General features: G+C 71.6%; 360 protein-coding genes, 1 tRNA gene, 9 pseudogenes and 2 riboswitches (2 of these 372 cut by a window edge). Of the genes and pseudogenes, 181 read left to right on the forward strand and 189 right to left on the reverse strand.

Annotation, left to right across the window (positions count from 1 at the left end; genetic code table 11):
• A protein-coding gene (locus WMF36_RS04955) for an alkaline phosphatase family protein (protein WP_437578454.1) crosses the window boundary here: on the forward strand, window positions 1-482 show its end. The gene continues 898 nt to the left of window position 1, outside the view; 482 of the gene's 1380 nt are visible here — the last part of the coding sequence; its start codon lies off the left edge, out of view; it ends in the stop codon at window positions 480-482.
• Between the two features lie 8 nt (window positions 483-490).
• On the opposite strand, the gene WMF36_RS04960 is transcribed toward WMF36_RS04955, so the two are convergent.
• From WMF36_RS04960 to WMF36_RS04975, 4 genes are all read right to left on the reverse strand, one after another.
• Complete coding sequence (locus WMF36_RS04960) at window positions 491-2113, reverse strand: hypothetical protein (RefSeq protein ID WP_437578455.1); 1623 nt, start codon at window positions 2111-2113, stop codon at window positions 491-493.
• A 117-nt stretch (window positions 2114-2230) separates the two neighbouring features.
• Entirely contained in the window at window positions 2231-3112 is an 882-nt protein-coding gene (locus tag WMF36_RS04965; RefSeq protein WP_437578456.1) for a UbiA family prenyltransferase, read from the reverse strand.
• Between the two features lie 2 nt (window positions 3113-3114).
• Window positions 3115-4551, reverse strand: a complete 1437-nt coding sequence (gene eboE, locus WMF36_RS04970; RefSeq protein WP_437578457.1) for a metabolite traffic protein EboE — start codon at window positions 4549-4551, stop codon at window positions 3115-3117.
• A complete protein-coding gene (locus WMF36_RS04975; protein WP_437578458.1) occupies window positions 4548-5777 on the reverse strand; it encodes a 3-dehydroquinate synthase in 1230 nt (409 codons plus the stop codon). The genes eboE and WMF36_RS04975 overlap by 4 nt, the downstream gene beginning before the upstream one ends.
• 255 nt (window positions 5778-6032) lie before the next feature.
• Here WMF36_RS04975 and WMF36_RS04980 point away from each other — a divergent pair, with 255 nt between their 5' ends.
• From WMF36_RS04980 to WMF36_RS04995, 4 genes are all read left to right on the forward strand, one after another.
• Window positions 6033-6635: a polysaccharide biosynthesis/export family protein gene (locus tag WMF36_RS04980; protein ID WP_437494751.1), complete on the forward strand. Its 603-nt coding sequence runs from the start codon at window positions 6033-6035 to the stop codon at window positions 6633-6635.
• A 2-nt stretch (window positions 6636-6637) separates the two neighbouring features.
• Window positions 6638-8119, forward strand: coding sequence for an oligosaccharide flippase family protein (locus WMF36_RS04985; protein WP_437578459.1), 1482 nt, complete (start codon window positions 6638-6640; stop codon window positions 8117-8119).
• A gap of 175 nt (window positions 8120-8294) precedes the next feature.
• On the forward strand, window positions 8295-9629 hold the full coding sequence (locus WMF36_RS04990; protein ID WP_437578460.1) for a nucleotide sugar dehydrogenase: 1335 nt from the start codon (window positions 8295-8297) through the stop codon (window positions 9627-9629).
• A gap of 363 nt (window positions 9630-9992) precedes the next feature.
• Entirely contained in the window at window positions 9993-11687 is a 1695-nt protein-coding gene (locus WMF36_RS04995; RefSeq protein ID WP_437578461.1) for a SpoIIE family protein phosphatase, read from the forward strand.
• A 12-nt stretch (window positions 11688-11699) separates the two neighbouring features.
• Here the strand turns inward: WMF36_RS04995 and WMF36_RS05000 are convergent, their stop codons facing one another.
• From WMF36_RS05000 to WMF36_RS05020, 5 genes are all read right to left on the reverse strand, one after another.
• Entirely contained in the window at window positions 11700-13100 is a 1401-nt protein-coding gene (locus tag WMF36_RS05000; protein ID WP_437578462.1) for a hypothetical protein, read from the reverse strand.
• Window positions 13101-13188: 88 nt separating this feature from the next.
• On the reverse strand, window positions 13189-15051 hold the full coding sequence (locus tag WMF36_RS05005; protein ID WP_437578463.1) for a CpsD/CapB family tyrosine-protein kinase: 1863 nt from the start codon (window positions 15049-15051) through the stop codon (window positions 13189-13191).
• Window positions 15044-16486, reverse strand: coding sequence for a GumC family protein (locus WMF36_RS05010; protein WP_437578464.1), 1443 nt, complete (start codon window positions 16484-16486; stop codon window positions 15044-15046). The genes WMF36_RS05005 and WMF36_RS05010 overlap by 8 nt, the downstream gene beginning before the upstream one ends.
• A 409-nt stretch (window positions 16487-16895) precedes the next feature.
• Entirely contained in the window at window positions 16896-17195 is a 300-nt protein-coding gene (locus WMF36_RS05015; RefSeq protein WP_012233514.1) for an STAS domain-containing protein, read from the reverse strand.
• On the reverse strand, window positions 17192-17779 hold the full coding sequence (locus WMF36_RS05020; protein ID WP_437578465.1) for an ATP-binding protein: 588 nt from the start codon (window positions 17777-17779) through the stop codon (window positions 17192-17194). The genes WMF36_RS05015 and WMF36_RS05020 overlap by 4 nt, the downstream gene beginning before the upstream one ends.
• A 65-nt stretch (window positions 17780-17844) precedes the next feature.
• Between WMF36_RS05020 and WMF36_RS05025 the strand changes: the two genes are divergently transcribed.
• On the forward strand, window positions 17845-18576 hold the full coding sequence (locus WMF36_RS05025; RefSeq protein ID WP_437578466.1) for a sugar transferase: 732 nt from the start codon (window positions 17845-17847) through the stop codon (window positions 18574-18576).
• 88 nt (window positions 18577-18664) lie between these two features.
• Here WMF36_RS05025 and WMF36_RS05030 read toward each other — a convergent pair whose 3' ends face one another.
• The 5 genes from WMF36_RS05030 to WMF36_RS05050 all read right to left on the reverse strand — a co-directional run bounded on the left by WMF36_RS05030 (window position 18665) and on the right by WMF36_RS05050 (window position 25885).
• Complete coding sequence (locus WMF36_RS05030; protein WP_437578467.1) at window positions 18665-20041, reverse strand: O-antigen ligase family protein; 1377 nt, start codon at window positions 20039-20041, stop codon at window positions 18665-18667.
• A gap of 147 nt (window positions 20042-20188) precedes the next feature.
• Complete coding sequence (locus WMF36_RS05035; protein ID WP_437578468.1) at window positions 20189-21154, reverse strand: hypothetical protein; 966 nt, start codon at window positions 21152-21154, stop codon at window positions 20189-20191.
• A 152-nt stretch (window positions 21155-21306) separates the two neighbouring features.
• Window positions 21307-23793, reverse strand: coding sequence for a hypothetical protein (locus WMF36_RS05040; protein ID WP_437578469.1), 2487 nt, complete (start codon window positions 23791-23793; stop codon window positions 21307-21309).
• Entirely contained in the window at window positions 23790-24800 is a 1011-nt protein-coding gene (locus WMF36_RS05045; protein ID WP_437578470.1) for an NAD-dependent epimerase/dehydratase family protein, read from the reverse strand. The genes WMF36_RS05040 and WMF36_RS05045 overlap by 4 nt, the downstream gene beginning before the upstream one ends.
• Window positions 24797-25885, reverse strand: a complete 1089-nt coding sequence (locus WMF36_RS05050; RefSeq protein ID WP_437487021.1) for a Gfo/Idh/MocA family protein — start codon at window positions 25883-25885, stop codon at window positions 24797-24799. Before WMF36_RS05050 ends, WMF36_RS05045 begins: the two co-directional genes overlap by 4 nt.
• A gap of 304 nt (window positions 25886-26189) precedes the next feature.
• Between WMF36_RS05050 and WMF36_RS05055 the strand changes: the two genes are divergently transcribed.
• Both WMF36_RS05055 and WMF36_RS05060 read left to right on the forward strand, forming a co-directional pair.
• Window positions 26190-27431, forward strand: a complete 1242-nt coding sequence (locus WMF36_RS05055; RefSeq protein ID WP_437578471.1) for a glycosyltransferase — start codon at window positions 26190-26192, stop codon at window positions 27429-27431.
• A 211-nt stretch (window positions 27432-27642) separates the two neighbouring features.
• Window positions 27643-28020, forward strand: a complete 378-nt coding sequence (locus WMF36_RS05060) for an STAS/SEC14 domain-containing protein (RefSeq protein ID WP_437487023.1) — start codon at window positions 27643-27645, stop codon at window positions 28018-28020.
• 154 nt (window positions 28021-28174) lie between these two features.
• On the opposite strand, the gene WMF36_RS05065 is transcribed toward WMF36_RS05060, so the two are convergent.
• Both WMF36_RS05065 and WMF36_RS05070 read right to left on the reverse strand, forming a co-directional pair.
• Window positions 28175-29377 (reverse strand): P1 family peptidase, encoded by a 1203-nt coding sequence (locus WMF36_RS05065; RefSeq protein ID WP_437578472.1) that lies wholly within the window; start codon window positions 29375-29377, stop codon window positions 28175-28177.
• Entirely contained in the window at window positions 29374-31761 is a 2388-nt protein-coding gene (locus WMF36_RS05070) for a D-alanine--D-alanine ligase family protein (protein ID WP_437578473.1), read from the reverse strand. Before WMF36_RS05070 ends, WMF36_RS05065 begins: the two co-directional genes overlap by 4 nt.
• 178 nt (window positions 31762-31939) lie before the next feature.
• On the opposite strand from WMF36_RS05070, the gene WMF36_RS05075 reads away from it, so the two are divergent.
• Window positions 31940-34396 carry an ATP-dependent helicase gene (locus WMF36_RS05075; RefSeq protein ID WP_437578474.1) on the forward strand — a complete coding sequence of 819 codons (2457 nt, stop codon included), beginning with the start codon at window positions 31940-31942 and terminating at the stop codon, window positions 34394-34396.
• Between the two features lie 107 nt (window positions 34397-34503).
• On the opposite strand, the pseudogene WMF36_RS05080 reads toward WMF36_RS05075, so the two are convergent.
• Window positions 34504-34623 (reverse strand): annotated as a pseudogene (locus WMF36_RS05080) (hypothetical protein); the annotation flags it as partial.
• Between the two features lie 362 nt (window positions 34624-34985).
• Between WMF36_RS05080 and WMF36_RS05085 the strand changes: the two are divergent.
• Window positions 34986-35975, forward strand: coding sequence for a hypothetical protein (locus WMF36_RS05085; RefSeq protein ID WP_437578475.1), 990 nt, complete (start codon window positions 34986-34988; stop codon window positions 35973-35975).
• Between the two features lie 291 nt (window positions 35976-36266).
• Window positions 36267-37250, forward strand: coding sequence for a hypothetical protein (locus WMF36_RS05090; RefSeq protein ID WP_437578476.1), 984 nt, complete (start codon window positions 36267-36269; stop codon window positions 37248-37250).
• 52 nt (window positions 37251-37302) lie between these two features.
• On the opposite strand, the gene WMF36_RS05095 is transcribed toward WMF36_RS05090, so the two are convergent.
• The 4 genes from WMF36_RS05095 to WMF36_RS05110 form a co-directional block, all read right to left on the reverse strand.
• Window positions 37303-38370 (reverse strand): FG-GAP repeat domain-containing protein, encoded by a 1068-nt coding sequence (locus WMF36_RS05095; RefSeq protein WP_437578477.1) that lies wholly within the window; start codon window positions 38368-38370, stop codon window positions 37303-37305.
• Between the two features lie 283 nt (window positions 38371-38653).
• Window positions 38654-40018, reverse strand: a complete 1365-nt coding sequence (locus tag WMF36_RS05100; protein WP_437578478.1) for a DUF1552 domain-containing protein — start codon at window positions 40016-40018, stop codon at window positions 38654-38656.
• Complete coding sequence (locus tag WMF36_RS05105; protein ID WP_437578479.1) at window positions 40015-41766, reverse strand: DUF1592 domain-containing protein; 1752 nt, start codon at window positions 41764-41766, stop codon at window positions 40015-40017. Before WMF36_RS05105 ends, WMF36_RS05100 begins: the two co-directional genes overlap by 4 nt.
• 190 nt (window positions 41767-41956) lie before the next feature.
• Window positions 41957-43192, reverse strand: a complete 1236-nt coding sequence (locus WMF36_RS05110; RefSeq protein WP_437578480.1) for a pyridoxal phosphate-dependent aminotransferase — start codon at window positions 43190-43192, stop codon at window positions 41957-41959.
• A gap of 319 nt (window positions 43193-43511) precedes the next feature.
• Between WMF36_RS05110 and WMF36_RS05115 the strand changes: the two genes are divergently transcribed.
• Both WMF36_RS05115 and WMF36_RS05120 read left to right on the forward strand, forming a co-directional pair.
• Window positions 43512-43790 (forward strand): MoaD/ThiS family protein, encoded by a 279-nt coding sequence (locus WMF36_RS05115; RefSeq protein WP_437578481.1) that lies wholly within the window; start codon window positions 43512-43514, stop codon window positions 43788-43790.
• 71 nt (window positions 43791-43861) lie between these two features.
• The gene (locus WMF36_RS05120; protein WP_437578482.1) at window positions 43862-45028 is read left to right on the forward strand and encodes a WD40/YVTN/BNR-like repeat-containing protein; all 1167 of its coding nucleotides are present in this window, start codon (window positions 43862-43864) and stop codon (window positions 45026-45028) included.
• Between the two features lie 54 nt (window positions 45029-45082).
• Here the strand turns inward: WMF36_RS05120 and WMF36_RS05125 are convergent, their stop codons facing one another.
• On the reverse strand, window positions 45083-45679 hold the full coding sequence (locus tag WMF36_RS05125; RefSeq protein WP_437578483.1) for a 50S ribosomal protein L11 methyltransferase: 597 nt from the start codon (window positions 45677-45679) through the stop codon (window positions 45083-45085).
• 100 nt (window positions 45680-45779) lie between these two features.
• Entirely contained in the window at window positions 45780-46640 is an 861-nt protein-coding gene (locus tag WMF36_RS05130) for an MBL fold metallo-hydrolase (RefSeq protein WP_437578484.1), read from the reverse strand.
• Window positions 46641-46806: 166 nt separating this feature from the next.
• Here WMF36_RS05130 and WMF36_RS05135 point away from each other — a divergent pair, with 166 nt between their 5' ends.
• The gene (locus WMF36_RS05135; protein WP_437578485.1) at window positions 46807-48039 is read left to right on the forward strand and encodes an MFS transporter; all 1233 of its coding nucleotides are present in this window, start codon (window positions 46807-46809) and stop codon (window positions 48037-48039) included.
• A 198-nt stretch (window positions 48040-48237) separates the two neighbouring features.
• On the opposite strand, the gene WMF36_RS05140 is transcribed toward WMF36_RS05135, so the two are convergent.
• Window positions 48238-49173, reverse strand: coding sequence for an oxidoreductase (locus WMF36_RS05140; RefSeq protein ID WP_437578486.1), 936 nt, complete (start codon window positions 49171-49173; stop codon window positions 48238-48240).
• A 688-nt stretch (window positions 49174-49861) separates the two neighbouring features.
• Between WMF36_RS05140 and WMF36_RS05145 the strand changes: the two genes are divergently transcribed.
• The 4 genes from WMF36_RS05145 (at window position 49862) to WMF36_RS05160 (ending at window position 55417) form a co-directional block, all read left to right on the forward strand.
• Window positions 49862-51094 (forward strand): DNRLRE domain-containing protein, encoded by a 1233-nt coding sequence (locus tag WMF36_RS05145; RefSeq protein WP_437578487.1) that lies wholly within the window; start codon window positions 49862-49864, stop codon window positions 51092-51094.
• A 173-nt stretch (window positions 51095-51267) separates the two neighbouring features.
• Window positions 51268-52161 carry an N-acetylmuramoyl-L-alanine amidase family protein gene (locus tag WMF36_RS05150; protein WP_437578488.1) on the forward strand — a complete coding sequence of 298 codons (894 nt, stop codon included), beginning with the start codon at window positions 51268-51270 and terminating at the stop codon, window positions 52159-52161.
• A 162-nt stretch (window positions 52162-52323) separates the two neighbouring features.
• On the forward strand, window positions 52324-52959 hold the full coding sequence (locus tag WMF36_RS05155) for a peptidoglycan-binding protein (RefSeq protein WP_437578489.1): 636 nt from the start codon (window positions 52324-52326) through the stop codon (window positions 52957-52959).
• 13 nt (window positions 52960-52972) lie between these two features.
• Complete coding sequence (locus WMF36_RS05160; RefSeq protein ID WP_437578490.1) at window positions 52973-55417, forward strand: hypothetical protein; 2445 nt, start codon at window positions 52973-52975, stop codon at window positions 55415-55417.
• Here WMF36_RS05160 and WMF36_RS05165 read toward each other — a convergent pair whose 3' ends face one another.
• The 5 genes from WMF36_RS05165 to WMF36_RS05185 form a co-directional block, all read right to left on the reverse strand.
• Complete coding sequence (locus tag WMF36_RS05165) at window positions 55418-56206, reverse strand: TIGR02996 domain-containing protein (RefSeq protein WP_437578491.1); 789 nt, start codon at window positions 56204-56206, stop codon at window positions 55418-55420.
• A gap of 17 nt (window positions 56207-56223) precedes the next feature.
• A complete protein-coding gene (locus WMF36_RS05170; protein WP_437578492.1) occupies window positions 56224-56787 on the reverse strand; it encodes a hypothetical protein in 564 nt (187 codons plus the stop codon).
• A 188-nt stretch (window positions 56788-56975) separates the two neighbouring features.
• Window positions 56976-58454, reverse strand: coding sequence for a DUF2169 domain-containing protein (locus tag WMF36_RS05175; protein WP_437578493.1), 1479 nt, complete (start codon window positions 58452-58454; stop codon window positions 56976-56978).
• Between the two features lie 86 nt (window positions 58455-58540).
• Complete coding sequence (locus WMF36_RS05180) at window positions 58541-59797, reverse strand: TIGR02270 family protein (RefSeq protein ID WP_437578494.1); 1257 nt, start codon at window positions 59795-59797, stop codon at window positions 58541-58543.
• Window positions 59798-59926: 129 nt separating this feature from the next.
• Window positions 59927-62089 (reverse strand): type VI secretion system Vgr family protein, encoded by a 2163-nt coding sequence (locus WMF36_RS05185; RefSeq protein WP_437578495.1) that lies wholly within the window; start codon window positions 62087-62089, stop codon window positions 59927-59929.
• A 139-nt stretch (window positions 62090-62228) separates the two neighbouring features.
• On the opposite strand from WMF36_RS05185, the gene WMF36_RS05190 reads away from it, so the two are divergent.
• From WMF36_RS05190 to WMF36_RS05205, 4 genes are read left to right on the forward strand one after another with little or no spacing between them, the layout of a single operon-like run.
• Window positions 62229-63251 (forward strand): DUF2169 family type VI secretion system accessory protein, encoded by a 1023-nt coding sequence (locus WMF36_RS05190; RefSeq protein WP_437578496.1) that lies wholly within the window; start codon window positions 62229-62231, stop codon window positions 63249-63251.
• Window positions 63248-64351, forward strand: coding sequence for a 3-oxoacyl-ACP synthase (locus WMF36_RS05195; RefSeq protein WP_437578497.1), 1104 nt, complete (start codon window positions 63248-63250; stop codon window positions 64349-64351). The genes WMF36_RS05190 and WMF36_RS05195 overlap by 4 nt, the downstream gene beginning before the upstream one ends.
• Window positions 64348-65673 carry a PAAR-like domain-containing protein gene (locus WMF36_RS05200; RefSeq protein ID WP_437578498.1) on the forward strand — a complete coding sequence of 442 codons (1326 nt, stop codon included), beginning with the start codon at window positions 64348-64350 and terminating at the stop codon, window positions 65671-65673. The genes WMF36_RS05195 and WMF36_RS05200 overlap by 4 nt, the downstream gene beginning before the upstream one ends.
• A gap of 3 nt (window positions 65674-65676) precedes the next feature.
• Window positions 65677-66438 (forward strand): hypothetical protein, encoded by a 762-nt coding sequence (locus WMF36_RS05205; RefSeq protein ID WP_437578499.1) that lies wholly within the window; start codon window positions 65677-65679, stop codon window positions 66436-66438.
• Between the two features lie 95 nt (window positions 66439-66533).
• Here WMF36_RS05205 and lon read toward each other — a convergent pair whose 3' ends face one another.
• Window positions 66534-68945 (reverse strand): endopeptidase La, encoded by a 2412-nt coding sequence (gene lon / locus WMF36_RS05210; protein ID WP_437578500.1) that lies wholly within the window; start codon window positions 68943-68945, stop codon window positions 66534-66536.
• A 119-nt stretch (window positions 68946-69064) separates the two neighbouring features.
• Between lon and WMF36_RS05215 the strand changes: the two genes are divergently transcribed.
• A complete protein-coding gene (locus WMF36_RS05215; protein ID WP_437578501.1) occupies window positions 69065-70048 on the forward strand; it encodes a lysophospholipase in 984 nt (327 codons plus the stop codon).
• 15 nt (window positions 70049-70063) lie between these two features.
• On the forward strand, window positions 70064-70450 hold the full coding sequence (locus tag WMF36_RS05220) for an NFACT RNA binding domain-containing protein (protein ID WP_437487054.1): 387 nt from the start codon (window positions 70064-70066) through the stop codon (window positions 70448-70450).
• 104 nt (window positions 70451-70554) lie between these two features.
• Here WMF36_RS05220 and WMF36_RS05225 read toward each other — a convergent pair whose 3' ends face one another.
• Both WMF36_RS05225 and WMF36_RS05230 read right to left on the reverse strand, forming a co-directional pair.
• On the reverse strand, window positions 70555-71034 hold the full coding sequence (locus tag WMF36_RS05225; RefSeq protein ID WP_437578502.1) for a hypothetical protein: 480 nt from the start codon (window positions 71032-71034) through the stop codon (window positions 70555-70557).
• Between the two features lie 172 nt (window positions 71035-71206).
• Window positions 71207-71824: an RNA polymerase sigma factor gene (locus tag WMF36_RS05230; protein WP_437578503.1), complete on the reverse strand. Its 618-nt coding sequence runs from the start codon at window positions 71822-71824 to the stop codon at window positions 71207-71209.
• 696 nt (window positions 71825-72520) lie between these two features.
• Between WMF36_RS05230 and WMF36_RS05235 the strand changes: the two genes are divergently transcribed.
• Window positions 72521-73849: a DUF2403 domain-containing lipoprotein gene (locus WMF36_RS05235; RefSeq protein WP_437581855.1), complete on the forward strand. Its 1329-nt coding sequence runs from the start codon at window positions 72521-72523 to the stop codon at window positions 73847-73849.
• Between the two features lie 339 nt (window positions 73850-74188).
• On the opposite strand, the gene WMF36_RS05240 is transcribed toward WMF36_RS05235, so the two are convergent.
• On the reverse strand, window positions 74189-75094 hold the full coding sequence (locus WMF36_RS05240; RefSeq protein WP_437578504.1) for a DUF4440 domain-containing protein: 906 nt from the start codon (window positions 75092-75094) through the stop codon (window positions 74189-74191).
• Window positions 75095-75167: 73 nt separating this feature from the next.
• Window positions 75168-76250 carry an AraC family transcriptional regulator gene (locus tag WMF36_RS05245; protein WP_437578505.1) on the reverse strand — a complete coding sequence of 361 codons (1083 nt, stop codon included), beginning with the start codon at window positions 76248-76250 and terminating at the stop codon, window positions 75168-75170.
• A 308-nt stretch (window positions 76251-76558) separates the two neighbouring features.
• Here WMF36_RS05245 and WMF36_RS05250 point away from each other — a divergent pair, with 308 nt between their 5' ends.
• Window positions 76559-79546, forward strand: a complete 2988-nt coding sequence (locus tag WMF36_RS05250) for a LamG-like jellyroll fold domain-containing protein (RefSeq protein WP_437578506.1) — start codon at window positions 76559-76561, stop codon at window positions 79544-79546.
• Window positions 79547-79621: 75 nt separating this feature from the next.
• Here the strand turns inward: WMF36_RS05250 and WMF36_RS05255 are convergent, their stop codons facing one another.
• From WMF36_RS05255 to WMF36_RS05270, 4 genes are all read right to left on the reverse strand, one after another.
• The gene (locus WMF36_RS05255) at window positions 79622-80074 is read right to left on the reverse strand and encodes a hypothetical protein (RefSeq protein WP_437578507.1); all 453 of its coding nucleotides are present in this window, start codon (window positions 80072-80074) and stop codon (window positions 79622-79624) included.
• Window positions 80075-80314: 240 nt separating this feature from the next.
• Entirely contained in the window at window positions 80315-80800 is a 486-nt protein-coding gene (locus WMF36_RS05260; protein WP_437578508.1) for an SRPBCC family protein, read from the reverse strand.
• Window positions 80797-81147 carry an ArsR/SmtB family transcription factor gene (locus WMF36_RS05265; protein ID WP_437578509.1) on the reverse strand — a complete coding sequence of 117 codons (351 nt, stop codon included), beginning with the start codon at window positions 81145-81147 and terminating at the stop codon, window positions 80797-80799. The genes WMF36_RS05260 and WMF36_RS05265 overlap by 4 nt, the downstream gene beginning before the upstream one ends.
• A gap of 183 nt (window positions 81148-81330) precedes the next feature.
• Window positions 81331-83142 carry a sigma 54-interacting transcriptional regulator gene (locus tag WMF36_RS05270; RefSeq protein ID WP_437578510.1) on the reverse strand — a complete coding sequence of 604 codons (1812 nt, stop codon included), beginning with the start codon at window positions 83140-83142 and terminating at the stop codon, window positions 81331-81333.
• 280 nt (window positions 83143-83422) lie between these two features.
• On the opposite strand from WMF36_RS05270, the gene WMF36_RS05275 reads away from it, so the two are divergent.
• Window positions 83423-87352: a serine/threonine-protein kinase gene (locus WMF36_RS05275; RefSeq protein ID WP_437578511.1), complete on the forward strand. Its 3930-nt coding sequence runs from the start codon at window positions 83423-83425 to the stop codon at window positions 87350-87352.
• Here WMF36_RS05275 and WMF36_RS05280 read toward each other — a convergent pair.
• Window positions 87345-89045, reverse strand: coding sequence for a protein kinase domain-containing protein (locus WMF36_RS05280; RefSeq protein WP_437578512.1), 1701 nt, complete (start codon window positions 89043-89045; stop codon window positions 87345-87347). The genes WMF36_RS05275 and WMF36_RS05280 overlap by 8 nt on opposite strands.
• A gap of 175 nt (window positions 89046-89220) precedes the next feature.
• Here WMF36_RS05280 and WMF36_RS05285 point away from each other — a divergent pair, with 175 nt between their 5' ends.
• Window positions 89221-91014, forward strand: coding sequence for an AMP-dependent synthetase/ligase (locus WMF36_RS05285; protein ID WP_437578513.1), 1794 nt, complete (start codon window positions 89221-89223; stop codon window positions 91012-91014).
• Between the two features lie 129 nt (window positions 91015-91143).
• Here WMF36_RS05285 and WMF36_RS05290 read toward each other — a convergent pair whose 3' ends face one another.
• The 4 genes from WMF36_RS05290 to WMF36_RS05305 all read right to left on the reverse strand — a co-directional run bounded on the left by WMF36_RS05290 (window position 91144) and on the right by WMF36_RS05305 (window position 95090).
• Window positions 91144-91866 (reverse strand): glutathione peroxidase, encoded by a 723-nt coding sequence (locus tag WMF36_RS05290; protein ID WP_437578514.1) that lies wholly within the window; start codon window positions 91864-91866, stop codon window positions 91144-91146.
• Between the two features lie 345 nt (window positions 91867-92211).
• A complete protein-coding gene (locus tag WMF36_RS05295; RefSeq protein WP_437578515.1) occupies window positions 92212-93393 on the reverse strand; it encodes a methylated-DNA--[protein]-cysteine S-methyltransferase in 1182 nt (393 codons plus the stop codon).
• 41 nt (window positions 93394-93434) lie between these two features.
• Entirely contained in the window at window positions 93435-94280 is an 846-nt protein-coding gene (locus tag WMF36_RS05300) for a helix-turn-helix domain-containing protein (RefSeq protein WP_437578516.1), read from the reverse strand.
• A gap of 99 nt (window positions 94281-94379) precedes the next feature.
• The gene (locus tag WMF36_RS05305; protein WP_437578517.1) at window positions 94380-95090 is read right to left on the reverse strand and encodes a class I SAM-dependent methyltransferase; all 711 of its coding nucleotides are present in this window, start codon (window positions 95088-95090) and stop codon (window positions 94380-94382) included.
• A 253-nt stretch (window positions 95091-95343) separates the two neighbouring features.
• On the opposite strand from WMF36_RS05305, the gene WMF36_RS05310 reads away from it, so the two are divergent.
• Window positions 95344-96207 carry a hypothetical protein gene (locus tag WMF36_RS05310; RefSeq protein WP_437578518.1) on the forward strand — a complete coding sequence of 288 codons (864 nt, stop codon included), beginning with the start codon at window positions 95344-95346 and terminating at the stop codon, window positions 96205-96207.
• Window positions 96208-96300: 93 nt separating this feature from the next.
• On the opposite strand, the gene WMF36_RS05315 is transcribed toward WMF36_RS05310, so the two are convergent.
• From WMF36_RS05315 to WMF36_RS05325, 3 genes are read right to left on the reverse strand one after another with little or no spacing between them, the layout of a single operon-like run.
• Complete coding sequence (locus WMF36_RS05315) at window positions 96301-97137, reverse strand: nucleotide-binding enzyme (RefSeq protein WP_437578519.1); 837 nt, start codon at window positions 97135-97137, stop codon at window positions 96301-96303.
• Window positions 97134-97523 carry a sigma factor-like helix-turn-helix DNA-binding protein gene (locus WMF36_RS05320; protein ID WP_437578520.1) on the reverse strand — a complete coding sequence of 130 codons (390 nt, stop codon included), beginning with the start codon at window positions 97521-97523 and terminating at the stop codon, window positions 97134-97136. Before WMF36_RS05320 ends, WMF36_RS05315 begins: the two co-directional genes overlap by 4 nt.
• Window positions 97495-97992: an HD domain-containing protein gene (locus WMF36_RS05325; protein ID WP_437578521.1), complete on the reverse strand. Its 498-nt coding sequence runs from the start codon at window positions 97990-97992 to the stop codon at window positions 97495-97497. Before WMF36_RS05325 ends, WMF36_RS05320 begins: the two co-directional genes overlap by 29 nt.
• Window positions 97993-99009: 1017 nt before the next feature.
• On the opposite strand from WMF36_RS05325, the gene WMF36_RS05330 reads away from it, so the two are divergent.
• Genes WMF36_RS05330 through WMF36_RS05340 form a run of 3 tightly spaced genes read left to right on the forward strand, consistent with a single transcriptional unit; the run spans window position 99010 to window position 102744 of the window.
• Window positions 99010-100554, forward strand: a complete 1545-nt coding sequence (locus WMF36_RS05330) for a serine/threonine-protein kinase (RefSeq protein ID WP_437578522.1) — start codon at window positions 99010-99012, stop codon at window positions 100552-100554.
• Between the two features lie 31 nt (window positions 100555-100585).
• The gene (locus tag WMF36_RS05335; protein WP_437578523.1) at window positions 100586-101725 is read left to right on the forward strand and encodes a tetratricopeptide repeat protein; all 1140 of its coding nucleotides are present in this window, start codon (window positions 100586-100588) and stop codon (window positions 101723-101725) included.
• A gap of 53 nt (window positions 101726-101778) precedes the next feature.
• Window positions 101779-102744 (forward strand): LamG-like jellyroll fold domain-containing protein, encoded by a 966-nt coding sequence (locus WMF36_RS05340; protein ID WP_437578524.1) that lies wholly within the window; start codon window positions 101779-101781, stop codon window positions 102742-102744.
• A gap of 88 nt (window positions 102745-102832) precedes the next feature.
• Here WMF36_RS05340 and WMF36_RS05345 read toward each other — a convergent pair whose 3' ends face one another.
• Window positions 102833-103645: a haloacid dehalogenase type II gene (locus WMF36_RS05345; protein WP_437578525.1), complete on the reverse strand. Its 813-nt coding sequence runs from the start codon at window positions 103643-103645 to the stop codon at window positions 102833-102835.
• 247 nt (window positions 103646-103892) lie between these two features.
• On the opposite strand from WMF36_RS05345, the gene WMF36_RS05350 reads away from it, so the two are divergent.
• Window positions 103893-104807, forward strand: a complete 915-nt coding sequence (locus WMF36_RS05350; protein WP_437578526.1) for a LysR family transcriptional regulator — start codon at window positions 103893-103895, stop codon at window positions 104805-104807.
• Between the two features lie 13 nt (window positions 104808-104820).
• Here the strand turns inward: WMF36_RS05350 and WMF36_RS05355 are convergent, their stop codons facing one another.
• Window positions 104821-105354, reverse strand: a complete 534-nt coding sequence (locus tag WMF36_RS05355; RefSeq protein WP_437578527.1) for a hypothetical protein — start codon at window positions 105352-105354, stop codon at window positions 104821-104823.
• A gap of 63 nt (window positions 105355-105417) precedes the next feature.
• A complete protein-coding gene (typA, locus tag WMF36_RS05360) occupies window positions 105418-107256 on the reverse strand; it encodes a translational GTPase TypA (RefSeq protein ID WP_437578528.1) in 1839 nt (612 codons plus the stop codon).
• Window positions 107257-107419: 163 nt separating this feature from the next.
• A riboswitch (cobalamin riboswitch) is annotated at window positions 107420-107602 on the forward strand.
• A 245-nt stretch (window positions 107603-107847) separates the two neighbouring features.
• Here typA and WMF36_RS05365 point away from each other — a divergent pair.
• The 11 genes from WMF36_RS05365 (at window position 107848) to WMF36_RS05415 (ending at window position 128236) form a co-directional block, all read left to right on the forward strand.
• Entirely contained in the window at window positions 107848-109998 is a 2151-nt protein-coding gene (locus WMF36_RS05365; protein WP_437578529.1) for a TonB-dependent receptor, read from the forward strand.
• A 152-nt stretch (window positions 109999-110150) separates the two neighbouring features.
• Window positions 110151-113015 (forward strand): N-6 DNA methylase, encoded by a 2865-nt coding sequence (locus WMF36_RS05370; protein WP_437578530.1) that lies wholly within the window; start codon window positions 110151-110153, stop codon window positions 113013-113015.
• A gap of 5 nt (window positions 113016-113020) precedes the next feature.
• Entirely contained in the window at window positions 113021-113620 is a 600-nt protein-coding gene (locus tag WMF36_RS05375) for a hypothetical protein (RefSeq protein WP_437578531.1), read from the forward strand.
• Between the two features lie 140 nt (window positions 113621-113760).
• Window positions 113761-114456, forward strand: a complete 696-nt coding sequence (locus tag WMF36_RS05380) for a DNA-directed RNA polymerase (RefSeq protein WP_437578532.1) — start codon at window positions 113761-113763, stop codon at window positions 114454-114456.
• Between the two features lie 86 nt (window positions 114457-114542).
• The gene (locus tag WMF36_RS05385) at window positions 114543-117068 is read left to right on the forward strand and encodes an ATP-binding protein (RefSeq protein WP_437578533.1); all 2526 of its coding nucleotides are present in this window, start codon (window positions 114543-114545) and stop codon (window positions 117066-117068) included.
• Window positions 117069-117273: 205 nt separating this feature from the next.
• Window positions 117274-119025 carry a protein kinase domain-containing protein gene (locus tag WMF36_RS05390; protein WP_437578534.1) on the forward strand — a complete coding sequence of 584 codons (1752 nt, stop codon included), beginning with the start codon at window positions 117274-117276 and terminating at the stop codon, window positions 119023-119025.
• A 421-nt stretch (window positions 119026-119446) separates the two neighbouring features.
• On the forward strand, window positions 119447-121897 hold the full coding sequence (locus WMF36_RS05395; RefSeq protein ID WP_437578535.1) for a sodium-translocating pyrophosphatase: 2451 nt from the start codon (window positions 119447-119449) through the stop codon (window positions 121895-121897).
• A gap of 146 nt (window positions 121898-122043) precedes the next feature.
• Window positions 122044-122244, forward strand: coding sequence for a hypothetical protein (locus tag WMF36_RS05400; RefSeq protein WP_437487086.1), 201 nt, complete (start codon window positions 122044-122046; stop codon window positions 122242-122244).
• Window positions 122245-122454: 210 nt separating this feature from the next.
• A complete protein-coding gene (locus tag WMF36_RS05405) occupies window positions 122455-124842 on the forward strand; it encodes an alkaline phosphatase PhoX (protein WP_437578536.1) in 2388 nt (795 codons plus the stop codon).
• Window positions 124843-124847: 5 nt separating this feature from the next.
• Window positions 124848-126500 (forward strand): hypothetical protein, encoded by a 1653-nt coding sequence (locus WMF36_RS05410; RefSeq protein WP_437578537.1) that lies wholly within the window; start codon window positions 124848-124850, stop codon window positions 126498-126500.
• Window positions 126501-126841: 341 nt separating this feature from the next.
• On the forward strand, window positions 126842-128236 hold the full coding sequence (locus WMF36_RS05415; RefSeq protein ID WP_437578538.1) for an MATE family efflux transporter: 1395 nt from the start codon (window positions 126842-126844) through the stop codon (window positions 128234-128236).
• A gap of 9 nt (window positions 128237-128245) precedes the next feature.
• Here the strand turns inward: WMF36_RS05415 and panD are convergent, their stop codons facing one another.
• From panD to WMF36_RS05460, 9 genes are all read right to left on the reverse strand, one after another.
• Window positions 128246-128635 carry an aspartate 1-decarboxylase gene (gene panD, locus WMF36_RS05420; protein ID WP_437578539.1) on the reverse strand — a complete coding sequence of 130 codons (390 nt, stop codon included), beginning with the start codon at window positions 128633-128635 and terminating at the stop codon, window positions 128246-128248.
• A 116-nt stretch (window positions 128636-128751) separates the two neighbouring features.
• Complete coding sequence (locus WMF36_RS05425) at window positions 128752-129891, reverse strand: hypothetical protein (protein ID WP_437578540.1); 1140 nt, start codon at window positions 129889-129891, stop codon at window positions 128752-128754.
• 436 nt (window positions 129892-130327) lie between these two features.
• Window positions 130328-131368 (reverse strand): metallophosphoesterase, encoded by a 1041-nt coding sequence (locus WMF36_RS05430; RefSeq protein WP_437578541.1) that lies wholly within the window; start codon window positions 131366-131368, stop codon window positions 130328-130330.
• Window positions 131369-131448: 80 nt separating this feature from the next.
• Window positions 131449-131994, reverse strand: coding sequence for a DUF1232 domain-containing protein (locus tag WMF36_RS05435; RefSeq protein ID WP_437578542.1), 546 nt, complete (start codon window positions 131992-131994; stop codon window positions 131449-131451).
• Window positions 131995-132251: 257 nt separating this feature from the next.
• Window positions 132252-133352: a hypothetical protein gene (locus WMF36_RS05440; RefSeq protein WP_437578543.1), complete on the reverse strand. Its 1101-nt coding sequence runs from the start codon at window positions 133350-133352 to the stop codon at window positions 132252-132254.
• 68 nt (window positions 133353-133420) lie between these two features.
• Entirely contained in the window at window positions 133421-134497 is a 1077-nt protein-coding gene (locus WMF36_RS05445; RefSeq protein ID WP_437578544.1) for a dipeptidase, read from the reverse strand.
• Entirely contained in the window at window positions 134494-135867 is a 1374-nt protein-coding gene (locus WMF36_RS05450) for a protein kinase domain-containing protein (RefSeq protein ID WP_437578545.1), read from the reverse strand. The genes WMF36_RS05445 and WMF36_RS05450 overlap by 4 nt, the downstream gene beginning before the upstream one ends.
• Window positions 135868-135965: 98 nt before the next feature.
• Window positions 135966-138707 (reverse strand): transglycosylase SLT domain-containing protein, encoded by a 2742-nt coding sequence (locus tag WMF36_RS05455; protein WP_437578546.1) that lies wholly within the window; start codon window positions 138705-138707, stop codon window positions 135966-135968.
• 406 nt (window positions 138708-139113) lie between these two features.
• Window positions 139114-139509: a c-type cytochrome gene (locus WMF36_RS05460; protein WP_437578547.1), complete on the reverse strand. Its 396-nt coding sequence runs from the start codon at window positions 139507-139509 to the stop codon at window positions 139114-139116.
• 147 nt (window positions 139510-139656) lie between these two features.
• Here WMF36_RS05460 and WMF36_RS05465 point away from each other — a divergent pair, with 147 nt between their 5' ends.
• Window positions 139657-139782 (forward strand): hypothetical protein, encoded by a 126-nt coding sequence (locus WMF36_RS05465; RefSeq protein WP_437487102.1) that lies wholly within the window; start codon window positions 139657-139659, stop codon window positions 139780-139782.
• Window positions 139783-139831: 49 nt separating this feature from the next.
• Here the strand turns inward: WMF36_RS05465 and WMF36_RS05470 are convergent, their stop codons facing one another.
• Window positions 139832-140296 carry an SRPBCC family protein gene (locus WMF36_RS05470; RefSeq protein ID WP_437578548.1) on the reverse strand — a complete coding sequence of 155 codons (465 nt, stop codon included), beginning with the start codon at window positions 140294-140296 and terminating at the stop codon, window positions 139832-139834.
• A 176-nt stretch (window positions 140297-140472) separates the two neighbouring features.
• Window positions 140473-141753, reverse strand: a complete 1281-nt coding sequence (locus tag WMF36_RS05475) for a SprT-like domain-containing protein (protein ID WP_437578549.1) — start codon at window positions 141751-141753, stop codon at window positions 140473-140475.
• A 170-nt stretch (window positions 141754-141923) separates the two neighbouring features.
• Here WMF36_RS05475 and WMF36_RS05480 point away from each other — a divergent pair, with 170 nt between their 5' ends.
• The 4 genes from WMF36_RS05480 to WMF36_RS05495 all read left to right on the forward strand — a co-directional run bounded on the left by WMF36_RS05480 (window position 141924) and on the right by WMF36_RS05495 (window position 147690).
• Window positions 141924-143966 (forward strand): sulfatase-like hydrolase/transferase, encoded by a 2043-nt coding sequence (locus tag WMF36_RS05480; RefSeq protein WP_437578550.1) that lies wholly within the window; start codon window positions 141924-141926, stop codon window positions 143964-143966.
• Between the two features lie 5 nt (window positions 143967-143971).
• On the forward strand, window positions 143972-145945 hold the full coding sequence (locus WMF36_RS05485) for a sulfatase-like hydrolase/transferase (RefSeq protein ID WP_437578551.1): 1974 nt from the start codon (window positions 143972-143974) through the stop codon (window positions 145943-145945).
• 43 nt (window positions 145946-145988) lie between these two features.
• Window positions 145989-146825, forward strand: a complete 837-nt coding sequence (locus WMF36_RS05490; RefSeq protein WP_437578552.1) for a hypothetical protein — start codon at window positions 145989-145991, stop codon at window positions 146823-146825.
• Window positions 146826-146931: 106 nt separating this feature from the next.
• Entirely contained in the window at window positions 146932-147690 is a 759-nt protein-coding gene (locus WMF36_RS05495) for a hypothetical protein (RefSeq protein ID WP_437578553.1), read from the forward strand.
• A 133-nt stretch (window positions 147691-147823) separates the two neighbouring features.
• Here WMF36_RS05495 and WMF36_RS05500 read toward each other — a convergent pair whose 3' ends face one another.
• Complete coding sequence (locus tag WMF36_RS05500; protein ID WP_437578554.1) at window positions 147824-148336, reverse strand: DUF1993 domain-containing protein; 513 nt, start codon at window positions 148334-148336, stop codon at window positions 147824-147826.
• Window positions 148337-148529: 193 nt separating this feature from the next.
• Here WMF36_RS05500 and WMF36_RS05505 point away from each other — a divergent pair, with 193 nt between their 5' ends.
• Window positions 148530-149123: a Uma2 family endonuclease gene (locus WMF36_RS05505; protein ID WP_437578555.1), complete on the forward strand. Its 594-nt coding sequence runs from the start codon at window positions 148530-148532 to the stop codon at window positions 149121-149123.
• Window positions 149124-149189: 66 nt separating this feature from the next.
• Here WMF36_RS05505 and WMF36_RS05510 read toward each other — a convergent pair whose 3' ends face one another.
• Entirely contained in the window at window positions 149190-152279 is a 3090-nt protein-coding gene (locus WMF36_RS05510) for a PEP/pyruvate-binding domain-containing protein (protein WP_437578556.1), read from the reverse strand.
• Window positions 152280-152524: 245 nt separating this feature from the next.
• Between WMF36_RS05510 and WMF36_RS05515 the strand changes: the two genes are divergently transcribed.
• The 5 genes from WMF36_RS05515 (at window position 152525) to WMF36_RS05535 (ending at window position 157895) form a co-directional block, all read left to right on the forward strand.
• Window positions 152525-153502 carry a YegS/Rv2252/BmrU family lipid kinase gene (locus tag WMF36_RS05515; protein WP_437578557.1) on the forward strand — a complete coding sequence of 326 codons (978 nt, stop codon included), beginning with the start codon at window positions 152525-152527 and terminating at the stop codon, window positions 153500-153502.
• An 82-nt stretch (window positions 153503-153584) separates the two neighbouring features.
• Window positions 153585-154976 carry a TIR domain-containing protein gene (locus tag WMF36_RS05520; protein ID WP_437578558.1) on the forward strand — a complete coding sequence of 464 codons (1392 nt, stop codon included), beginning with the start codon at window positions 153585-153587 and terminating at the stop codon, window positions 154974-154976.
• Between the two features lie 51 nt (window positions 154977-155027).
• Window positions 155028-156161: a formimidoylglutamate deiminase gene (locus WMF36_RS05525; RefSeq protein WP_437578559.1), complete on the forward strand. Its 1134-nt coding sequence runs from the start codon at window positions 155028-155030 to the stop codon at window positions 156159-156161.
• A 106-nt stretch (window positions 156162-156267) separates the two neighbouring features.
• Window positions 156268-157308: an AAA family ATPase gene (locus WMF36_RS05530; RefSeq protein WP_437578560.1), complete on the forward strand. Its 1041-nt coding sequence runs from the start codon at window positions 156268-156270 to the stop codon at window positions 157306-157308.
• Window positions 157305-157895 (forward strand): hypothetical protein, encoded by a 591-nt coding sequence (locus tag WMF36_RS05535; protein WP_437578561.1) that lies wholly within the window; start codon window positions 157305-157307, stop codon window positions 157893-157895. The genes WMF36_RS05530 and WMF36_RS05535 overlap by 4 nt, the downstream gene beginning before the upstream one ends.
• 84 nt (window positions 157896-157979) lie before the next feature.
• On the opposite strand, the gene WMF36_RS05540 is transcribed toward WMF36_RS05535, so the two are convergent.
• The 3 genes from WMF36_RS05540 to WMF36_RS05550 all read right to left on the reverse strand — a co-directional run bounded on the left by WMF36_RS05540 (window position 157980) and on the right by WMF36_RS05550 (window position 162215).
• Entirely contained in the window at window positions 157980-158807 is an 828-nt protein-coding gene (locus WMF36_RS05540) for a hypothetical protein (RefSeq protein ID WP_437578562.1), read from the reverse strand.
• Window positions 158804-160291 carry a DUF5924 family protein gene (locus WMF36_RS05545; RefSeq protein WP_437578563.1) on the reverse strand — a complete coding sequence of 496 codons (1488 nt, stop codon included), beginning with the start codon at window positions 160289-160291 and terminating at the stop codon, window positions 158804-158806. The genes WMF36_RS05540 and WMF36_RS05545 overlap by 4 nt, the downstream gene beginning before the upstream one ends.
• Window positions 160292-160553: 262 nt before the next feature.
• Window positions 160554-162215 carry a DNRLRE domain-containing protein gene (locus WMF36_RS05550; RefSeq protein ID WP_437578564.1) on the reverse strand — a complete coding sequence of 554 codons (1662 nt, stop codon included), beginning with the start codon at window positions 162213-162215 and terminating at the stop codon, window positions 160554-160556.
• 309 nt (window positions 162216-162524) lie between these two features.
• On the opposite strand from WMF36_RS05550, the gene WMF36_RS05555 reads away from it, so the two are divergent.
• The gene (locus WMF36_RS05555; protein ID WP_437578565.1) at window positions 162525-162734 is read left to right on the forward strand and encodes a hypothetical protein; all 210 of its coding nucleotides are present in this window, start codon (window positions 162525-162527) and stop codon (window positions 162732-162734) included.
• A 45-nt stretch (window positions 162735-162779) separates the two neighbouring features.
• On the forward strand, window positions 162780-162905 hold the full coding sequence (locus WMF36_RS05560) for a hypothetical protein (protein ID WP_437578566.1): 126 nt from the start codon (window positions 162780-162782) through the stop codon (window positions 162903-162905).
• A 58-nt stretch (window positions 162906-162963) separates the two neighbouring features.
• Here the strand turns inward: WMF36_RS05560 and WMF36_RS05565 are convergent, their stop codons facing one another.
• The 3 genes from WMF36_RS05565 to WMF36_RS05575 all read right to left on the reverse strand — a co-directional run bounded on the left by WMF36_RS05565 (window position 162964) and on the right by WMF36_RS05575 (window position 165849).
• Window positions 162964-163599 carry an HAD hydrolase-like protein gene (locus WMF36_RS05565; RefSeq protein WP_437578567.1) on the reverse strand — a complete coding sequence of 212 codons (636 nt, stop codon included), beginning with the start codon at window positions 163597-163599 and terminating at the stop codon, window positions 162964-162966.
• Window positions 163600-163882: 283 nt separating this feature from the next.
• Window positions 163883-164314, reverse strand: coding sequence for a hypothetical protein (locus WMF36_RS05570; protein ID WP_437578568.1), 432 nt, complete (start codon window positions 164312-164314; stop codon window positions 163883-163885).
• A 314-nt stretch (window positions 164315-164628) separates the two neighbouring features.
• Entirely contained in the window at window positions 164629-165849 is a 1221-nt protein-coding gene (locus WMF36_RS05575; protein WP_437578569.1) for an Acg family FMN-binding oxidoreductase, read from the reverse strand.
• A gap of 124 nt (window positions 165850-165973) precedes the next feature.
• Here WMF36_RS05575 and WMF36_RS05580 point away from each other — a divergent pair, with 124 nt between their 5' ends.
• The gene (locus WMF36_RS05580; protein WP_437578570.1) at window positions 165974-166897 is read left to right on the forward strand and encodes a LysR family transcriptional regulator; all 924 of its coding nucleotides are present in this window, start codon (window positions 165974-165976) and stop codon (window positions 166895-166897) included.
• A 171-nt stretch (window positions 166898-167068) separates the two neighbouring features.
• On the opposite strand, the gene WMF36_RS05585 is transcribed toward WMF36_RS05580, so the two are convergent.
• The 3 genes from WMF36_RS05585 to WMF36_RS05595 form a co-directional block, all read right to left on the reverse strand.
• Window positions 167069-169291: a DUF3160 domain-containing protein gene (locus WMF36_RS05585; RefSeq protein WP_437578571.1), complete on the reverse strand. Its 2223-nt coding sequence runs from the start codon at window positions 169289-169291 to the stop codon at window positions 167069-167071.
• Between the two features lie 385 nt (window positions 169292-169676).
• Window positions 169677-170591, reverse strand: coding sequence for a hypothetical protein (locus WMF36_RS05590; protein WP_437578572.1), 915 nt, complete (start codon window positions 170589-170591; stop codon window positions 169677-169679).
• Window positions 170564-171424 (reverse strand): ferritin-like domain-containing protein, encoded by an 861-nt coding sequence (locus tag WMF36_RS05595; RefSeq protein WP_437578573.1) that lies wholly within the window; start codon window positions 171422-171424, stop codon window positions 170564-170566. Before WMF36_RS05595 ends, WMF36_RS05590 begins: the two co-directional genes overlap by 28 nt.
• Window positions 171425-171964: 540 nt before the next feature.
• On the opposite strand from WMF36_RS05595, the gene WMF36_RS05600 reads away from it, so the two are divergent.
• Window positions 171965-172294 (forward strand): DUF2325 domain-containing protein, encoded by a 330-nt coding sequence (locus WMF36_RS05600; protein WP_437578574.1) that lies wholly within the window; start codon window positions 171965-171967, stop codon window positions 172292-172294.
• A gap of 40 nt (window positions 172295-172334) precedes the next feature.
• Here the strand turns inward: WMF36_RS05600 and WMF36_RS05605 are convergent, their stop codons facing one another.
• Together WMF36_RS05605 and WMF36_RS05610 are read right to left on the reverse strand one after the other, a co-directional pair.
• On the reverse strand, window positions 172335-172553 hold the full coding sequence (locus WMF36_RS05605) for a hypothetical protein (protein WP_437318540.1): 219 nt from the start codon (window positions 172551-172553) through the stop codon (window positions 172335-172337).
• A gap of 196 nt (window positions 172554-172749) precedes the next feature.
• The gene (locus WMF36_RS05610; RefSeq protein WP_437578575.1) at window positions 172750-173337 is read right to left on the reverse strand and encodes a PH domain-containing protein; all 588 of its coding nucleotides are present in this window, start codon (window positions 173335-173337) and stop codon (window positions 172750-172752) included.
• Between the two features lie 171 nt (window positions 173338-173508).
• Here WMF36_RS05610 and WMF36_RS05615 point away from each other — a divergent pair, with 171 nt between their 5' ends.
• Window positions 173509-174081 (forward strand): hypothetical protein, encoded by a 573-nt coding sequence (locus tag WMF36_RS05615; RefSeq protein ID WP_437578576.1) that lies wholly within the window; start codon window positions 173509-173511, stop codon window positions 174079-174081.
• Window positions 174082-174121: 40 nt separating this feature from the next.
• Here WMF36_RS05615 and WMF36_RS05620 read toward each other — a convergent pair whose 3' ends face one another.
• The gene (locus WMF36_RS05620) at window positions 174122-175627 is read right to left on the reverse strand and encodes a phytoene desaturase family protein (RefSeq protein ID WP_437578577.1); all 1506 of its coding nucleotides are present in this window, start codon (window positions 175625-175627) and stop codon (window positions 174122-174124) included.
• Between the two features lie 714 nt (window positions 175628-176341).
• On the opposite strand from WMF36_RS05620, the gene WMF36_RS05625 reads away from it, so the two are divergent.
• Entirely contained in the window at window positions 176342-177388 is a 1047-nt protein-coding gene (locus WMF36_RS05625; protein ID WP_437578578.1) for a DUF1566 domain-containing protein, read from the forward strand.
• On the opposite strand, the pseudogene WMF36_RS05630 reads toward WMF36_RS05625, so the two are convergent.
• Window positions 177323-177625: pseudogene (locus WMF36_RS05630) on the reverse strand (transposase); the annotation flags it as partial. The gene WMF36_RS05625 and the pseudogene WMF36_RS05630 overlap by 66 nt on opposite strands.
• 32 nt (window positions 177626-177657) lie before the next feature.
• Window positions 177658-178101 carry a helix-turn-helix domain-containing protein gene (locus tag WMF36_RS05635; RefSeq protein WP_437574014.1) on the reverse strand — a complete coding sequence of 148 codons (444 nt, stop codon included), beginning with the start codon at window positions 178099-178101 and terminating at the stop codon, window positions 177658-177660.
• Between the two features lie 524 nt (window positions 178102-178625).
• On the opposite strand from WMF36_RS05635, the pseudogene WMF36_RS05640 reads away from it, so the two are divergent.
• The 5 genes and pseudogenes from WMF36_RS05640 to WMF36_RS05660 all read left to right on the forward strand — a co-directional run.
• Window positions 178626-179300 (forward strand): annotated as a pseudogene (locus tag WMF36_RS05640) (serine/threonine-protein kinase); the annotation flags it as partial.
• 841 nt (window positions 179301-180141) lie between these two features.
• The gene (locus WMF36_RS05645) at window positions 180142-181110 is read left to right on the forward strand and encodes a hypothetical protein (protein ID WP_437582066.1); all 969 of its coding nucleotides are present in this window, start codon (window positions 180142-180144) and stop codon (window positions 181108-181110) included.
• Between the two features lie 25 nt (window positions 181111-181135).
• Window positions 181136-181348, forward strand: coding sequence for a DUF2169 domain-containing protein (locus WMF36_RS05650; RefSeq protein ID WP_437578579.1), 213 nt, complete (start codon window positions 181136-181138; stop codon window positions 181346-181348).
• A 305-nt stretch (window positions 181349-181653) separates the two neighbouring features.
• Window positions 181654-182169 carry a hypothetical protein gene (locus WMF36_RS05655; RefSeq protein ID WP_437578580.1) on the forward strand — a complete coding sequence of 172 codons (516 nt, stop codon included), beginning with the start codon at window positions 181654-181656 and terminating at the stop codon, window positions 182167-182169.
• A gap of 461 nt (window positions 182170-182630) precedes the next feature.
• Window positions 182631-184928: a LamG-like jellyroll fold domain-containing protein gene (locus WMF36_RS05660; protein WP_437578581.1), complete on the forward strand. Its 2298-nt coding sequence runs from the start codon at window positions 182631-182633 to the stop codon at window positions 184926-184928.
• 42 nt (window positions 184929-184970) lie between these two features.
• Here WMF36_RS05660 and WMF36_RS05665 read toward each other — a convergent pair whose 3' ends face one another.
• From WMF36_RS05665 to WMF36_RS05690, 6 genes and pseudogenes are all read right to left on the reverse strand, one after another.
• Window positions 184971-186803 carry a sigma 54-interacting transcriptional regulator gene (locus tag WMF36_RS05665; RefSeq protein ID WP_437578582.1) on the reverse strand — a complete coding sequence of 611 codons (1833 nt, stop codon included), beginning with the start codon at window positions 186801-186803 and terminating at the stop codon, window positions 184971-184973.
• A gap of 213 nt (window positions 186804-187016) precedes the next feature.
• Window positions 187017-187331 (reverse strand): GIY-YIG nuclease family protein, encoded by a 315-nt coding sequence (locus tag WMF36_RS05670; protein WP_437578583.1) that lies wholly within the window; start codon window positions 187329-187331, stop codon window positions 187017-187019.
• Entirely contained in the window at window positions 187328-189658 is a 2331-nt protein-coding gene (locus tag WMF36_RS05675; RefSeq protein ID WP_437578584.1) for a tetratricopeptide repeat protein, read from the reverse strand. The genes WMF36_RS05670 and WMF36_RS05675 overlap by 4 nt, the downstream gene beginning before the upstream one ends.
• An 11-nt stretch (window positions 189659-189669) precedes the next feature.
• The gene (locus tag WMF36_RS05680) at window positions 189670-190518 is read right to left on the reverse strand and encodes an SDR family oxidoreductase (protein ID WP_437487136.1); all 849 of its coding nucleotides are present in this window, start codon (window positions 190516-190518) and stop codon (window positions 189670-189672) included.
• 141 nt (window positions 190519-190659) lie between these two features.
• On the reverse strand, window positions 190660-190887 hold the full coding sequence (locus WMF36_RS05685) for a DUF4351 domain-containing protein (RefSeq protein WP_437578585.1): 228 nt from the start codon (window positions 190885-190887) through the stop codon (window positions 190660-190662).
• A 58-nt stretch (window positions 190888-190945) separates the two neighbouring features.
• Window positions 190946-191128: pseudogene (locus WMF36_RS05690) on the reverse strand (Rpn family recombination-promoting nuclease/putative transposase); the annotation flags it as partial.
• Window positions 191129-191274: 146 nt separating this feature from the next.
• Between WMF36_RS05690 and WMF36_RS05695 the strand changes: the two are divergent.
• The gene (locus WMF36_RS05695) at window positions 191275-194169 is read left to right on the forward strand and encodes a protein kinase domain-containing protein (protein ID WP_437578586.1); all 2895 of its coding nucleotides are present in this window, start codon (window positions 191275-191277) and stop codon (window positions 194167-194169) included.
• Between the two features lie 84 nt (window positions 194170-194253).
• On the opposite strand, the gene WMF36_RS05700 is transcribed toward WMF36_RS05695, so the two are convergent.
• Window positions 194254-195063 (reverse strand): SDR family NAD(P)-dependent oxidoreductase, encoded by an 810-nt coding sequence (locus WMF36_RS05700; RefSeq protein ID WP_437578587.1) that lies wholly within the window; start codon window positions 195061-195063, stop codon window positions 194254-194256.
• Between the two features lie 532 nt (window positions 195064-195595).
• Here WMF36_RS05700 and WMF36_RS05705 point away from each other — a divergent pair.
• The 6 genes from WMF36_RS05705 (at window position 195596) to WMF36_RS05730 (ending at window position 203651) form a co-directional block, all read left to right on the forward strand.
• Window positions 195596-197869 (forward strand): heparinase II/III domain-containing protein, encoded by a 2274-nt coding sequence (locus tag WMF36_RS05705; RefSeq protein ID WP_437578588.1) that lies wholly within the window; start codon window positions 195596-195598, stop codon window positions 197867-197869.
• A 7-nt stretch (window positions 197870-197876) separates the two neighbouring features.
• Window positions 197877-199070, forward strand: a complete 1194-nt coding sequence (locus tag WMF36_RS05710) for a glycoside hydrolase family 88 protein (RefSeq protein WP_437578589.1) — start codon at window positions 197877-197879, stop codon at window positions 199068-199070.
• A 243-nt stretch (window positions 199071-199313) separates the two neighbouring features.
• Window positions 199314-200066, forward strand: coding sequence for an ABC transporter ATP-binding protein (locus WMF36_RS05715; protein ID WP_437578590.1), 753 nt, complete (start codon window positions 199314-199316; stop codon window positions 200064-200066).
• Window positions 200063-201184 (forward strand): efflux RND transporter periplasmic adaptor subunit, encoded by a 1122-nt coding sequence (locus tag WMF36_RS05720; RefSeq protein WP_437578591.1) that lies wholly within the window; start codon window positions 200063-200065, stop codon window positions 201182-201184. The genes WMF36_RS05715 and WMF36_RS05720 overlap by 4 nt, the downstream gene beginning before the upstream one ends.
• The gene (locus WMF36_RS05725) at window positions 201181-202407 is read left to right on the forward strand and encodes an ABC transporter permease (protein ID WP_437578592.1); all 1227 of its coding nucleotides are present in this window, start codon (window positions 201181-201183) and stop codon (window positions 202405-202407) included. The genes WMF36_RS05720 and WMF36_RS05725 overlap by 4 nt, the downstream gene beginning before the upstream one ends.
• Window positions 202404-203651, forward strand: coding sequence for an ABC transporter permease (locus WMF36_RS05730; protein ID WP_437578593.1), 1248 nt, complete (start codon window positions 202404-202406; stop codon window positions 203649-203651). Before WMF36_RS05725 ends, WMF36_RS05730 begins: the two co-directional genes overlap by 4 nt.
• Before the next feature lie 47 nt (window positions 203652-203698).
• Here WMF36_RS05730 and WMF36_RS05735 read toward each other — a convergent pair whose 3' ends face one another.
• Window positions 203699-204985, reverse strand: coding sequence for an MFS transporter (locus WMF36_RS05735; protein WP_437581856.1), 1287 nt, complete (start codon window positions 204983-204985; stop codon window positions 203699-203701).
• A gap of 300 nt (window positions 204986-205285) precedes the next feature.
• Entirely contained in the window at window positions 205286-205756 is a 471-nt protein-coding gene (locus tag WMF36_RS05740) for an N-acetyltransferase family protein (protein WP_437578594.1), read from the reverse strand.
• Window positions 205757-205916: 160 nt separating this feature from the next.
• Between WMF36_RS05740 and WMF36_RS05745 the strand changes: the two genes are divergently transcribed.
• Both WMF36_RS05745 and WMF36_RS05750 read left to right on the forward strand, forming a co-directional pair.
• Window positions 205917-206600: a YqiA/YcfP family alpha/beta fold hydrolase gene (locus WMF36_RS05745; RefSeq protein WP_437578595.1), complete on the forward strand. Its 684-nt coding sequence runs from the start codon at window positions 205917-205919 to the stop codon at window positions 206598-206600.
• 213 nt (window positions 206601-206813) lie between these two features.
• Entirely contained in the window at window positions 206814-207608 is a 795-nt protein-coding gene (locus WMF36_RS05750; protein ID WP_437578596.1) for an alpha/beta fold hydrolase, read from the forward strand.
• A gap of 193 nt (window positions 207609-207801) precedes the next feature.
• Here WMF36_RS05750 and WMF36_RS05755 read toward each other — a convergent pair whose 3' ends face one another.
• From WMF36_RS05755 to WMF36_RS05770, 4 genes are all read right to left on the reverse strand, one after another.
• A complete protein-coding gene (locus WMF36_RS05755; RefSeq protein WP_437487150.1) occupies window positions 207802-208092 on the reverse strand; it encodes a hypothetical protein in 291 nt (96 codons plus the stop codon).
• Between the two features lie 130 nt (window positions 208093-208222).
• Window positions 208223-209128, reverse strand: a complete 906-nt coding sequence (locus WMF36_RS05760; protein WP_437578597.1) for a hypothetical protein — start codon at window positions 209126-209128, stop codon at window positions 208223-208225.
• Between the two features lie 2 nt (window positions 209129-209130).
• A complete protein-coding gene (locus WMF36_RS05765; RefSeq protein ID WP_437578598.1) occupies window positions 209131-210564 on the reverse strand; it encodes a vWA domain-containing protein in 1434 nt (477 codons plus the stop codon).
• 155 nt (window positions 210565-210719) lie between these two features.
• Window positions 210720-211355, reverse strand: a complete 636-nt coding sequence (locus tag WMF36_RS05770) for a hypothetical protein (protein ID WP_437578599.1) — start codon at window positions 211353-211355, stop codon at window positions 210720-210722.
• 133 nt (window positions 211356-211488) lie between these two features.
• Here WMF36_RS05770 and WMF36_RS05775 point away from each other — a divergent pair, with 133 nt between their 5' ends.
• From WMF36_RS05775 to WMF36_RS05785, 3 genes are read left to right on the forward strand one after another with little or no spacing between them, the layout of a single operon-like run.
• Complete coding sequence (locus tag WMF36_RS05775; RefSeq protein WP_437578600.1) at window positions 211489-212922, forward strand: serine/threonine-protein kinase; 1434 nt, start codon at window positions 211489-211491, stop codon at window positions 212920-212922.
• 52 nt (window positions 212923-212974) lie between these two features.
• Entirely contained in the window at window positions 212975-213973 is a 999-nt protein-coding gene (locus WMF36_RS05780; protein ID WP_437578601.1) for a PEGA domain-containing protein, read from the forward strand.
• A complete protein-coding gene (locus WMF36_RS05785) occupies window positions 213970-215784 on the forward strand; it encodes a hypothetical protein (protein ID WP_437578602.1) in 1815 nt (604 codons plus the stop codon). Before WMF36_RS05780 ends, WMF36_RS05785 begins: the two co-directional genes overlap by 4 nt.
• On the opposite strand, the gene WMF36_RS05790 is transcribed toward WMF36_RS05785, so the two are convergent.
• From WMF36_RS05790 to WMF36_RS05800, 3 genes are all read right to left on the reverse strand, one after another.
• Entirely contained in the window at window positions 215708-218167 is a 2460-nt protein-coding gene (locus tag WMF36_RS05790) for a Kelch repeat-containing protein (RefSeq protein WP_437578603.1), read from the reverse strand. The two genes, WMF36_RS05785 and WMF36_RS05790, sit on opposite strands and share 77 nt — an antisense overlap.
• Before the next feature lie 92 nt (window positions 218168-218259).
• A complete protein-coding gene (locus WMF36_RS05795; RefSeq protein ID WP_437578604.1) occupies window positions 218260-219924 on the reverse strand; it encodes a hypothetical protein in 1665 nt (554 codons plus the stop codon).
• Window positions 219925-219954: 30 nt separating this feature from the next.
• Window positions 219955-224115 carry a PAAR-like domain-containing protein gene (locus tag WMF36_RS05800; protein WP_437578605.1) on the reverse strand — a complete coding sequence of 1387 codons (4161 nt, stop codon included), beginning with the start codon at window positions 224113-224115 and terminating at the stop codon, window positions 219955-219957.
• A gap of 381 nt (window positions 224116-224496) precedes the next feature.
• Here WMF36_RS05800 and WMF36_RS05805 point away from each other — a divergent pair, with 381 nt between their 5' ends.
• A complete protein-coding gene (locus WMF36_RS05805; protein WP_437578606.1) occupies window positions 224497-226779 on the forward strand; it encodes a 5'-nucleotidase C-terminal domain-containing protein in 2283 nt (760 codons plus the stop codon).
• Entirely contained in the window at window positions 226776-227516 is a 741-nt protein-coding gene (locus WMF36_RS05810; RefSeq protein ID WP_437578607.1) for a tetratricopeptide repeat protein, read from the forward strand. Before WMF36_RS05805 ends, WMF36_RS05810 begins: the two co-directional genes overlap by 4 nt.
• A 91-nt stretch (window positions 227517-227607) precedes the next feature.
• On the opposite strand, the gene WMF36_RS05815 is transcribed toward WMF36_RS05810, so the two are convergent.
• Window positions 227608-228993 carry a DUF1552 domain-containing protein gene (locus WMF36_RS05815; protein WP_437578608.1) on the reverse strand — a complete coding sequence of 462 codons (1386 nt, stop codon included), beginning with the start codon at window positions 228991-228993 and terminating at the stop codon, window positions 227608-227610.
• Window positions 228993-230699 carry a DUF1592 domain-containing protein gene (locus WMF36_RS05820; protein ID WP_437578609.1) on the reverse strand — a complete coding sequence of 569 codons (1707 nt, stop codon included), beginning with the start codon at window positions 230697-230699 and terminating at the stop codon, window positions 228993-228995. Before WMF36_RS05820 ends, WMF36_RS05815 begins: the two co-directional genes overlap by 1 nt.
• Window positions 230700-231009: 310 nt before the next feature.
• Here WMF36_RS05820 and WMF36_RS05825 point away from each other — a divergent pair, with 310 nt between their 5' ends.
• From WMF36_RS05825 to WMF36_RS05835, 3 genes are all read left to right on the forward strand, one after another.
• Window positions 231010-231921, forward strand: coding sequence for a hypothetical protein (locus WMF36_RS05825; RefSeq protein ID WP_437578610.1), 912 nt, complete (start codon window positions 231010-231012; stop codon window positions 231919-231921).
• Window position 231922: 1 nt separating this feature from the next.
• The gene (locus WMF36_RS05830) at window positions 231923-233923 is read left to right on the forward strand and encodes an SBBP repeat-containing protein (RefSeq protein WP_437578611.1); all 2001 of its coding nucleotides are present in this window, start codon (window positions 231923-231925) and stop codon (window positions 233921-233923) included.
• 281 nt (window positions 233924-234204) lie between these two features.
• Complete coding sequence (locus WMF36_RS05835; protein WP_437578612.1) at window positions 234205-235500, forward strand: glycosyltransferase family 4 protein; 1296 nt, start codon at window positions 234205-234207, stop codon at window positions 235498-235500.
• A gap of 36 nt (window positions 235501-235536) precedes the next feature.
• Here WMF36_RS05835 and WMF36_RS05840 read toward each other — a convergent pair whose 3' ends face one another.
• Window positions 235537-237045, reverse strand: coding sequence for a serine/threonine-protein kinase (locus tag WMF36_RS05840; protein WP_437578613.1), 1509 nt, complete (start codon window positions 237043-237045; stop codon window positions 235537-235539).
• Between the two features lie 262 nt (window positions 237046-237307).
• On the opposite strand from WMF36_RS05840, the gene WMF36_RS05845 reads away from it, so the two are divergent.
• The 9 genes from WMF36_RS05845 (at window position 237308) to WMF36_RS05885 (ending at window position 248760) form a co-directional block, all read left to right on the forward strand.
• Window positions 237308-237910, forward strand: a complete 603-nt coding sequence (locus WMF36_RS05845) for a DNA-3-methyladenine glycosylase I (protein ID WP_437578614.1) — start codon at window positions 237308-237310, stop codon at window positions 237908-237910.
• Window positions 237907-238188, forward strand: a complete 282-nt coding sequence (locus WMF36_RS05850) for an isochorismatase family protein (RefSeq protein WP_437578615.1) — start codon at window positions 237907-237909, stop codon at window positions 238186-238188. Before WMF36_RS05845 ends, WMF36_RS05850 begins: the two co-directional genes overlap by 4 nt.
• A gap of 7 nt (window positions 238189-238195) precedes the next feature.
• The gene (locus WMF36_RS05855) at window positions 238196-239197 is read left to right on the forward strand and encodes a glycosyltransferase family protein (RefSeq protein ID WP_437578616.1); all 1002 of its coding nucleotides are present in this window, start codon (window positions 238196-238198) and stop codon (window positions 239195-239197) included.
• A gap of 263 nt (window positions 239198-239460) precedes the next feature.
• Entirely contained in the window at window positions 239461-241050 is a 1590-nt protein-coding gene (locus WMF36_RS05860; RefSeq protein WP_437578617.1) for a glycosyltransferase, read from the forward strand.
• Between the two features lie 105 nt (window positions 241051-241155).
• Window positions 241156-243780: an MMPL family transporter gene (locus WMF36_RS05865; protein ID WP_437578618.1), complete on the forward strand. Its 2625-nt coding sequence runs from the start codon at window positions 241156-241158 to the stop codon at window positions 243778-243780.
• Window positions 243777-244985 carry a glycosyltransferase family 4 protein gene (locus tag WMF36_RS05870; RefSeq protein ID WP_437578619.1) on the forward strand — a complete coding sequence of 403 codons (1209 nt, stop codon included), beginning with the start codon at window positions 243777-243779 and terminating at the stop codon, window positions 244983-244985. The genes WMF36_RS05865 and WMF36_RS05870 overlap by 4 nt, the downstream gene beginning before the upstream one ends.
• Before the next feature lie 25 nt (window positions 244986-245010).
• A complete protein-coding gene (locus WMF36_RS05875; RefSeq protein WP_437578620.1) occupies window positions 245011-246357 on the forward strand; it encodes a glycosyltransferase in 1347 nt (448 codons plus the stop codon).
• Between the two features lie 107 nt (window positions 246358-246464).
• Window positions 246465-247913, forward strand: coding sequence for a GuaB1 family IMP dehydrogenase-related protein (locus tag WMF36_RS05880; protein ID WP_437578621.1), 1449 nt, complete (start codon window positions 246465-246467; stop codon window positions 247911-247913).
• A 310-nt stretch (window positions 247914-248223) separates the two neighbouring features.
• Window positions 248224-248760 carry a lysophospholipid acyltransferase family protein gene (locus tag WMF36_RS05885; protein ID WP_437578622.1) on the forward strand — a complete coding sequence of 179 codons (537 nt, stop codon included), beginning with the start codon at window positions 248224-248226 and terminating at the stop codon, window positions 248758-248760.
• A gap of 49 nt (window positions 248761-248809) precedes the next feature.
• On the opposite strand, the gene WMF36_RS05890 is transcribed toward WMF36_RS05885, so the two are convergent.
• A complete protein-coding gene (locus WMF36_RS05890) occupies window positions 248810-249277 on the reverse strand; it encodes a hypothetical protein (RefSeq protein ID WP_437578623.1) in 468 nt (155 codons plus the stop codon).
• Window positions 249278-249672: 395 nt separating this feature from the next.
• Here WMF36_RS05890 and WMF36_RS05895 point away from each other — a divergent pair, with 395 nt between their 5' ends.
• Window positions 249673-250107: a hypothetical protein gene (locus tag WMF36_RS05895; protein ID WP_437578624.1), complete on the forward strand. Its 435-nt coding sequence runs from the start codon at window positions 249673-249675 to the stop codon at window positions 250105-250107.
• A gap of 373 nt (window positions 250108-250480) precedes the next feature.
• Here the strand turns inward: WMF36_RS05895 and WMF36_RS05900 are convergent, their stop codons facing one another.
• The 5 genes from WMF36_RS05900 to WMF36_RS05920 form a co-directional block, all read right to left on the reverse strand.
• The gene (locus tag WMF36_RS05900; protein ID WP_437578625.1) at window positions 250481-251077 is read right to left on the reverse strand and encodes a hypothetical protein; all 597 of its coding nucleotides are present in this window, start codon (window positions 251075-251077) and stop codon (window positions 250481-250483) included.
• A 109-nt stretch (window positions 251078-251186) separates the two neighbouring features.
• Entirely contained in the window at window positions 251187-252071 is an 885-nt protein-coding gene (locus tag WMF36_RS05905; protein WP_437578626.1) for a hypothetical protein, read from the reverse strand.
• 284 nt (window positions 252072-252355) lie between these two features.
• Complete coding sequence (locus WMF36_RS05910; protein ID WP_437578627.1) at window positions 252356-253453, reverse strand: hypothetical protein; 1098 nt, start codon at window positions 253451-253453, stop codon at window positions 252356-252358.
• 246 nt (window positions 253454-253699) lie between these two features.
• Complete coding sequence (locus WMF36_RS05915; RefSeq protein WP_437578628.1) at window positions 253700-254524, reverse strand: hypothetical protein; 825 nt, start codon at window positions 254522-254524, stop codon at window positions 253700-253702.
• A gap of 19 nt (window positions 254525-254543) precedes the next feature.
• Complete coding sequence (locus tag WMF36_RS05920) at window positions 254544-255296, reverse strand: hypothetical protein (protein WP_437578629.1); 753 nt, start codon at window positions 255294-255296, stop codon at window positions 254544-254546.
• Between the two features lie 519 nt (window positions 255297-255815).
• On the opposite strand from WMF36_RS05920, the gene WMF36_RS05925 reads away from it, so the two are divergent.
• Both WMF36_RS05925 and WMF36_RS05930 read left to right on the forward strand, forming a co-directional pair.
• Window positions 255816-257954, forward strand: coding sequence for a DUF4215 domain-containing protein (locus tag WMF36_RS05925; protein WP_437578630.1), 2139 nt, complete (start codon window positions 255816-255818; stop codon window positions 257952-257954).
• Window positions 257955-258150: 196 nt separating this feature from the next.
• Window positions 258151-258915, forward strand: coding sequence for a ribonuclease HI (locus WMF36_RS05930; protein ID WP_437578631.1), 765 nt, complete (start codon window positions 258151-258153; stop codon window positions 258913-258915).
• A gap of 90 nt (window positions 258916-259005) precedes the next feature.
• On the opposite strand, the gene WMF36_RS05935 is transcribed toward WMF36_RS05930, so the two are convergent.
• On the reverse strand, window positions 259006-261234 hold the full coding sequence (locus WMF36_RS05935) for an NADP-dependent isocitrate dehydrogenase (RefSeq protein WP_437578632.1): 2229 nt from the start codon (window positions 261232-261234) through the stop codon (window positions 259006-259008).
• A gap of 400 nt (window positions 261235-261634) precedes the next feature.
• On the opposite strand from WMF36_RS05935, the gene WMF36_RS05940 reads away from it, so the two are divergent.
• Entirely contained in the window at window positions 261635-262651 is a 1017-nt protein-coding gene (locus WMF36_RS05940) for a peptidylprolyl isomerase (RefSeq protein WP_437578633.1), read from the forward strand.
• Between the two features lie 29 nt (window positions 262652-262680).
• Window positions 262681-263055: a YkgJ family cysteine cluster protein gene (locus WMF36_RS05945; protein WP_437578634.1), complete on the forward strand. Its 375-nt coding sequence runs from the start codon at window positions 262681-262683 to the stop codon at window positions 263053-263055.
• A gap of 18 nt (window positions 263056-263073) precedes the next feature.
• Here the strand turns inward: WMF36_RS05945 and WMF36_RS05950 are convergent, their stop codons facing one another.
• Together WMF36_RS05950 and gpmI are read right to left on the reverse strand one after the other, a co-directional pair.
• Window positions 263074-264537: a serine/threonine protein kinase gene (locus WMF36_RS05950; protein WP_437578635.1), complete on the reverse strand. Its 1464-nt coding sequence runs from the start codon at window positions 264535-264537 to the stop codon at window positions 263074-263076.
• Entirely contained in the window at window positions 264538-266169 is a 1632-nt protein-coding gene (gpmI, locus tag WMF36_RS05955) for a 2,3-bisphosphoglycerate-independent phosphoglycerate mutase (RefSeq protein WP_437578636.1), read from the reverse strand.
• Window positions 266170-266436: 267 nt separating this feature from the next.
• Here gpmI and WMF36_RS05960 point away from each other — a divergent pair, with 267 nt between their 5' ends.
• From WMF36_RS05960 to WMF36_RS05990, 7 genes are all read left to right on the forward strand, one after another.
• Window positions 266437-266859: a VOC family protein gene (locus WMF36_RS05960; protein WP_437578637.1), complete on the forward strand. Its 423-nt coding sequence runs from the start codon at window positions 266437-266439 to the stop codon at window positions 266857-266859.
• Window positions 266860-266894: 35 nt separating this feature from the next.
• Window positions 266895-267461, forward strand: a complete 567-nt coding sequence (locus tag WMF36_RS05965; protein ID WP_437578638.1) for a Uma2 family endonuclease — start codon at window positions 266895-266897, stop codon at window positions 267459-267461.
• 169 nt (window positions 267462-267630) lie between these two features.
• Window positions 267631-268503: a Uma2 family endonuclease gene (locus WMF36_RS05970; RefSeq protein WP_437578639.1), complete on the forward strand. Its 873-nt coding sequence runs from the start codon at window positions 267631-267633 to the stop codon at window positions 268501-268503.
• Window positions 268504-268631: 128 nt separating this feature from the next.
• Window positions 268632-268910 (forward strand): hypothetical protein, encoded by a 279-nt coding sequence (locus WMF36_RS05975; protein WP_437578640.1) that lies wholly within the window; start codon window positions 268632-268634, stop codon window positions 268908-268910.
• Window positions 268911-269164: 254 nt separating this feature from the next.
• On the forward strand, window positions 269165-269482 hold the full coding sequence (locus WMF36_RS05980) for a hypothetical protein (RefSeq protein ID WP_437578641.1): 318 nt from the start codon (window positions 269165-269167) through the stop codon (window positions 269480-269482).
• A gap of 198 nt (window positions 269483-269680) precedes the next feature.
• Complete coding sequence (locus tag WMF36_RS05985) at window positions 269681-270229, forward strand: hypothetical protein (RefSeq protein WP_437578642.1); 549 nt, start codon at window positions 269681-269683, stop codon at window positions 270227-270229.
• Window positions 270226-271221 (forward strand): HTTM domain-containing protein, encoded by a 996-nt coding sequence (locus WMF36_RS05990; RefSeq protein ID WP_437578643.1) that lies wholly within the window; start codon window positions 270226-270228, stop codon window positions 271219-271221. The genes WMF36_RS05985 and WMF36_RS05990 overlap by 4 nt, the downstream gene beginning before the upstream one ends.
• On the opposite strand, the gene WMF36_RS05995 is transcribed toward WMF36_RS05990, so the two are convergent.
• Window positions 271185-271898 carry a class I SAM-dependent methyltransferase gene (locus tag WMF36_RS05995; RefSeq protein WP_437578644.1) on the reverse strand — a complete coding sequence of 238 codons (714 nt, stop codon included), beginning with the start codon at window positions 271896-271898 and terminating at the stop codon, window positions 271185-271187. The two genes, WMF36_RS05990 and WMF36_RS05995, sit on opposite strands and share 37 nt — an antisense overlap.
• Before the next feature lie 261 nt (window positions 271899-272159).
• Here WMF36_RS05995 and WMF36_RS06000 point away from each other — a divergent pair, with 261 nt between their 5' ends.
• Window positions 272160-273728 (forward strand): acyltransferase family protein, encoded by a 1569-nt coding sequence (locus WMF36_RS06000; protein WP_437578645.1) that lies wholly within the window; start codon window positions 272160-272162, stop codon window positions 273726-273728.
• Window positions 273729-274630: 902 nt separating this feature from the next.
• Here the strand turns inward: WMF36_RS06000 and WMF36_RS06005 are convergent.
• Together WMF36_RS06005 and WMF36_RS06010 are read right to left on the reverse strand one after the other, a co-directional pair.
• Window positions 274631-276781: pseudogene (locus WMF36_RS06005) on the reverse strand (S8 family serine peptidase); the annotation flags it as partial.
• Window positions 276782-277049: 268 nt separating this feature from the next.
• On the reverse strand, window positions 277050-277526 hold the full coding sequence (locus tag WMF36_RS06010; RefSeq protein WP_437578646.1) for a GNAT family N-acetyltransferase: 477 nt from the start codon (window positions 277524-277526) through the stop codon (window positions 277050-277052).
• A gap of 530 nt (window positions 277527-278056) precedes the next feature.
• On the opposite strand from WMF36_RS06010, the gene WMF36_RS06015 reads away from it, so the two are divergent.
• Window positions 278057-279013: a hypothetical protein gene (locus WMF36_RS06015; protein ID WP_437578647.1), complete on the forward strand. Its 957-nt coding sequence runs from the start codon at window positions 278057-278059 to the stop codon at window positions 279011-279013.
• 172 nt (window positions 279014-279185) lie between these two features.
• Here the strand turns inward: WMF36_RS06015 and mdh are convergent, their stop codons facing one another.
• Window positions 279186-280127, reverse strand: a complete 942-nt coding sequence (gene mdh / locus WMF36_RS06020; protein ID WP_437578648.1) for a malate dehydrogenase — start codon at window positions 280125-280127, stop codon at window positions 279186-279188.
• 130 nt (window positions 280128-280257) lie between these two features.
• Between mdh and WMF36_RS06025 the strand changes: the two genes are divergently transcribed.
• Together WMF36_RS06025 and purS are read left to right on the forward strand one after the other, a co-directional pair.
• Window positions 280258-281220: a phosphoribosylaminoimidazolesuccinocarboxamide synthase gene (locus WMF36_RS06025; protein WP_437578649.1), complete on the forward strand. Its 963-nt coding sequence runs from the start codon at window positions 280258-280260 to the stop codon at window positions 281218-281220.
• A 56-nt stretch (window positions 281221-281276) separates the two neighbouring features.
• Window positions 281277-281525 (forward strand): phosphoribosylformylglycinamidine synthase subunit PurS, encoded by a 249-nt coding sequence (gene purS / locus WMF36_RS06030; protein WP_437487201.1) that lies wholly within the window; start codon window positions 281277-281279, stop codon window positions 281523-281525.
• A gap of 32 nt (window positions 281526-281557) precedes the next feature.
• On the opposite strand, the gene WMF36_RS06035 is transcribed toward purS, so the two are convergent.
• Window positions 281558-282466, reverse strand: coding sequence for a hypothetical protein (locus WMF36_RS06035; RefSeq protein ID WP_437578650.1), 909 nt, complete (start codon window positions 282464-282466; stop codon window positions 281558-281560).
• Window positions 282467-282631: 165 nt separating this feature from the next.
• Window positions 282632-283546 carry a hypothetical protein gene (locus WMF36_RS06040; RefSeq protein ID WP_437578651.1) on the reverse strand — a complete coding sequence of 305 codons (915 nt, stop codon included), beginning with the start codon at window positions 283544-283546 and terminating at the stop codon, window positions 282632-282634.
• Between the two features lie 371 nt (window positions 283547-283917).
• Between WMF36_RS06040 and WMF36_RS06045 the strand changes: the two genes are divergently transcribed.
• On the forward strand, window positions 283918-284940 hold the full coding sequence (locus WMF36_RS06045) for a hypothetical protein (RefSeq protein WP_437578652.1): 1023 nt from the start codon (window positions 283918-283920) through the stop codon (window positions 284938-284940).
• A 139-nt stretch (window positions 284941-285079) separates the two neighbouring features.
• Complete coding sequence (locus WMF36_RS06050; protein WP_437578653.1) at window positions 285080-287686, forward strand: HEAT repeat domain-containing protein; 2607 nt, start codon at window positions 285080-285082, stop codon at window positions 287684-287686.
• A gap of 58 nt (window positions 287687-287744) precedes the next feature.
• On the opposite strand, the gene WMF36_RS06055 is transcribed toward WMF36_RS06050, so the two are convergent.
• On the reverse strand, window positions 287745-288377 hold the full coding sequence (locus WMF36_RS06055; protein WP_437581857.1) for a hypothetical protein: 633 nt from the start codon (window positions 288375-288377) through the stop codon (window positions 287745-287747).
• The gene (locus WMF36_RS06060; protein WP_437578654.1) at window positions 288377-289453 is read right to left on the reverse strand and encodes an AAA family ATPase; all 1077 of its coding nucleotides are present in this window, start codon (window positions 289451-289453) and stop codon (window positions 288377-288379) included. The genes WMF36_RS06055 and WMF36_RS06060 overlap by 1 nt, the downstream gene beginning before the upstream one ends.
• A gap of 79 nt (window positions 289454-289532) precedes the next feature.
• Between WMF36_RS06060 and WMF36_RS06065 the strand changes: the two genes are divergently transcribed.
• Window positions 289533-289988, forward strand: coding sequence for a hypothetical protein (locus WMF36_RS06065; protein WP_437578655.1), 456 nt, complete (start codon window positions 289533-289535; stop codon window positions 289986-289988).
• A gap of 49 nt (window positions 289989-290037) precedes the next feature.
• On the opposite strand, the gene boxB is transcribed toward WMF36_RS06065, so the two are convergent.
• Both boxB and boxC read right to left on the reverse strand, forming a co-directional pair.
• The gene (gene boxB, locus WMF36_RS06070; protein ID WP_437578656.1) at window positions 290038-291477 is read right to left on the reverse strand and encodes a benzoyl-CoA 2,3-epoxidase subunit BoxB; all 1440 of its coding nucleotides are present in this window, start codon (window positions 291475-291477) and stop codon (window positions 290038-290040) included.
• Window positions 291474-293222, reverse strand: a complete 1749-nt coding sequence (boxC, locus tag WMF36_RS06075) for a 2,3-epoxybenzoyl-CoA dihydrolase (RefSeq protein ID WP_437578657.1) — start codon at window positions 293220-293222, stop codon at window positions 291474-291476. Before boxC ends, boxB begins: the two co-directional genes overlap by 4 nt.
• An 89-nt stretch (window positions 293223-293311) precedes the next feature.
• Between boxC and WMF36_RS06080 the strand changes: the two genes are divergently transcribed.
• Both WMF36_RS06080 and WMF36_RS06085 read left to right on the forward strand, forming a co-directional pair.
• Window positions 293312-294205: a shikimate kinase gene (locus WMF36_RS06080; RefSeq protein WP_437578658.1), complete on the forward strand. Its 894-nt coding sequence runs from the start codon at window positions 293312-293314 to the stop codon at window positions 294203-294205.
• A 29-nt stretch (window positions 294206-294234) separates the two neighbouring features.
• A complete protein-coding gene (locus WMF36_RS06085; protein ID WP_437581858.1) occupies window positions 294235-295830 on the forward strand; it encodes a glycogen synthase in 1596 nt (531 codons plus the stop codon).
• Window positions 295831-295920: 90 nt separating this feature from the next.
• Here the strand turns inward: WMF36_RS06085 and WMF36_RS06090 are convergent, their stop codons facing one another.
• Window positions 295921-297132 (reverse strand): DUF3829 domain-containing protein, encoded by a 1212-nt coding sequence (locus WMF36_RS06090; protein WP_437578659.1) that lies wholly within the window; start codon window positions 297130-297132, stop codon window positions 295921-295923.
• Between the two features lie 195 nt (window positions 297133-297327).
• Here WMF36_RS06090 and WMF36_RS06095 point away from each other — a divergent pair, with 195 nt between their 5' ends.
• The 3 genes from WMF36_RS06095 to recN all read left to right on the forward strand — a co-directional run bounded on the left by WMF36_RS06095 (window position 297328) and on the right by recN (window position 302590).
• Window positions 297328-298140 carry a hypothetical protein gene (locus tag WMF36_RS06095; protein ID WP_437578660.1) on the forward strand — a complete coding sequence of 271 codons (813 nt, stop codon included), beginning with the start codon at window positions 297328-297330 and terminating at the stop codon, window positions 298138-298140.
• 246 nt (window positions 298141-298386) lie between these two features.
• Window positions 298387-300858, forward strand: a complete 2472-nt coding sequence (locus tag WMF36_RS06100; RefSeq protein WP_437578661.1) for a hypothetical protein — start codon at window positions 298387-298389, stop codon at window positions 300856-300858.
• A 34-nt stretch (window positions 300859-300892) separates the two neighbouring features.
• Window positions 300893-302590 (forward strand): DNA repair protein RecN, encoded by a 1698-nt coding sequence (gene recN, locus WMF36_RS06105; protein WP_437578662.1) that lies wholly within the window; start codon window positions 300893-300895, stop codon window positions 302588-302590.
• 234 nt (window positions 302591-302824) lie between these two features.
• On the opposite strand, the gene WMF36_RS06110 is transcribed toward recN, so the two are convergent.
• The 3 genes from WMF36_RS06110 to WMF36_RS06120 form a co-directional block, all read right to left on the reverse strand.
• On the reverse strand, window positions 302825-304357 hold the full coding sequence (locus WMF36_RS06110) for an FAD-dependent thymidylate synthase (RefSeq protein ID WP_437578663.1): 1533 nt from the start codon (window positions 304355-304357) through the stop codon (window positions 302825-302827).
• 146 nt (window positions 304358-304503) lie between these two features.
• Window positions 304504-305322: a type I methionyl aminopeptidase gene (gene map / locus WMF36_RS06115; protein ID WP_437578664.1), complete on the reverse strand. Its 819-nt coding sequence runs from the start codon at window positions 305320-305322 to the stop codon at window positions 304504-304506.
• Entirely contained in the window at window positions 305319-305912 is a 594-nt protein-coding gene (locus tag WMF36_RS06120) for a cobalamin ABC transporter substrate-binding protein (protein ID WP_437578665.1), read from the reverse strand. Before WMF36_RS06120 ends, map begins: the two co-directional genes overlap by 4 nt.
• A 379-nt stretch (window positions 305913-306291) precedes the next feature.
• Between WMF36_RS06120 and WMF36_RS06125 the strand changes: the two genes are divergently transcribed.
• The gene (locus WMF36_RS06125) at window positions 306292-307131 is read left to right on the forward strand and encodes a hypothetical protein (protein WP_437578666.1); all 840 of its coding nucleotides are present in this window, start codon (window positions 306292-306294) and stop codon (window positions 307129-307131) included.
• 188 nt (window positions 307132-307319) lie between these two features.
• Here WMF36_RS06125 and WMF36_RS06130 read toward each other — a convergent pair whose 3' ends face one another.
• From WMF36_RS06130 to WMF36_RS06180, 11 genes are all read right to left on the reverse strand, one after another.
• Entirely contained in the window at window positions 307320-307586 is a 267-nt protein-coding gene (locus tag WMF36_RS06130) for a NifU family protein (RefSeq protein ID WP_437487220.1), read from the reverse strand.
• A gap of 162 nt (window positions 307587-307748) precedes the next feature.
• Entirely contained in the window at window positions 307749-308630 is an 882-nt protein-coding gene (locus WMF36_RS06135) for a hypothetical protein (RefSeq protein ID WP_437578667.1), read from the reverse strand.
• A gap of 53 nt (window positions 308631-308683) precedes the next feature.
• Window positions 308684-310030 carry a hypothetical protein gene (locus tag WMF36_RS06140; RefSeq protein WP_437578668.1) on the reverse strand — a complete coding sequence of 449 codons (1347 nt, stop codon included), beginning with the start codon at window positions 310028-310030 and terminating at the stop codon, window positions 308684-308686.
• Window positions 310027-310833 carry a hypothetical protein gene (locus WMF36_RS06145; RefSeq protein ID WP_437578669.1) on the reverse strand — a complete coding sequence of 269 codons (807 nt, stop codon included), beginning with the start codon at window positions 310831-310833 and terminating at the stop codon, window positions 310027-310029. Before WMF36_RS06145 ends, WMF36_RS06140 begins: the two co-directional genes overlap by 4 nt.
• 98 nt (window positions 310834-310931) lie before the next feature.
• The gene (locus tag WMF36_RS06150; RefSeq protein WP_437578670.1) at window positions 310932-311414 is read right to left on the reverse strand and encodes a serine/threonine protein kinase; all 483 of its coding nucleotides are present in this window, start codon (window positions 311412-311414) and stop codon (window positions 310932-310934) included.
• A gap of 14 nt (window positions 311415-311428) precedes the next feature.
• Complete coding sequence (locus tag WMF36_RS06155; RefSeq protein ID WP_437578671.1) at window positions 311429-312388, reverse strand: DUF4349 domain-containing protein; 960 nt, start codon at window positions 312386-312388, stop codon at window positions 311429-311431.
• Between the two features lie 590 nt (window positions 312389-312978).
• Window positions 312979-313797: a hypothetical protein gene (locus WMF36_RS06160; protein WP_437578672.1), complete on the reverse strand. Its 819-nt coding sequence runs from the start codon at window positions 313795-313797 to the stop codon at window positions 312979-312981.
• 197 nt (window positions 313798-313994) lie between these two features.
• Window positions 313995-314552: a CDP-alcohol phosphatidyltransferase family protein gene (locus tag WMF36_RS06165; protein WP_437578673.1), complete on the reverse strand. Its 558-nt coding sequence runs from the start codon at window positions 314550-314552 to the stop codon at window positions 313995-313997.
• 119 nt (window positions 314553-314671) lie between these two features.
• Window positions 314672-315106 carry a universal stress protein gene (locus WMF36_RS06170; protein WP_437578674.1) on the reverse strand — a complete coding sequence of 145 codons (435 nt, stop codon included), beginning with the start codon at window positions 315104-315106 and terminating at the stop codon, window positions 314672-314674.
• Window positions 315107-315334: 228 nt separating this feature from the next.
• Window positions 315335-315670: a hypothetical protein gene (locus WMF36_RS06175; protein ID WP_437487232.1), complete on the reverse strand. Its 336-nt coding sequence runs from the start codon at window positions 315668-315670 to the stop codon at window positions 315335-315337.
• Between the two features lie 8 nt (window positions 315671-315678).
• Entirely contained in the window at window positions 315679-316035 is a 357-nt protein-coding gene (locus WMF36_RS06180) for a DUF4398 domain-containing protein (protein ID WP_437578675.1), read from the reverse strand.
• Window positions 316036-316346: 311 nt separating this feature from the next.
• Here WMF36_RS06180 and WMF36_RS06185 point away from each other — a divergent pair, with 311 nt between their 5' ends.
• From WMF36_RS06185 to WMF36_RS06200, 4 genes are all read left to right on the forward strand, one after another.
• Window positions 316347-318137 carry a protein kinase domain-containing protein gene (locus WMF36_RS06185; protein WP_437578676.1) on the forward strand — a complete coding sequence of 597 codons (1791 nt, stop codon included), beginning with the start codon at window positions 316347-316349 and terminating at the stop codon, window positions 318135-318137.
• A 112-nt stretch (window positions 318138-318249) separates the two neighbouring features.
• Window positions 318250-319242, forward strand: coding sequence for a DUF362 domain-containing protein (locus WMF36_RS06190; RefSeq protein WP_437578677.1), 993 nt, complete (start codon window positions 318250-318252; stop codon window positions 319240-319242).
• Between the two features lie 5 nt (window positions 319243-319247).
• Complete coding sequence (locus WMF36_RS06195; RefSeq protein ID WP_437578678.1) at window positions 319248-321131, forward strand: 4Fe-4S binding protein; 1884 nt, start codon at window positions 319248-319250, stop codon at window positions 321129-321131.
• Between the two features lie 52 nt (window positions 321132-321183).
• Window positions 321184-322338, forward strand: coding sequence for a hypothetical protein (locus WMF36_RS06200; RefSeq protein WP_437578679.1), 1155 nt, complete (start codon window positions 321184-321186; stop codon window positions 322336-322338).
• Between the two features lie 75 nt (window positions 322339-322413).
• Here WMF36_RS06200 and WMF36_RS06205 read toward each other — a convergent pair whose 3' ends face one another.
• Window positions 322414-324174: an ABC transporter permease gene (locus WMF36_RS06205; protein ID WP_437578680.1), complete on the reverse strand. Its 1761-nt coding sequence runs from the start codon at window positions 324172-324174 to the stop codon at window positions 322414-322416.
• Between the two features lie 189 nt (window positions 324175-324363).
• Between WMF36_RS06205 and WMF36_RS06210 the strand changes: the two genes are divergently transcribed.
• The 4 genes from WMF36_RS06210 (at window position 324364) to WMF36_RS06225 (ending at window position 330067) form a co-directional block, all read left to right on the forward strand.
• Window positions 324364-326265 (forward strand): protein kinase domain-containing protein, encoded by a 1902-nt coding sequence (locus WMF36_RS06210; protein WP_437578681.1) that lies wholly within the window; start codon window positions 324364-324366, stop codon window positions 326263-326265.
• Window positions 326266-326317: 52 nt separating this feature from the next.
• Complete coding sequence (locus WMF36_RS06215; protein ID WP_437578682.1) at window positions 326318-327703, forward strand: CCA tRNA nucleotidyltransferase; 1386 nt, start codon at window positions 326318-326320, stop codon at window positions 327701-327703.
• 619 nt (window positions 327704-328322) lie between these two features.
• Window positions 328323-329696: a hypothetical protein gene (locus WMF36_RS06220; RefSeq protein ID WP_437578683.1), complete on the forward strand. Its 1374-nt coding sequence runs from the start codon at window positions 328323-328325 to the stop codon at window positions 329694-329696.
• Between the two features lie 200 nt (window positions 329697-329896).
• On the forward strand, window positions 329897-330067 hold the full coding sequence (locus WMF36_RS06225; protein WP_437578684.1) for a hypothetical protein: 171 nt from the start codon (window positions 329897-329899) through the stop codon (window positions 330065-330067).
• Between the two features lie 45 nt (window positions 330068-330112).
• On the opposite strand, the gene WMF36_RS06230 is transcribed toward WMF36_RS06225, so the two are convergent.
• From WMF36_RS06230 to WMF36_RS06245, 4 genes are all read right to left on the reverse strand, one after another.
• The gene (locus WMF36_RS06230; RefSeq protein ID WP_437578685.1) at window positions 330113-331417 is read right to left on the reverse strand and encodes a guanine deaminase; all 1305 of its coding nucleotides are present in this window, start codon (window positions 331415-331417) and stop codon (window positions 330113-330115) included.
• Window positions 331414-332028 (reverse strand): SH3 domain-containing protein, encoded by a 615-nt coding sequence (locus WMF36_RS06235; RefSeq protein WP_437578686.1) that lies wholly within the window; start codon window positions 332026-332028, stop codon window positions 331414-331416. Before WMF36_RS06235 ends, WMF36_RS06230 begins: the two co-directional genes overlap by 4 nt.
• Window positions 332029-332163: 135 nt before the next feature.
• Window positions 332164-333255, reverse strand: a complete 1092-nt coding sequence (locus tag WMF36_RS06240) for a formylglycine-generating enzyme family protein (RefSeq protein ID WP_437578687.1) — start codon at window positions 333253-333255, stop codon at window positions 332164-332166.
• 17 nt (window positions 333256-333272) lie between these two features.
• Window positions 333273-335651, reverse strand: a complete 2379-nt coding sequence (locus WMF36_RS06245; RefSeq protein ID WP_437578688.1) for a sulfatase — start codon at window positions 335649-335651, stop codon at window positions 333273-333275.
• A 263-nt stretch (window positions 335652-335914) separates the two neighbouring features.
• Here WMF36_RS06245 and WMF36_RS06250 point away from each other — a divergent pair, with 263 nt between their 5' ends.
• A complete protein-coding gene (locus tag WMF36_RS06250; RefSeq protein WP_437578689.1) occupies window positions 335915-336502 on the forward strand; it encodes a Uma2 family endonuclease in 588 nt (195 codons plus the stop codon).
• 76 nt (window positions 336503-336578) lie between these two features.
• Here WMF36_RS06250 and WMF36_RS06255 read toward each other — a convergent pair whose 3' ends face one another.
• Window positions 336579-337052 carry a response regulator gene (locus WMF36_RS06255; RefSeq protein ID WP_437578690.1) on the reverse strand — a complete coding sequence of 158 codons (474 nt, stop codon included), beginning with the start codon at window positions 337050-337052 and terminating at the stop codon, window positions 336579-336581.
• Window positions 337053-337395: 343 nt separating this feature from the next.
• Between WMF36_RS06255 and WMF36_RS06260 the strand changes: the two genes are divergently transcribed.
• The 6 genes from WMF36_RS06260 to trpA all read left to right on the forward strand — a co-directional run bounded on the left by WMF36_RS06260 (window position 337396) and on the right by trpA (window position 345410).
• Entirely contained in the window at window positions 337396-339357 is a 1962-nt protein-coding gene (locus tag WMF36_RS06260; protein ID WP_437578691.1) for a redoxin domain-containing protein, read from the forward strand.
• Window positions 339354-340220 (forward strand): hypothetical protein, encoded by an 867-nt coding sequence (locus WMF36_RS06265; protein ID WP_437578692.1) that lies wholly within the window; start codon window positions 339354-339356, stop codon window positions 340218-340220. Before WMF36_RS06260 ends, WMF36_RS06265 begins: the two co-directional genes overlap by 4 nt.
• Before the next feature lie 603 nt (window positions 340221-340823).
• Window positions 340824-341867 carry an anthranilate phosphoribosyltransferase gene (trpD, locus tag WMF36_RS06270; protein WP_437581859.1) on the forward strand — a complete coding sequence of 348 codons (1044 nt, stop codon included), beginning with the start codon at window positions 340824-340826 and terminating at the stop codon, window positions 341865-341867.
• Window positions 341860-343344: a bifunctional indole-3-glycerol-phosphate synthase TrpC/phosphoribosylanthranilate isomerase TrpF gene (gene trpCF / locus WMF36_RS06275; protein ID WP_437578693.1), complete on the forward strand. Its 1485-nt coding sequence runs from the start codon at window positions 341860-341862 to the stop codon at window positions 343342-343344. The genes trpD and trpCF overlap by 8 nt, the downstream gene beginning before the upstream one ends.
• Before the next feature lie 51 nt (window positions 343345-343395).
• The gene (trpB, locus tag WMF36_RS06280; RefSeq protein WP_437578694.1) at window positions 343396-344589 is read left to right on the forward strand and encodes a tryptophan synthase subunit beta; all 1194 of its coding nucleotides are present in this window, start codon (window positions 343396-343398) and stop codon (window positions 344587-344589) included.
• Window positions 344586-345410 carry a tryptophan synthase subunit alpha gene (gene trpA, locus WMF36_RS06285; RefSeq protein WP_437578695.1) on the forward strand — a complete coding sequence of 275 codons (825 nt, stop codon included), beginning with the start codon at window positions 344586-344588 and terminating at the stop codon, window positions 345408-345410. The genes trpB and trpA overlap by 4 nt, the downstream gene beginning before the upstream one ends.
• A gap of 124 nt (window positions 345411-345534) precedes the next feature.
• On the opposite strand, the gene WMF36_RS06290 is transcribed toward trpA, so the two are convergent.
• Together WMF36_RS06290 and WMF36_RS06295 are read right to left on the reverse strand one after the other, a co-directional pair.
• The gene (locus tag WMF36_RS06290; protein ID WP_437578696.1) at window positions 345535-346620 is read right to left on the reverse strand and encodes a hypothetical protein; all 1086 of its coding nucleotides are present in this window, start codon (window positions 346618-346620) and stop codon (window positions 345535-345537) included.
• Window positions 346621-346710: 90 nt separating this feature from the next.
• Window positions 346711-350193: a POTRA domain-containing protein gene (locus WMF36_RS06295; RefSeq protein ID WP_437578697.1), complete on the reverse strand. Its 3483-nt coding sequence runs from the start codon at window positions 350191-350193 to the stop codon at window positions 346711-346713.
• Window positions 350194-350528: 335 nt separating this feature from the next.
• Between WMF36_RS06295 and WMF36_RS06300 the strand changes: the two genes are divergently transcribed.
• Complete coding sequence (locus WMF36_RS06300; RefSeq protein ID WP_437578698.1) at window positions 350529-351341, forward strand: phosphate/phosphite/phosphonate ABC transporter substrate-binding protein; 813 nt, start codon at window positions 350529-350531, stop codon at window positions 351339-351341.
• Window positions 351342-351368: 27 nt separating this feature from the next.
• On the opposite strand, the gene WMF36_RS06305 is transcribed toward WMF36_RS06300, so the two are convergent.
• The 4 genes from WMF36_RS06305 to WMF36_RS06320 all read right to left on the reverse strand — a co-directional run bounded on the left by WMF36_RS06305 (window position 351369) and on the right by WMF36_RS06320 (window position 360810).
• Window positions 351369-355856 (reverse strand): translocation/assembly module TamB domain-containing protein, encoded by a 4488-nt coding sequence (locus WMF36_RS06305; RefSeq protein WP_437578699.1) that lies wholly within the window; start codon window positions 355854-355856, stop codon window positions 351369-351371.
• A 34-nt stretch (window positions 355857-355890) separates the two neighbouring features.
• Complete coding sequence (locus tag WMF36_RS06310; protein ID WP_437578700.1) at window positions 355891-357006, reverse strand: endonuclease/exonuclease/phosphatase family protein; 1116 nt, start codon at window positions 357004-357006, stop codon at window positions 355891-355893.
• A 92-nt stretch (window positions 357007-357098) separates the two neighbouring features.
• A complete protein-coding gene (gene ettA, locus WMF36_RS06315) occupies window positions 357099-358772 on the reverse strand; it encodes an energy-dependent translational throttle protein EttA (RefSeq protein ID WP_437578701.1) in 1674 nt (557 codons plus the stop codon).
• A 352-nt stretch (window positions 358773-359124) separates the two neighbouring features.
• On the reverse strand, window positions 359125-360810 hold the full coding sequence (locus WMF36_RS06320; protein WP_437578702.1) for a lipopolysaccharide biosynthesis protein: 1686 nt from the start codon (window positions 360808-360810) through the stop codon (window positions 359125-359127).
• 128 nt (window positions 360811-360938) lie between these two features.
• On the opposite strand from WMF36_RS06320, the gene WMF36_RS06325 reads away from it, so the two are divergent.
• A tRNA-Asn gene (locus WMF36_RS06325) sits at window positions 360939-361014 on the forward strand.
• A gap of 24 nt (window positions 361015-361038) precedes the next feature.
• Here the strand turns inward: WMF36_RS06325 and WMF36_RS06330 are convergent.
• On the reverse strand, window positions 361039-361221 hold the full coding sequence (locus WMF36_RS06330) for a hypothetical protein (protein WP_437578703.1): 183 nt from the start codon (window positions 361219-361221) through the stop codon (window positions 361039-361041).
• A 730-nt stretch (window positions 361222-361951) separates the two neighbouring features.
• Between WMF36_RS06330 and WMF36_RS06335 the strand changes: the two genes are divergently transcribed.
• The 3 genes from WMF36_RS06335 to WMF36_RS06345 all read left to right on the forward strand — a co-directional run bounded on the left by WMF36_RS06335 (window position 361952) and on the right by WMF36_RS06345 (window position 368628).
• Complete coding sequence (locus WMF36_RS06335) at window positions 361952-362326, forward strand: HNH endonuclease family protein (protein WP_437578704.1); 375 nt, start codon at window positions 361952-361954, stop codon at window positions 362324-362326.
• 777 nt (window positions 362327-363103) lie between these two features.
• On the forward strand, window positions 363104-368089 hold the full coding sequence (locus WMF36_RS06340; protein ID WP_437581860.1) for a DEAD/DEAH box helicase: 4986 nt from the start codon (window positions 363104-363106) through the stop codon (window positions 368087-368089).
• A 29-nt stretch (window positions 368090-368118) separates the two neighbouring features.
• The gene (locus WMF36_RS06345) at window positions 368119-368628 is read left to right on the forward strand and encodes a hypothetical protein (RefSeq protein WP_437578705.1); all 510 of its coding nucleotides are present in this window, start codon (window positions 368119-368121) and stop codon (window positions 368626-368628) included.
• 120 nt (window positions 368629-368748) lie between these two features.
• On the opposite strand, the gene WMF36_RS06350 is transcribed toward WMF36_RS06345, so the two are convergent.
• Both WMF36_RS06350 and WMF36_RS06355 read right to left on the reverse strand, forming a co-directional pair.
• Window positions 368749-369087 (reverse strand): ADP-ribosylglycohydrolase family protein, encoded by a 339-nt coding sequence (locus WMF36_RS06350; protein ID WP_437581861.1) that lies wholly within the window; start codon window positions 369085-369087, stop codon window positions 368749-368751.
• A gap of 18 nt (window positions 369088-369105) precedes the next feature.
• A pseudogene (locus WMF36_RS06355) lies at window positions 369106-369400 on the reverse strand (recombinase family protein); the annotation flags it as partial.
• Window positions 369401-369453: 53 nt separating this feature from the next.
• Here WMF36_RS06355 and WMF36_RS06360 point away from each other — a divergent pair.
• From WMF36_RS06360 to WMF36_RS06380, 5 genes are all read left to right on the forward strand, one after another.
• Complete coding sequence (locus WMF36_RS06360) at window positions 369454-369651, forward strand: hypothetical protein (RefSeq protein WP_437578706.1); 198 nt, start codon at window positions 369454-369456, stop codon at window positions 369649-369651.
• A gap of 3 nt (window positions 369652-369654) precedes the next feature.
• A complete protein-coding gene (locus WMF36_RS06365; RefSeq protein WP_437578707.1) occupies window positions 369655-369909 on the forward strand; it encodes a UPF0175 family protein in 255 nt (84 codons plus the stop codon).
• On the forward strand, window positions 369906-370400 hold the full coding sequence (locus WMF36_RS06370) for a DUF3368 domain-containing protein (RefSeq protein WP_437578708.1): 495 nt from the start codon (window positions 369906-369908) through the stop codon (window positions 370398-370400). The genes WMF36_RS06365 and WMF36_RS06370 overlap by 4 nt, the downstream gene beginning before the upstream one ends.
• Window positions 370401-370952: 552 nt before the next feature.
• Entirely contained in the window at window positions 370953-371840 is an 888-nt protein-coding gene (locus WMF36_RS06375) for a hypothetical protein (RefSeq protein WP_437578709.1), read from the forward strand.
• 179 nt (window positions 371841-372019) lie between these two features.
• On the forward strand, window positions 372020-372178 hold the full coding sequence (locus WMF36_RS06380) for a hypothetical protein (RefSeq protein WP_437487306.1): 159 nt from the start codon (window positions 372020-372022) through the stop codon (window positions 372176-372178).
• 114 nt (window positions 372179-372292) lie between these two features.
• Here WMF36_RS06380 and WMF36_RS06385 read toward each other — a convergent pair whose 3' ends face one another.
• From WMF36_RS06385 to WMF36_RS06405, 5 genes are all read right to left on the reverse strand, one after another.
• Window positions 372293-372601 (reverse strand): DUF6968 family protein, encoded by a 309-nt coding sequence (locus tag WMF36_RS06385; RefSeq protein ID WP_437578710.1) that lies wholly within the window; start codon window positions 372599-372601, stop codon window positions 372293-372295.
• A gap of 540 nt (window positions 372602-373141) precedes the next feature.
• Window positions 373142-374284: an IS3 family transposase gene (locus tag WMF36_RS06390; RefSeq protein ID WP_437578711.1), complete on the reverse strand. Its 1143-nt coding sequence runs from the start codon at window positions 374282-374284 to the stop codon at window positions 373142-373144.
• On the reverse strand, window positions 374284-374643 hold the full coding sequence (locus WMF36_RS06395) for a transposase (RefSeq protein ID WP_437573832.1): 360 nt from the start codon (window positions 374641-374643) through the stop codon (window positions 374284-374286). Before WMF36_RS06395 ends, WMF36_RS06390 begins: the two co-directional genes overlap by 1 nt.
• An 853-nt stretch (window positions 374644-375496) precedes the next feature.
• The gene (locus WMF36_RS06400; RefSeq protein WP_437578712.1) at window positions 375497-375661 is read right to left on the reverse strand and encodes a hypothetical protein; all 165 of its coding nucleotides are present in this window, start codon (window positions 375659-375661) and stop codon (window positions 375497-375499) included.
• Window positions 375662-375714: 53 nt separating this feature from the next.
• Window positions 375715-376920, reverse strand: a complete 1206-nt coding sequence (locus tag WMF36_RS06405; RefSeq protein WP_437578713.1) for an FAD-dependent monooxygenase — start codon at window positions 376918-376920, stop codon at window positions 375715-375717.
• An 84-nt stretch (window positions 376921-377004) separates the two neighbouring features.
• Between WMF36_RS06405 and WMF36_RS06410 the strand changes: the two genes are divergently transcribed.
• The gene (locus tag WMF36_RS06410) at window positions 377005-377961 is read left to right on the forward strand and encodes a LysR family transcriptional regulator (protein ID WP_437578714.1); all 957 of its coding nucleotides are present in this window, start codon (window positions 377005-377007) and stop codon (window positions 377959-377961) included.
• 140 nt (window positions 377962-378101) lie between these two features.
• Here the strand turns inward: WMF36_RS06410 and WMF36_RS06415 are convergent, their stop codons facing one another.
• The gene (locus WMF36_RS06415) at window positions 378102-378878 is read right to left on the reverse strand and encodes an SDR family NAD(P)-dependent oxidoreductase (RefSeq protein WP_437578715.1); all 777 of its coding nucleotides are present in this window, start codon (window positions 378876-378878) and stop codon (window positions 378102-378104) included.
• A 223-nt stretch (window positions 378879-379101) separates the two neighbouring features.
• Between WMF36_RS06415 and WMF36_RS06420 the strand changes: the two genes are divergently transcribed.
• Window positions 379102-379668, forward strand: coding sequence for a Uma2 family endonuclease (locus WMF36_RS06420; RefSeq protein ID WP_437578716.1), 567 nt, complete (start codon window positions 379102-379104; stop codon window positions 379666-379668).
• A 31-nt stretch (window positions 379669-379699) separates the two neighbouring features.
• Here WMF36_RS06420 and WMF36_RS06425 read toward each other — a convergent pair whose 3' ends face one another.
• On the reverse strand, window positions 379700-380194 hold the full coding sequence (locus WMF36_RS06425) for a DUF421 domain-containing protein (protein WP_437578717.1): 495 nt from the start codon (window positions 380192-380194) through the stop codon (window positions 379700-379702).
• A 31-nt stretch (window positions 380195-380225) separates the two neighbouring features.
• On the reverse strand, window positions 380226-380705 hold the full coding sequence (locus WMF36_RS06430) for a nucleoside deaminase (RefSeq protein ID WP_437578718.1): 480 nt from the start codon (window positions 380703-380705) through the stop codon (window positions 380226-380228).
• Between the two features lie 346 nt (window positions 380706-381051).
• Here WMF36_RS06430 and hflX point away from each other — a divergent pair, with 346 nt between their 5' ends.
• Window positions 381052-382251, forward strand: coding sequence for a GTPase HflX (hflX, locus tag WMF36_RS06435; protein WP_437578719.1), 1200 nt, complete (start codon window positions 381052-381054; stop codon window positions 382249-382251).
• Window positions 382252-382263: 12 nt separating this feature from the next.
• On the forward strand, window positions 382264-382389 hold the full coding sequence (locus WMF36_RS06440; RefSeq protein WP_437578720.1) for a hypothetical protein: 126 nt from the start codon (window positions 382264-382266) through the stop codon (window positions 382387-382389).
• 13 nt (window positions 382390-382402) lie between these two features.
• Here the strand turns inward: WMF36_RS06440 and WMF36_RS06445 are convergent, their stop codons facing one another.
• From WMF36_RS06445 to modA, 3 genes are read right to left on the reverse strand one after another with little or no spacing between them, the layout of a single operon-like run.
• Entirely contained in the window at window positions 382403-383161 is a 759-nt protein-coding gene (locus tag WMF36_RS06445) for an ATP-binding cassette domain-containing protein (protein ID WP_437578721.1), read from the reverse strand.
• A complete protein-coding gene (locus WMF36_RS06450; protein ID WP_437578722.1) occupies window positions 383158-383967 on the reverse strand; it encodes an ABC transporter permease in 810 nt (269 codons plus the stop codon). Before WMF36_RS06450 ends, WMF36_RS06445 begins: the two co-directional genes overlap by 4 nt.
• Window positions 383964-384800, reverse strand: coding sequence for a molybdate ABC transporter substrate-binding protein (gene modA / locus WMF36_RS06455; RefSeq protein ID WP_437578723.1), 837 nt, complete (start codon window positions 384798-384800; stop codon window positions 383964-383966). Before modA ends, WMF36_RS06450 begins: the two co-directional genes overlap by 4 nt.
• A 459-nt stretch (window positions 384801-385259) precedes the next feature.
• Between modA and WMF36_RS06460 the strand changes: the two genes are divergently transcribed.
• Complete coding sequence (locus tag WMF36_RS06460; protein WP_437578724.1) at window positions 385260-386747, forward strand: ATP-binding protein; 1488 nt, start codon at window positions 385260-385262, stop codon at window positions 386745-386747.
• Here the strand turns inward: WMF36_RS06460 and WMF36_RS06465 are convergent.
• The gene (locus WMF36_RS06465) at window positions 386645-388024 is read right to left on the reverse strand and encodes a hypothetical protein (RefSeq protein ID WP_437578725.1); all 1380 of its coding nucleotides are present in this window, start codon (window positions 388022-388024) and stop codon (window positions 386645-386647) included. The genes WMF36_RS06460 and WMF36_RS06465 overlap by 103 nt on opposite strands.
• Window positions 388025-388092: 68 nt before the next feature.
• On the opposite strand from WMF36_RS06465, the gene WMF36_RS06470 reads away from it, so the two are divergent.
• Genes WMF36_RS06470 through WMF36_RS06480 form a run of 3 tightly spaced genes read left to right on the forward strand, consistent with a single transcriptional unit; the run spans window position 388093 to window position 390412 of the window.
• Entirely contained in the window at window positions 388093-389688 is a 1596-nt protein-coding gene (locus WMF36_RS06470) for a PLP-dependent aminotransferase family protein (RefSeq protein ID WP_437578726.1), read from the forward strand.
• Window positions 389689-389712: 24 nt separating this feature from the next.
• Window positions 389713-389940: a hypothetical protein gene (locus tag WMF36_RS06475; RefSeq protein WP_437578727.1), complete on the forward strand. Its 228-nt coding sequence runs from the start codon at window positions 389713-389715 to the stop codon at window positions 389938-389940.
• Window positions 389915-390412 (forward strand): hypothetical protein, encoded by a 498-nt coding sequence (locus WMF36_RS06480; protein WP_437578728.1) that lies wholly within the window; start codon window positions 389915-389917, stop codon window positions 390410-390412. Before WMF36_RS06475 ends, WMF36_RS06480 begins: the two co-directional genes overlap by 26 nt.
• A gap of 179 nt (window positions 390413-390591) precedes the next feature.
• Here the strand turns inward: WMF36_RS06480 and WMF36_RS06485 are convergent, their stop codons facing one another.
• Window positions 390592-391338 carry an SDR family oxidoreductase gene (locus WMF36_RS06485; protein WP_437487347.1) on the reverse strand — a complete coding sequence of 249 codons (747 nt, stop codon included), beginning with the start codon at window positions 391336-391338 and terminating at the stop codon, window positions 390592-390594.
• A gap of 370 nt (window positions 391339-391708) precedes the next feature.
• On the opposite strand from WMF36_RS06485, the gene WMF36_RS06490 reads away from it, so the two are divergent.
• A complete protein-coding gene (locus WMF36_RS06490; RefSeq protein WP_437487350.1) occupies window positions 391709-392218 on the forward strand; it encodes a DUF3943 domain-containing protein in 510 nt (169 codons plus the stop codon).
• Window positions 392219-392250: 32 nt separating this feature from the next.
• A pseudogene (locus WMF36_RS06495) lies at window positions 392251-393204 on the forward strand (IS630 family transposase); the annotation flags it as partial.
• A gap of 32 nt (window positions 393205-393236) precedes the next feature.
• Here WMF36_RS06495 and WMF36_RS06500 read toward each other — a convergent pair.
• The 11 genes and pseudogenes from WMF36_RS06500 to WMF36_RS06550 form a co-directional block, all read right to left on the reverse strand.
• Window positions 393237-393692 carry a hypothetical protein gene (locus tag WMF36_RS06500; RefSeq protein WP_437578729.1) on the reverse strand — a complete coding sequence of 152 codons (456 nt, stop codon included), beginning with the start codon at window positions 393690-393692 and terminating at the stop codon, window positions 393237-393239.
• 860 nt (window positions 393693-394552) lie between these two features.
• Window positions 394553-394768 (reverse strand): annotated as a pseudogene (locus tag WMF36_RS06505) (helix-turn-helix domain-containing protein); the annotation flags it as partial.
• Between the two features lie 37 nt (window positions 394769-394805).
• Window positions 394806-396038, reverse strand: a complete 1233-nt coding sequence (locus WMF36_RS06510; protein WP_437578730.1) for an RNA polymerase sigma factor — start codon at window positions 396036-396038, stop codon at window positions 394806-394808.
• Window positions 396039-396042: 4 nt separating this feature from the next.
• On the reverse strand, window positions 396043-396537 hold the full coding sequence (locus tag WMF36_RS06515) for a DoxX family protein (protein ID WP_437578731.1): 495 nt from the start codon (window positions 396535-396537) through the stop codon (window positions 396043-396045).
• On the reverse strand, window positions 396537-396884 hold the full coding sequence (locus tag WMF36_RS06520) for a YciI family protein (RefSeq protein ID WP_437578732.1): 348 nt from the start codon (window positions 396882-396884) through the stop codon (window positions 396537-396539). Before WMF36_RS06520 ends, WMF36_RS06515 begins: the two co-directional genes overlap by 1 nt.
• A gap of 439 nt (window positions 396885-397323) precedes the next feature.
• Window positions 397324-397688: pseudogene (locus tag WMF36_RS06525) on the reverse strand (hypothetical protein).
• 96 nt (window positions 397689-397784) lie between these two features.
• On the reverse strand, window positions 397785-398180 hold the full coding sequence (locus WMF36_RS06530) for a GFA family protein (protein ID WP_437578733.1): 396 nt from the start codon (window positions 398178-398180) through the stop codon (window positions 397785-397787).
• Between the two features lie 275 nt (window positions 398181-398455).
• Window positions 398456-398863, reverse strand: coding sequence for a DUF6223 family protein (locus WMF36_RS06535; protein WP_437578734.1), 408 nt, complete (start codon window positions 398861-398863; stop codon window positions 398456-398458).
• 236 nt (window positions 398864-399099) lie between these two features.
• Window positions 399100-400017 carry an AraC family transcriptional regulator gene (locus tag WMF36_RS06540; protein ID WP_437578735.1) on the reverse strand — a complete coding sequence of 306 codons (918 nt, stop codon included), beginning with the start codon at window positions 400015-400017 and terminating at the stop codon, window positions 399100-399102.
• 230 nt (window positions 400018-400247) lie between these two features.
• A complete protein-coding gene (locus WMF36_RS06545) occupies window positions 400248-402053 on the reverse strand; it encodes a carbohydrate binding domain-containing protein (protein ID WP_437578736.1) in 1806 nt (601 codons plus the stop codon).
• A 173-nt stretch (window positions 402054-402226) separates the two neighbouring features.
• Complete coding sequence (locus WMF36_RS06550; RefSeq protein WP_437578737.1) at window positions 402227-403492, reverse strand: hypothetical protein; 1266 nt, start codon at window positions 403490-403492, stop codon at window positions 402227-402229.
• A 367-nt stretch (window positions 403493-403859) separates the two neighbouring features.
• Between WMF36_RS06550 and WMF36_RS06555 the strand changes: the two genes are divergently transcribed.
• From WMF36_RS06555 to WMF36_RS06585, 7 genes are all read left to right on the forward strand, one after another.
• Window positions 403860-403985, forward strand: coding sequence for a hypothetical protein (locus WMF36_RS06555; RefSeq protein ID WP_437578738.1), 126 nt, complete (start codon window positions 403860-403862; stop codon window positions 403983-403985).
• Window positions 403986-404968: 983 nt separating this feature from the next.
• Window positions 404969-406741: a WD40/YVTN/BNR-like repeat-containing protein gene (locus WMF36_RS06560; protein ID WP_437578739.1), complete on the forward strand. Its 1773-nt coding sequence runs from the start codon at window positions 404969-404971 to the stop codon at window positions 406739-406741.
• Between the two features lie 10 nt (window positions 406742-406751).
• A complete protein-coding gene (locus WMF36_RS06565) occupies window positions 406752-407294 on the forward strand; it encodes a YkgJ family cysteine cluster protein (RefSeq protein WP_437578740.1) in 543 nt (180 codons plus the stop codon).
• 181 nt (window positions 407295-407475) lie between these two features.
• Complete coding sequence (locus WMF36_RS06570) at window positions 407476-408669, forward strand: PAS domain S-box protein (RefSeq protein ID WP_437578741.1); 1194 nt, start codon at window positions 407476-407478, stop codon at window positions 408667-408669.
• 15 nt (window positions 408670-408684) lie between these two features.
• Window positions 408685-410184, forward strand: a complete 1500-nt coding sequence (locus WMF36_RS06575; RefSeq protein WP_437578742.1) for an isochorismatase family protein — start codon at window positions 408685-408687, stop codon at window positions 410182-410184.
• Window positions 410181-410894 (forward strand): glutathione S-transferase family protein, encoded by a 714-nt coding sequence (locus WMF36_RS06580; protein ID WP_437578743.1) that lies wholly within the window; start codon window positions 410181-410183, stop codon window positions 410892-410894. The genes WMF36_RS06575 and WMF36_RS06580 overlap by 4 nt, the downstream gene beginning before the upstream one ends.
• Before the next feature lie 125 nt (window positions 410895-411019).
• Window positions 411020-412621: a pectate lyase gene (locus tag WMF36_RS06585; protein ID WP_437578744.1), complete on the forward strand. Its 1602-nt coding sequence runs from the start codon at window positions 411020-411022 to the stop codon at window positions 412619-412621.
• A gap of 96 nt (window positions 412622-412717) precedes the next feature.
• Here the strand turns inward: WMF36_RS06585 and WMF36_RS06590 are convergent, their stop codons facing one another.
• The gene (locus WMF36_RS06590) at window positions 412718-413200 is read right to left on the reverse strand and encodes an SRPBCC domain-containing protein (protein ID WP_437578745.1); all 483 of its coding nucleotides are present in this window, start codon (window positions 413198-413200) and stop codon (window positions 412718-412720) included.
• A 157-nt stretch (window positions 413201-413357) separates the two neighbouring features.
• Between WMF36_RS06590 and WMF36_RS06595 the strand changes: the two genes are divergently transcribed.
• Entirely contained in the window at window positions 413358-413681 is a 324-nt protein-coding gene (locus WMF36_RS06595; RefSeq protein WP_437578746.1) for an ArsR/SmtB family transcription factor, read from the forward strand.
• A gap of 59 nt (window positions 413682-413740) precedes the next feature.
• On the opposite strand, the gene WMF36_RS06600 is transcribed toward WMF36_RS06595, so the two are convergent.
• Window positions 413741-414745 carry an N-acetyltransferase family protein gene (locus tag WMF36_RS06600; protein ID WP_437578747.1) on the reverse strand — a complete coding sequence of 335 codons (1005 nt, stop codon included), beginning with the start codon at window positions 414743-414745 and terminating at the stop codon, window positions 413741-413743.
• Between the two features lie 66 nt (window positions 414746-414811).
• Complete coding sequence (locus WMF36_RS06605) at window positions 414812-416722, reverse strand: hypothetical protein (protein WP_437578748.1); 1911 nt, start codon at window positions 416720-416722, stop codon at window positions 414812-414814.
• A 308-nt stretch (window positions 416723-417030) separates the two neighbouring features.
• On the opposite strand from WMF36_RS06605, the gene WMF36_RS06610 reads away from it, so the two are divergent.
• The 6 genes from WMF36_RS06610 (at window position 417031) to WMF36_RS06635 (ending at window position 420892) form a co-directional block, all read left to right on the forward strand.
• A complete protein-coding gene (locus WMF36_RS06610; RefSeq protein WP_437578749.1) occupies window positions 417031-417369 on the forward strand; it encodes a polyhydroxyalkanoic acid system family protein in 339 nt (112 codons plus the stop codon).
• A 12-nt stretch (window positions 417370-417381) separates the two neighbouring features.
• Window positions 417382-418746 (forward strand): DNA topoisomerase IB, encoded by a 1365-nt coding sequence (locus WMF36_RS06615; protein ID WP_437578750.1) that lies wholly within the window; start codon window positions 417382-417384, stop codon window positions 418744-418746.
• 252 nt (window positions 418747-418998) lie between these two features.
• Window positions 418999-419505, forward strand: coding sequence for a hypothetical protein (locus tag WMF36_RS06620; protein ID WP_437578751.1), 507 nt, complete (start codon window positions 418999-419001; stop codon window positions 419503-419505).
• 337 nt (window positions 419506-419842) lie between these two features.
• Window positions 419843-420322: a DUF2383 domain-containing protein gene (locus WMF36_RS06625; RefSeq protein WP_437578752.1), complete on the forward strand. Its 480-nt coding sequence runs from the start codon at window positions 419843-419845 to the stop codon at window positions 420320-420322.
• 58 nt (window positions 420323-420380) lie between these two features.
• A complete protein-coding gene (locus tag WMF36_RS06630) occupies window positions 420381-420602 on the forward strand; it encodes an addiction module protein (protein WP_437578753.1) in 222 nt (73 codons plus the stop codon).
• Window positions 420599-420892 carry a type II toxin-antitoxin system RelE/ParE family toxin gene (locus WMF36_RS06635; RefSeq protein ID WP_437578754.1) on the forward strand — a complete coding sequence of 98 codons (294 nt, stop codon included), beginning with the start codon at window positions 420599-420601 and terminating at the stop codon, window positions 420890-420892. Before WMF36_RS06630 ends, WMF36_RS06635 begins: the two co-directional genes overlap by 4 nt.
• 11 nt (window positions 420893-420903) lie before the next feature.
• On the opposite strand, the gene WMF36_RS06640 is transcribed toward WMF36_RS06635, so the two are convergent.
• The 5 genes from WMF36_RS06640 to WMF36_RS06660 all read right to left on the reverse strand — a co-directional run bounded on the left by WMF36_RS06640 (window position 420904) and on the right by WMF36_RS06660 (window position 425129).
• Entirely contained in the window at window positions 420904-422070 is a 1167-nt protein-coding gene (locus WMF36_RS06640) for an acyl-CoA dehydrogenase (RefSeq protein ID WP_437487408.1), read from the reverse strand.
• Between the two features lie 187 nt (window positions 422071-422257).
• A complete protein-coding gene (locus WMF36_RS06645) occupies window positions 422258-423367 on the reverse strand; it encodes a class I SAM-dependent methyltransferase (protein WP_437578755.1) in 1110 nt (369 codons plus the stop codon).
• 33 nt (window positions 423368-423400) lie between these two features.
• Window positions 423401-423604: a hypothetical protein gene (locus WMF36_RS06650; RefSeq protein ID WP_437578756.1), complete on the reverse strand. Its 204-nt coding sequence runs from the start codon at window positions 423602-423604 to the stop codon at window positions 423401-423403.
• A gap of 27 nt (window positions 423605-423631) precedes the next feature.
• Window positions 423632-424810, reverse strand: coding sequence for an iron-containing alcohol dehydrogenase (locus WMF36_RS06655; protein ID WP_437487416.1), 1179 nt, complete (start codon window positions 424808-424810; stop codon window positions 423632-423634).
• 1 nt (window position 424811) lies between these two features.
• On the reverse strand, window positions 424812-425129 hold the full coding sequence (locus tag WMF36_RS06660) for a putative quinol monooxygenase (RefSeq protein WP_437578757.1): 318 nt from the start codon (window positions 425127-425129) through the stop codon (window positions 424812-424814).
• Between the two features lie 245 nt (window positions 425130-425374).
• On the opposite strand from WMF36_RS06660, the gene WMF36_RS06665 reads away from it, so the two are divergent.
• The 6 genes from WMF36_RS06665 (at window position 425375) to WMF36_RS06690 (ending at window position 432937) form a co-directional block, all read left to right on the forward strand.
• Entirely contained in the window at window positions 425375-426571 is a 1197-nt protein-coding gene (locus WMF36_RS06665) for a hypothetical protein (protein WP_437578758.1), read from the forward strand.
• Window positions 426568-427239, forward strand: coding sequence for a hypothetical protein (locus WMF36_RS06670; protein WP_437578759.1), 672 nt, complete (start codon window positions 426568-426570; stop codon window positions 427237-427239). Before WMF36_RS06665 ends, WMF36_RS06670 begins: the two co-directional genes overlap by 4 nt.
• A 161-nt stretch (window positions 427240-427400) precedes the next feature.
• Window positions 427401-429386, forward strand: coding sequence for an ATP-binding protein (locus WMF36_RS06675; RefSeq protein WP_437578760.1), 1986 nt, complete (start codon window positions 427401-427403; stop codon window positions 429384-429386).
• A gap of 255 nt (window positions 429387-429641) precedes the next feature.
• A complete protein-coding gene (locus tag WMF36_RS06680) occupies window positions 429642-430025 on the forward strand; it encodes a response regulator (protein ID WP_437487430.1) in 384 nt (127 codons plus the stop codon).
• Window positions 430026-430451: 426 nt separating this feature from the next.
• Window positions 430452-431732, forward strand: coding sequence for an ABC transporter substrate-binding protein (locus tag WMF36_RS06685; RefSeq protein ID WP_437578761.1), 1281 nt, complete (start codon window positions 430452-430454; stop codon window positions 431730-431732).
• A 74-nt stretch (window positions 431733-431806) separates the two neighbouring features.
• The gene (locus WMF36_RS06690) at window positions 431807-432937 is read left to right on the forward strand and encodes a substrate-binding domain-containing protein (RefSeq protein ID WP_437578762.1); all 1131 of its coding nucleotides are present in this window, start codon (window positions 431807-431809) and stop codon (window positions 432935-432937) included.
• Here WMF36_RS06690 and WMF36_RS06695 read toward each other — a convergent pair.
• The 8 genes from WMF36_RS06695 to WMF36_RS06730 form a co-directional block, all read right to left on the reverse strand.
• The gene (locus WMF36_RS06695) at window positions 432931-435120 is read right to left on the reverse strand and encodes a TonB-dependent receptor plug domain-containing protein (protein WP_437578763.1); all 2190 of its coding nucleotides are present in this window, start codon (window positions 435118-435120) and stop codon (window positions 432931-432933) included. The two genes, WMF36_RS06690 and WMF36_RS06695, sit on opposite strands and share 7 nt — an antisense overlap.
• A gap of 51 nt (window positions 435121-435171) precedes the next feature.
• Window positions 435172-438015: a response regulator gene (locus WMF36_RS06700; protein WP_437578764.1), complete on the reverse strand. Its 2844-nt coding sequence runs from the start codon at window positions 438013-438015 to the stop codon at window positions 435172-435174.
• A 3-nt stretch (window positions 438016-438018) separates the two neighbouring features.
• Entirely contained in the window at window positions 438019-438477 is a 459-nt protein-coding gene (locus tag WMF36_RS06705) for a response regulator (protein WP_437578765.1), read from the reverse strand.
• A 168-nt stretch (window positions 438478-438645) separates the two neighbouring features.
• Window positions 438646-439677 (reverse strand): hypothetical protein, encoded by a 1032-nt coding sequence (locus WMF36_RS06710; RefSeq protein WP_437578766.1) that lies wholly within the window; start codon window positions 439675-439677, stop codon window positions 438646-438648.
• The gene (locus WMF36_RS06715; RefSeq protein ID WP_437578767.1) at window positions 439674-440426 is read right to left on the reverse strand and encodes a hypothetical protein; all 753 of its coding nucleotides are present in this window, start codon (window positions 440424-440426) and stop codon (window positions 439674-439676) included. The genes WMF36_RS06710 and WMF36_RS06715 overlap by 4 nt, the downstream gene beginning before the upstream one ends.
• Before the next feature lie 721 nt (window positions 440427-441147).
• Window positions 441148-442827, reverse strand: coding sequence for a glycerol-3-phosphate dehydrogenase/oxidase (locus tag WMF36_RS06720; protein WP_437578768.1), 1680 nt, complete (start codon window positions 442825-442827; stop codon window positions 441148-441150).
• Between the two features lie 73 nt (window positions 442828-442900).
• A complete protein-coding gene (locus tag WMF36_RS06725; protein ID WP_437578769.1) occupies window positions 442901-444934 on the reverse strand; it encodes an ABC transporter ATP-binding protein in 2034 nt (677 codons plus the stop codon).
• A gap of 260 nt (window positions 444935-445194) precedes the next feature.
• A complete protein-coding gene (locus WMF36_RS06730) occupies window positions 445195-445794 on the reverse strand; it encodes an NAD(P)H-dependent oxidoreductase (RefSeq protein ID WP_437578770.1) in 600 nt (199 codons plus the stop codon).
• 158 nt (window positions 445795-445952) lie between these two features.
• On the opposite strand from WMF36_RS06730, the gene WMF36_RS06735 reads away from it, so the two are divergent.
• From WMF36_RS06735 to WMF36_RS06750, 4 genes are all read left to right on the forward strand, one after another.
• Complete coding sequence (locus tag WMF36_RS06735; RefSeq protein WP_437578771.1) at window positions 445953-446456, forward strand: response regulator; 504 nt, start codon at window positions 445953-445955, stop codon at window positions 446454-446456.
• 149 nt (window positions 446457-446605) lie between these two features.
• Window positions 446606-447976, forward strand: coding sequence for a multicopper oxidase family protein (locus WMF36_RS06740; protein ID WP_437578772.1), 1371 nt, complete (start codon window positions 446606-446608; stop codon window positions 447974-447976).
• A 75-nt stretch (window positions 447977-448051) separates the two neighbouring features.
• A complete protein-coding gene (locus WMF36_RS06745; RefSeq protein ID WP_437578773.1) occupies window positions 448052-448531 on the forward strand; it encodes a GNAT family N-acetyltransferase in 480 nt (159 codons plus the stop codon).
• Between the two features lie 233 nt (window positions 448532-448764).
• The gene (locus WMF36_RS06750; protein WP_437578774.1) at window positions 448765-449781 is read left to right on the forward strand and encodes a formylglycine-generating enzyme family protein; all 1017 of its coding nucleotides are present in this window, start codon (window positions 448765-448767) and stop codon (window positions 449779-449781) included.
• A gap of 90 nt (window positions 449782-449871) precedes the next feature.
• Here WMF36_RS06750 and WMF36_RS06755 read toward each other — a convergent pair whose 3' ends face one another.
• Window positions 449872-450813: a serine/threonine-protein kinase gene (locus WMF36_RS06755; protein WP_437578775.1), complete on the reverse strand. Its 942-nt coding sequence runs from the start codon at window positions 450811-450813 to the stop codon at window positions 449872-449874.
• Between the two features lie 6 nt (window positions 450814-450819).
• Here WMF36_RS06755 and WMF36_RS06760 point away from each other — a divergent pair, with 6 nt between their 5' ends.
• Both WMF36_RS06760 and WMF36_RS06765 read left to right on the forward strand, forming a co-directional pair.
• On the forward strand, window positions 450820-451125 hold the full coding sequence (locus WMF36_RS06760; protein WP_437578776.1) for a hypothetical protein: 306 nt from the start codon (window positions 450820-450822) through the stop codon (window positions 451123-451125).
• An 8-nt stretch (window positions 451126-451133) separates the two neighbouring features.
• Window positions 451134-452156 (forward strand): lipoyl protein ligase domain-containing protein, encoded by a 1023-nt coding sequence (locus tag WMF36_RS06765; protein ID WP_437578777.1) that lies wholly within the window; start codon window positions 451134-451136, stop codon window positions 452154-452156.
• A gap of 78 nt (window positions 452157-452234) precedes the next feature.
• Here WMF36_RS06765 and WMF36_RS06770 read toward each other — a convergent pair whose 3' ends face one another.
• The 4 genes from WMF36_RS06770 to tssC all read right to left on the reverse strand — a co-directional run bounded on the left by WMF36_RS06770 (window position 452235) and on the right by tssC (window position 458338).
• On the reverse strand, window positions 452235-453689 hold the full coding sequence (locus WMF36_RS06770; protein ID WP_437578778.1) for an aminotransferase class V-fold PLP-dependent enzyme: 1455 nt from the start codon (window positions 453687-453689) through the stop codon (window positions 452235-452237).
• A gap of 36 nt (window positions 453690-453725) precedes the next feature.
• Window positions 453726-453840, reverse strand: a riboswitch (SAM riboswitch).
• A 119-nt stretch (window positions 453841-453959) separates the two neighbouring features.
• Entirely contained in the window at window positions 453960-454589 is a 630-nt protein-coding gene (locus WMF36_RS06775; protein WP_437578779.1) for a glutathione S-transferase family protein, read from the reverse strand.
• 33 nt (window positions 454590-454622) lie between these two features.
• Window positions 454623-456737 carry a M13 family metallopeptidase gene (locus WMF36_RS06780; RefSeq protein ID WP_437578780.1) on the reverse strand — a complete coding sequence of 705 codons (2115 nt, stop codon included), beginning with the start codon at window positions 456735-456737 and terminating at the stop codon, window positions 454623-454625.
• A gap of 128 nt (window positions 456738-456865) precedes the next feature.
• The gene (tssC, locus tag WMF36_RS06785; RefSeq protein WP_437578781.1) at window positions 456866-458338 is read right to left on the reverse strand and encodes a type VI secretion system contractile sheath large subunit; all 1473 of its coding nucleotides are present in this window, start codon (window positions 458336-458338) and stop codon (window positions 456866-456868) included.
• A gap of 630 nt (window positions 458339-458968) precedes the next feature.
• Here tssC and WMF36_RS06790 point away from each other — a divergent pair.
• The 3 genes in view from WMF36_RS06790 to WMF36_RS06800 are tightly spaced (at most 53 nt apart) and all read left to right on the forward strand, a layout consistent with a single transcriptional unit that may run on beyond the window.
• Complete coding sequence (locus WMF36_RS06790; protein ID WP_437578782.1) at window positions 458969-459229, forward strand: hypothetical protein; 261 nt, start codon at window positions 458969-458971, stop codon at window positions 459227-459229.
• Window positions 459230-459282: 53 nt separating this feature from the next.
• On the forward strand, window positions 459283-459879 hold the full coding sequence (locus tag WMF36_RS06795) for a hypothetical protein (RefSeq protein WP_437578783.1): 597 nt from the start codon (window positions 459283-459285) through the stop codon (window positions 459877-459879).
• Between the two features lie 2 nt (window positions 459880-459881).
• On the forward strand, window positions 459882-461373 hold the 5' portion of the coding sequence (locus WMF36_RS06800; RefSeq protein ID WP_437578784.1) for a heavy metal translocating P-type ATPase. 668 nt of this gene lie beyond the right edge of the window; the window shows 1492 of its 2160 coding nt (coding positions 1-1492); its start codon is at window positions 459882-459884; its stop codon lies off the right edge, out of view.

The following is a 461373-nucleotide window of genomic DNA, read 5'->3' on the forward strand; positions in this document are numbered from 1 at the left end:
AGGTGAGAGAGCTGATCGAGCGACTTCAGGGAGTGGACACCGTGTTGGGTCAGGAAGAGAAGCGTGCTGCCGGGTTGGATCACGAACGCTCGGGCGAGCTCGTGGCGATCGCCAAGGAGGACAGCTGGTTTACTTACTACTACTGGCTTGATGACGAGAAAGCGCCGGAATTTGCGCGTACTGTCGACATCCACCGGAAGCCCGGTTATGATCCTGTAGAGCTGTTCCGGGATCCGGCGTTGTCGATGATTCCTTTGCGAGTAGCCTGGACGCTGCTGAAGAAGAAGCTCGGTTACAGGTACTTGATGAATGTGATCCCGCTCAACGCCTCTCTGGTGAGAGGATCCCACGGGCGATTGACAGATCGGGCCGAGGCGATGCCGCTGTTCATTTCGACGGAGCCCGGGGATTTGCCGTCTGTTGTGCCCGCGGGTCTGGTCAAGGAGCTCGTCCTACGACACCTCTTTCTAGAGCATCTGTGATGCGGGACTTACGGCGCCAGTTTGGCAACGACGATGTCGTGCTCTCCCAAAGATTCGTGAACGCCGGTTCCGAAATCTATCACCCCTGAGTTGCTTCCTGCGATGACGAGGGCGTCGGTGGACGGGTCAGCGACGACCGCTCGTCCGTGCTGGGCGTTCTGATTTGTGAGCACCCTGCTCCAGTGGTGCTTTCCAGCGTCGTCGAATTTTGCGACGAATAAATCGGGTGCGTCTCGGGTCTCGATCTCACCATCGCCGAAATCGATTGATTGAAACGCATAGCCAGTCATGACGATGTTGTCAGACGTGTCGCTGGTGACGCTGGTCGCGCTGTCATGTCCACCGCCACCGAAGGAATGATTCCAAAGGCAGAATCCTCGCGGGCTGAACTGAACGAGGAGAACGGCACTGGAGTCGTCGCGCGGATCCAGCGCTCCACAGCCCCAGTCGAGCACTTCGCTGAAACGTCCTGCGATTGTGAAATTGTTTCTTGAATCGGTGGTGATTCCGAACATATCGCACTCCCGACAGTAGAGCCCCGCGATCGGGGTTCCGGTGCTGTCGAGCTTGGCGAAGAAGCCGTTATCTTGAAAAATTCTCTCTCTGAGCGAGAATGAACCCAGGTTGACAGATCCGTTGAACGTCCCTGTGATGATGATGTTGTCGGACGAATCGACTACTATTTTCGTCCCTATTTGATCGGCGTCGTCTTCCCCGGAGGCATCCCCGATCGACGTGCTCCACTGATGCGAGCCATTCGCCATGCTGTAGCGCGCGATGAATATGTCTTCACGCTTGCTCGTGAACGTTGGACCGCCGAAGCTCGTCGTCCCTTGGAATGTTCCGACGACCAAGACGTCCCCGTCCGAGCGAACAGTGATCCCGTTGGCCAGTTGTGCTTGGTCGTCGCCGAACTGCACCGCCCACATGCGCTCTCCGGCCTGGTCGAACGCGGCCACCAAAGCATCAGTGTCACCCTGCGTGGACAAAATCTGGCCATCAATAGTGATGGAGTTGCTGAAGCTGCCGGATACTACGATGTTTCCCGGGGAGTCGACGGCGATATCGGTGATGAGTCCTGGCAAGCTTCGGGCCCAGATGACTGTACCGGCGCTGTCGAGCTTCGCGATGAAGTAGCCTTTTCCACCCCCGGAGGTCAGGGATTCTGCGCCGATGTTAAGCGTGTCGGTGAATGTGCCCAGCAGGAAGATGTTGCCCTTCCCGTCTATCGCGAGCTTGACTGGAATCTCATCGCTCGTTGAACCGTAACTCTTGCTCCACAGGGCGTCACTGCACGGAACACCGTCACAATCCTCGTCTCCATGCTGGCTGCAGACCTCTGTGGCCTGTGGAAGGACCTCGCCGATACAGTCGCCGTAGCCGCTACCGTCTTCCCGGCAGGTCTTCGTTCCAGCCTGGCACAGCCCGTGTTCTTCCGTCCCCTGGGGACCATTGTAGCAGGTGGCCGTCGTCCTGGGCTCGCACGCCTGGTCGCTGGGCGGATCCCCGTTCCCTGAGGGGTCAGCATCATGGAACTCGTCCAGCCCGAGAACGACCGCGCAGCCTGCGCTCATCAAGAGGTGAAGTAACGCAATACAAATCAGGCGGTGCGATCCTGGTGTCGTTCTCACGAATTCTCCTGTTCTGTATCAGGTTTAAGTCACAGGCGCCCGCATGGCCCCTTGGCGGTGAGGTGCGGCCGGTATCGTTGTGTCGCCGATGGATCTGAGCGTATCCCGGCGCCCGCCTCACGTCCCCCGCACCACCCGCTGCATCGCCAGCGTCAGCGGAAATCCCATCAGCGCCAGCGCCGCGGCGCCGCCGGCGCCCGGCGCTCCGCTCTTCGCGATGAGCACCGCGTCGAGCAGCGATATCCCCGCGATGAGCGTCACCACGGCGCGCGGGATCCGGTCCTTCCGCGTCCCCCGCAGCAGCCTCACGGCGTGGATCACGCAGCCCGCGAGCGCGCCGTACGCGATCGTCCCCACCAGCCCCGTGAGCGGCGCCCCGATCGTGGAGAGGAACGGCACCGCCATGAAGCCGAGCGCCCACAGGCTGCGCACGGCCAGCAGATTCTCCTGCTTCGCGATCGCCGTCAGCCCGATCAGATAGAAGAGCAGCGCCACCCCTCCTCCGATCACCGCGCTCCCGAGCTGCCCCCCCGCCGCGAGCGCCGCCGTCGCATAGACCAGCACGCGGCACAGCCCCATGAGCGCCGGGCTCAGCGGATTCCCCTTGTGCCAGGCGTCGTACAGCACGATCGCCCCCGCGAGGAGCGCGCTCGCCACGATCGGCGCCGCGCCCCGGCCCTCCAGGTACGCGTGGCCCCCCACGAGCAGCACCCCCGCGCCGAGCAGGCCGTACCCCACCGCGAACACCTCGCGGGCGCTCACCAGCCCGGACGGGATCGGCCGCTCGGGGCGCTCACGCGCGTCGATCTCCCGGTCGAACGCGTCGTTCAGGAACATGCCGCCCACGTACATCAGCGACACAGCGAGCCCCACCAGCGCCACCTCGGGCGCCCGCAGGCCGGACCCCGCCAGCGCCATGCCGCACAGCACGTTCGTCCAGACCGTGGGCAGGTTCGAGACGCGGCCTAGCCGCAGATACACCCGCGCGCGTGAGCTCATGGTCAGACCTCCTCTCCGCCACCCGCGCCGAGGACGCCGCCGCGAGCGTCGCCTCCGCTGACCGCGCCGGCACCGGCGCCGCCGCTCCCTTCCACCACCATCCGTTCCTCCACCCAGCGGAGCTCCCTCGCCACCGCCTCGACCAGGCCGCCGCGCCGCTGATCCTCCGGCAGGACATCCCAGGTGTAGGTCTCCACCTCGAGGTGCTGCGTCGCGGGCAACTCTCGCAGGTGAGATAAAAGCGTCGCAAGCTCCGGCTGCGTCGTCGCGAGCGCGCCCTCGATCCCCCGGAAGATCGGCATGTGGAAGTGGATACGCCACTCCTCCGGCCGCGCCTCCGTCGACGCCGCCCCCGCGCCCTCGAGCGCCGACAGCGCGTCGGGCAGATCCAGGTAGCGAACGAGCTCGCCTGCGCCCGCGCGCCGCTCGACGACCTGGTGCAGGTAGACGATGTCCGCCGCATACGCGCGCAGCCTCGCCATCGTCGCCGGATCGCGCTCCGCCACGCGCGCGCGCAGCCCGGCGCTGATCTGCACCTTGTGCACGCCGATGCCCGCCGCGCGGAGCGCCGCGAGCGACGCCGGCGCGTCCTCGAACTCCACCGCCATGTGGCACGCATCGAAGCAGAGGCCGAGGTGCGTGTGCAGCGCCTCCTCCGCGTCCGGCAGGCTCATCCCGGCCAGCGCCGAGAGCTCCCGCGCGCGCTCCCGCGCGAACACGTGATCGGTGAAGAAGGCGATGGCCTCGGGCGTCGTCTCGAGGAAGCAGCACGGCTCCGGCTCGAGCGCCAGCGCGACGCGCTTGCCCGTGCGGCGGCGGAGCTCGACGAGGTGCGCCGCGTGCTTGACCAGCCGCCGCGCCATCGCCTCCGCGTCCTCCCGCCCGCGCACCCGCGGCCTGAACGCGCCGGGCACGGTGCTGACGCTCCCCATCAGGCCCTCCTCGGCCGGCAGCAGCGCGGCGAGGAGCGTCGCGAGGAGATCGCTGTACGCGAGGCGCTCGTCGTCCAGCCAGTCCGGCAGGTACACGCGCTCCTTCACCGGCGCGCCGTGGAACCGGCCGTAGGGGAAGCCGTTCAGCGTGAACACGTACAGGCCGTTTCGTTCGAGAAAATCGCGGAACGCCTCGAGCTCCGCCGGCGCCGCGAGCTCCGCCGCCGCCCTCGCCGAGAGCCGTAGCCCCACCCCGCAGCGGCGTCGCTCGCCGGGCCCGGTGCGCTCCACCCCGCCGCCTCCGCCCGCCCCGCCCGGTCCGCCTCCGCCCGCCCCGCCCGGTCCGCCGCCGCCGCGCGGCTGCGCGCCCTCCCGCCCTCCGGCCGCGCGCGACCAGATCTCGAGCAGGTGCGTCTCCAGGCTCTGCTTCACCTCCGCCCACGTCTCGCCCGGGTGGATGTTCGTGCAGTACGTCAGGTGCGGCGCTCCCGCGCACGCGAGCCTCATGATCGCGCCGCCCCGGCCGCCCCGGCCACGCCGGCCGCCACCAGCGCGCCCCGCCGCCCGGCGCGCTCGCGGAGCCGCGCGATCGCCGCGACGATGTGCCGCTCCTCCATCGCGTGCACCTCGCGCGCGCGCCCCACGTCCTCGAGCAACGTCACCGTGAGCTCTCCGCCGAGGTGCTCGCGGAACTCGTCCAGCCCGTCGAGCACGCAGAGCCGCTCGCCCCGCTCGTCGCCCGGCCGCGTGAGCGCGAGCGCGTCGTCCCACAGCGCGAAGCCGAGCGCCTCGAGCGTCGAGAGCACCGCGGCCGACGTCGACTCGCTGCAAAGGCCGGCCAGCTCGGCGTAGAGGGTGTCGAGCGCGATCCCGATCGCGACCGCCTCGCCGTGCCGGAGCCGGTGCTTCGTGAGCGACTCGAGCTTGTGCGCGGCCCAGTGCCCGAAATCGAGCGGCCGCGCGCTCCCGAGCTCGAACGGATCGCCCGCGCTCGCGATGTGCTGGAGGTGGATCTCCGCCGAGCGACGCACCAGCTCCGCGAGCGGCCCGACCGAGCCCGACGCGAGCGCGGGCGCATGCTCGGACAGCCACGAGAACAGCCTCGCGTCCCGGATCAGCGCGACCTTCACCGCCTCCGCCATCCCGGCCACCTTGTCGCGCAAGGGCAGCGTCTCCAGAAAGCGCGGGTCGATGATCACCGCGAACGGCGGGGCGAACGTGCCGAGCAGGTTCTTCTTCCCGAACGCGTTGACGCCGTTCTTCACGCCGACGCCGGAGTCGGCCTGCGCGAGCACCGTGGTCGGGATGCGCACGACCCGCACGCCGCGGTGCACCGTCGCGGCCGCGTAGCCGGCCATGTCGAGCACCGCGCCCCCGCCGACGATCATCACGAACGACTGCCGATCCATCCCCAGCGCGTCGAGCCTCGCCTGCAGCGCCTCCGTCGCCGCGGCGTCGTTCTTCACCGCCTCGCCGCCGGGCACCACGATCGGCTCGGCCGCGAGCGCGAGCCGATCCGCGTGCGCGTCCACGTACCGCGCGATGTCCTCCGCGAGCGACGGCCACGCCGCGGCGACGCCGCCGTCGATCACCGGCAGCACCCGGTGACGCCGGCGCGGCTCCTTCGACGCGACGGCGGACGCAAGGTCGCCGTTGCGCGGCGAAAAGACGCCGTTCGTGAGATAGACGGGGTACTCGAAGGGGACGGTGATCCGTTGGAGATGAAGCAGCATCAAAGCCGAGCTTTGAGAGCAGTCATCGGGCCGTCAAGTTGGTTCCTCGCCGAGGATCCCGCGTCCTGCCGCAGCATGAAAACTTCCCCTTGGCGGCGGACGGCCTTCCTGCAATGCTGGCGCCGCTCGTGAGCTGCGCGGCCGCGCGGCCGTGATCGCCTCGTAAGCGCAACCCCGTACTGCCTGACATCCTCCTCAATGCAGACGCCCATGGAAGGCACAGCCCGTCCCACGAAACGGTCCTTCATGAGAGGAGTGCTTTTGACAGCAGCGGCAGGCCTCGCCCTCGCCGCGCTCTCCGCCGGGTGTGCGCCCACGTACGTCTACAACCCGGCGAACTACGCGAAGGAGTACGACCCGCGCAAGCACGAGTACGTGATCGGGGTGGGGGACCAGCTCCGGGTCAACGTGTGGCGCATGGCCGACCTGTCGAGCGAAGCGCTGGTCAGGGCCGACGGCTTCATCACGATGCCGCTCATCGGCGACCTCTACGTGGCCGGCAGGACCCCGACCCAGGTGCGCGAGGAGATGAAGAAGCGGCTCACCGAGTTCGTGAAGGACGAGACGGCCGTGATCACCGTCGCCGTGACCGGCATCAACAGCTACCGGTTCGTGGTCAGCGGCAACGTCGCGCGCACCGGCATCTTCAACTCGAACTACTTCGTCTCCGTCTCCGAGGCGCTCGCGATGGCCGGCGGTCCAAACCAGTTCGCCTCGACCGATCAGATCCTGCTCATCCGCATGGATAGCCCGGGCAAGTTCCGGCACATCCCCATCAACTACGACGATATCGCCTCGCGCAAGCGGCCCGAGCAGGACCTCGTGCTCAAGTCCGGCGATACCATCTTCGTGCCCTGATCGTGGCCGGCTCCTCCGCGCTCGCCCGCAAGGCCGTCCTCGGCGCGGTCTGGACGATCGCGACAGGGCTCGGCTCGCGCGTGATCGGCCTGATTGGCACCCTCGTGCTCACCCGGTTCATCGCGCCGGACGTGTACGGCGAGGTCTCGGCCGCCTCCGTCGTCATCATGACGGCGCATTTCGTGTCGAGCCTCGGGATCGGCCAGTACATCGCCTCGAGGCCCGAGCTCGACCGCCAGACCGTCTTCAACGCCACCATCTATTTCCATGTGGCGGGCCTGCTCGCCATCAGCGTCGTGTACCTCCTCCGGGAGCCGATCGCCGTGCACCTCGTCGGCGCGCCCGGGATGCTCGAGTTCATGCCCTGGCTCATCGTCGCGATGATCATCGATCGGCTCTGGTACATCCCCGATCGCCTGCTCATCCGCGAGATGCGCTTCCGCAGCGTCAGCCTCCGCAACGCGGCCGGCGAGCTCACCTACACCGCGGCGTCGGTCGTCCTCGCCATGCGCGGCTGGGGGGGGAACGCCATCGTGGTCGCGACGGTCCTGCGCGCCGTCGTGCGCGTGATCACGACGGTCCCGGCGGTGAAGCTCGCCGAGTGGCTGACGCCGAGCCCGCTGTCGCGCGAGAAGGCGCGCGACCTGTTCGCCTTCGGCATCCCGCTCAACTTCGGGTCGCTGGCGAACTTCGGGGCCTCGAAATGGGACAACCTCGTCATGATCCGCCTCTTCGGCGAGCACGTCGGCGGCCTCTACAACCTCGCGTGGAACCTCGCCGACATCCCGGCCTCGCAGGTCGGCGAGCGCATCGGCGACGTGCTCGTCCCGTCGTTCTCGAAGATCGAGCCGGAGCAGCGCAAGGTCGCCCTCGTCCGCGCGCTCACCCTGCTCTCGCTCCTCATCTTCCCGCTCGCCATCGGCCTCGGCGCGGTCGCCCCGACGATCCTCAACGACACGTTCTTCAACGAGGCCTGGGAGCCGGCCGGCCCGCTCCTCGCCGTGCTGTCGGCGCTCGGCGTCACCCGTCCGATCGGCTGGGTCATGTCCTCGTACCTGCAGGTCTACGGCCGGACGCGGGCGATCATGGTTTTGGAGTGGCTCAAGGTGATCGCCATCATCGGCGGCATCGCGCTGCTCGGCTCGATCGGCGGCGTCCTCTGGGCGTGCGGCGGGGTCGGCGTTGCGTTCGGGGTCCACGCCCTGGGGAGCCTCTGGGTGGTGAAGCGCGCCGACGGCGTGCCGTACATGCGGCTCGTGCGCCCGCTGATCCGCCCGCTCGTCGCGTGCCTGCCCATGGTCGCCGCCGTGCTCGCCGTCCGCTACGGCATGCGCTCGCTCGGCGAGCTGCCCCGCGGCTTCCGCCTCGGCGCCGAGGTGGTCGCGGGCGGGCTGGTCTTCGCCGGCTCCGCGCTGATCCTCGCGCGGCAGGCGTCGCGCGACTTCCTCCAGCTCGCCCGCGAAGCGGTGCGCCGCCGTCGATGAGGTGGAGTCCATGTCGCCGGCCGACCCTCACGAGGAGGCCCTTTCCCGGCGCTCGTGGGAACCTTTTCGACACTCGAGCGAATTTTGGGGGCCTGTGGTAGCGTCGGGCCCCTCTCTTCGAACATGGGTCGGGATCCGCGTGGCGGCTCCCCTCCACCACTGGAGATAAACGGATATGGCAGAGACGCATCCCGCTGCGGTCGAGAGCCTCCTGGCCAAGATCACCTCGCACGAAGCCCAGGTGGGCATCATCGGCATGGGCTATGTCGGCCTGCCGCTGGCGCTCACGTTCATCGAGAAAGGCTTCCGCGTGCTGGGGTTCGACGTCGACCCGGCGAAGGTCACCGCGCTCGGCGAGGGGAAGAGCTACATCAAGCACCTCGACCCTTCGCGCGTCGCGGCGGCCTCCAAGACGGGTCGACTCGAGGTGACGGCGGATTTCGGGCGGCTCGGCGAGCCCGACGCCATCCTCATCTGCGTTCCCACCCCGCTGACCGCCCAGCGGGAGCCCGACATGAGCTACGTCGTCGGCTCGGCCCAGAAGATCAAGGAGCGGCTGCGGAAGGGGCAGCTCATCGTCCTCGAATCCACCACGTACCCCGGCACGACCGATGAGCTCGTCCTGGGCATCCTCGAGCAATCAGGCCTGCGCATGGGTGAGGATTTCTATCTCGCCTTCTCGCCCGAGCGCGAGGACCCGGGCAACCGCGATCACAGCACAGCGACCATCCCGAAGGTCGTCGGCGGCGTCGATCGCGCGTCGCTGGTCCTCTCGCAGGCGCTCTATTCCCAGGCGATCGCCCGCGTCGTGGCCGTCTCGTCGGCGCGCGCGGCCGAGGCGGCGAAGCTGACCGAGAACATCTTCCGGGCGATCAACATCGCCCTCGTGAACGAGCTCAAGGTCGTCTACGACGCCATGGGCATCGACGTCTGGGAGGTGCTCGACGCCGCCGCGACAAAGCCGTTCGGCTTCATGCGGTTCAACCCGGGCCCGGGCTGGGGCGGCCACTGCATCCCGCTCGACCCGTTCTACCTCGCCTGGAAGGCGCGCGAGTTCGGCGTGTCCACGAAGTTCATCGAGCTCGCGGGCGAGGTGAACGTCGAGATGCCGCACTACGTCGTCGACAAGCTCCAGCTCGGGCTCAACGACCGCGGCAAGGCGATGAAGGGCACGAAGGTCCTGCTCCTCGGCGTCGCCTACAAGAAGGACATCGACGATCCGCGCGAGAGCCCCGCGTTCGAGATCATCGAGCTCCTGCGGCGGCTCGGCGCCGTGCTCAGCTACCACGACCCGCACGTGCCCAAGCTGCCCCGCATGCGCACCTGGCCGCACCTGCCGGAGCTCGCGTCGCTCCCGCTCAACGAGGACACCCTCAAGAGCCACGACGCGGTCCTCCTCGTCACCGATCACTCCGTGGTCGATTACGACCTGGTGCTCAAGCACGCCGCCCTGATCGTCGACACCCGCGGCGTCTACCGCGCGGCGCAGCCCAAGGTCATCAAGGCCTAGCGGAGGGCGCCCCGAGCGGCACGCCTGCGCTCCGCCTTGCCTTGCCCGTACGAGCGCGCTCGATCCGCGTCGCCTGCCCGCGCGCGCCGCACCAGAGCGCGGCGGGCTTGGTGACCGGGCACCCATCGGCGGCGCCATCGCCTCGTCCGCGGTCCCGCACCGCAATGTGTCGCTCAACGCCCGCGCTGTGGGCGGCGCGGTGCGGGGACGCTCGCGGCGCGGGGAGGCTCACGGCCTCACCGATGCGGATCTCGCCGCGCTCGCGAAATCGCGAGCATCCCCTTGATGTCAGGGCGCCGGTTCGGTACCCATCGAGGACGGTCCATGTCCACGCCGCCGCCCATGGTCGGGCCAGGTCGAACGATGTCGCCTGCAGATGACAGCCTGGGCCCTGCGCCATCGAGCTCGGATTGGAAGGGCCACCTGGAGATCCGGCTCGGCGATCTCCCGGGGACCCGGCGGCCGCTGACGGAGTCTCACATCGTCATCGGCAGGGCGCCGGGCGTGCAGCTCACGCTCGACCACTACACCGTCTCCCGGCGCCACGCGGAGCTCTTCTGCGATCCGTTCGGCCGGTGGTGGATCCGCGATCTCGGCAGCACCAACGGCACGCTCGTCAACGACGAGCGGGTCAACGAGAAGGTGCTGAAGCCAGGGGATCGCATCGGGATCGGCGACTACGTCCTCGAGTTCCAGCTCACGGCGCGCGCCCCCCGCGTGCCGATCGAGCCGGGCGGGCTCCATTTCGAGGAGGACAAACCGACCGCGATCCGCAAGCTTGGCGAGCTCGACCCGCCGCGGATCGCGGCGAAGCACCTGTTCACCCTGATGGACCTGTCGCGGCGGCTCCTCAGCATCGAGGACGCCACGGATCGGTTCGACGCGCTCTGCCAGCTGATGGTCCGGGAGGACTTCCACGGCAGCATGGCGCTCGCGCTGCGGCTCCGGCAGAACGGCGCGCTGACGATCCTGTCCGGGCCGCACCGCCCGTTCCAGTCGCTCCGGCGCGAGGACTCCGTCGCCCCGCCGTACATCTCGCGCCGCGTGCTCGCGGCCGTGCAGGACACGCGCGAGCCGGTGCTCGCCGGCAACCTGGTGAGCGACAGCGCCACGGTCGAGCTCACGATGTCGCGCGACGTCATGGCGCTCTGGGTCGTCGCCTGTCCGCTGCGCGTCGAGGAGCAGCTGATGAACCTGCTCTACGTGACCCTGCCGCCCGACTTCGGCAGCGTCGAGTGGCTCGGGCTCATCGCGCTCGCGTCGGAGGTCTATCAGCAGGCCGAGTCGGCGTGGGAGGCGCGGCGCCACGCGCAGGCGCACGCGGCGATCGAGCGCGAGCTCGAGATGGCGCACCAGATCCAGCGGACGTTCGTCCCGAAGCGGCTGGAGTTCAAGGCGCTGGACGTGGCGCTCGGCTTCGAGCCGTGCCGGTGGGTCGGCGGCGACTACGTGGACATCGTCCCGATGCCGGACGGCCGCCTGATGCTCGCGGTGGCGGACGTCTGCGGCAAGGGGCTCCAGGCCGCGCTCATCGGGTCGAGCGTGCACACGATGGTGCGGGCGACGGTCGACGCGGGCCGCGGCATCACGGGCATGATGGATCGGCTGAACGCCTATCTCTGCGAGTACCTGCCCGAGCAGTCGTTCGTGACGATGGTGGCCGTCGCGCTCGACCCGGCGACGGGGCGCATGGAATGCGTCAACGCAGGGCACCCGCCGGCGCTCGTGGCGACCGCGGAGGGCGGCCTGCGCCACCTCCAGGCGGCGGTCAATCCGGCGCTCGGGATCGGCCTTGTGCCCATGGAGGCGCACCAGAGCGTGCTCGCGCCGGGCGAGGTGCTCGCGATGTACACCGACGGGCTCACCGAGCTGCGCAACTCGTCCAAGCAGATGCTCGGCCTGCACGCGCTCGGCACCGGCTTCGCCAAGCTGTGCGCCACGAACGCCGGCCGCCCGGTCGCGTCGATCGCCGACAAGCTCACGCACATGCTCGAGGAGTTCCGCGGCGATCAGCTGCCCGAGGACGACAGGGCCTTCCTCCTCGCGCGGCGCACCTGAGCGCCCTCGCGCTCAGGGCGCGGCGTCGCCGGCGGACGACGGCTCCGCGCCCTCGGTCGGCTCGATCGGCGTCGGCTCCCGGCGCGGCGCGCCCACGGGGCCCGCCGAGCCGAAGGGCTGGGTCATCGAGATGCGCGAGCCCGGCTCCATCCGCCGCGGGAACGCGCCCGACACGGACAGGAGGAGCGCGTTCCGGACGATGCGCGTGTCGGGGAGCTCCGCCGTCCTCGCCGCGGTGCGCTGGTTCGTGTGCTGGTACCGGAGCGCGAGCGCGAAGTCGGGGATCACGATGGGAGGGCTCCAGAGCAGCGCGACGTCGGTGAGCACGGCGATCGTGGTCGGCCCCGTCTCGAGCTCCCCGGCCGCGTTCGCCTCGAGAGGTTGCGCGATCTGACCGCCGGCCGAGCCCTCCACCGACAGGTGCCAGGCAGGGCGGAGGGGCGCGGCGGCGCGGAGCGTCAGCTGATGCGAGAGCTGGATCTGCTGCAGGAAGACGTTGGGCGTCGCCGAGTAGGCGTACGCGAGCTCGGCCTCGCCTCGGTCGTGCGTGTAGCGCAGCGCCGCGAGCCCCGCCGGCCGCACGAGCGAGTCGGCGCCGCCGGTCAGGTCCGTCGCGACGACCCCGCCGAGGTCGAGCTGGCTCGAGAAGCGGCGGCCGAGGTCGTGCTGCCAGCTCGCCACGAGCGTGGTCAGGAGCTGGTCGCGCGCCGTGGTCGTGTCCTCGGTCGCGGGATCGGTGTCGGTCACCGGGACGTTGTCGAAATGGGTGTAGCCGACCGAGAGCGCGAGGGCCGCGGTGTCGTGGCGGAAGATGCGCTGCGCGCTCAGCGTGTTCGCCGCGCTGTACGTGCGCTGCGGGCGATCCTGGAGCGGGTTGTAGACGAGGAACGTCGCCGCCTGCCCGAGCGCCCAGACCGGCGAGGCCTGGAACGAGAACCCCTCGTTGAACGACGCCTGCACGAAGTTCGTCGTCCCGCCCGCGGTGCCCTGGATCGTCGTGGTCCCCGGCGTCTGCTCCAGCTGGAAGGTGTTGAGCTGGCCCTGCGACCCGGCCGCGCCGAGCGTCAGCGACGTCCTCGGCGACGTGACGAAGCGGCCGGACCACATGGCCATGTTCGAGTACGAGCTCGCCTCCGAGTGCAGGAAGAAGAAGCTCGTCGAGAACGTGTAGGACAGCGTCTGCGCGGTCCGCGGCGTCGTGTAGGTGAAGATCAGGCCGGGGCTCGCGGTCCCGAAGCCGTCGGCGTCGGGGCCGGGCCCGGCCGGAGGCTCCGCCGCCGAGCTCACGTTGTCGGTGATGCCGATCGACCCGGTGAAGACGCCCTGGAGATAGGCGTCCTGCGCTCGGGCGTCGTCGTGGGTGAGGATCGCGCAGCCGAAGGCCGCGACCGCAATACCTCGTCCGGAGCGCATGAGGGTCGCAAGGTAACAATGGAGCCGGCGCGCGGCTACGCCTCCCCGACCTTTCGGGCAGGGAAGTCGCCGGCCGCGCGCCGAGCGCTCAGGCGTCGAGCAGGACGACACCGAGGATGGGCGCCGGTCGGAGCTGGTCGATGGCCTGGCGGATCGCCTTGCGGGTCGACTTCTTGACCAGCGACGTCAGGAGCACGCCGTCGACCGAGTCGCCGATCACGTTCATGTCCATGCTGCCGAGCACGGGCGGCGTGTCGATGACGATGTACGAGTAGCCCGCGCGCTTGAGGCTCTCGATCGCGGTCGAGAACGCCACCGAGTCGAGGATCGGCGGCCGCTCGGTGCGCGGATCGACGGCCAGGATGTGGACGGGCGTCTGGACGGAGAGCCTCGGGTCGGGCGACCTGCCGCCCATCGGCGCCGCGTTCCGGTCCGACAGATCGATGCCGTCGTCGCCGGGCGCCACGGCGGGCGCCGGCGCCGCCTGGTCGACGACGACCCAGGGGGCGAACCGGTCGGAGGCGTGCCGCTGGAGCTGCTCCGTGAAACAGCTCGGGGGCTCGAACCGCAGCGCCTTCGCGATGCCGGGCTTGCGGATGTTCGCCTCGATGAGGAGGATCTTCCCGCGGACGGTCTCGCGGAGGGCGAGCGCGAGGTTGATGGCGCACGACGTCTTGCCCTCGCCCGGCCCGGCGCTCGTCACGGCGATCGTGGTCCCGGGGCCCGACGGCAGCTTGCGCCGGAGCGTCCGGTAGGCGTCGGCCTGGGGCGAGTACGGCGCGTGGATCATCACGATGTTCGCATCCACGGCGTCCGGCAGCGGCAGCGGGCGGACGGTGACCTCGCCCGGGCCGCCCAGGGACTCCGCCGGGAGCAGCGCGGCGCTCTCCGGCGCGCCGGGCAGCGAGCGCATGTGCTCGATGTGCAGCGACGGCGGCTCCTCGAACGTCGGGTCCAGCGACTGCAGCTTCGCGTCCACGGCCTGTTGCGCCGGGGTCGACACCACGCGGTTGAACATGAGCGACGGCGGCGAGGAGAACGCGGCGGTGCCCGAGCGCTCGAGCGGCCTCTCGGGCGGCGGCTGCTGCTGTTGCTGCCGCGGCGGCGGCACCTCGCGCACCGTCACCTCGCGCGCCGTCACCTCGCGCGGCACCACGCGATCGAAGACGAGCGACGGCGGCGAGCGGAAGGTCGCGCTGAACGAGCGCTCCAGCGGCGGAGCGCCCGCAGGAGGCCCGGCCGCGTTGCGGACGCCCGCGTCGCGCGCCGGCGGCGCGATGACCCGATCGATCGGCCCCGGCAGCGCCGGCGAGCTCGCCGCTCCCGGGCCGCTGGAAACGAGCCCGGGGCTGCTCAGCGTGGCGCTCAGGTCCACGACGCGCGTCACCACCGGGCCCGCGAAGTGCCGCTCGGGGCCGGGCGGCAGCGCCGGCGCGCCGTGCATCGCCGGATGGCCCTGGGGCACGCCGCGCGGCTCGCCGTGCTCCCCGGAGAGCCCCGCCAGGAACATCGCCGCGGCCTGCGGCGGCCCCTTGATCGGCGGCTGCATGCCGGGATGGCCCCCCGGCATCGGCGCGGCGCCGAGGCGCAGCCCCATCCCGTGCGGGGGCTGGTGCCCCATGTGCGGCAGGTCCTGGCGGATGGTCGGCGAGTCGAACGCGGCGCTCGGGTCCTCGTGGCTGGAGCTCGGGCGCTCCGCCGCGACCACGTCCTCGGCGTCGTTCGCGAGGCGCAGGACGCGGGCGATCATCTCCTCGCGCACGTCGGGATCCGGCGCGATCGAGCGCCAGTTGCCGACCACGTTGCGGAGTCGGCGCGCCTCGATGACGAGCGCGCGGACCCGCGCGGTCTGCTCCGCGCGACTCAGGAAATCGCAGACCTGATCGAGCGCCCGCTCCAGGGAGGCGACCGGCGGCGGCTTTCCCGGCTCAGCTCCGCCTGCTTCAGCCACGGCGCCCTCGGGACCCGCGCGCGGCGGCAGGCACGACGACGAGCACCGGAGCGAGCGCCATTCGATCGATATCTTCCATGTCGTAAACCCGATCGTCGAGCACGATGCCACGCGCCGCTGCGGCGGCGATCCCGGCTGCAACGGACACGAAGAGCCCCGCGACGGCGAGGATCAGCCGCGACGGGCTCGAGGGAGCGCTCGGCCTGTATGCCGGGTCGAGCACCTCGATCTGCGCCGAGTAGCCGCCCTGCTCCGAGCTCGCGGCCATCTCCGCGCGGAACGACTTGCCCTCGAGGTCGGCGAGCCGCTGCTGCGCCCGCACCTTCTCGCGGCTGAGCCGCGACCAGTCGGTCTCGGTGTTGATGATCGCCTTCGCCGTCTCGCTCGCGTCGGCCGCGGTCCCCATCTTCGCGCCCCTGCGCGCCGCGATCTCCCGCTCGATCTTGGCGAGCTGGGCCCTGATCTTCGCCTTCTCGGCCTCGTCGGTCGCGGGGACCTCCATCACGGGCTCCGGCGCGGGAGGCACGAGGAGCGCCGCCTCGGCGCGCCGCAGCGCCGCCTCGGCGCTGCTCACGCGGGCGGCCGCGGCCCGGACATCGGGGTGCTGCTCGGTGAAGCGGGACTGCTTGTCGCCCAGATCCCGCCGCGCGGTCGCGAGCTCTTGCTCCGCCTGCTCCTTCTGCCGGACGAGCGCGGGGGAGGGCAACCCCGTGGCGCTCTGCGCCACCTGCTCCGGCTTGCCGGTGAGCCGGCTGCGCAGGCGGGGCACCTGCCGCTCGAGGGCCTCCAGCGTCGGGTCGGTGGTGGTGGAGCGGCGCTCCCGCTCGCGGATGGCGGCGCCGCCTTGCGCGCCGCCGGCCGTGTTCTGCTCGGCGGCGAACTCGGGGTGCTCGGCCAGGAACGCCGCGAGCTCGGTCTCGGCCTTCTCGACGTCCTGCTCGGCGCGCTTCAGCTCGGCGTCGAGGAACTCGTTCGTCAGCTTCGCCTGCGATCTGCGCATGCGCGTCGTCTCCTCGACGAGGATGTCGGCGAGCCGCTGCGTCACCTCCTGCGCCTGCTCGCGGGTCTCGCCTTCGGCCGAGATCGCGAAGGTGTCGGTCGAGCGGGCCTTGAAGGTGATCTTGAGGCGGAGCCGGTCGACCGCGTCGACCATGCCCCGCTTCTCGAGGACCTCGGGGAAGAGGCTGAACTCGGTCACGACCTTCTCGAGGTTGGAGCGCGCGAGCAGCGTCTCCTTCAGCCGCGCGGAGAGGGTGCGGAGCGGGTCGGGCCCGTCCGGCCCGAGGTACGTCGCCTTCACGCCCTCCCGGTAGAAGATCACCGTCTCGGAGCGGTACGCGGGCTTCCTCGACTGCACGACGAGCACCGTGAACCCGATCCCCGCGAGCGCCACGAGCACCGCCACGTACCAGTGCGCGAGGGTCCGGTTGATCATCGCGCTGATGCTGGGCGGCTGCGGGCCCCCAGGTCGCGCCGTTGCATCGACGGGAAGCGCCCCGAGCGCCTCCTGGGGCGGGTTAGGCCCGGAGGTCTGCTGGTTCATCTTCTTTGTCCATATTCCGCGCTCCTTGAAGGTTGCGTTGCCCTTGCTCCGCCCGACCCGGAGAACGCGCACCCCAGTCCGGCAGACGGCTGCCTATGGTAGACGTGCGACGCCCGAGCGCCAGCTTGTTGCACGCGGCCTGTGCTCACCGCGTGCTAGCTCACGCCCATCACGCCCCCGGCGCACGCAGGAAGCGGCGTGGCCACGGCCCTGGTCGCAGCGGCGCGCCGAGCGCTCCCGTCGCGGCGCGCCGCCGCGGACGCTATCGCCGGGCCGGCGGCGCGAGCGCCGCCCCCGAGCGTCACGTGGGGAACACCCGATCGAGGCGCAGCAGGCGGAAGATGGCGCGCGGCTGATCCCGGAGCCCCACGATGCGCACCTGGCCGCCGTTGGCTCGTACCCGCTTGAACAGCGAGACGATGACGCCGACGCCGGAGCTGTCGATCAGCCGGAGCGACGAGAGCTCGAGCGTGATGTTCTGCCGGTTCTCGGCCACCAGCTCGTCCACCAACGTCCTGAACTCCGGTGCGGTCACCGCGTCGAGGGTCCCCTCGAACTGCACAACCGTCTCACTGCCGTTATCGGTCCGCGTATAGCTCATTGGATTTTGATTCCCCCTGCGGCGCGGGCTGCGCCCAAGCGGGAGACGCTCCGCATTCGAAAACTGCTCGTCCGATGCCCCGTCGCTCCGGCGAAATCGGCATCGGAATGCTCTTGTTCGCTGCTGCCTTCACTGTCGTCGCCGGCGATGCATGAGCTGCCCTCCCGCCGCTTCACGAGGCGGAGGACATTCGGGCTGCCAGGACAGTAGTCGACCTCATCCATGAATGACTTGATGATGAACAGCCCCATCCCGGACTCGGGAAGGTCGTCGATGGGAGGGTTGTCGATGGCCGCGGGATCGAAGCTGCAACCCGTGTCCATCAAGCGGATGATGATGCCGTCCGCGTCGGACTCGATCTCGATGTCGACGTCGCCCGGCGGCCCGTCGCGGTATCCGTGAATGGCGATGTTGTTGAACGCCTCGCCGAACGCCGAGACCGTCTGGTCCTCGAACTCCTCCTGGGTCATGCCGGGCGATCCGCCTTCGACCCTCCCAGGCGTGGCCATCTTGCATGCGGCCGCCACCACGCGGAGGGCGAGGTGGCGATAGGTCAACGAACCTGGTACGCGGAGTCGGATCACGCCCAAACCTCCATCCGAGCTTGTACCCTACCACGTTCTCGACTATGGGAGCCACAAGGTAAACAGTGACACCTGGCGTTCGTGTAGCGAAACGTGCGATCGACCTCGCGGGCTCGCTCGTGGGTCTCACGCTGACCCTCCCGCTCTACCCCTTCATCGGCGCGGCCATCTATCTCGAGTCGCCCGGGCCGATCTTCTATTTGCAGCGCCGCGCCGGGATGCTCATCGGCACGGAAGTGCGGGACGGCGTCAGCTACCCGCGATTCGTCGAATTCCATATGCGCAAGTTCCGTTCCATGCGCGTGGATGCCGAGAAGATGACCGGGCCCGTGCTCGCCCAGCAGGACGACCCCCGCATCACGCGCGTCGGCCGCTTCCTGCGCAAGACGCGCCTCGACGAGATCCCGCAGTTCTGGAGCGTGCTCATGGGCGACATGAGCATCGTGGGGCCGCGCCCCGAGCGGCCGGAGCTGCTTGTCAACCTGGCGCTCGCCATTCCCTTCTTCGAGGAGCGGATGCGCGACATCAAGCCGGGCATCACGGGGCTCGCGCAGGTGTCGCTGGGCTACACCGGCCGCGCCCCGGCGGAGAGCGAGGTCGCCGCCTTCGAGGCGACGCTGACGAACCCGTTCGGCCTCGAGGAGGCGGAAGGGGCCGAGGCCGACGACATGCGGATGAAGCTGCTCTTCGACCTCGCGTACGCCGCCTCGCTCGAGAAGCTCTCGACGTTCCTGCAGATGGAGCTCTCGATCATCCTGAAGACGCCGCTCGTGATGGTCCTCGGCCTCGGGCGCTGAGCAGGTCGCCGCGCGCCCCGGCGCCCGCGCCGCGGCCGCCCCGGCTCCGCGCGTCCGCGAGCCCCGGAGGGGGTTCGGGCGCACGGAGCTAGCCCCTCCTGCTGAGCCCGAAGATCACGAGCATCACGACGACGTCGGCCAGGATGAGCCGGTACACGTCGCGCTTCTCGAGCCGGATCGAGAAGTTCGGATCGACGCTCCTGATGGCGCAATACAGCGCCCCGGCGAGGCCGAAGTAGATCCAGAGCACGTAGTGGTAGGTGAACGAGAGGAAGAAGATCCCGACCATCATCCCGCAGAACCCGGCCATGATCGCCATGGACCAGGCGCGGATCATCGCGAACTGGGCGCCGTGCTCGTACCGCTTGAGCGCGACCAGCGAGATCTTCAGCGTGAGATAGATCATCGCCGTCCACGCGAACATCCCGAGCGGGCCGAGCTCCGAGAGCGCGAGCAGGTACGCGTTGTGCGCCGTGAGCCAGTGGTGCTCCGTGAACTGGCGGTAGCCGGCGCCGATCAGCGGGAACATCCGGTAGATCAGGAGGCCCTCGGAGAGGATCTCCGTGCGCTCGTTCGCCGACTCGTCCGCCTCGCCGCCGCCGCGGCCGCCGAGGAGCATGAGCGGCGCCGCGAAGACCGCGCCGAAGACCGCGCCGCGGATGCCGTACTTCTTGACGAAGTAGACGCCCAGCACCGTCGCGAAGACGAGCTGGCCGCCCCGCGACTGCGTGAGGATGATCGCGGTCGCGATCACGAGCAGCGAGGCGAGGACCAGGAGCGCTCGCATGAACGAGCGCTTCTGCTCGAACAGGGCGAAGCTGAACGGCAGCACGATGCCCGACGTGAGCGCGAGCTCGTTCGGATCCTGGAGCACGCCGCGCCAGCGCACGCGGCCGTTGATCGTCGACGTCTTGAAGAGGCCGACGCGCTCGCACAGGTACTCGGCCTCGGGATCGGCGCCCGGCCCCTCACGGCAGTCCACGCGCATCTCGCAGGGCCGGCCGTCGGGGATGCCGGCCTCTCCGCGCGAGCCGCCGATGGTCTGCGTCATCGCGAGGCACTGAAACGACGAGAACCCCTGGTGCACCGCGACGCCCGCGACGAATAGGCCCATCACGAGCACCGTGGTCGCGAGCTTCTGGAAGCCCCTGAAGCCGTCCGGGCTGTGCCCGATCAGGAAGAAGAGTACGAACGTCACGCTGATCGCGACGAAGTTCGCGGAGAAATCGCCGGGGTTCCGCAGGCCGAGCGTGATCACGCACCAGATGTAGACGACGATCGCCCACCGGAGCTGCGGGGTCGCCTTCAGCCGGACCTTGCCCAGGGCGAGGTCGAGGCCCATGCCCATGAAGGAGAGGGCGAACCAGAGGTACAGGAACGGCAGGCTCTCGAAGCGCTCGTCCCATTCCTGGGGCCTGCCGTAGATGAAGATGATGAGAAGGATGACCCCGGGGAGCGCGAGCATGACGAGGGTCCTCAGCGAAGACGCGGTTCGGGTGAAGAAGGACGTTCCGGAGAATCGCGGTCCGCGTCAAGCAACTTGCGCTCGCTCCTCCCGGCGACATCGGCCGCCGTGCTCACCGCGCTCACCGCGCTCACCGCGTTCTCGACGTTACGTGCTGAGGCCCATGCGGCGCACGGCCTGGTTCAGGAACGGCACGAGCTCGTCCGCGGTCCTCTCGTTGCCCTCGCGCGAGGGGTGGTTGTCGGTGTTCCCCTCCGAGCCGAACAGGGAGAAGTTGGACTCGCCCTTGTTCGTGAGCACATCGTAGTAGTCGAAGACAACGACGTTCTTCTCCGCATAGCCGCTGAGCCAGCCGTCGGGCGACTTGACCCAGTTGTTGAACGAGCGGGCGAGGTCGGCCTGGCGCTGCGCGACCTCGGCCTCGGACGGCTTGCCGAGGATCTGCTTCGCGGTCCACTTCCAGGCGGGCTCCTTCGAGCGCTTGAGGACGTTGGCGGGGGCGGTGACGTAGACGAACAGCGTGTCCTTCCGCTTCGCGAGGTCGGGCAGGAGCGACGCCAGCGTGGCCTTCGCGTTCCAGACGGTGAGCTCCGGGCCGGCCGGGTTGCCGGGGGCGGCGCCCTCGCCGACGAAGCGGTTGTTGGGATAACAGGACTTGAAGACGACGATCCGGTTCACCACGCCGTCCGGGTGCATCTCGTCGTTCAGCGCGACCCGGAGCACCTTGTCCATCTTGTCGCGGAACTTGGGCGCCCAGTCGAAGAGGTCGGTGTTCTCGCCGATCTCGCTGCCGTAGGAGGCCTCGTGGACGCGGTAGCCGTGCTCCGTGAGCTTCTTCTTGAGGCCCCCTCCGTTCGGGTGCGCCTCGTAGACGCACGACGCCTTCTCCTTCTCGGCGCCCGGGTCCGTGAGCAGCTGGCCACCGCAGGAGTGATGGATGAACAGGAGATCGAGCGGGGTGTCGGGCCGGGCGCTCGAGAAGCCCGACAGATCGAGCGAGGTGGCCTTCGCGATCGGGCCGGTCGCGGCGGGGGCCTTGCCCTCGATAGGGATGAACAGGGCGCCCAGCGCGACGAGGAATGCGCCGGCTGATACGAGGTGCTTCTTGCTCATGACATCTCCGTGGAGGACGCGGGCAGGGAACCTAAATTATCGCAGCGCGCCGCGCCGAGGACAAGCCGACCGGGAGCCACTCCTCGCCCGCGCGCCTCGCTCCCCCCCGCGCACGGGGACCCAGGTCCACCGCGGGCGGCAGGGCGAGCGGCTCAGAAGGTGAGGACGCCGCCCTCGTCGGCCTTGGCGGCCGAGCCGGGGCGGATCGTGATCTCGTCCCCGCCGCCCGCGGGCTTCCTGATCACGTCGTACGAGGCGCCGGGGGCGAGCCCCGTGACGAGGTGCTTCGTCACGCCGGGCAGCGAGGTGAACTGCACCTGGGACACGGCGCCCAGATCGACAGGGAACAGGACCAGGGTGCCCTTCACCGCCGCGCCCACGAACGGCGTGCCCTGCTTCGTGCGCACGAGCGTCGCCGGCGCCGCCGCGGCGTTGCCGGCCGCGCCCTCCAGCACGTGGAGGAAGCGGGCGTCCCTCGGCATCGGGGCCGGCGGCTCGGTCCGCAGGGTCGCGAGCATCGGCTCGAACTCGGCCGGCTTTGTGTCCCAGGTGCCGGTCGGCTTGTACGGCTCGGCCACGACGACGGCGCTCTCCGGCAGCAGCGCGGTCACGAAGAGCTTCTGCCCCTTGGGCGTCGTGACCGTCGCGAGCTTCCCCGCGACGAGCGCGGCGCTCGGCGTCTGCAGGAAGAACCGCTTGAAGCGCCCCTCCTTGCCCGTCGCGGCGCGGTCGTAGATGACGAGGTGGTCCGGCTTGAGCCACACGAGCGAGCGGCTGACGTGCGTGACGTCGTTGATGTTCTCGTAGTCGGAGTTGTAGAGCGGGGTCGCGTCGCCGAGGACGTAGACGTGGTCCTGCGCGAAGCTCTTCGCGAGCACCCGGGGATCGTTCGTGTGCACGAGCGGCCACTGGGACCCGCTCCGCCAGAGCCCGCCGCGGTTCGGGTCGTCGTGGCGGCGGTTCCGGTCGTTCTCGACGGCGAGCGTGTTGTGCTGCTCGGAGCTCCCGAAGAAGGCGCCGTACCCGATGCGCTCCTTCGTGAGCCACTCGCCGCCGCGGTAGAAGCCGAAGCTGAGGCCGTCGCCGTGCTGGTGATCGATGTGCTCCCAGCCGAGCTGGAACTGGAGCCACGCCGCCTCGGGGCCCCAGCTCGTCCTCGCGAAGATCTGGCCGAGGCCGGGGCCGTAGTGCGTGAGCGGGATGGAGGGGCGCGGATCGGTCGGGGTGACCGCCGGGTCGAGCAGCAGGAAGTACAGGATCGAGTGGCGCTTGTGGACCTGGCCGAGCTGCGAGCGGGCGCGCCGCGCGAGGCCGGCGGCGCCGCCCGGGCTCGCGTGGACGGCCATCCAGCGGAGCGCGTTGAGGCGCTCGGCGTTGCCGCTGTTCTGGGCGTGGAGGCCGAGCGCCGCGAACGGATCGATGTGATCCGTGTACTCGTAGCGCTGGCCGTCGCCCGTCCACGCGGCCTCGTGGGTCGGCCCGATCCGGCCCGCCGGCGCGGCGGGGCTCAGGCTGTGGACGTGGGCCGGGATGAACTCGTGCCAGAAGGGGTTGCCGTCGAGGTGCACCTGCGGGCCCCACTTCGCCGGATCGGCCTCGCCGGCCGTCTGGATGGCGAGGAGCGTCTGGCTCACGTAGGCGAGCGTCGCGGGGCCGTACTGGAAGCCCTCCGGCGGCGCGCCGCCGCGCGCGTCGTTCCGGAGGATGTGGTCGGTCATGTAGAGCCACGCCCCGGTGACGTTGGCGAAGTAGTCCCTGAGCCGCGGGTAGGTGCCGTTGTGCTTCGGATCCGGCGGATCGTCGGCCTCGTCGAACGCGAGCGACAGGAGCGTGAGGTTGCGCATGTGCGACGTGAAGTAGTTGTTCACGGCGTACCTGCGCTTCCGCGGCTCCTTCAGCATCGCCGGGTCGTTCAGCTTGCCCACCGGCTCGGGGTGGTCGTGGCTCGTCGTCGACGACTTCAGCTGATCCTCGGCCCAGCGCAGGAACACGGGCCGTATCGCCGCCTTGTCCTGGGCCGAGAGGTACCCGTAGATCCAGTCGACCGTGAGGCCGAACGACTCGCCGGCCCAGCGGGCGCGGTCGCCGGTCGAGAATCTGTGGTTGAAAGGGTCCTTCGGATCTCCCTTGTTCACGCGGTCGACGATGTAAAGCAGGATCTTCCGCGCGCGAGCGGCGTAGTCGTTGCGGGCCGCCTCGTCGCTCGAGACGAGCGACATGAAGGCGAACAGCTCGGCGTGCGCCTCGCAGTAGACGCGGCTGAAGGCGCAGTCGCCCTCGGAGGGGATGCTCCCCTTGTCCATCGCGGCCACGGCCTCGGCCGTGACGGTGGCGAGCTCCTTGAACACGGGGTTCGCCGGCGTGGCGCGCGCCCGGAGCCCCGGCAGGTCGGCCGCGCGCACCCAGAGCCGCGGGTGCCCCTTGGCCGGCGCCGCGGCCGGCGCGGGCGGCCCCTCGAAGCGCGGCGCCGCGACGCCCGGCGCCGCGACCCCGAGCGCCGCGGCGCCGGCCTGCGTCTGCGGGTCGGCGCCGCTGTGGACCGCCGGGGGCCCCGGGGTCTGCCGCCGGTCGCACCCGGCGAGCAGGCCCGCGAGGCCGAGCGCCACGGCGAGCGACGCGAACGGCGCCCGACGCGTCATGTCGCGCGGTCCCGCAGGTAGGCGAACGCCCGCTGGAGGCCCTCCTCCGTGGAGACGAGCGGCTTCCAGCCGAGCGCCTTCAGCTTTGTGTTGTCGAACCGGTTCCCCTTCCAGGACGTCGCGGTCTTGTACGGCGTGAAGACGGCCGGCAGCTGCCCCTTCGAGTAGGCGTGATAGCGCTCGACGAGCTTCGATATCCCGGTGAGGGCGACATAGGGCACCGAGAGCGAGCGGATCGGCTTCACCTCGCGCTTGTAGCGGGCGAGGTAGACGTCGGCCGTGGGCAGGTCGTCGTCGTGGACGTTGTAGACCTGCCCCTTCGCGACCTCGCTCCGGCCGGCGATGGCGATCGCCTCGGCGCAGTTGTCGACGTACGAGAGCGGGAGGAGGTTGCGCCCGCCGAGGTGCAGGAACACGCCGAACAGGCTCATCCCCACGCGGCCGGAGAAGGCATTGCCGCCCGGGCCGTAGATGACGCCGGGGCGGAGCACCGTGAGCGGGAAGCCGTAGCGCGCCTGGTATTCCCAGAAGAGCTTCTCCTGCCGGAGCTTCGCCTGCGAGTAGAGGTCGCGCTGCGCGGGCCGCGACTCGAGCGGGGTGTTCTCGTCGACGATGTACCCGCGCGGGAGGTCGGCCACGCCGTAGACGCCGAAGGAGCTGATGAGGATGACGCGCGGCGATCGGCCGGTGTGGACCAGCGCCTCGAGCAGGTTCTTCGAGGCGACCACGGTGTTCAGGAACATGTCCGCGGGCGCGCCGCCCATGGCCGCGGCCACGTGGTAGACGACGTCCACGCCCTCGACCGCGCGCTCGGCGGCCTCCTTCGTGGCGAGGGAGCCCACCGCGACCTCGAGGGGGGCGCCGTGCCGCTTCTCGATCTCCTCGAGCCGCGCGCGGTTGCTCGCGGGGCGGACGAGGCAGCGGATGTCGGTCTCGCCGTGGGCGAGCAGCCGGTCGACGAGGGCCGACCCAAGGAAGCCGTTCGAGCCGGTGACAAGGACTTTCATGTGCGCGCCTTCTCCTGCGGGACCTGCCGGAAGATCTCATCCATCATCCACGCGACCCGGATCATGTCCCGGTACGAGATGGGCAGCTCCGCGCCCCGCGTGATGCTGTCGTAGAAGAGCCCGATCAGGCGGTTCATCCCCGAGAAGAAGTGGAAGTCGCTGCGGGCGAACCTCACCACGTTCCTGCCCCCTTCGCGCAGGTACGAGAGGGCCTGATCGAAGGCCGGGACGACGCGCCCGATGGCGCTCGGGAGCTTCGGCGACGCGTCGAGCGTGACCGTGCGGCTCGTGTAGTCGACGTGGAGCGTGTTCTTCGTGCCGTAGACGCGGAGGAAGTGCCCGGGCGGCCGCGCGTGCGACGAGAAGGTCCCGTAGGCGCTGACGCGCGCGCCCTGCACCGTGACGCGGAGCTCGTCGAGCATGTCGTCGCGCGCGTCGCCATACCGCTTCTCCCGGAGCGCGTAGGCCGTCGCGGTGACCTTCGGCTGCTCGTCGTCCACGAACTCGACGATCTTGTTCAGCAGGTGATCGATGTTGTTGTGAAACAGCTTGCCCGGCAGGCGATGGACCCAGTGCGTGCCGTCGCCGAGGAGCGCCGTGCCGAAGGGGCCGGAGAGGTTGTAGCCGAAGCAGCTCTCCACGTGGACGGGGTCGCCCAGCACGCCGTCGCCGATGAGCCTCCGCATCTCGATGGCCGGCGGATCAAACTGGTACTCCCAGCCGAGGGTCATCTTCTTCCCGGCCGCGGTGCAGAGCTCGATGAGGCGCCGCACGTCCGAGAGGTTGAGCGCAATCGGCTTCTCCACGTAGACGTGGGCGCCCGCCTCGATGGCCCGCCGCGCGAGGAACAGGTGCGACTGCGGAGGCGTGGTGATGTGGACGACATCGGGCTTCTCGACGTCGAGCATCCGGTCGAACGAGTCGTAGTGGCTCGGGATGCCGTAGCGCACCGCGATCTGCTCGGCCATCAGGAGCTCTAGGTCGCATACGGCGACGACCCGGGCCCGCTCCGGCATCTTCTGGATCTCTTCTATGTGGCCGTCGGCGATCTTGCCGCAGCCGACGATCGCGATTTTGAGGGTCATGGGGCGGCGGAGCGTACCGCAACGGGGCAGGCGAGAGCTAGGCTCTCGGGCGCCTCGCCTGGCCGCGCGGCGCTCGAGCCCCGGGCGGGCGGCGCCCGGCGCCTCGCTCCAGGGGCCGGGGCGGGCCGCGGCGGCGCGGCGGACGGAGGAGCGCGCGCGTCGCGCACGTCGAGCGCGGCGCGTCCATGTCGGGCGCCGTGCGTGCGGCGCGCGGCGCGCGGCGCTCCTGCGTGGACGAGCCTGGTGACGGTCGCGACGGCCTCGGGTAGGCTGCGCGGCGCATCAGAAAGAAGGGTGGTGATTCGTGCGCGTGCTTCATGTTCTTCATACGTCGTTGCCTGTCATTGCGGGGTACACGATCCGCAGCGACTACATCGTCAAGCATCAGGCCGAGCACGGGATGCGTCCGGCGGTGGTGACCTCGGGGCAGCAGGGGTCCGGGGACGCGCTGAAGGAGGAGATCGGCGGCATCTCGTACTGGCGGACGCGCGAGCCTTCCGGCAAGAAGCTGCCGCTCCTCCGCGAGCTCTCGCTCGTGCGGGCGCTGGAGGCGCGCGTCGAGGACGCGATTCGGGAGTTTCAGCCCGACGTCGTGCACGCGCACTCGCCGATGCTTGTCGGGCTGCCGGCGCTCGCGGCGGCGCGCCGCTTCGGGCTGCCGCTCGTCTACGAGGTGCGCGACCTCTGGGAGAACGCCTCCGTCGACCGGGGCAAGTTCGCCGAGGACTCGGTGCCCTACAAGATCGCGGCCGGCCTCGAGACGGTGGTGTACAGGTACGCTGACGCGACGGTGACGATCTGCGAGAGCCTGAAGAACGCGGTCGCGCCGCGGGTGCGCAGCACGGACGCGCTCCACGTGGTGGGCAACGGCGTCGACGCGAACAAGTTCGCGCCGCGGGAGGCCCCGCCCGGCGCATGGGAGCGCTTCGGGCTCGCCGGGAAGAGGCTCATCGGGTATGTCGGCACCTTCCAGCCGTACGAGGGGCTCCAGACGCTCATCGCGTCGATCGGCGACATCGCCCGGGAGATCCCGGACGCGCACGTCGTGATCACGGGGGCCGGCGGCCAGGAGATGGAGCTCAAGGCGTTTGCCCGCGAGCGAGGCGTGGAGTCGAAGGTGACGTTCACGGGGCGGGTGCCGCACGACGAGGTGTTCAACATCTACGCGATGGCGAGCCTGCTCGTTTATCCGCGCATCCGGACCCGGACGACCGCGCTCACGACGCCGCTGAAGCCCCTCGAGGCGATGGCCATGGCCCGGCCCGTGATGGTCAGCGACGTGCCGGCGATGGGAGAGCTCGTGCGCTATGGCGAGACCGGGTTCGTCTTCAAGGCGGGCGACAGCGCCGACCTCACGAGGCGGTGCGTCGAGGCCCTCAAGGACCCGGAGCGCCTCGATCGCGTCGGCAAGAACGCGCGGGAGTGGATCCTGAAGGAGCGGCAATGGCCCACGCTGCTCTCGCAGTACCAGGCCATCTACGAGCAGGCGATCGCCGCGCGGCGCGGACAGGGCAAGTCGCCCGTCGGCGAGGCGCGCGCGGCGTGAACGGCCGCGCGCGACAGGGAGCAGGCGCCCGGCAGGCACGGCTCCGGGCGCGCTCCCTGCGCGCGTGAGCCTCCGGAGAGCGCGCCGCGCGCCCGAGGGCCCCGAGGCTCTCCGGCGCGCGGGGCGATCCCGAGGCTCGCCCCGCGCGATCCGGGGTATGATTCCGCGGCCCCATCCCGCCCCTTCGGGAACTGGCAGGAGGTCCCTCAACGTGTTCGAGATCAAAGTCGACCGGATCCACGCCATCGTGGATTTCCTCCTCGAGGGGCGTGTCCGCCTCGAAGAGATGCAGAACTTCGTCAGCGAGCTGAGGAAGGCGTGCGAGGGCCTCCAGGGGCGGGAGATCAAGATCAAGGCCGATGTCCGGGGCTTCCGGCCGATGTCCCCCGATGTGGCGGAGAAGATCCGCGCCGTCCAGGAGTTCGGCCTGGAGCTCGGGGTGATGCGCGTGGCCGAGATCATCGAGAGCGACATCGTCGCGCTCCAGCTCAACCGCGTGGCGCGCGAGAGCGGCACGGACAAGGTCCTCCGCCGCTTCTGGGACGAGGACGCGGCCCACGAGTGGCTCCTCCACGGCGATCCCGAATAGAGCGGCGGGCACCCGCTTCGGATACGGGCCCACCTCGACGTTTTCGGTGCTCAGCGCACCGGAGTGCGCCTGCGCGCCGAAAACGCCGATCTGGGCCCGTCTCCTGTGCGGGTGACCGCCGCTCTGCGGAGGAGGGGCGGGGGGAGCGCGGCGGCTAGAGGAGCGGGGGGGGATCGGAGGGGTGCGGCGGGCGGTACCGCGCGAGGATCTCGGCCACGGCGTCGAGCGGCAGGGCGGGGGCGTGGTGGCCGCTGTGGCCGGTCGTGTCGACGCCGGCGCACATGGCGTTGAGGATCGCCTCTTCCACCACGTCGACGGTGGCCTCGTAGAGACCGTCGATCTCGGTGTCGAGGACGAGCTCGGCCATGTGCCGTCCGGGCGCGAGGGGGTGCACGCTGAGCGAGCGGCTCGACCGGGGGGCGCTCCACCGCTCGGTGGCGACGCGAGGCACCCGGTTCGCGGTGCTCCACGCGAGGACGATCTCGCCCGAGTTGTTGGCCGCGTACCCGCCGGTCCGGCCGATCGCGAGCGCGGCGCGCCGCGCCAGGCGCGCGAGCTGGCGGTGGATGAGCGGGGCGTCGGTGGCGACGAGCACGATGATGGAGCCGGCCGGGCCCCGCCGCGGGATGTGCGTGAAGCGGTCGCTGATCAGCCGGCCCACCGGGACCCCGTCGACGCGGAGCAGCTCGCGATCGCCGAAGTTCGAGAGCACCAGCGCGCCGACCGTGGACTCGACCCCGCCGACCGGGACCGAGCGGCTCGAGGTGCCGATCCCGCCCGCGAAGTGGAAGGTCTGCATGCCCGTGCCAGCGCCGATGCTCCCCTCGGCCACAGGGCCACCCCGGACGTTGTCGAGCGCCTCCTCGACGTCGGCCTGCGTCACGTGGCGGCCCACCGTGTCGTTGAGGAAGCTGTCGTCGCACTCGGCGACGACCGGGATCACGACGTCGTCCTCCTTGCCGATCCTCGGATGACGGTGCGAGAGCCACGCGACGCTCGCGTCGAGGACGCGGCCGACGCAGAGCGTGCTGCAGAGCAGGATCGGCGTCTCGCAGAGGCCCCACTCGTTGATCTGCGAGAGGCCGGTCACCTCGCCGGCGCCGTTCAGCACGTAGCTGGCGGTGAACACCCGATCCAGGAAGATGTCGCCGTCGGCGGGTATCACCGCGGTCACGCCCGTGCGCACCGGGCCGATGCCCGGGACGAGCTCGCCCTCGCCCTCGATCTTTGTCACGTGGTGGACCCGGACCCCGGTGACGTCCGTGATCGCGTTCTCGGGACCGGTCGGAAAACGGCCGATCGCGACGCCGAGATCGCGCAGCCGAGGGCGCCTGATCGAGGTCGAGGGCGCGCTCACGGGCCGGCGACCTCGCGGTCCGCGACGGCGGCCGTGGACGCCGTGGAGGAGAGGGGGGCGGGCTCCGCCGCGAGCGGCGCGGGCCCGGCGAGCGCCGGCTGGGGCGCGGCCTGCAGGCCCGGCTCGGCCGCCGGCGAGGCGCCCGCGGAGACCGCGGCGGCCGCGGTGGCAGGGGCCGCGGCGGCCGCGGCGGCAGGGGCCGCGGCGGCCGCGGTGGCAGGGGCCGCGGCGGCGAGGGCCGCGGCGGCGGCAGGGGCCGCGGCGGCGAGGGCGGACTGCGGCGCCGCAGCGCGGGCCTCGCGGTGGCGCTTGAGGCAGCCGGCCATGATCTCGCCGATCAGCGTGCGGTAATCCATCCCCGCCACCTTCGCGATCACGCAGAGATCGCTGAAGTCGGGGGTCAGGCCGGGCAGCGGGTTGATCTCGATGACGTACACCCTGCCGTCCTTTGTCATGCGCAGATCGACCCGCGCCACGTCGCGGCAGCCGAGGGCCGCGAACGTGTCGCGCACGACCTTCTCGATGCGGCGGAGCTCGGACGGCGTGAGCTGCGCGGGGCAATCGAAGCGCACCCGCGACGTGTCCGCCTGCTTCTCCTCGTAGCCATAGACCGGATAGGAGGGCGGGTCGACGAAGACGACCTCCATCGGCGGCAGCACCTTCGTCCGCCGCTCCCCGAGCAGGCCCACGGTGAACTCGCGCCCCGTGACGTACTCCTCGATGAGGGCCGGCTGGTGGTAGCGATCGACGAGCTGCCTCGCCGCGGCGCGCGCGGCGGCCTCGTCCTTGACCACGGACGAGGAGGTGATCCCCTTCGAGGTCCCCTCGGCGTTGGGCTTCACGATCACCGGATAGCGGAACGGCTTCAGCTTCTCGCGCCCGGTCGTGACCACCTGCCACTCGGCCGTCTCGATGCCGGCGGCCCGCAGGATCTGCTTCGTCAGCCCCTTGTCGAGCGCCAGCGAGAGCGTCGTCGCGTCCGAGCCGCTGTAGGGGATGCCGAGCAGCTCGCAGAGCGCCGGCACCTGCGCCTCCCGGCCGCGGCCGCGGAGCCCCTCGGCGATGTTGAAGACCACGTCGACCCCGGAAGCGGCGAGCGCGCGCGGCAGATCCGGGGTCGCCTCGAGCGGGACCACGGTGTGGCCGTAGCTCTCGATGGCGCTCGTGATCGCCTGGATGGTGCGCGGCGAGTCGAACTCGGCCTCGGAGTCGGACGCGGCGCCGGCGCCCGCCTTGCCAGCGCCCCCGTCGGCCGCGGCCGGCTCGCCCCGCTTCATGTTGTAGGTGAAGCCGACGCGGAGCGCGGTCCGCTTCGCCCGGCGCGGCGGGTTGCTCTCCAGGAGCGGCAAGAGCCCCCGCCGCTTGCAGGCGCTCCTCACGATGGCCCGGATCACGCCGTCGAAGTCGACGCCGCGCTGGGCCGCGGCCACGAAGACGCTGGCGCCCGGCTGGAGCGTGGGCAGCCCGTCGACCTCGAGGAAGTGCACGTCGTGGCCCTGGCCGCGGATCGACGACGGCGTGACCCGGAACTCGCAGCGCGCGTGGTCCTTGAGGTCGAGCGCGCGCACGATGCGCGCGGTGAGCGACCGGATGCGCTCGATGACCGGCGCGGGCAGCTGCGCGGGCCGGCGCGTCACGTGCTCGGGCCTCGCGTGCTTCAGGTTGAAGTCGTACACGTTGTAGTTGCCCGGCACCTGGGGGTCGATCACGAACTCGATGGGCGTGAGGACCCCCTCGGGGACGCCCGCGCCGTTCGGTCGCGCGCCGCTCGCCTCCTTGAGGCCGTCGACGAAGGAGCACGCGATGTCGACGCCGGCGATGTAATGCTCGACGAGCAGCCCCGCCTCGAAGCGCGCGAGCTGCCGCTCGACCACCTCGGCGAGGTGGTACGCGTCCTCGCAGACGCTCCACTCCCGGGAGATCCCCTTCGAGGAGCCCTCGAAGTTGGGCTTCACGATGACCGGGAAGCTCATGTCGTCGAGCGCGCCGCTCTCCAGGGTGGTCCGGTTGACGAGGCGGGCGCGCGGGGTCGTGACGCCGTAGCTCGCGAGGACGCGCTTCGTGAGCGACTTGTCGAGCGCGACGTTCAGCGTGTAGGCGTCGGAGCCGGTGTACGGGATGCCGAGCTCGTCGAAGAGCGACGGATAGAACGCCTCGCGCGTCTTGCCCTTGTGGCCCTCGGCCGTGTTGAAGATGAGGTCCGGCTGGACCGCCTCGAGCCGCGCGAGGACCCGGGAGGCCGGCCCGCTGACCTCGATCCGCTCCACCTCGTGCCCGGCCCGCTCGAGCGCGCCGGCGATGGCGGCGATCGTCTCCGGGCTATCGAACTCTGCTTCCTCGGCGGACCCCGTGATCTTCAGGTTGTGCGTGACCGCGATACGCATGGTCTCTCCTGTGCCGCTCGTCCGGGCCGCGCCTCCTGTGCTCTGTCGGAGGCGCATGCGCGTGCGAGATTACGGTGAGCGCGCCTGATTTGCGGCGGAAAAAACGGGGATGCCTGGCGGTGTACGATGGGACTGGCCAGGCTCCCGCTCGCGCGATGGTCGTGCTAGCGACCCCCGTGTGGATCGTTTTGCCGCACACGACGCCGACCGCCCCCCGCCGCCCGAGCCTGGCCTCCCTTACGAGGAGCTGAACGAGCCGCAGGCGCGCGCGGCCCGCCACGCGGCGGGGCCGCTGCTCATCTTCGCGGGCGCGGGGAGCGGAAAGACGCGCGTCATCGTGTACCGGATCGCGAACCTCATCGTGACGCACCGTGTCCCGCCCTACCGGATCCTCGCGGTGACGTTCACGAACAAGGCGGCGTCCGAGATGAAGCGTCGGCTGGAGGGGCTCATCGGGGCCGACATCGTGAAGGACCTCTGGGTGGGCACGTTCCACTCCGTGTGCGCGCGCCTCCTGCGCCGGCACCACGAGGCGGCCGGGCTCGACAAGAACTTCATCATCTATGACGACGACGACCAGCGCGCCGTCATGAACCGCGTCCTCAAGGAGCTCAACCTCGACGATCGGCGCTATCCGCCCCGCCAGGTGCTCTCGCGCATCCACGCCGAGAAGCAGGAGGGGCGGGGGCCCGGCGAGTTCGAGCGCAAGGGCTACTTCGACGACGCCATCGTGCGGTGCTTCGAGGCCTACGAGCGGCACCTCAAGGCGGCGAGCGCGGTGGACTTCGACGACCTCCTGCTCTCCGTGCTCCGCCTCGCGGAGGACCCGGCGAGCCTGGCCGGCGAGGATCTCCGGGGGCGCTTCCGCCACGTGCTCGTCGACGAGTTCCAGGACGTGAACCAGGTGCAGTACCGGCTCGTCCGGGCGTTCTGCAGGAGTCACGACAACCTCTGCGTGGTCGGCGACGACGACCAGAGCATCTACCGCTGGCGCGGCGCGGACGTCCAGATCGTCCGCGGCTTCCGGCGCGATTTCCCGCACGCGGAGGTGGTGAAGCTCGAGCAGAACTACCGCTCTGTGGGGCACGTCGTGCGCGGCGCGCTCGGCGTGATCCGCCACGCCTCGGACCGCGAGCCGAAGGAGCTCTGGACGTCGAACGAGGACGGCGCGTTGATCGACGTGGTGGCGGCCGACAGCGAGCACGACGAGGCGGCGTGGGTCGTCGAGTGCGTCCGCGAGCTCATCGCGCAGGGCGTCTCGCCGAACGAGATCGCGGTGTTCTACCGGATCCACGCGCAGTCGCGCGTGCTCGAGGAGGTGCTGCGCGAGGCGCGCATCCCGTACCAGATCATCGGCGGCACGCGCTTCTTCGAGCGGGCGGAGGTGAAGAACCTGCTCTCGTACCTGCGCGTCGTGGCGAACCCCCGCAGCGACGTGGATCTCAACCGCATCATCAACGTGCCGGCGCGCAAGATCGGCCAGAGCACGGTGGACAAGCTCATCCAGGCGGCGGACGTGCTCGGTGTGTCGCTCTACGAGGCGATCACGCCGCTCGTGGAGGGGGCGGTGCCGCCGTCGGAGATGCCGGGGGGCCAGCTGCCGCCGCTGCCGACGGCGGCGAAGCGGAGCCTGCTCGGCTTCCGCGATCTGATGCAGGGGCTCATGACGGAGGCGAGGAGCGCGTCGCCGAGCGCGCTCGCGGAGGAGGTGCTCGCGCGGTCGGGCTACGCGAGGATGCTCGAGCAGGACGACAGCGTCGAGGCCGAGGCGCGGCTCCAGAACTTGCGCGAGCTCGTGCAGTCGCTCGTGGACTACGAGCAGGAGACGCTCGCCGCCGGCGACGAGGCGACGCTCTCGGGCTACCTGGAGCGGGTGAGCCTCGTGTCGGACGTCGACGCGCTCGTGGACATGCCGAAGGTCGCGATGATGACGATCCACGCCGCGAAGGGGCTGGAGTTTCATGCCGTGTTCCTGACCGGCATGGAGGAGGACCTGTTCCCGTTCCGGAGCCAGGATCCGAACCGCAAGGGTGACATCGAGGAGGAGCGCCGCCTCGCGTACGTCGCGATCACGCGGGCGCGGGCGCGGCTCTGGATCACGCATGCGGCGCGGCGGGCGATCTTCGGCCAGACGCGTTACGGCTTGCCGAGCCGCTTCCTGGCCGACCTCCCGCCGGCCGCGGTGCGCCCGATGGCGACGCCGACGGCGATGATGGCGCAGCGCCGGGGCGACGTCGGGGGCGGCGGGTACGCCGGGTCCAGGTCCGGCGGCGCGGGAGAGGCCCGTGGCTTCTGGGAGGGCCGGGATCGGAGGCCTGCGGCGCAGCCCGAGGAGCGGCTAGCGTGGTCGCGGTTCGCGGCGGAAGGCGAGCCCGTGAGGGCGCCGGCGCCGCGCGGCGTCGAGCGACCCGAGCGGGCGCCGGGCGAGCGCTATGTCGAGCGGGAGGCGGTCGACGCGGGCGGCGAGGGCGGCGAGGGGCTGGTGCTGCGGCGCGGGACGCGGGTGTTCCACGAGCGGTTCGGGCCGGGCGTGGTGGAGAGCGTGGACCCGGGGGCGGATCCGATCGCGACGGTGAAGTTCTCGGGGTGGGGGAAGAAGCGGATCAAGGTGGCGTTCTTGCGCGCCGGGTCGTGAGGGAGCAGGACGGCGGGGGCCAGGCCTGGGGTGGCGCCGTGGGCGAAAGCGCTCCGTGCGCGGAGCGCGAGATCTGTACGATTCTTGAGAAGAATCCAGCGTGTCTTCGTCAGCACGGCCTGCTGTCCTGCCTTCCTGAGAGCATGGACCTCGTCGCGACGTACGGCATCGACGGTCTTGCCGAGCAGCTGCGCGACATCGAGGCGGTCGAGGACATGTCGAGACATTATCCGTACGCACAGCGCATATTCTGCGGAGCAGCCAGAATTCAACGCAAAGGCGCAAAGGCGCAAAGGCGCAAAACGACGGAGAGGAAATGAACGAGAATGAGATGGCTAAGATCGTCGTCGACGCGGCGATCGAGGTGCATCGCAGCCTTGGAGGCAGGGTATCCATCGCGTGGTCGACGGATTGCAGGACTGACTTCCCCCCTCGCCCTTGCCTTTTTGCGCCTTTGCGCCTTTGCGCCTTGGCGTTAAATTCCGGCTTCCCGTTGCGAATGGTCTACGGAGGAGCCGCTTTTATGACCCACCTTGCTACAGCGTGGCAACAGCGGGAAAACTTACTCAAGAGCTAGCCGACGAGTCGCATGCACAGGAACATCCGTCGTGCCGTCGCGCCGGCGCTGGCCGGCGCGCTGCTGTCGATCTCGGCGGTCGCCGCGGCCGAGCCTCCGTCCAGCGCCCGCGACCGGCTCGTCGCGCAGGCGCACGCCGCGGTCGCCGAGGCGCGGCTCGCCGAGGCGCGCGATCTGTGGATGGCGGTGTGGAAGCTCGAGCGCTCCCAGGTGGCGGCCTGCAACATCGGCGCGCTGTCGTTCCGGATCGGCGACATGCCGGCCGCCGTGCGCTGGCTGTCGCTCTGCAAGGAGATCATGCGCGCGCCGCGGACCCCCGTGGAACGGGAGCTCTACGAATCGCGGATGGTCGATCTCGCCCGCGCGCGCCAGCTCGCCGGCGAGCTCCGCATCGTCGCGCCCGCGGGCGCGACGGTCACGATCGACGGCGCGCCGGCCGAGATCGATGGCGACAGGCCCATCCCCGTCGAGCCCGGGCGCTGGGTCGTGCGCGCGGCGCTGGACGGCAAGACGGCCTCGGCCGAGGTCGACGTCCCGCGCGGCGAGACGCGGGAAGTGAGGCTGACCTTCCCCCCGCCGCCCCCGCCACCGCTGCCGCCCCCGCCGCCCGAGGGGCCTCGCGCCGCGCGACCGAGCCCCGCGCCCCCTCCGCCCGCGCGACCGGGGCCGGATGCCACCCTCGTCACGGGCGGCCTCGGGCTGTCCGTCACCTTCGCGGTGGTCGGCGGCGTGCTGCTCGCCGGCGCCGAGAAGCGCGAGGAAGCCGTCCTCGCCTACGCCCGCGCCGCAGGGCCGAACGGTTGCTTCCGGGCGAGCTGGCCGATGTGCCAGCAGGCCGTCGCGGCCCGCGGCGAGATGCGCACCTTCAGGCAACTCGGGGTGGCCGGCCTCATCACGGGAGGCGCGGCCCTGGCGGTCACGCTCGGATACTCGTTCTACCCGCGCGGCCAGGCCGACGTCCGGGTGTCGGCGGATGGCTTTACGGTCACAGGCGTCTTCTGACCACGGATTCGACATCGACCCTGGCCTGACCGGCGCGTGACCCGACACCGGCGCCTGCGTGCCGCGCACTGGCGAAAACTTGCGTGACGGCCGCGGGCAGAGCGCGGCATAGTGAGCCCGTTCGAGGAGCAGGCCAACGACACCCCGGCGGATTGGGGCCGCCAGGGTGTCGGCTGCCCAGCCCTGTGCCGGAGGACTGGACGTACGATGAGCTCTGTCAAGCATTGCGTCTTGGCGATTTTGTTTCTCACTAGTTTTGCACTTTTTTTCGCCTGTGGTGCCGAGCCGTACGTGGGGGGCGACTGCGCGACCACGGACGACTGTCTGTCCGACGGCCAGACCGTGCCGGGCACGGTCTGCATCAACGGGCGCTGCGAGTGCGCCGAGCCGGGCAAGGTGGTCTGCTGCCCGCGCGGCGAGAAGGAGCCGGACTGCTTCTTGATGTGCCGGCCCTGCGACGAGTGCGCGGAGGGGACCGCGGAGTGCTCGGGCGTGGTGGACCCGTCGGCGCAGTGCAAGAACGACGCGGAGTGCCCCGGCCCGCCGGATCCGCGGTGCGGCGCGGTACGCTGCGTCGAGGGGAAATGCGAGCTCGAGATCAAGCCGGGTCGCCTCGGCTCGCAGGTCCGCGGCGACTGCCAGCAGGACGAGTGCACGGAGGAGGGGAGCGTGGTCAGCGTGCCGGCGTACGACGTGTACAACGACGGCAACCAGTGCACGAACGATCTCTGCGACTATGACCGGCCGCTCAACGCGCTGCTCGACGGGGTGATCTGCCCGATCTCGGGGTCGGGGCGGTGTCATGAGGGGCGGTGCGTCGAGTGCCTCCACGACGATCCTACCCTGCACTGCGCCGCAGGGCTGGCGTGTGACGGGGTGTTCTGCGTGCCGCCCCACTGCGTCAACATGGTGTTTGATGTCGGGCGCGGAGAGACCGCTCAGGACTGCGGTGGGGCTTGCGCTCCGTGCAGAGATGGGGATCTATGCAACGCCGGGGCAGATTGCCAGTCGGGCGTGTGCGCGATGGCGCATTGCAAGGCGCCGACGTGCGCCGACGGCGTGAAGAACGGCGGCGAAGCCGGCGTGGACTGCAGCGGCGCGTGCCCTCGCCTCTGTCCTGAGGGCGGCGGCTGCGAGTCCGGCGAGGATTGCGCGAGCGGCGTCTGCTGGGCCGGCGCCTGCGAGGAGCCCACCTGCAAGGACGGCGTGGAGAACGGCGACGAGCTCGGCGTCGACTGCGGCGGCAAGGGATGCGCCGCGGCGTGCCCGGGGTGAGGAGCGACGCCGAGCTCGCCGACGGCGAGCCGCGAGCCACCGGCGGCGCCGGTCAGTCGCCGCCGCGAGGGCCCGGGATCACCGGCCCCGGCGAGAGGAGGCGGCTCCCCTCCATCAGCCATACGGCCATCTCGTTCGTCCCGGCCCTCTGCCAGATCACATCCGCCATCCCATCCAGGTTGACGTCGCCGCCGGCGCGCGCGCTCCAGCCGTCGCCGATCGGCCCCGGAATCACGGGCCCCGCCGCGAGCAGCTGGCTCCCTGCGATCAGCCATACGGCCATCAGCCCGCTCTCTTCGTTGCTCCAGAGCACGTCCACCATGCCGTCGGCGTTGAAATCGCCCACGCCGGTGACGACCCAGCCGTCGCCGATCGGCCCCGGAATCACGGGCCCCGCCGCGAGCGGCTGGCCTCCGTGCATCAGCCAGACCAGCAGCAGGTTCTGCTCGATATCGATCCAGACCACATCCGCCATTCGATCGAAATTGACGTCGATCGGAAAGCCGAAGCTGAAGCTGAAGCCGCCGATCGGACCCTGGATCGGGGGCCCCGCCGCGAGCAGCTGGGTGCCGTTCATCGGCCAGACCGCCATCTGGTTCTGATCGGAATTGATCCAGAGCACGTCCGCCATCTGATCGAAGTTGAAATCGCCGGGCAAGGCGGTCCAGCCATCGCCGATCGGCCCTGGAATGAACGGTCCGGGCGCGCGCAGGCGGCTGCCGTCCATCAGCCAGACCGCCATCAGGTCCCGTTCGTCATGGGACCAGAGCAGGTCCGCCATGTTGTCGGCGTCGAAATCGTTCGCCCAGACGACCCAGCCGTCGCCGCCGGGCCCCGGGATGAACGGTCCGGGCGCCAGCAGATCGCTTCCGTTCATCAACCACACGGCGATCCGGTTTCGTTCGGCGTCGTACCAGACCACATCCGCCATCCTGTCGGCGTTGAAGTCCGCCGTCTGGGTGATCTTCCACCCGTCGCCGTGGCGCCGCTGCGTCGCGGCGCCGGGGGATGGGGCCGAAGGCGCGATGGGACGGCCCTCGCTGGCCGGGTCGACGCCGCGCGCGCAGGCGGCCGTCGCGGGGATCGCGGCGGCCATACCCAGCGCTCTCACGACATGCATGGACGTTCTCAGGCTCGCCTCCCTGGCCCTCATGCCGTGCAGCGCGGCGAAGGCCGTCGTCGGGGATCCGTGGCCTCCGCCCGTGGGCGCGCGGTTCACGGCGCCGGGGAAGTTAGCAAGCGCCGGTCCATCCGGAGCCGCGTCGACCCCGAAGAGGGGTGTCGCGCGCACAGGGGTTGGCTCTCGGAAGAGGAGAGTTGCCGGGGCGTCAATGGCATCGGGGTGGCCCCGGCTGCTTGCTGGCGTGGCAGAGGAAGAGGGCCGCAGCCGTTCGGGCGCCTGCTCAGGTGAGCGGCAGGGCGCCCCCGGCGTTCAAGACGTCCTCGCCGAAGCTCGTGACGTCGTCGAAGCCCATGTAATTGAAGCAGCTCACGAGCATGTCGGCGAAGGAGCGATCGCCCCGGAAGTCGACAAGCCGCCCGCGCCGGAAGTGGTCGTGAGCTTTGCCCGCGAAGACGACCAGGCTGTCCTCGATGCTGTGGGTGTCGCCCTGCCCGAGCTCGTTCCAGTGCACGACGAGCGTATGATCCCAGAGCGTGCCGTCGCCGTCGCTCGTGTTCTTCAAGATCTCGTAGAGCTTTGTGTTCTGCTCCCAGAGGTGCTTGTGGATCTTGCGCACGTCGGCGAACGCTGCGGCGTCGCTGTTGTGCGAGATGTCGTGGTGACCCTCGCTGAGGCCCAGGCTCGAGTAGACGCGGTTGCTCGTGTTGCCGCTCCAGTTGAAATTCACCACGCGCGTCAGATCGCAGGCGAACGCCAGGGCGCTGATCTTGAAGAACAGCTCGCCCATGATCACGTGGTTGTCGTCGGCGTAGGGGTCGAGCTTCATGCCGAGCGAGGTCTGCACGCACGCGGCCGCGTCGTTGCCGGTCTGGAGCGCGCGCTCGACGTCGCGCATCGCGTCGAGGTGCTGCTGGATCTTGGCGCGGTCCTCGGCGCCGAGCCTGGTGAGGAGGGAGTTGCCCTCCTCGCGCACAAGATCGATGGCCGACTGCTTCTTCGCCAGGCGCCTCAGCACCTCTTGCTGCGCGGCCCCCTCGCCGGACGAGAAGGCGAAGATGCGGGCGTAGGCCTCGTACGGGTCGGTCTCCGGTGGGATCGGGCTCTGGTTGCCCACGGGACCCGCGTGGGCGTGCGTGTTCCAGATGTCGTTCCGCTTGTTCCCGACGCGGAACACGAGGTGCCGGTGCGCGACGCTCTCGTCGGCCTCCAGCACGCGACCGCCGATCGCGTAGTCGGCGCTCGGCCCCTCCACGTAGCCGATGGTGGACTCGGTGCCGCCGATCGGGAACGACCCGGTGCCGGACTTCCACGGCGCGAGCGAGCTGCCGCCCTGCTGGTGGTTGTCGGCCCGCTCGGCCTCCGGCAAGTCGTAGAAATGCTTGTGCAGTTTGTTGAGGAAGACGAGATCCTCGCGGTAAGGCTCGAGCGGGGCGAGGAACTCGCCGAGCTGAAAGCTCGTCTCACCGCCGGCGCTGAAGCGCTTCGCCGTCTCGTCGCCGTTCGCCTGGAACACGAACATGATGCGGCGCGGGGAGGGCGTCGTCTGGGCGCGCGCGCGGCTCGGGCGCATGGCGTCGAGGAACGGAAGCGCGAGCGCAACTCCGGATGCGCCACGCAGGAAAGTACGGCGGCTCAGCGGTTTCATGGTCTCTCCGGGGTGATCACGGGGCGGTAGCGGAAGGCGTCGGTCTGCGTGAGCGCGACCACGAGCTCGGACAGGCTGTAGCCGCTCTCCTTGAACGCGACCGAGAGCGCAGCCATCGAGCAGCGATCGGCGTCGGTCTCGTCGCGACCGTGGGAGAAGCGGAAGTTCTGCAGCACGTAGCAGGCGCGCGCCTGCTCGCTCTGCGCGAGGCGCTGGCCCAGCTCGGCGGCGTTCGCCACGGGGCCGTCGGCGTCGCGCGTGTGCGAGATGTCGCTCGAGGTCGCGACCGGCCGACCCTCCTCGTCCGTGGTGCGGGCGCGGCCCACGGCGTCGAACGACTCGAACACCACGCCGAGGGGATCCATCATCGCGTGGCACCCCGCGCAGCTCGGCTCGCTGCGGTGGAGCTCGAGGCGCTCGCGCTGCGAGAGCCCTTCTCCCAGGCCCTCGAGATCGAGCTTCACGTCGTTGGGGGGAGCGGGCACGATCGCGCACAGGAGATCGGTGCGCACCTTGAGGCCGCGCCGGACGATCGAGGTGCGGGTCGCCTTGTCGTGCGTGAGCATCATGCCCTGGGTCAGCACGCCCGAGCGGCCGGGCATGTCGACCCGGACGAAGCCGTCGCCGCTCACGCCGTCCACGCCGTAGTGCTGCGCGAGCGCGCCGTTCACGAAGCTGTATTCAGCGGTGAAGAGCTCGTCGAACGAGCCGCTCGGGCTCGAGAACAAGCTCTTCACGAACGTGCGCGTCTCCTCTTGCAGCAGGTCGGGCAGGCGGGGCACGAGGTCCGGATACACCGCCGGATCGCGCGTCATGCCGCTCAGCAGGTCGATGTCGAGCCACTGGTCGAAGTACTCGAGCAAGCGGTCGGCCCGGGGATCGGCGAGCATGCGCCGCACCTGGGCCTCGACCTGCGCCGGCGTGCCGAGCTCGTCCGCCGCCGCCGCGCGCGTGAGCTCCGCGTCCGGCTGCGACTGCCAGATCAGGTACGAGAGCCGCGAGGCCATCTCGTACGGCGTGGGCTCGGTGACGTCACCCGTGCTCGCCTGGCCGAGCTCGACGCGATAGAGCACGTTCGGCGACTGCAGCATGCTGAAGACGACCCACTCGATGCCGTCCTTGAAGGTGTGCCCGTCCGAGCCTGCGGTGAAGCGCTCCTCGTAGCTCTGGACCTCGGCCTCGGTGAGCGGCCTTCGGTACGCCCTGGCGCCGAAGGTGCGGATGAAGTCGCTGGCGCACTCGAGCTCACCGAGCGCCGCCGGATCGCAGGAGACAAGGCCCGGAGCCTGCGCCGCGACGGCGGAGATCTGCTCCGCGGCGTCGAGGTACTTCTGCGCGACGAGCGAGCCGACGGTCAAGAAGCTCGCGTTGTTGCGGAAGCCGAGCGACTCGGGCTCGCTCGGGAACGTGGCGACCACCGTGTCGATGGTGGAGGCCACGCCCGAGACGCCGGAGAAGAGATCTTTCAGCGTATTGGAATACTCGTAGTTGCTGAGGCGGCGGAGCGGCGTCGCGCCGGGCTGCGGCGTCTGGCAGAAGGGCGAGGCCAGCACGTCCTCCGGGGTCTGGGCGCTTCCAGGCGTGTCCCCGCCGCTCTCGGAGCCCGAGCCGGCCGGCGTGGATTGGCCAGGTCCGCCGATCTGGCCGTTGCAAGCCGCGAGGAGCGCGAGCAAGAGCGGCGCAGCGTACCTGCGTTTTGAGCCCGGGAGCTCGAAAGGCCAGCGATGCGTGTGATGATCGGGGTTCACCGTGTCCTCCACGCCGCGCCCGACGAAAGGCACGAGCTGGTGCGAGCGCCGACTCCATGGATCGGCGCTGACATGGGTTCCCGGCGCTGAGACTCAACAGCGCCGAGGTTAGAACCTACCAGAACCTGTCCGGTCAGCCACACATCACGAGTCGATCGCGAACACTTTTGTCCTCCAACGACCCACTCGCTTACCCAATTTCTCTGCTCTCGCCGAGTTTTTGAATCTCGACGGTAGCGGCGCGCGGCGCCTCGCGCCACGCCGCCACGCTGGCCGCCGCTGCGCGGCGCGGGTTCATCACGGCGTCGAGCTGCTCGATGAAACAGCTGTTCTCCGCCGGGAGGCCGACGGTCACGCGGAAGTATTCATCGTATCGCTCTTCGCCGAACGGCTCGAAGACCTTCACCTTCACGCCGCGGGCGAGCAGCGCGTCGTGGACCTTCGCCCCGGACCACGCCCCGCGCGCGCGGCACAGGATGAAATTGGCCTTCGACGGGAAGGCTTCCAGGGGGCGATGACCGCCGATGGCCGCCATGAGCCTGGCTCGCTCCCTCCCGGTTTGTTGCCGGACGAACTCGAGGTGTCCTCTGTCCTGCAACGACGCCATCGCGAGCTCGGCGGCCAGCTGCCCGACACGGTGAGGCGTCAGCCTGGCCTCCATCTGCGCCACCAGCTGCTGGTCCGCCACGGCGTACCCGACGCGCGCCGACGCGAGCCCGTGGGCAAAGGAGAAGCTGCGCAGCACCATCAGGTTGCGATGGCGGAGCACCAGGTCCGTCATGCGGGTGCCCGGGCTGTCCTCGAGGTAGTGGACATACGCCTCGTCGATGAAGAAGCAGGAGTCAGGGAACCGGGCGAGCAGCGGCTCGAGCTCTCGCCTCGTGATGAGGACGTTCCCCGTGGGGTTGTTGGGGTTGCAGAGATAGACAAGGCCGTCCTGCCGTGAGAGCTGCGATTCGAGCATTTTCACGTCGAGCGCGAAGCCGTTCTCCGGACCCAGCGGGAGCAGCACGCATCGCAGCCCCACCCGGACGCCGGCGGCAGGCACCTTGGAATAGGTGAGCCGCGTGGTGATGATGGGGTACGCGACACGCCTCAACAGGAAGCGCAGGGTCCGCATCGCCGAACGCTTGATCTTGTTCTCGATGAGGAACGGGATGCAGGCCTTGAGCAGCGGGCCGCTCCCGTTGGCGACCAGCACGTTCTCCGGCCGCACGCCTGCGTCTTCGGCGAGCGCGCGCCGGAGGTCTCCGTTGTCCGCGGCTGGATAGCGCCGCAGCGCCACGTTGCCGTCATGACGCCGCATGACGTCCGCGCACCGCTCGGAGCAGTAGGTGCCGTGGTTCAGCGCCATGTCGATCGGCGGCGCGCCGGACCGGCAATCCGGGTCGAGGGGTGCGTCGCTGGCTGTCGCTCGGGGCTGCATGGAGTGCTCCTTGCGTGAGTTGTGATCAGGGTCAGGCGAGCCCCCGCGTCCCCGGGCTCGGGGTCCTGCATGCGGCGACGTCATCCTGATGTTCGAACATTCGTCCCCAAGATCCAGGAGGCCACCGCCGCGGGCCAGCTGCAATGGAGATCTCGAGGCGCGCGGCCGCCGGTCCGGAGGGGACCAGCAGGCGGAGGGCCCGGGCCGCCGGGCGCCATGTCACCAGGTGTCGGAGTAGAGCTTGACGGTGGGGAGGCTGCTGCTGCGCGGCCGCCCCTCTGGGCTCGACGGAGGGCGCCCGATGTGCGATCGTCGGCCGATGGCGCGCGTCGAGTTCAGCACTCATCTGCCCACGTTGTTTCCTCAGCTCGCCGGAGGCCCGCTCTCCGTCGAAGCGTCGACCGTGGCCGAGGTCATCCAGCGCCTCGAAGCGCTCGCGCCCGGAGTGGCGTTCTATATCTGCGACGAGCGAGGCCGGCTGCGCAAGCACGTCAATGTGTTCGTGGCGGGGGAGATGATCGTCGATCGACGCGCCCTCTCCGATGCCGTCTCCTCGGACACGAGCGTCTTCATCGCTCAAGCCCTCAGCGGCGGCTGAGCCACGCGCCGCGGCACGTCCCCGAACGCCGGCCCCGGCTTGAACCACCCCAAACAGGAGCTCTCGACAACATGGTCCAGCGACTTCTCATCGGTACACGCAAAGGCACCTTCATCGCGGAGCGCGGGGCGACCGGCTATCGCCTGCGCCTCGCGGGTCATGCGGGCGTGTGCGCCAACTATGTGGCGGCCAATCCGCACGACGGCAGCTTGTGGGCGGCGCTCGGCTTCGGGCACTGGGGCGCCAAGCTGTCGACGTCCCGGGACGGAGGGCAGACGTGGAAGGACGCCCCTTCGCAGATCAAGTATCCCGAAGGCGCACGGTACCTGTCGCCGCCGGACCCGGGGCAGGAGGGCGAGGGAGAGAGCCGCTTCACGATGCGCCCGGCCACGTTGCTCAAGCTATGGGTCATCGGCTTCGGCGCGCCGGGCCGCATCTACGTCGGCACCATCCCGGGAGGGCTCTTCGTCAGCGATGACGGGGGAGAGCGCTTCGAGCTCAACCGTCCGCTCTGGGACCACGAGAGCCGCGGTGGAAACCTGTTTGACGGGGACGGCAGCGGCAAGACGCACTGGTTCGGCACGCCGGCGTCCGAGGGCGGCGAGTTCGCCGCCGGCATCCACTCGATCGACGTGGACCCGCGCGACCCCGACCGCGTGCGGGTCGGGATCTCGACGGCAGGCGTGCTCGAGAGCCGCGACGGCGGCAAGACCTGGCACGGCAGAAACAAGGGCCTGACCAACGACTATCTGCCCGAGCAGCAAGCCGAGTGGGGGCACGACGCTCACTTCATCCAGTGTTGCCCCGGTCAACCCGACCACGTCTGGCAGCAGAACCACTGCGGCGTTTTCTACAGCAGCGATGGCACCGCGACGTGGAAGAAGGTGAGCCAGCCCGAGCAGGGCGTCCATTTCGGTTTTCCCATCGTCCCGCACGACGAGGATGGGCGCACCGCCTGGGTGGTGCCCGGCGTCTCGGATCAACAGCGCATGACCATCGGCGGCGGCCTCTTCGTGGCCCGCACGCGCGACGGCGGACAGTCGTGGCAGGCGCTCCGGGAGGGGCTGCCTCAGGAGAACGCCTACGATGTCGTGTACCGGCACGCCCTCGCCCTCAGCGGCGATGAGCTTGCCTTCGGCAGCACCACCGGCAATCTCTATGTGAGCAGCAACGGCGGAGAACGCTGGCAGGCCATCGCCCAGAACCTGCCGCCCATCTACAGCGTGCGCTTCGGGTGACACGAAGGCGGGGCTCGGGACACGCTTTGTTCCGCGCCTCGCTTCGGATCGGGCTCAGGGCGAGGGTCGGGGGGGCAGGCGCCACACGAGCGTACGCCACGCGTCCCGCTCGAAGATCTCCGGCCGACGTCCGGCGAGGAGCGGCGCATACCGCGCGACGATCTCCGGAGCGTCGGTGGACACGAGCCCCGAGAGGATCAGCGTCCCGAGCGGGGCCAGGCGAGCCACGATCAGGGGGGCGAGCTCCGCGAGCACATCGCGAAGGATGTTGGCCACGACGATGTCGAACGTGCCGTCCGGCCACGTCGTCGCGAAGCTCACGCGGCCTTCCACCGCGCTCCGCCGTCCATTTTCCTCGGCGACAGCGAGCGCGGCGGCATCGATGTCGACCCCGATCGCCTCGCCGCCGAGCTTCGCGGCGGCGATCGAGAGGATGCCTGTTCCGCACCCGACGTCGAAGAGGCGGAAGCCGCCTCGCGGCGCGAACGACGCGAGCGCTTGCAGGCACATCCGCGTGCTCTCGTGCCGGCCGTCGCCGAATGCGTGGCTCGGGCCGAGGACGATGGTGCGCTCGTCGATCTCCGCGTCCCACGGGCCGAGGATCACACGAAACCGAGGCGGTACTTCGATGACGGTCGAACGGGCGCTCATGCTCGTGGGAGCCTGCCACCGCGCGGCCGCAGCGTCATCCGAGCCGCAGGGGCTGGCCCGCGGGCGGGGGGAGGCTCGGCGGCGCCCGGCGCGGGCGCCGCTAGATCCAGACCTCTCCGAGCAGCGGCAGCACGCCCATCCTCACGTCGCGCGCCGCCCGGCCGAGTCGCTCCGCCAGGCGCTCTCCCTGCATCGCGGGGAGCGCGACGGCGGGGCGATCGAGGGGCAGAAAGAAGTTGTCCCAGTGCGAGAAGAGCACCGCGCGCGGCGACAGGGCGCGCGCGACGCGCTCGGGGAGGTCGCGCGAGGCGGTCCAGCCGGCGACGCAGAGCAGGAGCAGGTCGGGCTCCCTGCAATCGAGGCCCGCCTCGACGAGCTCCGCGCTGCCCAGGTGGACGATGCGCCGGCCCGCGACCCGGATCTCCACCGCAAAGACGGCGCCGCACCGGTAGCGGTCGGCCCGGAGCGGGACCTGGTCGCAGTCGGAGATGTCGCCAGGGAAGGGGACCCGGCCGAGCAGCAGGCGGGAATGGGCGCTCGGGAGGAAGCGCAGCTGGAACGGGCCGACCTCGGCGACGACAGGCTGGCCGCCCGGCGCGCGCTCGACGTCGCGCACGCGCGCCGCAGGGACGCCGGAAGCGCGGCAGAGCGCCACCGCGGAGCGCGAGCCGAGGACGGTCGCCCCCGTGCGGAGCGCGATCTCCGGGATGTCGAGCGCGTGGTCGAAATGGGTGTGGCCGGCGATGACGGCGTCGGCGCGCGGCGCGTGGCGCGCGACGGCGGCCACGTCGGGGACGAGCCGGCCGAGCACGCAACGGCGGAGCGAGGCGCGCGTGAGGTAGGGATCGATGAGCACCACCGTGCCGGCGTGCTCGACCGCGAACCCGGCCGCGCCGAGCCACCGCACCCGGACCGTCCCAGCCGGCGCGAGCGACCGCGGAGAGAAGGTGTCGGCGATCATCGGCGCTGGCTCGCCCGATCGGCAGACGTGGTGAGTCGGTGCGGCGTGATCATCGAGGTCGGCGCGGCGTGCTGATCGAGACCGGATCGCAATTGAAACGAGATCGACCCCCAGTGTCCGTGTTTCGAGCGACCGAAGCTCGTCCCCTCGGTTACGATTGTCGGTCGTGACAGACCGAACGCGCGCCGGCAAGATCGCCGCCCTCGGCGCGCTGTACTTCGCTCAGGGCATCCCGTTCGGCTTCCAGGCGACGGCGCTGCCCGTCTTCCTGCGGGCGAGCGGCGTCTCCCTCTCCGGCGTGGGCTTCGCGGGGGCGCTCGCGCTCCCGTGGGTGGCGAAGGCGCTCTGGGCGCCGCTCGTCGACCGCTTCGGGTGGGAGCGGCTCGGCAGGCGCCGCTCGTGGATCCTGCCGCTCGGCGTGCTGCTCGCGCTCACGTGCGCGGCGGCGGCGTTCGTCCCGCCGTCGCGCCACCTCGGCGCCCTGCTCGCGCTGGTCTTCCTGATGAACCTGCTCGCGGCCACCCAGGACATCGCGGTCGACGGGCTCGCGATCGACCTGCTCGGTCGTGGCGAGCTCGGGCTGGCGAACGCCGCGCAGGTGGTCGGGTACAAGGTCGGCATGCTCGTCGCCGGCGGGCTGCTCGTCTGGGCGAGCGCCTGGATCGGCTGGCGCGGCCAGTTCGGCGCGATGGCGGCGCTCATCCTCCTGTCGGTGCTCGCCTCGCTCGCGCTGCGCGAGCCGCCGGCGAGCGAGGTCGAGGCGCGCGCGCGCCGCTCGCTGCGCGAGGTGCTCGCGACGGTGCTCGTCGCGCTGCGGGCGCCGGGCGCGCTCTGGGTCGTCGCGTTCCTCGGGACCTACAAGCTCGGCGAGGCGATGGTCGACATGATGTTCAAGCCCTTCCTTGTCGACGCCGGCTTCCCGCCGCACCGGATCGGCCTCTGGGTGGGCACGTACGGCCTTGTCGCGTCGATCGCCGGCTCGCTCGCGGGGGGCCTCCTGTCGCAGCGCATACCGCTGCTCGCCGCCGTCGGCGTGACCTCGGCGCTCCGGTCCGCCGCGATGGCGGGCGAGTGGTACCTCGCCGCGGCAGGCCCACCCGCCGCCGGGGCCGTCATCGCGGTCACCGTGGCCGAGCACCTCTTCGGCGGCGCCCTCACGACCGCGGTGTTTGCCTTCATGATGTCGCGCGTCCGGCGAACGGTCGGGGCGACGCACTACACGCTGCTGGCGAGCGTCGAGGTGCTCGGGAAGTCGCCTGCGGTGTGGCTGTCGGGCACGCTCGCCCAGCGGCTCGGCTATGCAGGCCTGTTCGCCCTGGGGACCGCGATCTCGGTCATCTTTCTCGGGCTGCTGCTTCCCTTGCGTGAGTTGCGTGAGCGGCGAGCGGGCGAGGGGTGAGGAGCTGAGGAATTTCCTCAAATTTTTTGGAAAATTCACAGGGAGGCGGGGAGGCGGGGAGTAAAATCTCAGAAAAACTCCCCGCCTCCCCGCCTCCCTGTTCAATTTCCCGCTGTATACGGGCACAAAATGAGGGGATTCCCCAGGTGAGGAGACCTGGCCGGTCGATCCGCCGGTCGACAGGGCACCTCGTCTCCGTCAGAGGGGATACCTCACCCCGGTGAGCCGCTCGGACTCCTCCCAGAGCCGGCGCTGCGCGCCCTCGTCATACGACCGCGCGCTCGACGCGTGCCGCGCCGGAAACCCCGTCATCCCGAAGGGTCCTGTCGGCCCGTAGTACTCTCCTCCCTTCGCCTCCGGATCGACGGCCGCTCGAAGCGATGCGAGGGCGCCCATCGAGGCGCTCTGCCCGAGACGGAGCCACGAGGCGAGCTGGCTCACCCCGCGAAACCACCCAGGCGCGCTCCGCGCGATCTCGGTATGCGACCCGCCCGGGTGAGCCCCCAGCGCGATCGTCTTCGCGCCGGCCGCCGCGAGCCGGCGCTGGAGCTCGTAGGTGAACAGCAGGTTCGCGAGCTTGGACTGCCCGTACACGGAGAACCCCCGGAACGCCCGCTCGCTCTGCAGATCGTCGAAGGAGATGTCGGCCTGCCGATGCGCGACGCTGCTCACCGTCACGACGTGCGATCCTGGCACCTCACGCAGCCGATCGAGCACGAGCCCGGTGAGGGCGAAGTGGCCGAGGTGGTTCACGCCGAGCTGCAGCTCGAAGCCGTCGGCGGTGACCTCGCGCTTGAACGACAGCACGCCCGCGTTGTTGATGAGCAGGTCGATGCGGTCGTACGTGGCCCGGAGCTCGTCGGCGGCCTCGCGAACCGAGGCGAGCGAGCCCAGATCGAGGCGGACGGCGCGGACGGTCGCGCCCGGGACGCGCGCCTCGATCTGCTCCACCGCGGCGCCGGCCCTGCCCATGTCGCGGCACGCGAGCACGACCGTGGCCCCGCGCTCCGCCAGCGCTCGGGCCGTCTCGAGGCCGATGCCGGTGTTTCCGCCCGTGATGACCGCGATCCGGCCCGCCTGGCTGGGAATGTCGGCCTCGGTCCACCGCGCGCGAGAATCTCGTCCCTGGTTCATCGCCCTCTCCTGCCGATCGCCGACCCGGCGCGCGGACCCTCGCTCCCGAGGGCTGCGACCGGTCGTCGCGCCGTCGCCCGCTTCCGTGGCGGGGAGAAATTGAACCACAGAGGTACAGAGGGCACCGGGGGAAGAGGAGAGAGTAGAATTTTTTTATCCCTCCTCTTCCCTCGGCGCCCACGGCGCCCTCTATGGTGCCTTTTGTCATGAGACCCGAGGGGCGAGCTTTGTCGCCGATGTGGTCGATGATGCGAAAGACGATGATCCGCGCGCCCATTTCATGATATAACGAGACAGCCCTACGGCTGGCAGCTCCAAGAATCTTTCGTGACCGGGGTCGCCCGACTCCTTCCATCGATCGCCTGGCCGGCGACGACCCTCACCGCCTCAGGGGGCGAGATCCTCCTGGGGCCGGGGAGCTCGAGGTCGGCCACGATCCGGGAGACGAGCGCCTCGTAACGGCCGTCCCGGCGTGTCGTGCAGGCTGCAAGCGCTGGTTGACGGATAGAGCCTTCCGCGAGCCGCCTTCGGGCAAAGCAACCTCTTCTCAAGCATCGTTTACGCATCGTTTACGCATCGCTTACGCATCGCTTACGCATCGAAAAGGTATTTTTGAATCCACAGCGTGCGGCAGGTCGCCGCACTGCATGGCGCCAGCTATGCCGGCGCCCCAACGAGGAGCTCTCCCATGAGAACCACCTATCCGTCGATCTCTGCGTTCGCGCTCGCCTTGATGATCTCCGGCTGCATGGCGGCTACCGAGCCGCAGGACGACAACGACGAGGCCATCGGCGAGGGCGCGGCGGCGCTCGTCTCCTGCTCGGTGCTGCCCTCCGGCGACATCGTCACGAACGGCAGCTTCGAAGCGCCGAACGTGTCGAACGGCTCGTCGTCGCTGTACAGCTCGATCTCCGGCTGGCAGGCTGCCTATGGTCAGATCCAGATCCATGACCACTCGAACGGCATGAGCCCCGCGCACGGCAACCAGCACGCCGAGCTGGACGCCAGTAACTCGAGCGGCATCTACCAGGATCTCACGACCATCCCGGGAGCGATATACCAGCTCCGGTTCGCCTTCGCCGCGCGCCCCGGCACCAGCGCGAGCCAGAACGTGCTCGGCGTCGTCTGGGGCGGCCAGGCGGTGGCCACGCTGACGACCGGCAGCTCCACATGGGTCAATTATACCTATACCCTCGTGGCCTCCGGCACGACGACGCGCCTCCAGTTCAACGATCTGGGCATCTCGAACGGCCAGGGGACGCTCCTCGATCATGTCAGGGTGGTCGCCGCCGATACGGATCAGGACGGGGTCTTCGACTCGTGCGACAACTGCCCGGCGCTGGCCAACCCCTCCCAGGCCGACGCCGACGCAGACGGCATCGGCAACGCCTGCGAGCCCCCGTCCTCCCAGTGCGTCGTCGTGCAGCGCGGCACCTACGGGACCGTGCAGGATGCCCATATCCAGCCCGGGGTCTCGTGGCCTTACGGCGATTATCCGTACATCGTCACGAACACGCTGCCGGAGGGCGAGCAGCCGGGCGTGCTGGCCTTCGATCTGTCGTTCATCCCCGCAGGCTCCGACGTCGACTCCGCGGTCCTCTCGCTCTCGCACACGTGGAAGGCGAGCGCCGGCGTCATCGAGGTGCACCGCGTGAACGGCCCCTGGCAGGAGTCGACCCTCCACGCCGGCAACTTCTCCGGGTACAACGCGGCCGTCGAGACCACGATCGCCACCGTCGCCGCGGACGCCGTCGCGACCGCCAACGTGGCGGCCCTCGTCCAGACCTGGGTCGATGGATCCCAGCCGAACTACGGCATCGCGCTCCAGGATGTGAGCGGCCGGACCGACATCCGGTCGAGCGAGCAAGTGAACGTCGCCAACCGGCCGAAGCTCGAGGTCTGCTACACGTCGGGCCAGTAGCGGGGGTTCCAGCCGAGGTGCGGAGGGCCGCGCCGGGGCACGATCGTGCAGGCGTCCGGGGCGATCTCGGGATGTCGATCGGCCTCGCGCACGGCGGTCCCGGCCACCTCCTCCAGGCGGGTTTGCCGAGAACCTGACCCCGCGCCCCGCTTTTGATAGCAAGCGGAGCCGCGGTGATCTCGCGCAGGAAGCTCGTCCTCGGTCTCGCCGGCGCCGCCGGCGCCGCCGCCCTTTCACGGGCGCTCGCCCCCGGCGCTCCGCGCGACACCGCGGCGCGGCGCGCCCTCAAGCTGCCGATCGCGCCGAGCGGGTGGCCCTTCCCGGGAGCCCGCATCGTCGCCCCTTCCGCCGTGTTCCCGCCGGAGTTCGGGGTCCGCCGCATCTACCTCGACGCGGGCCACGGCGCCCCGGGCAACACCGGCAACGTCTCCTGCTTCTGCGTCGAGGAGCAGGACTTCACGCTCTCCGCGGCGCACGCGCTCGCCGAGCGGCTCAACGCCACGGGGCGCTTCGAGGCGCGCGTGGGCAGGACCTTCGACCGGCCGTTGCCCTACCCGGAGCGCGTCGAGGACGCCGCCCGGTGGGGCGCCGAGGCCTTCGTCAGCCTGCACTCGGACGTGCGCGGCAAGATCGACACGTGGTCGCCCGTGCAAGGCCGTACGTGCCCGCTCAGCCTCGCCGCGCCGGGGTTCGCCGTGCTCTGGTCCGACGAGGGGGACCCGGCCCTCGGCGCCCGCCGGCTCGCCCTCGCCCGCGCCTTCGCCCGGCGCATGGAGGAAGCGGGTCTGATGCCCTACAGCGGCGCCGGATACAGCGGCCTGTACTCCCCGGACATCGCCCAGTCAGGCGTCTTCGTCGACCGGCGGCCCCAGGAACAGCGGATCTTCGTCCTGCGCCGCCCCTCGATGCCCTCCATCCTCGTCGAGACCCACCACGCGCTCGACGCCCGCGAGGCCACGCGCTGGAGCGAGCCCGCCACGCTCGACGCCTTCGCCGCCGCCGCCGCCGCCGCGCTGGCCGACGCGCTCGGCGGCGAAGGCACGCCGGCCTCCAAGCCGCCCACCTGAGGCGCGCGCCCCCGTCCCGGCGGCCCAGCGGGCCGGGCGCTTGACTTCCCGGGGGACATTGGGTCTTTTGATCGGAATGGGCCGTCAATGGCGCGCGGGCGTGAGGGGCGGCGCTGAGCCCGGGCGCCGTCCGGCGACGCGCCCTGCGGCGTGGGGACGGGCATGAAGGCGCATCGCGTCCGCGCGGGCGACTGCTTCACAAGCATCGCGTACGAGAACGGGTTCTTCTGGCAGACGCTCTGGGATCACCCGGAGAACCAGGTGCTCCGCGAGGTCCGGAGCGACCCGTTCACGCTGGTCCCCGGCGTCGACAAGGTGGTCGTCCCGGATCCGCGGCTCAAGGAGGAGAGCTGCCAGACCACGAAGCTGCACACCTTCCGGCGGCGCGGGGTCCCGGCCAAGCTGAGGATACGGCTCCTCGACCACGAGGGCAGGCCCCGCGCGAACGAGGGGTACTTCCTCGAGGTCGACGGCGAGCTCCGCCCGAACGACAAGAAGGCCGACGGCGACGGGCGCATCGAGGAGTTCATCCCCAACAACGCCAGGCAGGCGCGGCTCTTCCTGTCCGGCGGCGAGGAGATCGTCACGATCGCGCTCGGCTACCTCCAGCCCTCGGACGAGATCCGCGGCATCCAGTCTCGCCTCGCCAACCTGGGCTTCTATCACGGTGAGGTCGACGGGCAGCGGAGCCCCGCCTTCGCCGACGCGCTGGCCCGCTTCCGGGCCGCGCACGATCTCGATGCGTCGTTGCCGGACGACGACACCTTCCAGGAGATCAAGCGCAGGCACGAGGAGTGAGGAGGGGCGCGCCGTGCACATCTACTGGACCGAGATCACGATCACCGAAGCGAACATCTCCGTCACCGGCAACGCCGCCAGGGACAAGGTCAGCGCCGATCTGGCGAGGCCGCGCGACCACAAGGGCCTGCTGATCGTCGGAGGGGACGGCGAGACGAAGCCCGCGAGCATCGTCTATCACGGCAAGATCGTGAGCAGCGAGCTCTTGCTGATCGTCCTCCGGTCGATCGCCGTGGGGCTCGGGAAGACCTGGGGAATCGTCTTCAAGGAGAGCCGCACCGTCAAGCGCGTCACCGAGATCTACGACCGCTACAAGGCGGAGGCCCACGCCGAGCGGGAGGGGCAGAACGCGCTGCGCAGGCCGATCCCGGCCTACGTGATCATCGGCGACGGCACGGCCGCGACGGTCAACCACACGACGCTGCGGCAGAGCGCGTGGGGCAAGGCGCGGGTCGCCCCGGCGGAGATCCTGCACGTCGGGTTCGAGGACCCCTGGAGCCATTACAACCAGCACAAGATGGGGCAGTTCCCCCAGCTGCTCGGCCTGCCCGGCGTCGCGCAGCGGCCTGTGCTCGGCAAGCCCGGCGAGGGCGGGAAAGAAGACGTCACCGGGCCGCGCGATTCCACGAGGTTCGCCGCGGACACGCGCGCCGAGCGGGCGCGGATCGCGGAGCACGTGCGCGCGAACAAGCGGGTCTGGGTCGCGACCGCCTACGGCCCGCAGGTGCGCCCGCTGGAGCTGCTCCGCCTCGCCATGTGCGTCCTCGCCGTCGTGCCGCGCGGGGTGACGGCCCTCCACGACAGCACCCGAGGCGCCATCCTCCGGGAGGGCATCGACGAGGACGAGCTCGACTTCATGCTCGACTGGCCGTACCCGGGTGATTTCCCGCGCTACCGGCTGCTCCTCGCCGACACGACGGCGAGCCTCCACTGGCTCTACGCCGACAAGATCGATATCTGCACCGGCGCCGGCAAGCCGCGCGCCGTGGACGAGACGATGGTGGCGCCGGAGCTCTACGAGGCGGTGCGCACCCGGCTCTGGGAGCCGGTCGAGCGCTGGGACCCGGCGAAGAAGCGGCGGGCGATCCTCTCCGGGACCGAGGGGCTCTATCGAGAGACCGACTGGAGCGTCGGTCAGCGCTACTGCGTGATGGGCGGGGGTGGGGTCGGCGTCAACATGGTGGAGCGCGCCGAGGAGACGGGCAAATGGATCGACTGGCTCGCGACCAAGACGCTCCACGAGTCGTTTCCCATCGGCCGCAACGACATCCTGCTCAAGCACCCGAAGGACAGCGTGAGCGAGCGGCGCGGCCAGCCGATGCAGATGGATGATTTCGCCTATGGGCGCGACGATCAGCTCGCGGTCATCCTGCCCGCGAGGCCCAAGTGGCGCTTCGGCCAGGGGTGCGATCTCGACCGGGTCGCGGAGGCCGCGCCGCGGCTCCGGATCACCTTCAAGCAGAGCCCCGACGCGAAGTACGACAAGGTGCCGAACGCGCCCGACATGAGCAAGAAGGCCATCCCCGCGCTGATCCGGGATCACGACGAGCAGGTGTCCAATCTCGAGGCCGGCGCCTTCACGTTCTCCGAGAAGTATGAGCCCCCGCCGGCGATCGAGGACCCAAGGAGCTACGATCGGGTGATCCGCTGCGCAGGACAGGACATCCGCGAGGTGGGGCAAGCCGAGAAGATCGCGGCCATGCTGGAGCTCGTCCCCATCGCGTCCCCCGCCGACGGCCGGATGGTCGGGCTCCAGACCAAGGACGAGTCCGTGCGCGTGCTCGGCGCCGCCTCCACCGGCAACGCGGCGCTGGTGAGCGCCGAGGACGCCGCGGTCAAGAAGATGCGCGAGTACCACGCGACGCTCCCCGTGCAGGGGCGGATCCTCTTCGTGGGGTTCGTCTTCTCCGCCCTCAACGTGGCGGAGGCCAATCGCTACTTCGATCCCGACAACGGCAAGGCCCCGAACACGAACGTGAACACCATGTCCCAGAAGGAGCTCGAGGCCCTCCTCGGGGACACCGATCTCGCGCGGAGGATCATCGAGGTCCGGATGAAGGCGCAGAGCGGATACGTGACGATCGACGAGCTCAAGGTGGCGCTCGCGCGCCGCGCGCGCGGCCAGGCGGAGGGGCTGCCCGAGGGGTGGGAGGGCAAATTCGACGGCTGGAAGCAGTTCGACAAGACGCTCAACAAACTGCCCCACAACATCGCGAACCAGGTGGGCGGCGACGAGGTCCTGGCCGGAAAGATCGCGGAAGCGCGAGAGGCGGTGAGGAAGACCGACCGCGCGCTCTTCGACGATGTCTGGACGAACCGCGAGGAGCTCAAGAAGAAGATCAAGGGCGAGCTCAAGAAGATCGTCGAGTTCGCGCGGACGGGCTGGAAGCCGTCCTGGGACGCGCCGATCGCGAAGCTCACCACCCAGTACCGAGCGGCGGACGATCTCGTGTACTGATCAGCCGGGCATGCGCAGCCGGTCCGGGACCACCTCGATCAGCGTGCGCGCCTCGGTGCGGAGCCAGCGCAGCGCGCCGAACTTCGCCTCCAGCGCGCGGCCCTCGGGCGGGAGCCAGCGGTCGACGATGAGGCCCTGATCGTGGCCCTGGCGCTCCGAGGGGTCGAAGGGGTTGTTGACGAAGCCCACGTAGCCGAGCGCGGGGAGGCGCCTCGACGCCGCGAGCGCCTCCGCGCCGCGGCGCGTGACGCGGTTGTTGCCGATCCAGAGCCAGCGCAGCTCGGTGAGGTGCAGCGACGCCGCGAGGCGCTCCACGTCGTCGTCGGTGAGGCCCACCCGGTCGAGCCGGAGCGAGCGGACGCGGGCCAGGTGCGGCGACGCGAAGAGCTCCTCGGCCGCGTCGCCGAGCGCGGCGATCGTCAAATGGCGGATCGGCGCGAGCGCGAGGAGCGCGCCGGCGTGCTGCAGGAAGGCGCGGGCGTCGAGGGTGACGAGCTCGACGAAGCCGCGGTCGAGGACGGGATCGCGCGCAGGCGGCGGCAAGGCGGCGATCCACGCGGCGCGGTGGGCCTCCTCGAGGTCGCGGGCCTCGCACGAGAGGCGGAAGCGGCGATCCGGCTCGGCGGCCTCGTCGGTCGCGAGCAGCGCGATCTGCGCGCGGATGAAGCTGCCCCGCGCCTCGACGGCCGGGTCGTCCTGGTCGTCGCACCAGGCGGCGTACGCGAGCCGCGGCGCGTCGGCGTCCGGCGCGGCGAGGACATCGCGGAGGAGATCGGCTTCGGTGGCCACCGCGCGAGTCTACGCGGTCACCCCACGCGCTCCCAGGCCTCCTGGTCGAGCGCCGGGAAGGTGACGAGGCACGCGCCCGCCTCGATGCCGTCGAGCCGGGCGCGGCCCTCGGCGTCGAGCGATCCTTCCCGGACCGAGCCGTCGGGTAGCTCCACCCGGTAGCGCTCGCGCGGGATGGGCTGGTCGTCCTCGCCGATGAGGCGGATCTCGATCCAGGTGAGCTCGGTCCTCGGCGCGCGCGGGGTGGCGTCTCCGGGCGCCTGGTCCTCGACGCTGGCCTCGTCGCCGCCGTAGGACGGCAGCCCGGGGAGGGGCGCCTCGCGGAGCCGCACCCGGCCGCTCAGCAGCAGCCGGCTCAGCGTGTCGAGCACGTCGGCGTCGGCCAGGCGGTGGACGGCGCCGGCCGGCGCGGCGTCGTCGAGCAGCCGCCGGAGCGCCGGGCGGTTCTGCGGCTCGGCGAAGAGCTGGCGCAGCGAGGCGGCCGCCCTCGCGCGATCGTCGAGCCGGTCAGCGCCGCCCTCGCGGCCGTCGGAGAGCTCGATCGCGAAGCGCCGCGAACCCAGCGATAGCAGCCGCTTCAAACCACCATGCTCCTTCCCGGGCTCGCGCGAGCGTATCAGCCTGCCCTCGCGCAAGGAAAGCCCGGCGGTGCCGTCATCTGAACATGAAGGCGGGAAGGCGGGAAGAAAACCCTAATGATCTTCCTAACTTCCCGACTTCATGGGAACCCCCTCTGGGCAAATGACAGCGCCAGCCGGGCGCGCGATCGTCAGGGCAGGGCGCCCGCTTCGGCCATGGCGGAGAGGAACGCGTCGCCGAGGCCCGTCGGCTCGGCGGCGAGCTCCGGGGACAGCATCGGCGGGGCTGCAGCGGTGGGCCTCGAGGGAGCAGCGGGCGCGGGCGCCGGGAGCGGCGCGGGCGCCACCGGAGAGCGCTCGGGCGGGGCCTCGAACGGCGTCGCTGGCCTGCGCGCGGGCGGGCTCAGCGCCTCCACCGTCCCTTTGAGCGGATGGTCCTCGATCACGGGCGCCCGCGGCAGCGCCGGGCTGGCCGGCAGCGTGGCCGGAGGGCGCTCGGGCGGGGACTCGAACGGCGTCGCTGGCCTGCGCGCGGGCGGGCTCAGCGCCTCCACCGTCCCTTTGAGCGGATGGTCCTCGATCACGGGCGCCCGCGGCAGCGCCGGGCTGGCCGGCAGCGTGGCCGGAGGGCGCCTGGGCAGGGACTCGAACGGCGTCGCTGGCCTGCGCGCGCGCGCGCTCAGCGGCTCCACCGTCCCTTCGAGCGGATGGTCCTCGACCTGCCCCACCACCGGCGCTGCCCCGGCGGGCAGCCGCAGCGTCGCGCGCAATGACGCCGCCGAAAGCGGCGACGCCGGTCGCCCCGCCTCCTGCACAAAGGGGTCGACCCACCGCAGCGCCTCGCCCGGCAGCTCCACGCCGGCCACGACCCGGAGCGCCGCGAGATCCTCGTCACCCACGGCCGCGTGCCCTCGCCACACGACCGAGCAGCACCGCCGATCCGCGTCGATCTGCAGGGTATCGGCCCGCAGCGACAGCGGCGCTCCCTCGCGCGGCGCCCGCTCCTCGCGCCGGTACAGCCGCGCGACGCCCCGCGCGCCCGCGAGCTGCGTCCGCAGCCGCGGGCGCTGCGCGAACATGCCGCCCAGCACCACCCACTCGTCCCCTCGCAGCCTCTCCATCCGCTGCTCGGCCGGCGCCGCCTGGAAGTACCCCCAGTCGAGCCCCTCGGGCACCTCCAGCGCCACGCCCTCGAGCCGGCCGGGATCCGCCGTCCCGAGCAGCGCCTCGCGCCGTGGCCAGCGGCGCGACAGCGGCCCCATCCCGTCCACCCGCACGCGCCTCGGCCCCTCGCTCCCCGGCGCGGGCCCGTCGAGCGTCACGCAACGGTCGAGCCGCAGCGCCCCCTCCTGCACCACGGCCAGCCGGACCAGGATCTCGCCCGCGACCGTCGGAGGCACCCCGGCGTGTCCGGTCAGCAGGACGTCCACCTCGCGCAGGTACGGCGCCAGATCCCCCGCCGCGCGCAGCCCCACGCCCGAGGGATCCGGCACCTCGCCGGGCACGATCGGGTCCGGCTCGCCGAGCGTCACCGTGCCCTCGGCGACGAGCCCGAACGTCGCCTTGACGACCGCGGTCACGAACCGCTGCCCCCGCAGCCGCCAGACAAGCGTCGCCACCGAGGCGCGGCCGAGCGACGTTATCGCGACAGGCCATCGAGCGGAGTGCACGGTCCATGGGAGTACCACGCCGCGTTCTCCCGGCGCGAGGACGATGCGCAGCCTGGACGAGCGGTCGTGAGACAGGCCGCCGCGCGCTATCCGCGTTGCCCGAGCGCCTCTTGCTGCGCGAAGCCCGGCCCCCGCACCTCGAACACCGCCCGCCCCCGCTCCCGCAAGCTCAGCTCCACCGCCGCGGCCCCGCGCGCGATCTGGTTGCCCTCCCGCAGCGCCTGCTCCAGCCCCTCTCGCGTCATCGCCCGGCCGAGCAGGTACCGTGTCCCCGGCCTGTACTCCGCCGCGCGACGGCGCCACCAGGCCGCCACGCCGGCGACGTCGGGAAAGGCCAGGTCCTCGTCCGGATCCATCGCCACGACCCCGTCTTTCGGATCGTCCGTCGGCCCGGCGCGGAGGCCGCTCGGCGCCTTCCTCGCGAGCTGCTCCGCCGCCAGATCGAGCCCGGTGATCAGCGCGATGGCGTGACCCGCCAGGCGCGAGAGGGCCGGATCTCCTGCGACCTCCAGGAGCCACGGCACGCCCGCCGGGTCACCCAGCGCCCACGCCGCCGCCACCGGCGCCCGCGGATCCCGCGCGGACCTCGCCAGCGCGCGCAGCCAGGTGGACGCGGCGGCCGGGTCCATCCGCCGCATCGCCATGCTCGCGGACTCGGCCGCGAACGGCCCGCCTCCGTTCGCGAGCTCCCAGAGCACCGGCGCGGACGCGCTCTCGCCGAGCAGCGCCGCCGCCCACGCCGCCCAGAAGCGGCACGCCTCGTCGTCTGCGCGGAGCGACGCGCGCACGTCGGGGAGCAGGTCGACCCGCCCGAGCTGCCCCGCGGCCCGCAGCGCCCGCGCGCGCAGCCGCTCGTCGCGCGCGAGCAGCGCGTAGCCGAGCGGCGCGCCGGGGTCCTCGCCGTGCGCCGCGCACGCCGCGATCCCGAGCCATTGCAGCGCCGGCGGGCACCGGCCGGAGACGAGCCCGGGCAGGAGGCGCCGCACGCGATCGAGCGACGTCCACCCGAGCGCCGACGCGATGCCCCGCGACACGTCCGGCGCTCCGCCGCCCACGTCCAGGACCCGCGCGAGCCCCCGCAGGTCCCAGCGATGCACCGCCACGACCGCCGCGCCGAACACCTCGCCCCCCTCGGCCTGCTCGAGCAGCGCGCGGCACGCCTCCCAGCCCGCGTCTCCCGCCAGCCTGAGCCCGTCGAGGTGCGCCTCCAGCCGGTCGTCGAGCCCGGCCAGGTCATCGAGGTCGTAGGCCGCGCTCCGGGCGGCGCGATCCCGGAGGAGCCACAGGAACGCCGCCTGGTCCGCGTGCTCCTCGCACAGCGAGGCTTCCAGGGTCGAGCTCATCCGCCGACGCCCGCGCGGTCCGTCGATCTGCACCGGGCCGCCCCGGATCCGGCGCCCGCCGCCGCTCCGCTCCCTCGCCTCGCCATGCGCTCTCCTCTGCTCGACCCGCGGCCTCGATCGGACACGCCGTCAGTTCATCCCGATCTTGCCGCCCTTGACGCTCACGTTGCCCGAGGCCTGCACGCTCACGTCGCCGTCGGACTTCACCGCGAGCTTCTGCCCCTGCACCTGGATCGGGCCGTCGGCCTTCACGACGAGCTGCTTTCCCTGCACCACGATATCGCCGCTCTGCTTGATCACGATCTGCGCGTCGCCGACCTGGATGGTGAGCTCTTTGCCCACGATGACGGCCTTGTTCTCGCCGATCTCGTCCCGCGCGCTCTTGCTGACCGTGACGGTCATGTCCTTGCCGACCGTGATGGCGTAGGCCTCGTCCACGCTCACCGACTTGCTCTTGCCGACCGTCTCGTCGCTCGCCTCGCCGACCGATTCGCTCTTGCTCTTGCCGACCGAGATCGACGCCGACTTGCCGATCGAGACGCTCTGGCCGCCGCCCACGTCGATCGACTGGTCCTTGCCGATCGACTCGGCGTGGCTGCCCGACACCGAGACGCTCCGGTCGCCGCCGACGTCGAGGCGCTCGTCCTGTCCGATGCTCTCGGTGTGCGTCTTCGTGACGTCGATGGTCTTGTGGCCGCCGACGATCTCGCGCTGATCGTTGTCCACGCGCTTCGTCCTGTCGCGGACGACGTGGAGCGCCTCGTCGCGGCCGATGTCCTGGGTCTTGTCGTTGCGAACGACGATGTTCCAGTCCTTCTCGCCGTGGAGGAAGATCTCCTCGGAGCCCTTCCGGTCCTCGAAGCGGAGCTCGTTGAAGCCGTCGCCGCCGGGCGAGCTGTTCGATTTGAGGGTGCTCTTCGTCTTCTCGGCGGGCAGCGCGTACGGCGGCACGTTGGCGCCATGGTAGACGCTGCCGACGACGAGCGGGCGATCCGGGTCGCCCTCGATGAAATCGACCACGACCTCGTGGCCGATGCGCGGCAGGACGACCGCGCCCCACGCGCCGCCGGCCCACGTCTGGCTCACCCGGATCCAGCACGAGCTGCGCTCGTCCCGCTTGCCCTGCCGGTCCCAGTGGAACTGCACCTTGATGCGCCCGTGCTCGTCCGTGTAGATCTCCTCGCCCGCGGGGCCGGTGACGATCGCGGTCTGGATGCCCTTGATCGCGGGCTTCTGGGTGACGAGCGGCGGGCGGAACGGGACGTCGGCGGGGATGGCCTGGAACCGGGTCTCATAGGGCGGACTGTCCTCGCTCGCCACGGCTTCCATGGCGGGCTCGTGGCCGCTGTGCTCGACGCGGACGAGGAGGTAAGCCTGGTTCACGTCGTCGCGCGGGTGCTCGGCGAGCGTGAACGTGCGGCCGGCGAGCAGGCGGGGGCAAGCGGCCTCGCCCTCGGCGATACGGCGCCTCGCCGCGAGCTCCTCCAGGCGGACGCGCGCGCGCTCCCGGCCCGCGCCCGGCGCGTCGTAATCGCCGGGGTGATCGTAGATCTCGAGATCGTCGTCGCGCTCGCCCTGCTCGGAGCTCTCCAGCAAGAGCGCCGGCTTCTTGAAGTTGTAGTCGCGCAGCGTGACCTTGCCGGGCTGGACCTGCTCGGCGTAGCGGAAGCGGGAGATGTGCTCGCCGCTGACGAGCGCGCCGAGCGGGGGGCGGAACACGAGCGTCGCCTCGCCGTCGATCGGGGGGTGGGCCGAGGGGGAGTCGCAGAGCACGAGCGCGTGTGCGCTCGCGTCGTGATCGAACCAGTAGGCGATGCCCTCTTCCTCCATCAGCCGGCAGGCAAACGCCCAGTCGGTCTCGCGGTACTGCACGCAATACTCGCGGGGCGCGTAGCTCTTCTGGAGCGAGAAGCGGCGTTCGCCCGGGGCGACGCCGGCGGCGTCGAAGACCTTCTTCAGGATGTCGGGGACCGAGAGCTCCTGGAAGATGCGGCTGTCGCGCCGGTGGAGCAGGCGAAAGACGTCGGGCACCAGCACGGCCCTGTAGGTGGTGAGCTTCTTCCCCTCTTCCCCCAGCTCGAAATGGGCGACGATCCCGTGGACGTGGCGGACGTCCTCGCTGACGCTGAAGGTGAGCGACGCGCGCTTGCCGACCGCGCCGTCGAGGGCGAGATCGCCCGCGCGGCTCACGAGCGTGATATCGAACCGGAAGAGCTCGGAGACCGCCTCCTGCCCCTCGAAGCGGACGACCCGGAGATCTTCGCCGACCCCTTCGATCTGGAATGTGTGCACGGGTCCCGCTCCTCCCGAGAGGCGAGCGCACGGGAGCGCGCGCACGCGAGCGGCCCGATGATACATGGTTCGTGCGGGGCGGTGTCGAGCGGCTTGTCGTGGGCCGGCGAGTCTGAAATCATCCTCGCTCACTGGCTGGATGCCCGCCCTCGACAACCTCACCCCGCTCGCGGCCGCCGATTTCCCCTCGCTCACCCGGGATGGCGCGGAATGTCTCGTCGTCGTCGTCGCCGGCAGCTTCGTCCTGCCCGCGCCGGGGCGGCCCGCCGCGGGGCCGCTGCGCCTCTGCGACGAGCAGCCCGCGCCGCGCGCGGCCGACGCGTACTGGGGCGAGCCCGGGGCGTCGAGCCTTCGCTATGAATCGGAGGCCGCGTACACGCGCCCGATGACGGACGTGCTGCTCCATGGCCATGCATGGACCGCCGGCGGGAGGCGGGCGGCCACGGCTCCGGTCGCGGTCCGGGTGGGCCGGCTCGAGAAGCGGGCGCTCGTCTTCGGCGCGCGCGTCTGGCAGCGAGGCAGGGCGGGGCTCTCCCCCTCGAGCCCGGAGCCCTTCAGGTCGATGCCGCTCCGCTACGAGCAGAGCTTCGGCGGGGCGGCGGCGGGCGCGCACGACGCGCGCAACCCGGTGGGCATGGGCCTTCATGCGAGCGAGCGCGACGCGCAGGGCCGCCCGTTGCCGTTCATCGAGGACCCCGACGCGCTCATCGAGGGCTGGTCGGACCGGCCTCCGCCGTGCGGCTTCGGCCCGGTGGCCCGGAGCTGGCAGCCGCGCCTCGGGCTCGCGGGCACGTACGACGCGGCGTGGGTCGAGCGGCGCGCCCCGCTCTGGCCTGCCGATTTCGATGAGCGCTTCTTCCAGGCGGCGCCGCGCGGCCTCTCTGCCTCGCCGCGGCTCCGCGGCGGCGAGCCCGTCCTCCTCGACGGCGTCTCGCCGGACGGCCCGGTCGCGTTCTCGCTGCCCGTGTGCCGGGTGGTCGCGAAATGCGCCTTCGCGCGGCGCATGGAGCGGCGGCTGATGACGCTCGACGCTGTCTACCTGGAGCCGGACGAGCGGCGCGTCTCGCTCGTCTACCGCGCGACGTTCGCGGCCCACCGCGAGCTCGCCGGGCACGAGGGCACCACCGTCCGCCTGCTGGAGTCGTGGGAGAACGCGCCGTGAGCGGCGAGCGCGTCGTGGGCCTCGGGCTGTGCACGCCGGTCGGGACGACCGAGGCGATGACGCTCGCGTCGATGCGGGCGGGGCTCGCCCGCTTCGCCGAGACCGCGGAGCGGGGCGCCCACGGCGAGCCGGTGCGCGCGTCGCGGCTCTCGACGCTCGATCCGTCGTCCACCCGCACGGAGCGGATGATCGCGCTCGGCCGCGCTGCGCTGGACGGGGTGCGGGAGCGGCTCAAGGCCTCCCCGACGGGGCGGGTGCCGCTCTACCTCGGGTTGCCGGAGCCGGGGCTGGGCGCGCCGGTGGCGCGCGAGTCGCTCCTGGCCGCGCTCCAGGCCGTGCCGCCGGGGCAGGCGGGGGGCGCGCTCGTGCTGACCGGGGCGTTCGACGGCGGGCGCGCGGCGTTCTTCGAGGCGCTCTCCGCGGCGCTCGGGGACCTGCGCGCGGGCCGGGTCGGTTCCATGGCGGTGGTGGGCGCCGTCGACTCGCTCTGCGACGCGGATTCGCTCTCGGCGCTCTCGGCGGCGCGGCTGCACCTCTCCGCGCAGAACCGCGACGGGCGCATCCCGGGGGAGGCGGCGGGCTTTGTCGTCGTGGCGCGACCCGGGGCCGCGGCGGCGATGGGCCTCGAGGCGCTGGGCGTCGTGCTGGGCGTCGCGCTGGGGGCCGAGCCCGCGCCGTTCGCGTCGCGGGTGCCGAGCGCGGCCGACGGGCTCACGGGCGTGCTCCGCGCGCTCCGGGGGGACGAGGCGGCGGGGGCGCGGCGCGTGGACGAGGTGATGAGCTGCCAGCCGGGCGAGTCGTTCTGGGCGACGGAGTTCTCGCGCGCGTACCTGCGCAACGCCGCGCTGATGCCGGAGCCGCTCGCGCTGCGCGCGGCGGGCGAGTGGCTGGGCGACGCGGGCGCGGGCGCCGCGCCGGTGATGCTGGCCGCGGCGCTCCACCGGCGGCGGAGGCGGGCGCAGGCGTCGGGGGCGTCGGGGCGGGCGCCGCGCACGCTCGTGTACGGCAGCGCGGACGGCGGGCGGGGCCGCGGGGGGCGCGTGGGGGCCTGCGTTGTGGAAGCGGTCTTCGGGGGCGCCGACGGAGGAGAGGGGCGATGAGCAACGTCTTTGCGAATGGCCGGCTGGTCCTGCATCAGGGCGACGGCCTCACGCACATCGCGGCGCCGCCGGACGTCTGCAAGGTGCCCACGCCGGCCGGCCCGGTGCCCACGCCGTTCGTGAACACGGCGCAGGACGCGATGCTCGCCAAGGGCAGCAAGCAGACGAGCATCGCGGGCAACCCCGTGGCCCTGGAGAGCTCGGAGCTCAGCACGAGCACGGGCGACGAGCCGGGGACGGCCGGGGGCGTCATCTCGTCGAAGATCAAGGGCAAGCTGACCTGGAGCGGGTCGAGCATGGACGTGAAGGTGGAGGGCAAGGGCGTCGTGCGCTTCCTCGACCCGACCCTGCACAACGGCAACACCTTCAACACGGCGTTCATCTCGAACGGAAGCACGGGGCTGGCCTATGGCGACGACGCGCCGTGCGCTGTGTGCGGGGAGTCGCTCGACAACCACCGGGTTCACGAGACGAGCGCTGTCGTGGAGACCCTGCTCGCCCTCTTCATGGAGCTCCGGGACAGGTTCCGCGCGCAAGAGGCGCTCCTGCGCAGGTATCTCGGTCTCCTGGAGGAACGGCGGGAGAAGCGGGCCGTGTTCGAGCGCAAGATCGACGAGGAAGGCGCGAACTTGCAGAAGCTGGAGAGGGCCGCGGCATCTGCGAAGGAGGCTCTCGATGAAGCGCTCGTGGAGAACAGGGCCCAGCTCGGCAAGGAGTACAACGTCGCCAAGAAGAACGTCATGACGAAGCAGGCCGAGATCAAGGCCCTCCGGCGAGAGGCCGATATCGCGACCGAGGCCCTCTCGGCAGACCTCCGCAAGATCAACGAAGAACTTGGGGCGATGCGCCCTGTCCTCGGTGCGAGCGAGCAAACCGGCACGTACACCAAGCCCTATATGATCGGGGCTTGCATCTGCAAGTGCGACGAGGACCCCAAGATGCTCGCGGCCGCCTCCGGCCAGGTCACGCCCGGCTTCAGCGACGCCGTGGAGGCCACCGGGACGTTCGAGCTCGTCGACGGCTTCACGCAGAGCGAGCGGCAGAAGAGCGCCCTCGAGAACATGGACCGCAATGTCTGGGACTGCGCCGCTCCCAAGCTCCTCCAGGCGGGAGGCGCGGGGGGACACAAGGTCAAGACCATGTCGGAGAAGTGGTATTCGCCCCTGGGCAAGCTCGTCAAGGTCACGTACACGAAGACGAAAGACGGAGAGAGCAAGAGGGGCGTGCAGGAGTTCCAGCACGAAGAGTCGGTGCCCTCGTGCGAGACCTGCCAGGCGCTCGTCCCGGAGATGCTCTGCAATAACCACGCGGAGTGTCCCTGAGCGATGGAAGAGCTCCTCTCGCTCCTCGACCGCTACGCGCCGGGGTACCGCGGCCGGGTCCAGGGCGTCTACGACTGGCGGCTCGACGAGCTCGAGGACCGCTTCGGCCGCCCTTGCCCGGGCTTCTACCGATCCTTTGCGCTGGCGATGGGCGCCGAGGGCGGGCCGATGCTCGAGGGCCTTCACGAGTACCATCCTTCCAGGATCGCGGAGCTCTATGAGCTGGCCCCGTGGATGCCGCCGCGCCGCTTCCTCTACGTCTTCGGCGACGCTTCTCCGGATGGGCAGCACTATTTCCTCGATCTCGACGCCCCGTCCGGCGCCGAGGACTGCCAGGTGGTCCGCTTTCCCTTCGGCGAGCAGACGTGGAAGACGCGCCTCACCCGGCGGTTCGTGAGCCTCCGGGAGATGCTCTTCGTGCTGGCCATGAGGAATGTCCACCTCCCGACCTTCCCTCACCGCGCCGAGCATCTCTCCACGGACGGGCCGGCGGGCGCGCCTCGGAGCGCCGAGGACGCGGCCGTGGTCTTCGAGCGGCTGGGGTTCACGCGGCTCCCGTATGCGCGGCGCTGCCTCCTGTTCGAGCGGGAAGACGCGGCCCTCCTGCTCTACCGGCGCCCCGACGACCCGGGCTTCTCCATCCGTGTGGGGATGCGCGACGCCGGGAAGCTGCGGAGCTTCCAGGCCATCATCGAGGAGTCCGCCGGGCTGGCCGAGTGGCGGGGAGCCGCTGCAGCCAGCGCGGGTAGCGCCGACCGCCGCTGAGCCCGTCTCAGAACGCGCGCCTCAAGGAGAGGGCTTTCCATCGGCCGGAGCCCGGCGCGCCATCGCCTCGCCCGCGCGCCGCCCGCGTCCGGGCCTCAGGACGCCCGCGCGTGCGGCATCTCGTCGGACGGCTCCAGGCGGATCGTGCGGAGCCGCAGGCAGAGCGCGATCGCCTCGTCGAGCGTGCTCACCATGTAGAACTCCAGCGAGCTCCGCACCTCGGCGGGCAGATCGTCGAGATCCGCCTCGTTGTCCGCCGGGATCAGGATCTCGAAGATCCCCGCCCGGTGGGCTCCCAGCACCTTCTCCTTGATTCCCCCGATCGGCAGCACCGTCCCGCGCAGCGTGATCTCCCCGGTCATCGCGATGTCGCTCCGCACCGGCCTGCCCGACAGGGCGCTCACGAGCGCCACCGCGATCGTCACGCCTGCGCTCGGACCGTCCTTGGGCACCGCCCCCGCCGGAACGTGGATGTGAACGTCGCGCCGCAGCAGCCGATCGAGCGGCACGCCGAGCTCCGCCGCGTGCGCGCGCGCGTAGCTCAGCGCCGCGCGGCCGCTCTCCTTCATGACCTCGCCGAGCTGCCCCGTCAGGACGAAATCGCCCTTGCCAGGCATCACGCTCGCCTCGACGTGCATGATGTCACCACCCATCTGCGTGTAATACATGCCGGTCGCGACACCCGGCTGATCGTGCTGCAATCTCCGCTCAAGGCGCATCTTCGCGCGACCGAGCAATTCCTTCACGTCAGCTTCGGCGCCGACCACAGCCCGCTCGCTCTCGCCGTCCGCGATCCGGCGCGCGGCCTTTCTCGCCAGGGCGCCGAGCGTCCGTTCGAGCTGCCGTACGCCCGCCTCGCGCGTGTATCCGCTGATGATCTCGCCGAGCGCGGCGCCCGTCACGCGCAGCTGATCCTCGCGCAGCCCGCACTCCCTTCGCTGGCGGGGGAGCAGGTACTTCCGGGCGATCTCGTGCTTCTCCTGCTCCGTGTATCCGGCGAACAGCGCGGTCTCCATCCGGTCGAACAGCGGGGCCGGGATCGTCTCGCGGAAGTTCGCCGTGCAGATGAACAGCACCTCGGACAGGTCGAACGGCAGGCCGAGGTAGTGATCGACGAAGCCGTCGTTCTGCGCCGGATCGAGCACCTCGAGCAGCGCGGCGCCAGGATCGCCCTGGAAAGAGGCGCCGAGCTTGTCGACCTCGTCGAGGACGATCACCGGGTTCTTCGAGCCCACGCGCTTGATCCCCTGGAGGATGCGGCCCGGCATCGCGCCCACGTAGGTGCGGCGGTGGCCCCGGATGTCCGCCTCGTCGCGCGCCCCGCCCAGCGAGACGCGGACGTACTTGCGCCCGAGCGCACGCGCGATCGACTCCGCGATGGACGTCTTGCCGGTCCCGGGCGGACCGAGGAAGAGCAGGATCGGGCCGCGGGACACCGCGCGGCTCCGCTCGCCCTCGCCCCGCGCCTGCTCGACGCGCAGCTTGCGGACGGCCAGGAACTCGAGCACCCGGTCCTTCACATCGCCCAGGCCGTGGTGATCCTCGTCGAGGATCGCCCGCGCCCGATCGAGATCGACGTGGTCGTCAGTCCGCTGGTTCCAGGGCAGATCGGCCACCCACTCGAGCCAGGTCATCAGCACCTGCGCCTCGGGCGATGTCTCCCGTCCCATGCGCCGCAGCCGCGCCAGATCGCGCCGGGCCTCTTGCAGGATCTCCGCCGGGAGATTCGCCCGCTGCAGCTTGTGCTCCAGACGTGCCGCGGCGTTCTCGTCGTCCTCCTCGCCGAGCTCCTTCTGGATCGCGCGCAGCTGCTCGCGCAGGTAGAGCTCCCGCTGCCGCTCGCCGAGCTCCTCCTCGACGGTCGTCCGGATCTTCTCCTGGGTCTCCACGATCCCGATCTGCCGGTAGAGGTGCAGCGCGAGGCTGCGCATCCGCTCTTCCGTCGAGAGGATCTCGAGCAGCGCCTGCTTCTCGGGGGTGGGGAGGTCCAGATAGAAGGCGATGTGGTTCACGAGCTCGGCCGGGCCGTACATGCTGCCAGCGAACTGCTTGAGCACGTCCTCCGGCGCGCCGCGGTGACGGCCGTACTCGACGGCGCGCTCGCGCACCTCGCGGGAGAGCGCCTCCAGGGCGCTTTCCTCCTCTGGACGGAGGGGGAGATCGGCGAGCTCGATGACCGGGGCGCGGATCACGCCCTCGGCCTCGGTGTAGCGGGGCGCGGCCGCTCGCCGCTCGCAGTAGAGCACGAGCTGGAGGCCCGAGCCGAAGCGCTGCACCTGGGTGATGCGGGCGATCACGCCGATCGAGAAGAGGCCGCCCGCGGTGGGCTCCTCGGCGGCGTCGCGCTGGGCGACCGCGAAGATGCGCTTGTCTTCTCCCTCCATCCGGAGGGCGGCCTCCACCGCGCGGAGCGTCTTCAGCCGTCCGACCGTGATGGGCGTCGCTATCCCAGGGAAGAGCACGGTGTCGCGCAACGAGAGCACGGGCAACGATCGGCGCTCGGACATGGTCCGGAGCGTCGTGCGAACCTCATGCCACGGAGGACCGTACCGAAAACTCCTTTCGGCGCGGAAGCATCGAGAATCGTGGTCAGTCGCGCGCGGAGCGGTGGTAGGGTCCGCTCCCGATGCCCGCGGACACCTTCACGTTTCAGGCGGACGACGGTCGAGAGCTCTTCGTGTACCGCTGGCTCCCGGACGAGGGCGCGCGCGGCATCTTCCACATCGCCCACGGCATGTGCGAGCACGCGGGCCGCTACGCGCGCCTCGCGCAGGCGCTCTGCGCCGCCGGGTGGGCCGTCTACGCGAACGACCACCGCGGCCACGGCAGGACGGCGCGCGGGAGCGGCGAGCTCGGCTTCTTCGCGAGCGAGGGCGGCTTCCAGCGGGTCGTCCGCGATCTCGCGCAGCTCATCGCCCGGGAGCAGGAGGAGCATCCGGGCCGGCCGGTCGTGCTCTTCGGCCACAGCATGGGCTCCTCGCTCGTGCAGGAGTACCTGATCGAGCACGGGGGCGCGATCCAGGGCGCGGTGCTCTCGGGCGCGTCGGGCAAGCCGAGCGCGCTCGTGGACGCGGGCCGGCTCCTCGCGCGGGCGGAGCGGCGGCGCCTGGGCGAGCGCGGCAAGAGCCGGCTCCTCCAGTCGATGAGCTTCGACGGCTTCAACAAGCTGTTCGCGCCGACGCGCACGTCCTTCGACTGGCTCTCTCGCGATCGCGCCGAGGTCGACGGGTACATGGCCGATCCCCACTGCGGCTTCCCCGCGACGACGTCGCTGTGGGTCGACGTGCTCGACGCGATGGTGGAGATCGCGCGGCCCGAGCGGCAGGCGCGGATCCCGAAGGAGCTGCCCCTCTATGTCTTCTCCGGCTCCCGCGATCCGGTCGGCGGTCCGCTCAGGGGCGTCAGCCAGATGATCGAGGCGTACCGCGCCGCCGGCCTCCGCCGGGTGACGCCGCGGTTCTACTCCGGCGGGCGCCACGAGATGCTGAACGAGATCAACCGCGAGGAGGTCGTGCGGGACCTGCTCGCGTGGCTCGCCGCCGAGGTGAAGACCGAGGCGGCCGCCCCCGCGCGGCCCGCGCGGCCGGGCGCCGGCGCCGCGACCGGCTGAGGGCGGAGGGCCGGGATGGGCAGCAAGGGGCGGCCGTACCGCACGCTCACGATCGATGGCTTCGAGGTGCTCATCGGCCGCGGCGACGACGACAACGACGCGCTCACCTTCGAGGTCGCCGAGCCGCACGACCTCTGGCTGCACGTGGCCGGCGGCACGCCGGGCAGCCACGTGATCGTGCGCAATCCGGAGCGCGTGGAGGTCCCGCGCGAGGTGGTCGAGCGCGCCGCCGCGGCCGCCGCGTGGTACTCGAAGGCGCGGGGCGCCGCCAAGGTCGAAGTCCACGTCTGCCGCGTCGCCGACGTGAGCAAGCCGCGCGGCGCCCCTGCCGGGCTCGTGCAGCTCGCGCGGTGGAAGAGCGTGCGCGTGCGGCCGGAGATCCCGGGGCGCGAGCCGGGGTGAGCTGAGCGACGGCGGCTCGACCTGCGCGAGGCGCAGGGCCCGGGCGGCGCCGCGTCGGGCGAGCCGGACGGCGCCGCGACGCGACGCCTGCCCCGGATCGTCGATCAGAGCCCGTTCGCGACCACGCACGTGCCGGCCTGGCAGGAAGCCTGGAGACCGAGACACGGCCAGACCAGGCAAGCCACCTCGCCTTCAAGGCACTTGGGCTCGCTCTGGCTCTCGCTCTCGCCCGAGGGGACGGCGTTGCAGTTGCAGCCTCCACAGTAATTTGCGACGAGGCTGCAATCGGCGTCGGTCTGGCAAGCAGGTGGCGGAGCGGCCACGCACACGGGGCTCCCGCCCTGCGCTTCACAGAGAAACCCATCCTTGCAGCGGACGCCAGCGCAGGCGTCGCGGCCCCTCGGGATTCCCACGATCGCGTCCGCCTGCGCGGAGAGATCCCCCTCCTCGGCGTGATCGAGGTCGCCCGCGGGCGGGGCGCCGCACGCGGGAAGGAGCCCCGCGAGCGCCGCGGTCGCCGCGGTCGCCGCGACCAGCGAGATGAGGTCCACCTTCATCGAGCGCTGCACCGTCTTGTGAAACATGATGTCTTCTCCCTTGGCTGTGGTGAGGTGGCGCGCCGCTGCTCCCGGCCCGCGGGCCCCGGGCGCCTCCCCGTTGTCGATGGAGGCTTATGCGCGGCGGGCGACACGGCTGACATTGAATCTCGTCTTCTTCGATGCTCGCGCTCCCGGCGCCGCGCCGGCGTACGGCGGATCAGGTAAGCCGCCTCGTCGCCGTGCCGCCTTTCCCGCGGTGAGGCGACGTTCTGCCGCTCCGGTGCGGGTTCGGCTGGTGCCGGCCGTCCCCGGCGGCGAGCTCCGCGAGCCGTCGCTTGAGGCGGCTGCTCCAGGCCTGCACGGCGGAGGTGCTCATGCCTTTCCGCGCGCACACCGAGGCGATCGGCTCCTCCTCGATGAGGAGCGCCTCGAAGAGCTCCAGCCCGAGGGGGCTGAGCTCGGCGCGGAGCAGGCCGAGGGGGCGCTCCAGCTGGTCGCGGGCGAGCACCCTCGCCTCCGGATCGTCGTCGGACCGCGCGCCCTCCTCCGGCGCCTCGTCGAGCGGCAGCGCCGCGGCGTCCGGGGACCGCCGCCGGCGGCGGAAGGCCGCGGCTACCCGCTGGTCGGCGATGAGGCCGACCCAGTTGGCGAGGCTCAGGCCGCGGGCTGGATCCCAGGCGCGGAGCGCCCGGCTGCCGTCGCGGAACAGCTCGACGAACACGTCCTGTACGAGGTCGTCCATGCGGTCGGCCGCGCCGCCTCCGAAGCGGGCGCAGCGCCGGTAGAGCGCCCGTCCGACCCGCGCGCGAATCACCGGCGTGAGCGCGGCGATCATGGATCGGAGTGGCTGGACCTCTCCGACGAGCGCGGAGGTGAGAAGGGATGTCGTCAGATTGGAGTTGAGCAAGCAGATCTCCTCGGGCTGCCAGCAGGGAGCGCTCTCCCATCTCTCGTCTTCACCTGGCGTCCGCGTGGGCACGCGCGAAGGCGGAAGAGGAGAGGCGAGAGGCGGAAGCGGCGGACGTGACCCGCTCGGCGCCTCGCTCCATCCTCGGTGGCTCGAGGATCCAGCGAGACGCTCGGGCCTCGTCGTCCTAGCAGCCCGTGTGCCTGCGCCGGCGCCGCCGGGCGCAGCGCGCTCTCCCGGGCGTGGCGCGCCCTCCTGGCGGGCTCGTGCAACTCTTGCACGACCGGGCTAGGTAACTCTTACGTGATGCCGGTAACTCCTGCACCCGGCGGGCGCCCTCTCGCCGCGCGCGGCGGCGAGCCTCTCGGCGGCGTTCCCGGCGCCATCCTCTCCAGAGGAGATCGCGAGCGCGAGGCGACGATGCGGACGATGCGAGAGCGTCTCTCTCGATGTCCAGCGAGGTGAGTTGAACGGATGCCTACCACCTCGCCGCCCAAGCTGCTTGCGCTCGACCTGCTCAAGCCGGGGCCGATCGGGGCCGATGTGGGCCTTGCGATGACCTACCGGCGCTGACCCCGCCGTTTTTCATCACGGAACCAGCGCGCTCCGGAAACACTCATGGACATGAAGCGCTCCTCGTTTTTCGCGCAGGCTGCTCTCGTCGTCCTCGCGTGCGCCTGCGGTGACGGCGGCGACCTCGGAGGAGAGGGCGGCGGCGGAGGCAAGGCGAGCGGAGGCCCGTCCAGCAGCGCGACGGGCGCCGGCGGAGGCCCGTCCAGCAGCGCGACGGGCGCCGGCGGAGGCCCGTCCAGCAGCGCGACGGGCGCCGGCGGAGGTCTCGGCCCCCACGTCCCCGAGCCGAGCACGCCGACGCGCGGCGGGACGATGACGTTCACGAACATCGGCGCGCCCGGCGGGTGGCCTCGCCGCATCGACCGCGATCCCGGGGATCCGGCGTGCGACTACAAGGACGGCGACGACACCTGGGGCGGGCACTGCTGCATGACGGAGCATCACACGACGAGCGACAAGCTCGCTCCGTTCGACGAGGAGATGACCCTCATCATGAAGGCCATCCGCGTGAAGCAGCTCGCCGTCTACCAGCCCGGCGGCGACCCGGCCGCCTGGCAGATGGTCTCGTCGTGGGACGCGAGGCGCGGCGTGGGCTCGAACCTGCTCGTCACGGAAGGGCAGAACACGTCCGCTGACTTCACGGGCGACCTCACGAAGAAGGACTGCGTCACGTATTTCATGCAGGACAAGCCTTTCCAGTGCGGTGACGGCAAGGACTACTACTGCCCCGACGATCCGGGCATCATGCACCTTGGCTGGGCGGGCTCGAAGCTCGTCGTCTTCCTCGCTTCGATGACGTTCGACGACGCGGAGGTCGAGAAATGCGACGGCGGCGGGCAGGGCCACCCCGGCCCGTGGGTCGCGTTCGTCGCGTCCGAGCTGATCCGCGACGGCGGCCGCAAGTGGAACGGGCTCTGCAACTGCTACTCGAAGACGGGCACGGTCGGCGACGGCTGCGGCGAGATCAACGTCTTCGAGGTCGTGATGGACAACAACGAGTACAGCAACCGCGAGTTCATGAGCACCGGAGTCCGCTCGTACCAGGAAGGGCATATCGGCGGCAGCGTCTGCGGGGCCGGCTGTGATCGCGACGAGCTCGCCGAGGACGTGGAGGTCGTGGACGCGTGCGCGCAGGAGGCCTACGAGAAGGGGCCCGTCATCGAGGCCGGCGGGAGCTCGGACGGCTGTCCGACGTGGCGTCGGCCCATCGGCGATCGCTACTTCATGATCCTGCTCGACGAGGCGCAGCGCGCGATCCAGGTCGCGGTCATCCACCCCGAGAGGATCCCCCCGGCCGCCGCCGAGATGCTCCCGGATCTGCCGGGCGGGCTCTCGCGCGGCGCGATCGACGCCATGCTGTCGATGCGCCTGCCGGAGTGAGCCCATGAAACGACGGCATCCTCGCGGGTGACAAGCAGGGGAGCACCCTCCTCATCGAAACCACCGAGTTCGCGAACAACGGCTTCGGGGACGGCCAGTCGCACAACCTGTACATCAACCGCGTCGACGAGCGGCGGCAACAACGTCGATGCGGGCGAGGACGGTGGCTGCGGTTGTCGCGCGGCCGGGTCCGAGCGCGGTGCGGGGGCAGGCTGGCTCGCGTCGGCTGCGCTCACGTCGATCGCCGCTCTCCGCTCGGCGCGCCGGCGTCACCGCTGATCCCTTTCCAGAAATCACGCCGCTGGAGGTGGTCTTCGCCTCGACCGCGAAGCGTCGAGGCTATTTTCTGACCGTTGAATGTGCAAAGTGCAGCTTCCACTCATTTCCAACCTTTTTGAAAATTGCGCTCTCCAGCCAGTCGCGCGTAAGGTGGCTTGCATCATTCGTTACAAATTCACCGTGATTGAAATAGACTGCGGTTCCTGAGTTGTTGTCGACGTTGATTTTGAAATTTTCGAATGAGTAATCGGCTTTGACTATCGGCGACTTCTTGATGATATCGATCAGGCCGTCATGATCCATGATTTTTCCGTTCTCGAAGAGGATAAAATCATGGGTTGTCAGTGCTTTCATTCGTGCAAAGTCCTTTCGGCTGATGCAGTCAAAATATGCTTCGATTACTGCTTTCAGCTTTTCGGGACTGTCAGGTCTATTCTGCTGACAAGCGGATAGCGCTCCGGCAAAAGCCAAAAGAATGAATGCTTTTTTCATGGAGAGTGTCGACCCTTTGTTGCTGCTGACAGCTGATCCCAAGTGACCGTTCGCGGGCAGGATCAACGGCCGGTCACCCCTTCCGCGGGGATCGCGAAGCTCGTCATTCCCCAGACCGCAGAAGTTCTTCGGCAGTCCGCCCGAAGTCGCCGCGGACGAACGCTCCGGACAGCGACACCGGTGCACCGCCGTCGACCGGCATCCGAGGTTGCTCTTTCCGCGTCCGTTCGCGCCGGTAAGCACGTTGACCTGTCCGAGGGAAAAGGAAAAACAAAACGATTCGAGGATGTCAAGGCGAATCGCCGCGCTCACCTGAGGTGACAGAAAGGTCCTTCCGCGATGGGCAACGTGGACTTCTTGAACTCCGACATCCGTCCGAGCACGCACTGTCTTCTCGAACGACTCGCGTTGTGATTCCCACTCACCGCTGAGTTGCTTCGGGAGTCGGTCGAGACTGCTCTTCGACGGTTGCATGTGGCCGAGCTTCGCGCACAGCGCCTCGCTCTCCTGAGGCGTCGTAGCTCTCTCCGGTGCTCCCGCCGCGCGTTCAGCGCGGCGGGGGGCCGGCGGCGGGGGCAGCGTCGCGCCGGTAGTCGCCGACGGTCTGGCCCGTCCAGCGGCGGAAGGCGCGGACGAAGCTCGGCGTGTCGGCGTACCCGAGCAGGAAGGCCATCTCGCCGACGCCGAGCGTGCCCTCGGCGGCGTAGGCGCGGGCGGCCTCGGCCCGCACCTCGTCGACAAGGCGCCGGAACGAGTCGCCGCGCGCGGTCAGCTCGCGCTGCAGCGTGCGCGGGCTCGACGACAAGAGCGACGCGACGCGCGGCAAGAGCGCCTCGGAGTGGGTCAGGTTCTCGCGGACGCTGCGGCGCACCCGGGCGAGAAAGTCGTCGGGGCGCTGGGCGCGCTCGTCGAGCATGCGCGTGGCGTGCTGGTCGAGCACCTCGAGCAGGGCGCCGTCGGCGGCCACCTGGGGCAGGGCCATGACGGCCTCGCTGACGACGACCGCGTTCTCGCCGCTGCCGAAGCAGAGCTCGGCGCCGAACCAGCGCTCGAGCTCGCCGACGTCGGGCGGGCGGGGGTGGGCGAGGCGCACGAGGCGGGGCACGACGTGCTGGCCGGTAAAATCGCGCGACTGGCGCAGGATTGCGGTCAGGATGAACTCGTTGCCGTGCCGGCCCTGCGCCAGGGGCTCGCCCTCGATCCACTGGCGCACGGTGACCTCGCCCCCCCGGCGCTCGATCCGGGCGCTCAAGAGCCCGTTGTTGACGAGCGGCAGATACTTGACGAAGCGGGCCGCCGCCTCGCCCGCGGTGGAGGCCGACGAGGCGCTCAGCTCGAAGACGCCGAGGTAGCCGCGCGGCAGCGACGTCGCGATGCGAAAGCCGAGAAAGGGCTCGCGCGCGGCCTCGGCGCAGGCGTCGATGAGGTCGCGGTAGGCGGCGAGCGGCATCTCGCTCGCGCGGTCTTCGAGCGCCGAGGGCCCAAGGCCGAAGCTCGCGGCGAGCGCGACCGCGTCGGCGCCCGCCCGCTGCGCCCACCAGAGCGCCGGGCGCACGACGAACGAGCGATAGAGGGGCGAATCGGCGTACGGGGCGGGTCGAGCGGTGGGCCCGGGCGCACCTCGTTTCACGCCCCCATCGTCGCGCCCACCGGGCCTTGGCGTCAAATGACAACGCGCTGGCGGCTCATGCCACTGGAAGGCCGAAGGGCCCCGGGCGCACGATAGGCCTGCCCGTGGTCGCGACTGCCAGGTCGGGCCCGAGCTTCGGGCCCCGCACGGGCCGCGAAGGGGCCGTCGGGCGCGCCCTGGCCGCCGAGCGCGAAGGGCGTGGGCATGGCGTGAGGCCGGTGCCTGGGCGCGTCGGGCGCGACCGCCGGGCGGCGCCGACGTCGGGGCGGGTCTTTGTGGTCTCGGGTTCGTATCGAAGGGAGCCTATGATGTATCGTCGAACAATCATTCTACTCCGGGTGCTCGCGCTCGCGCTCTTCGCGGCCGCGGTCGCACCCAGGACGGCCGCGGCGCAGAACGCGTCGGCGCCCAAGCCGTTCGGGCACTGGAGCTTCGACGCTTGCGACGGGGGCCAGGTCGTCGATCAGGGCGCGACGCCCCACCACGCCCAGCTCCACGGCACCGCCTTCTGCGGCGACGGGCGCTACGACAACGGGGCCGTCTTCGACGGCGCCCCTGACAGCCGGGTCGAGGTCTCGAACGCCTCGGCCTTCGCCGCGCCCAGGTTCACGGTCGCCGCCTGGGTGAAGCCCTCGGGGCCGGGCGCGATCGTGAACCGCTGGTACGTGCCCGACGTGTGGGGCCTGTGGTTTCTCGGCAACAAGTTCATGTTCGCCGTGACGTTTCCGGGCGGGCAGTGGGGCACCACGGTCTCGGTCACCGCGCCGGCCATGGCGGGCCCATGGGTGCACGTCACGGGGTCGTACGACGGCAGCCGGGTCGCGCTCTACCTCGACGGCGTGCTCGCCGCGTCGAAGCCCGCCAGCGGCACGCCGCAGGCGTCGAGCCGGCCCATCGTCATCGGCAACCACCCGTCGTGGGACTCCTTCGAGGGCTCGGTCGACGAGGTGCTCTTCTATGACCGCGCCCTCAGCGCCAGCGAGGTCTCCGCCGTCGCCAACTCGCCCCCGCCCCCGCCCTGGGCGCTGCCCGCGGTCTACGAGGCCGAGGCGCCGTCGAACGTCCTTCAGGGGGTCTACCTCGACAACTTCAGCTGCGCGTCGTACTGCTCGGGCGGCGCCGTCGTCCGGGGCATCGACGAGGGCGCGTCGCTGCACTTCGAGAATATCATGGCCCCGGCCACCGGGCGCTACCTGCTCGAGGTCGACTGGCTCGGCGACGAGCGCCTGGCGCTGGTGAGCGTCAACGACCGGCCGCCGACATTCGTCCCCTTCACCGACGGCGACTTCTACATGCCGACCACGCTGGTGCTGCGCGTCGACCTCGACGCCGGCCCGAACGACATCGTCTTCACGAACTTCCCGAACTCGGGCCGAGCCGCGCCCGACATCGACCGCGTTCGCCTGACCGAGGGCGCGATCGATCACGTGACCCTCGACGACGTGCCCCCGACGGGCGACCCGGTGCTCGGGGCCGCCGCCACCCACGAGCACGTCGCCTCCGAGCTCGCCTTCAGCGGCAAGTGGTTCTGGGGCTCGGTCGAGGGCGACGAGGCCCAGGCCATGCGGAGCTGCGACGGCTCGGGCGACACGCATGCCGGCGCCGCCGGCCTCTGCGACGTCGGCGTGGGGGATATGATCCTGGGCGTCGACACCTGCTGCCACGGCGGCGGGATCGGCGACTGCCAATTCAAGCGAACCGACGGCCACACAGGCGACCCCGAGCACGACTACCTCGAGTGGCCCAAGTGGGACACCAACGCCCACCCCCGCTACTGGCACGGCTACCTGCGCCGCGCCCTCGAGGGCGGCCTCAAGCTCATCGTGGCCCAGGCGGTCGAGAACTACCCGCTCTGCTCGCTCGTGCGAAGCGGCGTGGGCACCAACCCCGATCGGCAGGGCGGGTTCGAGTGCGACATGGCCGACTCGCTCCAGAGCATCGTCAGGCAGATCCACTTCTTGAACGCGCTCGCCGACAACCACGCTGACTTTCTCGAGATCGCCACCTCGGCGGCCGATGCCCGCCGCATCATCAGCGAGGGCAAGATGGCGATGGTGATCGGCATCGAGGCCGACTACGCGTGGGCCCCGTACGATAGCCCAGTCGACCGCCTCGAATATTACCACTCCCTCGGGGCCCGCACGGCCTTTCTCGCGCACTCGCTCAACACGCGCGTCGCCGGCACGGCCATCTACGTGCCGCAATTCGCCGCGCAGCAGTCGTTTCTCAACTGCTTTTTGCACAACGTGCAGTGCCAGACCGACCCGAACACCCCCTTCGCTACCGATCCCGAGCACCCCGGCGCCGTCAACCAGAAAAACCAGCTCGGCTGCTGGCCCGAGTACGCGACGAGCTACGAAGAGCTCTGCTCGCTCAAGATCGCCGAGCGCTTTCTCGACGCCGGCAGCTGGGACGGCTTCAAGGTCTATCCGGGCGGCGGCGTCGTGCCCGGGGTCGACGCGACCCTCCACGGCGCGCCCGTCACGGTGAACAAGAACGTGCTCGGGCTGACCTACGAGGGCGCGCTGGTCGTCGAGCGCATGATGGATAAGGGCATGTTGCTCGAGATCGGGCACATCTCCGAGGGGGCGATCGACGACGTGTACGCGCTCTCGTCGGCGCGCTACGGCTACCCGCTCGTCGCGAGCCACGTCTACGCCCGGCGCATCAGCGCCGACGGCAGCGCCGGCTGGGAGGGCAAGCTGGGCGACGACGCCCTGCAGATGATCGCCGAGACCGAGGGCTTCGCAGGCCACTTCACGGGCGGCGACGTCGCGCTCGACTACCCGAACTCGGGCGTCGACAACACATGCGCCCGCTCGACGCGGTCGCTGGCCCAGAGCGTGGCGTACGCGGCCGACCTGGCGGGACGGCGCGTCGCGTGGGCTGGCGACTTCCAGGGCCTCGGGCAGGGGGTCGCCCCGCGGCTCGGCTACACCACCGATCGCAGCGACTGGTGCAACGCCAACAGCGTCGAGCAGTGCATGCAGCGGCCGGGCCAATTCGGCGAGTGCATGGAGTGCTTGCAGCAGCCCCTGTCGACCGTCGAGTCGTGCCTTCCGTCGATCGACACGAACTTGACCCACTATGCCACGCAAGACGAGAAAGACTGGGCGTACTTTCACACCCGCGGCTACGCCCACCACGGGCTCATCGCCCAGCTGCACGGTGATCTCGAGGCCGTCGGCCTGCGGCCGGAGTACCTGAGCGCGCTGCGCGACCAGTCGGCCGAGACGTTCATCAGGACGTGGGAGAAGTCAGAGCACATCGCCTCGCTGCCGAGACCGCTGCGCTGACCGCACCCGCGCCGGAGCGCGCGCCGTCGCCGTCCGAGCGTCGAGCGCGGCGCACGCGGGGGCTCGGCCCCGCCCTCAGGGGATCTGCACCTCGGTGGAGCCGACCTTCTCCGGATCGTTCGGCTCGTTGAGGTTGTCCCAGCGGCGATACAGCTCGACGTTGACGGTCCCCTGGCTCAGGCCCTCGATCGCCATGCCGACGTCATAGCGGCAGTCGCACCCGGCCACGGCGCCCGGATCCATGTCCGCCGGCTGCACGAGCACGTCCACCCTGTCGCCGGCCCTCCGGACGAACCCTTCCACTTCCTGGTCGCAGCGAAAGTGGGCAGCGCGGTACTCGAGGCGAACGGCGCCGCGCTCCGGCGTCGCCACGAGCGCCTCCTTCACCGTCTCGTCGTACGCGCTCGCCGTGCACTCGCTCTGGGTGAGGCCCTCGATGGCCTCCGCGTCTTCCCAGCCCCCGGGCAGGTCGGCTCCGCCGCAGCCAACCAGCAGGATCGCTGCCGCCGTCCACATCGTGTTCTGCATCTCGTTCCTCCGCCCAGCGCCTGCTGCAATGCACGTACCCATCGCGTTTCTGCACGCGCGCAGGCCGCGGCGGCTGACGTGGAGTGACATCCGCGTCGCGGGTGTGCCGCGGCCGCGTACTGGCGTCGTTCAGCGTCGATCCTCGTCGTCGGCTGCGCCAGAACCATCTCGGGCTCGCGACGGGCGGCCCTTCGCGAGCGAGGAGCCGCCGGAGCCGGGGAGCGTCCCGCGAGGGGGCCCTTACTTCGTGTAGCGCTTGTCGAGCTTCCTGAGCTGGCTGGTGAAGCCGGCTTTCTGCATCTCCGTGACGTGCGGATCGTGCATCGCGTGGAGCGTCACGGCCATGTGCGCGCCGTGCGCCAGCGGGGTGAAGAGGACGTCGATATAGCTCTCGTAGGCCTCGACGCCCGGGAGAAAGTCGATGACGCTCGTGATGGTGAGGGTCTTCTGCGGCGAGAAGGCGCTGAAGCGGGCGCGCACCTCGTGGGACGTCGGCTGCCCGCCGCGCTTCATGGCCTCGATCATCTCCGGAGAGTCGGCGATCATCGAGTAATGGAGGAGCCCGTTCTCCTTCGGTTCGAGCGCGTGGACCTCGACCCGAAATCCTTCCGGGCCCCACCAGGATTCGAAGCCGTCCTTGGTCGCCCAGAGCTCCCAGAGCTCGGAGACCGAGGCCGGGTAGGTGCGTTCGACGAGGATGGTGGCCTTTTCGACTGTCGCGTTCATTCACTTCGTCCTTTCTTGGGGCTGTTGTTGCGCGCCGTTCGTCTCGCTTCGAGCGCCTCACCGAATCGATCCAGGCGCTTCTCCCAGAGCGACCGATAGCGCCCCACCCAGTCGTCGAGCTGTCGGAAAGGCTCCGGGCGCAGCGAATAGAGCCGCTTTGTGCCTTCCGCCCGCACCTCCACGAATCCGGCCTCCCCGAGGATGCGCAGATGGCGCGAGACGCCGGACTGCTGAATCGAGACGAGCTCGACGAGCTCACCGACCGCGCGCTCGCCGTCGAGCAGCGCCTCCACGAGGAGACGCCGCGTCGGGTCGGCCAGCACTTCGAACAGTTCCGAGCTGGGCATGCGTGAATATGCATGTTGGTGTATATATTCGCAAGTAAATATTTCATCGCGCGGCGAGGGGCCTCGTCACCTCGGCGAGGGCCCTCGGCGCTCGATCACGGCTCCACCAGCGGAACGCCGGAAGGGGGGGCCTGCAGCCCCGAGACGCGCCATCTCCGCCCGGAGCCGCGCCGGGCGGCGGCGTCACCGCCTGCGCTTCGCCAGCCCGTAGCGGTTCATCTTCAGCACGAAGGTCCGGAGCGGCATGTGGAGCGCCTCCGCCGCCCTCGTCTGCACCCCGCCCGCCGCGGCGAGCGCCTCGGCGATGCGCGTGCGCTCTAGCTCCCGCACCTCCTCGGCGAGCGGCCGGAAGGTCCGGCCGGGACCCCTCGCGGAAGGCGCCGCGGCGGAGGCCGGCGTCACGGAAGGCGGCATGCTCTCGGGGCGCGGCTGGGCCGGCGCGAGCGGGGCGGGCAGGTGCCCCCGCTCGATGATGCGCGCGCTCACCGTCGCCGCGATGTACTCGATGACGTTCTTCAGCTCGCGCACGTTGCCCGGCCACGGGTAGGTCGTGAAGAGCTCCGTCGCCTCGGTCGACAGGACCATCTCCTCGCGCCCCGCCCGCGCGCACGCGTCGGCCAGGAACGCCCGCGAGAGCGCGAGGATCTCCCGGGGACGCTCCCGGAGCGGGGGCAAGATCACCGTGGCCGCGCCGAGCCGATAATAGAGATCCTGCCGGAAGCGGCCCGCCTTGACCTCTGCCTGAAGGTCCTTGTGCGTCGCGGCGACGAGGCGGATGTCGACGTCGCGCTCGCGCACGTCCCCGAGCCGGAGGATCTTCCTGGTCTCGATCGCGCGCAGGATCTTCGCCTGGGCGCTCGCCGAGAGATCGCCGATCTCGTCGAGGAACACCGTCCCGCCGCTCCCGTGCTCCAGGAGGCCCGGCTTCGGGCCCACCGCGCCGGAGAACGCGCCGCGCTCGTAGCCGAAGAGCTCGCTCTCGACCAGGCTCTCGGGCATCGCGGCGCAGTTGAGCGTGACGAGCGGCCGCGTCGCCCGCGGGGACCACTCGTGCAGCGCGCGCGCCGCGCTCTCCTTGCCAGCGCCCGTCTCGCCGGTGACGAGCACCGGGAGGTCCGTCGCCGCGAGGCGCCGGATCAGGTCGAACACGCGCACCATGGCCGCGTCGGCGAGCACCGTGCGCTGCCCGCCGAGCTCCAGCGTGGTCACCGCCTCCACGGCGGTCGCCGCCTGCCCGGGCAGGGCCACCTCCGCCGCGGCGCGGGCCGACGCGACGAGGGTGTCCGCGTCGCACCCGTCCGCGGGGGCCGTCGCCACGCCGGCCTTCGGCGCCGCCGCGCCGGCGGCGTGCGCCGCGTGCGCCGCGTCGAGCAGCCGCTGCACGACATGGCCCGCCGCCGCGGCGTCCGCCTCGGGCAGGAGCACGAGGAGCCGATCGTCGGCCTCGAAGCCGGCGAAATCGGTCACCGCGAGCTCCCGCTCCAGCGCGCCGGCGACGACCTCGCGGGCGGAGGCCGCCCCGAGCTGGATGGCGATCACCGTCGCCGGCCGGTCGTGGCGCAGCGCCCTGTCGATCTCCCCCTCGATCCTGCGCCGCAGCTCCGCGATCTCGAGGATCTGCCGGCTCTTCGCGGGGCGGGCGCACCGCATCACCACGACCGTGTCGCCGATCGACACGACGTCGCCCGAGCCGAGCGGCCTCGCGCCGTCGACGGGGACGCCGTTCAGCTGGGTGCCGTTCCGGCTGCCGAGATCCACGAGCTGCGCGCGCCCGTCGAGCAGCACGATCTTCGCGTGCTCGCGCGACGCCGAGGTGTTGCGGAGGCGCACGTCGGCCCGGGGCCCGCGGCCCAGGAGCACCACGCCGTTCCGCGGGAGGCGAAGCACCGCGGAGGAGCTCCCCTGCACGACGAGCAGGTACGAGCCGCCCTCGTCGGCCCCGCGTGGCGCGTCATCTGTTCGGGTCGGACCCCAGGACGCTGTTGCCTCGCTCATCCTCTCGCGGCCGACTCTCTCATTCGGCACCAGCGCGCGCAAGGCTCCAGGCCGGCGCGGAATGGTTCGTCATCGCGCGTCGCCGTCCGTTGTCGTGCGTCGTTGCGCGCCATCGTGCGTATCGGGCGCAACGGAGCGCAACGGACCGCAACGGAGCACAGCGGGGCGCGAGGAGCTCGGCGCCGAACGCATTGCAAAGGCAAGGTCCTTGCACAGGCAGGAACCGCGACACGCCGCATGGTAGGCTCGCCGCCCGCAGGCAGGAATGCCGGGCGATTGAATGCAGGGGACGTTCTCCAGCACAGCGCGATTCACGATCCGCCGCCGCCTCGGCGAGGGCGCGTTCGGCGTGGTCTACGAGGCGCACGACCGCGAGCGAGGCGCGCGCGTTGCATTGAAGTCGCTCCACCGCCTCGACCCCGTCGCGCTCTACCGGTTCAAGCGTGAGTTCCGGGCGCTGTCCGAGGTCGTTCACCCGAACCTTGTCGCGCTCCACGAGCTGTTTTCCGAGGGGGATCGGTGGTTTTTCACGATGGACCTCATCGAGGGCACCGATTTCCTCTCCTCGGTGCGCGGCCCCTCCGTGCGCAGCGCCTCGGAGCTCAGCGCCTCGGAGCTCACCGCCTCGGTGCGCGCCCCCGCCCGCGACGATCCGGACGAGACGGCGCCGCTCGTCTCGTCGACGTGGCCCGAGCTGGCCACCGCCGGCGCCGCCGAGCGCGACCCGGCCGCCGCCGGCGACGCCGAGCGCGACCCGGCCGCCGCTCCGCCGCCGCGCTGGGGGCCGCTGCGGAGCGCGCTCTTGCAGCTCGCCCAGGGCCTCGCCGCGCTCCACGCGGCCGGCAAGCTCCACCGCGACCTGAAGCCGTCGAACGTGCTCGTGACGCGCGAGGGCCGGGCCGTCATCCTCGATTTCGGCCTCGTCACGGAGCTCTCGACGGGCTCGATCGACCAGAGCGGCAGCCACATCGCGGGGACGCCGGCGTACATGGCGCCGGAGCAGGCGAGGAGCGGATCCCTGTCGCCCGCCTGCGACTGGTACGCGGTGGGCGTCATGCTCTACGAGGCGCTCACCGGCAGGAGGCCGTTCGAGGGCGGGGCGATCGAGGTCATCGTGCAGAAGCAGCGAGACCGGCCGCCGCCTCCGAGCGCCCTCGCGAAGGGGATCCCGGAGGACCTCGACGCGCTCTGCGCCGAGCTCCTGCGGTCCCAGCCCGACGAGCGGCCCCCGGCGCACGAGGTGCTCCGGCGGCTGCTGCCGCCGAGCGGCGAGGCCGAGGGCCGCGCCCGCGGCGAGGCCGGCGCGCCCGAGCGCCCCGGGGCCCGCAGCAGCGCGCCGGCCCCGAGCGCGCCGTTCGTCGGGCGACAGGGGCACATCGACGCGCTGCGGGGCGCCTTCGCGCGGGCGAGGGGCGGCAGGGCGACCACCGTGCACCTCCACGGCACCTCGGGCGCGGGCAAGACCGCCCTCGTCCGGCGCTTCCTCGACGAGCTCTCGCGCACGGAGGAGGCGGTGGTCCTCGAAGGGCGGTGCTACGAGCGGGAGTCCGTCCCTTACAAGGCCGTCGACAGCCTCATCGACGCGCTCAGCCGCCACCTCGCGCGCCTCCCCCGGCTCGCGGCCGCCGAGCTCATGCCGCGCGATGTGCACGCGGTCGTGCGCCTCTTCCCGGTGCTCGGGCGGGTCGACGTGATCGCCCGGGCGCCGCGGCGCGAGGTCGAGCCCCCGGACGCCCGGGAGCTCCGCCGGCGCGGGTTCGCCGCCCTCCGCGAGATCCTCGCGCGGATCGCGGACCGGCGGCCGCTCGTCCTGTTCATCGACGACCTGCAGTGGGGCGACGACGCCGACAGCGCCGCGCTCCTCACCGACCTCCTCCGCGAGCCGGACGCGCCCGCGCTCCTGCTGCTCCTCTGCTACCGGAGCGAGGACGCCGCGCGGAGCGAGCTCGTGGCGCGGCTGCTCCCGCCCGCGCCGATCGACGCGGCCGGCGGGGACGCGGGCGACGTGCGCGCGCTCGCCGTCGGCGCGCTCACGCCCGAGGAGGGGCGCGCCCTCGCGCTGGCGTTCCTCGGCGGCGACAGGGCCGCCGCGCAGGCCGACGCGATCGCGGCGGAGGCCGAGGGGAACCCGTTCTTCGTGCTCGAGCTCTCGCGCGAGCTGCAGGGGCGCGCCGCGCCGGACTCGTCGCGCGGCGGCGACGGAGGCGTCCGGCTGGGGTCGGTCCTCGCGAACCGCCTCCTGCGCCTGCCCGCGGAGGCGAGGCGCCTGCTCGAGGTGGTCGCCGTGTCGGGCAAGCCGCTCGGCCGCCGCGCCGCCCGGGAGGCCGCCGGGCTCACCCCCGCGCAGGAGCAGGCCGCGCTCGCGGCGCTCCGGGCCGGCAACGCGATCCGCACGTGGGGTCAGCGCGAGGAGCAGGAGCTCGAGACGTTCCACGACCGCATCCGCGAGGCGGTGCTCGCGCAGGTCGGCGCGGCGGAGCTCGCGGCGGTCCACCTCGGGCTCGCCGCCGTCCTGGAGGCGTCGGGGCAATCCGAGGCGGACGTGCTCGCGATGCACTTCCGGCGCGCCGGGCGCATCGACAAGGCGGCCCACTACGCGGTCCAGGCGGGCGATCGCGCGGCCGAGGCGCTCGCGTTCGATCGCGCCGCGGAGCACTACGCCGCCGCGCTCGAGGCGGCGCCGGGGGGCGCGGCCGAGGCGGCGCCGGGGGGCGCGGCCGAGGCGCGCGCGCTGCGGGTCAAGCTCGCCCTCGCCCTGCGCAACGCCGGCCGCGGGGCGGAGGCGGCCCGGGCGTACGCCGCCGCGGCCGAGGGCGCGGCGCCGCGGGAGAGCCTCGATCTGCGGCGGTGCGCCGCCGAGCAGCTGCTCGTGAGCGGGCACATCGAGGAGGGCAAGCGCGCGCTCCGGGGCGTGCTCGCCACCGTGGGGATGCGGCTCGTCGAGCGCCGGTGGGCGGTCTTGCTCTCGCTCCTGTTCTGGCGGCTCCTCCTGCGCCTGCGCGGGTTCCGCTTCCGGGAGCGCGACGCGCGCGAGCTGCCGGCCGAGGTCCTGACGCGCCTCGACATCTGCTGGTCGGCCGCCGTCGGGCTCGCGATGGCCGACGTCCTCCAGGGCGCCGCCTTCCAGGCGAGGCACCTCTTCCTGGCGCTCCGCGCGGGCGAGCCCTACCGCCTCGCCCGCGGCCTCTCGACCGAGATCGGGCACCTCGGCACCGATCACGCCGCGGGGCGCCGCCTCGCGCACCGGCGCTACCGCACGGCGGCGTCGCTCGCGGAGAAGGTCGGCGATCCGTACCTCGTCGGCGTCAACAAATGCATGCTCGGCGTCGTCGAGTGCCTCTCCGGGCGCTGGGCCGAGGGCCTCGCGCTCTGCCGCGAGGCCGAGGAGCTCCTGCGCGCGCGGTGCGCGGGCGTCGCCTGGGAGCTCGGCACCACCAGCCGGTTCATGATGGTGGCCCACTACCATCGCGGCGAGCTCGACGCGCTGGCCCGCCTGGCGGCGCCGCGCATCGCCGACGCGGACGCGCGCGGCGACCTCTACGCGGCCAGCTTCTTCCGGGTGGGGCTCACGTACATCGTGCCGCTCGCCGCGGACCGGCCGGACGCCGCGCGCGACGAGGTGCTCGGCGCCATGGCGCGGTGGCCGCGCCGCTCGTTCGACCACCTCGACTGCCTGGAGACCATGGCGCTCGGGCGCATCGATCTCTACGTGGGGGCGCCGCTCGCGGCGCGGCAGCGGATCCGGGAGCGCTGGCGCAAGATCGCCGGGTCGTTCCTGCCGAGGTTCCAGTACTACCGCGTATTGATTCATCATTTGCGCGCCTCCGCCGCGCTCGAGGCCGCCGCGCGCGAGGCCTCTGGCGACGCCCGGCTCGCGCGGACCCTCCTCGGCGAGGCGGAGCGGGACGCGCGGCGGCTGTCGCGCGAGGGCGCGCCGTGGGTCGCGCCGATGGCGATGTCCCTGCGCGCCGCGATCGCGGCGCAGCGGGGCCAGGCCGCCTCGGCGCTCTCGCTCCTGGAGGCGGCCGCGGCCGCGTTCGACGAGAGCGAGATGGCCCTGTTCGCCGCCTGCGCCCGCCGCCGCCGCGGTCAGCTCCTCGGCGGCGAGGAGGGCCGCGCCCTGATCCAGGCCGCGGACGCGTGGATGGCGGGCCAGGGGATACGGGACCCCGCCCGCATCGCGGCGATCTTCGCGCCGGGGTTCAGGTGAGGTCGATCTCGACGGTGCGCACCGCGGCCATCGCCGGGGAGGCCCGGAGCGTCGAGAGCAGCGGGCTGCGTCCTGCGCCCTCGGCGCGGTAGGCGACGATCAGCAGGATCGCGGCCGGGTCCGGCGGGGCCATGATCTCCGCGAGCAGCGCCGCGCTGTCGGCGTCGCCCCAGTGGGCGTCGTCGACGAAGACGATCACGGGGCGGCGGTCGGAGAGCCGCCCGAGCAGGTCGCGGAGCGCGGCCGACGCGCGCGCCCGGAGGCGCGGCTCGCCCTCGTCGTCGGCGGCGCTCCGCGGCGAGGCGCGCACGGCCGGGACGCGCGCGAGCACGGGAAAGACCCGGGCGAGCGCGGCGGCGCCGCGGGGCATGAGCGCGGCGGCCTCCGGCGGCGGGGTCCGCACGAGGTGGCGGCTGAGCGCGTCGATCGCGCCGTCGAGCGCCTTGAACGGCACCTGCTCGCGCTCGTGGCACCTGCTTTCCAGGACGAGCGCGTCCTCCGCGCTGCCGTCGAGGAAGGCGCGCACGAGCGCGCTCTCCTCCGCTTCCGCCCCGGCGGCGCCCTGGACGAGGACCACGCCGGGCCGCCCCTCCTCCCGCACCCGCGCGAGCGCGCCGGCGATCGCGTCGAGCTCCGGCGCGCGCCGCGCGCGCATCGGAGCGGCCGCGCGCGCCGCGGCCGCGACACCCGCGCCGCGGCCGCCCGGAGCCGCCGCCGCGGCCGGGGGCGCCGGCGCGGGCTCGCCCGTCGCGCCGAGGCGGCGGATCACCTCGGGGCCGGAGGGGCGCCGCTCGGGCGCCGCGCACAGCAGATCGGCGGCGAGGCGTTCGAGGTCGTCCGGCGTCCACGGGGCGACGTCGCGGAGCCGGGGGGGCGAGGATCGCTGCTTCTCGGCGAGGACCTCGAGGGGCGTCCCCGTGTAGGGCGGCCGGCCTGCCAGCGCTTCGAAGAGCATCACGCCGAGGGCGTACCAGTCGGCGCTCGGCGCGACGGCGCGCGCGCCCACCTGCTCCGGCGCCATGTAGCGCGGCGTCCCGACGAGCTGCTCGGCGTCGGTCGCGTTCTGCCCGCTGTGCGAGAGGCGCGAGGCGATGCCGAAGTCGAGGACGACGGCGCGCCCCTCGGGCGTGACGAGCACGTTCGAGGGCTTGAGGTCGCGGTGGACGAGCCGCGCCTCGTGCACGGCCTCGAGCGCCCGCGCGACCTGGACGAGCGACGACCGCACCCGCTCGAGATCGGCGCGCGCTCCCGGGCGGGCGGCGCGGACATCGATGGATGCGGGAGAGCGCGCGATCTCTTCTTCCCGTTCCAGCTCTTCCTGCGTGGCGTCGAGATCGATCCCCTCGTCCGGCGGCGCGGTGCTCGCCAGGCTGGGCGGCGGGGCGGCGCCGCCCGCGGCGTCCTGCCCGCGCACGTACGTGAGCCAGTCGACCCCGTGGACGAGCTCCATGGTGAAGAACCACGCGTCTCCGCTGCCGACGAGGTCGTGGAGCCGGACGAGGTTGTCGTGCGCGATGTCGGCCAGCGCCCGGAATTCCCTCTTGAAGCGGTACAGCGCCGGTGCGCTCACGCGCGCCAGCGTCTTCAGGGCGACGCGCTCGCCGCGCTCGCGGTCGAGCGCCTCGTACACGATCCCGAAGCCACCTGCCCCGAGCCGCCGGACGATCTGAAAGCGCTCGGGGACATGCGGCATGGAGGGCTACGCGAGGTGAGGTCCCGTATCGGCACCGTATCAGGTCGTGGCGCACGGCGGCCACCGTGAAGCGTGGCCTCCCCGGGCTCTTCGAGGCTGATTGACAATGCCCCGGCGGGTCCCGCATCCTGGGCTCCGATCACCCCCGAGAGGCCCTGGGCCGCAGGAAGATGCCATGAGCACCGTTCTCCATCGTCTGGATCAGTGGGCCAATGAATCTCCTGACGCGCCGGCCCAGCGCTACAAATCCCAGGGCGAATGGAAGGCGCTGACCGCGCGTGACTTCCGTGACCGGGTTCACCATCTGGCGCTGTTCCTCGAGTCGAAGGGCTTCGACGCGAGCCAGATCGGCGCGATTCTCTCGTACAACTGCCCGCAGTGGGTGCACGCCGACCTGGCGGCGCTGCTCGTCGGGGGCAAGTCGGCGGGGCTCTATCCGAACTCCACGGCGAAAGACATCCAGTACATCCTGACGCACACCGAGGCGACGCTGCTCTCGGTGCAAAACAAGGAGTATTTTCAGAAGATCTCCGGCGAGAAGGGCGAGGCCGCTGTCCCTGACAGCGTGCGATGGATCCTCGTCTTCGACGGCGACACGTCGATCTCTCCGAAGGCGATCTCGTACGACCAGGCGCTGGCCGAGGGCCGCGCGCTCGCGCAGCAGCCGGGCGCGAAGACCTACGCCGACTACCTGGCGAAGATCGATCCCAGGGCCGGCGCGTTCCTGATCTACACGTCGGGCACGACGGGCAACCCCAAGGGGGCGATGCTCTCGCACGACAACCTGGCCTACACGTCCGACGTCGCGGCGAAGTACTGGGGCCTGCCGTTCGCGCGTGGCTCGATGTTCTCGTTCCTCCCGCTCTGCCATATCGCCGAGAAGCTGCAGAACGTGGGGGTCGGTATCACCCAGCGTTCGACCGTCAATTTCTGCTCGAAGTTCGAGAACGTCTCGGTCGAGCTCCCCGAGGTGCAGCCCACGCTCTTGCTGTGCGTGCCGCGGCTCTGGGAGAAGATGATGGAAGGCGTGATGGCGAAGGTGCGCGGCGGCAAGGGCGCCAAGAAGAAGCTCGCGGAGTGGGCGCTCGCCGTCGGCGCCCGCGTGGCCGAGGCGAAGTACGCGAAGCGGGCGCCGAGCCCGCTCGATGCCCTGCAGCTCAAGCTCGCCGACAAGCTTGTGCTGAGCAAGGTGCGCGCCGCGCTCGGCCTGGGCAAGGCCGAGATCCTGGCCTCGGGCGCGGCGGCGCTCGCGCCGCACATCTCGACGTGGTTCCGCGCGCTGGGCCTCGAGATCCTCGAGGATTTCGGCCAGACCGAGTCGACGGGCGTCATCTGCATGACCGAGCCGGGCGTCGAGAGCGCGGGCACGGTGGGCAAGCCCGTGCCTGGCATGGAGTTCAAGCTGGCCGAGGACGGCGAGATCCTGACGCGCGGCCGGCACGTGTTCGTTGGTTATCACAAGGACGAAGCGGCGACCGCGGCGGCGCTCGAGGACGGCTGGCTGCACACGGGCGATCTCGGCGAGTGGAACGAGCGCGGGCAGCTCAAGATCCGGGGTCGCAAGAAGGAGATCCTCAAGACCTCCGGCGGCAAGATGATCGCGCCGCTGCCGATCGAGGAGAAGCTCAAGGCGGCGGAGATCATCAGTCAGGTGTGCATGGTGGGCGACGGCCGCAAGTACCTCTCGGCGCTGATCACCCTGACCGAGGTGAAGCTCGCCGAGCTCAAGGGCGGCGGCGCCCTGAGCGGCGACACCGCGATCACGAGCCCCGAGGTGGTCCGCCAGGTGAAGGTGCACATCGACGCGCTGAACGCCGAGCTCGCCAGCTTCGAGCAGATCAAGAAGTTCACGGTCCTCATCCGCGAGTTCTCGGTGCAGGACGGCGAGATGACGCCGACGCTCAAGATGAAGCGCAACGTGATCGAGCAGCGCTTCCGAAGCGTGATCGACCAAATGTACTCTGACTGAAGCGGGTGAGCCCCGCGGGCGCCGTTCAGATCGGAAGTGGGGGGAGGGGAGGGGCCGCCAAGATGGGGAGAGAAGAAGGGGGCTTGGCGGCCTCTTTGTGCGAGCGGGCCTTAGTGGCGCTGTCGTGAATCAGCCCTTCGCGAAATAGGCTTCGAGATCGTCGGCTCCGCCGATGTACTTCCCGTCGACGAAGACCTGCGGCGTCGACGACTTGCCGCTCACCGCACGCAGGCGGCGCGGCGAGGCGGCCACCTCCTCGTAGGGCACATTCCGCTCCTCCAGGAGCCGCTTCGCCTTGGTGCAGTAGCTACACCCCGGCTTCGTGAACAGCAGCACGTCGTGCGGCGCCTTCGACGACGGATCCAGGTGCTTCAGCATCGTGTCGGCGTCCGACACGTCGAAGGGATCGCCCTCCACCTCGGGCTCGATGAACATCTTCTTGATCACGCCGTCGTCGACAAGCATCGAGTAGCGCCACGAGCGCTTGCCGAACCCGAGGTTCGCCTTGTCGACGAGCATGCCCATCTTCTCGGTGAACTCCCCGTTCCCGTCGGGCAGGAACTGGACCTTGTCCGCGTGCTGGTTCTTGCACCACTCATCCATCACGAACGCATCGTTCACGGACACGCACGCGACCGTGTCCACCCCGCGCCGCTTGAACTCGTCCGCGAGCTCGTTGTAGCGCGGCACATGGCTGCTCGAGCAGGTCGGCGTGAAGGCGCCCGGCAGCGCGAACACCACCACCTTCTTGCCCGCGAACACGTCCTTGGTAGTCACGTCCTTCCACTGACCGTCGATCCGCGTGCGAAACGTGACATCCGGAACGCGCTGCCCTTCGAGATTCTTCAACATGACTGTCCTGCTCCTCCAGTGAGCTTCTCGTCGCCATCGGAACGGCAACCGCTTGTTCAACGTCGTGCGGCGCTCCACGTGGCGCTCTGCGGCCGGCGAGAACTTAACCCCGACCTTCGACTCCGGCCAGCCGTCGCGCGTCATCTCGGGTGCCCGCGCGCCGGCGCGCGCCATGCTGCACAGCCCGCTGTCGCGTTTCTGCAGCCGCCCGGCGCCGGAGCGCGCCCGACAGACGACCGCGACGCAGGGCCGCTCTCCCGGGACAGGGCGAGCTGCCCGGCCGCGCCGCGCCGGCTCGGGACGCCGCCCGCGAGCCCCCGCAGCGGCGCGCGAGCAGGACGCCGGTCAATCGCCCCGCGCCAGATCCACCGCGCGCCAGAGGTACCAGCTCGCCGCCGTGCGGTAAGGCCTCCAGCGCTCGCCGCGCCGCTCGAGGTCCTTGCGCGCCGGCAGGTCGGGCAGCTTGAACGCGATCGCGAAACCTTTGCGGATGCCGTAGTCGTCCACAGGCAGCACGTCGGGGCGGCCCAGGCGGAACATGAGGAGCATCTCCACCGTCCAGCGGCCGATGCCGCGCACCTGGGTGAGGCGCTCGATGATCGCCTCGTCCTCCATGCCGTGGACCTCGGCGAGCGTCGGGAGCTCGCCGTCCTGCGCCCTCCGCGCGAGGTCGCGCAGCGAGAGGAGCTTCGCGCGCGAGAGGCCGGCGGCGCGGAGCTTCTCGTCCGAGGCGCGCAGGATCTGCTCGGGCGTGGGGCCCTCGTGCGCGCGGGCGAAGAGCGCCCGCACGCGCGCGAAGATGGTCGCCGCGGCCTTGCCGGTGAGCTGCTGGTAGACGATCGACTCCGCGAGCGCGACGAAGAGGCTCGATGTCCTGTCGAGCCGCATCCCGAAGGGCCCGACCGCATCGATGATGCGCGCGAGGGCCGCGTCGGACGCGCGCAGGCGCTCGACGGCGGCGGCCGGGTCGAAGCCGAGGGCGCCGCCGCCGTCGGCCTGGAGCGCGCCGGCCGCCCGGGCGCTCTCGATCGAGAGGAGGCGGAGCTTCGTCGTGACGCCGCCGTTCGCCGAGAAGCCGCCGACCTTGCCGCCGGCGGCGAGCACGCGGTGGCACGGCACGAGGATCGCGAACGGGTTGCGCCCGAGCGCTTGCCCCACGGCGCGCGCCGCGCCGAGCGACCCGAGCCGCGCCGCGATGTCGCCGTAGGTCAGCGTGGCGCCCGGCGGGATGGTGCGCGCGACCTCGTAGACGCGGCGGTGGAACGGCGGCACGCGCTCCATGTCGAGCGCGACGCCGGACAGATCGCTCGCCTCGCCGCGGAGGAGCGCGACGATCGCGTCGACCGCGCGCTGCACGTCGGGCGGGGGCGGCGCCTCGCGCGCGTCAGGGACGCGCTCCAGCAGGCGCGCGCGCGTGCCCTGCTCGCGCCCCTCCGGGAGCTGCAAGAGGGCAACGCCGCGCGTGCCCCACGCGATGCCGCACCGGCCGATCGCCGTATCGAAGAGGAGGAAACCGTGTGCCGTCATGGGGGGTCGGCGCGGCGGAGCGCCCGCGTCCGGCGGCCATCCTAGGAGCGCGCGGCGAGCCGGTCTTGGAAGATCTTGCGATCCCCTCGCGCCGCCCGGCGGAAGCCGCGGGGCGAGACGCCGGCGGCGCGATGGAAGGTGCGGACGAAGTTGGAGAGGTCGCCGAACCCGACGTCGAGCGCGATGTCGGTGATGGACCGGGCGCCGTCGGCCAGGAGGCGCGCCGCGCGGCGCAGGCGGGCGCGGACCAGGTACTGGTGCGGGGTCACGCCGAGCACCCTCGCGAACAGCCGCAGGAAGTGGAACGGGCTGAGCCCGACCTCCCGCGCGGCGCCCTCGAGATCGATCGGCTCGTGCGCGTGCTCGTCCATCCAGACCGCCGCCTCCACCGCGCGCCGGCGGTCGCGCGAGAGGGCCTCCTGCGGCCGCTGCACCCGGCCGGAGGCGACCTCGACGAAGCGGGCGGCGAAGAGCATCCCCGCCTCGTCGAGGCCGATGTCGCTCTTGCCCTCGGCGGCCGCCTGCGCGAGCTCGCCGAGCACCATCAGCTCGGGCAGCGGCGGCACGCCGCCGGTCCGAAAGGTCCCGGCCGGGGCGCCGAGCGCCTCGACAAGCGCCGGCGCGAGGTGGATGGACAGGCACTCGTCGCCGCCGCGGACGTGGTCGTGCGTGCACATGTACTCGTCGCCGGGGTGGCCGATCAGGAGCGAGCCGGCCACGAGCTCGAACGACCCCCCTCGCACCCGGTAACCGAAGCTGCCCTTGCGCACGTAGGAGACCGAGAAGCCGCGGTGCAGCTCGGCGAACGGCGCGTCGGCAGGTCCGGCGCTGCACCGGTAGTCGAGCACCGAGAGGGCCTCGCGCTCAAGCACCGTCGTGACCCTCATGCGTCACCGACTGTACCCGCGGCGGAGCGGCCGAGCAACGCGCCGCCGCGGCCGCCTGGCGCGCCCGCGGCGGAGGCGTCGAGGGGGCGTGTGCGCCGCTCAGGCCTCCGGGTCGTCGCGGCGCTTGTGGCCCCTGACCATCGCGATCGGCAGGATCGCGGTGCCGAACCGGTCGATCTCGGCCACCTCGGAGAACCCCGCGCCCGTGAGCACCGCGGGGAGCCGGTCCGCGAGGTTGTCGTCGAAGCGGTGCACGAGGGGGTCGTCGCGGCGATGCGCGAGCCGCTCGAACCAGCGGAGCGCGCCCACGACCGCGCGGCCGGGCGCGCTGCGCGGCGACCCGAAGTCGGCGAGGAGCAGCGCGCCGCCGGGGCGGAGCACGCGGAGGATCTCCTCGGCCGTCCGCCGCTTGTCGTCCGCGGCGAGGTGGTGGAACATGAGGCTCGACGCCACGCGATCGAAGGTGCCGTCCGGATACGGCAGCTCCCACGCCATCGCCCGCTCGAAGCGCACCCCCGCGCCGGCGCGCGCGGCCTTCTCGCGGGCGAGGGCGAGGACCTCGCCGTCGCCGTCGATCGCGTGGACCTCCACCCCGGGATGGCGCCGCTGCGCGAGCACCGCGAGCGTGCCGGTGCCGCAGCCCACGTCGAGCACCTTCTGGCCGGGGGCGAGCTGCAGGTGCGCGACGAGCTGGCTCCGGAAGGCGTCCTCGCGGAGGAGCAGCCGGACCAACGGGTCGTAGAAGCGCGTCAGGACGGCGGGGCCAAAGGCGTGGATGTAACGGGCGTGCGTGTGCGTGTGCGTGTGCATGGGCGTCTCCTGCTGGGGTGTCGCGCCGGGGAGGACGCACCGGCCGCGAGCTTATTACACCTGCCTCGCCCTGATATGCGCCGGCCGGCGGGCCGCGCGGGCATCGGCATGTCCTGCCGGCGACGACCGGCGGCGTCCCGGAGCTCCGGGAGCAGCGCTGCGGTCCCTGGCTCCACGTCCGCTGAGTTCGACGAGACAGCGGCGTTCCGGCGACCGCCTACCGGGCCGGCCTTGGATCGAGTACTCGTTCTCCGTGACGCGCTATCACCTCGGCATCCCCGCGCTCATCTCCTGTCTCGTCCTCGCCGGATGCAATGCGATCTCGGGTATCGACAGCCTGACCTTCGACGGCGTGGGCGCGAGCGGAGGAGGCGGCGCCTCGCCTGGCCATGGCGGCGGCGGCGGAGCGGGCGGCGACGGCGGTGAGGCCGGCGGCGGCGATGCGTCGGGCGGTGGCGGCGATGCATCGGGCGGCGGCGGCGATGCATCGGGCGGCGGCGGCGATGCATCGGGCGGCGGCGGCGGCGGCGAATGCGACGGGAGCCCGTGCCCGGTGCCGCGAGGCGTCGAGCTCGTGGACCCGACGTTCACCGAGCTGCGCGGCAGTTCCACTGCGGGTACCCCCATCATGGACGTGTGCCCGGATGGGCAGGTCGCCCTCGGTTATCGAGGGGTCCTGGCGTCGCTGAGGGAGTCGTTCATCCTCGGCAAGATTCAGGCGCAGTGTGGCCACCTGGAGCTCACCGGAGCCGGTCCGTATACGATCACCACGACGCCCGGCGACGTGACTCCGGTCCGGGGCGAATTGGGCGACGAGCCGTGGGAGCTCATGTGCCCGGAGCACGAGGTGGTCGTGGGCTTCGGCGGCCGGGCTGGCAGCTTCGTGGACTTCTTCTCCATCGGTTGTGCGCCGCTCCTCGTGACGGGGGCGCCCGGCGATCTCCGCGTCGAGTTCGGGCCCCTCTCGTATCCGGGCGGCGCGGGCGGCGAAGGCGGCGAGCCGTTCCCGGACACCGTCTGCGGCGGCTCCCAGGTCCCGAACGCCGTTCAGACCGTGATCGCGACCGCCGTCAGCGCCTTCGGCCTGGGTTGCGCGACGGTCTCGCTCACGTACTGACCCGCCCCATCTCGCCCCCGGGGAGCGCTCGTCTGCGGGCGCGTGCTGACCCGCCTCTCTCGCCCGCGCAGCGCTCGTCTGCGGGCGGGGGCTTCAGGCTGCGCCCTCGAAGCCTGGCAGCGGATCGTAGTCCTGGTCGGGGTCGTCCTCCTCGCCGGGCTCGGCGCAGGCCGGCTCGTCGCCGTCTTCTCCGCCGTCGTCGAGCAGCCCGTCGAACGGCCCGGGGAGCGGGGCCTCCTCGTCCGCCTCGAGCAACGCGTCCATCCCTTCCACCTCGCCGGTCTCGAGGTAGCGCTCCCAGGCCGCCGGGTGATCCCGGGCGCAGAGCGCCGAGAGCGCGGCGATGCCGAGCCGCACGATCGGCTTCCCGTCGGTGCTGCTGCGGGGCCGCGCCCGGAGCTCGCGCGGGGCGTACACGGTGAGCTCGAGGGGCGCCACGTCCGCCACGTGGTAGTGGACGTATTCGCGGATCTCGCCGCCCTTCTGGATTGTCACGCGCTCCCGGTCGAAGGTCCAGCCGAGCGCGCGGACGTGCCGCTCCAGAGCCTCCTCGTCGGCCGGGAACACGTGCAGATCGACGTCGCTGCCGCGGCGGATGTGGCCGGTGGAGACCGAGCCGATGAGCCGCGGCGAGAACGGCGCGAGCGCGCGCATCGCCTCCAGCGCCACGACGCGCAGCGCGAACAGCCGGCGCGTCCGCTGGCTCCCTTCGGCGCGCTCGGCGAAGAGCAGCAGCGCCTCGCGGATCTCCCCGTTGGAGGGCAGGTCCGCGGGCCGGTAGCGCGCCCGCCGTCCCTCCACCTGGCCGAGGATCCGCTTCGCGGCCATCCGCTTGGCGGTGAAGTACTGGTCCACGCCCTCCTCGTACATGAGGCGCGCGGCCTCGGCGGCGATGCGGGTCCGCAGCCCGCCGAATCGCTCGGCGCTCATCGGGTCACCCGCGCTGCCCGCGCCGGCGCCGCGACGACCGCCGGCGCGAGGGCCTGCCGCAGCCGGAGCATCGCGCCGCCGACCATCCGGCCGCCCCGCGGCGCCCCGAACAGGCGCTTCTGCACCACCTGCTGCGCCACCCCGAGGCGGCGCGCGATCTCGCCCTGCGACAGCCCGTCGAAGAAATAGGCCTCGACGACCTCGCGCTGCTTCGCCGTCAGCGCGGTCTCGACCGCGTCCCGCACCGCGGCGCAGAGCCGCTCTCGCCCCGGTGTCTCGGCCTCGTCACCCCAGAGCCGGCGATCATCGCCCCAGCGGTCGACGTCGTCGCAGAGGACCTCCCGGCGGGCCTTGCGCTCAGGCGAGCGGCTCCTTTCGCAGATCATGGGCGGGGGCGGGCTCGCCGCCGATAGAGAGCAGGGGGAAGTCCGCGCCGTCGAGCAGGACCTCCACGGCGGCCTCGGGGCTCAGCACGGTCGCCCCCGGCGAGCGGCCGCCGAGATCCCACCGGCGGAGCCGCGCGAGGTCCGCGAGGGCCTTCGTGCGCCGGAGGCGCCGCCTCGTCGCGCCGGGCGCGCGCAGCAGGTGCAGGTGGTGCCGCACGAGCCAGACCACCCGTGGGCAGACGAGCTCCGCGAGCACGTCGGCCCCCTCCTCGGCGTGGTCGGCGGACGCGAACGCCTTGCCGACGTCGTGGAGCAGGGCCGCGGCCCAGAGCGAGCGATCCGCGGTCTCGCGGCGGGCCAGATCGAAGACCTGCAAGGAATGGAAGAGCGCGTCGCCCTCGGGGTGCCAGCGCGGATCCTGCGGCACGTGGTCGAGGGCGAGGAGGAGATCGAGGAAGTCCTGGTGCATCGAGGGGAGGGCGGTTGGGCCGCCCGCGGGGTGCGGGCGAGCGGTGCCCCTTCACCCTGGGGCGCGGTCACACCCACCGGAAGGCCGCGCGCGCCGGGGGAGCGGAAGGATAGCGCGGTCGCGGGGGCGAGGGGACGCGTCGGGCTGATCCCATGACCAGCTCGCCCTGTTCTGTCCGCTCCAGGCCGCGATCCCCTCGGCGCGACCGATGGCGCCCTCCCGGGCTGTTAGCGCCGCGTCGCCCAGGTTCGTTCCTGATTCCGTGATGGGAAGAATTTGAATCACAGAGGCACAGAGGGCACAGAGGAGAGAGAAGATAGAAGAATTGATCTATCTGTCCTCTGTATCCTCTGTGCCTCCGTGGTTCCTTCTCTCGTGAAACCAGGGAAGTCCTTGGGCCTCTCCCCCGGAGCCGGGGAGCGGGCGATGGTCAACAATGACGGGAGCTTCTCTCCCATGGGGGGGCGACCGTGCAGGTTCCCGTCGACATGTGCAACTCGCAGAAAGGACGCCTGCAGTTCCACCCGAGCGGCGCGGTTCACGTCGTGGCGCCCGCGCGAGACAGGTCGCCGGGGGCAGTGCTTCACCCTCGCTCGACGGAGCATGGCTCGGCCTGTGATCTGAACGAGCTCGTCAGGGCGGGCGCGCCGCCAAGGGGTCCGGGAGGCCGCTCCGGCACGGTCTGGTTAAACGCTCTCTCCTCACATTCTCGCACCACTGCGCCGCTGCGGCGGCTGTGGCGTCGCGGCGCGTCAGTACCCCTGGCTGCTTCCTGAATGTCCTGCGCGTCGCCTCGCCTTCCCAGGGTACGGACCGGGCAGGCACGCCTGCGGGCGCAGCGCGCGTCGTCCTGGCCCCGTTGCCCCGCTCTGGCGCGGTGTCGCCCGTTTGCATACCGCCCCCTTCTGACGGTCCTGTGGAGGACTGCTCCCCGCGCCGGATCGACCACACGAAGCTTCGCGTCCTGCCCGGGATCCGGTATCCTCACGGTTCCCCCCTCGGGAGGTGCGCTGGCGTATGAAGTTCGAGAAAGACGTCATTCTGGCCGGCAAATTTCGCCTGGAGAGAGAGCTGTCGCACGGCGGGATGGGCTCGATCTGGGTGGCGCAGCACGTCCAGCTCGACACGCCCGTCGCCGTCAAGTTCATGCGCGACGTGTATTCGGAGCTGCCGGTGCTTCGCGCGCGCTTCGAGCGGGAGGCGCGCGCCGCCGCGCAGCTCAAGAGTCCTCATATCGTGCAGGTCCACGACTTCGGCTTCGAGGATGAGGTGCCCTACCTCGTCATGGAGCTCCTGCAAGGCGAGGATCTCAACAAGCGCCTCCAGCGGTGCGGCCGCCTCTCGCTCCCGGAGACGCTGCACATCATCGCCCAGGCCGGGAAGGCGCTCCGCAGCGTCCATGAAGCGGGGTTCGTGCACCGCGACCTCAAGCCCGCCAACTTCTTCCTGGCACGCATCGACGGCGAGGATGGCGAGATCGTGAAGCTGCTCGACTTCGGGATCGCGAAGGACATCTCGGCGGCGCTCGCGTCCGACATCTCGGCCACGGGCGAGGTGATGGGCTCGCCCAACTACATGAGCCCGGAGCAGTTCTATGGCGAGCGGGACGTGGACGCGCGCAGCGATCTCTGGTCGCTCGGGGTCATCCTGTTCAAGATGCTCACGGGGCAGCTGCCGTTCCCGGGCGACGCGATCGGCCGCGTGGTCACGAAGGTCATCCTCGGCGCCGTCCCGTCGGCGAGGAAGATCGCCCCCGATCTGCCCAGCGGCATCGACGCGTTCTTCATGCGGGCGCTGGCGCGCGATCGGGACAAGCGGTTCCAGAACGTGCGCGAGATGGTCAACGAGCTCGCGCGCGTCGCGGGCGCGCCGCCGTTCTTTTCGCTCGCGGGGGACACCTCGCTGGGCGCCGGGTGGTCAGGGCGCGGCTCCGGCGGGGCGCCGGGGCTCGCCGACCCCGGCACCCCGCCGGTCGGGCAGCTGACGACGATGCCCATCCAGCGGCGCTCGGACCCGAACGATTTCCGCGCCTCGACGCAGGGCACCTTGACCGACGCGATCAACCTGTCGGCGCCGCACACGGCGCGCGCCGCCATCGCGCGGGCCGCGGGGCGCGTCGCCATCGGGGCGACGATCGCCGTCGTGGGCGTCGGCCTGGGCGTCGCCGCGCTCAACGGATCATCGACCGACGGCGACCGGACCGCGACCCGAGCGTCCGCGGCCGACTCAGCGCCCGCGCTCGCCGCGCCGTCGAGCGGCGCGCCGGCCGGGCTCGCCACGGTCCCCGCCAGCCCGAGCGCCCCCGAGGCGCGCACCGCGGCGGCTCCTGCGGTGGTGCCGGCCCCGTTGCCGCTCGACCCGGGCGCGGGCGCGCCGAACGCCGCCTCCCCGGCGCCGGCGCAGGCATCGCCCGTCCCCTCCGGGGCGGCGGCGCAGAGCGCCGCGCCCGCGCGCCCCACGTCCCCGGCCGCCGCTCGGGCCGCGCCGAAACCGGCGTCGCGCAAGACACCACCGGCTCCTCGCAAGAAGTCCGGCGGGCGCGGGCCGGACTGGGGACTCTAGCCGGGTGGCTCCGCGCCCCCAGAGAGCAGGAATGCGCTTCCGAGCCGCGGTGATGGGCACGCTCCTCCTGGTCACGCTCGCCGGCGCGGAGGCGTCGGCGCAGGCGCCGTCCCCGTCGTCGAGGACGCGACAGGCGGCGGTCACGTACGCCAACCAGGGGTGGACGGCCTACCGAGCCCGCCGGTACCGGGAAGCGCTCCAGGCCTTCCGGCGAGCTGAGGCCACGGTGCATGCGCCGACCTTCCTGATCATGGTCGCGCGCTCCTGCCACAAGCTCGGCCGCCTGACCGAGGCGCGCTCGGTCTACCAGCTCATCGTCGACGAACAGCTCTCGGCCGACGCCTCGCAGGCGTTCCGGCAGGCCCAGGCCGAGGCGAGGACGGAGCTCGAGGCCGTGGCGTCGCGCATCCCCACCGTGGAGATCACCGTGACGGGCGCGGGCTCGGGGGGCGCGCAGGTGGCGCTCGACGGGTTGGACGTGCCGCCGTCGACGCCCGTCGCGCGCGATCCGGGCAGCCACACGCTGGCCGTGGGGGCGCCTGGACGACGCGGGCTGACGAGGCAGATCGTCCTCGAAGAGGGGATGAGGACCCGGGTCGAGGTCGATCTGGCGGCCGGAAAGGTGCGGATCGGGAGCGACGGGACCGAGCACGGCGCGGGCGGCGAGCCGCAGCCGGTCGGCCCTGGGCAGGTCGCGGCCGGCGGCGGCGCCCAGGAGGGCGGCGAGGCGCAGCCAGTCGGCCCTGGGCAGGTCGCGGCCGGCGGCAGCGCCCAGGAGGGCGGCGACGCGGCGGATGGGCGCCCGAGCTCGCGCAGCACCGCGGTCGTGATCACGGGGCTCGCCGCGACCGCCGTGGGGGCGGGGCTCGGCGCCGCGTTCGTGCTCATGTCGAACGAGAAGGCGAGCTCGCAGCAGCTCCTCCTGGGGCCGGCCTGCACGGACCCTGCGCGCTGCCCTGGGCTCGATCTGCGCGGGTACAACGACCTGGGACACGCCAAGGCAGACCTCGCGAACGCGGCGGTCTGGAGCTTCCTGGCCGCGGGCGCGGCGGGGCTCGGCACGGTGGCGTACGTCCTCCTGACAGGGCAGCCCGACGCGCGGGACGCGACGGCAACCAGCCTGTCGGTGATCCCCATGCCGGGCGGGCTCGTCCTCAGCAAGCGCTGGTGAGGTTTCCGAAGAGAGGGATCTTCCCGATGGTGCGCATCGTATCTTGGAGATGGATGGGCTGGGCGCTCTCGCCGATCGTCCCGCTGGTCGCGCTCACCGGAGGTAGCTGCGTCTTTTTCAGCTACGAGGATGTCGTCCCCGGCGCGGGCGGAGCGAGCGGCAGCGCCGGTGGCAGCGTGGAGCCTTGCGGGCAGGGGGGAGGCGGCTGCGGCGTGGCGCCCCCGGAGGGCTGCGCCGGGCCGGGGAGCCATATCTCGACGTGCCTCATCGACGATGGCTTGATCGCGCGGTACTTCCTCGACGCGTACGCCTCGGATGGCAGGCTCGTCGACTCGGGACCGGAGCCGGGGCTCTCGCTCGACGTGGTGCGGGACGGAGAAATGCTCACGCTGGACGGCGAGGCGGGGCGCGTGGGCATCCGCTGGTCGACCCTCGGCGGCAACGCGCGCGTGGAGGCCGCGTTTTCGTCCACCTCCACGCCCCCGAGCAAGCTCCTCGTCGCGAAGGCGGAGCTCACGCTCGAGGCCGTGGTGAGCGTGACGGCCGCGGCGGTCGAGGGCGTGCCGTCTCGCATTCTGTACGTCGGGACCGGTACCGGAGAGCTCGGGAAGTACTCGCTGAGCGCGGGCGACCCCGACGCGATGGGAAACCGAGAGCTGCAGTTCCACGTCTTCGTCGGCTCCCAGGCGCAGTTCGTGGGGCAGTGGTTCATTCCCGCCGAGGAGATAGAGCGGCCATGCGTCCTGCACGTCGTGCTGAACGCCGCCGAGGGCGTCGTCGATCTCTACGTGAACGGCGACGCGCGAACGAACGTGATGCAGGAGCGGCCGCCCGCCGACTACGTCTTCACGTGGGCGGAGCCGATGTGGTATCTCGTGCTCGGTAACAGGCGGAGCGGCGGGCGCGCTTTTCGCGGCTCGATCCAGTATGCCGCGGTGTACGGCACGCCGTTGACTCCCGAGCAGGTGAAGGCCAACGCCGCGACGCTGGCGAAGAGCGACGACGGCCCCGGGATGTGACGAGGACGCCGCCCGCCGCGCGCCAGGACCGCCAGGGGGGCTTGCCGCGAGCGGGCCTGACACTCGTCCGCCCTCGCCCTCATGCCGTTCACGCCCCCGCCGTCACGAATTCTACCAGATCGGTCAGGGTCGCTCCCATCGCGTCGGCGCTCACGCCCAGCTCCTCGGCCGGCAGGCCCATGCGGTTGACCCAGAACGTGGGATAGCCAAACCACCGGGCGCCCGCGGCGTCCCAGCCGGCGAACGGGACGAAGAGGATCTCCTCGCGAGCGAGGCCGAACGCGTCGAGCGCCATCCGGTACGCGCGAGGATCCGGCTTGTACGTCCGCGCCCGGTCGGTGCTGAGCACGTGATCGAACAGGCCTCCCAGGCCGGAGCGCTCGATCGCGGCGTCGAGCATCCCCGGCGTGAAGTTGGACAGGAACGAGAGCCGGACGCCCGCGCGCCGCAGCGACTCGAGCGCCGGCGGCACGTCCGGCCACGCGTCGAGATCGAGATACGCCCCGAGGAGCCGCGCCCGCTTGTCCTCGCCGAGATCGAGCCGCAGCGCCCGCTCGGCGAACACCAGCGCGTCCGCCGTCACCTGCCAGAAATCGGCGTACTCGCGGGCCGCGACCCGGAGCCACGTGTACTCGAATTGCCGGGTGCGCCAGGCCTCGCTCAGCAGGGCTCCCTTGCCCGGACAGAGCTCCTCGGCGAGCGCGGCGATCGGCCGCGGATCGAGGATCGGAAAGGCGTCGAAGGCGATGGCCCTGATCTTCGGGCCTGCCGCCGGCCGCGGCGGCGCCGGCCCGCGCTCGGCGACGCACGAGGCGGTCATGGCCGGCGGGGCCGAGCCCAGGATGCCTGTCGCGGCGGTCCCGGCCACGCGGTTGAGGAATTCACGACGACTCGAATGCATGCTGTCCTCGATCGGATCATCCGATGTGAAGCGCGCGAAATTACGCGGAATCACGCGGAGTCACGCGGAGAGAAGGCGACAACGCGCCAGGGCACGCGGAGACGCGCCGGAGACGAGCGCGCGAATGCGTGGAGGAGAGCATGCGCGCTCCGCCGTTGCCCGGCGATCCGCCATCGCCGTATACTCGCCATGCATCTTTGCATGGCGCGGCGCGCTCCCGGGCCGCCGCGCCCCGCGCGCGGGAGCCATGCTCGACTGGGACGATCTGCGCTACTTCCTCGCCGTCGCGCGGCACGGCAACCTCTCGGCCGCCGCGCGCGCGCTCAAGGTCACCCAGCCGACCGTGGGGCGGCGCATCGACGCGTTCGAGCGGCGCCTCGGGGCGAAGCTCTTTCAGCGCTCGCCGTCGGGGTTCGCGCTCTCGGCCGCGGGCGAGAGCGTGCTCGGCCACGCCGAGCGCATGGAGCAGGGGGCGCTCGCCGCCGAGCGCGCCGCCTCCGGCCGCGACGCCGGCCTGAGAGGCCACCTCCGCATCACCGCGTCCGAGTGGCTCGCCGTCCGCGTCCTCGGGCCGCTGCTCGTCCCCTTCCTCGCGCGCCACCCCGCCATCTCCGTCGACCTCATCGCGGATGCGCGCTGGCTCAGCCTCCCGCGGCGGGAGGCGGATATCGCCCTTCGCCCCGCCGCGTTCGAGCACCAAGAGGTCTTCCAGCGCGAGGTCGCGCGGATCGGTTTCGGCCTCTACGCGTCGGAGGCCTACCTCGCCGAGCGCGGCCTGCCGGACTGGGACCGGCAGTGCGAGGGCCACGCCCTCGTCACGATGAACGACGAGCCGCCGGCCATCGCCGATCTGTCATGGCTGCGCGCCGTCGCCGCGAAGGCCCGCGTCGCCGCCCGCACCAACGGCCGCGAGACCCAGGCGACCATGGGGGCCGCCGGCGTCGGGCTCGTCTGCCTGCCGCGCACCCTGGGCGACGCGACGGCGGGGTTGCGCCTGCTCTCGCCGCCGTCGCCCCCGCCCGAGCGCGCGCTGTGGCTCGGGGTGCACCGCGACACGCGCGGGGTGCCGCGCGTCAAGGCGGTCGTCGCGTTCGTCATCGACGCCCTCGGGCCGCTGCGCGGCGCCCTGCGGCCCGGCGCGCGGCCGCGCGAGACCCGGTGACGCGCGCTCCCGGCTACCGGCCCTGGCCGAGCTGACACTCCCTGTGCGCCTCGAAGGCAGGCGCGCAGTCCATGTACACGAAATCGGTGTCGCACGCCGACTCGCGGGAGCCCAGGCACTCGAAGAGCGGATCGAGCCACGCCGAGATCTCCTCGCAGGTCGTGAACGACCCGATGTGGACGATCCCGCCCATGCAGTCGAAGTACGGCGCGGTCAGGTCGTTGCAGGGGCGCGGCTCCGAGAGCAGAGCGACGCAGGCCTCGCGACAGCCGGGCTCCCGGCACGCCGTGTCATCGAAGAGCTCGCAGAAGAAATCGCACGAGGCCCTCACGGACTCGGCCGAGCCCGTCCCGCTGGAGCTCGCCGTCTGCGGGCCCGCGCTCGCGCTCGCGCTCGACGTCGCGTTCGCGCTCGACGTCGCGCTCGCGCCCCCGGAGCCGTCGTCGCCCCCCGGGGAGCCGTCGACCACCACGCTCCCGCCGCAGGCGCTCGCCCCCGCGAGCGCGACGAGCGAAGCCAACCGCGCTGAAAGCAGCGTCGTTCTCATCCCCGGGAGTCTACACCCGGGCGGGCAGGGGAGGGGCGCTCGCCGCCGGGCGCCCCCGGCCGATCACTCCACCGCCTGCGACTGCTCGATCGCGTCCTCGCGGCGCTCCCGGCGGTTGCACGCGAGCACCTTCTTGCGGACGCGCACCGCGTCGGGCGTGACCTCGACGAGCTCGTCGCCGTCGATCCACTCCATCGCCGTCTCGATCGTGAGCAGCCGCGGGCTGGCCAGGAGGACGTTCTCGTCCTTGCCGTGGTTGCGCACGTTGGAGAGCTTCTTCTCCTTGATCACGTTGACGTCGGTGTCGTTCGGCCGGTTGTGCTCGCCGATGATCATCCCCTCGTAGACCTCGACGCCGGGGACGATGAAGAACATCCCGCGCGGCTGGAGGTGGTGCAGCGCGTACGGGGTCGCCACGCCGATGCGATCGGCGACGATGGCGCCTGTCGGGCGGCGCATCATCGGGCCGCCCCAGGGCGACCAGCCGTCGAACATCGTGTTGAGCAGGCCCGTCCCGCGCGTCGCCGTCAGGAACTCGCCACGGAAGCCGATGAGCCCGCGCGACGGCACCCGGAACTCGAGGCGCGCGCGCCCGAAGCCGGGGTTCGTCATCTTCACCATCCGGCCGCGCCGGCCGCTGAGGCGCTCGGTCACGATGCCGACGTAGGTGTCCGGCGCGTCCACGACCACGAGCTCGACCGGCTCCATCACCTCGCCGTTGATCTCGCGCGTCACGACCTCGGGGTTCGAGAGCTGCATCTCGTACCCCTCGCGCCGCATCGTCTCCACCAGGATCGCGAGCTGGAGCTCGCCGCGGCCGAGCACCACGAACGTGTCGGGCACCTCGGTCGGCTCCACCCGGATGGCGAGGTTCTTCATCGCCTCGCGCTCGAGCCGCTCCTTCAGGTGACGGCTCGTCAGGTACTTCGACTGCTTGCTCTTGCCGGCGAACGTCGACGTGTTCACGCCGATCTTCATCTTGATCGTCGGCTCCTCGACCACGATCCGCGGCAGCGCCTCGGGGCTCGCCGGATCCGCGATCGTGTCGCCGATCGTGACCGCATCGAGCCCCGCGATGGCGATCACCTCGCCCGCGACGGCGCTCTCGACCGAGACCCGCTTCAGCCCCTCGTAGGCGTAGAGCATCTTCACGTAGCCGCGCGACTGCCCGTCCTCGCCGAGGAGCGCGACGTCGGCGCCGGACCGGGCGGTGCCCCGGACCACGCGGCCGACCGCGAGCCGGCCCACGTAGTCGTCGTGGGTCGTGTTGCAGACGATGACCTGGAGCGGCCCGTCAGGGTCGCCGGAGGGGCCGGGGACCCGCTCGAGGATGGTCTCGAAGAGCGGCACGAGGTCCGTGCCCTCGTGCTCGAGCTCGCGCTTGGCCTGGCCGAACTTCGCGACCGCGTAGAGCGTCGAGAAGTCCATCTGCCCGTCGCTCGCCTCGAGATCGCAGAAGAGGTCGAACACCTCGGAGAGCACCTCGTGGGCGCGCGCGTCGCTCCGGTCGATCTTGTTGATGACGACGATGATCGGGAAGCCGCGCTGGAGGCACTTCGAGAGCACGAACCGCGTCTGCGGCAGCGGGCCCTCGGCGGCGTCGACGAGGAGCAGCGCCCCGTCGGCCATCATCAGCGTGCGCTCGACCTCGCCGCCGAAGTCGGAGTGGCCGGGGGTGTCGACGATGTTGATCTTGACGCCGCGGTACCGGATGCTCGTGTTCTTCGCGAGGATCGTGATGCCGCGCTCCCGCTCGAGGTCGTTCGAGTCCATGACCCGCTCGGCCACGACCTCGTTTTCCCGGAAGGCGCCCGACTGGCGGAGCATGTGGTCGACGAGGGTCGTCTTCCCGTGGTCGACGTGGGCGACGATGGCGATGTTGCGGAGGTCATTACGCGGCATATATACAGCGGCGGCCGTTTAGCACGCGTTCCACGGAGGAGCGAGCCCATCCTCGCTAGAGCTCGAACGTTCGGACCGCGCGCGGCGCGAGACCTGCGAGCGGAGCGGGCGAGGTGAGCGGGAGCGATTGACAGCCGGAGGGGCGCTACCGTAGGGTGCGCCCGCGCTGGTGCCTGGGCGCCTGTCCAGGCTGAATAGGGAACCCGGTGAAATTCCGGGGCTGCCCCGCAGCGGTAAGCGAGAACGACCTCCCACGACAAGCACTGGCCCGCGAGGGCTGGGAAGCGGTGGACAGTAGGAAGCCGGCCCGGCCGGAGCGCTCGCGAGCCCGAAGACCTGCCAGCGCCCGGCGACGGGGAGACATCCGATGCCGGTTCGACCTGGGAGCCTCGAGGGAGGCGGTTAGGTCCGAGCCGGTGCATCTCTGCGCACGTCCCGGATCCCGAACCGCCCCCCGCGATGCCTTTCGGTCGCCCGTGGGGGCGAGAGGTCGGTCCAGCGCATCGCGCCGGATTCGCCTTTTCTTCCTCGCGGAGCTCGACACGAGCGGCCCGGCGCCGCTCCGCGCGATTGCAGCGAAGGAGGACACGAATGCTCCGCGAGACGGTCACGAACGGCCACGAACACCGCCATCCGCTCCGTTGGATCGCCGCACTGGCCCTCTTGCTGGCAACCGCGCGGCCGGCGCGCGCCGAGGTCGAGCCGCCGGAGGCACCCGCGGACGGGGGCGCGCTCGAGGTCACGGTGCAGGCGGAGAAGCCGGGCAGCGAGGCCGCCTCGCGCGTCTCGGTCGGGTACCGCGAGCTCGAGCTCAGGCCGAGGCTCCGGCCGGGCGACATCCTCGAGGCGGTCCCCGGGCTCTTCGCCGTGCAGCACGCCGGCGGCGGCAAGGCGAACCAGTATTTCCTGCGCGGCTTCGACGCGGACCACGGGACCGACGTCGCCTTCTTCGTCGACGGGGTGCCCGTCAACCTGGTCAGCCACGGCCACGGGCACGGCTTCACCGACCTCTACTTCATGATCCCGGAGCTCGTGACAGGGCTCGACGGCTACAAGGGGCCTTATTACGCGAGCATCGGCGATTTCGGCACGGCGGGCGCCGTCAACCTCCGCTTCGCCGAGAAGCTCGACGAGAGCACCGCGCAGCTCAGCGTGGGGCAGTACGGCATCCTGCGCGGCCTCGTGATCGCCTCGCCGGATCTCGGCGACGATTGGCGCGCGGTGGCCGCGGCGGAGGTCTACCGGAACGACGGGCCGTTCCTCAATCCGGAGCGGCTCGAGCGCTTCAACGTGTTCCTGAGGGCGACGCACGACCTCGGCGGCGCCGGGAAGGTCCAGATGACCTGGATGTCCTACGGGTCGACCTGGTCCGGCTCCGGCCAGATCCCGGCGCGCGCCGTGTGCGGCGAGGGCGAGCAGGGCGGCCTGAACCCCCCGCCCTCCGCCTTCGGACAGCCGTGCATCGATCATTTCGGCGCGGTCGATCCGACCGAGGGCGGGTCGACCGCGCGGCACATGGGGTCCGTCTCCCTCTCGACCGCGTGGCGGGACGCCGACCTGAGCGCGATGGCTTACCTCCTCAGCTATCGCTTCACGCTGTACTCGAACTTCACGTTCTTCAGCGAGGACCCCGTCCACGGCGATCAGATCGAGCAGAACGACGACCGCACCGTCGCAGGCGCCGATCTCCGGTTCCGCAAGCAGTTCGAGCTCGGGGGGGCGAGGTTCACGACCTCGCTCGGCGCGCAGCTCCGCGCGGACGGGATCGACAAGTCGCTCCACCACGACCAGGCGCGCGAGCGGCTCGAGGAGAGGGACCGGACCCACATCGACGAGGGCCAGATCGGCGTCTACGTCGAGCAGGACGCCCGGCTCCGGCGCTGGCTCCGCCTCGTGCTCGGCGCGCGCGGGCAGTGGATCGACGTCAACGTGGACGACCTGCGCGAGGACCTCCAGGCGACCGGGAACAGGTCGAGCGGCGCCCAGGGGCAGATGCAGCTCCTCCCGAAGCTCACGGCGATCGTCTCGCCGATCGACGGGGTCGATCTCTTCGCCCACTACGGGCGCGGCTTCCACTCGAACGACGCCCGGGGCGTGGTGCTGGCCCAGGGGGCGGCGACGCTGATCACCCCCGCGACGGGCTACGAGGTCGGCGCGCGGGTCGCGCCCGTGCGCGGGCTCTCGCTGAGCGCGGCCGGGTTCCTGCTCGATCTCGACTCCGAGCTGGTCTGGAGCGGCGACGCCGGCGTGACCGAGGCGTCGGGGCAGACGCGGCGCTACGGGGTCGAGATCGGCGCGCGTTACCGGCTCGGGAGCTGGCTCTTCGCCGACGTGGACGCGACCTTCACCCGCGCGCGCTTCCGCGTGAACGCCGGCAACGCGAGCGCGGTCGCCCTCGCGCCGACCCGGACGCTGACCGCGGGGGTCGGCGTCCGCCCGACGTTCGGCGCGTTCACGCCGTTCGCCGCCCTGCGGATCAAGGCGATCGGCGCGCGGCCCGCGACCGAGGACGAGTCGCTCACCGCCGAGGGGTTCACGGTCGTCGACGCGAACGCGGGGCTCCGGTGGAGGAACGTCGAGGTGGCCGTGGACATCCAGAACCTCCTCGACACGACGTGGCGCGAGGTCCAGTTCGCGAGCGACTCGCGGCTGCCGTACGAGCCGGCCGCGGTCACGGGGATCCACTACTCGCCGGGGTGGCCCTTCACGGCGATCGGGCGGGCGACGCTGTACTGGGAGTGAGGGGGTGCTGCGCTCAAGCCCGCGTGGCCGAGCGCGCGACCCTGGCGTGCGCGGGGGCGAGGGAATGACGTTCGCGGCGGCAGCGGCGGCAGCGGCGGCGGAAGGAGGCAGGCTCGCGACCCGCGGTGCGCGCGTGTATCGTTCGCGCAGCCATGCCGACGCCCCGCGACGTCTTGCTGCTGCTCCCCCGGGCTGATCTCACGGCCCTGGCCGACCGCTTCGGGGTCGACCTGCCCGACCGGCGGAAGAAGGCGGCGATCATCGACGCGATGCTCTCGGCGCCGGAGCTGCAGGTCGAGGAGCTGCTGCGCGCTTTGCGCATCGATGAGCTGAAGGAGCTGTGCCGTGCGCTCGGCCTCGACGCTCGCGGGCGTGACAAGACCGTCCTCGTCGCGCGTCTGCTGGAGGACCGCTCCCCTGAGAGCGCGGCGCGCGGCGCCGCGGGAGCACAGGGAGCCGTAGCGGCCCGGCTCGGCCCAAGGAGCGCAGCGCAAGACGGTCGGCTGACGAAGGAACAGATCGTGGGCTGCCTGCTCGAGGCAGACAAACTCCTTCGGCACGCGCTCGGTCCGAGCGGGCAGCACCGGATGACGATCGCCGTCCTGCTCCTCCTGAAGCGCCTCAACGACGCGGAACCCTCCACGTTCAACGTCGCCGTGCCGGTCCACGCGCGATGGGCGACGGTGGAGGGGAGCTTTCCGGAGGTCGACCTGGCGCTCAACCGGGCCTGTGCGGCGCTCGAGGAGAGCAATCCGGCTCTCGACGGCGTGCTTTCCTGGGTTGACTTCACGGACGAGCGACGCTTCGGGGATCGCAGGGAGCGCCTCCGCCTCCTCTACAGGCTCGTCCAGCTCCTCTCGGGGATGTCGCTTCGAGACGGGGATCTGGCCACGCCCGACACGCTGGGGCGCGCCTTCCAGATGTTTCTCGAGGAGATGGACCTCCGGGACGCGAAGCGCGCCGGTGAGCCCCACCCCACGATCGCGATCGCGGAGCTGATGGCGGAGCTGCTCGCCCCCTCCGAGGGGATGCGTATCTACGATCCGGCGTGCGGCTACGGCGCCTTGCTGGTCGCGTGCGCGACTTACGTCGAGCGCCGCGGCGGAGACGGGCGAAGCCTCTCGCTCCGTGGTCAGGAGAAGAGCATCGAAGCCTGGACGCTCGCCAGGATCAACATGCTCCTGGCCGGTCTGCCGGACGCACAGATCGACAGGGGTGACACGCTTCGCGATCCGCGCAGCACCGTGGACGGGCATCTCGTGCAGCACGACCGCGTCCTCTGCGTTCCGCCGGTCGGCCTCTCGTGGGGGGGGCATGACGTGGTGGAGCGCGACCGTCACGCGCGCTTCCGGTATGGCGTGCCTCCTAGAAACCGCAGTGAATTCGCTTTCTTGCAGCACATGCTCGCCAGCCTCCACCCTTCGGGGGTGATGGCGATGCTGGCGCCCGGCGGCGTGCTGTTTCGCGGAGGAACCGAGGGGGAAATCCGCAAGGGAATGCTGCAGGACGACCTCTTTGACGCGGTGGTCGGGCTCCCTGCCAACCTGCTGCCAGCGAGGAGGGGCCCCGCTGCGCTCCTCGTACTGAGCCGCGACAAGCCGGCGTCGAGAAAGCGAAAGGTGCTCTTCATTGACGCCTCGGGAGGGGTCCAGGAGGGGCGTACGAGGAACCGGCTCGGGCCCGATGACGTGGTGAAGATGGCGACGACCTTCCGGTCGGCCAGCGACGTCCCTGGTGTTGCACGCCTCGTCGACGTCGACGAGATCGCGGCGAACGGGTTCAGCCTGGCAGTGCGCCGGTATGTCGACGACGGCGCGCCACCGAGCGATGAAGCCCCGGTACAGATGTGGCGGCGCGTCGAGCTCAGGAACTACCGGAGCATCGCGGAGGCCAGCGTCGAGCTGGCCCCTTTCACGGTGCTCGTCGGCCCGAACGGCAGCGGCAAGTCCAACTTCGCAGACGCTATCGTGTTCGCGCGCGACGTCGCGACGGACGCCGCGACCGCGGTCGAGCGGCGCGGCGGACTCGCCGGTATCAGGCGCTGGCAGCCGGCGGAGGAGAATGACCGAACCGAAGTGCACGTCGACGTCCGCGCCGCGACGTCGCGCGCGGCCCTGGAGACAGACTACCTGCGTCACCGGTTCACGATCCGCGCGAAGGGCGATGGATTGTGGGCGTTTCGCAGTGAGACCATCGAGCGATTCGTCCGAGGCGCCCCGGTGCTCTGGGTCGAGCGGACGCCCGAGGGACTGGAGGTGGAGACCGCGTCGGGGACGCGCCTGGTCTCGAGCGAGAGCGCCTACATGCCCAGCGAGACCGCGAGCGCCATGGTGTTCGCGCGCCAGCTCGTCGAGTTCGCCACGGCCACAGCGCTCAGGAACGTCACGCGGATCCGGCTGGACGCCGAGGCCATGCGAAAGCCGCAGGTCGCGACCGAGAACACCCGCCTGGACGAGTCGGGGAACAACATCGCCGTGGCGCTCCGGAGCCTCGATGCCGAAGGGCAGGCGCGCGTCCTCGCCGCCATGCAGCAGATCGTCCCGGGGCTCTTGCGCATCGCCGTGGAGGCGTTCGATCGCTTCCTGCTCCTCAAGTTCGAGCAGCGTCAGCCCGGAGGACACGTGGCGCGGTTCTCGGCGAGCGAGATGTCGGACGGCGCGCTTCGCGCGCTCGGGATCCTCGTCGCCGCCCAGCAGATGACCGGAGACGAGCTCGTGATCATCGAGGAGCCCGAGGTCGCGATCCACGTCGGAGCCGCCCAGCTGCTCTTCGATGTGCTCAAGGACGCGTCGACGAGGGGCTCTCTGCTGATCACCACGCACAGCGCCGATCTGCTCGACGCCGCGCGCGAGGAGGAGATCCTCGTGTGCTCGTACCGTGACGGGGTGACGCAGATAGGTCCGCTCTCCTCGGCGCAGCGCGACGTCGTTCGACAAGGGCTGTTCTCCGTCGCCGAGCTGATGCGCTCCGAGCCGCTGCGGATCGAGGGGGAAGAACCCGCGAGCGTCCAGCTCTGAGCCCGATGAGGCGGCTCGTCTGCATCGTCGAGGGCAAGGGCGAGGTCGCTGCCATCCCGAACCTCTGTACGAGGATCCTCCGCCAGTACCTCGGAGACATTGCGTGGATCGTCGATCAGGATCCGATCCGGCAACCTCGTGGCAAGCTGGTGGACGGGACGCGCAAGAGCCCGCTGCGCCTCTGTCACGCCGAGGGGGTGCGCCGCGCCGTGCTGCTCGCGCGGCAAACCCGGAAGGCCGACGCCGTGCTCGTCCTGTGCGACGCGGACGCCGATTGCCCTGCGACCTGGGGCCCGGACGCGGCGCGCGTGGTCAAGGAGCTCATGTCCGGCGACGCCGTGATGGCTGTTTGTGAGTACGAGACGTGGTTGCTTCTCAACTTTGCGGAGGATGCCCTGCGGCGGGCTGGAGCCCCCATGCCGGAGAGCATACGCGGCGCCAAGGAGGTGCTGAGACGGCTCGTCCCGGGCTACCTGCCGACAACGCACCAGCTGAGCGAGACACGGAGGATCGACATCGCCCTCGTCCGCAGGCGATCCGACAGCCTCGACAAGCTCGTCCGGGCGCTGGCAACGATCTCGGGCATGCCCCTTCCGGATCGCTGAGCTGGCTGCGTCGTCGTCCGGGAGGAAGGCCTCGAGCCGCCGCCGCCGCACGCGCTCGCGCTGTAAGCTCCGCCCGGCCGCCCCGTTGCGAAGAGGTGCGCCCCCGGTCTTCACGCCGGAGCGCCGTCACGAGGGTTCCCATGCTGGTCCGCGTCCGCTCTTTTCACGCTCCGCGCAAGCGCCACCCCGCGCGCAGGCGCATGCCGCCCGCCGCGCTTTTCCTCGCGCTCGCCGCCATCTTCCTCGCCGGCTGCGGCCCCCGCCTCGTCCCGTTCACGCACGAGCTCCGCGTGCAGCACGACCTGTCCGACAGGGACGTGAAGAGCCTCCAGTTCTACGTCTCGCACGAGATCGCGCTGCGCCGCGAGCTCACGGCCGAGAGCTCGCGGATCACGAGCAACCACACGCTCCTGCTCGTCTCCGGCAAGGTCATCGAGGAGGTCGTCGTCGAGGATCGCACGCCCGGCGTCGTGGTCGCCGCGCGCGGCGGCGTCCTCTCGGTGAGCTTCGAGCCCGGCGCGTCGCTCACGTTCTCCGCCAGCGCCGAGCCCTCCGCGCCCGCGCCGCCGTTCCCCGCCTTCGCGTCCCCGCCCGACCCGTTCCCCGGCAACGCGGGGCCGCTCCTCGACGTCCCGAGCGCGGCGGGCGAGGACAGCAGCCCCGGCGGCAACTACTGGCTCGCCGCCGGGCCCGGCGGTGAGGTCCGGTACCAGGGCAAGGTGTTCTCGGCGATCGAGGACAGCCTGCGGGCGCACCTCCTGATCGACGCCGACGCGCTCGAGGAGGTCGTCGAGCGCCGCAAGGTCCTCCCCGGCGTGCGCCTCTCCGGCCGCTGACGCGCGGCCCGGCGCGCCGGCGCGCCGTTGCGAGGGCGCGCGCCGTTGCGAGGGCGCGCGCCCTGCGCTTCCATGCCGCCCGTCCCGTGAGCCCCCCGCCGCCCTCCCAGCTCCGCGCCCCGCGCGCGCCGCGCGCCCGCGCGGAGCTCGTCGCGACCGGCTGGGAGCTGTTCTCGGCCCTGCTGTTCCTCTCCGCCGTCGTCCCCGCGGCCCTCACCACGCCGTGGCCGGCGATCCTCCTGCTCGCCTCGATGGCCCTCTCGGCCGCGCTCTCGGGCGTGCTCGTCCGCCGCGGCGATCGCGGCTTCGCCATCGCCGCGGCGATCCGCACCCTCTCGTGGCCGCTCGCGGTCTCGCCGCTCGCCTTCCTGGGCGCCCCCCCCGCGCCCTCCTCCTGGCCGGGTCCGCTCGGGATCGGCCACGCGACGCCCCCCTCGTGGCTCGGCCTCCTGGTCACGGCCGTCGCCTTCGGCGTCATGGCCGGCGGCATGCGCCGCGCCATCTACCGCAGCCTGCTCCGCGCCGACGCGGCCGACGGCGGCGCCTCCGAGGCCGACTCGGCGCGCGCCCTCGCCGCGGCGCTCCGGCCGAGGCTCGCCGAGTCGGCGACGGCCGCCGGCATCGTCGGCGGGCACGTCATGCTGCTCTTCTGCGTCGCGTTCCTCCGCACCCAGAGCCAGGTCGTGTTCCAGGCGTGGTTCGAGGTCGTCCCCCTCCTCGCGCTCTCCGGCACCCTCGGCTTCACCCTCGCCGTCCGCCCCGCCACGCGCGCGATCGTCGCCGCCCTCCGGGCCGGCCCTTCCGGCGACCGCGCCCTGCTCGGCCGCGGCCTCACCCGCGCCGAGCGGCTCCCCGACGTCCTCGCCTCCCTGAACTTCGCGCTGTGGCTCGGGTGCACCGCGATCGGCATCGCCTACGTGCGCCCCGGCGCCACCTTCAGCCCGGGCGCCACCTTCAGCGTCGCCGACGCGCTCATGCAGCTCGGCTTCGGCGCGCTCTTCGCCTTCGGCGTCTCGTTCTACCAGCGCGCGTGGCACAAGGACTCGGTCGCGCGGGCGGTCGACCTCCTGCGCGCGTGGACGGGCGCGCCCGAGCGCGGCGGCGCGGCCCCGATGCCCCTCCGGCGGCGCATGCTCCGCGACTTCGGGCTGCCGCTCCTGTTCACGGGGCTCCTCTCGCTCTTCTCCTCCATCGGCCTCTACCGCGCGCTGGCGACCGGCTCGTCCTTCGACGAGGACTTCAACGCCATCACCGCGCTCTTCGCCTCGTTCTCCCTCCTCGTGCTCGCCGCCCTCGGCGTCGTCGCGCGGGCGGCGCGCGAGCTGTCGCGGCCGATGGCGCAGCTCGCCCGCGCCGCCGACGAGGTCGCGCGCGGCGAGCTCGACGCCGCCGTGCCGCGGCTGTCCGGGCCGAAGGAGGTCGTGGGCCTCGGCGAGAGCGTCGAGCGCATGCGGCAGGCGCTGTCTCGGACGATCGCCGAGCTCGAGGGCGAGCGCGCCGGCCTCGAGGAGAACGTCGCCGCGCGCACCGCGGAGCTCACGCGCGCCCTGTCCGAGCTGAAGCGGGCGCAGGCCGCGCTCATCCACGGCGAGCGGCTCGCCTCCATCGGCGAGCTCGTCGCCGGCGTCGCGCACGAGATCTACAACCCCCTGAACGCCATCGCCGGCGCCGCCCAGCCGATCGAGGAGCTCGCCGCGGAGCTCCGCGCCGTCCTCGACGCCTACCGCGCCGCCGAGCGCGAGCTCCCGGACGACCGCCGCGGCGCGCTCGAAGCGCTCCGCGCGCAGCTCCAGACCGAGGCGGCGCTCGACGATCTCGTCGGCATCTCCACGCTCGTCCACCGCGCGGTCGAGCGCAGCGTCCGCATCGTCACGAACCTGAAGAGCTTCTCGCGCGCCTCCGGCGAGCCGCTGCCCGTCGATCTGCACGCCGGGCTCGAGGAGACGCTGCTCCTGCTCGGCCCGCGGCTCCGACAGGCGCGCATCGAGGTGATCAAGCGCTACGGCGAGCTGCCGCCCGTCACCTGCCAGAGCGGAGAGATCAACCAGGTGTTCATGAACCTCCTCGTCAACGCCATCCAGGCGCTGGAGGAGGCGAGCGCCGCGCCGCCTGCGCGGGCCTCCGCGCCGCCTGCGCGGGCCTCCGCGCCGCCGGCCGGGGCGGAGGGGGCGGGCGAAGGCGAAGCGGCGCCGGGCCCGCCCGGCGCGCCCGCGATCTGCATCGAGACCTGGATCGACGAGGACGAGGACATGGCGGCCGTCGCGATCTCCGACAGCGGCCCGGGCGTACCGCCCGATCTCGCGCAGCGCATCTTCGATCCGTTCTTCACCACGAAGCCGCGAGGGCAGGGGACGGGCCTCGGGCTCTCGATCTCGACGGACATCGTCCGGCGGCACGGCGGCACGCTCGCCCTCGTCCCCGCGGATGGCCGCGCTGGAGATCTGCGCCACGGCGAGCCCGCCGGGGCGCGCTTCGTCTGTCGCCTGCCCCTCGATCCTCGCCCGGGGAGCGCCCGTCTGCAAGGCGATGCGCCCCCGCCTGCACGGCCGTCTGCAGCCGGCTGCCCGCCTGCGGAGGCTTGCCCGCCTTCACCGTTATCCGTGGACGCTTGAATGCGCGCAATCGGCGCCGGTCTCCCACCCCACCTCCACGCGGAGCGCGCTCCAGATTCCTCTCCAACCCGACCGCGGGCCCATAGACCGGCTGTTTCAAACCGGATACCTTCAGCGAGCGATCCGACTCACCGCACAGCGCAATAAGCCCCTTGAGAGACGCGAACCGCCCTTCTGGGGAGCGCTGAGGAGAAACGAAGGCACCATGGAGCGCGCGATTCAGCGACCGGCAGGTCCCAAGGCTTCGAGCACCGATCCGTTGATCGGTAAGGTCGTGGCCGGCAGGTACCGGCTCGAGGCACGGCTCGGCGAAGGCGGCATGGGCGTCGTTTACCGCGCCCGTCATGTGCTGATCGACCGGGTCGTCGCCCTGAAGCTCATCCGGCCCGATCTCCGCGGAGAGACCCACCTCCGCGCGTGGATGCTGCGCGAGGCGCGCGCCGCAAACCGCGTTGACCACGCCCACATCATCGATATCCACGACATCGGCGAGACCGAGGAGGGCGAGCTCTACCTCGTCATGGAGTACCTCGTCGGCACGCCGCTCTCGGCGGAGCTCGCGCGCGGCCCGATGCCGATCGCGCGATCGGTGGACATCCTCGAGCAGATGTGCGCCGCGCTCGCTCGCGCCCACGACCTCGGCGTCGTGCACCGCGATCTGAAGAGCGACAATATCCTGCTCACCCACCGCGGCGGCCGGAAGGACTTCGTCAAGATTCTCGACTTCGGCCTCGCCGCCATCGCGCGCGACCCGCGCCTCGCCCCGAAGGGCGCGGTCTTCGGGACGCCCGAGTACATGTCGCCCGAGCAGGCCCGCGGCGAGGAGGCGACGGCGCAGTCGGACCTCTACGCGCTCGGCGTGCTCTTCTTCGAGATGCTCACCGGGCAGCTCCCCTTCCGCGCGAACGACCGCGACACCCTCCTCGAGATGCAGCGGACCCACGCGCCGCCGCGCCCGCGCTCGATCCGCCCCGACGCGCACTCGCAGGGCGAGGCGATCGTCCTGCGCCTGCTCGAGAAGGACATCCGCAAGCGCTACCGCGACGCCCATCACCTTCAGGAGGAGCTGAAGGCGCTCCAGCGCGGGCTGCCGGCCCACGCGTGGGAGGTCGAGGGCGGCGACGGCGTGCCGCTGCCGCCGCCGCCGCCGCCGCCGCAGAGCGCCGGCGTCATCGAGTGGGCGAGCCGCGCGGCCCTGTTCTCGCGCATGGTCTCCCGCGCCTATCCGTCCGGGCAGGTGCCGCAGGAGGTCCAGAACGGCCTCGCGCAGGCCTGGGACCTCGCCGCGCGCGCCAACAAGCTCGAGGGCGAGGTCGCGAGCCTCACCCGCAAGCTCGAGGCGCTCGAGCGCCGCGGCCGCGCTCTGCGCGCCGAGATCGGCCGCAAGGTCGAGGAGCTCGCGCACGAGGAGTCGCGCGTGATGCGCGAGGCGATGGCCGACGGCGAGGACGTCGAGAAGGTCCGCGTGGAGCTCGCCGCCGCCGAGAAGCTCGCGCTCTCCGGGCGCCAGCTCGCGGACGTGGCGATCCGCCAGGGCAACCACGATCCGCTCGTCTACGAGCGCGCGGGCGCGGCCGGCGCGACGGCGCAGGCGAAGCGCGAGCAGCTCGGGCGCTACGAGCACAAGAAGAACACGCGCGAGGCGAACGCGCGCGACCTGCGCCGCCAGATCGACGAGCTCCGCGCCCAGCTCGCCCGCTACGCCGAGGCCCTCGAGGAGGATCTCGCGCAGGGGCGCGAGCGCGTCGCCGCGCGCACGCGCGAGGGGCTCGCCTACGAGAAGTCGTTCAGCGAGGCCTCGAACCTGCTCCTGAGCCACCTCCGCAACAAGCCGGAATGCCGGGATCTCGTGGCGGAGCTCCTCACCTCGCACGCCAGCCCCAACGCGGACTCGGGCTCGGATCAGCGGCTCTCCGGCTCGGACCGGCGCCCGAACACCGCGACCGAGCGCAACTGAACGCGCGCTGAACGCGGCCTGAACACGACAATCCGCGGAGGAGCGCGGCCCCGCGCGCTCCGTTTCACTTTCCTACGCGATCTCCCTACGCGATCGCCCGACGCAGCGGCGGTGACAAGGGCTCTTGTCGTGCGCAGGCATCGCACCCTCTCGACGGCGTCTGCGACGCATGGTAGCTAGCGCGCGCCTCGGCGGTCCTGGTCACGGTGGAGGCTTGCCCGGCAGCACTGGGCACCCCGACACCACCGGTCGCTGAGGGACGAGGCTGTGCTGAAGCGTCGGCGTTAGAGCAAGAACCCCTCCGGCAGCGCGCCGGTTCCCTTCCCCTTTACGCAGGCGGCCAACCCCTCGGAACCACGAAGCTGCGGGCGGCGATGGCGCCGCCCCCGGCCTCGGATTTTGCGATGGAGGCACACCGTCAATGAACGTCATCCGGTCTCAAAAGGCCTGGCTTGCACCGCTGCTGGCCGGGCTCGCCGCGCTCGCCCTGCTGCTCAGCGGCGGGCTGGCCAGCGCCAGTGAATCCGACCTGATCCTCCCCGACCTGAGCTCCCAGTCGTTCGGCGGCATCGATGGCCGCACGCTCCTCCTGGGCGGCATCGGCGTCTGCGTGCTCGGGTTCGTGTTCGGGCTCGTCACGTTCTCGCAGCTGAACAAGCTCCCGGTCCACCGCGCGATGCGGGAGATCTCGGAGCTCATCTACGAGACCTGCAAGACGTACCTCATCACGCAGTTCAAGTTCATCCTGCTCCTCGAGGTCCTGATCGGCGGGGTCATGGTCCTCTACTTCGGCGTGCTGCGCCACATGGAGGCCACGAAGGTCGTGGTCATCCTGCTGAGCAGCCTCGTCGGCATCGCCGGCAGCTGCGGCGTCGCGTGGTTCGGCATGCGCATCAACACGTTCGCGAACTCGCGCGCCGCGTTCGCGAGCCTCAAGGGCAAGCCGTTCCCGACGTACGCCATCCCGCTCAAGGCGGGCATGAGCATCGGCGCGGTCCTCATCAGCACCGAGCTCATGCTCATGCTGATGATCCTGCTCTTCATCCCGGCCGACTACGCCGGCCCGTGCTTCATCGGCTTCGCGATCGGCGAGTCGCTCGGCGCCTCCGCGCTCCGCATCGCGGGCGGCATCTTCACGAAGATCGCCGACATCGGCTCCGATCTCATGAAGATCGTCTTCAACATCAAGGAGGACGACGCGCGCAACCCGGGCGTCATCGCCGACTGCACCGGCGACAACGCCGGCGACTCGGTCGGCCCGAGCGCCGACGGCTTCGAGACGTACGGCGTCACCGGCGTCGCGCTCATCTCGTTCATCCTCCTCGCCGTCCCCGACACGGGCGTCCAGGTCCAGCTCCTCGTCTGGATCTTCGTCATGCGCATCGTGATGGTCCTCGCGAGCATCGGCTCGTACCTGCTCAACGAGGCGATCGCCAAGGCGTCCTACGGCGACGCCGACAAGATGAACTTCGAGGCCCCGCTGACGCGCCTCGTCTGGCTGACCTCGATCGTGTCGGTCGTGCTCACGTACGCCGTCTCGGCGTTCATGATCCCGAACCTCGGCGGCGACCCGACGCTCTGGTGGAAGCTCTCGTCGATCATCACCTGCGGCACCCTGGCGGGCGCCATCATCCCGGAGATGATCAAGATCTTCACCTCGACCGAGTCGCGCCACGTCCGCGAGGTCGTGACGGCGTCGCGCGAGGGCGGCGCCTCGCTGAACGTGCTGGCGGGCCTGACCGCCGGCAACTTCAGCGCGTACTGGATGGGCATCGTCCTCGTCGTGCTGATGGGCATCTCGTACTTCTTCTCCATGATGGGCCTCGGGGCGCTCATGATCGCCGAGAGCGTCTTCGCCTTCGGCCTCGTGGCGTTCGGCTTCCTCGGCATGGGCCCGGTGACGATCGCGGTCGACTCCTACGGCCCGGTGACCGACAACGCGCAGTCGGTGTACGAGCTCTCGCTCATCGAGAACGTCCCGAACATCGAGGCCGAGCTGAAGAAGGACTTCGGCTTCACCCCGAACTTCGAGAAGGCCAAGCACTTCCTCGAGGAGAACGACGGCGCGGGCAACACGTTCAAGGCGACGGCGAAGCCGGTGCTCATCGGGACCGCGGTCGTCGGCGCGACGACGCTGATCTTCTCGATCATCGTCGTGCTCACGAGCAAGCTGACGATCAACGTGGACAAGCTCTCGCTGCTCCACCCGCCGTTCCTGCTCGGCCTCGTGACGGGCGGCGCGGTCATCTACTGGTTCACCGGCGCGTCGACCCAGGCGGTCTCGACCGGCGCTTACCGCGCGGTCGAGTTCATCAAGGCGAACATCCGCCTCGACGGCGTGGAGAAGGCCTCGATCGCCGACAGCAAGAAGGTGGTCGAGATCTGCACGCAGTACGCGCAGCGGGGGATGTTCAACATCTTCCTCGGCGTCTTCTTCTCGACGCTCGCCTTCGCCTGCCTCGAGCCGTTCTTCTTCATCGGCTACCTCATCAGCATCGCGCTCTTCGGGCTCTACCAGGCGATCTTCATGGCGAACGCCGGCGGCGCCTGGGACAACGCGAAGAAGCTCGTCGAGGTGGAGCTGAAGGAGAAGGGCACGCCGCTCCACGCGGCGACGGTCGTCGGCGACACCGTGGGCGACCCCTTCAAGGACACCTCGTCCGTCGCGATGAACCCCGTCATCAAGTTCACGACCCTGTTCGGCCTCCTCGCGGTCGAGCTGGCGATCGAGATCGACCGCACGACGAGCCTCGTGCTCGCGGCCATCTTCTTCTTGCTCTCGACGGTGTTCGTGTACCGCTCCTTCTACGGGATGCGCATCCACTCGGGCGACGAGAAGACCGCCGCCGTCGGCGCCAAAGCCACGGCCTGAGCCGGGCGACCCCCTCCTTCCGCGCTCCCCTCCCTCCTCCCGCGCTCCCTCCCTCGCGCGCTGACCTCCCCCGCCGCCGCTCGTCCACGGGCGCGCCGCCGGGGGAGGGCCTTGCACCCAGCGCGCCTGCACTCTAGTGACCGCTCATGCGAGCGCTCTGCCCCTCCTGCGGCTTCCATCATGAGGTAGTCCGGGTCCTCGAGGACGGACACGGTGAGGAGCGCAAGGACGTCTACCAGGTCGCGCCGCTCGTCAGCTGCGAGCGCACCTGGATCTCGGACAAGGAGCTGCTCGAGGCGCGCGCGCGCTTCGGTCAAGACGTCGTCGTGCCCGACGACGACGACTAGCGCCGCGCCGGCGAGCTCCGCGGCGCCTGCGCTGGTGATCTCGCTCGCTCTCCCGCCCTGATCTCGCGCTTCGAGCGCCGAGCGGTGGCTCGCGCGCCGTCGAGCCGCGCGATCCGCGTGGCGTCTGACAAGAATTTGTCGCGCTCGTCGCATCCGGGCGCCACCGTCGGCGGGCATCGTCTCCGGCCAATCCCCAGCGGAGAAGATGCGATGATGACGAGGCGGACCCTGAGGACGGCGTTGCTTCTGGTGCTCGCGAGCGGCCTTGCCGCGATCGGGAGCGGTTGTGGCGAGGATGGCGCGCAGGGCCAGCCCGGCAAGGGTGGGACACCGGGCCTGAACGGGGAGGACGGCGTCAACGGCGCCCCCGGCGCGGACGGCGCCCCCGGCGAGGACGGCGCTCCCGGCGAGGACGGGACGCCGGGCCAGGACGGCGAGGAGGGCGCCGACGGCGCGCCGGGGCAGGACGGGCAGCCCGGGCCGAAGGGCGATCCCGGCGAGGACGCGCCGCCGCGGACCCACGCCGCGAGCCTCGCGGACTACGTGAAGGAGCGCGTGGAGATGTTCGCCGCCGGCGCCTTGCCCGCGGGCGAGCAGTTCCCGCTCCACGCGGCGGCGACCGACACCCTCCGGACGCTCGCCGGGGTGCGCTCGGACGTCGTTGTGACCTGGCTCGATCCGCTGACCTTCAGCACCGCGCCGGACGCGCCCTGGTTCGGCGCCAACAACGACTACACCGCCTTCTTCGGCCAGGGGTGGTCCGCCACCGCGGGCACCGCGCCGCAATGGAATGGCTCCGGCACCGCGGGCTGGCTGTGGGTCAACCACGAGTACGTCTCTGGAAAGAGCCCGACGGCCACCTCCGCGCCGACCGGGCAGCACCTCACGCTGGCGCGGCACCTGAAGAAGCTCGGCGTCCTCGCGAACGACGTCGAGGCGAGCGTCTGGTCGCAGGAGGACGTCGACACGTACATTCGCTGGGAGAAGAGGGAGGTCGGAGGCTCCTGGCTCCGGACCGTGCAGGATCCGGCGACCGGCGCGTGGTCGGTCGACCGGAGCGCGAAGGCCGTTCGCTACGACGCGACGAGCAAGACGCTGAGCCGGATCGCGGGGCACGCGCTCTCGAGCCCGGGCAAGGACGACACGACGGGCGAGCCGCTCCACGAAGGGATCGTGGCCGGCATCATGGGCGACTGCGCCGGCGGGCAGACGCCCTGGGGCACGGTGATCACCGCCGAGGAGAACGTGCAGGACTACTACGGCGATCTCGAGGCGAGCTGGTCGAGCGATCAGAGGTTCCTCACCGGTCGGGGCTTCGACCCGGGCGCGCGGGTGAGCCCGATCTTCGAGGCGAGCACCAGCGCGGAGTTCGGGCGCATCTCGGATCCGAACGGCCGGCAACCCCGCGACCACTACGGCTATCTCACCGAGATCGACCCCGGGGAGCCCGCTGGCGAGTACGACGGCAAGACGGAGGCAGGCACGGGCCACAAGAAATTCGGCTTCATGGGCCGCGCCCGCTGGGAGGCAGCGACGTTCGCCGTCGACGGCGACTGGAAGCTCGTGCCGGGGCAGCCGATCGTGATCTACGGGACCGACGATCGCCGCGGCGGCCGCATCTACAAGTACGTGACGGCCGGCAACTACACGGCCGGGATGGCGCGGGCGGAGATCCGCGGGCTGCTCGACGAGGGCAAGCTCTACGCGGCGCACCTCGCGGGGCTCGACAACAGGACCGGCAACACCCTGCTCGCGACCGGCGCGGCCCCGACCGAGGCGGCCCCCGGCACGGGGCAGTGGATCGAGCTCTCGGTGGACAGCGCCGCCATCGCGCCGAACGCGGCCGCGCTCGGCGAGGCGACGAGGACCGTCGGCGCCGCGCTGCGCGACGTCAGCTGGAACGGGATCGGCGGCTTCGAGACGGACCACGACGTCTCGCGCGCGCTGTTCACGGCGAGCAACAAGGTCGGGATCATGGAGCTGAACCGGCCCGAGGACATCGAGTGGAACCCGCGCGACCCGAGCGGCACGCCGCGGGTCTACGTGGCGTTCACCAACCACACGGGGCAGACGGCGCTCGATCAGGAGGGCAAGCTCCACGATCCGGCGACGCACGCGACAACGTCCCCGAAGCGCGCGGACGCCGTGGGCTCGCTCCTCGCCCTGGAGGAGGCCGATCCCGCGAATCCGGGCGCGTCGATCGCGTTCCGGTACTTCGAGGTGTGGCACGGCTCGAAGGCGCAGGGCGACTTCGACGCCTCCTGCCCGGACAACCTGCTCCTCGACCGCGAGGGCGGCGTGTGGTTCGGCACCGACGGCAACTTCGGCGTCGCCGCCCACGCGGACGCGTTCTACTACCTCGATCTCGACCCCACCCACCGCGAGGGCCAGCCCGGCGTGGCCCAGCCGAGCTTCGGCAAGGCGTTCCGCGTGGTGGCCATGCCGAGCGACGCGGAGGCGACCGGCCCGTCCTTCACGCCCGACATGGGCTCGATCTTCATGGCCGTGCAGCACCCCGGCGAGAACGCCTACAGCACCTGGCCGAAGGGCGACGGCACCCTCTCGAGCGTGATCGCGCTCACCTTCCTGCCCGAGTGATCTCCATGCGTAGTCGCCGCGAACGCCTGCTGTCCGCGTCTCTGACGTTCGCGGCGATGTCCGCCGTCCTCGTCGCGGCCGCGCGCTGCGGCGGGGGCGACTACGATCCGCTCGCCACCGCGGTCGCGCGCGCGGGGCACGCGGGCAACCCCGAGGCGTCGATCCCGCCGATGTGTTACGCGGTGACGGCCGGCGGAGCGAACGGCTGCTGGACGTGCCACACGATCGGGATCGGCCCGAACACGCTCGCGGATCACGACCTCCAGCGCGCGTACAGCTTCTCGGACGCGGCGCGGAGGAACCCCTGGACCCACCTGCTCGAGGACCTCTCGGCCGTCGCCGCCCGGACGAGCGACGCGGAGATCCTCGCGTACATCCGGGAGGACAACTACGCGCCGCTGCGCAAGGCGCTCGCAGCGCGCCCGGATTACCCGGGCTATGTGCCCGATCTCGACCTCGCGGCCGGCTTCGATGAAGAGGGCTTCGCGCGTGACGGGAGCGGCTTCCGGGCGGTGCGGTACAAGCCGTTCCCGGGGAGCTTCTGGCCCACGAACGGCAGCGCCGGCGACGTGTTCCTCCGGCTGCCGGCCGCGTTCCGCGAGGACGCCTCCGGCGCGCCCTCGCGCGAGGTCTACAAGCTGAACCTCGCGCTGATCGAGGCGGCGATCGCGTCTCCGTCGCCCTTGCCCAAAGAGGGCGCCGCGCCGCCCGCCGAGGCGCCTGCAGGGCGGGAGGTCGAGCCGGTGAGCGAGCTCCTCGCCGGCTTCGATCTCGACGGCGACGGCGCGCTCGAGCCCGCGGTGACGCGCGTCCTTCGCCTGCCCGCGGGGTACGCCGGCGGGGCGGCCGGAGTCCCGGTTCGCGCGTGGATCTACCCGCGCGGGGCGGAGCTCCTTCACTCGGTGAGGTACCTCGACCCGGACCGCCCGACGCTGCTCTCTGCGCGGATGAAGGAGCTGCGTTACGCGCGGAAGGTCGACGAGCCGGACGACTGGGCGATCGCGCGCGCGTACGAGCGTGAGGCCGAGGAGAAGGAGGAGGGGCAGCCGCCGTTCCACCCTGGCGCGCCCGAGGTCGGCCTGCGGAACGCGTTCGGCTGGCAGCTCCAGGCGTTCATCGAGGACGAGCAGGGCCGGCTGCGGCTGCAGACCGCGGAGGAGCACCGCGCGTGCATGGGCTGCCACGGCGCCGTGGGCGTCACGGTGGATCACACCTTCTCGCTTTCGCGCAAGGTGCCCGGCGCCGCCGGCTGGCGGCACCAGGACCTGCGCGGCATGCCCGACGTGCCGCAGGCCGGCCACGCGGAGCCGGAGGTCCTGACCTACCTGCGCCGCGCTCGCGGGGCCGACGACTACCGAGGGAACGAGGAGATGCTCGCGCGCTTCTTCCCTGGCGGCGCGCTCGACGAGGCGGAGGTGCGGCGCGGCGCGCGAGGAGGCGATCGCGATCTCGCGTACCTCGTGGCGCCGTCGCGCGAGCGGGCGCTCCTGCTCGACAAGGCCTATCGCGCCCTGGTCCGGGCGCAGCGCTTCGAGGCGGGGAGGGACGTCGCGCTCGGGGCCGCGACGGAGATCCTGCGCGTGGTGGAGGTCGAGTCGACGGGGCTCGAGGAAGCGAAGCGCGTGTACCTCGACGGGCGGGCTCACCTCGCCTGGTGAGGTCTGGCGGAGCGAAGAGACGAGCGCCGCCAGGGCGCCAAGAGAGAAAAAACGCAAAGGCGCAAAGGCGCAAAGGCGCAAGAGAGAGAAAATCTCTCGGCCTCCGAGCCTCGTCTTTTTCTTCTGCGACTGACTCTTTTCTTCTTCCTTTTTGCGCCTTTGCGCCTTTGCGCCTTTGCGTTTTCTTCCCCTCTCGATCTACCCCGTCGAGCTCACAGGAACCCCGGAAGATCATTGATCTTCCCCCCTTGCGCCTCATCTCCGGCGCCACCCTGACGAGCGCGCTGCCCCCGGTGCGCTAGGGTGGCGCCCTTTCTCCGTTCTCCGATTCCGGTGCCCCTGTGAACCTCGCTTCTCCCCCTCTCGCCGCCGACGGCGCGCGGTCCGAGCTGCGCGTCCTCGCGCGCCTCGCGCTGCCGATCGCGGTGGCGCAGGCGGGGCTCGTCGCGATGGCGCTCGTCGACGTGGCGATCGTGGGGCGCGTCTCGGTCAACGAGCTCGCCTCCTGCGCGATGGGGAGGACGATCGTCCACACGTGCAACGCGCTCGGGATCGGCATCTCGGCCGCGCTCGATCCGCTCGCGTCGCAGGCGATCGGCGCCGGCCGCCCGGGCCAGGCGTGGGCGGCGCTGCGCGCGACCCTGCGCGCGAGCCTGCTCGTCAGCGTCGTCGCGCTCGGCGCCGCCCTCGCGGCGACCTCCGCGCTCGCGCCCATGGGCGTCGACCCGGCGCTCGTCCCCGGCGTCCGCCGGTACATCCTCGGCCACGCGCTGTGGGTCTTCCTCTGGCCGGTCTTCCTCGCCGGAAAGAGCTTCCTCCAGGCCCACGGCGCGACGCGGCCCGCGCTCGTCGCCGTGATCGCGGCGAACGTCGTCAACCTCGTCGCCTGCAACCTGATGGTCCGCGGCGACGACGCGCTGCGCTGGGTGGGCCTGCCGCCGCTCGGCCTGCCGCAGCTCGGCGCGCTCGGCGCAGGGCTCGCCGCGAGCCTCGCCAGCGTGGTGCTCTCGTCGATCGTGCTCCTCTCGGCGCAGCGCCGGCGCGCGGCGTCGCCCGGGAAGAAGGAGGACGACAGCGCGGTGCCGGTCGCGGTGATCTACCGGCTCGGCGTCCCGATCGGGCTGCAGCTCCTCGCCGAGGTCGGCGTGTTCGGGATGACGGCGCTGCTCGCCGGGCGGCTCGGCGCGACCGTGATCTCGGCGCACCAGATCGCGATCGGGCTCGCCGCCTTCGCGTTCATGGGCGCCATCGGCGTCGGCGGCGCCACCGCCGTCCGCGTGGGGCACGCGATCGGCGCGGGCCGGTCGCCGCTGCGCCCCGGCCTGCTCGGCGTCCTGCTCGGCGCCGGCATCATGTGCGTGAGCGCCTCGACGTACGCCGCGTTCCCCCGCGCCCTGATCGGCGCGTTCACCCCGGACGCCGAGGTCCTCGCCATCGGCGTCCCGCTGCTCCGCATCGCCGCGCTCTTCCAGCTGTTCGACGGCGTCCAGGCGGTCGCCGCCGGCGCCCTGCGGGGGGCGGGCGACGTGCGGTTCCCCTTCTGGGCCAGCCTCGGAGCCCACTGGGGCCTCGGCCTGCCGCTGTCGATCGGGCTCGCCTTCGGGCTCGACCTCGGCGTCCGCGGCCTCTGGTTCGGGCTCACCGCCGGGCTCGTCGCCGCCGCGGGGGTCCTCTCGGCGCGCTTCGTCCGGCTCGCCCGCGCGCCGGTGGCGCGGGCGCTGCCGCACGCCGGGTGACGCGCGCGATCAGCTCGGCGCGAGCGGCCCCGGCGCCTCGGGTGGCTGAGCGGCCAGCGGCCGGTTCTGCCCGTCGACGCGGAGCACCCGCGGCTCGTGCCGCCGCGCCTCGGCCTCGTCCATGTCCGCGAACGTCGCGATGATCACGAGGTCGCCGGGCTGATTGAGGTGCGCCGCGGCGCCGTTGATGCAAACGACGCCGGACCCGCGCGCCCCCGCGAGCGCGTAGGTCGTCAGCCGGGAGCCGCGCGTCACGTTCCAGATGTCGACCGCCTCGTAGGGCAGGATGTCGGCGCCCTCCAGGAGGTCGGCGTCGATCGTGACGCTGCCCTCGTAGTGCAGATCCGCGTGGGTCACGGTCGCGCGGTGGATCTTGCTCTTGAACATCCGTCGGTTCATGCGTGCTGACCTCTGCTCCTCCCTGCTCGGGCCGGCGCCGCGCGCCGTCGGCCCGCGAGCGAGGGGCGCGCCGCCCGCCGGGGGAGGACGGCTTTTCTCCTTAATCCAGGTGGCGATCAGTCAAGGAACAATCGCTGCCGGAGGAGCCGGCCGCCCGCGAGCTGGACGGCGCCCTCGGCGGGCAGCGCCTCGGCGTCGATGGACGGCGAGCCGGGCTGGCCGATCACGAAGACGACCTCACATGGGCCGGCCGCGACGTCCCTGAAGAGCGCCTCGCGCGTGCCCGACACGCGCGCGCCGCCGCCGCCGTCGAGCGCGATCTCCACGGGCCACGGGCGCGCGTTCCCGCCCTGCACAAGGAACGCCCTCACGGCGACCGGCGCCTGAACGCGCGCGCCGGGCGACAGCGCGATCGTGAGCCGGGCGCCCCTGCCGACGTGGGGCGGGGCGCCCGGCTCACGAGCGCGCTGCTGCGGGCCGCCGCCGAGGGTCGTCGCGATCGTGTAGTCGGGGAGCGGGGCGGCGCCCGGCGCGAACGGCGCAGGCCGCAGCGCGAGCAGCGACACGAGCGCCGCCGACACGACCCACCCGGCCACGCCCACGGCCGTCCGCACCCGCGCGCGCGCCCGCGGAGCGCTCCGCCGCTCGACGACCAGCTCGGGGCCCAGCGGGCCCTGGCGCGGCACCAGGGCGCCGGCGTCCACCCCGCCCGGCGCGCGCGGGGCCGGCTGCCCCGGGGCCTCGCTCGGGCGCGCGTCGCGGGGTGGCTCCGAGGTCCCGGGCGGCACCGATTCGCCGCCGATCGCGCGACAGACGGGAGCATCCGTGGTCGACGGCGAGCTCGTCCCGCTGAGCGAGTCGGCGTCGGCGCCCAGCAGCGGCGCGTCGGCGACGTCGCCCGCCTCCTCCGCCTCGCAGTCCCACTCATGGGGGCTCCGGAAGCGGACCCCGGACTTCCGGTCGAGCAGCGGCCGCGCCAGCGACGGCGGCGCGGGCGCTTCGCCGGGCGCATCCCGGAGCTGGGCGACCAGCTGGTCGGCGAGCCGGGCGCGGGTCTCGTCGTCGAGGGGCAGCCGCGCCTCGCGCTCCTCCCGGCCTGCGCGCGAGGAGGACGCCGCGGCGTCGCCGGCGTCCCGCGGACCGCTCCGCGCGTCCTCCGGGCGCGCCTCCTCGGCGAGCTTCCGCCGGCACGGCTCGCCGGGCGGACCCTGCTGCGCGATGCGCGTCAAGGCGCGCAGCAACTCGTCGTCGTCCATCAGCCGCTCCCCGCTGCACGGCGCTCGGGCTGCCCGCACCGGCGCAGCAGCGCGGGTGCGACACGAGGAACCAGAAGGGAGAGGCGCTGCTCGCCGGGCGCCAGGGGGACCTCCCCGTTGCTCCGATTCGCCTCGTGGATCAGCGCGAGCGAAAGCTCAGGCATCTGATTCCCTTCCCCTGGGGCTCGAAGAGCCCCAGTTTGCCATCGACGTTATCCGGTCCGCGCGGCGCGCGTCAATGGAGCAGACGGGCGCCACGGTGGTGTTCGCGTTGTTCTCGCTGTTTGCGCTGTTCGCGTCGATTGATTCTCATGCGTCCCTCGCGTTTCACGCGCCTCTCGCGCCTCTCGCGCCTCCCTCGTTTCCCGCTGCGCTCGCTGCAGTTGCAGTGCGAGATCGTTTTACAAACGGCTCTGATATTTTCTCACGAGGGCGCTTATTTTTTCTCGCGGCTCGCGCTGGTCGCATCGCCCGTCAAGGCCCGCACGGTGTCGCCGGCGATTTCCAGCGCCGCCGGCTTTCCGCCGTAGTGCGTGGCCATGCCGACGTCGATCCGCCAGACCTTGTCGCCGCAGGCCGAGGTGATGCCGTTCCTCTGGACCGTGTGGCCCACGACCATGCGCTTGGCGGACATCGCCGCGAGGACCTTGTCGAGCGCCGCGCAGGGGCTCGACCCCGGCGTCGGCGGCGGATCGCTCGAGTAGAGGCGCGCCCACACCGGGCTGTCCTCGGCCGCGATCACGGCCGGCGTGGACGGGCTCTTGCCCTCCATCCACGCGCGCACCTCGCGGTTGATCCGCGCGACGCCGTAGCGCGTGTGCGACGGGAGCACACCGCCGTGCGCGAAGACGGTGTCGCCGACCGTGATGATCACGTCGCGCGCCGCGAGCTTCTTGGCGTAGAGACCGCCGGGGACGAACGCGGCGGCGCGGGCGCGCGCGGGGGGCGGCACCGGCGTGAGGCGCGGGGACGAGGCGTCGAGCCCGGGCACGTCCTCGAAGTCCTTGAAGCCGCCCTCGGTGACGTAGCGGAAGTCCAGCTGGACGTTCATGACCTCGTGGTTGCCGTTGAGCGCGTACACGGCGCCGCCGGCCGCGCGCGCCTCGGCGGCGAGGCGATCGAAGAGGTCGACGATCTCCTGCTCGCCGTCGCCGCGGTCGAGCTCGTCGCCGGTCTGGACGAGCACGAGCTTGCCGCCGATCCAGCGATCCGAGCCGTCGATCGCGCCCGCGAGCCGCAGGGCCGCGCGCGTGGCCGCGAGGTCGCCGTGGACGTCGCCGATGGCCACCACGCGGTCGGCGGCGGGGTAGGCGTAGGAGCGATCCGTGTCGGGCGGCGGCGCGGGCGCGGCGGCGGCGGGAGCGGCCGAGGTGGCGGCGGGCGCGGGCCTCGGTGCCGTCGAGGCCGGGCGATCGGCGTCGCAGCCCGCGGCGAGCAGCGCGGCGAGCAGCGCGGAGAAGCGGGGAGCGGCTGACATCGGACGCGTTCCTCCGGGGGGGATGGGCCTTATGTACTACGCGGCGGGTGGGCGCGCAGGCGGCGCGCCGCCGCGCGCGGTCAGGCCGGGAGCTTGGCGGAGAGGAAGGATTTCAGCTTGATCAGGTTCTTCGCGTCGCGGCTGAACGTCGGTGCGGTGTAGCTCGACGCCCAGCCGGTGATCTCGTGCATGAACGAGGCGCGGACCTGCTCGTCGCCGAGGATGTCGTCGACCGTGCGGCCACGCGCGGCGCCCTTCTCCAGCGAGCGCACGTAGCCCTTGAGCCGCGCGTAGTCGCCGCTGAGCAGCTCCGCGATGAGCTCCGCGTCGCGCGCGAGCCGCGCGAGGGCCGGCACCTTGTCGCGCAGCTCCGGGCTCTCCGCCGCGGCGAAGGACGCGGCGACGCGCAGCACGAAGGCGTCGTCGAGGAAGCCGAGATCCTCGATGCCGTCCGGGATGAGATCGAGCGACTTGAAGAGGTAGTTGAGGCCGGCCGCGAGCGAGCGGCGCGCGGCCTCCGGGCTGTCCGGCGAGGCGAGCAGGCCGGCCAGGTCGGTGGCGTCCGAGGCGAGGCTGCGCAGCCACTCGGGGAACGTGTCGAGACAGCGGTCGTCGAGATCGGTCATGGGATCCTCCCGGCGGGGAGCGGGAGGGTAATCCGACCGGCGCGGCGCCGTCCATGTCCATGCAGGCCGGAGCCGGGGGCAGGGATGCCCGGGGGCAGGGATGCCGGGCGAGGTGCCGGAAGGCATCGGGCGAGGTGCCGGAAGGCACCGGGCGAGGTGCCGGAAGGCACCGGGCGAGGTGCCGGAAGGCACCGGGCGAGGTACCGGGCGGTACCAGGCGAGGCATCGGAGGACACCACGCCTGCCACCGCGCGCCGCTACCCGCCCGTCGCCCCGACCCGCCCCGTGACGCTCGCGCTCGCGCGCACGCTCACCTGGATGCGCACCGACGCGCTCGTCGAGGCCTCGGTGGCCCCGGCGACGCACGCGAGCGCGCGCGTGCCCGCGTCGCCCACGATCCGCGGCAGCGCGGCGCCGACCTGGACCACCGTCTGGGCGTTGCCGAGGAGCCGGCGCCCGAGGGCCACCTCGGCGTGCAGCAGCGCCGGCAGGTGGGCCTGCAGCGTCGCCGCGAGCCGCGCGGCCATCTCGGCGCCGTGCGACGCGCGCACCTGGACGAGCGCCGGCGTGCAGGCGGCGTGGACGTCGGCGTGCGCGCGGCAGCTCGCCTCGCACTCCGCGTCGGCGCTCGGGGGACGCACCATCCCGGCGCACTGCGGCGCCTGCCAGGTGCCCTCGCAGCGCGCGTGGCACGTGGCGTCGCAGCCGCCGTCGCACTCGCCGTTGCACTGGCCCACGCAGCGCCCCTGCGCGTCGTAGGCGGAGCACTGCCCCCGGCACTGCCCGGTGCAGCGCCCGTCGCACTGCCCCGTGCAGCGGCCCTGGCAATAGCCGGAGAGCCGCGCGGGCTCGCACTGCGCCACGATCTGCCCCGGGTCCAGCTGGACGTCGCACGCGCCGCTGCAGCGCGCCCCGGCCTGGGCGTTCGCCTGGCAGGCCGGCGGCGTCACCGCGACCTGCACCCCGGCGCCCTGGCGCAGGATGGCGTCGATCGCCGCCGAGACCGGGCCGCAGGCGCCGCTCGCCTGGCCCCCCGCCTCGTCGCGCGGCGCCATCTGCGCGGGCGGGATCCCGAGATCCGCGCCGATCCGGCGGCAGGCGTCGGCCACCTGCGCCTCGATCGCCGCCGACACGGCGGCCATGTCCTTGGCCGCCTGCACGAACGTCCGCACCTTGGCGTTGGCCCGCGCGTCGGCGGAGAACTGGGCGCCGAGGACGTCGCCCGGCCCGCGCAGCTCGGGGCAGACGGCCTCGCCCACGCCCTCCAGGTGACCGAGCTCCGCGCAGCTCAGGCCGGCGGCGGACGCGACGACCGCGAGGGCAAGCAGCCCCCGGACTGACGACTGGGCAACGGCCATCGGCGTGCCTTACCACAGCTGCCGAAGGTCGGGGACGAGGCAGGCGTCGCGCTCGTCCCGCGCGCCGCCTACCCGTGCGGCGGACCCCCGCTCCAGCCCGCCGGCCGCCAGCCGAGGACGCGCAGCGCGTTCTGCGAGAAGATCTTCACCGCGTCCTCGCGCGACATCCCGCGCTGCCGGAGCCGCGCGGCCAGCGCCGGCAGCGCCGACGCGTCGCCGAGCCCCCTCGGCGTGAGGATGCCGCCGTCGAAATCCGACCCGATCGCGACGTGATCGACGCCGGCCACGCGGACCATGTGGTCGAGCTGCGCGAGCACGTCGTCGAGGTCCGCCTCGTTCGCGCCGCTCACGAAGGTCGCGTGGAAGTTGAGCCCCGCGACCCCGCCGCTCCGCCCGATGAGCCGCAGCTGCTCGTCGGTCAGGTTGCGCGGCTGGTTCGCCACCGCGCGCGCGTTCGAGTGGGTCGCGACGATCGGCGCGCCGTGCGCGGCCGCGATCGGGACGAGATCCGCGAACGCGGCGTCCGAGATGTGCGAGACGTCGATGAGCGCGCCCTGCGCGTAGACGCGCTCGCAGAACCGCTTGCCGAGCTCCGTCAGCCCGAACGCCACGCGCTCGCCGGTCGCCGACGACGAGAGCCGCGTGTTCTTCGCGTGGTTCGGGCTGATGAGCCGCACGCCGCGCGCGATGAAGCGGTCGATCTGCGCGATGTCCTCGGCGAACGCGCCGGCCCCCTCGATCGAGAGGAAGGTGCTGATCTTCCCCGGCTCGGCCCGCGCCGAGCCGAGCGGGAGGAGCACCGGGCTCGCGGCGATGATCGCCTCGATCGTCGCGAGGACCGCGCTGGCATCCTCGATCCGCGGGCCCTCGGGCCGCACCCGGTCGGGCAAATAGATCGGCAGCACGATGCCGAGGTAGCTGCCGGCGACGAGCGCCTCGCTGCGGGCGTGGCCCTCGTCGAGGCGGCGATCGCGCCCCTTGAAGTGGACCTGCCAGGGCACGTCGACGTGCAGATCGACGACCTGCACGGGCGGCTCGCGCGCGCCGCCTCCGGGCGAGTCGCCGCGCGTGGGCCGCGGCGCGCCGAGGGCGAAGGCGGCGCACGTGACCGCGAGCAGGGCGCGGATGCGGCCTCCGGCGCTCATCCGCTCACCAGCACGCCCAGCGCGAAGCCCACGCCGAGGCACACGAGGCCGATGACCCCCACGAGCCACCAGGCCGCGCCCTCCGGGGCCGCGCTCTCGGCGGCGAGGGGGACCTCCACGACCCGCACATCGTAGTGGCCGCCCGTGAGCGTCGGCGTGCCCGTCGGCCGCTGCGCGCTGATGTGGGTCGGCCCGGGGGCCACCGGGAAGCTCGCCGTGGGCGCCACCGACGGGTTCTTCTGGGGCGGCGGCGTGGTCAGGTGCCGAGGCGGTATCGTCTCTGGCCTCGGCCCGACCGGAGGTAGGCTCGGCACCGGCTGCGGCGCGTACAGCTGCGACGTCGGCTGCGCCTGCGGCGCGTGCGGCTGCGGCGCGTGCAGCGGCGACTGCGGCTGCGGCGTGTGCAGCTGCGGGGGCGGCGGCAGCGACGGCAGGCGGTGCGGCGGCGGGAGCGACGCCTGCGGATCGGCCCAGGACCCGGGCGTCGCGACGCCCGTGCGGTGCGCGATGGCGCTCAGCGTCTGCGCCATCTCCTCGGCTGTCTGGAAGCGCCCGGTCAGGTCCTTGGAGAGGGCGCGCTGGAAGAAGAGGCCCCAGGCGAAGAGGTGCGGCGCGACCTGCTCGATCGGGCGCACCTCCTTGGCGAGCACGGCGGTGAGCCGCGCGAACTCGTTCTCGGCGGGGAAGGGCTGCGTCGCCGTGAGCATCTCGTAGAAGATCACGCCGACGCTCCAGAGGTCGGTGCGCGCGTCGACGCCCTGCGCGTTCCTGATCTGCTCGGGGCTCATGTAGCCGGGGGTCCCGAGGAGGGTGCCGGCGCGCGTCTTGAGGCCCATGCCGCCGGCCGCGTCCATCACCTTCGCGATGCCGAAGTCGAGCACCTTCACGCGGAAGCTGCCGCGCGGGTCGCGCACGAGGAACAGGTTCTCCGGCTTCAGATCGCGGTGGATGACCTTGTGGCTGTGCGCCGCCATGAGCGCCTGGAGCACCTCGTGGATGATCGGCACGGCCTGCTGCGGCGGGATCGGGTTGCCCGTGTCGATGTACGCGGCGAGCGGGACGCCCTGCAGGAGCTCCATGACGAGGTAGGGCGTGCCGTCCTCGGAGCGGGCCGCCTCGTAGACCGAGGCGATGTTCTGGTGGACGAACCCCTTCGTCGCCTCCGCCTCGGCGAAGAAGCGGTGGAGGACCTGCTCGTCCTCCGTGAACTCGGGGTGCAGCACCTTGATCGCGCGCTTGCCCTCGCCGCGCAGCCCATCGGCCTCGTAGACGGCGCCCATGCCCCCCTCGCCGAGGAGACGCACGAGCCGGAAGCGCCCGTTCAGCACGGCGCCCACGAGCTGATGGGAAGGGCTCGAGGGGTCGACCACGCGCGGACTCTACCAAAGCTTCCGCGCTGCCCGCTCGCCGAAACCTCGGCGAGGAGCGGGTGAGCAGGCCGAAGGCGCGCGATCGACGCCGGCGCGCGTCAGGGCGCGGCGTTCGCCACGGCCGAGCGCGCCGCCGGGCTCGCGGGCAACGGCGTCCGCAGGGCCTCGCTCGGCTGATCGCCGGTGTAGAGGTGCTCGTAGACGGCGAAGCTCGCGAGCACGCGCTTCGTGTAGAGCCGCGTCTCCTCGTACGGGATGCGCTCGACCCACAGGTCGAAGCTCTGCGAGGGGCGCTCGGCGATCCACCGCTTCGGCGCGCCGCCACCCGCGTTGTAGGCGGGGATCGCGAGCAGGGGGTTGTCCGGGAACTGGCCGCGCAGCACCGACAGGTAACGGCAGCCGAGCGCGACGTTGACCTCGGGCCGCTTCAGCGCCTCGGCGCTCGACGGCAGCCCGAGCGGCTTGGCCATGCGCTTCGCGGTCGGCACGATGAGCTGCATCAGCCCGTACGCCTGTGCGTGCGAGGCCACCTTCGGGTCGAAGGCCGACTCCTCGCGCATGATGGCATAGGCGAGGGCCTCGGGGATCGCGCTTCGCTTCGTCTCCGCGGCGACGACGGCGGCGAACGGGCGCGGGTAGGCGAGCTCCCAGGCGCTGCGCCAGCGCCCGACCGGGTAGTGATCGACCCACTCGCCCGCGAGCTCGACGCGGCTGTCGCCCGCTGCAGGCGCCGCCATCGCCGTGCGCAGGATGCTGTACGACTGCGGCAGCGCGCCCGCGCGCGCGAGCAGGAACGCCGAGGCCCACATCACCTCGCGCGGCGCCGTGCGGCTCCCGACGCCGAGCGCGTCGAGCTCGAGGCGCGCGAGCTTCGCCTCACCCTGGCGCGCGAGCTCGATCGCGCGGGTGAACGCGGGGTGCGCGAACTGGGCGCTCCTGAGCTCGGTGTACGGCGCGCTCGCGTCGCGCTCGAGGGCCGCGGACAGGGCGCGCTGGGCGGCCGCGGGATCGACGTCGGCCAGCCGGGCGTGGGAGAGCGCCATGTAGAACGAGAGCGGGTAATCGCGGATCACCTGCTCGAGCAGCGCCTTTCCCTTGTCGGGCGAGCCCGTCTCGATGTGGGCGCGCGCGAGGTAGTAGGGGAACCTGCCGGCGGCGTGGTACGCGCGCTCGTGGGGGAACCGCGCGAGCCCGAGCTCGAGCGGCCTGACCGCGCCCGCCCAGCTGTCGCGCTCCATCTCGAAGAGCGCGAGCTCGAACAGGCCATCGGCGACCATGTCGCCCGACGGGTAGTCGTCGGGCATGGCGGTGAGCATCTGGACGAACTGCGCCTGGTCGCCGAGCGCGAGCAGCGCGCGCGCCCCGAGGTAACGCGCGTCGTCCGCGAGCCGGTGATCCGGGTACTCCTTCTCGAGCAGCGCGAAGCGCGCCGCCGACTCGGCGTGCCGATCGACGCGGAACGATGCGCGCGCGGCGTTGTAGAGCGTCTCGGGCCGCCTGGGGGCGGGGGCGCCTGCCCCTGCGGCCACGGCGGGAGCGCTCGCCCCTGCGGCCACGGCGGGGGCGCCTGCCCCTGCGGCCACGGCGGGGGCGCCTGCCTCTGCGGCCACGGCGGGGGCGCCCGCCCCTGCGGCCACGGCGGGGGCGCTCGCCCCAGCGGCCACGGCGGGGGCGCTCGCCCCAGCGGCCACGGCGGGGGCGAGCGCCCCAGCGGCCACGGCGGGGGCGCTCGCCCCTGCGGCTGCGGGCGCGGCCGGCCCGCAGCGCTCGATCGCCGTGCCGTAGATGTCGGCGGCCTCGGCCCGCCGCCGGAGGCGCCCGAGCGCCTCGCCGCGCGCGGCGAACGCGTCGCAGGCGAAGGCCGAGGGGGCCTGCGCCTCGGGCAGGGCGATCAGCGCGTCGGTGACGGCGAGCGCTTCCTTGTCCTGGCGCGAGGTGAGCAGGGCGCGCGCGCGGGCGAGCAGGTCGGCGGGGCCCGGGTCGAGGAACGGCTTGCGCCGCGCGAACGGCAGCGTCGACAGGGCCTGGTCCAGGATCTCCTTCGCCTCCCCCGCGCCCGCGCCGCCCGGCGCCTGGTCGAGGATGCGCCGGGCGAGCCGGATCGCCTCCTCGGCGCGGTCCTGTCCCGGATGGCGGAGCAGCGCGCGGGCGAAGCGGAGCGCCTCGGGCACCCACGTCGACGCCGGCCAGCTCCGGGCGAGGTACGCTTGCCAGCGCGCGGACGCGCCCCCGATGTCGCCCTTCTCGGCGAGCGCGCCGGCGACGACGCGATCGAGCTCGTCGGCGATCGCGACGTCCGAGGCGACGGCGCGCGCGCGCTCGAGCGCCGCGTCGGGCTGTCCCGCCCTGGCGAGGAGATCGGCCGCCGCGAACCGCGCGTAGTCGGCGAGCGGCCCGCCGGCTGCCGCCGCGGCGTCGTACTCCTTCGCGGCGCCCAGGGGGTCGCCCGCGAGCGCGCGCAGCCGCCCGAGCTGGTAGCGAAATGCCGCTGCGTCCTCCGGCGACAGGGGCGCGGAGAGCGCCTGGACCAGCGCGGCGACCGCGCTTCCGTACGCCTCCTGCCCGACGAGCTTCTGCACCGGCGCGAGCCGCGGGTCGTCCAGCACGAGGGTGAGGCGTTCGGGGTCGAACACCGGGGCCTCGCCCGGCGTGCCCGGGACGACGGGCCCCGGCGGCGCTGCGGGCGGCGGGGGCGCCTGCTGCGGGCAGAGCGGCGGGCAGGCCGTCGTCCCCCGCTGCGCGGGGGGCGCCCCGGCGCAGGAGGCGCCGAGCGCGGCGGTCAGCGCGAGCGCGGAGGCCAGCGCGAGCGCGGCCCCGGAGCGGGCATCCAGCCTGAACATGCCCGCACCATACCCCGGATCGCGCGGTCGCACAGCGATCGAGGGGAGCGGGCGCCGCGGGCCCACGGCGATCACGAGCCCGTCGGGAGGTGCGCTGACGATGATCTCGATCGGCCCGTCGAAGCCGTTGAATCGGCGGATCGAGAGCTCGACGGACGTCAGCCCAGCATCGCGGCAAAGCTGAAGCTGCGCTGCAAACGCATCGATTCACGCCTCGTCCCGAGGATTTTCGTCTCCCTCCCAAGGAAGGGTGTCCGAGCGCACCTCGGTCACGCTATCGCTGCTCGAGTTCGGGCCGCAAGCGGGTGGTGTGGCTGCGAGCGGCCGGGGCGCCGGCGCGCCCTCTTGTGAGCTGGCGCGCTAGCGTTTGGACGTGGTGTGAACCGTGCCGGGCAGGAACGCGGCTCTACTCCGCGTCGCAGGCGAGATAGACCCGGATGGACTCGATCGTAGGGTCGGGGAGCTTCACGCCGACCGGCATCCCCTCCGGTGTCCCGCCCAGCTTGATCGCCGTGAGGATCTTCTCCGCCCCGGCGCTGACGCTGGCGGGGTCGTCGACGTTGACATCAGGGGGGGCGCCGCCGCGGCTCGGGCCCGACACCGTCGTCCCATGACAGGCCACGCAGTTGTCCTGGAGCGCCTGGAGGCCCTCTGCCTGCTGCGCGGCGGAGTCGGGCGGACATTCGCCGAGCGTTCCCGTGGACGGCTTGTCCTCGGGGCCGGGGTCATCACCGCCGCAACCTGGGAGAGCGCCAATGGCGAAGGACGCAAGGCAGAAGAAGAGAATCGTACGAACGCGCATCAAAGCACCTCAGCAGCTTGTTAGGGGAAGGCGGGCGAGCCGGGGTCGAGCCTCCAGCCATGCAGGCCGGCCTGGCGCCGCGCGGGAATGGTGCCTGGCGCCGCGCACCGGGTCAACTAAGACGGGCGGGTTTGACGCGGGAAAGAGGTGATTCAAGTCGGTGCGCGGCGGGATCCGGCGCTCGCCGCGTCGCTCCGTGCGGCGACGCCCACCCGCCCCGGGGCCGGGGCGCTCGGCACCCTCCCCAAGCACGCCCGCGCGAAGCCGGCGTGACGCGGCGCAGAAGTCCGGCCCTCTCTGGCCGGACTTCCGGCGGGCGAAGCTAGCTCGCCGGCCGCCGCTCCAGGTGCGTCTTCATCGCCTTGAGATCCCCGTGCACGGCCTTCTTGAAGCTGCCGATGAACAGCCGCCCGAGCGTCTCCATGAACCACCCCATCCCGGCGATCTCGCCATCCATCCGGAGCAGCGTGCCGGCGCCCTGGGGCTCGAAGACGTAGCGAAAGCGGTATTCCCCGCGTCCCGTCGTCCCCTTCTGCCCGTCGACGAAGAGATCCAGGCTCTTTCCGGGCTCTGCCGCCGTGACCTCGAACAGCTCGGTGGACTCCTTGCCGAACATCTTGCGGGTCTCACGCCACATCGCGCCCTCGCCGACGATGTCGCCCGTGAGCTTCTCCACCCGCACGAAGTTGGGCATCCAGTCGCCGAAGGAGTCGATGTCGGTCGCGAGCCGGAAGACGTCCTCGGGCGACGCATCGAATCGCTCTTCAATGGTGAACCGGAGCGGCATCTCGTTCTTCTCCTACGTTACCCCGCACACCGGACCATCGTGCCGGAACCGCTCCATTCCCGTCAACGAGCCCGTCGAGCGCGCACCGCGGCCCCGACGCCGGCAGCGCGCCGTCGTCCGCCGTCCGTCCGGGCGCCCTCAGGCGGCCAGGACGACGACGACGGGGCCGCGGCGGCTCAGCCCTTCTTGCCCGGCGGCAGCAGCCTGCCCCGCTCGCCGGTCGCCGCCTGCATCGGGCGGTGCAGCACGATCTTCCGTCCCGCCTCGCGCCCGTGCGCGTGCGCCGCCGTCCGCTGGTTGCCCGCGTGACGCAGGTGCTGCACGTGCGGGTGGCGCGTCCGGTAGTAGCCGTCCAGGTCGGCGTCCCTCACCCAGATGAGCCCCTGCTCCGCGGACACCTTCCGCTCCGTGTTCAGCTTCTCGAGGAACCCGAGCATCACCCCGGCCTGGTAGGTCCGCCGGTCCTTGTTGCCCCTCACGCCCTGGGTCCGCTTGTGCTCTTTCCACAGCTGCTCGGCCGTGTGGTGCAGGAACGCGTGCACGTAGGCCGCCATCTCCAGGTTCGCCGGCGTCCCGCAGATCTCGAGGATGCTGCCCCGCTTGCCCTCGAGCGGCGCGTAGACAGGCACCCAGATCGCCTCGACGAAGAAGTGCTTCCCAAGGATGCCCCCGACGATGCGCTCGCTCTCGCCCACGCGCCCGCTCGGCGCGCCCAGGTGGCGGAAGCCGTAGAGCCGCGCGGCGCGCGCCTTCGCGACGTCGAGGTTGTACTTCAGCATCAGCCGCTGCGCGGCGCTCATCGCCGCCTGCGCCTCGTTCGCGTTCGGGCTGTCGGCGAGCGCGAGCAGCCGCGCGATGCGGTCGAGGATCCGGGCGTCCGCGTTCGCGCTCTCCACGCTCCCGTCGCCGCGCGGCGCCCCGCCGGGCTCCGCCGGCGAGGGCCCGACCGACGGCATCCCGGCCGCCATCGCGTCGATGCCGAGGCGCTCGCACACCTCGCGGAACGCCGGCCCGTGCGCCGCCTCGTCCGCGACGCCCAGCACCTCGTGCACGTACTGGTGCGCCATCTCGTGCTTGAGCACCTCGATCACGACCCCCCACGGCTGCGTCAGGACGAGCGGCCGCGAGATCTCGATCGCGCGCGCCTCCGAGATCCAGCGCCCGAGCCGGCTCGCGGCGTCGGAGAGCTCGATGGACGCCGAGCGCAGCTTCCGCCGGAAATGCGTGTAGTTGAGGCTCTGGTAGGCCGCCATCAGCTCGCGCACGAGCGCCGCCTCCAGCTCGGCGCTGAGCCGCGCCGCCGTCTCGCGCGGCGGCTCGGGCGCCGGCGCGCCGGGGGACGGCAGCGGCTCGGGCTGCGCGGCGGCTGCGGTGGAGGAGGATTCGTCCGGCGGCGCGCCGGCCCCTGGGGCCTGTTGAGCTCCGCGCAACCCGTTCAGGAAGAGCTGCTCCGCCATGTCGGACGCCACTCATGGCACGCCTCGGGCGGCTGTCGAAGGGTTTTCTCCGTCCAGGCGGCCCCCTCCCGCGGCCCATCCGGCCGGCCGGACCGGTCATCGCGCCGCCACCGACCCGCCTCAGAAACGTTCCCGATACGCCACGTCCTCGCTACACTCGCGCCCCTCCCGTGCTCCGTTTCAAGGCATTGAACGATCCCCGGGCGGCCGACGCCGACGCCGGCAGCCGCTCGTCCCGCGGTCTCGCCCGCGATCTCGGCCCGGACCGCGCCGCGGCGCGCGCCCGGCTGCGCGCGCTCGCCCGCGTCCGGCGCCGGTACGGTCGCCTGTTCCTCGCGCTCCCGTTGCTCCTCGTGGTGCTCGCGGACCTCCGCATCCGCGGAGATCGCCTGCTCGATCTGAGCGGCAAGCACGCGGCGAGCTACCTCGGCGCGATGGTCGAGAGCGCCGCGCTCTGGGGGCTCCTGCTCTTCGCGGCCTCGTCGCGGCGGGGCGCGTCGCGGTGGATCGCGGCGCTGCTCTTCGTGACGCTCGCGACGCTCTCGCTCGGCGGCCAGCTCTACTTCCACCGCCAGTACGCCACGTACCTCAACCTCGACGCCACGCTCTTCGGGACCTCGCTTTCGTCGAGCCTCTTCGGCCAGCTCCGGGCCGACGGGGAGAACTTCCTCCACTCGGTCCTCCCGCCGCTCGTGCTCGCCGTCGCGCTCGTCTGGCTCGGCCGGCGGATCGTGCGCCCCGGCCGCACGGCGGGGGCCCGCGCCGCCCGCCTCGCCGCGCCGGCGGCCGTGGTGGCCGCGTTCGTGCTGCCGTGCTCCTACCGCACGGTGCAGGCGTCCACGCCCGACGTCATCTACTTCCACGCGATCGGCGGCCTCCTCAAGGAGCTCGCCGGCGTCCAGACCACGGCGCAGGTGCGCCCGGGGCTCCGCACGCCGCCCGCGCTGCCGCGGCTGACCCCGGAGCCCGGCCCGCGGCGCAACGTGCTCTTCATCCTGACCGAGAGCGTGCGCGCCGACGCCACCTGCTCGGCGCCTGCCGGCGACGGCGCGGGGTCCGCCGCGTGCCCCGGCACGCCGCGCATCGACGCGGCGGCGCCCGGCCGGCTGCCGCTCCTGCAGATGCGCTCGAACGCCTCGACGACGGCGATCGGGCTCGCGGTGCTCTGGTCCGGTCTCCAGCCGATCGCGACGCGCGAGGAGCTCCACACGGCGCCGCTCGTCTTCGACTACGCGGACGCCGCCGGCTTCGACAGCGCCTACTGGACGAGCCACCACATGATGTTCGCCAACTCGCGCCTCTACGTGCAGGACCTGCCGGTCTCGCACCAGTGCGGCGCGACCGAGCTCGATCCGCTGGCCGACATCGATCTCGGGGCCGACGATCGGCTGCTGTCGGCGCACGCGCGGTCCGAGCTGCTCTCGCTGCGCGAGCCGTTCCTCGCGGTCGCCCACTTCGGGAACACCCACGTCCCCTACCTGGTCGACCCGGAGGACGCGCCGTTCCAGCCTGCCCTCGAGAGCAAGGCGCCGGACGACAACGAGGCGTACCGCAACTTCTACAGGAACGCGGTCTACCGGCAGGACGCGGCGATCGCCGAGCTCATCCGCTTCGTCCGGAGCTCTCCGGTCGGCGAGCGCACGGTGATCGTCTTCACCTCGGACCACGGCGAGGCGTTCCGCGAGCACGGCCAGCTTGGCCACACGGGCTCCATCCTCGAGGAGGAGATCCGGGTGCCCGGCTGGATCGACGCGCCGCCGGGCACCCTGACGGCCGCGGAGGAGGCCGGGCTGCGCGCGGCCCGGGACGAGCCCGTCTTCCACACGGACGTGGCGCCGACGCTGCTCGACCTGATGGGCCTGTGGGAGGAGCCTGCGCTCTCGGCGTATCGGGCGGCGATGGTCGGGCACAGCCTGCTCCGGCCGTCGCCGGGGCCGGCTGCGCTGGCGCTCACGAACTGCACCGGGATCTGGGGCTGCGCGTTCAAGAACTGGGGGATGATGCGCGGCAACATGAAGCTCGAATCCCGCGCCTGGGACACCGCCTGGCACTGCTACGACGTGCTCGCCGACCCCCGCGAGCAGCGCGACCTCGGGCCCGCCGCCTGCGGCGACCTGCCCCGGCTCGCCGACGCGATCTACGGCGGTCCTGCCGGCAGCGTCGACGTCCCGGTCCACCTCCGCGACCTCGCGGCGGGGCCTCGCCGCGACTGATCCGGATGGCGCCGGACCTCGATCGAGAGGGCGCCGCGCCCGGCGCGCCGCCTGCGTCCCCCGCCGGCCGCCCGCGCGCCGCGCGCCGGGCAACGCGCCGCCGGCGCCGCTGGATCGGCCTCGCCCTCCTCGCGTCGCCGGCGCTCTGGTTCCTCGTCGCCGACGTGCTGCGGCGGGGCCGCCACATGACCACGTTCGACCGGCTGCACGCGGCGGGATACGCCGCGACCGTGGTCGTGTCGCTGGGGTTCTGGGGCGTCCTGCTCTACGTCGCCTCGGGCCGCCGCGGCGCGATGCGCGGCGTGACGGGCGCCCTGTTCGTGGCGCTCTTCACGCTCGCGTGCGGCGTGCAGGGCGGCTTTCACGCCATCTACAACATCTACTGCTCGATCGACTCGCAGATCCACTCCCAGTCGATCCCCTGGTCGATCGTGGGCACGCTCCCGCTCGGGCACCCTCGCGTGCTCGCCCACCTCGCCGTCGCGCTCGGGCTCGCCCTTGGGGCGCTCCGGCTCGCCCGCCGGTTCGTGCGCCCGCGGCGGCTCCGGCGGCGCGTCGCCGCGGTGCTCGTGCCGCTCGCGCTGGCCGGCGTGACGAGGATCCCGGTGAGCTACCGGGTGATCCAGTCGTCGTCGGCCGACATGATCTACTTCCATGGCGTCACCGCCGTGGTCAAAGAGCACCTCGGCATCACCGACGACTCGTCGGATCTGCGGGTGCAGCGCCGCGACCCGGAGCGCGTGCCGCGGCTCGCCGCGCGGCCCGCGCGGCCGCGGAACGTCGTGCTCATTCTCCAGGAGAGCCAGCGGGCGGACGTGACGTGCGTCGAGCACGACCCGGACTGCGAGCTGGCGACGCCGTTCTCCAACGCCGCCGCGCCGGGCCGCATGCCGCTCTTGCAGATGCGGGCCCACGACTCGACGACGGCCATCTCCATCTCGAACCTCTGGTCCGGCGTCTCGCCGACGGAGAGCCACGCGGTGCTCAGCTCCGCCCCGCTGCTCTGGGATTACGCCCACGCGGCCGGGTGGGACACGGCGTACTGGACGAGCCAGAACCTCATGTTCGGAAACGCCCGGCTCTACGTGCAGGACATCCCGGTCTCGCACCGGGTGGTCGCGACCCAGCTCGATCCGGGCGCCGACCTCGATTACGGCGCCTCCGACCGGCAGCTCACGGATCGCGTGATCGAGGAGTGGGGCGAGCTCGTCGAGCCGTTCTTCGCGGTCGTGCATTACTCGAACATCCATTTCCCGTACGTGAGCGATCCGCTTCATTCGCCGTTCCAGCCCAGCGAGCTGAGCAAGACGCCGGACAAGAACGAGCATTTCAAGAACTTCTATCGCAACGTCGTTTACCTGTCGGACATGGCGGTCGGCCGGCTCATCGAGCACATCCGCGGAACGCCGAGCGGCGAGCGCACGGTCCTCGTGTACACGTCGGATCATGGCGAGTCGTTCCGGGAGCACTGGCAGCTTGGCCACACGAGCTCGCTGTGGGACGAGGAGATCCTCGTCCCCACGTGGATCGACGCCCCGGAGGGGACGCTCTCCCCGGAGGAGCGGGCGAGCGTCGCGGGCGCGAGGGACGAGTTCGTGTGGCACCTCGATCTGGCGCCGACGTTCCTCGATCTGATGGGCCTCTGGGACGAGCCGCGGCTCGCGCCGTTCCGCGGCCGGATGATGGGGCACCCGCTGACGCGGCCGGAGCGCACGGTGGCGCCGGTGCCGCTCACGAACTGCACGTGGGTGTGGGGGTGTTCCTTCCGCAACTGGGGGATGATGCAGGGGCCGCTGAAGATCGAGGCGCGCGAGTGGGACGGCGAGTTCCACTGCTTCAACGTGCTGGAGGATCCGCTGGAGCTGACCAACCTGGGAGAGCAGGCGTGCGCGCCGCTGCCCGACCTCGGGCGGGCGCTCTTTCACGAGATGCCGAACGTGACGCCGCCCGGGAGGCCGAAGGTCGACTGGGGCGGGTGAGTTGTCCGGGTCGACCTTGGATCGAGTAGCCTTCCGTCCCACCGTGATGCTCCGCTCCCTCGGTCTCTCCGCGCTGCTCTCCGCGCTCGCCCTGGCCGGATGCAACGCGATCTCGGGCGTCGACGGCCTCACCTTCGACGGCGGAGGCGGCGCGGCCGGTGGCGGCGATGCGTCCGGCGGCGGCGGCGGCGCGGCCGGTGGCGGCGATGCGTCCGGCGGCGGAGGCGGCGCGGCCGGTGGCGGCGATGCGTCCGGCGGCGGAGGCGGCGCGTCCGGCGGCGGTGGGGGCGCGGCGTGCGAGGGGGAGTCCTGCCCGGCGCCGACGGGGGTCGTCCTCGTGGAGCAGACCTTCACCGAGGTGCGCGGCGATGTGACGATGGGCAACGTGTTCATGGACGCGTGCCCGGAGGGACAGGTGATCGTCGGCGCTCAGGGGCAGATCGACGACGATGGTGATGCGTCCATCCATGGCCAGATCCAGGCGCAGTGTGGTTATTTGAACCTCGCCGGGACCGGCCCAACCACCCTCACCACGACACCCGGCGACCTCACCCCGAACCGGGGGGACTATGGCTCGGTCCCCTGGACGAGGATGTGCCCGGAGAACCAGGTGGTGGTGGGCTTCAGCGGCCGGGTGGGCGATTTCGTGGACCGCCTCGTCCTCGATTGCGCGCCGCTCCTCGTGGAGGGGGAGCCGTCCGCTCTCCGCGTCGAGGTGGGACCCGTCTCCTCGTCTGAGGGGGTCGGCGGCCTCGGCGGCGACGCCTTCCCGGACACCCGCTGCGGTGAGCGCGAGGTCGCGAACCTGATTCACGTCATGGAGGACGGAGCCATCAGCGCCTTCGGCCTCGGCTGCAAGACGTTCTCGCTCGCGTACTGACCCGCTCCCGGAAGGCGAAGCGGCGGCTCGCGCTGGGCTGCGTCGCCGCGGCGCGCACCGCGCGCCGGCTGTCGCGGCGAGCCCGGATCGGGTACCTTCCGCCTCCGTGACGCTCCGACCTCTCGGGCTCTCCGCGCTGCTCTCCGCGCTCGTCCTCGCCGGGTGCAACGCGGTTTCCGGCGTCGGCGACCTCACCTTCAACGGCGAGAGCGCGGGCGGGCAGGGCGGCGCCGGATCGGGCGGCGGCGGTGGGTCCGGCGGCGGTGGAGGGGGCGCGTGCGACGGGGAGCCCTGTCAGGTGCCGCAGGGGGTCGCCCTCGCGGAGCCCACCGACACCGAGGTGCGCGGCGATGCGACGGTGGGCGACGCGTACATGGACGCGTGCCCGGAGGGACAGGTCATCCTCGGCTTTCTAGGGAACCTCCGCGGTCCGCCCGATGCGATCGCCGTTGGCCGGATCCGGGCGCAGTGCGGCCACCTGAGCGTCACCGGAACCGGCCCGTACACCATCACCACGACGCCCGCCGGCCTCACCCCCTACCGGGGGTCGTTCGACGCCGAGCCCTGGACGACGATGTGCCCGGAGAACGCGGTGGTCGTGGGCTTCCGCGGCCGGAACGGCTCGTCGATGGACTACCTCGCCTTCGATTGCGCGCCGCTCCTCGTGGAGGAGGGGCCTGCCGCGCTCGAGCTCGTGATCGGGAACGTCACCTCCCTCGCGGGCGCCGGCGGCGACGGCGGCGGAGCGTTCCCGGACACCCGCTGCGGTGAGCGCGAGGTCGCAAACCTGGCTCACGTCCTCATCGATCGCGGAGCCATCAACGCCTTCGGCCTCGGCTGCAAGACGGTCTCGCTCGCGTACTGACCCGCTCCCCGGAGGCGAAGCGGCGGCTCGCGCCGGGCGCCTTCAGGCTCTCGTGGGCGCGCGAGTCGCTCCACCGCCGGTCCGAGGGGAGGGCGGAGGCCCCGTTACGGTGGGGCGGGGGAGGCCGCCGCGGTCACATGTCGCGGAGGTCGAGCGATCCGATGTAGTCGGCCTTGCCGACGTCGAGCCCGTTGTGCCGCAGGATCGAGTACGCGGTGGTGGCGTGGAAGTAGAAGTTGGGCAGCGCGAACTGGAACACGAAGTCCGCGGCCTTCATGCCCTTGCCCGGCAGGAAGAAGAGGGGGATGTTGCGGTCCTCTGCGCCCTGGAGCTGCTCCGGCTTCAGCGCCTTCACCTGCTCGAGCGCCTTGCCGATGCGCGCGCGCAGCTCGGCGATCGTCTCGTCGCCCGTCTCGGGCTTCGGCGGCTCCCCGCCGGTGAGGAGCGCGCTCAGCCTCGGGGGCCAGGCGATGACGTTCTGGATCTGACGCCTGAAGTTCCACTGATCGGGCGCGAGGCGCGCGGTGAGGAGCACCTCCGGATCGAACTTCTTCTGCTGCGCGTAGGCCTCTGCCTTGTCGAGCCAGACCAGCACCTGGCCGAGCATGCGAGTCATCTGGGGGAAAGAGCTGTCGTAAAGGCTCATGATCTTCTCCTCGTCGGCCGTAACAGCCGGCGCGGCTCGTCCACCCGCAGCCTCCGCGCGTCAACCCCGCGCGCCCGCCCCCGTTCACGGCGCGATGACCTGGAGCGGCGGTCGACATTGGGAATAAAATATTGAAATTATTGATAAAATTACATCGACGCGACCTCCTGCCCGGAGGCGCTATGCTCGATGCGTGTCCACCGCTGCGCAGAAGCCACACCCTGCCACCGTGCCGGATCTCCTGGCGATCCCCGAGGAGCAGCGCTTCCACGAGATCGTCGACGGCGAGCTCATGCAGAAGGCCGTGCCCTCGTTCGAGCACGGCGATGCGCAGTCCGCCATCGTCGCGCACGTGAAGATCCCCTTCCAGCGGCGCCCCGGCGGCCGCTGGCCCGGAGGATGGTGGTTCGCCACCGAGGTCGAGGTCGAGCTCGCGCCGGAGCAGGTGGTCCGGCCTGACGTCGTCGGCTGGCGTCGCGAGCGCGCGCCGGAGCGCCCCAGCGGGAGCCCCGTCCGGATCCGGCCCGACTGGGTCTGCGAGGTGCTCTCCCCGGACAACGCGCGAAACGACACGGTCAAGAAGATGCGTGTCTACCAGCGCTGTCAGCTGCCCCATCACTGGATCGTCGATCCCAGGGAGGAGACGATGACCGTGTACCGGTGGACCCCCGAGGGATACCTCGTGGTGCTCCGCGCGGAGCGGGGCGAGCGCATCAGGGCCGAGCCGTTCGATGCGATCGAGCTCCAGGTCGGCGTGCTCTTCGGGGACGAGCGCGAGGACGAGTGACGACCCAGGCGGAGCCCCGGGCGGCCGCGCGGCGCGCCGGGGCGCCGCGGAGCGCCCGGGAGGCGCTCAGTCGATCCGCTTGAACTCCCCCGCCGCGCTGGCGGTCCACATCTGCGGAAGCATCCCCGGGATATCGGAGGTGCGGATGTAGATCAGCCGGATGTCCTTCCCCTCCAGCTCGGCGAGGAGCGCCGGGTCCAGGCCAGGCTCGAGGCGGGGCTCGAAGACGAAATCCTCCGAGAAGTTGTGGTGCGCCGGGTGGTACGTCTGCGCGTGGTAGCCCTTCAGCACGATCGGGCTGCTCGTCAGCCCCTCGATGCGCGTCTCCACCCACTTGTGGAGCGGCGCGGTGTATCCCGCCGTCGGGCCCTTGGGGTAAGGCGGCCAGTAGAACGACGTCTCCACCACGAGGCCGGACTCCGACGACAGCGAGCGCTCCTGGAGCAGCGCGCCCTCGACGGGGGGACCTTCCGGAGGGCAGGCGTCGAGATGCACCGTCTCCGACGAGACGCTGAGCGGCGTGCCGTCCCAGTCGAGCGACGCCACGGGCGTGGCGTAGTCGGCGCGGAACATGAGCTGGAAATCGCGCAGCGCGACGAGCGGCCCCACCGACGGCGGCAGCAGCTCGGACACGGGCGAGGCGGCGAGCGCGTAGGTGACCGCCGAGGCCCCGGCGCCGTCCACGAACGCGTCCGTGACCGTCTGGTCGGCGTACGCGTGCGACGCGGCAGGCCACGCCGCGGGGCTCCCGGACAGCGTCGCCACCGATCCGCCGGAGAGATAGTCGAGGGTCGCGTCCTCGAAGAGGGTGCCGGCGAGCGCCTCCGGCGTGAGGAACGCGCTCTTCGCCGAGAGGCGCGCGCGCACCTTGAGCCGGTGGTTCGCGAACACGTTGCCGACCTCGCCCTGGAAGGTGCAGAGCTCCCGCGGCTCGGCGAGCAGGAACGGCGTGAGGCTCGGCGTCGTGTTCGGGAGCGAGACCTCGCGCACCTGCTTCACGACGAGCTCCCCGGGCTTCATCTTCTTGAACTCGTAATCGAGCAGGAACGTCGTCTTGCTCGGGTGCACCTCCCGGAACCTCTCCTCGACACGGCCGAGCAGCGCGGTGAGCGCGCGGTAGTCGTCCTCCCACTGCATCACGTGGCCGCCGAGCGGGACGAGCGTCGAGCCGGAGCGGAGCTGGACGTAGGTCTCGCCATCGAGGCCGCCCACGGTGACGACCTCCGGCAGCGTTCCCCCTTCCGGGTTGGTGACGGACGTCGCCCCGAGCTGGGTCACGATCTTGATCTCGTCCGAGGGCGGGACGCCCCGCGACAGCGTGGCCACGCCGTTCGCCATCTCGTTCTCGTCAGGATAGGAGTAATGGACGAGGACGCCCATTCCGACCTGGTCCTCGTTCACACCATAGAGGAGCCGGGCGAGGAAGGCGTTGTCATTGTAGAAGCTCGCATACACCTTGCGGATCGCGCGAAACACGCCCCGCTCCGCGTCCTCGCCGGCGTCGCAGAGGCTCGGCCCCGCGTCGTCGGCGTCCTGGTCGTCGGCCAGGCAGCCGCTGTAGCTATCGTAGAGGCCCGCGCCCGTGAAGACGGCGCTGTCCTCCACGTTGGTCGAGCTGCGGAACCGGATCTTCCTCGTGGGCGTGAAGTCCGCGATCGCCGCCTCGACCGCCTGCCGCTGCCCCGCGGAGAAGGCCGTCTCCTTGGTGATCCGCTCGCGGATCGCCGCGAGATCGGCCTTGAGCGCCCGCATGTCGGGCGGGTAGCTGTAGCCGCCGAGGCGCTCCGCGATCTCGGCGCGCAGCGTGCTGCCGCCGGGCATGACCTGGTCGAGGAAATCGTCCCAGAGATCGAACGACAGCGCGACCCCGACATCGGAGCTCTCCGGGATGGCGTCCCGCAGCAGGCCGTAGTTCGCGGCCTTGCCCCCGAAGTGGACGACCTCCGCGGGGCCGAGATCCTCGGTCGATCCCGCATAGGCGCCGAGCGGCTCCTTGGGCTGGATGCCGAGATCGCCGGGCCGCTTCAGCGAGAGGAGCTGATCTCTGTCGGCCGGCGCCATCCCTTCGGCCTCGAAGAGCGCGGCGCGGCACACGACCCCCCACTCCAGCGAGGCCCGCAGCGCGACCTCCTGGCCGTCGAGCGCCTTCGCCTGCTCCGCGGTGGCCGGGTCGCCGACGTACACGAACGGGATGCCGAAGGACGTCGCCAGCAGGGCGGTGTGCGCGTTCGGGGTCGAGGGCGACAGCGAGATGATGCCCGCCACATAAGGCACCTCCGCAGGGATGGAGTCGGTGAGGAGGATGTCCTCGGCCCGGAGATCGCCGCTCGCGTAGGCGGCGTCGATCATGTCCGGGGGGACATAGCGGAGTCGGCCCACCGCCCAGCCCGTCGAGTAGCACGCGTCGCCGTTCAGCCACCTTTCGACCGAGCTCACGGGGAACCCGCTCTCGGCGAAGAACGCGCTGTTCGCCGCGGCCGACTCGGCCTGCTCGTGGGTCGGGAAATAGAAGGAGACGGGCGGCGCTCCCTCGGGGGCGACGATGCTGTCCTTCACGAGCTCCAGGACGACGCGCGCCATCTCGGGATCGTAGGCGTCCTGCCGGACCAGCTGGACGCCGTACTCCGGCTCGGTGGCCGCAAACGGGGACATGAGCACCGCGCCGAGGATGGCCTGCTGCCCCTCCTCGTGGAGCGAGACGTTGTCGTACTCGTCCAGCGACATCTCGAAGAACGGGTCGAGCCGCGCGGTGGCGAACTCGCCGTGGAACGGGAACTCGTTGCTGTTCTGGTAGTAGACCTTGGTGGGGTCGTGCATCAGCACGGTGAACTTCACCCAGGCCGGCCCGTCGTACGTCGAGTACGCCGCGAAGGGGTCGAAGGGGAAGTCGAGCTGATTCTTCCAGTCCGCGGACGGGGTGATCTCGATCGGGTAGGTGTCGACGGGCCATTCGTAGCCGCCGCCTCCTCCTCCTTCTCCGCCGTCACCCCCACCTTCGCCGCCGGTACCCCCTGCTCCGCCGGTGGCGCCCCCGCCGCCCGCGGCGCCGCTGCCCGCGGGGTCCCCCGCCGAGCCGTCGCCGCACGCGGCGAGCGTCCCTGCGCCCAGCAGCGCGAGCGCGAGGCAAGCCAGTCGACCGATTCGTTGAAACCTCATGGGCACTACGGATCTACAATTGCCGTGCCATCGCCTCTCCAAAGGCGCTCGAGCGCCGCGCGGCGGGGCATTCGTGTCGCGAGAATGGCGCACGCAGGCACAACCCCCCGGGACGCGCCGAGCGAGCGAGCGGCAGGGCGCGACGATGGTCGAGCTCGGTCACGCCGGCTCCGGCGCGGCGATCCGCGGCCTACCTGTCGAATTTTCTTGGGGTTTCGACCGGTGCGGCGGACTAGAATACCGCGATGAAAGAGCGGAGAGCGGCGCTGATCTTCAACCCTGCTGCTGGCCATGCAGGCGATGCGGTCGCGTCGCTTCCTGCGCGGCTCGAGCGCGAGTTCGCGCTGAGCGTCTACGAGACGAGCGCGGACCGCAGCGCCGCCGCGTGCGCCGAGGCGGCGCGCCGCGAGGGCGCCTCCCTGGTCATCGCGGCGGGCGGCGACGGGACGATCTCGAGCGTGGCGTCCGCGCTCCTCGGGACCGACACGTGCCTGGGCATCCTGCCGCTCGGAACGGCGAACTCGATCGCGGCTACGCTGGGCATCCCGGACGACCTGGAGGGGGCCATCGAGGTCCTCGTTCGCGGCGAGCCGACGCGCATCGACGCCGCCCGCGCGAACGGGAGGACCATGATCCTGCTGTCAGCGGTCGGGCTCCACGCCGACACCGTCGGCGAGACCCCGCAGGAGGCCAAGCAGCGCTGGGGGGTGCTCGCGTACATCAGCACCGGGCTGAAGAAGCTGATGAGCCTGGAGCCGTTCGGGGTCGAGATCGAGACCGACGAGCAGCGGATCCACTGCCGGGCGGTGGCGGTGACGGTCGCGAACATGGCGCCTGCGCGCACGGTGCTGGCGCAGGGGCCGCCGGTGGTGTCCCCCGACGACGGGGTGCTCGACATCACCATCGTGTCGGCCACGACGCTGGTCGAGGCGGTCGCGACCGGCCTGCACCTCCTGAGGACCGCGATCGACGGCGAGGCGGCCGAGCGCGACAACATCGGGTTCCTCGCCGCCCGGAGGGTCCGCATCACCACCGATCCTCCCCAGAACGTGCTCATCGACGGCGAGGAGGTCGGGACAACGCCTCTCGTCGTCGAGTGCCTCCCGGGCGCGCTGACGGTCATGGCGGCCCGCCGCGAGGAGGTCGACGCCCCGCCCCCCGCGGCGGAGGCCGAGGTGAAGCTGGAAGGGCTGCCCGAGCTCGAGGTCGAGCTGAAGGCGTGAGGCCGGACGGAGCGGGCGGGCCGGGGCGGTGAGCGAGGCGATGGGCGAGGTGGTCGCCCGAGCGCTCTGGTAGCCTGGAGCGGTGGTCGAGTCGCCGCTTTGCGTCTTCATCTCCCATGCGCCCGCGGATGAGGCGCCCCGCGCTCGGCTCGAGGCGCACCTCGGCTTGATGAAGCGCCAAGGCCTGATCTCGATGTGGCACCGGGGGCTCATCGTCGCTGGACAGGCGAGCGCGGAGGAGACCGTCGCTCGGCTGCGAGCGGCCCACCTCGTCGTCCTGCTGATCAGCGCTCGATTCCTCGACTCGGACGACTGTTACGACAAGGAGATGAAGCTCGCGCTCGCGCGCCACAAGGGCGGTGACGCGCGAACGATTCCTGTCCTCATCGAGGCGTGCGACTGGGAGACCGCGCCGTTCTCCGAGCTGACGGTCCTCCCCGAGGGCGGCAAGCCGATCAAGAGCTGGCGCGTGCAGAGCGAGGCGTGGGCGAGCGTCGCGCGCGGCATCCGCGCCGCCGCCATCGGGCATCATGGCGCCCGCCCCGGGTCGTCTTCCAGAGGTGAGGGCACAGAGAAGTTCAAGGGCAGTACAACGCGGTCCGTCCCATGGCCCATCCCGCCCGCCGCCTCACCGCCCATCCCACCCGCCGGGCGCCCGCGTGCAGCCGTGCTGGCAGACAGCGCCCGAGAGCGAGATGGACTGGAGTGCTTCGCGGGGGCCCCGCCGGAGTCAGGTTGGCCGAGCGAGCCCGGTATCTCCGCAGGTCCAGAGATCCTGATAGGGCGCGATCGAGAAATTCTAGAGGTTCTGGAGAACCTGGGTGCCGGTGGAGCGATGATTTCGGGCCGAGGAGGCGTCGGGAAGACAGCGCTCGCGCTCCACCTGGCGCGAGAGCTCGCGCCTCACTATCCGGGCGGGCTCATTCGCGTCGATCTCCTGGGCGAGGACGGCGCGCCTCTGTTGTCCGATGCGGCCATGGCGCGTGTGATCTCCGAGGTGATCGCGGCGCACGGAGCCCACGGGGCGCGCCGTCACGTGCCTGAACACCCGGAGCTCGTGCATCGCGCGTACCGCGAGGTCCTTGAAGACACGCAGAGGATCCTGCTCCTCGACAACGCCCGCGACAGCGAGCAGGTCGAGCCGCTCATCCCGTCTTCAGGGTGCCTCCTCCTGGTGACCTCCCGGCAGCATTTCCAGCTGCCTGGCCTGTTCGCGCGGCGGCTGGATCCGCTCGCCCCGGACGACGCCATCGCCCTCGTCCGGATCCTCGCACCACGGCTCGACGAGGCGACCGCCGCAGCGCTGGCCGGGCTCTGCGGCTGTCTGCCGCTCGCCCTCCAGCTGGCTGCCGGCACCCTCGCCGAGCGGCGCGAGCTGGACCCTCACCGCTATATCGAGCGGCTCCGGAGCGCCCGGATGCGCCTCGAGGAGGTGGACGCCGCCCTTGCGTGCCGCATCGATGCGCCCTCGTGAGCGCGGCCCGCGCCTTTCTCCTGCCTCCCCGGCGTGGTACGGCGAGCGGCGATGAGGCTGACCGCGCGGGCCATCGAGCTCCCGGCGCTCGCGAGCGCCCATTCCCACGCGTTCCAGCGCGGGATGCGCGGAGAGGCGCAGCGGCCGGGGCCGTCGGGGGCGGACGACTTCTGGTCGTGGCGCAGCGCGATGTATGCGCTCGCCGGGTCGCTCACGCCGGAGTCCATTCATGCCATCTCGAAGGTGGCCTATCGCGAGCTCCGCGCCGCGGGCGTCCGCACCGTGGGCGAGTTCCACTATGTGCACCACCAGCCCGACGGCGCGCCTTACGAGGATCGCACGGTCCTCGCGGACGCGGTGATCGAGGCGGCGCGCGCGGCGGGCCTCCGGATCGCGCTCCTCCGGGTCGTCTATGCGCGCGCGGGCGCGGGCCGGGCGCCCGAGGGGGCGCAGCGACGGTTCTCGGACGGCTCGCTCGACGCGGCGCTCGCGGACGTCGAGGCGCTCCGGGCGCGCTACGCGGGCTGCGAGGACGTGCGCGTCGGGGTGGCGCCGCACAGCGTCCGCGCGGTGCCCCCGGCGTGGCTCGGGGAGATCGCGCGGTACGCCGCGGAGCGCGGGCTCATGGTGCACATGCACGTGGCCGAGCAGCCGGCCGAGATCGAGGCATGCGTCGCCGAGACGGGCCGGCGCCCGGTGGAGCTCCTGGCCGAGCGCGGGGTCCTGAGCGAGCGCTTCGTGGCGGTGCACGCGACGCACCTCGCGCCGCACGAGCCGGCGCTCCTCGGCGCGGCGCGGGCGTTCGCGTGCCTGTGCCCCACGACCGAGCGCGACCTCGGCGACGGGCTGCCCGACGTTGGGGCGCTGCGCGCGGCGGGCGTGCGGCTGTGCGTGGGGATCGACAGCCACGTGATCACCGATCCGTTCGAGGACCTGCGGGGCGTCGAGCTGGGCGAGCGGCTGCGGACGGGCAAGCGCGTGACGCTGCGGGCGGAGGACGGGGGGACGCCGGCCGAGGCGCTCTGGGAGATCGGCTCGCTGCGAGGCGCGGAGGCGTGCGGGTTCGCGGATCCGGGCGGCAGCATCTCGCTGCGCCGGGACGCGCCGGCGCTCGCGCTGGTGCGGGAGGAGCGGCTCCTGGACGCGGTGGTGTACAGCGGGAGCCCGGCGATCGTGGAGGGGTGAGGGGCGCTTTTCACGAGCACGAACGGAGGCCTCTTGCCTCGCGCCCGCTCGCCTCAGCCGGAGCCCGCTCGCAGGCGCGCGTGGAGTCCAGTAGACTCCGCGCGCGATGAAGCTCACCCGGCTCACCCTCCGCGGGTTCACCGTGTTCTCCGACGCCGCGTTCGACTTTGCTCCCGGGGTCAACGTGCTCATCGGCGAGAACGGGACGGGCAAATCCCACGTCCTCAAGCTCGTCTACGCGCTGACCGAGGCCGCGCGCCGGTTCGCCGCGGGCGAGGGGCTCGATGGCGGCGCGGAGCCGAGGCTGGACGACCTGGTTCGAGGCATGCTCATGGGGGTCTTCCAGCCCGATTCCCTGGATAGCTTCGCCAAGCACAGCCCGGGACAGGCGGACGTTTCGCTCGAGTGGGAAGAGGCCCGGGTAGAGGTCACACTAACGGGTGCAGCGTTGACGTCCAAAGCTACTGGCGACCTGTCCAGGATCGGCAGGCCGCTGTTCATCCCCCCTCGGGAGGTCCTCTCGATCTTTCCTGGCTTCGTCGAAGCGTGGCTCCATCGCGAGTCAGCGTTCGACCGGACCTATTTCGATCTCTGCGTAGCGCTCGGGCTGAAGCCGCTCCGGTCTCGCGGTCCGGCGGCGCTTCTCGACCCCATCGAGCAGGAGCTCGGTGGGAAGGTCTCCATGAGGGACGGGCGCTTTTATCTCAATTACCCGGGTGACGACATGGAGGTGGCGATGGTCGCCGAGGGCGACCGCAAGCTCGCCATGATCGCCTACCTGCTCATCAATGGATCGCTCTCCGAGAATGCTTATTTGCTCTGGGACGAGCCCGAGGCGAACCTCAACCCGAAGCGCGCTCGCCTCACCAGTGACACCGCTGTCGGGCTCGCTCACGCGGGCGCGCAGGTCTTCATCGCTACGCACGATTATGCGCTCACCTCGGAGCTGTCCTTGAAGGTCGACACGCGCACGCTGCGCCCAGGAGAGGCAGCGTTCTTCGGGCTCCGCCGTGACGAGGATGAGGTCCTCGTCGAGCGCGGCGAGCGGCTCGCCGAGCTCCAGCACAACGCGATCCTTGACGCCATCGCGTCGCTGCACGAGCGAGAGCAACAGGCCCTCTTCGCGCCGGGCGAGACGCCGCGGTGAAGGCCATCGACGTGGAGAGGATCCGCTTCGAGTTCGGCGAAAGTTGGACCCTGGCGGAGAAGTGGGACGACAGCCGCGCCTTCCTGAGCGGCATCGGCAAGCTCCAGGGGGAGTGGACCGACGAGAACACGGGAGATCTGGTCCGTGTGGGGTCGAAGGCCGTCGATATCGTCGGGGTACGCGGAGACCGCCTCTATCTCATCGAGGTGAAGGACTACCGGGGGTATCCAATCGAGACGAAGAAGCGGCAGCCCCACGAGCTCCCTCTCGCCATTGCGTGCAAGGTACGCGATACCGTCGCCGGTCTGGTCGGCGCCGGCAAGCTGGGCGCCGAGCCCTGGGTGGAGATCTGCGCCCGGCTCCTCGTCGAACAGAAGCCGCGCGTGCACGTGATCGCGTGGATCGCCGATCCGGACCTGCGCGCCGCCGAGCCCATCAACAAGAGGAAAATCTGGCAAAAAGAGCGGAGCGATCGGCTCAAGCAACGTCTCTCATGGCTGACACCGTACGTCACCGTGGCCAGCCCGTTCGACGGCCACGTAGGAGACGTGATGGCGAAGAACCTCCCCGGCGTTGGACAGCGCTGAGGGGCGCGCCACCGTGCTCGTCGGCGTCGCGCCGCGCGCCCGGCGATCGAGGATCCGCAGCGCCGGCTCAGCGCGTCCTGGCGCTCACCCCATCGCGCCCGCCACGAGCTGCGCCGCCCTCAGCACCACCGCCGCGACCACCCCCACGTCCCACGCGCGCGAGAGCCACCACTGCGTCTCGCCGCCGTTGATCCACGGCGCCACCCACGCCGGCGGCTCCACGAGATCTGCGACGGTGAGGACCCGCTCGCGCTGCTGCGCCTCGCGGTAGCCGCCCTCGCCGCCGCGGACGTGCTCCTCCGCCCGCACGTACGCGAACAGCCGCGCTCCCCGGCCCTCCGGGAGCAGCGCCCCGCACGCGCCGAGCGCCTCCGGCGTCGCCGGCAGCTCGATCCGCGCGCCGCCCTGCGTGAGCCGGAGCGCGCCGCCGCCCGCGCGCTCGACGCGCGCGCGGACCCAGCCCTCGGGGCGCTCGCCGCGGAGCAGCGCGCGGAGCGGCGTCAGCTCGGGGCTCGGACCCAGGCGGGGCGCGCGCCGCCCCGGGAAGAGGCGCGCCGCGAGGAACCAGAGGCAGATCGGGAACACCGACAGGACCAGGTGCAGATCGAGCGCGCTGGCCACGCCCGCCGTCCCGTCGAGCACCGGGAAAGAGAGCACGCCCGCGGCGGCGAAGGCGCCGACCGCGATCGTCGCGCCGAACCCGCCGACGACGCCGAAAGCGACGTTGCCGATCGCGATGACGCCGATGGCGACATTGCCGATCGCGATGAACCCGCGCGCGACGTTGCCGATCGCGATGAAGCCCGTGACGACGTTGCCGAACACGAGGAATCCGTTCGCCATGTTGCCGACGTCGACCCAGCGCGCCCGCTGCGCGGCGCCGGCCCCGTCGCCCCGGAGCGGCGCCTTCATTCGGTCACCTCGAACGAGGTGCGGCCGACGAGCTGGCCGTCCTGGGTCTCGACATCCACGGTCCAGTGCCCGGCCAGGCGGCGCGGCAGGCTCCCGCCCACGAGCTGCGACTTGAGCCGCACCGCGCCCTCCGGCCCGGGGACCCGCAGCGTCTCCTCCGGCGCGCGGAGGATCTCGCGCCCCTCGTGCCGCCAGACATGGAGCAGGCGGTCGCCGTCGCCGCCCGGCACCACCACGTCGGTCACGGCGCGGAGCTCCCGGATCACCGAAAAATGTAGCGATTTCACGGACATGGCGAGGCGTCCGTCCGGGAGCACAGCGGGGCCCACGGCCGCGGAGGACAGGTGCATCGGCACCGGAGGGATGATCGCCCGTGTGCCGTAGGCGAGCCCGACCCCGGCGGCCGCCGCGATGACGAGGAACACCGCGCCCATCCGGCTCCAGAGCGCGCCGAACGGCAGGTGCAGCGTGCAGAAGCCGAGCACGGACACGAGGGCGGCGGAGAGCAGCGTGTAGAGCGTCCGGGTGTCGGGGAGGAGCGCGGGGATGACGAGGTTCAGGCAGGCGAACAGCGTCACCCCGTAGAAGACCGAGGCGAGCGTCTTCCAGCGCATGAGCACGCGGTCGAAGACGAGATCGAGCGTCGAGAGCACGGCGCAGGCGCCGAGGAGGAGGACGAACCACCGGTTCGGCGCGTCGAGGCTGGCGCTCTTCCAGTAGAACGGGAGGAGGAAGAAGAGCATGCCCTGATAGAGGTTCTTCAGGACATAGGTCATCACGAGGAAGCGCAGCCGGGCGCCGCGCCACGCCGTCGCGAAGTCCTGGCGAGCGCCGGTGCCGAAGAGCCGGAAGAACAGGATCACGAGCAGCCAGGCGACGCTGACCGAGACCGCGAGGAAGCGGGCGTGCTGGAACCCCTTCTGCGCGAAGGTCACCACGAAGGCGCCGAGGCTGAGCGCATAGGCGGTGTGCAGCCACCAGAGCTTCTTGTGATGGCGCTTGAAGAAGGCGCGGGCGGCCGACTTGAAGTCCTGAGGCCGGCCCTCCTCCTGCGCCTCGGCGTCCAGCTCGGCGTAGGACGCTTTGGGCTCGGCCTTGACGGTCGGAGAGTCGTCCTCTTCGGCGGCCCGCGAAGGCCGCGCGGGCATCTTGAGCGTGCGGTCGTCGTGCTCCCCGCCTGCGGCGCCGGTCCGGGGCGGCATGCGCAGGGTGACATCGTCGATGGCGCTGCGCTCCCGGTCGCCGGGCGCAGCGGCGCCTCCGCGCGGCGCTCCGGGGGCGCGGGGCGAGGCAGCGCCCGGGGTGGGGCCGGGCTCACCGCTCGGCACGTACAGGATGGTCGGCGCCTCCCCGAAGGCGTCGGGCACGCGCGGCTTATGGACCTGGGTCGGGGCGCTGGAGGACGGCGGCGACGGCCGCGAGGGCGCGTTCGCGTGGGCCTCGGGGGCAGAGGCTTCAGGGGAGCGCGGCGCGGGCTGCTTCATGGTCGGGGCGCAGCGTACCCGACCGGCGGCCCGCCTTCGAGCGCCGGGCGAGGGGGCGCCGGCGCCGGGCGGCGCGCGGCGTCCCGCAGCGCCGGGGCGGCGAGCGCCCGGGCCGGGGCGCGGAGGGGCGCCGGGGCGCGGAGGGGCGCTGGGCCGCGGAGGGGCGCTGGGCCGCGGAGGGGCGCTTGGCTGGACCGGTGCACGGGGCCGGGTGAGGCCGGCCCTGCGTCGGCGGGCCGGGCAGGCCTACTCCACGCTTGCTTTACTGGACCTGGATCGTGAACTCGTCCGCGAGGCGGCCGTTCACGTCCTTGAAGTACGCGGTCGCGCGCTTCGGGTCCCCGTCGACATTGAAGCGGATGAACAGGGCGCCATAGTCGGCGGTGCCCGACATCAGCGTTCCGTTCTTCACCCACTTGTTGCTCGCGTAGTACGACGACCACCACGTATCGTCGTCGTGGCTCGCCGCCTCGTAGTCGCGGATCCCCACGCCGGCGAGGCCCGACACGAACACGAAGCTCCGGTTCGGAGCGAGCTCCACCAGGTTGAAGGCGCCCGTCTTGCCGTGGCCGGTCGCGGCGTTGCCGACGTCGGTGAGGGTCAGCGTGCGCGAGTAGGAGTGCTCGTGCCCGGTCGCGATGAACGCGCCGGCGCTCATGCACTCCTGGTAGGCGCTCCAGCCGACCTCGTTCGATTTTCCGCCGACCTGCATGTCGTGCTGGTTCTTGTGCCAGGCGCACACGGACCAGATCGAGCTGTCGTTCGCGAGCGAGTCGTGGATGAAATTCACCTGATCGGACGCGTTGGAGGCGCAGGTCGAGCGGAGCTCGCTCGTCCCGATGCAGGACTGCACGATGTACAGACCGCGGAAGTTGCACGTCGCCTTGACGCCGAGCTCGCCCGTGCAGTTCATGGCCGGCACGCGCGCGTGGCGGGCCTGGATGTAACTGGCGTATCCGCTGCTGCCGCCCCACGCCGCGGCGTCGTGGTTGCCGATGACGGCGAAGTAAGGATAGTTCGAGCCGAGGATGCTGTTGATCCGGTTCTCCCACGCCGTCGGGTTGTCGGCGTAGTCGAAGTCGCCGTTGTGGATGGTCGCCGCGGCGCCCTCGTCCTTGATGAGGTTGAGCACGTCGTCCGCGTTGCCGTTGTTCCCCTGGTCGCCGATGAAGGCGACGAGGAGCCCCGGGTCGGTCGAGCCGCCGCCGCCGCCGCCGCTGCCGCTCGACCCGCCGTAGGTGATCGTGAGCTTGGGCCGCTGCGCCGCGGTGGCGTGCTCCGAGGAGGCGAAGTCGATGCCGTTCGTGTTCGACGAGCTCGCGACGACGATGCCATGGTTGGACGTCCCATCGACCCATGCCTGGACGAGCGCCACGCCGGCCGCGTTCAGGGTGATCGTCCTCTGGCCGGTGCCGCCGGTGACGCTGCCCACGAGGCTGCCGCGATCGGTCGAGCCCATCGCGCCCGCGGTGGCCCACGCCGTCGAGGAGGTCGCGTTGTTCCAGGTGACCTGCGACTCGCTCCACGAGCGCTTCACCTCGTAGAGATTGTAGGTGTTCGACGAGCCGTCCGTGACCAGGAGGGTGATCGACGCCGACTGGACGGTGCTCCCCGCGGGGATGCCGGAGAGGCTCCATCTCAACAGGCAGGACTTGTCCACGCCCGAGCCGTCGTCCCCGTCGGCCTCGCACGTGGTCGCTCCGCCGTAGTTCGTGGTGGCGGCGGCCTGCCGGAGGGTCGCGTCGGTCGAGCCCGCATACGACGAGCTCGGGAGCGACCCCTGCTGGAAGGCGACGGTGGTCAGCGCGTGTTGCACCGCCGAGATCTCCTCGATCTCGCGCTCTGCTCCGCAGGCATTGACGACCGTGATCACCGGGAGGGCGGCGCAGAGGACGCCCTTCGACAGCCGTGACCCGCTCGCCATGATTCGTTCGTGTCGGGGTGATTCAGCTCGCGTGCGCGAATTCTGCATGAATACGTGCCTTTCTCCTTCTGAATTCGATCCTTGATGTGAGCGTTGCGCGAGCAAGTTAGGGGAAGAGCTGTTGATTGAGCCTCTACATTTTGGTGGTGATTCCGTGTCCTTTTCATGATGTGCCGCCGGCGCCCGAGGCGGCATGAGGGCGCCGTCGAGGCCGGCTGTCCAGCCACGGGGGACATCCTCGCTGGCCGGCACGTGGTGCTCGGCGCGGCGGCGTGTCAATAGAGACCTCCGGTACGCTGGACTGCGAAGTTGCCCGAATCGCCTCGTGTGCAGGCCGGCGCGCTGGAGCAGTCGCCCTCGCGGGGGTCGGTGGCGGCGGCGGCCAGGCAGCCGCAGGACGGCTCCGCCATGCACGCTGAGATCTCGCCGCCGCTGGCACGGCCCGAGATCGCCCGCTCCTACGGCCTCTCTCCCATGAGCTTCGAGACGTGGGCCCGCCAGCAGCGCGGAATGGCGTGACCGCCGCCCCGTCGTCGCAGGTGCCCGAGCGTCATGGAGGAAGGGATGGAGGACGCGTGCGCCGCCGACGACATGAGCGCTCGCCGGTTCCTCCACGATACCTACGTCTCGTACGAATGCCGGGAGGTCGAGGAGCGCACCTGCGCCGATATCGAGGCGCTGTTGCAGTAGCGGCGTCTCGCGCCCCGGCAGGCCACCAGCACAGGCGCAAGGTGGCTTGAATACAGCGCTACCAGCAGGCCAGAAGCTCCGCCACGCTGGCGACCACCCTGTCGGCGCCCGCCCCCCGCAGCTCCGCCTCCGAGCCGTGGCCCCACAGCACGCCCACGGTCCACGTCCCGTTGGCGCGGCCGCCGGCGACATCGAACCTGCGGTCGCCGATCATCCACGTGCGCCGCGGATCCAGATCTTCGCGCTCGAGGACATGGCGAATCAGCTCACCTTTCTCCGAGCGCTCCCCGGACAGCTCGGCCCCGTAGACCTCGCGGAAATGCCGCGCGAGCCCGAAATGCTCGACGATCTTCCGGGCGTACACCCCCGGCTTCGACGTCACCACCCAGAGCCGGTGTCCCGCCGCGCCCAGCCCCGCGAGCCCGGCCGGGACATCGGGATACACCTCGTTCTCGAACATGCCAGTCGTCGCGAAGCGCTCGCGAAAATGCCCGAGCGCCGCCTCGATCTGCGCCGCGTCGTCCGTCGCCAGGAGCTCGGCCAGCCCGGAGCGCAGCGGCGGCCCGATGAGGCGCCGCAGGTGCCCGGCGTCCGGCGCCGCCCTCCCCATCTTCTGCAAGGCGTGCTGAAAACAGAGGATGATGCCGGGCGCCGGCTCGGTCAGGGTGCCGTCGAGATCGAAGAGGAGGTCCATCGTCGGTGGTCCGTCGGGGCGGGGGCCCGCGCGGTCATGCCACATCCGGCGCCCGGCGCGCGAGGCTTCTCTCTGCGGTCGCCCGGAGGCCGTGCGAGATGGGACGATGCAACGATCCCGCTGCGGCCGTGGCCGCGGCTCGCCGAAGCTGGCGCGGATCGAGGGGCTGGCGGTCGACGCCTCGCCGTCCTCGCCGGCTGGACGGTCGCGACGTTCGCGCTGAGCGTCCGGCTCCTCCGGTGGCACCGCTGACGGCGCCCTTCGCCCCGTGACAGCTTCAACCTCATGAACGCCGCGGTTGCAGCCGACGACGCGGACGACGCCGGCCCGTGAGGTCCTGCCGGTCGCGGAGACCTGCCTCACGCCGGTCGACGACGACTGCGACGGTGAGGTGAACGAGGGCGGTCGTGACTGCGCTCCCGGGATCTCCGCGCAATGGGTCAAGCAGTTCTCCGGCCTCTCGATCACCGCTGTCGCCGTGGACGCCTTCGACAACACCATCATCGCCGGCTCGTTCACGAGCCCCGTGGACCTCGGCGCCGGCCCCCTCCTGCCCCGGACCGTCGGTACCGAGGCGTTCGTCGCGAAGTTCGATCCGAGCGGACATGTCCTCTTCGCGAGCACGTTCGATGGCGATGACCACGCGGCCCGCGATATCGCCACGGACGCGTCGGGGAACATCGCGCTGCTCGGGACGGCCCTCAAGCTCGTGCATCTCGAGGACCAGGGCGTATCGTTCACCGAGCCCTATCACCGCGTGGTGAAGCTCGATCCGTCAGGCGGGCTCCTCTGGAACCGCGATGATTTCGTTGCGTTCATCGAGAGCGATAACGCGGTGGCGATGAACGCCGCAGGGGACGTGTTCGTGGCGGGCGCGACCGACTTCTCTCTCAGTGGGTGGACCCATGGCTTCGTCCGCAAGTTCGACGGCGCGACAGGGGCCCTCACATGGCAGAAGGCGCTCGGCGACGACGACGACCGCGAGCGCCTCGACGACCTGACGGACGCACGCCACCGGGGGCGCGGCGCTCACGCGGCGCGAATCACCTCCTCCGCGGCGCGTCGCGGGCCGCACACGCCCTCTCGCTCCGGGAAGCCCAGCCGGAACGCGAAGGTGGGCTGCCGGTCGCCGAGGTCGAGCGCCTCGGTGAACGAGCGCTCCATCGCCGGCGCCCGTCCGAGCATACGCTCTCGGTCGATGACCTCCGGCACCTGGTTCAGCGGGTGCATCGCGATGCCGCGCGCGGTCGCCCAGAGATGCATGCGTTGCCACAGGCGCCCGGCGCGGAGCGTCGCGCCCAGGTCGTAGCGGCCGCGGACCGTGATGACGCCGATGGCGGGATCGCTGGCGAGATGGACCTCGCGGGTGACGCGGAGCCAGTCGGCGTGCATCTGTTCCGCAGACGGACGCGGCAGCAGCTTGACCGCCGCGGTGAGCAGCGGGCCGAGCCCCATCACGTCGAGGATCAGCCCGTCCCGGTGGCTCGGTACCGCCTCGGGCGCCAGCCTGAACCACGCGTCGCTGTCCCGCACCATCGCCGCATCGCGGACGATGGTCTCCGTGGCGCGCAGCGTATGCGCGGCGAAGCTCTCGCGCTGACGCGGGTGCTCCAGCCAGACGACCTCTACCTCCGAGCCCTCTTCGTTCAGGCGCGAGAGCTCCTGGAGCGCCGAGACAGGCACGCGCTGGGCCTGGTACGGGCCGCGGTTCGTGTGTCGCCGTGCGATGGACTCCGCGAGCGGAGACGCCGCTGCGCCTGGCTCGATCCGGACGCTCGCCACCCGGATCGCCCGCGGCGCCACGCCATCGGGAGCGCGGGATCGCTCCGGGTCGGAGCCCGGCAGATGGCCGGCTTCGAGCTCCACGCGGGGCGCCCAGCCCATCGAGCCTGCCGCGAGCGACAGGTTCTCTACCGCGCAACCGAGCCCGATGTGCATCTCGCGCAGGAACGGATCCATGGTGCCGAGCGATCGAGACCTGTCCGAGAACACGTCGATGCGATCCGGGTGGAGCTCGAACAGCCAGGGTTGCGTGTTGTGCGGGCTCGCGGCGAGCACCGCCGCGCGCACGAGCTCGGCGAGCTCCCCGCCGCGCTGCCCGCGGAACGCGGTCCAGGGCGCGAACGGCTCGCCCGTCCGATCGTCAAACACACCCCGGCCGGCCGCGTACCAGCCCGCTCCCGCGGCCACGGCGAGCGTCGCGACGCCTTCCAGCAGGCGCCGCCGTGAGACCTTGAGTTTCCTCTCCATGATGCGCTCCATCCTCCAGAGGACGTCGGACCGGGCGCCGTGAGCGACGGCCATGCGCAGAGATTGAGGCGGATCGATCGATTAGTACAGGTGATTGATCTAATATAGTGTATTAGCGTGTCTAATGCACGATGCGCTCCCCGACGACCTGAACCTCCTGCTCGCGCTTGACGTGCTGCTGCGCGAGCGGCACGTGACGCGCGCGGCGAAGCGGCTCGGCGTCACGCAGTCGGCTGCGAGCCAGCGGCTCGGACGGCTGCGCGAGTTCTTCGGCGATGCGCTGCTCGCTCCGGGGCGGCCGCTGCTCGCCCTCACGCCGCGCGCCGAGGCGCTCGCCGATCCGCTGGCTCAGGCGCTCGCGGGCTTGCGAGCAGCGGTCCAGGCCGGCGCGCCGTTCGACCCTGCGACGTCCGAGCGCCGCTTCGTGCTGCTCGGCAACGACCTGCTGGAGGCGGTCGCGCTGCCGCGGCTCTTGCCCGTGCTGGCGCGCGAGGCGCCGTACGTCACGGTGCAGGTCGACCGCGCCGAAGCGGACTTCGTGAGGCGGCTCGAGCGGGGAACAGCGGATCTGGCGTTCGTCCCGGAGTTCCTCGTGCCCCCGTCGTCACGACAGCTGCGCTTGCCGGAGGAGCGATTCGTGACGCTGATGCGCAGGGGCCATCCCGCGGCGTCACAGCGGCTGACCCTGGAGCGCTATCTGGAGCTCGGGCACGTGCTGATCGCTCCACACGGCATGCCGGGCAGCCTGGTCGATCGCGCGCTGGAGGCCCAGGGGCGGCGCCGGCGGATCGTCGCGCAGGTCCAGCACTTCGTGACGGTGCCTTTCCTGATCGCGGCCTCGGACCTCGTGGTGACGTGTCCAGCGACGGTCGCGGCATTCTCGATGCCCTTCGGCCTGCGCGCGGTCCGGCCCCCCGTCGAGCTCGGCCTGGACCGATCTTCGGCTGTCTGGCACGAGCGCGTGCACGACGATCCAGGCCATCGCTGGCTGCGCTCCTGGCTCGGCAAGGCGATCCGCGGGCGCAAGGACCCGGGCCAACCAGGTTGACCCGACCCGAGGGGGACGGCGGACGATCCGACCTGGCGGCCGCCGCCCACAGGCCCTGGTAAGTCCTCGAGATCGTTCACCGCGATTCGAGAACGCGGCCACGCTCCGGCCGCTGGAGCAGGGGAGTTATCGGCTGTGCAGGCCGAGCGGAGTCGAGCGGGGTCCCCGCGCTCACTCGCCCAGCAACGGAGCGAGCCAGGGCACGACCGGCACCTCGCTATTGGTTTGGGCCTTCCTCCTCCATTCCTCGTCGGTGAGGCGCACCAGGCCCTCTTCGAGGACTTCATGGTAGGAGGAGACGACGCCCGCGTACGCGCGGGGACCCTGGCAGGAGTCGACGGTCACCACCATCAGGCGCGGCAAGCCGGTGCCCACGTGAAGCACGCTGGCCGGGCGAGCGACCGGCAAGTCGCCGCCGATGTCGGTGTGCACGTCGGTGATGGTGGGATCCATCTCCACGGCCTGCAGCGGGTCGAAGTGGAGCTCGCTGTACCAGCCCGTGTGGCCGAGCACGGTCCCGTCGCAGTTCACGTCGGCCGTGACGGCCCGGTTGATGAACGCCAGGTGCTCCTCGCTGTGCCGCTCGCCGCTGCGCTGGGCGCGAGCCATCTCGGCCAACGTGAGATTGATGCGCGCGACGCGCGCAAAGTAGTCCTCGATCTGGCCGCCGAAGCCCGGATCGAGGTCGAGCGTGGCGGTGAGCTCTTGCGCGCGCTCGGCGAAGCGGACCACGGCCTCGAAGAACTCGGGGTAGGGATCGACGTAGGCGTCGGGATACTCGCACGACGCGTTCGACGTGTAGGACTGCTTCACGTAGAGCACGTTGTTGTGGCGGAGCTGTGCCCACGAGCTGAGCTGGGTATTGAGCAGCCGGCGGCCCCAGGCTTCGCTGCGGGCCACCGCGGGCAGGTCCGCCGCCGGGGTGCCTGCTCCGGGCGACAGCGTGCGGAGCGCGCCGAGCCAGCTGGTGTACAGGCTGCCCTCCCAGTACGGCTCGGGGTGCTCGTCGACCAGCACGCGCAGCGCGGAGAGCTCACCGGGATAGCCGGCTTCGACGTCGAGCTCGCCGCCGAGCAGGCCGAGCGCCTGGTCGTTGCCCAGCGCGGCGAAGGCCACGTCGAGCGGGTCGGGCACGACGCGCGTGGGCAGGCGGTCGTAGACAAGGTTCGAGAAGACGTGGCTGTCGACCGTGTAGCGCTGACCGAACAGCGCGAAGCTCAGGTTCAAGGGGAACGTGCTCGCGCCGCCGGCCTGTCGCCTCATCACGTGGCTGGCGATCCGCTGCTCGCCGAACTGACCGTCGACGAGCGCGCCGGCGAGGGTGGCGTCGGCGACGGCGGCGATCCCGCCGGGAGCGTTCAACGCGGTGAGCAGCTCATCCACCTCCGGCAGCGTCATGTAGTCGTGCTCGCCCACGAACGCGCTGATGGTCGCGTCGATCGACAGGTATTCCGCGAACGTGCTGGAGTCGAGGAGCCGGCGCAGCGCGATGACGCTCTCGACCTGCCTGCGCCGCAAGATCTGGCTGCCGTCGTCCTGCGTCTCGAGCAGACGAAAGTCGATGCGGCCGAGCCACATCATGCTGCGGAAGTAGCTCTCCAGCTCCCGATCGCCGTCGTAGTGCCCACGCGGCTTGAACTGGGAGAAGTCGATGTTCCGCTTGACGCCGAACAGCACGCGTTCCTGGATCCCCTCGGCCCGCGTGGCGGCGTCGACGAAGCTCTGTACCCCTGAAGGCTCGCGGGGGTCGACCTTGCCGTCGTTCAAGAGCGACACGGCCACGCCCAGGTAGAAGTTCAGATCGGACGCCACCTCCGGATCCAGCGTGTCGGCCGTCTCGATCAGCGAGCTGCGAATCGCGGTCAGCAGGTGCTCGAGTCGAGGTCGCAGCGCCTTCTTCTCCAGCTGCTGGAGGATCTTGTCGTGCGAGCGGTAGATGGCTTCCAGCACCATGTCGCTGCTGATGAACACCGGCAGATCCGCCATGTAAATCGAGGAATAGCCGAGGGCAAAGGAGGGGAATTGGTTGCCAGCGGGGATGGTGAAGCCCGTCTGGGACAGGTGCTCTTTATGATCGTCGGGAGCCGAGAAGAAGGCGCCCAGGACCTGGTCGAGGTTCGCCGCGGCGAGCGGGTCGTAACCGAGGTTCGGTTCGAACTCGACGGCATGGCTCGCTCGCAGCTCGTCCGCGGTCGCCAGCCGCGCCTCCTCGAGCCTCTGGACCAGGGGGTCAACACCGGCCGGCGCGGAGACCATGATCTCTGTGCCAGGGTCGATCTCGCTTGGCACATCGGCGATGGCCCCGGGATCGGGGCCGCCGGGTCCACTCGAACAGGCGCAGAGCAGCGCCAGTAGCGGCAGCGTCACTCTCGTCCCGCGCCCAAACCAGGTCATCGTCGTTCGCATCATGTCATGCCTCCCGCTCCCCCGGTCAAAGTGTGCCTTTAGAATGGGGAGAATCGAGACCCGCGAGCAGCAACAGGCATGCCAAGCGTGGCGAAGCCCCCTCCGGAACGAACGGCCCTCGCCGGATGGCGAGCGCGTAAGTAAAACAAGACCGAGACGACCGCTTCCGCCCTCGATGGCCCTGCCGCCGCCAGGAAGCCAAGGACGTAAGGAGTGCTCAGAAGTTCATCTGTTGTGGCGTCGTCGGCGTCTCGACGGTTCGTCTCGTTGTCGTCCGAGCACCGCTACAGAGGAAGTGGTCGACCTCTCGTGCAACGAGTCCGTATCTGGACAGGGAACGCGGCCTCCGCGCTGCGCGTCTGTCGCGCGCCGGTCACTCGAGGTCGGGCCGCGCGCTGTCCATGCCGATCGCCCACGCCATCGTGTACCGCGCGTTGATCTCGCACCGGGGGTTCCAGCGCAGGCTCCCGCGCTCGTCCTCCCAGCGGAAGGCGTCGATCCCGAAGGGCCCGAAATAGCCCGCGCCGGCGAGCGCCGCTCCCGTCTCGAGCGCGGCCTCGACGAGCCGCCGGCGCTCGCCGTCGTCGAGGTCGCCCTCGCCGGCGAGCGCCGCGCCGAGGTAGGCCCCGCTCGCGTCACAGCGCTGGACGCAGGGGGCGCCGAGGCGCACCGCGCCGCCGCGGGCGACGTGCCCGTGCAGCGAGAAGTCGCCGCGGCGCTCGACCCAGGGCTCGACCTGCAGGCCGCTGTCCGGGGAGGCGGGGTCGAGCGACGCGACGGCCCAGGGCCGCGCGTCGGGCGGCAGGGCGCCGCGGGCGACCCGGCGCCGGCCGCGCCCGGCGAAGCCGAACGGGCGCTTGAGCAGCCAGTGACCGGTCGGCGTGGGCCCGGCGATCGCGGCCTCGAGCTCGGCCAGGATGACAACGTGGCGCGCGCCGGGCAGCGTCTGGCCGAGGTCCGCGCAGAACTGCCGGTGGTTGACGCGACGCAGCACGTCGAGCGGCGGCGCCTCCGCGGGGGTGACGCCGGCGCGGGCGAGGAGGCGCCGGGCGCGGGGCGTGGGGCACCACGCGCGCCCGACCAGCGCGGCGCCGGGCGGCGCCGGCGGCACGAGCGGCGAGGGGAGGTCGGGGCTGAGCACGACGTCGCCGGGGCGCAGCAGGGCCGCGATCCGGCCGGCGAGCTCCGGGGCCCGGCCGGCGACCGCGGCGCGAGGGGTGTACCCGGCGGGGCGGGCCAGCTCCTCGTCGGCGTCGAAGTTCAGGACCCAGGCGCTCGCTCGGTCCATGAGGCCAGCGCGTCGAGGAACGGCTCGGAGAGGCCGGAGCGGCTGCGGTCGCGGCGGTTCATCGGATCGCCCCGCATGAGCAGCGGCGAGAGGGGCGGCGGGATGTGGCGGACCCACGTCTCGAAGTCGCTCGCCGCCTGCGGCGAGGCGCCGCCCGGCGCCTGCGTGAAGCGGCGGAACCAGCGGACCCCGAAGCGCACGTGCGGGATCTCCTCGGCGCGGACCCGCTCGGTGAGCGCGGCGCCCTCGGCGTCGCCGATGGCGCGGAAGCGCTCGGCGAAGCGCGCTGTGTGGTCGAGGTTGCCCCCCTCGAGGCCCATCCCCATCACCGCCACGAACTGCGCGGGCGACGCGGCGGCGGGCACCCGCGACCAGAACCAGTCGCGCACCGGGAAATCGCCGAAGCGGTGGCCGATCGCGGCGAGGTAGGCGGCGTAGAGCCGCATGTGGCGCGCCTCGTCGAGGGCGATCCGGACGAGGCCGCCGCGGAACGCGCGCGGCGTCTCCGGGAAGGCGAGCAGCGCCCAGGCCATGAGCTCCGCGGCCTGGAGCTCGTGGTGCAGGAACGCGTGGAAGAGCTGCGCGCGGCGCGCCGGGTTGCGCAGCGCCTCGGGCCCCGGGCTCTTCAACGCGCGCTCGGAGATGCGCAGCTCGGCGGGCCGGCCCGGCCGCGTGAGGCGGCGCGGGGGCGCGGGGGCGGGCTCCCAGACCGACGGCACGGGCGGCGGCTCGAGCTTGTGCGCCAGGTCGGTCGAGAGGACGTAATCCCAGGCCCAGCGCTCGACGGTGCCCGGCGGAGGCGGGTCGCTGGGCGGCGAGGAGAGAGACATCATGGCACGGCAGGGCAGGGGGGACGCTGCTCCCTACCACAGCTCCAGGTCGCCGGCGGGTCGCCGTCGCGCCGGCGCGACGCGAGCTCGTAGGATGGCGGTAACTGTGGAAGATGATTGATCTTTTATTCTTGCATTCCCGCCTTTCTCGTCGAGCCCGACCACCCCCCGCGCGCACCCCCCGCCGGCGGCGGGCAGCGGGGGCGGCATGTCGGTCTCCCTCGGTGCACGTGGGTTTGCCCTCCGCGCCGGGGGGTCGACTTTGCGGCGCTGCCCTGCATCCGCCGGCGATCGCGGTACCGCCCTGAGTTCCGTATCCCCGCCCGGGCTGAGCCGCGCCGGAGGGGGCTGCAGCGAAGGGGAATATTCCCGGGCGCTCGCGGCGACTGCCGGGCAGCGCCGGGCCCTCGCGCTTGCCATGTCACGATGACAGAGGCCTCCGCATCTCGACGACATTTTGCCGGGGAATAGACCAGGATCGCGAGATTTGCGCGGAAATGGCCTGTCGAGGAGCGTGGCTTACGCCTTGCTCGGAGGGATCGCATGAAGGCGGAGCGGCGTTCCCAGGCGGTCGACAGGAAGCGCGAGGAGCAGACGGTGCTTGTCATCGGGGGCAGCGGCGGCATGTCCAGCCGCTACCGCGATGTGGTCGAGAAGCACGGCTGGTCGCTGCGCCATTACGAGAACCGCGTGCCGCCGGGCGCGCGCCGCGGCGTGGGGAGGATCGCGCTCGTCGTGATCATGGTGACGATGGTCTCGCACGCGCTGCGCGATCAGATGCAGGGCCTCGCGGCGGACGGCGCTCCGGTCGTGTACCTGCGCAGCGCCTCGGTCTCCGCGCTGCGGGCCGCCCTCGAGCAGCGCGCCGCCTGACGAGGGGCGCCGCGCCGGAGCGAGCCGCGCCGGGGCGCCGTCAGCGCACGCCGACGAGGCGCTGCATGAGGCGCTGGAACTCGGGGACCGAGAGGTCGATGTGCTCGACGACGCGCCCGTAGAGCGTGGCCGTGGGTACGTTGCGGCCGCCGAACTCCCGCTCGAGCTCGGAGAGCTTCCAGAGGATGATGCGCTCGGCGCGCGTCAGGCCGTCGCGCACATCCGGAAGATCATCGAAGGGGGATCGCCTCGGGGACATGGTCGGGCTCCGCTCAGGCCTGAAAATTTCGGATTTCAACGCAAAGGCGCAAAGGCGCAAAGGCGCAAAAAGACGAAGAGAATTGACCGAGAATGGATGCTCTTGCCTTTTTGCGCCTTTGCGCCTTTGCGCCTTTGCGTTGAATTCTCCGATCCGCCGCTGCGCCACGGTCCGGGAGCAGGCGCGCGTGGCCGCGTCACTGCACGACCCCGAGCACCCGCTGCTGGCGCGCGAGCTCCGCCGCGTTCTTGATCGCCTCGAACAGCTCGCGCGACGCCGGCAGGCCCCGGATCACGAGCTCGGGGTCGCTCGCGTCCCGCGTGAACACGCGGATCTCGGCGATGTCGAGCAGCCGCTCCATGAACGTCTGACGAAGGTCGATGTCGTGCACGCGCCAGAGCTGGAGGGTCTCGACCCGCCGCGTGAGCAGGCCGGCCTCGTAGTCGATCGTGCGCTCGGTGATCTTGTAGCGGAGGCTCCTGCGCTTCCAGTGCAGGATGCCGAGCCACACGAGGCCCACCAGCACGAGCGAGAGCACGCTCGCCGCCACGTAGGACCAGAACCACGCCTTCCAGCTCGGCGTCCCCTCGAAGAGGACGCGCGCCCCGCCCGGCGAGGCGGCGAGCGCGCCGGGAGCGGGGACGAGCGCGCCGGGAGCGGCGGCGAGCGGCGCGGCGAGGGCCGCGGCGGCCACGGGCGCCCCCTCATCGAGCATGCTGCCGCAGAAGCGGCACTTGATCGCGGCGTCCTGGATCTGCTCCGCGCAGAAGGGGCACGGTTTCACGCCGGCGATTGTAGTACAGCGCGCGCCGGCGGGAAGCGCGCTCGCGACCACGCCCGTCGATCCTGCGGAGCATCCGGCCGGCGCGATTGCATCTGCGCGGGACCCTCGCCAGGATCCTCCCCGCCCGGCACCCGACGGGCCTGGCGACGGCCGCCCGATGGAGTGATCTCGATGAGCAACGTCAAGGGCAACGCGCTGGGGGGGTTCAAGAACTTCGTGGCCGCGCAGCACGGCGCCGCCGGCGTGGCGCGGTGGCTGGAGGGCCTCGGCCCGCAGGACGCCGCGCAGGTCGGCGGCATCGTCCTGCCGCACGGCTGGTACCCGGTGAGCCTGTGGAACAGCCTCGTCGACCGCTATGTGGTGCTGTTCGGAGACGGCCACCCGCAGTGCTTCCGGCCCGTGGCCAGCGCCATCGCCGCGGAGGATCTGAGCCGGTTCTTCACGGTGCTGCTCAAGGCCGCGTCCCCTGCCACCGTGCTGCGCCGGTCCGCCTCGCTGTGGGAGCGCTACTTCGACGAGGGCACGATGGAGGCGAACGAGGTCGCCGAGAAGCGCTTCACGGTCCGCCTCACCGCCTCGCGGCTCCCGGACCGCGGCCCCGGGCCGGTCACCTGCGCGGTGGGCATCCCGGTATGGCAGGAGCGAATCATGTCCCACGTGGGCGCCCGGGAGGGCCGCTGTCTGCACACCCGTTGCCGCTTCCGCGGCGCCAGGGCGTGCGAGTTCGAGGTGTCGTGGTCGTGACCGCGCCACGAGGGCACGTTCGATAGGACCGGCTGAGGCCTCAGCTGCCGTGCGGCGGCAGCTGGGCGCGAGGCGCCGGCGCGGCGAGGGCGGGCGCCGGCCGCTGGAACACGCGCCGGAGGGCGGCCGCGGCGGCGTGGTAGCCGCACATGCCGTGGACGCCGCCGCCGGGCGGCGTCGAGCTGGAGCAGAGATAGATCGCGGGGTTGGGCGTCGCGTAGGGGCTGAGGCTCGCGACGGGGCGCGCGAAGATCTGGATCCAGTCGTTGGCGCCGCCGGCGATGTCGCCGCCGACGTAGTTCTCGTTGTACCGCTGAAAGGCGGCGGGGGTGTGGACGGCGCGCGCGCGCACGAGATCGCGGAAGCCGGGGGCGAAGCGCTCCATCTGGGCCTCGATGCGCGCCGTCATGTCGACGGTGCAGCCGGGCGGCACGTGGCAGTAGACCCAGGCGGTGTGCTTGCCGGCGGGGGCGCGCGTGTCGTCGAACAGGCTCTGCTGCGCCACGAGGCAGAAGGGGCGCTCCGCGGGCGCGTCGCCGGCGAGCGCCCGCTCGGAGGCCGCCACCTCGTCGAGCGTGCCGCCCACGTGCACCGTCGCCGCGCGCGCGGCCGCGGGCGCCTTCCACGGGATGGGGCCGTCGAGGGCGTAGTCGACCTTGAACGCGCCGGGGCCGTGGCGGAAGCGCTCGAGGCGGCGCCGGAAGCCCGGCGGGAGCCTGTCGCCCGCGATGCGCGCCATGGCCGCCGGCGTCGTGTCGAAGAGGTAGGCGCGCGCCTCGGGGAGCTCGTCGAGCGACGAGACCGCGCGGCCGGTCTCGATCTCGCCGCCGCGCGCGCGCAGGATGGCCGCGAGCGCGTCCATGAGCGCCTGCGAGCCGGTGCGCACGATCGGCCAGCCCGCTGCGTGCGCCGCGAGCGCGAGCACGAGGCCGAAGGACGCCGAGAACAGCGTCTCGAGCGGCAGGAACGCGTGCGCCGCGCAGCCGCCGAAGAGCCCGCGCGCGGCGTCCCCGCGGAAGGTGTCGCGCGCGAGCCCCTGCGCCGAGCGGATGCCGGAGAGGCCGAACCGCGCGAGCAGGAGCGGGTGGCGCGGCGGGAGGCGCATCGGGCCGAGCAGCTCGGTGAACAGGGCGCCGTCGTGCGCGAGGAGCGGCGCGAACAGGTCGCGCCAGGACGCCGCGTCCTCCTCGCCCAGCGTCTCCGCCATGCGGCCGAGATCGGGGTAGAGCAGGGCGGCCCTGCCGTCGGGCAGCGGGTGGGCGAGCGCCGCCTCGGGGTGGATCCAGGCGACGCCGTGCTCCGCGAGCGGCAGCGTCTGGAAGAACGGCGAGATGAGCGCGGTGGCGTGGATGGCGGAGCAGACGTCGTGGCGGAAGCCGGGGCCGGTGAGCTCGGCCGTGCGCGCGCCGCCGCCGAGGGTGTCGCGCGCCTCGATGACGCGCACCGAGAGGCCTGCGCCGGCCAGCGCGACGGCAGCAGCGAGCCCGTTCGGGCCCGCGCCGATCACCACGACATCCATGGCGCGAGGCCCACGGGCAGCCGGCATGGGAGAAGGCGGTACCCGATCGCGGGTTGGACGGGAATGAAATAGCGCGGCTGGGCTCGGCGGCCGAGCGCGTGGACGGCCCCGATGATCGCCGCGACCGACAGCACGTACAGGGTGGACCGGAGGAGCGCTCCAGCGGAGCGATCTCGGCGGATCGCCTCGCGCCCGTGGTGGCCTTTGGCGGCGCGCCTGAGCGCCCATGCACAGGTCCTGGTTCGCTGGTAGGATGAAACGGACTGCGCAGGCGCCGTCAGGTCGTCAGAGCGTGCTCAGAAGGACATGGGAATGGTCTCAGAGAGAAGACCCGATCGTGCGGGTACGGGGAGAGCAATAGATATATCCATCAGTATGGGTGGAGCGGCCTTCTTGATGGGCATGTGCCTCGGGTGCAATGGGATGCTCGACATCGATCCGGGCGTGCCTCGAGAGGTCGGAGCGACGGGCGGAGGGGGGGCCACGAGTGCGGCAAGCTCGGCGGGCGGCATGGGCGGAGGGGGATCCACGAGTGCGGCAAGCTCGGCGGGCGGCATGGGCGGAGAGGGATCCACGAGTGCGGCAAGCTCGGCGGGCGGCATGGGCGGTACGGGCGGTACGGGCGGCGGTTACGAGGCGGGAACAGCAGGGGCCGGAGGCGCACAGGTCTGCGGTGACGCCACCTGGGCGCACTGGAGTCCCGGAGACCTCCTCCTCCCCGGTCGGTACAAGGACCGGCCGATGGGCACGGTGTTCGATCCGACGACGGCGTCGGATACGGTGTTCGATTCGGTGACGGAGCTTCAGTGGCAGCGCGGCGTGGCACCGGATCCGGAAACCGGGAAACCGGGGGAGTTCACCTGGGAGGAAGCGAAAAAGGCATGCGAGCGTCTCAGCCTGGAAGGACATGATGATTGGCGGATGCCGTCACGCATCGAGCTGGTCTCGATCGTGGATTACGCCACCGATCGTCCCGCCATCCCGGACGCAGAATTCCCAGGGACGGTCAATGTCGATGAGGATTACCTCTGGTCGTTGCCCATCGCAAAATCCTCGGATCCAGAACATCCAGAACTGCCAACGAGAGCGTGGTGCGTCCACGTTCTCGACGGCGCCAGCGTGGAGTGCACGGCGGGAGGAGAGAAGCTCGTCCGTTGCGTTCGAGGGGGAAAGCCCACGAGCGGAGAGCGCTGCGTGAACCAGCTCGACGGGGAGGAGAAGACCGTGACAGACAAACAAACGGGCCTGACGTGGCAGCGTAACGTGGACGGCATGAGCCGCTTCCGAAAGGAGGCGACGGATTACTGCAACGAACTCGGGCTCGCCGGGCTCACATGGCGGCTCCCGACGGTTCAAGAGCTGCGAACGATCGTGGACCATGCCAGACTCGATCTAGCACTCGATCCAGCGTCGTTCCCCGAGCCAGAACCGTGCCCCGCTCTAGAGCGGTTTTCGTTCGAGTGCGGTACACCCAGCATTCGGCGGGGCACGGGCTCGACCAACGCGCGCAGGAGCCTGCGACCGGACTGGGCGCCGCCGAGTAGGACGACGAGGTCGTCGGACGTAGCCTTTCAGCGCGAACCAGCCCTGCGCGTCCTGTCGGAAGACCTTGTCGACCCCACGGACCATCGCGTCGTAAACCGCCGGCACGGTGCGCGGAGCGGCGGCGCGAAGTGCCTCCTTGACCTTGGAGCCGCAGTTCTCCACCGGCGACAAGTCCGGCGAGTAGGCGGGCAGAATCCAGTAGCGGACGCCTCGGGCACGAAGCGCCTGGCGCACGCCACGTAGGCGATGCGCGCCAAGGCCGTCGACAATGACCACGTCTCCGCGCTTCAGCTCGGGCATGAGCACCTGGCGCACGTAAACCTCGAAGTGCTCACCGTTCATCGCCCCCTTGAAGGCCCACGGTGCAACGACACCTCGCAAGCCAAGCCCCATCACCAGCGTGATGTTCGGGTCCGGATTGGCGGGGACTTTGCCGTACGCACGCCTCCCGCGAGGCGCACGCCCATAACGGCGCGCCATGCCCAGGTTAGCGCCGAATTCGTCAACGAAGATCAGCCGACGCGCACCCGCCGCCCGCGCTCGGCGGCGGAACCTCCGACGCGCGACTTGGACATCGGGCCTGTCCTGTTCGCTTGCACATAGCGTCTTTTTTTTCGTGTCAAACCGAGCCGCATCAGCGCGCGGCACATCGTCGGGCGGCTCACGCGCGCACCCGTGCGGTGCTCCAGCAGCTCGATGAGCTCATCCAGGGTTCGGTCGTTTTTGTCGTCGACGAGCGCTCGTAGCTGCTGCGCTCCGGCCTCGTCGATCTTCGAGGCCCTTCCGCCACCGTGCGGCCGAGGCGCTACGCTCCCAGTCGACCGCTCGATACTGAGATACTCCTGCACAGTGCTGAGAACGACGGCGAAACGCGCGGCGATTTCTCGCATGCTTCCCTCGCCGTTGCGGTAGGCATCAACGATCCGCTGTCGCAGGTCGACACTGTACGGTCCCATGCGCGTAGCCCACGCAGCCTGCGTGCCATCACCCTACCGGACGTGCTCTGCTTGCACCGAACCCGAACGAAAACCGCTCTAGAACCGTGCCCCGATTGGTACTGGTCGTCCACCGACTACCCCTACGCGTTGGACCATGAGGAGCAGGCGTGGGGAGTGGGTTTCAAGGTCGGTCACGACGTCATCAAGAAGGAGAAGATCGACAAGGGCCGCGTTCGTTGTGTTGCTGACGATGGGCCTTGAACCTGCCCCGTGACTCGGCCCGCGCCGGCCCCATCCGCCGGACGCGGGTCCTCGGGCACGCGACCGGACGGAACGCCAGGGCCCGCTTCGTCTGATCTTGGCCGTTTTGTCAGGCTGGCCCCTTGCCGTCCAGGCGAGAATGCTGTCCCCTGGCAGGGACTCTCTTCTGGGTCTCGCGTCTGCCCTCCCCGACCCGCGCCTGCTCGATGGACACTCTCGTCAAGACCGGTGACGTCCTCCTCGGCAAGTACAGGGTCGAGCGCGTGCTCGGAAAAGGCGGCATGGGCCTCGTCGTCGCGGCCCGCCACCTCCAGCTCGGCGAGCTGTTCGCCATCAAGTTCCTCCTGCCTTCCACGCCCGAGCAGCCGGAGCTGTTCGAGCGTTTCGTGCGCGAGGCGCGCGCCGCGGCTCGTCTCCGGAGCGACCACGTGGCCCGGGTCCACGACGTCGGCCGCACGGAGGCGGGCGCGCCGTACATGGTCCTGGAGTACCTCCAGGGCAGCGACCTGCGGGACCTCGTCCGCAAGCAGGGTCCGCTGCCGGTCGACGACGCCGTGCTGTTCGTCCTGCAAGCCTGCGATGGGATCGCCGAGGCGCACGCGGCCGGGATCGTGCATCGCGACCTCAAGCCGGCCAATCTCTTCCTGATCCGCCGCCCGAACGGCAGCCCGAGCGTCAAGGTCCTTGATTTCGGCGTCTCCAAGCAAACGGGCATCGACGAGGTGGAACTGACCACCACGGGCGCCATGCTGGGGTCACCGATGTACATGGCGCCCGAGCAGGTCGCATGCTCGAAGTCGGTCGACGCGCGGGCCGACATCTGGGCGATGGGGGCTGTGCTGTATGAGCTCGTGACGGGCCGAAGGCCGTTCGACGCCGAGACCGTTCTCAAGCTGGTCGCGCTGGTGGTGCAGGCGGAGCCGGCGCTGCCCTCCGAGCTGCGGCCGGACCTGCCGCGGGCCGTCGAGGCGGTGATCCTGCGCTGTATGCGCAAGCGGCCCGAGGAGCGATTCCAGAGCATCGGCGAGCTCGCGGCGGCGCTGCGCGAGGCCCTGGCTCCGGCCGCGCAGGCGGCGTTTGACGGCGCGACGATCGCGCATCCTGTGCGGCCGAGCGTGGCCTCGGCGCCGGACCTGCGGCCGCCGAGCGTGCCTTCGCCGGCGCTGGAGCGAGCGTCCGCAGCGCCCCTGGGCCCTTCGCTGATATCGACCATCCAGGTGGAGGCGCCTGCCGCGCCCCTCGCGGCCACGCCGGAGGGGGCGAGTACGACCGTCGATCCGAGCACGACCGCCAGCGAGCCCACGCCGGCGCTCCACGAGTTCAGCGCGCGGAGAGCGACCGGCGGCGCGCCGGCCCCGCGCCGGAAGACGGCGGGCATGGCCGTCGGCGCAGCGGTGGGGCTCGCAATCCTGGGCGGCGGGGCATGGTTCGTCCTCGGTCGCTCCTCCGGGACTGCTGCTGCGCCTGCGTCGGCGGCGCCGGTTGCCGCGGCGCCCGTCGAAGCTGCGGCGCCTGCCGGTGCCGCGGCGCCTGCGCCGCCGCCGAGCAGCACGGCGGCGATCGTCGCGGGCGAGGCATCGCAGCAAGGCCCCGCTCCTTCGAGCACGCCCTCCGCGCCAGCTGCCCCCGCCGCTCCGAGCCCCCGCGCGGCCGTGGGCGCCGGGCCCGACGACCCAGCGTCCCACCCTCTGGTAACCTGGCGCCATGCCAGGTCTCCCGTTACGCCCCTGCACGCTCGCCTTGACGCTGCTGCTCGTCCCCGCAGCTGCGCGTGCGCAGGCAGCCGATTCAAAGGCCATGGCGGCGGCCCAATCCCTCTTCGAGCAGGCCGTCGAGGAGATGGACAGGAAACAGTACGCGAGCGCCTGCCCCAAGCTCGAGCAGACGACGCAGATGCTCCCCGAGGCGCTCGGGGCGAAGGAGACGCTGGCGAGGTGCTACGAGGCCCAGGGCCGGCTCGCGAGCGCGTGGGCGCAGTACGGGCTCGTGAACGCGCTGGCGAGCCGCGCCGGTCAGACCCAGCGCGCCGTCGCGGCGGGCAGGAAGGCGGCGGCCTTGAAGCCGAAGCTCGCGACCTTGACGGTGGAGCTGCCGGACGCCGTCCGTGGCCTGTCAGGGCTCTCGATTGCAAGCGACGGGCTCGCGCTCGGCGCCGCCGTGTGGGGGACGGCGCTGGCGGTCGACAAGGGCGAGCACGTGATCGAGGCCAAGGCGCCGGGGTATCGCCCCTGGTCGAGCAAGGTCGTGATCGGCGAGGATGGCGCGCACGCGCGCGTGGAGGTGCCCATGCTTGAGAAGGAGGAGGCTGCTCCGCCGCCTGCGCCCGCGGCCGTGATGCCCGCGCCCGCGCCCGCGGCCGTGATGCCTGCGCCCGCGCCTGCGGCCGTGATGCCTGCGCCGGCGCCCGCGGCGCGCCCCTGGCAGCGGCCTGTCGGCTTCGCGGCGACCGTCGCCGGGGCCGCGGGGCTCGGGGCGACCGGGGTGCTCGCGGCGCTCGCCGTCGGAAAGAAGAACGCGAGCAACCAGGACGGTCATTGCGACGCGCTGAACACGTGCGACGAGACCGGGCTCGACCTGCGCGCTCAGGCGAGGGGGTTCGGGAACGGGGCGACCGCAACGCTCGTGGTCGGCAGCGTGCTGGCGGCGGGCGGCGTGGTGCTGCTCGTCACCGCGCCTCCCCGGAAGGACAGGCCAGAAACGACGGGCGCCATCCGCTGGGGAATCGACGTCTCGCCGGCGCGGGTCGGGGTGCAAGGAGCGTGGTGAAGGCCGGATCGACGAGCTTGCCCAGGTGCACGGGCAAACGTCGGTCCTCGCCTCGCAGCAGGAGCCGCTCCACGCAGGCGTCCCCTGGGGCGACGCCCCCGGATCGAGCCTGCACACGCCCGGCGATCACGCGCCGACCAGGCCCCGGTTCGACATCCTGCTGAGCGGGCATGTCTCCGCGCCTGCCCGCCGGCCGACCTGCGGCCTCCTGATCGGTCGTAGGGGTCCATCGGGATAGAGGACGTCCGGGCGTCCAGTGCAGCCGGAGTGCCACGTCGCCTCTTCGCGGCGTCAAGCCCTCCCGGCGACGAAGTAGGCAAATTTTGCGTACTTGGGCCGCGAGCACGAAAGCAAGCTTTGCCGAGTCGGCAAGAGCTGCTCGGCCACAGGCGCCTTCACGCTCGCGGCCCGGTCGAGGACAAGCGCTTTCGGTCGGAAGCGCGCCTGTTGAACAACATGGCACGAGCCCTGCAAGGCGGCCGTCGACCCACCGAGTCTCGACATGAGCGTGAACGACTCGGGAACGACGTTGAGTGGAGAACCATGAAAAGCATTTCGATGTTCGCAAGGATCATGACGCTCGGCGGGCTCGGACTCGTCGTCGCCGCATGCGCCGTGGATCGCGCCGGGGAAGGCCCCGCCGACTCCAGCGCTGCCGAGGAGAGCTCCGCGATGGTCGCACCTCAAAAGGCCGGCGCAAAGGAGCAGCTCGATATCGCCCTGGAGGAGAGCGGTCTGACAGAAGCAGAGTTGATTGATTACGCGATTCAGGCCGAAGCAGAGCGTTCGTGCGACGACGCGCGCTTGATCGTCGAGGAGATCCACAGCGACGGAACGCAGCGCGTCCGAAAGGCGCTTCCTCTCGAAGAGGCGGCCATCGCGGCGAGCGCCGCGGCCGGCCCCTGTCCGGCGACATGCACCATCTGCGGTGGAGATTGCTTGTTCGGGGGAGTCGTGAACAAAGCGGGGAAAGTGGTCTGGGACGGAGCGTCGTGCTGGTGCCAGGGCACCATCTATCCCTGGGATTACTGGAACTCGTGCGCGCCGTCGTGCCCCTAGTCTGACCGCCCCCCGGCTCACACGTAGTCCGGGCGGTGAACGCTCACGGACCGTGCATCAGGCTCACCAGCGAGAACGCGGAGCTGCTGACGATTTCCGCGAGGCCGGCCTCTTCCGACTGTGCCAGGCCGGATAGTGAGCAGCACACCGCTCATCGTGCTGCGCAGCGCCGAGCGCAAGCCTTGTGTCATGCTGCGCGCCGGGCAACGAGCGGAGCGCGCCGGCGCCGAGCAACGCTTGCCGAGGTGAGCAAGACTTGCGTTCGCGCTGCGGCGCGGTGAGCAACGATTGCGTGATCGGCGCTGCGCCCGCGCGCTGCCCCGGCGCCGCGACCTGGCCCGCGAGTTGCCAAATGGGTGGCGAGGGATGGCGAGGGATGGCGAGGGGTGGCGAGGGGTGGCGGCTTGCAGCTCAACATTTCACAGCGAGACAGCGCAATGCAACTTCAACGTGGCTCTTCGATGACAAGGGATATCGGCGACGCGCCGCGCGCGGCCCAGCCGGACGCCGCGGGCGTCCTCTCGGCCCCCGCACAGCGGACGGGGCGATCGCGCCTGCGTCGGGCCACGGTGGCCCTCGCGGCGACGTTCGTGGCGGGCTGCGCGGACACGGCCGAACCGCTCCAGGCCGAGCCGGTCGCCGCTGAATCGGCGCGTCTCATGGCCTCTCCGCCGTCGCCGGTCGCGCTGTGGCACCTGGATGAGGATTGCTCGAGCACGACCGTGATCGACGATTCGGGCAACGGCGCCCACGGCGTGAGGCACAACGGGGCAGGGTGCGGCGCAGGCCGCGTCGATCGGGCCGCCGCCTTCGACGGCGCCGACGATCGCATCGAGATCCCGGACCGCCCAGCCTTCCACTTCACGACGCAGATGACCGCCGCGGCGTGGGTGAACCCGTCGAGCACCACGGGCCACCGGACCATCGTGAGCAAGTGGTACGCGATGGATTCGTACGCGCTGTTCCTGCAGGACGGTCAGTTCGGGTTCAGCATCGCTCTCCCCGGCAATGGCTGGGGGACCACGGTCACCGTCGCCGCCCCGGCGAGCCCGGGCGTGTGGTCGCACGTCGCGGGGGTCTACGACGGGACGCGCGTCTCGCTCTACGTGAACGGCGCCCTCGTCGCGTCGACCGCCGTCTCGGCAGAGCCCCGCGCGCTGCAGGACTCCACGCGGCCCATCGTCATCGGCAATCACCCCTCCTGGAACGCGTACGCAGGGACGATCGACGAGGTGCGCCTCTACGATGTCGCGCTGACCGCCCCGCAGGTCAAGGCGCTCACCAGGGACATCTACCATGTCGCGACCACCGGGCTCGACACGAACCCAGGCACGCTGGCCAGGCCCTTCAAGACGCTCGTGAAAGCGGGGCAGATGGCGCAAGCCGGCGACACGGTCTATGTCCGCGGCGGCACCTATACCACGGACAGCACGAGCCCGGTGAAGCTCGACCACCTCGGCACCGAGGAAGAGCACATCGTCTTCCAGCCCTATCCCGGCGAATCGGTCGTGCTCGACGGCAGCCTGGGAGGAGGCAGCAACGAGAACATCCTGCAGATCCGAGGAGCGTACTACGACATCCTCGGGTTCGAGATGCGCGACGCAAAAGGCGTCGCGATCAGCCTCTGGAAGTGGGATGGGTCGAGCAGCGGCCGGCATATCCGTATCGCAGGGAACACGATCCACGGCTCGTTCAAGGGCGCCGTCTATCCCGGGCACGAGTCGACCCATATGCGGTTCGAGAACAACGTCGTCTACGACAACGTGAAGATCAACGCAGACAAGCGCCTGTTCTGTCACGAGGGCGGGTGGCCGTCGGCGGTGAACCTGACGCGGGGCGACGACGTGGTCGTGGGCAACACCATCTACGAGAACTTCGGGGAGGGGATCGGCGCCTACGGGACGAACCACCACGTCGCCGACAACGTGCTCCACGACAACTACAGCGTCGATCTCTACCTGAACAACCTCGCCGACTCCACGATCGAGCGCAACTTCATCTACTCGCTGAGCAAGCCGGCGTTCCACCGGCCCTACTGCCCGGACGGCGTGAGCTGCCCCGATCGACCCGCTGGCGACACGGCTTGCTCGTGGGCCGGGGACCTGCGGATCCCTGCCGCGGCGGTGGGGATCGCGCTCGCGAACGAGGACCCGGGCGACGTCCTGCTGGACAACAACCGCGTCCGGAACAACATCGTCGTCGGTCCCGGCCCCTCATCCGTCCCCCGCCGCACAGTCCTCCAGCTGAGCGCGTGGGGCGGCACGGGGCCGAGCGATATGGGTCGAACCAGGATCGAGAACAACACGGTGGTTGGCTCGGGAGACGCGGAGCTGTTCGGCATCCGGGGCCCCGCGCCCTCCGCCGCGGGCGGGCGAGCCCAGGTCGTCAACAACATCTTCTACCAGCTGAGCAGCGACAGGCCGCTGACGAGGTTCAGTCACACCGTCAGGATCGACTTCGCCAGCAACAACTGGTTCGGCGGCAACGGAAGCTCCTCGCCGGGAGGCTCTGGGCAGAGCGCGAGCGACGTGGTCGGAGATCCGATGCTCGTCAACGAGAACGGCATCGATCCCGCCGACTTCCGGCTGCTGGGCGATTCACCCGACAGGAACCGGGGGACGCTGCTCGTCGATGTCCAGGGGGACTTCTTCGGCACCCCACGCCCTCAGGAGAGCGCCCACGACATCGGCGCCCACGAGGTCGTCGCCGGCTCCCTGGACGAGGAAGAAGCCCTGTCCGGCCGGCCGAGCGCTCGATGAGTGGACCGGATGCCGGCGAGGCGCGCTGGGTGACCGGCGCTCTCAGGACGGACGCTTCGCCGGCCGCACCGCGAGGCCGTACTGCTTCAGCTTGAACACGAACGTGCGCGTCGGCATCCCGATGAGCTCCGCCGCGCGCGTCTGCACCCCGCCCGTCGCCTCGAGCGCCTCCTGCATCCGCCGGCGCTCCAGCTCCTTCAGCTCCTCGGCGATCGGCCGGAATCGCGGCGGCGCCCCCGGCGGCGAGGAGGGCGTGCCCCCACCGGCCGCCGCGCCCCCGCCCGCCGCCGCGCCCCCACCGGCCGGCGCCGCGGCCCCTCGCCCCACGATGCGGTCCGGCAGATTCCATAGCTCGACGACCTCGCTCTCCGCCGTCGCCGCCGCGAACTCCATCGCATTCTTCAGCTCGCGCACGTTGCCAGGGAACGCATAAGCGGCGAGGGTCGACTGCGCGGCCTCCGAGAGCTCGACCGGCGCCTTGCCGCCCCGGGCGCGCGCCTCGGCCAGGAAGAGGCGCGCCAGGATCGGCACCTCGCGCGGCCGGTGCCGGAGCGGCGGCAGCTCGACCACCGCCGTGCTCAGCCGGAAGAGCAGGTCCTCCCGGAAGCGGCCCGCGCGGCTCTCGGCCTCGAGGTTGCGGTTCGTCGCCGCCACGATGCGGAAGTCGACCTCGCGCTCGCGCACGTCGCCGAGGCGCGTGATCCGCTTCGCCTCGAGCGCGCGCAGCAGCTTGGCCTGCGCGCCGAGCGGCAGCTCGCCGATCTCGTCGAGGAACACCGTGCCGCCGTGCGCGCGCTCGAGCAGGCCCGGCTTCGGCGCCCGCGCGTCCGAGAACGCGCCCCGCTCGTACCCGAACAGCTCGCTCTCGACGAGCGTCTCCGGGAGGGCCGCACAGTTGAGGGTGATCAGCGGCTTGCTCGCCCGCGCCGACCAGTGGTGCAGCGCCGCCGCGGCGTTCTCCTTGCCGGTCCCGGTCTCGCCCAGGACGAGCACCGAGAGCTCGCTCGCGGCGAGCCGGCGGACGAGCTCGAACACGCGGATCATCGCCGGATCCGCGAGCACGACCTCGAGCTCGCCGACGCGGTGCCGGACGGCGGTGTCCGCGGCGACGGCCACCGTACCCGGCCCCGCGATCGAGGCCGCGGCGGCGGCGCCGGAGACGAGCGTCTCGGCATCGCCGCCGTCGGCCGGGTACGCAGCGACCCCGCCCCGGGTCCCGGGCGCGAGCGGCGCGAGCACCTCCAGCAGCTCGAGCGTCGCCGCGCGCGCCGCCTCGGCCCCGAGCTCGGGCATCAGGACGACGAACTGCGCGCCGCCGTCCCAGGCGAGGACGTCGATGAGCCGCAGCGCCGCCGCGGCCGCGGCCCCCGCGACCGCCTTGTCCCGGACGCCGCCGGTCGACACGACGGCCACCGCGAGCGGCCTGCCGTAATCGCCCGCGCGCTCGATCTCTTCCTCGAGGCGCCGGCGCCAGCGGCCCGCATCGACGAGGGCGCGGTCCGGCGCCCGGGGCTCGCGCCGGAGGATCAGCACGGCGTCGCCGATCGTGACGATGTCGCCGGACGAGAGGAGGCGCGATCCCTCCAGGCGCTCGCCGTTGACGAGCGTTCCATTGTGGCTCTTCAGGTCGATGACCTGCACCTCGCCGCCCGTGACGAGGAACTTCGCGTGCCGCCGGGACGCCGCCGCGGCGGTGACGCAGATCGCCGCGTCGGAGGAGCGCCCGACGAACAGCACCCCCTCCCTCGGCAGCGGGCACCGCCGCGACGAGGATCCGTCGATCACCAGGAGATAGGCGTCGGCGTCCAGGTCACCGCCGGAGAGCTCGCTTTGTTGGAGGCTCTCGGTCTTCGCGCTCGAGGTCGACTTCCTCACCGTATCTCCTCATTCACGATGATACCTCGGCCCGGAGAACAGCGCTTCGACGCGGCTCGGCCACGAAGATGCGCGGAGCGAGAGAACGACGCCTACGTCATCGGCCGCGGCCTGCTCGGCATCGGCAGTGGCCGCCGGGTCCTGGGCGTCGTGGGAAAGGCTCGGGTAAAGACGAGCCCCCTCCCCGGGGGCCGGGCGGCTCGGCGACCCCTCTCACGACGTCGACGCGCTACCCCGCGCGGCGCGGCCCGCCGCGAGCGCCATCCCCGGCGCCCCTGTCCTCCCCGCCGCGAGCGCCTCCTTCCCCGCGCGCCCCATCCGCCGGATCGCCGCCTCCCGCCGCAGCGCCTCGCCCTTGCCGGCCGCCGTCTCCACGTGGACCACCGCGAGCGGCCCCCGGCCGCGCGTGTACCGCGCCCCGCGCCCCGCCGCGTGCTGCGCGAAGCGCGCCTCCACGTCGCGGGCGATGCCCGTGTAGAGCGACCCGTCGCCGCAGCGCAGGATGTACACGTGCCAGGCCTCGGTCACTCCTTCGGCCCCTCGTTGTAGCCGCGCGGCCGGTACTTCGGGTCGACGCCGCCGTGCTTCGCGCCGTTGTCGAGCGTGTCGATCGCGAGGTACGCGAGCCACGTCCCCGGGTGCTCCTCGGCGAGCTGCCGGAGCTCCGCCTCGTACGCCGTGAGCCGCTGCTCGTCGTGCAGGCACTGCAGCGCGAGCGCGATCAGGCTCAGCTCGTTCGGGCCGAGCTCCATGCCGCGCCGGTAGTGCGGGAAGGCCTCGTCGGGGCGGTGCATGCGGCAGAGCGTGTCGCCCGTGTACACGTGGGCCATCGGCCAGCTCGGGGCGAGCTCCGCCGCGATCTTGCTCTCGGCGAGCCGGGCCGGGAGGTCGCTGCGGGCGCCCTTCATGACCGAGTAGTTGAGGTGCGCCTTGGCGCTGTTCGGGACGGCCTCCTTCGTCGCCGCCCAGAAGTCGAGGTCGTTGCGGTAGTCCATCGCGTGCCGGTAGGCCTGCGCGCACTGGAAGCCGAAGAAGAGCACGAACAGCGCCGGCGTCACCCACGCCCGCCACGACCAGCGGGCGCGCGGCGCGAGGGTCGAGCCCGCGAAAGCCTCGTGGAGCCACGAGAACGCGACGGCGAGGACCAGCGACGAGCCGATGGCCGGGAAGTACCAGAAGCGCTCCGCGCGCACCGTCGGCAGGACGACCGGGATGTTCGAGTGCGGGAAGTAGCTGACCACGATCCAGGTCAGCCCGATCGCCACGAGGCACAGCCCCGCGTAGCCGCGGCGCAGCGGCACCCAGACGCTCCGGTCCGCGGTCGCGGGGCAGGGCAGGGGGCGCGTGCCCTCGACGAGCAGCCCGAGCCCGAGGAGCAGCGCGGGCAGGAACGGCAGCGGCCAGAGCACGAGCGGCAGCGCCCGGAGCAGCGGAACGCGCCCCGCCGGGCGGAGCACCTGCCAGTCGTACGCGGCGAGCGCCGCCGCCCCGGCCGCGAGCAGCGCCCCCGCCAGGAGCAGCGACCACCGCCGCGACGTCGCCTGGCCGCCGTCGACGAGGAAGGCGGCGCGCACCGAGCGCCGCTCGCGCCGCTCGATGTGCTCGCGGCGGAGGGCCGCGATCCAGAGCGCGAGCGAGCCGAGCGGGGGCAGCGCCATCATCGCGGCGCCGGCGACGCTGCCGAAGAAGACCAGCCGGTCGGGCGTCGGCTCCTGCGGGTACGAGTAGTCGCCGCTGAGCGTCCACGGGAACACGAGCTGGGTGAGGCCGCGCCAGTAGACGCGCAGGGCGCCGGCGATCCGGTGCGGGGTGTCCGCGGTGCTGAGCGGGTTGTTGAGCGGATCGCGCGGCAGGGGCGCCTGGTGGAACCAGACGAGCAGGTCGTGCAGCGCGCGCTTCACGAGCGGCGTGCCTTCCGCGAGCGGCGTCGTGAGCTCGGCCGGCAGGGGCGACGGGAACCAGCGCCGCCGGAGCTCGACGTACAGCACGAACGCCGCGCCCGCGGCGAGCAGCGCGAGCAGCGACCGGACGAGCCGCGCCGGCCGCGTGGGGTGCGTGAGGGGCGCCGCGATCAGCGCGGCGAACGGGATCAGCGGCACGCAGACGAGCGCGCTCTCCTTGGAGAAGAGGCCGAGGAGCACCGCCGCGAACACGCCGAACGGCATCGCCCACCCGGGCAGCGTCAGGGCGGCGAGGGCGGCGATCGCGCCCATGCCCCCGAGCACGTCGGCGATGCCCACGATGCCGCTGACCGCCTCGGTGAGGACCGCGCAGCCGACGAAGATGAGCCCGGTGAGATAGGCGAGCCCGCGCTTGCGCGTGAGCCAGAACGTGACGCACGTGAGCAGCGCGCCGTTCGCTGCGTGGAAGAGGACGTTGTAGAAGTGATGGAAGAACGGCTGCTTGGTGACAGCCCAGACGGTGCGCCAGAGGAGGTTCGGCAGCGGGCGGTAGGAGCCGACGCTCCGGTCGGGCGGCAGCCCCCAGAAATCGCGGTGGATCGCGTCGATGAAGCGGAGCCCGCCCTTCGCGTTCACGTACGGGTTGGCGAGGAGCGCCTCCTGCTCGTCGAAGATGTAGTTCGTCGACGGAGCGCGCGTGAAGAGGATGACGGCGATCACCGCGAGCGGCGCGAGCGCCGACAGGAAGGTCGGGTCGAGCGCGAGGAAGTAGTCGCGCACGCGCCGGGCGACCCGCCCGAGGAAGGTGGTCGGCTCGGCCGGCGGCTGCGCGGACGACGGCGGCGCGGACGACGGCGGCGGCCCGAACGGCGGCGCCATCGCGTCGGCGAGCGCGTCGGAGGTGGGCTCCGGCGCGGCCTGCTCGCCGGCGGCGTACGGGGACGGGTAGGTCACGCTGCGCCCCTTCAGCCCTTGCCGTCCGGCGGAGCGCCCGGCGCGCCCTCCGGCTCGGGGATGGACCAGATGTCGCCCCAGAGCGGCTGGCCGCCGTCGATGCCGTAGACCGCGCCGGTGATGAAGTCGTTCTGGTCGCTCGCGAGGAAGACGATGAGCCGCGAGACCTCCTCCGGGGCGGCGAGGCGCTTGAGCGGGGTGGCGCGCCGCGCGAGATCGAGGAGCTCGTCGCCGTACTGCGACGTGCCGCTCGACCGGATGTTGCTGCCGGGGGCGACGGCGTTGACGCGGATGCCGAGCGCCGCCCACTCGACGGCGAGCGAGCGCGTCAGGTTCTCGACGCCGGCGCGCGCGGCGCCGGTGTGGGCCATGCCCGGGAAGCCGCGGCTCACCGACGCGGTGACGTTCACGACGCGGCCGCGCTGGGCCGGGATCATCGCCCGCCTGGCGACCTCGCGGGTCATGAAGAAGGTGCCGTTCAGGTTGTTGCGGACGACCGCCTCCCAGCCCTTCGGGGTCATGTCGATGGCCGGGCTCGGGAACTGGCCTCCGGCGTTGTTCACGAGGACGTCGATGCGGCCGAAGCGCTCCAGGACCTGGCCGACGAAGGCGGCGATCTGCTCCGGCTCGCGGATATCGCACGGCGCGGCGAGCACGCCGTCGCCGGGGACGCCGTCGCCTTCGAGCGTCTTCGCCGCTGCCTCGAGCTTGTCGGGCTTGCGGCCGCAGATCGCGACCTTCGCGCCGAGGTGAGCGAGCTCGCGCGCGCACGCGAGGCCGATCCCGCTGCCCCCACCGGTGACGATCGCTACCTGGTTTCCGAAGAGTCCTGGGGCGAAGATCGAGCGCACCTGGGTCACGCCCCGCGTTTACAACGGGTCAGCGGGCGGCGCCACAAGCTGGGCGGTCCCGGGGTGTACCCGGCGTTCCAGGCAGAACGGCCGTCGTTCGGGGGCGCTGGCCCGCCCGGCCCCGGCGGCCGGGGCGGATTTCGCCATGGCTCAGCGATCGCCCAGCGCGTCTGCCAGGGTCGTCGCGGTCAGCACGCGGTCGAACCACCGATCCAGCTGCGGGATGTCGGCGCTGTTCACGCGTGCGGCAACGTCCTCCGGAAGCGCGCCGAACCGCGCGCCGAGCAGCCTGAGCAGCGTGTGCTGCAGCCCTTCGCGCCGCCCCTCTTGCAGCCCTTCGCGCCGCCCGTGCTCCACCAGCTTGTCGGCCACCGACACGATTTCCTCCTTCCCTTCGTCTCCCACCGCAGCCAGGAGCCGCTGCTGGCGCGAGCTTCAACGACTTCCAGTCGATCCGCGCCGCCAGGGTGGGCGGCAGCAGCTGCCGCAGCTCACCCGCCGCGTGCTCCACGTTCGAAAAGGCGGTCTTGAACAGCGCGTCGTGGACGTTGGGCTGCATCGCTCGGCCCTCATCCTGCATCACTGTCGCGCCGCCGGCACCGCCTTTTGAACCACACATTTTCGAACGAATTGGCTCACTTGCGCGCAATCACGACGTCCCTGTCCACCTCGGAGCTGCCCTCGCCTCTGCGCACGATCCCGACGCCCTGGCGGGGCAAACCCTGCGGTGGGCCGCACACGGCGCATGCTATCGTCGCTCTCCTCATGGAGTTTGCGCACCCTGAAGGTCACGTGATCGCCGATCGGTATCGCCTCATTCGCGTGCTCGGCCGCGGCGGCAACGCGATCACCTACGAGGCGGAGAATCTCTCGACCCGGGGGCGCGTCGCCGTCAAACAGCTCCTGATCTGGAAGCGCGCGGAGTGGAAGGCCCTCGATCTGTTCGAGCGCGAGGCCAGGGTCCTCGCGAACCTCACCCACCCCAGCATTCCTCGCTATGTCGATTACCTCAAGCTCGACAGCGAGCAGGGCCCTTGCTTCTATCTGGTGCAGGAGCTCGCGCCGGGGCGACCGCTCTCGGCATGGGTCAAGGACGGATGGCGCGCCGACGAGGCCGAAGCGTCGACCATCGCGCGGCACATCCTGCGGACGCTGCTCTATCTCCAGGGCTTCAGCCAGCCCATCGTCCACCGCGACATCAAGCCGCAGAACGTCCTCCGGCACGAGGACGGCTCCGTGTACCTCGTCGATTTCGGCGCGGTCGCCGAGGCGCGGGACACGGCCTCAGGAGGGAGCACGGTGGTGGGCACGTACGGCTACATGGCCCCGGAGCAGTTCCGCGGCCGCGCCGTACCCGGGAGCGATCTCTACGGGCTCGGCGCCACGCTGCTCCACGTGCTCGCCGGCCGCGATCCCGCGCATCTGCCCCAGAAGGGCATGCGGCTCGACGTCCGCGGCAGCGTCCAGGTCTCGCCCCCCTTCGCCGACTGGCTCGATCGCATGCTCGATCCCGACCTGGAGCGCCGGTTCGCCACGGCAGGGGAAGCGCTCCTCGCGCTCGATCGGCCGCCCGGGAACGCCCCCCGGCGGGGCCTCCTCGCGGCGGCCGCGGTCGCCCTCGGCCTCACGGCTGCCGGCGGCGCGGCCGCGGTCTTCATCGGCACCCGATCGGCTCCCGCCCCCACGCCGGCCGTCTCGCGCGCCGCGCCCGATACGCCCGCGATGGCCGCCGCGAACGAGCGGGCGCACCTCGCCCCTCTGCTCACGCTCTCGGGCCACTGGTCCGCGATCTTCGAGGTCGCCTATCACCCCGGGGGCAAGCGCCTCGCGAGCGGCAGCAACGATCTCGTGCTCAAGCTCTGGAACCTCGATGATGGCCAGACGCTGCGCTCCTTCGCCGGGCACACCAAGCGCATCGGAGGGATCGCGTTCACGCCGGACGGCAAGACGCTCGTGTCCGCGGCCGACTCCACGGTGCGGCTCTGGAACGCCGAGTCCGGCGCGCCGCTGAAGACGCTCGGCGCCGGGGCGGGGGTCATCACCGATCTCGCCATGTCCGCCGACGGCGGCCGGGTCGCCGTCTCGAGCATGGATGGGACCGTGCGGGTCTTCTCGCTCCGGACGGGCGAGAGCGAGAGGACGTTCCAGAACGGCGGGCGCGTCCTCTCCGTCGCCGCGACGGCCGACGGCGGCGTGGTCCTGAGCGGCGACGACCGCGGCGCCGTCAGGATCTGGTCGGTCGAGACGGGCGGGGAAATCGGCGCGCTCTCGGGCCACGCCGGCGCGGTGAACCGCATCGTGATCGCGCCCGACGGCCAGACCGTGATCAGCGCGAGCGACGATCGGACGATCCGCCTCTTCCACCTCGGCAGCCGGAAGCCGCTCAACACGCTCTCCGGGCACACCGACGAGGTCTGGTCGCTCGCGCTCTCGCCGAACGGCGACACCCTGGTGAGCGGCGGCAAGGACGACATGCTCCGGATCTGGGACGTTTACTCGGGCAAGCTCAAGAGAGAGCAGCGCGCCGGCTTGAACGGCGTGATCGCGCTCGCCTTCCACCCCGGCGGCGCGCAGTTCGCCGCGGGCGGCGGGAACAACCAGATCCGCATCTGGGCGGCGCCGGGCAAGGTGTGGAGGCCGCCGGTGCCGCCCGCCGACTACACGCCCGAGCCCGTCGCCGCAGAGCCGTCGCCCTCCGTGGAGGCGTCGCTGGTCCGCGACGCCAACGCGCTGCTCGACGAGGGCAGGTCGCAAAAGGTCTACCAGCAGGCGCGCGAGCTCCTCGAGCAGGCGCTCCGTACGAATCCCACCTACGCGCCGGCCCACGCGGCGCTCGGCCGCGCCGCGTACAAGAGCGGTTATCTCCGGGGCAACGAGTACGAGCCCGACAGCCTGGTGCGCGCCCACGAGCACACGGACAAGGCGCTGGCGCTCGATCCCAAATGCGTGGACGCCCAAGTGGTCAAGGGCTGGGCCTACATTTTCCAGAAGAACTACGGCGCGGCGCGCAGGAGGGTCGAGGCCGCGGAGGCGCTCCGTCCCGACGCCGACGACGTGCTCCTCCTCTCGGCCGGCCTCGCCGAGCGCGAGGGGAAGACCGAGGAGGCCCTCGCGCGCGCGAAGCGGATCATCGAAACCAGCAAGGACCCGCGGGTGCTGGCGCGCGCGTACGACACCCTCACCGACGTCTACAAGGCCATGCGTGAGTGGGACGCGGTGGAGGATACGTACCTCGCGATCGTTCGCCTCGATCCGAAGTCCTCCTGGGCCAAGGGCAACTACGCCGCCTTTCTCACGCGGAGAGAGGAGCACGATCGGGCGGTGGACATGGCGCGAGCCGCCCTCGCCACGGCCGATTACCCCATCGGGCGCACGATCCTGGCCAGCGCGCTGTGCGGCAAGGGCCGGCAGCTCCTCGCCCGGCAGGACCTCGAGGGCGCGCGGGCGCAGTTCCTCGCCGCGAGGGAGGCGCACCCGGGGAGCGCCGAGGCGCCGCACGGGATGGCGCTGTACCTCCGCGCGCGGGCGGAGCAGGAGCAGGAGACGCGCGCCGAGCTCCTCGCCGAGGCGAAGAAGCACCTCGAGGAGGCGCTGCGGCTCGATCCCAAGCATCCGGGCGCGCGGGAGGCGCTCGCGGCGCACGACCGCCCCGTGCGTTGAGCGGCGGGTATCGGCTCCCGGCGCTGAACGGCGTCCGGCTCCTTTGGCGCCGAGCGTCCGAACGGCGCGGCGCGCTCGATTCGATCAGAGCGCCCTGCGCATCACCTGGCGCATCACCACGTCCTGGAGCAGCTCGGGGATGGCGCGCTTCAGCCGCCAGACCCAGCGGCCATCGCGGTGAGGCACGGCGTAGAGGCGGCCGGCGTCGACCGCTTCGACCGCGCGCCGCGCCACGTAGTCGGCCTGGAGCCCCTCGCGCCCCATGAGCTTCTCGGCGGTCGCCTTCATGGGCCCATCGAGGCCGCGCCCGCTCGAGGCGATCTGCGTCCTGAAGAAGGTCGGGCACAGGACGGTGACCCCGACGCCGTGGGGGGCGAGCTCGAGCCTCAGCGTCTCCGACAGGGCGACGACACCGGCCTTGGTCACGCAGTAGGGAGCGATGCCCGGCACGGAGATGAAGCCGGCGGCGGACGCGACGTTCAGGAAGTGTCCGCTCCGCTGCTCCTTGAAGCGCGGCGCGAACGCGTGGCAGCCGTGGATGACGCCCCAGAGGTTGACGCCCATGACCCACGCCCAGTCCGCGAGCGGGATCTCGCCGACCTGCCCGCCGGCGCAGACGCCCGCGTTGTTCACGACGAGATCGACGCCGCCGAGCGCGCGATCGGCCTCGCCCACGAGCGCCGCGACGTCCTCGCTCCGGCTCACGTCGCAGCGCACCGCGTGCGCCTCGCCGCCGGCCCCGGCGACGAGGCGCGCCGTTTCCCGGGAGCCTTCCTCGTTGAGGTCGGCGAGGAGCAGCTTCGCCTGACGGCCCGCGAGCTCGATGGCCAGCGCGCGGCCGAGGCCCGAGGCGGCGCCGGTGATGACGGCGCGGGGGTGCTTGGGGAGGGGCATGACGAAGGCGCATATCATGAAGGCTGTCCCGCGTGGCGTCCGCCCCCCCACGCGCGAGCCCCGCACGCGTCGCGCTGCGATCATGAGCTCTCTCAGGGCTTCCCCTCACGCTTTGGACACAAGGCAAGGCGCCAAGCACACCAGAGGAAGACCGTGCGGTCGCTCCGCTCCGCGCATCGCGTCCTGCCACAGCAGGCGGACGCTCGCGCAGGATTGCACCACCTGAGCGCGTCGCGCCCCTCACGCCCAGGAGCCTGCGGGCGCGCTCGACGCCGCCCGCGCCGACGCGCCGCAACAGGCTCTGCTCTGCTCTGCTCGCTCGACGCGCGCCTCGAGATCATCCGGTGAGGGTCGCGTCTGCCCAGATGGCAACGGAGGCTGATCGGATTACATCGGATTCCGTCATGACGGGGGATGTGGTGACCGCCCCCACGCCCGCGAGATATCGAGCCGATCCAGGCCGGCGCGAGCTGATACGCTGCTGCAGCTCGCGCACGAGCGCCTTCCTGTCCAGCCCTCGCCCGATCCTGCCATGCAATCACGGTCCCACGGCGTGTCTCTCTCCATCCGAACCCTCCGTCGTACGCACGCGGCGCGCGCGGCCCTCGCGACGCTCGCGCTCGCGGCCGCCGCGTGCGGGCCCGACGTCCCCGGGCCGGGCCAGCAGCGGGACACCGGCGTCCACCCGCGGCTCCTCGCGCGGCCCGAGCACCGCGACCTGCTGCGCTCTCGCGTCGATCGCGAGCCCTACGCCTCGATCCTCGCCACCCTGAAGCGCCGCGCCGAGCGCCCGTACGCGGAGGACCCGGACCCGGCCTCCTGGGACCACAGGACGAACGGCGACAACGCCTCGACGGCGCAGGCGAACGCCCTCCTCGCCTGGGCCTTCGAGGACCAGGCGGCGGCCGCGAAAGCGCGCGATTTCCTGCGCCGGCTCGAGCCCGATTGGGACACGAACTCGGTCCTCGATATCAACATCCGGATGGCGAAGACCCTGATGGGGTACACGAACGCGTGGGACCTCCTGAGCGCCACGCCGTGGCTCCCAGACGAAGAGTCCGCCGAGGCGGAGCGCAAGATCACCGAGATCACCGGCCAGCTCTTCGCCAAGTACGTCGAGCACGATTTCTATCGGAATCTCCTGCTGCTCCCCGCGCAGAACAACCACCCGATCCGGACCGCCGACGCGATCGGCTATGTGGCGCTCGCGTTCCCCGGGCACCCGTCGGCCGCGACCTGGTGGAACTGGTCGATCTCGGAGCTCGCCTACCTCTGGGGCCCGGACGGCCAGTACGTGCAGCCCGACGGCGGCGCCTCCGAAGGCCCGTACTACGCCGGCTTCGCCTGGGGACCCACCGCGGCGTTCTTCATCGCCCTCGACAACGCGCTCGAGGGGCCCGTGGCCTTCGCGCGCGACTGCCGCACCCGCTCCGACGAGGACCCGTGGGCCGGACACGGCTGCGTCGACGGCGAGCAGGCCACGCTCGAGCTCCCGCTGCGCGGCGGGCTCTTCACGAAGTCCGTCGACTGGTCGCTCTCGCTGCGCCTGCCCTGGGGCAGCCGCCCCCCGGCCGACGACGGCGTCTTCACCGCGTTCAACGGGAGCCCGCTGCTCACCTCCTTCGGAGGCAGCGGGGCGTATCGCTGGGACTGGGAACAGAACCGCGACAGCCCCCAGGACATGGAGTTTGGCAGCGACCTCATCGCCCATCACCTTGTCTACATCGACGACGCGGCGGCCGCCGAGGAGCCGCCCTTCCTGACGCGCTTCATGCCCGACGCGGGCAATGCGGTGTTCCGCTCGGACTGGGGCGAGGAGGCGCGCTGGCTCCTGCTCCTCGCGGAGCACGGCTCGGCGCGCAAGGCGCTCCACGACCACGTGGACGGCACGTCCTTCTCGCTCGCCGCCTACGGAGAGTACCTGTTGATCGACCCCGGCTACTACAAGCCCGATTCGCTCGACAACGCGAAGACCAGCCAGTCGCCGTCGCACAACGTCATCCTCATCGACGGCCGATCCGCGCCCGACAAGGGGGTGTTCAACAACTTCGGCGACGCGGACGCCTGGATCCGGAACACCCACGACGGCGCCGCCGTCGAGTACGCGGAGGCGCACCAGGACTACCAGGACACGCACGTCGAGCGGTCCGTGGCCTTCATCGACGGCCGCTACTTCGTGGTGGGCGACCGCCTGGCGACGTCGCACCCGGCGGCGCGCGCGCACGCGTGGCGGCTGCACGGCTACGCGGGGCTCACCTCCGGGGGCAGCTTCGAGCTCCTCCCCGACGGCGCGCGCTGGGAGCGGGCGCGGGCGGGCGTCGAGGTGCGCGTGCAGTCGACCGCGCCGGGGCTGGCCGTCGTGGAGCCGCCGTACACGCCGCTCACCGTGCCCCACGTCCACGAGTTCGAGAAGGACCGCAAGGCCGCCGACCACGCCGTCATCGACGCCACGGTCGAGGCCGAGGCGCCGGGGTTCCTGGCGGTGCTCCTGCCCTACAAGGTCGGCGCGGACAGCGGCCCCGACGCGCCCCTCCGGGCGGCGCCGATCGAGCCGGGGCCCGGCATCGTCGCCTGGCAGATCGAGAGCGACGGCGGGACCGACGTCGCGATCCTCCGGGGCGCGGGTGCCTCGGAGAAGCTCACGCTCCCCGGTGGGCAGGTCCTCGAGACCGACGCGGAGCTCGTGGTGCTGCGGCTCGAGGGCGAGCGGCCGTTCGCGCTGATGGCCCGGGGCACGCGGGTGCTCCTCGACGGAGCCCCTCGTGTGACCGCGCCCGACGCCACGGGCGTCGCCGTGGAGGAGTGAGGTGCCGATGGCCGCCCTGTCGCGCATGTCCCGCAGGCTGCCGCGCCTCCGCGCGCTGCTCGTCGCCGCTGCCGCGAGCTCCGCCGCGGCGGCCGGCTGCTCGAGCGACCCGGGCGGCCCCGGAGAGGCGTGCACGCCGACCTCGCCGTCGGCAGAGGACGCGTTCGCGCGCGAGCGCGCCCCCGGCTCCGAGAGCATCGCGCTGGCGCGCGCCGTCGCCGACCGCTGGATCGCCGAGCACCCGGCGGAGTCGCTCCTGTGGGACTGGGGCGAGGGCACGGTCATGCTCTCGCTTGTCGAGCTCTACCGTGTCACGCAGCATGCCCCGTACCGGGACTACTACCGGCGCTACATCGACCGGCACATCGAGTACGGCTACGAGATCACGACCAGCGACCGCTGCCCGCCGGCCACCGCCGCGCTCGCGCTCCACGCGGAGTCGTGCGCTGCGCCCTACGAGAAGATCGTCACCGACGTGCTCCGCTACCTCTACGAGGAAGCGCGCCGGACCGAGCAGGGCGGCATCAGCCACCTCGGCGTGTCGCCGCTGTTCGAGCCCACGCTCTGGGTCGACTCGCTGTTCATGTTCGGCAACGTGCTCATCCGCGCCGGCGACGCGCGGGCGCTCGACGAATTCTCGAATCAATTCCATATCTTCGCATCGCTCCTCCAGGACGGGCCGGGGCTCTTCAGGCACGCGTACAACTGGGCGACGCCGCAGGACCCGGACGTGTACTGGGCGCGCGGCAACGCCTGGGTCACGGCGGCCGGCTACGAGTACCTCCGCGTGCGCGCGGCGCGCGGCGAGCGCGACGAGGCCGTGGCCGCGTCGCTCGATCGGCAGGTCGCGGCGGTCCTCGCCGCGCAGGACCCGGGGACCGGCCTGTGGTGGACGATCCTGGACCGCCCCGGTGAGATCTACCTGGAGACGAGCGCGACGGCCCTCTTCGCCGCCGGGCTCGCCCGCGGGCTCCGCCACGGCTTCCTCGACGCCGCGGTGCGCCCCGCGATCGACAGCGCCATGGCGGGCGTGCGCTCGCGCATTGAGGAGGACGCGTCAGGGCGCCCGGTCGTCACCGGCATCTCCGGCCCCACGACGGTCGGCAGGCTCGACGACTACGCGGAGGTCGAGCTCCGCGACGACATCTCGTACGGCGTCGGGGCCGTCGTGCTGGCGCTGGTCGAGACGTCGGGGCTGTAACGCCGCGTTCTGCCGGTCTTCCGGCCACGTCGCTCCCCCGCCGCGTCCGTGCGCTCCGGTTGCTTCGCTGCCGCTCTTCGCCTACGCCTCACCGCGCCAACTGGCCTTCACGGCACGATGGTGGGAGCAACAAGCGCGGCGCGCCCTGGGACCTCAGGCCCGCGCCGGGCGAACGCAGGGCGAACCCAGAGATCGGGCGCGCCGCGGCCGAGGACGTCGCGCCGACCGCCGCCGAGAACCCCCATGTCTCCACTCGTGAAGCTCGAGGCGATCACCAAGATCTACTGGATGGGCGAGGTGGAGGTGCAGGCGCTCCGCGGCGTCTCCCTGGAGCTCTCCCGGGGCGAGATGGTCGCCATCATGGGCGCCTCGGGGTCGGGCAAATCGACGACCCTGAACGTCATCGGCACGCTCGACCGCCCCACCGCCGGCCGGTACCGCCTCGACGACGAGCCCGTCGAGGAGCTCGACGAGGTCGAGCTCGCGCGGCTCCGCAACCGCAAGATCGGGTTCGTCTTCCAGTCGTTCAACCTCCTGCCGCGCGACAGCGCCCTCGCGAACGTCGAGCTGCCCATGGTCTACGCCGGCGTCCGCCCGGTCGAGCGCCGCGCGCGGGCCGAGCGCGCCCTCGCGCGCGTCGCGCTCGAGGATCGGGCGCACCACCTGCCAAACCAGCTGTCCGGTGGCCAGCAGCAGCGCGTCGCCATCGCCCGCGCCATCGTCAACGAGCCGCCGCTGCTCCTCGCGGACGAGCCGACGGGCGCGCTCGACTCCGCCACGAGCCGGCAGGTCATGGAGCTCTTCTGCGCCCTGCACGCGCAGGGCATGACCGTCATCGTCGTCACCCACGACCCCTCGATCGCCGACTACGCCACCCGCGTCGTCACCTTCCGGGACGGCGCCATCGTCGAGGACACCGGCCCGCGCGGCCGGCGCGTGGACGTCCCTGCGTCGCCTCCTGGACCGTCGTCGCCGCCTCCTGGAGGCGCCTCGTGAGCGCCCGGCGGCGGCGACGCATCTGGCCGTGGCTCGTCGGGGCCCTGGCGCTCGCCGGGACCGGCGCCGCTGTCGTCGCGATGACCCGCGGCGGCCCCCCGCCCATCGACCCCGCGCTCGTCGTGACCGCCAGGCGCGGCGACCTCGCCGTCGAGATCCTCGAGACAGGGCGCATCGAGGCCCGCGAGAAGGTCGAGGTCAAATCCAAGGTCGCGGGCCAGGTCGCCGAGGTGCTCGCCGACGAGGGCGCCCGGGTCGCCAAGGACCAGCTCCTGCTCGTGCTCGACCCGACCGACAACGAGCGCGAGGTCGCCCGCGCCGAGGCCGAGCTCGCCCAGGCCCGGGCCGCCGCGGCCTTCGCGAAGCGCGTCGTCGCGCGGCGGACCGCCGGCGTCGAGGGCAGCGTCATCGCCTCGGAGGAGCTCGACCTAGCCAAGCACGAGCTCGCCGAGAAGACCATCGCCATCCGGCTCGCCGAGGTCGCGCTGAGCGCCGCGAAGGACCGGCTCCGGTACACGAAGATCTACTCGCCCCTCGACGGCACGGTGATCCAGCGCAACATCGAGCCCGGCGAGGTCGTCACGCCGGGGGTGGAGTCGACCTTCGACGGCAAGGCGCTGCTCACCGTGGCCGACCTCTCGACGCTCGTGGTCAAGGTGGACCTCAACCAGATCGACGTGGCCAAGGTCGCGCTCGGCCAGCCCGCGACCCTGACGCTCGACGCCCTGCCCGGCAAGACGTACGCGGCCAGGGTCATCAAGATCGCGCCCGCCTCGGTGAAGCTCGAGGGGCGCGAGGTCGACGTCTTCCCTGTCGAGGCCGAGCTCTCCCACGTCGACGGCCTCATCAAGCCCGGCATGACCGCCGACGTGCGCATCCGGCTCGACAGCAGGCCGGGCGTGGTCTCCCTGCCGATCGAGGCCGTCTCCGACGAGGGCGGCAAGCCGCTCGTGACGCGCGTGGTCGACGGGCCCGACGGCGAGCAGACCACCGAGCAGGTCGAGGTCGCGCTCGGCGCGCGCAACGACCGCGAGGTCGAGATCGTGAACGGCGTTCCGGAGGGGGCTCGCGTGCTCATCAACCCGCCCTCGGCGGCCGAGAACGAGACCAGGATGTGAGGTGGGCCGTCTACCTCGCGATCGCCGCCAAGGCGCTCTCGGCGCACAAGCTGCGGTCGCTCCTCACCGTCCTCAGCATCACCCTCGGCGCCTTCGCCATCGTCCTCATGACCTCGCTCGCCGAGGGCGGCCTGCTCACGCTGAGCCGCGGCATCGAGCAGCTCGGCGGGGCGCGCCTCCTCCTCGTCGCCCCGAAGGAGCCGGTGCGCGCCGAGCGGAAGAAGACGATGTACGTCACCGGCTTCACCCGCAAGGACCGCGACCGGCTCGCGCGCGGCATCCCCCACGTCGCCGAGCACGCCATGTACGCCATGCTCGGCTCGCGCGACGTGACCTCCGACGAGGGCATCGAGGACCGCACCGATCTCGTCGCGGCCGACAGCGGCTTCCTCGACGCCTTCCGGATGCCGGTCGCCCGCGGCCGGGCGTTCTCCGACGAGGAGGACCGCCGCCGCGCCCGGGTCTGCGTCGCCGGCTCGAAGCTCGCCGCGCGGCTCTGGCGCGGCGACCCGATCGGCCGGTGGGTCACGGTCGGGTCCCTGCGCTGCCGCGTCATCGGCGTGCTGGCCGCGAGCGAGCGGGTGGGCGTCGGCTTCGGCTTCAGCTGGGACGACCTGATCGTCGCGCCGATCGACACCGCGGCGGACGTCGAGAAGGACGTGAGCACCTCGGCGCTCCTCGTCATCAAGACCGATGACGTCCGCAACAACGACCCGGTGAAGCGCATCGTCAACGCGCTCCTCGTCGAGCGCCACCACGGCGTCGACGACTTCACCCTCCTCGATTTCAGCACCATCATGGAGAAATTCGAGGCGATGTTCGCCACGATGAAGGCGATCGTCGGCCTCATCGCGGGCGTCGCGCTGCTCATCGGCGGCGTGGGCGTGATGAACATGATGCTCGTCAGCGTCTCCGAGCGCGTCCGCGAGATCGGCATCCGCAAGGCGCTCGGGGCGGCGCCGCGCGACATCAGCGCGCAGTTCCTGTGCGAGGCGGCGCTGCTCTCCGGCTGCGGCGGCCTGCTCGGGGTCGCCGGCGGCGCGATCGCGGCCGAGCTCGCCTCGTCGGTCATCCGCCGCTTCACGCCGGGCTGGGTCGGCGCGGTCTCGACGTCGGCGGTGATCGCGGCGCTGCTCGTCTCCTTCGGCGTGGGCGTGGTCTTCGGGTGGCTGCCGGCGCGGCGCGCGGGCCGGCTCGACCCGGTGGCGGCGATGCGGCGATGAGGCTCGGCGACCTCCTCCACTCGACGCGCGCCGTCGTGGCCGACCGCACCCGCGCCGCGCTCACGCTGCTCGGCATCATCATCGGCACCGGCTCGATCGTGCTGCTCGCCTCGCTCCTCGCGGGCGGCGAGGAGGCGCTCCTCCGGGCGAGCCAGCAGGCCGTGGAGGCCGACCTCATCCAGGTCCACCCCTCCGAGGTGAGCGTCAAGGATCGGCGGCGCACCCGGCGCGATCTCTCGCGGGACGACGCCCGCGCGCTCGCCGCGTCGCGCGCCCTCGGCGGCGCCTCTGCCCTGAGCGAGTCGGTGCTCGCGACCGAGGCCCGCGTCGGCCCCAGGAAGAAGCGCGTCACCCTCGTCAGCGCGGCGCCGGCGGCGCCCGCGCTCTACGACCTCGAGCTCGATGCGGGCCGGTTCCTCGTCGCGGCGGATCTCGCGGCGCGGCGGCGCGTGTGCGTCGTCGGCCACGAGGTCTGGGCCGAGCTCTTCGGCGGCCCTCCCGCGCGGGCGGCGCAGGCGGAGCCGCTCCACATGGCGGCCGACGGGCACCTGTGGACGGTCGTCGGCGTGCTCAAGGACCGGCCGATCCTCGGCTCCACGGACGACACGAACATCTGGAACCGCAAGGTCCTCGTCCCGGAGACGACCTTCGACGCGCTGTACTCGCCGGCGCACCACACCGATCGCATCTATGTGCGGCAAGAGCCGCTCGCGGCCGTCCAGTTGCCGCTCGCCGCGCTCCGCGGCGTCATCGACGCGACGCTCCTGCGCCGCCATCACGGGGTCAAGAACTTCAGGATCGAGGACAAGGACAGCCACGCTCAGGAGCTGCTCGTCCTCGACATCATCAAGATGCTGCTGCTCAGCACCGGTGTCGTCGCCCTGGTGGTCGGGGGCATCAACATCATGAACATCATGCTCGTGACCGTGACCGAGCGGACGCGGGAGATCGGCGTCCGCCGCGCGGTCGGCGCCTCGCCCCGCGCGATCCTGCTGCAGTTCCTGTGCGAGGCGGCGGCCGTCTCGCTGCTCGGGGGCGTGCTCGGCGTGCTCTCGGGCGTGGCCCTGTCGTGGCTCGCCGGCGCGCTGCTCGCGCAGATGGTCGGCCGCTGGGCCTTCCATGTGGAGGTCTGGTCGATCGTCCTCGGCCTCGGCCTCTCGGCCACGATCGGCGTGGTGTTCGGCTTCTACCCGGCCTGGCGCGCCGCGCGGCTCGATCCGATCGAGGCGCTCCGCGCCGAGTAGCGCCCGTCTTCGGCGCCGCCCGCGGCGGCGCGCCGCGGGGCGGCCCCTCACGTCGCGGCGGCGGCCTCCGGCGTCTCGGCCCTGGCGGGGCTCTCCTCGTGATCTCGCCTCGCGTGCGGGAAGCGGTCCATGCGGCTCAGCACGGGGAAGCCGAGGGCCCACAGCGCCGCGACCACGAGGGTGGCGCTGCCGCCGAGGAGGATGGCGGGGAGCAGGCCGAGCCAGCCGGCGGTGAGGCCGGACTCGAACTCTCCGAGCTCGTTGGAGGCGCCGATGAACACCGCGTTGACCGCGCTCACCCGCCCGCGGATCGCGTCCGGCGTCTCGAATTGCACGAGGATGTGGCGGATATAGACGCTCACCATGTCGCCTGCGCCGACGAGGAACAGGGCGATGAGCGCGACGGTGAAGCTCCGCGTCTGCCCGAGGCCGATCGTGGCGAGCCCGAACACCACGACGCCGCCGAACATCCAGCGGCCGACCTGTCGCGTGATCGGCCGGAAGGCGAGGACGCCCGCGGTGAGCGCGGCGCCCACGGCCGGCGCCGTGCGGAGCATGCCGAGGCCGGTCGGGCCGGCCTGGAGCACGTCGCGCGCGTACGCTGGCAGGAGCGCGACCGCGCCGCCGAACAGCACCGCGAACAGATCGAGCGATATCGCGCCGAGCACCACCGGCCTCGACCAGACGAAGCGCAGACCCTCCAGCACCGCGTTGAACGACGCCGGCTCGGACCGCCTGGCCTGCTGGGTCGCGCGCACGAGGCCCATGAGCACGAGGGAGGCGAGGAGCAGCGCCGCGACGATCGCGTACACGATCGTCGACCCGGCGAGGTAGAGGAGCCCGCCCAGCGTCGGCCCGATGATGACCGCGACGTGGAAGCTCGACGAGCTGAGCGCGACCGCCTTGCTGAAGCTCTCGGCCGGCACCAGGTTCATCAGGATCGCCTGCTGGGCCGGCATCATGAAGGCGCGCGCGCTGCCGAACAGCACGAGCACCGCGAACACGGGCCACACCGCCTTCAGGCCCGACACGGTGAACGCGAGCAGCAGCAGCGAGCAGAGCAGCTCCGCCCCGAGGCCGACCGTGATGATGCGGCGCCGGTCGAACCGGTCCGCCGCCTGCCCGGAGGGGAGGATCAGGGCGAAGAACGGCGCGAACTGGGCGAGGCCGATGAGGCCGAGATCGAAGACGTCGCCGGTCAGCGCGTAGACCTGCCAGCCGATCGCGACGCTCTGCATCTGCACGGCGATCGCGGAGAGCAGCCTCGCCGCGAGGTAGAGCGCGAAGCTCCGGTGGCGCAGCACGCCGAGCCCGGTCATGTGGTTTGAAGACATCTCGACGCCGGCGGCGACCCTCGATGGGCAGTGTGGACTCACGCTCACGCTCGATGAGCAACAGCGCATGTCGCGACCGAGCCCGGGAGCCGCGCCACCGACATCAGCACGCGCCGCTCCAGCAACGCCCGCGCCACGAGGCCCGTGGAGCTCGTGCGAGCGCGATCCGGCCGCGATCCATGCGAGGACCCGCGGCCGCTGCTGCCTTGGCAGCAGCCGGTGTTGCTCTGCTGCGTCTCCACGAGCAGCACCCCAGGCGAGCGGCGCTCACCCGCGGAGCCGGGCGGGGGGGCGAGCTCTTCATCCCTGGGCGAGCCGGGCGAGCGCCTCGCCGGTGAGGCGGTAGACGGTCCAGTCGTCCATGGGCCTGGCGCCGAGCTTGCGGTAGAAGCCGATGGCGGGCTCGTTCCAGTCGAGCACGGACCACTCGAACCGCCCGCAGCCGCGCTCCACCGCGAGCCTCGCCAGGTGCACGAGGAGGGCCTTGCCGTGGCCTCCTCCGCGGTGCTCGGGGAGCACGAAGAGGTCCTCGAGGTAGAGCCCCGGCTTGCCGACGAAGGTGGAGAAGCTCTGGAAGAAGAGGGCGAATCCGACCGCGACCCCCTCCGCCTCGGCCAGGACGACCTCCGCGGCGGGCCTCGGGCCGAAGAGGTGCGCTTCGAGCTCTTTTTCGTCGAAGACGACCTCGTGCGCGAGCCGCTCGTACTCGGCGAGCATCCGGATGAGGCGGGCGATGGTGGGGATATCGGCGGCGGTGGCGGGGCGGATCATGGCGTCTCTCCGGCGCGTCATACCGCATCGACCTGCCGGAGCGGAAGGCGCGCACGCGACCTGCCGCGACCCTGACGCGTCCGCCCGGCGGGGCGAGCGCCAGAGCGGCAGCGCGGCTTGCCGCTCGCCGCGCGCCCGTCCTAGGCTCTCCCGCACCTGCATGACCGCGACACCGCCCTCCGCCGCCGGCCTGCGCTGGCTCTACCTGCACGGCTTCGCCTCGGGCCCGGGCTCGACCAAGGGCGTCCAGATCGCCGCGCACTTCGAGCAGCGCGGGGTCGCCGTCGAGCGGCTCGACCTGCGGGTCCCCTCGTTCGAGCGCCTGCGCCTCGGCGCGATGATCGACGCCGTGAAGCAGGCGCTCGGCGGAGAGCGCGACCGGGCCGTGGTGATGGGCTCGAGCCTCGGGGGCCTCACCGCGTGCCGCGTCGCCGAGGAGGACGCGCGGGTGTGCGCGCTGGTGCTGCTCGCGCCGGCGTTCCGGATCATGGAGCGATGGCGGCAGCGGCTCGGCGAGGAGGGCTTTCAGGCGTGGAAGGAGCGGGGGTGGCTCGAGGTCGACGATTACGCCGAGAAGCGGCGAGCCCGGGTGGACTTCGGCTTTGCCCTCGACGTGGCCGAGGTGGATGACCGCTCGGGCGGCTGGCCCGACGTGCGGATACCGACGCTGATCGTCCACGGCCGGAACGACGAGGTGGTGGACATCGAGCTCTCGCGGACCTTCGCGGCAGGGAAGCGGCATGTCCAGCTCATCGAGGTGGACGACGGCCACGAGCTCGTGGCGTCGATTCCGCGCATCCTTCGCGAGACCGACGATTTCCTGCGCCACTTCCTCGGCAGCTGACGAGCGCGCCTCGCGCGCTTCGTTCCGGCCGGAGGCTGCCTGGACCGCGGCTCCTGAACACCTGCTCAGCCGGGCACGCCAGCTGGCCGTCCCCTCATCAGTCGAGTCGCATTCTATGCGGGAAGGGCACAGCTATCAAGAGTGAAGAGCTTCGCCTATCGCTCGTGTGCATCCGGCTGCGGATTGGCCGCGGCCGAGCGATCGGAGGAGCGAATGGAGACAGCGCAGGACCTCGGGCGGACCGCGTCCGTCTACGGCATCGACATGTACTACGAGCTTCGCGGCGAGGGGCCGCCGCTCGTGCTGCTTCACGGCTTCACCGGGGCGGGCGCCGACTGGGCTCACGCGCTCGATCTCGCGGAGCTGGGGCGCGATCACCGGGTCATCGTCCCCGACCTGCGGGGGCACGGCCGGTCGACCAACCCGGCCGGAACCATCACCCTTCGCCAGTGTGCCCTCGACGTCTTCGCCCTCCTCGACCACCTGGGGGTGAAGGCGTTCCGGGCCATGGGGCTCAGCTTCGGCGCCAAGTCGCTCCTGCACCTGGCCACGCAGCAGCCGGAGCGTGTCGAGTCGATGGTCCTCGTGTCCGCGACTCCGTACTTCCCTGAGCAGGCCAGGGCGATCATGCGGCAAGTCTCCGACGAGGGCCGATCCGAGGCGGAATGGGAGGAGATGAGGGGCCGCCACAGGCTCGGAGACGCGCAGATCCGGGCGCTGTGGCGCCAGCCGCGGCGCTTCGCGGACAGCTACGACGACATGAACTTCACGCGCCCCTACCTGTCGACCATCACCGCGCGGACGATGATCGTGAGCGGCGACCGCGATCCCCTTTATCCGGCCGAGATCGCCCTGGAAATGTATCGCGCCATCCCGCGCTCCTGCCTGTGGCTCGTGCCGAACAGCGGACACGCGCCCATCTTCGGCGAGTGGAAGGAGCCGTTCGCCCGCGCGGCGCTGGCGTTCCTGCGCGGCGAGCAAGGCGAGCAGGCGGTCTTCCACGACTAGAGCGACAACGGGTTGAAACCCTGAAAGAAAGCAGAAATTTCACAGGGAGGCGAGGAGGCGGGGAGCGAGAGACGGCGAGAGGGAGAGATTCTTTTTTTTCTTCCTCCCCGCCTCCTCGCCTCCCTGTGAAATTTCTCCCGGTTTCAACATGATGGGTGTTCTAGGTTATCTGCCCGCGCGGTGCAGCTCTAGTTCAGCGAAGCGGGTCGGCGAGGCCCACGCCGATGGCGCCGGCGGCCATGCCCATGCCTGCGCCCGCGGCGATCAGCGCGCCGTCGGGGTGACCCGAGGCCCAGAGGGCGAGGGCGACCAGGCCGGCGAGGGTGCCTCCCAGCGGGAAGTTGGCGCGCCGGTAGCGGGTGGGGCCCAGCGGGGCGTTCCAGAACCGTTTCCGTGGATTGGCGTGCAGGCCGCGGGTGACGACGACGCCGAGGGCCAGCCCGGCGATCAGCGCGCCCAGCGCGACGAGGCTCATGATGTGCATGGCCGGCCAGTATGGCACGGGAAGGCTGCGCGGTTTGCCGGCCGTAGCACCACGACGAGCCAGTCCATTCGAGAGTACCGAGCGGCGTTGCTGGCGGCGAGGGGGCACGCAGCCACACCTCGCGCGCGCATCAGACCTCCTCGACCATCGTCTTGCTCACCTGCTCGAGCGAATCGCCCATCGCCTCCACCCCGACGAGCGCCGCGTCGTCCAGGCTCGCCTCCGCCGCCTGCGCGGCGCTCACCGCCGTGTAAGCCCGCGTCAGCGCGGCGACGTGATCGGCGATCCGCGCGTCCACCTTGCCGATCACCGCCTCGGCCGGCGTCTCCGCCGCCGTCGCGCCGGCCGGCGGAGCCTCCCCCGGGCTCGCCTTTCGCTCCTTCGCGGCGCGGCCCACCGCGAGCGTGCGCTCGAGCCTCGCCCGCGCCTCGGCGAGGCGCAGCAGCGACGCCCAGGTCGCCCGGGCCTGGCGCGCCGCCCTGCCATCGAGCAGCTCCTCGTCCACGACCGTCCGGCGGAGCTCCGCGCCCTCGCGGAGCGACGCGCGCGCGGGGCCCGTGATCTCGCCGGCGGCGCCGTCTAGGGCGTGGGCCACCGGGTCGTCGGCGTCGATGAGGAAGGGGAGCGCGACGAGCACCGCGGACACCACGAGCGCGACCCCGCGGAGCGCGAGCGACCCCGCGCCGAAGGCGGCGGTGAGCGAGCCGGCCAGGGCGCCGCCGGAGAGCGCCGTTCCGATGTGCAGCAGGCGGGCGCTCCTGCCCCGCACCCGGACCGAGCGCTCCGCAAAGCACAGGCCGGCCAGCGCGGCGCCGGCCGCCGCCGGGGACGTCGCGCCGAGGACGCCGAACGCCAGCGCGCCGAGCGCGCCCCCGGCGACGGCGAGCGAGGCGAACGCCCCGCTCGCCGCGACGGCGAGGAGGACGGCGGCGGCCACGAGCAGCAGCGAGCCCGGGACCGGGCCGAGCCGGAGCGCGAGCGAGGCGAGCCCGAGCGAGAGCGCGGTGGCGGCGACGAAGGCGACCAGGCGTCGCATCGTCAGCGCCTCGACAGGTTGGAGATGTCCTTCTCGACCGCGCGCTTGGCCGCCGCCTTCCCCGCGGTGCTCGCGGGCGGGGCGGAGAGGAACTCCTTCTGCGTTGCCTTGTACTCCATCAGCTGCTTCCGGAGCGGGGCCGCCGCGGCGTGCGGCGCGGAGGCGACGGCCGCGTTGAGCTCGTTCATGCTCTCATCGATGAGGCGCTGGGCCCGCCCGACGTCGCCCTGCTGGTAGGCGTCGGCGGCCTCGAGCTGACGGCGCGAGGCGACGACGCTCATGGCGTCGGCGAGGACCGCGAGGTCCTTGCCCGCCTCGACGGCCTCGGCGGAGGTCGAGCCGGTCAGGGGGAGCCCGGCGATCCGGGCCTGTACGGCGTCGCCGCCGACCCGGCTCCAGCTCACCTGCCCCTCGACGGCCCGGGTCACGTCGCGGTCGAGCGAGGCCGCGAGCTCGAGGATCACGCGGCGCTCGTCGCCGGAGAAGAGCGAGCCGAGCGCGAGCTCGACCTCGGCGCCGGAGGCGAGGGGCCTCGCGTCGGCGCCGGAGGCGCGGACGAGGCGGACGCCGGCCGGGAGCTTCACGCGGGCCGACGCGCTCTCGATCGTCGTGGCGGCCGTCTCCTTGAGCTCGCGCTGGAGGAAGGTGGCGAGGGCCGAGGCGTCCTTGACGAAGGCGAAGTTGCCGCGGCCCGCCTGGGCGACCGCGCCCATGTACGCCTCGTCGAAATCGAGGCCGATCCCCATGGACGAGGTGGTGATCCCGCGCCCGGCGCTCTCCCGGGCGACCTGCTCGCTCTGGGCTCGCGTGCCGTCGAGGCCATCGCTCGCCAGGATCACGCGGCGCACGCGGCCCTTGCCGGCGTCGGCGAGGGCGAGCACGCCCTGGGCGAGCGCGGGCGCGATGTTGGTTCCGCCGCTCGACTCGAGCTCCAGGACCCGGGCGATCAGGTCGGCCCGGACGCGGCCGGCGCGGGCGAGCGGCTGGAGGAGCTCGCTGTCGCTCGAGTAGCGGACGAAGGCGATCTCGTCGTCGTCGCGCAGGTCGCGGAGGAGCCGGACGGCCGATCGCTTGGCCTGATCGAGCTTCTCGCCGGCCATGGATCCCGAGGTGTCGAGGACGATCACGATCGAGAGCGGCGCGCGCTCCCTGGCCTGCTCGACGGGGTCGGCCTCGACGATCAGCTCGGCGAACACGCGCTGTTCGCCGCCGCTGAGCACCTTGGTGTGGCTGAGGGCGAAGGTGCCGTGAGCGCCGGGCCCCGAGAAGGAGGCGCTGTTCGATCCGCTCGCGGCGACCGCGGTGAACGCGCTCGAGGGGCCCTGGTTTGAGGCGGCGGATCGGGCGAGGACGAGGCTACCGGCGGCGAGGACGACGGCGCTGGCGGCGAGTCCGTGGCGGACGCGGGCCGTGCGAAACCAGGTGCGAATGGACATGGGCTTTCTCCCGGGGCTCCGGACGGACGAAGTCCACGCGCCCGCGGACGGGTGGGCGCCGCTTGGTCAACGTCGAGTGGACCCGTCGACGTGTCAGGTCGCGGATGGATCTGGAAGTGTGACCGAGGTCCTCCGGCGACCCCGCGTCCCGCGCGCTAGCGCGAGGCGCAGCGGGCCGCCACGTGGCGGCCGTTCGGGTCCTGGCCGGGAAACAGGGGGCCCACGTCGGAGAGCTCGAAGTCGACCGACGTCGGCTCGATCGCCGTGATGGTGAACCTGCCGAAGCCCGCGCCGACGCCCCCGGTGACGGCCCCGGTGCCGCCGCAATCCGCGCTGGATGACGTCTCGAAGATCCTGAAATCGTCGCTCGCCGTATCCACCTCGCCGACGGCGAGCATCGACGCGGGCATGCTGAGCTCCAGAGCCCACCAGTCGCTGCAGGGCGAGAACGTGGGGCGCGCTTCGGGATCGCTGCAGGACAGGGGCAGGCTGGCGATGCGGAAGGTCACGGTCGCGTCGCCATAGACGACCGCGCTCACCTGCGGCGCGGGGCTGCCGGAGGTCGTCGGCGAAGGCGCGGTCGTCGGCGAAGGCGCGGTCGTCGGCGAAGGCGCGGCGGAGGAGGTGGTCGTCGAGCCCGGGCCGGCGGCGCCGTCAGCGCCGTCAGCGCCGCCCGCGCCGCTCCCGCCGCCGTCCATGATCACCGTGCCGCCGCACGCGGCTTGAACGAGCAGAACGAGCAGGGCGAGCGAGCCCACCGCCCTGGAGATGTGTCGAGGTGAGAGCGTCATCGTGGCATCGTATCGCGCTCCGCCGAGGCTCGTGGACACAGGTCGCTGCGCCACGAGCGCGTGTGCTACCATCGACCACAGCAGATTCGGGTGGCGGCTGCCCCCGTGCCAGAGCGCGCTGCGCGGAGCTCGCATGAACGCACCCGTCGTCGAAGGAGAGGTGATCGCCGGCAAGTACCGGGTCGATCGCGTCTTGGGCCGCGGCGGCATGGGGATGGTGGTCGCGGCGAGCCACCTGTTCTTGCCGCAGCGGGTCGCGATCAAGCTCCTCCTGAGCGACGAGGACGGGAGCCCGGCGCTCGCGCAGCGGTTTCTCCGCGAGGCGCGCGCGGTGGTTCGCCTCAAGGGCGAGCACGTCGTGCGGGTGCTCGATGTCGGCGAGCTCGACTCGGGTGTCCCGTACATCGTGATGGAGTATCTGGAGGGCGAAGATCTCTCCGAGGTGCTCCGCGACCGCGGGCCGCTCAGCACCCTGGACGCGGCCGACTACGTCCTGCAGGTCTGCGTGGCGATGGCCGAGGCGCACAACGCGGGCATCGTGCACCGCGATCTCAAGCCGGCGAACCTCTTCCTCACGACGACGCCCGGCGGGGCGAAGCTCATCAAGGTGCTCGACTTCGGGATCTCGAAGGAGCTGCCGGGCGGCAGCGAGAGCGGCGGCGCGTCGCTGACGCAGACGCGGGAGATTCTCGGCTCGCCCATCTACATGTCGCCCGAGCAGATGCGCTCGTCGCGCTCGGTCGACGCCCGCTCCGACATCTGGGCGCTCGGCGCGATCCTCTACCGGCTGCTCACGGGGCGGCCGCCGTTCGAGGCCCCGGCGCTCGCCGAGCTCGTCCTGCAGGTCGCGAGCGCCGACCCGGTCCGGCCCAGCGAGCTCCGGAGCGACATCCCCCCGGCGCTCGAGGCTGCGATCCTCCGCTGCCTCCAGAAGGATCCCGCGCAGCGGTGGCCCACCGTGGCCGATCTGGCGCACGCGCTCGCTCCCTTCGCGCCCGCGGGCGCCAAGGAGCGCGCGGAGTGCGCTGCGCGGATCCTCGGCGCGCCGCCGACGCCTCGGCCCAGCGCGCCCGCGGCGGGCCCCGAGCCGGACACCCTGGCGATCACCGAGCCGGGGCCGATGGAGACCTTCCTGCGCACGACGCGGGGGCTCGCGCGGACCTCCGCGAAGCCAGCGCGGCGCAGGACCGTGATGGTGGCGCTCGGAGCGGCCGCGATGGCCTCGCTCGCGCTGGCGGCCGCGGTCGCGCTGCGCCGCGGAGCGCCGGTGGACGAGGCGTCGCTGTCGAGCGCGGCGATCGCGCAGGACGACGGGGCGCCGCAGCGCGCGCAGCCAGGCGCGGCCGGCGACCCGGCGGGCCCGCTCATCGCGTCGGAGCCGCCGGCGACGGCGCGCGAGCCGGCGCCGGCCGCGCCGCCGCAGCCGTCGGCCGCTCCGGTCGATGCGGAGGAGCGCCCCGCGAAGGCGCCGCCGCGCCGGCGGCCGGCGGCGGTGCCGAGCTCGCCGCCGCCGGCCGCGCCGCCGCCCGTCGAGCCCACGAACCCCTTCGCGATCCCTCTCAAATGAGATAGGCATGACCGGTCTTCGACCGGCGGCACCCTCTCCAGACGAGGTATCGATGCGCTTACGCATGCCGGCGATGCGGCCCGCGGCCGCGATCGTCCTCCTGACGCTGACCACGGCCCGCGGAGCGGCAGCGCAGCAGGCCGCGCCGGCCGCGACCCCTGCTGCGCCCGCCGCGGCGCCGCTCGCCGAGGTGCTGACCGGCGCGGCCAAGGCCGATTACGAGCTGGGGAAGAGCCTCTTTGGCAATGGCGACTTCGCCAACGCGTTCACAAAGTTCGAGCACGCCTACGCGCTCTCGAAGGACGTGCGCCTCCTCTGGAACATGGCCGTCTGCAAGAACAGGATGCACCGGTACAGCCACGTGCTCACGCTCGTCGAGCGGCTGAGGCGGGAGGACCGCGGCCTCATGACCCCGCAGGACTGGGCGACGATCGACGCCCTCGAGCGGGGCGCCAGATCCCTTGTCGGGCACCTGGACATCGCGGTGAGCGAGGCGGGCGCGGAGGTGACGATCGACGACGCGCCGGCCGGGAAGACGCCGCTCTCGGGCAAGGTGATCGTCGACTCCGGGACGCGGCGCATCCGCGTCGACAAGCCGGGCTTCAAGGAGCATGTCCGGGTGGAGCGCGTGGCGCCCGGCGCCGAGGTGGTCGTGCAGATCCAGCTGGAGCCGCGGGTCCACGCCGGCAAGCTCTCCGTGATCGCGCCGCCGGACGCCCGCATCGCGCTCGACGGCAAGCTCCTGGGGCAGGGGCAGTGGGACGGCACCGTGCCGAGCGGCCGCCATGCGCTGCGGGTCACGGCGCCGGGGATGACGCCCTATGAGTCGGAGATCGTGATCCAGGACGACGAGCTGAGCCGGCTCAGCGTCGGCCTGACGCCGGTCGCGCGTGGTCCGCGGACGGGGGTGTGGCTCACGGGCGGCGCCATCTTCGTCGCGACGGGCGTCGCCGTCGTCGTCGGCGTCCTCCTGCTCCAGCCCCCGCCGGCCCCGCCGATCGAGGGCACCCTCGGCCCCACGCGCCCCACCGCGTTCGGAGGCCGGTGGTGAGGGCGCCCTGCTGGCCCACGGCGGCCACGGCGGCGCTCGCGGTGACCCAGGCGGCGTGCTCGGCGCCCGTCACGGGGGAGCTCATCGTCGCCATCCAGACCGACATGGCCGTTCCCAAGGACCTCGATCACTTCGATCTACAGGTCCTCTCCGGCGGCAAACTCGTCATCGCCAACCAGCGCTTCCCGCTCGGCCCGGAGGGTGTCAGTCTGCCCGCGACACAGGGGCTGACGGTCTCCGAGGATCCCGGCCGGGAGATCAGCCTCCGCGTGCGGGCGATCCTGCGCGGTCAGGTCCGCGTGGAGCACGCGGTGATCACGACCGTCCCCGAGGATCGCGTGGCGACGCTCTGGGCGCCGCTCCATTTCCTGTGCAGCATGGACGAGGCCGACGACACCAAGGGCGTGTGTCCGGGGGACAAAACGTGCTTTGCCGGGCAGTGCCGAGATCGCCTCGTGCGCGCGGAGCTCCTGCCCGATTACGTGGAGGAGGACGTCCTGCGCCGGGCCTGCTTCGACGTGGCGCGCTGCTTCGGCGACGCGGTTCCGGCCGACGTCGACCTGGCGGGGTGTACGATCGCGGCGGATGGCGACGTCAACGTCGCGATCGTGACCGAGGGAGACGGCGTCTGCGTCGGCTCCGGGTGCTTCGTGCCGCTCGACGCGGAGAGCGATGCCGGCGCTCGCCGCACGCCCGAGGGCCGGATCGCGCTCCCGGAGGCGCTCTGCTCGCCGGACTCGCCCGCGCCCCTCGTGGTCGCGTCTCCGGTCACCGCGAGCTGCCCTCGAAAGCAAACCGGCGATCCGTTCTGCGCCGGCGACGAGGAGCAGCCGGTCGTCCTGGCGGCGCGGCAGCGCAGCCCGGGGTCGCTCGCGGTGAGCGACGACGCCGTGTTCTGGACCGAGCAGGGCGCCCTGAGCGGTCCGGGCGACTTCAAAGGCGACGGCGCCGTGAAGCGGGTCGCGCTCGCGGGCGGCGCGCCGGAGACGCTTGCCTCGGGGCAGGCTGCGCCGCGCCAGATCGCGCTCGACCGCGCGACCGGCCAGGTCTTCTGGACGAACCGCGGGGTCGGCGCGGCCGGCAGCGCGCTGATGCGGTGGAGCGCCGGCGTCGGCGACGCCGCCGTCGTGCTGGACGAGCGGAGTTCGGGAACGACGGGCCTCCTGGAGGGGCTCGCGACCGACGGTGAGCACCTGTTCTTCACGCTGCTCCCCAGGAACGAGGTGTCCGGCGGCGTGGGCCAGGCGGCGCTGAGCGGGCAGATGACGGAGCCGGTCGTCGACGCCGGTTTTCCTTACCGCATCGCGGCGGCGGACAGCGTCGTTTGCTGGACCGACCAGGGCGTCGCCGACACGGGCGCGGTCTGGTGCTCGAACGACGGCCTCGCCGGTCCGGTGAGCGTGGGCGATCGGGAGAATACGCCGTACGGCATCGCGCTCGACCCGAGGGACCCGGCGGAGGTGTTCTGGGTCAACAACTTCAGCGGGGAGGTTGTGCGGGGGGCGGTCGACGGCGGGAGGCGCGAGGTGCTCGTCGAGGGGTGCGGCGGCCCGTACGGCATCGCGCTCGACAAGCATTTCGTCTACTGGACCAACCGCGGCGACGGCACCGTGAAGGGCCTGCCCCGCGGCGCTGCGCCCGGCGTCGGCTGCGGCGCCGAAGCGGTGCTCACGCTCGCCGAGGGGCAGCGCAAGCCGGCGGCGATCGCGGCCTTCGCCGGCGCGATCTATTGGGTCAACGAGGGCAACGAGCCCCCGTCGGGCAGGGCCGACGGCGCCGTCGTGCGGCGCGCGAAGCCGCCGCCGCCGTGAGCAGCAGAGCGGCCGCGCCCCCGCCTGGCGCAGCCGGGCCGGCGACCCTGCAGTCGCAGCTCGGGCCGCCCTCCTCCTGGGGGGGCGAGACCCCGCCGCCCGCGCCCCCCTCGCCGCCCTGCGACGACGACGATGTCGCTGGAGCGGCGACGTGGTCGCAGCGCCCACCGAGGCACGTGCCATCCCCCTCGCACGGCGCCCCATCGACCTTCTTCCGGGGCACGCACGCGCCGGTCTCCTCGTTGCAGGCGCCGTCGGTGTGGCACTCGTCCGTGGCCTCGCAGGTGATCGCCTCGACGACGCAGGCTCCTCCCCGGCAGGAGCTGATGGTGCAGAGACCCTGGCTCCCGCAGGCCGCGGCGTCGTCGGGCGTGCCGACGCACTCGCCCCCGCTGCAGGCGTCGCGCGTGCACTCGTTCCCGTCGTCGCAGGTCGCGGCGTCGTCGGCCTCGCCCGCGCAGGTGCCCGCGTCGCAGGCATCGTCGCTCGTGCAGTCGTTGCCGTCGTCGCAGGCGCGACCCGTCACGGGCGAGCACGTGCCGTCGGCGCTCGCGCCGGCCGCCTCGGCGCAGGCGTCGCAGGCGCCCTCGCACGCCGTGTCGCAGCAGACACCGTCCACGCAGAACCCGGTCTGGCACTCGCAGCCGGCCCCGCACGCCTCGCCGGCCTGGCCGAGGACGTACCGCTCGGACGTCGCGTGTGCCCTGCGTATCTCGGCAGAATCCCGGTATTCCCCGCCCGTGATCAGGACCGAGCCGTCATCGAGGAGCGTCGCCGTGTGGAACGAGCGAGCCGCGATGAGCGGCCGCGCGCCGGTCCATCCCGTCGTGACCGGGTCGTAGAGCCACGTGTCGGCGAAGCTGATCCCCGCCCTCTGCCCGCCTGCGACGAGCACGCAGCCGTTCGGGAGCAGCGTCGCCGAGTGCCGGAATCGATTGGAGTTCTCGAAGCTCCCGGCCTCGCTGAAGGCCCCCGGGCCCGGCGCTCCCGGCGTGTAGATCTCTGCCCCGGAGGAATGCCCGACCACGAGGACGTCCCCGTCCTGGAGCAGCGTCGCCGTGTGCTGGTAGCGCTCGCTGCGCATCATCGGCCCCGGTGCCCAGGTGTTGGTCGCCGGATCGTACAGCTCGGTGCTCCGGAGCCCGGACGGGTTGTCGTAGCCGCCGGTGACCAGGATCTCGCCCGTCGCGAGCCGCGTGGCCGCGTGCATGGTGCGGGCGATCTCGAGGTCAGGACCCCTCGTCATCGTATCGGTGCTCTCGAAGAAGCGGAAGACGTAGCGCAGCGGTGTGTAGTTGTTCAGATCCGACGTGCCCCCGACGATCAGGACATCTCCGGCGGTGATCGCGTGCTCTGCCGGGAGCACGGTCACCGTTTGCTGGTAGAGCGGCGCGACCACGCCCATGGCGGGCGGGGATTCCGGCCCCCACGTGTTGTCTTCCGGATCGTACAGCTCGTACGTGGAGCCCATGGGACCGACGTCCCCGCCCACGGCGAGGAAGCGCCCGTCGTGGAGCGCGGCGATCGCGTGGTCGGCGCGCGGCGTCCTCATCTCGTTGCCCGGCTCCGCGGGGGGCGACCACGTACCGTCGGCCGGATCGTAGATCTCCACCGTGCGGAGCTTGGCGGACTCCTGGTTGAGACCACCCGCCACGAGCAGGCGGGTCCCGAGCTCCGCCATCGCGTGACGGCGGCGGCCGAACCCCATGCTCCCCGCGGGCACCCACGCCGGATCGACGAGCACCTGCTCGCCCTCCGCGTCGACGAACAGCTCGATCCGCGCCCCGCGCGCCGCCAGCCGCGCGTCGACCTCGCGCCCGCCGGCCGCGTACGCCGCCGGCGCCGTCACGCGGAGCCGCACCACCCCCGCCGCGTCGGCGATCTCGATCGCCCCGTCCCGCGCCGCCAGTGCGCCGCCCTCGACCTCCCACGCGGCCACGGGCGCGTCGCGCCGCACCGCCTCCGCCTCGAGCAGCAGCCACTCCTCGACCCCGTCCGGCGTCGCCGTCCAGAACGACGACCCGCCCGCGCGCCGGTAGACCACCGCGCGCTCCGTGAGCATCGCCTCGCCTCCGGCCCCCACCTCGCGGACCCGGAGCGTCGCGCCCCCCGCGAGCTCGAAGACGATCGCCTCGCTCCCTTCAGCGGGCAGGCTCACCGCGACGCCGCCGTGGCGCGCGGCCGCGGCGCGCTCGAGCCCGCCGCCGTTCCGGAGGAACCCCGGACCCACGCTCAGGACGGCCGCGGCCTGGTCGGGAAAGGCGCGGCGCAGCACCTCGTCCGGCGGTGCTTCGGGCGCTGCGCACCCGGCGAGCGGCTGCAGCGAGGCGAAGAGCGCGAAGGCAGCGAGCGGGAGATGCAGGCCAGGGCGAGGACGGGTCATGGCGAATGGGAGAGGAGCGTATGCGAGCGCACTCCCGGCGGCCTAGCTCGTCGTCAGCCGAAGGGCGAATTGCGGTAGCGGCAGGTAAGCGCTCAGGGGCGCTCGGGTTGCTCGCCGCCGGCGCGCTCGATGCCGACGCGCAGCACAACCTCGCCGGCGTCCAGGTCGACGCCGAGCAGCGCGGCGTCGCCCGTGGCGAGCAGGAAGCGGAGCGCGCGCGGGGCGATCCGGAGCGGCGGCGACAGGCGCAGCGCGTCGCTCCCGTCCTCTACCCACGCGATCCGGCAGGCGTCGCCCGCGTCGAGCGCGAGCACGAGGTGCGACGCCGAGAAGGCGTGCAGCACGGCGCGCCCGGGCAGCGGGATCCGCCGGGGCGGCGCGCCCGCCTCGCCGCGGCGCACGATCGCGCGCCCGCCCGCCTCGAGGTGATCGCGCCCCACGGCGCGCGCCGAGGGCGGCGCGCCGAGCCCGAGGTGCGCGAGCGCCTCGAACGTCTCGCGCTCCTCGGGCGTGGGGCCGAGCGGCTCGCCCAGGGCCGGCGCTGCGGCCGGCGCGGACCAGGCCGCGGTGATCGCGCGCGCCGCAGCCGCCTGCTCGGGGGTCGCGGCGGGGTGCACGGCCACGACGTTCCCCCGCGCGTCGAGCTCCTGCACGCCGCCGCCCTTGCCCACGAGCAACCGGCTGCCCCGGACCGCAAGGACCGCGTCGCCAAGGAGCTTGCCGAGGACGGTGCGCGCGCCGCCTTCGAGGCGCACGATGTCCTGGAAATCCACCGCGACCACCGCGTCGCCGGCGGCCACCGGGCGGCGCAGGTGCAGCGTGCTCGAGGCGCCGACCGGCGCGGTGTGCTCCGGCGGAACGAACGGCGCCGGGAAGAGCCGCTCGCGGAGCAGATCGGCGTCCGCGTCGGACGCGAGCCGGCGCACCGCGTCGATGATCGCCTCACGGAGCCTCGCACCGAGCGGATCGAGCTGCGCGCGGGCGCCCGGGGAGAGCGGCCCGGCGTCCAGGAGATGGCGCCCGGCGCCCGCGAGCACCTGGTCGTTCGGCTGGGACTGGAGCGCGCGCTGGAGATCCTCGCCGAGGAAGCGGCCGAGCAGGAGCCGCGGGAGGAGCTCGTGATCGGGCCGGCGCGCGAACGGCCCCGACCCCGCGCCGTACCATTCCAGGAGCCCTCTGGCCTTGCGCATGTTCGCGCCGGCCTGACCGATCCACGCTGCGGCCTCCAGGATGTGCCAGGGGTCGAGGAGGCGATCGGCCGAGGCGCACCAGGGGCCCTGGAGGTTCGGCGGGATCGCCTTGCGCCATTCGCGCCGCGCGCGCTCGCCTTCCTCGCTGCTCCAGCGCGTCACGTCCTCGAGCGGCCCCGGCACGCCGTGCGCGGCGAGCTGCTCGAGCAGCGCGCGCGGAACGCTCAGCTCGGCCCAGCCGCACCACTGCTTCCAGTCGAGGCCCCGCCAGTAGATCGAACGGTTCTCCGGGTACAGGTCCACCCGGCCCACCGGCCCGCCCTCCGCCGCGAGCACGATCCCGAGTTGCGGCAGCCCGTGCGGCGCGCGGCCGCGCTCGTCGAAGCAAGGCTTGTCCTCGCAGATCTCGAGCGCCGGTCCGATGGCGTCGAGCGCTGCTCGGTCCAGCTCGGTGAGGACGCGATCGCCCCCGTCGACCACCTGGCCCCGGAACGCCGCCGCGAGCGCGCGCTGGAGGTCCTCGTTCCGGGGCGGGTGGCCGTAAGGATAGGGATTGATGAAACGCACGCGCTCGCCTCGCTCCTCGCTCCGGGCTGATCAGCGCCGGCGCCTGCCGCGGCCCCCTTGCGGGCTGGGGCGCGTCTCGACCCAGGTGCCTTGATGCACGTACGGCGTCGTTCCGCCCGTCCAGTTCGGCGCCATCATGCCGGGGCCCCATTGGTGGCCGCCTGGCCCCACGGACGTGGTGCCCGCATAGGTCGCGGCCGGGTTGGCCGAGCGCGCGCCGCTCGCGATCGCCCGGGTCTCGTTCGCGACGGCCTGGGCCACGCTCGGCCCGTTGCCGGCCGCGGGGGTCGTGCTGTTGCAAGCGGACAGCTCGACGCGCCGCTTTCGCCCTCGCTTCTGGCCGCGGAATCCCGCCGACGTGAGCTGCTGCCCGAGCTGGCGGCCGTCGATGTACCCATTGCCCCACTCCACCAGGTTGGGCGCGCCGTGCGTCGATACGATGACGTGATCCTCTCGCGCCAGGCTGCCCGGCGTGAGCTGATCGTATCGAAGCACGCGCGCGCCCGGGTGCTGTGTCTGAAGAAGGGCGACATGCTGCTGGATGGTCGCGTCGCCCGGCGCGCCCACGACGATCGTCGTGAGCCCGGAAGGATCGATGAAGATCGTGACGTTCGGAACGAACCCGATCTCCTGCAGCGACCCCAGCAGGCCGATCGGGTCGGGGGTCAGGAAGACGTGCGTCGTCGGGTCGTAAAAGCGGTGGCGGTTGTAGTGCAGACCGGTCACCGCGTCGGCGCGCTGCCCGGCGAAGCGGAGCGCGCCCGGGTCGCCCGTCGCGCGCGCGACGCGGCCGAAGGCGCCGAGATCGATCTCCGACGCGCGCCCGTCGCGGTGCAGGTAGAGCCAGGGCGTGGAGGCCGCGTCGGTCACGACCATCCGCCAGTCCTTGCCGTCGCGCGCCTCGAGGAGCGGCGTGAAGCCGTCGTCGTCGAAGACGCGCTGGATCGACGGCCCCCTCGTCGGGCGCTCCTCGACGAGGCTCTCGCCGTCCCAGCCGAACCAGGTGCTCTCGCCGTTGCCGTGCGCCTGCGCGACGCAGCGGCCGACAGGATCGTACAGGTAACGGACGGCGAGGCCATCGCCGCGGACCGCTGCGACGAGGCGGTCGCGCTCGTCGTACTTGTAGCGCCAGGTTTGCAGCGGCCCCTGGCCGACGCGGGCCGCGAGGCGGCCGCGGGCGTCCCACTGGATCTCGGCGCCGCCCGCGCGCAGGGGGCGGCCGTCCCCGCCGATCGACCACGCGGGGCCGCGCGACGGGATCGGCGTCCCCTGGGGCGCGTACGTGAACCGCTCGTCGGCGCCGAGGCCTTGGAGGCGGAGCGGCCTGCCCTCGACGTCGAGGTCGTACTGGCGCGCGCCGCGCTCGCTGTCCGTGACCGCCGCGACCGGGCCCACCCGGCTCCACGTCCACGCGCGCGCCCGGACCGGCTCTCCCCGCTCATCCAGGATGGCGACGCTCTCCGGCAGGCCCTGGACGTCGCGCGACCAGACGAGCGCGCGCGTCCCGTCGAGCCGCCTTCGCCGCGACTCGCCGCGCGCGTCCCGCGTGAAGGCGAGCCCGTCCGCCTCGGCGGCGGCGACCTCGATCGACGCCGGCGCGCCATCTTCCTCGCGCCGGCGCACCTCGACGGACCACCCCGTCGCATAACGACGGTCCAGCACGCGGCCCGCGTCGTCGAAGCGGCGGGAGACGGCGAACGCGAACCCGGCTGCCTCCTGGACCTCCCGGACGACCCGGCCGTCCTCGTCGCGCTCGAACGTGATCATCACCTCCGCGTTCCGCGCGCGCGTGAGGTGGCCGAGCGCGTCGTACTGGAGCTCTTCCACGAGCCCGCCCGAGGTCTCGAGCCGCGTGATGCGCCCGGCCCCGTCGCGCTCGTAGCGCACCCACGCATCGTCGGCATGGGTCGTCCGGGCGAGGTGGTTCGAGCCGTCGTACTCGTATGTCGTGGTGGCGCCGCCGAACGAGGTCTCGCTGGAGAGGTTGCCGCTGCCGTCGTACTCGCGCGCATGGCGCTCGCCCGCGGCGTTCTCGATCCAGCGGAGTCGAAGCAGAGCATCGTAGCCGAGCCGGAATCGCCTGCCGTCCGGGCGCACCACCTCCACGAGCGCGCCGGCGACATAGCGGTACCTGGTGATCCCGCTCGCGTCGGAGCGCGCGGTGACGCGGCGGCTGGCATCGATCTCCAGCTCCAGGACGTTGCCGTTCGGCTCCTCCAGGCGCACCAGCGTGAAGCGCGAGTCGTACGCGAATCGATAGACTCCGCCCTTCGGGGTGCGCGCCTCGACGGGGCACCCGAACAGATCGAAGACGTACTCGTAGACGTCGCCGGCCGGCGTCTCGACCCGCAGCGGGTTGCCGTGCGCGTCGTAGTCGTACGTGAGCTCGGCGCCGTCCGGCCCGGTGGACGCCCGCACGAGGCCGTGCGCGTCCCACTCGAGGGCGTGCTCGCGACCGCGCCAGTCGACGCTCCCGGTGGGGATGCCCCTCCGGTACGTGGTGCGGGTCTTCTTCCCGTCGGGCCGCGTGCGGACGATGGCCTGCGCCTCCTCGTCGACCGCATCTCGCCAGGTCGCGCCGTCGGGCTCGGTGACGCTCGCGAGGTGCCCCGCGGCGTTGTACGACCACCGGGTGGTCCGCCCGCCGCCGTCACGCATCGAGAGCAGCCTGCCGACCGTGTCGTACGTGTAAGTGCGCGCGTGGCCGCGCGGATCGACATAGGAGGTCACGAGGCCGAGCGCGTTGCCCGTATACGTGTGGGTCGCGCCCCCGCCGTCGATCACCACGGTCCTGCCCCGGGCGGGGTCGTACGACAGCCGGGCGTGGTGGATGCCCCGGGCGCCCGGGGGGCGGGGCGCGCCGAGCTCCGCGAGCACGTCGCGGCCGGCGAGCTCGCCCCACGTCTCGACGCACCGTTTGACGCCGTCGATCGCCTCGTACCTGAAGTGGAAGGCGAGCCCGTCGGGCAAGATCTCCCGGATCAGGTAGTGTTCATCGTCGTATTCGTACCGGATCTCGGCGCCACCCCCGTCGATGACCCGCACGAGATCGCCCGCGCCGTCGAGCTCGTAGGTCACGGCGCGGCGGGTGTGCGGGGTGCCCTGCTCGTCGGTCGCGGTCACCTCCCACCAGGCGAAGAGCCCCTGGCGCTCGAGCCGGGCACGCCGCCCGACGGCATCGACGATGCCCGTGAGCTCATCCCCTCGCCATTCCATCGTGGCCTTGTTGCCGAACGCGTCGCGGACCTCGACGAGCGCGAAGCGCTCCTCCGGGGCGGTGCGGCGCAGCACCCGCACGAGCCCGTCGTCCTCCTCCACGAGGAGATCCTCTCCGAGGGAGGCGACGCGGACCCCGAACGGCAGGAGCAGGACTTGATCCTGCGCGGGCCAGGAGAGCACCTGGGTGCGACCGCCCGGCGAAGTCAGCTCGAGCTCATCGCCGCGGCGCCTGGCGCTCCAGGCGAGATCGTGCGACCACCCCCACCCCATCCCGCAGCGGTGCCGCACCGCCGCTGTCGAGTAGCTTCGCTCCAGGGTCACGACCAGGGGCCCCGGCAGCTCGAGGTCCGCGACCGGGTTCGTGTACATGGCCCCCGTCATGACGTCGACCGGGTGCCCCGCGGACGCCTGGCCGTCCGCCGACGGCGGCGCGGGTCGGCTCGGCGGGCCCGCGCCCTGGCCGCTGCCCCCGCCGCCGCCGCCGCTGTTGCTCGGGCCCTGAGGGCCGCCGCCGCCCGGACCGCCGGCACCGCCGCCGGCACCGCCGCCGGCACCGCCGCCGCCCCCGGCGTTGCTCGCGCTCGCCCCGGCGCCGACGGTGATGCTCTTGTTCATCTGGCCCATGCTGCCCGTGATGCCGGCCATTCCGAGCTCGATGAGGACGTTGGGCGCGCCCAGCCAGGGAAAGCACGGCCCCCCCGTGTTGAGGCTGACGACCTCTTTGAGCGCGCCTGGCTCGTTGCCGTGACAGGCCTTCATGCAGCCGCCGACCGTGAGGATCTTCGCCCCTTCGATCTTGGTCCGCATGCACGGATCGATGATCCCCTCGGCCACGGTGCCCATCGTCGGGTACGGGATCGGCAGCGGGCTCGGCGCCGCGGGCGTCAGGCACACGCTGACGGCCATGCCGGTCATCTGATGACCCGACTTCTCCGTGATCGTGTCCATGTGAAGGGCGGTGACCTTGGCCATGGCGATCTCGAGCGTCGCACGAGGGGTGTACCGGTCACAACTCGGATGTCGGCGCGACGCGCGTGCGGGCCCGATGCGAGGCGGGCACGCCCGCGGTATGTCTCGATCCGGCGGTCAGGCGCTCCGGCAAGGCATCGTGTCGCGGGCAGAAGCCAGTTGGCGTCCATTCCCGAGGGCGCGGGCGCAGCGGCGCGTGGACAGCGCGCCGAACAAGTGCTCTCCCGCCGCCTCGCCTCTCCGGTGCTGCTGATATGCCGAGCAGCTCATCGAGCCCCTTGATCCGGGCGTGCAGGAGTGCGAAAACTCGATCGCCCTGATTCGACGCGGCTGTACGCACGCGAAGAGGCATCGGCCGAAGCGGCGCACGGAAAGGTGCTCACGATGGCAGGTCGAGCCGGACGGATAGCGGCGTTCTCCTCGGTGATCCTGGCCGTGACCGCGCTGGCCGCGTGCGGCGATGACCAGGGCGGCACAGGCTCACCGACCTCCAGCTCCTCCGGCTCAGCCGGCGAGGGGGGAGGCGGTGAGGCGGGAGGCGGCGGCCATGGAGGAGGCGGCGAGGGAGGCGGCGGCCATGGAGGAGGCGGCGAGGGGGGAGCGCCCGTGACGCCGAGCGGGGCCACGGCCGACTTCGCGCTGCTCGAGACCACCGATCTCCACACCAACCTCCTCGGCTTCGATTACTTCAAGCTGGTCGCGGAGTCATCGATTGGCCTCGAGCGCACCGCGACCCTCGTCAACCAGGCGCGAGCCGAGTTCCCGAACAACATCCTGGTCGATAACGGCGACACCATCCAGGGCACCGTGCTCGCCGACTATCAGGCGCTCGTCGAGCCGATCGGGTGCGGCGAGACGCTGGCCATCTACAAGGCGATGAACCACATGGGGTTCGACGTCGGCGGGATCGGCAATCACGAGTTCAACTACGGCCTCGCCTTCCTCTCGCAGGTGACCCACACCCCGTTCGACGTCGAGGGGCTCGATCTCGCTGCATCGGCGGGCTGCGAGGGCCCTCGGTTCCCGCTGGTGAACTCCAACGTCTTCAGCCTGAAGACGGACGAGACGCTCTTCCCGGAGGCCGTCCTCGTCGAGAAGACCATCACGGCGACGGCGCCGGGCGGCGGCGCCATCGAGAGCACGGTCAAGGTCGGCTTCATCGACTTCACGCCGCCGACGATCCTGAGCTGGGACAAGAAATGGCTCGACGGCAAGGTCTTCACGAAGGGGGTGAAGGAGGTCGCGGCCCCGCTGGTCGACGATCTCCGCTCCAGGGGGGCCGAGCTGGTCGTCGCCATCATCCACGGTGGCCTCGACGACTCGCCCTACACGCCCACCCTCGAGAACCAGGCGTGGCACCTCGCCCAGGTGCCCGGCATCGACGCGATGCTCATGGGCCACTCGCACCAGATCTTCCCCAACCCGAGCAGCACCGTGGCGCAGTTCAGCCTGCCGAAGGTCGACAAGGACGCGGGTACGGTCGACGGCGTCCCCGCGGTCATGGCGAACTTCTGGGGCCAGCACCTCGGCGTCATCAAGATGGGGCTCACCCACGACGGGAAGGGCTGGACGGTCGACGAGGCGAAGACGGTCGTGGAGGCCCGGCCGATCGCCACGAGCTGCAAGGGCGGGCTCCCCGAGGCGTGCGACGCGATGGCGCGCTGGCGCACGGGGGCGCCCTGCGCGTTCGCGACCCTGTGCGACGCGCAGCCGGACAAGACGAAGGTCTTCGTCGAGGCCGACCCTTCCATCGCGCCGCTCTTCGACGCCGAGCACCAGGCGACGATGGCCTACGTCAGGACGCCCATCGGCGCGACCGATTTCGAGATGTCATCGATGTTCGCCGACGTGGGGGATGTGAGCGCGATCCAGATCGTCAACCAGGCCCAGGCGGACTACGTCGCCCGCTATATCGAGGAGAACCTGCCGCAGTACGCGTCGCTCCCCGTGCTCTCGGTGAGCGCGCCGTTCAAGTCCGGCTTTCAGGGCGGCAACGATTACACCGACGTGCCGGCGGGGAGCATCGCGATCAACAACGCGGCCGATCTCTACCTGTACGCGAACACGATCCAGGCGGTGAAGGTCACCGGCGCGGACGTCCTCGACTGGCTGGAGAGGGCCGCGACGCGCTTCAATCAGATCGATCCGAGCGTGACGGAGCCGCAGCCGCTCATCAACGTCGCGATGCCCGGATACAACTTCGACATGTTCACGGACAGCCGGATATCGTACGAGATCGACGTGACGCAGCCGCTCCCGCCCACGGGGATGAAGGCCAGCGGCCGGATCAAGAACCTCCAGTGGAACGGGGAGCCCATGGATCCGGCCGCGGAGTTCATCGTGGCGACGAACAACTATCGCGCGAGCGGCGGCGGCGGCTTCCCTGGCCTCGATGGCTCGAAGACGATCTACGCCGCGCCGGACACGAACCGCGACGTGCTCATCGCGTACATCAAGAAGATCGAGAGCCTCACGCGGGGCGAGAACGGCTCCGCCCGCAGCTTTCGCTTCGCCGAGGTCGCGACGATGGGCCCCGTGACCTTCACCTCGGCGCAGAACGCGCTCCCGAAGGCGGAGGCCGCCGGGCTGAACAACATCTCGCTCGTCGCGCAGGATGACGGCAGCGGCAAGATGCTCTCGGTCTACTCCATCGACCTGAGCCGGTGAGCGTCCAGCCTCCCGTGCGGCTCGTCGCGCTGCTCGGCGGCGCCCTCGTGCTCGGCGGCGTCGCCGCTCTTTTCCTTGGAGGGCCGCGCGAGGGCGATCGTCCCGAGGCGGGTCGCCCCACGCTCGCCGCCGCGCCCTCGTCGCCGTCGCGACCCGGGGCTCCGCTCCCGGGCGGCATGGACGCGCGGACGCTCGGCTTTCGCCTGCTCACGCTCGCGGATCCCGGGGAGGTCCTCGCCGGGATGGATTCGCTCGCGCGGGCGGCCGAGCAGGGAGACGTCGAGGCGCAGATTTCGCTCGGAAGGATCTACTTGAAGGGGCTGCCGGCGGTCCCCAAGGACGCGGCGCGCGCCCGCGCCTGGCTGCTGCGAGCCGCCCCCTCGCACCACCCGAGCGCCGCGTATTTCCTCGGCGTGATGAGCCAGAACGGCGAAGGAGCGAGGGCGGACCCCGCGGAGGCTGCGCGCTGGTTCGAGGTCGCGGCGCGGGGCGGGTCGCCGGACGCGATGTTCCTGCTCGCCAATACGTACCGCGCAGGCGCGGGCGTGCCAAGGAATGACAGAAAAGCCGTGGAGCTCTACAAGAGCGCCGGCGAGCTGGAGCACCCCGCGGCGCTCCAGGCGCTGGCGATGGCGTATCTCTATGGTGAGCTGGGGATCGAGCCCGACGAGGCCGAGAGCCGCCGGTACATGATGGAGGCCGAGCACGCCATCCAACACCGGCAGGTTCCTCCGTAGGCGGCAGGTCCCCGACGAGGGGTCACCATGGAAGGGGCTGCCTTCACTCCACAGCCGGCCTGCGGGAGGCGCGCGCGTTCCCCTCTGCTCCTCAGCTAGTCAGCCCCGTCAGGGGCCCGGTGCAATACTTCGGGTCGCCGAACGACTCCATATCGACGCCCATCGCCTGGAGCAGCGAGACGAGCAGGTCGTTGTGCCCGACCTGCTTCGTCTGCGAGACGAAGCGGCCTGTCTTGAAATGGCCACCTGCGTTTCCGGCGAGCACATAAGGGATGTTCTGGCGCAGGTGATTGCCGTCGGCGTGCTCGTTCGTCCAGAAGATCACCGTGTTGTCGAAGACCGAGCCGTTTCCCTCCGGCATGCTCTTCAGCTTCGCGATCAGGTAAGCGACCTGCTCGGCGTAGAAGCGGCTGATCTTCATGAGGCGCTGGCGGTTTGCCGGGTCGGCGTAGCCGTTGTGCGCCATCGGGTGGTGGCCCTCGGTGATGTCGGGGCCGAGGAAGCTCAGCACCTTGGTCGTCGCGGAGTTCGTGAACTGGAGGCTCGCGACCCGCGTCAGATCGCACGCGAGGGCCATGGCCATGAGGTCCAGCTGGAGCCTCGTGAGCTCGGGCATGCTGGCGACCTTGTCCGGGTCGATGTCCGGCGTCAGCACCGGCTCCGCGCACGCCGCGGAGGTCGGCGCCACGCCGCGGTCGAGGCGCGACGCGATGTCCTCCACCGACGCGATGTGCCCCGCGAGCTTCTCCTGATCCGCGGCGCCGAGCCGCCGCTGCAGCCGCTTGTAGTCGGCGGCCACCTTGTCGAGCACCGCCCTGCGCTGCTCGCTCTTCGTCGTCGCCGCCTCGGGCGTGATGGACAGGTCGGAGAAGAGGCGGTCGAACGCGGTATAGGGGCTGTTCTCCGGCGGCAGCGGCTGCGCCGGACCGCGGTAGGCGATGCGCGCGCCCACGGCCGCCCCGTACACGAGCACGCCGAGCTCCAGCGACAGGAGCTTGGTCCTCGTGCCGATGTGGTTCGCGATCTCCTGGTCGACCGAGATCCCGTCGGCCCAGCCGCACGACAGCCCGGCGTCGCCGGGGAAGTCGCCCTCCTGCATCGCGCGCGCGGTCAGGCACTGCCCCGTGCCCTTCTGGTGCGCGTCGCCCGGCCCCACCAGCGCCGACAGCGCGCTCACGTTGCCGAGGACCAGCAGATCCTCGTTGTGGTCCTTGAGCGGCGCCAGGATGGGCGACAGCTCCTCGCCGTTCTGGAGCTGCGTCGACGACGGCCAGAAGTCCGGCGGAACGGTGCCGTTCGGCGTGTAGATGACGACGAAGCGCTTCGGGAACTCGGCCCCGAGCGCGGCCCGCCCGGTCTGCTCCGACGCCGGGGCGAGCCGCTTCGAGCAGCCCATCACCTCGAGGAACGGCAGCGCGAGCGCCGCGCCGCCGAGGCCCCGGAGCGCGGCGCGTCGGCTGAGTTGGAACGGCTTCATCACGGCTCTCCTTCTGCGGCGCCTGCTGTGGTGCCTCCTGCGTCGATCAAGCGCCGGTAGCGGAACGCGTCGGTCTGGGTGAGCGCCACGAGCAGCGCCCGGATGTTGTACCCGGACGCCTCGAACGCCTGCGTCGCCTGCGCGAGGCTGCAGCTGTCCTCGCTCTGCTCGGCGCGGCCGTAGCCGAAGCGGAACCACTGCTTCACCACGCACGCGCGCACCTGCTCGCTCTGCGCGAGCCGGTGCGCGAGCTCGACCGCCCCGTCGAACGGGCCGTCGATGTCGGTCTGCGTGAGCTCGCCGCTCGCGTCGACGGGGATGCCGTTCTCGGCGTCGCGCCAGCGGCCGAGCGCGTCGTAGTGCTCGAAGCCGAACCCGATCGGGTCGAGCAGCGTGTGGCAGCTCCTGCACCCCGGATCCGACACGTGCTGGGAGAACTGCTCGCGGGTCGTCTTCGTCGGGTCGACCATGGGCGGCTCCGGGACCACGTCCGGCGGCGGCGGCGGGATCTGGCAGAGCAGGCTCTGGCGCACGAACCGGCCGCGGTGGACCGGCGACGACCGGTTCGGCTTCGCGTACAGCGAGAGCAGCCCGGCCTGCGTCACGAAGCCGGCGCGCTGCGACGGATCGAGCTCGACCCGCTCGAACGCGTCGCCCTTCGGGCCGCCCTCGACGCCGTAAAACTCGGCGAGCTCCCGGTTCATCATCGAGTAAGGCGCCGTGAACAGCGCGCTCACGCTCGCGTCCTGCTCGAAGATCGCGTGGTCCAGGAACGCCTCGGTCTCGGCCTGGAAGAGCGGCAGGAGCTCGTCGCGGTACTCGGGGTAGAGCTCCGGGTCCTTCCCGCCCGCGGCGATCTCGTCGATCTTCGCGAGCCCGAGCCACTGGCGGTGGAAGCCCTTCACGGCCTCGCGCGCCCGCGGGTCCTCCAGCATGCGCCGCGCCTGCGCCTCGATCTCCGCCGCGGTGCCGAGCGCCCCCTGCTCGGCGGCCGCGAAGAGCGCCTCGTCGGGCATCGTGCCCCAGAGCAGGTACGAGAGCCGCGAGGCGACCTCGTAGGACGTGAGCGGCGCGACGTCGCCCTCCACCGGATCCGGCATGCCGAGCTCGACGCGGTAGAGGAAGTGCGGCGACTGGAGCATCGCCTGGAGGAGGAGCGCGAGGCCGGTCGACGCGTCGTCGGGCGTGTCTCCGAGGGCGATCCCGCGCCGGAAGAGCGCCACGAAGTCGGCGATCTCGTCCTCGGCGAGGGGCCGGCGGAACGCCCGCTTGCCGAACGACGCGACGAGCGCCGCGACCTCGCCGCGGCACGCCTCGCCGCCCGCGGCCTCTCGACACGCGGGCGCCTCGCCGAGCAGCTTGCCCGCCGCGCGCGCCGCGATGCCCTCGGCCGCGGCCATGTACTGCTCGGCGAGCAGCGGGCTCACCACGAGCGCCGCCGCCTGGTTGTTGAAGCCGAGCGACTCCTCTTCAGGCACGAAGCCCCTCGCAGGGCGGCTGTCGTCGCCGAGGAGATCGGAGATCGTGTTGTCGTACTCCACGCGTGTCATCCGGCGGAGCGGGGACTCGCCGGGCTCGATCGCGGTGCACAGCGGGGCCGTCGCCTCGCCGTCATCGTCGTTCCCGGGCAGATCGCCGAACTGCCCTGAGCAGGAGGCGAGGAGGAGCAGGCCGATGGGCCAGCGGAGACTTCGTGGTTCAGCCATGATGCCTCGTCAGCGAGCGCAAGCAGGGTCCGAGGGCGGGATCGCGCGCCGCCGTGCAGCGCGCGCGGCGCGCGCCCTCTCGCCATCCGCCAGGGAGCGTATTGCAATCCTCTGCTCCCGGATAGGAGCCGCGCGAGGAGAGGGCGAATCAAGTGGGAGCACGGGGCCGATGCGATCCTCCCCTGCGCGCTCGCCTTACCGCGGACGCCGCCTGCCGCGCACACCCCGCACGACCGCGGGGTGCCATCGACTCGGTCCCTCGAAAGCGGCGCTCGACCCGCGACGTGCGGAGCGACTATGCTCGCGCGCAATGCAAAGGCGAACGCTCGCCTGTCCTGTGTTCTCTGCGGTATCGCGGCGCCGCGCGCGCCGCTCCCGGGCGGCCGCGCTGCTCGGCGCGGCGCTCGCCGCGCTCGCTGCGTCCTCTTCCGCGCTCGCCGCCGAGGGCGCGGCGGCGCTCCGCCCCGAGGTCGCGGAGCGCGATGGCGGGGACGGCCCACCCGCCGTGGGAACCGAGCTCTTCAGCGTGGGGTTCGATCTCGAGATCGCCGGTCGTACGCTGTCGTATAGCGACCTGCTCTCCGGGAACCTCCGCACCTACGAGGTGCTTGGCGTGCCCATGCCGTCCCTCCGGGCCGAGCTGTACCCGCTCGCGCGCAGCGCCTTGCCGGTGCTCAGCGACCTCGGGATCGCGCTCTCGTACGCCCGCGCCATCGGCCTCGACTCGGAGGGCGCCGCGGGAGCGAGCGCATCGACCACCTGGAGCCGGCTCCACGCCGGCCTCAGGGGCCGTTACCGCCCGGCCGGGCGCACCGGGCCGGTCCTCTTCGCCGGCGGCGGGCTCTGCTGGACCGACTTTGATGTCGAGTTGACGGGCGACCCGTCGCGCGACGCCGCGTCGGTGTCTTACGTCGCGTTGCGCCTGGGCGTGGACGGGCGCTTTCCTGTCGGCCCTGTCGCGCTGGAGGCGGGCGGAGGCTACCAGGCGCCGCTCTCGATGGGGGCGCTCGCGTCGCACTTTCGCGAGCCGAGCGCCGGCGGCGTCGACCTCCGCGTCGCGGTCGCCGTCCCGTTCGCGCCGGGGCTCGAGGCGCGCGCCGGAGCGTCGTATACGCGCTTCTTCTATGACTTCAACTCCGAGCCTGGGGACCCGTACATCGCCGGTGGAGCGCTCGATCAGCTCTTCGGTGCGCACCTGGGGGTGGCTTACCATGGGTATTGAGGTGCGCGGATCTCGCGCGGCGCGCGGCGTGTCCGGCCTCCGCCGCGGCCTCTGGACGGCGGCCGCGCTCGCCGCGCCGGCCCTGCCGCTGCTCGCGGGGTGTCCCGGGACGATCGACGACAAGGAGCGGTTCGCCGGGCCCGACGGCCGCCCGCCGTCCGACTGCGCCGACGTGCCGTCGGTGTTCGCCGAGCGCTGCGGCGGCGCGAGCTGCCACGGGCCGGGCGAGCCCGCGGCCGCCCTCGACCTCGTCACGCTCGGCGTCGGCGCCCGCGTCGCCGGGCGCCCGGCCCAGAGCTGCGCGGGGGTGCTCGCCGACCCCGACCGGCCGGAGGAGAGCGTGCTCTACGTGAAGCTCACCGACGCGCCCTCGTGCGGCGCGCGCATGCCGCTCGGCGCCGCCCCGTACTCGTCCGAGGAGCTCGCGTGCGTGGCCGCGTGGATCGCGGAGCTCGCGCCGGCCACGTGCAGCGGCCCCGACTGCGGCTGTCCCGGGTGCGTGTGCGCGCCCGGCGCCGAGGAGGCGTGTTACACGGGCCCCGGGGCGACGCGCGACGTCGGGCGCTGCGCGGCCGGCACGCGCGCCTGCAACGCCGAGGGCACGTCGTGGGGCCCGTGCACGGGCGAGGTCCTGCCCGCGTTCGACGCGTGCGACACGCCCGACGACGAGGACTGCGACGGCGCCGCGCCCGCCTGCGAGGAGGTGTGGAGCCGCGGCTTCGGCGACGCGAACGGCCAGTACGCCCGTTCCGTCGCCGTCGACGCGGACGGGAACGTGATCGTGGCCGGCCAGCTGGAGGGGACCGTCGATTTCGGCGGCGGCCCGCTCACGGCCACGGGCGCCGACGCCTTCGTGGCGAAGTTCGACAGGTTCGGCACGCACCTCTGGAGCAAGCGCTTCGCGGGCGACGGCAACCAGCTCGCGATGGCGCTCGCGGTCGACCCGGCCGGCGACGTCCTCGTGGCGGGCCGCGCGTTCGGCAGCGTCAATTTCGGCGGCGGCGTGCTCGTGTCGCACGGCAGCGACGACGTGTTCGTCGCCAAGCTCGACGCTTCCGGCGAGCACGTCTGGAGCAGGCTCTTCGGCGGATCCGGCGCGGATCGCTGCGATCGCATCGCCGTCGACCCGGCGGGCAACGTCCTCGTGGCCGGCGGCTTCCACGGCGCCGTCGATTTCGGCGGCGGCGTGCTCACGAGCGCGGGCCTGCGCGACGCCTTCGTGCTGCGGCTCGCCCCGGAGGACGGCCGCACGCTCCTCGCCGTGCGCGCCGGCGACGAGGGCGACGACCACGCCCACGGGATCGCGGCCGACGCCGCCGGCAACCTGCTCGTCGCGGGGCATTTCTCCGGATCCATCGACCTCGGCGGCGCGCCGCTCGCGAGCGCGGGGCTCACCGACATCTTCCTCGCCAAGCTCTCCCCCTCGGGCGACCCCGTCTGGAGCGCCCGGTTCGGCGGCGCCGGGGCCGACGAGGCCCACGACCTCGCGGTGCACGAGGCGACGGGCGACGTGGTGCTCACGGGCACGTTCGCGTCGACCCTCGACTTCGGCGCCGGCCCCCTGACGAGCGCCGGCGGGCAGGACCTGTTCGTCGCCCGGCTCTCGGGCGCCGGCGCGCACGTCCTGAGCCGCCGCTTCGGCGACGCGGAGGACCAGCTGTTCACCGATTTCGAGACGGGCGCGCGCGCGAGCGCCGCGGTGGACGCCGCCGGCAACCTCGTGCTCGCGGGGCCGCTCTTCGGCGCGGCGGACTTCGGCGGCGGGCTGCTGACGAGCCGCGGCAAGACCGATGTCTACCTGGTCAAGCTCGGCCCCTCGGGCGATCACCTGTTCAGCGCGCTGTTCGGAGACGCCCAGACGCAGGTCGGCCTGGACGTCACGGCGGACTCAGGAGCGAGCGTGCTGCTCGCCGGCCGCTTCTACGGCGGCATCAACTTCGGCCAAGGGACGCTCTCGGGCGCGGGCCAGGGAGATGCGTTCCTGGCGAAGCTTTCTCTGTAGCTCCCCATTGTAAATTGGGCGCCGTGATGTACAGACGCGCTGTCTGCTGAGCTGTCTCACCGAGGCGGCCCCATCCGTGTGCCAATTTGCCTCACCTGGGGCAGGGTGGATGTTTGCTTGTGGCTGGTGCGGTCCCGCTGCTTCCATTCTGGCTTCGTTTCCAGCCTCTCCGCGGTGGCATGTTCTCTGCTCAACGTGGCTCGACCGCGCGGCGAGGCCGCGCACCCCCTTCACCGGAGGACTCCTGTCGCGCCAGTAGGCGAGCCCGGAGGAGCAGAGGTATGCGCATCCTGCTGATCACCAAGATCTTCCCGAACGCGATGAACCCGGGCCAGGCGCCGTTCAACCGGCGGCAGTTCGCCGCGCTGTCGCGCCATTGCGACATCGACGTCTTCGCGACCATTCCCTGGTTTCCGGGGGCCTCCCGGTTCTCCAAGTGGTCAATCGCGGACGAGGCGCCTCGCGAGGAGGTGATCGAGGGATTGCCTGTGCGTCACCCGCGGTTCCTGTATCTGCCCAAGGTCGCGCCGTACCTCAATGGCCCGCTCTATGCGGCCTCGATGCTCCTGGAGCTCGCGCGGAACCATCCGGCGCCGGACGTCATCGTCGGCTCGTTCGCGTATCCGGACGGCTTCGCCGCGGTGTGCCTTGCGGAGCTGCTCGGCGTCCCGGCGGTCGTCAAGGTGCACGGCTCGGACATCGACGTGCTCTCCCGGCAGCCGGCGGTGAGGCCAGCGCTGGAGTGGGGGCTCCGGCGCGCGACGCGCGTCGTCGCCGTGAGCAAGCAGCTCGCGGAGGGGGTCCACGCCCTCGGCGTGCCGCGCGACCGCATCGATGTCGTCATGAACGGCGTCGATCGCACCATGTTCCGGCCGCGGGACCGGGGCGAGGCCCGCGCCGCCCTGGGCCGCTCCGCGGAGCGCCGGACGCTGCTCTACGTCGGCCACCTGCTCCGCGACAAGGGGGCGCTCGACGCGATCGCCGCCTTCGAGCGGATCGCCGCCGCGCACCCGGACATCGACCTCGTGATGGTCGGGAGCGGCGCCGACGAGCAGGCTTGCCGCGCGGCGGCGGAGCGGCTCGGCAGCCGCGTCCTCTTGACGGGCCGCCTGCCGCACGACCAGGTGGCGCGCTGGGTCGCCGCCTGCGATGCGCTCGTCCTGCCGAGCCATCATGAGGGCACGCCCAACGTCGTGATCGAGTCGCTCGCGTCCGGACGCCGCGTCGTCGCGACGCGGGTCGGGGGCATCCCCGACGTGCTGAGCAGCCCCGAGCTCGGCGAGCTCGTCTCGCCCGGCGATCTGCCCGCGCTCTCCCAGGCCATGGCGCGCGCGGCGTACGCGCCGTACGAGCCCGAGCGGATCGTGGCGCTCGCCGGGTGCAAGGGGTGGGACGAGAGCGCCCGCGCCTTCTACAACTCGATCCTGGCGGCGCGGGGCGAGCGGCCGTTGCCGGCGCTCGACAAGCGCCCTGTGCTCCAGCTGGACGGACAGCCCCCTCCGTCCACGCGCCGGGCGCCGCCGCCCGCCTCGCGGCGGTTCCCCGAGGCCGCGCAGCTCGGCGTCAGCCAGGCCTGAAGGCGCGCGGCGGCCCCGCGCTCGCCCTGGTCCGCCTCACGTCACGGGTACGGCCTTCTCCGGCCGCAGGCGCAGGGTGGGGCCGGGATCCGGGGGCGGGGGCTCGCCGCGCGGCATCGCCGCGCGCGCTGCCCAGAAGCTCCTCGCGTCCTCCGGCGTCCAGGGCGGCGCCGGGGCGCATGCGTCGAGCGTGGTGAGCAGCTCGCGCGCGCTCTGGTAACGATCACTGGGCCGCTTGGCGAGGCACCGCATCACCACCTCTTCCAGCTCCGACGACAGCGGCCACGGCGCGCGGAGCGACGGCGGGATCGGCGGCATCGTCAGGTGGGAGTAGACGAGCTTGCCGAAGCTCCGGCCCTCGAACGGGGCCACCCCCGTCAGCAGGTAATAGAGCGTGACCCCGAGCGAGTAGATGTCGCTGCGAGCGTCGACCGTGCCGGCCGAGATCATCTCCGGTGACATGTAGGTCGGCGTTCCCTTGATCACGCCGACGTCCGTCATGCTCGCGTCCCCTTGCAGGGTCACCTGCTTCGCGATCCCGAAGTCGAGCACCTTGAGCACGTCCTGCTCGTCGCCGACGCGCGTGATGTAGAGGTTGTGAGGCTTGATGTCGCGGTGGATGACGCCCGCGTCGTGCGCCTCCGCCAGCGAGAGGCACGCCTGCCGCGCGAAGTGCACGACGCGCGAAGCGGGCATCGGGCCGTGATCGCGCACCAGGGTGGCCAGGTCGGCGCCGGCCAGGTGCTCCATCGCGATGTAGAAGATGCCGTCGCTGCTCGCCCCGAAATCGAAGATCCGGATCGTGTGCGGCGACGTGAGCCGGCTCGTCGCGCGCGCCTCGCGCTCGAAGCTGCGCACGTCGCCCTCGGATTTGCTCTCGCTGCGGAGCAGCTTCAGCGCCACGTCGCGGCGGAGCGACTCGTCCCAGGCGAGCCACACCTCGTTCTGCCCGCCCCGGCCGACCGGCGCCACGAGCCGGTAGCGGCCGAGCTTGCGGGCCTCGTAGACCTGCTGGCGCGCCGACCAGAGGCCGTGGCTCGCCGCCGACACGAGGATCGCGGTGGCGAACACGAAGATGTAGTTGCAGGCGAAGATCACGAGCGACCGCGGCGACGTCCACTGCGCCGCGAGCGCCGGGTCGAGGGACGCCCCGGCGCCCATGATGATCGGGAAGCTCAGCGCCACCGGGAGCGTCATCCGGAGCGAGCGCGTGAAGTGCGTGGGCAGGATCGTCGCGTCGACGAGCATCACGATCGAGAGCCCGTGCATGTAGTTCCAGGTGAGATCCCCGAACTCCAGGGCCATCACCGAGATCAGCCCCGCCGTGCTCCAGACCGCGAACACGTGCGCCGCGTCGAGGAGCTCGGCCGAGGTCTGCTGGCGCCGGGCGAGCAGGTAGAGCCAGAGCAGGATGATCTCGCCGAACAGCCGGTAGAGCAGCAGCCGGGCGATGGAGGCGCTCGGAAACACCGCCAGCACGACGAACACGTCGAGCGCCGCGAACGTGGGCCAGGCCACGAGCGCCGTGGGCAGTCCCCGCGCCATCGCGCGGCGCTCCTCCGTCGATGTGGCGCCGCGAGACCCCTGGGATCCCATCGGATGAGAGCTGCTCGAGGCGATCATGGTGCGGCGCGGCCCAGGGTGCTGGCCCCATTGGAGCTCTGCGCTGGCGGGGAGTCAAAGCGCACGTCGCGCGGTCGCGCGGGATGACGCGTGGTCACGCGGGATGGCGCGGGATGGCGCGCGGTCACCCGGGATCGTGGGTCCGTGGGATCGCGCCGAAGGAGGGCTGCTACAGTGCCGCGCGATGCCGGAGCGATGCCCTTGGGTGACCGCGGATCCAGAGTACGTCGCCTATCACGACGAGCAGTGGGGCGTGCCGCTGCACGACGACCAGGCCCTCTTCGAGATGCTGATCCTCGAGGGCGCGCAGGCGGGGCTCAGCTGGCTCACCGTGCTGCGCAAGCGGGCGGCATACCGCGAGGCGTTCGCGGGCTTCGACCCGGCCCGCGTGGCGCGCTTCACGCCGGCGCGCGTCGAGGAGCTCCTCGCGAACCCCGGCATCGTGCGCAACCGGCTCAAGGTCGCGTCGGCCATCACCAACGCGCAGCGCTTCCTGGAGGTGCAGCGCGAGCACGGCAGCTTCGACGCGTACCTCTGGGGTTTCGTCGGCGGGGCGCCCGTTGTAAACGCGTTCCGCGCCCTCCCGGAGGTCCCCGCGAAGACGGCGATCTCGGATGCGCTCAGCAAGGATCTCGTGCGCCGCGGTTTCAAGTTCGTCGGCTCGACCATCTGCTATGCGCTCATGCAGGCGACCGGGATGGTCAACGACCACCTCGTGAGCTGCTTTCGGTACGAGCAGGTGGAGGGGATCGCCGGCGCCCGGGGGGCCAGAGGGAAACGGAAATGAAGCAGACGAGCGCGCTCGTGATCATCGATGTGCAGAACGGCGTCCTCCACGGGGGCTGCAAGACGGAGCTCTGCGTGGACACGACCTGCCGGCGCGCGGTGACCCTCGGCTTCGGCGTGACGCTCGCCGCCGACGCGCACGGCACCTCGGACAGCCCGGCGCTCACGGCGGCGGCGATCGTCGCGCACCACAACCGGCTGCTGGACGGCTTCGGCGTCATGATGGACGGGCGCCCGCGCGAGATCCGCGCCGTGCCGAGCGCGCAGATCGAGCTCTGATCGGCCCGTGGCGAGGATCGGCTACTACGTCCACGGCCGCGGGCGCGGGCACGCGAGCCGCGCGCTCGCGATCGCGGGGGCCCTCCGCGACCGCGGCCACGAGCTCAGGATCTACGGCGGCGGCCAGGCGGCGGATCTGCTCGGCGCCCTGCCGGAGCACCGCCTCGTCCGGCCCATCTACCCCGGCCTCGGGGGCGTGCTCGAGCTCCCGCGCCGCCTCGCCAGGGAGATCGTCGAGCAGGCGGGCTTCCGGCCCGACGCCATCCTGAGCGACGGGGACGTGCCCTCGCTGCTCGCCGCCCGCGCGCTCGGGATCCCCGCCGTCGCGCTCGGCCACGACCTCCTCTTCTCGCGCTGCCGCCTGCCCGAGGAGCTGCCGCGCCTGCGGGTGCTCGCGTGCCGCCGGACGACGTGGGCCGTCACCCGGCGGACCTACGCGGTCGCCGTCCACTTCCTGCCCGCCGAGCCGGCCGCGCCGCGCACGATCGTCGCGCGCCCGGCGCCGCGGCGGCCGCCCGCGGGCTCGGGGCAGGGGATCGCGCCCGGCGCGGTCGTCTGCTACTTCCGCGATCGCAACGCGCGCGCGGCGATCGAGCTCGTCGCGGCGGGCGGGCGGCGCGTCGTCGCGTTCGGCGACCCGGACCTGCGCGTGCCCGGCGTGCAGGCGATGCCGTTCGACAGCCGCGATTTCCTCGCCCACCTCGCCGCCGCCTCCGCCGTCGTGGCCTCGGCCGGGAGCAACCTGCTCGCCGAGTGCGTCCTCGCCGGCAAGCCCGTGCTGGCCCTCCACGCCGAGCACGATCACGAGCAGGCGCTCAACGCGAGCCTGGCCGCGCGCGCCGGGGTCGCCGTCGCGCGCTCGTTCGCGTCGCTCTCGTCGCGCTGCGTGGCGCGCTTCTTCGAGCGCGTCCGCGCAGGCGACTTCGCGCGCGTCGACCTCGCGGGCACGCTCCCGGATGCGCCGTCGGCCGTGCTCGCCATGCTTGATGAGGCGCGCAGAATCGCCTAGGTGCATCGTCGCGTTCGCACTTGCGCGACGACGACAGGTGTGAAATCGGCACAAGGTTTGCTAAACGTCCCCGTCCACTCGGACTGACGAGGGCGAGGAATGGCTGCTGTGGCCAGCATGCTGTGGCCAGCGGCAGGCTGCGCTCGCGGGCGCGGAACGACACGGCTGCCAGAGGCACGACATGAACGTCATATCGACCGTTGCGCCGCGGGCACCGGTCGATAGGACGGCGGTCTGCGCCGCTTCTCGAAGGAGCAACGAAGATGACCATGGATGCAATACGGCCGCTCGGTGAGCACCGGATCGATCGCGCACAGCACGAGGCGATCGCGTCGGTGCGCCACACTCCATCGCCCGGATCGGCGCGGGGAGGGCATTCCCCCGTCAGGGCGCAGGCGGCGCTTCCTGAAAATCCCTTCGCTGCCCTCTCGGGAGCCAACGGGCGACCGCTCAAGGTCGCCATCCTCAGCGACTTCACGCGCATTCCTTACGCGAACGGGGCCGTCTTCCAGACACGGGCCCTGTATCGCGCGCTCAACACCTGTGGTCACCAGGCAACACTGATCGGACCGCGGGATCCGGACGCTTCGGCCGACGAGATGCCGCCCGGCACCATCGCCCTGCCCAGCCTGCCGCTGCGCACCTATCCGGGGGTGCACCTGCCGATGCCCCTGGAGTCCTTCGTGTTCGATCCGATGCGGTGGGATTTCGACATCTGCTTCGCCCAGACCACGACGCTCCTTGTCGAGTTCGGCATCTGGCTCCGCAAGATGCGCGGCATCCCGCTGCTCTGCGTGAACACGACGCACCTCGCGGCCGCGTACGACGTGCTCCTGCCGGAGCGCGTGTCCCGGATCGGCGCGGTCCACACGGTGCTCCACAAGACGCTGCGCGCCCCGATGGAGCGGCTCTTCGTGGACCTGTACAACCAGGGCGACGGGCTCGTCGTGCTGAGCGAGGGGCTGCGCGACTACTGGCGCGAACGCGGGGTGACGGTGCCCATCCACGTCATCCCGCGGATGGTCCCGGAGGACGTGTTCGATCGCCCGCTCGGCCCCGACCCGTACGCCCCGATGCTCGAGGAGCGCGGGCTGGACGCGCGCGGCCCGCGCTTCGTCTGCGCCGGGCGCCACACGCGCGAGAAGTCGCAGCACCGGCTGATCCGCATCTTCGCCGAGCACATCGCGCCGCACCACCCGCAGGCGACGCTCACGCTCGTCGGCGACGGGCCCGACAGCGCGGCGTACGCGGCGCTGGCGCGCGAGCTCGGCATCGCCCGGCGGGTGATCATGACGGGCGAGGTGCCGTACAGCCGCATCTCGGACTATTACCGGCACGCGACGGCGTTCCTTCACGCGTCGCTGAGCGAGACGTTCGGCAACGTGCTCAGCGAGGCGCTCTGGTGCGGCACCCCGACGATCGCGTTCGCCGACGGCATGGGCGTGAGCTCGCAGATCCAGAGCGGCTACAACGGCCTGCTGCTCGATCCGGGCCGCGGGACGCTCGCCGAGGCCAAGGCGAACGCCGCGTTCGGCAACGCCGCGCTCGCGCTCGCGCGCGACCCGCAGGCCGCCGCGCGGCTCGGGAGCGCGGCCGCGCAGCGCGCGCGCGAGCGCTCCTCGCCGCTCGTGGTCCAGCGGATGATCGCGAACGCCTTCGTCAACGCGCGTGAGCACGCTGCTGGGGCCGGCCTCCGGCCGCTCGTCGACGGGCCGAAGGCGCTCCAGTGGTTGGAGACTTTCCGTCACTTCCGCTCGTGGCTGGGCTTCACCGGCGGTCTGTTCGCCTTCGGTCACCTGCGCCCGGCCGCGGCGCCGCGGCCGAAGGGCATCCAGCCGTCGTTCTGCGCGTAAGGTCCGTCTAACCATTGACATTGACCACCATGCGCGCCTGGCGTGCATGGTAAGACCTGCCCGGCGCCGCCCTCCGCGCGGCGCCGGCTCGAGGTGTTCTTCGCAATGCTCCTCAGGATGATCGGGGCGCTCGTCGACTTCAGCGGGCGCCGACCCTGGCTCGTGATCGGCATGGCGATCGCCGCCATGACAGGGCTATGGGGGTACGCTTCGCAGCTCGAGCTGCGCACGGAGCTCCGGGAGCTCCTGCCGAGCGACAGCCCGGCGTTCATGGCCTACGAGCGCCAGGCCAGCCGCGTGGACGGCGGCGCGCAGCTCATCGTGATCGCCGAGTCGCCGGAGCGCGGCGCGAACGAGCGGTTCATCGACGCGCTCTCGGAGCAGCTGGAAGAGCCGCTCCGGCGGCGCGCGGCCTGCCTCGCGGCGTGCGCCGACGACACGTGCCGCGCGGCGTGCGGGCCCGCGTCGCTCATCCGCTACGTGGAGACCGGCACGAAGGAGGTGCGCCGCTTCTTCGACGAGAACAAGTGGCTCTACGCCGGCGTCCGGGAGCTCGAGCAGGCGGACGAGGCGATCGAGCTCGAGATCGCGCTGCGGAGCGGCCTCATCGACGACCTGGACGCGGGAGAGAGCGGCGGCGCGAGCGGGGGCCAGGCGGCGGGCGCGGCGGCCGAGAAGGGCACGGCGCTCGACGAGACGTGGGCGGAGCTCGAGCGGCGGCTGAAGAAGATCGACGAGTTCCCGAGCGGCTACTTCGCCACGCCCGACGGCCGCAAGGTCGGGATCCGCATCGTCTCGCGGAGCGCCGGGATGGGCGATCGCAGCGCGGCCCAGCTCCTCGACGACGTGACCGCGCTCGTCGGGCGCCTCGACCCGGCGAAGTTCCACCCGGCCATGCAGGTCGGGTACGCGGGCGACATCCCGAACGCGATCGCCGAGCAGCGGTCGCTCGTGAGCGAGGCGGTGTGGGCCACCGTGCTCGCGCTCGTGCTGATCCTCGGCGGCGTGATGATCTACTACCGCTCGCCCTGGTCGCTGCTCGTGATCTTCCTGCCCACGGCGTTCGGCGCCAGCGCCGGGTACGCGTTCGCGACGGCGACCTACGGCTACGTCAACACGGTCGGCGCGTTCCTCGGGGCGATCATCGTCGGCAACGGCGTCAACTACCCGATCGTGCTCCTGTCCAGGTACCGCGATTTCCGCGCGCGCGGCATGGCCGCGGACGAGGCGCGGCGCGAGGCGGTCGTCAACGCGTTCCGGGCCGAGCTCGTCGGGGCGTGCGTGGCGGCGATCGCGTACGGGTCGCTCACGATCACGCACTTCCGGGGGTTCAGCCAGTTCGGCATGATCGGCTTCGTCGGGATGCTCACGGTGTGGGCCTCCATCGTGCCGCTCGTGCCCGCGACGCTGGTCGCCATCGAGCGCATCCAGGCGAGGCTCCCGCGCTGGCTGCGCGATCCGCCGCCGCGCGTCTCGGACGAGGGCACCGCCGGGCCCGGGGCGCGGGCGCTCGCCCGCGTGACGAAGCGGTGGCCGGTCGTGCTCCTCGCCGTGGCGCCGGTCGTCCTGATCCTCGCCGCGTGGAAGCTCCCCGCGTACGTGAGCGACCCGTGGGAGTACAACTTCGCGCGCCTCGGCTCGAAGAGCTCGCGCGAGAAGGGCGCGGGGAGCTGGTCGCGCAAGGCGTCCGAGGTCTTCGGCGGCAAGATGAACGTCGCGGGCGCGATGATGCTGGCGGACAGCCCCGAGCAGGTGCCGGCCATCAAGGCGCAGATCCTGGCGAACGACGCGAAGGACCCGCAGGGCAAGCTCGTGGCCGACGTCGCGACCCTCGCCGACGCCCTCCCCGGCACGGTCGAGGAGCAGCGCCAGAAGATCGAGATCCTGGGGCGGATCCGCGACCGGCTGACCCCGCGCGTGCTGAAGGCGCTGACCCCGGAGGAGCGGGAGCGCGCCCTGCTCATGAAGCCGCCGGAGACCTTGCGCGTGATCACGCCCCAGGATCTGCCCGACCTCATCCGGCGCAGGTTCGAGGAGAACAACGGGGTCGTGGGCACGGTGTTCTACGTGAAGTACAAGAACGAGGTCTCGTTCTCGAACGGCAAGAACCTCCTCCGCATGGCGAACACGACCGGCAACGTGGTCCTCCCCGACGGGACGCAGGTCGTGACGGCGAGCAGGCCGACGGTCTTCGCCGAGATGATCCGGTCGATGGAGCGCGACGGCCCGCTGGCGACGGCGGTGTCGTTCCTGGCCGTCACGGTCGTTGTGGTGCTCGCGACAGGCAGCCTGATGGGCGCGTTCTCGGTCCTGTCGTCCCTCGTGCTCGGCGTGCTCGCGACGGCGGTGGCGATGGCCATGCTCGACGTGAAGATCAACTTCCTGAACTTCATCGCGCTCCCGATCACGTTCGGCATCGGCGCCGAGTACCCGTTCAACGTCTTCGACCGCGCGCGGCTGCTCGGCGGCGACGTGGCGCTCGCGGTGAAGCGCTCGGCCGGGCCGGTGGCGCTCTGCAGCTACACGACCGTGCTCGGCTACGGCTCGCTCGTCTTCGCCGACAACCAGGCGCTGAACTCGTTCGGCTGGGTCGCGGTGAGCGGCGAGATCGCGTGCGTGGCGAGCGCGCTCCTGTTCCTGCCGGCGCTGCTCCACGTGATGAACCGCTCCGGGTCGCTGACGCGCGCATGGAAGGGCGGCATGCTCTGGCGAGGGAGCCACCACTCGTGAAGATCCTCGACGTCGCTGAGTTCTTCTCGTCGCGCGGGGGCGGCGTGCGGTCGTACCTCGAGGAGCTCGTGCGCCAGGGCAGCCGGCGCGGCCACGAGGTGGTCGTCGTGGCGCCCGGGCCGCGCGACGAGGTGGTGCCGCTCGAGCAGGGCCGCATCGTGCGGGTGGCCGGCCCGCCGATGCCGTACGACCCGACCTACCACGCCCTGCTCCGGCTCGGCGCGGTCCGCGCCATCATCCGCCGCGAGGCCCCTGACGTGCTGCAGGCGAGCGCGCCGTACACGGCCGCGCTCGTCGCGGCGACCGAGCGCTCGGTCCCGCTCCGCACGTTCGTGTACCACTCCGACCAGATCAGCACGTACGCCGCGCCGCTGCTCGACCGGGTGCGCCCGCGCGCGGTCGCCCGCGCCCTGGAGGGCGCGCTGTTCGCCTGGCCGCGGGCCCTGTCGCGGCGGTTCGACGCGACGATCGCCCCGGGGACGTTCATCGCCGAGCAGCTCCGCGCGCACGGCTGCGAGCGCGTCCACCGCGTCACCTTCGGCGTGCGGCGCGAGTCGTTTGACCCCTCGCGCGCGGACCCCTCGCTGCGGCGGAGCCTGCTCGGCCGGTTCGCGGACGACCCGTCGGCGGCGCTGCTGCTCGTCGCGTGCCGGCTCGCGGTCGAGAAGCGGGTCGCGCTCGTGATCGACGCCGCGCTGGAGCTCGCGGCGCGGCGCCCGGTGGCGCTCGTGGTGCTGGGCGACGGGCCGGAGAGGGCGCGCCTCGAGCGGCGCGCGGCCGGCCTGCCGCAGGTGAGCTTCCTCGGCTTCGCGAAGGACCGCGCCACCTACGCGGCGCTGCTCGCCAGCGCCGACGTGTTCGTCCACGGGGGTGCCGCCGAGACGTTCGGCTTCGTGCTGGGCGAGGCGCTCTGCTCGGGCCTGCCGCTCGTCGTCCCCGCGGCCGGCGCCGCGACGGATTTCGTGAGCCCCGGCGCCGCCGAGGCGTATCCGCCGCGCGCCTCGGCCGCCGAGGTCGCGGCCGCGATCGAGCGCGTGCTGCAGCGCCCCCGGGGCGAGCGCGCCGCCGCGGCCCGGGCCGCGGGCGAGCGGCTGCCTGCGAGCGACGAGCACTTCGACGCGCTCTTCGCGCTCTACGCGGACCTGCTCGGCCGCGGCCGCGGCCGCGGGACGAGCGCCGGCGACGGGCCGCCGCGCGACGCCTGAGCGCCCGGGCGCCTGGTACGTTGCGATGGATCCCCCGACCGTGCGCCCGTTCCTGCTGATCTCGCCCTATTTCGCGCCGCAGACGAGCGTGGGCGCGTTCCGCTGGGTGAAGCTCGCGCGGCACCTGCCGCGCCACGGCTTCCGTCCCGTCGTCCTGTCCGCGACCTTCCCCGGAGATGCGCGCGACGACGGCCTCCTCGCGGCGTTGCCGCCCGAGGTGGAGGTCGCCGATGCGTACCTCGACCCGGCCGTCCTCGCCGCCGAGGCGGCGTTCGCCGCCCTGCGCGCGCGCGTGCCGCGCCGGGCGCGACCCGGGGGCCCGCTCGTGGGGCTCCGCCCGTTCCGGGCGCTCACCGATCGCTGCATCCTGCACGCGCCGCACGCCGCGCGCGTGGCCGTCTCGCTCGCCCGCCGCGCCGGCGCGCAGGCCGTCGTGGTGAGCGCCGGCCCGTTCTCGGCCTGCCCGGTGGGCCTCCACGTGAAGCGCGCGCTCGGCGTCCCGCTCGTGCTCGACCTGCGCGACCCGTGGTCGCTGCACGAGAGCGGCCATGGCCCCCCGTCCGGCCTGGCCGAGCGGGCGCGGCGCGCCCTCGTGCCGCGCATCGAGCGCCGCTGGCTCGCGGGCGCCGACCACGTGATCCTCAACACGAGGAGCGCTCTCGAGGCCTATCGCGCGCGGTTCCCCGAGCTCGCGACGAAGTCGTCCTTCGTGCGCAACCACTTCGATCTCGCGCTGTACGCGCCGGCCCCCGCGCCGGAGCCGCCGCGCAGCTTCGTCATCCTCCACCTCGGCACGCTGCGGGAGGAGACCTCGGCCGACGCGATCGGGGCCGCGCTGCGGCGGCTGATCGACCGCGAGCGGCTCGCGCCCGGCGACCTCGTGCTGCGGCAGATCGGCCGCACGTCCGCCTACGATCGCGACCGCTTCGAGCGGCTCGGGCTCACCCCGTACATCGAGATGCTGCCGCCGATCCCGCAGCGCGACGTGATGGCCGAGCTGCGGCGGGCGCACGTGCTGCTCACCGTGGTGGCCCCCCGCGTCGTGCTGCGGATCGCCGCGAAGACCTACGACTACGCCGCGTCGGGCATGCCGATCGTCAGCGCCGCGGCGAGCCCCGAGGTCGACGAGCTGCTCGCGCACCGGGACGACAACGCGCGCGTGGCGCCGGCCGACGTCGAGGGCCTCGCCGCGGCGCTCGCGCGCCACCTCGCGCGCTTCCGGGAGACGGGCGCCCTGCCGGTCCCGGCGCCGCCGCCGCGCGAGCTCTCGTCCGAGGCCGCCGCGGCCCGGATCGCCGCGATCCTGGACAGCGTCATCGCCGCCTCGACCGACGCCGCCCGTCGTGCCTGCCGGTCTCCATCGGATCGGTAAGCCCTCGGAGGACCTCCCGCGCAATCGGCGACGGGCCTGGGCCACCGGCACTAGACTGTCGGGTCGCGCCGCCGTCGCGGCGCGACCCCCCTTGATCGGAGCCATGCATGCGCTTCCTCCACCCCGAGCGTGACGAGAGCCTGGAGCTTGCCCTCGAAGACGTGTTCCTGACCCCCGGCTACTTCGCCGGCGGCTCCCGCCTCGAGACCGACCTGCGCCCGACGGACTTCCCCGGCGGCTCGCACCCCATCGTCTCGGCGAACATGAACGCCGTCACCGGCAAGCGGATGGCCGAGACGATGGCCCGCTTCGGCGGCCTCGGCGTGCTCCCGCAGGACATGGATCTCGACACGGTCGAGCGCATCGTCCGCCACATCAAGCGCGCCGATCCGCGGTACGACACGCCCCTCTCGGTCTCGCCGCGGGCGACGCTCCGCGACGTGCACGGCATCATCCGGAAGCGGTCGCACGACCTGGTGGTCGTGGTCGACGACGAGCGCCGCCCCATCGGCATCGTCACCCACGCCGACCTGCGCAACCGCGACCAGTACACGCCCGCGTCCGCGCTCATGTCGTCGCGCCTCATCACCATCCAGGCGGGCACGCCGAACCGGACCGCGTTCCTGCTGATGGAGGACGCGCGCGTGAAGGCGGTGCCCGTGCTCGACCAGGAGGGGCGGCTCCACGGCGTGCTGACCCGCGACGACGCCGTGCGCCTCGAGCTGCTCCGGCCGACGCTCGACGACCGCGGCGACCTCATGGTCGCCGCGGCGATCGGCATCTCCGCGCAGGCGGCCCAGGGCGCCGCGCGCCTGCTCGAGATCGGCGTCTCCGCGATCGTGCTCGACACGGCGCACGGCCACCAGCGGCGGATGATCGAGGCGGTCCGCGCGGTGCGGGGGGCGACGGGCGGCGCCGTCCCGCTCGTGGCCGGCAACGTCTGCACGGCGGAGGGCACGCGCGACCTCATCGACGCGGGCGCCGACATCGTGAAGGTGAACGTCGGCCCCGGCGCCATGTGCACGACGCGCATGCAGACCGGCGCCGGCCGGCCGACGTTCTCCTCGGTGCGCGTGTGCGCCCGCGAGGCCAGCCGCCACGGCAAGCGCGTCTGGGCCGACGGCGGCGTCCGTCACCCGCGCGACGTGGCGCTCTACCTCGCCGCCGGCGCCTCGCGCGTCATGGTCGGGACGACCCTCGCCGGCACCTACGAGAGCCCGGGCGACGTGATGGAGGACCGCGATGGGCTGCTCTACAAGGAGAACTACGGCATGGCGAGCGCCCGCGCGGTCAGCGAGCGCACCGCTGATCTCGACCCGTTCGAGCGCGCCAAGAAGGTCTTCTTCCGCGAGGGCATCTCGACGTCGCGCATCTACATCCACGACGGCCGCGAGAGCGTCGGCGCCATCCTGATCGAGATGATCACCGGCGTGCAATCGGCGTGCACCTACGCCGGCGCCGCGAACCTCGACGAGCTCCACGACAAGGCCGTCATCGGGGTGCAGACGCTGTCCGGCTACGGCGAGGGCAAGCCGCACGGCATCGAGCGGCGCTGAGCGCGCAGCGCGGCGCGCGCCGTCACGTCCGTCCGCGCGCGCCGCGCTGCGTCCGTGCGCGCCGCGCTGCGTCCGTGCGCGCCGCGCTGCGTCCGTGCGCGCGCGCTGTATTTCACGCGCGCACGGCCGCGGCGTGGATGACGGAAGCGTGACGTGACATCCGGTCGGGCAACGACGAATCTCCGGCTGCTTACCGTCGAGGTCCTCTATGCCGAGCGCCGCTGCCCCGAGTTTTTCAGCCTCCCGCCGCGCCATTCGCCGGTTTGTCGCCCACACCTGGCTGTCCGTATTCGGCTGGCGTGTGGAGGGCGTGGCGGATCTCCCGCCGAAGGCGGTGCTGATCGCCGCGCCCCACACGTCGAACTGGGATTTCCCGTTCACGCTCGCGGTGAGCTACGCGCTCGATCTCGAGTTCTCCTGGCTCGGCAAGCACACCCTCTTCGAGGCGCCCTACGGCTTCTTCTTCCGGTGGCTCGGCGGTGTCCCCGTCGACCGCCGCGACCGCAACAACCTCGTCGCGGCCGTGGCTGACGTGCTGAAGCAGAGCGAGGAGCTCACGCTGATCATCGCGCCCGAGGGCACGCGCTCGCGCACGAAGCGCTGGAAGACGGGCTTCTATTACGTGGCGCTCGGCGCCGGCGTCCCGATCCTCCTCGGATACCTCGATTTCTCCAAGAAGCGCGGCGGGATCCTCCACGTATTCCACCCGACGGGCGACATCGACGCCGATATGGCGACGATTCGCCGCTACTACGATGGCATTGAAGGCAAGCACCCGAGCCGGATGAGCGAGATCACGCTCGGCTCGAGGAATGTGCCGTCGAACGGGGTCGTGCAGCACCCGTGAGCGCGGGTCGGCGGCGCGCGATCCACCCGCGCGTCGCCGGGGGCGCTCGTCAGCGCGGGGACGGCACGCGCACCGACGAGGCGGGTCCCGCCGTGATCCTCGTCGTCAGCACGCCCGCGAGCGCCCATTCGAACGCCGAGCGGTCGGTGTAGATGTTGAAGCGACCGCCCGTGGCGAGGTTGGCGACCGTGACGCCCATGGCGACGAGCCCCGGCTTTACGAGGATATGGACCTCCTTCAGCTTGCCGGGGTTCCGCAGGTGCCACGCCGTGAGCTTGGCCCGGACGTCGCTGTCATAGCCGGTGCCGAGCTCGAAATCGTCGAACACGATCGGATGCAGGCCCGAGTCGATGAGGGCCTCCAGGTGCCGGACCGCCGGCTCGATGAGATCGAGCGTCGCGTACCCCTCGAAGCGCCGCGTCACGACGTCGGACGCGGGCGTGCGGACGTCCAGGATCCCCCTCGATGTCGCCCAGCGGTCGCCCCGCGCTCCGAGCCGTGTGTGTGCCAAATCCATCTCGATTTCGAGACTTTAGCCTATGGCCGGCGCTTCGCCACGCGATCCGTCCGCCCTGCTCGCCGACCCCGGGGGCACCTTGTCGCGCGTGCCGCGCTCGCCGGCGATGCGCCGCCTGCCTGGCGGCCGGACCCCGCCGCGGTCCTGTGGGCGCCGGGCTGTTGTCCTGCGGGCGCCGGGCTGTTGTCCTGCGGGCGCCGCGCTGTTAACGAAGCGCGCGGGGCGGCGGAGCGGCCGGCTCGCCCAGCGCGTCGGGCCGCCGTCTTGCATCGGCGAGCGCCGTCGGCGCCGTCGAAAGCGGCTATGATGCCGCGACAGTTTTGGCCGCCGGCCGGTGCCGGCGGCTCGCGAGGCGTCTTCGCCCGCAGCAGAGGGACGAAGGAGGAGCTACCGAGATGAGAGGACATGTTTCCAAGGTGCTGCGGCTCGCTGTCGTGGCGTTTGCGTGCGCGATGATGGCGGGTTGCGGCGGCCCGCTGCGCTACACGCCGCAGGGCATGGGGAAGGCGCCGGGCGCCGACGCCGTGATCGTGGCCGACGTCAACTTCGACGCGGCGATGACCCGCCTCGACATCACCGCGAAGAACCTCCCGCCGCCCGAGCGCCTCGACTCGAGCAGCTCCGCCTACGTCGTCTGGGCCCGCCCGGACAGCAAAACGCCCTGGCAGCGGGTCGGCGCGCTCAACTTCGACGCCGATGCCCGCACCGGCAAGCTCAAGGACGTGAGCGTGCCGCTCACCCGGTTCGAGCTCGTCATCAGCGTCGAGCAGAACGCCAGTGCCGGGTCGCCGTCCTCGGAGCTCGTCTTCAAACAGGACGTCGAATACTGACGAGGTTGCCCCGCCGCTGAACGGGCGGGGCTCGGCGGATGCCTGGCGAGGTACCGGCGGATGCCTGGCGAGGTACCGGTGGGTGCCTGGCGAGGTGCCGGCGGATGCCTGGCGAGGTACCGGCGGATGCCTGGCGAGGTACCGGCGGATGCCTGGCGAGGTACCGGCGGATGCCTGGCGAGGTACCGGTGGGTACCTGGCGAGGTACCGGTGGGTGCCCGGCGAGACATCGCCGGCTACCTCGCGCGGCGGAGCATGAACCTCGGTCCAGGGTCGACGGACGGCAGCGCCGGGATCGAAGGTAGGTTGCCTCACCGGTCGCTGCGGTGCCAGATCTGGACAGCGGCGCTGCCTGGGCGAGCGCGCGACGCCGTCAGATCGGCTCGGGCGCCGGCGGCTCGGGCCTCGGCGCCTCGGGCTTCTTCCCCTTGCGCGCCTGCTTGGTCATTGCCCTGAAGTCGTCCAGGACCGGCGCCAGGATGGCGCGGAAGCTCGCGTTCTGGCGGGCGATCGTGCGCGCCAGGTCGAGCGCGGCGAGGCCTGGACCGATGACCACCTCGCCGGTGGCGAGGGCGTCGTCGTCGAGGTGGCGCGCCAGGTCCTCGAGCGCGTCGGCGACCTTCTGCTCGGCCACGGCGCGCTTCATGCGCCGCTCGAGCAGCTCCACCTCGAACCGCTCTGGATCATCGCCGTCGTCCTGGTCCCCGAGCACATGGAACGATCTCGCAAGCGCGCTCTCCTTGCCGTCCGTGGGGCGCAGGAGCGCGAAGAGCTTGCCGAGCGGCGGCCCCAGCACGGCGAGGCTGCGACCGAGGCTGCGCGTGCGCCGCGACTCCTCGAGCCGCTCGAGGCCAGGCCAGAGCGCCTTGATGGCCTCGATATGCTGGAGCGTCTTCTCGACGCGTTCCTCGATCTGAACAGCCGAGAGCTGATCGACGTCCGTGGGGTCTTGCACAGGTTGCTTGGGCATGAACCGACCTCCTTGGTTGGGCGCGCGCCGGAAGCGGCGCGCGCGGGTCCGGGGAAGTTACGTGGAGGTCGCCGCCGGAGGCAATCCGCTCGACGCGGCGGATACTTGCTCAGCCGCCTGAATCCGCCTCGCAGCAGAGGATGTAGTCATTCTTGAGATGCGGCTCGGCGACCTGATCACCGCCGGTCGCCTCGCACGCGCCCTCCCGGTCCACCACGATGGTCGCGCTGACGCCGCCCACGGGGCCCTCGGTGGGCATCTCCAGACAGCTCCTCCCGTAGAAGGTCGACTGGAAGTTCTCCTGGGGTTCAAGGATCGTGTCGGTGCGGAGGAGATCGTTGCAGTCCGGATCCCGGTACCGGGACAGGCTCACCGTGCACTCGGGCGGCGTGACCGTTGTGCACGCGCAGCGATCGCAGCCGCGAATGTCGCTCGAGACGTGCGACCGTTCGGGGTAGGACGGCGGACACGCTGTGCGCTCGCTGTCCGGGTCCCCCGCTGTGAAGAACATCAGGCAGGACCGGAAGCCCTCGGGGGCCGGAGGCAAGCAACGTTCGATGGCCTGGACGCACTCCGATTCCAGCTCGAAGTCCCTCCGGCAGACGCGCCAGAGGGTGCCGACGAGCGCGTCCAGCCCCGCGGGAGACTCGAAGGGAGTGCAGTACTGGCTCTGTCCCGAGGGGGACATGAGCACGGCGGCCATGGGGCCCACGGGAACGGCATCGTGCCTCAGGCAGGTACCATCCCAGAAGCCCGCCGGCTCGAAGCCGTCGTGCGCGGAATGGTGCAGCTCCGAGTCGCACCGCTCGCCGGGGCGGTTCTTGGGATCGTCGGTGTAGATCCAGGTATAATCGATGTGCTCGGGCAGCGCGCACTGAGGGGGTGTACACCCGCAGCCGGGGCAGGCGCCGCCGGGCTTGGGATCGCTGTAGAAGTCCAGCGTGGCGTAGAACGTCGCGGGGTCGTCCTCCGAGCGGTGCGCAGGATGCCTCATGCCGACCGACCTGCACGATGGCGCCTCGGACGGCTTGCCTCTCCAGATCAGCTCGGGGCCGTACCATGGGTCGGACGCGTCCGGTACGCCAGGCAAGCCCTCCGCCCTGCACACCCCGGGGCAGGGCATCTCTCGGTCGATGGTCGGCCACCTGGGGATCGCCGGCTCCGGCTCGTCGCGCGTGCCGCACGCGGCGACAAGCGCCCCGCCGCCCAGCCCCACCCCCAGCGACGCACCCAGCAGGCGCCGCAGCCAACTCGTCCACCCGGCCCGGACCTGCGGCCTCATGTGTCCTCCGGCAGACAGCAGAGCGTCATGGTCACCGTCGCGGGTGGATCGTCGGTCAGCTCGCCGCCCCCCGGCGCGCAGCTCCCCGGCGCGTTGACCAGCCACTCCGCGCTCAGGCTCCCGAGCGTCATCGCCGCGGGCGGGACGACGCACGCGCCCTCGCCGTCGACCGTCTGCGTGGTGATCGGCTGCCCGCAGGCGGCGTCCTCGTAGGTCGAGACGCGAGCCTCGCACGTGCTCGGCGTCACCGGCGTGCAGGTGCAGCGATCACAGCTGCGTTTATCGATCACGTCCCGGTAGAAGACGAACCGATCGGAGTACCGCGGCGCCCCTCCGGGTAGGGCGGGGTCGCTGCACGACAGGCTGGGGCTCTGGTCGTTGGACGTCGACGTGTAGATGCAGTGCCGGAAGCCGGGCGGCGGACGCTGCTGGTACAGCATGCACAGCGGCTCCCGGTCGCACAGGTGCTCCTCGACGAACCCCGTGCACGCGACCGCGACGAGGTCGCCGAGCGCGCGCGGCTGGGGCTCCTCGGCGCGCGGCGGGTCGACGGGCACGGGCGCGCAGGGGCGCTCGGTCGCGGGCGGGATCGTGTAGGAGCCGAACCGCTCCGCCGGCAAGTTACCGGGCGACACGCAGGCGCCGTCCCACCCAGGCGGCGCATCGAACGGCGTCTCGACCCCGCCGGGGCCTTCCTGGCACACGGCGAGCGAGCGCGCGGTGACGCCCGCTGGCAGCTCGCACACGGGCGCGCTGCAGGTGCACGCGGGGCACTGCGGCGCATCGGGCAGGTCGGCCCGACCCGTCCAGGAATCGCTGAGATCGATGGGCGCGCCGGGCAGGACGCCGGCACACGCGAGCGGCCGGAGCTGCTCGGGCCCGATCCACACGAGCTCCGGCTCCTCCGCGAAGCCGTTCAGCGGGTCGGGAACGCACTTGCCTTCACAGGCGCCGTTGCTCGTGCCGTCCTCGTTGATCTCCTCGCACTCGAGCCGCTCGGCGCAGTCGTACGGCTTGACGAGCCAGCAGCCGCTCGCCGCCACCGCCGCGCCGCCCAGTCCGGCCACCGTCGCGAAAACGCTTCCCGCCTTCATCGATCCCTCTCCTGATCCTGGCGCTGGAACATCTCGCGATCCGAACGAGAACGCTCCAGCTTGGAGCGGAGCACCGGGGGCCCCTGCGGACCGGCGGGAGCGCCCGCACTGAGCGAAAACAAGGTCCCCACTTGGTAGGCCATCGCCGGCGCCCTCGCGCCGCTACCTATCAGGGTAGCCGAGCCCGCACAACGGGCTACGCCATGCGAATATGGAGAGATATTTTCATGCGATAGCGCAATGCGCTCAGGCGTTCCGCACCTTGGGGATCGTCAAGAAGACCGGATCGACGTCTTCCTCGAACGCGTCGTACTCGCGTGGATCGCTCTTGTGCTGGAGCTGCATGTGCACCGCGCGCGCCACCTCTTGCACGCGCGCGGGCGGCGCCTCGGTGGCGTCCCACGCCTCGCAGAGCGCGCGCAAGGTCTCAAGACGTTGGATCAGCGTAGCAAAATAGGCGCGCCCTTCGGCGTTCTTGCTACGCGCGGTCCGGAACAGAGCCAGCATGTTGTCGAGGTGACCCAGCGCCGGAAGCCGGAGATCCGCGGGTGAGATCTTCGCGACCATCCTGGGTGACCCGAGATACTGGCACCACCCGATGGCCACGCCGAAGCTAAACGGGTGCGGTCGCGCCGCCAGCTCCGCTTCGGTCGGTGGCGGGCGGGGGTCTGGGTCCTCGGGCTCGGGCGGCACCTCCGGCGGGGCTTCCAGCTCGTCCCAGCCTTCGGGCGGCTCGGGAAAGCCGAACGCGGCGAGCAGGCTCCGCGCGGCTTGCTGGATCGCGACCGGGACCTCGGGCGACGGCGTCCAGGTCTCGCACAGGGCGCGGAGCGTCCGCGCGTGTGCCGTGACCTCATGGATCGGCCTCCCGTCCCCGATCGTCACCCGCGATTCCTCACCGTTCAGCGCGATGAACCGATCCAGGAGCCCGAGGAGCTCCTCCCGGCTTGGCGCGGCACCGAGGCTTTGCGCCGCCCGCGGCGCGGCGAGCGCGGCCGCGTAGTTCACCATCTGCACCATGCACTGAGCCCAATCTCTGGACTGCGCCTGTGCTCCGGTAGACTCATCCATGGCCAGACCCTCCACCTTCTTAGTTCGCCCTGCAGAGCTTGACCCATGGGACGATGTGACTGCCGATCCTGGGTCGAAATGTGATCGCCGCGCCGACGATGTCACCGTCGTTCCCCACGTAACAGGTGTACGTGCACCATCCGCTGGTGATGAGGTTCCCGAGGCCCCATGTGTCCGGGCATGGCTCGCACTTGCCGTCTCCGCAGTCGTCGAGGATGCAGATCTTCGCGAAGTCGCAGGCAACGTTGGAGTTGCACAAGAACGGCGGGGCCATGCATGCGACATTGACCGGGTACCCGTACGAGAGCGTCGTCGGATTCAGCGAGGCGATCCACTGCTCCGCCATCTCCCAGGCGAGCGGCGCGTTCTCCTCGATGAGCCGCAGCAGCGTTTCTTCGTCGATGGTTTCAGGATCGACGATCTGGGATTCGGTCAGTCCGCTGAGGGCGTACGCCGCGTAACCGGCTTTCGCCTGGGTGAGCGCGAGCTCTACCGGGTCCGCCTTGCGCGCCGCCTCGATCGCCTCTTGCTCCTCGGGCGTGAATCCAGCGCTGCCCCCTGTACCGCCGCCCGCGGGCGAGGGCTGCGTGTCGTCGGCTGCGGGCTCGGTGCCGTCGGGCGTGGGCTGCGCGTCGTCGGGCGCGGGTTCGGTGCCGTCGGTTCCGCCCTCGCCTCCTTGCCTGAGGTGGATGGTGCAAGCCGGGATCATCAGCGCGCCGAAGGCAACCAAGAGGAGAAATGCCCCGGTGTTCGCCAGGATCTTCTTCGCCATGATGTGCCCCTCCGACGGAGAATTTCGGACCAGCGCGTACGGAGATATGGCGCGGGGAACCAGGCGTCAATCGCGAGGCGCGCCGCCGTCGAGGACGACCGGCCCCGCGGGTAGCGAACGTTGGAGCTCTCTCCAGGTTCAAGCCTCGCCTTGGGCGGGTATCAAGCTGGTCCTGAGTGCACGCTTGCCCCGCCATCCGACGGAAAGGCGGCGGCCGTCCGGACGCGCCGCCGTGCGCTCGGCATCCCTTCGTGCATGTCGGCACCGGACGGCGCGCGACCGCTTCGGGGGGCCGTGGTGGACGACGTTGCGGTGGACCCAGCGCATGCTCGTCGCCCTGGCCCCGCCCTGCGCGCCGCGCGTGGCGGTAGGGTCTCCCCCGATCCGTTTGACTGCTGGCGTCCTCTCGATTCCATATCAGTCTAGTGCTCTGAGGATCGACCCCGCGCGCGTGTCCGTCAGGCCTGGATCGATCCTCAAGTGACATCGCCGCTCCCGCGAACCGCGGAGGAGATCGAGGTGCCAGTGCCAGAGGACCTCTTCAGAAGCGCTCCGTTCACGAGGAGCCTGTCGCCGCTCGTCCTCGCTGCTGTCATGACCGCGGCCGGCTGCGATCGTCCCCGGGATCCGTCGGGTCCGGAGGCCGGCGGCGGCGGGAACGGCGAGGGCGGCGGGGACAGCGGAAACGGCGGGAACGGCGAGGGCGGCGGGGACAGCGGAAACGGCGGGAACGGCGAGGGCGGCGGGGGCGGGGCGCCGTGCAGCGTGGCCGCGGAATGTCCCGGGGCCGACAGCGGGTGTCAGCGACGCACCTGCGAGGGCGGCCGGTGCGGCCTCGACCCCGCGCCGCAGGGGAAGCCCGTGGCCGAGCAGGTCCCGGGCGACTGCAAGAAGCGCGTTTGCGACGGGCGAGGCGCCGTGATCGAGCTCGAGGACGAGCGGGACGCCTTCTCCGATGGAGACCCGTGCTCGGCCGACGTCTGCATCGGCGGCGCGCCGGAGAACCCGCCGGCGCCGGCCACCACGGTGTGCGGAGGCCCCGATCCGTCCGGAGGGCGCTATTGCGACGGAAACGGCGCTTGCGTCGAGTGCCTCGCCGCGGGCGATTGCCTGAGCAACCTCTGTGTCGGGAACATGTGCGTGGCTCCCGATTGCGGCGATGGCGTGATGAACGGGGCGGAGACCGACGTCGATTGCGGCGGCTCCGCCTGCATGCCGTGCGCGGACGTGGCGGCGTGCCTCGCCGACGCGGACTGCCGGAGCGGGATCTGCAGGGACGGGAGGTGCGGCGCGTCCTCGTGCATCGACGGCGCGACGAACGGGGCGGAGACGGACGTCGACTGCGGCGGGCCGGCGTGCCCGCCGTGCGCCACCGGCGAGGCGTGCGCGGCGGACGGCGATTGCCTGGGCAGCCGGTGCTCGGGGACGACGTGCCTGCCGTCGTGCACCGACGTCGCCCGGAACGGCGAGGAGACGGGCATCGATTGCGGCGGGCCGTCGTGCGTCGGGTGCGCCGCCGGCATGCGCTGCGCGGCCGGGCGCGATTGCCTGAGCCACGTCTGCAGCGCGGAGGGGACGTGCGCGGCGCCCGCGTGCGGCGACGGGGTCGTCAACGCGGCCAGCGAGGGCTGCGACGACGGCAACGCGAGCAACACCGACGCGTGCCTCGCGACGTGCGAGGGGGCCGCGTGCGGCGACGGGTTCGTGCGCACCGGCGTCGAGGCGTGCGACGACGGCAACGCGAGCAACACCGACGCGTGCCCGACCCGCTGCGCGCGGGCCGCGTGCGGCGACGGGTTCGTGCGCACCGGCGTCGAGGCGTGCGACGACGGCAACCGGAACGCCGGAGACGGGTGCAGCCCCGGGTGCCTCATCGAGGGCTGCGGCGACGGCGCGATCCGGGCCGGCGAGGAGTGCGACGACGGCGACGCCGACAGCGCCGACGGCTGCCCCATCACGTGCCGCGCCGCGCGGTGCGGCGATGGGTTCGTGCGGGCCGGCGTCGAGGGGTGCGACGACGCCAACAGGGCGAGCGGCGACGGCTGCAGCGCGACCTGCGTCGTGGAGGCGAGGTACACGTGCCGGGGCACGCCGAGCGTGTGCACCTATGCCAAGGAGCGCAACTGCGGCGACGCGGAGGACGACGACCTCGACGGCGAGACGGACTGCGCCGACCCGGACTGCGCGCTCGGCTGCGATGCGGCCGTGGGCGGCTGCTCGCCGGGGCAGGTGCTGTGGGTGCAGTCGTCCACGGACGTGCCCAGGCCCGTCAACGATCGCGCGGTCGCCGCCAGCGTCCTCTCGGTCGGCGCGACCGGCGCGATCCGGCGTGTGACGCTCGAGGTCGACATCACGCATTCGTTCGACGGAGACGTCGACATCTCGCTCACCTCTCCGGCGGGCACGACGGTCGATGTCTCGAGCGACAACGGGGGCTCCGGCGACCACTACCGCGGGACCCTGTTCGACATGGGCTGCGCGATCCCGGTCGCGGCCGGCATGGCGCCCTTCCGCGGGTGCTTCCGCCCGGAGGCGTCGTTCGCGGCGTTCCTGTCCGGCTCGGCGAACGGCACGTGGACGCTCCGGGTCGGGGACGACGCAGGGACCGACTCGGGCACGTTGAGCGCGTGGTCCCTCGCCCTCTGCATCGACCGGTGACCGTGCGGCGGCGCGCGCATCGACCGGTGACCGTGCGGCGGCGTGCGCATCGATCGGTGACCGCGCCGCGGCGTGCGCATCGATCGGTGACCGCGCCGCGGCGTGTGCCCGGTCGCGCCCGCCCGGTCAGGTCCGGCGCGCTCGGCGGGTCCGGTCTCCCGTACCGCCGGCTCCCGATCCATGCCAGGGTGCGCGCGTGCCCTGGGTTCGCGCATCGCTTCGAGGTCAATCCGTCTATGCCCGCGCTGACGCCGCGGGTGCCCTGGTCGCGGAGGAGGGGGGCGGTGTCGAGATCCGCTACAAGCCGCACGACGGCCGCAAGTACAAGGCGCGCCCGGAGAACCTGACCATCGCCGACCCGAAGGTGCTGCCTGACGACACCTGCGGCCCGGCCGAGCCGGTCGTGAAGGCGCGTGCCGGCGAGCAGCCCGAGGGGGCAGGGGGCGCGGGCGCTCCGGCGCCGGCCGGGGCAGCGCGCGGGCAGCGCAAGGCCTCGGCGCGGGAGGCGACCGCCGCGGCGCCTGTCCCGGAAGGGGCTGTCATCGCCTACGCCGACGGCGCGTGCTCGGGGAACCCGGGGCCCGCGGGCCTCGGTGTGGTGATCCTCGACGGCGGCCGGCGGATCGAGCGCAGCGAGTTCCTTGGCACCGCGACCAACAACATCGCGGAGCTGACGGCCATCCTCCGGTCGCTCGAGGAGGTGGACGAGCCGGAGCGGCCCATCGTCATCCACACCGACAGCCAGTACTCGATCGGCGTGCTCCAGAAGGGGTGGAAGGCGAAGGCGAACGCCGAGCTCATCGCCTCGCTGCGCGGCGTGCTCGCGCAGCGGCCGCGCGCGCGCCTCGTGTACGTGCCAGGGCATTCGGGCGTGCTGCTCAACGAGCGCGCCGACGCGCTCGCGCGCGAAGCCGTCCGCGAGCGCGCGTCCCGGAGGACCGTGTATCCCGGCTCCAGCTGATCCCGCAGGTTGAATCAAGCATTGAATCAATGCTTGAATCAAGCATAAGGGTAGGCTCGCGGAGAGCCCCCTCCCCGCGAGCCGGGCGGCTCAGGAGAAGCCGTCGATGGCCGCGTTCAGCGTGGCGCTGGGCCGCAGCACGGCGAACGTCTTCTGATCGTCGAAGTGGTAGTAGCCGCCGAGGTCGACGGGTTTACCCTGCGCGCCGATCAGCTCGCCGTCGATCTTGGACTCGTTGTCCGTCAGGGTCTTGGCGAGCTTGCCGAACTTGGCCGCCAGCTCCTTGTCCTCGGTCTGCTTGGCGAGGGACTGCGCCCAGTAGAGCGCGAGGTAGAAGTGGCTGCCGCGGTTGTCGATCTCGCCGACCTTGCGCGCCGGGCTCTTGTTGTTCTCGAGGAACAGGCCGATCGCCGTGTCCAGCGCCTTGGCGAGCCCCTTGGCCTTGGCGTTGTCGGTCTTGTTGGCGAGGTCCTCGATCGAGACCTGCAGCGCCAGGAACTCACCGAGCGAGTCCCAGCGAAGGTAGTTCTCTTTCTGCAGCTGCTGGACGTGCTTCGGCGCCGAGCCGCCGGCGCCGGTCTCGTAGAGGCCGCCACCGGCCAGCAGCGGCACGATGGAGAGCATCTTGGCGCTGGTGCCCAGCTCCAGGATCGGGAACAGGTCCGTCAGGTAGTCGCGCAGCACGTTGCCGGTGACGCTGATGGTGTCCTTGCCCTCCTTCATGCGGCCGAGCGTGAGCTTCATCGCCTCCACCGGGCTCTTGATCGGGAGCTCCAGGCCCTTGGTGTCGTGCTCGGGCAGGTAGGCCTTGACCTTGGCGATCAGGTTCCTGTCGTGGGCGCGGTTCTCGTCGAGCCAGAACACCGCCGGGGCGCCCGTGGCGCGCGCGCGGGTGACGGCCAGCTTGACCCAATCCTTGATCGCGATGTCCTTCGTCTGGCAAGCGCGGAAGACGTCGCCAGCTTCGACCTTCTGCTCCAGCAGGGCGTTGCCGGAGGCGTCGACGACACGCACCGTGCCGCTCTCGGCGATCTTGAAGGTCTTGTCGTGTGAGCCGTACTCCTCCGCGGCCTGCGCCATGAGCCCCACGTTCGGCGAGCTGCCCATCGTGCGCGGGTCGAACGCCCCGTGCTGCTTGTGGAACTCGATCGTGGCCTGGTAGATGCCGGCGTAGGAGCGATCGGGGATGGTGAACTTTGTGTCGTAGAGCTTGCCATCCGTGCCGTACATCTTGCCGCTGGAGCGGATGGCCGCCGGAATCGAGGCGTCGATGATCACGTCCGAGGGCACGTGCAGGTTGGTGATGCCGCGGTCGGAATCGACCATGGCCAGCGTCGGGCGTTGCTCGTAGACGGCCTTGATGTCCGCCTCGATCTTCGCCCTCTCGTCTGCCGGCAAGCTCTGGATCTTGTTGTACAGGTCGCCGATGCCGTTGTTCGGGTCGAAGCCGACCTTGGCCAGCGTGGCCGCGTGCTTGTCGAGCGCCTCGGCATAAAACACGCTGACGGCGTGCCCGAAGAGGATCGGGTCGCTGACCTTCATCATCGTGGCCTTGAGATGCAGGGAGAACAGCACACCCTGCTTCTTCGCGTCCGCCACCTGCTCGGCGTAGAACGCGCGCAGGGCCTTGGCGCTCATCACGCTGGCGTCGACGACCTCGCCCGCCTGCACCTTGACGCTCGGCTTGAGCACGGTCGTCTTGCCGCCGGCGACGAGCTCGATCTTCAGCTCCTGCGCCTTGTCCACCACGACCGACTTCTCGCTGCCGTAGAAGTCGCCGTCCGACATGTGCGCGACGTGGCTCTTCGAGTCACGGCTCCACGCGCCCATCGAGTGCGGGTGCTTCCTGGCGTAGTCCTTGACGGCGGGCGAGGCGCGGCGATCGCTGTTGCCCTCGCGCAGGACGGGGTTCACGGCGCTGCCGAGCACCTTGGCGTAACGTGCCTTGATCGCCTTCTCCTCCTCCGTCTTCGGCTCGGAGGGATAGTCCGGCACGGCGTAGCCCTGCTGCTGCAGCTCCTTGATGGCGGCCACGAGCTGCGGGATGGAGGCGCTGATGTTGGGCAGCTTGATGATGTTGGCGTTTGGCGTCTTGGCCAGCTCGCCGAGCTCTGCCAGGTGGTCGCCTAGCTTCTGGCTGTCCGTCAGGCGCTCCGGGAAGTTGGCGAGGATGCGGCCCGCCAGGGAGATGTCGCGCGTCTCGACTCGGACCCCGGCGGCCTTCGTGAACGCCTCGACGATCGGGAGGAGCGAATAGGTGGCCAAGGCCGGCGCCTCGTCGGTCTTCGTGTAGATGATGATAGAATTTTGCGTTTCCACTGTTTCCTCGAGGGTTGAGAGGGCCGGGACTGTCGGGGAGGTTTTGTCCGGCGCCAAGGGCCCGTCGCACCGGCAGAATGCCTGGCGTCGAAATTTGCGCAAGCCCCTGGCTCCGGGCCGGAATCTTCGGGTCCGACGGGTTCAACAGAACCATGTCAGAGCACTAGGTACTTCCGATAGGCCTCCACGGTCCCGTCCGGGGCCAGCTGCCGAGCGTGTTGAACGCCTCCTCGCCCGCGTACACCTCGTCCCTCGATGAACGGGACGACGGGGTTGTCCGGCACGACCAGGCGGCCAGCGGCGGCGCTGCGCAGGGGCGGCGAGCCGCGCCGCGTCATTCCAGGCCGCGCTGGCCAGGAAACGCGTGGAACCGGCTGGGGTCCAATGGTAGAGGCGCTCGATGCGCGCACCGCTTCGCCTCGCCCTCGCCGGGCTCATCGCCGCCGCCGCCCTCGCCTCGCCGCTCGCTCATGCGGTCGTGAGCGAGCGGATCGTCGCGGTCATCGGCGATCGCGCGATCCTGCTCTCGGACCTGCGGCAGCGGGCTCGCCCCTTCCTCCTGCAGATCCAGGCCCGGGTCCAGCCGGGCGCGCAGCAGGCGGCGGCCGAGTCGCAGGTCTTTCGCGAGCTCATCCAGAAGATGGTGGACGAGGAGCTCGAGAGCCAGGCCGCCGAGAAGGCCAATATCCGCGTGACCTCCGAGGAGATCGAGAACGCCTTCCGGAACATCGCCGCCGCGGAGGAGACGACGGTCGCGGAGCTGTTCCGGATGGCGCGGGCGAGCTCCGGGCTCACCGAGCAGGAGTACCGCGACGAGATCCGCCGGCAGATCCTCGAGGGGAAGATGCTGCAGCTCCGGGTGAAGGGCCGGGTGCGCCTCACCGAGCAGGACGTGCAGTCCGCCTACGATCGGCTCGTGCGCGAGGAGCGCCGGCGGCGCGAGTACCACCCGGCGTGGATCGTCCTGCGCGTCCTGCCCGGCTCGAGCGCCGAGGCGCTCGAGGAGCGCCGCGCGCTCGCGACGGCGCTCGCGGAGCGCGCGCGGCGGGGCGAGGACTTCGCGGCGCTCGCGCGGCAGTTCTCGGACGACAGCGCGACGCGCGAGGAGGGCGGCGACCTCGGGGTCCGCGCGCCGCAGGGGACGCAGGCCGCGGCGACCGGCCAGCGCGAGGTGATGGCCCCGGAGCTCGAGACCGCGCTGATGGCGATCGAGCCGGGCGGCGTGACCGGGCCGATGCGCGCGGGCGACGCGTTCGTGATCATGAAGCTCCTGAGCCGCCAGCCGTCGCGCTTCACGACGCTCGAGGCCGCCCGCCCGGAGATCCTCCAGCGGCTGCAGGCGGAGATCCTGCAGAAGGCCAAGGTGAAGTGGATCGAGGAGCTGAAGCGCGGGACGCACGTGGAGGTCCGGCTCTGACGCGCAAGAGGGCGGGCGGCCGCGGCGACGTGGTCGTCCCCGAGTGCACCGCGTGCGGCACCTGCTGTTTCTCGACCCTGCCCGAGTACATCCGGGTGTTCGGCTGCGACCACGACCGCATGGACGATCGCGCGCGGGGGCTCACGCACTTCATCGGCAACCGCTGCTACATGCGCGTCGAGGACGGCCACTGCGCCGCGCTCAGGCTCGACGCGGAGCTCGGGCGGTTCTTGTGCTCGATCTACGAGATGCGGCCCGACTGCTGCCGCGCGTTCGAGCGCGGCAGCGGCGCGTGCCTCGGCGACCTGCACGAGAAGCGGGAGCGGCCGCTGATCGCGCTCGAAGCGCTCCGCCGCCGGGTCGTCAGCGAGGGCGGCGCGGGGCAGGGCGGCGGCGCCGCGTAGGCGCGGTCGGCCTCGTCGTCAGGGCGAGGCGTCCCTGTCCTCCACCGGCGGCGCGCCCGCGTCGAGCTCGCGGCGGTCGATCCGCATGCTCACGTCGAGCGTGACCGTCTGCCGGGCGGAGACGGTGATCGTGCGCTTCTCCTCGGGCGCGTTCGGGTGCCGGAACGTGACGTAGTGCCGCCCCGCCGGGAGCGGGATCGGCCGCGCCATCGGCGTCACGTCGACGAGCTCGCCGTCGATGACGACCTCCGCCCACGGCCTGGCGAGCACCTTCAGGTAGCCGCGTTCCTCCGAGCTCGCGCCGGGCTGCCTGGCCTCGGCGCTGGGCGGACCGACCGCGGCGTGCTCGCGGAGGCCGAGCTCGATGAGCGCGCCGCCCGCGACGACCAGCGCGAAGATGCCGCAAAGCCGGACCACGTCGGGCGCGAGCGACGGCGCATGGCGCCGCTCGGCAGCCCGGCGGACGGACGGCGCGGGCGCGGGCGGCAGCTCGTCCCCGCCGAGCTTCGCCGCCGCGAGCGCCCTCGCGATGGGCGCGCGCGGCTGCGGGTGACCGCGCTCGGCGAGCTCCTCGGCCAGCGCGTCCGCGACGGCGCGGCCGTTCTCGTAGCGCTGCTCCGGCTCCTTCTCGAGGCACCGGAGCACCACCCGCTCCAGGCCGCGCGACACGTCGGGCACGAGCCCCCGCAGCGGCTGCGGCGGCGCGCTGCGGATGCGGTGCGCGACGGCCCGGCCCTCGGCCCACCGGTCGTCCTCGCGCTCGCGCGGCGCCTGCGACGCGCGCGCCGCGCCGGACGCGCCCGACGCCTGATTCGCGTCCGCCGGCTCGGCCTTCGGCTCGTCGAACGGGCGCACGCCGGCGAGCATCTCGAACAGCACCACGCCGAGCGTGAACACGTCGGCCTGCGGCCCGGTCTCCGCCCCGAGGATCTGCTCCGGCGCCATGTAGTCGGGCCGCGCGAACGTGTCGCTGCCCTCGAACGGCTCGGGCAGCGACGGCAGCCGGCCGTCGTAGGCCGCGGCGAACTCCAGGATCTTCACGCCGCCCGACGGCGTGATGATGACGCGCTCGGGGCGCAGCTCGCGGTGCACAACGCCCCGCTCGTGCGCGTGCCCGAGCCCGCGCGCGATCTCCAGCGCGATGGCCGCCGCGGCGCCCTCGTCGAGGCGGCCGGCGCGCGCGCACAGCGCGGCGAGCGTCGGCCCCGAGAGCGGCTCGAGCACGAGCCAGATCCGGTCCTCGTCGCGCTGGAAGTCGTGGATGTCGATGATGTTCGGGTGCCGGATGCGCGCGAGGATCTTCGCCTCGCGCTCGAGGCCGGCCGCGAACGCGCTCGCGGCCGACACCGTGGGCTTCAGCGTCTTGATGAGCGCCGCCCGGCCGAGCTCCACGTGCTCGGCCCGGTACGTCACCGTGAGCGCCCGCGCCGAGACGGCCTCGCGCAGGATGTACGGGCCGAGCTGCCTCTCCGCCGTGACCACTTACCGCTGTCGAACGCGGAGCGTGCGCCCGGTCATCGCCGCGGGCTGCGGGAGGCCGAGGATCTCGAGCATCGTCGGCGCCACGTCGCAGATCCGGCCGCCCGACCGGAGCACGACGCCGGGATCGCTCTTGTTCAGGTAATAGAACGGCACCGGGTTCAGCGTGTGGGCGGTGTGGGGGTTGCCGTGCTCGTCCTTCATCAGCTCGCAGTTGCCGTGGTCCGCGGTGATCATCAGCGCGCCGCCGGCCTCGCGCACGGCGTCCGCGATGTCCCCGAGCCCCTTGTCGACCGCCTCGACGGCGTGGATGGCGGCCTCGAGGATGCCCGTGTGCCCGACCATGTCCGGGTTCGCGAAGTTCACCAGGATGAAGTCGTACTTCCCGCTCTTGATCGCGGCCACGACCTCGCTCGCGACGCCCGCCGCGCTCATCTCGGGCTTCTGGTCGTAGGTGGCGACGTCGCGCGGCGAGGGCACGAGCTTCCTGTCCTCGCCCGGGAACGTCGCCTCGCGCCCGCCGTTGAAGAAGTACGTGACGTGCGCGTACTTCTCGGTCTCCGCACACCGCAGCTGCGTGAGCCCGGCGCGGGAGATCACCTCGGGGAACGACTCGGTCACCTCGTCCTTGCGGAACGCGACCGGCAGGTTCAGCGTCGCGTCGTACTCGGTCATGCAGCTGTAGCAGTGCTCCTGGAAGGCGTAGACCGCCTTGCCGCGGTCGGTGAGGAGCTCCTCGACCTCGGGCGGCAGGTTCCGCCGCGTGAGCATCGCCGAGAGCTCGCGCATGCGGTCGGGCCTGAAGTTGACGGAGAAGCCGACCTCCTCTCCCCACCACTCCCAGCGAGGCTCCTTCGAGGCGAAGTCGGCCATGAAGTCGCCCTTGATGCCGTTGTAGTCGCCGATGCGGACGGGCTCGACGAACTCGTCCGTCTTCCCGAGCGCGTACGACTGCTGGATCGCGTCGAACGCGGAGTCGGCCCGCGGCGCCTCGCCGCGCACGATCGCCGTGTAGGCCTTCATCACGCGGTCCCAGCGCTTGTCGCGGTCCATGGCGTAGTACCGGCCCGACACGGTGCCGATGACGCCGACGCCCGCGAGCGCCTCCTGGATCTTCTCGACGTAGCCCCACGCGCTCTTCGGCGGCGTGTCGCGCCCGTCGAGGAAGGCGTGCAGGACGACGGGCACCTCGTGGAACTTCGCGAGCTTGAACAGCGCGAAGAAGTGATCGAGCGACGAGTGCACGCCGCCGTCCGAGACGAGGCCGAACAGGTGCAGCCGGCACTTGCGGTCCTGCGCGATGCGGAACGTCCGGTCGAGGACCTCGTTCGAGCCGAGCTTGTCCTCCGCGATCGCGACGTCGATGCGCGAGATGTCCATCAGCGCGATCCTCCCCGCGCCGAAGTTCAGGTGGCCGACCTCGCTGTTGCCCATCTGCCCCACCGGCAGGCCGACGTCGGGGCCGCTCGTCCCGATCAGCGTCTTCTGCGCGTCGCGCTTGATCGCGTCGAGGTGCGGCATCTTCGCGAGGGCGATCGCGTTCTGGTCCTGCTCTTCGCGCTCGCCGAATCCGTCGAGGATGCAGAGGACGAGCGGGCGGGGGCGTTGACTGGGAGAAGGTGCGGCTTCGCTCATGGCGGCGGAATCTACAACGAAGCCGCGGCGATCGGGGGGGCTGCTCGGGGAATTTCGACCCGCCCCGGGCGCCTCCCGGCCGAGGCCCGGGCGCGCGCCGGCGGCGGGCGGGGCAGGGGGGCGGCTCGGCGGCGGCGGGGGGCGCAGGCGGCCCAGGCGGCCGGCGGCGGAGGCGGCGGGGCGGCACAGGGGGCGGCAGCGCAGCCGGGGCCTGTCCCGCGTCTGCCGGCTGCTCTACGATGGCGGGTGTCGCCAGGGAGGACCTCGATGACCCAGGCACCGCCGTTCCACCTCGCCTTCCCGGTCTCGGACCTCGAGGCGACCCGCCGCTTCTACGTCGATCTGCTGGGCTGCCGCGTCGGGCGCGAGGCCGCGCGGTGGATCGATTTCGACTTCTTCGGCCACCAGATCTCGGCCCACCTCGTCGATGATCCCGGCGCCGCCATCCCCACGAACCCGGTCGACGGCAAGGACGTGCCGGTGCGCCACTTCGGTGCCATTCTCGAGTGGCACGCCTGGCACGCGCTGGTCGAGCGGCTGCGCGGGCTCGGGGTGCAGTTCCTGATCGAGCCGCACATCCGCTTCGTCGACGAGCCGGGCGAGCAGGCGACGCTCTTCGTCGTCGATCCCAGCGGCCACGCGCTCGAGTTCAAATCGTTCAGGGACATGCGGCAGATCTTCGCGACGTGAGCCGCTCCGCGCGGCGTGCGTGCTAGGTTCCGACCATGTCCGACTCCGGTCGTCGCGCCACGTACCAGGACGTCCTCGACACCCCGCCGAACCAGGTGGCGGAGATCCTGAACGGCGTGCTCCACGCGACGCCGCGACCGTCGCTGTCGTGCCGCAACGTCACGTCGGTCCTGGCAGGCGAGCTCTACCTTCCCTTTCGCCGGGGCATCAAGGGGCCTGGCCGGTGGGCATTGCTGGTCGAGCCCGAGCTGCACCTCGGCACCGATCCGGACATCGTGAACCCCGACATCGCCGCGTGGCGCCGGGACCGGATGCCGCAGATCCCGATGCGGAACGCGGCCATCTTCCTCGCGCCCGACTGGGTGTGCGAGGTGATCTCGCCGTCCACCGAGGCGCTCGATCGCGTCGACAAGATGGAGATCTACGCGCGCGAGCTCGTGACGCACTACTGGCTCATCGACCCGCGGCTCCGGCGCCTCGAGGCCTATCGCATCGACGGTGGGCGGTTCGCGCGCGCGGGCGCGTGGGAGGGCGACGTCACCGTGCGCGTGGCGCCGTTCGACGCGGTGGAGATCGAGCTCGGCGTCCTCTGGCAGGAGTAGCGCCCGGACCAACGGCGCCGCAGCAGCGCCGGGCGCGTCGCGCTGGGGGCGCTCCCGCCGGATCGAGAAATCGAGATGGGCGTCGGCGCCTCCCCGGAACTGAAGCCGGATCGAGAAATCGAGATGGGCGCCGGCGCCTCCCCGGAACTGAAGGGGTATGAAATATCCCATGAGCGCGCCGCCCCGTTCCCCCGTGACCGCCGACCAGCTCCGCCCGGGTGATCCGTACGAGCTGTCGGAGGGACGCCTCGTCGAGTGCCTGCCGACCGGACGGCGCGGCGGTCGGAGCAACCTGGTAGGCGGCGAGGTGCTGGACACGGATCCGGCGGTCGAGGCGGCCGGAGTGGACGTGGGGGTCTCGCCAAGGCCGGAGATGCTGCGGGCGCCGGACATCGTGGTGGGGAACATCCCCGACGAGCCCGGGTGGGCGACCGAGGCGCCGCCGCTCGCGGTCGAGTACGCGGACACGGGGCAGGACGAGGCCGAGCTGCAGCGCAAGATCGAGGAGCTTCTGGCGGCGGGGACCCGCTGGGTCTGGGTGGTGCGGCTGCAAGGGACGCGGAGGGTCGAGGTCCACGAGGCGGCGCCCGGCGCGCCCGGCGCGCCCGGCCGGCCGGTGCCGGCCCAGGCACAGGCGGCGCATCCGCCGCCACTCGCGGCGCGAGGGGTTGCGCGCGCCCGGCCGCCGCAGCGGCAGCCGGCGCGCGTGGCGTATGCCGGCGAGACGCTCGAGGCGCCCGGGGTCCTCCGGAACGCGGTTGCGGTCGAGGCGCTCTATGACCGGAGCGCCGCACACGAGGCGACGCTGCGCAACCTGCTCCAGCGCAAGGGGTATGACGGCCTCGATGCGGTGCTGGACGAGGGACGGAAGCAGGGGCGAGCCGCGGGGCTGCGCGCAGGTCTGCGCGCCGCGGTGCGGGACGTGTGCGAGCTGCTCGGCCTCGCGCTCTCCCCGGAGCGCGAGACAGCGCTCGATGCGATGGACGAAGCCGCGCTCGGCGCCCTGCGCGAGCACCTGAAGCGCGACCGCCGCTGGCCTTGAGCCGAGGACCGAGCAGAGGCGACGGGCTCGCCTTCGGGGTCGCCCGACCAGCCGAAGGCGCGGCGCTCCATCGTCGATGGCCGGCGTGATGTGTGTCGGACCGGCGTTGGCATCCGAGAACGGCAACGTTGGCCTCGCGTCGGGCCGTCGAGGAGTACGGCACGCCGCGCGAGGCTTTCATCGCGCTCACGGGCGACGTGAAGTTCATCTGCGATGCGCGGCGCACGGCGCGCGCGGCGGCCTCGTCTCACTCCGAGCCGGTCTACCGCTACGTCTTCACGCACGTGCTCGATAACGCCACCGTGCAAGCGAGGGCCCTTTCCTCTGGCAGCGGCGCGCGCCGGGCGTCGGGCCGACGTTGGCCCCAGCAGCGGCAGCGGCGCGCGCCCGGCGTCGGGTCAACGTGAACCGATCCGCTTTGCTGGAATGCGCGGCTGCACCGACCCGAGCCTCCGCTCTCTCCCCTCTCCCGTCACACATCGCCTATCCCCTCCTCGGGACATCCGACCTGAATGGGCCCCTTGTCGGATTTGTCGCCCAGGCAGCAGCAGGAACGACCGTCCGCCGGTCACAGGCGGGGCGTGCGGCTTGCATCGACGTCGATGACATATGGGCATGTCCGGCGCTCATGGTGAGCAGCCATCACACGGGGGGATTTTACATGAATCGCATCAACATCGTCGGCATCGTGGCCGCGTCGCTCGCGTGCCTGGGGGGCGCGCAGCTCGCCTCGGCCGAGACCACGACGCCTATCGAGGAGCTCGTCCTCGTCGAGGAGACGCGAGCTCCCATCGCGGCGGATGCATCCAACGATAGTGCTTCGCGCCAGTGGCACTGGCACGGTCACTGGCATGGGCACTGGCACGGCCACTGGCATGGGCACTGGCACGGCCACTGGCACGGCCACTGGCATGGGCACTGGCATGGGCACTGGCACGGGCACTGGCACGGCCACTGGCACGGCCACTGGCATCACTGACGTCGCTGGTAGCGGCCCGGTGCGGCACCTCGGACCCTGGATGCGGATGCCCGAGGTGAGCAGGACGGAGCGCTGAGGGCACCCGCGTCAAGTCGCCGGGCCACGGGCCGGGAAGCTGGCCGCGGGCCAGCTTCCCGGCTCGCTTTTGTCTCTCAGGATCGCAAGAGCTCGTCAACGGGCACGAACGGAGGAAGCTGCATGGGAGGGAAACCGAACCGCCACGGTCGCGCCGCAGCCCTGGTCGCCGCCGTGGGCCATCTCAGCCTCGTCACGACGGGAGCCCTCCAGATCCATCCGCAGGGCCAGGGCTGGCTCTCCCGGGCGATCGCCTATTACGGCGCGCTCTCCGGGGCCGAGAGCGGGTATGCCTTCTTTGCTCACGGCGTCACCCCGCTGCCCAGGGCCAACTTCCACGTCTCGGATGCCACCGGCGCGACCACCACCGATGCCCTCGAGTCCGGGGCCAGCCGCGAGACGGAAATTCGAATCCTGAATATCATCACGCCGTTTTTGAGAAATGAGGACCCGGCAATCCAGCGCTCGATCGCCGCGTCCTGGGCAGGCAAGGTGCTCGCGAGGCACCCCGGCGCCCAGAGCGTCGCCGTCCGGCTGGAAACCTGCGACCTGCCGTCGATGCGGGAGTACCGGGAGGGGAAGGCGCCCCGCTGGGAGCTGCACTACGAGGCGAAGTTCATGACCCGGTCCAGGCCGCGAACCTCCCGGGACGCGAACGGAGGTGTGCTGTGAACGACCAGGCGATCGGTCTCCACGCCTCGGCGGCAGGCCGGGGCCTCGCGCGCGTCCTCCGCTCGATCGAGCGCTTCGCGTTCGCTCCCGCCTCGGCGGCGCCCCTCGCGGCCCTCCGCGTCGGGCTCGCGGCCGTGCTCCTGCTCCAGGCGGCGCTCGTCGCGCCCGCGCTCTTCGAGCTCTACGGTCGGTCCGGGATCCTCCAGGGGCCTCTGCGCGACATGTTCGCAAGGACCGATCTGCCCCGCATCGGCTGGGCCGTGGCGCTCCTCGCCCCGCTCGGGATCGGAGAAGACACCGTCATCCTGGGCACAGGCGTGATCTACGTTCTCGCCCTCGCCGCGCTCCTCGTCGGGTGGTGGACCAGGGCAGCAGCGGTGGTCGCGTGGCTCACCCACCTGATGCTGATGATGACGGCGAACTCCACCGTCTACGGCGCAGACAGCTTTGCCAACATCTTTCTCTTCTATCTCGTCTGGATGCCCTCGGCGGCCGCCTTTTCCCTGGATCGACGGCACGGGCGCGTCGAGGGGGCGCCCACGCCGGGGGCCCGGCTCGGGCTGCGCGTGGTGCAGCTGCACCTCTGCATCGCGTACCTCACCGGCGGGCTGGGAAAGGCGGCAGGTGAGCAGTGGTGGAACGGAGAGGCGATCTGGCGATCGGTCATGCTGCCGGAGTACCGCCAGCTCGACTTCTCTTGGCTGGCCAACCATCCCTGGCTCGCGGCGGTCACGGGGTGGACGGTGCTGCTCGTGGAGATCGGCTATGCATTCCTGATCTGGCCGCGCCGCACGCGGCGGGCATGGGTCGTCGCCACCGTGGCGATGCACGTCGGGATCGCCCTGTTCATGGGCCTCCTCGTGTTCGGGGCGATCATGGCCGTGTTCACCCTCGCCGCGTTCGCCGTGCCGTGCGAGCCTCCCGGAGCGACGGCTGCGGCAGGCGCGGTGCCGGATCAGGACGTCGGCACCGCCGCGGGCCCGATCGGCTGAGCGCCGCGGGTCGCCGGGCGCTGGCCGGCCAGGCACCCGGCGCGCGCCCTGCGGGGTGCGTGTCTGCGCGCCTCAGGCGCGCACCGATTCATCGCGACGGCGCTCTGCGGCTCGAGGGGCGGGGCCGCCTGGCCCGCGCGGCGCGCCCCGGCGCGCGGCGCACACGTCGCGGAGCAGGCGCTCCCAGCGATCGTGTCGCTCGGCCAGGGAGAAGTGCTGCTGCGCATGGTCATGACGACCACGCGGCTCGCCGCCGCGAGCACGGCGCGCAGCGTGGAGGCGTCGAGCCGCACGTAATCGAAGAGCCCGATGGCTAGCACCGCGTCGTGGCGGCTCGCGAGGGCGCGGCACGATCTCACGTCGGCGCGCTCCAACGAGACCCCGGCGAGGCCCGACAGGCGCTCTCGCGCCCTCGCGAGCGCCGGAGCCGAGATGTCGACGCCCACGGCGCGCTCCAGGGCGTGCTGAGCCGCAAGGGCGCTCAGCAGGTCCCCCGTCCCGCAGCCCAGGTCGAGGACGGAGCGCGGCGCATGTGGACGGGCGAGCTGACAGCCATGCTCCGCGATGCGCTGGCTCTCCCGCCGGAACAGGCGACCGACGGTCCGCCGCAGCGCGGAAGATCGCCCGAAGTTGATCGGGAAGTACATGGTGTCGAAGTAGCTCTGGACGGCGCTCATCACACCCTCCCGTCATGGATCCGTTGACGTGGTCAGTCGCTGTCGCCAGCGATGAGAGGAGGAGCTTCATCCGCCGGACGAGAGAGGTCGGGGCGACCCTCTCGCCGGCGGACCGTCACGGTGGGCATAGGCGTTCTCCGCTCCAACGCCTCCGATGCGCGGGCCGATCGCTGCATTCAGGGCTCGCGCGCATTTCATCGCGAGCGCGGTCCTCTCGAGGCCGGGCTTGCCAGCCGGAGCCCTGCCGTCGAGAATCCTGCCATGATCAAGCAGGCCGCGCCGGCAACCACCGCGGCCCCGCGAGGGCGCCCGCAGCTCGACGCGCTCACCGGGCTCCGGTTCCTCGCGGCGCTGCACGTGGTCACGTTCCACTTCGGCGTGTCGGCGGCCGCCTCCTCCGGCTCCGCGGTGGTTGAGAGCGTCGCGCGGATGGGCTTCATCGGCGTGGGCCTCTTCTTCGTCCTCTCCGGCTTCGTGCTCGCGTACAACTACGCTGGCGAGGACGGCGGCCTCCGCGGCGATCGCCGCAGCTTCGTGGTCGCGCGGCTCTCGCGCATCTACCCGCTCTTCGCGTTCGCGCTGCTGCTGACGGCGCCGGTCTACGTCGCGCAGCTCGTCGAGCTCTGCGGCCCGCGCGTCGGCCTGGTCCGCGCGGCGCTGACGGGCGTGCCCGCGGCGCTCATGCTGCAAGCGTGGACGCCCTTCACGCTCTCGTCGTGGAACGGGCCGGGCTGGTCCATCTCGGCCGAGGCCTTCTTCTATCTCACCTTTCCCTGGATCGTCGGTCGCCTGCGCTGCACGACGTGGCGACAGCTCGCCGGCATCGGCGGGGCCCTGTTCGTCGTCGCGATCGCGGCGCCTCTGGCGCTCTTCATCACCGGGCGCTTCGTGCCGATCGAGGCGACGACGGTCCGCCTCCTCGGCGGCGCGCTCACCCTCCAGCATCTCGGCGAGCGCATCGTCGGCTTCAACCCGCTCCTGCGGCTCCCGGAGTTCGTCTTCGGCATCTGCCTCGGCAAGTACTTCCTGGCGCGGCGGGCCAGGGGCGCGACGCTCGGCGGGGCCACGGGCGCGTGGCTCGCGGCGGGCTCGTCCGCCGCGCTCCTCGCGATCTTCAGCTTCGCCGGCCGCTTCCCCGACGTGCGCTACGTGCTGCAAAACGGCATGTTTCCGCTCTTCGGCCTGCTCATCCTCGGCCTCGCCGAGGGCGGCGGCGCCCTCGGCCGCGTCCTCTCCACGCGGGCCATGATCCGGCTCGGCGAGGCGAGCTACGCCGTCTACATCCTGCAGACGCCGCTCTGGCACCTCTTCGCCAAGGCGGTGCTCTCTCCGGAGGTGCGGGCCGAGCGCAACGCGAGCGCGCCGGCCTACCTCGCGTTCCTCGCCTTCCTGATCGTCGCTTCGTTCCTCGCCTACGGCCTCATCGAGGCGCCGGCGCGCGAGTGGCTCAAGCAGCGCCTCCGCGTCGGTCGCGCCCGCCCCGCCCCCTCCGCGCTCGGCACCTGGTCCACGCCGGGGAGCTGCCGAGAGCAGCTCCCCGGCATCGCCCATCAGCACAGCTGCCAGATCCTCACGGTGCGCGTGACCGGCGCGGATCGGTTTCCTCCGGAGTCGATCGCCTGCAGCGTGATCCTGTGCGTATCGCCGAAGCACTCACCCGAGTACAGCCGCGCGATCACGCTGTTGCCAATCCCGAGCTCCGCCGGCTGCTCGGTGATCCGGTCCGTGGTCCAGACCAGGCCCTCGCCGCCCAGGGGGCCGTCCTCGGTGTCCGTCGTCGAGCCGACCAGCGTCACGTCCTTGAACCACCTGGATCGCCCCCGGTCGTAGCCGTCCCACGAATCGAGCTCCAGATCCCCTGCGGGCGTCACGATGCTCGCGACGGGAGCGTCGTCCGTGCAGGTCCTCGCGGAGATGAGCACGCTGTTGAGCGGCGCCGGGTCATCGTAAGCGAGGAGCTCCACGCGAACGGTTCCTGCCGCGAACGACGTCGTGAGGGACCTGCCCGTTCCATGGCTCGCGCCGTTCGCGAGCCACCGGATCCGGGCGTCCGGCACGACCACCGAGTCGAACCCCGGGAACAGGACCTCGGCCATCAAGGTCATCTCCTCGTTCGCGCAGACCTCCACGGCGCTCGCCGGACGGGTGATGAACCCGAGCGGCCGCGCCGGGACCGGCGCGGAGGCAGTGACCTTGTAGACGTTGTCTTCGCCCGTCGGCGCCCCCACGGAGAACACGATGCGCTCTCTCGCCTCGGCGACGACGCGGTAGGTGCGCCGCGTGGACGAGGCGCTGACCGGCATCAGGCGACCCCGGCCGATCGTCACGAGCCCGTAGAGGGTCGCGTCGGGCATCTCGAGCGTCACCGTGACCTCCTGCGGCCCGGCCGGGGAGGCCGGCAGCTGCAGCCGGTAGAGGTCGACGTCGGGGGCCATGGTCATCGGTTGAGCGGCCGGCAAAGTCAGGATGGTCCCGCTGATCGATCGCCCGAAGGGCAGCGGCGTCGCCGTCTCGGCGGTGTCGTTCCGCGCGAGGATCTCGCTGTAGTTCAGCGACGTATCGGAGAAGCCCATGGCGGCCACGTCCGGCACGTCGGCCGCGGCCATGACCGCTGCGAGCGGGTTCACCAGCTTGCGACGCCGCTCAGGCTGATCGGCGTAACCGAGCGCCGCGAGCGCGGCGTTGCTGAACGTGTTGTCCGGGGACAGCAAGAGCTCCTTGATGCGCGCGACGATCCGGGAGCGCTCCGCCGCGCTCATGCCCTCGGAGCGCGGGTTCAGGCGGGGGTTCGCCGCCTGCATGTTGGCGATGACGCCGGTGATGAACGGGGCGGCGGCGCTCGTGCCGCCGAGCGGCCTCTGGGGCACCCGCGGAGAGTCGATGTCATCGACGCTCTGGGGCGCGAGGTACGCCGTGGGGACGGGGGCCCAGATGTCGACGCGGTCTCCGTAGAACTCCATGTTCTCGAGCCCCTCGCCGACGGCGCCGGCCACGATCGTCTCCGGGATCATGGCCGGGACGATGCCCCAGCGCTCCGTCCTCGGGTCGCTCAGGTCGACGAGGTCGCGCACCACCGCGGGGAGCGACCCGCGGGACAGCGTGTTGCCGGCGATCGTCACGACCGGGACGCCGGCGCGGGCCGCGCTGCGGACGCCGGTGCTGATCGGGCCCTTCAGGTCGCCGAACGAGAGCGTCGCGACGCAGGCCCCGGTGGCGGCGGCGGCCGATCCCGCGACGACGGCGCACGCGATCGGGCCGAGGATCGGGATCGCGCCGGCTGCCGCGCACGTGACCGCGGCGGCGGCGTGCGCTCCCGCCGTGACGACGCTGCAGATACCGAGGCGGCCTTCCGGCGAGCAAATGTCGACGTCGGGGCCGATGTTCGTGAGGATCCGGCACGGGTACCCGCCGCTGATGTTCACGACCGAGGCGCCCTGCGACACGGCGAGCTGAACGCCGCGCCCCATCTGGAACGCATACGCGGCCGTGTCGTACTTGTAGAGCATCGGGACGGCGACCTGGCCCGCCACGCCCGCCGAGCCGATGCCGTTGTTCACCTTCGCTCCGATCGTCGCGACCACGCCGGTCCCGTGCCACGACCTGGCGCCGAAGAAGCTGTTGCCGACGGTCGGAGGCCCCCACGCGGCACCGGGCCCGCAGCAATGGCCGCCGAACAGGCCCTCGGTCATGTCGCACGCGACGAGGTCGCCGCGCTCCGGCCAGCGGACATCGTCGGTCGGCGCAAACCCCATATCGAGGACGGCGACGTTGATCCGCTCCTCGTCCTTCTCCCACAGCGCGTTGAACGCCCACACCGACGGGACGTTCTCCACGCAAGGTCGGCTCGCGTCCCCCGGCACGCAGGGGACCTGGCTGCCTCTCGCCGGGGCCATCTTCATCGAGTGCGTGAGGTGGCGCTCCTCCGTCGCCGAGATGGCGGGCGCTCCCTGCAGCTGCAGGCGCGGGTTCACCGCGACGAGGTAGCCGTCGAGCTGCAGCTTCATCGCGAGCGAGGCGATCTGCAGCGCGCCGGCGTTGCTGGCGTGCAGCGGACCGTCTTCCCCGAGCAGCGCCCGCAGCGCGGTCACGTCGGAGGCGCGCTCGCCGCCCGGGTCGACCTCGACGAGCACCGCGTCGCGGCCCCCCGCGTCCTCGCTCTCGAGCGTCGCCTTGACGCTCCCGCCGGTATCTCTCAGGAACGCCTCGAGCTCGTCGCCTCCGGCAGGGTAGACGATGAGCTCCCGCGTCGCGATCTGCACGGGCAGCCCTCCCCTGGGGAGCAGGGTGCCGTTCGGCTTCGCGCCAGCGCGGCCCTCGTCGTCGCCCATCGCGACGCCGGCGTCGACGGTCGGCGCTCGCGCCGCGGGGTCCGCGAGCAGGGCGAAGTCGAAGACCACGTCCTCCTCGAGCGCATCGAGCGGCGCCCGCGTCTTGTCGATGAAGTACTGCGCATAGAACAGCTTTCCGGGCTGCGCGCTGAGCACGCCGTCGTCGAACGCGCGGCTCCCGTCTGCCTGGACGCGGAGGGGGACCGTCGAGGCGAAGCCGGCGCGCGAGGCGACGAGCTCGATGAGCTCCACGTCGCCCGTCTCCGGAGCGGCGAGGGCGACCGTCAGCGGCCCGGGGCCGAGGTCGACGCCCCCCGGATCGAGCTTCACCGACAGCGTGTCGCCCGCATCGTACACCACGCGGTCGAGTCGCAGCGCGAGCCTCGGCGGCCTCTCGACCGGGGAGAACGTCGAGCCTCTCGGCGGGCTCGGCGCATCGCCGTGGCGATCGCCGTCTCCGGAGCTGCAGGCCGCGATGGCCCCGCACGCCAGCGAGATCCACCGGAAACACGGGAGCTTGAGCATGGACTCCTCCTCCTGGGGTGAGCTCGGCATTCGCGGAGAGCCCACAGAGGCGCTGGGGGTCAGCGAAAGCGACGGGCGGTGGCGCGGGCCAGCGCCGCCGACATGGCGATTGCCGCGATGCGCTGGCCTGCGTTGCGCTCCGCGCACAGCGTCGAGCCGTGCGCCGATCTCTCCGTCACAGGCGGTAGGAGCAAACGCGGTGCCGTCCTCCCGTGCCGCGATTTCACGGCCACCGCCTTGCGCTCGCGCGCCCTGCGGACGGCACGCCGCCGAAGGGCCAGCCGCCTGGGCGACGAGGTCACCGTAGCTTCAGCTTCATCCCCTCGTGGCTCGCCACGAAGCCGAGACGCTCGTAGAAGCGGTGCGCGCGCCGCCGCACCTTGTTCGAGGTGAGCTGCACGCGGAAGCACCCCCGTCGCCGCGCCTCGTCGATGGCCCATCGCATCATCGCCTCGCCGATTCCGCGGCTGCGCAGGCTCGGGTCCACGATCACGTTCTCGATCTGCGCGACCCGTCCGCCGCGGTTCGCCACGTACTGGATGAGGGTCAGGTGGAATGCGCCGGCGACGCGGCCCTCGACCTCCGCGACGAGCAGCGCGTTGTTCGGATCCTCGGCGATGGCCGCGAGCGCCTCGCGGTAGCGCGGATCGAGCGGTGGACCGGGGTGGTCCGACTTCAGGTTGCCCTCGTCCTGGATCGAGAAGAGCTGGACGACCGCCGGCAGGTCTGCCTCGGTGGCGCGGCGAATGGTGGGTACGAGTTGCGGCTGGCTCACGCCCGCATTCTGCCCCATCCCGCACCGGCGCTGGGCTTCGTGCGGTGCCGGCCCCCCGGACCCCACCGCCGCCCTCACGCGCCCGCGCGCGAGACGCTCGCCAGGAGGAGCCCGGTGACGCGCCGCATGAACGCGACATCGAGCGTGCCCGGCAGTGCCCTGCGCGCGAGCGCTCGAGCGGGGAGGAGGGAGCATGATTGAAATGGATTACAGACTCTCTTCCTTCTCTGGGTCTTTGAGATTCGCTTCATGCCCGCGTGCGATCTGGACACAGGCGATCAAGCCGTGCAGAGTCACCGCTCCACGAAGTCGACCGGAGGACGGTGCAGATGCGCGTAGTCAACACAGCCAGCATCCCCGCGGACGAGTCCCTCAAAGCGGATGAGCGCACCCTGCTGGGGCTGTTCAAGGATATCCGGAAACACGCGGAGCTCTCGGCATTCTTGCCGGAGGCATGCCGCCTGTCCCTGAGATGGGTGCGACTCGCCTCGGGTCAGCCGCTCAGGCCTCGTCAGCTCCCCGGCAAAGGCATGATCGTCGTCACCGACGGCTCCGGCGAGGTCATCGGGGCCTCGGCCCGGAGGGTCCAGGCGGGAGACATCGTGCTGGTCCCTCCCGGCGGGCTGCGCGGGCTCGTGGGCGGGGCGCCTGACGGGCTCTCCGCGATATCGATCCACTTCGAGGGAGAGGGCGCCCGCTGGGACACGCCGTGCCTGTGCGCGACGCTCGCCCCGGGCGGCGCGGGCGATGGCCCCTCGGATGGGGCGGCAACTCCGCTGGATCGCCTCATCGAGGAGAACGAGGCCCACGCGCGAGAGTTCGCCGTCAGCCCCCTGATGCAGCTCATCCGATCCGAGCGCGCCCTCGCGGACGACGTGAAGCGACGGATGCTCGGCGCGCTCCAGATCTGGTCGAACGCGTTCCAGAAGGTCCTGTGTGCCAGGGTCGTGTTCGAGTCGCACCCGGCCGCGATCAAGATCGCCGAGCGTCACCTGGCCGACGAGGTCGGGCACAACCGGAGGCTCGCCCGGATGCACGGCCCGTCGCGCTCGCCGTCCTGGGACCGCGGCATCGCCGCGGCGTCGTCCTGGTTCATCGAGCGGATGGGCTCGGCGTCCACCGAGGAGCGGACCGTCCTCATCCACTTCGTCATCGAGCGCTGCGCCGATATCCTCCTCAGCGCGGCCCAGCAGATCTTCCCCGACTCGGACTACTTCGCCACGCACGCCGAGGTGGACGCCGAGCACTTCAAGCTCGGGTACGACCTCCTGAAGAGCTTCCCCGGCCTGGACGTCGCCCCGCTCCGGGGCGTCCTGACCGAGGGCTGGCAGATGATGAACCTGATCTGCCAGCGCATCAGCGACATCGCCGAACGCGGCTGCGACGCGGCGGCGGAGCTCCCGGCGGCCTGCGCGGGCCCCGGCGAGCTCGCCGGCGAGTCAGCGCGCGAGCTCGCGGCGCTCGCGATGGCTCCTGCCGCGGAGTGAGCTGCGGACGTCTCTGATGGCGTGAGGAGAAGATCTGGCGACGTGAGGAGAAGAGAGGAACCACAGAGAGGCACAGAGGAAAGAGATGAGATCCTTCTCTCTTTTGTGTTCTCCGTGTCCTCTGTGATTCCTTCTCTTCTTTCATGAGCCCGGAATCGACCCGGGCAGGGCGTCAGCTCGCGGCTTTCACCACGTCGGTGATGCCCTGGACGCTCTTCGCGCTCTTCGCGAGCATCTCTTTCTCTTCCGCGGTCAGCGACAGCTCGACGATCTTCTCGATGCCCTTGCCCCCGAGGATGACCGGAACGCCCATGTAGATGTCCTTGTAGCCGTACTCGCCGTCGAGGTACGCCGCGACGGGGAGCAGCCGCTTCTGGTCGAGCAGGAAGCTCTCGGCCATCGCGACGGCGCTCGAGGCGGGCGCGTAGTAGGCGCTCGTCCCCATGAGCTGGACGATCTCGCCGCCGCCCTTGCGGGTCCTCGCGATGAGGGCGTCGAGCTTCTCCTTGCTGATGAGCTCGGTCGCGCGCACGCCGTTGATCGTGCACGCCGAGGGGATGGGCACCATGTCGTCGCCGTGGCCGCCGAGGACCATCGAGCGCACGTCCTTCACGGACACGTTCGCCTCGCGCGCCAGGAACAGCTGGAAGCGCGCGCTGTCGAGCACGCCCGCCATGCCGAGCACGCGCTCGCGCGGGAAGCCGGTGCGGCGCTTGAACTCGTACACCATCGCGTCGATCGGGTTCGAGATGACGATCACCAGCGCGTTCGGGCAGTGCTCCTTCGCGCCGTCCGCCACGCTGCGGATGATCGGCAGGTTCGTCGCGACAAGGTCGTCGCGGCTCTGGCCCGGCTTGCGCGGGATGCCGGCCGTGATGATGAGCACGTCGGCACCGGCACAGTCGGCCCAGCTCGAGGTCCCCTTGATCGACGCGTCGTAGCCGAGGACGGCGCCGTTCTGCTCGAGGTCGAGCGCCTTGCCTTTCGCGAAGTCGGCCTTCTGGGGGATGTCGAAGAGCACGACGTCCCCGAGCTCCTTGCGCGCGATGAGGGCCGCGAGCTCCCCGCCGATGTTCCCGGCGCCGATGAGTGCGATCTTCTTTCGGTTTGCCATGGGCGGCCCTTTACCACCCCCCCGGCCGGAGACCAACGGGGGGCCCGGGCGGGGCGAGGAGGGGAGGAACTCGGCCGGCGTCTTCGGAAACCTGTCGACTCGCCCCGCGAGGCCGGGTAAGCCGCGCCCCATGGTCACCGAGGACGATCTGCGCACCGCGCTCGGCAGGGTGCTCGAACGCACCTCGCTCGCGGGCCCCTTCGCCCGCTACGAGGGCAAGGTGCGGGACTGTTACACGACGCCGGACGGCCGGCGCCTGCTCGTCGTCACCGACCGCATCAGCGCCTTCGACCGCGTGCTCGGCACGCTGCCGCTGAAGGGGCAGGTGCTGAACCGGCTCTCCTCCTTCTGGTTCGAGCGCACGCGGGATGTCGCGCCGAACCACATGATCTCCCAGCCCGACCCGAACGTCCTCGAGGCGATCGAGTGCACGCCGCTGCCGGTCGAGATGGTGGTGCGCGCCTACGTGACGGGCGTGACCTCGACAAGCATCTGGACGCACTACACGCGCGGCGAGCGCGTCTTCTGCGGCCATCAGCTCCCCGACGGCCTCCGCAAGAACGAGCGCCTGCCGCGGCCCATCCTGACCCCGAGCACCAAGGCGCCGAAGGGCGGGCACGACCTCTCCGCCTCGCGCGAGGAGATCCTCGCCCTCGGGACGATCGCGCCGGGCGACTTCGACGCCGCCGCCGGGATGGCCCTCGCGCTCTTCGAGCACGGAGCCCGCTTCTGCGCGGATCAGGGGCTCATCCTTGTCGACACAAAGTACGAGTTCGGCAAGGACCGGAACGGGAACATCGTCGTCATCGACGAGATCCACACCCCCGACTCGTCCCGCTTCTGGTTCGCCTCCACCTACGACGAGCGCTTCGCGGCCGGCCAGGACCCGGAGTCCTTCGACAAGGAGTACGTGCGCCGCTGGCTCGCCGCGCGCGGCTTCCAGGGCGACGGGCCGATCCCGCCGATCCCCGACGAGGTCCGGATCGAGGCGTCTCGCCGCTACATCGAGGCGTTCGAGCGGATCACCGGCGCGGCGTTCGTCCCCGACCTCGAGGACCCGGCCGTGCGCATCCCGCGCAACCTGGGAGTGTAGGTGGGCGCGCCCGTGCCCGTGCTAGCGTCGCGAAAAGAGCGCTTGGAGCAAAGCCAGTGAAAGCCGTCGTCACCGTCCGACTGAAGAAAGAGGTCCTCGATCCCCAGGGCGACGCCGTGAAGCGCGCCCTCACCTCGCTCGGGTTCCCCGGCGTGAAGGGGGTGCGCGTGGGCAAGATCATCGAGATCGAGCTCGACCCCTCGCTCGGCAGCGCGCCCGACCTCGAGCAGCGGCTGAAGAAGATGGCGGACGAGATGCTGGCCAACACCGTCATCGAGGACTACGAGGTCACGCTCACGCCGTAGCCCCGCTGCCGCGCGGCGGGGCCGGCGGCGGTTCAGGCCTCGGGCGCGACGAGCTTCTTCGCCCAGAGGATGGCGTCCTTGCGGGCGCGGCCGACGACGAGGTGGCGCGCCAGCACGGCCGAGCGGCGGAAGCCGTTGGCGAGGAGGGCGGCGCACAGCTCCTGGTCGTCCGCGGGGGCGAAGGTGAACGTGCTCACGGCCTTCTCCTCGACGAGGCGATGGCACAGGGCGCCGATGGCCGCCGTCGTGGCGAGCCGCTCCGACTCGTGGCGCGGCGAGGAGAGGATCTCGAGGAACGAGTTCCCGAAGCACGACTGCATCTCCCACGTCGCGTGGAGGGTGAAGCCGCCCCGCGCGGAGAGCGCATAGCCCGTCCGCACGGCGTCGCGCCCGAACGGCTCGAAGCCCGTGAGCGCCCGCCCGGCCCGCTGCGCGACCGCGACGGCCCGCCGCAGCTCGACGGCGCTCGCCGGCGCGATCTTGATCGCGGGCAGCGGCCGCCCCTCGCCCTCCCGGAGCAGCCGCCTCGCGCGGGCGATCGTGCGCTCCGCGAGCAGGACCGCCGGCGAGCCCGCCCTGTCGTCGCCCTCGGCGCCCTCCTCGTCGTCGCCCTCCTCGCTCCGCGAAGGCGACATCTGGGACACGACCGCCCCGAGGATCCAGGCGTCGCTGCGCTTGTAGAACCCGGGGATCGAGCCTTCCCGGACGAACCCGAGGCGGGTCCAGGTCGGGACCTCGTCGCGCTCGACCAGGGTGTAGATCTTCTCGACCCCCTCGCGCTTGGCGGCCGACAGGACGAAGTTTCGCTTCGACGGGGTCGGCCCCGCCCGGAAGTCGATGATGCGGAGCGACCGGTGCCGTCGGTTGACCAGGAGACAGAGCGAAACAGCGTCGTTCCGGAACAGGAGCTCGTCGACACCGCTGCTCGACGTAGAAGACAAGTTTCTCGCTGCCATATCCCTCGTGCTCGGCGAAGGCGTGAAGCCTCAGGTCACGTGGTCATTGCAGAATTGCAAATTGCAAATCTGAAATGCCCGTAGCAGCCGGGGCCCACAGCGTCAACGATGTCGGTGAAGCCGGGGAACGGGAAGCGGGGAAGGGGAGGGTCAGGGGGGAGCGGCGAGCCGGCTTGCGTCGGTCGGCTTGACCCCGAGCGCCTCGAGCGACTCCTTGAGCTTGGAGCGCTGGAGGGAGATGCGGGTCGGCATCCCTCCGGAGATCTTGAAGATCTCCAGGAAGTTCAACCCGCTGTCGAAGCGGGCGGCGAAGGTGACGCTATCGTTGTCGACGACGACGGAGATCGGCGCGCGCTCCTGCCCGATGAGGAGGAGCAGGGTCTTGTCGTAGGGCCCGCCTCGCTGGGAGGCGTCGACGAGGACCAGGCCTGGCTCGACGCGCTCGTAGCGGAGGGCGATCCGGCGGGTCTCGGCTTCCATGGTGGCGAGCTCGGAGCCGGCCTGGTCGATGGGGGTCCAGAGCGACGGGTCGGAGAGGCCTGACGCGAGGTGCCGGACGATGAGGCCGAAGAGGGCCTGGTCGCGGGGGCGGGCGCGGAGGGCGCGGTCCATGCGGGTGGCGGCGGGGCCCGGGACGCCGATGCGGGTATCGATGGCGCGGGCGTCCTCGTCGCAGCCGGGGTAGGGCTCGACGCCGCCGCGCATCCACTTGGCGCCGCTGGCGAGGCCGTCGAAGTCGACGTGGCAGACGAGGGTGTCGACGCGCCCGGCGCGGGAGACGACCTCCGGGGTGATCATCTCGGGGCAGGCGCCGTGCTCGGCCTTGGTCGACAGGACGAAGCGGGGATCGCCCGCGAAGCGCGCGTGGTGGGCGCTGTCGTGGTGGTCGACCCAGGCGCCGAGCCGCGGCCCGAGCTCCTGGATGAAGGGGAGCGTGACGGTCTCGAAGCTCTTGCCCCCCGCCTCCGAGGCGAAGGCGATGTCGAGCACGGCGACGTTGCCGCGCAGATCGCGGGCGCGCGGGAGCTTGCGGGGGGAGGCGAAGGCGAGATCGAATGCGTGCATGGCGTAGCTCCGGGGGAGGCGGGCACCGTCCAGCCGGGCTACCCGGCGCGTGCCGCGTCGGGCACCTTGCTCCATACACCCGAAATGACGGAAGCGCTGCGGCGGAGGACCTTTCTCGGGCGAGGCCTGAATGATCCGCTAGGATGATCCGACCAACGGTAAGGACAGCTCGGGGCGCCCGGGCGGTCTTGCCGTACGCCGCCGCGCAGGAGGCCGACGGCACCAGAGAGACTCGACAGGAGGGGACCGCGCCCGGGATCGCCTCGAGCGGGACTGCCCGTCTACGTCGGAGGAAGTGGATGAGAAGCGACGTTCTGGGACTTGGTCTTCTGGCTCTTGGGGCGGTGCTCTGCGGTGGAGGGCTCCCGGGAATGCCGGCCATCTCCGAGGCGAGGGCAGAGCCCGCTCAGGTGGCGGTGTCGGCCGCGCAGGTGACGGGGGCAGCCGCGCAGGCGGCGGTGTCGGCGGTGTCGGGACCTACGTGCAAGCTGAAGGGGACGGCGCCGGTGAACAAGGGCGCCCGGCTCCACGACGCGCCGAGCGGCGGCCGGACGATCGCGAACTTCACCGGCGCGCTGGTCCCGATGACGCTGAGCGCGATCCCGGCGGACCCGTCGGCAGGCCGGGCGAGGCTGAGCACGTCGGAGGGCTCGCCGGCGCTGCGGCTCGACGGCTACATCGCGCCCTCGGACGTCGCTGTGTACACGACGCGCGACATCCCGGTCATCCAGGGGCACATCTGGATCTCGAGCGCGCAGAAGGTGAAGCTCGTCGCGGCCACGGGCGACTCGCTCCGCGCGGAGCTCTCGATCTCCGGATCCGAGCGGCAGACGGCGAAGGGCTCGGCCTCGTGCGACGCCTTCTCGCTGCAGCGCAGCTCCCCCGTGAAGATGGAGGTCCCCGGCAGCGCCCGCGGCTACCTGATGAAGACGTCGACGATCGAGCTGCTCGATCGCGCGGACGGCGACGTGATCTTCACGCTGAGGATGCTGGAGGGGACGGCCCAGCTCTTCTGGAGCACCGAGGCCAAGTCCGGGTTCGTCCACCTGATGTCGCGGGGCGACCTCACGATCGACGCCTGGGCGCGCCTCAAGGATCTGGAGCCGCTGAAGAAGGGCGAGATCATGGATCAGTACATCCCGCCGACGACCGCGGTGGCCGGCGCGCAGCTCGCGCTCGACAAGGCGCCGCCGATCGTGAAGGCGACGCGGGCGATCCCGGTCCGCGCGCGGCGCGACGTGAAGGAGAAGCCGGTCGGCGAGATCGAGGCCGGCGCGGAGATCTACCTGCTCGAGACGGTGGCGGGCTGGACGAACGTGCTCCCGAAGGCGCTCGGGATGACGCCGCCGGACGAGGGCGGCTTCTGGATCCCCGCCGCCGAGACGCCGAAATAGCGAGGGCGCGGGCCCGCCGCGGCGCGCGGTGGGCCCCACCGGACGACGCGGCGCAGCGCGGTCGGGGTCGCCGTGGCGCCCTGTTCGAGGGGCTCAAGTCTCGAGGGCCCCGCTGCCCGACGCGACTAGGATGGCGCGCATGAGCAGATCGCCGTTTCGTTCCCGGCGGCCTCGCATCGGCGCCGCCGTCGGGGTGATCGCAGCCTCGTCGACCCTCCTCGGCAACGCCGCCGCGCAGGTCGCGCCCGTGGTGCTCCCGCACGCGGCGGGCCAGCAAGCGCTCGCCGTCCGCATCGAACCGGGCGGGATCACCGCCCGCGCCTGTCCTGCTGCGGCCGCGTGCGCGCCCGACGGCGGCAAGGTCCTCGCCGTGCCCTCCGAGGTCGCGCCGCTGCTCGGCAGCGCGCGCGTCGTGCCGATCTCGCTGCCCGGCGGCAAGCACCTCGCGAAGATCGAGGCGCCCGCCGCGGGCAAGCCCGCCTCCGCGAGCGCGCCGGGCGCCGGAAGCGGCAGCTGGGCGATGCTGCTCGCGGCGCCGCTCGCGGGGAAGGGGACGGAGCCGATCGTGCTCTGGAGCGGCTGGACGGGCGTCGCGACCGGCGAGCACGGCGAGGGGCGGAGCGACGCCGTGGTCGTGGAGCCGCTCGGCAGCGGCAGCCGCGTGCTCGTCGGGCAGCTGCGCGAGGACGTGACGATCTGCGGGCGACCGGCGCTGGTCGGGGCGAGCGAGGTCGATCCGCGGACGATGACGCTCCTGAAGGGGGCGAGCTTCCAGAACCTCCCGGCCGAGGAGCGCCGCGCCGCGGGCAAGCTGGCCGCGGAGCGCCGCGAGGCCGACGCGGCGGCGCCCGCCTTCCGGCTGCTGCGCCCGACCGCGGCCTCGAGCGCGGTCGGCAAGCGCTTCGCGGAGATCGCCGACGGCGACCCGAAGACCGCGTGGTCCGAGGGCAAGGCGGGCGCGGGCCGGGGCGAGTTCGTGTCGTTCTCGTCGGCGGACGAGGTCGGGATCACGGGGCTCGGCCTGCGCATCAAGCCGCCCGACGGCGTGGAGGGCGGCGCCGCGCCGCGCACGCTCTTCGTAGCGACGCCGGATCGGCTCTTCCAGGTGAGCCTGCCCGAGGACGCGTGGCTCAAGGAGTCCGCCGGCTACGAGGTGAAGCTCCCCGAGGAGATCAGGGCCTCGTGCCTCGCCGTCGTCCTCGACGAGGCGTACGCGCCGCGAGGCGCGGGGGATCGCGGCGCGCCGTCCGCTCCGGAGGTGCGCGTCACGATCGCCGAGGTCACGGCGCGCACGGCGTTCGACGGCCAGGGCCCGGGGACGCTCGTGGGCGCGCTCGCGGGCGGCGGCGAGCGATCCAGGGCGGCGGCGGCGCTGCTCGCGCGCAGCGGACCGGAGGCGATCGAGGCGGCGATCGCCGGCTACGACAAGCTCGACGCGGCGGGCAGGCAGCTCGCCCGCGGCGTGATCGACGCGGCGCCGTGCGCGACGCAGATCCCGTTCTTCACCGCGCGGCTCGCGGCTGGCGCGTCGGCCGTCGCGCCGCGGCGCGGTCCCCGCGCGGCGGCGCCCGAGCCGGATCCCGAGCTCCACCACGCGCGCGATCGCATCCGCCGCTGCGGGCGCGCGGCCGCCCCGGCGCTGGCGGAGATCGTGACGGGGGGCGGGTCCGCGGCCAAGGTGGCCGCGGCGCGGGAGCTCGCGCTCGTGGCGCCGGCGGAGGCGATCCCGGCGCTGCTCGACGCCCTCCCCGGGGCGCGCGGCGCGACGCGGCGGGATCTCAGGGCCGCGCTCGCGCTGGCGGCGCGGAGCCAGCGGGCCGCTCCCGTCGTCGAGGAGGAGGTGCAGATGGAAAGGCTCCGCGCCCGTCCGGAGGACGCGCAGCTCGATCTGCTGCGCGCGCTCGGGCCGGCGCTCGGGCGGGTGCGAGGCGGCAGCGCGGCGTTTCAGGCGCTCGCCTCCGCGGCTTCCGCGCCCTTCGCGCGGCGTTACCTGCTCCAGGCGCCGGCCGCGGCGCTCGCCCGCGCCGGCGAGGCGCCGGCCGAGGCGTACCTCCGCGCGTCGCTCCGGAAGGACGCGGACCCGCACGTGCGCCTCCGCGCCGCCGAGGTCGCGGCGGAGGTGCCGGCCCTCGCGCCGGACCTGCTCGCGGCGGCCTCCGATCCGGACGTGCGCGTGCGCGAGGCGGCGATCGTGGCGCTCTCGCGCGCGGCCACCGCCGGCGCGAAGCTGCCCGCGGGCGCGGCCGAGGCGCTCGCGGCGCGGCTCGCCTCGGACCCGTGGACGTTCGTCCGCGGCGGCGCCGCGCTCGCGATCGGCGCGATGCCGGCGACGCCGTCGGGCGACCGGGCGCTCGTCGGGGCGCTCGCCGATCGATCGCCCGAGGTGCGCCGGCACGCGCTCGACGGCCTCGGCGCGCACAGGGCGACCGCGCACATCGAGGCCGTGCGCGACCGGGCGGAGGACAAGGCGGAGGACGTCGAGGTGCGCGCGCGCGCGATCCTCGCGCTCGGGGCGATGTGCGACGAGAGCTCGGTCGACCTGTGGACGCGGCTCGCGCTGCGGGCGAAGGCGCCGATCGGCGAGGGCGATCAGCGGCTCGGCTCGGCGGCCCTCGCGGCGCTCGGGGCGGTGCACCCGGCGGATCTGCCCGCGCGCCTCAAGCCGCTGCTCGACAAGGACACGCCGCACGGCCTGCGCGAGGCGGCGAGGGCCGCGCTCTCCGCGGCGCCGCAGTGCCGCCGGTGAGCCGCGCCGCGCGGCCGGGCTTCCTCCGCGAGGTCGTCGAGCGCGCCCGCTGAGCGGCTCACCTCACGCCGCGGCCGGTCCGCCGCGGCAGCACGGCGCGGGCGCGCGCGAGCCACTCCGCGAGCGAGGCGGCGTCCTGGGGCACGGCGTCGAGGTCGGCGTCCTCCGCGACGCGCACCATCGCGGCGCCGTCGCCGGGCATCATGCCTTTCGCCGCGAGCATCGCCTGCGCCCGGAGCGGCGACAGCTCCTCGGTCGCCTTCTCGCCGAGGAGCGCGAGGATCCAGCCCTCGAGCGCCGGCACGGCCACGCCGCCGATCACCTCGGGCGGCGAGGACAGGCTCGACGAGACGCGCCGGATGCCCTCCGCGATCGCCTCGCGGCGCGCCGGATCACGGTCGATGTCGCGGGAGAACGCGAGGACGTCGCACCCTGCCTCCTTCGCGTCGATGGCCGCGCCGAGCACGTGGCGCGTGTCCTCGTGGGCCGCCCCGCGCGCCTGGTACTTCCGGATGCTCTTCCACTCGCGGGCGCCGCCGACGACCCACCCGTTCGGCTGCACGCGCGAGAGCAGCGTGAAGAGCACGCCGGGGTGCTTGTCGGACTGGTAGGCCGGGGCCCCGGCGCGGCTGCCGAGCTCGTTCTCGCCCTCGCCGACGAGGAAGACCCGGGCCTTCTCGAGCGGCTTCATCACGGCCGCGGGCCTCCTCCGAGGAGCGGCGCCTCGTCCGCTCCGTTGGCGTAGCTGAGCCAGAGCTCGCCGAGCGCGTACACCCTCGCCCGGTCCTCGAAGCCCGGCGTGTCCAGGATGCGCGTGGCCCTCATCCCCTGCTCGCCGACGCGCGTCACGACCGTGACCTCCTCCGGCTGGAGCTCGTTCACGACGAGCGGGCTGTGCGTCGCGAGGAGGACCTGCGTCTTCTCGGAGACGATGCGCAGCGCGCGCATGACGTCGGCGATGCGCGCGGGGTGGAGCCCGTGCTCGGGCTCCTCGACGAGGAGCAGGGGCATCGGGTCGAGGTGCGGCAGCGCCGCGAAGGCGAGATAGTAGAGCATTCCCTCGCTCATCAGCGCCGCCGGCACGACGGCGCCGCCTTCGAGCTTCACCCCGATGGCCTTCGTGGTGGAGCTCGGGTTGGCGAGGTGGATGCTCCTCACGCTGGGAAAGAGGCGGGTGAGCTCCTCGTTCAGCTCGATGTAGGCCGACAGGTCGCGGCTGATGACGGCATCGTAGAGGGCCGGCAGGCCGGTGCCGCGCTCGTCGGCGAAGCAGAGCGGCCGCCCGTCGGGGATCAGCGGGTGCGGGGCCCTCAGCGCGTCCGGGTCGAGGCGGAGCATCTGCGTGCCGCGCAGCGCCTGGACGATGTCCGGGGCGGGGCGTTCAGGGCTCGGCCCGCCGTTCGCGCCATCGTCCTCGTCGGCGTCGTCGAGCAAGGAGGGGGGCTCCAGATCTCTGGGGAACGACGTCGAGCGGACCCGCCCTGCGGCGTCGAGCTCCACGCGCCACGTCGTGCTCGCCGCCGACACCTCGAACACGGCGCCGCCGTGGGCCTTGCTCGCCGGGGCGCCGCGCCCGAGCGGGTCCGGCGCCGGCGCCCCGAGCGCCCGCTCGAGGACGGAGGAGAGGGTCCGGAGCGCGCGCAGCACGGTGCTCTTGCCGCTGTCATTGGGCCCGATGAGCGCGTGCAGCGGCGTGAGCTCCAGGGTCGTATCCTGGATGCAGCCGTAGCCCTGGATGCGGAGCTGCTCGACGTAGGGTCGGTCCATCGACGTCGACGCCAGCATACCCGCGGGCGCGCTGGCAAGGAACTTGGCCCGTCGTCGCCGGCCCCTCTACGCCGCGATCATGCGCCGCCTCCCGTCGATCGCGCTCCTCCTCGCCGCGCTGGCCGTCCCCTTGGCCAGCGGCCTCGGCGCGAGGCCCGCCAGCGCCAGCGTCGCCCATGAGTCGCCCTACACATTCGAGCAGACCTTCGGCACGGCGCTGCGCCTCGTGCGCGTCGATCTCGGCTTCAAGATCGTCGAGAAAGACGTCTCCAACGGCTACTTGCTCTTCGAGTACAGGAGCCCGGAGAGCGGCGGCAGGGTGACGCAGGGCGCGATCGAGGTCGTGAGCGGCCGCGCCGGCGTGCACGTCGCCGTGCAGCTCCCCGCGATGCCGCAGTACCACGAGCAGGTGCTCCTCGACGCCCTCGTGAAGAAGCTCGCCTCCGAGCACGGCGATCCGCCGAAGAAGGCGCCGCCGCCGCCCGTGGACGCGGGTGCCCCGCCGCCCGTGGACGCGGGCCCCCCTTCCGGCTGAGCGCAGCTCGCCGGCGCGCCGCCCCGGCCGGGCAGCGCTCGGCGCGCGCCTAGCCGCTGCGCCGTACGTACTCGAAGTCGACGGGCTTGCCCTTGAGCCCCTTCGCCGGCGCCGCGATCCAGTTCGCCATCTGCTTCGGATCGAACACGGGCTTCTCCATCAGGCTCCTCACGTACGCCTCGTCGCTCGCGGTCGGCAGCCACGCGTCGCGCCGGCGCTCCCACGCCTCCTTCGAGAGCGGGTTGCCGTCGACGTCGAAGTGGAGCCCCGCGTAGATCCCCGAGCTCCGGTGGAAGCGCCGGCTCGGCAGCCGCAGCCTGAACGGCACGCCCGCCTCCTCGATCACCCGGTTCATCTTGTCGATCCCGCGCTGCGAGTCGCTCACGTACTCGTCGCGCAGCACCTCGTTCATCGCGTTCCGGAGCGGCACCTCCTCGCGCCGCCACCCGGACACCGCGCCGCCCGCCCCCGCCACGGGCACGTCGAGCGCGTAAGCGCCGTCGATCGCCCGGTGATCCTCGTACGACTCCTCCTTCGCCCGGCCCTTCACGCTCGAGGCGAAGAACGACGCGGCGTTCGAGGAGATCTCCCCGCCGAAGAGATCGAGCGACACCGAGTACCAGAGGTTCAGGTACTTCTGCATCGTCGGCAGATCGACGCCGCCCTCGGCGCGCGCGTCCTCGTTCTTGTTGCGCTTCATCAGCTCGCACGTCCGCTGGACGATGCGGAGCAGGCCCGTCTCGCCGACGAACATGTGGTGCGCCTCCTCGGTCAGCATGAACCGCGTCGTGCGCGACAGAGGATCGAAGCCGCTCTCGGCGAGCGCGAGCAGCTGGTACTTGCCGTCGCGATCCGTGAAGTAGGTGAACATGAAGAACGAGAGCCAGTTCGTGCACGGCTCGTTGAAGGCGCCCAGGATCCGCGGCTTGTCCGGGTCGCCGCTCCGCCGCTCCAGGAGCGCCTCCGCCTCCTCCCGGCCGTCGCGGCCGAAGTGGCTTTGCAGGAGGTAGACCATCGCCCAGAGGTGCCGCCCCTCCTCGACGTTCACCTGGAACAGGTTCCGCAGGTCGTAGACGCTCGGGCAGCTCTGGCCGAGCAGCCGCTGCTGCTCCACGCTCGCCGGCTCCGTGTCCCCCTGCGTCACCACCAGCCGGCGCAGCATGTTCCGGAGCTCCCCGGGCACCTCCTGCCACACCGGCTCGCCCAGGTGATCGCCGAAGCCGATCTTCCGATCGGGCACCCGATCCGCGAGGAAGATGCCCCAGCGGTACTCGGGCATCTTCACGTAGTCGAAGTGCGCCCACCCCTCGTGATCGACGCTGATCGCCGTGCGCAGGTAGATGTCGTCCGCCTGGAAGCCCACGGGCCCCGTCTCCCGCCACCAGTCGATGAACTTCGGCTGCCACGCCTCGAGGGCGCGCTGGAGCTTCTTGTCCGACGCGAGGTCGACGTTGTTCGGGATCCTCTCCGAGTTGATGACTGCGCTCACGTCCGCCTCCAGTCGAATTCGGGGCGCTCCGGGCGCCCGTACATGGTCAGCGCGCCCCGCTGGCCCACCGCGTTGGGGCGCTGGAAGATCCAGTTCTGCCAGGCCGACAGCCGCGAGAAGATCTTTGTCTCCATCGTCTCCGGCCCGCAGAAGCGCAGGCTCGCCTCCATCCCGGTGAGCGCGTCGGGCGACAGGCTCACGCGCTCCTCGATCGCGAGCCGCACCTCGTCGTCCCAGTCCATCGCGTCCGGCGCGAAGGTGCAGAGGCCCTCCTCCAGCGCCTCCTCGGCGGACAGGAGGCCCGTCTTCTCCTTCAGCGCGGCCGCGCGCTCCGGCGCGCCCAGGAAGCGCGACGCGAGCCGCGTCAGGCCGTTCGACATCGTCAGCGGACCGAAGCTGAGCGAGCTCAGCGCGATCGTCGCGGCCGATGTGGGCGACGCGTCCTCTCCGCCGTCCAGCATGTAGGACCGGTCTGCCGCGAGGGCGAGCTCGAACAGGCTCCCCGCGAAGCACGAGCCCGGCTCGATCAGCGCGAACACGCTGCGCGCCGTGAGGTCGAGCCGCTTGAGCACGCGCCGCATGTGGAGCAGGAGCTCCTTCACGAACCAGTCGTCCCGGCTCGCCCACAGCGCCTCGTCCGCGGCCCGCACCGCGTCCGGAGAGCCGGTCGTCCTCAGGAGGACGAGGCCCACCGTCGGGTGGTTGAAGCGGAGATCGAGGAGCGCGTCGTCGAGCTCGCGGAACGCGCGGAGCGCCCACAGGTCCGCGCCGGCCCGGCGCATCCCGGCGGCGTCGAGCGGCCCATCGCGTCCGTCGCCGTCCGGCCCGAGCACGCGGATCTCCGCCGTCCGCGCGGCGCGGTCGACCTTCAGCGAGACGTGGCGGTAGTCGCAGGTGGACACGTCGCCGTCCTCGGCGCGCCGCGCCTCGAGCGGCGCGAGCTTCACCCCCGGCCCCGGCCTGTCCGGCGTCGCCGCCGCGAGCTCGGCGGCGCGCTGGGCCACCGCCTGATCGAAGCGGCTCCTCGGGATCGAGCGATCGACGAGGCCCCACTCCTGCGCGCGCTTGCCGCGCACCCCTTCGGCCAGCGTCGAGAACACGTCCGCGAGGTCGCGCCGCACCTTGCGCTTGTCCACGAGCCGCGTGAGCCCCCCCGTGCCCGGGAGCACGGCGAGCAGCGGCGTCTCCGGGAACGAGACGGCGCTGCTCCCGTCGTCGCACAGCAAGATCTCCTCGCACGCGAGGGCGAGCTCGTAGCCGCCGCCCGACGCGACGCCGTTCAGCGCCGCGAGGTAGCGCTGCCCGCTCTCGGCGCACGCCTCCTCGAGCGCGAGCCGCGTCTCGTTCGTGAACTTGCAGAAGTTGACCTTGAACGCGTGCGACGACGACCCGAGCATGTAGATGTTCGCGCCCGCGCAGAAGATCCGCGGCTGAGCGCTCGTCACGACCACCGCCTTCACCTCGGGGTGCTCGAAGCGCAGCCGCTGCACGATGTCGGCGAGCTCGATGTCGACCGCGAGGTCGTAGCTGTTCAGCTTCAGCTGGTAGCCGGGCCGCATCGGCGCGTCCTCGTCGACGTCCATCGCCACGCGCGCGATCGCCCCCTCGAACGAGAGCTTCCAGTGCCGGTAACGGCCCGGCTCCGTCTCGAAGCGGAGGGGCGGGCCCTCGCCGGATGAGCCCTCTTCCCGGGCTCGGGTCTGCGGCGCCGACGCCGCCGAAGGAGCAGAGGTGGTCGCTTCCATACCCGACGAGCCCACCACCGCGACGGGTCTCAGTCAAGCAGTATAGTTCTTGATGGCGCTGTTTTCATGAAATATAGTGCAGCAACGAGATGCCGCCCCGCCAGACATCGCCTCGGGAGCGCGCCGGGCAGAGCCAGGGCCCGGAGGCCGTCGCGGACGGCGCTGACGGTGGAGCGTCGCCGATCCTCGCGCACCTCGCCGGACGGCTCCGGCGGCGTCGCCAGGAGCTCGCGCTCACCCTGCGCGAGCTCGCCGAGCTCGCCGGGGTGAGCGAGCGCTTCCTGGTGCTGCTCGAGAGCGGGCGGGCGAACGTGTCCGTGGTGCGGCTGGAGGACATCGGTCGCGCGCTGGGCACCTCGGCCGCCGCGCTGCTCTCGGCGGGCGAGCTCGTCGAGGAGCATGCGCCGCGCGGCCCGTCGCAGGGCGAGGCGGGGGCGGCCGGCGGGGTCCTCGTCGCGCTGCTCGGCCTGCGCGGTGCCGGCAAGACCACGATCGGCGGCCGCGCGGCGGGGCGGCTCGGGGTGCCCTTCCTCGAGCTCGACGGGCTCGTGGCGGCCCGCGCCGGGATGAGCCTCGGGGCCCTGTTCGAGATCCACGGAAACGCCTACTACCGGCGGCTGGAGCGCGAGGAGCTCGGGCGACTCGCCGACGCGCGCGCCCGCGGGATCGTGGCCACGGGCGGCGGCCTGGTGACCGATCCGGCGACCTTCGAGCGGCTGCGGCGCTGCGCGGTGACGGTCTGGCTGCGGGCGAAGCCCGAGGACCACTGGCGCCGCGTGGTCGAGCAGGGGGACGCGCGCCCCATGGCCAACCGGGCCGACGCCATGAAGGAGCTCAGGGCGCTCTTCCAGGCGCGGCGCGCGCTCTATGAGCAGGCCGACTTCGTGGTGGACACGTCGGCGCTCGGACTCGCCCGCTCTGTCGATCGCGTGGTCAAGATCGCTCGTGAAGCTGGTAGAAGGGACGCGACGCGCTCGCCTTGATCTGGGGCGCGCTCCCCCCTTCCATGTCCATGCCGCGCATGAAAATTCTCTTCGTGGTGTCCGAATGCGTCCCCTTCAGCAAGACCGGTGGCCTCGCCGACGTGGCGGGCGCGCTGCCGATCGCGCTTGCCGCAGCTGGCCATGACGTGCGCGTCGTGATGCCGGGCTACCGGGTCGCCAAGCGCTACCTCGCCCGCCAGATCGCGCTCGCCGAGCAGCAGGCCGGGGGCAGCGGGGCGAGCGCCGCGAAGGCCGCCGACGCGCCGACGGTCGCCGCGGCGCAGGGCGGGGACGGGTCGTCTCCGGCGGAGCGCTTCATGCCGCACCGGTTGCCGGAGCCGCTCGGCGTGCCGCTCGGCGGGGGCGAGGCGTGGACCGGCATCTGGGAGACGCGCCTCGATCCCGGGACCCCCGACGCGCCCGCGCCCCGCGTGTACCTGCTCGAGCACGACGTGTTCTACGATCGCGACGGCATCTACGGGGACGCGCACGGCGAGTTCGGCGACAACCTCGCCCGCTACGGGCTGCTGTCGCGCGGCGCGCTGCAGCTCTGCCACGCCCTCGGCTTCTGGCCGGACGTCGTCCACGTCCACGACTGGCAGACGGCCCTGGTCCCGCTCTACCTCAACGTCCTCGAGCACCGCTCGCCGCTCGCGCGCGCCGCGTCGGTGCTGACGATCCACAACCTCGGCTACCAGGGCTGGTTCAACAAGATGCAGCTCCCCACGACGGGGCTCGGGTGGGATCAGTTCCACAGGTTCTGCCTGGAGGCGCACGACAGCATCAACCTGCTCAAGGCCGGCATCTACAACGCCACGCTCGTCTCCACGGTCTCGCCCAGGTACGCGCAGGAGATCCAGACGTGGGAAGGCGGCGAGGGGCTCGACGGCGTGCTCCGGGATCGCGGCACCGACGTGATCGGCATCCTCAACGGCATCGACGATTCCATCTGGAACCCCGCGACCGATCCCCACATCGCGGCGACGTACTCGGCCGAGGACCTGGGCGGCAAGCGCCTCTGCAAGGCGGCGCTCCAGCGCGAGATGGGCCTCGAGGAGCGCCCCGAGGTCCCGCTCCTCGGGCTCATCAGCCGCCTGGCGACCCAGAAGGGGATCGACATCCTCGCGGGCGCGCTCGACCACATCCTGTCGCTCGACGTCCAGCTCGTGGTCCTCGGCTCCGGCGAGCGCTGGGCCGAGGACCTCTTCTCGCGGATCGCCGGCTCGAGCGATCGCTTCCGTGTCCACGTCGGCATGAACGAGGGGCTCGCCCACCGCATCGAGGCGGGCGCCGATCTCTTCCTCATGCCGTCGCGCTACGAGCCCTGCGGCCTGAACCAGCTCTACAGCCAGCGCTACGGGACGCTGCCGGTCGTGCGCGCCGTCGGCGGCCTCGACGACACGGTCGAGAACAACGTCACGGGCTTCAAGTTCGAGGAGATGTCGTCGATGGCGCTCGGGAACACCGTCGCCTGGGCGGTGCACCTCTACCGCGCCGACCCGGCGTACTTCCGGACGATGCAGCTGCGGGCGATGAAGAAGAACTTCGGCTGGGCGCACGCCGCGCGGCAGTACGAGGCGCTCTACCGCCTCGCCATCTCCCGCCGCACCGGCCGCCCGCTCTGATCGCGCCCGCGCCCCCGGAGGGAGGCGCGGCGCGTTCAGAGCGCGCGGGCGGCGGCGCCTCCCTTTCCGGGAGGCGCCGCCCGGGGCGCGCTACTCCTTCTGCGGCGCGTCGGCGGGGGCGGCCGGCGCGGCCGGCTGCGCGGCCCCGGCGGCCTCGCGCGTCGCCGCCTGGCCCTTCGCCATGAGCGAGCGCGAGAGCGCCCGGTGCTTGCCCTCGATCACCGACACGAAGCTCGTGACGACCGGCAGGAACAGGGCGGGCGAGGAGATCCCCTGGTCCGTCAGCTTCGGCTCGGCCGCCTTCACGTCGCGGAGGAAGCCGTCGAGCGCGGGCGTCATGATCTTGGACCACGGGTCGGTCTGGTGGGTCGTGCCGTGGGTCTTGAGCGCCGCCGCCGATGTCTCCACCTTCTGGAGCGCGGTCTTCACCGCCGCGGGGTCGACGTTCTTGCTGGAGAGGATCACCATGAGCGCGCGCGCGTCCTCGAGGGCCGTGATCGCCGCCTTCTGGCCCTCGTCCGCCTTCGCGAGGTCGGGCATGTGCGACGAGTGCCACGAGGACACCGCGAGGCCGAGCTTGTCGGAGTGCGCGTCGAGCTTCTGGAAGTCGGCGATGAGCTTCGCGTGGAGCTCCTTGCCCTTCGCGAAGCTGTCCTTCTTGTGCTCCTCGCGCTGGTAGTAGTTGGCCGCCGAGGCGATGGTCTTCGCGAGATCGGTCGCGAACGGCGCGTACTCGGCGAGCGCGGTGTCCACGTCCGGCATGGCCGGCTCCTTGAGGCTGAGGGCGACGGTGCAGGCGCGCGCGTTGCGCTCGTGCGGCGCGCGCGCGCTGAAGTTGAACGGCCGGCGGTCGTCCTTGCCGGGCCCGGTCTTGGCGGCGGCGGCGCCGCCCGGCGCGGGCGCGGCGGCGCCGGGCACGGGCGCAGCGGCGCCGGGCACGGGCGGCTTGGCGGGGAGCAAGCCCTTGGGGGCGTCCCCGGCCTTCGCCTGCTCCTCGGTGCCGAACTTCGGGATCTTCTTCTCGCTGGGCTCGTCCTTGCCGAGGCTCGCGAGGTACGCGTCGCGGGCCTGTTTCAGCGAGAGCGTCCCGAAGTAGCAGACGTCGACGCGGTACTCCTTCAGCGACTGCGGGTCGACCTTCGTGAGCGGCGACACGGGCGTCCGCAGGCTCGCCTTGCCCTTGTTCGCCGCCGCGGAGCTTGCCGGCTCCGGCTGGGGAGGAGGCGGGTCCTCCTTGCAGCCGGCGGCACCGCTGGCAACGAGCACGAGCGCGATGGAACAGAGAGACCTGACGGAAATCATTCGGTGTGCCTCCTCGGCTGGCGCAGAACGGGCGCATCATGCCTAAGCCGGCGGCGCTTGCAACACCGGCCATGGGCGGGAACTTGCGGCGCTGGTCGGGAAAACCCCGGCTCCGGCCCCAAACCCGCGAGGTCTCCGGGTTCTTCCTGGCGTCCGCTGTGGCTGATGAAACGATCCGGGTCTAAGGTCGGCCGCGTGAAGCTGCGAAGCCTGACCCTGGACGAGCTGACCATCGACGACGAGCGCTCTTTCCGGCACGTCGCGCTCTACGACGATCTGAAGCAGGTGCTCCGGCGCGACGGGTACCGCTTCCGGGTGCCCGAGGGCGAGGCGAGCTGGGATCGCGTCGTCTTCTTGAACCTGACGTTCTGGAGCCAGAGTGAGCAGGGTGACCTGATCGCCAGCGAGCACGTCGCCGCGGACGTCGTGACGCACGTCGCATGGCACCACCTCGCCCACCGCGCCCTCCCCGCCGCGAGCGCCGGCGCTCCGCCCGGCGCGGAGGCGCTCCTGCTCGCCGAGTCCATCGCGAGCGCCTTCGATCTGTACCTCGTGGGGCGCCTCCTCGGGCACGCTCCGAACGCCGAGTTCCTGGCCACGCAGGTGCCGGCGATGGCCGAGGCGGCCGAGGCGAGCGGGCTCTCCGATGCCGGCTTCGAGGCGCTCCTGGAGAGCGTGTCCGCGGATCCGGAGCGCGCCTTCGAGGACCTCCGCGCCCTGCTCTTCGACGTGACCACGGCGCTCCTGCCCTGCGATCGCCTGAGCCGCGCGGCCGAGATCCTCTCCGGCTTCGACGCGCACCGCTTCGCCCCGCTCCTCCACCACTACGAGCTGTCGAACTGGCTCCTGTCGACCCGCGCTCCCGGGTCCCCGCCCGCCCCCGATCCGGTCGCCCGCGCCGTCGACGCGGCGCTGCGGAGCGCCGCGGTCTCGCTGGAGTGGCTGGAGCAGCGCTGGGTGCGCCCTCCCGCGCCGCTGCCGGTGAGCGCCGAAACGCCCTCCGCATAGGGCGGAACCTCGCGAAGGCTGGGGTGGAGGGGGTGGGATCCGGAGGAGCGGAGCGGGCGAGCCAGAGGGCGACCGCCCCGGTCACTTGCCAAGAAGATTGCGCGCCCTGACGAGCTGCGCGATTCTCCTCCCACGGTGCAACTCGCCTGCTCTGTCTGCAGGGCCTACGTGGAGATCGGGGTAGGACGCGAGATGCGTCCGTCCCTGCCGTTTGTCTGCAAATCCTGCCGTACGAAGAGCAAGCAGTTGGCGTCTGACCGGGGCGAGCCGCGGTCGTCCCCCTCGGTCGTTCCGAGCTCCGCGAGCGGGCGCGACCGGCGCGAACCGCCGAGCGAGCCGGAGCGGGGGAAGCCGTCCTCCGGTCGTGCGCCCGAGAGGGAGCCCGAGCTGCCCGGCGACCTGCTGGACGCCGAGACGACGCTCCCGGGCGCGGGCATCCAGCGCAGGCCGGCGCCCGCGGGCGACCCGGAGCGGCGCGCGACGTCGGCTCCGCCCGCGCGGAAGCGAGGGCTCACGCTCGCGGAGCGGATCGCGCAGCAGGAGCTGGACGCCGCGCCGGAGTCGAGCCCGAGGGCGCATCAGCTGGATGCGCTCGACGTGGCGGCGGAGGCCTCGCTCGAGCACGCGGTGGTGACGCCGGACGGCGGGCTGGGGCGGCGTGAGGTCCCGATGCGGCCTCGCACGTTCGCCGGCGTCCCCTGGGAGGACTCGCGCCGCGGCGGCGGGGCGGCGCCGTCGACGGGCGGCCGGAGCCCGTCGGCGCTCCCTCCCGCCGACTCCGATCCCGTCTCGATCCAGGATCTCGCGCAGATGCTCTCCCCCGGGGTCGAGCCGCCCTCGCTCTCCTTCGGGTCGGGGGCCGCCGAGGACGAGCGCGCGAGCCATCGCGCGCCGGCGCCCGAGGCCGCCGCGAGGCCGCGCGCTGTCGCACGGTCGCCGGTCCCGGTCCGGCCGCCGGCGCGGCGAGAGCACCGCGTCACGACGGCGGCGGTGCGACCGCGGTCCGCGGCCACTCCGCGCGCAGGCGCCTCCACTCGGCCTGTCGCGCCGCCGTCCGAGATGCCGCCGGCGCCGCTGTCCGAGATGCCGCCGGCGCCACTGTCGATCGACGAGGCCCGGCCGTCGTCTCACCGCTCGTCGCCCGAGCTCCGCCTCCAGGACGTGCAGGCGATGGCGGCGCTCGCCCCGCAGCCTCTGCCGTCCACGCGGCGCGTCCGGTCCGGCCTGGGACCCGCGGACGCCTCTCCGGCGGACCTCGCCCTGCTAGGGTCGCTCGCTCCGCCGCCGTTCGCGAGCCCGCCGCCTGTCGCGACCCCGATGCGCGCCGCAGAGGCGTCGCGGCCAGAGCGCGCGAAGCCGAAGGCGGCGGAGGCGCAGGGCGCCGCGGAAGGGCTGCGCGAGCAGGGGAGCGACGAGCGGCCCTCACGCGAGCCGCTGGCGCGCGCGAGCAACGCCCCCAGGGCGACCGCCCGTCCGGCGGGCGACCCGATCAGCCAGACCGATCTTCGGGGGCGCGCCGGTCGCAAGGAGGACTCGGGTCTGATCGATCTGCGCAGCATGGCGCCGCCGCCTGACGCGGCGGGTGAGGCGCGCCGCAACGAGAGCCGAGCCGACGAGGAGATCCTGAGCATCAGCGGCGGGCTGTTCGAGGGAGCCGGCGCTGAGCGCAGCTCGTCTCAGTCGTTCCCTGAGCAGCCCATCGAGCCCGACCTCGTGGCCGTCGAGGGGCACACGTCCTCCGAGGATTCCGAGGAAGAGACGCCGGTGCGCACCTCGATCACGGCCAGCTCCCTTGTATCCGAGGGGCTGCGCATCTTCTCGACGCCGGCGTCGCGCCAGTACATGGCGATCACCGGCTGGGTGACCGTCGTCTTCATCGTGTTCGGCGCCGCGCTGTACCTCGCGCAGGCCCACGGTCGATCGTCCAGCGCCACGGCGAGCCAGCCCGCGCCGGCGAGCAGCAGCGGCGCGCTCGCCGCCGCTCCGCCGGAGGCGGCGCTGCCGTTGCCGGCTGCACCTGCCCCCGCCGACCAGGCCGCCGACCGCGAGCCGTCCCTCGATGACGAGCCGATCGCGGACCTGCCGGCCGTCGCCCCCGGCGTCGCGGAGGAGGCGCCGGTCGCATCCGCCTCCGCCGTCTCGACGGGCAAGCCGGCCGCGTCGCCCCCCCCCGAGCCGGCGCAGGCGGGCGCTGCACCGGGGCCGGCGCCTCCGCCGAGCGCCGCGCCGGCGGCGAGCGTCGCGCCCGCGGCGGGCACCGCGCCGGCGGCGAGCGTCGCGCCCGCGGCGGGCACCGCGCCGGCGGCCAGCGCCGGCCCGCGTGTTGGTGAGGAGGCTCAGGCCACCGAGAGGCCAGCCCGGGACGCGGCGCCGGCCGCGCCCGAGCGCTCAAAGCCGGCGGTCAAGCCGCCGCCGGCGGCCTCGCAGCTCCTGCCGGCGAAGGACGAGCCGGCCCGCTTCGATCAGAGCGCGGCGAGCAGCGCCCTCGCGTCCGCGGCCGCCGCCGCCGCCGGCTGCACCGGCGAGGGGCTCACGGGCACGGCCCGCGTGGCCGTCACCTTCTCGCCCTCGGGCAAGACCATGTCGGCGCGCGTGGAAGGGGGCGATCTCGTCGGGACCGCCACCGCCGCGTGCATCGCCGCCGCGTTTCGCAGCGCCACGGTGCCGCCTTTCGAGGGGATCCCGGTCACCGTCATGAAGCAAGTGAAGATCCGCTGACGACGGGCCGAAAGCTTCCTATCCTCCCGCCGCTGTGCTGGTCGCGCTTCGGGTCAAAAACTTCATCCTGATGGATGCTCTCGAGCTCCGGCTCGAGCCTGGCTTCAACGTGCTCACCGGCGAGACGGGCGCGGGCAAGTCCATCGTCGTGGGCGCGCTCTCGCTGGTCCTCGGCGGTCGCGCGAGCGCGGAGCAGGTCCGCCCCGGCGCGGACGACGCCGAGATCGAGGCGCTCTTCGACGTGCGCAGCTCGGATCGCGCGATGGCGATGCTGGACGCCGCCGGCATCGCGAGCGACGGCGAGATCGTGATCCGCCGCGTGATCCAGGCGACCGGCCGTTCGCGCGCCTACCTGAACGGCCGCCTCTGCACCGCGGGCGAGCTCCAGGCGTTCGCCCCGGAGCTCGCCGACGTCGCCTCGCAGCACGAGAGCGTCGCGCTCACCGACCCGTCGACGCACCTCGGCTACCTCGATCGCTTCGGCCGTCTGGTGCCGGCGCGCAGCGAGCTCGCGGCGGACGTCAGCGAGCTCGAGGCGCTCACCGCCCAGCTCAGGGCCGCCCGCGAGCTGGAGCGCGGCCGCGCCGAGCGCGAGGCGTTCCTCTCCTTCCAGCTCCAGGCCATCGACGCGCTCTCGCCGCGCCCCGGCGAGCTCGCCGATCTCGCGGCCGAGCGCAACCGGCTCCGCCACGCGGGCCGCCTGCACGACATCACGCGGCGCGCGGCGTCCCGCCTCGATCAAGGGGACGACGCGATGTGCGACGAGCTCGCGCGCCTCGCCTCGGAGCTCCGGGCCGCCGCGGAGATCGACCCTGTCCTCGACGACGTCGCCCGCGCCGTCGACGGCTGCTGGACGGAGCTCAGCGAGGCGGCTCGCCAGATCGGCCGCTACGCCGAGCGCGCGGAGGCCGATCCGGATCGCCTCTCCGAGATCGAGGATCGCATGTACCGCCTCGAGGGCCTGCTCCGGCAGCACGGCCCCACGCTCGACGACGTGCTCGCCGCGCGGGCGCGCCTCGCGGCCGAGCTGGAGCACCTCTCGGGGGTCGAGAGCCACGTCGCGGAGCTCGATCGGCGGCGCGACGCCCTGCTCGCCGTCGCCGCGGATCGCGCCCGCAAGCTCTCGGCGAAGCGGCGGAAGGCCGGCGAGAAGCTCGGCGCCGCGATCTCGACGGAGCTCGCCGACCTCGGCATGGGCGGCGCGCGGGTGGTCGTGGACATCGAGCCGCACGGCGGCGACCGCGCCGCGCTGGTGGTCGACGGCGCCCGCCTCGGCCAGGACGGGATCGACCGCGTCGAGTTCCTCATCTCGCCCAACAAGGGGATCGAGCCTCGCCCCTTGCGCCGCATCGCCTCGGGCGGCGAGCTGTCGCGCGCGTTGCTCGCGCTCAAGCGCGTGCTCGCGGAGTGCGGGCCGGCGGGGCTCTACGTCTTCGACGAGGTCGACAGCGGCGTCGGCGGCGCCGTCGCCGACAAGATCGGGCGCGCGATCGGCGACGTGGCGCGCCACCACCAGGTGCTTTGCATCACCCACCTGGCGCCCATCGCGGCGTTCGCCAGCGCGCACTTCGTCGTCGCCAAGGAGAGCGCGGGCGGCATCGCGAAGAGCTCGGTCTCGCGCGTCGACAAGAAGGACCGCATCGCGGAGGTGGCGCGGATGCTGTCGGGCGCGAAGGTCACCGGCGCGTCGCTCAGGGCCGCGACGGAGCTCATCGAGGCAGCCCGCCTCTAGAGCGAGCGGCGGTCACCCGCTTCGGATACGGGCCCATCTCGGCGTCTTCGGTGCTCAGCGCACCGGAGTGCGCTTGCGCGCCGAAGACGCCGATCTGGACCCGTCTCCTGTGCGGGTGACCGCCGCTCTGCGACGGTCGTACCGAGGCGGGGCCGGCGCGGATCAGCCGCGCGGCGCGGATCAGCCGCGCGGCGCGGATCAGCCGCGCGGCGCGGATCAGCCGCGCGGCGCGGATCAGCTCCGCGCGAGCGCGTAGTCGTTCAGATCGACGCGGATCATGTCCTTGAGCCAGGGGTGCACCGTGATCGCGGTGCGGTACAGCCCCTGGGCGATGCGCCGGTAGCTCGTGTGCCCCTGCTTCGCCGAGCGGAGCTCGATGACGTGGAAGAGCTCACGCAGGCTCAGCGTCCAGAGGGTCCTCACGCGGAAGCCGAGCGGCACCGCGTACTGCGCCTCCAGGGGGTAGCGCTCCTCCATGGCGTGCCAGGCGTCGCGCGCCGCGAGCATCGCGTCCTGGTAGGCCTCGGCGTAGCCGAGCTCCGACAGGGCCTGCGGCGTCTCGAAGCCGAGGCGGCAGGTGAGCCGCTGCGTCGCGGGCGTCAGCATCCGGTGGCGCTGCAGGTCGCGGTAGGCGCCGTAGTCGAGCATCAGCTCGAAGGTCATCGTCGACGCCTCGAACGCGCGCGGCGGCGCGTCGTACGGGCCGCGCTTCTCGCACGCCGCCTGCGCGATGGCGATGAGCTCCGGCAGCGTCGCGCGGCGGAGCGCGTCGCCCAGGTTGTAGGCGTGCGCGCCCGGGTCGCTGCCCTCGTACGCCAGCGCGAGCGCGATGCGCTCCAGCGCGTCCTTGTCGTAGCGCACGAGCCGGACGGGCTGGTTGATCACCATCGTCGCGCTCACGCCCTCCTCCGGCGGCGTGTAGACCCGCTTCATCGCCGCGGCGACGGTGGCTTGCAGCCCCTTCCGGAGCTCGTTGGGCGCGGCGTACTTCACCAGCGTCGGGGTCACGGCGAGCGCCGCCGCATGCATGTCGCGGGCGACCCTGCGCACCTCCTCGAGCGGGTGCGACATCATCTTCGTCAGCAGGATCTCGAGCGCCCTCGCGTTCGCGGTGAGGCCGATGTTCGTCCGCGTCCCCGCCGGCAGGAGGCCGCGCAGCAGATCGCACGCCTGCGAGCGCAGCGCTCCCCTGTAGGCGGCGTCCGACATCTTCTCGGGCTTCGGCTCGCGCGTGCTCAGCCGCTCGGTCACCTTCGGGACCAGGTCGAGGTAGGTCGCGAAGAGCCGCTCGCTGGAGGCCTGGTACCTCGCGCTGTCCTTCGCGTCGATCTCCGGCAGGTCGACGAACGAGTGCTGATCGAAGACGACGTAGCGCGTGCTCTTCTCCGTGTACGAGCCGAGCCTCAGGTCCTCGATCACCTTGGAGGCGACGATGCTCACGTTCTCGAGCGCGAGGTGCACCACGGCGTGCTCTGCGACGGACGCGTGGCCGTAGCCGACGACCCACTTCTCGTGGAAGCTTCGCGCCTTGTCCGACGCGAACGCGAGCCCCCGGCGCGGCCGGTCGCCGGCTTCGGGGGCCACGTCGAGCTCCTCGTCGCCGAGCAGGCGTGCCAGGTTGGTGCGCAGATCATCGCGGCTGCGCGAGTAGTACGCGAACAGGACGGCGATGACTTCTTCCGGCAGACCCGACAGCGAGAACACGTCAGCCGTCAGGCTCGACACATACGGCGCGATTCTGGCACGCGACGCTTCGTCCAAGGCCATGCCCTGCTTCTACCCCTAATCCTCGGCCGATCGGTCGACAAAACTCCGTTCCGATCGACGGCACCGGTCCACCTCGGCCCTCCTGGTCGGGCCCGGCCGGCGCGCCCTGCCTGCGCGCGGCGCACAGCGCCGGCGCGCGCCGCGCCTCAGAGCGCCCGCGCCGCGGAGACGGCGAACGGATCCGCGAAGATCTCGCTGTTCGCGAGCGGCCGGCTGCGCCGGGTCAGCACCTCGCAGCCGGTCCTCGTGACGACGATCGTGTGCTCGAACTGCGCCGACAGCGAGCGATCGGCGGTCAGCGCGGTCCACTTGTCTTCCAGGATCTCGACCTCGTAGGTGCCGATGTTGATCATCGGCTCGATCGTGAAGCACATGCCGGCGCGGAGCCGGGTGCCGCTGCCGTACTTGCCCACGTGCGAGACCTGCGGCGCCTCGTGGAAGCGCCGCCCGATGCCGTGGCCGACGAAGGCCCTCACCACCGAGCACCCCTCGGCCTCGGCGAACTCCTGGATGGCGGCCCCGATATCGCCGAGGCGCGCCCCGTCCCGGACCTGCGCGATGCCGAGCTGCAGGCTGCGCCGCGACACCTCGGTCACGTGCTTCGCCTCCGGCGACGGCTTGCCGATGTAGAACGTCGCGGAGGTGTCTCCGTAGAAGCCGTTGTAGATGGTGGTGACGTCGACGTTGATGATGTCGCCCGGCTCGAGGACGCGGTCGCACGGGATGCCGTGGCAGACCACCTCGTTGATCGACGTGCAGACGCTCTTCGGGAACCCGTGGTAGTTGAGCGGCGCGGGGTAGCCGCCGCGTCGGATCGTGTCCTCGTGGACGAAGGTGTTGATGTCCTCGGTGGTGATGCCGGCGCGGATCATCTCGCCCACCGCGAGGAGCGTCTCGGCCGCCATCTGGCTGGCTACCCGCAGTGCGTCGACTTCCTTGATCGTCTTGATGCTCACGTTGCTCACGGCGCAGACAGCTCCCCGAGGACGACGGCCTCCTTGACGGCCGCGGCGACCTCCGCTGTATCAGGTGAAAGGTGCCAGTGGATCTCCGGCTCGCCGTCCTCGCCGGCGAAGCGCCGGATGAAGGCGATGAAGGTGAGCCCGCGGAGCCGCGCGTCGACCGCCTTGGCGATGCCGAACGCGCGGCTGCTCGGGCGGATGTGGAGCTCGAACGTCCGATCCGGCACCCTGGGTGTGGCCAGGGGAGGGTAGCCGACCTGGATGCCGAGGTGATAGGTGCTCTGTTCTCCGATCGAGTCGACGGTCACCGTGCTCACGCGGACCCGCGCGACCACGTCGGCTGTCTGCGCCCTCTCCCGGAGGAACGGGTCGGATCGGGGCGAGGGGCCGTCCAGCGAGAAGCCCACGGCGGCGGGCTCGATGTTGTCGTCGAAGACCTCGCGCGCATGCCCCTCCCACGCGGCCGCCCCGCCCAGCGGGTCGACGGACGTAGCGGGGCGCTCCTGGTCGGCGACGCAGCCGCCGGCGGGGCCAACGGTCGCCAGCGCGGCGAGCGCGAGGCGAAGGGGAGCGGCACCGGCGGCAGGGATCATCCTTGGGACCGGAGCTCGTAGCACGTTGCCCGGCCTCTGTCAGGACCCGGCACACATCGGTTGTCCTCTGCTACAAGTGCTTACACGCGCCTGCGCGCGCTGTTGAGGCCGTTTTCCCTCTCGTCGCCCGCGTTCGCGGCCGGTCTTCCGCCTCTGCGCTCCGCGCGCCCGGCGTTCGTCCTTCACCGGCTCCACCGGACCGGCTCCATCGATCCGGCCGAGCCGCCGTCCAACGTCGGCGGTTGGCCCCGGTCGGCGGGGATCCTATTCTCCCGTCCTACCGCTGGTGCTAGCGTTCCCCGGCTTGCCGGGTGGGGTTTCTAACTTTTGCGATTGCAGAGCGCGCAGGGACAGCGCCTGCGCCGGCTGGAGGAAGAACATGAAAGCGAAGAGGCTCCTGGGAGCAGCGTTGGCCGTCGGGCTGGGCCTTGCGGCGATCGCGAGCACGACCGAGGTCGCTGCCCAGCCGAAGAAGGAGAAGAGCGGGGCACCTGCCCGGCCCGCCGAGCCGCCGGCGACGAAGAAGACGATCGCGCTGACCCCTCCGGGGATCGCATGGGGGATGAGCACGAAGCAGGTCGCGGCCCTGATCGACAAGATGCTCGATGCGGCATACGTGCCGCGTTACAAGGCGACGTCGCCCGGCGTGAAGATGAGGGCGCTCGACGCCGAGCTGGCCGAGGAGAAGAGCGCGTTCCGCCGCAGCCGCATCGACTTCGGCAAGCTGCCGACGGGCATGGACGCGACGCCGCTCAAGGGCGAGTACACCTACCTCAACAAGGAATCGATGATGACGCTGACCCGCGACGGCGGGAAGCGGTACTTCTTCTTCATCCAGGACAAGCTCTGGAAGATCATCGACGAGCACGCGCTGGGCGAGGGCAACGCGCGCGGCAAGGACTACCAGTCCGCCGTCGTCAAGCTCTCGACGACGTTCGGGTTGCCTGGCCGCGTGACGCCGCCCGAGCCGGAGAAGGGCCGCTACGTCACCGAGGTCGACTGGAAGGACGCGGCCACGCACTTCCGCGCGATCGAGCGCAGCGAGGGCGAGATCGCCTTCGCCTACGAGGACCTGGTGACGCTCAGCAGCCTCGAGTCGCTCCGCCCCAACAAGCCGGTCGACGCGAACGCCATCGACCCCGCCGTCGCCTCCGCCGTCCGCAAGGCGGAACCCCCCCCGGGCCCCCCTCCCACCGACAAGCCCGGCAAGAAGAAGTAACCCTTCGTCCTCCCGCCCCATGGTGCCGCGCCCGCGGCGCCCCCGCTCTCGACCCCCAGAGCCACGCTTTCGGCGCGGACCCGCACAGGAGACGGGCCCAGATCGGCGTTTTCGGCGCGGAGGCGTACTTCTGTACGCCGAGCACCGAAAACGTCGAGATGGGCCCGTATCCGAAGCGGGTCCGCGCCTCAAGAAATGAGGGAGGCGCCTTCGGGGACGCGCATTCCGTTGGTCACGACGACCCGCGCAGACGGCGCGACCGCGAGCACCGCCGGCTCGATCACCGCGCGCGCGGTGAGCATGGCTCCGGGGCAGCCCGAGCATGCGCCGGCCAGGTGGAGCGTCAGGTGGTCGGGCTCGACGGCCACGATGTAGAGCTCACCGCCGTCGGCTCGGACGAGCGGCGCGATGACCTCGCGGCAAACCTTGAGAAGCTGATCGATGGAAGCCGGCATGGGGGGGTGGGCTCGACAGCGCGAGCCAGCCGCGAGCCTAGCACGGCAGCGCTCGATCGGGAGATCGGCCCCGCCTCGCTGCCGGCTGTCACGGCGCCGAGGCGGCGGCCCGGGGGCCGGCGCTCGTCTCGGCGCTGAGGGTCGACGCTCAGGGCCCCGCGCTCAGAGCGTCGAGATGAGCGCGGCGACGCCCGCGTCGGCGGCGAGCTCCGGCGTGCGCTGCGCCGCGGTGCCGAAGGTGCGCCCGGCGATCTCGAGCGTCCCGCTCCACGGACCCGAGGCGGTCTTCGCCGGCAGGTCGAGCTTCTCGAGCGCCTCGGTGTTGACATCGGGCGTCACCGGTCCGCCGTACGCCTTCGCGCCCTTCCACGCGAAGACATAGAGCAGCGGCGTCGCCTTCAAGCCGTCGCGCTTGGCGATCTCGGCGATCTCCCGCTTGGCCGCCTCTTGCAGCCGGTACGCGTAGGCGCGGAACGACCAGCCCGTGACGAAGAGGCCCTTGAGCTCGCCGTCGCTCGCCTTGACCGGATGCGCGGCGACCCACTGGAGATCGGGGCCATTCCTGACGCCGCGCATCTCCTGCATCTCCCCGAACGCCTCGACCAGCCCGCTGCCCGGCGCCAGCACCTTCCTGAGCTCGGGGAACGAGGCCAGGACGGACCTGTTGGCGAGCATGTCCGGATCGGCCTCGCTGCGCAGCACCGTGCCGCTCGGATCGGCGAACGAGAAGAAGGTGCTCTTCGCGAACTCGAGCTCCTTGACCGAGGCGCGCGCGCCCGCGATCGCCCGCTGGAGCCCGAGCAAGTTCGCGCCCGGGTCGGTGTCCACCAGCGTCGCGAGCTTCTGCGAGCCCGCGGGGAGGCCCGTCCGCACCTGGCCGACGTCCTCCGCGACGACCGGAGCGAGCTTGGCGCAGAGCTCCGTGGCCTGCTTCTGTGACGTCTTGCCATCCTCCTGACACGCGCTCACGAGGACGGCGATCAGCGCACAGGTGAGCACGACGGGCTTGCTTTCGCTTCGGGCGAGGGTTGAAGAGCGCATCATCGAGAACGACTCTCCACGGGGAGCGGTGTTCCGTCGGCCAGGACCATCGCGCCTCAAAGGGTTTCCGGGGTTACAAAGACGATCTCGATCCGCGCGTTGCGGGCGCGCTCGCTGCCGCCCGGGTCGACGACCGGGGCCGCCGATCCCGCGAGGAACGGTGCGATCCGCGGGGTCGCGGGGGCCCCTGCGGCGTTCGCGCCCTGCGCCGGATCGAGGGCACGGACGACGGCATCGGCCCGCGCGGTCCACGCGGGCTCTTCCCTGGCGCTGATGTCCCGGTCCGTGTGCACGACCACGGCCACGGGGAACGAGGGGTGCGCGGCGGCGACCCGCGAGAGATCGCGGAGGCGCGCCTCGCCGGCCTTCGTGAGGGCGTTGCCGGCGAACAGGCCCCGGAGCGTGACCGCGATGCCGCGATCGTCGCGAACGGGCGACCAGGTGCCCGCGGCCGAGAGCTCTGCGAGCAGCGCGTCGCCGGCGCCGGGCGCGCGGGTCACCGGCGTGGCGGTGCGGCGCGCGGCGGTCAGCACGGCGAGGCAGCCTGCACGCGCGCGGGAGGCCTGGTCGATGGGCGCCGGGATGGCGCGGGCAGAGCCGCCGGCCTCGGCGAGATCTGCGTCGAGCTTCTTGATCGCGGCGGTCGCCTCCTCGATCTGCGCCGCAAGGTTGCCGCGGCCGGGCTGTGCGCTGCTGGGCTGCGCGGCGCTGGCGGGCTGCGCGGCGCTGGCGGGCTGCGCGGCGCTGGCGGGCTGCGCGGCGCTGGCGGGCTGCGCGGCGCTGGCGGGCTGCGCGGCGCTGGCGGGCTGCGTGCCGCCGGGCTCCGTGCTGTCGGGCTGCGTGTCGCTCGGCGGCCCCGGCGCGGCCAGGAGGCGCGCTGCACCGCACAGGAGGCGGGCCTGGAGCGCGAGCGAGCGCGCCGCTGCGAGGCGCGCCTTCTCGCGATCCGCGTCGGCCTTGCCCGACGGGACCACGGGCTGCGCGTCGCGCGCGACCTTGATCCGCATGTCGAGCGCGTCGACCTCGGCCGCGACGCGCGCCTGCTCGGCCTCGAGGCCCGCGAGGGACGCCTCGCCGGCCGAGCTCTGCGCCTTCGCCTCGGTCTCGGCCGCCTCGGCCCGGGCCACCCGCGACAGCGCGTGCGCGTGCGCGTGCGCGGCGACCGCCTGCTCGCCGAGGATCTGCGCCCCGGATTGATCCTTGTTGTCGAGCGCGGCGAGCGCGTCGCCACGGAGCTTCTCCGCCCGGGCGAACGCGCCCGGCGCGTACCGCTTCGACTCGGCTGCGGCCGCCCCGGCGCGGACGTGATCGAGCTCATCGAGCACCACGGGCCGCGGAATCGGCGCGCACGCGCCGAGGAGCACCCCCGCGACGGCGACGGTTGCGAGGCGGCGCGCGCTCAAGGCGTTGCCTCCTTGCTCGCCGGAGCCGCCGTCTTGCCCGCGTTCCCGCTGCCCTTCGCGGCGGCGGGCGGCCGTTGAGCCGCCGGCGTCCCCGGCGTCGCCCCCCTGCCAGTCGCCTTCTTGCCGGCCTCGATCCGCTGCGCTTCCACGCTGCTCGCCGCCCTGGTCGCCTCGCGCGCCTCGGCCTCGATCCGATCGAGCTCCGCCGCGGCGCGGCCACGCCGCGCCTGCGTCTCCTCGAGCAGCGCGCGTGCCCGCTCGAGCTTCGTCTCGACCTCGCGCGCCCGCTTCGCCGCCTCCACCGCCGCTGCCTCCGCCGCGGCGGCCCGCAGCAGCGTCTTCGCTGTTTCCGCCCACTCGAGGGCCACCGCGTCGAGCCGCCGCGCGTTCGTCGCGTCGCCCGCCGCGCGCGCGCCGTGCGCGCGCTGGAGCGCCTGCTTCGCCTGCGCCACCGGCTCGCCCACGACCTTCGCGTCGCTCCTCGCCGGCCCTCTCGCCGGGGCCGGCTCGTCGCGCGGCGCCCCGTCGGGGGCCTTCTCGCCGTCGGGGGCCTTCTCGCCTCCAGCGGCCTTCTCGTCGGCGGCGGGTGAAGGCGCCGTCGCGACGCGCCCCTCGACCTCGTGGAGGATCTGCGCCACCTTGGCGCCGTCACCGGGCGGCGGCGCGGGCACCGTGGCGAGCGGCCTCTCTCCTTCGCCGTGCGCAAGGGCATCGCCGCTGCCGAGCGAGGCCGCGAGGGCGAGGAGCAGCGCTTGGCTCGACCGGCGCCGCCGCGCGTCGCAGAGCATGGGGCGGGAACGCACGTCCGCCAGGTAGCAAACAGGGCCTCCGCGAGCAAGCGCGGCGGGCCGTCCGCGCGCTGCCTGCGAACGCCGCGCGGAGAACGCGGGCCGCGCGCGCGTCAGTCCGGCAGGAAATTGCGGATGGCCCAGTCGATCTGCTGCTTGTGGCGCTCGACCAGCTCCTTCCTGCCGCCTGCCTCGTGGAGGAAGACGCGATCTTCGTTGACGAAGACGGCGAGGTAATAGAGGTGCGCCTCCTTGCCCTCGTCGTGCCCGAAGCGCAGCTGGACGCCCGGCAGGCCGTTCCGGCTCTTCACGTCGGCCTTGCCGAGCAGCGCGTAGCCGCCGCCCTCGCGTAGCCGCTTCTCGACCACGCGCGACCAGAACGCGAGATCGCCCTCCGGCTCGTTCTCGAAGGCGCGGATCCCGAGCACCAGCCCCTCGGCGGTGGTCGCGCGGTACTCGTCGTCGCCGTAGCGATCCCCGAGGTCGACGAAGCCCGGCGGGGTCGCGGGCACGAAGGGCCGGCCGCAGCCGAGCGGCGCCGCGGCGGCGGCGAGCGAGGCGATGAGGACGAAGGCGTGGCGAAGGGAGTGGATCATCGGAAGCGCCCCGGTCACAGGTTGAGGAGCCGCGAGAGGCCGAGCTCGTTGAGCCAGTCGATCGGGAGCCGCGGGCCCGACGGGGTGATGGTCTCCGTCGAGCGCGACTGGAAGGAGACGGTGAGGGTCGAGAACGCGACCCGATCGCGCAGGAACTTGAGGCGCCCCTCGAGGCGCTCGAGCTCGCCGGCGACGCGCGCGAGCTCGCGCTCCAGCTGGATCGACTCCTCGACCTTGGCGGCCTTCTCGAGGAGCTTCTCCAGGCGATCGCGCACGGCCCGCGCGTTCCGGATGCGGATCCCGAGATCGAAGAACTCCTCGGTGACGTCCTCCGCGACCACGTTGCGCTGGAGGATGTCGCCGAGGCCCTCGAGGCGCTTCAGCGCCTCGTCGAAGCGGGCGGCGGGGATGCGGATGGTGATCGTCCGGTCGTCGCGGCGGGCGAGGAAGCCACCGAGGTCCCGGGCGAGCGCCTCGACCTTGCCGAGCGACGCGCCCACCTCGAACACCGCCATCGCGATCTGCGCCGTGTAGATGAGGAGGGGCGCAGGCGCTGCGCTCGTCTCGGCGGCGCCCTGGTGCGCGCCCTGCGCGGCAGCGCCGGCCGGCGTCGCCGCGGGCTGCGGCGCAGGGCTCGTCGGCGCGGGCCGGGCGGCCGCGGGCTGCGCAGCGCGCCCGGGCCCGGGCGACGGCGGCGCCGCCTTGGCGAGCGCGACCGTGCTCGCCGACGCGTCGAGGTCGACCGACTCCTCGCTCGACGCCTCGCTGGTCCTCACGACGCTGGGCAGCTCCATCCCCGTGATCGGATCCTGCGGCGATGGCGGGGCCGGAGCCTGCGTCGCCACGGACATCGGCGCGCCCCCCGCGTACATCGGCGCGCTCGCGGCGTAGCCCTCGGTGGAGCGGCTGGATGCGCAGGCGGCAGGGCCTGCGAGCAAGGCAAGGAGAGCCCAGGAGGGCAGCGTTCTTCGCATGGTTCCTCGGAGCGTGGAGCCGGTGACAGGCGCAGAACGCGCTGCCTCGATCGACCTTACACCGCTTGGCGGCGAGCGCCTCCCGGCGGGGCCTCGGCGCAGATCAACTGGCGGCGAGCGCCTCCCGGCGGGGCCTCGGCGCAAACCAGCTGGCGGCGAGCGCCTCCCGGCGGGGCCTCGGCGCAAATCAACTGGCGGCGAGCGCCTCCCAGCGGGGCCTCGGCGCAAATCAACTGGCGGCGAGCGCCTCCCGGCGGGGCCTCGGCGCAAATCAACCGGCGGCGAGCGCCTCCCAGCGGGGCTTCGGCGCAAATCAACTGGCGGCGAGCGCCGCCTGGCAGCACATCTACGTAAGCCAGCTTGCTCGCGCTCTCCGCCTGGCACCACCTGGGCGTAAGACGTCTTACCGCGACCGCCGTCCGCCGCATGCTCCCCGCCAGTAGACCGCCGCGTGTCGGCCGGCGGGCGGTAGTAGAAGAAAGAATACTTACGTTGGTGCGGCGTAGCGCGCCAGCTGGAGCAGGGGGCCCTGCATCACGCGCCCTGGCGCGGGGGGGCTTGTCGTGGCGGAGGGGGGAGGAGCGCCGGGTTCAGGCGCCGTCGAAGGCGTCATCGTCGTCGCTGGCGGGCGGCGCGACGTTATCGATCGGCGCGGGCTCGTCCGCGCCCTCCGCGCCGGCTTTGCGCCCACGCCGGTCGGCCCGGGCGGACTCGCGGCGGAGCCGGTCGAGGAGGCGGCCTTCGATCTCGGCGGTCGCCGCCTTCTCGAGGGCGAGGTTCGTCTCGACGGCCCGGACCACGCGGATCCAGGCGTTGCGGGCGTTCACCGCGTCGCGCGGCGTCGCCCCGTCGGTGCTCGACTGGGCGCGCAGCGCGAGCTGCTCGCGCTGCGCTTCCACCTTCTGGAGATCGAGCGCGGCCGCGACCCAAGCGTCCACGACCTGCGCGAGCGGCCCCTCGGGCGTCTTCAGCTTCCTGAGCAGCTTCTCCGAGGCCTCGTCGAGCCGGGACCGGAGCAGCTTGGCGTCGCCCGCCTGATCGCCGTAGCTCCGCGAGATGGCCTTGAGCCCCGCCGGCGCGAGCCGATCGCGCAGGTCGAGGAGCGCCGCCGCGAGCGCGGGGTCGTCGGTGATCTCGGCGAGCGCGCCGAGGTAGTTGTACGTCCCGCGGAGCTTGCGGTCGTGCGTCGCGTCGAGCGAAATGGCCGTCTCCATGAGCGCCTTCGCCTGCTGCTGCAGGCTGGAGCCGAGCCGCTGCGTGGTCAGGAGCCGGTCGTGCGCCTCCTCGACCGCGGGCACGAGCGGCGCGAGCAGCGGCAGCGACGTGAAGACCTTCCGATCCTGCTCCGGATCGAGCCATGGGCCCGAGATGTTGACCATCGCCTGGGGGCTGAGATTGCGATAACCCATGAGATACCCTCCTTTCCAAGGGGTGCCCGGAATCTCGGTTCCGGCAGACCTCGCCGCAACCGCCTGGCCGCCCGTGCGGCCGTCGCGATCGTGCTCCGTTGCGTGGGGATCACCGCGCCCGTCGTGATCGCGCACAGGTCGTTCCTCCGGCGGCGTCACGAGCCGCCCCGCGCGTCGGGCTCCTCCTTGGGCGGGGTCTACGCCGCGCCGGGGTCGGGATCGCGGCGCAGCTGGCGCGCCCAGTACGAGACGCCCGCCGCCGCGCCCGCGAGAGCCGCCGCGGCGAGCATGGCGGGGAGCGCCGCGGGGAGCGCGATCGCGCTGAAGACCGCCGCGAACTGCACCGCCGTGGCGAGCTTGCCCGGGATGTTGGCGCTCGCGGTCGAGAGGCGCGCGCCGCGGAAGCGGCGGCTCACCGCGATCCAGAGCGCGAGCGGCAGCTCGAGGAGCTCGCGGGCGAGCAGCGCCGGGATGCCCCAGAGAGGGAGCACGCCGCCCTGGAGGAGCGTGCCGACCACGGCCAGCACGAACACCTTGTCCGCGATCGGGTCGACGATCGCCCCGGTGCGGGTCACCTGACCCGAGCGGCGGGCCAGCCAGCCGTCCAGCACGTCGGTGAGCCCCGCGCAGCAGAGGACGCTGAGAGCGAGCGCGGGCCGCGTGGCCACGAACGGGAACAGCACCGCGAGCGGCAGCCGGGCCAGGCTCATGAGGTTCGGCGGGAGCACAAGCTCGCGCGCAGACAGGGTCGACATGCGAGGAACTCCATGCGTCGCAGAGGCCGGGGGGTCCTGGCCCACGTCGAGCGCGATCAAGCCCGCAGCGCCCGCGCCGGCAGCCGCCGGCGCGCCCTAGACGAGACGCTCGCGCGGGATCAGCTGGCCACGCGCACGGTGAGCACGGGGACGCTGCTCTTGCGGATCACCTGCTCGGCGACGCTCCCGAGGAAGAGGTGCGAGAGCCCGCGGCGGCCGTGCGTTCCCATGACGATCATCGCCGTCCGCTGCTCCTCGGCGGCAGCCAGGATCTCGGTCGCCGGATCGCCCTCGCGCAGCGCCGTCTGCAGCCCCCCTGTCTGCGCCGAGAGCTGCTGGACCGCGCGCGAGGCGGCGGCGCTCACCTCGGCGTGGAACCCGGGCATCAGCGCCGGTTCGAGCCCGGGGTACGTGTAGACCGGGAGCTGGTAGACGTGCAGCAGCACGACCTTGTGCCCGAGCCTTGCGCCGAGGTCCTTCGCGAGCTCGACGGCCTTCATCGAGGCCGCCTCGAAGTCGACGGGGACCAGTATCACGTTCGCGGCTTCCTTCATCGCGCTCTCCTCGCACGCGGGACCGGGCGTCCCTTCGATCGTTGCCCGCCCCCCCCGGGACGCTTTCGCCGCCAGCGGAGGCGTGTCGCGCGCATCTTGGATCCAAACATCGGTCGATCCCAGGACAAACTGCGCCGTCGGGCGGGCGCTGACGCCCGGGGCGGTACGCCGCGCGCGGCGGTGGTCGCCGCGATCCGCCGCGGTTCCGGCGGCGCGTCCCCGGAGCGTCTACGGCTTTCGCGCGGCGGTACGCCGTGCGCGCTCGAGCGCGCTCTGGTTCGCGCGCACGAGCGACGAGAGCAGCGAGCACTGCGCCCGCCGCCGCGCGACGTAGGCGGCGTCGCTCGCGGTCGCCGAGCGCGGGCGCTCGCGCTCCTCGCGCTCGGCGACCGCGAGCGCCTCCTCGGCCCGCCTCAGCTCGGCGATCGCGAGCGGCGAGAGCGGGCTCTCCTGCGCCTGCACGACGGCCGCGCGCGCCGCGAGGAGCTCGGGAGGGGGGGCGGCCGCGCTCCTCGCGCATCCGGCGAGCGAGAGGGCCATCGCGAGCGGGGCTCCGGCGCGCACGCGGCCTCCTACTCCGCCCGCTCGGCGATCGTGCTCGCCTGGTCCAGCGTGCGGTCCGCGGCGTCGCGCAGCCCCGCCTCCCTCACGATGAGCGTCGAGAGCTCCGCGTCGACCTCGGCCCTCCGCAGCAGCCAGCGGGCGCCTTCCCGGTCACCCACCGACATCCGCCGCCTCGCCTGGGCGAGCTCGCTCCGCGCCAGCGCGAGGTGCATGGCCGCGCGCCGGTCCGCGCTCGCGCCCTCCCGCTCTGCCTCGCCGATCGCCGCCTCGGCGCGGGCGAGCTCGGGCGGTGACGCCGGCGGGCGGATGGCGGCGCACCCGGCGAGCTCCAGACAGGCGATCACGAGCGCGGTTCTGGCGAGCATTTGCGTGGATTCCCGACCTCGCGGCGCGCCAGTGCAACGGTTGCTCCCGGCGGCGCGCCCGGGACAGGGCAATGCATCGAACAGGCCAGTACGCCCCCGTGCGCGTGAGCTTCTCGCTATGGTGGGGGCGTTCCGTGGCGTGATTCTGGCGGAACCGTGCCGCTGGCTCCCATGGACACGTCACCGCGCGCGAGGCGGCGCGGGACCTTCCGCTTTCGCCAGGCTCGGCGAATAAACTTCGGGCGCCCGCCGTCTCCCCTTCGCCGGCTTTTTTCTCCGCGCTCGCCGCTTCCGCTACCCTGGCAGCCGCCGTGTCGCTCGTCGATCCGAACCTCCGCACCACGATCGTCCACGCGTTCGCCGTCACGGTGGCGGACCCGTCGAGCCTGGTGCGCTCCTCGTCGCGCGGCGGCACCGACGACCCCGGAACGAGCAGCCGCGGCCCCTCGATCCTCCCCGACGTGGGCCAGATCGTCGGCGGGCTCTATCGCCTCGGACGCCTCCTCGGGAAGGGCATGTTCGGCAAGGTCTACGTCGCCCAGCGCGTCGACGTCCCCGAGCACCAGGTCGCCCTCAAGCTCATGCCCCGCTCGCTGTACGCGATGCGCAACGTGGAGCGCGAGCTCGTCATGCTCGCCACCGTCGGCCACCCGCACGTCGTCCAGCTGAAGGACCACGGCATGACCGCCGATTACGTGTGGCTCACCATGCCCGTCTACGAGGGGGAGACCCTCGCGCAGCGCCTCGAGCGCAGCCCCCTCAGCCTGCGCGAGGCCTACGACTACTTCCTCCCCGTCGCGCGCGGGCTCGACGCGCTCCACGCCGCAGGGCTCCGGCACCAGGACGTCAAGCCGGACAACATCTTTCTCGCCAGGTTCGCCGGCCGCGTCCACCCGATCCTGCTCGACCTCGGCGTGGCCGCGGAGCGCGAGGCCTCCTTCTGCGCAGGCACGGCGCTCTACGCCTCGCCCGAGCAGATCCGCGCGCTGAACGGCTTCCCCGGCGTCGTTCCGCTGACCGAGAAGATGGACACGTACGGGCTCGCCACGACCCTCCTCTACGCGCTCGTGAACCCGCGGGACTTCCCGGGTGAGTCCGCGCAGACCCGCACCGAGCTCATCGCGTCCCACGACGTCCGCGCCGACAAGCCGCTCGCCGACAACGCGCTGCCCGACCTCACCGGACGCCCGCGCCAGATGTTCCAGGAGGCGCTCCGGCGATGGCTCGCGATCGACCCGAACGAGCGCCCGTCGATGACCCAGCTCGCCGAGGAGCTCGACGTGCTGCTCGAGCCGGAGCGCGAGGCCGAGCGCGAGGCCGAGCAGCTGCGGATCAAGCAGAAGACGTCCTACCTGCGCGTGCGCATCGCGGCCGGCGCGATGACCCTCGTCGGCTGCGCGGTGGTGCTGCTCGGCTTCTCGAAGCGCGAGACCCTGCGGCTCGCCAACGAGCTCGAGCGCGCCCGCCAGAAGGGGGCCGAGTCGTTCGACCAGCTCGATACCTGCGTCGCGTCCCACCAGATCGCAGCGGCCGAGGCGAACACGTGCCGCTCCGGCCGCGAGCAGGATCGCGCGGACTTCAACGAGACGCTGGCCACCCTCCAGCAGAGCGGCTCCATGACCGACGCGGAGCACGCCCGCCAGATCCAGTCGCTGCACGCGACCCACGCGGCGCGCCTCAAGACCTGTGAGGACAGCGCCGCGGCCGCGGAGAAGGCCGCCATGGCGGACCGCGAGCGGCTCGCCGAGGCCGAGAAGGCGCGCGCGGCGCTCACCACCGAGCGCGATGAGGTCAGGGCGCTCGCCGAGCAGCGCGCCGCCGAGCTCGCCGCCGCCACGCAGCAGCGCGCCGCCTGCGACGCGGAGCGCGCCAGCTGCATCGCCGAGCGCGACCGCCTGAGGGACGAGGCGGCCGAGCCCTACGACACGCCGCCCTCGCCGGGGACGCCGGCGGCGCCCGCCGCGAGCGGCGCGCTGCCCCAGCTGCCGCCGCCGCCGGCGAGCACAGGCGGTTCCCCCGCCGCGGGCGCGCCGGCGACGCCGGCGACCCCGGCGGCCTCGACACCGTCCCCCGCCGCTCCTCCCCCCGCCGCCCCTCCCTGAGCGCCGCCGCTGGAAAGGCGCTGAACGGCGGCCCGCGTCGTCGCCGCCAGGCCGCCTCTGCTTGTGGCGACCGCCCGGGAGGGCTATCCGTAAGGCCAGGGAGGCGAGGGCCATGAGTGACATCTCTCGACGTGAAGTGCTGCGTCGGCTGGGCGCAGCAGGCCTCGTTCTCGGGGGCGCGGCCGGAGTCGGGGCGGCCCGGTGGGACCGCGGCGGCAGCACCGCCACCGCCGCGGAGCGCCAGCAAACGCGGGACTACCGGCTCCGCGACGCGCCCGCCGGGCTGCCAGAGCTCGTGATCGCCCGCGCCGGCGCCGAGGCGCTCGCCGGGGGCGCGCCGGATCCCGCCGCCCTGGTCCGCAAGGCGGTCGACGCGCTCGGCGGGATGCGCCGCTTCATCTCGCGCGGCGACGTCGTGGTCGTGAAGCCGAACATCGGCTGGGATCGCACGCCCATCCACGCCGCCAACACGAACCCCAAGGTCGTGGCCGAGGTGGTGCGCCTCGCCTACGACGCCGGCGCCAAGAGCGTCATCGTCACCGACGCCTCGTGCAACGAGCCGAACCGCTGCTTCCAGCGCTCCGGCATCTGGAAGGCCGCCTACGACGTCGGCGCCGAGGTCGTCATCCCCGCCGCGCACCGCTTCCGCGGCATGCGCCTGAAGGGCGAGGTGCTCGACGACTGGCCCGTCTACACGCCGCTCGTCAACGCGGACAAGGTCATCAACGTCCCCATCGCGAAGCATCACAACCTGTCGAAGTACACCGCCGCGATGAAGAACTGGTACGGGGCGCTCGGTGGCCGGCGCAACCGCCTCCACCAGAACATCGACGTGTCGATCGCCGATCTGGCGACGTTCATCCAGCCCACGCTCACGATCGTGGACGCCATCCGCGTCCTCATGCGCAACGGGCCGCAGGGCGGGAACGTCGCCGACGCGAAGGACATGCACACGATCATCGCGACGACCGACCAGGTCGCCGCCGACGCGTACGGGTGCCAGCTCATCGGCCGCAAGCCCGAGGAGATCCCGTACCTCAAGATGGGCCACGAGCGGGGCCTGGGCACGATGCACTGGCAAAACCTGCGGCTCGCCGAGGTGTAGCACCCATGGCAAATTCCGATCCGACGCCGGCCGGGCCGGCGCACCGTGACGCGGCGACCGCGGCGACCGCGAAGGCGAGCCCCGACGGCACGACGCCCCCCGCTGCGCCCGCGCGTGGGGCCCCCTGGGCCGCGCTGCTGCGCAGGGCCGGCGCGCTCGTCCGGCCCGGCCCAAAGCGCCGGGCCGGCTCGGGGCTGCCGGCGCGCAAGACGATCCAGGTGCTCGTCTGGGTGCGCCGCGCCGTGCAGGCCGGCTGCCTCGGGCTGTTCCTCTACTTCCTGTTCCAGACCGGCTTCCGCGGCTCGTTCGCCTCGTCCGAGGCGCGCGTCCGCCTGCCGCTGCCCGTCGAGGGCTTCCTCCTCGCCGATCCGTTCGTCGGCGCGATGACCCTGCTCTCGACGCACACCGTCTACCGCGGTCTGCTCTGGTCGGTCGGGATCCTGGCGCTGACGCTCGTCGTCGGGCGCGTGTTCTGCGGCTGGATCTGCCCGTTCGGCACCCTCCACCACTTCTTCGGGTGGATCTTCCCGTCGCGCTACGGGAAGGGCGGCAAGCGCGTCGAGTCGAACAAGACGTACGCGCGGCAGCGGGTGAAGTACTACCTGATGTACGCGTTCCTCGCGGCGAGCATGGCGGGCAGCGTGATCGGTGGGCTGTTCGATCCGATCTGCGTGGCGGTCCGGGCGATCGGCCTCGCCGTCATCCCGGCGGCGCAGTATGTCATCGCCGTGGTGACCGGCTCCGCGGCCGAGACCGGGAGCCGGCCGGTGCAGCTCGTCGCGGACCACACGCAGGATTTCCTGGCCGCGAGCGTGTGGCAGACGAAGCAGTTCTACTTCCACCACGCGTGGTTCGTCGGGATCCTGTTCGTCGGGATCCTCTTCATGAACCGCTTCATCCCGCGCTTCTGGTGCCGGGTGCTCTGCCCGCTCGGCGCCTTCCTCGGGGTGTTCGCGCGCTTCGCGCTCTTCGGGATGGAGAAGGATCACGCGAAGTGCACCGACTGCAACCTGTGCCTCGTGCACTGCCAGGGCGCCGACTCGCCCCAGGGCGGCGTGAAGTGGCGGCAGGACGAGTGCCACATGTGCCTCAACTGCGAGAACGCCTGCCCCGAGGACGTCATCAAGTTCCGCTTCCTCCCGAACCGGAAGAGCGCCCTCGTGACGCCCGACACGGGCCGCCGCACCGCCCTCGCGACCGCCGCCGCCGGCGCGGTGATCATCCCGACGGCGCGCATCGCCGACGTGCTCGACGCGAACTACGACCACCGCGTCATCCGGCCGCCGGGCTCGGTCGAGGAGCGCGAGTTCCTGGAGCGCTGCATCCGGTGCGCCGAGTGCATGAAGGTCTGCCCCAACAACGCGATCCACCCCGCGTTCTTCGAGGCGGGCATCGAGGGGCTCTGGACGCCGATCGTCATCCCGCGCATCGGGTACTGCGAGCACTCCTGCGTCCTCTGCGGCGACGTCTGCCCGACCGGCGCGATCCAGAAGATCACCGAGGAGCAGAAGATGGGGGTCGGCCAGAAGCCGATCTCGATCGGCACGGCGTTCTACGACCAGGGGCGCTGCCTGCCGTGGTCGATGAGCGTGCCGTGCATCGTCTGCGAGGAGTTCTGCCCGACGTCGCCCAAGGCGATCTGGGTCGAGGAGGTCGACATCCCGAAGCGCGAGCCGGTGGCCGCGGAGCACGGCAAGGAGCCGCTGATGAAGATGGTCCACGTGCAGCGCCCGCACGTCGATCCGGCGCTCTGCATCGGCTGCGGCGCGTGCGAGAAGGTCTGTCCGGTGCAGGACAAGCCCGCGGTCTACGTCACGAGCGTCGGCGAGACCCGCTCGAAGACGAACGTCATCCTTCTTGAGGACACGGATTACAACAAGCCGTCTTGACCCGGCCGCGCGCCTGCTCCGCGCGGCGGGATCACGGTAGGAGGCAGCTCGGGTGCGCACGCTTCGCTTCTACGGAACCTTCTCGCTGGCCGCGATGTGGGCCCTGTCCGGCTGCGGCGAGCCGTTCACGGCGGCCGACGCGCCCGCCGCGTCCACGTCGTCGAACGCGGGGGGCGGCGGCGACGGCGGCGCCGGTGGCGACGGGGGCGGGGGGGGCGGGGGGGCCTCCGCGACGTCGTCGTCCTCGTCGGCGGGAGGGGGCGGCGAGGGCGGCTGCGCGGCGTGCAAGGAGGGGGAGTTCTGCACGGCGAGCGAGACGTGCGTGCGCTGCGCAGGCCGCAGCAGGGCGCTGTCGTTCGGTACGCCGATGGCGATCGAGGTCGAGGGGACGGCGCCCGCGTTCCCGCGCGTGCGCGAGGAGCCGGGGGACGAGGGCGAGGCGACGCAGCGGCTCGTCTACGTGGCCGCCTTCGGCTCGGACGACACGCAGATCGCCACGGCCACCGGGCGGCCCTGGACGGCGGGCGAGGTGGTGGCGAGCGCCTCGGTCAACTCCACGGACTCGGAGTCGGGCCCGCTCCTCCTGCCCGTGGACGCGCTGTCGCCGCGCGACGGCCTCCCTCGGGGCTCGCTGCTCTTCGATCGCTTGCTCGCCGGGCCGGGCAGCCTGCCATCGCTGTTCGTCGCGGACGCGCTCGAGGCGACCCACGCGGACGCGTTCGACGCGCTCTACCTGGACGGGGGGAGCTACTCCGTGGCGGTGGCCCACGGCGTTCGGCCCTACCGGTACTGGTTCATGAACAAGCACCAGGACGCGGGTGGGACCACGAGCCGGCTCGTCACGAAGCTCGCCGAGGCCTCGGAGGTGCAGGTGCTCGACATCGTCCTGCCCGGCGATTGCCCGGCGAAGGGCGACGACCTCGCCCCGTGGGTGACGCCCGACGGGGGCGTGCTGTTCTTCCAGGCGCCCTACAGCGCGCGCGGCGATTGCGCGCAGGCGTCGGTGCTGCGGAGCTTCTACGTGGAGCTCGGGGCCGACGGGCTGCCCGTGGAGGGGCAGAAGGCCAAGATGCTGCTGTCGGGCCTCAAGCCGGAGATCGCCGTCATGACGCCGTCGCTCTCGCCAGACGAGTGCACGCTCTATCTGGCGTCCGACCTGAACATGGTGGACCGGCGGCAGAGGCTCTACTCGGCCACGCGACGGTAGGGGGCGGGGAGCCAGCCGTCGGGGTTCGGCGAGCTGCCCCCCCGCGGGCCTACGGTCGGACGGAGCCGGGGAAGCTCACTGCGCGCGGAAGCCTTCGGCAGGACGGAGGCGCGCGGCGTACAGGCTCGGCACGATCGTCGCGGCGAGGCAGATCAGGATGGCGATGCCGCCGGTGATCAGGAACTCCTGCGGGCGCGCCTGCACGGGGAGACGGGAGATGAAATAGACCTTCGGATCGAGCGGGAAACCGTAGACCAGGAGGCCCTTGCACACCGCCACGCCGAGCAGCAGCCCCAGCGTGGTGCCGCCGACGCCGATGATCCCACCCTGGTAGAGGAAGATGCGCAGGATGGAGCCGTCGGTCGCGCCCATCGCCTTGAGGACGGCGATCTCCTTCTTCTTGTCGAGCACCACCATGATCAGCGTCGCGATGACCGTGAAGGCGGCGACCACGATGATGAGCGCGAGCACCGCGCTCATGCCGATCTGCTGGATGCGCAGCGCGGTGAAGAGCCCGTGGTTCAGCTCCTCCCAGTCCATCGTGTAATAAAGCCCGTTGCTGAGGAGCTGGCTGATCTCACGCGCGATGGTGCTGGCGTTGTCGATGTCATCGACCTTCATCTCGACGCCCGTCACCGTGTCGCCATGATCGTAAAACGCCTGCGTCTCGTAGAGATCGGCGTACGCCAGCTTGGTGTCGTACTGCTCGAAGCCGGCCTCGAAGATCGCGATGACCCGGAATCGCTTGGCGACCGGCGGCTTGATCGCGCCGTTCGAGATCGAGAAGCCGATCGTGGGCGAGGTGACGGTGACGCACTGGCCGATGTCGAGGGACAGGTTCTTCGCCAGCGCAGCGCCGATCACGATGCCTGGCATCCTCGCGATCTGCTCCTTGTCGGCGCAGGGGTCCGGATCCACCTCGGGCGGCAGCTCGTCGTCCTCGGGGAGCACGCTGCCGTAGCCGCCCTGCGGCTCGATCGAGCCCCGCGGGGCCCCCTCGTCCACCGCGAGCTCGGCTTCCTCGGCACCGGTCTCCGTGGCGACGTCGAGCGCGGCAACGTCGAGGTCGGCCGGCTGAAGGGTGGGCTCGGCGCCGGCGTCCCGCGCGGCAGCGGCGCGCTCGTCCTCCAGGATGCGCGCCTCGTACGCCTTCAACAGATCGAGCTCCCCGCCCGCGTCGGGCTCGAGCGCGCCGCGCGAACCCGCGCCCTTCTCCAGGGAAGGAACGTCAGGCAGGGACGGCGGCGCCGCGCGCTCCGGAGGCTTCGCGCCTGGGCGCCGCAGCCCGGTGAGATCGCCGCCCGGGAGGATGTGGCGCGGCAAGTCGAGCACGGGCGTGGCGCCCTCCGCCCCAACGCCGAGGCTCTTCGCCGGGTCCACCCCCTTCACGAGGACGCCCGTCGCCGTCGCGTCGCCGTGCGTCAGCATCATGGGGTTGATGCTGAATGGCGCCACACCGACGACACCAGGCACCTTGGCGACCTGATCCATGATCGAGCGGTACTCACGGAAGTCCGTGGAGTACTTGATCACCAGGACGTGCGCGTTGACGCCCAGGACCTTCTCGCGAAACTCCGCCTGAAAACCCCCGGTCACGCTCATCACGGTCGCGAGCGCCGCGACCCCGAGCGCGACCCCGAGGATCGCGAACGTGGTGCCAACCGAGATGAACGCTCGCTTCTTGGAGCCGAGATACCGCAGCGAGACGCCGAGCGCGAAGCGGTCCTTCCAGAGCAGCTTCCCGAGCAGATAGAACAGAGCGAGCGCCAGGCCAACCGCCGCGACGGCTACGACGAGCACGGTGATGATGGAGTTGAGCCGGGCGGGGTCGCTCATCGCGGTGCCCTCCTAGCAGAACGCGGCGCGCGCGGCACGCCGGGCCGCGGGGATCGACGGCGCCCGCGCCCACGCGGGCTTTCGCGGGCAGCGTCCGCATGATCTCGCTTCCCGGACCGAACGCCTGCTAGAATCCGACCCTGCCGCAGATGCCGGCATGTGGCGTGCACCTCTGCCCGCGAGCCTTTCATGAGCGCCACCAAAAACGAGCACCACACCGCGCGCAGCAGAGTTTTCGACGACGAGGCAGGCGCGCACGATGAGGCACCGGCGTCACGCCCCAGCGGCGCGGCGGGCGGAGCTCGCTCGTCCGGCGTCGGCACCGCGTTCGCGCCGTCCGCGGAGCCCGAGGGCGCAGGCGACGACGACGTGCCCGTGGAGGTCGAGCTCCGCCCCTCGTCGAGGCCCTCCAGGTCGGGCTGGGTCGAGGGGCCGGCGAGCGAGGTGCCTCCGAGCTTCAGAGCGCCGCCGCCGCTGCGCCAGAAGACCCCGCGGTTCGGGCGGCAGAGCCAGCCCGACGCCGATGAGATGAGCGGGAGAACGAGCGCTGCCCCGATCAGCGAGGCGGAGCCGTCCATGGAGATCCCGCCGCCGGACGAGGTCGAGCCGCGCGAGCGGCGGCCGCCCGGCGCCAAGGATCCGTACATCGGGACGACCTTCGACCACCGGTACAAGATCGAGCGGCTGCTCGGCGAGGGCGGGATGGGGTTCGTCTACCTCGCCCGCCACAAGGTCATCGACAAGCGCGTCGCCGTGAAGGTGCTCCGCGCGGAGCTCGCGCGGGATCGCGAGATCTTCGAGCGCTTCGTGCAGGAGGCCCGCTCCGCGTCGAGCATCGGCAACCCGCACATCGTCGACATCTCCGACTTCGGCGACCTGCCGGACGGCTCCACGTACTTTGTCATGGAGTACCTGGAAGGCGTGAGCCTGGCGCAGCTCATCGACTCGCCGAACGAGCTGCCGATGGATCGCATCTGCCACATCGCGCTGCAGCTGTCCGCGGGCCTCGCCGCCGCGCACGACGCCGGCATCATTCACCGCGATCTCAAGCCGGACAACGTCTTCGTGGTGGCCCGCGGCAGCGATCCGAGCTTCGTGAAGATCCTCGACTTCGGGATCGCGAAGGTGTCGACCAGCACGACGACGAAGCTGACGCGCGCCGGGGCGGTGTTCGGGACGCCGCACTACATGTCCCCCGAGCAGGCCGCCGGCGCGCCCATCGATCACCGGACCGACATCTACTCGCTCGGCGTGATGCTCTATGAGCTCGTGAGCCGGCAGCTGCCGTTCAACGCCGACAACTTCATGGGGATCCTGACGCAGCACATGTACAAGGCGCCGGTCCCCATCCGCGCGCTCGTCGGCGGCCCCGATTGCCCCCCGGGGCTCGAGGCGGTGATCCTGAAGTGCCTCTCCAAGAAGCCGGAGTCGCGCTACCAGACGATGATCGAGCTCCACGAGGACCTCGAGCGCGTGAGGGGCGGGGGCGTGCCGGGCGCGGTCGCGGAGATGATGGCGCGCTCGGGCGGCTTCAACGTGCCGCACGACTACTTCAAGACGTCGAAGGTGATCGTCCCCGCGACGCCGCCGTCGCCGCCGCGCTCGCCGTGGCCCCGCTACGTGTGGGTCGCCGGCGCGGCGGCCGCGGTGGGGATCGTGACCGCCATCTTCGTCATCGGCGCGAGCGGGTCCGCCAGGGACAGCGGTCCGCAGGTGGTGCAGAAGCCGCCGGTCGAGGTGCCCGCGGCCAGGCCGCCGGCCCCCGAGCCGCCGCCCGCCATCCAGAAGACGGTGGTCGCGCTGGCCGCCGTGCCGGAGACGGCGGTCGGCTACCGCAACGGCGTGGAGATGAAGCTGCCCGCAAGCATCGACGTGGAGCAGGGGCAGACGGTCACGATCGACATCCGGGCCGAGGGGTTCGTCCCCAGCACGGTCGTGCTCGACGGGACCGAGCAGAGCAAGCTCGTGAAGCTCGTCGAGGTCGACGAGAAGGGCGGCACGAGGGTGAGGCCCTTCCGGCCGACGCCGACGCCGGTCCGGCCTCCGAAGGGCTCGGACGTCCGGGACCCCTGGGCGAACCAGAAGAAGTGAGCGGCCGCTCGGCGCAGGCCCCGCTCTGCGGACGCCGTGATAAGTCGCGGGGGTGACCCGGATAGATCACCTCATCGACCTCGTCCCCGAGGACGTGCTCGGCATCTGTCGCCGCCTCCGCGAGCGCGGCAAGCGCGGCTGGATCGTCGGCGGGTGCGTGCGCGACCTGCTCCGCGGGGAGCCCGCCAAGGACTGGGACGTGGCGACCGACGCGCGGCCGGACGAGGTCGTGGCCGCGTTCCGGAAGGTGATCCCGACCGGGATCCAGCACGGGACGGTGACCGTCGTCGTGCGCGGCGTGCCGTACGAGGTGACGACGCTGCGGGGCGACGGGACCTACAGCGACGGGAGGCGGCCTGACCGGGTCGAGTTCGTGGACGACATCACGGCCGATCTCGCGCGGCGGGACTTCACCATGAACGCCATCGCGCTCGACCCGGTCGACGGACACCTCATCGATCCGTTCGGCGGCCAGCGGGACCTCGAGGCGAAGATCATCCGCGCGGTCGGGGATCCGGGCGAGCGCTTCGCCGAGGACGGGCTGCGGGTGCTGCGCGCGGCGCGCTTCGCGGCGACGCTGGAGAGCGCGCTCGACCCCGAGACCGAGCGCGCGATGGGCACCGCGCGGTCGCACCAGACGTTCCGCTGCGTGAGCGCGGAGCGGGTGCGCGACGAGTGGCTCAAGGCGATGCGCGCGCGCCGCCCGAGCGTGGCATTCGACATCATGCGCCGGACGGAGCTGCTCTCGATCACCTGCCCGGAGATGATGGAGTCGGTCGGGTGCGAGCAGAACCGCTGGCACGCGTACGACGTGTGGGGGCACGCGATGGCCTGCCTCGACGCGTGCAAGCCCGAGCCGATCCTCCGCGTGGCGGCGCTGATGCACGACATCGGCAAGCCGAGGACGCGCGAGTTCTCCGAGAAGACGAGCGACTACACGTTCTACGAGCACGAGCGGATCGGCGCCGAGATGGCCGAGCCGATCCTGACGCGGCTCCGCTTCTCCAACGACGAGCGCGCGCGGATCGTGGCGCTCATCCGCCACCACCTGATCTGCTACGACGACTCGTGGACGGACGCCGCGGTGCGCCGGTGGCTCCGCCGGGTGACGCCGGCGCTCGCGCCGGATCTCTACGAGATCGGCGTGGCCGACGCGCTCGGCAAGGGGCGCGAGGTGACCGAGGACATCGCGACGATAGGGCGGCTCCGGGAGCGCGTGGAGGCGCTGCTCGCCGCGGGCGCGGCGCTGTCTGCCAAGGATCTCGCCGTGAACGGCAGCACGCTGATGAAGGAGCTCGGCATCCCGCCGGGCAGGCTCGTCGGGGAGATCCTGGAGCGGCTCGTCGAGGTCGTGACCGAGGAGCCCGAGGCGAACACGCCGGAGCGCCTGCTCGCGGCGGCGCGGGACATGGTCGTGGGGAAGAGCGCGGGCCAGTAAGGTATCGAGCAGGCTCGTCCCTGGTTGCAGGGGGGAGGTCTTGCCGAGCTGCCCGGCCCTCCTCGGGCCAGCTCGTCGCGCGGCGCGGGGAGGGCCGAACTCGCCTGAGACAGAGCTCCTCCGGCAAAGCCGGAGGAGCTCTGTCATCTGGGCTCAGACACCCGCCCTCCCCACGCCGCGCGACGAGCTGGCCCGAGGAGGGCCTGCCGTCTCCGGAGCAGGGGCGAGTTCGGGGGATGTGGGGCGAGCTTCGCGAGGAGCGCGGTCATGGACGACATGACTCCTGTGCACGGCGGCGAGGGGAGCCGATAGGATCGCTGTGCGCGGCGCTCGTCGCGTGTACCCGAGGGTGGTCTCGACGGGCTGCACGTGCCCTCCTTGTCGCGCGTCGCTCCCGTTCACCCGCGCTCGGCCATCTCCTCGCTCCTTAGGGGAGCCGGTCCCAGATCGCGAGTCGATCGGTCGCAGGCAAGGTACATGGGCCGACAGTGCCGACAGTGGTGGCCGGTCGTCTACCTCCCGTCAGGCTCGATTATTTCGTGCAGATCGCATCCATCCGGACGTGTCTCTGGTAACATCCGTTGCTGCGCACTATCGCGCCCCCCATTGGGAGGTCGATTTGAAGCTCTCGACGAAGACGCTTGTTGGGCTGGTTGGTTTGGGTTTGCTTGCGGCGGCGGCATCCATCGGTGGATGCTCCGGCGGGGGTGGTGGAGCGAGCTCCGGCAATAACGGCTCTGGCAGCGGCGGGGGCGGGGGCGGGGGCGGGAGCGACGATACGACCGGGAGCGGGATCGGGGACGGCGGCGGGTTCCAGTTCGATGGAGGGACCGAGGACGCGTCGCTCAACGAGGACACCGCGTGTGTCGCGACCAGCTTGCAGGCCGATTATGAGCAGCGCCCGGCCGACATCATCTTCATCATCGACAACTCCGAGAGCATGACGGAGGAGATCGACAGCGTCCAGCGGAACATCAACCAGAACTTCGCCTCGATCATCGAGCGGAGCGGCATCGATTACCGCGTCATCCTGCTCTCGAGGCACGGCAGCTCGACGGCGGAGCAGTCGGTCTGCATCGAGGCGCCGCTCGGCAGCGGGAGCTGTTCGCCGGTCCCGGCGAACCCGAACACCAATCCGCCGCACTTCTATCAGTACAACCTGGATGTCAGCAGCCTCGACTCTCTCTGTCTGGCCATCGACACCGTGAAGGGCGCGATCCCGCCCCGGGGGGAGGCCACGTCGCCCGGGTGGTCGCAGTGGCTCCGGATGGACTCGCTCAAGGTGTTCGTCGAGATCACCGACGACGGCGTGGACTGCTCGACGAAGTCGCTCGGCGCGAGCGCCACGCAAACCGACGACGGCGACATCACCCTTCACGACCTCGACGACGATCTGCCCGAGAACGAGAACGTGGCCGGAGGCACCCGCTCGGCAGAGGCCTTCGACGCGGCGCTGACGGCGCTCGCGCCGGAGTACTTCGGCTCGACGAGCGCGCGTAACTACATGTTCTACAGCTTCGTCGGCATCGTCGAGAACACGCCGCCGACCGCGCCCTGGCCGCCGGACGTGCCCGCCACCTGGAAGCAGTGCCGGCCCGGCTCGGTCGATCCCGGGACGACGTACCAGTCCCTCAGCGTCATGACCGGGGGGCTGAGATACCCGATCAACCAGTACGACACCTACGACGCCGTGTTCCAGGCGATCGCAGACAGCGTGATCTCGGGCGCCAAGCTGTCGTGCGAGATCGAGGTGCCGGAGGCGCCAGGCGGGCACTCCATCGATCTGGCGACGGTGCAGATCGAGTTCACGCCGAGCAACGGCGGGCAGAAGCAGACCTTCGCCCAGGTGAAGAGCCCCGAGGAGTGCAAGCCGATGTCCTTCTACATCGACGAGGGGCTCATCCGGCTGTGCCCGGAGACGTGCACAATCGCGGTGCAAGACAACACGGCGAGCATGAACCTGCTCTACGGCTGCTCGGTCACCCCCGACTGAGCGAGGGGGCGCTCCCGGGCGCGATGCGTGGGATGTGCGCATCGCGTCGAAGAGCGCCGGTCCAAGGCGCCGCCCGGCCGGCGAGCTTCCCCTTCGGGGGCGGATCGCGCGAGCCGGGCGCCCGGGCCTGCTACCCTGCGCGAGGACAGATGCGGGTCGATGTGGCGTGCCGTGCCGGTCACGGCGGAAGCGAGGAGCCCGTGGCGTTCACCCTGGGCGAGCGCCGCGTGCGGGTGACGGAGATCCTCGACCGATGGCCAGGGGGCGATCACCTCTACTTCAAGGTGCGCGGGGACGACGGCGCACGGTACATCCTGCGGCGCGATTTCGAGATCCTCGTCTGGGAGCTCGAGGTCTACGAAGTCGAGTAGACCGGCCCCCGTGGAGGGCGTGGACGGGATTGCCGCGGCGGGGGCCTACGGGTGAATCAGGGGGGGAGCGCCGGGGGGGCGGGGGTGGACGGGATTGCCGCGGACGAAGGAGCGCTTTATTGCGGCGGTCTCGGGGGCGAAGGCGAGATGGTTCAATAGATCCGAGTCGCTGAGCACGTGGTCGGGGAAACGGACGGCGAGGAAATCGGCCTCCTTGCCGGCTTCGAGGCTGCCAATCACACGACCCAGTCCGATGGCGTCGGCCGTGCCCTGCGTGGCCATGACGAAGAGAGCGGACGGGGTGAGGCGGTCGCCAAGGCAGAGGGCATTGTCAAAGGCGCTCGACATGCTGCGGCGCATGTCGAAGCTGCGACCCGCGCCGACGTCGCTGCCAAGCGCGACCGGGACAGCTCGGGCGCGGGCGTCGCCAAGACGCATGCGCCCGCTGCCCAGGAAGAAGTTCGAGTCGGGACAGTGGACGACCGACGAGCGGGCCTCGGCGACGCGATCCCACTCGCGCGGCGAGAGATGAATGGCGTGCGCGAGCAGGGTACGCCCGGTGAGCAGGCCAACCCGGTCGTAGACGTCGACGTAATCGCGCGCCCACGGGTGCTCGCGCAGGGTGGCCTCGCACTCGGCCGGACTCTCGGCGACGTGCGTCTGCACGAGGAGGTCGTGATCCCGCGCGAGGCGCGCGGCCGCCTCCAGCAAGGGGCGCGAGCACGTTGGGGCAAAGCGGGGCGTGATCGCGAACTCGAGCAGGCCGCCACCCTCGCCGTGCCAGCGCTGCACGAGATCCCGGGCCGCCGCGATGGCCTCGTCGCGAGGGACACAGAGCGCCTCAGGGCAGTTCTGGTCCATGAGCGTGAGGCCAGCGATGCCGCGCAAGCCAGCGCGCAGCAGGGCGCGGAAGAGCTGGTCGGTCGCCCCGGCGCACGAGCTGGAATAGACGACGCAGGTGGTCGTGCCCGACGCGAGCAGACGATCCGTGAACTCGCCCGCGACCAGCGCGGCATAGCCCTCGTCGCGGAAACGAGCCTCCTCGGGGAAGACAGACCGATCGAGCCAGTCAAGCAGGGCGCCGCTGGCGCTGCCAATGATGCGGGTCTGCGGGAAATGCAGGTGCGCGTCGATGAAGCCGGGCATCAGCACCGCAGGGCGCAGGTCGAGCACCGGCCCGCGGAAAGCGCCCGGAGCGAACGGCGCCACCTGGACGATGAGGCCGTCGGCGCCGACCACGAGCAAGGCGTCCTCCAGGAAGCGGACCTGCGCACCGCCATCCGGCGCGGCGAGGGGCGTGAGCAAACGGCCGCGGTAGGCGCGCGGCAAGCCACCGTTCCGGACGCTCATCGGATCGCGATCTCGCTCCGGCGCGCCCAGCCCATGACCATGCTGTCCCCCTGGTTCTTGGTAACGAGCGCCCACGCGCCCGCCTCGCGCACGATCATCACGAGCTCGCCGGCGGCAATCGCGCCAATCCGGGCGCCGTCCGCCCGCGGCTCCTCGAGCAGCGTGATGCCGCGCGAGGCAATGCCCAGCTGGAGGCGCGAGGGCGCGCCCGGCTCCTCGCCCTCGTCGTCGAAGGAAGGGCCGTCATCGTGCCGCGACCGCGGCTCGTCAGCGCCCGGCTCCTCGTCGAACGGGAAGCGAGGGTGAGCCCGCGAGCGCCCCGCCGCCGGGGAACGCCCCTCCAGGAGGTGCGTGAACCGGCCAGCGCCCTGCACCGGCGACCGCTCGCCGGCGACCGCGCGCAGGACGAGCGGCGCCGTCGGGAGCAGCGCGACGGCGGCGGCGGCGAGGAGCACGAGCCCGGTCAGCCGATCGAGCCGCCGCGCGCGCGGCGGGGCAGGCGCGGCGCCCGGCGGCGGCGCCGCCCGGGCAGCGAGGCGCGTGCCGGCGTGCGCAGCGCCCACGTCGCGGGAGCCAGGCGAGGCACCCTGTCCGGCGGGAGAGTCGTCCATCAGCGCAGAGGATACGCGCTGCGGCGAGCGCGGTCGACTGCGCGGCGGAGCGGCGCGGCGGAGCGTGCGCGGCGGAGCGGCGGAGCGGCGCGGCGGAGCGGCGCGGTCGAACGAGGCACCACGCCGGCGAGCACGTCAGCGGAGCTCGCGCGGCAGCGGGGCGGCGGCAGGGTCGCTGGAGACGGCGCGCTCCGTCGGCACGGCGTGCGCAGCGCCCGGGTCCGCGCAGCAGCGGAAGCCCTGCTGATAGAACATGTGGTTCTCGTCGTGCGAGCGGGTCGAAGGGCGGCAACGCGTGCGCACGGGGCCCCAGTAGCCGCCCTTCAGGATGGAGGGGCGCTCACCTTCGCGGACGGAACGGGTCCACTCATCGATGTTGCCGGTCATGTCGTACACACCGAACGGGCTCCGGCAGCGCGGCTGAGCGCCGGACGGCATGCCCTGCCAGAGCCGATCCATCTCGGCCATGGCGGCAGGGCCGCTCCGCGGGCGCAACGCGGTCTCGATGAACGCGCGCCACGGCTGGTCGACGACGCACGCCTCCGGGTCGCGGACGTACCCGTACGGGTAGGGGCGCGCCTCCTCGCCCTCGCAGGCGAAGGTCCACTCGGCCTCGTCACAGAGGCGCTTGCCCTCCTCGGCGCAGAGCTCGCTCGCCTCGTAGAACGAGACGAGGATGAACGGATAAACCCCCTTCTGGTTGGGGTACTCGTAGCGATCCATGCAGAAATGCATCGGCTTCGTGTCGAGGCCCCCCGACATCGAGAGCCATCTCTCGCGATCGAACTCCGCGCACCGCTCCGGATAATCCCGGCTGATCCAGTGCTTGCAGGTCGTCCGCTGCATCTCGTCGATGGAGCGCAGGTCGCCCTGGGCCCTCGGCGTCGGGTCGAGCTTCATGAGGCCGGAGACCTCGACCATGCCCGTCGCACAGACGCCGCGGTTGCCCTCGATCTGGTCCATCGCCTCGCGCGACTCGGCGGGAGACGACGCGATCTGCCAGTGGCGATCGCGGACGAGGCGCCACTCGAACCGGAGTCGACGCGGCCGCGCGCCCGTGATGGCGCTCGCTCCGAGCGTCAGCGGCACGGTCGGCGCCTCCGCGAGCCGCACCACGAGCAGCGCGAGCGCGGCGATGCCCAGCGCGAAGCCGACGGCAACGGCAGCGCGCAGCGCCCTCGCGCGGGGGGGCGCGGGCTTCCGCGTCGGGTGGGCGAACCTGTGCATGCTCCCTCGCGTAGACTTTACTGCGCGGGAGACTCGAAGGCAGACAACTTTTCGCGGAGCCGCGCCACGTCGCCGGCGCGCTCGTTCGAAAGATCGCGGGTCTCCCGGGGATCGCGCTCGAGATCGAACAGGAGCATCCGGTCGCGCTTCTTGCGGTTGAGCACGAGGAGCTTGAGGTGCCCGTCGACGACCGCCGCGCGGCGGGCGGTGCGGGCGAACACCGGTCCTCGGGGCGCGCGGTCCGCGCCGGCGGCGATGGCGGCGAGGGAGCCGCCCTCGACGGCGGTGGCCTCCGCGTCGCCGAGCTCGAGGACGGTGGGCGCGATGTCGACCGTGCTCACCGGGTGCGGGTAACGGCCGGGACCTGCGCCGGGGAGCGCGACGACGAGCGGGACGCGGATCGCCTCCTCGTAGAGCTCGACCCCGTGGCCGAAGGTGGCGTGCTCGCCGAGGCCCTCCCCCTGCGCGCCGTGGACGATGATCGCGGTGCGGCCGGCGCGGGGGCCCCGGGCCACGGCGTCGAGCAGGGCGCCGAGCTGCCGGTCGACGTAGGCGATCTCGCCGTCGTAGGCGGCCGTCCTGCCGGAGCCGAAGCGGATGCCGGGGTGGGCGACGTAGCGCTCGTGGGCGTCGAAGAGGTGGAGCCAGAGGAAGACCGGCTGCGCGCGCCGGGCGTCGCCCTCGAGGAGCTCGATGGCCTTCTTGACCGCGAGGTGACCGGTCGCCTCGCGCTCGGGGTGGGCCTCGCCGTAGACGGTCTCGAAGCGATCGAACCCCTGGTCGAAGCCGCGCTCCTGGCTGATCCAGGTGAACGAGCTGACCGCGGCGGTGAGGTAGCCGGCGCGCTTCATGCGCTCGGCGAGGGTGTCGTTCCCGGGCAGCAGCGTCGGCCACGCGCGGCGGTCGCGCGCCGCCCGGTTGAGGCGGCGGCCGGTGACGAGCGGCGCGATGGCCCGCTGCGTCTCGCTCGAGGCGGCATAGGCGCGCTCGAACAGCACGCCGCGGGCCGCGAGCTCGGCAAGCCGCGGGCTCGTGTCGCGGCCGTAGCCGTAAGCCGACGTGTGGTCGGCGCGGACCGCGTCGAGGGTGACGAGGAGGATGTCGGGGCGCTCCGGCGCGGAGGCGGGGGCGGAGGCGGGCGTGGCGGCGGGGGAGGTGGTCCTGGTCAGGACGGCCGGGATCACCGCGCCGGGATCGTCGCGCGCCGCGGGCACGGCGGCGGCGCGCGCGGTCGCGGCCAGTGCGGCCGGTGCGGCCGGTGCGGCCGGTGCGGCCGGTGCGGTCGGTGCGGCGCTGGCAGGAGGGGCAGCGGGGCCCGCGAGCGCCCCGGCGGGCCGGGAGGCGTCGCCCAGGGCTGCGTCGCCGCAACCCTGGTCGATGCCGTCGCCCGGGATGTCCCGCGCGCCGTGATACCGGGTGGGGTCGCCCTCGTCGCAGTCGAGGCCGCCGAAGTGCGAGCCCATCCCGTCGCCGTCGCGGTCGGTCCACCGCTCGAGCGCGCCGAAGAGGGTCGCCGCGAGCCCGCCACCGGCGCGCACGGCCTGGCCGAGCGGGGGGAACGACTCGACCCGGGCGGTCGCGCTCATGAGGACCAGGGCGGCGAGCGGGACGCCCGCGATGCCGGCGATGCGGCCCACCGCGGCGCTGAGGTCGACGCTGGAGACGAGCGCGGTCGCCACGAGCGCGATGGCGCCGTCGACGATGGCGGCGCGCACGGCGGCGCCGGCGTCGCCGGGGGTGCTGCCCGCGGAGGCGGCGAGCGGCGCGAAGGCGGCGACGAGGGGCAGGACGCCGAGGGCGGCGCCGGCGACGGCGAGGATCCACGGCTTCACGCCGCGGGCGGCGAGGCGGTCGCCGAGCGCGACGAGGCGCTGGGTGAGGAGCGCCGCGGCCACGACGCCGGCGAGGCCGAGGACGCCGAACGTCGCGCCGGCGAGGCCGCGGTGGTGGGTCGCCGCCTTGAGGAGGGCGGCGAGCGCGGCGAGCACGGGCACGGCGACGCCGATCCACAGCGCGACGCGGAGGACGGCGAGGCGCTCGCCGCCCGCGCCGACGATGCCGCGGAAGCCGCGGCCGGCGGCGCGCGAGAGGATGAGCGCGAGCGTGACGAGCGGGAGCAGGATCGCGGTGCCGACGAGGAGCCCATCGAGGAACGACGCGCCGGCGCGCGCGGTGCGCAGCGCGGTCGGGACCGCCGAGAGCGACGCGACGCCGAGGCCGAGCACGCAGGCCTCGCCGAGGCGGGTGGTCCAGGCGCTGCGGCGCGGCGGCGGGGGGACGGACCGCGCCGGCGGCGCGCTCGGGCGGGCGGGCGGACCGCTCGGCGATCGCGGCGGGACGCTATCATGAGCGCCGGCGGCGCTCGGCGGCGGGGGACCTGGTTCGGCGGTGATCATGGGCACACAGGGGAGAGGGCCGCGCGGGCGCCTCGCGAGGGCCTGTCGCGCCTGGCCGCGAGGTCGTGCGCCCTGCAGAACGGGGGCCTACCATCGGTGCACGGAGCCGGAAAGTATCCTGCGGGAGCGGATGGGTCGGGAGCGGATGGGCCGAGGGCGGCGGGAGGGCGCTCGGGGTCGAGGCCGGGCGCTGGGGGCCCGCGCGGCGTCCGGGCGCATGCGCGCTGGCGGGCTCCGGGCGGGTACGGCAGGATGGAGGAGCCGTGTCGCTCCCCGCGCGCAAGCTCGCCACGATCGCGGATCTGCTGGCCATCCCCGAGGCACAGCGCTTTCACGAGATCATCGACGGCGATCTCGTCCCGAAGGCGATGCCCTCGCCGAAGCACGGCGGGGCCCAGGCATCGCTCGCCGGGATCGTGTTCCGGCCCTACAACCGGCGGCCGGGAGGTCGCTGGCCCGGGGGGTGGTGGTTCGCCACCGAGGTCGAGGTGGGATTCGAGGAGCACGACATCTACCGCCCGGACGTGGTGGGCTGGCGGCGTGAGCGCCTCCCCGAGCTGCCCGACAAGACGCCGATCCTCGTGCGTCCCGACTGGGTCTGCGAGGTGCTGAGCCCCTCGAACACGCGCAACGACCTCGTGAAGAAGCTGCGCACGTATCACCGATGCCAGGTGCCGCACTACTGGATCGTGGATCCGATGAACGAGGTGCTCACCGTGCATCGCTGGATGGAGGGGGGGTATCTGAACGTGCTCACGGCGGAGCGGGGCGAGCGGGTCAGGGCAGAGCCGTTCGACGCGATCGATGGGTCGGTCGGGGTGCTCTTCGGGGACGACCCGGACGAGGCGTAGGGCGGCGGCGCGACGGGGCGGGGATGGCGGATCGCCCGCGCGAGCGTCGAGCGTCCTTCGCGTGCGCGCCGGGAGCTCAGCCTGGGTCCTCCGGCGCCTGCCGCGCGGCGATCACCCGGCTCATCACGCTCCGCAGCGCGTCGAGGTCGAACGGTTTGTCGAGCACCGCGACCGCGCCCAGCGAGCGCGCCAGCGCGTGGGTGGAGCTCTCGCCGAAGGCGGTGATCAGGACGATGGGCGGCCGGCGCCGCACCGCGGACAGACCGGCGAGCACCTCCATGCCCGTGAAGCACGGCATCTGGATGTCGCTGACGATCGCGTCGACCGGCGCGGGCGGCTCCCGGCCGGCGAACAAGGGGAGGAGGTAATCGAGGAGCTCCAGCCCGTTCTTCGCCTCGATGACCTCGAAGCCGTCACACTTCAACGTCGACGCCAGCAGCGCGCGCATCTCGTCGTCATCCTCGGCCACGAGCACCCGGCAGCCCGCGCCGTACCGGCCGGCGGGCGGGGGGGGCGGCGGATCGCCGGCCCACGCGTCGATGAGGCTCATGCACAGCTCCTTCCGTGCCGACGAGGCCGGCGAGCACGCGCACTGCACGTTGTATGCCTCGTTCCGCCACCAGGGCCAGGAGCAGGCCTGACCAGGGGAGTTTTGCCCCACCCGGGGAGGTTCGGGACGCCCCCTTCCGAGCCGCGCCCCGACCTGGGGACCGCGGGGTTCTGACGGCGTCATGGCGGTCTGCGCGCGATGGGCGCGCCGGCGCCGCCACCCCGAGCACGGTATCGCCTCGGTATCGCCTTGCCCATGCCCCCCCGGCGACCCGTATCCTCACAAGGACGCTGCCCGGGCTTCATTAACTATCCTGAACTTCGCCAGATCCAAGGAGCTTTTCATGACGTTGCTGCGACATCGCGCTTCGGTCTCCGTGCTGGTCGTGCTCGCCCTGTCCGCCTGCGGTGGCGACGACGTCGTGCGCGAGACCGGTCTGTCCTGCGGCCCCGGCACGGAGGAGGCCGACGGCGTGTGCGTGCCGGCGGCGACGAGCCCCGGCGTCGCCTGCGGCGAGGGCACGGAGGACGTCGGCGGGGAGTGCGTCCCGACCGCCCTCCAGCCGGGGCATTTTCTGAGCCCGCTCGTGCAGCTCCAGAGTCTGCACGAGGTGGGGAGCCACACGGATGAGGTCCGCATCCGCGACGACGGCTTGCTCCTCAATTGCAGCTACACCTTCAACGTCATCAACGCCGAGGACCCCGCCGACATGGAGGTGCTCGCGGGGGGTCTCAAGCACACCATCGCCGGCGATACCCGCACACCCGGCTGCAAGCACCTCGCGTGGGACGACAACCTCGTCTTCACCACGCACCTCGGCAACATCCGGAACCCGGCCTTCCTCAGCGGCTGGGACATCAGCGATCCCGAGGCCCCAGTGCAGCTCCATGTCCTGCAGGAGCCGGGGATCAGCTACGAGGGCGTCGACGTCGCGGACCACAACCTCTTCGTGGGGCTGCACGGAGACGGCCTCGGCGTCTATCGCTACGACAGCGAGAGCGGGTTCACGCGCGCCGGCAGCCTGGGTGGGTTCACCAACGCGTGGGGGGTCGCGGCGCGCGACAACCATGTCTTCGTCGCCGACGGCGTGGACGGGCTCGTCACGGTCGACGCGACGGATCCGACAGCGCCGGTCGAGCTCGGGCGCGTGGCCACCGGCGGCCAGGCCAAGGGCGTCGTCGTGGACGGCGACTTCGCCTATGTGGCGGCGGGCTCGGCGGGCGTCGCCGTGGTCGACATCTCGGATCTCGAGAGCCCGGTCGTCGTCGGTCGCGCCGAGATGCCCGGGACCCCGCTCCGCCTGGCCTACGCCGATCGCCGCCTCTTCGTCGCCGCGTGGAACGACGTGCGCGTCTACGACGTGTCCACGCCCGCTGCCCCGACCTTCATCGCGGCCGTGCGCATCCCGAGGCCCTTCGAGTACGAGGATCCGGATCGCGAGCTCCCGACGATGCGCACCTTCGGCGTGGCCGCCCGGGGGCAAGACGTGTTCATCGGCACCTGGGAGAACCCGTATTCCTACCGCCTCGAGCCGGACCGCCTCGCCCCGAACCTCCGCCTCCCGGAGGCCGCGGCCAGGATCGATTTCGGTCCGGTCGCCGTCGGGGACACGAAGACCCTCCCGCTCGAGGTCACGAACCAGGGGACGGCGCCGCTCACGCTGGTGGACAACTGGATCAGCGGCTCCGCGTTCCGCGTCGAGCCGCGCCAGGCCCGGATCGCGCCCGGCGAGAAGATCGAGCTCGACCTGACCTACCTCGCATCGGCCACGGACCAGGAGATCGGCTATCTCCATATCGTCTCCGACGACCCCGCGGCCCCGGTGCGCAAGACCTACCTCGTCGGCAACGCGCCCGGTGTGAGCGTCGGCGCGCCCCTGCCCGCGACCACCGGCACGATGCTGGACGGCTCGACGTGGACCTCGGAGGAGTCGGCCGGGAGCGTGCTGTTGCTCACGTACTTTGCCACCTTCTGCCCGGTCTGCGCCAACCACCTGCCGGACACCGAAGAGCGGTTCTGGCTCAAGTACAAGGACCGGGGTCTGCAGGTCGTCGCCCTGAACCCGAGGGAGCCGGTCGATCAGATCGGCCAGGTGCAGGCGTACTGCGACAACATCAAGGTCAGCTTCCCGGTCGGGCTCGAGGAGACCGCGAGCACCTACACCGCCGTGACGTCCAGCTTTCCCGGGCCCAATCCCTTCCCGGTCGACGTGATCGTCGGAAAGGACGGCATCGTCCGGTACGCGACGCACGAGTACGATCCGGATGCCATGACGGCCGTCATCGAGCAGGCGCTCGCCGAATGATGCGCCGGGCCCTGCTCCTGCTGGTTGCCCTCGTCACGCCCGCCTGCGATGGCGGCGGCTCGACGAGCGGGGCCGGGCACGCGGGAGGAAGCGCAGCGGCGGGCGGCGGCGGCGGGGGCGATGCGGCGGGCGGCGGCGGTGCGGCGGGCGGCGCTGGCGCCGGTGGTGCTCCCGCGGGGCCCGGCGTGACGGGCGTGCTCGTGGACGAAGCGGGGCAGCCGATCGTCGGCGCTCCCGTGCTCCTGTGCAACACCGCGGTCTGCTACTCCGACAGATCGAAGGAGGGTGGCCGCTTCACCTTCCTCTGCGACGCGGAGCCGCCTGTCGACTTCGTGGTGAAATCGATCGAGGACGCGGGGACGACGCCGCGCCGGGGCGTGGCCATGTTCCCGCTGCGCTTCCGCGACACGGCCACCGTCGACGCGGGGTCGCTCTTCGTGCCGGCCCTGCCGGCGGGCGCCGTCCTTGGCTCGGACAGCAGCGATCCGCAGACCCTGGAGGTCGGCGACGGCCTCCGGCTCACCGTGAGCCGCGCCGACCTCGCGGCGCCGCTCGGCGCGTCCCCCCACGACATCGCGGCCCGGAGGATCCCGCCGGAGCGCGTGCCCCCGCTCCCCGATCTGGGCGGTGAGGAGATCGTGGCGGTCTATGCGCTGTACCCGTTCGCGACGACGAGCGGCGCGCCCATCGGGGTCCAGGCACCCTCGGATCTGACGCCCGGAACGCGCGTGAGCTTCCGGAGCATGAGCGAGTACGACGGCAAGCTCTCGGCGCCGGCCGCCGGCGAGGCCGACGGCGCGGTCGTCCGGACGGCGCCGGGCTCCGGGATCGACGAGCTGACATGGCTCGTGATCTCGAGGTAACCGCCTATCTCGATGCGAGGGAGCACGGGTGAGGACCGAGCCCGCCGAGCATGGATATCTCCCGCCATGTGGATTCTGCCACAGCGTCTGTCCCGCACACCCGCGCCCCGACCGCACGGATACCCGCCAGGCGCCAGAGCGATAGAGAAGCGGCGCGTCGCGGCAGCGCGCCGGCAGGTGGCAGGTGGACGACAGACAAGACCGACAGAACCAGCGAAGCGGAAACCGCCGCGAACCCGCTTGACCCCCCGCGCGACCGCAAGCTATGTTCCCCGCATGTCCCGCGCGCTCCCCGCGTCCCCCGCTCGCTCCGGCTCCGAGGTTTTCGTCCTCGGCGCAGGCCGGTCGCGCGGGGCCGCCCAGGTGGGCTCGCGCGTGGCCGGGCTGCGCTGGTGGCGCTGGTACTGTACCAAGGCGGGCCCCAACGACGGGTAACGCGCCTCCCTCCGGGGAGGCCGACCTGAAGGAAAGAAGAAAATGGGCCCGCCGAACAACGGTGGGCCTTTTCGTTTTTGTCCGCTATGCAGTGCGCCGCAGTCCGACGCTCGAATCCCGAGGATCCGTGTCTGCCGCAACGGCCGTGAACATGAGGAGCGAACCATGATGCATGCAGTGATCGATGCGCTCTGCGCGGGCGTGGACCTCTCCGCCGAGCAGACCGAGGCGCTGTTCCGTGACGTGGTCGCGGGGGCGCTGACCGAGATCGAGCTCTCCGCGCTGCTCGTCGCGCTCAAGGCGAAGGGCGAGACCCCCGCCGAGATCGCCGGCGCCGCGCGCGCGCTCCGGGGGGCCTCGGCGCCGTTCGCGCGGCCGGCCTACGCGTTCGCCGACTGCTGCGGCACCGGGGGCGACGGGCAGTGTACCGTCAACGTGTCGACCGCCGTCGCCTTCGTCGCGGCCGAAGGGGGGCTGCCGGTCGCCAAGCACGGCAACCGCTCGGTCTCGTCGCAGTGCGGCTCCGCCGACGCCCTCGAGGCGCTCGGCGCCCGGCTCGACCCGCCGGCCGAGGTCTCGCGCCGGGCCCTCGACGAGGTCGGCTTCTGCTTCCTCTTCGCGCCGCAGTACCACGCCGGCCTCCGCCACGCGATGCCGGTGCGCCGCGCCCTCAAGGTGCGCACGATCATGAACCTGCTCGGCCCCCTCGTGAACCCGAGCGCGCCGCCGATCCAGGTGATGGGCATCTACGATCCGGAGCTCGTCACCCACGCCGCGCGCACGCTCGGGATGCTCGGCTGCCAGGCCGCGCTCGTCGTGCACGGCGGAGGCCTCGACGAGATCGCCCTGCACGCCCCGACCCGCGCCGCCCGGCTCCGCGACGGGGTCGTCGAGGAGCTCACGCTCGATCCGTCGGACGCCGGGGTCTCGCCCGCGCCGATCGAGGCGCTCCGGGGCGCCGGCCCGGCCGAGAACGCGGTGTGGCTCCGCGACCTCCTCGCCGGGCGCGGCGAGCCCGCGCACCGCGACGCCGTCGCCCTCAACGCGGGAGCGCTGCTCTGGATCGGCGGGCGCGCCGACAGCCTGCGCGAGGGGACGGCCACGGCGCTCGACGCGCTGAGCTCGGGGCGCGCGGCGGAGCGGCTCGCGCGCTTCGTGGCGCTGAGCCGGGAAGGGTCTCAAGAAGCGCGCAAGGAGGCGAATCATGGCTGAGCAGAGCAATGTCCTCGCGCGCATCGTGGAGCGGAAACGGGCGGACGTGGCGGAGCGCGAGCGGCGCACCCCGCTCGCCGTCCTCAGGGCGAACGCCCCGCCCACCTCGCGGAGCCTCCGGCGCGCGCTCTCCGCGCCGGGCGCGCGGTTCGTCCTGGAGTGCAAGAAGGCGTCCCCGTCAGAAGGCCTGATCCGGCCGGACTTCGACCCGCACGCCGTCGCCGCCGCCTACTACGGTGTCGCCGACGCGGTGAGCGTGCTGACCGACGAGCCCTTCTTCCAGGGCAGCTTCGAGATCCTCCAGGCCGTGCGCGAGGTCCTGGACGTCCCGCTCCTCTGCAAGGACTTCGTCGTGGGCCCTTACCAGGTGGTCGAGGCGCGGTCGCGCGGCGCGGACGCGATCCTGCTCATGCTGTCGGTGCTCGACGACGCGACAGCGCTCCTCTGCCTGGGCGCGGCCGAGGCGCTCGGCATGGACTGCCTCGTCGAGGTCCACGACGAGGCGGAGCTCGACCGCGCGCTCGCGCTGCCCGCGCCCGTGATCGGCATCAACAACCGCGATCTCAGGACGCTCAAGGTCGATCTCGCCGTCTCGGAGCGGCTCGCCCCGCGCGTGCCGCGCGACCGGATCGTCATCGCGGAGTCGGGCGTCGAGTCGCGCGCCCACGTGGAGCGGCTCGCGCGCTCGGTCGACGGGTTCCTCGTCGGCACCTCGCTCATGCGCAGCCCCGACATCGCCGACGCCGCGCGCGCGCTGGTGAACGGCAGGGTGAAGGTCTGCGGCCTGACCCGGGCGGGGGACGCGCGCGAGGCGGAGCGGCTCGGGGCCCGCTTCGGCGGCCTCGTCTTCGCCGAGGCCTCGCCGCGGCGGGTGACGCGCGAGCAGGCCGAGATCGCGATCGCCACCGCCGCGGGGCTGCCCTTCGTCGGCGTTTTCCTCAATCAGTCCGCGGGCTTCGTCGCCGATACGGCGCGCGCGCTCGGGCTCCGCGCCGTGCAGCTGCACGGCGACGAGGACGCCGCGTACGTCGAGGGGCTGCGGCGCGCGCTCCCCGAGGGCTGCGAGATCTGGAAGGCGGTCCCCATGGCGCCGTCCGGCGAGGCGGCCGGCGCGGCCGGCGCCTCGGGCGCGGCCGGCGCGGCCGGCGCGGGCGCCGAGGTCGAGCGCCGCGCCGATCGGCTCGTCTTCGACACGCGCACGGCCGAGGCGCGGGGAGGCACCGGGCGGACGTTCGCCTGGAGCGCGATCGAGGACCACCCGGCGCGGGCCCGGAGCCTGCTCGCGGGCGGGCTCACGCCGGACAACGTCGCCGCGGCGCGCGGGGTCGGGGCGTGGGCGCTCGACGTGAGCTCGGGCGTCGAGAGCGCGCCCGGTGAGAAGTGCGCCGACCTGCTCGTGCGGCTGTTCGACTGCGCGCGCGGCCCCTCGCGCCACGACCCTGGCCCCGCGGCCCCGGCGGACCCCGCTTCTCCCTGACCGCATCTTCCACAACGCACCACGCACCATCGACGGATCGAGGCAATCACCATGCAGCAAAGCGGTCGCTTTGGCGCCTTCGGCGGCGCCTATGTCCCGGAGATCCTCGTACCCGCGCTCGAGCAGCTCGAGCGCGCGTACCTGGAGGCGCGCGGCGATCCGTCGTTCGCGGCGGAGTTCAACGCCTTGCTGACGAGCTACGCGGGGCGCCCGACGCCGCTGACCCTGTGCCGCAACCTGACCGGCGACCCGCGCGTGAAGGTGTACCTCAAGCGCGAGGACCTGCTCCACGGCGGCGCGCACAAGACGAACCAGGCGCTCGGCCAGGGGCTGCTCGCGCGGCGCATGGGCAAGCGGCGGCTCATCGCCGAGACCGGGGCCGGCCAGCACGGCGTCGCGACCGCGATGATCGGGGCCCTGCTCGGGCTCCCCACGCGCATCTACATGGGCGCGAAGGACGTGGAGCGGCAGCGGCTCAACGTCTTCCGGATGCGCCTCATGGGGGCCGAGGTGGTGCCGGTGACCTCGGGCTCGCAGACGCTGAAGGACGCCCTCAACGAGGCGCTGCGCTACTGGACCGAGAGCTACGAGGACACGCACTACCTGATCGGGACGGTCGCCGGCCCGCACCCGTTCCCCACGATCGTGCGCGACTTCCAGTGGGTGATCGGCCGCGAGGCCCGCGCGCAGATCCTGGAGTCGGAGGGGCGCCTGCCCGACGCGGTGGTCGCGTGCGTGGGCGGCGGCAGCAACGCGATGGGGATCTTCTCCGAGTTCATCCCGGACAAGGACGTGGCGCTCGTCGGCGTCGAGCCCGCCGGCCACGGCCTGTCGACCAGCATGCACGGCGCGACGCTCCTCAAGGGCCGCCCGGGCGTGCTGCACGGGTCGGAGACCTACATCCTCCAGGATGAGCACGGGCAGGTCGCCGAGACGCACTCGGTGTCGGCGGGGCTCGACTACCCCGGCGTCGGGCCGGAGCACGCGCACCTCATGACGTCGGGCCGGGCGACCTACGTGGCGGCGACCGACCAGGAGGCGCTCGACGCGTTCCAGCGGCTCGCGCGCAGCGAGGGCATCATCCCGGCGTTCGAGTCGGCGCACGCGATCGCGCACGCGATGAAGATGGCGGCGGAGGCGGCGCAAGCAGGGCGCGAGACGGTGCTCGTCGTGAACCTGTCGGGCCGCGGAGACAAGGACATGGAGCAGGCGCAGAAGCTGCTCGATCCCGGGAGGTCGACATGAGTCGGGAAGCGATGACGACGCGCTACGATCGCGCATTCGAGCGGCTGCGGCAGCGGGGGGAGGGGGCGTTCATCCCCTTCCTGATGCTCGGGGATCCGGACCTCGCCACGAGCGCGCGGCTGCTCCGCGCGGCGGTGGAGGGCGGCGCGGACGCCATCGAGGTCGGGATCCCGTTCTCGGATCCGATCGCGGACGGCCCGACGATCCAGGCCGCCGCCGTGCGGGCGCTCGCGGCCGGCGTGCGGCCGCCCGACTGCATCGAGCTCCTCGCGCGGTTCCGGGCGGAGGTGAAGGACGTGCCGGTCGGCATCCTGACGTACGCGAACCTGGTGAAGCACCGCGATCTCAAGGGCTTCTACGCGTCGGTGGCCGCGGCCGGGGTCGACAGCGTGCTCGTCGCCGACGTGCCGGTGAGGGAGTCGGAGCCGTACGTGGCGGCGGCGCGCGAGGTGGGCGTGGCGCCGGTGCTGATCGCGCCGCTCAACGCCTCGGAGCCGACGCTGAAGCTGCTCGCGGAGCGGTGCGCTGCGTACACCTACTGCGTCACGCGCAAGGGCGTGACGGGGGCGGACGAGCAGCTGCGCCTCGGCCACGGCACGCTCCTCGAGACGCTGCGCCGGTTCGGCGCGCCGCCCGCGATCCTCGGCTTCGGCATCTCGAAGCCCGAGCACGTGCGCGACGCCCTCGCCGCCGGGGCGTTCGGCGTGATCAGCGGGTCCGCGGTCGTCCAGCGGATCGCCGCGAACCTCGGCGATCCCGAGGCGGCCGCGCGCGCCGTCGCGAGCTTCGTCCGCGAGATGAAGGCGGCCACGGTGCGCTGACCGCGGCGGTCGCCGCCGTCCTCTCGATGCCGCGCGGCGCCGCCACTTGCGCGGCTCGCCGCGGGGCGAGCCGTGCTCCCTGCAGCGGCCGCGCGTGGCTCTCGTGGCAGGCGGCGGGCTGAGCTCAGGGGCACGCGACGCCGCACCGGTGCTGCGCGAGCCCGATGCAGCTCTCGTCCCAGCCGAACGTGCAGCAGAAGCTGTCTCCCTCGAGCTCGTCGCACACATTCTCGACGCAGCTGTTGCACGACGGGTCCAGCGCCTCGCCCGTCTCGCAGAGGTCGTGAGCGCACCCGCAGGCCCGCCCGCAGGCGGCGGCGAGCCCGTCGACGCAGTGGGCGTCCCACGCGCTCATGCAGCAGGCGGGGTCCTCGGCGCACAGAGCGGTGACGCACGGGTCGCAGCTGTCGAGGAGCGGGTCCCCCTCCTCGCACAGGTCGTGGCTGCAGTCGTCCGGCGGGCATGCGCCGCAGTCGGAGGCGCACGCCTGGCAGTTCTCCCGCAGGGGCTCGCACGTGCCGTCGCCGCAGACCGGCGGGCACTCGCCGCAGTCGCCGGCGCACGACGCGCACGTCTCCGGCGCCTCGCAGCGCGTGTCGCCGCAGGTCGGCGCGCACCCCTCGCAGTCGCCGGGGCAGCTCTCGCACGTCTCTTCCTCGTCACACCGGGCGTCGCCGCACACCGGCGCGCCGCCGGAGCCGCCGGAGCCGCCGGAGCCGCCGGAGCCGCCGGAGCCGCTCGACGTCGCGTCGCCGGAGCCGCTCGACGTCGCGTCGCCGGAGCCGCTCGACGTCGCGTCGCCGGAGCCGCTCGACGTCGCGTCGCCGGAGCCGCTCGACGTCGCGTCGCCGGAGCCGCCGGAGCCGGCCGCACCGGAGCCGCCCGCGCCGCCGGAGCCGCCCGCGCCGCCGGAGCCGCCCGCGCCGGCCGCACCAGAGCCGCCGGAGCCGCCCGCGCCGGCCGCACCGGAGCCGCCCGCGCCACCGGAGCCGCCCGCGCCGGCCGCACCGGAGCCGCCGGAGCCGCCCGCGCCGGCCGCACCGGAGCCGCCCGCGCCACCGGAGCCGCCGGCGCCGGCCGCACCGGAGCCGCCCGCGCCGCCGGAGCCGCTCGACGCGCTGCTCGGTGCGGCGCTGTCGTCCCCGCAGCCGGCGGTCGTCAGGATCGATGTCAGGGCGAGCAGGGCGCACATGCGGAGAGAGCCGTTCATCAGGGGAACCTCGTCATGGTGAGTTGAGAGCTGCCTTTGCGACCCCGCCGCCGCCGAGCTGGCGAGAAGCGTAACGCGCGACGCCGCCTGTCAGAAGAGCCCCACGGAGAAGTGGAGGGCGCCGTCGATCTCGTCGAGCTCGTCGCGCGGGTCCAGGTTGAAGCCGTAGTCGAAGGCCAGCGGACCGATGGGGGTGTTCACCCGCAGGCCGGCGCCGAGCCCGTAGCGGAGCCGCCGCGGGTCGAGGTTCACGTTCCTCGCCCGGATCCAGAGGTTGCCCGCGTCGAGGAACAGGCCGAGCTGGAGCAGATCGGTCAGCGGAACGCGCAGCTCGGCGCGCGGATTCACCATCACCGTTCCGCCGCGCGGGATATCGTCGGTCGAGACGTCGGCGTCCTCGCCCAGCGCCGTCCTCGCCTCCTCGAGCCCGTCCTCGGGGTACAGCGACTCGGCCAGATGGGAGCGGAGCGAGTCGACGCCGCCGAGGAAGAACAGGCGGTCAGGGTAAGTCCCGCTCTCGGCGACGAGCGGTTGAATATACCCTCCGGACAGGCTCAGCGCGAGGATGAGCCGCGACCGGGGCGCGAGGGGGATATAGCCCGACACCCGGCCGGTGAACCGCAGGAAGTGGCTCTCGGGGAAGCTCGACTGGGCCCGGGCCGAGTCGAACGCGTCGAACGCGTCGACGTGCTCGACGCCGCCGGAGAGCAGGAATCCCCGGGTCGCGGCGAAGGGGGTGTCCCGCGTGTCCCAGGACGCGTCGAGCCGCTGGGCCAGCGCGATCGTGCGTCCCTCGGGCATGCGCAGCTGGTCGAGGATATTCCGCTTCTCGTTGCCCACGGCGCCCGGGAAGAAGCCGACGTCGTTCAGCTCGGTCGACACGGCGAGCTGCGTCGTCACGGCGCGCCGCGGACGGTAAGTGATCGCGGGGATGAGCGCCTGCTTCGTGAAGCCGAAGTCGAGCTGGTTGTCGCGCACGTCGATGCCCGCCAGAGAGAGGCTGACGAGCGGGCCGAGGCCGATGTCCGGGAGCGTGATCGAGACCGTGTTGCGGCGCTCCAGCTGGTCGTCGCCGTTGAGCTCCTCGTAGTGACGGCGCGCCGCGGGGTCCACGACCATGAACTCGAACAGGTAGCTGAGCTGGACGCGCATCGTGAGGCCGATGGCCAGGCCGCCGATGTTGCGGTGTCCGTACTCGAAGGCGAAGCGGACGCCCTCGCCGGTCGAGAACCCGATCTGCGGGTTGAGGTACTGCGGCAGCTGCTCGACCACATGGATGATGACCCGCTTGTTCTTCTGCGGGACATCCGGGTCCTCCAGCGAGATGGACACGCTGGAGAAGGGGCCGAGCGTGGCGATGCGCTCCTCGCTCAGGCGGGCCTGCGACTGCCGGAACGGCGCCCCCTCGCGGAGCAGCACGCGGCGGAGGATCAGCTGCTCGTCGGTCCGGACGGCGCCCTTGATGACGATGCCGGTGACCGTCACCCGATCCCGCTCCGACACGATGAACCGCGCGCGGGCGCGCGTGCGGTCGGGCGAGGGCTCGATGGCCGTGCGGACCTCGGCGAACGCGTAGCCGAGGTCGCGGTAGGCATCGAGGATGCGCAGCCGCGCGGCGTCGAGGGCGAGCGTCGAGAGGGGCTCTCCGACCTTCAGGTCCGCGACCCGGCTGAGCCAGCGCTCGCTGAACGGGCTCTCCTCGGCGCAGAAGCTCCGGTCCCGCTCGGTCAGGCCGGCCTGGCCGCAGAAGCCCTTGTTCCCCTCGAAGGCGAGATCGTAGAGCCGGGTCTGCGGGCCGGGATGGACCGGGATGCGGAGCGTCACCTCGGGGGCGCACGTGATGTGCCGCGCCGGATCGGGCCGGCAGGTCAGGGCGGCGGGGACGGGCGGCTCGGGGACGGGGAGGCCGAGCGCGTCGGTGCGGCACTGGGCCGTGACGCGCTCGGTGACCGGCTCGGGGACGCAGGCGCCCGGCTTCGAGCGGCGCGAGCAGGTGGCGCGGAGCACGGAGACCGGACCGACGACGGCGTTCAGGTAGCCCTTGCTGAAGTAGAGGTCGCGCAGGTGCTTGAGGGCGCGCTCGTGGGTCTCCTGCTCGTACGTCATCGCCGGGATGAGCTCGACCGGGCGGGCCCGGCCGCCCGCGCCGCGGGTCGGGCCGAACAGGTCCGAGATGCCGCGCGGGTCGGGCATCGAGAAGGCGTCGGCGCCGGGCAGGTCCTCCTCGAGGAAGCTCTCGATCTCGCGGCCGAGGTCGTCCGGGCTGAGGTCGCCGGTGAGGCAGGGGAAGACGCGCTTCGTGACGCGCACCTGCTCGTGCTCGCGGACCGTGAAGGTCAGGTAGCGGACCGGATCCTCCGGCTTGCCGCCGAGCGACGGCGTCACCCTGGCGTCGAGGAAGCCGCGGGCGACGTAGAACGCGGTGAGCCGGTCGGCGAGGTCGTCCGCCTTCGTCTCGGTGGTCTCGCCGAGGCCGAGCGCGGCCTCGAGGGCGTCGCTGTCGAAGGCGCGGTTGCCGTCGAAGGCGGGGACGATGCGCGCGCCGGGATCGAGGTAGACGTAGAGGTAATTGTTCGGGCCGACCGCGAGCACGCGGTGCGAGACCTCGGCGTCGTGAAAGCCGCTCCGGCGGAGGAGCTCGGCCATCTCGCGGTCGGCCTCGGCGAGGGCGGGCTCGTCGACGCGGGCGCCGACGCCGAGGCGGTAGCTCTCCCTGAGCGAGCCGAGCTCCCGGTCCGCGCGCGGGTCGACGACGAACACGCGCTGGACGACGATGCGCGGGGCGCCGGCCTCGACGTTGAGGGAGAGGACGATCTGCGACGGCTCGTCGGTGTCGACCGCGCGGACCGTGACCGCGGCCGCGGGGTAGCCGTGCTGCGCGTAGAACGCGCGGATGCGGGGGCCGATCTCGGCGAGCGCCGCGGCGGTGATCTCGCCGCCCTCGGCGATGCCGGCGGCCTCGAGGGTGCCCTGGCGATCGAGCGCGCCGCCGGTGATCTGGACGGTCGCGATGCGCCGGCGCGGGACGACGACGATCCGGAGCGCGGCGCCGTCGGGCAGCAGGTAGGCCTCGGCCGACGCGCGGGCGAAGTTGCCGGAGGCGAGCAGCTCGCGCATCGCGCGGCGAGCGGCGTCGTGGCTGAGCGGCTCGCCGAGCTCGACGCTCGTGACCGGCGACGCGTTCTGCCAGCGGTCGCCCTGCGCGGCGACATCGATGCGGACGATCGGCTTGCCGACGAGCTCTCCGAGGGCGAGCGGCTGATCGAGCGACGGCACGTCGGTGGCCTCGGTGCCGGCTTCACCCGGAGACTCGGCGCGCCCCGCGGCGCTGGCCTGACCCGGGTTGGGGTTGGCCTGAACCTGGTTGGCCTGACCCGGGTTGGGGTTGGCCTGAACCTGGTTGGCCTGACCCGGGTTGGGGTTGGCGTGAACCCGGTTCGAGCTGCTGGACTCCACCTGGTCGGCCTGGGCCAGGCGCACGGGCGCCTGGTCGGCGCGCGCGGGGACGGCGAGCGCGCCGAGCGGCAAAAGGCCGAGCCACAGGGGAATGAGGGCGGAGCGGAGGCGAGCCATCAGGTGCGGAGCGCCGGGGGACGAAAACGAAATGAACCGGCGCCGGCGTGCACGAGGACCGCAGCGTAGCCCGGTTGGGCGGCGGTTGGGCAAGAGGCCGCCCGCGCGGCGACGTCGCCCGCGCGCCCTGCATCGCCGCAGCGCGGCCGCCTGCCTCCGCGCGCCGCCGCGCCCGCGCCCGCGCGCCGTTCGCGCACCAACACGAACGGCGCGGACTCCAGCGCCCGGGAGGCCCAGGCCCGGTCGGATCGACGCCTCGATGCGCCGATGTGCGAGACGCGGGGCTCTCGGCGGGCGGACCTCGTGCTAGCGTCGCCGCCCGTGCGAGGCACCGGATGAAGGACCTGGCGATGCTTGTCGGCGCCGTGGCGCACGACCTCAAGGTGGTGACGCTGTGGGAGAGCCTGCGCGAGCACTTCCGCGAGCATGGAATCCTGATTGATTTCGCGCTGTTCTCTACGTACGAGCGCCAGGTGGAGTCGCTGATCCGCGGGCACATCGACGTCGCCTGGGACAGCGCCATCGCGCACGTGCGGGTCAAGCGGCAGACCGAGGGCCGGTCCCGTTCGCTGGCGATGCGCGAGATCGACCGCGACTTCCATAGCAAGCTCCTCGTCCGCCGCGACGCCGCGGTCGGGGCGCTCAGCGACCTCGAGGGCAAGGTGCTCGCGGTGGGGAGCGCCGACTCCGCGCACGCGCGCATCCTGCCGCTCCACTTCCTCCGGCAGGCGGGGGTGGCGGTGGACAAGATCCAGCTCATGCCGTTCGAGGTGGACCTCGGCAAGCACGGGGACACCGCGACGAGCGAGGTCCAGGCGCTCGCGGCGCTGCACGAGGGCAAGGCGCAGGCGGCGGCGGTCGGCGACGCGGTGTGGCTGGCCGAGCAGGCGAGCGGCCACATCGATCTCCGCCGGGTCGACGTCCTCTGGACGACGCCGGCCTACGACTTCGCGATGTTCGACGCGCTGCCGGCGCTGCCCGAGGCGAAGGCCGAGGCGTTCCAGCGCGCGCTGCTCAGCATGACCTGGAAGAACCCGAAGCACCGGCGCATCTTCGAGCTCATGGGCCACAAGCAGTGGGTGGCCAGCCGCGACGACCGGTACGGCGCGCTCGACGCGGCCACCGCGGCGCTCGCCGCGGCCCCCTGACGGCGACGGTTCAAGCGCGCGCGCGCGTCACTCGAACTCGAGCCGCCACCGGAGATCGGCGCCCACGTTGCCGAGCGGCGAGCTCGAGGCGTCGTTCGCGTTGTCGTAGGACCCCTGGATGCTCATGCGGTCGCTGAGCTTCACCTCGACGCCCGCGCGCACCTGGCTGCCCTGCGAGAGCCCCGTCGTGACGTTGGCGCGCACCGCGTCCGTGATGCGCTTGCCCAGGGTCACCGTCGGCTCCGGGGCGCCGTTCTTCGACGAGTAGCCGGTGCCGAAGCGGAACTCGTCGATGATGGGGACGATGTTCCTCACCGCCTTGTCCGCGCCCGTCAGCGACGAGAGCGCCTCGAGGCCCATGGTCTCGCCGAGCGACGACACGACGCCCTGGTTGAGCTCGGCGCGCGTCATCCCGAGCGTCAGGAGCAGGACGATGTCCTCCTGGCTGAGCGGCGGATCGCTCGTCAGGTTGAGCTGCAGGTTGTCGGCGTCGCCCTGGGCGTGCAGCCGGATGCGCCAGTGCCCGCCGGCGTTCGCGCCGGCGCCGATGCCCCCGGGCGCCGCCGCCTCCGCGCCGGCCGCCGGGTCCGCCGCGGCGCTGCTCATGGCCGTGTAGCGGCGGTACTCGCTCTCGGCGCGCACGTCGACCTTGGGGGCGATGCGGAACGGATCCTCGAAGCGGACGTAGCCCTCCCGGACGTTGAACTCGGTGCTCCGCAGCATGAGCTTCGATTCGGGCAGGATGCGCAGCGACCCGCGCGCGCCGAAGCGCTGGTTCGTGCCCGACAGCTCGAGCCCCGTGGGCGAGACCTCGAGCCGCATGTCCGCGAGATCGTTCGAAAAATGGAGCGGATTCGGCGAGAGGACCGTGACGCGGAACCGGACCGCGTCGGCCGCGGGGTTGTAGGTCTGTACCGTCGTCCGCTGCCGGCCCGTCAGGTCGCCGAGGTCGACGCTCATCAGGATCGGGCGCGTGTAGTTGAACGACGTGAGCGTGATCTTGCCCTCGACCTCCGGCAGGTTCTTCTCGCCCGACGCGTCGTCCTCGACGCCGGGCTGGAAGCGCGCCACGAGGTTGGCGTTCGCGGTGAGGTTCACCCCGTCCGCGACCGGCAGCTTCACGCCGGTCGCCACGATCGAGGCCGTCGCCATGCCGAGGTTCAGGCCGCGCACCGGCATGTGCCCGGCCGCGCTCACCGTGCCCGTGCCGACCCGCGCGGTCGCCCGCGTGAGGCGCACGAGATCGCCGCCGATCGCGATCTCCACGTCGATGTCGTCGAGCGACACGGGCAGCCCCACGACGTCGAGCTCCCCCTCCTTGAGCGTCGCCGAGCCCGTGTAGCGCGGCCCCTGGAGCGGACCGGTCACCTGGACCTCGGCCTGCACCGTGCCCCGCGCGTGCCGGATCTGCGGGATGTCGGCGCTGAGCCGCGACAGGTTCGTCGGGCTGACCCGGATCGCGATGTCGAGGTCGGGCGCGGTGAACACCCGCTTGACCTCGCCGGACGCGGTGAACGCGGCGGACAGGCGCGAGGCGGTGTGCGCCTCGAGGCGGAGCTCCGGCACCCGGAGCGCGTTCCCCGCGAGGCGGATCGGCCCGCTCGGAGCCGTGAGGTGGAGCCCCTGGCCCTCCCGCTCCAGCTTGAGCGCGCCGACCGTGAGCGTGAGCGCCGCCTGCTTCGGGTCCGCGAGCGGGAGCCGCTCGACGTCGAGCGTCGCGGTCAGCGTGCCCTTCGGCGTCGCCGCCGAGAACGCGACGCCCGGGATCAGGTTCGCGAGCGTGCCGAGGTCGAGCGCGTCCATGCGCACCTTGCCGTCCACGATCTTGCGCTGCTGGCGCGTGACGCGGAGCCCCTCCAGCGCGACCTGCCCGCCGAAGAGCGAGCCGTTCGCGACGAAGGAGCCGTCGGGGAGGTCGCGCTCGAACTCCGCCGGGTCGAACGGCGCGCCCTGGGGGTTGCCGCAGATCGGCGTCTTGCCGACGATCCTGGGCGCCCTCTCGGTGGGCACGATCGTGAGCTCGACGCGCGAGGGGGGCAGGCTCGCGTGCGTGCGGCGGATGCCGACGCGCGAGACGTGGACGTCCGCGAACCCGGCCATCCGGCTCACGGTGCCGCCCAGGCTGGCGACGAGCGACACCGATCCGTCGAACAGCGAGGCCGCCGGCCCGAGCGCGTCGATCCGCGTGAGCGGGAGGCCGCTCGCGATGACGCTCCCCTTGAGCGCGCCGCCGTGCGCCACGGACACGCTCGCCAGCACCGAGCCCGTGCCCTTGCGCAGCGACGCCGAGCGGACGTCGAGCCGCATCCCGTCGCCTCCGGCGGCCTGGTCGTCCCAGATCAGGTTGAGGTCGACCTCGCCCTCGTCGAAGCGCTCCTCGAGGAGCTCGACGCCGCTGAGCCGCATCCCGGCGCTCACGGCGAGGTAGCCGCCGCCGCAGCGGTCCTCGGGGCCGCCGAGCGCGAAGTGGGCCCGCGCCGTCCCGCTCGCGGTCGCCTTGTAGCCGGCGTACCGCGGATCCTTCTCGAGGCGGAGCATCTCGAGGAGGTCGCGCGCGGCCAGGTGCGGCGCCTCGCGCGTGTCCACGGTCGCGTCCACGACCACGATCCCCGACGCGCTGTCGAGCGAGCGGCCCTTCGGCAGGTTGCCCGCCGGGTCGAAGTCGATCTTGATCGAGGGGACCCGGACGCGGCTCGCCCCGTGCCGGACGCGCGCGTTCTCGAGCGTCACGGCGAGCGGCTCGAACGCGACCGGCGAGGGCTCGAGGTCGCCGATGGGGAACCCGGCGAACACGAACTTCTCGATGCCGACCTCGCCCTTGAGCTTCGGGTGCCCGTAGGAGCCGTGCATCGAGGCCTTCAGCGTGGCGACGCCGGCGAGCTCGAGCTCGGCGAGCGGCGAGACATCGGCGAGGTCCACCTGCGAGCCCGGGTGGATCTCGACCCCGAGCTGGTCGTTGAAGCCGAGCGAGACGGTGGCCCGGAGGTGCGAGCTCGGCGTGTCGACCGAGAAGCCGGAGAGCACGACGGCGTTGGGCCGCACCTGGAACGAGCCGCGGACCGTGCCCTCCTTGACGCCCATCAGGCGCTGGCGGGCCGGGTCCGTCGTCGGGCGATCGAAGATGTCGAAGCCGTGCGTCTGCACGGCGAGCGGGCCCTCGAGGGAGAGCGGGGACAGCGTGCCGCCGAAGCGATCGAACCGGCCCTCGCGCAGCGTCCAGGCGACGTGCGCCTGGGGGTGCACGCCGAGGTCGCGCAGGAGGCCGGGCAGCTGGATGCCGGCGAGGTCGACCGGCCCCACCTGGAGCGGGATGCCCTTCTCGAACGGCTTGATCTCGGCGCTGGAGATCTTGAGCGTGCCGTCGGCCCAGGCGATGGCGGTGTCGGAGAGCTGCACGGCGTCGGGGGTCGTCGCGAGCTGGCTCGAGAGGCGCGTCACGAAGACCCTGCCGTCGAGGCCCGGCTGGTCGATCGCGAGGGTCCCCTTCACCCGGGGGAGCGCGAGGCCGAGCGGCGCGGACGCCGCGTCGTACTCGGCGTCGACGTCGATCGCGAGCGAGCCGGACGAGGGCGGCAGGCTCACGAAGCGGTGCACGATCGGGACCGGCAGGCGCGCCCGCACGCGGCCCTCGATCCGGTGGGGCATGCCGCCGCCGAGGCCCACGGCGCGGAGAGCGCCGAGCTCGAGCTCCACCCGGCGCCAGTCGCCTTCCTGGAGCGCGCAGGGCGGCGCGGTGCCGGGATCCGGATCGAAGTCGGCGGCGCCCTCCAGGATGAGCCGGCGGACGAGCGCGCGGTCCGGCTCGACGCGGATGCGCGTGTCGAAGCGGCAGACCACGTCCTCGTCGACGCTGTCCTCCTCGGCCTCGCGGCCGGGCGCGGCGTGCGTGTGGACGACCGAGATGAGGCCGGAGCGCATCGCGATCTCGAACGCGTCGGACGGCTCGGCCGAGACGTCGACGTCGACCTCGCGGGCCTGGATGCGGAGGTTGTCGATCGTCAGGTCGACCTGCGCGTCGGTGATGGCCACCGAGGAGAGCGGCGCGCGGTCGAGCAAGCTCTTGTCGCTGCTGCTCTGGGTGCGGGGGAGGTTGAGGTTGCGGAGCTCCCCGTCCTTCATAACGGCGCGGACGCGCGGGCCGACGATCTCGACGTCGCCGGCGTCGATGCGCCCCGCGATCAGCGAGAACAGGCGCGGGCGGATCGCCACGCGCTCGAGCTCGAGGAACGGCGCGCCGCCGTCCGAGGAGTCGACGACGAGGCGGTTCAGGCCGACCATCAGGGGCCAGGCCTGGACGCGCACGTCGTAGCGGGCGGTGATGCCGAGCTCGTTCTGGAGCAGCGCGGCCGTCTCGGCCGCCGCCCAGGCCCGCACGGCCTGGGTCCGCACGAGGAAGCCGACCGCGAGCGGGATCGCCCCGATCAACGCGAACACGACGCACAGCACGCGCACGGCGAGGCGCCCCCAGTCCCTCCGGGCTCGCGGCGGGGAGCCCTTTCTCCTCGTGCCGTGCATCGGGGCGCAGCTTAGCTGAAGCGCGGTCGAACGCTTACGTGGGCGGGGTGATCCTGTACGCGGAAAAGATTGGCGCGTGGTCGCTCGCGTCCTCGATCGACGGCCCGTGCGGGACCTGGACCGAGCCCGGATCGAGCATCCGCCGGAGCAACGGATTGACCATGTGGTGGTCGATGAGCTCTAGCTGTCCGTTGAAGTCGTACGTCCACCGATCCGCGGGCGGCGCCGCGGTTGCGACGTCCTCGAACCGGGTCGCGCCGGCGCCGGCGACGGCCTCGACCGGGGGGGAGCCGGGCAGGTCGTTGAAGTCGCCGAGCACGGCGATCGCCGCGGTGGGGTGCGCTGCGGCGAGCGCGTCGGCGATGGCGCGGGCGCGCTGCGCCTCGGCGAGGCGCCTGTCGGGGTTGTCGGGCGCGGCCTTCGCCTTGAAGTGGACGCCCAGCAGGATGACCTTGCGGCCGCCCCGGGTGAGGTGGAGCTCGAGGCAGTCGCGCGTGAACGTGTAGACGGGCCCCTGCGTCCCGCGCAGCGTGAAGCGGTCGTCCCGGTGCGACACGACCTTGTCGAAGGGGATCTTCGAGAGCGCGCCGACGTCGATGCCGCGCGGGTCGTACGCCTCGACGAGCGCGGCGTGGGGGTACGCGCCGCCGAGCTCGATGCGGCTCAGGTCCTCGAGGACCTCGAGGTGCTCGACCTCCTGGAGGACCGCGACGTCGGGGTCGAGGTCCGCGAGCACCGCCGCGATCGCCTCGCGCTTCTCGCGGTAGCGCGCGGCGGTGAGCACGGTCTCCTCGGAGCCCTCGGTGTCGTCCTGGTCGTTGAAGAAGTCCTTTGTGTTCCAGGTGACGACCGCGAGCGGCGCGGCCTCCGGCGTCGGGCCGCCCGGCCCGGCGCCGCCGTCGGAGCCGCCGGCGCCCTGGCCGCCGGAGCCGCCCTCGCCCTGGCCACCGGAGCCGCCCTCGCCCTGGCCGCCGGAGCCGCCCTCGCCCGTTGCCCCGCCGCCCCCGTCCCCGTTCGACGGGGCCACGGCGAACGGCGAGCGGGTCTCGGCGGCGTCCCGGCAGCCGGCGGCGGCCGTCGTCGCGAGCGTGGCCGCCGCGGCGGCCGCGCTGAGCCATGCGCTACCTGCGCCCAGGGTGCTCCGGAGCATGGAGGAGGAGCTACTGCGGGCGCCCGCGTCGCACCAGATCGGAAACGTGCTCCGGGGCTGGAGCGCCGCGGGGCGCGGTGCGCTGCGCCACCTCAGCCCGCGGTGAGCTTGCGGTAGCGGAGCTTGCGGGGCTCGGCGGCGTCGGCGCCGAGGCGGCGCTTCAGGTCGGCCTCGTAGTCGGCGTAGTTGCCCTCGAACCAGACGACCTTGCTGTCGCCCTCGAAGGCGAGGATGTGGGTCGCGATCCGGTCGAGGAACCAGCGATCGTGGCTGATGACCACGGCGCAGCCGGCGAAGCTGAGGAGCGCGTCCTCGAGCGACCGGAGCGTGTCGACGTCGAGGTCGTTGGTGGGCTCGTCGAGCAGGAGGACGTTGCCGCCGCGGCGGAGGAGCTTGGCGAGGTGGAGGCGGTTGCGCTCGCCGCCGGACAGGTCGCGGACCTTCTTCTGCTGGTCGCTGCCGGCGAAGTTGAAGCTGGAGACGTAGGCGCGCGAGTTGACCTCGCGCTTGCCGACGAGCAGCCGGTCCTCGCCGCCGGAGATCTCCTGCCAGACGTTGTTGTTCGGGTTGAGGGCGTCGCGCGACTGGTCGACGTACGCGAGCTCGACGGTCTCGCCGATCCGGAGCGCGCCGCCGTCGGGCTGCTCCTGGCCCATGATCATGCGGAAGAGGGTGGTCTTGCCGGCGCCGTTCGGCCCGATGATGCCGACGATGCCGCCGCGCGGGAGCGAGAAGGTGAGGTCCTCGATGAGGATGCGGTCGCCGTAGCCCTTGCGGAGGTGGTCGGCCTCGACGACCACGTTCCCGAGGCGATTGCCGGCGGGGATGTGGATCTCGTTCTCCTCGACCTTCTTCGACCTGTCCTCGGCGAGCAGCGACTCGTAGGCGGCGAGGCGGGCCTTGCTCTTGGCCTGGCGGGCGCGCGGGGCCAGGCGCACCCACTCGAGCTCGCGCTCGAGGGTGCGCTTGCGCGAGCTCTCCTGCTTCTGCTCCAGATCGAGGCGCTTCTTCTTCTGCTCGAGCCAGCCTGTGTAGTTGCCTTCGTACGGAATGCCGGCGCCGCGGTCGAGCTCGAGGATCCAGCCGGCGACGTTGTCGAGGAAGTACCGGTCGTGGGTGACGGCGACGACGGTGCCCGGGTAGTCGTGGAGGAAGCGCTCGAGCCAGGCGACGCTCTCGGCGTCGAGATGGTTTGTCGGCTCGTCGAGGAGCAGGATGTCCGGCTTCTCGAGGAGGAGCCTGCAGAGGGCGACGCGCCGGCGCTCGCCGCCGGAGAGCTTTGTGACGTCGGCGTCGGGCGGGGGGAGGCGGAGGGCGTCCATGGCGCGCTCGACGACGCGGTCGATCTCCCAGCCGCCGGCGGCCTCGATCTTGTCCTGGAGCGCGGCGTACTCCTCGAGGAGCGCCTCCATGTCGGGGGGCGACTCGCCGAGCAGGGTGCCGATCTCCTCGAAGCGCTGGACGAGGGAGCGGACGTCGTGCACGGCCATCTCGACGTGCTCGAGGACGGTCTTGCCTGCCTCGAGCTGCGGCTCCTGGGCGAGGTAGCCGATGCGGACGCCGTCGGCGGGCCTGGCCTCGCCGAGGTAGTCCTTGTCGACGCCCGCCATGATGCGGAGCAGGGTGCTCTTGCCGGCGCCGTTCGAGCCGAGGACGCCGATCTTCGCGCCCGGGTAGAAGGAGAGCCACAGGCCCTTCAGCACCTCCTTGTTCGGGGGGTGCACCTTCCGGACATCCTGCATCGTGAAGATGAATTGAGGAGCCACGTCTTCGCCTGCCTGGGGTGCCGGCGCGTCGCGTGGCGCCGCTCGGCCTTCGAGCGGGCGCGGCGCTGGCCGGGCTGGGGGAGAGGCCGTATGCGAGATCGCCGGCTGACGGTCAAGGGGGCCTCGAGGCAGCTGTAGGCGGGCGCGCAGGGCGCGCGTCAGGACGGACGCGCGCGGCGGCGCGGTATGGGGCGAGCGGCCGCGAGCGGAGAGAGAGTTCAACGCAAAGGCGCAAAGGCGCAAAGGCGCAAAAGAAAGAATAGATCTCGTTTATTTTTGCGGCTTTGCGCTCTTGGCGCCTTTGCGTTGAACTCTCTCTCCGGATCCTTGGCCGGCCTTCTGGCAGGCGGAGCTAGGCCCGGCGCGCGCCGCGCCCGAACGCCTGTCGCAGGGCGGCGAGATCGTCCCGGCCGACCTCGCGGGTGGCGACGAGGAGGGCGATGTACACGAGGCCGACGAGGACGGCCTCGCCGAGCACGGCGACCTTGCCGAGCCACGGCAGCCGCGTGCCGACGGCGATCGCGGCGGCGAGGGCGACGCCCACGCGGAGCACCGTCAGCGCGGGGACGAAGCCGCCGGCGACGCGGTGGAGCAGGACGCCGGCGATGACGGCGGAGGTGGCGAGCGCGAGCGAGGTGGCGGTCGCGGAGCTCACGAGCATGTCGGGGCCGAAGGCGGCGCGGGGGACGGCGACGGAGCAGCCGACGGCGACGAGGAGGACCGTGGCGGCGGTGAGCGCGGCCGCGATGCGCTCCCTGCGGAGGCTCGTGAGCGCGGCCGAGGCGACGCCGAGGATGGCGAAGGCGCCCATGCCGAGCGAGAGGACGCGGAGCGCGCCGTCGCCGCGGCTGTAGATCTCGACGGGGAAGGCGAAGCGCAGCACGTGCGGCGCGAGGCCCGAGATGGGGCCGCAGAGGAGGCCGGTGAGCAGAAACGAGAGGCGGACGCCGGTCATCGTGTAGCGGCGGACCGCGGCGCGATCGCCCTCGGCGCGGGCGCGGGCGAGCATCGGGAAGAGGATGAAGGAGACGGAGAGGAGTAGCTGGTAGGGGAGGAACGCGAAGAGCTGCGCGCCGCGGTAGACGCCGATGAGGTCGTCGGCGGCCCTTGCGCCGAGCGCGAGGTGGTTCGTGGCCTGGCCGAGGAAGCGGCGCAGGAGGAAGAAGTCGGTCTGGAGCAGGAAGTTCAGGAAGGTCTGCGAGACCGCGAGCGGCAGGAGGAAGACGAGGTGCTCGCGGATCGAGGGGCCGGCGTTGCCGCGGCGGCCGAGGCCGGTCTTGAGGGTCGCGAGGGGAACGATGATGGCGGCGGCGGCGACGAAGCCGGCGATGGCGCCGAGGACGCCGCTCTGGCCGGCGCGGAGGAAGAGGAGGGCGCCGGCGGCGATGCTCGCGGTGCGGAGCGCGCCGTAGCCGACGTCGAAGGCGGCCTGGGTGAGGAACCGCCGCTGGCCGTTGAGCGCGCCGACGAGCGGGGCGTAGAGGCCGTAGAGGAGGACGACGCCGGCGGCGAGGCGCAGCGGGCCGGCGACGTGCGGGGCCTCGGAGAAGTCGGCGATGGCGCCGGCGAGGAGCGCGAACGAGGCGGAGACGGCGATGGCCAGGACGGCGTGCAGGGCGAGCGTGCGGCGGAAGGCCTCGGCGGCGTCGCGGTCGGCGACGCTGGAGACGGCGCGCGAGACGCCCTGGATGCCGGTCGCAACGATGACGTTGTTGACCACGCCGACCCCGGCGAGGACGATGGAGACCTCGCCGTAGCCGTCGGTGCCGAGCAGCCGGGGAAGGATGAGCTGCTGGACGAAGCCGAAGACGATGAAGGAGACCTTGGCGCCCGCGATGGCGAGGCCGCCGCGGCCGGCGGAGCGGGCGGCGGAGGGGGAGGGCGGAGAGGGGGCGGCCTGCGAGGGGTCCGGAGGGGCCTGCGAGGGGTCGGGGACTTCGGGCGGCGGCGGGGAGGGCACGGCGGCGCGCGGCACGGCGGGGTTGTCGCAGAAGCACGCCAGGCGGGCAATCTCGCGGGTGCGGGCGAGGGGACGCACGCGGGGGACGGGCGGGGCGGGGGGAGGGGACCGGGCGAGCTCACCTGCGCGTCACCAAAGCGACGCGGCGTGCGGATTCGCTTGACGGGAAGGTCCGGCTGACTATTCTCGCGCCGTCTCCGACGCATTCCAGCTTAGCTCAGTTGGTAGAGCAGGCGGCTGTTAACCGCCGGGTCGCTGGTTCGAGTCCAGCAGCTGGAGCCATTCACCACCCACTTCGGTGACCGGTCAATCAACGGCGGCCCCCAGGAGCGATCCTCGGGGCCGTTTCGTTTCAACGAGCACGCCCGCGGCGACGAGCCGCTCGGTCGCGCCACCAGCGGTGGGCTTCGTCGTCTCCACGAGCTTCATCACGGACGCGACGGTCACCACCGGGTGGCGGGGCAACAGCTCGAAGAGCCGCAGCGCCACGTCTCGAAGGCGCCAAGGACTTCGCTGAGTGTCGGCGTTCGGCGGGGCGCTCTGCTCGCCGCGTGGTCCGCTCGTAGCGTCCGGTGGCTCGCTTCGGTATCGTTGGGCTCGCAGGAACGCCCGCTTGTCTAGGTGCGACGGCTAGGAAAGCCTGCGTGCCTACAGCGAAGCGCTAGGAACGGATGCTTTATTAGCGAGACCCGTTAGTAAAGTTCGCGTTACTAGTCCAGCGACGCGCGGGCGCCCCCACCTCTCGGGGCTACTGCTCTCTTCCGTCCGCCGGGGAGAGAGAGGCCGAGAGCGTTTGACAGCGAAGGGCCTTCCGGCGGGACGGAGCCGCTGACGTTCAACTGGCCACGGCTTCAGCGTCCGCGCCCGTGTTCCACGCGAGGGTCGCCTGGCCGTAGAGCGCAATGCACGGAGTCTGAACACCGAGATGCTCCAAGCCTCGAATCGGCTCGGGAGGGCGAATCCACGCGACGAATGGCAGGAGCGGCTGCGTCATGGTCAGTAGTACTGGCGGATGTAGCCGTAGGCGCGTTCGAAGAGATCCGCGTCCTGGTGGAGCTGATACTTGAGCAGGCTCTTGCGGAGGGCCTTCTTCACCTCGCGCTCGCCGGCTGCCGTGTTCTGCTAGCCGGGGAAGCGGACGAGTCGCACGATCTCGTGCACGTGGTTCGTCGCGGCTTGCCGCGAGCTGGCCGAACCCGCCCGGACGGTACTCGCGTTCTTGCGCGCGAAGGGATGGCCCTCGGACGACGAGTTCCGGGCGAAGTTCGTGCGGATCAACCTCTACCGGAGCAAGTACGACCGCGCGGTCCTCGCCGCTCTCGGTGAGCCGTGGCGCCCGGTGCACGCCGAGTGGCTGCACACGCTGGGCAACCTCACGCTCGTCGGCGCCGATTACAACAGCGAGATGTCGAACCGCCCGTTCGAGATCAAGAAGCCGGTACTCGGTCAGAGCAAGGTCTACCTGAACCAGTGCTTCGAGGCAGAAGTCTTGAAGACGTGGTCGAAGGACCCGATCGAAGCGCGCGCTAAGCTCCTCGCCGACCTCGCGATCAAGGTGTGGCCCGCGCCGACGAACCCGCAGAAGGATCGGTAGAAACGGAGATGCCAACGCCGCGGGCAGTGCGGGCACGACCGGCGATCGCGTCGTCGAACGCGCAACCTGCGCCGCGAGCGCCGCCTCCAGCACGATTGTGCTCCCACGAGGTTGGCCGGCGTCGGCGGGGAGGCTGGGCCCCATGTCGATGGCGGGCAACTCCGGGCGGTGGTCCGGAGCCGGAGCGAGCAGCAAGGACGCCGGCGAGATCGAGGCGGTCGAAGTTGTGGCAGGCACGCGACGGCGACCACCGCCATCAGGGTCGCGCAGGACGCCAAGGCCGCCTCCCGCGAGTTCCCGACTCACGGGGCAGCGCCGCCAGCTCATCGACAAGTTCAACGCGCTCGGCAAGGGAACCGAGGGCGACCTCAAGGAGCTACCGCACGCGAAGCCCGAGCTCCGCTTGCCGAAGAACTTCTCGAGCGCTTCATGCGCGCGACCGAGCCGGTCGTGCCGCTAACCATCGAGGAGCTGACGAGGCGCCGCGACGCCGCCAAGGAGGAGCTCGAGCAGGCGGGCGCGGCGCTCCAAGCAGCCATTGAGGCCGAGAAGGCCGAGAAGGCCGAAGTTAAGCGCGCCGAGCGGGAGGCGTTGCAGCAGAGCTCGCCGCCGCCCAGGCCGAGCGCGAGGTGCAGGACAAGAAGATCGCCGAGCTCCAGGCGAAGCTCGGCAAGCCGCCCGTCACCTGACGCCGACGAGCGCGGGCCGCCCCGTCGTGGTGCCCGCGCGTTGCGCTCCGCTCTTGCGTTGGTTCAGGCGCCCGTGCGAACTAGAGCCGTGAGCGCGCTCCACGATCTCCTCGACCGTTACCGCAACGCCGCCGCGACGAACCGTGAGCAGGGAACGTACTTCGAGGAGCTGACGATCAGTTACCTCAAGAACGATCCGCTCTACCGCGATCTCTATCGAGACGTCGTCCCGTACGCCGTGTGGGCCGCGCGCCGCGGGCTCGACCGGCGAGACGCTGGCATCGACCTCGTTGCCGAGACGGTCGACGGCGAGGTCCACGCCATCCAGTGCAAGCTGTACGCGGCGGACTACCGCGTCCAGAAGAGCGACATCGACAGCTTCTTCACGGCGTCGGGGAAGACGCCGTTCACCCGCCGGCTGATCGTCGCGACGACGAACCACTGGAGCGAGCACGCGGAGGAGGCGCTCCGCGGCCAGCAGACGTCCGTCACCAAGATCGACCTCTACGCGCTCGAGAACAGCGCCATCGACTGGTCGCGCTTCACTCCGCGCGAGAAGCCCGCCCTGCGCCCGAAGAAGGCGCCGCGGCGGCACCAGCTCGATGCGCTCCAGCGCGTCGCCCACGGGCTCGGGGAACGCGACCGCGGCAAGCTCATCATGGCCTGCGGCACCGGCAAGACGTTCACGAGCTTGACGATCGCCGCGAAGATCGCGGGCCCCGGCAAGCGCGTGCTGTTCCTCGTGCCCAGCCTCGCGCTGCTGTCGCAGACGCTGACCGAGTGGACGCAGGAGAGCGAGACGCGCCTGCACAACTTCGCCGTCTGCTCCGACAGCGACGTCGGGAAGAAGCGCAGCAAGGACAGCGACGTCGTGCAGACGTTCGTCCACGAGCTGCAGTACCCCGCGACCACGGACGCCGCGCGGCTCGCGCGCGAGATGAAGGCGCGCCACGACGCCGAGCACATGAGCGTCGCCTACGCGACGTACCACTCCATCGACGTCATCCACCAGGCGCAGAAGGAGCACGAGCTGCCGGCGTTCGATCTCATCGTCTGCGACGAGGCGCACCGCACGACAGGCGCCAAGTTCGACGGGGAGGACGAGAGCCCCTTCGTGCGCGTGCACGATGCCGAGTACATCCGCGGCGAGAAGCGGCTCTACATGACCGCCACGCCGCGGATCTACGGCGACAAGGCGAAGGCCTCTGCCGAGAGCGACAACGTGACGCTCTGCTCGATGGACGACGAGAAGCTGTACGGCCCGAACCTGTACGTCTTGACGTTCTCGGAGGCCGTGAAGCGCGGCCTGCTCGTCGACTACAAGGTGGTCGTCCTCTCGATTCACGAGTCGCACGTCAGCCGCCGCATCCAGGCCCTCCTCAAGGACAGCAACAACGAGCTGCGCGTCGATGATGCGTCCAAGATCATCGGCTGCTGGAAGGCCCTCTCCAAGCAGGGGCTCGCGGAGGAGCTCACCGGCGATGCGCATCCGATGAAGCGGGCCGTCGCCTTCTGCCAGGTGATCGAGCGGCAGAAGGCGGCCAAGGTTCACAAGGTCAGCTCGAAGGCGATCGCGTCAATGTTCCAGGCCGTCGTCGAGGCGTACCAGGAGAGCGCGGACCCCGACGCGAAAGAAGTCGCGAGCCGTCTGCGCTGCGAGGCCGAGCACATCGACGGCGGCATGAACGCGACCAAAAAGGAGGAGCAGATCGCGTGGCTCAAGGCCGGTGGCGCGGAGGACACGTGCCGGATCCTGAGCAACGTCCGCTGCCTGTCGGAGGGGGTCGACGTGCCCGCGCTCGACGCGGTACTTTTCCTCACGCCCCGCAACTCGCAGGTCGACGTTGTGCAGTCGGTCGGTCGCGTCATGCGCAAGGCGCCCGGCAAGACGCGCGGCTACATCGTGCTGCCCGTCGTCATCCCCGCGGGCGCCGAGCCTCACGAAGCGCTCAACGACAACGAGACCTACCGCGTCGTTTGGCAGGTCCTCCAGGCGCTCCGGTCGCACGACGACAGGTTCGACGCGATGATCAACAAGCTCGACCTCGTTGGCGCGGACCCGACGAAGATGGAGGTCATCGCCGTCACCGACAAGATCGCGAAACGCCCGCAGAAGAAGAGCGGCGACGCGAAGAAGCAGAGCGCTCGGAAGGCGGCGAAGGCAGGGCGCGTCATCGGCGCCGCGCCGGAGGCCCCGCCGAAGGCCGAGCAGATGGATCTCGAGTTCGAGATCGGCGAGCTCGAGCACGCCATCTACGCGAAGATCGTCCAGAAGGTCGGCAACCGCCACCACTGGGAGGACTGGGCGAAGGACATCGCCAAGATCGCGCGCACGCACATCGACCGCATCACCGGCATCGTCGACGACAAGGCCAACGTGCGCGAGCGCGAGGCGTTCGACCACTTCGCCGAGGAGCTGCGTGACGACCTCAACGACAGCATCACGCGCGACGAGATCATCGAGATGCTCGCCCAGCACCTCGTCACCAAGCCGGTGTTCGATGCGCTGTTCTCCGGCCACAGCTTCGCGACCGAGAACCCGATGTCGCGCGCGATGCAGGGGGTGCTCGACGTGCTCCAGGAGCATCGCCTCGACAAGGAGGCGGGCACGCTGGAGAAGTTCTACGAGTCGGTGAAGCTCCGCGCCGAGGGGATCGACAGCGCCGAGGGGAAGCAGAAGATCGTCGTCGAGCTGTACGACAAGTTCTTCCGCAACGCCTTCCCAAAGATGTCGGAGCGGCTCGGCATCGTCTACACGCCGGTCGAGATCGTCGACTTCATCCTGAAGAGCGTCGACCACCTGCTGCGCACCGAGTTCGGCCAGACGCTCGGGAGCGAGGGGGTGCATATCCTCGACCCGTTCACCGGGACCGGGACGTTCATCACGCGGTTGATCCAGAGCGGGCTCATCTCGAAGGAGGAGCTGCCGCGGAAGTACGCGAAGGAGATCCACGCTAACGAGATCGTGCTCTTGGCGTACTACATCGCGGCCATCAACATCGAGGCGGCTTATCACGGGGGGGTGGGTGGGGAGTACAAACCGTTCGAGGGGATTTGCCTGACGGATACCTTCCAGCTCTACGAGAAGGATGATCTGATCTCGCAGGTGCTGGTGGACAACAGCGCGCGGCGGACCCGGCAGAAAAAGCTTGATATTCGGGTGATCGTTGGGAATCCGCCGTACTCGGATGGACAGGACAGCGCTAATGACCTCAATGACAACGTCGCGTACCCCAAACTGGACGACCGCATTCGCAGTACTTACGCCGCGCGCTCGAACATCCGAATGGTGCGCTCTCTCTACAACAGCTATATCCGGGCAATCCGTTGGGCGAGCGACCGAATCGGAAACGCAGGTATCATTGGTTTCGTTACGAATGCCGGCTTCTTGAGCGCCATCAGTGCTGATGGGTTGCGTTGCTGTCTCGTTGACGAATTTAGCTCCCTTTACGTATTCCACCTCCGCGGGAACGCCCGTACGTCAGGCGAACCGCGAAGACGAGAAGGTGGAAACGTGTTCGGTATGGGTAGCCGTGCGCCCGTCGCGATCTCGCTTCTTGTAAAGAACCCCAAGGCAGAGGAGAAAGGTCGGGTCTACTTCCACGACGTGGGAGATTTTCTCAGCAGCGAGGAGAAGCTCGCGGCAATCTCAACCTCTTGCAGTGTCGCCGGTGTCACGGCCGCCAACGGATGGACGATGATCTCCCCCGATGCGCACGGTGACTGGTTCAGGCAGCGCGACACCACCTTCGAGCGCCACATTGCGTTGGGCGACAAGAAGGCGCAGCAGCTCCACCTGTTCACGACCTTTTCAAACGGCGTGAAGAGTAATCGAGATGTTTGGGTCTTCAGTAGCTCAAAGTCCCGGCTGCGCGAGAACGTGGAACGGATGACGCGCTTCTTCAATGGTGAAGCGAAGCGCCTGGTTGAAGCCCGGCAGCAAGGGCTGGAGGTCAAGATCGAGGCATTCATCAGAGTCGACCGGAGTCAGATCAGTTGGGCCGATGACCTCAAACGCGCACTCGACGTCGGCCGAACGTTGGACGTCGATCCGGACGCATTCGTCTGCAGTCTCTATCGTCCATTCAGCAAACAGTGGCTGTACATGGACCGGCGCTACCTGTGGAGCCTCTATCTGATGCCTCGGCTGCTCCCCACCGGCAGTGACGGGAACCGTCTGATCTGTCTGTCTGGTCCGGGCAATAAAGGGAAGTTCAGTGCCTTGATGACCGATGTAGTGCCAAGTCTCCATGTTGCGGACATCGATGGTTCACAGTGTTTCCCCCTTTACGTCTACGACGAGCCGCCGGCTGGCGATGAGGACGAGGGTCTCTTCGCCAAGACGAAGCGCGCGGACGGCGCTCTCAACCGTCGCGACGGCATCACCGACGCCGGTCTCGCCCACTTCCGCGCCGCCTACCTCGGTGAGTCCATCACCAAGGAGGACCTCTTCTACTACGTCTACGGCATCCTCCACTCCCCCGACTACCGCGAGCGCTACGCCGACAACCTCGGCAAGGAGCTCCCCCGCATCCCCCGCGTCGCCACCGCCGCCGACTTCTGGGCCTTCAGCAAGGCTGGCCGCAAGCTCGGCGACCTGCACGTCGGCTACGAACGGGTCCCCGAGTACCCTGCCACCGTCGAAGGCCCCAAGGCGCCCACGTCCTCGCAGTACCGCGTCGAGAAGATGCGGTTCGGCAAGGCCAAGGACAAGACGGTCATCCACTACAACGACTTCTTCGTCGTGCGCGACATCCCGCTTCCCGCCTACGAGTACGTCGTCAATGGCAAGTCCGCGATCGAGTGGGTGATGGAGCGCCAGAGCGTCACGACCGACAAGGACAGCGGGATCGTGAAGGACGCGAACGCCTACGCGACGGAGACGGTCGGCGACCCGCGCTACCCGCTGTCGCTGCTCCTGCGGGTGATCACCGTCAGCATCGAGACGATGCAGATCGTACGGGGGCTGCCGAAGCTCGAGGAGATGCCGGAGGAGAAGGCGCCGGTGGCGTATCCAACGGCGACGGAGCCGAAGCTCCTGATGGCTGCCGAGACGACCAAGCCGCGGGCCTGATTGATTGATTGATCGAGGAGGAGCGACGAATGGCTGAGTGGGTCTACAAGGCGAAGACGACGCGCGCCAACTTCGACGACACGCACGACCTGGCGGTCTTCAACCACTTCCTGTGTCGATCGGCCTACCAGAGTGGCAACGACGCCGACGGGCTTCGGGCCGTCGGCGTCGTTGCGGAGGTCAAGGTCGGCGACCTGATCCACTTCTACTACCGTCATGACGATAGCAAGGTGTCCTGCCTCGGCACCTTCCGGGTGGCTGATGGTAGCGCCCGGCCGGCCATCTTCGCATCGTGCGAAGGCCACGGGGCCCTGTGCAAGGTGATCGAATCGCCCGAGAACCAGAAGATCGTCGACCGGCTCCTGCGCGGGTACGACCGCGACCCGCGCCTCGAAGCCTTCACGGGATGGGTCATCGACAAGCTGCCACGCGCCCACCCTACACCCGCGTTCGACATGGCTCGGATGTTTCCGGGCCCACAGACCAACATGTGGTCCTACCCGGATCCGAGCCTGCCGAAGAAGGCAAAGAAGCGCTGACGGCTGCCGAGCGAGCCGCTGCAGCGACGCGCGTCAACGTGGCGAGGCAGGTTTGCGGCGGCGCTCGCGATCACCGAGCCGCGCGCTGCGCCCTCGCAGCCTCGCACGGTTCCGCTTCCATCACCCCCGCTCGAAATCCCGCCGCAGCCCCTCCCGCGCAGCCCGCCAACTCGCCGGGATCCCCTCCGGCGGACACGACAGCGCCACGATCCCACCGACGATCGCACACGTCGTACCCCGATCCCCGAGCCCCGACAGCGTCGCCCCGAGCGCCTCCTCGTGATCACCCAGGTGCCGGGCCGCGCACCACAGGGCGAAAGGCACCGTGTCCGCCGAGCTCACCTTGTTGCCCGTGCCGAGCGCCCACATCGCGACCTCGACCGGCTCGGTCGGATCGATTGCGACGGCCCGCTCGATCCTCTCCGGTGTCGCCGAGCCGGGCGTGCGTGCGAGGACCACGTCGAAGAGGCTCTGCCCACGGCGCGAGGCGGCGATCTTGTCGCGCGTGCGCTCCGCGATCATCGATCCCTCGAACTCCGCGAAGGAGATTCATCGTCAGCCGACCCATCGCGTCGGCGGTCGAGAAGTTCTGCGTGACGGATACGAAGGACGCGCCCGTGGCGCCGAGGCGCTCCATCACCTTCACGAAGTCGAGGAGCGAGCGCGAGAGCCGGTCGACCTTGTAGACGACGATGACGTCGACCTTGCCGGCATCGACGTCGGCCATCAGCCGCTGGATCGCAGCGCGTCCCGTGTTCGCCCCGCGGTTTCCGCTCCTCACGATGAAATGGAGCTCCGTCGGCATGCGTTGGGACGAACGCGGCAATGCGCCTCCACTTCACCGGGACGTACGTCCTCGACGAGTGCAACGCTGCAACACAGAGCGCCGACGACATCGTCCTCCGTGGCTTGCGGCCGGAGCGCTCGAGCGCGGCAGCCTGGCGCGCAGCCCAGAAGCGCATCGCGGGCCGCCCGCCGCCCGGAGCCAACCTCGACACCGGGGGCCTTCGGCGATACCTGTGAGGCATGACCATCGTCGCCCTGACCGTGCCCGACGACCTCAGCGCAGCGCTCCAGGTGCCGGCCGAACGGCTGGCGTCCGAGATCGCCTTCGCCGCCGCGGTCCGGCTTTACGAGGAGGGTCGTGTGTCGCTGGCCAAGGCCGCCGAGATCGCGTGCGTGGAGCGCTTTCGCTTCGCCGCCCGGCTCGCGGAGATCGGCATCTCGACCGCTGCGTTCGACCTGGCCGATGTGGATGCTGCCAGGGCGGCGGCAAGATGACGCATCCGGTTGCGGTGATCAGCGACACGGGGCCGCTGAGCTACCTTCACCGACTCGGGCGTCTCGACATCCTGCAACAAATCTACCGGCACCTCCTCGTTCCACCCGCCGTCGTTGCTGAGCTCAATGTAGGGCTTCGCCTTGGCAGGGACCTGCCCGACGTGACCACCCTGGACTGGATCGAGCTGCGATCGCCTCCTGCCCGCGCGCTCCAGGGGATCGACGGCCTGGGCGCCGGGGAGACCGAGGGGCTCGCGCTCTCGCGCTCGCTCCCCGGGTCCCTGCTCCTCCTGGACGACGGCTACGCGCGAAAGGTCGCAGCGTCCCTGGGCTTGCACCTGACCGGAACGGTTGGCGTGCTCCTCGTCGCAAAGGAGCGCGGGCTCCTCGACAGGATCGGTCCCGAGCTGGAGCGCCTGCAAACGTTCGGATTTCGTCTGGCCGCACCTGTCTGGCGTGCGGTGCTGGAGCGAGCAGGAGAGACGGACTGACGCGGTCGCCGGAGCGGATCCGTGCCGGTCTCGGCTCGATCATCACGCCCTTGGCACGGCGGCGTGTAGCGTGCTCGACGCCGAGCTGGAGATGCTGCGGGAGCGGCTCGGGTTCGAGCCCAACCAGAAGGCCGACCTCCTGCGTGAGGTCGCCGCGCTCGCCGGATGGGGTCGTGCGGCAGGCCGAGCAGGGGCGAGCCATCGACGCCCCCCCGCCGTTCGCCCCCCCGGCCGCTCGCGCCCCCGCCCATCTGGACACCGCCCGCCCATCTGGACACCCCCCGGCTCATCTGGACATCCCCCTCACTCATCTGGACAGGGGGTGGGCTCATCTGGACATCCCGCCCGCTCATCTGGACACCCCCCGGCTCATCTGGACATCCCCCTCGCTCATCTGGACATCCCACCCCGCCGCCTCACCTCCCGGTTCCCCCCACCCCTGTCCAGATCCTGCTCCGTGCTCGACGCTCTCCCCCGACCGAGCTCATCCTTGCCGCATTGCGCCGTACCCCGAGGGGCGCGGGTCGCAGGAGGAGGGATCAAGCAGTCATCATGGCAAAGCAAGGAACGAACTTCGATCGCTGGGTCAAGGTCGCCGCCGGGTCGGAGCGGACCGACAACCCGCTGAATATTCCGTACGACATTGCCGTGCGCGAGGCGGTCGCCGCCGCGGCGTTCGCGAAGAAGTACTGGGAGCCCGACGGCGAGCGCCCGGGCCTCAAGCGGGTCAAGAACCGCCTGCCCGCCTCGAGCAGCGAGGAGCTGCTCTCCATCGTGCACGCCGTGCAGGAAGCGCAAACTCGGCTGCTCCTCATCGTCGATCCGGCCGTGGCCGATCTCGGCGAGCGCGCCCGGCTCGTCGTCGATGAGCTCGAGTCAGCGCTCGAGTTCCTGCTCGACGACGACGTCGACGAGCCCGCCGACGCGCAGCTCGCGCGCATCAAGGAGTTCCACGCGCAGGACGGCCAGCGCTCGAGCGCCCTCTCCCAGGCGCTCCGCGACTACGCGGGGCTCGCGGAGTCGCTCAAGGGCCGCCTCGTCGAGGCGGATGAGGCGTTTGACGTGCGCCTCATCGCCGAGGCCAGGAAGCTCGCGGAGGACCTGCAACGGCGAGCGCTGGAGGTGGCCCCCGAAGCCGGCGCCTCGGCCGCCGCGACAACGACCCGCAACCAGCTCCTGCACCTCATGGTCGAGCGGGTCGGCGCCATCCGGAAGACCGCGGCCCACGTCTTCCGGCGCCACCCCGAGATCGCCCGCGAGGTGACGAGCGCCTACGAGCGGCGCCGGCGCGCGGCGGCGCGGCGCGAGAAGGCCCGCAAGGCCGCCGAGCCCGGACAGGCCAACGGCAAGCCGGCAGAGGCCAACGGCAAGCCGGCAGAGGCCAACGGCAAGCCGGCGGCGGCGTCCGCGCCCGGGACCCCCGCGCCCGCGACCTCCTAAGCCAGGCAGCCTCCTCGAGCCCCTCGCCGTCCACGCGCCCGAGCTCGGCCACGTGGACGGCGGCCCGCCAGGGAGGGGCGACGCCGGATCCATCCCATCCAGACGGGCGAGAAGAGGCACACGTCGATCGTCGCCTTGCCCGTCGACACCCCGTCCCTCGCCACATCAGACACCGCCTCATGACCAAGCTCCGGCGGGAGCGGCGCTTCTACCTGGAGGCGATGATCCGCTGGACCGCGCCGGCGGCCCGGCCTCGTCGAGCTCGGCGAGGCCGGGCCGATGTCCAGCAGGGCGACCTCGGTGCGGCCGGCGTCGAGGCGGACGTGGTCGCGCTCTGATCCGGCGCGGAGCTCGCCGCTCGTCGGTCGATCGGTTGACGAACACTCCGCACCACTGAACAGCGGGCCGGGGAGGTCGAGGTGCGCGTCGGCGACATCGACGAGGCCATGGGCTCATGACATGGAAATATCGATCTCCGGGAACCCGACACAATCCATTTCGAGCCGCGAGAGCCGGCCAACTGCTTCATACTTGGATAGCATCGTTGGGATCAAGTAGAGCGCGCCATATAGCGCTTGGAATGCATCGAAGCCGGCTCCATGGGACTTATGGGTTTCCCCTGCCCCAGCGACTTCAACGTCGGCTTCCCAGCACAGAACTGCTGGCCTGTACTCGGGCGCCCAGACTCGCACCCAGATACTCTCTTGGGTCCCGCTCGGTAGTGTCAGCGTGATGGTGCGTTCCGCGATCGGGTCCGGCATGGCCCCCAGCTAGCGCACTCGTAGGCGATGTCAAGTGTCCGAGCTCAGCAGGAGCTCAAGCACCTCTCCCGCCCATTGTTGCGCGCCTTTTCGCATATGCTTTTCAGGAGCATGGGCGCGCGCTCCTCACAGTAAAGATCCCATCGACTCGATAGCGCGAAGCATGCAGCAGGGCAGCTGGAACGGCACTTCCTGTGGCCTGCTGCTCGACCTTGCATGTGCTCCCGTATGCACAGAATTGTATCCGTAGGCGCCAATAGCGCGGCTCCGCTCGCTGCTCCACACATGAGCTGCCAGATATCGGCCCCATCGTCTACCGCGTCTTCGCACCTGCCTCGTGTGGCTCGAATTTCGATGGGTTCAGCCGCGATGCGGCTCTCCTCATCAGGCGCAGCCTCCAATCCCAGTGTCGTGTCGAGCGCACAGGCGGATATGGAACAGCAGATTAGAGCGGTGATGATGGTGTCGATTGTTCGCATGTTGGCACTGTTGCGATCGGCGGAGAATGCCAACAGGTTTGAGACAGGCCAGACGAGAATCCTATGAGTGGATCGCGCTGAGGGACGGGTTCCGGCTCTGGGCAGCATCCGGTCGAGGTCGGAGCGGCCGCGGCACGGCGGTGGGCGTGGCGCCAGGTTCGGGCGCGGCGCTGGTCGTGCCCGTGTGCGTGGGCGCCGCGGCCTCTCCGGCAGCATCGTCAACGGACAGCGGGTTGATGGCTACCGAAGCGGGCGGCCTGCGCACGACGGGCGGCCCGTTCGGGAAGCGTTCCGGATGCGCGGCGTAGGCCGTGTCCAGGGCGACCTGGCGCCGAGCCGCGATATCTTCGACTCGGCCGTAGAATACATCAGCAGGTGTGAAGAGCGCAAGTCCAGAATGCTGATGAAGGTCGTTATACCAGCCGAAGAACTCCTGGCACCACGCTCGTGCATGAGCCAGCGAGGCAAAGCGGTCCGGATAGTCTGGCTGGTACTTGAGCGTCTTGAACTGCGACTCGGAGAAGGCGTTGTCGTCGCTGACGTGAGGCCGGCTGAAGCTACGAACGACGCCGAGCGAGCCGAGGAGCTGAGCGAGCCCCTCCGACCGCATCGCGGAGCCGCGGTCGGCGTGCACCGTGAGCGAGCCGGGCTCGACGCCGTGGCGGGCGACGGTCTCTGCGAAGAGGTGCTCGGCAAGCTCCGCGCTCTCGCGCTCGGCGAGCAGCCAGCCAACGGTCATGCGACTGAACAGGTCGAGGACGACATACAGGCAGTAGAAGACCCCAGGCAGCGACCCGCGCAACTTGGTGATGTCCCACGTCCAGATCTGGTTGGGAGCCGTGGCGGTAAGCGTTGGCTTGGCATGCGTCATCGGTCCACGCTGGGCGCGCCGCTCCCCGCTCTCGCCGGAGGCGGCGAGCAGCCGGTACATGGTGCGGATGGAGGCGAGGTAGACGCCGCGCGACAGCAGCGTCGCGTAGACCTCCGGCGGGGGCTGGTCGACGAACTCCTCGCTGTGCAGCACGTCGAGCACGGCTTGCCGCTCGGGGTCGCTGAGCCGGCGTGGGCTCGGAGCGGGCCCGGTCAGCGCGGACGGCTTCGCGGGCTGAGTCTGCCGGTAGAGCGTGGCGCGGCTGACGCCGAGTGCCGCACACGCCTGGGAGATGGGGACGTGCGGGTCATCGAGCTCTTCGATGACGTCCATCAGCGCTCTTCGTCGTTCGTGAGGTTGATGCCCAGAATGGCAGAGACTTTTTTTTGGAGGTCGATGAGCTTCTCAGCGAGCGCGAGCTTCTCCTCGAGCCGCGCCGAGCGCTTCTCGAGTTCGGCGATGCGCCGGTCCTTCGCGTCGTGCTTCGGCTTGCGGCCGGGCTTGCGCCCCGCGAGAGCCTCGCTGCCGTGGAGGGCGAGCTGCTTGCGCCAGGCCGTCAGGAGGGAGCTGTAGATGCCCTCGCGGCGCAGCAGCGCCTCGATGTCCCCGCGCTGGGTGCACGCGGCCGCCTCGCGAACGATGCGCAGCTTCTCCGCCGCCGAGAACTTCCGCCTCTTGCCCCGCTTCGGCACAGTCTCGACGGCGACGCCACTCGGGCGGGGAGCAGCGCCCTGCGCCGCTGGGGCGGGGGTAGGATCGACGGATCGGAGATGGGAAGGCTTCGGCACGAGTCAGGTCCATTCTCCGCCCTCTCACCACAGATTTCCAGGGGGAGCTTGTCTCACCCGACGTTGGCACAGAGGGTCGGCGTGCCGGGCCGAAGTGTGCTGCCGTGAGGCGCGCCCACAATCATCACGTGCGAGGTCACAACACAAGGAACCTCTGACTTTTGGAGCGCGAACTAAAAGGCCGTTTTGCCATTTGGGTACGTGAACAGGTAGCATCGGGAACCTCGGTGAATCCAGGCGGACTTTGCCCATCTCCCGGAATCCCCTTCCCACCGGCCGGCCGGCGTCGAGGCGGACGTGGTCGCGCTCTGATCCGGCGCGGAGCTCGCCGCTCGCCGGTCGATCGGTTGACGAACACCCCGCACCACTGAACGGCCGCCGCTCGGCCCTCTCCTCGCGCTGAACGACGACTGCCAGCCTCCCACGGCCTCAGCTGCCGCGCGGCGAACTGTGCAGTGTCAGGCCGACAGTGTCATCTCGACCCACTTGACCGATTCTGCGGCTTCGCCTCTGTTCGATTCAAAGGCACGTCATAAAGATAAGCTCGCTCGCATGCCTATATGGCACTCGCTTCGATGAGGCTCGCGAGGCGAGCGGGCACGGCGCGCGTACCTGCTCTGGTCCACCGGATCTCACGTCCGGAAGGCACGGGTCTAGCGATCTTGCTCATGTTCTTCTCCCGAGAGCGTTGTGCGTGTGCTCTCCAGTCTCTCCTGGTGACGTCCAGGGAGATCGCAAGCCTCTTGCTCCCGCCGCTTCAGATGGGCATCGCCAGCGCCGTCATCGAGGTCCTCACGATCTGCGCGGGCTCGTCCTTCGAGCCGCCGCTCGCCTCGATATCGCCGAGGCGCCGCGAGCTCTCCACCACCTCGACGTGCCAGACCTCGGCCTCACGGGTGGAGAGGCCCAGGCGCAGCGACACCAGGCGGCCAGGCCGCTTCGGAGCAGTGGGATTCGCGGAGCCTCACGGAAGCCTCACGGAAGCCTCACCAGATCCTGATAGTCCTTGAGATCGAACGGCAGCGTCAGCGCTCCGAAGTCTGGGATGTTGCCGCTGGGGGCGGTCTGCCCCTCGTCCGTCGGTTCGTCATGCTTTGCGTTCTGCTCCAGCGCGATGTCCTGATTGCGAATCACGTAGGCGCGCAGGCCGTCCTCGTACGCGGCTATGCCACCCACCAGATCATCCTTGTGCATGGCGAGCTCACTGGCCAGAACGTAAGCGCCGATCATCGCGACCGAGGTGGCCTGCCCCGTACCCAGAGAGACGGCGTAGCCAGCATCGCCGGCCAGCACGATCCGCCCACGTGACCAGCTACTCATGCGGACCTGGCTCAGCGAGTAGAAGTGGAAGTCGGCCGCGCGCAGCATGTGCTCCACGATCTGCGGAATCACCCAGCCAGCGCCTGCGACGCGGTCGGCGAGCAACCGCTTCTGCGCGTCGATGTCGCGGACGTCGTAGTCGACCCCCTTCGGCGCGTTGAAGCCGAGATACGTCCTCGCGTTGACATCCTTCCGCAGGCCCATGACCAGCGCGCCGACGGAGTCCGGCTGCTGGTACATGACCTGCCAGCGCTCGAGACCGAGAAAGTTCGGCATGCCGAACGTCGCAATGTACAGGTCGCCGAAGGCGCGGACGAACTGCTCATCGGGGCCGAAGGCGATCCGCCGCACCCCCGAATGCAATCCGTCGGCGCCAACCACCAACTCGAAGCGGCGAGGCGCAGCAGTGACGAACGTGACGTCGACGCCCGACTCGTCCTGGGTCAGCGACGCGATGGAATCGGCGAAGAGGTACTCGACCTCGGTGCCCACGGCCTCGTGAAGCACGTGACACAGGTCGTCGCGCAAGATCTCGACATCGGGGCTGTCGAGTCGGCCGCCCGTCAAGGTGCTCTCCGTGCTCCGGAAGATCTCCTGACCGGCCGAGTCGACCACAGAGATGCCCGTCAGCCTCGTGCTTCGATCGCGAAGCGCAGCGAGGATGCCCATCCGCTCCGCGACCTCCAGGGCCGGCCCCCGAACGTCGAGCGCGTGCCCGCCCGGGCGTAGATGCGGCGCACGCTCGACCACCGTGACCGCGAAGCCGTAGCGGGCGAGCCAAGTTGCGATGGTGAGACCGGAGACGCTGGCGCCGGAGACCAGCACCCGGGAGGCGGGACGCTTCGGGATCGTCGAGTTCATGGGAAGCATGGTACGTTTCTCGAACCGAGCCGTCCAAGACATGGATCGCACGGATATGATGCCTCCAGGGTAACGGTTGAGACCATGGAACTCCGACACCTCCGCTACTTCGTCACCATCGCCGAGGAGCAGAGCTTCCGCCGAGCCGCCACCAGGCTCCACGTCTCGCAGTCTCCATTGAGTCGGCAGATGAAGGACCTCGAGGAGGAGATGGGCGTTGAGCTCTTCGCGCCCGAGGGACGCGGGATCAAGCTCACGGCCGCCGGGAAGTCCTTCGCGGAGAGAGCCAGGAGCATCCTCGCGAGCGTCGACGCGGCCGTCGACGAAGCCAAGGGGATCGCCGAAGGCAGGCTCGGTACCGTGGTCATCGGCTTTGAGACGGGCACGACCTTCATGGGCTCGTTCTTGTCCTTCGTCGCGGCGTTTCGTCGGCGAGCGCCCCACGTCGGCCTCCAGCTCGTCCCCACGAGCAGCCTGGAGCAGTGGACGGCGCTGCGGCAGGGGACGATTGCCTTCGGCTATGGGGCCTACGCGCCCGATGACGACGCCCTCGGCCACCTCGAGATGACCCGCGATCGACTCGGGCTGCTCCTCTCCCCTGAGCATCGACTCGCACGGCTCAAGAAGATCCGGCTTCGAGACATCGAGAGCGAGCGCGTGCTACTCCAGCCACGTCAGCTCTATCCGAGGCTCCACGCGGACCTCATCACGGCGGCGCGCGCACAGGGCGTGACGCTGCACGTGACGGCGGAGGTGCTCGACCTGGAGGCGCTCCTGGCGCTTGTCGTGATCGGCGACGCGGTCACCTTCCTCTCGGAGAAGTTCTGGGAGCTGGCTTCGCAGACCTCGTTGCTGTGGCGGTCCGTCGAAGATCTCCACATCGATCTGAGTGAAGTCGTCACATGGCGCGCGGAGGACGGCGGCGCGCCCGTGGTGCGAGCGCTGATCGAGAGCGCGCGAGAGGTGAGCCCGCTCCTGCAGCACGCCGCAGACCGCGCGCGCTCCCCCAGGGCCGCCAAGCGAAAGCGCAACAAGCGCTGAGGCGTCTTCCCGGGCCGTCACGAGAGCAACACGTGTCCCCTCCGCGCTTGGGCGGCTGCTTTGCCCCTGCGGAGGCCGTGGGCGACGCCCTGCCCCCTCGGCTCCACTTCGCGCTCGCTGGCCAGCTGGGGCACCGGCGCTCAATCCCCCGGCTGGATGGCGACGGAGTATCCGCCGTCGGCCATCACGATGGAGCCGACCATGAAGCTCGCCTTGTCGGACGCCAGGAACGCGACGACCTCGGCGATCTCCTCGGGCGCGGCCGCGCGACGGATGGGGGCGCCTTTGCCGTGATCGCGCAAGAACTCGCGGCCGTCGGGCCGGATGTCGTTGAGCAGGTTGGTGACCACGTCGCCCGATCCGACGGCGTTGACGCGGACGCCATGGTCGATGGCCTCCAGGGCCAGGACCCGCGTCAGCTGCGCCAGCGCGCCCTTCGACGCCGCATAGGCTGCGATCTGCGGGAACCCGAAGAAGCAGGCGTAGGAGCCGATGTTGACGATCGCCCCGCGCCTGTTCGGGATCATCGCCCGCAGCGCCTCGCGCGAGTGCAGGAATACCCCGGTGACGTTCACGTTCATGATCGAATTCCAGTCGTCCAGCGACATGTCGATCACGAGCTTGTTGATGATGCGCGCGGCATTGTTGACGAGGATATCAAGCCTTCCGAAGCGCTCGACCGCGAGCGCGACCACGCGCTTGGCCGTCTCTTCCTGGGCGACATCCCCGACGAACGGCACGATGCGGCTGTCACCGCGGACCAGCTCGTTGACCGCCGGGTGGATGTCCTCGGCCACGACCGCGGCGCCGCGCGCCTCCAGCAAGAGCGCCGTGGCCCGACCGATGCCGCTCGCTGCGCCGGTGACGATCGCGACCCTGCCTTCGAGATCACGCTGCAGATCTTCGGTCTTGCTCATGTTCCTCTCCCGAGAGCGTTGTGCGTGTGCTCTCCAGTCTCTCCTGGTGACGTCCAGGGAGATCGCAAGCCCCAGGAGCGAAGGGTCCCGACCTCCTCGAGAGCGTCTTTCGAGCTCCACCAGACTCGTACTGCGCCACGCCCGCCGGGAGGCGCCGCCCGAAGGGATTTGCTAACGTCGGGGCATGACCGCATCCGCGCCGAAGGCTGCCCGTCCCGCGACCTTGGAGGATCTCCTTGCGATCCCCGAGGAGGAGCGGCGCCACGAGCTCATCGAGGGCAGCATCGTCGAGAAGGGGGCCGCGACCGGCGAGCACGGGGCCGTGCAGCGCAAGCTCTCCGCCTACGTCGACCCCTACGATCAGCGCCCCGGCGGGCGCAGGCCCGGGGGATGGTGGCTCGCCACCGAGGTCGATGCCTACTTCGACGCCATGAACACCGTCCGCCCCGACGTGGTCGGCTGGCGACGAGAACGCGTCCCGGCGCGCCCGCGCGGTATCCCGATCATGGCGCGCCCCGATTGGATCTGCGAGATCCTCTCGACGAACAAGCGGAACGATCTCATCAAGAAGAAGCGCGTCTATCACCGGCACCAGGTTCCGCACTACTGGATCATCGACCCCGAGGAAGAGACCCTGGCCGTCCATCGCTGGACGCAGGAAGGTTACGTCGAGATCCTCGCCGCCGAGCGCGGCGAGCAGGTCCGGGCCGAGCCGTTCGAGACGACCCCGCTGCAGGTCGGCGTGCTCTTCGGCGACGACGAAGACGACGAGCCCGTGCGGGAACCCTAGGCTCCATGAGGACATGGCTCGATGACCCGACTCACGGCTCGCCGCCTTGCACACCCTGCTCCTTGACCACGCTGATCTCCCCGTCCGCCTCGAGGCAGGCAGAGCGCACCGTCTTGATGTCCGTGATCCCTTGCCTGCGAAGGGCCGCCTGCAGCTCCTCCTCGGTGACCATTTCCCGGCGAATGTTCTTCCACTGCGGGCGGCCGTCCCGGACGAGGATCGTCTGCGTGTCGCGCAGGCAACGCCGGAAGAAGGGGACGCGGAACTCCAGGATATCGACCACGTAGCCCCAGGCCACGATGAGAGCGATCATGAGCAAGGCGTCCGCGGGCGAGGTCGATCCGCCCATGATGCCGTCGGCGGCCATGCCACCGATGAGAACGAGGGCGAGCATGTCGTTCGGTGAGAGATGCCCGGTGCGTCGCTTGGGGATGACGCGGATCAGGATGACGAGGGCGAGATAGACGAGCGTCGTGCGCAGGGCGATCTCCCAGAGGGGCTTGGAAAAACCAAACAACCCTTCCATGGGCGTCCTCCCGCCGGCACGGCCACGCGCGTCAGCGCGCGGAATGGAAGCGCCGAGACAGCTGGCGAACCTCTTCCGCGAGGCTCTGGATGGGACCTTCCACGGGCAGTCCCGGGACGACATCGCGGATCGGCAGGCATCGCACCGGAGGCGACGGAAGGCCCCACTCGGCGAGCCAGCCGACCAGCTGTGCCGAAGAGCTCGCGTACACGATGCGGCCGAGCCGGACCCAGCCATGGGCCGCGGCGCACATGGGACAGTGCTCGGTCGAGGTGAAGACCGTCGCCGCGGCTCGCTCGTCGGGGGCGAGGTTCGCAGCCGCCCAGCGCGCTAGCGCGAGCTCCGGATGGCAGGTCGGATCGCCGCCGCCCACGCGGTTGTGATCCTCGGCGAGGACCGTTCCATCCGCCGCGACAAGCACGGAGCCGAACGGCTCGTTGCCAGTCTCAAGCGCCAGCGCCGCGAGCTCGACGCAGCGGTGCAGGTGTCTCATCTCGATACTGCTCGGCATGGTCGTCTCCTTTGGGGCACGGGCGTGCTGCTTCGTTCGCGCCGGAGGGGTCCTCGCAAGAAAGGGACCGCTCCAGGTGGCCCCAGATCGTGGTAGCCTCGACGCATGGCAATCGCCTTCCTCCGGCTCCGCTGAGCAGGACAGCGCGTCCCCCACCGCGCCCCGCGCATCCCGCGCCGGCGTGCTGGTCTGCCGCGCTGTCGAGCCGTCCCTGGACCCCTTTTCGGAGGTCGGGGGCGTGATGCGCGCGCGGACGCGGGGGAACGCCATCCGGTAGCCCTCGCCGCGATCTGCTCCTGCTCAGCGCTCGACGACCTCCTCGGACGTGTTCGCCGGAGGTCGTGTCATGCCTGCATCGAAGCGCTCGGACCGCGAGAGCCGTAATTCAACTGTCTGCAAGGCGATCGTCATCGCCGTTCAGCCCCCCGAGGCCGCGGAGGCCGAGGTTCATCGATCGCTCTCGGAGCTCAAGCAGCTGTTGCTTGGCCTCGATATCACCGTCATCGCGGAGGTCATCCAGAAGAGAAGCGTCCGCTCGTCCCCCACGTATCTCGGCGAGGGGAAGCTCCGCGAGCTCGCAGCCCTCACCGGGGGCACGGGCGACGTCCCCAGAGGCCCGGACGCGCGCCGGGCCGACCGCGCAGCGCCCCAGACGGCGGACAGCCTCGTCGTCGTCGCCGACGACGAGCTCAGCCCTGGCCAGCTGCGGAACCTGCAGGCGGCGCTCGGCGTCGACGTGCTCGATCGGACCGCCGTCATCCTGCGCGTGTTCGAGTCGAGAGCCCGCACCCGCGAGGCCAAGCTCGAGATCGAGCTCGCCCGGCTCGAGTACGAGCTCCCGCGGATCCGCGACGACCACGCGCTCGGCGATCGCGAAGGCGGCGGCGGTCGCGCCTCTCGCGGCCACACGAACGTCGAACTCGCAAAGCAGCGCGCCCGCGAACGCATGGCGGCCGCGCGCAGGGAGCTCGAGCAGCTGAAGACGAACGCCTCGCAGCGCCGCCTCGCCCGCGCAGACAGCTTCCGGGTGGCGCTCGTCGGCTACACAAACGCAGGCAAATCGTCGATCATGCGCCAGCTGACGGGCAGCGAGGTCCTCGTCGAGGACAGGCTCTTCGCCACGCTCGGAACGACGGTGCGCCAGCTCTCGCCGCCGGTGACGCCGGCCGTGCTCGTCGCCCATACGGTGGGGTTCCTCCACCGGCTCCCCCACGCGCTGGTCGCCTCGTTCCACTCCACGCTCTCCGAGGCGCGAGAGGCGTGGCTCCTGCTCCAGGTCGTCGACGCCGCCGATCCAGCGTTTCGCTCGCAGATCCGCGTGACCGAGCAGGTCCTCGCGGACGTCGGCGCCGCGGAGACGCCGATGCTGCTCTTGCTCAACAAGGCGGATCGCCTCGGTCGCGAGGAGCGGGACGCGCTCGCCAGCGAGTACCCGGACGCGCTCCTGATGAGCGCGCTCGAACGCCAGGACGGCGACGCTCTCCGGGAGCGGATCAAGGCCTTCTTCGCACAGCACCTCATCGAGCACACCGTCTCGATTCCCTAGGATCGCCAGGGGGTGCTGGCCGAGCTGCGCGATCGGCTCCAGGTGGTCCGGGAAGAGTACGGCGAGGAGGTCTCCGTCACGGTCCGCGGTACGCCGGAGACGCTGGGCAAGCTCGCGGCGCGCCTCTCCGGCGGCTGACGGCGCGATCCCGCTACTCGCCGCCGCCGCCGTCGCCGCGCGCCGACGCCACGAGCTCCTCCACGAAGGGCGACGCCGGCCGGGCAGCCAGCTCCTCCCACGTCCCGGCCTGCGTCACGCGCCCCGCCTCGAGGACGGCGATGCGCTGGCCGAGGAGCCGCGCGTCCGCGGCGTCGTGCGTGACGACGATCGTCGGAAGGGCGAGCGCTCGCAGATAATCCGCCAGGAACGCCCGCACCTCGCGGCGGGAATGGACGTCCAGCGCCGCGAGCGGCTCGTCGAGCAGCAGCGCGCGCGGGCTCACGGAGAGTGCGCGCGCGAGGGCCACGCGCTGCTGCTCGCCCCCGGAGAGCGTCTGCGTCCGGCGATGGGCGAGCGCGGCGATGCCGAGCTCGTGGAGCATCGCGTCCACGCGCTCGGCGCGGGCCGCCCCCCTCCGCCGCGAGGCCGCGCTCCTCACCGCGAACTCGACGTTCTCACGCACGCTGAGATGCGGAAACAGCGCATAATCCTGCGGCACATAGCCAATCCCGCGCTCCTCGACAGGCACGTCGATCCCGGCCCTCGTGTCGAGGAGCACCGCGCCTCCGACCTCCACCCGCCCTCGCTCCACGGGCAGCACGCCGAGGAGCATCGAGAGCAAGCTCGTCTTCCCGGAGCCATTGGGCCCCACGAGCGCCAGCGTCCCACGCCCGGTCTCGAGCTCCGCGTCGAGGTGCAAACGGCCGATACGCGCGGTCACGCGCGCGCGCAGGCTCTGCGCCGCCGTCACGGCGTCGCCTCGCGGCGCGCGGTGGATCGCCGCGCCACGGCCCGCACGAACAGGAGCAGCGCGAACGCCACGACGACCAGGACCATCGACAGCGCCTGCGCCGCGCGCATGTCCGACTCGAGCGCCGTGTAGATGGCGAGCGGCAGCGTCTGCGTCCTGCCCTGCAGGTTCCCGGCGAACATGAGCGTCGCGCCGAACTCGCCGAGGGAGCGGGCCCAGCTCATGGCCGCTCCCGCGACGAGCCCCGGGGCCGAGAGCGGCAGCGCCACGCGGAAGAACACCCGGAGCGGCGACGCGCCGAAGGTCCGCGCCACCACCACGAGCTTCGCGTCGACCCGCCGGAACGCGCTCGTCGCCGCCTGCACGAAGAACGGCGCCGAGACGAACACCTCGGCCATGACGACCGCCGCCGTCGTGAACGTCACCGACCACCCCTCCGGGTAGAGCCAGCCGGCGAGGAGCCCGCGCCGCCCGAAGGCGAGCAGCATCGCGACCCCCGCGACCGCGGGCGGGATCACGATGGGCAGCTGCACCGCCGTCTCGACCGCGCGCGCGAGCCGCCCGCGCGCGCGCGCGAGCGTCCAGGCGAGCGGCGTTCCCAGGAGCACCACGACGACGAGGCTGGCCGAGGTGGTGACGAGGCTCAGGCGCAGCGCGGGCCACACGAGGGGGTGACGGAGCCCCTGCTCGACGTCCGCCGCCGTGGCCGTCACGAACAGCGCCAGGATCGGGACGGCCAGGAACGCCACGAGGACGCCGCCGACCGCGGCCAGGACGCCCCGCTCCGCGCCGAGGCGCACGCTCACGGGCCCGAGCCGCCCCCGGAAGGCGCCAGGAACCCGGCGCGCCGCAGCGCGCTCTGCCCGGCCTCCGAGCGCACGAGGTCGACCCAGGCGCGCGCGAGCCCGGGGTGCGCGGCGCCGGCCACGACCGCGATCGGGTACTCGGCGAGGACGTTGACCTCGGGCGGGATCGCCACGACGGTCACGCCGTCCTGCGCCGCGTGCGCGTCGGTCCGGTAGACAACGCCGGCCTGCGCTTCTCCGAGGCGCACCTTGGTGAGCACCTGGCGCACGTTGAGCTCGCGCGAGACGACCCTGGCCTCCACGCGCGCGCGGAAGTCCGCGCCCAGGGTCGCGGACGCGCGATCGAGGAGCTGCAGCGTGTAGCGGCCGATCGGGACCTCCGGGGCGCCGATGACGATGCGGGTCGCCGCGGGGAGATCGGCGAGCCCCCGGATCGTCCCGGCGCTCTCGCGCGCGACGACGAGGACGGGCTCGTTGCGCGCGAAGACGACGGGGCCCACCGCGCGCCCGGACTTCACGAGCTCGTCCATGTGGCGCTGATCGGCCGAGGCGAACACGTCGACCGCGGCGCCGTGCTCCAGCTGCGTGCGGAGCTCCTGCGTGCCGGCGAAGTTGAACGTGAGCTCCACGCCGGCGTGCGCGCGCTCGAAGTCCTCGCCCATCGCGGTGAACACCTCGCGGAGGGAGGCGGCGGCGAAGACGACGAGCCTGTCCTCGCGCCCCGGAGGCGCCGGCCCCGAGCGCCCGCAGCCGCAGGCGGCGACGAGGCACGCCGCGAGCACCAGCAGCGGGAGGGCCCAGAGCCGCCGTCTTCGGGCGCGCTGCCTCTGCATGGCGCCTCGGCTCCGCGGCTCCGCGCGTGCCGTCATGCCGCCCAGCGGCCCGCGATGCGCGCCGCCGCGGCGCGGCCCGACGCCGCCGGGGCGCCGGTCTCGGCGGTGATGTTTGCTCCTCGATCGGCCACGACGCGTGTTCTTTACATCGAGGAACGCATGCTTGTCACCTCGGCCCGCGCGCGTTCGGCCTGCCGGCCACAGCCAGCAGGGTGGCTCGGCCAGCAGGCCGAACGCGCGCGCGCCGAGGCCGCTCCCGCTGTGTCGAACCAGCACAGAGGCAGCGAATCGAGCCGCCATGTTTCCAGGGGGCTCACGATGTTCCCGGCGCCCTGCCATGCTCCCGTTCGCCGCCGGCGCGCCCGACGTCGTTCCGGCACGGCTCCCGGGGGGCAGCTTGCTCTCCGCGCCGCCCGGCCTAGCTTTTGAGAGGGAGAAGGAGAAGGAGAAGGACCCTCCATGAAGGAGCGAGGCCCCCTGATCCGCTGGCCCCGTCGAGAGCAGGAAGGAACCTCGGTCATGCCGACGCGGACGCGCTTCGAGGCCACGGCGAGGACGGGCTACGCCATCCTGACCCTGCTCCTGGCGGTCGGGATGGCGTTCTCGGTCCGGCGGTTCTCGTCCGTGGCAGACGCTCAGAGCGAGCGTCTGAGCGCCAAGGAGCGCGAGATCACGCTCGTGGAGCGGCTCCACTGGAGCTGCGAGCTCATCGTGTCTCACGGCAGGGGCTACCTCATTTCCGGAAAGCGCGATCTCCTCACCGACGCCGAGGACGCCAAGGCGCTCTTCCGTGAGAACGTCCGCGCGCTTCGCCGCCGGCCGCTCAGCCCGACGGCTCTCGAGCTGCTCGCGGACGTCGAGCGGTCGGCCGGGAGATTCATACGGCTCCAGGAAGAGCTGTTCGCCGCCCGGCAACTCTCCGAGGACCCGACGTGGATTGCGCGTCGATTCGAGGAGGAGCTGCGGCCGCTTCGCGAGGATGTCGAGCTCTCCCTCGTGCGCCTCACCGACTACAAGGAGAGGGTCGTCGAGAACCTCTATGTCGACGCGAGGGCGGAACGAGCCGAGCTCACGCTGCGGCTGTACAGCCTGCTGGGCTTGCTGGTGTCGGCCAGCCTCGGGATCGCGTGGTACTTCACGAGGCGCCTCGGCGGCCTGTACCACCAGGTGCGGGAGGCGCGCGAGGCCGCGCGCAAGGCGGTGGCGGCCCGCGACGATCTCATGGGCATCGTGGCCCATGACCTGCGCAACCCGCTCAGCGCCATCACGCTGAAGGCCGCGCGGCTGCGAAGGACAGGGGACTCCGAGAGCGTGCGGCAGCAAGCGGCGTCGATCGAGCACGTCGCCAAGCGGATGGAGCACCTCATCAGGACCATGCTCGACGCGGCGACGATGGAAGCCTACAAGTTCTCCGTGACGCCGGCGCCGTGCGCGGTGGACGATCTCCTGCGCGAGACGCTGGAGATGTTCGGGCCCCTCGCCGAATCCAGGCAGGTCCGGTTCGAGCAGAGCGTGAACGAGCCCGATCTCGTGATCTGCGCGGAACGGGAGCGCGTGCTCCAGGTGCTCTCGAACCTGCTCGGGAACGCGCTGAAGTTCACGCCCCGGGGCGGTCGCGTGACCCTCTCGGTCGACCGGGAGGGGACGACGGTCCGCTTCGCCGTCGTCGATACGGGGCCGGGGATCCCCCGCGAGAACCTCTCGAGCATCTTCGAGCGGTTCTGGAAGGTGGAGGCGCCGGGGGAGAGGGGCACCGGGCTGGGGCTCTACATCGCCAAGGGGATCGTCGATGCGCACGGCGGCCGCATCTGGGCGGAGAGCGAGGTCGGGCGCGGCGCCCGGTTCTACTTCACGCTCCCGGTCGCCGAGCCGGCCGCGCACCAGGCCCCCGCCGCGGAGGAGGTCCCCGTGCTCTCGGCAGGAATCGACCCGCATCGAGGCGGATGAGGCGCCCGTCGCGATTCCTCCGGTCGAGCCTCGCCGGCCCGAGCGTCCGAGTCCGATCGATCGAAGAGCTTCACGAGCATCTCGGTCCCGAGGCCGGTCGCGACCATGCGCTCGCGGCGGTTCGAGAGCAGCGCGCCGAGCCACGGCACCGCGCCCCCGTCCCCGAGCGGGAGCTCGAGGCCGTCGTCCCGCCGGACGACGAGCTGGACGAACGGCCCGGCGTAGTAACCAAGCCCCTGCAACCGCGCGAGATCGTGGACGATCTCGACCTCCGGCCGCGCGCGCGAGAGCGGCTCGCCCACCTCGGCGACCCAGCGCTCGGCGCGCGCGACGAGCTCCGGGCCGAGGCCGAGCGAGCGCACGGCGCCCGCGTAGTCCGCCGCGGCGCGCGGCAGGTCGACGGAGGCCTCGCGCAGGGCCGCCTCCGACGACCCGGGCTCGTGCGCCTTCGCCCGCTGCGCCAGCGCGTCCGCGTCGAGGCCGCGCGCGCCGAGGCACGCCCGGACCACGGCCGTGTCGGAGAGGACCACGCGCAGGCCCGCCGCGCGGAAGCCGGCGGACGGCAGCGCACGGACCAGGTCGGCCCAGACGACGAGGTGCTCGAGCAGGGCGCGCCGCTCGCACGCGTCGTCCTCGCCCCGCCCGGGCGAGCGGGCCGCGGTCACGAGGGCGAACAGGCGGAAGTGGGGCGTGAAGCCCGGGTGCTTCGTGGGCTGCATGCGCAGCACGCGCTGGCTCGCGCAGAAGCGCAGCGGCTCGCCGCGCCGGGTCTCGCGCCGGCGCCGCGCCGCGTGCAGCGCGAGCCCCGTGGTCGGGTCCGCGGCGACCTCGGCGAAGCGCACCGTCGCGAGCACGTTGTTCGGCTCGACGCCCGCGCACGCCGTGGCGCCGAGCGGCCCGACCGGCGCGAGATCCACCGCCTCGAACCCCGCCGCCGCCGCGTACGCCGCCGCGTCGAAGGCGTGGATCCGCCGGGCGTCCACGGCCGAGGCGTGGGTCATGGGCGCCCGCTCGGCGTGATCGAGGACCTCGGCGAAGCTCCGCCGGAGCGCGCGCTGGCGCAGGCAGTGGAGCAGGAGCGTGGTCAGCTCGTTGCCCGGGAGGCCCTCCGCGAGGAGCCGATCGAGCGGCTCACCGGCGTGCGCCTCGGCCGCGCGGCGCGCGATGCGCGACGACAGCTCGCCCGTCCTGCCGTCGGCGAGCGCCCGCGGCGGGCCGGCGGTGGCCTGCCCCGGGCGAGCGGTGGCCTGCGTCGTGAGGTCGTCGGCGGTGGGCATGGCGGGCTCCTCGTCGACACCGTGCCGCGGATCTGGCACCCTGGAAAGTGCCACCGCAGCGGGTTTCGATGGTGCCAGCGTCCTCCGCCCCTCACGCCGCCCACGCCTTCCTCCGCCTGCAGCGCGGCGCGCCGGCGACGCTGGCGGCCCAGCTGGTCGAGCAGCTGCGCCGCGCCGTGCTCGAGGGCGTCCTCCAGCCGGATCGCCTGCTCCCGTCGTCGCGCGAGCTCGCGCGGGAGCTCGGCGTGTCGCGCAACACCGCCGTGGCCGCGTACGAAGCGCTGGCCGCGGACGGCACGATCGTGGTCCGCCCTCGCCGGGCGCCTGTCGTTGCCCACGTGCCGGCGCGCGCGGGGGGGCAGGGCGCCGCCCGCGTCCAGCCCGCGGCGGCCCCGCCGCGCCTGTCGAGGAGCGCGCGGCGGCTCGCGGCGGTGGTGCCCCCCGACCGGCTCGACGCGCTCCTCGACAGGCGCGCGCGCTCGCGCCCGTTCGGCGTCGGCCTGCCGGACCTCGAGCTCCTCCCGTGGCGCATCCTCGAGCGGTGCCTCGCGCGCCGCTTCCGCTCGATGTCGGCCGAAGGCGCGCTCCACCACGATCCGCGGGGCGCGCCGCTGCTCCGGCGCGCGGTGCTCCACCACGTCGCGGTGGCCCGCGGCGTGCGCGCGACGGTCGACCAGGTCTTCATCACGGAGGGCTCCCAGGGCGCGCTGGACCTCTGCTGCCGCTCGCTGCTCGACCCGGGCGACGCCGCGTGGGTGGAGGACCCGGGGCCGCTCGCCCTCCGCGCGGCGGTGCGCATGGCGGGCGCCCGGCTGGTCGCGGTCCCGGTCGACGAGGACGGGCTGCGCGTGCACGTCGGCGCGCGCCGGGCGCCGCGCGCGCGGGTCGCGTTCGTGTCGCCGGCCTATGCGTTCCCCTCCGGGGCGCGGCTGACGCTGCCGCGGCGCCTCGAGCTCCTGTCCTGGGCCGGCAAGGCGGGGGCGGTGATCGTCGAGATCGACTACGAGGGCGAGCTGCGGTTCGACGGCTCGCCGCTGCCCTCGCTCCTCGGCCTCGACATCGAGGGCGTGAGGGACCGCGTGATCCACGTGGGGACCTTCAGCCGCTCGCTGTTCCCGGGCCTGCGCCTCGGCTTCATGATCGTGCCGCCGGCGCTGGTGCGCGCCGTGGCCCAGGTGCGCGCGGCGTCGACGCGCTCCCCGCCCTACCTGCTGCAGGCGGCGCTCGCCGATTTCATCGACGAGGGGCACTTCGCGCGCCACCTCCGGAAGCTGAAGCAGGCGACGCGGCGCCGCCGCGATCTCTTGCTCGCGGAGCTCGGGCTCGTGCTGCCGGGCGCGGCGCGGGCGCGCGCCCCCGCGGGGGGCTCGGTGCTGACGCTCGATCTGCCGGCGGGCTCGGACGACGTCGCCGTCGTGCGGGCGCTGGCGGCGCGGGGCGTGGACGCGCTGCCGCTCTCGCGCAGCGCGGCGGGGCGCGCGGGGGGGTCGCGCTCCGGGACGCCGCGCGCGCCCGGGCTCATCCTGGGGTTCGGGGCGCACGCGGAGCCCTCGCTCCGGGAGGCGGCGCGGACGCTTGCGGCCGTGGTGAGCGAGGCGATCGGCGCGGGCGAGGCCGGCGCATCCTGCCGCGGTCGCGCGGGGCCCGCCGCGAGGCCTTCGTGAACTTTCGGTGGTATGCTGAACCGCGTGAAGACCAGAGCGCCCGACCTGCTGCCGACCGAGGCTCAGCCAACGATGCTCTCCGCCCTCATAGAGACGCTGGATCCAGACGTCCGCGAAGCGATCGATGACGTGGACCGCACGCTGATCCATCTCTCGCTCCGGCAGTCACCTTGGGACCGGCTTCGATCGGCGTCCAGAATGGCGCAGACTCTTGCGAGGATCCGCGATGCGGCGACATCCCAGCGCGGCTGATTTCCCTGCTCTGCTCACGAAGCTTTGCGACGCGGGCGTGGAGTTCATCATCGTTGGAGGTGCTGCGGCCGTGATCCAGGGGGCGCCGAACACGACCAGCGACCTCGAAATCGTCCATCGAAGGAGCTCGGACAATGTCGCTCGACTGCTCGATGTTCTGCTGAGCCTCGACGCGACGATGCGCCATGACCTTGCCAATCGGGGTCTGCGCCCTACCGCGGAGTTGCTGGCTGGCACGGGGCAGATCAATCTGTCGACGTCACTCGGGCCAATTGATCCACTTTGTGAGCTGGATGTAGGCCAGGGATACGAAGAGCTGCTTCCGCATAGCCAGTTGATCATCGATGAGGGTCGAACGTTGCGGGTGCTCGACCTACCTACCTTGATCGCGGTAAAGGCCAAAGCCGGGCGGCCGAAAGATCGCATGGTTTTACCTGTTCTGATCGCAACGCTGCAGGAACGCGATAAGTAAGGTCAAACGGAAACCTGCATCGAGGAACCAGCCTGATGTACGCGTTCGAGGCGCGTGACCTTCGACGGCCCGGTGCGGCGCTCACCGAGCCGCCGCACCACGGCGAGCTGGGGTTGCACCGCGAGCATGGACGATCGGCGCGGGCGAGCGGCGCTGAAGCGAGGGCGGTCCGGCGGGGCTCAGCGGCCGCCGGCGACGTCCAGGAGGGAGCCGGTGCAGTAGGAGGACTCGCTGGAGGCGAGCCACAGGATGGCGTGCGCGACCTCCTCGGGGCTGCCGGCGCGGCCCAGCGGCAGGCTCGCCTGGAGCCGCTCGACGCGCCCTGGATCGCCGCCGCTCGCGTGGATGTCGGTCGCGATGATCCCGGGCCGCACGGCGTTGACCCGGATGCCCTCCGCGGCGACCTCCTTCGCGAGGCCGATCGTGAGCGTGTCGACGGCGGCCTTCGAGGCGGCGTAGTCGATGTACTCGCCCGGGGAGCCGAGCTGCGACGCCCTCGACGAGACGTTCACGATGGCGCCTCCCGCGCCGCCGCGGCGCGTGGACATGCGCCGGACCGCCTCGCGCGCGCACAGGAAGGTGCCGACGACGTTCGTGGCAAGGACGCGCTGCACGCGCGCCGCGGTCATGTCCTCGAGGCGCGCCTGGCGATCGAGCACGCCGGCGTTGTTCACGAGCGCGGTGACGGGGCCCAGGGCGTCGTCGACGGTCTGGAAGAGGCGCACGACGTCGTCCTCCGCGCTCACGTCGGCCGCGATGGCGAGGGCGACGCCGCCGTGGGCGCGGATCTCGTCGACCACCCTGGCGGCGGCGAGCGCGTCGCGCAGGTAGCTCACCGCGACCGCGTAGCCTCGGCTCGCGGCGAGCAGCGCCGTGGCGGCGCCGATCCCGCGGCTGCCGCCCGTGACGATCATGATCCCGGCCATGGGGCGGGAGGATAACCCGGGCGCCGGGGAGGCCGGCGCATCGCCGGGGTCGCCGGGGTCGTCGGCGCGCTAGACTCGTGTCCGGCCGCCGTCTCCGGGCGCGCGCGCCGCGCCAGATGTTCCGATGGCCCTGATCCGCCCGTACGCCGCCGCTGTCCTCGCCGTCCTATCGTCCGCGTGCGCCGGCCGGTCCGCGACGACATCGCCGGTGACGGCACCGCCGGTGACGGCACCGCCGGTGACGGCACCGCCGGTCGATTCGGCCTTTCCGCCGGACGGACCGGCCGCTCCTCCGGAACGCGCCCCTCGGGCCCGTGCGCCCGGGGCGTGGCCTGGCGAGATCACGGACGGGACCGCGGAGCCTGCCTGGGTGCCGCCGATCGTGCACACCCTGGCCGTGTTCACGGTGACCCGCAGCGTGGAAGCGGTGCTGTGGCCCGAGCCGTTCGCCGACTTTCGCCCGGAGCGCTGGGGATACCACTATGGCGAGGCGCTCACGAAGCCGCCGCTCTTCGACGCCGCTCAGCCCGCCTTCCGGTGGGATCACGACCCGTGGCCGATCAACGTGATCGGTCATGGCCTGCTCGGGAGCGAGATCTACTTCAGGGCGCGGAGCTGCCGCTTCGGCGTGCCGGCCGCGGTCGCCTTCGCCATCGCCGGCACCCACCTCTGGGAGTACGGCTACGAGGCCAACGGCGTCCGCCCCTCGGCGCTCGACCTCGTCTACACGCCGCTCGCCGGGGCGCTCCTGGGCGAGCTCCGCTATGCGACGTGGCGCGCGGCCGGGGGCATCGAGAGCGCACCGGCGCGCGTGCTCGTGCGCGCGCTCATGGATCCATTCGGCGAGATCGAGCGGGGCGCCGGGGTCTTCGACTGCTAGTGTCCCGTCCCTGAAAAGCGGGCAAGCTCGACAACCAGACCGTGGCGAAGAAGCTGGGCACCCGACCGGGGACGGTCAGCAAGTGGCGGGGACGCTTCGTACGCGAGCGGCTGGAGGGGTTGCTCGACGAGCCGAGACCCGGCGTGTCGCGCACGGTCTCTGACGAGACGATCGAGCAGGTCGTCGTCAAGACGCTCGAATCCACGCCGCGCGGCGCGACGCACTGGAGCACGCGGCAGATGGCCAAGCAGGTCGGGCTGAGCCGCATGACCATCAGCCGCATCTGGCGCGCCTTCGGCCTGCAGCCCCATCGGACCGAGACCTTCAAGCTGTCCAAGGACCCGCAGCTCATCGACAAGGTCCGCGACATCGTGGGGCTGTACATGAACCCGCCTGATAAGGCGCTGGTGCTGTGCGTCGACGAGAAGTCCCAGATCCAGGCACTCGACCGGACCCAGCCGCTGCTTCCGATGCGCCCCGGGCAGGGGGAGCGGCGCACCCACGACCACGAGCGCCACGGGACGACGTCGCTGTTTGCTGCGCTCGACATCAAGACCGGCAAAGTGATCGGCGCCTGCCACCGCCGCCATCGCGCGGTGGAGTTCCGCAAGTTCCTGGACACGATCGAGGTGAACGTGCCCGCCGACCTCGACGTCCACGTCATCGTCGACAACTACGGGACCCACAAAACGGCCGCGATCCGCGCATGGTTCGCCAAGCGCCCGCGCTTCCACATCCACTTCACGCCGACCTACGGCTCGTGGCTCAACCTCGTCGAGCGCTGGTTCGGGTTGCTCACAGCGCGACAGATCAAGCGCGGCGCCCATCGCAGCGTCCGCGCGCTGGAGAGCGCGATCAAAGAGTTCCTCGACGCACACAACGAGGCCCCGAAGCCGTTCATCTGGACCAAGACGGCGGACGAAATCCTCGCGAGCATCGCTCGGTTCGCGCAGCGCACGCTCGATACCCACGGCGAGAGGACTTAGTGCGCGTTCTTCAGGAACGGGACACTAGCTAGTTAGGGCGCGGACGGTCGAATATTGCTTCCATTTTCCACGTATAGGCTCGTGCACTGACCGGAGGTGCCAAGCCCGGCATAGGTGAATTCGATGTAGCTCTGCGGGCCAATGGCGCGCATTTGATTGATGTATTCGATGCCTAGGCCGCTTGACCAAATGGTGCACTCCACTCGGTAACCGTTCGCATCCTTCGCCCAGCAAGTTCCCAGAACCGAAGCGTTGTTGAAATCAACCTTTGTTCCGCAGCCAATGTACTGAGTGCCGTCCGCGCTCGCTCGCGTGCTCCCCACCGAGCCCGAGGCCCGGGTCGCCTGATGGTTGTTGGGCGCCATGAGAATGCCGACAATGGACACCTCATACGCGCTCTTCATGCCTGCCCGTGCAGCTGTCGCAGCTAGCCCCGCTGCCCCGAAAACAAGACCGCACGCAACGACCGCCCGCATAGTGATCTTCATTTATTTTCCTGCCCTTTTTCCCGTCCTAACAGACCAACCTTCGTAACATCTCTATTCGAACTTGGTCAAGCCCAGCGTGGTGCAGACAACATTACACAGCCGAGTGAACTCGTTGGATCTGTTGGTCTTTGTAGGCGGATCAGTAAATCGTACTTTTGTACGTTATGTCAACTGCCGGTCGTTGGCGGGAAATTCTTGACAGGTCGGAATGGCTTTGCGCGAGGCTATCCTCGGCGCCGAGTCGCGGGCCGACGCCGCCCCGCGCCCAGCATCGTCGACCCCGGCGAGAGCCGCAAGGGGCCGTGCCCATGGCGATGGCCGGTCGGTTACTCCCCGCCGGAGCGGCAGGCCGCATCGGCGGTAGTCCAGTGCCGAATGGGCTCCGGTCCTCGTACGGTCTGGAGACGTGGTGACAGCCTGCATCTTGAACGTCTTTCCGCCTCGCCCGGCCAGGACTCCATCGTGATGTACGCGGGCGACAACGTGACAGTGCGCTCGGGCCACAGTGGCGTCGTTTCATCGCCAACGGCGAACCGCCCGCCAGGAAACGGTAGGAACTCGACCCCGTCGAAATCAGCGATCGGGTCGACCGAAACGGGTGATCGGGTCCGCCGGAATCGGCGATCGGGTCTGACCAAAACAGGTGATCGGGGCTAACCGAAATGGGTGACCGAATCAGGTCGGAATACGCATGCAGCGGACAACGAGATGCTCGCTTTGCCGTGCGCGTCGCAGCGACACTGGCGCACCTGTCCCGGAGCGATTGCCGCGTCGAACTTCTCAAGTTCGTTGTGAAGTGCCGATAGAGACACCGGCTTCGTCGCACAGCGTCTTCACTGGTCTGGTTTGCAGGGCCGCGGCTATCTGGTTCGCCGAGGAACACGTTGTCTCAGTTCGTACTGCCGCGGAGAACAGCCCATGACCTTCTTGAACGCCAAGCTAAACGCGCTTTCCGACTCGTGTCCCAGTGCGATGGACACTGCGGAGATCGAATCGTGCGAAGTGGTTAGCCTCTCTGCGGCCAGCATCATGCGCCAATGGGTTAGGTAGGCATGGGGCGTCGTTTCAACCTTCTCGCCGCCGCCTTTTCTAGGATCTCGCGCTCCATCAGCCTCAGGTCGCTTGTAGCGACACCAACCGTTTCAGAAGGTATGCCTTCAGGGCCTCGTCGGTTGTGAGTCCGATGGCGATGGTCAGCGCCTCGACGGCCGGGGCCGTGTCGCCGGCGCGGGAGAGCAGGTGACCCTTTGCGGCCCAGTAGGGCTGGTAGGAGAGCATGCGTTTGTCCGCCTCAAGCGGCGCCAGATCGGCAAGTGCGGCGCGCGGACCGTCCACCTCGGCGCGCGCGACAGCCCGGTTGAGGATGACCACCGGCGAGCCAGTGCGTGCCAGCAGATGGTCGTAGAGCGCAACCACCGCCGGCCAGCTGGAGAAGCCGGCCAGGCGGCGGGCGACATGCGCGGACTGAATCGCCGCCTCGATCTGGTAGCGACCGCTCGGCCCCGCAGCGTTCGCCTGATGTAGCAGGTCTTCGGCGAGCGCGATCAGTGAGTTATTCCAGAGACCCGTGTCCTGTTGTTCGAGCGGCACATAGGCACCGGCCGCGTCGCGCCGGGCCGCGCGGCGGGCGGCGGTGTAGAACATCAACGCCAACATGCCCTTCGCTTCGGGTTCGTCGGGGAGCAGGGAGACGACCATGTGGCCAAGCCAGATCGCCTCGTCGGCGAGCTCGGGGATGGCGTCGTCGCCCACCTCGTTCCAGCCTTTGGAGTAAGCGGCATAGATCGCGTCAAGAACGGCGTCGAGGCGTTCGGGCAGCTCTTCCGGGTCGGGCACGCGAAAGGGAATGCCTGCGTTGCGAATGCGGGTCTTGGCCCGGACCAACCGCTGCCCCATGGTCTTGGGCGGAATCATGAAGGCAGCGGCGATATCCTCGGCGCTCAGGCCGAGGAGGGTCTGAAGGATCAGCGGCGTGCGCGCGGCGCGCTCGATCGCCGGATGGGCGCAGGCGAACATCAGGGCGAGTCGGCGGTCCGGGATCACGTCCTGCTCGTCTGCCACCGCTTCGATCTCGTCGCCGATCAGCTGCAGGTGCTCCTCCCCGGCCTTGCGGGTCTGCGTTCGGCGAACCGTGTCGGTCTGCCGTCGGCGCGCCGCGGTCAGTAGCCAGGCGTCCGGATTGTCCGGTACGCCGTCCACCGGCCACACGCGCAGGGCTGACGTGAAGGCTTCGCCGAGCGCGTCCTCGGCGCCCGCCACGTCGCGGGTGCGCGCGCTCAGGAAGGCGACGAGGCGGCCGTAGCTTTCGCGCGCCACGCGCTCGGCAGCACGACCGGCCTCGTCCATCACATCACTCCTTCTGGTCTACCTGGGGGGCCACGATCGACCGGCGGCCGAGGGTCCGGCTTGCCGGCCGAAGTGCCCACGAAGCGACGGCGAGAGCGGCGAAGCCCAGCGTCACGGGGACGTGCCACGCGGGACTGCGGCAAACCAGGTGGGACACCGCTGCGCCCGTCATGTTGAAGAAGATGCCGGCATAGGCCCACTCCTTGACCCTCGGGAATCCTGGGGCCAGGAGCGCCAGCGAGCCGAGCAGCTTCCACACGCCGATGAACATCACGAAATACACAGGATAACCGAGATGCTTCATGCCGTCGATCGTCTCCGGTCGTTGCGCGAGCTCAGCGATACCTCCGCTGGTCATCGCGAACACGACGATCCCCGTCGTTATCCAGTACCCGATCGACCTCGCGGTCAGCTTCATGGTTTGCCCGTCATGTGGACTGCTGCCGCTGCCGGGGACACCGCGCGCTTCGGCAGCACGGATGGCCTCGCCCGACACCATCAGCGCTTCCCACCCGCGTGGGGATCCATGACGGGACGGATCTCGATCGACCCGTATTTGCTCGAGGGGCAGCGCTTGGCCCAGGCGATCGCCTCGTCGAGGCTCGGGGCTTCGACGAAGAAGTAGCCGGCGAACTGCTCCTTCGTGTCCGCATAGGGGCCATCGAGCACATCGGTCTTGCCGTCGTGCTGGCGCACGGTGGTCGCCGCCGAGCTCGGCTGCAGCCGCTCACCCGGAGCAGAGCCGGCGGCCTTGGCTAGCGCCTCGTTGAAGGCCGCGTATTCGGCCCAGAGTTCCTTCTGCGGGGCCGCGGCGAGGCCGGGTTCGTCGTGGTGGATCAGCATCATGAATCGCATGTCGTGGGCTCCTCTGGCGGAACCGCATGTCCCGCTGTGACAATGACGGGCGAGCCTCAGGGATTTCTACCGGCCCCCGAAGAATCTACCCCACAGCGGCAGCGTGCAGAAGAGCGCGAAGCCGACGCGTGAGGTCGGCGGGCCGTCCTTCGCCCCATCGGATTGGCCGCCGCAGGGTCTGGGGGCACGATCCATGGGGTCGGCGCTGCGACCTCGGCCCCGATCCGCCCGAAGTGTATCAGGAAGCCCGGCGTCAGCCACGGCGAGGGCCGCTACGGGAGCTCCGAGCCGCAGATCGAGATCCGCCTCCCGAAGGGGACGAGCCACCACCTCGTGAGCGCCACCCTCCACAAGCTCGCCGCCGAGGTCGGCGGCTGGCGGCACTACAGTAGAAGGCGACCTGCGGGCGCGTAGACTTCAGTCTCCATGGCTACCTTCTCGGCTCATACCGCATCGCCACCGCCCCCGAGCCGAACTCCAGCCGGCTCACGAGCTTCAAGTCGACAACCTTCGATAGCCCCGCGAACAACGTCGGCCCATGGCCCGCTAGCCGTACTTCTTTGCCGCGTCGATCGTCCGGGCGAAGGGTTCCATCCAATCAGGCCTCGCTCCCGTCCGCGCCGGCGGCCGAAACGCTGCCTCCATCAATTCGTAAGTCACACGGCCAAAGAGGAGGGCATCGGCCTGCTCGAGGTTCTCGGCCGCGTGACGATGCAAGTCTTCGTCCGCGGATATTGCACGATGATCGCAGCACCCGTCCAATGTGACGTTGATGGAATACCGAAAGGGTCGAATTACGTGCTCCTGAAGCGGGCTAACGTTCGACATGAGCGGCCTGGCCCGGCTCGCCGGGGCATGTCCGCTCGATCGAGGGGTCAGGTGGCTGATTGCTCATGGGATGTGCTCGGCGTCGGGAGGAGGAATGACCCAGCTGTGCATTCGAGCCTCGTAAACAGAGACGAGCGGCGCTGGAAAGCTTGGATCAGCGAACGCTCCAACAGGGATTGCCAAGTATTCTTCCATTCCCTCAGACTCGTAGTAGACGGTCGATCCGCAGCTTGGACAGAAGTGGAACTTGCTATGAGAGCCTTCGTCGCCCACGCGCACGTACTCGGACGAGGCGCCAGAGAGCGAGACGTCCTCGCGCCGAAACCTGGCTTGCTGCCCGAAGACGCTGCCAGTTCGGCGCTGACAGGCCAAGCAGTGGCAAATGGAGACACGCACAGGCTCGCCGGTAACTCGAGCCTTGAGCTGACCACAACTGCAGGAGGCGACACGGTCGGGCATGTGAATTCCCCTCGGGCACCCAACTATCAGTCGATTGGTCAACCGAAGCCGCCGGACCAGGTCTATCTAGCTCGTCGCCTTGTGACCTCTCCCACGGAAAGTCTCACGGATCGGCGCTGCGCCGCAAGGCCCAAATGCTGTCCAGCGTCATAGGGTAGATCCGTCTAGCTCCGGCAGCAGGAGGACTTTGAGGCCCATCTCGCCGTTCGAGCCCTCGCCGAGGTTCGTCGTCACCGTGCGGCTCCGCGCGTCGAAGCCGTCGAAGCCACAGGTGCTCAGCCGCTACGGCGGGAGCGGGCCAGAGCCAGCCGACCGAGGACCATGCCGAGCAGCCCCAGCACCAGGCCCACGATGGCCCCGGCTCGCCCGTTGCCGGTGCCGATACCCCCGGTGGAGGTGGCCAGGTGCAGCCCAGCGAGGACCATGCCGAGCAGCCCTAACACCAGGGCCACGATGGCCCCGTCTCGCCCGTTGCCGGTGCCGATACGACCGACGGAGCGGGCCAGAGCCAGCCCACCGACGACCACGCCGATCAGCGCCACCACCGCGGCCACGGTGGCCCCGGTTCGCCCGGAGCCGGTGCCGATAACACCTTGCGCGGCCGCCGGTGCGGCAAGCCAGACCCCTCCGAGCAGGGCGGCTGCGGCGGCGGCGACCCGGATCCGCGATCGGGTGCGTGTCATGAAGCGCTTCCTTGCCCCGATCACCCCAACGGTCTCGCGCGGTCGTGCGGCCGCCTGCGGGACCCCTTTGCACTTCTTCCCAGGATCGCCGACCTCTGTGTCAACTTGGAGCAAGCGTTGCGTCATGACCCACGTCTACCCCCGGCGGGCAACCCGGTCTTGGATAAATTGGAAGCCGTCGGGTTCGTCGCCGGTCGCGCTGCGGTGCGCCCCGGCGCCGGGCCGATCCTTCGCGGTCATCGGGTCAGGACACCTCGAGGTCGGGCGTGTTGCCGGCGCCTTCCCCGCGCCCCATCCGGCGCGGCTGACGCGGCGATGGCGATGTGGTGCAACTTGACGCGTTCGCGCGAGGACTGCGCGATGAGCGCGGTCGGCGAATCACCGGAGAGGGCCACGAACTCGCGGATCAGGTGCGACTGATCGCAGAACCCTGACGCGGCAGCGAGCCGGGCCCAGTCCGGATCGCGCTCCCTCTCGGCCCGCGAGAGCGCCCGCCGAAAGCGTGTGATCCGAGCGAAGGTCTTCGGGGCGAGGCCGGTCTCGGCGGTGAACACGTCGATGAGCCGGCGGTGGCTGATGCCGAGCGTGGCCGCGACGTCGGCGACGCGCCTTTCGCCTCCCTCGAGCGCCGCGATCGCGTGCGGCACCAGGGGATGACCGGGGCGCGCATTCGAGAGGCGGTTGAGCAGCGCGCGCTCGAGCAGCGCGAAGCGAGCGCGCGGCTCCGGCGCCGCGCACAGGCGCTCGCGGAGCTCCGCCGCTCGCGGCCCCCAGAGCTCCGCGAGGTCGACGTGCGTGTCGGTCAGCGCGCCGGGCGGCGCGCCGAGGAACGGCCACGCGCCGCCGGGGCGGAAGTGGACCCCGACCATCGACGCGTGCTCGCGTGTGTCGACGCCGAAGGAGGACTGGTACGCGCCCGACACGGCGGCACCGGAGTAGCGGCGAATGGTGGGGCCGTCGTAGATGCGAAGCCCGTCCTCGTCGAGGTTGATGACCAGCTGGAGGGTACCGGAGGGCAGGATGCGCTCAGCCGCGCGGGGCGGAGCAGCCGAAAGGTACCAGAGCTCGGCGACGTGCGCCGAAAGCGGCGGACCCGGCACGTGGCGGACATACAGCACGTGGACACTATGGCCGGCAATCACGTCGCCGGCCACCTCGCCGCGCGGCGGTCGCCCACGTCGGTCTGTCGCTCGGCTTCGGTGCACGCGTCGTGGCGATCCTCGGCGGCTGGGGGACCGCCAGGGCACGCTTCAGGATCGTCGGATCGTCGGCTCGTCGGTCGTGCTCCAGACCGCGACGTAGCTGCACGGGTGCGGGCCCCTGCTCAGGACCCGAACAGGGGCCAGCTTTCGCTAGCCCCTCTTCTGCGACTTGCGCGACGTGCTTACTGCGCCAGACGAACGAGCTTTACGCTATCCACGGTGACGGCCGCGGTTCCTGCGTTGCCGACGTTGAAGTCGAGGAACGCTGCGGAATCCTGCGGAACGTTCGGGAGCTCGAACGAGTAGATGACCCATTCGGGGCCCGCCGCCGCGGTCACGCGACCGTAGCTCGCCCAGTTGTTGTCGCCGTTGCCGTTGCGTCCCAGGTTCACCACGAACGTGCGCACGTCGTCCGCCTTGGCGCGGAATGTCAGCAGGTAGCGTCCCGCCTGCGGCAAGTTGACCGTGGTGCGAGCCTGGATGTGCCACATGTCGGAGCCGGGCTGCTGCACGTTGATGCGCATCTGGCGGCCGTTGAAGTCCGCCCAAGCCGAGGCACCGTTCCAGTTGAGGACCTGCCAGCCGCTGCTGCTCTGGTTTCCCGCGAGCGCGGTGTTGGTCACGTTATCGAAAGAACAGTTATTCACGAGGTTGAGAGGATCTCGACAAGCGTCGATCAGGCTGGCCTTCTCGTGGACCACGCCGCCCAGCAGGCCCGAAAAGGCGCGCCAGCCGAGCACCAGGTCATCCCCTACGAGGCCGATGGGATCGATGCCGCCGTACCCGAGGCCGGAGCTGTTGACGCTCTTGTAGAAGTCGCGAATCAGGCCGGACTCGTAGGCCCACTGCCCCGACGCGGCAGCGCGCTTGTAGAGCGAAAGGCCCTCGTCTCCACCGCTGACCGTACTGGCCAACGTGTCGCCGTGAAGCGCCAAGTGCACGTGAGGGTAGGCAGTTACCAGAGATTGGTGCGCAGAGATCGCACCGTCGGCCGCCACCCGGTAGAACGAGAGGTGCTGCTGCGGCGTGACGCCGTTGACGAGGAATGTCACGCCGGACGTGACAGCCAAGTTCCCGGAAGCCATGGCGAGACTTCGCCCGAAGGCGCCGCTAGAGAAATAGCCGTTCGTGATGGCCACGGAGCTCCAGGTGCTGTCGCTGGCATTCCTGCGGAAGATCCGGACCGAGCCGAGCTCGGCCCCGGCGTCGCCGCCCTCGGACCACGGCGAGCCGACCGCGACCCGGTCGCCGTCGATCGCAACCGCAGCGCCGGTGAAGCGCTCGTCCGGCTCGTCGAGCGAGAGCTCGAGGACCCACGTGTCGTTCGAGGTGTTGTAGCGGTAGATCTCGAGCACGCTGTGTCGCTTGTAGCCGATCACGAGGTAGTCGTCGGACAGGGCGAGCGCGATGTCTTTGAAGCTGCTGTTCGCGGGGTACGTGAGCGGGATGCGGGTGAGCGCGTGGCTGATGTTCTGCCCGTTCTCGCGCACCGCGCCGTTGCAGTTTCGCTGACCGCTGACCAGGGGGCACTCCGCCCATGAGCTGTTGTTGTTCCGGGCGATGAACACCGAATTCGCTTGCGGAGAGGCGGAGGTATTCGTGCCTCGCGTCGCGAATGCAAGGAAGCGATTCGAGATGGCGAGCTGGCTCCCGGCCTGGAGGTTGAACTGGGCGACCCCCGGGAACTGGTAAACGCGCTCGGGCGTGGTGCTCGTCCCGTTCATCAAATAGACGGCGCCCTGCATCGTGCTGGGGAACGTGGGCTCTGCCTCGCCGCTGATCTTCACGTGCTCTTGAAGCGCGCCGACCAGCGTGAAGGCTCCTGCCCGTGCCATGGTTGTCCCGGCTTCGGGGTACGCCGTGTTGCCGTGCGGGGTGGGCTTACCCACGACCACGCCTGCCGACGCCTGAGCGGCGACCAGGCCGACACAACCAGCGAGCACCCCAGCGAGACTTCTGAACTTGATCCTCTTGGAAACCGACACCATGAACCAACCTTCTTCTTTGAAACGAGGAAAACGCCGGCTCAGGGCTCGCGCACACGGGAAGCGTGCATCGCGGCCCCAAGCTGCGTCGATCCTCTCCGTCACTACATACGTCGATCCCCGCGTCGCACCGAAGGGGATGAGATAAACAGGCCCGATCCTGGAAGCCGAACCCTCTAGGGCGAAGTCGACACGTAGCGCGGCTGCATCGGGCTCAAGTTGCCGATCGTGGACGCAATGGGCGGATACAGCCGCAGGTACTCCTGCTCTTCCTGGTGGCACTGACGCGAGAGCGCCTCGCAGGTCGACGGTTGGTCCCGGCATCGCTCGTTGGCCCGCGCTTCACACGACGCGCGCGGGTTCTGCGGACGCCACACGTCGACGAACAGCGAGGACGGGGCCGCTCCGCCGTTGAGCTGCTGCAAGAAATCTCGCCGCACGATGAGCACGCGCTTGCCGTTCTCGAGCTTGAGGGCCGCGTTCAGCTTCTGCTGCAGCGCCTCCTGCAAGCCTGGCCCGAAGCGCGCGGCGGACCTCTCAATCTCGCGTTCACCCCGAGACTCGATCAGGCCGAACATCGCGTCCTCGAGCGGCCGAGGCAGGGCCCCGATACCCAGCAGGAGGGGGACCCCGAAGTCCCAGGCGGCGCTCCCCTCGACGATGCGCGACACGCTGTCCCCGCTGAACAGGGCAGTGACCGACTTGGCCACGGTCGAGCTGAAGCCGGTTGCGAACGTCACGACGGGAGTGATCGGACTGACGCCTGACACCCGCAGATCGAGGTTGGTGTTTCGGAGCGCGGTCGCCACGGCGACCCTGGGCTCCAGGGTGATGGCGTAGTCTCCGTTATCTCGGAGCCCGAACTTGGGATTCAGATCCAGGCCCAGCACGATGTCTGCCGTGGTCGCCAAGCTGCCACGCAGGCTGTAGCTGTCGCTCCCCGACTTGTTGCAGGAGCCGAGGACCCTGTAGCCGAACGTCTGGTTGACATCGATGTTTGCGGAGTACTCGACAGGCAACGACAGCTTGATGGCCAGCGGTCGAGTCAGCGAGTTGCCCGTGATGTCCAGGCTAGCAGAGCTCTTGAGGAGCGCCGAGTAAGAGGCGTGCCGCTGTTCGGCCCTCACCGTACACGAGTGTCCGGTGTCGATCTTCCTGTCCGTCGGATCATCGAGCTTGAAGAGAATCCCGTTGCTGTCGATAGTGATGCCTCTGGCGTCGAGCTCCGAGTTCACGCGATCCAGGGCCATCGCGCACAGGGAGCGGACCTCTTGAGGGCCCGTGTCACAATTGATGGTCCCAGGATCGATCAGGTGCTGTTCGGCGATGCCGACATCGCTCTCCGAGTCCTCCTCTCCTGCCGGATAACCTTCGTCTCCAACTGCCGCGGTGCAACTGATAAGCAACGGCAGTAAGGCAGCCAAGCCAGCGATTTTATTCATGATTCGTATGTGTCCTCCTAAGCAAACGTCCTGCTAGACGCGGCCCGGATCGAGCCGCGCCCCGAAGCCGGTGGCAAGCGATCCAAGCGGCGCCAGCTTCGATGCAGGCGGAACAGTGTTCGATGCGAGCGCGACCGTCAAGCTCCGGCGAACAAAAATCCATCGACTGAATCTTGCGTTCAATTGTGAAGGGAGGCCCGTTTGCGCCGAGCGTATGACAGGCTCGTCGAGGGCGCTGCGAGCGCCTCGCTTGGACAGCTGTCAACTCGCGTTTACTGCTCGCGCGGTGCTCGCGTTCACGGCCCGTGCGTCGCGATGAGCGAAGCCGGCGAAACAAAGACGCAACCCGAGCGGGACGCTCGCGCTGGTGCCGGCGATCCTCGACCACGACGACACCAGCCGGGACAGCGTCGTGCCGGTCGACAACAGGCTCGTCGAGGGGACTGCTAGAACGTCGAACAGGTTGAAAGGGCGCGAGAAGGAGAGGTTTTGAACCACAGAGGCGCGGAGGGCGCAGAGGAGAGAGAAATGAACGTGCCATTTTCCTGCCGTCGCCCGCGACCATGTCCAAGGAATTATCAGACGGTCCAGTGGCGCCTTCGGCCGGACAGCTGTCAACTCGCGTTCACGGCCCGCGCGGCGGGATGAACGAAGGCATGCGCCGATCGAGGCGAGCTCGCCTGCCGTGTGAGCGGCGACGCGTCGGCCGAGCGCCGCTTGCGCTGCCCTTGCGCTCCGTCCACGCCGAGGGGCGTCGGGTCGGTGAGGTCATGCTCCACGGTCTGACCAGCCGTCTCCGAGGGGAGTTGCAGGGATCGGAGGCGATCCTCCCCGGTCTGTCCCCCAGCGCGCGTGCACCCCATGAGCAGCCCCGCCAAGAGCCAGCAAGCGAGGCGTACGTTCATCGAGGCCTCTTTGGCCTCCACTTGCCGCAGCGCAGGAGCCAGCGCAAGCGTCGCGCAGCGCAGCTACGCATTATCTATCGTTCCGATGTGCTGCCGTGGATGCATATATGCGATACAAAAGATCGCAATATGATGAAATCGCAAGGGATTTCTGCCACGCGCTCCGCGGCCGGCGCCCGCAGCGGCGACGGCGCGCCCGGCTCGGGTACGGCACGAACGTCGCCTTCAGCTGGGAGTCCTGGCGGCGCTTCCCACGCTCCCCACCCTGGTGCGCGTCGCGGCGTACAGCGGCGTTGGCTGCTCGACAAGATCCGCGCACTTCTGGGCGAGGAATAGGCGTCGAGCTCGGCGCCGACGAGCTCGCGGAAGAGGGCGTCGGGGCCGGTACCTTGACCGGGGTTCGGGGCGGAACCCCGAGGGAACAACGCCAAGGTAGCCCGCGCGAAGGCGCCGCGAAGCGGCTTATAAGTCGGGCCGTCCCTGGCCGGTTTTCTGGCGCACGGAGCTCGACCCGGCGTACGGCCGGACGAGGAGGGCGCGGTCCATCGATGACCCTGGTATCCTGTCCGGCATGGCCCTCCGGCACAGAGCCCTCTGGGGGCGAGGTCCCCTGCTCGTCATCGCGGGATCCGAAGGGCACGTGCTGCGCTCGGAGGATGGCGGCCAGCGCTGGAGAAGGATGCAGACGCCCGTCCGCCAGGACCTGAGCGCGCTCGCAGGCGCCGGCCCGGCGCTGATCGCCGCCGGCCAGCGCGGCACCCTGGTGTCCTCGAGCGACGAGGGGCGGCGCTGGGCCGACGTGAGCTGCGGCGCGGAGGCCGACCTGCGCGGCGTCGCCCTGCGCGACGACGGCGAGGCCGTCGCCGTGGGGCTCGGCGGGACGGTGCTCCGCTCGCGCGATCATGGCCGGACCTGGGAAGCCGGGCCGAGGCTCGACGACCTCTGTCTGGAGGCCGCTGCGATGGACGCCGAGGGCCGCTTCCTCGCGCTCGCGCTCGAAGGAGAGCTCGCCACGCTGCAAGGAGCGACATGGGCACGCCACAAGGTCCCCGGCCGGTCTCCGCGGGCGCTCTGCGCGCGCGGGGGGATCGTGGCCGTGGGCGATGGCGACGGTCATGTCCACACGAGCCGGGACGGGGGCGCCGTCTGGGAATCGCACTCGACCGGGAGCGGGCGCTCCATCCAGGCGCTGTGGCTCGGCTCCGCCGGCCGGATGATCGCGGCCGGCGACAGCGGTTTCCTGGCGGTCAGCGACGACGAGGGCCGCACCTGGGCGCGCCCATCGATGAAGTCCGATCAGCAGCGGTACGCGGTGTGGAGCGACGACCAGGGCTCGATCTGGTGCGTGGGGACTGGCCCCGCCTTCCGGTCCACCGACGGCGGCAAGACCTTCGCCAAGGTGCCAGTCCAGGCAGGGGACGCGCCGCTCGAGGGCCCCTGGGAGAAGGTGCCTCTCCGGGGGAAATTCCGGGGACTCTGGGTCGAGGGATCCGGGAGGGTCGTGCTGGTGGGCGACGGGGGAAGCGCCGCGTGGACCCGCGATGGTGGCCAGACCTGGGAGCGGAGCGCCGAGGAGGACGCCGGCTCGCTGATCGCCGTGTGGGGTCGCGGCGAGGAGATCCTGGCTGTCGGCGAGGGCGTCGCGCAGATCCGGTCCAGGGACGGCGGACATCGCTGGATCGACGTGACGGGCACGCCCGGCGGCTCCTCGGTGCACGGTCAGGGCGCAGGGAGAGCGTTCGCCGTCCTCGATGGCCGGGTCTGCCGCCTCAGCGCGGACGGATACCGATGGATCGCGCTGGAGACCCCGCCCGAGCCGCGCCTCGGCGCCGTCTGGGCAGGGCCGGAGCAGCTCGCCGTGGCGGTGGGCCGCGGCGGCGCCATCGTCCGCACGGCCGATGACGGCGCCACGTGGGAAGCTGTCGAGAGCGGCAGCACGCGTGATCTGTCGGCGATCTGGGGCAGGGGCGACGAGCTCTTCGCGGTCGGCGGAATGACCCTCAGCGACGTGCTGCGCTCCCGGGACGGCGGCGCCACCTGGAAGGCGCTGGCCCAGGTCTCCGGCAGCCTCAGGAGCGTCTGGGGAGACGAGGCCGGGACGCTCTGGGCGTGCGGCCTCGATGGAGTTCTCCTGCGCTCGACGGATGGCGGCCGGACCTGGCGAGGCGAGGCGTCCGGCACCTGGGGCACCCTGTTCGAGGTGCGCGGGAGCGGAGCCGAGATGTGGGCGCTGGGAGAGAACCTCTTGCTGCGCCGGCGTCATGACGACTCGCACCTTCCCGGCGATCTGCAGTTCGCGGCCGAGCGCGTGGCCATCCATGCCCGCGACGGCATCGGATGCTAGAACCCGGCGCGTGAATCCCCCGCCGCTCGAGCGCCTCCGCGAGCTCTTCGCCAAGGTTGACGCGTTCTTCTCGAGCGCGAGCGCCCGCCACGGCGGGCGGATGGCCTGCGCGTCGGGGTGCAGCGACTGCTGCCGGCGGCGGTTCTCGGTGACGTCGATCGAGGCCGACGCGATCCGCGAGGCGCTCGCGGCGCTCCCGGAGGCCGACCGCGCGGCGCTCGCCGGGCGCGCGCGGGCGGGCGACCCCGGCGTGTGCCCGGCGCTCGACGGGGAGGGGCGGTGCGCGATCTACGCGGCGCGGCCGCTCATCTGCCGCACCCACGGCCTGCCCATCCGGTTCGCGCCGGCCGGCGGGCGAGCGCTGCCGGTCATCGACGCCTGCCCGAAGAACTTCGTTGGAGAGGACCTCCAGGCCATCGAGGCGTCGTCGGTCCTGGACCAGACGACGCTCTCGACGGTGCTGGCCGCTCTCGACATGGCCCACGCCGACGCGTCCGGGCGGCCGCGAGGGCAGCGCGCTGCGATCGCCGCGGTGCTCTCGGGCGAGGGCTGACGCGCGCCCTTCGTGGCGCCCGCGCGGCACGAGCCATCCTGGCGCGAGAACACCGAGCAGGTTGAAAGGCGATGCGCCGAAATCAGCGCTCACTGCACGAGCGCTGTCCGCGCTGCGCGGGTCGTCGTATAACGTCTTCATGGGGAGCACGAGACCACCGCAGGGAACGTCCGGACCTACCGTGAGGTCAGCGGACTGGTACGCGGCCCTCTTGCAGCGAGCGCCGCTCGGGATCGTCGAGCTCTCCCGTGATCTCGACATCGTCGCCTGGAACGGTGCGGCGGAGCGCCTGCTGGGCTTCGCGCCGGGAGAGGCGATCGGGAGGAGGATCGACGCGCTCGTCGCCGCGCGGGGCGACGCCGCGGCGTGGCGGCGGCTGCTCGAGGAGGACGCCGGCGAGCCCCGGATCTGGGCCCATGTCCGCAAGGACGGGGGCGAGACGCACTGCGAGTGGCTGCACGAGCGCATCGTCGACGAGCAGGGCGAGGTGACCGGCGTCGTGTGCTTCGGGCGGGATGTGACGGCGCGGGTCCAGAAAGAGGCGCGCCACGCCCTCGAGGAGCACCTGCTCCGCACCATCGTGGAGAGCCTCCCGGTCTCGTGCTGGGCAGTCGACGAGGAGGGCACGTTCCTCTACTACGATGGCGCGGCGCTGAAGGTGCTCGGTCTGGCCCCGGGATGGGCTCTCGGGCAGAACGTGTTCGAGCTCTACGCGGGCCAGGACATGACGGCGCTGAGACAGGCCCTGGACGGCGAGGCGTCCCACAACGTCGCGGAGGGGAACGGCCGCACCTGGGAGACCTGGTTCATGCCCGTCCGCTCCGGCGGCGAGACGACCATGGCGGCCGCGTGCGTCTCGATCGACATCACCGAGAGCCGCCGTCGGGAGCAGGATCTCCAGGACAAGCTGGCGCTCATCGAGGTGCAGCAGCGGGTCATTCGCGATCTGTCGACGCCCATCCTTCAGGTCTGGGACGGGGTGCTGGCGCTGCCGATGATCGGGGTCGTGGACAGCGCGAGGACAGCGGAGGTGATGGACAGCCTGCTCGAGGCGGTCGTCCGCACGCAGGCGCGGTGCACCATCCTGGATCTCACCGGCGTCGAGACGGTGGACACCCAGACCGCCAACTACATCATCAAGCTCATCCGCGCCCTCCAGCTGCTCGGCGCCGAGGGCATCATCACGGGGATCCGGCCGACCGTCGCCCAGACGGTCGTGAGCCTCGGGCTCGATCTGCAGAACCTCATCACGCTGTCGAACCTGCAAGCCGGGCTGAAGCACTCCATCCTGCGCCAGCAACGGAGCGCCCCCGCTGGCGAACAAGGCAAGACGATTCGAGGAGCTCAAGGCCAGAGCGCCGCTCGTCCCCGGTGACAGGACACGAAGGACGTGAGAGAGCGGCCACACCCCCGGGACCCGGCGCGCACGGCGCTGCTGATCATCGACATGCAGAACGACTTCCTCGCGGAGGGAGGCGCGTTCTCGAAGCGGCACTGCGATCCGCAAAATCTCGCGCAGAGCGTGGCCTGGCTGGTGCGCGCCGCGCGCGCGCAGGGGCGCGTCGTGGTGTGGGTGACCGCCGTCTACGGCGAGATCGACGCGGCCCCGGACGCGCTCCGCGGGCAGACGCACACCGGCAGCGCGTGCTGCGCCCGCGGCACGTGGGGCGCCGAGCTGTTCCCGGCGCTCGTGCCGGTGCGGGCCGAGCGCGCCGAGCGCCCCGGGGGGACCGCGGAATGGCACGTCGAGAAGCGCTGGTATTCGCCCTTCCGCGACACCGATCTGCACGCCCGGCTGGAGGAGGCGGGCGTGACCGCCGTGGTCCTGTGCGGCGTCGCGACCAACGTGTGTGTCCTCGCCGCCGCGCGCGACGCGCGCCGGCTCGGCTACGACGTCGAGGTCCTCGGGGACGCGACCTCGGCGGGGACCGCGGGCAAGCACGCCGCGGCGCTGCGCGAGATCGAGGGCCTGGGCGGCCGGCACCGCCGCTGGGCCGACCTGCTCACCGACGGGCCCGGGCCGGTGCGCGTCACCGGCATCGGCGCGGGCGAGACGTCGCTCTGCTGCGGCGCCCTCGACGAGGGCCTCGCCGAGGGCGCCGCAGCCTTCGCGGCTGTCGAGGGCGAGGTCGCGTGGACCACGATGCTCCACCGCGGCGGGGAGGTGCCGCGCCTCGTCGCGATCCAGGGCGAGCGCACGCCCGACGGCGCCGCGCCGCTCTATCGGCACCCGGTCGACGAGCAGCCCGAGCTCGGCGCCTTCACCCCTGCCGTCGACCGCATCCGAAGGGAGGTCGAGCGACGCGTCGGGCACCCGCTCAACCATTGCTTGCTCCAGCTCTACCGCACGGGGCGCGACTGGATCAGCGAGCACTCGGACAAGACGCTCGACCTCGTGCGCCCGTCGTTCATCGTGAACGTCTCGCTGGGACGACAGCGCACCATGGTGCTCCGGCCCAAGCGCGCCGCGGAAGGGGAGGCCGTCCAGAAGGTCCCTCTGCCGCACGGCTCGCTGCTGGTCATGGACCTGGAGACGAACCGCCGATTTTATCACGCCATCCGGCAGGAGGGCGACGCGGAGGGCGAGGGCCGTACGTCGCGGATCTCGCTCACCTTCCGGCACATCGGCACGTTCCACGATCCGGCGACCGGGGCGGTCTGGGGCGTCGGCGCGCCCGCCTCGGATCGCGCCGACGCCGAGGCGCGCGCCCTGGCCCGGTCCGCGCTCTCCGGGCCGGAGCGCGAGGGGGCGGAGCGCGCCGAGGCAGAGCGGATGTTGCAGCTCTTCCGCGCCGAGAACATCGACCCTGCCTTCGATGCCGCCGCCTACCGCCCGGGCTTCGAGGCGCTCAACTTCCGCACGTTGCAGGAGCCCGGAGGCGACCGGTGAGCGCGCAGCGCGCCGTGTACTTCGTGAACGGCTCGATCTCGAGCTGGCGCGTGCTGATCGCCGTTCGCGAGAAGGGCCTCGCCGTCGAGCCCCGCCGCCTGCGCGTGATGCGCGAGCCCCGCGAGACGCGCACCCCGGAGTTCCTGGCCCTCAACCCGCGCGGCCAGGCGCCTGTGCTCGTCGAGCCCGAGGGCACCGTCATGAGCGAGTCGCTGGCGATCCTCACGTACCTCGAGATGCGGTATCCCGACCCGCCGCTCCTCCCGCCGCTCGCCGAGCCCGGCGCGCTCGCCCGCGCGCTCGCCTTCGCGCAGGAGTCCGAGGCCACGGCGTGCGTCTACGACCCGCTGGAGAGCCTCTTCGAGGCCGGCCCAGAGCCCCTGTCGCCCGACCGGCGAGCGGCCATCCTGGGCGCGCTCTCGGGCGTGGAGCGCGAGCTCGCGCTGTGGGAAGCGCGGGCCGAGAAGACACGGTTCATCGCGTCGGACGCCTTCACGCTCGCCGACTGCGCGTTCTACCCCGTGCTCGCCTACATGCAGCGGCGCGGGCTCTCGCTCGCCGGTCATCCCGCGCTCGACGCCTACGAGCGCCGCGTGCGGAGTCGCCCCTCGGCGGTCGCCTCGTACCCCGAGGGCTGGTCCTACGACCGGGCGCGCCCCGACCTGTTCGCGCAGGCGCGGGCGCTCGCCGCGCGAGCGGAGGTGCGATGAAGGCGATCGTCTACGACCGATACGGCTCCCCCGACGATGCACTCGATCCCACGCTGGAGAGGCTCGGGCTCGGCTGAAGGGGCGCCTCCTTGCCGTGGCTTGGCGGTCGTGCTGAGGGATTGCTCATGCGCCATCTCGAACCATGGGCTCTGTGCATCACGATCCTCTCTGCCGCTTGCAGCTCCGGCAACGGTTCGCGCGGGGACCCAGGGACGGTCGGGGCCGGCGGGTTCTCGGGCGGCAGCGCGTCCGGCGGCGGGGAAACCGTCGCCGTGAGCTCGGGCAGCGGCGGGACGGGCGGCAGCCCGGTCAGCGCTGGAGGCGGCGGGACGGGCGCCGGCGAGGGCAGCTCGGGAAGCGGGGGAGGGACACCCGGACAGCCCGCAGGGCCGGCGCCCTGTGAGCCCCTCGCGACGGGACAGCGGCTCGCGTTCCCTGGGGCCGAGGGGTTCGGGCGGCTGTCGTCAGGCGGCCGCGGCGGGGACGTGTGTCATGTGACCCACCTCGACGATTCGGGCCCAGGCTCGCTCAGGGACTGCGTGAGCGCGGGCAACCGGACGGTCGTGTTCGACGTGAGCGGGTGGATCACGCTCAGCAGCAACCTGGGAATCACGCAGAACAACATCACCATCGCCGGACAGACGGCCCCGGGGGGCGGCGTCGGGGTCCGAGGCAGGAAATTCTCCATCGGGGGCGATAACATCATCGTTCGCTTTCTGCGGGTCCGGCGCGGCATCGTCGCGACCACGGCGAGGGACGACGCGATGACCGTGAGCTCGGCGGCGAGCGACGTGATCATCGACCACTGCTCGATCGGCTTCGGGACCGACGAGAACTTCTCCATGCCAGGGGACGAAGCCGTGGGGCCGAGGAACCTCACGGTGCAATGGTCGATCGTCGCCTGGGGACTCGCGCGCAACAACCATTCCGCAGGGTCGCTCCTCACCGCGAGCAACGCCACGATCCATCACTCCGTTTACGCGTTCAACGGTACGCGCAACCCGAAGGCGCGCTCCGAGGACGGGCGCGTGCTCGACTTCGTCAACAACGTCATCTACGGCTGGAACGCCCCGGATCCGTACGGCGAATCCCAGGGCTGGAGCATCAGCAAGCACCCGTTCATCATGGCGGACACGGCGAACGGCATGCACTACGCGAACGCCGTCGGCAATTACTTCATCTCCCACGGCGAGCGGACCGCGACCCAGTCGTTCGTGTCGGGGTCGACCAACGCGGATGGGGTCCCCACGTACAACCTCTATTTCGAGGGCAACCTGCTCGACGGTAACGGCAACGGCGTGCTCGACGTATCGAAGGACGACTGGAGCATGGTGGGTACGGCGACGCAGCTGAACGAGCGGCTCGCCGCGCCGCAGGTCTGCACCGACGATGCGCCTCTGGCCTACGAGCGCGTGATGGCCGGGGTTGGGGCGGTGATTCCTGCCCGCGATGAGGTCGACGCCTTGCTCGTGCGGAACATCGGCGAGCAGGGCGGCATCAAGATCCAGGACGAGTCGGACCTCGGCGTGGGCGCCGATGGGTACGGCGCGCTCGCCACCGGAGCGCCGATGGCCGACACGGATCGTGATGGCATGCCCGACGCCTGGGAAACGGACCGAAACCTCGACCCGAACGGCGCCGACGACCGGAACGGGGATGACGACGGGGACGGCTACACGAACCTCGAGGAGTACCTCAACGAGCTGGCCGCGCCGGCCTTCCCGTGAGGGGGAATCCCCCAAGTTGAGGTGGAACGGTGGAGCTCTTGCTCCCGTCTCCCGGTCTGCCTCTCCCGCGCGCGGCGCCGCGCGGGCGCTGCCAGCCTAGAACGAGCCCTCGCGCAGGTTGATGCCGTGCTCGATGTACGCCTTCAGACAGCAGGCCATGTGCATCCAGCCCTGGCAGTTCCCGTAGGAGGCCTGCAATCCCTCCTCGGTCTCCTTCCAGCCCGACTCGGCGATCCGGACGAACGTCGAGCTCGGGCCCAGGGACTCGAAATGCATCTCCACCCTCGTGTTGTAGGGGAGCTCCTTCACCGATTTCTCGTCGCCGGCGTCGCCGGGCTCGCCGGCCGCCCACTCGAAGGCGATGAGCTTGTCGGCGATGACCTGCTTGACGTGGACAGGGAAGGGCTTGCCGCCATCGAAATCGGCGAAGCTCCACAGGACGGTCGTCCCCTCGTCGAGCGGACCGCTGGCGCCGCCCGTCGTGAAATACCCGCTGAGCTTCTTCGGGTTGTAGACCGCATCGAAGACCTCGTGGACGGGCTTCTGGATCTTCGTCTGCACCTGAAATTTGAGCTCCATGACGCCTCCTTGTCGCGGCAACGCCTCGACCCCGCACGGCGCACCGGAGCACCGGCGCGCCGATGCACCGACGTGCGGACGTACCGGCGCACCGGCCGTACGGACCTACCTGCACGCGTCGATTGACCGCCCTCGCATCATGTTATATTCTTATAACATGTCAAGCGCTGAGCCGGATGACCTCGTCTTCAAGGCGCTGGCAGACGGTCGAAGGCGAGAGATCCTGGACCTGCTCGCCGGCGGGCCGAAGACCACGGGCGAGCTCTGCGACCATTTCGTCGACTGGGATCGCTGCACGGTGATGCAGCACCTCGGCGTGCTGGAGAAGGCCGAGCTGGTGATCGCCAGGCGCGAGGGGCGCCACCGCTGGAATTACCTGAACGTGCTCCCGATCAAGCGGATCAACGACCGGTGGATCAGCCGCTACGCGTCCGCCGCGGTCGATCTCCTCGATCGGCTGAAGCGCGATCTGGAGACGTGAAGCGGGAGGCGCGCGCAGATCGAAGCGCCCGCGTCTCGCACAGGGATCGCCTCGCGGTCCTACAGCCGCTTCTCGAGCACGACGAGGCCCCCGCGCCGCACGAACCCGAGCTGCTCGTTCAGCGCCAGCATCCCCGGGTTGTTCGACTCGACCGCCGTCGCGATCCGCGCGTAGCCCCGGCGCCGCGCGAAGGCGACCGTCTCCAGCTTGAGCGCCCTCGCCACCCCGCGCCCGCGGCTCCCCGCCGCCACGCCGGTGAACAGGTGGTCGAGGCACGCGGGGTCCTCCTCGTTCCGGTGCAGGATGCACAGCCCGACGTACCGGCCTCCTTCCTTCGCGAGGAAGCACGCCTCGGGCAGCGACGCCGGCGACCCCTCCAGGTAGGCCGCGAACGCCTCCGCCGGCAGCTCGGGGTCGACGTGGTTCGGCAGCGGCACCTCGCGGCTCACGGCGAGGTAGAGCGCGTGCAGCTCCGGAAGCCACCCGGGCCGGCGCGCCCGCTCCTCCGAGAGCGGCGCGATCGCGATGCCAGGCGCCGGCGAGCCCTCCCCGGCGCGCGGCGAGCCCTCCCCGGCGCGCGGCGCGCCCCCCGGCGCGAGATCGAGCTCGAAATCCCAGCTCCGGAAGAGCTCCCGGAAGCCGAGCCTCGCCGCGAGCGCGACCATCTCCGGCTGCGTCTCGCGCGCCATGGCGCGGAGCTCGCGGGCGCCCAGGCGCTCGAGGTCGCGCTCCATCGCCGCGAAGAGCCGGGCGCCGATGCCGCGGCGGCGGTGGCCCGGAGCGCACCGCACGGAGCACCAGAACCGCGCCGGGTGATGCGCCCACGGGACGTGGAACCAGTGCCCGTACGCCACGACCTCGCCCGTCGCGACCCCCTCGGCCACGTGGCGCCCGAGCGCGTGGCCGCGCCGCGCGAGCAGCTCGTCGAGCTCCCTCAGCGCGCCGGGCGAGCGCGGCTCGATGTCGTGCCGCTCCTCGCGCGGGACGGCGGCGTTGAGGCGCGCCACGGCCTCCCGGTCAGCGTCGGTCGGCCGGGCGGCGCGGATCCGGATGGCCTTGTCCATGCGGCACCTCAGCGCATCTCCGCGCCGCGCGCAAACCCCTCGGGCCCCTCGCCCGCGGGCGGCGACTCACCGGCCCAGCGCGGCCATCTTCTCGTTCACCCAGTCGTCGCCCACGAGCGGGTGCACCCCGGCGCCGTCCCGCTCGAGGTTGATCCCCACCGAGAGCAGCCCGCTCTTCACGAGGAACGCTCCGAGGGGCTCCTGGCCGTCCGACTTCGTGAGCCGCCCGCGGATGGCGAGGTCTCCCCCCTGCGCCTCCAGCAGCCTGAAATCGACGCCGCTCTCCTTCCGCCGCACCGTCGCCGAGGCCTTGAGCCCCTCCATGGTGAGGAGCCCCGCGGCCCACCTGGGGATGACGTCCTCGGCGTCGAGCAGCCTCACCGCAGGCATCGCGTCCTTGCACTCGATCCGGATCGCCGCCTCCATCAGCCCCCGTCCCACCTTCGCGTCGTCGATGTCGACGCGCGCCCACCAGCCCGGCCACGCCTCGCCCTCGTGCTCGATCGCGAGGTCCTTGATCTCGATCCGGCTCTTCCCGAGCGTGGCCGTCGGGCCCAGGACGTTCGCCGCGGCGAGCGCCACGCGCGCCTCGACGTCGCCCTTCACGCGGGTGTCCTTCCACGTCAGCGCCCCGTGCTTGAGCAGGAGGCTCAGCGCGCCCGTCCCCCGGCCCAGCCGGTCGACCTCGAGGCTGCTCCGCACGAAGGCGGCGCCGCCCGTGAACCGCGGCGCGTCCGGCGCGGCGCCGTCCGCGTTCAGCCAGCGGAGATCCGGGATCGCCGCGGCGACGACATCCACCTTCGACGAGAACCCCGGCGGGAGCCGCAAAAGGTGGAGCTCCGGCGCATCGAAGACGGCGCTCGCCCTCTCCACCACGATGGGCGGCAGCCCCTTCTCCGGGCGCGCGAGCGTCGCGCGGGGCACCGCCACCGCGAGGCGCGCCTCCCCGCGCTCATCGACGCGGAGATCCACGTCCGCCGCGACGGTCGCCCGGTGCGACGAGGCGGAGGCCACGAGGTGGCTCGTCCCGTACGAGAGGGAGCTGCCCGGCTCGACCTTCCCCCGGTTCACGACGAGGTTCGTCCGGAGCCCTCCGCTCCCGTCCTCGATCCGCGGCTCGGCGCCCTCGCCCGTGAAAAAGTGGATGAAATCGAGCCCCGGCAGCTGCGCGTCGAGGCGCACGCGCGCCCAGGTGGTGTCGAAGATGTCGAGCCCCTCGATGTCGCGCGGATCGAACGTGTTCATCGTCACGTCGGCGTCGGCGTCGAGCCGCGCGATGACGCGGTCGGCGAGGTGGACCTCGCCCGACCGGAGCTCCAGCGCGATCGGCCCGACGCGGACCGAGCGGAGCGGCTTGTAGTAGAACCCCCCGCGCACGCGGCCGCCGCCGGCATACCGGACCTGCTGGATCCAGACCTCCTCGAGCGTCGTGTCCACGCCCTCCAGGTGCACTGTCCAGAGGTTGTAGCCCTCGTCCGAGTTCTCGAGGTCGCGCTTCGGCGGCAGCTCCGGCTTGAGCGGAGGGTTCGTGAACTCCGGGATGGGGGGCAGCGCCTGGATGTGCGGCGCCTCCAGATCGCGCTCGCTCGTCGGATCCACGAGCAAGCGCATGCGGAACATGAAGCCTTCCCCGCGGACGTCCTCCGCATGGAACTTCTTCCGCAGCAGATCGGTCAGGTGGATGTCGGCGTGCACCTCGTCGAGCACCACCGCCCACTCCAGCGTGCTGTCGGCCCCGCTGAGCCGGATCTCCTTGACGTGCACGACGCCCGGCCAGAGGCTCCACGCCGAACCGTAAACCAGCGTTACGTCGATCGGGTTGTAGCTGACGAGCCTCGCCATGAGCTTCGTGCTCAGCATGACGTTGACGATCACGACGTAGCCGAGCCAGAGCGCGACCGGCAGGAGCAACACCCCCTTCAGCGCCTTGCTCGCGCGCGGGCCGAGCCACCCTCTGAGCCCAGACGGTGACTTCACGGCGCCAGCTCCCTGCATGAACGGGTGGAACGCACGTGCCGTGCCGCCGAGCTGACCCGTGGCGCGGGCCGGCGGGCGCTGGGCTCGCCGTAGCGATCTGCCTCGCGTGTGGCGAACCTCGCCACGCACAGCGCGCGGATGTGCGCGATCTTGCCCGGATTTCCGGAGAAATGGTCTGGTCGGGGCGGTCGTCCCCGCCGGAGCCGGCGGCACCCAGCTTGCTCTCTGCCTGCGACCGACGGGCTGCCGAGCCTGTCGCACGTCAGCTCCCGCTGGAGCCGAGCTTCCAGCCATCACCCGAGGTCATCATGAAGCACACGGTCCATCACGACCTGAACGACGATGAAGCGAAGAATGCCGTCCTGAGGGCGATGGCGCGGTATTGCGATCGGTACGCGGAGTACGCCCCGTCCATGCTCTGGAGCGACGAGCGGCGCGCGGATCTCGGCTTCTCCTTCAAGGGCTGCAAGCTCGGGGGGCGGATCGAGCTCCGGCCCAGGACCGTCGACCTCGAGATCGAGGTGCCGCTGCCGCTGCGCATGTTCCAGCGGATGGCGATCGCGGCGATCGACACGGAGGTGCGGCGGTTCATCGACGAGGCGCACCGCGAGCGGTTGCGGGGCGCGGCCCTGGAGGGAGCCCTCTGAGCTCGACGCGCCATGCAGAGCGCCAGCGCCACGACCCCCCGATCCAGGCGCCGCCCGCGGAGCACTCCGCGCCGCGAGCGCCGCTCCGCCCCGAGCGACGTCGCCGTCCGGCGGCGCCGCGTCAGCCTGTCGATCGAGTCCGTTGAGACGGTCGAGCTCGCGCGCACCGCCGGCGAGCTCTCCGCGGCCGCGCCGCTCGCGCCGTCGCCGATCGAGTCCGCGAAGGCGGCCGGGCTCCGGTACGTGAACGACGACGAGCCGGGCATCTCCAGGCGGAAGGCGGGCAAGGGCTTCAAGTACCTCGACCCCGAGGGGCGTCTCGTCAGGGACGAGGCGACCCTGAAGCGGATCCGCCACCTCGCGATCCCGCCGGCGTGGACCGGGGTGTGGATCTGCCAGAGCGAGCGCGGGCACATCCAGGCCACCGGCCGGGACGCGCGCGGGAGGAAGCAGTACCGGTATCACCCGCGCTGGCGCGAGGTCCGCGACGAGACGAAGTACGACCGCATGCTCGCGTTCGGCGCGGCGCTCCCGGCGATCCGCGCGGCGGCCGAGCGCGATCTCGCGCTGCCCGGGCTCCCGCGCGAGAAGGTGCTGGCGACCGTGGTGCGCCTGCTCGACGAGACCTCGATCCGCATCGGGAACGACGAGTATGCGCGCGACAACGACTCGTACGGTCTGACCACGCTCCACGACGAGCACGTCGAGATCAAGGGCGATCTCCTAAGTTTTCGCTTCAAGGGCAAGAGCGGCAAGGAACACGAGCTGACGGTGCGGGACCGGCGGCTCGCGCGCATCGTGAAGCGCTGCCAGGACGTGCTCGGCCACGAGCTGTTCCAGTACATCGGCGAGGGCGGCGAGCGGCAACGCATCCACTCCGATGACGTCAACGAGTACCTGCGCTCGATCGCGGGGCAGGAGTTCACGGCCAAGGACTTCCGCACCTGGACCGGCACGGTGCTGTGCGCGTTCTTCTTCTGCGAGATGGAGGTCGCCACCACGGCTCGCCAGATGAAGAAGTGCGTGGCGCAGGTGATCGACAGGGTGTCCGCCCATCTCGGCAACACGCGCGCGGTCTGCCAGCGTTGTTATGTCCACCCCGCCGTGATCCGCGCCTACACCGAGGGCGCCTTGCAGACCCTGATCGAGGCGGAAGAGGCCGTCACGGACGAGGCGACCGCGGCGCTCCGGCCCGAGGAGGCCAGGATGCTCCGGATCGTCCGCGGCTTCAGCGAGCGCGACGCCGCGCCGCTCGCCACCCAGCTCCGCGAGAGCGTGCGCGCCGTGAAGGCGCGTCGCGCCGACAGGGCGCGGCGAGCTGCCAAGAGCCCGAAGCGCGCCCATCGGCAGGGCAAGGTCCGGCGCGCCGCGGCCTGACCCGTCCCTGGTGCAACCCCGACCACCGCCGCGCTCTCCTCGCCCCGCGCCGTGCCGCGGGGCGCCGACGAGATCGCCGTGTCCATCCGTCACAGCGTGACCATCTCGCCGTGGCATTGTGCCCCGGGCGCGAGGCCTTCTGCTGCCGATCTGTGAGCAGCTCCGCAGACCTCCCGCCATGGACGCGCCCGGTACGTTTCGTGTTCTGCGAAGGGAGAGCGAACGACGAGACCCTCAGCCAAGGAGATCTGCATGGCGAGCCAGAGGTTGATCACCGAGATGGTGCAGACACGTGTCGAGGCTGAGGACGCCATCCGGCGTATCCTGGACCACGGGCACTCGCGGAGAGACATCTGCGTCATCGTGAGCGAGGCCGCCCGCCGCCAGCACTTCTCGCGTTCGCGCCTGTACGGCGCGGCCGTCCAGGGCCATGCGCTCGGCTCCATCCTCGCCGCGGCGGGCGCGGGGCTCGTGGTCCCCGGGCTGCGGCTCGCGGTGGCCGGCCCCATCGCGGTGACGCTCGCGGACGCGAGCTCGGCCGCCGAGACCGCCAGTCTGAGCAGCGTTCTCGTCGACGCCGGGATCCCGGAGCAGCGCGCGCCGGAGGTCGAGAGGCGCCTCAAGGAAGGGGCGATGCTCCTCGGCGTGCTCGCGCGCGACGACGCTGACGCCGCGGTGCTGCACGCGATCCTGCGCGGCGCCGGCGCCGGAGGGGCCTGCGGCACCAGCAGGGGCGCCCGCGTCTTCGCGACCCTCTGACGCCGCGCTCGGGCGCGCCGGCGCCCTGGCGGTCTGATTCCTTCTCGCTTCATCTCCATCGGATCGCGTCGCCCTGCGGGATGAGCTCGCCACAGCGCGAGCGGGAATTCGTGCGGGTGGAACGGAGTTTGAATAGAATTCAAAGAGTTCAACCGAGGCCGACCCGGTGTGAGGCGAAGATGTACCCCTGAGGCAAGAGGTCGTACGCTCTCCGCGGCGAGTTCGATTCTGGCGTTCTCGCTCACGGTTCTCGCGCGGACGTATGACGCGGTGGCTGCTGCTCGGGAGGTAGGGAGGAGACGAATCGGCGTTCATCAGCAACCTCAGGAGAGTACCCATGGAACAGCTCGCATACGCAGAGGAGAGCGTGGGCCTGGACGGCCTGATCGATGACGACGCGATCGAGCAGCTCAAATCGTTCTGCCGCGGCGAGATGTCCGCGGTGGAGACCTACCGTCAGGCGATCGCCGCCGCGCGCGAGGACGGGGTGATCGAGCAGCTACGGCGCAACCTGGCGTCGCACCAGGCGCGGGTGCAGATGCTGCGCCGGCGGATCGAGGAGCTCGGAGGCGACCCGCCGTCGAGCTCCGGGCCATGGGGCGCGTTCGCCAAGGTCGTCGAGCGGACCGCGCTGGCGCTCGGCGACAGGACGGCGCTCTCGGTGCTCGCGGAGGGCGAGGATTACGGCCTGAAGGACTACCGGAACGACATCGAGGAGCTCGACTCCGAGTCGCACGTCCTGGTCCGCGACGTGATCCTGCCGCAGCAGGTGTCGACGCTGCGCTCGCTCGCCGATCTCAAGCGACAGCTGCCGTGACGCGGCCAGGGCCCTGCGGATTGTTCCGGTGGGTGCGTCGTGCGATACTTCCGAAGGTATGGCCAAGGCCGCGCTGGACATCGCCCGACTGAGCCGCGACGAGCAGCTCGACCTCCTCGACGAGCTCTGGTCGAGCCTCGGGCGAGACCCTGGCGAGTTCCCTCTCAGCGACGCGCAGCGCGTCGAGCTCGATCGGCGCCTCGATGAGCTCGAGGCCGAGGGACCGATCGGGCTCACCTGGGATGAGGTCGTCGCCCAGGCGCGCGCTCGGTCACGGTGAGGCCGTACCTCGTCCGGCCCGCTGCTGCGGCGGATATCGCGCGAGCCTACGCCTGGTACGAGCGAGAGCGCGACGGCCTCGGAGAGGAGTTCCTGACCGAGGTCCACGCCGCGATGCAAGCGGTTGTCGAAGCACCCACCGCGTACGCAGCGCTGCACCGCCAAACCCGCCGGGCGCTCGTCCGCCGCTTTCCCTATGGCCTGTTCTTCCGTCTGATGGATGACGTCGTCGTCTTCGTCGCGTGCTTTCACACGCGCCGAAGACCCGAGTCATGGAAGCGGAGACGCTGAGAGGAGCCCGCTCAGCCCTTCACGTCGTACTCGGTCTGGAGCAGCTTCGCGATCGTGGACAGCTGCATGTTCGACGTGCCCTCGTAGATCTTCCCGATCTTCGCGTCGCGGTAGAGCTTCTCGACCGGATAGTCCCTGGTGAACCCGACGCCGCCCATGAACTCGATGCTGAGCGACGCCGTCCGCTCGGCCACCTCGGACGCGAACAGCTTGGCCATCGCAGCCTCCTTCACGAACGGCTGGCCCGCGTCCTTGAGCCGAGCGGCGTTGTAGACAAGGAGGCGCGCGGCCTCGATCTCCATGGCCACGCGCGCATACTGGAACTGCACGCCCTGGAAGCTCGCGATCGACTGCCCGAACTGCTTCCGCTCGCCCATGTAGCGCATCGCGTGCTCGAACGCCCCTGCGGCCAGGCCGAGCATCTGCGCGCCGATGCCGATCCGACCCTCGTTCAAGGTCTCGATCGCGATCTTGTAGCCCTTGCCGACCTCGCCGAGCACGTTGCCCTCCGGCACCTCGCAGTCCTCGAGGACGAGCTCGCACGTGCTGGAGGCGCGGATCCCGAGCTTGTTCTCCTTCTTGCCCACCGAGAACCCAGGGAAAGAGCGCTCGACCACGAAGGCCGTGATGCCCTTGTACCCCTTCGACGGGTCGACGCTGGCGAACACAAGGAACAGCGAGCTCTCGTTCGCGTTCGTGATCCACAGCTTGCGGCCGTTCAGGACCCAGCGGTCGCCCTTGCGCTCGGCCCGGGCCGAGAGCGCGAACGCGTCCGAGCCGGAGCCCGCCTCGCTCAGCGCATACGAGCCCACCCAGTCACGGCTCAGCCGCGGGAGGTACTTCTCCTTCTGCGCCTCGCTGCCCCAGCGAAGGAACGCATTGGCCACCAGCGTGTTCTGCACGTCGATGAGCACGCTGAGGCTCGGGTCGACCACGGCGAGCGCCTCGACCGCGAGGATCGCGTTGAAGAAGCTCGCGCCGGAGCCCCCGTAAGACTCCGGGATCTCGATGCCCATGAGGCCGAGATCGAACAGCGGAGGGAGCAGATCGCGGTCGAGCGCGCCCTGCTCGTCCATCGCCGCCGCGCGCGGCGCGATGCGCTTCCTGGCGAAATCAAGCACCGAGTCGCGGAAGAGGCGCTCCTCGTCGGAGAGCTGGGTGAGCGGAGGATGGGACACGACGGTTTCTCCTTGTAGGTCCATGGCGCGGCGCGCCGTCGGGGCTCCCCACTATGCACCGCGAGGACCGCAGGCGAAAGCCGTTCGAACGCGCCCGGCGCGCCGCGGGCCGCCTCATCCGTCGTATCACCGCTCGCCCGGAGGCCGGATCGTCCAGGCTGCTACGCGCTCTCCCCCGTCGAGCGCCTCACCCGCGCTTCTCTGCGGGCACGTCGCGCCGGCGGCACCGGAGCAGCGTGTGGGCGAGGCCGAGATGGTCGATCTCCGCGTCGACGGTGAGCCCCGCCTCATCGATGCAGCGCTTGATGTCGGCGGCGCTGTACATGCGGCTGTTCCCGTTCGCGAGGCACGTGAAATATAGGGAAGAGCCGTGCAGGCAGTGGACCGCCACCTCGTTTTCCTGCCGATCCCAGAACGTGTCGAGGATCCAGAGCTCCGTCTTCTCCCCCATGGCGGCGCGCGCCCGGCGGAGGATCTGCAGGATGTCCGCCTCGGAGAAGCACACGAGGAACTGGCTCATCCACATGGCGTCGAAGCCTGTCGGGAACGCCTGGCCGTGATCCAGGAAATCGATGGGCGTGCCCATGACCCGGCCGAGCAGGCCGTGCTGCTCCACGTTGACGCGCGCGTCCTCGAGCTGGCCCGGCAGATCCAGGATGGTGACCCGCACGTCGGGGTCGTGCGTGCAGCACTGGATCGCCCATCGACCGGTGTTGCCGCCGATGTCGAGCAGCGCCCTCGGCCGACGCTCGAACACGGCGGGCAGCGCCTGCGGGAACGCCGAGTCGGAGTAGAGGTGATCGAAGGCGAACCAGCTCTCCCTCACCTTCGGCGGGAGCGCCGGGAGCGCCTCGTAGACCGTCGGCCACTCGCCGAAGACCTTCAGGCCCGCCGGCTTGCCACCCTCGATGGCCTCGTCGAGAAAACGCATGCCCTCGTAGCAAACGTCATGGATGAAATCCATGTTGATACGGGTCATCCGGTCGTTCTCGACGATGAGCCCGACCCGCGTGATCGCGTAGCGCTCTCCACGCTCTCCGCGGCCCTCGGCGGGCTCCACGAGGCCGAAGCTCAGGCTCGCCTCCAGCAAGGTCTTGGCCGCGTAGGCGGTGAGGCCGGTGTCCTGAGCCACCTCCGCCGCCGTCCGGCCGCCCTTGCCGGCGCGCTGGAGCGCCCTGAGGACGCCGCGGTTTCGCATGACCCGCGCCACCTGGAACATGACGGGCGCAAACGCGATGCGCTGGGCGGCGAGCATGGCGTCGAGGGTGGCATTCGTCGGGGCGGGATCGTTCTTCATCGAGCTCCGGTCGTCGGGGATAGAGAGGGAAGGCTAGCGAGCGCCCTCGCGCTGGAGGAGCAGGGCGAAGCCGCCGAGGCCCGTGAGCAGCGCGCACTCTGCCCGACCCTCGTCGGCGAGCGACAGCCCCATCACGCCGCAGGCGAGGCCGAAGGCCACGGTCGCCACGCCGAGCCGCCTCTCATCGGTCGGCCGGGCAGGCGAGGAGGACGGCCTCGTGCGGTAGGGGCTTGCCACCTCGGGATGATACCACCGGCGCCGCCGTCACAAGGACGCCGCGGCGATGTCGGTCAGCTCCTCGTCGGTGAGCGGCAGCGGGTTCGCCTTCATGCTGCTCGCCGCCCTGGCCTTGACGACAAGCGCCGGGAGGTCCGCCTCGCTCACGCCATAGCGCCGTAGCCCCGGGATCGCGAGGTCGCGGCAGAGCTCGCGCACCCAGGCGATCCCGTCCTCGGCGCCGGCCCCGGCGCGCCCCGTGACGAGCGCCGCGAGCTCATCCAGGCGCGGCAGCGCGGGGTGATCCGGGGCACGCGCGCGCAGCGCCCGCAGGTTCACCTCGAGGACGGCCGGCAGGAGCGCGGCGCACACGGCGCCGTGGGGCGCGTCGAACGTGCCGCCCACCGGCGCGGCGAAGCCGTGGACCGCCCCGAGGCCGGCGTTCGCCAGGCACAGGCCGCCGAGCAGGCTGGCCACGGCGAGGTCGTCCCGGGCCGGCGCGTCGGGGCCCTCCAGGACCGCGCGGCGCAGCGAGCGCGCCGAGCGGCGGATGCCCTCGCGCGCGAGCCCGTCCGTGAGCGGGTTGCTGCGGCTCGACAGGAACGGCTCGATGAGCTGCGAGAGCGCGTCGAGCCCGCTCGACGCGAGCACCTCGGGCGGCGCGCCCGCCAGCAGATCGGGGTCGATCACCGCGAGGCGCGGCAGCATGTGCGGGCTGCGCAGGCTCGCCTTCACGCCGGCCTCCCGGGACGCGAGCACCGCGTTGCGCGTCACCTCCGAGCCGGTGCCCGCCGTCGTGGGGATCGCCACGAACGGCACGGCCGGCTTGGAAAGCGCTTTCCCCTGGCCGATGACCTCGAGGTAGTCGAGCGGGTCGCCGCCGTTCGCGAGGAGCGCGGCGATCGCCTTGCCGGCGTCGAGCGCGCTGCCGCCGCCCAGGGCCACGACGACGTCGCACCGCTCGGCCGCGGCCCTCGACGTGCCCTCGCGGGCGATCTCCACGGTGGGCTCGCCCGCGACGGCGAAGGTCACGGCGCCGATCTTCGCCTCGGCGAGCGCGGCGAGGAGCGGCGCGGCGCGGCCGGGGCGCTGCCCGGTGACGACGAGCGCCCGCGTGCCGCCGAGGCCCCGCACGGCCGCGGGCACCTCGGCGAGCTTGCCCGCGCCGAAGACGATGCGCGTCGCGGTGGCGAACTCGAAGGCGAGCGGGTTGGCCGGAGACGCCATGTCAAACCCCCCCGTCGTCAGGGAAGACATTGACGTATTTCCGGCTGGTCCGCGGCTCGGCCATCATCTCCGCGACGGTGTCCCGCCACCGCTTGTAATGCTCCGTTTCCTTGTGCGCGGCCGGCGCCTCCTGGGTCCTGTAGACCTCGACGAGCACGAAGCGCGCGGGATCCTCGCTGTCCTGGACGACGTCGAACCGGGCGATCCCCGGCTCCTTGACGCTCGCGCGCGCGTTCTCGAGCGTCGCCTGGCGGAAGGCGTCGGTGAGCTCGGGTTTGACGTGCACATGGACGTGCACGATGAACAGGCTGTTGGGCATGGGCGCAATCTAGCTCGGGTGCGCTGCCGCAGGAACCCGGCTCGTGACGCGCGGGCGCGCGGGCCTCTGGGTCTACCGGCGCGCGGCGCGCGGGCTTGCCGACGACGCGCCGTCGGCAGAGCGCCTTCGCCCCCTGCGTCGACTCCCGACTTGGCCCGGCCGGCTCCGGCGTTACGATCCCCGTGAATCGGCGGGTGGCCCGGCAGGTGTCGAGTCCATGAACGCCGCGAGCGAGGAAGGTCGATATGGCGGATCCGACCACGGAGACCCCGCAGCCCGATGCTGCGCAGTCCATCGCGCTGAAATCCATCGAGTTCGTGTCCGATCACGGTCTCCTGAAAGGCTGCACGGGGGAGACCGGCTGGAGGAACGCGGGCGACCCGTGCCCCCGGCCCGAGTGGACGCCGGAGCGCGCCGTCCCTCTGTCGATCTCGATGGGCCGGAGCGTCGTCATCCGGCTCGGGCTGTCGTCGAGCGGCGGCGCGCCCGGCGCGGCGCCGGTCGAGATCCGCGGCGTCGGGCCGGCGGGGCTCACCTTCGAGAGCCCGGGCGCCGCCGCCGCCTCCAGCGCCGCGCCGCTCGAGCTCTCGTCCGCGCGGAAGATCGGGAGGAGGATCCAGAAATTCGACCTCAACCTGAGCTGGTCGGCGGGCGGTGGAGCCGCGCTGTCGCCCGGCCGGACCTCGAACGTCGTTTATGTGACGATGGGCAGGCCGCAGACCGACCGACAGGACGTCTGGCAGGAAGATGGGGTGACCTTGAAGCGGATGGACAGGGCGGTCTCCTGGATCTCGCCGCTCAACACCCTCGACCCCCACGAGATCGTCTACGGGGTCATGGCCAGGTTCCCGACCTACACGCTCCAGCCGAGCCCCAGGGTGCCCCGGGAGTACCACCACCCGACGTACCTGAACGACCAGGGCGGGGCCTGGGCGATGACCGATCACGTGGAGGAGACGGGCGAGTGCCAGGCGATCGTCCGCCTCCTCCGCGGCATGCTGCGCCAGCTCGGGATCCCCGGGCGGACGCGGATGCTCGTGGTCTGGGGCGATCCCAACGTGGACGGCGGGCGCAGGACGCTGTCGGCCGATCTGGAGGAGCAGCCGTGGGCGGGGCTCGATGTGGCGAAGGTCGAGGGCGGCCGCGTGTGGCGCGCGGCGCTCATCGACGGCCCGGTCGAGGAGGGGAGGACCTATCCCGCCTCCCATACGCGCCTCCCCGACGGGTCGCTCAGCCCGGGGCTCAACCGGTACGAGGCGTGCCTCGAGTTCGCGCACGGCGGCGTGACGCGGTATTACGCGGGGGGCGCCGGGGTGTTCGACAGCGTGGAGCCGATCCTGGGCGTCTTCTGGGGGCTCATCTGGTTCAGCTCGGCGCCGAACGACGGTTTCCGCGTCGAGCAGATCGTGGCGAGATACGGACGTTCTGGAGGTGGCCGATGAACGCGCAGGAATGTCTCACGCAGGAGGTCGGCGCCAGGGTCGCGGCGTGGCTCTCGGCCGTGGCGCGCGTGGCCCCGGACGGCTTCACGCCGGTCGGGCGGTTCGACGAGGTGCCGGCCCAGGCGCGCGCCGATTCGCTGTACTGGTGCGACTCCATCTTCCGGAGCGAGCTCAACCCGCACAGCGAGGCGGTGGGGGCGCGCCACGCGCTCCACGACGCCACGGACGACACGCCCGACCTGCTCCGTCACGAGTACACCGCGGGCGGGCTCGGGCTCACCGTCACCGAGGGGCGCAATTTCGTCCTCGTTCAGGTCGATCGCGCGAGCCTCGATATCCTCTCTCTCTGCGGTCCGGACCGCGCCGCCGCCGCGCGCCGGGTGGCCGAGGCGATCTTCAACACGGGCATCGAGTCGAACACGGTGGGGGTCCCGATGACCTCCGGCCCGGTGGGCTGCCCCGGCGACATGCCGGATCTCGAGGAGGGAATGACGATCGCGAGCAACCCGGCCGTGGATCCGGAGCTCCTCGCCTGCTGGAAAGACCGCACCGAGTGCGGTGTTCAGGGGGGAAGGCTTTATTTCCTCTGTTACAAGAAGTCGTCGCAGCGCGCGGGGTTTGCAAACGCATGTCAATGGTTCGACGACCGGCGGACCGGGGTCGGGTGACGCACGGAGGAGAGTGAGGCGGGGGAGGAAAGAGAGGTGAGGGGAGGCGAGGAGGCTCGGGGGGAGGCGAGGGAGGAGGGGAGGAGGCGAGGGAGGAGGGGGGAGCAGGAGCGCGCTGCGCCGGTATTGCGTCTGCGCGCCGCGCGCGGGATGTTGCGCCGGTGGCGGGAGCACAGCAGCCCAGGATCCTGATCTTCCCAGGCGGCTCCGCGGGCGCGGCACAGGCGCTCGCGGCGGCGCGCGGCCACGTCGCGGCCCGGGCCCGGGACATCGAGGCGGGCCTGGATCTCCTGGCGACCCAGCCGTTCGACGTGGCCGTGCTCGGGGCCGAGGGGCCGCTCGACGAGGCGCTCGCGCTCTGCCGCCGGCTGCGCGCGGCGCCGGGCGGCGATCGCGTGGCCGTGATCGCCGTCACCGGGAGCGCGGGCGCGGCCACGGCCCTGCTCGAGGCGGGTGCGACGGTCGTGGCGGCGGCGACCGAGCCGTCGATCTCGATCCAGCTCGACGCGGCGGTGTATTGGGCGCGGCGGTCGTCCGCGCCCGCGGCCGACCGGGCGCCGGCGGAGCGCGCGCTGCTCGAGCGCGCCGCGCGCTCCTTCCGCGACGTGTCCACGGAGGTGATCGGCCTCTTCGTGTGGGACGCGGCGGGGGGCATCCTCGACGCGAACGACGCGTTCCTCGGCATGATCGGCCACGCGCGCGAGGACGTCGAGGCGGGCCGCCTGAACTGGGTGGCGCTCACGCCGCCCGAGCTCCGCGCCGCGGACCAGCGCGCGCTCTCGGAGGTCCTGAAGCACGGCATCTGCCCGCCGTTCGAGAAGGAGTTCCTCGCCCGCGACGGGCGGCGGCTGCCCGTGCTCATCGCCCCCGCCCTTGTCGAGGGGGCCCGCGATCGCGGCGTCGGCGTCGTCGTCGACATGACGGTGCGCAGGGCCGCCGAGGACGCGCTCCGCACGAGCGAGGAGCGCATGCGGCTCGTCGTGCGCGCGACGAGCGACGCCTTCTGGGACTGGGACCTCTCGTCGGGGCGCGTCACCGGGAGCGAGCGCATGCGGAGCTTCTACGGCACGGGCGGCGCCGACATCGAGGAGGACGCGGCGTGGTGGTTCGAGCGGGTCCACCCCGACGATCGCGACCGCGTGATGAACGGGCTGCGGCGCGCGATGGAAGGGGGCGAGAGCACGTTCGAGCTCTGGTACCGGTGCCTGCTCGCGGACGGCAGCTACGCCGACGTCCACGACCGGGGCACCGTCCTGCGCGACGCGTGCGGCAAGGCGTACCGGATGCTCGGGGCCGTCTCCGACGTCACCGAGCGCCGGCAGATCGAGACGCGGCTCCTGCTCGCCGACCGCATGGCCTCGCTCGGCACGCTCGCGGCCGGGGTGGCGCACGAGATCAACAACCCCCTCGCGTACATGGTCGCGAACGTCGATTTCGCGCGCAAGGAGCTCCGCGCCAAGGGCGCCGCCGCGCGCCTCGACGCGCTCCTCTCGGCGCTCGACGAGGCCGCGGAGGGCGGCTCGCGCGTCCGGCACATCGTGGGCGGCCTGAAGACGTTCTCGCGCGCCGACGACGGCGAGCTCGGCCCGGTCGAGGTCGACCGCGTGATCCAGCTCGTGCTGCGGATGGCGCAGCAGCAGATCCGGAGCAAGGCGCGGCTCGTCCTGGAGCTCGGCACGGTGCCGCCCGTCCACGCGAACGAGGCGCAGCTCGGCCAGGTCATCCTGAACCTGCTCGTGAACGCCGCCCAGGCGCTGCCGGACGGGAAGGAGGCGGAGAACGAGATCCGGATCACGACCGCTCCCGCGCCGCCCGGCCGCGTGCGCATCGAGGTGCGCGACACCGGATCCGGGATCGCGCCCGAGCTCCGGAGCCGCATCTTCGACCCGTTCTTCACGACGAAGCCGATCGGGGAGGGGACGGGGCTCGGGCTGGCGATCTGCCACGGCATCGTGACGAGCTTCCGGGGCGAGATCGGGGTGGAGAGCGAGGTCGGCCAGGGCGCGTGCTTCCGCGTGCTCCTGCCCGCATGGCGCGCGCACGCGGGCGAGGAGCGCAGCGGCGCCCCGGGCGAGGCCGACGATGACGAGCGCGGCGGCGCCCCGGGCGAGGCCGACAACGAGGTGCCCGAGGAAGCCGCCCAGTAGGCGCGGCGCGCCGTCCTCGACGGAGAGGTCTCGACGAAGAGATGAGGGCGGGGCCGCGCGCCGGGCGCGCTTCTGCGACTTCTTCGATCTGCGCACCACTCCGTGGGGCCGGCCGCTTGCGGCGGCGGTTGCGCGCGCTCAAGGTGCCTCATGGGCCCCATGAACGCTCGATCGGGCAGGGCCGCAGCTGGGCTGCTCTGTGGAGCAGCGAAGGGAAGCGCGCCGCGCGGCGCGGTCCGGTGGTGAGGTTCGAGCATGACCGAGAAAACGGGCCGCATCCTGGTCGTCGAGGACGATCTGGACATCAGGAGCATCCTGTCGCAGCTCCTCGTGTTCGAGGGCTACGACGTCGACGAGGCGTCGGACGGCGCCGAGGCGCTCGCGATGCTGCGCAAGGACCCGCTGCCCGCGCTGATCCTGCTCGATCTGATGATGCCGATCATGGATGGGTGGCAGCTGCGCGCCGAGCTCCAGCGCGACCCGACGCTCTCGTCGGTCCCGGTGGTGATCGTATCCGCCGACGTGCGGGCCGAGCAGGAGGCGTCGCGGCTCCGCGTCGCGGGGCTCCTGAAGAAGCCGCTCCAGATCGAGCCCCTGCTCGAGCTGGTCCACCGCATCTGCGGCGCGCCGGGGCGGTGAGCCGGGCGGCGCGGCCGCCGCGCCGGCGAGCTGGCCTCAGTCGGCGTCCGGGGGACGAAGGCATCCTCTCCTGACGCTCACCCCGCCCGCCCGGCGCCGTGGTTCCCCGTGCCCCAGGGGGGCCCCTCTGTCCTCGCGCATGTCTCACCTCTCGGCCTGAAGACCGCGATCCACGGACAAAAATCGCTGTCCCTGAGAACCGGTATCGGCCGTTGTGTTCTGTATCGCACGATGGCGTGAGTCTTCGTTCCAAGACTCGTTGCTTGAGCTCATACGCCCTTGACAGATCGATCATCGATGTGATGGCGTGTCTCTACTTCAAGCATGTACCTTCGGATGCCTGACGCGTCGAATCGCTTCCCTCGAACCGGCATGTGCCCCGCGGCTCGCCGACGACGGTTGCGCTGTAGGGAGACCGGGCTGCTCGTGGGACTCGCGTTCCTGCTCTCGGCCTCCTGTGCGCCGACGGAGCCCGAGCACCCCGAGAATGCGGTCGTCATCGGGGCGCTCCTGCCCTTCTCCGGCAGCGAGTCGGCCATCGGCCGCAACCTCGAGCAAGCGATGTTGCTCGCGATCGACGACCTGAACGCCGCGGGGGGGATCGACGGGAGGCCGTTCGACCTGCGGAGCCGAGACAGCCACTCGAGCTCGAAGCGCGGGCTCGTTCAGCTGCAGGAGCTGCTCTATACGGATCGGGTCGCCTACGTCGTGGGGCCCGAAGAGAACGAGATCGCCCGTGACATCACGCCGGACGTGAAGTGGCTCGACGCGTTTCACATGCTGCCGGGGTACGCCGCGCCCACGGTCGCGCGCAGCGAGGCGAAGGGGGGCTGGATGCGGCTCGCCCCTTCCGCGTTCGACGTCGGCTGCGCGCTGGCGATCATCGCCGTTCGCGAGGGTATCGACACGGTGAACAGCCTGGCCGCGACGGACGACTACAACGCCAGCGTCAGCAGCGAGTTCACGACCAACTTCGCCTCGTCCGGCGGGAGGATCCTCCCCTCGGTGACGTTCACGTCGGGACGGCCGTCGTACACGGCGAAGATCGAGACCGCCTTCGGCGCGCGCGCCGGCCGCACGCTCCTGGCCGCCTATCCCGCCACCGGCTCGACCATCGTGACCGAGTGGACCGTCTCCGGCCGCCCGGGCACCTGGCTCCTCGGCCCGGCGCTGCGCACCGAGGTGCTCCTCGCCAACATCCCTGCGGGCTCTCTCGACGGATATTTCGGCGTCTCGCCTTCGCTGAGCCTGCGGAGCGAGTGCCGCACGACGGACGGAGCCGAGGAGTCGGTCGACTGCGCGACCGGGAACGCCGCCGCCTTCATCGGACACTTCTCCAGCCGGTGGGGCGGCGAAGCTCCGCTGCCCGCAGCGCACTTCTATTACGACGGGGTCGTCCTCACCGCGATGGGGCTCACGTACGCCCACGCGAAGAGCGGGACGATCCCTTCCTCCGGACGTGAGCTGCACAAGATCATTCGTGAGCTCAACAGCCCCGACAACGAAGCGGCCTCGTGGCGGGATCTGGGCGCGGCGATGACCAAGCTCCGCGCGGGGGTCCCTCTCCGGTACGTCGGAGCGGCCGCCGAGTACGACTTCGACGAATACGGGGCGAACAGGCATTCATTCATGCAACGATGGACCGTGGACGGCGACGCTTTCGTCGATCTCGCCCCCATCGCCGCCAGGTGCCTCGCCGGGCCATGATCTCGCCGTGAAGTCGACCTTCACGTGATCACCCCGCGCACGACCGAACGAACCACTCACTTGAAGGGGGTCTCATGAAGATGATTCGAAGACGCTGGATGGCGGCCTTTGGGCTCACGCTGATGACGGCGGCATGCGGGACGAGCGACACCACCGGCGCGGGCGAGCAAGTCTCACTCATCAAGCGAGCGCCGCTTCCCAAGAACGAGTTCACCGCGAAGGAGATCGAGGCGACGCTCGACAACCTCGTCGCCGAGATCAACAAGGGATCCATCGAGCCGATGCAGATGGCGGTGCTGCTGAAGGCGCTCGGCGGGTTCTTCACGCCGATCACCACAGGGGCGAACCGAGCCATGGGCGAGCTCGGGGGCACGGGCAACGTGGTCGGGCCCAGTGGACAGGGGATCGATCAGCAGCAGAGGGCGGAGGCCCAGGGGGAGCAGATTCGACAGGCGGTGGCGGCCGGAGCCGAAGGGATCGGTGTCTCGCCCTTCGGCGACGCCCTCGCGGCCGCCATCGATGAGGCCGTCGCCGACGGGGTTCCTGTGGTGACGCTCGACACCGACGCGAAGGACTCGAAGCGTTCCATCTATGTCGGAACCATCAGCGAGTCGGCCGGCGTCACGGCAGGGCAGACCCTGCGCGCGTTGCTGCCCCCGGCGCCGGGCACGGTGGTGATCCACGGCAACGCCGACCCGTCCTGGGTCGACGGATTGAACCGAATGCTGGGGGCTCGGGGCGTCCTCGAGGAGGCCAACTACACGGTCGTGGTGCGTCAAGTCGCCTGGGGCCCGGCTGGGGAGGTCGATGACATCGAATGGATGAGAGCCCAGATCGAGACCGCGGACCCGCCCGTCGTGGGGTTGCTCGGCCTGCATGACATCTCGTACCGGTGCGCCATGGCCGCCGAGGCCGCGGGCGCGCCGGAGCTCCCCGTCGTCGCCTTCGACTTCGATCCGAAGACCGTCGAGTACATGCGCCAGGGGCTCATCAAGGCGACGCATACCCAGCGCCAGTACTACGCCGGGTACCTCGTGCCCTACATCCTCTACGGCATCAAGACCATCGGCCTCGAAGCGACCAAGGCGAGCCTCGCCCCGCAGATGGTCGATGACAGCCGGCTCAACGTCGGCCTCGACGTGGTCCGGTGGAACAAGGTGGACGACTACATCGCCTTCCTCGACTCGATCGGCGCGAATCAGTAGCGGTGCCGTAGCTCGAGGAAGAGCTCGCGCGGCGAGAGCGGGTACTCGAAGCCCGAGAATCCGGGGTCCGGCCCGGTGGCGCCGAGGAGGTTCTTGGCGCGCAACGCCACGGTCGTCTCGTGACCCGGGACGACCCACAGGTTGCGCGCCACAAGGCTGGCGTTCCACCCGAGATACGGCGGCAGGTCGAAGCTGCCGCCGTTCTCCAGGATGCTCGCGTCCGCGGCGCGCCGGGGCCCGACGACGATCCCTTGCGTCGAGAGCTCGAGCGGAACGGAGCTCGGCGACGGCAGCTTCACGTAGGCCCCGACCCGGGCGATCCAGCTCGGGTAGGCGACCATCGCCGGACCGACGAGCTCCGCCTGGTAGCCCACCTGGCCGGAGTCCCGGGTCGAGTGGACGGTCTCGAACGACCCGTAACCGCCGAGCGCATCGCCGTGCCGCAGCTCGGCGCGCGTCGCCCAGATCAGGGACGTCTGGCTGGCGACGTTCTCTGCCGTCTGATTGATGCCCCGCGGGACGAACTCTGCCTTGTCGTTCAATCGGCTGTAGGACACCCCGGTGCTCGCCGAGGCCCAGGCGACCGGCCTCCACGTCACCTCGGCGTCCACGGTGTGGATGAATTGAGGCCTGATGTCCACGTTCCCGATCACGTCGCCCGGGACGAGGGGCTCGGCATAGAGCAGATACGGGGACGGCGCCTTGAAGGCGCTGCCATACAGCAGCTTGGCCACGACCGTTTTGCCCAGGTGCGAGGTCGCCCCGAAGCGACCGGTCAGCTGATTGCCGTATTTGCTGTGGTGATCGTAGCGGAATCCCCCCGTCAGCTTCAGCCAGGGATCCAGCACCTTGAGGTTGGCGCTGAGCAGCGCCCCGACGTCGACAAGCTCGACCGAGAGCTGCTCTCGCTCCGGCGAGCCAAACGCCTCGCCCGTGATCTTGCTGACCCGGCGGAAGGACGGCAGGTCCTCGTCGTCATAGACGGACTCCAGGTTCAAGATCACGTTGAACCGGTCCCACGGGACCCACCGGAGCTCGACGTTCGCGTCCACGCCGCGATAGGCCATGCGCCGTTCGATGTAGTACCAGCCGCCGGCGACATCCACGCGGTCCCCCGGGAGGACGCCGCCCTGGAAGTACGTGCCCTGCACGGCGAGCGCGAGCGCTCGGTTCAGCTGGAGCAGCCCATCGACCGCCAGGCGACGTTGATGCAGGCTGATCACGGTGCCGGCAGGCCGCCCGAAGGCGTCCGTTCCGCCGGTGAGCTGCGCCCATTGCGCGAAATCGCCGCCGCGCCGGAAGCCGGACCAGGTGGCGCTGAGCACGAGGTGGTGACCGCGGTCCGGATCGCGGAACGCGATGCGCGAGCCGATGACCCCCGACAGCCGCTCGAGGTTCTGGGCGTCCACGCGCCCCGCATTGTACGCCGGGACGCGGGGGGCCGGAGACTGGCGGGGCATCTCCAGACCGCTTCGATCGTCGAGCTCCCCCGCGGCCATCAACATCATGTCGAAGCGGCCATCGCTCCATCCTCCGAGCACGTCGAGGCGGCCGCTCGGGTGGTCCTTCGTCACGCCGGCCTGCACCGTGCCGTCGGCGAAGGGGATGTCCTCCGGCGACAGGGTGATGATGTTGACGACGCCGAGGAACGCGTCCGCACCGTAGAGCGCCGACGCCGGGCCGCGCACGACCTCGATCTGCTTGATGGCCGACAGCGGGATCAGCTCCGTTCCCAGCCAGTTGCCGCTGGTCGTCCGGAACGCGACCGAGCGGCCGTCGATCATCACCTTGATTCCGCCGCTCTCCGCCCCGAGCCCGCCCGTCATGCCCTGCACGCCGGCGTTCGGCAGGATGTGGTCGTCCGCCAGGTAAAACCCGACGACGTGCTGGAGCGCCTCGCCGACGCTCTTGTAGCCCCAGCGCCGGATCTCCTCCGCGGTGATCGCCGTCACGATGGCAGGCGCGTCGTCCAGGGTCTCGCGCGTCTTGGTGGCCGTGGAGACCTCGACGGCGAGCAACCGCAGCAGGTCGACGCCCTCGAGCGCGTCATTCCGCTGCTCTTTCCCCGTGGCCTTCGGCTCTCCCGGCGCTGGCGCGGCCGTCGGCTGAGCCCACGCGACGCCCGGCATCGCGGCGATCGCGAGGGCGACAATCCACTTTGTATCGAGCGAGACAAGGGTCATGCGGGTACGGTTCGTTCTGAGCCTCGGGCCATGGTGAGAACGGCGCAATCGTCAGGTCGCCTCGGCGGTCGCGGCGAGCTCCTCCGTCAGGGCGGCGCTGACGGAATCGAACTCCTGCCGTATCCGCGCCAGGTCGCCCTTCCGTGGCAGATTGCCCTGGCTGGCGGCGAGCTGCATCTTCTCCGCCAGCTCGGCGACGCGCGACGCGCCGATCGACAGCATGCTGCCTTTCAGCTTGTGCGCGCTCGCCATCACCTCTTTCGTCATGGCCTCCAGGAAGGCCGCCTCCAGGCTGTCGAGCTGCCCCGGCACGTTCTTCAGGACGAGCTGGATCAGCTTCCGCGAGCGCGGGACCTCGGGGTCGAGCACGGGCAGGACCGATGGAGCCTTGTTGGTGCCGGGGAGCGTGGTGGTCAGCTCCGGCTCGTCCCGGCTCAGGATCACGTGCCGCCACAAGGTCTTCTGCAGCGACTGAGGCCGTACCGGCTTGGCCAGGTAGTCGTCCATCCCGGCAGCGAGCACCCGGTCCCGCTCGCCGACCAGGGCGTGCGCGGTCAGCGCGATGATCACCGTGTGGCGACCCGTCCCGCTCTCCCACTCACGGATCTTCTGGGTGGAGGTGTATCCGTCCATGATCGGCATCTGGCAGTCCATCAGGACGGCGACATACTGCTTTCGCTTGACGCACTCGAGCGCCTCCAGGCCGTTGCTGGCGGTCTCCACGCGCAGGCCCAGCTGCTCCACCTGCTCCATCGCCACGTAACGGTTGATCTCGTTGTCATCGACGACCAGCACGGGCAGCTTGCTCGCGATCCGGCCCGGCTCCACGCCGGGCTTGCTGACGGGCGCGGCCGCGGCGCCGGTGAGCGCGCTCTGCAGCGTGTTGTAAAGCTCGGACACGCGGAGCGGCTTGGGGAGCTGCGTGACCAGGCTCGAGTCGAGCCCGCTCAGCGCCACGCTCGACCCCATGTGGTAGAGCGCCACGACGGGCAAGCTGCGCAACGCCGGCACCGACTGGATGGTCCGGACGAACTCCTCGAGGCCGAGATCCTGCATCTGAACGCCGACCACGGCGGCGCTGAACGGCCGCTTCTCGAGCATCCCGAGCTCCAGCAGGTTGATGGCGTCTCTCCCGGAGGTCGTGGACTGGGCGTCGAAGCCCCAGGCCACGAGGTGCTCCACGACGACGTCGCGCCAGCTCTTGCTGATCTCCACCACGAGCGCGCGGCGTCCGCTCGCCCACTCGGCAGACCGGATCTGCTCGCCCCCGGACGTGACCCCGACCTTGAGCGTGAACCAGAACCGGCTGCCCTGCCCCGGCGTGCTCTCGAGGCCGACCTCGCCGCCCATGGCCTCGGCCAGGTGCTTGCTGATCGCCAGCCCCAGGCCGGTGCCGCCGTGCTTGCGGACCAGCGAGCCGTCCACCTGCGTGAAGGCGGAGAAGAGCTTCTTCTGGTCGTCGAGGGCGATGCCGGGGCCGGTGTCCACGACGGCGAGCTTGATCAGCGCCGAGGTCTTGTCCTGCTGAGGCGTGGGAGGCGTGGAGGCGTCGATCAGCACCTCTCCGCGCTCGGTGAACTTGATCGCGTTGCCGACCAGGTTGGTGAGCACCTGGCGAAACCGGTCGGGGTCGCCCACGACGCCGGTGGGGACGCGGCGCTCCACGCGGTACACGAGCTCGAGCCCCTTCTCGTGCGCCTGGCTCGCCATCAGCTCCGCGACCTCCTGGACGACGAGGCGCAGATCGTAGGACACGTGCTGCGCCACGTATTTGCCGGCCTCGAGCTTCGAGAAGTCGAGGACGTCGTTGATGATCGCCATCAGCGTGTTCGCGGACGCGTCGACGGTCTCCACGTATCGCCGCATCTTGCCTTCGAGCGCCTGGTTCTGCATGAGCCGGATGACGCCGAGGATCCCGTTCATGGGCGTCCGGATCTCATGGCTCATGTTGGCGAGGAACTCGCTCTTCAGCCGGGACGCCTCGAGGGCCTGCTCGGTCTTGACGCGCAGCTCCTCGAACGCCTGCTCGTTCGCCTCGACCATGCTGTTGAACGCCGCGCCGAGCAGCTCGAGCTCATCGCCGCTCGCGATCTGCACGCGCTCCCACTTCTTCCGCGCCACGCCGGTCGATTCGGCGAGCGGCCCGCTCGAGCGGAGCCCGGTGGCGATGGCCCCCGCGGCCGAGCGCAGCGCGAACAGCGGCTCGGTGATGTGGACCGCCACCCGCTTGACGAGGAAATAGCTGGCCGCGATGCTGCCGAGGATCAGCGCCCCGATCAGCCCGAGCGTGGTCGCGAGCCGGCTCGCGGCGAGGTCGCGGGCCTGATCCAGCCGCTCGGCGACGTGCCTCGTGCTGATGCCGTAGATCACGGTCCCGGCGTGGGTCCCCTCCGAGACGACCGGCGCCGTGACCTCCAGGACGTCGTCGCCGCCCAGGGGATGCGCCCGCCGCGTCAGCGCCGCCCGGGGCTGGTGCTCCGTGCTGATGCCGAGGGCCTGCAGGTCCTTCGCGGTGAGGCCCGGCGCGTCCTTCGCCTGGTTCGCCAGGGTCAGCCCGCTCGCCGCCCAGACCCGGTTCTCCGAGTCGAAGAACAGGCCATAGGCGATGTCGCTGTTCTCCGAGACGGTCTGAAAAATGAGCGCCTTGACGTCCCCGAAGAGGTTGTCCGCCACCAGGCTGCGCAGCGCCAGCGCCTGGTTGAAGCCGAGCAGGCGCGCCTTCTCTTCGAGGCCGCCCAGGAGCTCCTGCTCGCGCTTGGCCTGGACCTCGCGATCCGTGGAATAGATGAGGGCGCCGCTCGAGAGGAGCGTGGTGCCGCCGAGGAGCAGCAGCGCGCCCAGGATCAGGCGCAGCAGCTTGATACGGAGCGATCCGTGGGCGTTCTGGCTAGGCATTGTTCAACGCGGGCGCCATGACGAGGACGGGGGGCCCGAGGGGACAGGCGTCGCGGATGCGGACGCCGCGGACGAAGGCGGGCCGGTCTTCGCGGAGCGCGCGGCCGCCGCGCGCTCGACCGCCGGCGCCAGGTCGGCGTGCAGCCTGGCTTTCGAGACGATGCCGTCGGCGCCGACCTTCTGGCCGAGCGCGCTCAGCTGCTCGACCTCGCAGCCGGAGACAAGGACGATCCCGAGGTTCGCGAGCTGCGCGTTCTCCCGGAGCAGCTTGGCCAGCTTGTCGCCGTTGATGGTCGGCATGTTGATGTCGAGCGCGACCACGGTGATGCCGTCTCGCTTGATCACCGACGTCGCGCCGATGGGCGTGGCCAGCTCGAAGACGCAGAAGCCAGCCCTGACCAGGACGGCGCACATCGCCTCGCGGGCGATCTCGTCGTCGTCAATCACGAGCACCCGGATCATGGGAGCGCCCTCCAGGACCGCCGGCCACGTCCGCGATGCTCCCCTCGTAACGAGGGGGGCGAGCCCGGGCCCGGGCGCTCCAGCGCGCGAGCCGCCCCGCAGCATCGGGGCCCTGGTTCCGGTTGAAAAGGCAACTGCATGGCGTCTCCAGTCCTCCCCGGCACCCGTTCACCGCCCGACGAGAAAATCGACCTGTCCGAACTGGCTTGAATCGAGGCCGAAGCGCCGCGCGAGCCGCACGTCGACCAGGCGCTTCACGGAGATGGGCAGCCGGACATCCGACGCCCGGAGCTTCCAGTCCGCGTCCGCGAGCTCGTAGAGGAAATCCGCCGCCTGCACCGTGAGCGCCTGCGTGTCGGGGATGGCCGCGAAGGTGCCGAACTCCGCGTGCTCGTTCACGAGCGAGCGCACGGCCACGACCACCGGCGCGCCGAGCCGATCCACGTACGGGAGCCAGACGTGGGTCAAGAACGTCGGGCTCAGCAGGCCATTGTCGTTCGGCAGCCAGATCGCGTCAACCTCGGCGCGCTGGAGGTGTACCAGCGCGGCGCGGAGGTCCTGGACACGTGGCTTGTTCGAGAGCTCTTGCCTCACGAAGGTCAGCTTCTCCACCTGCATGAGGGTCTCTTGCCGGGCGATGTGGCTGGCGAACCCCTGGCGGTACACGACGCCTACCCGGCGGACGTCGAGCCCCAGCGTGCGCAGGCCCACCATGGCCGTGACCGCCGGCACCTCGTACGAGATCGCCACCGAGTTGGGGACGGTGCGCTGGAGCTCCTCCGCGAAGGACGCCATCAGGATCAGCGCGACCGGCGGCGCCGGGGCGCTGCGTGCCCAGTTGCGATACAGGAGCACGGTCGAGTTGTTGACCAGCACCACCGCCCGCGGGCGATCTCGCGCGACGATCCGCCCCACGATCTCGGGGCTCGACTCCTCGACGCGCAGCGGGGAGATGGTGACGCGGTATTCATCGGAGAGCTCGACGCGGAGCGACTTCAGCATGTCGTCGAGCTGCGAGTCCGAGGGAGCGATGATCGAGATGACGGGCTTCCCGTTCGGAGGCGGCGTCTCGGACAGCGGAGCCGGATCGCTGGCGACCTGGGGGGCCGGGCCGGACGAGCAGCTCAGGATCAGCGAGAGGCCCAGGAGGGCGGAGGCGCGCCAGAGCCAGCGCGGGCAGCGGGGACGCGTTGACTTCATTTCCATTCGTCCACCCCCAGATCCGCCAGCACGTGTCTTGGGAGCTTCCGGATCGCGCCCTCGATAAATTGGCGATCGCTCAGGAACGTGACGGCCACGAGCCCGACCTTGGCCGTCGAGAGGCTCAGCATCGTGAAGTGCATCTTGCTCTTGGACTCGAAATCGGAGCGGAATCGCTCGGGAAGGAGCACCGCGTCCGCCGTTTGAAACTGGAGCAGCTGCAGCAGATCTTCGATCTTCGTGACGCGCCGGACCTCCGGCGCGTCGCTCACGCCGAGCAGCCCGGCGACGAACTTCGGGAGCGCTTTTCGTTCGACCAGGTCGATCATCCCGTACCTGAGGGATAAAAGCATGTCCCTGGTCAGCGATTTCGTCGAGACCAGGAGGTATTGTTCCGCGTCGCTCCCCGCCTTCAGGCCCTGGAGGTCGGCGTTCCGATTGAGCGAGGCCAGGACCGGCCTCGGCGAGAGCGCGGCGCTCGGCGGGCTCGTCTCCAGCGCCGTCTTGAAATCGCTCAGCTTGCCAAACACCGTGACGTCGACGCCGGGCATCGACTCCTCGATCTTCTGCTCGAGCGCCCGAGCGCGGAGCGGCGTCACGGCATAGACATAGAGCGTGGCATCGGGGCCGGCCGTGCTCGGTGGACTGAGCAGCAGGAGGCAGATCCCGAGGAGCAGCGCCGCCGTGAGCAGGACCGACGGCGCGCGCCGGGGCTGGATGGCCCGGCGAGGCAGGCATCGGGCCTTCACGAGCCGAGCCCAGGCGGCGAGAACCACGAGGATGTGGCGAAATGCCCCGGGCCGAGCAGGAGCTGCCAGGTGGTTGCTGGGCCGCGCACGAGGCGACATCCAACGGTGCGCGATCCGCGCTGGAGTTGCGAGGTGCTTCAAGGCCCGCCCGATCGCCGACCGACCTCCCCGCGTGGCGCGGCTGCGTGTTCTTTCCACCCGCCTCATGCCCTCCTGGTCATCGTAGTAGACAGCGTAGCCGACGGCTAACCCTCCCTGTCAAGCGCCCTAGGAGGTGGCCCTGTGTTCCGAACGAGCGTGGCCAAACGTGGATCTTGGAGAGGGGAACAACACCCGGGCGGCCCCTGCACCGGCCAGGGAGCGCCGGCGCGGCCCACGCCCGCGTGGCCGCTTACGAAAGGTGCTCGGATGCGCGCTTGACACGTGCCCCTGTCTCTGAGCTCGATGTCGCGCCTCGCCCTCTCACCTGTTGTGCGCCCGCGTGTGGCGGCGCTCTGCCCGGCGGAATCAAGCGCTGGCAACCGCGATTGCCGCGAACCATTCGGCCTCGTCGACCTACATGTGGAGCGATGGGGCACGTGATGCCCGAACACTTCACCTGGTCACGCACCGGCAGTGGAATCCGTGCGTGCGCCCACCCTCCCATCGCCAGGATGGAACCAGGCGCTCGAACTGCCACGGTCCCGGAGGATCGCGGCGCCCGGATCTCCTCGGCGGCGGTCTACGTGGGATCCGCCTGGCGACGGGAGGGCGCCGGTGGGGGCTTGTTCAACACAGGAATCCCCTCCGCGGGCTGGCGGGCGCCGTGGTCCTGGAAGTACTCCTCCAGACGCCGGTCGGCGTCGTCCCCGAACAGGATCCGGCTCGCCTCCCGGAGGCCGGGCGACCTCGCGAGCTCGTCGCGGCGGACGAGGAGCGCGATCTTCGTGCGCCGCCGCAGGAGGTCCTCGAGCTTCACGACCATCTCGCGCCGCGCGGCGTACGCGATCTCGCACCGCACGTCCTCCGCCCCCTCGACAAGCGCGTCGGCCATCCTCCGGTCGCTCCGGATCTCCTCGAGCAGCTCGAGCGCCTGCGCGCCATACCGGCGCCACAGGCGCGCGCTGAGCTCCTCGGAGGAGCTCTGCGGCGTCAGCGCGTCGAGGTCGAGGAGGCGCGCTCTTCGGAAGAACTCCTGACGAACCTCCTCGCCCGGCTCGCCGTACCAGCGCTGCGCCGGGCGGGGCAGCGCGACGCCGAGCTCCTGCACGGCGGCGCAGATCTCGTCGCCCACGTTGATGCAGTCGGTGAGCTTGCCGCCGAAGATGCTCACGTGGGCCTGCGCGCGGTTCACCTCGATGGCGTGCTTGCGCGAGAGCTGCAGCCAGTCCTCGCCGCCGCCGCCGTCCTCGACCGCGAGGGGGCGCACCCCGCAGCGCTCGGCGATGATGTCCGCCTCGCGGAGCGGCCGCGGCAGGTCGAGCCGCTTGTTGATGTTCGAGAGCACGAAGCGCCGATCCTCGGGCGTCACCGCGGCGTGCGGGCCCTCGACCCGGGTGTCGGTCGTGCCGATGCACGTCCTCGGGCCCATCGGGATCACGAAGAACAGCCGGCCGTCGTCCGCGAAGAACGTCAGCACCCGCCGGCTCGGGGTCAGCCGAGCCACGATGAGGTGGATGCCTTTCGAGAAGATGTGCCTGTGGCTCGTCCGCTGGCCCGTGAGCCCGTTGTGCGCGTCCACGAACGGCCCGCAGGCGTTCACGAGCACGCGAGAGCGGATCGTGAGCTCCTCGCCCGACACGACGTCGCGGGCGCGCGTGAGCCACGCGTCCCCCTCGCGCCGCGCGCCGAGCGACTCGACGTAGTTCGCCGCCCGCGCGCCGTGGTCGAGCGCGGCGCGGACGAAGCCCCAGACGAACCGCGCGTCGTTGTCGACGAGGTACGCGTCGGAGTACTCGAATCCTCCGTCGCAGCCGTCCAGGTGGATGATGGGCTCTTCCCGCGCCATCGCCCGGCGGGAGAGCAGGCGGGGGATCTTCGTGAAGAAGCTGCCGATGATCCAGTAGAGCCAGGTGCCGAGGAACAGCTTGAAGAGGCCGTGGCGGAAGCCCCGCTCGTGCGCGGTATAGAACCGGATCTCCTGCACCGCCGACGGATAGCTCCTGAGGAGGAGGTTCCTCGATTTGCAGAGCTTCCGCACGAGCGGAAACTCGAAGCTTTCCATGTACTTGATGCCGCCCCAGGCGAGGTTCGACGACTCCTGGCTGGTGAATCCGGCGAAGTCGCCGCGGTCGATCAGCGCGACCCTGGCGCCCTTCGCGGCGAGGGCCGAGGCGGCGACGGCGCCGTTGATCCCGGCGCCGAGGACGAGGACGTCGAATGTCTCGCGGCTCAAGCTGTCGATGTTCGTGGCCCGCAGCATCGATGGCGATCCGGCGTGAGGCGCGGTGGGCGCGCAGCCGGAGCTCTATCACGTCTTCGCCGCGCCGTCCGGCTCAGCCCATCAGGCCCTCGGCCCACAGGCCGTCGTCGTCCCGCAGCGCGTCGGGCGACGGCATCGGGTGGGCGCGGCGCGGGCTGCTCCTCGGCGCGCCGGCGTGGCCGGTGTGCAGGTGCTGCCACCGCGCCATCTTTGTGTAGACGCCGCCCCGCCGCAGGAGCTCCTCGTGCGCGCCGTGCTCGACGATGCGGCCGCGCTCCATCACGAAGATCTGATCGCAGTCGACGATCGTGCTCAGGCGGTGGCTCATGAGGACGATCGTCCGCTGGCCCTTCAGCGCGCGCAGCGACTCGCCGATGGTCCGCTCGTGCTCGGCGTCGAGCCCGTCGGTCGGCTCGTCGATCACCAGGATGGGCGCGTCCGTCAGCAGCGCGCGCGCGATCGCGATGCGCTGCCGCTGGCCGGCCGACAGGTTCAGCCCGCCGTCGGCGATCTGGGTGCCGTAGCCGTCCGGCAGCGCCTCGATGAGGCCCGCTGCCCCCGCCATCTCGGCCGCCTTGCGGATCTCCGTGTCGGTCGCGGAGGGGCGGCCGTAGGCGATGTTCTCCGCGATCGTCGTCGGCAAGAGGATGCTGTCCTGGAGGACGAGCGAGATGTGACGGCGCAGATCGGCCACGCGGACCGCGCGCGTGTCGATCCCGTCGAGCCGCAGCGCGCCGTGCGTCGGGTTGTGGAAGCGCGGCAGCAGGCTGAGCAGCGTCGTCTTGCCGGCGCCGACCGAGCCCACGAACGCGACCATCTCGCCCGGCCGGATCGTCGCGTCGACCCCGCGCAGCACCGGGTGGCCCGGGCGGTACTCGAACCCGACCGCGTCGAGCGAGAGCACGCGCGGCTCGGGCGGGAGCGCGGCCGCGTCGTGGTGGTCGATCACCGCCTGATCGCGGTCGAGCACCTCGAAGACGCGCTGCGCGCCCGCGACGCCGCCCTGCACCGCGGCGCCGGCGCCCGTCAGCTTGCAGAGCGGGTCGTAGAGCATGCCCAGGTAGCCGAGGAACGCCGTGAGCGCGCCCAGCGTCATGCTGGACTCGCCCGCGCCCGTCCGGGCCTCGACGACGAGGGAGCCGCCGTAGCCGAGCACCAGCGCGATGCCGAGCCCCAGGATCGACCCCACGGCGAGCGTGTGGCGGAGCTCGTCCTGGTGGAGCCTGAGCCACGCCTTCACGCTGTTGCGCAGCGTCGCGTCGAAGCGCGCCTCCTCGTCCGCCTCGCGGCCGAACGCCTGGACGAGGCCGATCGACGCCATCGAGCGCTGCACGGACGTCGTGAGCTGGCTCTCGACCTCCTTCGCCTCGGTGCACTTCGTGCGCAGCGCGCGCCCGAACCGCGCGTTCGTGAGCAGGAGCGGCGGCACGACGGCGAGCGCGATCAGCGTGAGCGTCAGGCTGCGCGAGGCCATGATGCAGATCATCACCGCGAGGGTCAGCGCGCTCCCCAGCACCGCGACGGCCACGTTGAGGATGCCGTGGAACCCGGCGGCGTCCTGGTTGAGCCGGTAGAGGGCGTCCCCCTGCGGCTGCGCCCGGTGATAGCCGATGTGGAGCGCCTGGAGCTTGCGGTACACGTCGCAGCGCACGCGCGTGAGCCCGCCGTAGCCGATGCGGAAGTTGAGCAGGGTGCGGCCCATGCCCACGCACTCCTGCGCCACGCGGAGGACGAGCGTCATCGCCGCGAGCCCGAGCACGCGGCCGAGCAGGCTGTCCGGGAGCGGCGCGAGCAGGAGGCGATGGATGAAGCCCTCGTTGCGCGACCCGCTCGAGATGAGATCGACGATCACGGCGACGGGCCACACCTGGAGGAGGCTGATCGCGATGGAGACGCAGACCAGCAAGGAGAGCGCCCCGAGGCGCGCCCACTCGCCCTTGAAATAGGCGCCCACGCGGAGGAAGAACCGGAGCCGCGCCTCGCCGGCCGAGCGGCTCGGGGCGCGGCTCCGCTCTGCGGCCATCGCCGGAGAACGCTTCGATGACCTGTTCCTGCCTTCGCGCCGCGGCGGAGGGTGGTAGCTCTTGCGCGGAGCCTGTGCGCTCATGGTTCGCTGCGCTCTCTTCCTGTCCACGGTTGACGTGGCCGCCGGCGGCCCGGGATCAGGTCTTGCCTGAAGGTCCATCGGTTCCGACCAGTAGCGAGGTATGAGCGCAGGTGTAACAGCCCATCGCGGCTGCGCTCGCTGCATTGTGCCGGGGAGCCGGTGAGCTCCTGCTGATTTGCTGCGCGGTTGTCCGGGACTCCAGGGCTCATCGCGGCGACGCGGTCACGGCACAGACCGGCGGCGCGGCCGGCTCTCCGCGCCTACCCGCGCGTCCGTTGTTTGGCCAGCGCGAGGCGGCGGCCGAGCGCGCGCGCCGGCGCGAGATCGAGCTCGTCCGGGCTCGCTCGAGTCGGGCCGTCGCGCCGCGCTGCCCTGCTCGCCGGATCCATCTCGGCGCGGGCGGGGGGCTGGATCAGGACTCCATGGTTGAGGAGGGAGACGATCATCGCCTGGAGCGCCGCGCGCTGCGCCCCCTCGACCGGAGAGGGCGAGCAGAACACCGACGCCACCTTGCCGGCGAGATCGCCCGAGAGCTGCCTCGCTCCGTCGAGGAAGCGCCGGAGCTCGGCGCTCATCGTGCCATAGCGCGCAGGCGAGCCGAAGGCGATGCTGTCCGCCCAGAGGAGGTCGTCGCGGCGCGCCAGCGGGACGGAGGCGAGGTGCTCGCGGGTCGCACGGATCCGCTCACCCGTCCTCCAGCGGTCCTGCGGCGCCGCGAGGTCGGCGAGCTGCCGGAGCCGGACGGTCGCCCCGGTCTGCTCGGCGCCCTCCGCGACCGCGGCGGCGAGCGCGGCCGTGTCGCCGTAGAGGGAATAGAAGATCACGGCCACGTTCACGGTCGGGGGGTATGCAGCGCCCATACCGCCGTCCTCGCGCCCGGAGCGCACCTCGCCGCTTCTGACGAGCTCGCTGCGCGTACCCTCCTGCGGGATTCGTCGCGAGCGATCCGTCCGCACGCGCCGCGCGCTGCGGCGCAATTCAAATTGCGCACTGTGGCGGAAGGTTTTATGGGTCCTCGGTGGACACGAACGGACCGCGCTCGGGCGACAGCGAGGGTGCCCCGCGCGGTCCCGAGCGGGAGGGCGACGTGGAGCCGGGCGCTCCGTCCGTCGCGCCGCCGCTTCTGCCGCGCGCGTCCGGGCGAGGCGTCGTGGCGGGCGGCCCCGCGCGGCCGCGGACGATCTGCATCATCGAGGACGACCAGGGCGTCAGCGAAGCGCTCGCGGGTGTGCTGTCGGATGAGGGCTACGCGGTGATGACGGCCGCGAACGGCGCCGAGGCGCTGGCCAGGCTCCGCGATATGCCGGCGCCGGCGCTCATCGTGCTCGATCTGATGATGCCGGTGATGGACGGCTACGCGTTCCGCGCGGAGCAGCTGCGCACCCCCGCGATCGCCGATGTCCCGGTGGTCGTGCTCACGGCGGGGGCGGCGCCGCGCGCGGCCGAGCTCGGACCCGTCGACATCCTGAAGAAGCCTGTCGATCTCGTCGCGCTGCTCGACGCGGTGGGGCGCTATGTCTGACGGGTCGCGCTGACGTGAGGAGGAGCGAGAGATCCTGTCGATAACCCGTTGAAATCTCCCATGGAAATCATGGTGGTGGTAAGATCCGTCCCCACTCCATGCTGTACGAGCGTCCTCTTGTTCTTTTCCTGAGCCCTTTGCTTGCTGTCGTGACGATCGGCTGTGCGACCGATCCTCCAGCTCAGCCCGAGGGGTGGGACAGCGCGGTGGCGCTGCGGCCGGCGGTCGATCTCGACGCCAGGCCGGAGGTGGTCGAGGTCGATCTGACCGCGCGCGTCGAGGAGCTGGAGATCGTGCCCGGCAAGAGGACGCCCGCCTGGACGTATGACGGCGGGCTGCCGGGCCCGCTGATCCGCGCCAGGGTGGGAGATCGCGTGATCGTGAATTTCCGCAACGAGCTCTCGGCGCCCACCACGGTTCACTGGCACGGCGTGCGCTTGCTGGCGGAGATGGACGGCGCGCCCGGGCACAGCCAGGCCGAGACGCCGCCGGGCGGCAGCTTCACCTACGACTTCATCGTCCCCGACGCGGGGCTTACCTGGTATCACCCGCACGTCGACTCCGCCGTGCAGTCGGGTAACGGCCTCTACGGCCCGCTGCTGGTCGAGGATCCGGGCGAGCCTGCGGCGCTCGGCGACGAGCTCGTCCTCGTGCTCAGCGACATCACCGTGCGCGACGACGGCACGCTCGAGGACCCGGACGTGGGCGGCAATCTGGGCACGCTGTTCGGGCGCGAGGGCGACCTGTTGCTCGTGAATGGGCGGGTGAACCCGGTGATCGAGGCGCGCGCCGGGCTCAGGCAGCGGTGGCGCATCGTCAACGCGGCCAGGTCCCGCTACTACCAGCTCGCGCTCACGGATCACCGCTTCACGCGCATCGGCGGTGACGGCGGGCTCATGGAGCACCCCGTCGAGACGGAGATGATCCTGCTCACCCCCGGCGAGCGCGCCGACGTGCTGGTGGCGCCGCGCGGCGCGCCGGGCTCGACGCTCTCGGTGCGCTGGGTGCCCTACGATCGCGGCTATGGCGCCACCTTCGGGAGGCCCGAGGTCGAGGCCTTCCGCCTCCGCCTCGCGGACGAGCCCGCGGCCGAGGACGAGCCGCTCCCCGAGGTCGCGCGGGCCATCGGGGCGCTCGAGACGGCGGGGGCGACGCGCGTCGATCTGAAGCTGACGCTGCGGGAGGGGCCGGGCGACGTGGTGATGGGCATCAACGGCGTGGCCTCGTGGGAGGCGGAGCCGCTCGTGGCGGCGGTGGGCGAGACGTCGGTGTGGACCGTCGAGAACACGATGGACTTCGATCACCCGTTCCACCTGCACGGCTTCTTCTTCCAGGTGCTCGGCGAAGGCGGGAAGCCGGTGAGGCCGCTGGAGTGGAAGGACACGGTGAACGTGCCTGTCGACGGCGGGGCGCGCTTCGTGGTCCGTTACGACAACCGGCCGGGAATGTGGATGTTCCATTGCCATATCCTCGACCACGCCGATGCCGGCATGATGGGGATGCTGAACGTCGTGCGGTGATGGCGCCGGACCGGATGGGCTGCTCCGGCCGGGGGGCGGTGGAACCGAGGTGTCTTCCGGTGGTAAGCTGGCGGCATGCCTGAGCTGCCCGTCGCCTTGCGGTCGATCGATGTCACCGAGCTCGATGCGTTCGTCGAGCTCGTGGTCTGCTCGTATGCGGACGAGCGCGCGAGCGCCATGGACGCACGGACGGAGGACGCGCAGCGCAACGCGCGCTCCCAGGTGGAGGCGCTCTTGCCGCAGGGGCTCGCCACCCCCGACCACCACCTCTATTCGGTTCTGGAGGGGAATGCTGCGGTCGGTCATCTCTGGATCGGGGTGACCCACGTGGACGGGTTTCGAAGCGCGTTCATCTACGATATCCACCTGCGTGAAGATGCCCGCGGCCGGGGCCTCGGGCGCCGGGTCATGGCGCTCGCCGAGGAGGCCGCCCACGGCCTGGGCGCGCGGGATATCGAGCTCCACGTCTTCGCGCAGAACTCGCGGGCGCGCCGGCTCTACGAGTCGCTCGGCTACCGGGTCACGAGCCTGAGCATGAGAAAGCACCTCGGCTGAGGTCCGGGCCAAGGGGCATGGTCGCTTTGGTCACAAAGCAGGCTTCAGAATTCGATGCGCTCTACATCGGCGGAGTCCACGGCTGCACGATCTGCGGGGTGAAATAGCCATCGAGCAGGAAGGCATGAAGGCGGGAAGGTGGGGGAGACAGCGTGACCTTGTTCATCCACTCATGTCGTCTCCGCTCCTTTATGTTGATTCCTCTCTGTCGCCTCGGTAAGACAGGCAGGAGCATGAGGAAGAGATCTGCGCGATGGCTGTGGGCGGCGCTGTGCCTGCCGGGCGTCGGGTGCACGACGATCGTCGGGCTGGACAAGCCCTATCATCCGATAGAGGAACAGGGCGGCAGCGGCGGCGGTGACGGTGGCAGCGGCGGCGGCGTGGTAACCGGCAGTCGCTGCGTCGGGCTGCCTGCGACGTGCGGGCCGACGGCAGACGAGAGCTGCTGCGCGAGCGAGCTGGTGACCGGTGGTACGTCCAACCGGAGCAACGACCCGGCTTTCCCGGCCACGGTGAGCGACTTCGGGCTGGATCGGTTCGAGGTCACGCTGGGGCGGTTCCGGGCGTTCGTGGACGCATATCCCGGGAGCCGGCCAGCAGCGGGCGCCGGCGCGCACCCGCGGATCCCGGGCAGCGGGTGGGATGCGGAGTGGGAAGACCGGCTGCCGCCGGACCGGGAGGAGCTCCTGAAAGGGCTTTTCTGCGATTCGGAGGAGACGGCGTGGGTGTGGACGGACGAGCCCGGCGCGAACGAGCGTTTCGCGATGAACTGCGTGAGCTGGTACATGGCGTTTGCGTTCTGCGCGTGGGACGGCGGTCGACTGCCGACGGAGGCGGAGCTGGGTTACGCGGCGGCCGGCGGCGCCGAGCAGCGTCCGTATCCGTGGTCCACCTCGGCGGACGATGAGACCCTCGATCGGGACCACGCGGTGTATGCCTGCAATGGCAGCGATGCGGCGGGGTGCGTGATCGAGGACGTCCTGCCGGTCGGATCGAAGTCACCGCAGGGAGACGGGCTGTTCAAACAAGCGGACCTGTCGGGGGGCGTGTGGGAGTGGACGCTGGATTGGCATGGAGATTACCCGCCCGACTGCGTGGACTGCGCCGTCACGACGGGCGGCACGGAACGGGTGATGCGAGGCGGCGGCTGGCGCAGCGCCGCGGAGGCGCTGCTCCTCTCCACCCGCGACCACCGCCCCCCGGCGACCCGCGCGATCGGCATCGGGGTCCGGTGCGCGCGGGAGCCGTGAGCGAGCAGGGCTGCCATCCGCCGTCAGGCACCCCCGACACCCCGAGGACAGCGACGGTTCGCCACCGCGAATTCGTCCTTGGACGAAGCGCTACTGGCCTCGCGCCCTCGCGGCGGCCGTCGCATAAGGTGGCTCGCGCCCCGCGCGCACCGCGGCGAGGTCGGCGCGCATCATCCGCGCGTCGGGATACCGCTCCTGCTTGAGGAAGGCGAGGGCGCGGTCCACGACGGCGCACAGCCCCGGCGGCGCCGTGGGGGCGTGCTGCGCGAGGGGCGGCGCCTTCTCGGTGGCGACGGCGATGAGCAGGTGCGCGTCGCTCAGGTTGCCGTGGATGGTGCGGCCCGCGAGCAGGCGGAACATCGTCGCGCCGAGGCCGAACAGGTCGGTCCGGCCGTCGATCTCGCGGATGAGGCCCAGGGCCTGCTCGGGCGCCATGTAGTCGTCGGTGCCGATCGACACGCCCGTGCTGGTCTTCGTCATCTCCGGCACGCCGGCGACGTCCTCGAGCAGCGGGTCGAGCACGCGCGCGAGGCCGAAATCGAGCACCCGCACGCGCCCGTCGTTGCCGATGTGCAGGTTCTCGGGCTTGAGATCGCGGTGAACGATGCCGTGGTCGTGCGCCACGGTCAGCACGTCGAGGACCCGCTCGGCGAGCGCGATCACCTGGCCGACAGGGAGCGTCCCGTGCCGGACCATGCGGTCGAACACCGTCTCTCCCTCGAGCACCTCCATGGCCATGTAGACCGCGCCGTCGTCGGTTGCGCCGGACTCCAGCACCTGGGGGAAGCCATCGCAGAGCGGCGCGACGGCGGCCAGCGCGTTCCCGATCGGCCCCTCGCGCAGGAACCGCTTGCGCACCTCGTCGATGCCGGCGAGCTCGGCGTGCAGGACCTTGACCGCCGCCACGCACCCATCGGCGCGGCGGCAGAAGAAGACGCTCGCCATGCCGCCGACCCCGAGGACGCTCTCCACCGCCCATGGGCCGATCCGCCTGCCGACGCGCTGCTCTGCGAGCTCCTCTTCGGTCACCATGGGGCGATGGTATCACCGGCATCGCCCCGCGGGGTCTCGTCTGGGCGGCGGCTCCGGCCGAGTCGCTCGGCGCGCGGGCCGCGTCCCTGGGCCCAGAAGAGGGCCTCGCCGCGCGGCGCGAGGGCGGCGGCGCGCCGCGCCGAGGAGGCGCCGCTCGAGGAGGCGCCGCTCGAGGAGGCGTCGCTCGGCGCCGAGGAGGCGTCGCTCGGCGCCGAGGAGGCGTCGCTCGGCGCCGAGGAGGCGTCGCTCGGCGCCGAGGAGGCGTCGCTCGGCGCCGAGGAGGCGTCGCTCGGCGCCGAGGAGACTACATGATGGCTGTCATGCGCTCCCTCCCGCCGGTCCACCGCCCTCTCGCGGACGCGCTCGCGCTCGGCCCGGCCCTGCTCGCGCGCGCCCGTTCGGCCCCGGAGGCCCCGTGGATCGCCGCAAGCCTCGTCGAGGGCCCCGCCGTGGTGCTCGGGGCGGTCCAGCGCGCCGCGCGCGTGGTCGACCTCGCGGCCTGCGCTGCGCGCGGCGCGCCGGTCCTGCGGCGCTCCACGACCGGCACCGCGGCGTTCCTCGGCGGGCGCGGCGTCCTCTGGACGCTGGCGTTGCCGCACGTGGCCGCGCTCGCGCCCGACGCCACCGCCCGGACGCTCTTGAACCGCAACGTGCGCGGCTTCCTCAAGGGCTTCGCCCGCGCCGGCGCGCCGGCGCACTACGGCGGGCGCGAGTGGATCGCGCTCCAGCACCGCCCCGCCGCATGGCTCGGCGTCGACGCCACGCGGGACGGCGCGGTCCTCATCGAGGTCTTCGCAGGCCACGACGCGCCGCTCGCGATCCCCGCGGAGCTCGCGGCCCCGGACGAGCGCGCCGTCGATCGCTGGCTGGGCAAGGCGCCGGCGGCGCTCTCCGAGGTCCTCCCGGCGCGCGTCTCGCTCGAGGAGCTCGCGCGCGCCGTCGTCGAGGCGATCGCCCTCCGCGCGGCGCTCCCGCTGGTCGACGCCGGCGAGGCGCCGGAGCTCGCCGCCGAGCGCTTCCAGCCCATCTCCGCGCCCGACGACCCGGTGCCGCCGGGCGCCGGCGCCGCGGTGCTCGCGCGCGTGCCGATCGGCTGGATCGAGGCCGCGGCGCTCGGCGAGGCGCCGGCGCGCGCATGGCTCGGCGGCGATGTCCTCGCGGCGCGCTGGCTCCTGGAGGATCTCGGCCGGGGCGCGGCCCCTGCGTCCCCGGATGCCGGGACGTTGCCGCTCGAGGGGGCCAGCCTCTCCGACCTGCGCACACTCGCGCAGCGCGCACTCTCGGCGGAGCGCGACGGCGGAGCATGCCACCCGCGCGTCGCCCACGACGTCGAGGTGGGCTGAGCAGCTGGCGTCGAGCTGCGCAGTCTGCTGCTGCGCAGTCTGCTGCTGCGCAGTCTGCTGCTGCGCAGGCCGCCCGCCTCAGGCCAGCGCCTGGCACGGCGCGAGATCGCTCGCCAGGAGCCCATGCACTGCGCCGGTCGTGCCCCCGGCGAGGAGGCCGGCCAGCGCAGGGCGGGGGCGCGGATCCGGCTCGGGAACGTGCCGTCCTCCGTCGACGCGATAGCGCCAGCGGGGACCCCGGGCGACGAGATCGGTGAGCGCGCCGAGGAATCGATCGACGTCCGCCATGCTGGTGCCGACGCCGAAGCTCACGCGCACCGCGCCGGGCACCGCCGCGCCTCCGGACACCTCCGGCGCATGCGCCCCGGCGAGCGCGCTCATGAGCGGGTGCGCGCAGAACGAGCCGTCGCGGACGCCGATGCCGTGCTCGGCGCTCAGCGCCGCGGCGACCACGCCGGGATGGAAGCCCCGCACATTGAACGTCACGACGCCGATTCGCGGGCTCGCGGGGCCCCACATCGCGAGCTGCTCGACGCCCGGCACCGCGCGGAGGCCGCGCGTGACCCGGTCGAGCAATGTCGCCTCGTGCGCCGCCACGGCGGACATGCCGATCTCGCCGAGCGCACGGCAAGCCGCGGCCAGCGACACCGCGCCAACGACATTGGGGGTGCCGGCCTCGTGGCGCGGCGCGCCGCTCGCCCATTCGACACCATCGAGCGTGACGCGCCGGACGGCGCCCCCGCCGGCGAGGTAAGGGCGCCCGGCGTCGAGCCAGTCCCCGCGACCGACCAGCACGCCGCCGCCGAATGGGGCATAGAGCTTGTGGCCGGACAGCGCGAGGTAGTCGGCCCCGAGCGCGTCGAGATCGATCGCGCGGTGGGGCGCGAGCTGGGCCGCATCCACGGCCACCCGCGCCCCGCGGCGATGGGCCACAGCGGCGAGCTCCGAAAGCGGCCACAGCTCGCCCGTGACATTGCTGGCCCCCGTCACGGCGAGCAGCCCGTGGCGCGAGGAGACGCCGCGCAGGGCGTCGTCGGCCCGCGCGATCGCCTCGTCCGCGCTCGCGGGCACCGGCAGGACAATGGACCGACCACGCCGCCACGGCAGCTGATTCGCGTGGTGCTCCGAGGCGAAGGTCACCACCGTCGTGTCCTCGGGCAGCGCCGCGGCGAGCAGGTTGAGCGCATCGGTCGTGTTCCTCGTGAACACCACCGTATCTTCGGCGCGCGCTCCGACGAAATCGCCCACCTCCCGGCGAGCGGCGGCATAGAGCTCGGTCGTGACCGTGGACGCGAACCCCGCGCCGCGATGCACGCTGCTGTACCAGGGCAACAGCGTTGTGACCGCATCGAGCACCGCGCGGAGGCACGGGGCGCTCGCCGCGTAATCGAGGTTCACATAACCCACCTGCTCGCCGGTGACGAGCGGCACGGTGAGGTCCCCACCGACGACGGGTAAAGGAAGAGCGCCGATTGCGGGCGGCGCCGGCACGGCCGCAGCAGGACGCCAATCCACGACGGGAGCGAACGACATATCACCTCACGAGTCCAGGAGACTCCGGGCGACCAGAGTCCGCGCTTGCCAGCCGCTCATGCGGCCGGCCAGGTCGTCACCCGGGACACCCCACCGCGGTTCGGAGGGTTGTCGGCCAGCGAGCCGGGGCTACGCGCTGGCGCTCATGACCTGCGCACACAGTACCTCGATGGCTGCCTCGTGGCAAGGGCCTGCGCGACAGCGCAGCGGCTCGCTCAATGACCCCACCACCGAGGCCGGGGCTCCACGGCGACGTGGAGGCGGCCGGGGCTACACGGCGACGTGGAGGGGCTGGACCACCGCCGCGAACACCGGGAGCGCCTCGCAGCGGGCCGCGTGCGCGGCCAGCGCCGGCCGCCTCGCGGCGTCGGCGATGGCCGGGTGCGCCTCGCCGAGGAAGCGCAGCGCGCAGGCGACCGCGATGTCGGCGTGGCTGAAGGCGCCGAGCCAGAAGTCGCCGCTCCGGGCGGCGCGCTCGCGCTCCAGCAGCTCGAGCGTCTCGGAGATCTGCGCGGCGCAGCGCTCGACCCAGACCGGGCTGCGGCGGTCGCCCGCGCGCAGCACGTGCTCGTAGAGCAGGCTCACCGCCTTGTCCGCGAGGCCCGTGGCGAGCGCGCACACACGCAGCCCGGCGCGGCGCGCCTCGCCGGAGGGCGGCAGGAGCGCGCGCTCGGGCCCCACCATGTCGTCGAGGGCGTCGAGGATCGCCGCGCTCTCCACGAGCGACTCCCCGCCATCCGTCACGAGCACCGGGACGCGCCGGAGCGGGTTGTGCTTCGCGATGGACTCCGCGTCGGCCCACACCGACCACGGGCGGTGCTCGTACGCGAGCCCGTGATGCTGGAGCGCCACGGCGACGCGGCGCACGAACGGCGAGTCGTACTGGCCAATCAGGATCATGGCTCCTCCTCTAACCAAGAACGCCGTGCGCGGCTACCAGACCGTGCACGTCTTGGCCGGTCGCATCGGCGTGCCGGACGCGCACTTGAAGGCCTCGCCGAACTCCGGGAGGTTCGCGAGCGGCCCGTTCACGCGGAAGCGCGGCGGGGAGTGCGGGTTCACCTGCACCATGAGCCGGAGCGCCTCGTCGCGCATCTTGCCGCACCAGGCCTGCCCGTGCGCCAGGAAGAACTGCTGATCTTCCGTGAAGCCGCCCGCGACCGTCTGCTCCGCCGCGCCCTTGCGCATCGTGCGGTACGCCATGAACGCGAGCTTCAGCCCCCCGAGATCCGCGATGTTCTCGCCCAGCGTCAGCTTGCCGTTCAGCTTCAGCCCCGGCAGCGCCTCGTAGGCCGAGTACTGCGCCTCGACGCAGCCGGTCTTCGCCTTGAACGCCGCCGCGACCTCCTTCGACCACCAGTCCTCCAGGTTGCCCTTCTGGTCGAACTGCGAGCCCTCGTCGTCGAACCCGTGCGTGAGCTCGTGCCCGACCACCATGCCGATGCCGCCGAGGTTCACCGCCACGCCCGACGTCACGCTGTAGAACGGCGGCTGCAGGATGCCGGCGGGGAAGACCATGTGGTTGCGCTGCGGATCGTAATAAGCGTTCACGGAGGGCGGGCTCATCTGCCACTCGTCGCGATCGACCGGCTTGTCGATCTTCCCGAGATCCCACCGCGTGTGGAAGGCGCGCGCCGCGAGCGCGTTCTTCGCGTACGATCTCGGATCGACCTCGAAATCGTACGTCCGCCACTTGTCGGGATACCCGATGAGGTACGCCATCGCGCCGAGCTTGGCGAGGGCGCGCTGCCGCGTGCCCTCATCCATCCAGTCGAGCGCCCGCACCTCGCGCGCGAATGCGTCGCTGACCTCGCGCACCATCGCCTCGGCCGCGGGTTTGCTCTCGCCGGGGAAGCTCGTCTTGACGAACGGCTGCGCGAGCAGCTCGCCGAGCGCGTTATCGGTCGCGTCCACGCAGCGCTTCCAGCGCGGCCGGACCTCCTTTTGCCCGGTCAGCGCCGATTGCAGCGTGAAGCTCTCGTCGACGAACGCCTTGGTCAGCGCGGGCGCGCTGGAGCGCACCACGTGCCACGCCAGGTAATTCTGCCACGCGGCGGGCTTCGCCGATTTGAGCAGCCGCGAGAGCCCCTCGAAGAACCGGACCGAGGTCACGTTCACCTCCTTGACGTCCGGGCGGCCGAGCCCCTGGAAGTACGCGTCCCAGGGGAACTCCGGCGCTGCCTTCGCGAGCGCCGCCCGGTCCAGCTTGTTGTAGAGGCCCTTCGGGTCCCGCCGCTCGACCCGCGTCTTCGACGCCTTCGCGAGCTCGGTCTCGATCTGCATCACGTCGAGCGCCGCCGCCTTCGCCGCGGGCTCCTGCGCCCCGGCGAGCCGCATCATGCGCGCGACGTGCTCCTCGTAGGTCTTGCGGATGGCCTTCGATTTGTCGTCCTCGTTGACGTAGTAGTCGCGGTCCGGCAGGCCGAGCCCGTTCTGGTCGAGCTGGGCGATGACGCGCGTCGCGTCCTTCATGTCCTGCGCAGAGGCGATGTCGAAGAGCGCCCAGATACGGCGGCTGTGGAGCTCGGTGACGAGCGCCCCGACGCCCTTCGGGTCGCGCACCCGCCGCGCCTTCGCGAGGAGATCTGCGATGGGCTTCGCGCCGGCGGCCTCGACCGCGGCCTCGTCCATGCACGAGCCGTAGTAGGCCCCGATCTTCTTGCTCACCGGATCCCGGTCGCCGGCCTGCGCGGCCTCCTCGAGGATGCGTCGGAGCTCCGCCTCATTGCGCCGCTCGATCTCGTTGAAGCTCCGCATCCAGTAGGCTTCGTCGCCCGGGATCTCCGCCTTGGCCAGCCATCCGCCGCAGGCGAACTGGTAGAAGTCCTCGCAGGGGCTCGCCGAGCGGTCGAGCGCGGCCTCGTCGAGCCCGACGTTCGTGAGCTTCGTCTCGACCACGGGGAGGCCCTGCGGCGCAGGCGGCGCCGCCGTCCTGGCCGCGGCGGAGGGGGGCGCCGGCGGCGGGCCCGCGGCCGGGCCGCAGGCCGGCAGCGCAGAGAGGGCCAGGGTGATCGCGAGGGGAGCTGCGAGCGGTCGTTGCGTGCGCATGCGGCGCTCTACCATGGACCGCCGGCTGCGCGGACATGGACCGCCGGCCGCGCGGGTCCAGCGATGTCGACCGGCCTTCACCTTCGCCGCCTTTGCCGCCTTCTCTTTCGCCCGGAACGCGGCCGGCCTCACTCCCGGTCGAGCTTCCCCATCAGGCTCAGGGTGAAGTAGGCCCCCATGTACTTGAGGTGCGGGCGCACCTCGAGGTGCACCCGGTACCAGCCCGCGCTCCCCTCCACCTCGCTCACCAGGGTCCGCGCCTTGCGGAGCGGCCTGCGCGAGCGCACGGCGGGCGACACGACATCCATGTCCGCGACATACCCGCTGAGCCAGGCGTTCAGCTCGCGCTCGAGGTCGCCGCGCTCCTTCCACGTACCGATCTGCTCCCGCTGCATCACCTTGAGGTAGTGGGCGAGCCGGCTGACGAGGAACACGTAAGGCAGCTGCGTGCCGAGCCGGTAGTTGATCTCCGCGGCGCGCCCCTCGTCGCTCTGCCCGAAGTACTTGGCCTTCTGCACCGAGTTCGCGGAGAAGAAGCAGGCGTTGTCCGTGTCCTTGCGGAACGTGAGCCCGATGAAGCCCTCCTCGCTGAGCTCGAACTCGCGGCGCTCGGTCAGCATGATCTCGGTCGGGATCTTCGTCTGGATCGCGCCCAGCGCCTCGTACTCGTGGAGCGTGAACCCCTCGACCGTGCCGCCCGACTGCGGACCGATGATGTGCAGACACCAGCGGTGGCGCGCGAAGCTCTCGGCGAGCCGTGTCGCCATCGCGTAGGTGGGGGCGCCCCAGGAGTACGCCGCGTGGTTGCCGACGACGTCCTCCTCGTAGGAGAACGCCCTGACCGGGACGGTGCTCGCCCCGTAGGGCAGGCGCAGGAGAAAGCGGGGGAGGAGCAGGCCCACATAGCGGGCGTCCTCGGACTCGCGGAACGCTGTGTATTTCACGTACTGCGGCCCCTCGAAGAGCGCCTTGATGTCGCCGAGGTGCGGCACCTTCCGGTAGTCCGTCAGCCCGAAGAACTGCGGGCCCGCGACGGCCAGGAAGGGCGCGTGCGCCATCGTCGCCACCGCCGCGCACTTCTGGAGGAGCGCGATGTCCTGGGGTCCGGGGCCGAACTCGTAGTTCGAGACGACGGCGGCGAACGGCTTGCCGCCGAAGGAGCCGAACTCGGACGAATAGACGATCTTGTAAAGGCCGCTCCTCACGAGCTCGGACGAGTCCTCGAAATCCGCGAGCAGGTCGTCCTTCGAGCAGTTGAGGACCTCGACCCGGATGTTCTCGCGGAAGTCGATGTGATCGACCGCGAACTTGAGGCCGCGCCACGCGGCCTCCAGCCGCTGGAACACCGGGTGGTGCAGGATCTCGTCGATCTGGCGCGACAGCCGCTGGTCGATCTCCGCGATCCACAGGTCGATCAGCGCATTGTCGAGCGCCGCGCCGGCGTCGGGCCGGCCGGCCGCCTTGTCCAGCGCGGCCTTCACGCCGCGCTTCATGTCCCGGTACGCCTCGTTGGCCGGGGAGATCCTTGTCTCCGCCAGGAGCTCCGCGAGGAGAGAGCCGCTGCTCTCCTTCGCCGGCTCTTCGTGCTGCCCCGCTTGCATGTCCACAAATTACCACGGTCGCTCGCCGGCTGGAAGCGATGGACAGCCGGCGCCCGCGCGCGGCGCGGTCCCGGGCGCGCCCCGCCCTCCCGCGCCCCGATCGCGCATCGACGTGACGACGTGACGACGTGACGGAGCGGCGCCCCTTGGACGCCCGCGCGGAACGGTGCAGAGCGCTCCGTCAGCACGCAAGCACGCAAGCACGCAAACGAAGCGTCGAGTGGACATGAAATGTACATGGCGATCGAGCGACTACAGTGTTACAAATCATGTGTGGGTGCTCTCACGGAAGCCGCGGAAGCAGGGGTTTTCGCGCGAAGGCGCCCTCCCACATTCCCGGATCCGGGGCCGTCGCCTTCGCGACGGCGCCCGTCCCGGTCGTGGCCGCGCAGCGCCGACACCGCGCGTCGCTAGCGCTCCGAACAGCCAAAAACCCGGGGAAATCAGCCGCAGGGACACGGAGGGACAGAGCACATCTTCTGTCTATCTCTCTGTGTCCTCTGTTTCTCTGTGGTTCGAATTCTCTGTCTCTGTGGTTCGAATTCTCTGTCTCTGTGGTTCGAATTCTCTGTCTACCATCGGCGCGCCGTCGCGCGCCGCCGGTCGTGGATTTCGAGGAGAGGAGGGGCGATGGTACGCGTCGGGTTTGGCATCATCATCGGCGTGGGACTCGCCAGCTTGACAAGGATCACCCGTCCGACCGTCAAGAGGGCCATGCGGCTCGGCTTCGTCGCCGCCGCCGCGGTCAAGGGCGCGCTCGGCGAGGGCAAGGAGCGGCTCGCCGACCTCATCGCCGAGGTGAGGGAGGAGATGGCCCGGCAAGAGCAGCGCGCCGGCACCGGCGGCGCGCAGGCGTCCGCGCACGACGGGATGGATCCGCCCGCGAGCTGACGAGAGGGGGTTCCGGTGACCCGGCCTCGCCGGCCGGGACCGGGAGGTGAGCCATGCCGAGCGATCGAGGGGTCTTCATCATTCACAGGGTTCCAGGGCGCGTGCGCCTCGGCGTCCCCGCGCTGCGCAGGGATCCGTCGAGGGCGGCGGAGATCGCGGAGATGGCGCGCGCCTGCCCGAGCGTCGTCGACGCGCGGGGGAGCGCGTGGGCCGGGAGCCTCACGGTCGAGCACGAGCCCGATGTCGCGCTGGAGGCCGTCCTCTCCGAGCTCGCGCTCATCCCGGAGCTCTCGGACTGCGGCTGTCATCCGCTCGATTCCCTCACGCCCCCGCCGTCGCACTGCGCCGCGCCCGCCGAGCCGCCGAGCCCCGACCGGACGGCGCGCCTCGTGGTCAAGGCCGCGGACCGGCTGAACTCGGCGTCGCAGGTCGTCCCGCCGCAGCACGTCGACCTCAAGCTCCTCGTGCCGGCGCTCCTCGTCGGCTCGGGGGTGCTCCAGGTGATGATGGGGCGCTCCTCGGGCATGCCCCACTGGATCACGCTCATCAAGTATGGAGTCGACGCCTTCGTGGTCCTGAATCACGCCCGCATCCAGGGCTTCTTCGCGGGCGCGGGCGCGGGCGCGCCCACCGGCGGCGAGACGGGGTGACCATGGCAGCGCTTCCGCCGAGCGGGACCGAGCCGGTCTCGGTAGTCCACGCGATCTCCGGCAGGGTCCGCTTGCGGCTCCCGCGGCTCGGGCGAGACGAGGCCTTCGGCCCGCTGCTCGAGGCGGGGCTCACCGCCCTGCCGGGGGTCCTGTCCGTGCGCATCGCCGAGGGCGCGTCGAGCGCCGTCGTCGAGCACGACCCGCGGCAGGTCGACGTCGGCGCCATCGCGCGCGCCGCCGCCGCGGCCTCCGCCGCGCCGGCCCCTCGGGGGGCGCTGCGCGCCGCGCGCGACGCCAGGAAGGCGCGCCGCGCGTCCGCCGTCGCGAAGCGCCCGCTCTATCTCTCGAGCGCCGGCATGCTCCTCTCGCTCGGCAGCTTCGTCTCGCCGCTGCTCGCGTACCCGTTCATCGCCGCGACGTCCGCGCCCATCCTCAGGCGGGCGTGGGACTCGGTGGTGCGGCAGCGCAAGCTCAACGTCGACCTGCTCGACAGCCTGGCGATCGCCTCGGCCGTGGCGACCGGCGACGCCATCAACGCGGCCGGGATCATCTGGCTGGTCACGCTCGGCGACCACATCCGCGATCTCACCCAGGCGCGCGCCCGGCGCGCGATCCGCGGCCTGCTCGGGTACCAGCAGGATTTTGCGTGGGTGGTCCGCGGCGACGCGAAGGTGCAGATCCCGGTGGCCGAGCTCGCCGTCGGGGACGTCCTCGTCATCTACACCGGCTCGGTGATCCCGGTCGACGGGACGGTCACGGACGGGGAGGGGCTCGTCGATCAGCAGACGCTGACCGGCGAGTCGATGCCGGTGCTCAAGGGCCCGGGAGACCGCTGCTTCGCGGCGACGGTGATCAAGGACGGCAAGCTGTACGTCCGCGCCGAGCGGGTCGGCGGCGACACGACCGCCGCGAGCACCGCGCGGCTCATCGAGAACGCGCCGGCGCTGGAGACGCGCGCGCAGAACTACGCGGAGGTCGTGGCGAACCGGCTCGTCCCGCCGGCGCTCGCGTGCTCGGCGGTCGTGCTCGCGGCGACGAGGGATCTCGGCCGCGTGTCCGCCATCCTGACGATCGACTTCGGCACCGGCCCGCGCGTCTCGGCCCCGACGACGGTGCTCGCCTCGATGAACGCCGCGGCGCGGCGCGGGATCCTCATCAAGGGGGGCGCCTACATCGAGAAGCTCGCGAAGGTGTCGACGGTGGTGTTCGACAAGACCGGCACGCTGACCTCCGGCGTCCCCGAGGTGACCGACTTCCTCGTCCACGACGCCCTGTCCGAGCGCGAGGCGGCGACGCTCGCCGCCGCGGTGTCCGCGCGGCAGACCCACCCCGTCTCGCAGGCCGTGCTCCGTCTCGCCGAGGCGTGGCGGCTGTCGATCCCGGACCGGGAAGAGTCCCGCTACCTCGTCGGCCGGGGCGTGCAGGCCAGGGTCTCCGGCAAGATCGTGCAGCTCGGCAGCCCGCGCTTCATCGAGGAGCTCGGCATCCCCTGCC

This window comes from Sorangium sp. So ce887 (genome assembly GCF_051521455.1).
GTDB lineage: Bacteria > Myxococcota_A > Polyangia > Polyangiales > Polyangiaceae > Sorangium.

What these genes read in the sequence shown, in the direction of transcription:
- WMF36_RS04965 (WP_437578456.1), bottom strand. Translation starts at nt 3,112, where the DNA reads ATGAGCTCACGCGCGCGGGTGTATCTGCGGCTAGGCCGCGTCTCGAAC.
- eboE (WP_437578457.1), bottom strand. Translation starts at nt 4,551, where the DNA reads ATGAGGCTCGCGTGCGCGGGAGCGCCGCACCTGACGTACTGCACGAAC.
- WMF36_RS04975 (WP_437578458.1), bottom strand. Translation starts at nt 5,777, where the DNA reads ATGCTGCTTCATCTCCAACGGATCACCGTCCCCTTCGAGTACCCCGTC.
- WMF36_RS04990 (WP_437578460.1), top strand. Translation starts at nt 8,295, where the DNA reads ATGGCAGAGACGCATCCCGCTGCGGTCGAGAGCCTCCTGGCCAAGATC.
- WMF36_RS04995 (WP_437578461.1), top strand. Translation starts at nt 9,993, where the DNA reads ATGTCGCCTGCAGATGACAGCCTGGGCCCTGCGCCATCGAGCTCGGAT.
- WMF36_RS05000 (WP_437578462.1), bottom strand. Translation starts at nt 13,100, where the DNA reads ATGCGCTCCGGACGAGGTATTGCGGTCGCGGCCTTCGGCTGCGCGATC.
- WMF36_RS05010 (WP_437578464.1), bottom strand. Translation starts at nt 16,486, where the DNA reads ATGATCAACCGGACCCTCGCGCACTGGTACGTGGCGGTGCTCGTGGCG.
- WMF36_RS05015 (WP_012233514.1), bottom strand. Translation starts at nt 17,195, where the DNA reads ATGAGCTATACGCGGACCGATAACGGCAGTGAGACGGTTGTGCAGTTC.
- WMF36_RS05030 (WP_437578467.1), bottom strand. Translation starts at nt 20,041, where the DNA reads ATGCTCGCGCTCCCCGGGGTCATCCTTCTCATCATCTTCATCTACGGC.
- WMF36_RS05035 (WP_437578468.1), bottom strand. Translation starts at nt 21,154, where the DNA reads ATGAGCAAGAAGCACCTCGTATCAGCCGGCGCATTCCTCGTCGCGCTG.
- WMF36_RS05040 (WP_437578469.1), bottom strand. Translation starts at nt 23,793, where the DNA reads ATGACGCGTCGGGCGCCGTTCGCGTCGCTCGCCGTGGCGCTCGGCCTC.
- WMF36_RS05045 (WP_437578470.1), bottom strand. Translation starts at nt 24,800, where the DNA reads ATGAAAGTCCTTGTCACCGGCTCGAACGGCTTCCTTGGGTCGGCCCTC.
- WMF36_RS05050 (WP_437487021.1), bottom strand. Translation starts at nt 25,885, where the DNA reads ATGACCCTCAAAATCGCGATCGTCGGCTGCGGCAAGATCGCCGACGGC.
- WMF36_RS05070 (WP_437578473.1), bottom strand. Translation starts at nt 31,761, where the DNA reads ATGCGTATCGCGGTCACGCACAACCTGAAGATCACGGGGTCCGCCGAG.
- WMF36_RS05085 (WP_437578475.1), top strand. Translation starts at nt 34,986, where the DNA reads ATGCACAGGAACATCCGTCGTGCCGTCGCGCCGGCGCTGGCCGGCGCG.
- WMF36_RS05095 (WP_437578477.1), bottom strand. Translation starts at nt 38,370, where the DNA reads ATGCATGTCGTGAGAGCGCTGGGTATGGCCGCCGCGATCCCCGCGACG.
- WMF36_RS05100 (WP_437578478.1), bottom strand. Translation starts at nt 40,018, where the DNA reads ATGAAACCGCTGAGCCGCCGTACTTTCCTGCGTGGCGCATCCGGAGTT.
- WMF36_RS05110 (WP_437578480.1), bottom strand. Translation starts at nt 43,192, where the DNA reads ATGCAGCCCCGAGCGACAGCCAGCGACGCACCCCTCGACCCGGATTGC.
- WMF36_RS05115 (WP_437578481.1), top strand. Translation starts at nt 43,512, where the DNA reads ATGGCGCGCGTCGAGTTCAGCACTCATCTGCCCACGTTGTTTCCTCAG.
- WMF36_RS05120 (WP_437578482.1), top strand. Translation starts at nt 43,862, where the DNA reads ATGGTCCAGCGACTTCTCATCGGTACACGCAAAGGCACCTTCATCGCG.
- WMF36_RS05125 (WP_437578483.1), bottom strand. Translation starts at nt 45,679, where the DNA reads ATGAGCGCCCGTTCGACCGTCATCGAAGTACCGCCTCGGTTTCGTGTG.
- WMF36_RS05130 (WP_437578484.1), bottom strand. Translation starts at nt 46,640, where the DNA reads ATGATCGCCGACACCTTCTCTCCGCGGTCGCTCGCGCCGGCTGGGACG.
- WMF36_RS05140 (WP_437578486.1), bottom strand. Translation starts at nt 49,173, where the DNA reads ATGAACCAGGGACGAGATTCTCGCGCGCGGTGGACCGAGGCCGACATT.
- WMF36_RS05145 (WP_437578487.1), top strand. Translation starts at nt 49,862, where the DNA reads ATGAGAACCACCTATCCGTCGATCTCTGCGTTCGCGCTCGCCTTGATG.
- WMF36_RS05155 (WP_437578489.1), top strand. Translation starts at nt 52,324, where the DNA reads ATGAAGGCGCATCGCGTCCGCGCGGGCGACTGCTTCACAAGCATCGCG.
- WMF36_RS05180 (WP_437578494.1), bottom strand. Translation starts at nt 59,797, where the DNA reads ATGAGCTCGACCCTGGAAGCCTCGCTGTGCGAGGAGCACGCGGACCAG.
- WMF36_RS05190 (WP_437578496.1), top strand. Translation starts at nt 62,229, where the DNA reads ATGCCCGCCCTCGACAACCTCACCCCGCTCGCGGCCGCCGATTTCCCC.
- WMF36_RS05200 (WP_437578498.1), top strand. Translation starts at nt 64,348, where the DNA reads ATGAGCAACGTCTTTGCGAATGGCCGGCTGGTCCTGCATCAGGGCGAC.
- WMF36_RS05205 (WP_437578499.1), top strand. Translation starts at nt 65,677, where the DNA reads ATGGAAGAGCTCCTCTCGCTCCTCGACCGCTACGCGCCGGGGTACCGC.
- lon (WP_437578500.1), bottom strand. Translation starts at nt 68,945, where the DNA reads ATGTCCGAGCGCCGATCGTTGCCCGTGCTCTCGTTGCGCGACACCGTG.
- WMF36_RS05215 (WP_437578501.1), top strand. Translation starts at nt 69,065, where the DNA reads ATGCCCGCGGACACCTTCACGTTTCAGGCGGACGACGGTCGAGAGCTC.
- WMF36_RS05220 (WP_437487054.1), top strand. Translation starts at nt 70,064, where the DNA reads ATGGGCAGCAAGGGGCGGCCGTACCGCACGCTCACGATCGATGGCTTC.
- WMF36_RS05225 (WP_437578502.1), bottom strand. Translation starts at nt 71,034, where the DNA reads ATGTTTCACAAGACGGTGCAGCGCTCGATGAAGGTGGACCTCATCTCG.
- WMF36_RS05230 (WP_437578503.1), bottom strand. Translation starts at nt 71,824, where the DNA reads ATGATCGCCGCGCTCACGCCGGTGATTCGCGCGCGGGTCGGACGGGCG.
- WMF36_RS05235 (WP_437581855.1), top strand. Translation starts at nt 72,521, where the DNA reads ATGAAGCGCTCCTCGTTTTTCGCGCAGGCTGCTCTCGTCGTCCTCGCG.
- WMF36_RS05240 (WP_437578504.1), bottom strand. Translation starts at nt 75,094, where the DNA reads ATGCAACCGTCGAAGAGCAGTCTCGACCGACTCCCGAAGCAACTCAGC.
- WMF36_RS05250 (WP_437578506.1), top strand. Translation starts at nt 76,559, where the DNA reads ATGTATCGTCGAACAATCATTCTACTCCGGGTGCTCGCGCTCGCGCTC.
- WMF36_RS05255 (WP_437578507.1), bottom strand. Translation starts at nt 80,074, where the DNA reads ATGCAGAACACGATGTGGACGGCGGCAGCGATCCTGCTGGTTGGCTGC.
- WMF36_RS05260 (WP_437578508.1), bottom strand. Translation starts at nt 80,800, where the DNA reads ATGAACGCGACAGTCGAAAAGGCCACCATCCTCGTCGAACGCACCTAC.
- WMF36_RS05265 (WP_437578509.1), bottom strand. Translation starts at nt 81,147, where the DNA reads ATGCCCAGCTCGGAACTGTTCGAAGTGCTGGCCGACCCGACGCGGCGT.
- WMF36_RS05270 (WP_437578510.1), bottom strand. Translation starts at nt 83,142, where the DNA reads ATGAGCGAGGCAACAGCGTCCTGGGGTCCGACCCGAACAGATGACGCG.
- WMF36_RS05275 (WP_437578511.1), top strand. Translation starts at nt 83,423, where the DNA reads ATGCAGGGGACGTTCTCCAGCACAGCGCGATTCACGATCCGCCGCCGC.
- WMF36_RS05280 (WP_437578512.1), bottom strand. Translation starts at nt 89,045, where the DNA reads ATGCCGCATGTCCCCGAGCGCTTTCAGATCGTCCGGCGGCTCGGGGCA.
- WMF36_RS05285 (WP_437578513.1), top strand. Translation starts at nt 89,221, where the DNA reads ATGAGCACCGTTCTCCATCGTCTGGATCAGTGGGCCAATGAATCTCCT.
- WMF36_RS05290 (WP_437578514.1), bottom strand. Translation starts at nt 91,866, where the DNA reads ATGTTGAAGAATCTCGAAGGGCAGCGCGTTCCGGATGTCACGTTTCGC.
- WMF36_RS05295 (WP_437578515.1), bottom strand. Translation starts at nt 93,393, where the DNA reads ATGACGGCACACGGTTTCCTCCTCTTCGATACGGCGATCGGCCGGTGC.
- WMF36_RS05300 (WP_437578516.1), bottom strand. Translation starts at nt 94,280, where the DNA reads ATGAGGGTCACGACGGTGCTTGAGCGCGAGGCCCTCTCGGTGCTCGAC.
- WMF36_RS05305 (WP_437578517.1), bottom strand. Translation starts at nt 95,090, where the DNA reads ATGCACACGCACACGCACACGCACGCCCGTTACATCCACGCCTTTGGC.
- WMF36_RS05315 (WP_437578519.1), bottom strand. Translation starts at nt 97,137, where the DNA reads ATGAGCGCCGAGCGATTCGGCGGGCTGCGGACCCGCATCGCCGCCGAG.
- WMF36_RS05320 (WP_437578520.1), bottom strand. Translation starts at nt 97,523, where the DNA reads ATGATCTGCGAAAGGAGCCGCTCGCCTGAGCGCAAGGCCCGCCGGGAG.
- WMF36_RS05325 (WP_437578521.1), bottom strand. Translation starts at nt 97,992, where the DNA reads ATGCACCAGGACTTCCTCGATCTCCTCCTCGCCCTCGACCACGTGCCG.
- WMF36_RS05330 (WP_437578522.1), top strand. Translation starts at nt 99,010, where the DNA reads ATGAAGTTCGAGAAAGACGTCATTCTGGCCGGCAAATTTCGCCTGGAG.
- WMF36_RS05335 (WP_437578523.1), top strand. Translation starts at nt 100,586, where the DNA reads ATGCGCTTCCGAGCCGCGGTGATGGGCACGCTCCTCCTGGTCACGCTC.
- WMF36_RS05340 (WP_437578524.1), top strand. Translation starts at nt 101,779, where the DNA reads ATGGGCTGGGCGCTCTCGCCGATCGTCCCGCTGGTCGCGCTCACCGGA.
- WMF36_RS05345 (WP_437578525.1), bottom strand. Translation starts at nt 103,645, where the DNA reads ATGCATTCGAGTCGTCGTGAATTCCTCAACCGCGTGGCCGGGACCGCC.
- WMF36_RS05350 (WP_437578526.1), top strand. Translation starts at nt 103,893, where the DNA reads ATGCTCGACTGGGACGATCTGCGCTACTTCCTCGCCGTCGCGCGGCAC.
- WMF36_RS05355 (WP_437578527.1), bottom strand. Translation starts at nt 105,354, where the DNA reads ATGAGAACGACGCTGCTTTCAGCGCGGTTGGCTTCGCTCGTCGCGCTC.
- typA (WP_437578528.1), bottom strand. Translation starts at nt 107,256, where the DNA reads ATGCCGCGTAATGACCTCCGCAACATCGCCATCGTCGCCCACGTCGAC.
- WMF36_RS05365 (WP_437578529.1), top strand. Translation starts at nt 107,848, where the DNA reads ATGCTCCGCGAGACGGTCACGAACGGCCACGAACACCGCCATCCGCTC.
- WMF36_RS05370 (WP_437578530.1), top strand. Translation starts at nt 110,151, where the DNA reads ATGCCGACGCCCCGCGACGTCTTGCTGCTGCTCCCCCGGGCTGATCTC.
- WMF36_RS05375 (WP_437578531.1), top strand. Translation starts at nt 113,021, where the DNA reads ATGAGGCGGCTCGTCTGCATCGTCGAGGGCAAGGGCGAGGTCGCTGCC.
- WMF36_RS05380 (WP_437578532.1), top strand. Translation starts at nt 113,761, where the DNA reads ATGCTGGTCCGCGTCCGCTCTTTTCACGCTCCGCGCAAGCGCCACCCC.
- WMF36_RS05390 (WP_437578534.1), top strand. Translation starts at nt 117,274, where the DNA reads ATGGAGCGCGCGATTCAGCGACCGGCAGGTCCCAAGGCTTCGAGCACC.
- WMF36_RS05395 (WP_437578535.1), top strand. Translation starts at nt 119,447, where the DNA reads ATGAACGTCATCCGGTCTCAAAAGGCCTGGCTTGCACCGCTGCTGGCC.
- WMF36_RS05400 (WP_437487086.1), top strand. Translation starts at nt 122,044, where the DNA reads ATGCGAGCGCTCTGCCCCTCCTGCGGCTTCCATCATGAGGTAGTCCGG.
- WMF36_RS05405 (WP_437578536.1), top strand. Translation starts at nt 122,455, where the DNA reads ATGATGACGAGGCGGACCCTGAGGACGGCGTTGCTTCTGGTGCTCGCG.
- WMF36_RS05410 (WP_437578537.1), top strand. Translation starts at nt 124,848, where the DNA reads ATGCGTAGTCGCCGCGAACGCCTGCTGTCCGCGTCTCTGACGTTCGCG.
- panD (WP_437578539.1), bottom strand. Translation starts at nt 128,635, where the DNA reads ATGAACCGACGGATGTTCAAGAGCAAGATCCACCGCGCGACCGTGACC.
- WMF36_RS05425 (WP_437578540.1), bottom strand. Translation starts at nt 129,891, where the DNA reads ATGGACGACGACGAGTTGCTGCGCGCCTTGACGCGCATCGCGCAGCAG.
- WMF36_RS05430 (WP_437578541.1), bottom strand. Translation starts at nt 131,368, where the DNA reads ATGTCAGCCGCTCCCCGCTTCTCCGCGCTGCTCGCCGCGCTGCTCGCC.
- WMF36_RS05435 (WP_437578542.1), bottom strand. Translation starts at nt 131,994, where the DNA reads ATGACCGATCTCGACGACCGCTGTCTCGACACGTTCCCCGAGTGGCTG.
- WMF36_RS05440 (WP_437578543.1), bottom strand. Translation starts at nt 133,352, where the DNA reads ATGGCCGTTGCCCAGTCGTCAGTCCGGGGGCTGCTTGCCCTCGCGGTC.
- WMF36_RS05445 (WP_437578544.1), bottom strand. Translation starts at nt 134,497, where the DNA reads ATGAGCGCCGGAGGCCGCATCCGCGCCCTGCTCGCGGTCACGTGCGCC.
- WMF36_RS05455 (WP_437578546.1), bottom strand. Translation starts at nt 138,707, where the DNA reads ATGTTCAGGCTGGATGCCCGCTCCGGGGCCGCGCTCGCGCTGGCCTCC.
- WMF36_RS05460 (WP_437578547.1), bottom strand. Translation starts at nt 139,509, where the DNA reads ATGCGCGTTCGTACGATTCTCTTCTTCTGCCTTGCGTCCTTCGCCATT.
- WMF36_RS05470 (WP_437578548.1), bottom strand. Translation starts at nt 140,296, where the DNA reads ATGCCGCTCCGGTTCACCATTGAAGAGCGATTCGATGCGTCGCCCGAG.
- WMF36_RS05475 (WP_437578549.1), bottom strand. Translation starts at nt 141,753, where the DNA reads ATGGCGGAGCAGCTCTTCCTGAACGGGTTGCGCGGAGCTCAACAGGCC.
- WMF36_RS05485 (WP_437578551.1), top strand. Translation starts at nt 143,972, where the DNA reads ATGGCGCCGGACCTCGATCGAGAGGGCGCCGCGCCCGGCGCGCCGCCT.
- WMF36_RS05500 (WP_437578554.1), bottom strand. Translation starts at nt 148,336, where the DNA reads ATGAGCCTTTACGACAGCTCTTTCCCCCAGATGACTCGCATGCTCGGC.
- WMF36_RS05510 (WP_437578556.1), bottom strand. Translation starts at nt 152,279, where the DNA reads ATGAGGTTTCAACGAATCGGTCGACTGGCTTGCCTCGCGCTCGCGCTG.
- WMF36_RS05515 (WP_437578557.1), top strand. Translation starts at nt 152,525, where the DNA reads ATGAAAGAGCGGAGAGCGGCGCTGATCTTCAACCCTGCTGCTGGCCAT.
- WMF36_RS05525 (WP_437578559.1), top strand. Translation starts at nt 155,028, where the DNA reads ATGAGGCTGACCGCGCGGGCCATCGAGCTCCCGGCGCTCGCGAGCGCC.
- WMF36_RS05530 (WP_437578560.1), top strand. Translation starts at nt 156,268, where the DNA reads ATGAAGCTCACCCGGCTCACCCTCCGCGGGTTCACCGTGTTCTCCGAC.
- WMF36_RS05540 (WP_437578562.1), bottom strand. Translation starts at nt 158,807, where the DNA reads ATGAAGGCGCCGCTCCGGGGCGACGGGGCCGGCGCCGCGCAGCGGGCG.
- WMF36_RS05545 (WP_437578563.1), bottom strand. Translation starts at nt 160,291, where the DNA reads ATGAAGCAGCCCGCGCCGCGCTCCCCTGAAGCCTCTGCCCCCGAGGCC.
- WMF36_RS05550 (WP_437578564.1), bottom strand. Translation starts at nt 162,215, where the DNA reads ATGGCGAGCGGGTCACGGCTGTCGAAGGGCGTCCTCTGCGCCGCCCTC.
- WMF36_RS05560 (WP_437578566.1), top strand. Translation starts at nt 162,780, where the DNA reads ATGGAGGACGCGTGCGCCGCCGACGACATGAGCGCTCGCCGGTTCCTC.
- WMF36_RS05565 (WP_437578567.1), bottom strand. Translation starts at nt 163,599, where the DNA reads ATGGACCTCCTCTTCGATCTCGACGGCACCCTGACCGAGCCGGCGCCC.
- WMF36_RS05570 (WP_437578568.1), bottom strand. Translation starts at nt 164,314, where the DNA reads ATGCACGAGCTTGAGGGCCGTCCCGAGCAGCGCGATGTTCCCCGACGC.
- WMF36_RS05575 (WP_437578569.1), bottom strand. Translation starts at nt 165,849, where the DNA reads ATGGAGAGGAAACTCAAGGTCTCACGGCGGCGCCTGCTGGAAGGCGTC.
- WMF36_RS05580 (WP_437578570.1), top strand. Translation starts at nt 165,974, where the DNA reads ATGCACGATGCGCTCCCCGACGACCTGAACCTCCTGCTCGCGCTTGAC.
- WMF36_RS05585 (WP_437578571.1), bottom strand. Translation starts at nt 169,291, where the DNA reads ATGACCTGGTTTGGGCGCGGGACGAGAGTGACGCTGCCGCTACTGGCG.
- WMF36_RS05590 (WP_437578572.1), bottom strand. Translation starts at nt 170,591, where the DNA reads ATGGACCGAGCGAGCGCCTGGGTCCTGAACTTCGACGCCGACGAGGAG.
- WMF36_RS05595 (WP_437578573.1), bottom strand. Translation starts at nt 171,424, where the DNA reads ATGATGTCTCTCTCCTCGCCGCCCAGCGACCCGCCTCCGCCGGGCACC.
- WMF36_RS05600 (WP_437578574.1), top strand. Translation starts at nt 171,965, where the DNA reads ATGAAGGCGGAGCGGCGTTCCCAGGCGGTCGACAGGAAGCGCGAGGAG.
- WMF36_RS05605 (WP_437318540.1), bottom strand. Translation starts at nt 172,553, where the DNA reads ATGTCCCCGAGGCGATCCCCCTTCGATGATCTTCCGGATGTGCGCGAC.
- WMF36_RS05615 (WP_437578576.1), top strand. Translation starts at nt 173,509, where the DNA reads ATGAGCAACGTCAAGGGCAACGCGCTGGGGGGGTTCAAGAACTTCGTG.
- WMF36_RS05620 (WP_437578577.1), bottom strand. Translation starts at nt 175,627, where the DNA reads ATGCCGGCTGCCCGTGGGCCTCGCGCCATGGATGTCGTGGTGATCGGC.
- WMF36_RS05625 (WP_437578578.1), top strand. Translation starts at nt 176,342, where the DNA reads ATGGGCACGGTGTTCGATCCGACGACGGCGTCGGATACGGTGTTCGAT.
- WMF36_RS05635 (WP_437574014.1), bottom strand. Translation starts at nt 178,101, where the DNA reads ATGGGACCGTACAGTGTCGACCTGCGACAGCGGATCGTTGATGCCTAC.
- WMF36_RS05645 (WP_437582066.1), top strand. Translation starts at nt 180,142, where the DNA reads ATGGCGGCGGCCCAATCCCTCTTCGAGCAGGCCGTCGAGGAGATGGAC.
- WMF36_RS05655 (WP_437578580.1), top strand. Translation starts at nt 181,654, where the DNA reads ATGAAAAGCATTTCGATGTTCGCAAGGATCATGACGCTCGGCGGGCTC.
- WMF36_RS05660 (WP_437578581.1), top strand. Translation starts at nt 182,631, where the DNA reads ATGACAAGGGATATCGGCGACGCGCCGCGCGCGGCCCAGCCGGACGCC.
- WMF36_RS05695 (WP_437578586.1), top strand. Translation starts at nt 191,275, where the DNA reads ATGGAGTTTGCGCACCCTGAAGGTCACGTGATCGCCGATCGGTATCGC.
- WMF36_RS05700 (WP_437578587.1), bottom strand. Translation starts at nt 195,063, where the DNA reads ATGCCCCTCCCCAAGCACCCCCGCGCCGTCATCACCGGCGCCGCCTCG.
- WMF36_RS05705 (WP_437578588.1), top strand. Translation starts at nt 195,596, where the DNA reads ATGCAATCACGGTCCCACGGCGTGTCTCTCTCCATCCGAACCCTCCGT.
- WMF36_RS05710 (WP_437578589.1), top strand. Translation starts at nt 197,877, where the DNA reads ATGGCCGCCCTGTCGCGCATGTCCCGCAGGCTGCCGCGCCTCCGCGCG.
- WMF36_RS05715 (WP_437578590.1), top strand. Translation starts at nt 199,314, where the DNA reads ATGTCTCCACTCGTGAAGCTCGAGGCGATCACCAAGATCTACTGGATG.
- WMF36_RS05730 (WP_437578593.1), top strand. Translation starts at nt 202,404, where the DNA reads ATGAGGCTCGGCGACCTCCTCCACTCGACGCGCGCCGTCGTGGCCGAC.
- WMF36_RS05735 (WP_437581856.1), bottom strand. Translation starts at nt 204,985, where the DNA reads ATGTCTTCAAACCACATGACCGGGCTCGGCGTGCTGCGCCACCGGAGC.
- WMF36_RS05740 (WP_437578594.1), bottom strand. Translation starts at nt 205,756, where the DNA reads ATGATCCGCCCCGCCACCGCCGCCGATATCCCCACCATCGCCCGCCTC.
- WMF36_RS05745 (WP_437578595.1), top strand. Translation starts at nt 205,917, where the DNA reads ATGACCGCGACACCGCCCTCCGCCGCCGGCCTGCGCTGGCTCTACCTG.
- WMF36_RS05750 (WP_437578596.1), top strand. Translation starts at nt 206,814, where the DNA reads ATGGAGACAGCGCAGGACCTCGGGCGGACCGCGTCCGTCTACGGCATC.
- WMF36_RS05755 (WP_437487150.1), bottom strand. Translation starts at nt 208,092, where the DNA reads ATGCACATCATGAGCCTCGTCGCGCTGGGCGCGCTGATCGCCGGGCTG.
- WMF36_RS05760 (WP_437578597.1), bottom strand. Translation starts at nt 209,128, where the DNA reads ATGCGACGCCTGGTCGCCTTCGTCGCCGCCACCGCGCTCTCGCTCGGG.
- WMF36_RS05765 (WP_437578598.1), bottom strand. Translation starts at nt 210,564, where the DNA reads ATGTCCATTCGCACCTGGTTTCGCACGGCCCGCGTCCGCCACGGACTC.
- WMF36_RS05770 (WP_437578599.1), bottom strand. Translation starts at nt 211,355, where the DNA reads ATGACGCTCTCACCTCGACACATCTCCAGGGCGGTGGGCTCGCTCGCC.
- WMF36_RS05775 (WP_437578600.1), top strand. Translation starts at nt 211,489, where the DNA reads ATGAACGCACCCGTCGTCGAAGGAGAGGTGATCGCCGGCAAGTACCGG.
- WMF36_RS05780 (WP_437578601.1), top strand. Translation starts at nt 212,975, where the DNA reads ATGCGCTTACGCATGCCGGCGATGCGGCCCGCGGCCGCGATCGTCCTC.
- WMF36_RS05790 (WP_437578603.1), bottom strand. Translation starts at nt 218,167, where the DNA reads ATGACCCGTCCTCGCCCTGGCCTGCATCTCCCGCTCGCTGCCTTCGCG.
- WMF36_RS05800 (WP_437578605.1), bottom strand. Translation starts at nt 224,115, where the DNA reads ATGGCCAAGGTCACCGCCCTTCACATGGACACGATCACGGAGAAGTCG.
- WMF36_RS05805 (WP_437578606.1), top strand. Translation starts at nt 224,497, where the DNA reads ATGGCAGGTCGAGCCGGACGGATAGCGGCGTTCTCCTCGGTGATCCTG.
- WMF36_RS05815 (WP_437578608.1), bottom strand. Translation starts at nt 228,993, where the DNA reads ATGAAGCCGTTCCAACTCAGCCGACGCGCCGCGCTCCGGGGCCTCGGC.
- WMF36_RS05820 (WP_437578609.1), bottom strand. Translation starts at nt 230,699, where the DNA reads ATGGCTGAACCACGAAGTCTCCGCTGGCCCATCGGCCTGCTCCTCCTC.
- WMF36_RS05825 (WP_437578610.1), top strand. Translation starts at nt 231,010, where the DNA reads ATGCAAAGGCGAACGCTCGCCTGTCCTGTGTTCTCTGCGGTATCGCGG.
- WMF36_RS05835 (WP_437578612.1), top strand. Translation starts at nt 234,205, where the DNA reads ATGCGCATCCTGCTGATCACCAAGATCTTCCCGAACGCGATGAACCCG.
- WMF36_RS05840 (WP_437578613.1), bottom strand. Translation starts at nt 237,045, where the DNA reads ATGGCGCGGGGACTGCCCACGGCGCTCGTGGCCTGGCCCACGTTCGCG.
- WMF36_RS05845 (WP_437578614.1), top strand. Translation starts at nt 237,308, where the DNA reads ATGCCGGAGCGATGCCCTTGGGTGACCGCGGATCCAGAGTACGTCGCC.
- WMF36_RS05850 (WP_437578615.1), top strand. Translation starts at nt 237,907, where the DNA reads ATGAAGCAGACGAGCGCGCTCGTGATCATCGATGTGCAGAACGGCGTC.
- WMF36_RS05860 (WP_437578617.1), top strand. Translation starts at nt 239,461, where the DNA reads ATGACCATGGATGCAATACGGCCGCTCGGTGAGCACCGGATCGATCGC.
- WMF36_RS05865 (WP_437578618.1), top strand. Translation starts at nt 241,156, where the DNA reads ATGCTCCTCAGGATGATCGGGGCGCTCGTCGACTTCAGCGGGCGCCGA.
- WMF36_RS05875 (WP_437578620.1), top strand. Translation starts at nt 245,011, where the DNA reads ATGGATCCCCCGACCGTGCGCCCGTTCCTGCTGATCTCGCCCTATTTC.
- WMF36_RS05880 (WP_437578621.1), top strand. Translation starts at nt 246,465, where the DNA reads ATGCGCTTCCTCCACCCCGAGCGTGACGAGAGCCTGGAGCTTGCCCTC.
- WMF36_RS05890 (WP_437578623.1), bottom strand. Translation starts at nt 249,277, where the DNA reads ATGGATTTGGCACACACACGGCTCGGAGCGCGGGGCGACCGCTGGGCG.
- WMF36_RS05895 (WP_437578624.1), top strand. Translation starts at nt 249,673, where the DNA reads ATGAGAGGACATGTTTCCAAGGTGCTGCGGCTCGCTGTCGTGGCGTTT.
- WMF36_RS05900 (WP_437578625.1), bottom strand. Translation starts at nt 251,077, where the DNA reads ATGCCCAAGCAACCTGTGCAAGACCCCACGGACGTCGATCAGCTCTCG.
- WMF36_RS05905 (WP_437578626.1), bottom strand. Translation starts at nt 252,071, where the DNA reads ATGAGGCATCCTGCGCACCGCTCGGAGGACGACCCCGCGACGTTCTAC.
- WMF36_RS05910 (WP_437578627.1), bottom strand. Translation starts at nt 253,453, where the DNA reads ATGAAGGCGGGAAGCGTTTTCGCGACGGTGGCCGGACTGGGCGGCGCG.
- WMF36_RS05915 (WP_437578628.1), bottom strand. Translation starts at nt 254,524, where the DNA reads ATGGATGAGTCTACCGGAGCACAGGCGCAGTCCAGAGATTGGGCTCAG.
- WMF36_RS05920 (WP_437578629.1), bottom strand. Translation starts at nt 255,296, where the DNA reads ATGGCGAAGAAGATCCTGGCGAACACCGGGGCATTTCTCCTCTTGGTT.
- WMF36_RS05940 (WP_437578633.1), top strand. Translation starts at nt 261,635, where the DNA reads ATGCGCGCACCGCTTCGCCTCGCCCTCGCCGGGCTCATCGCCGCCGCC.
- gpmI (WP_437578636.1), bottom strand. Translation starts at nt 266,169, where the DNA reads ATGAGCGAAGCCGCACCTTCTCCCAGTCAACGCCCCCGCCCGCTCGTC.
- WMF36_RS05960 (WP_437578637.1), top strand. Translation starts at nt 266,437, where the DNA reads ATGACCCAGGCACCGCCGTTCCACCTCGCCTTCCCGGTCTCGGACCTC.
- WMF36_RS05965 (WP_437578638.1), top strand. Translation starts at nt 266,895, where the DNA reads ATGTCCGACTCCGGTCGTCGCGCCACGTACCAGGACGTCCTCGACACC.
- WMF36_RS05970 (WP_437578639.1), top strand. Translation starts at nt 267,631, where the DNA reads ATGAGCGCGCCGCCCCGTTCCCCCGTGACCGCCGACCAGCTCCGCCCG.
- WMF36_RS05980 (WP_437578641.1), top strand. Translation starts at nt 269,165, where the DNA reads ATGAATCGCATCAACATCGTCGGCATCGTGGCCGCGTCGCTCGCGTGC.
- WMF36_RS05985 (WP_437578642.1), top strand. Translation starts at nt 269,681, where the DNA reads ATGGGAGGGAAACCGAACCGCCACGGTCGCGCCGCAGCCCTGGTCGCC.
- WMF36_RS05995 (WP_437578644.1), bottom strand. Translation starts at nt 271,898, where the DNA reads ATGAGCGCCGTCCAGAGCTACTTCGACACCATGTACTTCCCGATCAAC.
- WMF36_RS06000 (WP_437578645.1), top strand. Translation starts at nt 272,160, where the DNA reads ATGATCAAGCAGGCCGCGCCGGCAACCACCGCGGCCCCGCGAGGGCGC.
- WMF36_RS06015 (WP_437578647.1), top strand. Translation starts at nt 278,057, where the DNA reads ATGATCGTCGTCACCGACGGCTCCGGCGAGGTCATCGGGGCCTCGGCC.
- mdh (WP_437578648.1), bottom strand. Translation starts at nt 280,127, where the DNA reads ATGGCAAACCGAAAGAAGATCGCACTCATCGGCGCCGGGAACATCGGC.
- WMF36_RS06025 (WP_437578649.1), top strand. Translation starts at nt 280,258, where the DNA reads ATGGTCACCGAGGACGATCTGCGCACCGCGCTCGGCAGGGTGCTCGAA.
- WMF36_RS06040 (WP_437578651.1), bottom strand. Translation starts at nt 283,546, where the DNA reads ATGCACGCATTCGATCTCGCCTTCGCCTCCCCCCGCAAGCTCCCGCGC.
- WMF36_RS06045 (WP_437578652.1), top strand. Translation starts at nt 283,918, where the DNA reads ATGCCGGCCATCTCCGAGGCGAGGGCAGAGCCCGCTCAGGTGGCGGTG.
- WMF36_RS06050 (WP_437578653.1), top strand. Translation starts at nt 285,080, where the DNA reads ATGAGCAGATCGCCGTTTCGTTCCCGGCGGCCTCGCATCGGCGCCGCC.
- WMF36_RS06055 (WP_437581857.1), bottom strand. Translation starts at nt 288,377, where the DNA reads ATGAAGCCGCTCGAGAAGGCCCGGGTCTTCCTCGTCGGCGAGGGCGAG.
- WMF36_RS06060 (WP_437578654.1), bottom strand. Translation starts at nt 289,453, where the DNA reads ATGGACCGACCCTACGTCGAGCAGCTCCGCATCCAGGGCTACGGCTGC.
- WMF36_RS06065 (WP_437578655.1), top strand. Translation starts at nt 289,533, where the DNA reads ATGCGCCGCCTCCCGTCGATCGCGCTCCTCCTCGCCGCGCTGGCCGTC.
- boxC (WP_437578657.1), bottom strand. Translation starts at nt 293,222, where the DNA reads ATGGAAGCGACCACCTCTGCTCCTTCGGCGGCGTCGGCGCCGCAGACC.
- WMF36_RS06080 (WP_437578658.1), top strand. Translation starts at nt 293,312, where the DNA reads ATGCCGCCCCGCCAGACATCGCCTCGGGAGCGCGCCGGGCAGAGCCAG.
- WMF36_RS06085 (WP_437581858.1), top strand. Translation starts at nt 294,235, where the DNA reads ATGCCGCGCATGAAAATTCTCTTCGTGGTGTCCGAATGCGTCCCCTTC.
- WMF36_RS06090 (WP_437578659.1), bottom strand. Translation starts at nt 297,132, where the DNA reads ATGATTTCCGTCAGGTCTCTCTGTTCCATCGCGCTCGTGCTCGTTGCC.
- WMF36_RS06110 (WP_437578663.1), bottom strand. Translation starts at nt 304,357, where the DNA reads ATGGCCTTGGACGAAGCGTCGCGTGCCAGAATCGCGCCGTATGTGTCG.
- WMF36_RS06120 (WP_437578665.1), bottom strand. Translation starts at nt 305,912, where the DNA reads ATGATCCCTGCCGCCGGTGCCGCTCCCCTTCGCCTCGCGCTCGCCGCG.
- WMF36_RS06125 (WP_437578666.1), top strand. Translation starts at nt 306,292, where the DNA reads ATGAAAGCGAAGAGGCTCCTGGGAGCAGCGTTGGCCGTCGGGCTGGGC.
- WMF36_RS06130 (WP_437487220.1), bottom strand. Translation starts at nt 307,586, where the DNA reads ATGCCGGCTTCCATCGATCAGCTTCTCAAGGTTTGCCGCGAGGTCATC.
- WMF36_RS06135 (WP_437578667.1), bottom strand. Translation starts at nt 308,630, where the DNA reads ATGATGCGCTCTTCAACCCTCGCCCGAAGCGAAAGCAAGCCCGTCGTG.
- WMF36_RS06150 (WP_437578670.1), bottom strand. Translation starts at nt 311,414, where the DNA reads ATGATCCACTCCCTTCGCCACGCCTTCGTCCTCATCGCCTCGCTCGCC.
- WMF36_RS06155 (WP_437578671.1), bottom strand. Translation starts at nt 312,388, where the DNA reads ATGCGAAGAACGCTGCCCTCCTGGGCTCTCCTTGCCTTGCTCGCAGGC.
- WMF36_RS06160 (WP_437578672.1), bottom strand. Translation starts at nt 313,797, where the DNA reads ATGGGTTATCGCAATCTCAGCCCCCAGGCGATGGTCAACATCTCGGGC.
- WMF36_RS06165 (WP_437578673.1), bottom strand. Translation starts at nt 314,552, where the DNA reads ATGTCGACCCTGTCTGCGCGCGAGCTTGTGCTCCCGCCGAACCTCATG.
- WMF36_RS06170 (WP_437578674.1), bottom strand. Translation starts at nt 315,106, where the DNA reads ATGAAGGAAGCCGCGAACGTGATACTGGTCCCCGTCGACTTCGAGGCG.
- WMF36_RS06180 (WP_437578675.1), bottom strand. Translation starts at nt 316,035, where the DNA reads ATGCTCGCCAGAACCGCGCTCGTGATCGCCTGTCTGGAGCTCGCCGGG.
- WMF36_RS06190 (WP_437578677.1), top strand. Translation starts at nt 318,250, where the DNA reads ATGAGTGACATCTCTCGACGTGAAGTGCTGCGTCGGCTGGGCGCAGCA.
- WMF36_RS06195 (WP_437578678.1), top strand. Translation starts at nt 319,248, where the DNA reads ATGGCAAATTCCGATCCGACGCCGGCCGGGCCGGCGCACCGTGACGCG.
- WMF36_RS06205 (WP_437578680.1), bottom strand. Translation starts at nt 324,174, where the DNA reads ATGAGCGACCCCGCCCGGCTCAACTCCATCATCACCGTGCTCGTCGTA.
- WMF36_RS06210 (WP_437578681.1), top strand. Translation starts at nt 324,364, where the DNA reads ATGAGCGCCACCAAAAACGAGCACCACACCGCGCGCAGCAGAGTTTTC.
- WMF36_RS06230 (WP_437578685.1), bottom strand. Translation starts at nt 331,417, where the DNA reads ATGAGCGTCCGGAACGGTGGCTTGCCGCGCGCCTACCGCGGCCGTTTG.
- WMF36_RS06235 (WP_437578686.1), bottom strand. Translation starts at nt 332,028, where the DNA reads ATGGACGACTCTCCCGCCGGACAGGGTGCCTCGCCTGGCTCCCGCGAC.
- WMF36_RS06240 (WP_437578687.1), bottom strand. Translation starts at nt 333,255, where the DNA reads ATGCACAGGTTCGCCCACCCGACGCGGAAGCCCGCGCCCCCCCGCGCG.
- WMF36_RS06245 (WP_437578688.1), bottom strand. Translation starts at nt 335,651, where the DNA reads ATGATCACCGCCGAACCAGGTCCCCCGCCGCCGAGCGCCGCCGGCGCT.
- WMF36_RS06255 (WP_437578690.1), bottom strand. Translation starts at nt 337,052, where the DNA reads ATGAGCCTCATCGACGCGTGGGCCGGCGATCCGCCGCCCCCCCCGCCC.
- WMF36_RS06260 (WP_437578691.1), top strand. Translation starts at nt 337,396, where the DNA reads ATGACGTTGCTGCGACATCGCGCTTCGGTCTCCGTGCTGGTCGTGCTC.
- WMF36_RS06265 (WP_437578692.1), top strand. Translation starts at nt 339,354, where the DNA reads ATGATGCGCCGGGCCCTGCTCCTGCTGGTTGCCCTCGTCACGCCCGCC.
- trpD (WP_437581859.1), top strand. Translation starts at nt 340,824, where the DNA reads ATGCATGCAGTGATCGATGCGCTCTGCGCGGGCGTGGACCTCTCCGCC.
- trpCF (WP_437578693.1), top strand. Translation starts at nt 341,860, where the DNA reads ATGGCTGAGCAGAGCAATGTCCTCGCGCGCATCGTGGAGCGGAAACGG.
- trpB (WP_437578694.1), top strand. Translation starts at nt 343,396, where the DNA reads ATGCAGCAAAGCGGTCGCTTTGGCGCCTTCGGCGGCGCCTATGTCCCG.
- trpA (WP_437578695.1), top strand. Translation starts at nt 344,586, where the DNA reads ATGAGTCGGGAAGCGATGACGACGCGCTACGATCGCGCATTCGAGCGG.
- WMF36_RS06290 (WP_437578696.1), bottom strand. Translation starts at nt 346,620, where the DNA reads ATGAACGGCTCTCTCCGCATGTGCGCCCTGCTCGCCCTGACATCGATC.
- WMF36_RS06295 (WP_437578697.1), bottom strand. Translation starts at nt 350,193, where the DNA reads ATGGCTCGCCTCCGCTCCGCCCTCATTCCCCTGTGGCTCGGCCTTTTG.
- WMF36_RS06300 (WP_437578698.1), top strand. Translation starts at nt 350,529, where the DNA reads ATGAAGGACCTGGCGATGCTTGTCGGCGCCGTGGCGCACGACCTCAAG.
- WMF36_RS06305 (WP_437578699.1), bottom strand. Translation starts at nt 355,856, where the DNA reads ATGCACGGCACGAGGAGAAAGGGCTCCCCGCCGCGAGCCCGGAGGGAC.
- WMF36_RS06310 (WP_437578700.1), bottom strand. Translation starts at nt 357,006, where the DNA reads ATGCTCCGGAGCACCCTGGGCGCAGGTAGCGCATGGCTCAGCGCGGCC.
- WMF36_RS06345 (WP_437578705.1), top strand. Translation starts at nt 368,119, where the DNA reads ATGGCTGAGTGGGTCTACAAGGCGAAGACGACGCGCGCCAACTTCGAC.
- WMF36_RS06360 (WP_437578706.1), top strand. Translation starts at nt 369,454, where the DNA reads ATGCGCCTCCACTTCACCGGGACGTACGTCCTCGACGAGTGCAACGCT.
- WMF36_RS06365 (WP_437578707.1), top strand. Translation starts at nt 369,655, where the DNA reads ATGACCATCGTCGCCCTGACCGTGCCCGACGACCTCAGCGCAGCGCTC.
- WMF36_RS06370 (WP_437578708.1), top strand. Translation starts at nt 369,906, where the DNA reads ATGACGCATCCGGTTGCGGTGATCAGCGACACGGGGCCGCTGAGCTAC.
- WMF36_RS06375 (WP_437578709.1), top strand. Translation starts at nt 370,953, where the DNA reads ATGGCAAAGCAAGGAACGAACTTCGATCGCTGGGTCAAGGTCGCCGCC.
- WMF36_RS06380 (WP_437487306.1), top strand. Translation starts at nt 372,020, where the DNA reads ATGACCAAGCTCCGGCGGGAGCGGCGCTTCTACCTGGAGGCGATGATC.
- WMF36_RS06385 (WP_437578710.1), bottom strand. Translation starts at nt 372,601, where the DNA reads ATGCCGGACCCGATCGCGGAACGCACCATCACGCTGACACTACCGAGC.
- WMF36_RS06390 (WP_437578711.1), bottom strand. Translation starts at nt 374,284, where the DNA reads ATGGACGTCATCGAAGAGCTCGATGACCCGCACGTCCCCATCTCCCAG.
- WMF36_RS06405 (WP_437578713.1), bottom strand. Translation starts at nt 376,920, where the DNA reads ATGAACTCGACGATCCCGAAGCGTCCCGCCTCCCGGGTGCTGGTCTCC.
- WMF36_RS06410 (WP_437578714.1), top strand. Translation starts at nt 377,005, where the DNA reads ATGGAACTCCGACACCTCCGCTACTTCGTCACCATCGCCGAGGAGCAG.
- WMF36_RS06415 (WP_437578715.1), bottom strand. Translation starts at nt 378,878, where the DNA reads ATGAGCAAGACCGAAGATCTGCAGCGTGATCTCGAAGGCAGGGTCGCG.
- WMF36_RS06425 (WP_437578717.1), bottom strand. Translation starts at nt 380,194, where the DNA reads ATGGAAGGGTTGTTTGGTTTTTCCAAGCCCCTCTGGGAGATCGCCCTG.
- WMF36_RS06430 (WP_437578718.1), bottom strand. Translation starts at nt 380,705, where the DNA reads ATGCCGAGCAGTATCGAGATGAGACACCTGCACCGCTGCGTCGAGCTC.
- hflX (WP_437578719.1), top strand. Translation starts at nt 381,052, where the DNA reads ATGCCTGCATCGAAGCGCTCGGACCGCGAGAGCCGTAATTCAACTGTC.
- modA (WP_437578723.1), bottom strand. Translation starts at nt 384,800, where the DNA reads ATGCAGAGGCAGCGCGCCCGAAGACGGCGGCTCTGGGCCCTCCCGCTG.
- WMF36_RS06460 (WP_437578724.1), top strand. Translation starts at nt 385,260, where the DNA reads ATGAAGGAGCGAGGCCCCCTGATCCGCTGGCCCCGTCGAGAGCAGGAA.
- WMF36_RS06465 (WP_437578725.1), bottom strand. Translation starts at nt 388,024, where the DNA reads ATGCCCACCGCCGACGACCTCACGACGCAGGCCACCGCTCGCCCGGGG.
- WMF36_RS06470 (WP_437578726.1), top strand. Translation starts at nt 388,093, where the DNA reads ATGGTGCCAGCGTCCTCCGCCCCTCACGCCGCCCACGCCTTCCTCCGC.
- WMF36_RS06480 (WP_437578728.1), top strand. Translation starts at nt 389,915, where the DNA reads ATGCGGCGACATCCCAGCGCGGCTGATTTCCCTGCTCTGCTCACGAAG.
- WMF36_RS06485 (WP_437487347.1), bottom strand. Translation starts at nt 391,338, where the DNA reads ATGGCCGGGATCATGATCGTCACGGGCGGCAGCCGCGGGATCGGCGCC.
- WMF36_RS06500 (WP_437578729.1), bottom strand. Translation starts at nt 393,692, where the DNA reads ATGAAGATCACTATGCGGGCGGTCGTTGCGTGCGGTCTTGTTTTCGGG.
- WMF36_RS06510 (WP_437578730.1), bottom strand. Translation starts at nt 396,038, where the DNA reads ATGGACGAGGCCGGTCGTGCTGCCGAGCGCGTGGCGCGCGAAAGCTAC.
- WMF36_RS06515 (WP_437578731.1), bottom strand. Translation starts at nt 396,537, where the DNA reads ATGGTGTCGGGCGAGGCCATCCGTGCTGCCGAAGCGCGCGGTGTCCCC.
- WMF36_RS06520 (WP_437578732.1), bottom strand. Translation starts at nt 396,884, where the DNA reads ATGATGCTGATCCACCACGACGAACCCGGCCTCGCCGCGGCCCCGCAG.
- WMF36_RS06530 (WP_437578733.1), bottom strand. Translation starts at nt 398,180, where the DNA reads ATGCCCGACCGTGTCGCCTCCTGCAGTTGTGGTCAGCTCAAGGCTCGA.
- WMF36_RS06535 (WP_437578734.1), bottom strand. Translation starts at nt 398,863, where the DNA reads ATGACACGCACCCGATCGCGGATCCGGGTCGCCGCCGCCGCAGCCGCC.
- WMF36_RS06545 (WP_437578736.1), bottom strand. Translation starts at nt 402,053, where the DNA reads ATGGTGTCGGTTTCCAAGAGGATCAAGTTCAGAAGTCTCGCTGGGGTG.
- WMF36_RS06550 (WP_437578737.1), bottom strand. Translation starts at nt 403,492, where the DNA reads ATGAATAAAATCGCTGGCTTGGCTGCCTTACTGCCGTTGCTTATCAGT.
- WMF36_RS06560 (WP_437578739.1), top strand. Translation starts at nt 404,969, where the DNA reads ATGGCCCTCCGGCACAGAGCCCTCTGGGGGCGAGGTCCCCTGCTCGTC.
- WMF36_RS06585 (WP_437578744.1), top strand. Translation starts at nt 411,020, where the DNA reads ATGCGCCATCTCGAACCATGGGCTCTGTGCATCACGATCCTCTCTGCC.
- WMF36_RS06590 (WP_437578745.1), bottom strand. Translation starts at nt 413,200, where the DNA reads ATGGAGCTCAAATTTCAGGTGCAGACGAAGATCCAGAAGCCCGTCCAC.
- WMF36_RS06595 (WP_437578746.1), top strand. Translation starts at nt 413,358, where the DNA reads ATGTCAAGCGCTGAGCCGGATGACCTCGTCTTCAAGGCGCTGGCAGAC.
- WMF36_RS06600 (WP_437578747.1), bottom strand. Translation starts at nt 414,745, where the DNA reads ATGGACAAGGCCATCCGGATCCGCGCCGCCCGGCCGACCGACGCTGAC.
- WMF36_RS06610 (WP_437578749.1), top strand. Translation starts at nt 417,031, where the DNA reads ATGAAGCACACGGTCCATCACGACCTGAACGACGATGAAGCGAAGAAT.
- WMF36_RS06615 (WP_437578750.1), top strand. Translation starts at nt 417,382, where the DNA reads ATGCAGAGCGCCAGCGCCACGACCCCCCGATCCAGGCGCCGCCCGCGG.
- WMF36_RS06620 (WP_437578751.1), top strand. Translation starts at nt 418,999, where the DNA reads ATGGCGAGCCAGAGGTTGATCACCGAGATGGTGCAGACACGTGTCGAG.
- WMF36_RS06625 (WP_437578752.1), top strand. Translation starts at nt 419,843, where the DNA reads ATGGAACAGCTCGCATACGCAGAGGAGAGCGTGGGCCTGGACGGCCTG.
- WMF36_RS06630 (WP_437578753.1), top strand. Translation starts at nt 420,381, where the DNA reads ATGGCCAAGGCCGCGCTGGACATCGCCCGACTGAGCCGCGACGAGCAG.
- WMF36_RS06645 (WP_437578755.1), bottom strand. Translation starts at nt 423,367, where the DNA reads ATGAAGAACGATCCCGCCCCGACGAATGCCACCCTCGACGCCATGCTC.
- WMF36_RS06655 (WP_437487416.1), bottom strand. Translation starts at nt 424,810, where the DNA reads ATGGCGTCTCCGGCCAACCCGCTCGCCTTCGAGTTCGCCACCGCGACG.
- WMF36_RS06660 (WP_437578757.1), bottom strand. Translation starts at nt 425,129, where the DNA reads ATGCCCAACAGCCTGTTCATCGTGCACGTCCATGTGCACGTCAAACCC.
- WMF36_RS06665 (WP_437578758.1), top strand. Translation starts at nt 425,375, where the DNA reads ATGGCGGATCCGACCACGGAGACCCCGCAGCCCGATGCTGCGCAGTCC.
- WMF36_RS06670 (WP_437578759.1), top strand. Translation starts at nt 426,568, where the DNA reads ATGAACGCGCAGGAATGTCTCACGCAGGAGGTCGGCGCCAGGGTCGCG.
- WMF36_RS06680 (WP_437487430.1), top strand. Translation starts at nt 429,642, where the DNA reads ATGACCGAGAAAACGGGCCGCATCCTGGTCGTCGAGGACGATCTGGAC.
- WMF36_RS06690 (WP_437578762.1), top strand. Translation starts at nt 431,807, where the DNA reads ATGAAGATGATTCGAAGACGCTGGATGGCGGCCTTTGGGCTCACGCTG.
- WMF36_RS06695 (WP_437578763.1), bottom strand. Translation starts at nt 435,120, where the DNA reads ATGACCCTTGTCTCGCTCGATACAAAGTGGATTGTCGCCCTCGCGATC.
- WMF36_RS06700 (WP_437578764.1), bottom strand. Translation starts at nt 438,015, where the DNA reads ATGCCTAGCCAGAACGCCCACGGATCGCTCCGTATCAAGCTGCTGCGC.
- WMF36_RS06705 (WP_437578765.1), bottom strand. Translation starts at nt 438,477, where the DNA reads ATGATCCGGGTGCTCGTGATTGACGACGACGAGATCGCCCGCGAGGCG.
- WMF36_RS06710 (WP_437578766.1), bottom strand. Translation starts at nt 439,677, where the DNA reads ATGAAGTCAACGCGTCCCCGCTGCCCGCGCTGGCTCTGGCGCGCCTCC.
- WMF36_RS06720 (WP_437578768.1), bottom strand. Translation starts at nt 442,827, where the DNA reads ATGCTGCGGGCCACGAACATCGACAGCTTGAGCCGCGAGACATTCGAC.
- WMF36_RS06725 (WP_437578769.1), bottom strand. Translation starts at nt 444,934, where the DNA reads ATGAGCGCACAGGCTCCGCGCAAGAGCTACCACCCTCCGCCGCGGCGC.
- WMF36_RS06730 (WP_437578770.1), bottom strand. Translation starts at nt 445,794, where the DNA reads ATGGGCGCTGCATACCCCCCGACCGTGAACGTGGCCGTGATCTTCTAT.
- WMF36_RS06745 (WP_437578773.1), top strand. Translation starts at nt 448,052, where the DNA reads ATGCCTGAGCTGCCCGTCGCCTTGCGGTCGATCGATGTCACCGAGCTC.
- WMF36_RS06750 (WP_437578774.1), top strand. Translation starts at nt 448,765, where the DNA reads ATGAGGAAGAGATCTGCGCGATGGCTGTGGGCGGCGCTGTGCCTGCCG.
- WMF36_RS06755 (WP_437578775.1), bottom strand. Translation starts at nt 450,813, where the DNA reads ATGGTGACCGAAGAGGAGCTCGCAGAGCAGCGCGTCGGCAGGCGGATC.
- WMF36_RS06760 (WP_437578776.1), top strand. Translation starts at nt 450,820, where the DNA reads ATGGTATCACCGGCATCGCCCCGCGGGGTCTCGTCTGGGCGGCGGCTC.
- WMF36_RS06765 (WP_437578777.1), top strand. Translation starts at nt 451,134, where the DNA reads ATGCGCTCCCTCCCGCCGGTCCACCGCCCTCTCGCGGACGCGCTCGCG.
- WMF36_RS06770 (WP_437578778.1), bottom strand. Translation starts at nt 453,689, where the DNA reads ATGTCGTTCGCTCCCGTCGTGGATTGGCGTCCTGCTGCGGCCGTGCCG.
- WMF36_RS06775 (WP_437578779.1), bottom strand. Translation starts at nt 454,589, where the DNA reads ATGATCCTGATTGGCCAGTACGACTCGCCGTTCGTGCGCCGCGTCGCC.
- WMF36_RS06780 (WP_437578780.1), bottom strand. Translation starts at nt 456,737, where the DNA reads ATGCGCACGCAACGACCGCTCGCAGCTCCCCTCGCGATCACCCTGGCC.
- tssC (WP_437578781.1), bottom strand. Translation starts at nt 458,338, where the DNA reads ATGCAAGCGGGGCAGCACGAAGAGCCGGCGAAGGAGAGCAGCGGCTCT.
- WMF36_RS06790 (WP_437578782.1), top strand. Translation starts at nt 458,969, where the DNA reads ATGGTACGCGTCGGGTTTGGCATCATCATCGGCGTGGGACTCGCCAGC.
- WMF36_RS06795 (WP_437578783.1), top strand. Translation starts at nt 459,283, where the DNA reads ATGCCGAGCGATCGAGGGGTCTTCATCATTCACAGGGTTCCAGGGCGC.